Annotated in this window: 391 protein-coding genes, 17 tRNA genes, 1 other RNA gene, 2 pseudogenes and 2 riboswitches; of the genes and pseudogenes, 204 read left to right on the forward strand and 207 right to left on the reverse strand. The window is 71.4% G+C overall.

Annotated features, from left to right (window positions below; genetic code table 11):
• Positions 1–171: 171 nt before the first annotated feature.
• Both ACFYO9_RS23800 and ACFYO9_RS23805 read right to left on the reverse strand, forming a co-directional pair.
• Positions 172–411, reverse strand: a complete 240-nt coding sequence (locus ACFYO9_RS23800; protein WP_358778993.1) for a hypothetical protein — start codon at positions 409–411, stop codon at positions 172–174.
• 103 nt (positions 412–514) lie between these two features.
• The gene (locus ACFYO9_RS23805; protein ID WP_358778994.1) at positions 515–1,939 is read right to left on the reverse strand and encodes an MFS transporter; all 1,425 of its coding nucleotides are present in this window, start codon (positions 1,937–1,939) and stop codon (positions 515–517) included.
• Positions 1,940–2,434: 495 nt separating this feature from the next.
• Between ACFYO9_RS23805 and ACFYO9_RS23810 the strand changes: the two genes are divergently transcribed.
• Positions 2,435–6,943, forward strand: a complete 4,509-nt coding sequence (locus tag ACFYO9_RS23810) for a BTAD domain-containing putative transcriptional regulator (protein ID WP_358778995.1) — start codon at positions 2,435–2,437, stop codon at positions 6,941–6,943.
• 117 nt (positions 6,944–7,060) lie between these two features.
• Here ACFYO9_RS23810 and ACFYO9_RS23815 read toward each other — a convergent pair whose 3' ends face one another.
• Complete coding sequence (locus ACFYO9_RS23815) at positions 7,061–7,237, reverse strand: hypothetical protein (RefSeq protein ID WP_355812576.1); 177 nt, start codon at positions 7,235–7,237, stop codon at positions 7,061–7,063.
• A gap of 238 nt (positions 7,238–7,475) precedes the next feature.
• Between ACFYO9_RS23815 and ACFYO9_RS23820 the strand changes: the two genes are divergently transcribed.
• Positions 7,476–8,618: a hypothetical protein gene (locus ACFYO9_RS23820; protein ID WP_358778996.1), complete on the forward strand. Its 1,143-nt coding sequence runs from the start codon at positions 7,476–7,478 to the stop codon at positions 8,616–8,618.
• Positions 8,619–8,705: 87 nt separating this feature from the next.
• A complete protein-coding gene (locus ACFYO9_RS23825; RefSeq protein ID WP_355812572.1) occupies positions 8,706–9,497 on the forward strand; it encodes a DUF1838 family protein in 792 nt (263 codons plus the stop codon).
• A gap of 26 nt (positions 9,498–9,523) precedes the next feature.
• Here ACFYO9_RS23825 and ACFYO9_RS23830 read toward each other — a convergent pair whose 3' ends face one another.
• The gene (locus tag ACFYO9_RS23830; protein ID WP_355812569.1) at positions 9,524–10,891 is read right to left on the reverse strand and encodes an FG-GAP and VCBS repeat-containing protein; all 1,368 of its coding nucleotides are present in this window, start codon (positions 10,889–10,891) and stop codon (positions 9,524–9,526) included.
• A 241-nt stretch (positions 10,892–11,132) separates the two neighbouring features.
• Here ACFYO9_RS23830 and ACFYO9_RS23835 point away from each other — a divergent pair, with 241 nt between their 5' ends.
• Positions 11,133–11,498 (forward strand): PH domain-containing protein, encoded by a 366-nt coding sequence (locus tag ACFYO9_RS23835; protein WP_355812567.1) that lies wholly within the window; start codon positions 11,133–11,135, stop codon positions 11,496–11,498.
• A 35-nt stretch (positions 11,499–11,533) separates the two neighbouring features.
• Here ACFYO9_RS23835 and ACFYO9_RS23840 read toward each other — a convergent pair whose 3' ends face one another.
• Complete coding sequence (locus tag ACFYO9_RS23840) at positions 11,534–12,349, reverse strand: hypothetical protein (RefSeq protein ID WP_358778997.1); 816 nt, start codon at positions 12,347–12,349, stop codon at positions 11,534–11,536.
• A 107-nt stretch (positions 12,350–12,456) separates the two neighbouring features.
• On the opposite strand from ACFYO9_RS23840, the gene ACFYO9_RS23845 reads away from it, so the two are divergent.
• The 4 genes from ACFYO9_RS23845 (at position 12,457) to ACFYO9_RS23860 (ending at position 16,214) form a co-directional block, all read left to right on the forward strand.
• A complete protein-coding gene (locus ACFYO9_RS23845) occupies positions 12,457–13,143 on the forward strand; it encodes a TetR/AcrR family transcriptional regulator C-terminal domain-containing protein (RefSeq protein ID WP_358778998.1) in 687 nt (228 codons plus the stop codon).
• Entirely contained in the window at positions 13,143–13,739 is a 597-nt protein-coding gene (locus tag ACFYO9_RS23850) for a GNAT family N-acetyltransferase (RefSeq protein ID WP_358778999.1), read from the forward strand. Before ACFYO9_RS23845 ends, ACFYO9_RS23850 begins: the two co-directional genes overlap by 1 nt.
• 169 nt (positions 13,740–13,908) lie before the next feature.
• Positions 13,909–15,147, forward strand: a complete 1,239-nt coding sequence (locus ACFYO9_RS23855) for an abortive phage infection protein (RefSeq protein WP_358779000.1) — start codon at positions 13,909–13,911, stop codon at positions 15,145–15,147.
• 119 nt (positions 15,148–15,266) lie between these two features.
• Positions 15,267–16,214: an SGNH/GDSL hydrolase family protein gene (locus tag ACFYO9_RS23860; protein ID WP_358779017.1), complete on the forward strand. Its 948-nt coding sequence runs from the start codon at positions 15,267–15,269 to the stop codon at positions 16,212–16,214.
• Here the strand turns inward: ACFYO9_RS23860 and ACFYO9_RS23865 are convergent.
• Positions 16,180–16,551 (reverse strand): DUF397 domain-containing protein, encoded by a 372-nt coding sequence (locus ACFYO9_RS23865; RefSeq protein ID WP_358779001.1) that lies wholly within the window; start codon positions 16,549–16,551, stop codon positions 16,180–16,182. The genes ACFYO9_RS23860 and ACFYO9_RS23865 overlap by 35 nt on opposite strands.
• Positions 16,490–17,359 (reverse strand): helix-turn-helix transcriptional regulator, encoded by an 870-nt coding sequence (locus ACFYO9_RS23870; protein ID WP_358779018.1) that lies wholly within the window; start codon positions 17,357–17,359, stop codon positions 16,490–16,492. Before ACFYO9_RS23870 ends, ACFYO9_RS23865 begins: the two co-directional genes overlap by 62 nt.
• A gap of 133 nt (positions 17,360–17,492) precedes the next feature.
• On the opposite strand from ACFYO9_RS23870, the gene ACFYO9_RS23875 reads away from it, so the two are divergent.
• Both ACFYO9_RS23875 and ACFYO9_RS23880 read left to right on the forward strand, forming a co-directional pair.
• Positions 17,493–17,969 carry a hypothetical protein gene (locus ACFYO9_RS23875; RefSeq protein ID WP_388666544.1) on the forward strand — a complete coding sequence of 159 codons (477 nt, stop codon included), beginning with the start codon at positions 17,493–17,495 and terminating at the stop codon, positions 17,967–17,969.
• Between the two features lie 32 nt (positions 17,970–18,001).
• Entirely contained in the window at positions 18,002–19,261 is a 1,260-nt protein-coding gene (locus ACFYO9_RS23880) for an ion channel protein (RefSeq protein WP_358779019.1), read from the forward strand.
• Positions 19,262–19,481: 220 nt separating this feature from the next.
• On the opposite strand, the gene ACFYO9_RS23885 is transcribed toward ACFYO9_RS23880, so the two are convergent.
• The 8 genes from ACFYO9_RS23885 to ACFYO9_RS23920 all read right to left on the reverse strand — a co-directional run bounded on the left by ACFYO9_RS23885 (position 19,482) and on the right by ACFYO9_RS23920 (position 27,653).
• Complete coding sequence (locus tag ACFYO9_RS23885) at positions 19,482–20,489, reverse strand: transaldolase family protein (protein ID WP_358779002.1); 1,008 nt, start codon at positions 20,487–20,489, stop codon at positions 19,482–19,484.
• A gap of 31 nt (positions 20,490–20,520) precedes the next feature.
• Positions 20,521–21,531: a ketoacyl-ACP synthase III family protein gene (locus ACFYO9_RS23890; protein WP_358779003.1), complete on the reverse strand. Its 1,011-nt coding sequence runs from the start codon at positions 21,529–21,531 to the stop codon at positions 20,521–20,523.
• A 57-nt stretch (positions 21,532–21,588) separates the two neighbouring features.
• A complete protein-coding gene (locus ACFYO9_RS23895) occupies positions 21,589–22,701 on the reverse strand; it encodes a VOC family protein (RefSeq protein WP_358779004.1) in 1,113 nt (370 codons plus the stop codon).
• 274 nt (positions 22,702–22,975) lie between these two features.
• Positions 22,976–23,761 carry an SDR family oxidoreductase gene (locus ACFYO9_RS23900; protein ID WP_358779005.1) on the reverse strand — a complete coding sequence of 262 codons (786 nt, stop codon included), beginning with the start codon at positions 23,759–23,761 and terminating at the stop codon, positions 22,976–22,978.
• Positions 23,762–23,875: 114 nt separating this feature from the next.
• The gene (locus tag ACFYO9_RS23905) at positions 23,876–24,973 is read right to left on the reverse strand and encodes an alcohol dehydrogenase catalytic domain-containing protein (protein ID WP_355812538.1); all 1,098 of its coding nucleotides are present in this window, start codon (positions 24,971–24,973) and stop codon (positions 23,876–23,878) included.
• A 16-nt stretch (positions 24,974–24,989) separates the two neighbouring features.
• Positions 24,990–25,487, reverse strand: a complete 498-nt coding sequence (locus ACFYO9_RS23910; protein ID WP_358779006.1) for a hypothetical protein — start codon at positions 25,485–25,487, stop codon at positions 24,990–24,992.
• Positions 25,484–26,365: a cupin domain-containing protein gene (locus ACFYO9_RS23915; protein ID WP_358779007.1), complete on the reverse strand. Its 882-nt coding sequence runs from the start codon at positions 26,363–26,365 to the stop codon at positions 25,484–25,486. The genes ACFYO9_RS23910 and ACFYO9_RS23915 overlap by 4 nt, the downstream gene beginning before the upstream one ends.
• Positions 26,358–27,653, reverse strand: coding sequence for a sedoheptulose 7-phosphate cyclase (locus ACFYO9_RS23920; protein WP_358779008.1), 1,296 nt, complete (start codon positions 27,651–27,653; stop codon positions 26,358–26,360). The genes ACFYO9_RS23915 and ACFYO9_RS23920 overlap by 8 nt, the downstream gene beginning before the upstream one ends.
• 202 nt (positions 27,654–27,855) lie before the next feature.
• Between ACFYO9_RS23920 and ACFYO9_RS23925 the strand changes: the two genes are divergently transcribed.
• The 4 genes from ACFYO9_RS23925 to ACFYO9_RS23940 all read left to right on the forward strand — a co-directional run bounded on the left by ACFYO9_RS23925 (position 27,856) and on the right by ACFYO9_RS23940 (position 33,053).
• Entirely contained in the window at positions 27,856–28,767 is a 912-nt protein-coding gene (locus tag ACFYO9_RS23925; protein ID WP_355812529.1) for an NADP-dependent oxidoreductase, read from the forward strand.
• Between the two features lie 93 nt (positions 28,768–28,860).
• Positions 28,861–30,183: an MFS transporter gene (locus ACFYO9_RS23930; protein WP_358779009.1), complete on the forward strand. Its 1,323-nt coding sequence runs from the start codon at positions 28,861–28,863 to the stop codon at positions 30,181–30,183.
• A 311-nt stretch (positions 30,184–30,494) separates the two neighbouring features.
• The gene (locus tag ACFYO9_RS23935) at positions 30,495–32,135 is read left to right on the forward strand and encodes an FAD-binding protein (protein ID WP_358779010.1); all 1,641 of its coding nucleotides are present in this window, start codon (positions 30,495–30,497) and stop codon (positions 32,133–32,135) included.
• Between the two features lie 114 nt (positions 32,136–32,249).
• Positions 32,250–33,053, forward strand: a complete 804-nt coding sequence (locus ACFYO9_RS23940; RefSeq protein ID WP_358711198.1) for an alpha/beta hydrolase — start codon at positions 32,250–32,252, stop codon at positions 33,051–33,053.
• 86 nt (positions 33,054–33,139) lie between these two features.
• On the opposite strand, the gene ACFYO9_RS23945 is transcribed toward ACFYO9_RS23940, so the two are convergent.
• The 5 genes from ACFYO9_RS23945 to ACFYO9_RS23965 form a co-directional block, all read right to left on the reverse strand.
• Positions 33,140–33,589, reverse strand: a complete 450-nt coding sequence (locus ACFYO9_RS23945) for a MarR family transcriptional regulator (RefSeq protein ID WP_358779011.1) — start codon at positions 33,587–33,589, stop codon at positions 33,140–33,142.
• Positions 33,590–33,787: 198 nt separating this feature from the next.
• Positions 33,788–34,972 (reverse strand): acyltransferase, encoded by a 1,185-nt coding sequence (locus ACFYO9_RS23950; protein WP_358779012.1) that lies wholly within the window; start codon positions 34,970–34,972, stop codon positions 33,788–33,790.
• Positions 34,973–35,026: 54 nt separating this feature from the next.
• The gene (locus tag ACFYO9_RS23955; protein ID WP_388666592.1) at positions 35,027–36,316 is read right to left on the reverse strand and encodes an MFS transporter; all 1,290 of its coding nucleotides are present in this window, start codon (positions 36,314–36,316) and stop codon (positions 35,027–35,029) included.
• A gap of 180 nt (positions 36,317–36,496) precedes the next feature.
• Entirely contained in the window at positions 36,497–37,789 is a 1,293-nt protein-coding gene (locus ACFYO9_RS23960) for a sulfotransferase (protein ID WP_358779014.1), read from the reverse strand.
• 83 nt (positions 37,790–37,872) lie between these two features.
• Positions 37,873–38,538: a helix-turn-helix domain-containing protein gene (locus tag ACFYO9_RS23965; protein ID WP_355812505.1), complete on the reverse strand. Its 666-nt coding sequence runs from the start codon at positions 38,536–38,538 to the stop codon at positions 37,873–37,875.
• 231 nt (positions 38,539–38,769) lie between these two features.
• On the opposite strand from ACFYO9_RS23965, the gene ACFYO9_RS23970 reads away from it, so the two are divergent.
• Positions 38,770–40,035, forward strand: a complete 1,266-nt coding sequence (locus ACFYO9_RS23970; RefSeq protein WP_358779015.1) for a transposase — start codon at positions 38,770–38,772, stop codon at positions 40,033–40,035.
• 40 nt (positions 40,036–40,075) lie between these two features.
• Here the strand turns inward: ACFYO9_RS23970 and glpX are convergent, their stop codons facing one another.
• From glpX to ACFYO9_RS23985, 3 genes are all read right to left on the reverse strand, one after another.
• Positions 40,076–41,101, reverse strand: coding sequence for a class II fructose-bisphosphatase (glpX, locus tag ACFYO9_RS23975; protein ID WP_355812653.1), 1,026 nt, complete (start codon positions 41,099–41,101; stop codon positions 40,076–40,078).
• Between the two features lie 333 nt (positions 41,102–41,434).
• Positions 41,435–42,133, reverse strand: a complete 699-nt coding sequence (locus ACFYO9_RS23980) for an HAD family hydrolase (protein ID WP_355812499.1) — start codon at positions 42,131–42,133, stop codon at positions 41,435–41,437.
• Positions 42,134–42,251: 118 nt separating this feature from the next.
• Positions 42,252–42,881: a ScbR family autoregulator-binding transcription factor gene (locus tag ACFYO9_RS23985; protein ID WP_355812496.1), complete on the reverse strand. Its 630-nt coding sequence runs from the start codon at positions 42,879–42,881 to the stop codon at positions 42,252–42,254.
• 120 nt (positions 42,882–43,001) lie between these two features.
• Here ACFYO9_RS23985 and ACFYO9_RS23990 point away from each other — a divergent pair, with 120 nt between their 5' ends.
• Positions 43,002–43,952 (forward strand): ScbA/BarX family gamma-butyrolactone biosynthesis protein, encoded by a 951-nt coding sequence (locus ACFYO9_RS23990; protein WP_358777929.1) that lies wholly within the window; start codon positions 43,002–43,004, stop codon positions 43,950–43,952.
• Positions 43,953–44,081: 129 nt separating this feature from the next.
• Here the strand turns inward: ACFYO9_RS23990 and ACFYO9_RS23995 are convergent, their stop codons facing one another.
• The 3 genes from ACFYO9_RS23995 to ACFYO9_RS24005 form a co-directional block, all read right to left on the reverse strand.
• On the reverse strand, positions 44,082–45,200 hold the full coding sequence (locus ACFYO9_RS23995) for a methyltransferase domain-containing protein (RefSeq protein ID WP_358777932.1): 1,119 nt from the start codon (positions 45,198–45,200) through the stop codon (positions 44,082–44,084).
• A gap of 325 nt (positions 45,201–45,525) precedes the next feature.
• Positions 45,526–45,738 (reverse strand): hypothetical protein, encoded by a 213-nt coding sequence (locus tag ACFYO9_RS24000; RefSeq protein WP_358777928.1) that lies wholly within the window; start codon positions 45,736–45,738, stop codon positions 45,526–45,528.
• Positions 45,735–46,001 (reverse strand): hypothetical protein, encoded by a 267-nt coding sequence (locus ACFYO9_RS24005; RefSeq protein WP_388666547.1) that lies wholly within the window; start codon positions 45,999–46,001, stop codon positions 45,735–45,737. The genes ACFYO9_RS24000 and ACFYO9_RS24005 overlap by 4 nt, the downstream gene beginning before the upstream one ends.
• Before the next feature lie 334 nt (positions 46,002–46,335).
• On the opposite strand from ACFYO9_RS24005, the gene ACFYO9_RS24010 reads away from it, so the two are divergent.
• Both ACFYO9_RS24010 and ACFYO9_RS24015 read left to right on the forward strand, forming a co-directional pair.
• Positions 46,336–47,166, forward strand: coding sequence for a helix-turn-helix transcriptional regulator (locus ACFYO9_RS24010; protein WP_358777927.1), 831 nt, complete (start codon positions 46,336–46,338; stop codon positions 47,164–47,166).
• The gene (locus ACFYO9_RS24015; RefSeq protein WP_358777926.1) at positions 47,163–47,375 is read left to right on the forward strand and encodes a DUF397 domain-containing protein; all 213 of its coding nucleotides are present in this window, start codon (positions 47,163–47,165) and stop codon (positions 47,373–47,375) included. Before ACFYO9_RS24010 ends, ACFYO9_RS24015 begins: the two co-directional genes overlap by 4 nt.
• Positions 47,376–47,494: 119 nt before the next feature.
• On the opposite strand, the gene ACFYO9_RS24020 is transcribed toward ACFYO9_RS24015, so the two are convergent.
• Positions 47,495–48,436 carry a LysR family transcriptional regulator gene (locus ACFYO9_RS24020; RefSeq protein WP_358777925.1) on the reverse strand — a complete coding sequence of 314 codons (942 nt, stop codon included), beginning with the start codon at positions 48,434–48,436 and terminating at the stop codon, positions 47,495–47,497.
• 121 nt (positions 48,437–48,557) lie between these two features.
• Between ACFYO9_RS24020 and ACFYO9_RS24025 the strand changes: the two genes are divergently transcribed.
• Complete coding sequence (locus tag ACFYO9_RS24025) at positions 48,558–49,847, forward strand: SGNH/GDSL hydrolase family protein (protein ID WP_358777924.1); 1,290 nt, start codon at positions 48,558–48,560, stop codon at positions 49,845–49,847.
• Between the two features lie 36 nt (positions 49,848–49,883).
• Here ACFYO9_RS24025 and ACFYO9_RS24030 read toward each other — a convergent pair whose 3' ends face one another.
• Together ACFYO9_RS24030 and ACFYO9_RS24035 are read right to left on the reverse strand one after the other, a co-directional pair.
• Entirely contained in the window at positions 49,884–50,282 is a 399-nt protein-coding gene (locus ACFYO9_RS24030) for a hypothetical protein (RefSeq protein ID WP_358777923.1), read from the reverse strand.
• Between the two features lie 56 nt (positions 50,283–50,338).
• Positions 50,339–50,722, reverse strand: a complete 384-nt coding sequence (locus ACFYO9_RS24035; RefSeq protein ID WP_358777922.1) for an SH3 domain-containing protein — start codon at positions 50,720–50,722, stop codon at positions 50,339–50,341.
• A gap of 153 nt (positions 50,723–50,875) precedes the next feature.
• Between ACFYO9_RS24035 and ACFYO9_RS24040 the strand changes: the two genes are divergently transcribed.
• From ACFYO9_RS24040 to ACFYO9_RS24050, 3 genes are all read left to right on the forward strand, one after another.
• A complete protein-coding gene (locus ACFYO9_RS24040; RefSeq protein WP_355812468.1) occupies positions 50,876–51,784 on the forward strand; it encodes a hypothetical protein in 909 nt (302 codons plus the stop codon).
• A 660-nt stretch (positions 51,785–52,444) separates the two neighbouring features.
• Positions 52,445–53,494 (forward strand): endonuclease/exonuclease/phosphatase family protein, encoded by a 1,050-nt coding sequence (locus ACFYO9_RS24045; protein ID WP_388666595.1) that lies wholly within the window; start codon positions 52,445–52,447, stop codon positions 53,492–53,494.
• Positions 53,495–53,613: 119 nt separating this feature from the next.
• On the forward strand, positions 53,614–55,617 hold the full coding sequence (locus ACFYO9_RS24050; protein ID WP_358777920.1) for an FUSC family protein: 2,004 nt from the start codon (positions 53,614–53,616) through the stop codon (positions 55,615–55,617).
• A gap of 82 nt (positions 55,618–55,699) precedes the next feature.
• Here the strand turns inward: ACFYO9_RS24050 and snpA are convergent, their stop codons facing one another.
• Positions 55,700–56,359, reverse strand: coding sequence for a snapalysin (gene snpA, locus ACFYO9_RS24055; protein ID WP_355812459.1), 660 nt, complete (start codon positions 56,357–56,359; stop codon positions 55,700–55,702).
• Positions 56,360–56,581: 222 nt separating this feature from the next.
• Between snpA and ACFYO9_RS24060 the strand changes: the two genes are divergently transcribed.
• Positions 56,582–57,568 carry a LysR family transcriptional regulator gene (locus ACFYO9_RS24060; protein ID WP_355812456.1) on the forward strand — a complete coding sequence of 329 codons (987 nt, stop codon included), beginning with the start codon at positions 56,582–56,584 and terminating at the stop codon, positions 57,566–57,568.
• Positions 57,569–57,755: 187 nt separating this feature from the next.
• Positions 57,756–58,973 carry a hypothetical protein gene (locus tag ACFYO9_RS24065; RefSeq protein ID WP_358777919.1) on the forward strand — a complete coding sequence of 406 codons (1,218 nt, stop codon included), beginning with the start codon at positions 57,756–57,758 and terminating at the stop codon, positions 58,971–58,973.
• Between the two features lie 111 nt (positions 58,974–59,084).
• Here the strand turns inward: ACFYO9_RS24065 and ACFYO9_RS24070 are convergent, their stop codons facing one another.
• On the reverse strand, positions 59,085–61,184 hold the full coding sequence (locus tag ACFYO9_RS24070) for a PhoX family protein (protein ID WP_358777918.1): 2,100 nt from the start codon (positions 61,182–61,184) through the stop codon (positions 59,085–59,087).
• A 298-nt stretch (positions 61,185–61,482) separates the two neighbouring features.
• Between ACFYO9_RS24070 and ACFYO9_RS24075 the strand changes: the two genes are divergently transcribed.
• Entirely contained in the window at positions 61,483–63,075 is a 1,593-nt protein-coding gene (locus ACFYO9_RS24075; protein WP_358777917.1) for a VWA domain-containing protein, read from the forward strand.
• Between the two features lie 97 nt (positions 63,076–63,172).
• On the forward strand, positions 63,173–64,801 hold the full coding sequence (gene metG / locus ACFYO9_RS24080; protein WP_358777916.1) for a methionine--tRNA ligase: 1,629 nt from the start codon (positions 63,173–63,175) through the stop codon (positions 64,799–64,801).
• Positions 64,802–64,879: 78 nt separating this feature from the next.
• Here the strand turns inward: metG and ACFYO9_RS24085 are convergent, their stop codons facing one another.
• Together ACFYO9_RS24085 and ACFYO9_RS24090 are read right to left on the reverse strand one after the other, a co-directional pair.
• Complete coding sequence (locus ACFYO9_RS24085) at positions 64,880–65,773, reverse strand: hypothetical protein (protein WP_358777915.1); 894 nt, start codon at positions 65,771–65,773, stop codon at positions 64,880–64,882.
• Positions 65,774–65,806: 33 nt separating this feature from the next.
• The gene (locus ACFYO9_RS24090) at positions 65,807–66,205 is read right to left on the reverse strand and encodes an ATP-binding protein (protein ID WP_358777914.1); all 399 of its coding nucleotides are present in this window, start codon (positions 66,203–66,205) and stop codon (positions 65,807–65,809) included.
• A gap of 230 nt (positions 66,206–66,435) precedes the next feature.
• Between ACFYO9_RS24090 and ACFYO9_RS24095 the strand changes: the two genes are divergently transcribed.
• From ACFYO9_RS24095 to ACFYO9_RS24120, 6 genes are all read left to right on the forward strand, one after another.
• The gene (locus ACFYO9_RS24095) at positions 66,436–67,287 is read left to right on the forward strand and encodes a helix-turn-helix transcriptional regulator (protein WP_355812434.1); all 852 of its coding nucleotides are present in this window, start codon (positions 66,436–66,438) and stop codon (positions 67,285–67,287) included.
• Positions 67,288–67,296: 9 nt separating this feature from the next.
• Positions 67,297–67,485 (forward strand): DUF397 domain-containing protein, encoded by a 189-nt coding sequence (locus tag ACFYO9_RS24100; RefSeq protein WP_355812431.1) that lies wholly within the window; start codon positions 67,297–67,299, stop codon positions 67,483–67,485.
• A gap of 115 nt (positions 67,486–67,600) precedes the next feature.
• A complete protein-coding gene (locus ACFYO9_RS24105; protein WP_355812428.1) occupies positions 67,601–67,837 on the forward strand; it encodes an acyl carrier protein in 237 nt (78 codons plus the stop codon).
• Entirely contained in the window at positions 67,837–69,123 is a 1,287-nt protein-coding gene (locus ACFYO9_RS24110) for a beta-ketoacyl-[acyl-carrier-protein] synthase family protein (RefSeq protein ID WP_358777913.1), read from the forward strand. Before ACFYO9_RS24105 ends, ACFYO9_RS24110 begins: the two co-directional genes overlap by 1 nt.
• 31 nt (positions 69,124–69,154) lie before the next feature.
• Entirely contained in the window at positions 69,155–70,015 is an 861-nt protein-coding gene (locus tag ACFYO9_RS24115) for an alpha/beta hydrolase (protein WP_358777912.1), read from the forward strand.
• Between the two features lie 371 nt (positions 70,016–70,386).
• On the forward strand, positions 70,387–70,566 hold the full coding sequence (locus ACFYO9_RS24120) for a hypothetical protein (RefSeq protein WP_355812420.1): 180 nt from the start codon (positions 70,387–70,389) through the stop codon (positions 70,564–70,566).
• Positions 70,567–70,712: 146 nt separating this feature from the next.
• On the opposite strand, the gene aspS is transcribed toward ACFYO9_RS24120, so the two are convergent.
• Positions 70,713–72,491, reverse strand: coding sequence for an aspartate--tRNA ligase (aspS, locus tag ACFYO9_RS24125; RefSeq protein ID WP_358777911.1), 1,779 nt, complete (start codon positions 72,489–72,491; stop codon positions 70,713–70,715).
• 163 nt (positions 72,492–72,654) lie between these two features.
• Between aspS and ACFYO9_RS24130 the strand changes: the two genes are divergently transcribed.
• The 5 genes from ACFYO9_RS24130 to ACFYO9_RS24150 all read left to right on the forward strand — a co-directional run bounded on the left by ACFYO9_RS24130 (position 72,655) and on the right by ACFYO9_RS24150 (position 80,414).
• Positions 72,655–74,913 carry a SpoIIE family protein phosphatase gene (locus ACFYO9_RS24130; protein ID WP_358777910.1) on the forward strand — a complete coding sequence of 753 codons (2,259 nt, stop codon included), beginning with the start codon at positions 72,655–72,657 and terminating at the stop codon, positions 74,911–74,913.
• A gap of 223 nt (positions 74,914–75,136) precedes the next feature.
• Positions 75,137–75,535, forward strand: coding sequence for a DUF6507 family protein (locus ACFYO9_RS24135; protein WP_358777909.1), 399 nt, complete (start codon positions 75,137–75,139; stop codon positions 75,533–75,535).
• Positions 75,536–75,544: 9 nt separating this feature from the next.
• Complete coding sequence (locus ACFYO9_RS24140; RefSeq protein WP_358777908.1) at positions 75,545–77,860, forward strand: hypothetical protein; 2,316 nt, start codon at positions 75,545–75,547, stop codon at positions 77,858–77,860.
• Complete coding sequence (locus ACFYO9_RS24145) at positions 77,857–78,879, forward strand: hypothetical protein (RefSeq protein ID WP_358777907.1); 1,023 nt, start codon at positions 77,857–77,859, stop codon at positions 78,877–78,879. Before ACFYO9_RS24140 ends, ACFYO9_RS24145 begins: the two co-directional genes overlap by 4 nt.
• A gap of 119 nt (positions 78,880–78,998) precedes the next feature.
• Positions 78,999–80,414 (forward strand): DUF6177 family protein, encoded by a 1,416-nt coding sequence (locus ACFYO9_RS24150; RefSeq protein WP_358777906.1) that lies wholly within the window; start codon positions 78,999–79,001, stop codon positions 80,412–80,414.
• A 78-nt stretch (positions 80,415–80,492) separates the two neighbouring features.
• Here ACFYO9_RS24150 and ACFYO9_RS24155 read toward each other — a convergent pair whose 3' ends face one another.
• Positions 80,493–81,596, reverse strand: a complete 1,104-nt coding sequence (locus tag ACFYO9_RS24155; protein ID WP_388666550.1) for an AI-2E family transporter — start codon at positions 81,594–81,596, stop codon at positions 80,493–80,495.
• Positions 81,597–81,747: 151 nt separating this feature from the next.
• On the opposite strand from ACFYO9_RS24155, the gene ACFYO9_RS24160 reads away from it, so the two are divergent.
• From ACFYO9_RS24160 to ACFYO9_RS24175, 4 genes are all read left to right on the forward strand, one after another.
• Positions 81,748–82,389: a hypothetical protein gene (locus tag ACFYO9_RS24160; protein WP_358777904.1), complete on the forward strand. Its 642-nt coding sequence runs from the start codon at positions 81,748–81,750 to the stop codon at positions 82,387–82,389.
• Positions 82,390–82,391: 2 nt separating this feature from the next.
• On the forward strand, positions 82,392–83,480 hold the full coding sequence (locus ACFYO9_RS24165) for a hypothetical protein (RefSeq protein ID WP_358777903.1): 1,089 nt from the start codon (positions 82,392–82,394) through the stop codon (positions 83,478–83,480).
• 67 nt (positions 83,481–83,547) lie between these two features.
• Entirely contained in the window at positions 83,548–83,859 is a 312-nt protein-coding gene (locus ACFYO9_RS24170; protein ID WP_358777902.1) for a hypothetical protein, read from the forward strand.
• Positions 83,860–83,866: 7 nt separating this feature from the next.
• Positions 83,867–88,282 (forward strand): DUF6531 domain-containing protein, encoded by a 4,416-nt coding sequence (locus ACFYO9_RS24175; RefSeq protein ID WP_358777901.1) that lies wholly within the window; start codon positions 83,867–83,869, stop codon positions 88,280–88,282.
• On the opposite strand, the gene ACFYO9_RS24180 is transcribed toward ACFYO9_RS24175, so the two are convergent.
• Entirely contained in the window at positions 88,248–88,604 is a 357-nt protein-coding gene (locus ACFYO9_RS24180; RefSeq protein WP_358777900.1) for a hypothetical protein, read from the reverse strand. The genes ACFYO9_RS24175 and ACFYO9_RS24180 overlap by 35 nt on opposite strands.
• Before the next feature lie 148 nt (positions 88,605–88,752).
• Here ACFYO9_RS24180 and ACFYO9_RS24185 point away from each other — a divergent pair, with 148 nt between their 5' ends.
• Positions 88,753–89,313, forward strand: a complete 561-nt coding sequence (locus tag ACFYO9_RS24185; RefSeq protein ID WP_358777899.1) for a hypothetical protein — start codon at positions 88,753–88,755, stop codon at positions 89,311–89,313.
• A gap of 83 nt (positions 89,314–89,396) precedes the next feature.
• Here ACFYO9_RS24185 and ACFYO9_RS24190 read toward each other — a convergent pair whose 3' ends face one another.
• From ACFYO9_RS24190 to ACFYO9_RS24200, 3 genes are all read right to left on the reverse strand, one after another.
• Positions 89,397–90,353, reverse strand: coding sequence for a pirin family protein (locus ACFYO9_RS24190; protein ID WP_355812399.1), 957 nt, complete (start codon positions 90,351–90,353; stop codon positions 89,397–89,399).
• A 169-nt stretch (positions 90,354–90,522) separates the two neighbouring features.
• On the reverse strand, positions 90,523–92,175 hold the full coding sequence (locus ACFYO9_RS24195) for a glycerophosphodiester phosphodiesterase family protein (RefSeq protein WP_388666553.1): 1,653 nt from the start codon (positions 92,173–92,175) through the stop codon (positions 90,523–90,525).
• 145 nt (positions 92,176–92,320) lie between these two features.
• Entirely contained in the window at positions 92,321–92,812 is a 492-nt protein-coding gene (locus ACFYO9_RS24200; RefSeq protein WP_055563227.1) for an SseB family protein, read from the reverse strand.
• Positions 92,813–92,938: 126 nt separating this feature from the next.
• On the opposite strand from ACFYO9_RS24200, the gene ACFYO9_RS24205 reads away from it, so the two are divergent.
• The 5 genes from ACFYO9_RS24205 (at position 92,939) to ACFYO9_RS24225 (ending at position 97,788) form a co-directional block, all read left to right on the forward strand.
• Positions 92,939–94,765 carry an acyl-CoA dehydrogenase gene (locus ACFYO9_RS24205; protein ID WP_358777897.1) on the forward strand — a complete coding sequence of 609 codons (1,827 nt, stop codon included), beginning with the start codon at positions 92,939–92,941 and terminating at the stop codon, positions 94,763–94,765.
• Positions 94,766–94,897: 132 nt separating this feature from the next.
• Positions 94,898–95,509, forward strand: coding sequence for a Uma2 family endonuclease (locus ACFYO9_RS24210; protein WP_388666556.1), 612 nt, complete (start codon positions 94,898–94,900; stop codon positions 95,507–95,509).
• A gap of 42 nt (positions 95,510–95,551) precedes the next feature.
• Positions 95,552–96,850, forward strand: a complete 1,299-nt coding sequence (locus tag ACFYO9_RS24215) for a M18 family aminopeptidase (protein ID WP_358777896.1) — start codon at positions 95,552–95,554, stop codon at positions 96,848–96,850.
• A gap of 78 nt (positions 96,851–96,928) precedes the next feature.
• A complete protein-coding gene (locus ACFYO9_RS24220; protein ID WP_355812385.1) occupies positions 96,929–97,162 on the forward strand; it encodes a DUF6458 family protein in 234 nt (77 codons plus the stop codon).
• A gap of 119 nt (positions 97,163–97,281) precedes the next feature.
• Positions 97,282–97,788: an LURP-one-related family protein gene (locus ACFYO9_RS24225; protein ID WP_355812383.1), complete on the forward strand. Its 507-nt coding sequence runs from the start codon at positions 97,282–97,284 to the stop codon at positions 97,786–97,788.
• Between the two features lie 134 nt (positions 97,789–97,922).
• On the opposite strand, the gene ACFYO9_RS24230 is transcribed toward ACFYO9_RS24225, so the two are convergent.
• Positions 97,923–98,714 carry a carbon-nitrogen family hydrolase gene (locus ACFYO9_RS24230; RefSeq protein WP_358777895.1) on the reverse strand — a complete coding sequence of 264 codons (792 nt, stop codon included), beginning with the start codon at positions 98,712–98,714 and terminating at the stop codon, positions 97,923–97,925.
• Between the two features lie 144 nt (positions 98,715–98,858).
• On the opposite strand from ACFYO9_RS24230, the gene ACFYO9_RS24235 reads away from it, so the two are divergent.
• The gene (locus ACFYO9_RS24235) at positions 98,859–99,683 is read left to right on the forward strand and encodes a maleylpyruvate isomerase family mycothiol-dependent enzyme (RefSeq protein WP_355812378.1); all 825 of its coding nucleotides are present in this window, start codon (positions 98,859–98,861) and stop codon (positions 99,681–99,683) included.
• Positions 99,684–99,710: 27 nt separating this feature from the next.
• Here ACFYO9_RS24235 and ACFYO9_RS24240 read toward each other — a convergent pair whose 3' ends face one another.
• Both ACFYO9_RS24240 and ACFYO9_RS24245 read right to left on the reverse strand, forming a co-directional pair.
• Positions 99,711–101,021 (reverse strand): MFS transporter, encoded by a 1,311-nt coding sequence (locus ACFYO9_RS24240; protein ID WP_355812375.1) that lies wholly within the window; start codon positions 101,019–101,021, stop codon positions 99,711–99,713.
• Complete coding sequence (locus ACFYO9_RS24245) at positions 101,018–101,698, reverse strand: GntR family transcriptional regulator (protein WP_358711127.1); 681 nt, start codon at positions 101,696–101,698, stop codon at positions 101,018–101,020. Before ACFYO9_RS24245 ends, ACFYO9_RS24240 begins: the two co-directional genes overlap by 4 nt.
• A gap of 274 nt (positions 101,699–101,972) precedes the next feature.
• Here ACFYO9_RS24245 and ACFYO9_RS24250 point away from each other — a divergent pair, with 274 nt between their 5' ends.
• Entirely contained in the window at positions 101,973–102,806 is an 834-nt protein-coding gene (locus ACFYO9_RS24250; protein WP_388666598.1) for a D-alanyl-D-alanine carboxypeptidase family protein, read from the forward strand.
• 62 nt (positions 102,807–102,868) lie between these two features.
• Here ACFYO9_RS24250 and ACFYO9_RS24255 read toward each other — a convergent pair whose 3' ends face one another.
• From ACFYO9_RS24255 to pdhA (ACFYO9_RS24265), 3 genes are read right to left on the reverse strand one after another with little or no spacing between them, the layout of a single operon-like run.
• Complete coding sequence (locus ACFYO9_RS24255) at positions 102,869–104,359, reverse strand: dihydrolipoamide acetyltransferase family protein (protein WP_358777894.1); 1,491 nt, start codon at positions 104,357–104,359, stop codon at positions 102,869–102,871.
• A 10-nt stretch (positions 104,360–104,369) separates the two neighbouring features.
• Complete coding sequence (locus tag ACFYO9_RS24260; RefSeq protein WP_355812650.1) at positions 104,370–105,335, reverse strand: alpha-ketoacid dehydrogenase subunit beta; 966 nt, start codon at positions 105,333–105,335, stop codon at positions 104,370–104,372.
• Positions 105,336–105,367: 32 nt separating this feature from the next.
• Entirely contained in the window at positions 105,368–106,567 is a 1,200-nt protein-coding gene (pdhA, locus tag ACFYO9_RS24265; protein WP_358777893.1) for a pyruvate dehydrogenase (acetyl-transferring) E1 component subunit alpha, read from the reverse strand.
• Between the two features lie 420 nt (positions 106,568–106,987).
• Between pdhA (ACFYO9_RS24265) and ACFYO9_RS24270 the strand changes: the two genes are divergently transcribed.
• Both ACFYO9_RS24270 and ACFYO9_RS24275 read left to right on the forward strand, forming a co-directional pair.
• Entirely contained in the window at positions 106,988–107,647 is a 660-nt protein-coding gene (locus ACFYO9_RS24270; RefSeq protein WP_355812362.1) for a response regulator transcription factor, read from the forward strand.
• A 182-nt stretch (positions 107,648–107,829) separates the two neighbouring features.
• The gene (locus ACFYO9_RS24275) at positions 107,830–108,261 is read left to right on the forward strand and encodes a pyridoxamine 5'-phosphate oxidase family protein (RefSeq protein ID WP_358777892.1); all 432 of its coding nucleotides are present in this window, start codon (positions 107,830–107,832) and stop codon (positions 108,259–108,261) included.
• Positions 108,262–108,288: 27 nt separating this feature from the next.
• Here the strand turns inward: ACFYO9_RS24275 and ACFYO9_RS24280 are convergent, their stop codons facing one another.
• On the reverse strand, positions 108,289–109,851 hold the full coding sequence (locus ACFYO9_RS24280) for a protein kinase (RefSeq protein ID WP_355812357.1): 1,563 nt from the start codon (positions 109,849–109,851) through the stop codon (positions 108,289–108,291).
• A gap of 308 nt (positions 109,852–110,159) precedes the next feature.
• On the opposite strand from ACFYO9_RS24280, the gene ACFYO9_RS24285 reads away from it, so the two are divergent.
• Positions 110,160–111,848 carry a protein kinase gene (locus ACFYO9_RS24285; protein WP_358777891.1) on the forward strand — a complete coding sequence of 563 codons (1,689 nt, stop codon included), beginning with the start codon at positions 110,160–110,162 and terminating at the stop codon, positions 111,846–111,848.
• Positions 111,849–111,943: 95 nt separating this feature from the next.
• On the opposite strand, the gene ACFYO9_RS24290 is transcribed toward ACFYO9_RS24285, so the two are convergent.
• From ACFYO9_RS24290 to pdhA (ACFYO9_RS24330), 9 genes are all read right to left on the reverse strand, one after another.
• Positions 111,944–112,492: a bacterial proteasome activator family protein gene (locus ACFYO9_RS24290; protein WP_358777890.1), complete on the reverse strand. Its 549-nt coding sequence runs from the start codon at positions 112,490–112,492 to the stop codon at positions 111,944–111,946.
• Positions 112,493–112,602: 110 nt separating this feature from the next.
• The gene (locus ACFYO9_RS24295) at positions 112,603–113,043 is read right to left on the reverse strand and encodes a hypothetical protein (RefSeq protein WP_358777889.1); all 441 of its coding nucleotides are present in this window, start codon (positions 113,041–113,043) and stop codon (positions 112,603–112,605) included.
• 242 nt (positions 113,044–113,285) lie between these two features.
• Positions 113,286–114,263: an NAD(P)H-quinone oxidoreductase gene (locus tag ACFYO9_RS24300; protein WP_355812345.1), complete on the reverse strand. Its 978-nt coding sequence runs from the start codon at positions 114,261–114,263 to the stop codon at positions 113,286–113,288.
• Positions 114,264–114,555: 292 nt separating this feature from the next.
• Positions 114,556–115,653, reverse strand: a complete 1,098-nt coding sequence (locus ACFYO9_RS24305) for a potassium channel family protein (RefSeq protein WP_355812342.1) — start codon at positions 115,651–115,653, stop codon at positions 114,556–114,558.
• Positions 115,650–117,272, reverse strand: a complete 1,623-nt coding sequence (locus ACFYO9_RS24310; protein ID WP_358777888.1) for a molybdopterin molybdotransferase MoeA — start codon at positions 117,270–117,272, stop codon at positions 115,650–115,652. The genes ACFYO9_RS24305 and ACFYO9_RS24310 overlap by 4 nt, the downstream gene beginning before the upstream one ends.
• Positions 117,269–118,465 (reverse strand): NTP transferase domain-containing protein, encoded by a 1,197-nt coding sequence (locus tag ACFYO9_RS24315; RefSeq protein WP_358777887.1) that lies wholly within the window; start codon positions 118,463–118,465, stop codon positions 117,269–117,271. Before ACFYO9_RS24315 ends, ACFYO9_RS24310 begins: the two co-directional genes overlap by 4 nt.
• Positions 118,466–118,632: 167 nt before the next feature.
• Positions 118,633–120,192 (reverse strand): dihydrolipoamide acetyltransferase family protein, encoded by a 1,560-nt coding sequence (locus ACFYO9_RS24320; RefSeq protein WP_358777886.1) that lies wholly within the window; start codon positions 120,190–120,192, stop codon positions 118,633–118,635.
• Positions 120,192–121,208: an alpha-ketoacid dehydrogenase subunit beta gene (locus tag ACFYO9_RS24325; RefSeq protein ID WP_355812335.1), complete on the reverse strand. Its 1,017-nt coding sequence runs from the start codon at positions 121,206–121,208 to the stop codon at positions 120,192–120,194. Before ACFYO9_RS24325 ends, ACFYO9_RS24320 begins: the two co-directional genes overlap by 1 nt.
• A complete protein-coding gene (gene pdhA / locus ACFYO9_RS24330) occupies positions 121,205–122,350 on the reverse strand; it encodes a pyruvate dehydrogenase (acetyl-transferring) E1 component subunit alpha (protein WP_358777885.1) in 1,146 nt (381 codons plus the stop codon). The genes ACFYO9_RS24325 and pdhA (ACFYO9_RS24330) overlap by 4 nt, the downstream gene beginning before the upstream one ends.
• A 190-nt stretch (positions 122,351–122,540) precedes the next feature.
• Between pdhA (ACFYO9_RS24330) and ACFYO9_RS24335 the strand changes: the two genes are divergently transcribed.
• Positions 122,541–123,125, forward strand: coding sequence for a winged helix-turn-helix transcriptional regulator (locus tag ACFYO9_RS24335; RefSeq protein WP_358711106.1), 585 nt, complete (start codon positions 122,541–122,543; stop codon positions 123,123–123,125).
• 15 nt (positions 123,126–123,140) lie between these two features.
• On the opposite strand, the gene ACFYO9_RS24340 is transcribed toward ACFYO9_RS24335, so the two are convergent.
• Positions 123,141–123,734: a TetR/AcrR family transcriptional regulator gene (locus tag ACFYO9_RS24340; protein WP_355812326.1), complete on the reverse strand. Its 594-nt coding sequence runs from the start codon at positions 123,732–123,734 to the stop codon at positions 123,141–123,143.
• Entirely contained in the window at positions 123,731–125,242 is a 1,512-nt protein-coding gene (locus ACFYO9_RS24345) for a 3-hydroxyacyl-CoA dehydrogenase (protein WP_358777884.1), read from the reverse strand. Before ACFYO9_RS24345 ends, ACFYO9_RS24340 begins: the two co-directional genes overlap by 4 nt.
• Positions 125,243–125,439: 197 nt before the next feature.
• Here ACFYO9_RS24345 and paaN point away from each other — a divergent pair, with 197 nt between their 5' ends.
• Positions 125,440–127,131, forward strand: coding sequence for a phenylacetic acid degradation protein PaaN (gene paaN, locus ACFYO9_RS24350; protein WP_358777883.1), 1,692 nt, complete (start codon positions 125,440–125,442; stop codon positions 127,129–127,131).
• Between the two features lie 21 nt (positions 127,132–127,152).
• Here the strand turns inward: paaN and ACFYO9_RS24355 are convergent, their stop codons facing one another.
• Genes ACFYO9_RS24355 through ACFYO9_RS24365 form a run of 3 tightly spaced genes read right to left on the reverse strand, consistent with a single transcriptional unit; the run spans position 127,153 to position 129,949 of the window.
• On the reverse strand, positions 127,153–127,995 hold the full coding sequence (locus ACFYO9_RS24355) for a TrmH family RNA methyltransferase (protein ID WP_358777882.1): 843 nt from the start codon (positions 127,993–127,995) through the stop codon (positions 127,153–127,155).
• Positions 127,992–129,332, reverse strand: a complete 1,341-nt coding sequence (locus ACFYO9_RS24360) for an HTTM domain-containing protein (protein ID WP_358777881.1) — start codon at positions 129,330–129,332, stop codon at positions 127,992–127,994. The genes ACFYO9_RS24355 and ACFYO9_RS24360 overlap by 4 nt, the downstream gene beginning before the upstream one ends.
• Complete coding sequence (locus ACFYO9_RS24365) at positions 129,329–129,949, reverse strand: DUF5819 family protein (RefSeq protein WP_388666559.1); 621 nt, start codon at positions 129,947–129,949, stop codon at positions 129,329–129,331. Before ACFYO9_RS24365 ends, ACFYO9_RS24360 begins: the two co-directional genes overlap by 4 nt.
• Before the next feature lie 574 nt (positions 129,950–130,523).
• Here ACFYO9_RS24365 and paaA (ACFYO9_RS24370) point away from each other — a divergent pair.
• The 6 genes from paaA (ACFYO9_RS24370) to ACFYO9_RS24395 all read left to right on the forward strand — a co-directional run bounded on the left by paaA (ACFYO9_RS24370) (position 130,524) and on the right by ACFYO9_RS24395 (position 135,581).
• Positions 130,524–131,576 carry a 1,2-phenylacetyl-CoA epoxidase subunit PaaA gene (gene paaA, locus ACFYO9_RS24370; RefSeq protein WP_358777879.1) on the forward strand — a complete coding sequence of 351 codons (1,053 nt, stop codon included), beginning with the start codon at positions 130,524–130,526 and terminating at the stop codon, positions 131,574–131,576.
• Positions 131,573–131,863, forward strand: a complete 291-nt coding sequence (gene paaB / locus ACFYO9_RS24375) for a 1,2-phenylacetyl-CoA epoxidase subunit PaaB (RefSeq protein ID WP_355812306.1) — start codon at positions 131,573–131,575, stop codon at positions 131,861–131,863. Before paaA (ACFYO9_RS24370) ends, paaB (ACFYO9_RS24375) begins: the two co-directional genes overlap by 4 nt.
• On the forward strand, positions 131,860–132,666 hold the full coding sequence (paaC, locus tag ACFYO9_RS24380; RefSeq protein WP_388666562.1) for a 1,2-phenylacetyl-CoA epoxidase subunit PaaC: 807 nt from the start codon (positions 131,860–131,862) through the stop codon (positions 132,664–132,666). The genes paaB (ACFYO9_RS24375) and paaC (ACFYO9_RS24380) overlap by 4 nt, the downstream gene beginning before the upstream one ends.
• The gene (paaD, locus tag ACFYO9_RS24385; RefSeq protein ID WP_355812303.1) at positions 132,660–133,160 is read left to right on the forward strand and encodes a 1,2-phenylacetyl-CoA epoxidase subunit PaaD; all 501 of its coding nucleotides are present in this window, start codon (positions 132,660–132,662) and stop codon (positions 133,158–133,160) included. The genes paaC (ACFYO9_RS24380) and paaD (ACFYO9_RS24385) overlap by 7 nt, the downstream gene beginning before the upstream one ends.
• Positions 133,160–134,248 carry a 2Fe-2S iron-sulfur cluster-binding protein gene (locus ACFYO9_RS24390; protein ID WP_358777878.1) on the forward strand — a complete coding sequence of 363 codons (1,089 nt, stop codon included), beginning with the start codon at positions 133,160–133,162 and terminating at the stop codon, positions 134,246–134,248. The genes paaD (ACFYO9_RS24385) and ACFYO9_RS24390 overlap by 1 nt, the downstream gene beginning before the upstream one ends.
• A 199-nt stretch (positions 134,249–134,447) precedes the next feature.
• A complete protein-coding gene (locus tag ACFYO9_RS24395) occupies positions 134,448–135,581 on the forward strand; it encodes an acyl-CoA dehydrogenase family protein (RefSeq protein WP_358777877.1) in 1,134 nt (377 codons plus the stop codon).
• 23 nt (positions 135,582–135,604) lie between these two features.
• Here ACFYO9_RS24395 and ACFYO9_RS24400 read toward each other — a convergent pair whose 3' ends face one another.
• The 4 genes from ACFYO9_RS24400 to ACFYO9_RS24415 form a co-directional block, all read right to left on the reverse strand.
• Positions 135,605–135,952 carry a rhodanese-like domain-containing protein gene (locus tag ACFYO9_RS24400; RefSeq protein WP_355812295.1) on the reverse strand — a complete coding sequence of 116 codons (348 nt, stop codon included), beginning with the start codon at positions 135,950–135,952 and terminating at the stop codon, positions 135,605–135,607.
• 80 nt (positions 135,953–136,032) lie between these two features.
• Positions 136,033–136,971, reverse strand: a complete 939-nt coding sequence (locus ACFYO9_RS24405) for a hypothetical protein (protein ID WP_358777876.1) — start codon at positions 136,969–136,971, stop codon at positions 136,033–136,035.
• A gap of 101 nt (positions 136,972–137,072) precedes the next feature.
• Positions 137,073–138,530: a DUF2252 domain-containing protein gene (locus ACFYO9_RS24410; protein ID WP_355812289.1), complete on the reverse strand. Its 1,458-nt coding sequence runs from the start codon at positions 138,528–138,530 to the stop codon at positions 137,073–137,075.
• Between the two features lie 197 nt (positions 138,531–138,727).
• Positions 138,728–138,814: transfer RNA gene (locus ACFYO9_RS24415), tRNA-Leu, on the reverse strand.
• 516 nt (positions 138,815–139,330) lie between these two features.
• Here ACFYO9_RS24415 and ACFYO9_RS24420 point away from each other — a divergent pair.
• The 6 genes from ACFYO9_RS24420 (at position 139,331) to pknB (ending at position 147,542) form a co-directional block, all read left to right on the forward strand.
• Complete coding sequence (locus tag ACFYO9_RS24420; RefSeq protein WP_355812286.1) at positions 139,331–140,230, forward strand: DUF3662 and FHA domain-containing protein; 900 nt, start codon at positions 139,331–139,333, stop codon at positions 140,228–140,230.
• A gap of 10 nt (positions 140,231–140,240) precedes the next feature.
• A complete protein-coding gene (locus ACFYO9_RS24425) occupies positions 140,241–140,756 on the forward strand; it encodes an FHA domain-containing protein (protein WP_358711043.1) in 516 nt (171 codons plus the stop codon).
• 131 nt (positions 140,757–140,887) lie between these two features.
• Entirely contained in the window at positions 140,888–142,441 is a 1,554-nt protein-coding gene (locus ACFYO9_RS24430; protein WP_355812282.1) for a Stp1/IreP family PP2C-type Ser/Thr phosphatase, read from the forward strand.
• Between the two features lie 26 nt (positions 142,442–142,467).
• Positions 142,468–143,898 (forward strand): FtsW/RodA/SpoVE family cell cycle protein, encoded by a 1,431-nt coding sequence (locus ACFYO9_RS24435; RefSeq protein WP_355812279.1) that lies wholly within the window; start codon positions 142,468–142,470, stop codon positions 143,896–143,898.
• Positions 143,895–145,358: a penicillin-binding protein 2 gene (locus tag ACFYO9_RS24440; protein ID WP_358777875.1), complete on the forward strand. Its 1,464-nt coding sequence runs from the start codon at positions 143,895–143,897 to the stop codon at positions 145,356–145,358. Before ACFYO9_RS24435 ends, ACFYO9_RS24440 begins: the two co-directional genes overlap by 4 nt.
• Before the next feature lie 168 nt (positions 145,359–145,526).
• Positions 145,527–147,542 carry a Stk1 family PASTA domain-containing Ser/Thr kinase gene (gene pknB / locus ACFYO9_RS24445; protein WP_358777874.1) on the forward strand — a complete coding sequence of 672 codons (2,016 nt, stop codon included), beginning with the start codon at positions 145,527–145,529 and terminating at the stop codon, positions 147,540–147,542.
• Positions 147,543–147,658: 116 nt separating this feature from the next.
• On the opposite strand, the gene ACFYO9_RS24450 is transcribed toward pknB, so the two are convergent.
• The 6 genes from ACFYO9_RS24450 to ACFYO9_RS24475 are packed head-to-tail and all read right to left on the reverse strand — an operon-like array spanning position 147,659 to position 152,179.
• Positions 147,659–148,396, reverse strand: coding sequence for a class E sortase (locus tag ACFYO9_RS24450; RefSeq protein ID WP_358777873.1), 738 nt, complete (start codon positions 148,394–148,396; stop codon positions 147,659–147,661).
• A 24-nt stretch (positions 148,397–148,420) separates the two neighbouring features.
• Entirely contained in the window at positions 148,421–149,806 is a 1,386-nt protein-coding gene (locus ACFYO9_RS24455) for a class E sortase (protein ID WP_388666565.1), read from the reverse strand.
• The gene (locus ACFYO9_RS24460) at positions 149,803–150,462 is read right to left on the reverse strand and encodes an aminodeoxychorismate/anthranilate synthase component II (protein ID WP_355812264.1); all 660 of its coding nucleotides are present in this window, start codon (positions 150,460–150,462) and stop codon (positions 149,803–149,805) included. Before ACFYO9_RS24460 ends, ACFYO9_RS24455 begins: the two co-directional genes overlap by 4 nt.
• Complete coding sequence (locus ACFYO9_RS24465; protein WP_355812261.1) at positions 150,459–150,620, reverse strand: hypothetical protein; 162 nt, start codon at positions 150,618–150,620, stop codon at positions 150,459–150,461. Before ACFYO9_RS24465 ends, ACFYO9_RS24460 begins: the two co-directional genes overlap by 4 nt.
• A gap of 52 nt (positions 150,621–150,672) precedes the next feature.
• Complete coding sequence (locus tag ACFYO9_RS24470; protein WP_355812258.1) at positions 150,673–151,386, reverse strand: class E sortase; 714 nt, start codon at positions 151,384–151,386, stop codon at positions 150,673–150,675.
• Between the two features lie 22 nt (positions 151,387–151,408).
• A complete protein-coding gene (locus ACFYO9_RS24475; protein WP_355812255.1) occupies positions 151,409–152,179 on the reverse strand; it encodes a DUF881 domain-containing protein in 771 nt (256 codons plus the stop codon).
• 139 nt (positions 152,180–152,318) lie between these two features.
• Between ACFYO9_RS24475 and crgA the strand changes: the two genes are divergently transcribed.
• Positions 152,319–152,576, forward strand: coding sequence for a cell division protein CrgA (gene crgA / locus ACFYO9_RS24480; RefSeq protein ID WP_055563960.1), 258 nt, complete (start codon positions 152,319–152,321; stop codon positions 152,574–152,576).
• Between the two features lie 304 nt (positions 152,577–152,880).
• Here crgA and ACFYO9_RS24485 read toward each other — a convergent pair whose 3' ends face one another.
• Positions 152,881–153,774 carry a rhomboid family intramembrane serine protease gene (locus ACFYO9_RS24485; protein ID WP_358777872.1) on the reverse strand — a complete coding sequence of 298 codons (894 nt, stop codon included), beginning with the start codon at positions 153,772–153,774 and terminating at the stop codon, positions 152,881–152,883.
• Between the two features lie 112 nt (positions 153,775–153,886).
• Positions 153,887–154,420: a peptidylprolyl isomerase gene (locus ACFYO9_RS24490; RefSeq protein WP_355812248.1), complete on the reverse strand. Its 534-nt coding sequence runs from the start codon at positions 154,418–154,420 to the stop codon at positions 153,887–153,889.
• 340 nt (positions 154,421–154,760) lie between these two features.
• Between ACFYO9_RS24490 and ACFYO9_RS24495 the strand changes: the two genes are divergently transcribed.
• From ACFYO9_RS24495 to ACFYO9_RS24505, 3 genes are all read left to right on the forward strand, one after another.
• Positions 154,761–155,468 carry a DUF5324 family protein gene (locus ACFYO9_RS24495; protein WP_358777871.1) on the forward strand — a complete coding sequence of 236 codons (708 nt, stop codon included), beginning with the start codon at positions 154,761–154,763 and terminating at the stop codon, positions 155,466–155,468.
• 189 nt (positions 155,469–155,657) lie between these two features.
• The gene (locus ACFYO9_RS24500; RefSeq protein WP_358777870.1) at positions 155,658–156,233 is read left to right on the forward strand and encodes a flavin reductase family protein; all 576 of its coding nucleotides are present in this window, start codon (positions 155,658–155,660) and stop codon (positions 156,231–156,233) included.
• Positions 156,234–156,461: 228 nt separating this feature from the next.
• On the forward strand, positions 156,462–158,747 hold the full coding sequence (locus ACFYO9_RS24505) for a heterodisulfide reductase-related iron-sulfur binding cluster (RefSeq protein ID WP_388666568.1): 2,286 nt from the start codon (positions 156,462–156,464) through the stop codon (positions 158,745–158,747).
• Positions 158,748–158,836: 89 nt separating this feature from the next.
• Here ACFYO9_RS24505 and ACFYO9_RS24510 read toward each other — a convergent pair whose 3' ends face one another.
• The 6 genes from ACFYO9_RS24510 to ACFYO9_RS24535 all read right to left on the reverse strand — a co-directional run bounded on the left by ACFYO9_RS24510 (position 158,837) and on the right by ACFYO9_RS24535 (position 165,045).
• Positions 158,837–160,024 (reverse strand): 2Fe-2S iron-sulfur cluster-binding protein, encoded by a 1,188-nt coding sequence (locus ACFYO9_RS24510; RefSeq protein ID WP_358778415.1) that lies wholly within the window; start codon positions 160,022–160,024, stop codon positions 158,837–158,839.
• Entirely contained in the window at positions 160,021–160,569 is a 549-nt protein-coding gene (gene paaD / locus ACFYO9_RS24515) for a 1,2-phenylacetyl-CoA epoxidase subunit PaaD (protein WP_388666572.1), read from the reverse strand. The genes ACFYO9_RS24510 and paaD (ACFYO9_RS24515) overlap by 4 nt, the downstream gene beginning before the upstream one ends.
• Entirely contained in the window at positions 160,563–161,405 is an 843-nt protein-coding gene (paaC, locus tag ACFYO9_RS24520; protein WP_358778416.1) for a 1,2-phenylacetyl-CoA epoxidase subunit PaaC, read from the reverse strand. Before paaC (ACFYO9_RS24520) ends, paaD (ACFYO9_RS24515) begins: the two co-directional genes overlap by 7 nt.
• Positions 161,395–161,700, reverse strand: a complete 306-nt coding sequence (gene paaB, locus ACFYO9_RS24525; RefSeq protein WP_355812227.1) for a 1,2-phenylacetyl-CoA epoxidase subunit PaaB — start codon at positions 161,698–161,700, stop codon at positions 161,395–161,397. Before paaB (ACFYO9_RS24525) ends, paaC (ACFYO9_RS24520) begins: the two co-directional genes overlap by 11 nt.
• The gene (gene paaA / locus ACFYO9_RS24530; protein ID WP_358778417.1) at positions 161,700–162,755 is read right to left on the reverse strand and encodes a 1,2-phenylacetyl-CoA epoxidase subunit PaaA; all 1,056 of its coding nucleotides are present in this window, start codon (positions 162,753–162,755) and stop codon (positions 161,700–161,702) included. The genes paaB (ACFYO9_RS24525) and paaA (ACFYO9_RS24530) overlap by 1 nt, the downstream gene beginning before the upstream one ends.
• Before the next feature lie 67 nt (positions 162,756–162,822).
• Positions 162,823–165,045 (reverse strand): MMPL family transporter, encoded by a 2,223-nt coding sequence (locus ACFYO9_RS24535; RefSeq protein ID WP_358778418.1) that lies wholly within the window; start codon positions 165,043–165,045, stop codon positions 162,823–162,825.
• 489 nt (positions 165,046–165,534) lie between these two features.
• On the opposite strand from ACFYO9_RS24535, the gene ACFYO9_RS24540 reads away from it, so the two are divergent.
• The 8 genes from ACFYO9_RS24540 (at position 165,535) to ACFYO9_RS24575 (ending at position 176,261) form a co-directional block, all read left to right on the forward strand.
• A complete protein-coding gene (locus ACFYO9_RS24540; protein ID WP_358778419.1) occupies positions 165,535–166,644 on the forward strand; it encodes a hypothetical protein in 1,110 nt (369 codons plus the stop codon).
• Positions 166,641–166,883, forward strand: coding sequence for an acyl carrier protein (locus ACFYO9_RS24545; RefSeq protein ID WP_355812214.1), 243 nt, complete (start codon positions 166,641–166,643; stop codon positions 166,881–166,883). Before ACFYO9_RS24540 ends, ACFYO9_RS24545 begins: the two co-directional genes overlap by 4 nt.
• Positions 166,883–168,457: an AMP-binding protein gene (locus ACFYO9_RS24550; protein WP_358778420.1), complete on the forward strand. Its 1,575-nt coding sequence runs from the start codon at positions 166,883–166,885 to the stop codon at positions 168,455–168,457. The genes ACFYO9_RS24545 and ACFYO9_RS24550 overlap by 1 nt, the downstream gene beginning before the upstream one ends.
• 16 nt (positions 168,458–168,473) lie before the next feature.
• Positions 168,474–169,721 carry an alpha/beta fold hydrolase gene (locus tag ACFYO9_RS24555; protein WP_358778421.1) on the forward strand — a complete coding sequence of 416 codons (1,248 nt, stop codon included), beginning with the start codon at positions 168,474–168,476 and terminating at the stop codon, positions 169,719–169,721.
• Entirely contained in the window at positions 169,718–170,917 is a 1,200-nt protein-coding gene (locus ACFYO9_RS24560) for an SDR family oxidoreductase (RefSeq protein ID WP_358778422.1), read from the forward strand. The genes ACFYO9_RS24555 and ACFYO9_RS24560 overlap by 4 nt, the downstream gene beginning before the upstream one ends.
• A gap of 155 nt (positions 170,918–171,072) precedes the next feature.
• Positions 171,073–172,665 (forward strand): class I adenylate-forming enzyme family protein, encoded by a 1,593-nt coding sequence (locus ACFYO9_RS24565; protein WP_358778423.1) that lies wholly within the window; start codon positions 171,073–171,075, stop codon positions 172,663–172,665.
• Between the two features lies 1 nt (position 172,666).
• Entirely contained in the window at positions 172,667–174,964 is a 2,298-nt protein-coding gene (locus tag ACFYO9_RS24570; RefSeq protein ID WP_358778424.1) for an anthranilate synthase component I, read from the forward strand.
• A gap of 100 nt (positions 174,965–175,064) precedes the next feature.
• Positions 175,065–176,261 (forward strand): hypothetical protein, encoded by a 1,197-nt coding sequence (locus tag ACFYO9_RS24575; protein WP_358778425.1) that lies wholly within the window; start codon positions 175,065–175,067, stop codon positions 176,259–176,261.
• A 101-nt stretch (positions 176,262–176,362) separates the two neighbouring features.
• Here ACFYO9_RS24575 and ACFYO9_RS24580 read toward each other — a convergent pair whose 3' ends face one another.
• Positions 176,363–176,872 (reverse strand): RNA polymerase sigma factor, encoded by a 510-nt coding sequence (locus ACFYO9_RS24580; protein WP_358710000.1) that lies wholly within the window; start codon positions 176,870–176,872, stop codon positions 176,363–176,365.
• Between the two features lie 391 nt (positions 176,873–177,263).
• On the opposite strand from ACFYO9_RS24580, the gene ACFYO9_RS24585 reads away from it, so the two are divergent.
• Complete coding sequence (locus ACFYO9_RS24585; protein ID WP_388666575.1) at positions 177,264–178,343, forward strand: LuxR C-terminal-related transcriptional regulator; 1,080 nt, start codon at positions 177,264–177,266, stop codon at positions 178,341–178,343.
• A gap of 71 nt (positions 178,344–178,414) precedes the next feature.
• Here ACFYO9_RS24585 and ACFYO9_RS24590 read toward each other — a convergent pair.
• Positions 178,415–178,487, reverse strand: a tRNA-Ala gene (locus ACFYO9_RS24590).
• A 181-nt stretch (positions 178,488–178,668) separates the two neighbouring features.
• Here ACFYO9_RS24590 and ACFYO9_RS24595 point away from each other — a divergent pair.
• Positions 178,669–179,217: a hypothetical protein gene (locus ACFYO9_RS24595; protein ID WP_055527494.1), complete on the forward strand. Its 549-nt coding sequence runs from the start codon at positions 178,669–178,671 to the stop codon at positions 179,215–179,217.
• 49 nt (positions 179,218–179,266) lie between these two features.
• Entirely contained in the window at positions 179,267–180,739 is a 1,473-nt protein-coding gene (locus tag ACFYO9_RS24600) for a serine/threonine-protein kinase (RefSeq protein WP_358778427.1), read from the forward strand.
• On the opposite strand, the gene ACFYO9_RS24605 is transcribed toward ACFYO9_RS24600, so the two are convergent.
• Together ACFYO9_RS24605 and ACFYO9_RS24610 are read right to left on the reverse strand one after the other, a co-directional pair.
• Entirely contained in the window at positions 180,705–182,096 is a 1,392-nt protein-coding gene (locus ACFYO9_RS24605) for a hypothetical protein (protein ID WP_358778428.1), read from the reverse strand. The genes ACFYO9_RS24600 and ACFYO9_RS24605 overlap by 35 nt on opposite strands.
• Before the next feature lie 502 nt (positions 182,097–182,598).
• Positions 182,599–182,727, reverse strand: a complete 129-nt coding sequence (locus ACFYO9_RS24610) for a DLW-39 family protein (RefSeq protein WP_003999697.1) — start codon at positions 182,725–182,727, stop codon at positions 182,599–182,601.
• Between the two features lie 314 nt (positions 182,728–183,041).
• Here ACFYO9_RS24610 and ACFYO9_RS24615 point away from each other — a divergent pair, with 314 nt between their 5' ends.
• On the forward strand, positions 183,042–183,374 hold the full coding sequence (locus ACFYO9_RS24615) for a DUF6344 domain-containing protein (RefSeq protein WP_358778429.1): 333 nt from the start codon (positions 183,042–183,044) through the stop codon (positions 183,372–183,374).
• Between the two features lie 276 nt (positions 183,375–183,650).
• Here the strand turns inward: ACFYO9_RS24615 and ACFYO9_RS24620 are convergent.
• From ACFYO9_RS24620 to dnaA, 9 genes are all read right to left on the reverse strand, one after another.
• A tRNA-Ile gene (locus ACFYO9_RS24620) sits at positions 183,651–183,724 on the reverse strand.
• Positions 183,725–183,819: 95 nt separating this feature from the next.
• Positions 183,820–184,458, reverse strand: a complete 639-nt coding sequence (locus tag ACFYO9_RS24625) for a DUF3566 domain-containing protein (protein ID WP_355812170.1) — start codon at positions 184,456–184,458, stop codon at positions 183,820–183,822.
• 18 nt (positions 184,459–184,476) lie between these two features.
• Positions 184,477–187,080: a DNA gyrase subunit A gene (gene gyrA, locus ACFYO9_RS24630; RefSeq protein WP_355812167.1), complete on the reverse strand. Its 2,604-nt coding sequence runs from the start codon at positions 187,078–187,080 to the stop codon at positions 184,477–184,479.
• A 43-nt stretch (positions 187,081–187,123) separates the two neighbouring features.
• Positions 187,124–189,184: a DNA topoisomerase (ATP-hydrolyzing) subunit B gene (gene gyrB, locus ACFYO9_RS24635; RefSeq protein WP_355812163.1), complete on the reverse strand. Its 2,061-nt coding sequence runs from the start codon at positions 189,182–189,184 to the stop codon at positions 187,124–187,126.
• Positions 189,185–189,449: 265 nt separating this feature from the next.
• Positions 189,450–190,007, reverse strand: coding sequence for a DciA family protein (locus tag ACFYO9_RS24640; protein ID WP_355812160.1), 558 nt, complete (start codon positions 190,005–190,007; stop codon positions 189,450–189,452).
• Positions 190,004–191,125 (reverse strand): DNA replication/repair protein RecF, encoded by a 1,122-nt coding sequence (gene recF / locus ACFYO9_RS24645; protein ID WP_355812156.1) that lies wholly within the window; start codon positions 191,123–191,125, stop codon positions 190,004–190,006. The genes ACFYO9_RS24640 and recF overlap by 4 nt, the downstream gene beginning before the upstream one ends.
• An 82-nt stretch (positions 191,126–191,207) precedes the next feature.
• Positions 191,208–192,092, reverse strand: coding sequence for a phosphogluconate dehydrogenase (NAD(+)-dependent, decarboxylating) (gene gnd / locus ACFYO9_RS24650; protein ID WP_355812153.1), 885 nt, complete (start codon positions 192,090–192,092; stop codon positions 191,208–191,210).
• 89 nt (positions 192,093–192,181) lie between these two features.
• Positions 192,182–193,312: a DNA polymerase III subunit beta gene (gene dnaN / locus ACFYO9_RS24655; RefSeq protein ID WP_355812149.1), complete on the reverse strand. Its 1,131-nt coding sequence runs from the start codon at positions 193,310–193,312 to the stop codon at positions 192,182–192,184.
• Between the two features lie 943 nt (positions 193,313–194,255).
• Positions 194,256–196,157, reverse strand: a complete 1,902-nt coding sequence (gene dnaA, locus ACFYO9_RS24660; RefSeq protein ID WP_358778430.1) for a chromosomal replication initiator protein DnaA — start codon at positions 196,155–196,157, stop codon at positions 194,256–194,258.
• 367 nt (positions 196,158–196,524) lie between these two features.
• On the opposite strand from dnaA, the gene rpmH reads away from it, so the two are divergent.
• The 9 genes from rpmH (at position 196,525) to ACFYO9_RS24705 (ending at position 203,358) form a co-directional block, all read left to right on the forward strand.
• A complete protein-coding gene (gene rpmH, locus ACFYO9_RS24665; RefSeq protein ID WP_006381191.1) occupies positions 196,525–196,662 on the forward strand; it encodes a 50S ribosomal protein L34 in 138 nt (45 codons plus the stop codon).
• A gap of 21 nt (positions 196,663–196,683) precedes the next feature.
• Entirely contained in the window at positions 196,684–197,055 is a 372-nt protein-coding gene (rnpA, locus tag ACFYO9_RS24670) for a ribonuclease P protein component (protein ID WP_355812142.1), read from the forward strand.
• Entirely contained in the window at positions 197,052–197,408 is a 357-nt protein-coding gene (gene yidD, locus ACFYO9_RS24675) for a membrane protein insertion efficiency factor YidD (protein WP_355812139.1), read from the forward strand. Before rnpA ends, yidD begins: the two co-directional genes overlap by 4 nt.
• Positions 197,409–197,411: 3 nt before the next feature.
• Positions 197,412–198,728, forward strand: a complete 1,317-nt coding sequence (yidC, locus tag ACFYO9_RS24680; protein ID WP_355812136.1) for a membrane protein insertase YidC — start codon at positions 197,412–197,414, stop codon at positions 198,726–198,728.
• Between the two features lie 14 nt (positions 198,729–198,742).
• Positions 198,743–199,258: a R3H domain-containing nucleic acid-binding protein gene (locus tag ACFYO9_RS24685; RefSeq protein ID WP_358778431.1), complete on the forward strand. Its 516-nt coding sequence runs from the start codon at positions 198,743–198,745 to the stop codon at positions 199,256–199,258.
• A 100-nt stretch (positions 199,259–199,358) separates the two neighbouring features.
• Entirely contained in the window at positions 199,359–200,075 is a 717-nt protein-coding gene (gene rsmG / locus ACFYO9_RS24690; RefSeq protein ID WP_358710011.1) for a 16S rRNA (guanine(527)-N(7))-methyltransferase RsmG, read from the forward strand.
• 299 nt (positions 200,076–200,374) lie between these two features.
• Positions 200,375–201,451 carry a ParA family protein gene (locus ACFYO9_RS24695; protein ID WP_355812127.1) on the forward strand — a complete coding sequence of 359 codons (1,077 nt, stop codon included), beginning with the start codon at positions 200,375–200,377 and terminating at the stop codon, positions 201,449–201,451.
• Positions 201,448–202,578 carry a ParB/RepB/Spo0J family partition protein gene (locus ACFYO9_RS24700; protein WP_358778432.1) on the forward strand — a complete coding sequence of 377 codons (1,131 nt, stop codon included), beginning with the start codon at positions 201,448–201,450 and terminating at the stop codon, positions 202,576–202,578. The genes ACFYO9_RS24695 and ACFYO9_RS24700 overlap by 4 nt, the downstream gene beginning before the upstream one ends.
• 162 nt (positions 202,579–202,740) lie before the next feature.
• Positions 202,741–203,358, forward strand: coding sequence for a GNAT family N-acetyltransferase (locus ACFYO9_RS24705; RefSeq protein ID WP_358778433.1), 618 nt, complete (start codon positions 202,741–202,743; stop codon positions 203,356–203,358).
• Between the two features lie 87 nt (positions 203,359–203,445).
• On the opposite strand, the gene trxA is transcribed toward ACFYO9_RS24705, so the two are convergent.
• The 7 genes from trxA to ACFYO9_RS24740 all read right to left on the reverse strand — a co-directional run bounded on the left by trxA (position 203,446) and on the right by ACFYO9_RS24740 (position 213,509).
• Positions 203,446–203,775: a thioredoxin gene (trxA, locus tag ACFYO9_RS24710; protein WP_358778434.1), complete on the reverse strand. Its 330-nt coding sequence runs from the start codon at positions 203,773–203,775 to the stop codon at positions 203,446–203,448.
• A gap of 50 nt (positions 203,776–203,825) precedes the next feature.
• Positions 203,826–204,803 carry a thioredoxin-disulfide reductase gene (trxB, locus tag ACFYO9_RS24715; RefSeq protein ID WP_355812114.1) on the reverse strand — a complete coding sequence of 326 codons (978 nt, stop codon included), beginning with the start codon at positions 204,801–204,803 and terminating at the stop codon, positions 203,826–203,828.
• 214 nt (positions 204,804–205,017) lie between these two features.
• Positions 205,018–205,968 carry a zf-HC2 domain-containing protein gene (locus ACFYO9_RS24720; protein WP_355812111.1) on the reverse strand — a complete coding sequence of 317 codons (951 nt, stop codon included), beginning with the start codon at positions 205,966–205,968 and terminating at the stop codon, positions 205,018–205,020.
• Positions 205,965–206,684: an RNA polymerase sigma factor SigM gene (gene sigM, locus ACFYO9_RS24725; protein ID WP_388666602.1), complete on the reverse strand. Its 720-nt coding sequence runs from the start codon at positions 206,682–206,684 to the stop codon at positions 205,965–205,967. The genes ACFYO9_RS24720 and sigM overlap by 4 nt, the downstream gene beginning before the upstream one ends.
• A 64-nt stretch (positions 206,685–206,748) precedes the next feature.
• Entirely contained in the window at positions 206,749–208,461 is a 1,713-nt protein-coding gene (locus tag ACFYO9_RS24730) for a protein kinase family protein (protein WP_358778436.1), read from the reverse strand.
• 118 nt (positions 208,462–208,579) lie between these two features.
• Positions 208,580–211,084: a murein biosynthesis integral membrane protein MurJ gene (gene murJ / locus ACFYO9_RS24735; RefSeq protein ID WP_358778437.1), complete on the reverse strand. Its 2,505-nt coding sequence runs from the start codon at positions 211,082–211,084 to the stop codon at positions 208,580–208,582.
• 46 nt (positions 211,085–211,130) lie between these two features.
• Positions 211,131–213,509, reverse strand: coding sequence for a DUF6049 family protein (locus ACFYO9_RS24740; protein WP_358778438.1), 2,379 nt, complete (start codon positions 213,507–213,509; stop codon positions 211,131–211,133).
• A 193-nt stretch (positions 213,510–213,702) separates the two neighbouring features.
• On the opposite strand from ACFYO9_RS24740, the gene ACFYO9_RS24745 reads away from it, so the two are divergent.
• Positions 213,703–215,169: a CCA tRNA nucleotidyltransferase gene (locus ACFYO9_RS24745; RefSeq protein ID WP_358778439.1), complete on the forward strand. Its 1,467-nt coding sequence runs from the start codon at positions 213,703–213,705 to the stop codon at positions 215,167–215,169.
• Between the two features lie 143 nt (positions 215,170–215,312).
• Here ACFYO9_RS24745 and ACFYO9_RS24750 read toward each other — a convergent pair whose 3' ends face one another.
• Positions 215,313–215,600 (reverse strand): hypothetical protein, encoded by a 288-nt coding sequence (locus ACFYO9_RS24750; protein ID WP_358778440.1) that lies wholly within the window; start codon positions 215,598–215,600, stop codon positions 215,313–215,315.
• Positions 215,601–216,176: 576 nt separating this feature from the next.
• On the opposite strand from ACFYO9_RS24750, the gene ACFYO9_RS24755 reads away from it, so the two are divergent.
• Entirely contained in the window at positions 216,177–216,485 is a 309-nt protein-coding gene (locus ACFYO9_RS24755) for a hypothetical protein (protein ID WP_358778441.1), read from the forward strand.
• 67 nt (positions 216,486–216,552) lie between these two features.
• Here the strand turns inward: ACFYO9_RS24755 and ACFYO9_RS24760 are convergent, their stop codons facing one another.
• From ACFYO9_RS24760 to ACFYO9_RS24770, 3 genes are all read right to left on the reverse strand, one after another.
• Positions 216,553–217,818, reverse strand: a complete 1,266-nt coding sequence (locus ACFYO9_RS24760; RefSeq protein WP_358778442.1) for an MFS transporter — start codon at positions 217,816–217,818, stop codon at positions 216,553–216,555.
• A gap of 79 nt (positions 217,819–217,897) precedes the next feature.
• Positions 217,898–218,980, reverse strand: a complete 1,083-nt coding sequence (locus tag ACFYO9_RS24765; protein WP_355812088.1) for an inositol-3-phosphate synthase — start codon at positions 218,978–218,980, stop codon at positions 217,898–217,900.
• Positions 218,981–219,039: 59 nt separating this feature from the next.
• Complete coding sequence (locus tag ACFYO9_RS24770; protein ID WP_355812085.1) at positions 219,040–219,726, reverse strand: helix-turn-helix transcriptional regulator; 687 nt, start codon at positions 219,724–219,726, stop codon at positions 219,040–219,042.
• 373 nt (positions 219,727–220,099) lie between these two features.
• On the opposite strand from ACFYO9_RS24770, the gene ACFYO9_RS24775 reads away from it, so the two are divergent.
• Positions 220,100–222,862, forward strand: coding sequence for a transglycosylase domain-containing protein (locus ACFYO9_RS24775; RefSeq protein WP_358778443.1), 2,763 nt, complete (start codon positions 220,100–220,102; stop codon positions 222,860–222,862).
• A 151-nt stretch (positions 222,863–223,013) separates the two neighbouring features.
• The gene (locus ACFYO9_RS24780; RefSeq protein WP_358778444.1) at positions 223,014–224,615 is read left to right on the forward strand and encodes a glycosyltransferase 87 family protein; all 1,602 of its coding nucleotides are present in this window, start codon (positions 223,014–223,016) and stop codon (positions 224,613–224,615) included.
• 130 nt (positions 224,616–224,745) lie between these two features.
• On the opposite strand, the gene ACFYO9_RS24785 is transcribed toward ACFYO9_RS24780, so the two are convergent.
• The 3 genes from ACFYO9_RS24785 to ACFYO9_RS24795 all read right to left on the reverse strand — a co-directional run bounded on the left by ACFYO9_RS24785 (position 224,746) and on the right by ACFYO9_RS24795 (position 227,427).
• Positions 224,746–225,777, reverse strand: coding sequence for an alanine racemase (locus ACFYO9_RS24785; RefSeq protein WP_355812078.1), 1,032 nt, complete (start codon positions 225,775–225,777; stop codon positions 224,746–224,748).
• Positions 225,778–225,842: 65 nt separating this feature from the next.
• Positions 225,843–226,964 carry a peptidoglycan bridge formation glycyltransferase FemA/FemB family protein gene (locus ACFYO9_RS24790; protein WP_355812076.1) on the reverse strand — a complete coding sequence of 374 codons (1,122 nt, stop codon included), beginning with the start codon at positions 226,962–226,964 and terminating at the stop codon, positions 225,843–225,845.
• Positions 226,965–227,112: 148 nt separating this feature from the next.
• Entirely contained in the window at positions 227,113–227,427 is a 315-nt protein-coding gene (locus ACFYO9_RS24795; protein ID WP_355812073.1) for a hypothetical protein, read from the reverse strand.
• A 265-nt stretch (positions 227,428–227,692) separates the two neighbouring features.
• On the opposite strand from ACFYO9_RS24795, the gene rpsF reads away from it, so the two are divergent.
• The 4 genes from rpsF (at position 227,693) to rplI (ending at position 229,435) form a co-directional block, all read left to right on the forward strand.
• The gene (gene rpsF / locus ACFYO9_RS24800) at positions 227,693–227,983 is read left to right on the forward strand and encodes a 30S ribosomal protein S6 (RefSeq protein ID WP_016644628.1); all 291 of its coding nucleotides are present in this window, start codon (positions 227,693–227,695) and stop codon (positions 227,981–227,983) included.
• A 78-nt stretch (positions 227,984–228,061) separates the two neighbouring features.
• The gene (locus ACFYO9_RS24805; protein ID WP_355812070.1) at positions 228,062–228,661 is read left to right on the forward strand and encodes a single-stranded DNA-binding protein; all 600 of its coding nucleotides are present in this window, start codon (positions 228,062–228,064) and stop codon (positions 228,659–228,661) included.
• Between the two features lie 72 nt (positions 228,662–228,733).
• Positions 228,734–228,970, forward strand: a complete 237-nt coding sequence (rpsR, locus tag ACFYO9_RS24810; RefSeq protein WP_003949403.1) for a 30S ribosomal protein S18 — start codon at positions 228,734–228,736, stop codon at positions 228,968–228,970.
• 18 nt (positions 228,971–228,988) lie between these two features.
• Positions 228,989–229,435, forward strand: coding sequence for a 50S ribosomal protein L9 (gene rplI / locus ACFYO9_RS24815; RefSeq protein WP_355812067.1), 447 nt, complete (start codon positions 228,989–228,991; stop codon positions 229,433–229,435).
• 190 nt (positions 229,436–229,625) lie between these two features.
• Here rplI and ACFYO9_RS24820 read toward each other — a convergent pair whose 3' ends face one another.
• A complete protein-coding gene (locus tag ACFYO9_RS24820; protein ID WP_355812064.1) occupies positions 229,626–230,963 on the reverse strand; it encodes an MATE family efflux transporter in 1,338 nt (445 codons plus the stop codon).
• Positions 230,964–231,423: 460 nt separating this feature from the next.
• On the opposite strand from ACFYO9_RS24820, the gene dnaB reads away from it, so the two are divergent.
• Positions 231,424–232,899: a replicative DNA helicase gene (gene dnaB, locus ACFYO9_RS24825; RefSeq protein ID WP_355812061.1), complete on the forward strand. Its 1,476-nt coding sequence runs from the start codon at positions 231,424–231,426 to the stop codon at positions 232,897–232,899.
• Between the two features lie 300 nt (positions 232,900–233,199).
• Here dnaB and ACFYO9_RS24830 read toward each other — a convergent pair whose 3' ends face one another.
• Positions 233,200–234,213: an NADPH:quinone reductase gene (locus ACFYO9_RS24830; protein ID WP_358778445.1), complete on the reverse strand. Its 1,014-nt coding sequence runs from the start codon at positions 234,211–234,213 to the stop codon at positions 233,200–233,202.
• Between the two features lie 281 nt (positions 234,214–234,494).
• Positions 234,495–235,448, reverse strand: coding sequence for an SDR family NAD(P)-dependent oxidoreductase (locus tag ACFYO9_RS24835; RefSeq protein ID WP_358778446.1), 954 nt, complete (start codon positions 235,446–235,448; stop codon positions 234,495–234,497).
• Positions 235,449–235,531: 83 nt separating this feature from the next.
• On the opposite strand from ACFYO9_RS24835, the gene ACFYO9_RS24840 reads away from it, so the two are divergent.
• Positions 235,532–236,038, forward strand: coding sequence for a MerR family transcriptional regulator (locus tag ACFYO9_RS24840; protein WP_358778447.1), 507 nt, complete (start codon positions 235,532–235,534; stop codon positions 236,036–236,038).
• 130 nt (positions 236,039–236,168) lie between these two features.
• Complete coding sequence (locus tag ACFYO9_RS24845; RefSeq protein ID WP_358778448.1) at positions 236,169–237,584, forward strand: serine hydrolase domain-containing protein; 1,416 nt, start codon at positions 236,169–236,171, stop codon at positions 237,582–237,584.
• A gap of 115 nt (positions 237,585–237,699) precedes the next feature.
• Here the strand turns inward: ACFYO9_RS24845 and ACFYO9_RS24850 are convergent, their stop codons facing one another.
• Together ACFYO9_RS24850 and ACFYO9_RS24855 are read right to left on the reverse strand one after the other, a co-directional pair.
• Positions 237,700–238,152, reverse strand: a complete 453-nt coding sequence (locus ACFYO9_RS24850; RefSeq protein WP_355812047.1) for a GNAT family N-acetyltransferase — start codon at positions 238,150–238,152, stop codon at positions 237,700–237,702.
• Between the two features lie 66 nt (positions 238,153–238,218).
• The gene (locus ACFYO9_RS24855; RefSeq protein WP_355812044.1) at positions 238,219–238,677 is read right to left on the reverse strand and encodes a MarR family transcriptional regulator; all 459 of its coding nucleotides are present in this window, start codon (positions 238,675–238,677) and stop codon (positions 238,219–238,221) included.
• 139 nt (positions 238,678–238,816) lie between these two features.
• Here ACFYO9_RS24855 and ACFYO9_RS24860 point away from each other — a divergent pair, with 139 nt between their 5' ends.
• Complete coding sequence (locus ACFYO9_RS24860) at positions 238,817–240,049, forward strand: MFS transporter (protein WP_355812041.1); 1,233 nt, start codon at positions 238,817–238,819, stop codon at positions 240,047–240,049.
• A 99-nt stretch (positions 240,050–240,148) separates the two neighbouring features.
• Positions 240,149–240,577, forward strand: a complete 429-nt coding sequence (locus ACFYO9_RS24865) for a heme-binding protein (protein WP_355812038.1) — start codon at positions 240,149–240,151, stop codon at positions 240,575–240,577.
• Positions 240,578–240,735: 158 nt separating this feature from the next.
• On the opposite strand, the gene ACFYO9_RS24870 is transcribed toward ACFYO9_RS24865, so the two are convergent.
• Positions 240,736–241,605, reverse strand: coding sequence for a GNAT family N-acetyltransferase (locus ACFYO9_RS24870; RefSeq protein ID WP_355812035.1), 870 nt, complete (start codon positions 241,603–241,605; stop codon positions 240,736–240,738).
• A 200-nt stretch (positions 241,606–241,805) separates the two neighbouring features.
• Between ACFYO9_RS24870 and ACFYO9_RS24875 the strand changes: the two genes are divergently transcribed.
• Together ACFYO9_RS24875 and ACFYO9_RS24880 are read left to right on the forward strand one after the other, a co-directional pair.
• On the forward strand, positions 241,806–242,438 hold the full coding sequence (locus ACFYO9_RS24875) for an HAD-IB family phosphatase (RefSeq protein ID WP_355812033.1): 633 nt from the start codon (positions 241,806–241,808) through the stop codon (positions 242,436–242,438).
• Between the two features lie 423 nt (positions 242,439–242,861).
• On the forward strand, positions 242,862–244,340 hold the full coding sequence (locus tag ACFYO9_RS24880; RefSeq protein ID WP_355812030.1) for a globin domain-containing protein: 1,479 nt from the start codon (positions 242,862–242,864) through the stop codon (positions 244,338–244,340).
• Between the two features lie 74 nt (positions 244,341–244,414).
• On the opposite strand, the gene ACFYO9_RS24885 is transcribed toward ACFYO9_RS24880, so the two are convergent.
• The 3 genes from ACFYO9_RS24885 to ACFYO9_RS24895 form a co-directional block, all read right to left on the reverse strand.
• Positions 244,415–244,897: an NUDIX hydrolase gene (locus ACFYO9_RS24885; RefSeq protein ID WP_355814355.1), complete on the reverse strand. Its 483-nt coding sequence runs from the start codon at positions 244,895–244,897 to the stop codon at positions 244,415–244,417.
• A gap of 225 nt (positions 244,898–245,122) precedes the next feature.
• Positions 245,123–246,304: a cystathionine gamma-lyase gene (locus ACFYO9_RS24890; RefSeq protein ID WP_358778645.1), complete on the reverse strand. Its 1,182-nt coding sequence runs from the start codon at positions 246,302–246,304 to the stop codon at positions 245,123–245,125.
• 237 nt (positions 246,305–246,541) lie between these two features.
• A complete protein-coding gene (locus ACFYO9_RS24895; RefSeq protein WP_355814358.1) occupies positions 246,542–246,919 on the reverse strand; it encodes a phage holin family protein in 378 nt (125 codons plus the stop codon).
• A 60-nt stretch (positions 246,920–246,979) separates the two neighbouring features.
• Between ACFYO9_RS24895 and ACFYO9_RS24900 the strand changes: the two genes are divergently transcribed.
• From ACFYO9_RS24900 to ACFYO9_RS24915, 4 genes are all read left to right on the forward strand, one after another.
• On the forward strand, positions 246,980–247,297 hold the full coding sequence (locus tag ACFYO9_RS24900; RefSeq protein ID WP_355814360.1) for a cupin domain-containing protein: 318 nt from the start codon (positions 246,980–246,982) through the stop codon (positions 247,295–247,297).
• 267 nt (positions 247,298–247,564) lie between these two features.
• Positions 247,565–247,786: a DUF5326 family protein gene (locus ACFYO9_RS24905; RefSeq protein ID WP_355814363.1), complete on the forward strand. Its 222-nt coding sequence runs from the start codon at positions 247,565–247,567 to the stop codon at positions 247,784–247,786.
• Positions 247,787–248,095: 309 nt separating this feature from the next.
• Positions 248,096–248,821, forward strand: coding sequence for an IclR family transcriptional regulator (locus ACFYO9_RS24910; protein ID WP_388666605.1), 726 nt, complete (start codon positions 248,096–248,098; stop codon positions 248,819–248,821).
• 103 nt (positions 248,822–248,924) lie between these two features.
• Positions 248,925–249,362: an SsgA family sporulation/cell division regulator gene (locus ACFYO9_RS24915; RefSeq protein WP_358710035.1), complete on the forward strand. Its 438-nt coding sequence runs from the start codon at positions 248,925–248,927 to the stop codon at positions 249,360–249,362.
• A gap of 71 nt (positions 249,363–249,433) precedes the next feature.
• Here ACFYO9_RS24915 and ACFYO9_RS24920 read toward each other — a convergent pair whose 3' ends face one another.
• The gene (locus tag ACFYO9_RS24920; protein ID WP_358778644.1) at positions 249,434–251,035 is read right to left on the reverse strand and encodes a YibE/F family protein; all 1,602 of its coding nucleotides are present in this window, start codon (positions 251,033–251,035) and stop codon (positions 249,434–249,436) included.
• Between the two features lie 71 nt (positions 251,036–251,106).
• A riboswitch (TPP riboswitch) is annotated at positions 251,107–251,261 on the forward strand.
• Between ACFYO9_RS24920 and thiC the strand changes: the two genes are divergently transcribed.
• The gene (gene thiC, locus ACFYO9_RS24925) at positions 251,254–253,053 is read left to right on the forward strand and encodes a phosphomethylpyrimidine synthase ThiC (RefSeq protein WP_358778643.1); all 1,800 of its coding nucleotides are present in this window, start codon (positions 251,254–251,256) and stop codon (positions 253,051–253,053) included. It overlaps the preceding riboswitch by 8 nt.
• Positions 253,054–253,347: 294 nt before the next feature.
• On the opposite strand, the gene ACFYO9_RS24930 is transcribed toward thiC, so the two are convergent.
• The 3 genes from ACFYO9_RS24930 to ACFYO9_RS24940 all read right to left on the reverse strand — a co-directional run bounded on the left by ACFYO9_RS24930 (position 253,348) and on the right by ACFYO9_RS24940 (position 256,892).
• Complete coding sequence (locus ACFYO9_RS24930) at positions 253,348–254,253, reverse strand: hypothetical protein (RefSeq protein WP_355814372.1); 906 nt, start codon at positions 254,251–254,253, stop codon at positions 253,348–253,350.
• Between the two features lie 180 nt (positions 254,254–254,433).
• Entirely contained in the window at positions 254,434–255,519 is a 1,086-nt protein-coding gene (locus ACFYO9_RS24935) for a metallophosphoesterase (protein WP_355814375.1), read from the reverse strand.
• A 251-nt stretch (positions 255,520–255,770) separates the two neighbouring features.
• Entirely contained in the window at positions 255,771–256,892 is a 1,122-nt protein-coding gene (locus ACFYO9_RS24940) for a LacI family DNA-binding transcriptional regulator (protein ID WP_355814378.1), read from the reverse strand.
• Between the two features lie 406 nt (positions 256,893–257,298).
• Between ACFYO9_RS24940 and hisC the strand changes: the two genes are divergently transcribed.
• Positions 257,299–258,378, forward strand: coding sequence for a histidinol-phosphate transaminase (gene hisC / locus ACFYO9_RS24945; protein WP_358778642.1), 1,080 nt, complete (start codon positions 257,299–257,301; stop codon positions 258,376–258,378).
• Positions 258,379–258,413: 35 nt separating this feature from the next.
• Here the strand turns inward: hisC and ACFYO9_RS24950 are convergent, their stop codons facing one another.
• Entirely contained in the window at positions 258,414–258,794 is a 381-nt protein-coding gene (locus ACFYO9_RS24950; RefSeq protein WP_358778641.1) for a cyclophilin-like fold protein, read from the reverse strand.
• Between the two features lie 269 nt (positions 258,795–259,063).
• Between ACFYO9_RS24950 and ACFYO9_RS24955 the strand changes: the two genes are divergently transcribed.
• From ACFYO9_RS24955 to ACFYO9_RS24975, 5 genes are all read left to right on the forward strand, one after another.
• Positions 259,064–260,614, forward strand: a complete 1,551-nt coding sequence (locus tag ACFYO9_RS24955; RefSeq protein WP_358778640.1) for a cytochrome ubiquinol oxidase subunit I — start codon at positions 259,064–259,066, stop codon at positions 260,612–260,614.
• 19 nt (positions 260,615–260,633) lie between these two features.
• Positions 260,634–261,635, forward strand: a complete 1,002-nt coding sequence (gene cydB / locus ACFYO9_RS24960; RefSeq protein WP_358778639.1) for a cytochrome d ubiquinol oxidase subunit II — start codon at positions 260,634–260,636, stop codon at positions 261,633–261,635.
• A gap of 39 nt (positions 261,636–261,674) precedes the next feature.
• Positions 261,675–265,259, forward strand: a complete 3,585-nt coding sequence (gene cydD / locus ACFYO9_RS24965; RefSeq protein WP_358778638.1) for a thiol reductant ABC exporter subunit CydD — start codon at positions 261,675–261,677, stop codon at positions 265,257–265,259.
• 160 nt (positions 265,260–265,419) lie between these two features.
• The gene (locus ACFYO9_RS24970; RefSeq protein WP_358778637.1) at positions 265,420–267,156 is read left to right on the forward strand and encodes a GAF domain-containing protein; all 1,737 of its coding nucleotides are present in this window, start codon (positions 265,420–265,422) and stop codon (positions 267,154–267,156) included.
• Positions 267,157–267,331: 175 nt separating this feature from the next.
• Positions 267,332–268,378, forward strand: a complete 1,047-nt coding sequence (locus ACFYO9_RS24975) for a peptidoglycan DD-metalloendopeptidase family protein (RefSeq protein WP_358778636.1) — start codon at positions 267,332–267,334, stop codon at positions 268,376–268,378.
• Here ACFYO9_RS24975 and ACFYO9_RS24980 read toward each other — a convergent pair.
• The gene (locus ACFYO9_RS24980) at positions 268,368–269,432 is read right to left on the reverse strand and encodes an HAD hydrolase family protein (RefSeq protein ID WP_358778635.1); all 1,065 of its coding nucleotides are present in this window, start codon (positions 269,430–269,432) and stop codon (positions 268,368–268,370) included. The genes ACFYO9_RS24975 and ACFYO9_RS24980 overlap by 11 nt on opposite strands.
• A gap of 86 nt (positions 269,433–269,518) precedes the next feature.
• Between ACFYO9_RS24980 and ACFYO9_RS24985 the strand changes: the two genes are divergently transcribed.
• Positions 269,519–270,430, forward strand: a complete 912-nt coding sequence (locus ACFYO9_RS24985; protein WP_355814402.1) for an LLM class flavin-dependent oxidoreductase — start codon at positions 269,519–269,521, stop codon at positions 270,428–270,430.
• Between the two features lie 45 nt (positions 270,431–270,475).
• Here ACFYO9_RS24985 and ACFYO9_RS24990 read toward each other — a convergent pair whose 3' ends face one another.
• The 5 genes from ACFYO9_RS24990 to ACFYO9_RS25010 all read right to left on the reverse strand — a co-directional run bounded on the left by ACFYO9_RS24990 (position 270,476) and on the right by ACFYO9_RS25010 (position 275,806).
• Entirely contained in the window at positions 270,476–271,048 is a 573-nt protein-coding gene (locus ACFYO9_RS24990; RefSeq protein ID WP_355814405.1) for an RNA 2'-phosphotransferase, read from the reverse strand.
• 141 nt (positions 271,049–271,189) lie between these two features.
• A complete protein-coding gene (locus ACFYO9_RS24995; protein ID WP_355814408.1) occupies positions 271,190–272,152 on the reverse strand; it encodes a MerR family transcriptional regulator in 963 nt (320 codons plus the stop codon).
• A gap of 35 nt (positions 272,153–272,187) precedes the next feature.
• Entirely contained in the window at positions 272,188–273,135 is a 948-nt protein-coding gene (locus ACFYO9_RS25000; protein WP_388666578.1) for a metal-dependent hydrolase, read from the reverse strand.
• A gap of 11 nt (positions 273,136–273,146) precedes the next feature.
• Positions 273,147–274,958 (reverse strand): SDR family oxidoreductase, encoded by a 1,812-nt coding sequence (locus ACFYO9_RS25005; RefSeq protein ID WP_358778634.1) that lies wholly within the window; start codon positions 274,956–274,958, stop codon positions 273,147–273,149.
• A complete protein-coding gene (locus ACFYO9_RS25010; protein ID WP_358778633.1) occupies positions 274,955–275,806 on the reverse strand; it encodes a M24 family metallopeptidase in 852 nt (283 codons plus the stop codon). Before ACFYO9_RS25010 ends, ACFYO9_RS25005 begins: the two co-directional genes overlap by 4 nt.
• A 259-nt stretch (positions 275,807–276,065) precedes the next feature.
• On the opposite strand from ACFYO9_RS25010, the gene ACFYO9_RS25015 reads away from it, so the two are divergent.
• Genes ACFYO9_RS25015 through ACFYO9_RS25030 form a run of 4 tightly spaced genes read left to right on the forward strand, consistent with a single transcriptional unit; the run spans position 276,066 to position 279,623 of the window.
• A complete protein-coding gene (locus ACFYO9_RS25015; protein WP_358778646.1) occupies positions 276,066–277,103 on the forward strand; it encodes an ABC transporter ATP-binding protein in 1,038 nt (345 codons plus the stop codon).
• Positions 277,100–277,981, forward strand: a complete 882-nt coding sequence (locus tag ACFYO9_RS25020; RefSeq protein ID WP_358710046.1) for an ABC transporter permease subunit — start codon at positions 277,100–277,102, stop codon at positions 277,979–277,981. Before ACFYO9_RS25015 ends, ACFYO9_RS25020 begins: the two co-directional genes overlap by 4 nt.
• Positions 277,981–278,892 (forward strand): ABC transporter ATP-binding protein, encoded by a 912-nt coding sequence (locus ACFYO9_RS25025; protein ID WP_355814419.1) that lies wholly within the window; start codon positions 277,981–277,983, stop codon positions 278,890–278,892. Before ACFYO9_RS25020 ends, ACFYO9_RS25025 begins: the two co-directional genes overlap by 1 nt.
• 11 nt (positions 278,893–278,903) lie before the next feature.
• Complete coding sequence (locus ACFYO9_RS25030) at positions 278,904–279,623, forward strand: ABC transporter permease (RefSeq protein WP_355814421.1); 720 nt, start codon at positions 278,904–278,906, stop codon at positions 279,621–279,623.
• Positions 279,624–279,903: 280 nt separating this feature from the next.
• Here the strand turns inward: ACFYO9_RS25030 and ACFYO9_RS25035 are convergent, their stop codons facing one another.
• The 9 genes from ACFYO9_RS25035 to ACFYO9_RS25075 all read right to left on the reverse strand — a co-directional run bounded on the left by ACFYO9_RS25035 (position 279,904) and on the right by ACFYO9_RS25075 (position 290,258).
• Positions 279,904–280,728: an HAD family hydrolase gene (locus ACFYO9_RS25035; protein WP_355814424.1), complete on the reverse strand. Its 825-nt coding sequence runs from the start codon at positions 280,726–280,728 to the stop codon at positions 279,904–279,906.
• The gene (gene serS, locus ACFYO9_RS25040) at positions 280,725–282,014 is read right to left on the reverse strand and encodes a serine--tRNA ligase (RefSeq protein WP_358710048.1); all 1,290 of its coding nucleotides are present in this window, start codon (positions 282,012–282,014) and stop codon (positions 280,725–280,727) included. The genes ACFYO9_RS25035 and serS overlap by 4 nt, the downstream gene beginning before the upstream one ends.
• A 626-nt stretch (positions 282,015–282,640) precedes the next feature.
• Positions 282,641–283,576, reverse strand: coding sequence for a prephenate dehydratase (gene pheA / locus ACFYO9_RS25045; protein ID WP_355814429.1), 936 nt, complete (start codon positions 283,574–283,576; stop codon positions 282,641–282,643).
• 174 nt (positions 283,577–283,750) lie between these two features.
• Entirely contained in the window at positions 283,751–285,001 is a 1,251-nt protein-coding gene (efeB, locus tag ACFYO9_RS25050; protein ID WP_358778632.1) for an iron uptake transporter deferrochelatase/peroxidase subunit, read from the reverse strand.
• A gap of 11 nt (positions 285,002–285,012) precedes the next feature.
• Positions 285,013–287,073, reverse strand: coding sequence for a copper resistance protein CopC (locus tag ACFYO9_RS25055; protein WP_358778631.1), 2,061 nt, complete (start codon positions 287,071–287,073; stop codon positions 285,013–285,015).
• A 14-nt stretch (positions 287,074–287,087) separates the two neighbouring features.
• Positions 287,088–287,603 (reverse strand): copper chaperone PCu(A)C, encoded by a 516-nt coding sequence (locus ACFYO9_RS25060; RefSeq protein WP_355814437.1) that lies wholly within the window; start codon positions 287,601–287,603, stop codon positions 287,088–287,090.
• Positions 287,600–288,295 (reverse strand): SCO family protein, encoded by a 696-nt coding sequence (locus ACFYO9_RS25065; protein ID WP_358778630.1) that lies wholly within the window; start codon positions 288,293–288,295, stop codon positions 287,600–287,602. Before ACFYO9_RS25065 ends, ACFYO9_RS25060 begins: the two co-directional genes overlap by 4 nt.
• A gap of 88 nt (positions 288,296–288,383) precedes the next feature.
• A complete protein-coding gene (locus ACFYO9_RS25070) occupies positions 288,384–289,106 on the reverse strand; it encodes a YcnI family protein (protein ID WP_358778629.1) in 723 nt (240 codons plus the stop codon).
• A gap of 219 nt (positions 289,107–289,325) precedes the next feature.
• Positions 289,326–290,258, reverse strand: a complete 933-nt coding sequence (locus ACFYO9_RS25075) for a hypothetical protein (RefSeq protein ID WP_358778628.1) — start codon at positions 290,256–290,258, stop codon at positions 289,326–289,328.
• Positions 290,259–290,597: 339 nt separating this feature from the next.
• On the opposite strand from ACFYO9_RS25075, the gene ACFYO9_RS25080 reads away from it, so the two are divergent.
• A complete protein-coding gene (locus ACFYO9_RS25080; protein ID WP_358778627.1) occupies positions 290,598–291,080 on the forward strand; it encodes an ATP-binding protein in 483 nt (160 codons plus the stop codon).
• A 38-nt stretch (positions 291,081–291,118) separates the two neighbouring features.
• Entirely contained in the window at positions 291,119–292,090 is a 972-nt protein-coding gene (locus tag ACFYO9_RS25085) for an MBL fold metallo-hydrolase (protein ID WP_358778626.1), read from the forward strand.
• An 85-nt stretch (positions 292,091–292,175) separates the two neighbouring features.
• On the opposite strand, the gene ACFYO9_RS25090 is transcribed toward ACFYO9_RS25085, so the two are convergent.
• Complete coding sequence (locus ACFYO9_RS25090) at positions 292,176–293,633, reverse strand: PLP-dependent aminotransferase family protein (protein ID WP_358778625.1); 1,458 nt, start codon at positions 293,631–293,633, stop codon at positions 292,176–292,178.
• Between the two features lie 41 nt (positions 293,634–293,674).
• Between ACFYO9_RS25090 and ACFYO9_RS25095 the strand changes: the two genes are divergently transcribed.
• Both ACFYO9_RS25095 and ACFYO9_RS25100 read left to right on the forward strand, forming a co-directional pair.
• Entirely contained in the window at positions 293,675–294,223 is a 549-nt protein-coding gene (locus ACFYO9_RS25095; RefSeq protein ID WP_358778624.1) for a carboxymuconolactone decarboxylase family protein, read from the forward strand.
• Positions 294,223–295,653 (forward strand): MFS transporter, encoded by a 1,431-nt coding sequence (locus tag ACFYO9_RS25100; RefSeq protein WP_358778623.1) that lies wholly within the window; start codon positions 294,223–294,225, stop codon positions 295,651–295,653. Before ACFYO9_RS25095 ends, ACFYO9_RS25100 begins: the two co-directional genes overlap by 1 nt.
• A 76-nt stretch (positions 295,654–295,729) precedes the next feature.
• On the opposite strand, the gene ACFYO9_RS25105 is transcribed toward ACFYO9_RS25100, so the two are convergent.
• Positions 295,730–297,190 carry an aminopeptidase P family protein gene (locus ACFYO9_RS25105; RefSeq protein ID WP_358778622.1) on the reverse strand — a complete coding sequence of 487 codons (1,461 nt, stop codon included), beginning with the start codon at positions 297,188–297,190 and terminating at the stop codon, positions 295,730–295,732.
• 124 nt (positions 297,191–297,314) lie between these two features.
• Positions 297,315–298,850: a PP2C family protein-serine/threonine phosphatase gene (locus tag ACFYO9_RS25110; protein WP_358778621.1), complete on the reverse strand. Its 1,536-nt coding sequence runs from the start codon at positions 298,848–298,850 to the stop codon at positions 297,315–297,317.
• A 453-nt stretch (positions 298,851–299,303) separates the two neighbouring features.
• On the opposite strand from ACFYO9_RS25110, the gene ACFYO9_RS25115 reads away from it, so the two are divergent.
• A complete protein-coding gene (locus tag ACFYO9_RS25115) occupies positions 299,304–299,981 on the forward strand; it encodes a bifunctional DNA primase/polymerase (protein WP_358778620.1) in 678 nt (225 codons plus the stop codon).
• A 55-nt stretch (positions 299,982–300,036) separates the two neighbouring features.
• A complete protein-coding gene (locus tag ACFYO9_RS25120; RefSeq protein ID WP_358778619.1) occupies positions 300,037–300,576 on the forward strand; it encodes a hypothetical protein in 540 nt (179 codons plus the stop codon).
• A 218-nt stretch (positions 300,577–300,794) separates the two neighbouring features.
• Here ACFYO9_RS25120 and ACFYO9_RS25125 read toward each other — a convergent pair whose 3' ends face one another.
• From ACFYO9_RS25125 to ACFYO9_RS25135, 3 genes are all read right to left on the reverse strand, one after another.
• Positions 300,795–301,766, reverse strand: a complete 972-nt coding sequence (locus ACFYO9_RS25125; RefSeq protein ID WP_358778618.1) for a DUF5926 family protein — start codon at positions 301,764–301,766, stop codon at positions 300,795–300,797.
• Between the two features lie 128 nt (positions 301,767–301,894).
• On the reverse strand, positions 301,895–302,512 hold the full coding sequence (locus ACFYO9_RS25130) for an ATP-binding protein (RefSeq protein ID WP_358710065.1): 618 nt from the start codon (positions 302,510–302,512) through the stop codon (positions 301,895–301,897).
• Between the two features lie 53 nt (positions 302,513–302,565).
• Positions 302,566–303,411: a glycerophosphodiester phosphodiesterase gene (locus ACFYO9_RS25135; RefSeq protein WP_358710066.1), complete on the reverse strand. Its 846-nt coding sequence runs from the start codon at positions 303,409–303,411 to the stop codon at positions 302,566–302,568.
• Positions 303,412–303,710: 299 nt separating this feature from the next.
• On the opposite strand from ACFYO9_RS25135, the gene ACFYO9_RS25140 reads away from it, so the two are divergent.
• Positions 303,711–305,225, forward strand: coding sequence for a trypsin-like peptidase domain-containing protein (locus ACFYO9_RS25140; RefSeq protein ID WP_358778617.1), 1,515 nt, complete (start codon positions 303,711–303,713; stop codon positions 305,223–305,225).
• A gap of 63 nt (positions 305,226–305,288) precedes the next feature.
• Positions 305,289–305,373 (forward strand) — tRNA-Ser (locus tag ACFYO9_RS25145).
• 88 nt (positions 305,374–305,461) lie between these two features.
• Here the strand turns inward: ACFYO9_RS25145 and ACFYO9_RS25150 are convergent.
• A pseudogene (locus ACFYO9_RS25150) lies at positions 305,462–306,519 on the reverse strand (transcriptional regulator).
• 692 nt (positions 306,520–307,211) lie between these two features.
• Between ACFYO9_RS25150 and ACFYO9_RS25155 the strand changes: the two are divergent.
• Positions 307,212–307,805 carry a hypothetical protein gene (locus ACFYO9_RS25155; protein WP_358778616.1) on the forward strand — a complete coding sequence of 198 codons (594 nt, stop codon included), beginning with the start codon at positions 307,212–307,214 and terminating at the stop codon, positions 307,803–307,805.
• Here the strand turns inward: ACFYO9_RS25155 and ACFYO9_RS25160 are convergent.
• The 3 genes from ACFYO9_RS25160 to ACFYO9_RS25170 all read right to left on the reverse strand — a co-directional run bounded on the left by ACFYO9_RS25160 (position 307,802) and on the right by ACFYO9_RS25170 (position 310,095).
• On the reverse strand, positions 307,802–308,203 hold the full coding sequence (locus tag ACFYO9_RS25160) for a hypothetical protein (RefSeq protein WP_358778615.1): 402 nt from the start codon (positions 308,201–308,203) through the stop codon (positions 307,802–307,804). The two genes, ACFYO9_RS25155 and ACFYO9_RS25160, sit on opposite strands and share 4 nt — an antisense overlap.
• 370 nt (positions 308,204–308,573) lie before the next feature.
• Entirely contained in the window at positions 308,574–308,813 is a 240-nt protein-coding gene (locus tag ACFYO9_RS25165; RefSeq protein WP_355814489.1) for a chaplin, read from the reverse strand.
• A 196-nt stretch (positions 308,814–309,009) separates the two neighbouring features.
• Positions 309,010–310,095 carry a bifunctional DNA primase/polymerase gene (locus ACFYO9_RS25170; RefSeq protein WP_358778533.1) on the reverse strand — a complete coding sequence of 362 codons (1,086 nt, stop codon included), beginning with the start codon at positions 310,093–310,095 and terminating at the stop codon, positions 309,010–309,012.
• 407 nt (positions 310,096–310,502) lie between these two features.
• On the opposite strand from ACFYO9_RS25170, the gene ACFYO9_RS25175 reads away from it, so the two are divergent.
• From ACFYO9_RS25175 to ACFYO9_RS25215, 9 genes are all read left to right on the forward strand, one after another.
• Entirely contained in the window at positions 310,503–310,814 is a 312-nt protein-coding gene (locus ACFYO9_RS25175; RefSeq protein ID WP_355814495.1) for a hypothetical protein, read from the forward strand.
• A gap of 332 nt (positions 310,815–311,146) precedes the next feature.
• Complete coding sequence (locus ACFYO9_RS25180; RefSeq protein ID WP_358778534.1) at positions 311,147–312,418, forward strand: acyl-CoA dehydrogenase family protein; 1,272 nt, start codon at positions 311,147–311,149, stop codon at positions 312,416–312,418.
• A 40-nt stretch (positions 312,419–312,458) separates the two neighbouring features.
• Positions 312,459–313,535, forward strand: a complete 1,077-nt coding sequence (locus ACFYO9_RS25185) for a bifunctional MaoC family dehydratase N-terminal/OB-fold nucleic acid binding domain-containing protein (RefSeq protein ID WP_358778535.1) — start codon at positions 312,459–312,461, stop codon at positions 313,533–313,535.
• Position 313,536: 1 nt separating this feature from the next.
• Positions 313,537–314,595: an acyl-CoA dehydrogenase family protein gene (locus ACFYO9_RS25190; protein WP_358778536.1), complete on the forward strand. Its 1,059-nt coding sequence runs from the start codon at positions 313,537–313,539 to the stop codon at positions 314,593–314,595.
• 215 nt (positions 314,596–314,810) lie between these two features.
• Positions 314,811–315,203 (forward strand): MaoC/PaaZ C-terminal domain-containing protein, encoded by a 393-nt coding sequence (locus ACFYO9_RS25195; RefSeq protein WP_355814789.1) that lies wholly within the window; start codon positions 314,811–314,813, stop codon positions 315,201–315,203.
• Positions 315,200–316,360 (forward strand): lipid-transfer protein, encoded by a 1,161-nt coding sequence (locus tag ACFYO9_RS25200; protein ID WP_358778537.1) that lies wholly within the window; start codon positions 315,200–315,202, stop codon positions 316,358–316,360. Before ACFYO9_RS25195 ends, ACFYO9_RS25200 begins: the two co-directional genes overlap by 4 nt.
• A 114-nt stretch (positions 316,361–316,474) precedes the next feature.
• Positions 316,475–317,464, forward strand: a complete 990-nt coding sequence (locus ACFYO9_RS25205; protein WP_355814510.1) for a DUF1906 domain-containing protein — start codon at positions 316,475–316,477, stop codon at positions 317,462–317,464.
• A gap of 222 nt (positions 317,465–317,686) precedes the next feature.
• Complete coding sequence (locus tag ACFYO9_RS25210) at positions 317,687–318,268, forward strand: SigE family RNA polymerase sigma factor (protein ID WP_355814513.1); 582 nt, start codon at positions 317,687–317,689, stop codon at positions 318,266–318,268.
• 170 nt (positions 318,269–318,438) lie between these two features.
• Positions 318,439–320,088 carry a long-chain fatty acid--CoA ligase gene (locus ACFYO9_RS25215; RefSeq protein WP_355814516.1) on the forward strand — a complete coding sequence of 550 codons (1,650 nt, stop codon included), beginning with the start codon at positions 318,439–318,441 and terminating at the stop codon, positions 320,086–320,088.
• Between the two features lie 97 nt (positions 320,089–320,185).
• Here the strand turns inward: ACFYO9_RS25215 and ACFYO9_RS25220 are convergent, their stop codons facing one another.
• Positions 320,186–321,538, reverse strand: coding sequence for an MFS transporter (locus ACFYO9_RS25220; RefSeq protein WP_358778538.1), 1,353 nt, complete (start codon positions 321,536–321,538; stop codon positions 320,186–320,188).
• Positions 321,539–321,675: 137 nt separating this feature from the next.
• On the opposite strand from ACFYO9_RS25220, the gene ACFYO9_RS25225 reads away from it, so the two are divergent.
• Positions 321,676–322,251, forward strand: a complete 576-nt coding sequence (locus ACFYO9_RS25225; protein WP_355814522.1) for a TetR family transcriptional regulator — start codon at positions 321,676–321,678, stop codon at positions 322,249–322,251.
• A gap of 155 nt (positions 322,252–322,406) precedes the next feature.
• On the opposite strand, the gene ACFYO9_RS25230 is transcribed toward ACFYO9_RS25225, so the two are convergent.
• Together ACFYO9_RS25230 and ACFYO9_RS25235 are read right to left on the reverse strand one after the other, a co-directional pair.
• Positions 322,407–327,281 (reverse strand): PAS domain-containing protein, encoded by a 4,875-nt coding sequence (locus tag ACFYO9_RS25230; RefSeq protein WP_358778539.1) that lies wholly within the window; start codon positions 327,279–327,281, stop codon positions 322,407–322,409.
• A gap of 168 nt (positions 327,282–327,449) precedes the next feature.
• Positions 327,450–327,905: an SSI family serine proteinase inhibitor gene (locus ACFYO9_RS25235; protein WP_358778540.1), complete on the reverse strand. Its 456-nt coding sequence runs from the start codon at positions 327,903–327,905 to the stop codon at positions 327,450–327,452.
• 246 nt (positions 327,906–328,151) lie between these two features.
• Here ACFYO9_RS25235 and ACFYO9_RS25240 point away from each other — a divergent pair.
• The 3 genes from ACFYO9_RS25240 (at position 328,152) to ACFYO9_RS25250 (ending at position 329,383) form a co-directional block, all read left to right on the forward strand.
• A tRNA-Ser gene (locus tag ACFYO9_RS25240) sits at positions 328,152–328,242 on the forward strand.
• A 203-nt stretch (positions 328,243–328,445) separates the two neighbouring features.
• Positions 328,446–328,518, forward strand: a tRNA-Arg gene (locus ACFYO9_RS25245).
• Positions 328,519–328,699: 181 nt separating this feature from the next.
• Positions 328,700–329,383, forward strand: coding sequence for a hypothetical protein (locus tag ACFYO9_RS25250; RefSeq protein ID WP_358778541.1), 684 nt, complete (start codon positions 328,700–328,702; stop codon positions 329,381–329,383).
• Between the two features lie 126 nt (positions 329,384–329,509).
• Here the strand turns inward: ACFYO9_RS25250 and ACFYO9_RS25255 are convergent, their stop codons facing one another.
• Both ACFYO9_RS25255 and ACFYO9_RS25260 read right to left on the reverse strand, forming a co-directional pair.
• Positions 329,510–329,743 carry a hypothetical protein gene (locus tag ACFYO9_RS25255; protein WP_358778542.1) on the reverse strand — a complete coding sequence of 78 codons (234 nt, stop codon included), beginning with the start codon at positions 329,741–329,743 and terminating at the stop codon, positions 329,510–329,512.
• The gene (locus tag ACFYO9_RS25260) at positions 329,731–329,913 is read right to left on the reverse strand and encodes a hypothetical protein (protein WP_358778567.1); all 183 of its coding nucleotides are present in this window, start codon (positions 329,911–329,913) and stop codon (positions 329,731–329,733) included. Before ACFYO9_RS25260 ends, ACFYO9_RS25255 begins: the two co-directional genes overlap by 13 nt.
• Before the next feature lie 243 nt (positions 329,914–330,156).
• Here ACFYO9_RS25260 and ACFYO9_RS25265 point away from each other — a divergent pair, with 243 nt between their 5' ends.
• A complete protein-coding gene (locus tag ACFYO9_RS25265) occupies positions 330,157–330,903 on the forward strand; it encodes an XRE family transcriptional regulator (RefSeq protein WP_358778543.1) in 747 nt (248 codons plus the stop codon).
• A gap of 2 nt (positions 330,904–330,905) precedes the next feature.
• Positions 330,906–331,376 (forward strand): NUDIX domain-containing protein, encoded by a 471-nt coding sequence (locus ACFYO9_RS25270; RefSeq protein WP_358778544.1) that lies wholly within the window; start codon positions 330,906–330,908, stop codon positions 331,374–331,376.
• 11 nt (positions 331,377–331,387) lie between these two features.
• Here the strand turns inward: ACFYO9_RS25270 and ACFYO9_RS25275 are convergent, their stop codons facing one another.
• Complete coding sequence (locus ACFYO9_RS25275) at positions 331,388–331,921, reverse strand: NUDIX hydrolase (protein WP_358778545.1); 534 nt, start codon at positions 331,919–331,921, stop codon at positions 331,388–331,390.
• A 181-nt stretch (positions 331,922–332,102) separates the two neighbouring features.
• Here ACFYO9_RS25275 and ACFYO9_RS25280 point away from each other — a divergent pair, with 181 nt between their 5' ends.
• The 9 genes from ACFYO9_RS25280 (at position 332,103) to ACFYO9_RS25320 (ending at position 343,083) form a co-directional block, all read left to right on the forward strand.
• Positions 332,103–332,984: a DUF2797 domain-containing protein gene (locus tag ACFYO9_RS25280; RefSeq protein ID WP_358778568.1), complete on the forward strand. Its 882-nt coding sequence runs from the start codon at positions 332,103–332,105 to the stop codon at positions 332,982–332,984.
• Positions 332,985–333,123: 139 nt separating this feature from the next.
• Positions 333,124–333,471, forward strand: a complete 348-nt coding sequence (locus ACFYO9_RS25285) for an antibiotic biosynthesis monooxygenase (RefSeq protein ID WP_358778546.1) — start codon at positions 333,124–333,126, stop codon at positions 333,469–333,471.
• Entirely contained in the window at positions 333,425–334,378 is a 954-nt protein-coding gene (locus ACFYO9_RS25290) for an amidohydrolase family protein (protein ID WP_388666581.1), read from the forward strand. Before ACFYO9_RS25285 ends, ACFYO9_RS25290 begins: the two co-directional genes overlap by 47 nt.
• A 131-nt stretch (positions 334,379–334,509) precedes the next feature.
• Positions 334,510–335,262, forward strand: a complete 753-nt coding sequence (locus tag ACFYO9_RS25295; protein WP_355814539.1) for a response regulator transcription factor — start codon at positions 334,510–334,512, stop codon at positions 335,260–335,262.
• A complete protein-coding gene (locus ACFYO9_RS25300; RefSeq protein WP_358778547.1) occupies positions 335,259–336,905 on the forward strand; it encodes a HAMP domain-containing sensor histidine kinase in 1,647 nt (548 codons plus the stop codon). Before ACFYO9_RS25295 ends, ACFYO9_RS25300 begins: the two co-directional genes overlap by 4 nt.
• Positions 336,906–336,931: 26 nt before the next feature.
• Complete coding sequence (locus ACFYO9_RS25305; protein WP_358778548.1) at positions 336,932–338,401, forward strand: glycosyltransferase; 1,470 nt, start codon at positions 336,932–336,934, stop codon at positions 338,399–338,401.
• Positions 338,398–340,557, forward strand: coding sequence for a glycosyltransferase family 39 protein (locus tag ACFYO9_RS25310; RefSeq protein ID WP_355814548.1), 2,160 nt, complete (start codon positions 338,398–338,400; stop codon positions 340,555–340,557). The genes ACFYO9_RS25305 and ACFYO9_RS25310 overlap by 4 nt, the downstream gene beginning before the upstream one ends.
• Positions 340,558–340,673: 116 nt before the next feature.
• Complete coding sequence (locus ACFYO9_RS25315; protein WP_358778549.1) at positions 340,674–342,176, forward strand: MFS transporter; 1,503 nt, start codon at positions 340,674–340,676, stop codon at positions 342,174–342,176.
• A gap of 133 nt (positions 342,177–342,309) precedes the next feature.
• Entirely contained in the window at positions 342,310–343,083 is a 774-nt protein-coding gene (locus tag ACFYO9_RS25320; protein ID WP_355814554.1) for a TetR/AcrR family transcriptional regulator C-terminal domain-containing protein, read from the forward strand.
• Positions 343,084–343,632: 549 nt separating this feature from the next.
• Here ACFYO9_RS25320 and ACFYO9_RS25325 read toward each other — a convergent pair.
• From ACFYO9_RS25325 to ACFYO9_RS25335, 3 genes are all read right to left on the reverse strand, one after another.
• Positions 343,633–344,454 (reverse strand): YceI family protein, encoded by an 822-nt coding sequence (locus tag ACFYO9_RS25325; protein WP_355814556.1) that lies wholly within the window; start codon positions 344,452–344,454, stop codon positions 343,633–343,635.
• Between the two features lie 190 nt (positions 344,455–344,644).
• The gene (locus ACFYO9_RS25330; protein ID WP_358778550.1) at positions 344,645–347,218 is read right to left on the reverse strand and encodes a DHA2 family efflux MFS transporter permease subunit; all 2,574 of its coding nucleotides are present in this window, start codon (positions 347,216–347,218) and stop codon (positions 344,645–344,647) included.
• Positions 347,219–347,231: 13 nt separating this feature from the next.
• Positions 347,232–347,759, reverse strand: a complete 528-nt coding sequence (locus tag ACFYO9_RS25335) for a MarR family transcriptional regulator (RefSeq protein WP_355814562.1) — start codon at positions 347,757–347,759, stop codon at positions 347,232–347,234.
• Between the two features lie 176 nt (positions 347,760–347,935).
• On the opposite strand from ACFYO9_RS25335, the gene ACFYO9_RS25340 reads away from it, so the two are divergent.
• Complete coding sequence (locus ACFYO9_RS25340) at positions 347,936–348,157, forward strand: hypothetical protein (protein WP_355814564.1); 222 nt, start codon at positions 347,936–347,938, stop codon at positions 348,155–348,157.
• Between the two features lie 584 nt (positions 348,158–348,741).
• Here ACFYO9_RS25340 and ACFYO9_RS25345 read toward each other — a convergent pair.
• From ACFYO9_RS25345 to ACFYO9_RS25385, 9 genes are all read right to left on the reverse strand, one after another.
• Positions 348,742–348,978: a hypothetical protein gene (locus tag ACFYO9_RS25345; protein ID WP_358778551.1), complete on the reverse strand. Its 237-nt coding sequence runs from the start codon at positions 348,976–348,978 to the stop codon at positions 348,742–348,744.
• 663 nt (positions 348,979–349,641) lie between these two features.
• A complete protein-coding gene (locus tag ACFYO9_RS25350) occupies positions 349,642–350,523 on the reverse strand; it encodes an RNA polymerase sigma factor SigF (RefSeq protein ID WP_355814570.1) in 882 nt (293 codons plus the stop codon).
• Between the two features lie 244 nt (positions 350,524–350,767).
• On the reverse strand, positions 350,768–351,619 hold the full coding sequence (locus tag ACFYO9_RS25355) for an RNA polymerase sigma factor SigF (protein WP_355814573.1): 852 nt from the start codon (positions 351,617–351,619) through the stop codon (positions 350,768–350,770).
• A gap of 219 nt (positions 351,620–351,838) precedes the next feature.
• Positions 351,839–352,132 carry a Dabb family protein gene (locus ACFYO9_RS25360; protein ID WP_355814575.1) on the reverse strand — a complete coding sequence of 98 codons (294 nt, stop codon included), beginning with the start codon at positions 352,130–352,132 and terminating at the stop codon, positions 351,839–351,841.
• Positions 352,133–352,206: 74 nt separating this feature from the next.
• Positions 352,207–352,386 (reverse strand): hypothetical protein, encoded by a 180-nt coding sequence (locus tag ACFYO9_RS25365; RefSeq protein WP_355814578.1) that lies wholly within the window; start codon positions 352,384–352,386, stop codon positions 352,207–352,209.
• 433 nt (positions 352,387–352,819) lie between these two features.
• Positions 352,820–352,907: transfer RNA gene (locus tag ACFYO9_RS25370), tRNA-Ser, on the reverse strand.
• A 92-nt stretch (positions 352,908–352,999) separates the two neighbouring features.
• A complete protein-coding gene (gene tadA / locus ACFYO9_RS25375) occupies positions 353,000–353,431 on the reverse strand; it encodes a tRNA adenosine(34) deaminase TadA (RefSeq protein WP_355814795.1) in 432 nt (143 codons plus the stop codon).
• 132 nt (positions 353,432–353,563) lie between these two features.
• Positions 353,564–354,121 (reverse strand): hypothetical protein, encoded by a 558-nt coding sequence (locus ACFYO9_RS25380; protein ID WP_358778552.1) that lies wholly within the window; start codon positions 354,119–354,121, stop codon positions 353,564–353,566.
• A gap of 236 nt (positions 354,122–354,357) precedes the next feature.
• Complete coding sequence (locus tag ACFYO9_RS25385; RefSeq protein ID WP_355814583.1) at positions 354,358–354,528, reverse strand: hypothetical protein; 171 nt, start codon at positions 354,526–354,528, stop codon at positions 354,358–354,360.
• A 100-nt stretch (positions 354,529–354,628) separates the two neighbouring features.
• Here ACFYO9_RS25385 and upp point away from each other — a divergent pair, with 100 nt between their 5' ends.
• Positions 354,629–355,264, forward strand: coding sequence for a uracil phosphoribosyltransferase (gene upp, locus ACFYO9_RS25390; RefSeq protein ID WP_355814585.1), 636 nt, complete (start codon positions 354,629–354,631; stop codon positions 355,262–355,264).
• Between the two features lie 25 nt (positions 355,265–355,289).
• On the opposite strand, the gene ACFYO9_RS25395 is transcribed toward upp, so the two are convergent.
• On the reverse strand, positions 355,290–355,985 hold the full coding sequence (locus ACFYO9_RS25395) for a LytR C-terminal domain-containing protein (RefSeq protein ID WP_358778553.1): 696 nt from the start codon (positions 355,983–355,985) through the stop codon (positions 355,290–355,292).
• A gap of 135 nt (positions 355,986–356,120) precedes the next feature.
• Complete coding sequence (locus ACFYO9_RS25400) at positions 356,121–356,417, reverse strand: type II toxin-antitoxin system VapB family antitoxin (RefSeq protein WP_003955420.1); 297 nt, start codon at positions 356,415–356,417, stop codon at positions 356,121–356,123.
• Between the two features lie 138 nt (positions 356,418–356,555).
• Between ACFYO9_RS25400 and ACFYO9_RS25405 the strand changes: the two genes are divergently transcribed.
• A complete protein-coding gene (locus tag ACFYO9_RS25405; RefSeq protein WP_388666608.1) occupies positions 356,556–358,220 on the forward strand; it encodes a helicase HerA-like domain-containing protein in 1,665 nt (554 codons plus the stop codon).
• A 154-nt stretch (positions 358,221–358,374) separates the two neighbouring features.
• Here ACFYO9_RS25405 and ACFYO9_RS25410 read toward each other — a convergent pair whose 3' ends face one another.
• The 3 genes from ACFYO9_RS25410 to ACFYO9_RS25420 all read right to left on the reverse strand — a co-directional run bounded on the left by ACFYO9_RS25410 (position 358,375) and on the right by ACFYO9_RS25420 (position 359,627).
• Complete coding sequence (locus tag ACFYO9_RS25410; protein WP_358778555.1) at positions 358,375–358,536, reverse strand: hypothetical protein; 162 nt, start codon at positions 358,534–358,536, stop codon at positions 358,375–358,377.
• A 95-nt stretch (positions 358,537–358,631) separates the two neighbouring features.
• Entirely contained in the window at positions 358,632–358,970 is a 339-nt protein-coding gene (locus ACFYO9_RS25415) for a hypothetical protein (RefSeq protein ID WP_358778556.1), read from the reverse strand.
• A 72-nt stretch (positions 358,971–359,042) separates the two neighbouring features.
• Positions 359,043–359,627: an HhH-GPD-type base excision DNA repair protein gene (locus ACFYO9_RS25420; protein ID WP_358778557.1), complete on the reverse strand. Its 585-nt coding sequence runs from the start codon at positions 359,625–359,627 to the stop codon at positions 359,043–359,045.
• A 228-nt stretch (positions 359,628–359,855) separates the two neighbouring features.
• On the opposite strand from ACFYO9_RS25420, the gene ACFYO9_RS25425 reads away from it, so the two are divergent.
• Positions 359,856–361,457 carry an ABC-F family ATP-binding cassette domain-containing protein gene (locus ACFYO9_RS25425; protein WP_358778558.1) on the forward strand — a complete coding sequence of 534 codons (1,602 nt, stop codon included), beginning with the start codon at positions 359,856–359,858 and terminating at the stop codon, positions 361,455–361,457.
• A gap of 76 nt (positions 361,458–361,533) precedes the next feature.
• A complete protein-coding gene (locus ACFYO9_RS25430; protein WP_358710099.1) occupies positions 361,534–362,106 on the forward strand; it encodes a GNAT family N-acetyltransferase in 573 nt (190 codons plus the stop codon).
• 41 nt (positions 362,107–362,147) lie between these two features.
• On the opposite strand, the gene ACFYO9_RS25435 is transcribed toward ACFYO9_RS25430, so the two are convergent.
• The 3 genes from ACFYO9_RS25435 to ACFYO9_RS25445 all read right to left on the reverse strand — a co-directional run bounded on the left by ACFYO9_RS25435 (position 362,148) and on the right by ACFYO9_RS25445 (position 364,664).
• Positions 362,148–362,954, reverse strand: coding sequence for a sensor domain-containing protein (locus ACFYO9_RS25435; protein ID WP_358778559.1), 807 nt, complete (start codon positions 362,952–362,954; stop codon positions 362,148–362,150).
• A 188-nt stretch (positions 362,955–363,142) separates the two neighbouring features.
• On the reverse strand, positions 363,143–363,901 hold the full coding sequence (locus ACFYO9_RS25440; RefSeq protein ID WP_358778560.1) for an ankyrin repeat domain-containing protein: 759 nt from the start codon (positions 363,899–363,901) through the stop codon (positions 363,143–363,145).
• Positions 363,902–363,932: 31 nt separating this feature from the next.
• Positions 363,933–364,664, reverse strand: a complete 732-nt coding sequence (locus ACFYO9_RS25445) for a hypothetical protein (protein WP_358778561.1) — start codon at positions 364,662–364,664, stop codon at positions 363,933–363,935.
• 191 nt (positions 364,665–364,855) lie between these two features.
• On the opposite strand from ACFYO9_RS25445, the gene ACFYO9_RS25450 reads away from it, so the two are divergent.
• Positions 364,856–365,413: a hypothetical protein gene (locus tag ACFYO9_RS25450; protein WP_358778562.1), complete on the forward strand. Its 558-nt coding sequence runs from the start codon at positions 364,856–364,858 to the stop codon at positions 365,411–365,413.
• A 41-nt stretch (positions 365,414–365,454) separates the two neighbouring features.
• Here the strand turns inward: ACFYO9_RS25450 and ACFYO9_RS25455 are convergent, their stop codons facing one another.
• From ACFYO9_RS25455 to ACFYO9_RS25470, 4 genes are all read right to left on the reverse strand, one after another.
• A complete protein-coding gene (locus ACFYO9_RS25455) occupies positions 365,455–366,387 on the reverse strand; it encodes a hypothetical protein (protein ID WP_358778563.1) in 933 nt (310 codons plus the stop codon).
• Positions 366,388–367,027: 640 nt separating this feature from the next.
• The gene (locus ACFYO9_RS25460) at positions 367,028–368,047 is read right to left on the reverse strand and encodes a hypothetical protein (protein WP_388666583.1); all 1,020 of its coding nucleotides are present in this window, start codon (positions 368,045–368,047) and stop codon (positions 367,028–367,030) included.
• Positions 368,044–368,706 carry a hypothetical protein gene (locus ACFYO9_RS25465; protein ID WP_355814622.1) on the reverse strand — a complete coding sequence of 221 codons (663 nt, stop codon included), beginning with the start codon at positions 368,704–368,706 and terminating at the stop codon, positions 368,044–368,046. Before ACFYO9_RS25465 ends, ACFYO9_RS25460 begins: the two co-directional genes overlap by 4 nt.
• Before the next feature lie 181 nt (positions 368,707–368,887).
• Positions 368,888–368,972: transfer RNA gene (locus ACFYO9_RS25470), tRNA-Ser, on the reverse strand.
• Positions 368,973–369,115: 143 nt separating this feature from the next.
• Between ACFYO9_RS25470 and ffs the strand changes: the two genes are divergently transcribed.
• The 6 genes from ffs (at position 369,116) to ACFYO9_RS25500 (ending at position 378,395) form a co-directional block, all read left to right on the forward strand.
• An RNA gene (gene ffs, locus ACFYO9_RS25475) (signal recognition particle sRNA small type) lies at positions 369,116–369,210 on the forward strand.
• Between the two features lie 47 nt (positions 369,211–369,257).
• Complete coding sequence (locus ACFYO9_RS25480) at positions 369,258–371,678, forward strand: DNA polymerase III subunit gamma and tau (RefSeq protein ID WP_358778565.1); 2,421 nt, start codon at positions 369,258–369,260, stop codon at positions 371,676–371,678.
• A gap of 271 nt (positions 371,679–371,949) precedes the next feature.
• On the forward strand, positions 371,950–373,203 hold the full coding sequence (purD, locus tag ACFYO9_RS25485) for a phosphoribosylamine--glycine ligase (protein WP_355814627.1): 1,254 nt from the start codon (positions 371,950–371,952) through the stop codon (positions 373,201–373,203).
• A 394-nt stretch (positions 373,204–373,597) separates the two neighbouring features.
• On the forward strand, positions 373,598–375,586 hold the full coding sequence (locus ACFYO9_RS25490; RefSeq protein ID WP_358778566.1) for a hypothetical protein: 1,989 nt from the start codon (positions 373,598–373,600) through the stop codon (positions 375,584–375,586).
• Between the two features lie 282 nt (positions 375,587–375,868).
• Positions 375,869–377,356: a N,N-dimethylformamidase beta subunit family domain-containing protein gene (locus ACFYO9_RS25495; RefSeq protein ID WP_355814798.1), complete on the forward strand. Its 1,488-nt coding sequence runs from the start codon at positions 375,869–375,871 to the stop codon at positions 377,354–377,356.
• Between the two features lie 142 nt (positions 377,357–377,498).
• Positions 377,499–378,395 (forward strand): phosphoribosylaminoimidazolesuccinocarboxamide synthase, encoded by an 897-nt coding sequence (locus ACFYO9_RS25500; protein WP_355814633.1) that lies wholly within the window; start codon positions 377,499–377,501, stop codon positions 378,393–378,395.
• 79 nt (positions 378,396–378,474) lie between these two features.
• On the opposite strand, the gene ACFYO9_RS25505 is transcribed toward ACFYO9_RS25500, so the two are convergent.
• From ACFYO9_RS25505 to ACFYO9_RS25540, 8 genes are all read right to left on the reverse strand, one after another.
• Positions 378,475–378,547, reverse strand: a tRNA-Gly gene (locus tag ACFYO9_RS25505).
• Positions 378,548–378,570: 23 nt separating this feature from the next.
• Positions 378,571–379,179, reverse strand: coding sequence for a response regulator transcription factor (locus tag ACFYO9_RS25510; RefSeq protein WP_358710110.1), 609 nt, complete (start codon positions 379,177–379,179; stop codon positions 378,571–378,573).
• Positions 379,176–380,483, reverse strand: a complete 1,308-nt coding sequence (locus ACFYO9_RS25515) for a histidine kinase (RefSeq protein ID WP_358779181.1) — start codon at positions 380,481–380,483, stop codon at positions 379,176–379,178. The genes ACFYO9_RS25510 and ACFYO9_RS25515 overlap by 4 nt, the downstream gene beginning before the upstream one ends.
• An 11-nt stretch (positions 380,484–380,494) precedes the next feature.
• A complete protein-coding gene (locus tag ACFYO9_RS25520) occupies positions 380,495–381,310 on the reverse strand; it encodes an ABC transporter permease (RefSeq protein ID WP_358779182.1) in 816 nt (271 codons plus the stop codon).
• Positions 381,307–382,263: an ABC transporter ATP-binding protein gene (locus ACFYO9_RS25525; protein ID WP_358710113.1), complete on the reverse strand. Its 957-nt coding sequence runs from the start codon at positions 382,261–382,263 to the stop codon at positions 381,307–381,309. The genes ACFYO9_RS25520 and ACFYO9_RS25525 overlap by 4 nt, the downstream gene beginning before the upstream one ends.
• A gap of 159 nt (positions 382,264–382,422) precedes the next feature.
• Positions 382,423–382,498, reverse strand: a tRNA-Gly gene (locus tag ACFYO9_RS25530).
• A gap of 79 nt (positions 382,499–382,577) precedes the next feature.
• Positions 382,578–382,649 (reverse strand) — tRNA-Gly (locus ACFYO9_RS25535).
• Between the two features lie 122 nt (positions 382,650–382,771).
• Positions 382,772–383,089: an Lsr2 family protein gene (locus tag ACFYO9_RS25540; protein ID WP_355814646.1), complete on the reverse strand. Its 318-nt coding sequence runs from the start codon at positions 383,087–383,089 to the stop codon at positions 382,772–382,774.
• 344 nt (positions 383,090–383,433) lie between these two features.
• Here ACFYO9_RS25540 and purS point away from each other — a divergent pair, with 344 nt between their 5' ends.
• The 5 genes from purS to ACFYO9_RS25565 all read left to right on the forward strand — a co-directional run bounded on the left by purS (position 383,434) and on the right by ACFYO9_RS25565 (position 388,191).
• Positions 383,434–383,721: a phosphoribosylformylglycinamidine synthase subunit PurS gene (gene purS, locus ACFYO9_RS25545; protein ID WP_355814650.1), complete on the forward strand. Its 288-nt coding sequence runs from the start codon at positions 383,434–383,436 to the stop codon at positions 383,719–383,721.
• Positions 383,718–384,398 carry a phosphoribosylformylglycinamidine synthase subunit PurQ gene (gene purQ / locus ACFYO9_RS25550; RefSeq protein ID WP_355814653.1) on the forward strand — a complete coding sequence of 227 codons (681 nt, stop codon included), beginning with the start codon at positions 383,718–383,720 and terminating at the stop codon, positions 384,396–384,398. Before purS ends, purQ begins: the two co-directional genes overlap by 4 nt.
• The gene (purL, locus tag ACFYO9_RS25555) at positions 384,395–386,644 is read left to right on the forward strand and encodes a phosphoribosylformylglycinamidine synthase subunit PurL (protein WP_358779183.1); all 2,250 of its coding nucleotides are present in this window, start codon (positions 384,395–384,397) and stop codon (positions 386,642–386,644) included. The genes purQ and purL overlap by 4 nt, the downstream gene beginning before the upstream one ends.
• Positions 386,645–386,760: 116 nt before the next feature.
• Positions 386,761–387,267: a helix-turn-helix domain-containing protein gene (locus tag ACFYO9_RS25560; protein WP_358779184.1), complete on the forward strand. Its 507-nt coding sequence runs from the start codon at positions 386,761–386,763 to the stop codon at positions 387,265–387,267.
• A 66-nt stretch (positions 387,268–387,333) separates the two neighbouring features.
• Positions 387,334–388,191 (forward strand): M23 family metallopeptidase, encoded by an 858-nt coding sequence (locus tag ACFYO9_RS25565; RefSeq protein ID WP_358779185.1) that lies wholly within the window; start codon positions 387,334–387,336, stop codon positions 388,189–388,191.
• On the opposite strand, the gene ACFYO9_RS25570 is transcribed toward ACFYO9_RS25565, so the two are convergent.
• Positions 388,142–389,635 carry an MFS transporter gene (locus ACFYO9_RS25570; RefSeq protein WP_355814663.1) on the reverse strand — a complete coding sequence of 498 codons (1,494 nt, stop codon included), beginning with the start codon at positions 389,633–389,635 and terminating at the stop codon, positions 388,142–388,144. The genes ACFYO9_RS25565 and ACFYO9_RS25570 overlap by 50 nt on opposite strands.
• Before the next feature lie 77 nt (positions 389,636–389,712).
• Between ACFYO9_RS25570 and ACFYO9_RS25575 the strand changes: the two genes are divergently transcribed.
• The 3 genes from ACFYO9_RS25575 (at position 389,713) to ACFYO9_RS25585 (ending at position 392,179) form a co-directional block, all read left to right on the forward strand.
• Positions 389,713–390,375, forward strand: coding sequence for a TetR/AcrR family transcriptional regulator (locus ACFYO9_RS25575; protein ID WP_358710120.1), 663 nt, complete (start codon positions 389,713–389,715; stop codon positions 390,373–390,375).
• A 10-nt stretch (positions 390,376–390,385) separates the two neighbouring features.
• Positions 390,386–391,186: a sterol carrier family protein gene (locus ACFYO9_RS25580; protein WP_358779186.1), complete on the forward strand. Its 801-nt coding sequence runs from the start codon at positions 390,386–390,388 to the stop codon at positions 391,184–391,186.
• A gap of 114 nt (positions 391,187–391,300) precedes the next feature.
• Positions 391,301–392,179 (forward strand): META domain-containing protein, encoded by an 879-nt coding sequence (locus ACFYO9_RS25585; RefSeq protein ID WP_355814672.1) that lies wholly within the window; start codon positions 391,301–391,303, stop codon positions 392,177–392,179.
• 19 nt (positions 392,180–392,198) lie between these two features.
• Here the strand turns inward: ACFYO9_RS25585 and ACFYO9_RS25590 are convergent, their stop codons facing one another.
• Complete coding sequence (locus ACFYO9_RS25590; RefSeq protein WP_358779187.1) at positions 392,199–393,620, reverse strand: sulfatase-like hydrolase/transferase; 1,422 nt, start codon at positions 393,618–393,620, stop codon at positions 392,199–392,201.
• Between the two features lie 96 nt (positions 393,621–393,716).
• Positions 393,717–393,815: a putative leader peptide gene (locus ACFYO9_RS25595; RefSeq protein ID WP_355814676.1), complete on the reverse strand. Its 99-nt coding sequence runs from the start codon at positions 393,813–393,815 to the stop codon at positions 393,717–393,719.
• Positions 393,816–393,977: 162 nt separating this feature from the next.
• Here ACFYO9_RS25595 and purF point away from each other — a divergent pair, with 162 nt between their 5' ends.
• Both purF and purM read left to right on the forward strand, forming a co-directional pair.
• Complete coding sequence (gene purF, locus ACFYO9_RS25600; protein WP_358779188.1) at positions 393,978–395,504, forward strand: amidophosphoribosyltransferase; 1,527 nt, start codon at positions 393,978–393,980, stop codon at positions 395,502–395,504.
• Positions 395,505–395,541: 37 nt separating this feature from the next.
• Entirely contained in the window at positions 395,542–396,615 is a 1,074-nt protein-coding gene (gene purM, locus ACFYO9_RS25605; protein ID WP_358779189.1) for a phosphoribosylformylglycinamidine cyclo-ligase, read from the forward strand.
• A gap of 142 nt (positions 396,616–396,757) precedes the next feature.
• Here the strand turns inward: purM and ACFYO9_RS25610 are convergent, their stop codons facing one another.
• Both ACFYO9_RS25610 and ACFYO9_RS25615 read right to left on the reverse strand, forming a co-directional pair.
• Positions 396,758–397,009: a DUF3073 domain-containing protein gene (locus ACFYO9_RS25610; RefSeq protein WP_062780714.1), complete on the reverse strand. Its 252-nt coding sequence runs from the start codon at positions 397,007–397,009 to the stop codon at positions 396,758–396,760.
• A gap of 313 nt (positions 397,010–397,322) precedes the next feature.
• Positions 397,323–398,402, reverse strand: coding sequence for a Glu/Leu/Phe/Val dehydrogenase dimerization domain-containing protein (locus ACFYO9_RS25615; RefSeq protein ID WP_358779190.1), 1,080 nt, complete (start codon positions 398,400–398,402; stop codon positions 397,323–397,325).
• A gap of 377 nt (positions 398,403–398,779) precedes the next feature.
• On the opposite strand from ACFYO9_RS25615, the gene ACFYO9_RS25620 reads away from it, so the two are divergent.
• Together ACFYO9_RS25620 and bldC are read left to right on the forward strand one after the other, a co-directional pair.
• The gene (locus ACFYO9_RS25620; protein ID WP_358779191.1) at positions 398,780–399,670 is read left to right on the forward strand and encodes a hypothetical protein; all 891 of its coding nucleotides are present in this window, start codon (positions 398,780–398,782) and stop codon (positions 399,668–399,670) included.
• 468 nt (positions 399,671–400,138) lie between these two features.
• Positions 400,139–400,345 (forward strand): developmental transcriptional regulator BldC, encoded by a 207-nt coding sequence (bldC, locus tag ACFYO9_RS25625; RefSeq protein ID WP_003949541.1) that lies wholly within the window; start codon positions 400,139–400,141, stop codon positions 400,343–400,345.
• Between the two features lie 489 nt (positions 400,346–400,834).
• Here bldC and ACFYO9_RS25630 read toward each other — a convergent pair whose 3' ends face one another.
• The 3 genes from ACFYO9_RS25630 to hrpA form a co-directional block, all read right to left on the reverse strand.
• Entirely contained in the window at positions 400,835–401,104 is a 270-nt protein-coding gene (locus ACFYO9_RS25630; RefSeq protein WP_355814691.1) for a DUF6274 family protein, read from the reverse strand.
• Positions 401,105–401,385: 281 nt separating this feature from the next.
• Positions 401,386–401,460, reverse strand: a tRNA-Asp gene (locus ACFYO9_RS25635).
• Positions 401,461–401,554: 94 nt separating this feature from the next.
• Positions 401,555–405,559 (reverse strand): ATP-dependent RNA helicase HrpA, encoded by a 4,005-nt coding sequence (gene hrpA, locus ACFYO9_RS25640; RefSeq protein WP_358779192.1) that lies wholly within the window; start codon positions 405,557–405,559, stop codon positions 401,555–401,557.
• A gap of 83 nt (positions 405,560–405,642) precedes the next feature.
• On the opposite strand from hrpA, the gene ACFYO9_RS25645 reads away from it, so the two are divergent.
• The 4 genes from ACFYO9_RS25645 to ACFYO9_RS25660 all read left to right on the forward strand — a co-directional run bounded on the left by ACFYO9_RS25645 (position 405,643) and on the right by ACFYO9_RS25660 (position 409,080).
• Positions 405,643–406,077, forward strand: coding sequence for a hypothetical protein (locus tag ACFYO9_RS25645; protein WP_358779193.1), 435 nt, complete (start codon positions 405,643–405,645; stop codon positions 406,075–406,077).
• Positions 406,078–406,144: 67 nt separating this feature from the next.
• Complete coding sequence (locus tag ACFYO9_RS25650; protein WP_358779194.1) at positions 406,145–406,978, forward strand: thioredoxin domain-containing protein; 834 nt, start codon at positions 406,145–406,147, stop codon at positions 406,976–406,978.
• The gene (locus ACFYO9_RS25655) at positions 406,975–407,862 is read left to right on the forward strand and encodes a cytochrome c biogenesis CcdA family protein (RefSeq protein WP_358779195.1); all 888 of its coding nucleotides are present in this window, start codon (positions 406,975–406,977) and stop codon (positions 407,860–407,862) included. The genes ACFYO9_RS25650 and ACFYO9_RS25655 overlap by 4 nt, the downstream gene beginning before the upstream one ends.
• Positions 407,863–407,916: 54 nt before the next feature.
• Positions 407,917–409,080, forward strand: coding sequence for an ABC transporter permease (locus tag ACFYO9_RS25660; protein WP_358779196.1), 1,164 nt, complete (start codon positions 407,917–407,919; stop codon positions 409,078–409,080).
• 709 nt (positions 409,081–409,789) lie between these two features.
• Here the strand turns inward: ACFYO9_RS25660 and ACFYO9_RS25665 are convergent.
• The 4 genes from ACFYO9_RS25665 to ACFYO9_RS25680 all read right to left on the reverse strand — a co-directional run bounded on the left by ACFYO9_RS25665 (position 409,790) and on the right by ACFYO9_RS25680 (position 411,706).
• Positions 409,790–409,863: transfer RNA gene (locus ACFYO9_RS25665), tRNA-Phe, on the reverse strand.
• A 24-nt stretch (positions 409,864–409,887) separates the two neighbouring features.
• Positions 409,888–409,962: transfer RNA gene (locus ACFYO9_RS25670), tRNA-Asp, on the reverse strand.
• Between the two features lie 38 nt (positions 409,963–410,000).
• Positions 410,001–410,073: transfer RNA gene (locus ACFYO9_RS25675), tRNA-Glu, on the reverse strand.
• Between the two features lie 82 nt (positions 410,074–410,155).
• The gene (locus tag ACFYO9_RS25680; protein ID WP_358778857.1) at positions 410,156–411,706 is read right to left on the reverse strand and encodes a metallophosphoesterase; all 1,551 of its coding nucleotides are present in this window, start codon (positions 411,704–411,706) and stop codon (positions 410,156–410,158) included.
• A 71-nt stretch (positions 411,707–411,777) separates the two neighbouring features.
• On the opposite strand from ACFYO9_RS25680, the gene ACFYO9_RS25685 reads away from it, so the two are divergent.
• The 7 genes from ACFYO9_RS25685 (at position 411,778) to ACFYO9_RS25715 (ending at position 420,457) form a co-directional block, all read left to right on the forward strand.
• A complete protein-coding gene (locus ACFYO9_RS25685; protein ID WP_355814710.1) occupies positions 411,778–412,128 on the forward strand; it encodes a metallopeptidase family protein in 351 nt (116 codons plus the stop codon).
• Positions 412,129–412,425: 297 nt separating this feature from the next.
• Complete coding sequence (locus ACFYO9_RS25690) at positions 412,426–413,007, forward strand: hypothetical protein (RefSeq protein ID WP_358778856.1); 582 nt, start codon at positions 412,426–412,428, stop codon at positions 413,005–413,007.
• A gap of 266 nt (positions 413,008–413,273) precedes the next feature.
• Positions 413,274–415,574, forward strand: coding sequence for a DEAD/DEAH box helicase (locus ACFYO9_RS25695; protein WP_358778855.1), 2,301 nt, complete (start codon positions 413,274–413,276; stop codon positions 415,572–415,574).
• Positions 415,575–415,765: 191 nt separating this feature from the next.
• On the forward strand, positions 415,766–417,868 hold the full coding sequence (locus ACFYO9_RS25700) for a LamG domain-containing protein (protein WP_358778854.1): 2,103 nt from the start codon (positions 415,766–415,768) through the stop codon (positions 417,866–417,868).
• 116 nt (positions 417,869–417,984) lie between these two features.
• A complete protein-coding gene (locus ACFYO9_RS25705) occupies positions 417,985–419,547 on the forward strand; it encodes an amino acid permease (RefSeq protein WP_355814722.1) in 1,563 nt (520 codons plus the stop codon).
• A gap of 75 nt (positions 419,548–419,622) precedes the next feature.
• Positions 419,623–419,695 (forward strand) — tRNA-Lys (locus ACFYO9_RS25710).
• Positions 419,696–419,767: 72 nt separating this feature from the next.
• Positions 419,768–420,457 (forward strand): GAF and ANTAR domain-containing protein, encoded by a 690-nt coding sequence (locus tag ACFYO9_RS25715; protein ID WP_358778853.1) that lies wholly within the window; start codon positions 419,768–419,770, stop codon positions 420,455–420,457.
• A 153-nt stretch (positions 420,458–420,610) separates the two neighbouring features.
• On the opposite strand, the gene ACFYO9_RS25720 is transcribed toward ACFYO9_RS25715, so the two are convergent.
• Positions 420,611–421,159 carry a YceI family protein gene (locus ACFYO9_RS25720; RefSeq protein ID WP_358778852.1) on the reverse strand — a complete coding sequence of 183 codons (549 nt, stop codon included), beginning with the start codon at positions 421,157–421,159 and terminating at the stop codon, positions 420,611–420,613.
• 377 nt (positions 421,160–421,536) lie between these two features.
• Between ACFYO9_RS25720 and ACFYO9_RS25725 the strand changes: the two are divergent.
• The 6 genes and pseudogenes from ACFYO9_RS25725 to ACFYO9_RS25750 all read left to right on the forward strand — a co-directional run bounded on the left by ACFYO9_RS25725 (position 421,537) and on the right by ACFYO9_RS25750 (position 427,879).
• Positions 421,537–422,384, forward strand: a pseudogene (locus ACFYO9_RS25725) (glycosyltransferase family 2 protein).
• Positions 422,385–422,544: 160 nt separating this feature from the next.
• A complete protein-coding gene (locus ACFYO9_RS25730) occupies positions 422,545–423,771 on the forward strand; it encodes an alginate lyase family protein (RefSeq protein ID WP_358778851.1) in 1,227 nt (408 codons plus the stop codon).
• Positions 423,772–423,863: 92 nt separating this feature from the next.
• Positions 423,864–423,937: transfer RNA gene (locus ACFYO9_RS25735), tRNA-Met, on the forward strand.
• 196 nt (positions 423,938–424,133) lie between these two features.
• Positions 424,134–425,276, forward strand: coding sequence for a PP2C family protein-serine/threonine phosphatase (locus tag ACFYO9_RS25740; protein WP_355814729.1), 1,143 nt, complete (start codon positions 424,134–424,136; stop codon positions 425,274–425,276).
• 221 nt (positions 425,277–425,497) lie between these two features.
• Positions 425,498–425,681, forward strand: a riboswitch (cyclic di-AMP (ydaO/yuaA leader).
• Between the two features lie 11 nt (positions 425,682–425,692).
• The gene (locus ACFYO9_RS25745; protein WP_358710141.1) at positions 425,693–426,772 is read left to right on the forward strand and encodes a M23 family metallopeptidase; all 1,080 of its coding nucleotides are present in this window, start codon (positions 425,693–425,695) and stop codon (positions 426,770–426,772) included.
• Positions 426,773–426,934: 162 nt separating this feature from the next.
• Complete coding sequence (locus ACFYO9_RS25750; RefSeq protein ID WP_355814735.1) at positions 426,935–427,879, forward strand: aldo/keto reductase; 945 nt, start codon at positions 426,935–426,937, stop codon at positions 427,877–427,879.
• 8 nt (positions 427,880–427,887) lie between these two features.
• On the opposite strand, the gene ACFYO9_RS25755 is transcribed toward ACFYO9_RS25750, so the two are convergent.
• The 4 genes from ACFYO9_RS25755 to ACFYO9_RS25770 form a co-directional block, all read right to left on the reverse strand.
• On the reverse strand, positions 427,888–429,327 hold the full coding sequence (locus ACFYO9_RS25755) for a PrsW family intramembrane metalloprotease (RefSeq protein WP_388666586.1): 1,440 nt from the start codon (positions 429,325–429,327) through the stop codon (positions 427,888–427,890).
• Between the two features lie 43 nt (positions 429,328–429,370).
• Positions 429,371–430,291, reverse strand: coding sequence for a tRNA (guanosine(46)-N7)-methyltransferase TrmB (gene trmB / locus ACFYO9_RS25760; RefSeq protein WP_358778850.1), 921 nt, complete (start codon positions 430,289–430,291; stop codon positions 429,371–429,373).
• A gap of 113 nt (positions 430,292–430,404) precedes the next feature.
• Positions 430,405–431,619: an L-2-hydroxyglutarate oxidase gene (gene lhgO, locus ACFYO9_RS25765; RefSeq protein WP_355814800.1), complete on the reverse strand. Its 1,215-nt coding sequence runs from the start codon at positions 431,617–431,619 to the stop codon at positions 430,405–430,407.
• A gap of 184 nt (positions 431,620–431,803) precedes the next feature.
• Positions 431,804–433,249: an MFS transporter gene (locus ACFYO9_RS25770; protein WP_358710144.1), complete on the reverse strand. Its 1,446-nt coding sequence runs from the start codon at positions 433,247–433,249 to the stop codon at positions 431,804–431,806.
• 888 nt (positions 433,250–434,137) lie between these two features.
• Between ACFYO9_RS25770 and ACFYO9_RS25775 the strand changes: the two genes are divergently transcribed.
• Complete coding sequence (locus ACFYO9_RS25775; RefSeq protein WP_355814746.1) at positions 434,138–436,249, forward strand: asparagine synthase-related protein; 2,112 nt, start codon at positions 434,138–434,140, stop codon at positions 436,247–436,249.
• A gap of 146 nt (positions 436,250–436,395) precedes the next feature.
• A complete protein-coding gene (locus tag ACFYO9_RS25780; RefSeq protein ID WP_358778859.1) occupies positions 436,396–440,031 on the forward strand; it encodes a BTAD domain-containing putative transcriptional regulator in 3,636 nt (1,211 codons plus the stop codon).
• Positions 440,032–440,130: 99 nt separating this feature from the next.
• Here the strand turns inward: ACFYO9_RS25780 and ACFYO9_RS25785 are convergent, their stop codons facing one another.
• Positions 440,131–441,636, reverse strand: a complete 1,506-nt coding sequence (locus ACFYO9_RS25785; protein WP_388666589.1) for a hypothetical protein — start codon at positions 441,634–441,636, stop codon at positions 440,131–440,133.
• 114 nt (positions 441,637–441,750) lie between these two features.
• On the opposite strand from ACFYO9_RS25785, the gene ACFYO9_RS25790 reads away from it, so the two are divergent.
• On the forward strand, positions 441,751–443,040 hold the full coding sequence (locus ACFYO9_RS25790; RefSeq protein ID WP_358778849.1) for a molybdopterin-dependent oxidoreductase: 1,290 nt from the start codon (positions 441,751–441,753) through the stop codon (positions 443,038–443,040).
• 400 nt (positions 443,041–443,440) lie between these two features.
• On the opposite strand, the gene ACFYO9_RS25795 is transcribed toward ACFYO9_RS25790, so the two are convergent.
• The 3 genes from ACFYO9_RS25795 to ACFYO9_RS25805 are packed head-to-tail and all read right to left on the reverse strand — an operon-like array spanning position 443,441 to position 445,895.
• Positions 443,441–444,364: a methyltransferase domain-containing protein gene (locus ACFYO9_RS25795; RefSeq protein WP_358778848.1), complete on the reverse strand. Its 924-nt coding sequence runs from the start codon at positions 444,362–444,364 to the stop codon at positions 443,441–443,443.
• On the reverse strand, positions 444,361–445,080 hold the full coding sequence (locus ACFYO9_RS25800) for a DUF2064 domain-containing protein (RefSeq protein ID WP_358778847.1): 720 nt from the start codon (positions 445,078–445,080) through the stop codon (positions 444,361–444,363). Before ACFYO9_RS25800 ends, ACFYO9_RS25795 begins: the two co-directional genes overlap by 4 nt.
• Positions 445,077–445,895 (reverse strand): glycosyltransferase family 2 protein, encoded by an 819-nt coding sequence (locus ACFYO9_RS25805; protein ID WP_355814757.1) that lies wholly within the window; start codon positions 445,893–445,895, stop codon positions 445,077–445,079. Before ACFYO9_RS25805 ends, ACFYO9_RS25800 begins: the two co-directional genes overlap by 4 nt.
• A gap of 374 nt (positions 445,896–446,269) precedes the next feature.
• On the opposite strand from ACFYO9_RS25805, the gene ACFYO9_RS25810 reads away from it, so the two are divergent.
• Positions 446,270–447,079 (forward strand): response regulator transcription factor, encoded by an 810-nt coding sequence (locus tag ACFYO9_RS25810; protein WP_358778846.1) that lies wholly within the window; start codon positions 446,270–446,272, stop codon positions 447,077–447,079.
• A gap of 1 nt (position 447,080) precedes the next feature.
• On the forward strand, positions 447,081–448,193 hold the full coding sequence (locus ACFYO9_RS25815; protein WP_358778845.1) for a HAMP domain-containing sensor histidine kinase: 1,113 nt from the start codon (positions 447,081–447,083) through the stop codon (positions 448,191–448,193).
• Positions 448,194–448,304: 111 nt separating this feature from the next.
• Here ACFYO9_RS25815 and ACFYO9_RS25820 read toward each other — a convergent pair whose 3' ends face one another.
• The 3 genes from ACFYO9_RS25820 to ACFYO9_RS25830 form a co-directional block, all read right to left on the reverse strand.
• Positions 448,305–449,321, reverse strand: a complete 1,017-nt coding sequence (locus ACFYO9_RS25820) for an NAD-dependent epimerase/dehydratase family protein (protein WP_358778844.1) — start codon at positions 449,319–449,321, stop codon at positions 448,305–448,307.
• A 101-nt stretch (positions 449,322–449,422) separates the two neighbouring features.
• A complete protein-coding gene (locus tag ACFYO9_RS25825) occupies positions 449,423–451,498 on the reverse strand; it encodes a sigma-70 family RNA polymerase sigma factor (protein WP_358778843.1) in 2,076 nt (691 codons plus the stop codon).
• A 255-nt stretch (positions 451,499–451,753) separates the two neighbouring features.
• Positions 451,754–452,521: a helix-turn-helix domain-containing protein gene (locus ACFYO9_RS25830; protein ID WP_355814771.1), complete on the reverse strand. Its 768-nt coding sequence runs from the start codon at positions 452,519–452,521 to the stop codon at positions 451,754–451,756.
• A gap of 372 nt (positions 452,522–452,893) precedes the next feature.
• On the opposite strand from ACFYO9_RS25830, the gene ACFYO9_RS25835 reads away from it, so the two are divergent.
• Both ACFYO9_RS25835 and ACFYO9_RS25840 read left to right on the forward strand, forming a co-directional pair.
• A complete protein-coding gene (locus ACFYO9_RS25835) occupies positions 452,894–454,288 on the forward strand; it encodes an NAD(P)/FAD-dependent oxidoreductase (RefSeq protein ID WP_358778842.1) in 1,395 nt (464 codons plus the stop codon).
• A gap of 165 nt (positions 454,289–454,453) precedes the next feature.
• Positions 454,454–456,160, forward strand: a complete 1,707-nt coding sequence (locus ACFYO9_RS25840) for an ATP-binding SpoIIE family protein phosphatase (protein WP_355814777.1) — start codon at positions 454,454–454,456, stop codon at positions 456,158–456,160.
• 21 nt (positions 456,161–456,181) lie between these two features.
• Here the strand turns inward: ACFYO9_RS25840 and ACFYO9_RS25845 are convergent, their stop codons facing one another.
• A complete protein-coding gene (locus ACFYO9_RS25845) occupies positions 456,182–457,468 on the reverse strand; it encodes an MFS transporter (RefSeq protein ID WP_358778841.1) in 1,287 nt (428 codons plus the stop codon).
• Positions 457,469–457,603: 135 nt separating this feature from the next.
• On the opposite strand from ACFYO9_RS25845, the gene ACFYO9_RS25850 reads away from it, so the two are divergent.
• Positions 457,604–458,152, forward strand: a complete 549-nt coding sequence (locus ACFYO9_RS25850) for a MarR family transcriptional regulator (RefSeq protein WP_355814780.1) — start codon at positions 457,604–457,606, stop codon at positions 458,150–458,152.
• Positions 458,153–458,716 lie beyond the last annotated feature (564 nt).

The raw sequence follows: 458,716 nt of genomic DNA on the forward strand, positions 1-458,716 counted from the left end.
CTACGACAAGCGCGGCTACGTCTACCTCGGCACCGTGACCGCCGCAGCGATCGTCATCTGGCTTCGAACATGATCGGCCGGACAGGTCCTAGCTGCCGCCTCCCAGCCACCGCTGCCCAGCCAGCGCTCTCCAGCCACCGCTGCCCAGCAGCGCTCCCCAGCCAGCGCTGGCTAGCTGCCGCTGCCGCCGCCGTCGCCCCCTCCGGGGTCACCGCTGTAACTGCCGCTCGTGTAACGGCTGTTGCGGCGGCGGTTCGCCCTGTTCATGGACGCGGCGACGTCCGCCGTGGCGATCGTCGCCTTCGCGATGCCGCGGACCCAGCGCGGGGCGCCGCCCCGCGAGGCCCAGATCGTCGCGGCGAGGCCCGCGGCGGCGAGTACGGCCACGATGGTGAGCAGAACGGTCATCATTGGTCCGCCCCCCCCTTTCCGTCCCACGGGCCCTGGTGGGTTGATGTGATCGGCCTTTCCCTGGAGGAGGGGATTCCGTCGGGCTTGGTTCCTCGCCGTCGCGTCAGGCGCGGTTCCTCGTGGGGAAGCCGTGACGCCTCGCCGCCGTCACCACCAGCAGCACCGGGAGCAGGAGCAGCAGGATCGTCCAGGGGAAGGACGTCGTACCGGCCAGGCCCAGCAGGACGCCGCCGAAGACGCCGCCGCCCGCCATGGCGACGTTCCAGAGGGTGACGAGCATGGCCTGCGCGGCGTCGGCCACGCCTGTCGGCCCCGAAGTCTCCGCTGCCCCCGACGTCTCCGTCGTCCCCGAAGCCTCCGTCGTCCCCGAGGGGCCCGTCACACCCGTCTCCCCCGCCGCGCCCGCCTCGCCCGCCGCCGTCTGGAGGAGGGTCGGGGCGCCGCCCCAGCCCAGACCCCACAGGACCACGGCGACGTACACGAGCGCCGGGGTGTCGGCGAAGGCCGCCAGCAGGGCCGCCGCCCCGCCGACCAGGAGCACGCTCGTGAGCGTCAGCGCCCGCAGCCTGCGGTGGATCAGCGCGCCCACGACCCAGATGCCGATCAGCGACGCCGCGCCGAAGACGAGCAGGACGAGGTCGGTCGAACCGCCCATGCCGAGTTCGTCGAGGAACGTCGCGATGTACGTGTAGAGGACGGTGTGCGCCAGGACGAAGACCAGGGTGACGAAGAGGACCGGGGTCACGCCGGGCACCCGCAGGACTCGCAGCACCGGGGGCTTCGTGCCGCCCGGCTCCTGCCCCGGGTAGTCCGGGACGAGCGCCACGATCCAGGCGAGCAGCCCCGCGGTGAGGCCGGTCATGACCAGGAACGCGATCTGCCAGCTGAGCACCTTGCCGAGGAACGTGCCGGCCGGCACGCCCAGGGACAGCGCGACCGGGATGCCCGCCATCGCGACGGCGATCGCCTTGCCCTGGAGGTGGGCGGGTGCCAGGCGCCGTGCGTACCCGGCGAGCAGGGCCCAGGCGAGGCCCGCGGCGACACCGGCGACGAAACGGGCCGCCATCGTCAGGGGATAGCTCCCCGAGACCGCCGTCACGGTGTTGGCGACGGCGAAGCCCGCCATCGCCGCGAGGAGCAGCCGCTTGCGGCGCCAGCCGGCGGTGGCCGCGGTCAGCGGTATCGCGGTGAGGGCGGTGCCGATCGCGTAGACGGTGACCGTCTGCCCGGTCGCCGACTCGCTGACGCCGAGGTCGGCGCTCATCGCGGGGAGCAGGCCCGCGGGGAGCGTCTCGGTCAGGCTGGTGATGAACACGGCGGTGGCCAGGGCGAGAAGGGCGGGGAGGGGGAGCTTGGGCCCGGCCTTGGCCTCGGGCTGGAGCTCGGATTCGGCCTTGGCCTCGGGCTGGAGCTCCGGTCCGGCCTTGAGCCCGGCCTCGGACCCGGCCTCGGACCCGGCCTCGGACCCGGCCTCGGACCCGGCCTCGGGCCCGGCCTCGGGCCCGGGCGTGGTCTCTGTGGTGCGCATGGCGGTCGTGTCCTTCTTTCGGTGGGGAGGGGACGGGGCCTCGGGGCGGGTGCTCAGGAGGTAGGGGGTACGGGGTGGTGGCGTCCGCGCCTGAGGGGGGCGGCACATCGGGGGCGTCCGCGCCAGTGGGGGGCGGCACATCGAGGGCCTCCGCGCACGGACCCGCCAAGTCGGCACGGACTACGCGGACTACGGGGACTACGGGGACTACGCGCGCAGGAACCCCACTTCCGCGGGCGCCCCCGCCAGGTCCGACTCCGGGCCTCCGGTGACTCGGGGCCTCAGCACCGCCCCCGGCCTGCCGCTTCGCGATGCCCAGGCCGAGGCCCTCGGGCCACCCGCCTCCGTGCCACACCCCCTCCGGGCGAGCGCTCTCCGTACGGAGGACTCTGCGCTCCGGCGCTTCGGGAACGCTGACGGTCCGCTGACGTCGCCCGGCGCCCACCCGGCGCTCACCCGCGAGCAACTCCCCCAGCGGTGTGTACCGTGATCCGCATGCGGTTCGGGGTGCTGGGGCCACTGGCGGTGTGGGACGGCGAGGGGGAACCGGTCAGGGTTCCCGAGACGAAGGTCAGGGCGCTGCTCGCCGACCTCCTCGTGCACGAGGGGCGCCCGGTCTCCGCCGACCGGCTCATCGACGACCTGTGGGGCGACGCGCCCCCGGGCAACCCGGCCAACGCCCTGCAGGCCAAGGTCTCCCAGCTGCGGCGCGTCCTCGGCCGGGACCGCGTGGTGCACCAGGCGCCGGGCTACCGGCTCCGGATCGACGCGGCAGCGGGTGCTGAGTTGGCGGGCGATGAGGTGGTCGGCGACGAGGTGGACGCGGACCGGTTCCGCGCCCTGGCCGACGCCGCGCGGGCCGAGGGCGACCCGGCCCTGAGGGCTCAACTCCTCACCCGAGCCCTTGGGTTGTGGCGCGGGCCCGCCTACGCCGACCTCGCCGACGAGGCATTCGTACGGGGAGCGGCGGACCGTCTTGAGGAGCAGCGGCTGGCCGTACTGGAGGAGCAGGCGGAAGCGCGGCTGGCCGCCGGGGACCACACGTTGCTCACGGGCGAGCTCGCAGACCTGGTCGCGCGGCATCCGCTGCGCGAACGGCTGCGGGCCGTGCAATTGCGGGCCCTGTACCTGGCGGGTCGGCAGAGCGAGGCGCTGGCCTCGTACGCGGAGTTGCGGGGGCGGTTGGCGGATGAGCTGGGGCTGGATCCGGGGCCGGAGTTGGCGGCGTTGTACGGGGCGATTCTGCGACAGGACCCCGAACTGGCCTCGGGCACGCCACGCTTGGCGCCCGCGGGTGGGGTGGCCGGCACGCCGTGGACCCCCCACACACCGAGCACCCTCCGTACGCCGAGCACCCCGGGTACGTCGACCACGACCGCGCCCCCACCCCGTACCAACCTCCCCGCCCAACTCACCGATTTGGTGGGCCGCGAGGCCGCAGTCACGGAGGTCGAGGGGCTGCTCGGCACCGCACGGCTCGTGACGCTCACGGGCCCCGGCGGGGTAGGCAAGACGCGCCTCGCGTTGGAGGCGGCGGCGCGGCAGGCCGGGGCGGGGTTCCCGGCGGGGCAGACCGGGGCGGGGTCCCCGGTGCGGCAGGCCGGGGTGGGATCCCCGGCACGACCGACCGGAGCGGGGTCCCCGGCACGACCGACCGGAGCGGGGTCCCCGGCGCGGCAGGCCGAGGCGGGAACCCCGGCGCAGACCGGGGCAGGAGGCCCGGCGCCGCAGACCGGGGCAGGAGGCCCGCCCCAGACCGGCGCGGAACGCCCGTACCTCAACGGCGCCAAGGCGGAATGCCCGGCGGGGCACGTCGGGTCGACATCCCCGGGGCCGCAGACCGGGGCAGGAACCCCGGCGCCGCAGACCGGGGCAGGAGGCCCGGCACGACCGACCGAGGCGGGAACCCCGGCGCAGACCGAGGCAGGAGGACCGGCACCGCACACCGGGGCAGGAGGCCCACCGCAGACCGGCCTCGGACACCCGTACCCCGACGGCGTCTGGCTCGTCGAACTCGCCGGGCGGCGGGGCGAGAGCGGCGTGGCCGACCTCGCTCAGGCCGTCACCACGGCGCTCGGGTTGCGGGACGACACCGGCCCGGTCCCCGCCCCCGCCTCCGCCGTACCGGGGCCCGACCCCGCGCCCACCCCGGCCCCCTCCACCCCCGACCGTCTCGCCGCGACCCTGCGCGACCGTCGCATGCTCCTGGTCCTCGACAACTGCGAGCAGGTCGTCGAACAGGCCGCCGAGCTCACGGACACGCTGCTGCGGGCCGCCCCCGGCCTCCGCGTGCTGGCCACCAGCCAGGAGCCGCTGGGCCTCACCGGCGAGGCCGTGTTCCTGGTGGAGCCGCTGCACGACGCCGACGCCGTCGCCCTGTTCACGGCGCGCGCGGCCGCCGCGGCGCCCAAATTCAGGGTCGGCGACGCGGCGGACGAGGCGGCCGTCGCGGAGATCTGCCGGCGCCTCGACGGCATTCCGCTCGCCCTGGAACTCGCCGCGACGCGCGTACGGGCGTTGGGCGTACGGGAGTTGGCGGACCGCATCGGCGACCGGTTCCGGCTGCTGTCCTCCGCCGGGCGGCGCGGCGCCCCGGCCCGACAGCAGACGCTGCGGGCGATGATCGACTGGAGCTGGGAACTGCTCACCGCGCCCGAGCGGATCGTGCTGCGGCGGCTGGCGGTGCACCGGGACGGCTGCACGTTGGAGGCGGCGGAGGCGGTGTGCGCGGGGGACGGGGTGGAGGGCGAGGAGGTCCTCGACCTGGTCACGCGCCTCGTGGACCGTTCCCTGGTGGTCATGGCGCCGGGACCGGCGGGGACGGCGCCGCGCTACCGGCTCCTGGAGTCCGTGGCCGCGTACGCGATGGAGCGGTTGCGGGAGGCGGGGGACCTCGACGACGTACGTCGACGGCACCTGCGCCACTACCTGGACCTCGCCGAGCGGGCCGAGCCGCGGCTGCGGGACGGGGGCCAGTCGGTGTGGCTCCGCCGCCTGGACGCCGATGCGGCGAACCTGCGCGGGGCATTGGACGAGGCGGTACGCGCCCCCGCGCCGGGGGAGGCGGCGCGGCTGGCAACGGCGCTGACCTGGTGGTGGCTGCTCCGCGGCCACCTGACGGAGGCGCGCCGCTCCCTCTCGGCGGTGGCGGCGACGGTGACGTCCGTCGCGGTGCCGTCGTCCGCGGCGGGGACAGGGTCGGTGCCGTCGTCCGCGGCGGGGACACACTCGGTGACGTCATCCGCAGCGGTGACGGCCGCGGGGGTGACACCTTCGGCGGTGACAGCCCCGCAGGCGACACCCTCGGCGGTGACGGCGGCGGGGGCGACACCCTCGACGGCGACGGCCACGGGGGCAACACCTTCGACGGCGACAGCCACGGAGGTGACGTCCTCGACGGTGACGGCGACGGAGGCGACACCCTCGACCGCGACAGCCACGGAGGCCGCACCCTCCACGGCAACGGCCACAGGGGCGACACCCCCGACCGTGACAGCCACGCAGGCGACACCCTCGACGGTGACAGCCACGCAGGCGACACCCCCGACGGTGACAGCAGCGGAGGCGACACCCTCAACGGCAACGGCCGCGGGAGCGACACCCTCGGCGGTGACGGCGGCGGAGGCGATGCCCTCGACCGCGACAGCCGCGAAGGCCACACCCCCGACCGCCACGGCCACGGAGGCGACACCCCCGACGGTGACAGCAACGCAGGCGACACCCTCGACGGTCACGGTCACGGTCACGGAGGCGGCACCCTCGACCGCGACAGCCGCCACACACCGCGTCGACGGGGCGGCCGCGGAGGGCGCCGCGGGCCCTCGGGAGACGGCAACGGGGCGTACGCCGGACGGCATGGTGCCACGCCACACTGCTCCTGGCGGCACGCCAGCAAACGCCCCCGTCCCAGGCGAGCCGGCTACCGACGCGGTGGCCCCCACCCCCGACACCCACGAACTCCTCGCCCTCCGCGACGCGTTCGCCCTCCTCACCGGTGAGCGACCCACACCCCCCACCACGCCCCCCGCACCCGCACCCGCCCTCCGCCCCCGTTCCCTCTGGCTCACCGCCTACGGGCTCTTCAGTGCCGGGGATCCGCGGGGCAGCGAAGAGGTCACCTCGCGGGCCGTCGAGCTTGCCCGTGCCGGGGGCGACCGGTGGACCCTCGCCGCCGGGCTCGCCTTGCGCGCCATGCACGCGTTGCTCCGCGGCGATCTCGACACCATCGGCCGTGACGGACGCCGCGCCGACGCCCTCTTCGCCGAACTCGGCGACCGATGGGGCGCGTTGCAGACCGTCGCGCCGCTCGCCGCGCTCGCCGAGATCAAAGGTGAGTACGAGGAGGCCGCGCGCCGGCAGGAGGAAGGGCTGGCCATCGCCCACGAGTTGGGCCTGCACGCGGAGGTCGCGGCGCGGCTGTCCGGGCTCGGGCGCCTCGCCCTGCTCACCCACGACTGGGAGCGCGCCCGCGACCTCCACGAACAGGCCCGGCGCCGCGCCGTCGAGCAGGGCTACCGCTACGGCGAGGTCCACGCCGAGATGGGCCTCGCCCTCGGCGCCCGCCGCGCCGGCGAACTCAACACCGCCGAGGACCATCTGCTCCGCATCCGCGACCGCCACGCCGACGTGTCCTCGTCGGCCGGCGACCACCTGCGCCACGCCGAGATGGGCTTCATCGCCGAGCTCCGCGGCGACGCCTCCGCCGCCGAGGCACACCACCGGCTCGGCCTCGCGACCGCTCACGTACTCGCCGAGCCGCGCGCCGTCGCCCTCTCCCTGGAGGGCCTGGCAGGCGCGGCCGCCGTGTCCGGCGACGCGGAACGTGCCGCCCTCCTCCTCGGCTCCGCCGACGCCGCCCGTCGCAGCGTGGGCGCGCCCCTTCCGCCCGCCGAACGCGGTGACGTCGACCGTATCGCCGCGGCAGCCAGCGCGGCCCTGGGCCCCACCGCCTACGCGGACGCTTTCCGGCGGGGCGCGCAGCTGGACCCTGGTGGCCTGCAATGAATCTGGTCCGCAATGACGGACGACGGCGCTGAGGCTCGTCGTCCGCCCGGTCGCCCACCCGTTCGTCCGCTCGTCCGCTCGTCCGCTCGTCCGCTCGTCCGCTCGTCCGCTCGTCCGTCACATCATCAGGTGCCAGTGCGAGATCGCCCCCACGAAACCACTCGTACTGGTGAGCCAGCCGATCAGCGTCAGTGACATCGACAGCCTCAGGTGTCTGCCCGCGTCCACCCGCAGTCCCTGGCGCCCGAGGCTCAGCTGCCACGTCGGCGGCTCGCTCTTCTTCTTCTCGTTCACGGCCTCTCCCTCTCCCTGTGCCTCTTCGTTCCTCTTCCTCTTCCAGTTGTTGATCCAGCACATCGCTGACGCGTGCCCTGCGGCCAGGAATCGGTCCGGACCCGCACGATTCCGAATCCGGCAGGTCAAAGGCCGAAATCGGCCTGCTGTCGCCGAAGTTCGAGGAACTTCGCCGAACGGCGGAAATGTTCGACGAGAGGCCCCTACGCTTTTCTCACTCAGGGGAGAGGACACGGCTTTGCCCGACCACGCGTCAGAGCAGACGGAGACGGTCACGTCGGCCGAGCCACCCCACACCGCCGAGCCGCCCCGCAGCACCGAGCCACCCCGCCCCACCGAACCACCCCGCGCCGCCGAGCTGATCGCCGCCCACGACCGGGCCCTCCGTGACTTCGCCGAAGCCCTCGTGCTGCTGCACATCGACTGCGGGGCCCCGCCCCGTTCCGACCTCACCAAAGGCGCGAAGGCCGCCGGGCGCTGTCCCCTGCCCGCCTCCTCGCTCACCGAGGTGTTCCAGGGGCGCCGGCTCCCCAAGCTCGACTTCACCATCGAGCTCGTACGCCAACTGGGCGGCGACCGGGCCGAGTTACTGGACGCGTGGCGCAAACGCTGGCGTCACGTCAAGGTCGCCGAGCAGCGAGCCGCTCCCGCCCGACGGACCCTCCGTACCCGTACCGGCGTACCCGCCGTCGACCTGCCCGCCGCCGCACCCGCCCCCTCTCTCGCCCCGCCCCAGGACGCCCGCGGCAGCGGGGAGGAGGCACCCTCGCGGAAGGCCATCGCGAGCGTGCTGGCCAACACCATGGTCTTCGTGACCGAACAGGCCCAGGAGCGCGCCGACCCGGCCGTGGTGATGGCCCAGGTGGGCGCCGTCCTCTACCAGTGGCTCGAAGAACGGCTCGGCATCTCGAAGGGCATAACACTTCTGCCGGACATGCCGAGCGTGGCCCTGGAGCCGGGGGGCCGCCGCACGGCCATGCCGAGGTCGCTCGTCGACGGAAGTGGTTACGCGGTCCTGCAGTTCACCCCCGCCGAACCGGTGACCGCGCCGGGGAGCGCGCCGGTGACCGTCCAGATGACCGTCCCGGCGACCGACGAACGGCCCTGGACGCCCGAGGAGTCGCAGTCGGGGTGCCCCGTGTGCCGGACCCTGTCCACGACCTTCGCCGAGTCCTGGTCCTGCGACGGCTGCGGCAGCCTCTGTGTCCGGAGCAGCGACGGTGACGTCCTCCTGGACGCGCCCCGGGGCCGGCGCCCCTCCGACGTCAACGCCTACATCTGTCCCGTGTGCGCGCTGCTCGTCCATCCGATCAAGATGCGGAGCGCGGACTGTCCCCGGTGCGGGACCAACCTGGTTCCGGGCGCGTTGGGCCGTTACTGAAGCCATTGAAGCCATTGCAGCTACTGAAGCTACTGAAGTGACCCGTTCTCCGCCCCCCGGGCCCGCACATCCCGCAAAGTACTCCGCATGACCTCACCCATACCGGAACCGGCCGCCCCGCAGACCCCCACGCCACAGACCCCCGCCGCATCCCTCCGCGACCTCGCCCGGACCCGGGCCTCGCTCGACGGTGCCGAAGTCACCTACTGGTGGTCCGGGAGCGTCTACTCATGGGCGCCCGACGAGCCCTACACGCGGCTCTTCGGGTTCGAGGGGCTCAACGTCTCGCGGCTCGTCAAGGACGCCGAGGACGGGCCCGACGCGTACCGGCTCCTCAGCCGCGAGGCCGCCTTCTACCTCGATCCCGTCAGCGGCGAGATCCTGGAGGAGTGGCAGGGGCTGCCCGTCGTCCACGTGTGGAACGACCCGGCCAACCAGCGGTGGCGCCCCTTCCCCGTCCCGGCCACCGACCTCGGGGACCAGGTCTGCCTCAGCCTGGAGATCCCGCTCGCCTACCCGTCCCCGCTGCCCGTCGCCCAGTACCCGCTCAACTCCGCGGGGGACACGTACAAGGCGCTTGAGCTCTTCCAGTTCTTCGTCGGCCGGGACGACCTGGCCGGGCCGGCGCCGAGCGTGCCGGCCACCATGTCGTGGACGCGGATGTCCCCCTGGCTGCCGTGGATGGAGCGCGGGCAGCGGCCCGGCGGGCTCACGTACCACTGCCGGGGCCGCAAGCTCGGCTCGTACGAGGAGGTGCCCGCCCGCACCCGCGCCTACGTCGCCGACCACCACCCCAAGTTCGCGCACGCCCCGGAGAAGTGGACCGAGCCGAACGAGACGAGCTGGACGTACTTCCGCAAGCTCCACCCGCCCCGCTAGGCGATCCGGCACGCGTTGTCCGAGGACTACTCCAGGAAGCCGTCGACCGGCACGGCGTCGTACCCCGTCGCGCCCACCGTGGTGATTCCGCCCGGCGAGCCGGGCAGCCGGAGCGGATCGAGGGCGCTCACATACAGGTCGGCCGTTCCGTCGCCGTCCGTGTCGCGCAGCCGCACCAGGCCGCCGAACTGGTCGTCGGCCGTCAACGGGCCCGGTACACCTGCGGTGTTGCGGGCGAACCACTGCGACCCCGTGCCGGACAGGCCCCCCGCCCGCCCCTTGAAGACGTGCACGCCGCCCGCGTACTCCTTGCCGTCGATCTCCTCACCCCGCACGCCGACCGCGAGGTCCGCGTACCCGTCGCCGTTGGCGTCGCCCGCCGAGATCGTGTCGCCGAACTCGTCGTAATCCTCCGGGGATCCGGCGACGCCGCTCGTCGACTGGGTGAGGCGGGTGGTGCGGGACGGGCCGCCCGACGCGCCGTACCAGACGCTGACGCGGCCCTTGTGCCGCGAGTAGAGGGAGGTGCCGACGGCGATGTCGCCGTAGCCGTCCTTGTCGAAGTCGGCGATGACGCCGTCGCCGCCGCGTTCCGTGCTGCCGCCGTTGCCCGCCTGGGACTCCAGGCGCAGGGTCTTGCCCGGGGTGAGCGAGCTCGCGCCGCCCCTGATGAACCAGGCGTCGGAGGCGATCTTCTCGGAGCTCACCACGTCGCCGATGATCACGAGGTCGGTCTTCTTGTCGCCGTCGACCTTGCCGGAGATCAGGGCCGTCGCGTAGAAGGACGACGTCTTGTCGAGCTCGGTCACCATGCCGGTGGTGCCGGAGCGCTTGAACGGGCCGCGGTAGACGTAGGCCTTGGCGTCGTTGAGCACGGCCAGGTCCTGCTTGCCGTCCCCGTTGAAGTCGCCGGCCGCCAGGTCACTGCCCATGGAATGGTGGGCGCCCGGACTCTTGTTCGGCAGGGCCGTGCCCTTGGACAGGCCGGACGCGGAGCCCCACAGGATCGTCACGGCGCCCTGGTGGGCGCCGCGGGAGCCGTTCTCGCCGGTGGCCGCCACCGCGAGGTCGCCGTATCCGTCGCCGTCGAAGTCCGCAGCCGTCCGTATCTCGCCGAACATGTCGTCGGCCTCGTCGGCGCCGGGCACGCCGGGGCTGCCCTGGGTGACGCGCTGCTGCCGGGAGCCGGGACCGGTGGCGGTGCCGAAGACCACGGTGACGCCGCCGCCTCCTCTCGCGCTGAAGCTGGAGTACGCGTAGTCGCGGTGGCCGTCGCCGTTGAAGTCGTCGCCGTACTTCGCGGGTGCGGCGCTCGCCGCGGTGGCCGGCAGGGCGAGCGGGGTGAGGCCGGCCGCCAGGAGGGCGGTCAGTGTGGCCGTCGTGAGGCTGCGCATGGGTGTCGGGGGTTCCTTGTGCGTCGAGAGGAGGAGAGCGACACAGGAGACCGATGGTCGGGCCGAAGGGTTGTACGGGGCGCCGCTCGCCCAGGGCTGTTCGGACAGGCCTTCGACCTTGGCCGCCCGCCCCCGATACAGTGGCAAGATCCCGCACTTCACCACATCACCCCACTCACCCGTCATGCGGGCACCCGTCGTGCGGGACGGCTTCGGGGTGGCGATCACAGGGGGGCCTGTCATGGCACTGTTCGGAAACGCGCACACCGTCGACCCGATGAAGGCGCAGGGCGAGTACGCGCGTCTGCTCGGGCACGGGGAGCAGGTGCACGCCGCGTACACGCTGATACGCGACACGATGCTCTTCACCGACCGTCGGCTGATCATGGTCGACAAGCAGGGCATCACCGGCAAGAAGGTCGAGTACCACTCGATCCCCTACCGCAGCATCACGCACTTCGCGGTGGAGACCGCCGGGCACTTCGACCTCGACGCCGAGCTGAAGATCTGGATCTCCAGCAACCCGACGCCGATGCAGAAGACCTTCACCAAGGGCGTCGACATCTACGAGGTCCAGGCGATCCTGACCCAGTTCGTCGCCCGATAGCTCACCGCACCCCAGGGGGGCCGGGGTTCGCGGGCTCAGCAGCCCGACGTGGTCCGGGGACGCCGCTCAGCAGTCTCCGCAGTCTCCGCCCGCGTCCCCGACTCCCCGCGCCTGCGCCACACCGCCCACACCCCGGCCCCCAGGGCGAACCCGTACGCCGCCACCAGGCCGTGGCCGTTCTCCTGGGTGAACCACATCGCCAGGCCCAGGGCCGGGACCGCCGCCGCGAGCAGCCGGTCCGCCATGGAGCCGCCCGGCACAGCGCCGCCCTCCCCCTTCACGTCACCCTCCGACGACGTGAAGGTGCGGAGCAGCAGGGCCGCCGCCAGCGTCGCGCCCAGGAAGTACGTGGCGCCCGAACTGCCCGCGAAATTGCGGGGATCCGTGCTCGTGCCGCCGCCGATGCCCAGCAGGTCGTCGATCCGCTCCGGCAGGAGGATGCCGGACAGGAAGAACAGCAGCGTCAGGCCGCCGCCCCAGTACCAGTGCGCAAGGGCGGCCACGACGGCGAGCGTCGCGATGTTCCAGAGCACGCCCCCGACCCCGCCGTTCTGCATGAAGACCGACGTGAACACCCGCCACCAGCCGCTCTCGGACGGATCGGCGTCCAGCGCCTCCATCGCCCCCGACCAGCTCAGCTGAAGGAGCACACCCGCCACGGCGAGGCCGCCCAGGACGGCCGCGGCCCACGGGAACGGCCCCGCCCGCAGCGCGTCCAGACCGGACCGGCCCGGCGCACCCGCTCCGGCGCCCCCACCCGCCGCCGCCCACGGCTCCAGCAGTGCCTGCCCGCACTTGGCCATCAGCACCATCAACGCCGCGGTCGTCACGCTGAACAACAGTCCGCCCATGTCCCCCGAACCAGCCTTTCCAACAGTGTTCGAAACCGGTCGATGCCGAGGCTAGCACCGCCGCGCCAGTTTTCAAACAGTGTTTGAAACGCTGTTACGGTGGAGGCATGAAGCTCACCAAGGAGCGCATCGTCGACGCAGGCATGGCCACGTTCGCCGAGACCGGGTACCACGGGCTTTCCATGCGCCAGGTGGCCGACCGGCTCGGCGCGCACGCGGGCAGCCTCTACTACCACGTACGCGGCAAGGACGAACTGCTCGCGCTGATGGCCGACCGCGTCTGCCGGCACGCGTACGACGCCGCAGGCGCCGCCCTCGCCGCCCTTCCGCCCGACGCGACCTGGCAGGACCGGATCGAGGCGCAGGCCACCGAGTTGCGCAGGAGCCTCCTGCGGCACCCGGGCGGCGCCCTCCTCCTCGCCGACAGCCCCGGCACGCTCAGCACGGGCGCCCTCTCCCTGATGGAGCGGCTCCTCGCGACCTTCGTCGGCGCGGGCGTCCCCGTCGACGACGCGGGCGTCGCGGCCGACACCCTCCTCAGCCACGTCACCGGCTTCGTCCTCCAGGAGCGCCCGGAGGAGCGGGGCGCGGCGGACGACAAGTCCCCGGGGGCCGCGCCACCCCCCGTCACCGCCGAGGTCTACGCCGACCTGTGCGCCCGTTTCCCCCTCGTCATGGAGCAGATGCCCCGGCTCGGCCAGGACGAGAAATTCCGGCGCAGCGTACGGCTCCTGTGTACGGCGTTCCGGACGCTCCCGTCGGAGGGGCCGGCGTCCTCGGCCAGGATGGCGTGATGGAGCGGCCACGGCAGATCATCGACTGCGGAGACTTCGTCCTGCGACGCTGGCGGGGGCAGAGCGACTTCGCTCCGGCCCTCAAGTTGATCGACGAGTCGCTGGACCACCTGCGCCCCTGGGAGACGTGGGTCGCCCGGCACGGCGCGGAGAACACCCGCAGGTTCCTCGCGGCGTCCGAGGCGAAGTGGGCCGGCGGCGAGGTGTACAACTACGCCATCGCCGAAGCGGAAGCGGGAACCGGAACCGGCGCCGAAGCGGAAGCCGGAACCGGCTCTCTCATCGGCATGTGCCAGACCTACCGCCCGGCCGATCCCCGGTGCCGCCGCCTGGGGTACTGGCTGCATCCCGCCGCCACCGGCCGGGGCGTGGCGACCAGGGCGGCGGCTGCCCTGGTCGCCGAGATGTTCGCCCTGCCGGACGTGGAGTACCTGGAGATCACGCACGACCTGTCCAACACCTCCAGCGCCGCGATACCCCGCAGGCTGGGCTTCACCGAAGTCCTGCGGGAACCGGGGACGGCGCCCGCGGCTCCCTCCGGGAGCGGAATCGTCGTGGTCTGGCGGCTACGGCGTCCTGTGCCGCCCAGCCCCTAATGTCCCTGGCCACCGCAACCTAAGTCGGCTTACGAGTAAGGGAGTTCAGCCCCTCGGGCCCGGGCCGCCGACCAAAGGACGATGAACCCGTCCCCCTCCCCTCACCATGCTGGCGTCGTGCGGCGGCACGGGCCGTGGCGCGGGGCCACACAGGGCGGGAGACAGCGACATGGGGCACAACGACACCAGCAAGGTCGGCGACAGCAGCAAGGCCGGCGGCATCGGCAAGGCCGGCGGCATCAGCAGGGGACGGTTCCTGGCGGGGGCCCTCGGGGTCGCCGGCGCCGTGGGAGGCCTCGGTGCGGCCGGGGCACTGGGCGGCCTCGGCGCCACCGAAGCCGCCGCCGCGCCCGGCACCCGGCACCAAGGCCGCGCCCACCCCGGCCGCCCCCACCCCCGCCTCACCCACCGCGGCGTCTGCTACGAAGTCGGCGACGGCGAGTCACCCGACACCCGCTGGACCGCCCCCCGCATGCGCGCAGACCTCCGCGCCATCCGGCACGACCTGCACGCCGACACCGTCTCCGTCTTCGGCACCGGCGTGCACCGGCTCGCCGCCACCGCGACCGAGGCCGCCGAACGCGGCCTGCGCGTCTGGCTCCAGCCCCGCCTCGCCGACGCCCCGCACCGCGACATCCTCGACCACATCGCGGAAACCGGCCAGCACGCCGAGCGGCTGCGGCGCCAGGGCGCGGACGTGCACCTCAGCGTCGGCGCGGAGTTCGTGCTGTTCGTCCCCGGGATCGTGCCCGGCGACAACGCCCTGGAACGCGTCGAGAACCTCCTCAAGGGCAACTTCGACCCCGAGAAGATGGTGCGCCGGCTGCACGACTTCATCACCCGCGCCGCCAGGACCGGCCGCTCCGTCTTCCACGGGCCCCTCACCTACGGCGCCGCGCAGGACGACGACGTCGACTGGTCCCTCTTCGACGTCGTCAGCGTCAACTACTACGGCTACCACCGCAGTCGGGCCGCCCACGTCAAGGAGCTCACGCCGTATCGGCGGTGGGGCAAGCCCGTCGCGGTCACCGAGTGCGGCTCCTGTACGTACGAGAACGCGCCCCGCGACGGCGGCATGGGCTGGCACGACGCCGTCGACTACACCAAGGAGCCCCCGGAGATCGCCCCTGGGCTGCGCCGCAGCGAGCGCGCCCAGGCCGCGTATCTCCTGGACCTCTTCGACGTCTTCGAGTCCATGAACCTGCACGCCGCCCTCGTCTACCAGTTCGTCACGCCGGACGCCCCGCACCGGCCGGACGACCCCCGCCACGACCTCGACCTCGCGAGTTACAGCCTCACCAAGACGATCTGGAAGCGGCCCGACGACCCGGCGGCCGGCTGGCACTGGGAGCCCAAGGAGTCCTTCCGCGCGCTGGCCCGCCGCTTCGAGCGGGCCGCGCGGGCCTGACGCCGACTTGGCGGGCGGATGTCTTCCGTCCAACCCGCCCGTGTGCTTGCCTGGGGGCCATTTCGGCTGTCTGGGGCGGGAGTTGCCGCATGCGCATACGGGAGCGGGTACGGGAGCGGATCCGGAGTCCGTGGGTCGTGGGCGTACTGGCCGGTGTGCTGCTGCTCGGCGCGTGCGGGGATCCCGGGGGCGGGGACGGCGACGGGAAGCCCGCGGCGCTGCCAGAGGCCCCGACCGGGGCGGTACGGGACGGGGACTCCGCCTCGCCGCGCGCCTCCGCGCCGCCGCCCTCCGCCACGAACCGGCAGCGCGCCGCGCGAAACCCGTCCGCCGACGGCCCCAAGGTCCTCTACCTCGGCGACTCCCTCGCCATGGAGAACCAGAAGGTCCTCGGCGCCCACCTCCGCGACCGGCTCGGCGCCCGTTACCGCAGCGCGCCCTACTCCGGCACCACCCTCTGCGACTACCTCGACGGCACCGGCGAGGACTCCCTCGTCCCCGACAAGGACAAGGCCGCCGCGCTCGTCCGCGCGGAGCAACCCGACTACGTGGTCCTCCAGTTCTGGGGCAACGCGTGGGGCTACACGCCCTGCATGGACGGCATCACGTACGACAAGCAGCGCGCGCGGTACTACGACCGGTACGCGGCGGATGCGCGGCGGCTGGCCGCGCAGATCCACGCCGCGGGGGGCCGGGGGCGGCCACGTGTCGTGTGGGTGCTGCAAGGACCCGACCCCATCACGCCCGACCGCGTACGCGGCGTCAACGACCTCTACGAGGCGCAGGCCAAGGCCTCCGGCGACCTCGTCGCCGACGCGGGGCGTTCCGTCGCCCCCGCGTCCGCCCGCTACACGTGGGTCGAGACGCTCCCCTGCACGACGTACGAGCGCGCGCACCCCTCGTACTGTGGCTCGGGCCGCGCGGCCCTGCACCGGAGCGGCGACGACTACCTGCACTTCTGTCTGGCGCCGACCACGGCCAAATCCCGCCCCTGCCCGGTCCGTTCGCCGGGCATCCGGCGGATGGCCTCGGCTATCGCGGAGAGGATCGGCGCAGATCTCCGCTGACGGTGGCCGCCACGAAGTGGCCGAAGGCGGCGGCCTTGACGGTGAAGGTGGGGCCCTCGGGGTTCTTGCTGTCCCGGATCGCGACAGTTCCGTTGCACTGGGCTTGGGCGTACTCGATGCAGTCGCCGCCGGTGTTGCCGCTGTAGGACGACTTGTGCCACGTCGTGCCGTTGAGGGGGGCGCACTCGATGCAGTCGCCGCCACTGCTTCCGCTGTACGACGACTTACGCCACGTCGTGCCGTTGAGGGGGGCGCACTCGATGCATTCGCCACCGCTACTGCCGCTGTAGGACGACTTGCGCCAACGCGCGCCCGTCAGGTCCTGTCCGGTCCCCATAGCGTTCCTCCATCACGCGAGCGATCAGCTTGGCTGAACCCTCCCGGGAGAGGGCCGCGCCTTGCAGGCGAGCGTATCCGAGCGAACGCTCCCTGATCACTTGCGGGTTGGCAGACATGTGGCCCGAGTCGTAACTCTCGGCGTAGAAGATGTCAGGGTCTCCGTCGAAGCGCAGCAGGGTGAACGACCCCATGACTGCGGCATGTTGCCCCACCGAGAACGGCAGCACCTGGAGGTGCAGCCATGGGCAGTCGCGGTACTCCAAGAGCCGGGTCAGCTGCTCGCGCATGACGCCGCGGCCCCCAATGGCCCGGTGCAGCACTGCCTCGTCGAGCACGACCAGCATGGCAGGGGGTTCGTCCCGCCGCAGGATCAGCTGGCGCTCCATGCGCGCTGCCACCAGTTCGTCCAGACGCTCCTGGTGCTCGACGCCCAGGACCGCGCGTGCGTACCGCTCCGTCTGCAACAACCCGTACACCAGCTGGCACTGGTACGTGGAGATATAGGTCGCCCTCGCCTCCATCTCCGCGTACGCCTGGAACCACGTCGGCAACTGGCTCCGCAACACCAACCCCGCGAGCCGCGAGAAATGGCCGTCCGTGCCCAGCGCCGCGTCGACCCGTTCGGAGAAGTCCCTCGTCGGGACCCTCTTCGTCGTTTCGACCTGGCCGACCAGGGACGCCGTCACGAAGACACACGAACCCAACTCCGCCTGGCTCAGGCTCGCCGCCTCACGCAGGCGGCGCAGTTCGGAGCCGTAGTAGTCCAAGGGGGACGCCGTGGGATCGAGGTCGCGCGGTTTGACCATGTCGCTCAGCGTAGTCAAGCGAACGCGTCCGCGTGACCGGAATCACGTAACCCGTTCGGCCCCGCCCCGGTCGCCCCCGTACACGGCCCGCCGGACGCTGGGAGTCTCTGACGTCGAGACAAGAGGGGTGGCCATGAGCAGCGCGAGCGCACCCGGCACACCGGAGCACGGTCAGCACGCTCAGCACGAGCGGCACGAGCGGCACCACCACCACGGGACGAAGGCCGAGAGCCCCTGGGCGGCCGGCGGGACGATGTTCGCCGGTGTGCTGATGCTGGTGAACGGCATCCTCGGCATCTTCGAGGGCATCGCGGGCATCGCCAAGGACGACGTGTACGAGCGGATCGGCGACTACGTCTACAAGTTCAACCTCACCACGTGGGGCTGGATCCACCTCGTCCTCGGCATCCTCGTGGCCATCGTGGGCTGGGGCATCCTCAAGGGTGCGAGCTGGGCGAAGGGCAGCGGCGTCGCGCTCGCGGCGCTCGCCATCGTGGCGCAGTTCCTGTGGCTGCCGTACACGCCGGTGTGGGCGCTCATCTCGATCGCCATCGGCGTCTTCGTCATCTGGGCGCTGTGCAACGACCGTTCCGACATCGCAGGGCCCTGAGCGCGACCGCACGCGCGCGGGCGGGGGCAGCTCTGCGGAGTCTGCCCAGTCTGCCCCCGCAGGCCCGCGCGCTGGTTCCGCTGATCGTCCCGGCCCTGCTCGTCGGGGTCGGGGCGAGCCTTTTGCTGCTCGCGCTGAGCTGGGTCGCCGAGCGGATCCAGATCACGTTGTGGGAGCGGCTGCCGGACGCGCTGGGGGTGTCCGGGACGTCGGCGGGGTGGATCTTCGGCACGCTCACGGTGGTGGGTGTCGTCGTCGGGGTCGTGGTGTGGGCGGTGCCGGGGCACGCGGGGCCCGACCCGGCGACGACGGGGCTCATCGATCCACCGTTGCCGGTACGGGTGTTGCCGGGTCTCGCGCTGGCCGTGGTGATCGGCCTCGCGGGCGGGGTGAGCCTCGGTCCGGAGAACCCGATCACGGCCATCAACATCGCCCTCGCGTACACGCTCGGCATGCGGGCGATGCCCCGTACGAGCGCCGTCCTGTGGGTGTCGCTCGCGGCGGCGGGAACGGTGGGCGCGCTCTTCGGTACGCCCGTCGCGGCGGCGCTCATCCTCTCCGAGGTCAGCATGGGCGACGATCCGCGGCCCTTGTGGGACCGGCTGTTCGCGCCGCTGGTGGCGGCGGGGGCGGGGGCGCTGACGACGGTGCTCGTCGCGCATCCGACGTTCCGCATCGACGTGCCGCCCTATCCGGGGGCGCGGCTGATCGACGTCGTGTCGGCGGTGGTGATCAGTACGGGGGCGGCGGTGGTGGCGCTGGGCGCGGTGTACGCGTTTCCGTTCTTCCATCGGGCGTTTCGGCAGCTCGGGCACCCGGTCCTCATGGTGGGGGTGGGTGGGCTCGTGCTGGGGGCGTTGGGAGCGCTCGGGGGGCATCTGACGCTGTTCAAGGGCCTGGACGAGATGAAGGAGTTGACCGAGCACGCGGACGAGCACGGGGCGGGGAATTTGTTGCTGTTGGCGGTGGTCAAGCTGGCGGCGCTGGTCGTCGCGGGGACGTGCGGGTTCCGGGGCGGGCGGATCTTTCCCGCGGTGTTCGTGGGGGTGGCGCTCGGGATGTTCGCGCACGCGGTGGTGGGGGCGGTGCCGGTTTCTCTTGCGATCACTTGTGCGGTGCTGGGGGTGCTGCTCGCCACGACGCGGCAGGGGTGGTTGAGCCTCTTCACGGCGGCGGTGGTGGTGAGTGACCTGGCGTTGTTGCCGGTGCTGTGTGTTGCGGCGTTGCCGGCGTGGCTGGTGGTTACGGGGCGGGGGAGCTTGAACCTGGCCCCCCTCCGGGGCGGGGATTGATGTCTGGCGGCGGGTTTCGTTGTGGTTGCTCGCGCCGTTCCCCGCGCCCCTTAACGGGCTCGTTGTTGGCTGCGGGTGGTGTTGTGGTTGCTCGCGCCGTTCCCCGCGCCCCTTAAGGGGCTCGTTGTCGGCTGCCGGGTGTCTTGTGGTTGCTCGCGCCGTTCCCCGCGCCCCTAAAGCGTTCCCCGCGCCCCCTACGGGGCGCGGGTGTCGTCTCTCGTCAGGCTGGGGTCAGGTGGCGGTGCGAGGGGGTGGGTGAGAGGGGGGAGGTCTTGCGGGGAGGTGTCTTCGTTCGGGGGGCGGGGGTTGTTTGGTTGGCCAGGGGCTCCACCAGGATGTCGAACCAGGCCAGGTACGCCAGCGTTCGCTCCGCGTCGGCGTAGTGGCGCCATACCCGGTCGCCGCTCACCGTGCCGGACTCCGCCAGGACCCGCGCCGCCGCCGGTGTCATCGACGTCGCCGTGCCCCGCGTCACCAGCTCCTGCACGGCGTGCGCCGCGCGGGCCGGTGTGGTGCCGGCCGTCACCCACAGCGGCTTCGGCTCAGGGACACCGGCGGCCGCCAACGCTCCCCAACGCGCCGAGGAGAACGTCATCTCGTGCGTACGGTGCGCCAAGCGCGCGCACGCCAGACCGGCCCGGCCCCGCAGCGCCTTCGCCTCGTCCGAGCCGATGAGGTCGAGTCGGGCGTCGACGTGCCGCTCCAGCGCGGCGACGTCGAAGGAGATCAGGGACGGCGTGCGGGCCGGAGCGACGTGCGGCCGGTCCAGGGCCGCCAGCAGCGCCGTCGCCACCTGCCCGTACTGGCGCGGCGAACGCACCCCCGACACCTCCACGGCGGTACCCAGCGCGAACAGGGCCCGCAGCGTCGCCACGTCGGCCGCCCCCGCGGGGAGACGCACGACCAGGTTGGGGCGCGCGACCTCGTCCCGCAGCCTGCGGGCCCTCGCAGCCCAGGAGGCGGCAACGGTTTCGGTTCCTGGCGTTGTCCCTTCCTGGAGGGGGGCCGAGACCACTCCCTTCGCTCCCCCGCTCGCGCGGTGCAGCGGGAGCAGCTGGTCACACGCCTGTCTGATCTCGTCCACAGACGCCGTGCCCACACGGGCCCCCGCCGGCACGCCCTGCGCGAGCGCGCGCCGGACCTCGCGCGCGGCGCCCCCGGGGGTCGCCGAGACGTCGATCCATACGTCGACGCCCTCCGCCCGCAATCGCTTCCAGGCGTGATTCACCGCTGCCTCCCCGTACTCGTAACCCACACCATCAGCTCCTCTCCAGGACCGCGCAGGTCCAGCTGAAACCCGCCCCCACCCCGACGAGCAGCACCCTGTCGCCGCTGCGGAGCGTGTCGTCCGCCAGGAGTCTGGCCACTCCGGCCGCCTGGTCGCCCGCGCCCAAGTGGCCTACCGTCAGGCCGAGTTCCTGCAACGTCACCTCGGGCTCGATGCCGAGCGGGGCCAGGCACTGCAGCCGGGAGAGCCGGGCGCCGAAGAAGGGCACGACGACGGCCGCCATGTCGTGGATGTCGCCGCCCGCCTCCGCGAGGCAGTTCTTGACGGCGGACATCATGCCCGTCTCGTTGCGCGTCGTGATCTCGTCCTGGGAGCGCCCGCGCAGGAACCCCTTCTTGCGCGCCACCAGATCGAGCGGGCCCGCCTGGCTCCCGCTCGTCAGGAACGGCTCGTCGCCCCGGTGCAGCCCCTCCAGCATCGGCTGCGAGAAGGACGACGTGGCGACGAGGCGCAGCGGGCCCGGCGTGCGGGTCAGGACGACGGCCGTGCCCGCGTCGCCGAACGCGAGGCCCCGGTCGGTGCTCCAGCGCGGGAAGGCCGGGTCGGCGAACCGGTCGCCCGTGGTGACCAGGGCGGCCCCCGTGGCGGGGATCGCCGTGAGGCGCGCCGCCGCGTTCTCCAGGGCGCTCATCCCGCCGTTGGACATCTGGCGCAGCTCGTACGCCACGCAGTCGCCGTGGCCGAGCACCTGGTCCTGGACGTACGCCGCCGTGTTCCAGAACTCCAGGCCCTGGTACCAGCAGTCGGCGTGGATCAGCAGCCCCACGTCCCGCGCGTCCCGGCCGCTCGCGGCGAGCGCCGTTCGGCCCGCGGCGACGGCGAGTTCGGGCCCGCTGCGCCCGGTGCTCACCGACACGGAGCGCTGGGCGCTCCGCTCGATCTCCTCGGCGGGCAGCAGGCCCGCGGCCACCGCCTCCCGGCCCGTCTGCAGTTCCCCGAACTCGGCGGCCGCGCTCGCCACGTAGATGTCGTCCCAGCGCACTCCCCCACCCCTTCCTGATTCCTTGCCATTCCTTGCCGGTGGTGCCGGTGGTGCCGGTCAGCGGTTGGTCCAGCGCGGGCTCGGCCCGAACCTGCGGGCCGCCGTGTACCGCTCGTACGGCATGCCGGGCGGCATGTTGAGCACCTCCAGCTGGAAGCCGCCCACGCCGCGGAAGTACACCCAGCGGTCGCCGTCGATCGGGCCGCCGTCCTCGATCAGCTGCGGGTCGCCGAGCACCTCGGCCCCTTCCGTGCGGTCGAGCCAGGCGGCGGCGCGGGCGACGTCGTCGACGAAGAACGCGAGGTGGTGGCCGCCCACGTCGCTGTTGCGCGGGCGCTCGGTGCGGCGGCCCTCGGCCTCGAAGGCGCTGAGCTCGACCGTGGTGACCGGGCCGAGCCGGATCGCCGCGGTCTCCTTGCGGAAAGGCCCGTCCACCGCGTACTGGCTCCGCGCCGTCGCGGCGTCCACGGACTCGGCCGTGCGGTAGGCGAGTTCGCCGCCCATCGGTCCGGTGAAGAAGGCGACGGCCTCGTCGAGGTCGGCCACCGAGTAGCCGACGTGGCCGATGCCGAGGGCGCCGGGCAGGCCGCGCTCCCACTCCCCGTCGGGGCGGTAGACGCGTGCTTCGGTGTCCCGCTCGTAGGGCAACTCGGCGGCGAGCTGGCGCAGTTCGATCCGCATGCCCCAGTTGGTGAGGAGGTGGATCCACCGGTTGCCGGCCGTCGGGCCGCCCGCGTCGGCGCGGGGTTCGCCCAGGACGCGGACGTGCGGGGAGCGGGCGGCCTTGGCGAGTGCCGCGTCCAGGTCGCGTACGTGGATGCCGATGTGGTGGCCGCCGACGTCGGTGAACCCCGTTGCCCGGAGCTGCTGTTCGGGCGCGGTGTACTGGAACAGCTCCAGGTTGGCGTCCGGGCCGAGCCGCAGCATCGCGATGTGCGCGCTCGCACGCGGGTGGACGTCGAGCTGGCGCGCCATCCAGTCGCTGTCGGGCTCCTCGACGGGACCGAGCCGGTAGAGCACGTCCGCGCCGAGCACCGTGGTGCAGAAGTCCACGGCGACGTCGAGGTCCGCGACGGTGTAGGCGTAGTGGTCGACGTTGCGGGCGGTGGGGATGGCGGGGGCGGCGGTGGTGCTGGTGGCCGGGGGCGCCGTCGGGGCGGTGGATGACATCACTCTGCTCCAGGTTCGCGGGGTGGGGTGGGGCTCGGGCGGGAGGGGCCCGGCTCAGGCGGGAGGGGGTGTGGCGGTCCGGGGCCGGGCCCGTCCCCGGTTGCCGGGGCCCGGCCGCGCCGGGGGCCGCGCGGGTCCGGTCCCGGCGGGCCGAGCCCCGGACTCGCCCGGCCCGATGGCCGAGGCCGTGCCCCCCCCCGGGGCCCGCGGCCGAGGCCCAAGGGGGCGGGCCGGGTGGCCGAGGTTCAAGAGGGCGGACCGGGTGGGCCCGGGATCAGACCGTGCCGGCGTGGGCGGCGTTGGCGACCGCGGCGGAGAGCGCCATGCCGCCGTCGATCAGGGTGGACGTGCCGGTGGTGTACGCGGCCGCGGGGGACGCCAGGTAGGCGACCAGGGCGGCGACCTCGTCCGGGCGGCCGGGGCGGCCCGCGGGGATGGCGGGGCGGGCGATCTCCGCGGCGTCCAGGCCGGCCGGGACGTTGTTCATGGGGGTGGCGGTCTCGCCGGGCGCCACCGCGTTGACCGTGATGCCGTGCGCGGCCAGGTCCAGCGCCATCGCCTTGGTCAGCGCGCCCAGACCGCCCTTGGCGGCGCAGTACGTGCTGCCCTCCCCGATCGGGATGTGCTCGTGGATGCTGGTGATGTTGATGATGCGGCCACCGCGGCCCTGCGCGATCATCCGCTCCGCGGCGACCTGGCTCAGCCGGAACGGGCTCGTCAGGTTGACGTCGAGGATCCGCCGCCACTCCTCCAGGGTCTCCTCGACGACCGTCGCGCGCCGGTTCAGGCCCGCGTTGTTGACCAGCACGTCGATGCCGCCGAAGGCGTCGACGCAGTCCCGCAGGGCCTCGCCAGCGGCGGTCGGGTCGGTCAGGTCGAGGCCAAGAGTCCCGGCCCGTACGCCGTGCCGCACGGCGAGGCCGTCCGCGATCTCCTTGGCGGCGGCCGCCTGCCGCCCGTAGCCGACGACGAGGTCACAGCCGGCCGCGGCGAGCGCCTCGGCCACGGCGGCGCCGATACCCGAACTGGCGCCGGTGACAACGGCGATGGGGCGATTCATGAGGGGCCCTTTCTGGTGGGAGGGGGAGGGAGTGCTGGGGTGCGGGAAGGGGGGTGGTGGGCGCCCCTGACGCCGGGGGAGGGGTGTCAGGGGCGGGGTCCGACCACCTCCTTCTCAGGGGCGAGGGGTCAGTGACAGGGCCACCTTGGGTGCGGCCCGACGCCCCCTCTCGAGGAGTTCGAAGGCCTGGTCGACGTCGGCGAGCTCGAAGACGTCGGCGATCATGCCCTTGGCCGAGAGGACGCCCTCGGCGAAGAGCCGCAGCGCCCGCTCGTAGTAGTCGAGGCCGTGCCGTACACCGGTCATCGTCACGCCGCGCAGCACCAGTTCGGAGGCGTCGACGGCCGGCAGCGGGTCGCTCGGCACGCCGACCGCGGCGATCCGGCCGCCGACGTCCGCGACGCGCAGCGCCTCCAGGAGGGCCGGCACCGCGCCGGACGCCTCGATGACGACGTCGTACTCGCCGTCACGCGCCTCACCCGGCAGGAACGCGTGCTCCGCCCCCATCCGCAGCGCGGCGCCGATGCCCGCGTCGTCGATCCCGACCACGTCGACCGTGCCGGCGACCCGGCGGGCCATCTGCACGGCGAGCAGGCCCATGGTGCCGGTGCCGAAGACGAGGACGCGCTCGCCGGGGAAGACCCCGACCTTGTCGAGCGCCGCGAGCACCGTCACCGCGGGTTCCGCGAGCGCCGCGGCGAAGTCGTCGACGCCCGGCGGGACCTTGGTCAGGGACTGGGCGGGGAGCCGGATGAACTCCGCCGCCGCGCCCTGCTGTCCGTAGAGGCCGACCTCCTTCAGCTGCGAGCACTCGTTGCGGCGGCCGCGCTGGCAGGCGCGGCAGCCCCCGCAGGAGAGCATGGTCTGCCCGACGACCCGGTCGCCGATCTGCAGCTGCCGTGAGTACTGGCAGTTCCCGGCGATCGCCACCACACGCCCGACCCACTCGTGGCCGAACACGTGGGGCATCGTGGCCCTGCCGTCCCGCACGTAACTGGCCGTGCCGTGCAGGAGTTCGAGGTCGGTGCCGCAGATGCCGACCGTCGTGGGGGCCACCAGAACGTAGCCGAGCTCGGGGCCCGGTATCTCCACCTCGACCTGGCCGACCTTGTTGGTGTCCATGATCGCCGCGGCGCTCATGGAGCCGTTCGGCCAGCGGCCGCACAGCAGGTCGTCCGTGGGTGGCAGCACCTTTTCGTGGTGTTCAGCCAACGTAACCGCTCCTCGGTCAGCGCCCGTCGTCGGTCGGCGGGCGGAAAATCGGGGTCTGCTCGCGCGAGGGCAACTCCGGTACGCGCACCGGGAGCCGGGAGCTGACATCGGCGGGCAGCACGCGTACGGCGAGGAGTTCGAGCCCCTCGGCCCCCGCGGTCACCCGCACCGCGGCCCGCGCCTCGACGAGCAGCGCGCCACCGGCGTCGAGCACGCGCCCGGCACGCTCGGGTGCCCGCTCGGCACGCTCGGGCACCCGCTCGGCACGGTCGGGCGCCGGGTCCGTGTGCACCGACGCCGACCCGGCGACCGCGTACAGCGCGGCCTCGGTGCCGTGGGCAGGCTCGTGCGCCCAGGTGGCGCCGGGCGACAGCCAGATCTGCTCGAAGGACTCGCACTCGCTGTGCAACATGCCGCGGCGGGCGAGGCAGCGCCAGGTGCGGCCGGCTTCGCCGCTCTCGGGCGCGGTGGAACGCAGCAGCCGGGAGGGCGCGGAGGGCGCGCTGACGATCACTGCGCGGACTCCGGCGACGCGACGGCGACCTGGGCGTGGAACAGCTCCAGGCCGTGTCCGCGGTCCGCGCCGATGCGGGCGCGGGTGCCCTGCGGAAGGGTCACGGCCGTGCCGGGGTGGAGCTCCGCGGTGTCGCTGCCGTTCTCGACCCAGCCGGTGCCGGAGAGCACGAACACCATGTGCTCGCGCCCGTCGGCCGCCAGCTCGACGGTGCCGGAGGCGTCGACCGTCTCCAGGGCGAGGGTGCGCAGCGGTCCGGTGAAGACGCCGGCGGGGGAGACGGAGCGCTCGGCTCGCAGGTCGTGCAGGCGTGCGGTGGGCACCGGGGGCTCCTCCGTGGTGGACGTGGGTGTGGCGGCGGAGGCGGGGGCGGTCGCGCCGAGCGCCTCAATGAAGCGGGGCGAGCGCATCTCGATGACCAGCCAGGCCAGATCGCGGTCGCCGGTGTTGCGCAGGCCGTGGACGGTGCCGAGGCCGGTGAGCAGGAGCGTGCCGGGCGCGATCGGGTGGGCGGTGCCGTCCAGGTAGATCTCGCCGGTCCCGGAGAGGATGAAGTAGATCTCCTCGGTCCGGGTGTGCCGGTGCTCGCCGCTGACGCCGCCCGGCGGGACGCACGCCCACTCGACGGCCTCCCAGCCGCCGCGCAGGTCCGCGCCGGAGGCGAGCGCCTTCCAGCGGGTCACGCCGGTGGTGCCGTGCACGCCGTGGATGTGGGCGGGGCCGCCGACGTCACCGACGATCACCTCGCCGCCGAGGGTGCGGGTGGCGGGGGTGCGGGCGGCGGAGGTGCGGGCGGCGGGGGTGGTGGCGAGGGTGCCGCCGGCCGCCGCGTCGTGCGTCACCGCCCCGGGGGCCGGTGCGTACGCGGTCTCAGACATGCTGCGGACCCCCGACGCGTCGGCCCGCGACGCGCAGCTCGGCCACCGCGTCCAGGAGCTCCTGCTCGGTGAGGTCGTTGACGAAGGTGGCGTCGCCGATGCCCACCGGGAGCGGCAGTCGCTGCTGTCCGTCGCGGTGGCGGACGGTGTCGCGCAGCGCGGCCGTGAGAAGCTCCGGCTGGTCCAACAGGTCGTCCCAGACGGGCAGTTCGAGGGCGCGCATCACGTCGTGGACGCGCTCGGCGTCGGCGTCGCCGATGAGGCCGCGGCGCCGGGCGAGGACGGTGGTGAGCGCCATGTCGACGCAGACCGCCTCGCCGTGCAGCAGCGCGGGCAGGGCGCTCATCTCGACGGTCGGGCTGAAGGTGTGCCCGTAGTCGACCGAGCGCTCCAGCTTGGCCTCCCACAGGTTGGGCTGGAGCTCTTCGAGCATGCCCTGGATGGCGCGGCGCACGACCTCGCGCGCGGCGTCCTCGCCCGCCTCGCTCTCGCCCTGGAACTTCTCGTTGAGGAGCTGCGGACCGTACTGCTCCAGGACGTCGAAGAGGCGCGCGTCCTTGATCAGGGCGATCTTGAGGATCTCCGCCATGCCGTTGCCGATGTGGCGCCGGTCGAGCGTGGCGAGGAAGGTGCGGTCGAGGAGGGTGAGGTCGGCGGGGAAGTAGGTGCCGAGCCGGTTCTTGTGCCCGTTGAAGTTCACCCCGGTCTTGGCGCCCACGCCCGCGTCGACCAGGCCGATCAGCGTGGTGGGGACGCGGATGAAGGGGGTGCCGCGGCGGTAGAGGCTGCTCGCCAGGCCGACGATGTCCATGAGGACGCCGCCGCCGATGACGATGAGGGGCTCCCGGCGCCGGTCCACGCCGAAGGCGTCCAGCTCCTCGACGATGCGCGCCGCGGTCTCGAAGCTCTTGACGGTCTCATCCGCGGGGACGACACAGATGACGTGCTCGACGTCGTGGTAGTCGAAGTAGGCGCGGATGCGGTTGCCGTGCAGCAGGTCGACGTCGGAGTCGAGCACCACGAACCGGCGCAGGCGCTTGCCGGGGGCCGCGGCCGGCTCCAGCAGGTCGGTCCGCTCGAAGTCGAACAGGCCGTCGGCGACGCGTACTTCGTAGCTGACGGGCTTGGCGGTACGGACCACCCACGCGTCGACGCGCTCGCTGTAGGCGTACAGCCCCGCGCTGGGCTGAGCCGCCACTGCGTCACCGACGGAGCCGGCCGCACCGTACTCGGCGGCCTGGGCGCGCTCGCTGGGACGGCCCAGAAGTGCCGAATTGTTCCCGGACACGGATCACCTCAACTGGTTCGGAGAGAGCCTCTCGGTTGTGGAGAGCGGCTTAATCTATGCATTCTCAAGCATTCACCTGCAAGGCCGGGCGGTCATTTACGGGACTTGGCGAAGTAGGAACGCGTGCCTCTTCCGGGCGGGATATGAGAACCGAACGACTGCTACGTTCTGCCGTATTCACATATCTCCAGGAGGAACCCGCGTGCGTGCCAGCACCCTCCCCCAGTACGGGGGCCCCGAACTGCTGACCGTGTCCGACCTGCCCCGCCCCACGCCCGAGCCCGGCCAGATCCTGGTCCGCGTCGCGGCCTCGGCCGTCAACCCGGTCGACCTCGAGGTCCGCTCGGGCGCGGCGGCCGGCAACATCGGCCACGGCTTCCCGATGACCCTCGGCTGGGACCTCTCCGGCGTCGTCGAGGAGTGCGGCCCCGGCGTCGACCGGTTCACCGCAGGCGACCGGGTCGTCGCCATGTCGGCCCAGATGGCCACCGGTGTCGGCACGCACGCGCAGTACGTCGCGCTCGACGCCGGCCTCGCCGCGAAGGCCCCGCGCACCGCGGAACTCCGGGACGCGGCCGCCCTTCCGCTGGCCGGGCTCACCGCCCACCAGGCACTCGGCGTCCTCGACCCGCCCGCGGGCGGCACCGTGCTCATCACCGGCGCGAGCGGGGCCGTGGGCGGGTTCGCCGTCCAACTGGCCGTGGCCCGGGGCCTGAAGGTGCTCGCCTTCGGGCGGCCCGACGACGCCCTCCTGCTGCGCGCGCTCGGCGCCGACGAGACGTACTCCGACGAGCGCCCGGTGCCGCCCGGCGCCGCCGACGCGCTCCTGGAGACCGCGGGGCTGCCCGGCGCCGTCGCCGGTGTGCGGGACGGTGGCCGCGCCGTCTCCATCGTGCCGACCGCGCCGCCCGTCGCCGAGCGCGGCATCGACGTACGCATGTCGTTCGTGGAGCAGGACGGCCGACGCCTGGAAGAGCTATCCGGCCTGGTGGACGAGGGGGTGCTCACCCTGCGGGTGGCGGCCGTCTTCCCGCTGGCCGAGGTGGGCGAGGCGCACCGGCGCCTGGCCGCGGGCGGCTCGCGCGGCAAGCTCCTGATCTCGCCGTGGGACTGACCCGGCACCCCTCCTGACGCACCCCGCGCCCCGCGCCCGTGCCCCGTGCCCCGTGCCCCGTGCCCGTGCCCCGACCCGTGACTTGGAACAGCCATGCCGTTTGCCCTCTTCCCCTTGATGCTCTGCGTCTTCAGCGTCGGAAGCGCGGAGCTGGTCGTCGCCGGTGTGCTGCCCGCCATCGCCGGTGACCTGGACGTCTCCCTGTCCGACGCGGGCCTGCTCGTGACGGCGTACGCGCTCGGCGTCGTGGTCCTCGGCCCGCTCGTCACCCTGGCCAGCAGCCGGGTGCCGCGCACTCCCCTGCTGCTCGGCCTGATGGGCCTGTTCACCGCGAGCAACGTCCTCGCGGCCCTGGCCCCCGGCTACGCGGTCCTGATGGCCGCCCGCGTCCTCTCGGCGATCACCCACTGCACGCTGTTCGCGGTCTGCATCGTCGTCGCGGGCTCCCTCGCGGAGAAGGGCAAGGAGGCCACGGCCGTGTCGCGGGTCGCCGTCGGCCTCAACCTCGCCACCGTCCTCGGCGTGCCGCTCGGCGTCCTCCTGGAGGAGCACCTGGGCTGGCGGTCCGCCTTCTGGAGCATCGCCGGGCTGAGCCTGCTCGCCCTCGCCCTGGTGGCCTGGCGGCCGCCCGTGGCGCCGGTGCCGGTGGCCGGCGGGGCCGTCGACGAGCTGCGGGTGCTGCGCAATCCCCAGGTGCAGATCGCCATCCTCATCACCGCTCTCGCGATGGCCGGCGTCTTCACCGCGTACACCTTCGTGAACCCGATCCTCACCTCGATGGGCGGCTTCGACGCATCGACGGTCAGCTGGCTGCTGCTGCTCGTCGGCTGCGGCTCCCTCATCGGCAACCTCATCGGCGGCAAGCTCGCCGACCGGGCGCTGATGCCGTCCCTCGTCGGCGTCCTCGCGGTGCTCGGCGCCGACCTCGCCCTGATGGCGCTCGGCGGCCGGACACCCTGGCTGCTGCTCGTCCTCCTCGTCGTCTTCGGCGCCGCCTACTTCGCGGTGATGCCGGGCCTGCAGGCCCGCATCCTGACGGCGGCCGGGGGCGGCGCGCCCACCCTCGCCATCGCCATCAACATCGGCGCGTTCAACATCGGCATCGCCTTCGGCGCCTGGTTCGGCGGCCAACTCCTCGGCCTCGACCTGGGGTTGCGGGCGGTCATCGCCGCGTCGGCGCTGCTGTCCTGGCTCGCGACGGCCGTCGCCGCCCGCGAGCTCACCAAGGACCGGCGCGCGGGGGCCGCCACGGGGGCCTCGACGGCCACGGCGACCGATCCCACCACCACCCCGCACAGGGCCGGGCCGGCCGGCGCCCCGAACCGGGCCGAGCCCGCCACCGCCCCACAGGGGGCCGTGCCCGCAACCACCCCGAACCCGCCGGTGCACGCCACCGCCGACGCCACCACGGACTGACCCCACCACCGGCCGAGGGCGCCACCGGCTGACGGCATCACCGGCTGGGGCCGCAACGGCCGACGCGACCTCCGCCTGACGCCACCACCAGCCAGCGGCGCACCACCTGACGCCACCCCGACCAACGGGCACCACCGGCTGACAGCACCACCGGCCGACGACGCACCGCCAACACCACCACCGGCCGACGACACACCGCCCGGCGCCACCGACGGTCAGCCCCCACCACCGGCCGACGGTGCGCGGTCACGGGTCGCCCGACCCGCCGCGGCAACCACCCGCGGCACCCGACTTCTTCTGGAGTAGCACTGATGAGTGAGCTCACCCGGCGCAAGGTCCTGCGGCGTTCCGCCGTGGCGGGCGGCGTGGCCCTGGGCGCGGCCGTGCCCGCCGCCGGCCTCGCCCAGGCCGCCGCGCCCGCCCGGGCCGACGCCGCCCGCACCGCGTCCGCGGCGCCCGCTGCGGTCACCGTGCGGCCCGACGACATCCGCTACCCGGAGCTGATCCGCGGCACCAACCAGCGCTGGGTGGGCAGCCCCGACTACGTGCGCCTGGTCTCCAGCGCGGACCAGGTCGTCGACGCCGTCAAGGAGGCCGTCACCGCGGGCAAGCGGGTGGCGGTGCGCAGCGGCGGCCACTGCTACGAGAACTTCACCACCAGCTCCGACATCAAGGTCCTCATCGACCTGTCGCAGCTGACGGCGGTGACCTACGACGCCGGCCTGCGGGTCTTCGTGGTGGAGCCCGGCGCCTGGCTGTCCGACCTCTACTGCACCCTGTTCAAGCAGTGGGGGGTCACCCTGCCCGGCGGCTCCTGCCCGTCGGTCGCGGCCGGCGGGCACATCGTCGGCGGCGGCTACGGCGCGCTGTCCCGGCTGTTCGGGCTCACCGTCGACCACCTGTACGGCGTCGAGGTCGTGACGGTCGACAAGGACAAGACGGTACGCAAGGTCGTCGCGACCCGGGACTCCGCCGACGCCCGCCTGCGCGACCTGTGGTGGGCGCACACCGGGGGCGGCGGCGGCAACTTCGGCATCGTCACCAAGTACCTCCTGCGCACCCCGGGCGCCACCGGCTCCGACCCCGCCCATCTGCTGCCACGGCCCCCGGCGGAGCTGCTGACCAGCACCGTCACCTGGTCCTGGGACGGCCTGACGCAGACCGGGTTCAAGCGCCTGGTGAAGAACTACGCGGACTGGTTCGTCGCCCACGGCGGGCCCGACGCCGCCCACCTGGACCTGTTCAGCCAGCTCAAGGCCGCGCACCGGTCGGCGGGCGCGATCACGATGGTGACGCAGCTCGACGCCACCCGCTCCGGCGCGCGGGCCGACCTGGACGCCTTCGTCGCCGCGGTCGGCGCCGGGGTGCCGGTCAAGGCCCACGTCAGCACACAGCGGCTGCCGTTCCTGCACGCCACCAAGTGGCCGGGGTTCGCCGGCGGCGACCCGACGCTCCGCTTCGAGGACAAGTCCGCGTACATGCGCGCGACCTTCCCGGACGACCAACTCTCCGCCGCGTACCACCACTTGACCCGCACCGACTACACCAACCCGGCGGCGCTGCTGCTGATCGCGGGGTACGGCGGCCGCGTCAACGCCGTCGCGCCGGACGCCACCGCGGTGGCGCAGCGGGACTCGGTGCTCAAGCTGCAGTACCTGGCGTTCTGGCAGGACGCCGCGGAGGACGCGCGCCACCTGGCGTGGGTCCGCGAGTTCTACCGCGACGTCTACGGGGCCTCCGGCGGCGTCCCCGCACCCGGCCGGGTCAACGACGGCTGCTTCGTCAACTACGCCGACACCGACCTCGGCGACCCGGCGCTCAACACCTCCAAGACGCCCTGGCACTCGCTCTACTACAAGGACAACTACCCGCGTCTGCAACGGGTGAAGGCCGACTGGGACCCCCGCGGCATCCTCCGGCACGCGCAGTCCGTCGAGCCCGCCTCGGGCTGACCCGGCCCCCCCTGATCTCCGCGGTCCCCGCACCGGACCGCGGCGCCGCGCCGGCACCGCCCGGCGCGGCCTCCCCCTCCCGCACGACAGCGACACGACAGCAAGGAGAAAGCGATGCCTTTCGCTTCGACGCACGGCTCCAAGGTGGAGTACTTCGAGACCGGCACCGGTCCCGGCCTCGTCCTGGTCCACGGCACCGGCGGCGACGCGGGGACGTTCGACAACCTGCGCGACACCTTCCAGGACCGCCGCACCGTCGTCGTCCCCAACTACTCGGGCAGCGGCGCCACCGAGGACGAGGGCGGCCCGCTCACCCTCGACCTGCTCGTCGCCCAGATCGACGCGGCGATCGAGGACAGCGGCGCCGAGGGCCCGGTGGACCTGGTGGGCTGGTCGCAGGGCGCCCTCGCCGTCGCCGCCTACGCGGCCGCGCACCCGGCGAAGGTGCGGCGCCTCGTGCTGCTCACCGGCTGGATCAAGAACGACGCGCGCCAGCAGCTCTACTTCGACCTGTGGCACCGCCTCGACCAGCTCGACCACGAGACCTTCGGCCGGTTCCTGCAGCTCAACGGCTGGACCACGGCGCAGGTGAACTCGTTCGGCGTCGCGGGCGTCGAGGAGATGGTCTCGGGTGGCGTCCCCGCGGGCATCGGCCGGCAGATCGCGCTCAACCTGGAGCTCGACATCACCGAGATCCTGCCGAGGATCACCGCACCGACCCTGGTGATCGGCGCCACCCACGACAACATGATCCCGGTCGCGCACTCGCGGGCGCTGCACGCGGCGATCAAGGGCAGCCGGTACGCCGAGCTCGACGCGGGCCACTTCGCGGTCTTCGAGAAGCCGGCCGAACTGGCCGAGCTGGTCCGTGAGTTCATCGAGGAGGACGACGCGAAGGGCGAGGCCGAGGCGGCCTGAGCCGACTGCCCTGGGGAGCCACTTCCGTACAGAGCCCGGTGGGGGCGGCGAGAGCCGCCCCCACCGGGCTCCGTCGCGTGCCGCCGCTACCGGGCCGGGGGCGCCGGGGCGTGCCGGAGCCGGTTGACCAGGGACGCCGTCTCGGGCTCGAAGGAGGCCAGGTCGAGGGCGAGCGACAGCTCCTTGGCGAACGTGCCCTGCGCCTGGGCGACCAGCTTCTTGCCCTCGGCGGTGAGGTGGGCGAACATCACCCGCCGGTCCTCCTCGCCGACCGTACGGGCCACGAGGTCCTCGTTCTCCAGGCGGGTGACCAGACGGCTCATCGTGGACTGGCTCGACCCCACCGAGTCGGCGAGCTCCTGCATGCGCAGCGCGCCGCGCCCGAGGACCGAGAGGGCCGTGAACTCCGATGCGGTCACGCCGTGTTGGCGCTGCAGTTTCTTGTCGAGAGTCGTGCTCACCCCGTTCACCAGGAGCAGCAGCTGCCTCCACAGTTCGAGTTCGCCGTTGAGCCGTCCGCGCGCGGCAGTCGCCATGCCGTCCTTCACCGTCCCGTTCTCGCCTGCGCCCGGACCCCGGCCCCCTTGGAAGCGGCTCGCCGCCCCACGGTGTCGTCACAGCAGTGAATTACTTGCCTTTGCAAGCATAGGTCAAGGGGTGCGGCGGTGGCCAGCATGTGGACACACGGAAGAGCCGGCGCACCCTCGTTCGGGGTGCGCCGGCTCTCGTCGCCGCTATGCGCGCCGCGCAGCGCGGGGCTTGGCGAACCGGCGCATCATCGGCATCTCGACGCCCTTGTGCAGCAGCCACGCGAAGCCCAGGCACACCACGAAGTACAGGGCCATGACGCCCATGCCCCCGGCGAAGCCGAACAGACGCGTCTCGCCGATCAGCGAACGCACGTACACCAGAAGGACGTTGTGGACGATGTAGAAGGCGAACGACACCTCACCGAGCCACACCATGACGCGGCCCCGGAAGGGCGAGCGGCCGCCGCGCAGGTCGGTGGTGGCGACGGCGGGGATGAGCAGCGCGAAGGGGATGAGCGCCGCCGCGTTGAGCCCGAAGAGCCAGGGCGTGGCGTTGGCGACGGCGTAGCCCACGACGACGAGGGCGCAGGCGGGCAGCAGCCCCAGGTTGATCCAGCGGCCGGTCATGAGGATGCGCGCCATGACGATGCCGAGGACGAAGTCGAGGGTGCGCACCGGCGGCAGCATGTAGACGGCCCAGTACTGGATCTCGGAGACCGGGAAGCCGTTGGACATGGTGCCGTCGGGCAGCAGGAGGTAGCCGAGGGCCGGGATCGCGGTGATCGTGACGACCAGGCCGGCGGCCCACGCCCACAGCCGCTCGGGCCGGATCGCCGAGATCCACCGGTGCAGCAGCGGGAAGCAGAGGTAGAAGAAGACCTCGCAGGAGAGCGACCAGCTCGGCGGGTTGATGCTCAGGTAGGTGTGGTAGTCCGGGATCCAGGTCTGCAGCAGGAGCAGGTTGGGCAGCCACTGCTGCCAGGTGGCGGTCGCGGCGGCGAACAGCACCATCGCCCCGATCCAGCCGGCCACGTGGCTCGGGTAGAGCTTGACCAGGCGGCGCCGCCAGAATCCGCGCGGGGTGTCGTTCGGGCGCGCCGAGTACGTCAGTACGAAGCCGCTGAGCAGGAAGAAGAAGGTGACGCCCATCCACCCCGTCTTGCTGGCGGCGGCGTGGAAGAAGTCCGAGACGTCGCCGCTGAAGGGGTTCAGGGGCGGCTCCGTCGTCAGGGACGCGTGGAAGAGGAAGACCATGACCGCGGCGATGAAGCGCAGTCCGGTCAGCGAGGGGAGCCGGGCGAAGCCGGCGGGTCGGGCGGCCGGCTCGGGGGCCGGCGTAGGGGCCGGCGCGGGGGCCGTACTGCCGAGGGGCGCGACGCTTGTCGCCATGAAGACCTCCGTGAGTGAGTGCGTGGGGGAGGAAAATGCATTCTGGTGCAAGGACTAGACCTGTTGTGTCGCGCCCGCACCCGCCGCCAGGTCCCGCTGGATCGCCTCGAACGAGCGGTTCTTCGTCTCGGGCACCGCGCGGACCACGAAGACCAGCGCACCGAGGCAGACCGCGGCGAAGCACCAGAAGACGGCGGCCTCGCCGAACCGGTCGGCCGCGGGCAGGAAGAGCTGGCCCACGACGAAGTTGGCGGACCAGTTGACGAGCACGCACAGCGCAACGCCCCTGGCGCGTACGGCGGGCGGGAAGATCTCCGCGGCGAGGATCCAGAAGACCGGGCCGATGCCGACCGCGAAGGCGGACACGTAGAGCCCCATGGAGACCAGGCTGACGCCGTGCGAGGCCCCGCCGAACGCCCCGTTCAGGGCGCAGCCGAGCGGGATGAGCGCCGCCGCCATGCCCACCAGGGAGAGGACGAGCAGCGGCTTGCGGCCCGCCCGGTCGACCAGCGGGATCGCCGCGACGGTCATGAGCAGGTTGGCCACGCCGATGGCGACGGAGTACATGATCGAGTTCGTGGCGGGCAGACCGGCCCGCTGCATGATGCTGGGGGCGTAGTAGATGATCGTGTTGATCCCCGCGAACTGCTGCACCGCTCCGATCGTGACGCCGATGAGCAGCGCGCGCCGCACGACCGGCTCGGCCAGCATCGTGCGCAAGGCGCCGCGGCTCTCGCCCCGTTCGCGCACCGTCTCCTCGCCGCGCCTTCGCCGCCGCAGCCACACGGGGCTCTCCGGCACGAAGAAGAGACCGACCAGCATCAGGACGGACGGGACGAGGCCCGCGCCGAACATCGCGCGCCAGTTGGCGTCCCCGGCGAACCAGAGGTTGATCAGGTACGAGACGAGGATGCCCGCGGTGAGCAGGATCTGGTTCACCGTGATGAGGCGGCCGCGCAGCCGGGGCGGCGCCACCTCGGCCAGATAGAGCGGGACGAGCGAGGACGCGGAGCCCACGGCGAGGCCGAGGATCACCCGCGCGGCCACCAGGGTCCAGAAGTCGGCGGCCAGGGTGGCGAGGGCGAGCCCGAGGGTGAAGGTGGCGGCGACGACGATGAGCGTCCTGCGCCGCCCCCAGCGGTCGGCGGGCCCGCCGCTCCACAGGGCGCCGGCCGCCGCGCCGAGGAGCAGCGACGAGATCACCGCTCCCTCCTGGAAAGACGTCAGGTGGAAGTCCTCCTTGAGGAACAGCAGGGCTCCCGAGATGACGCCGGTGTCGAAGCCGAAGAGCAGCCCGCCCAGGGCGACGACGCCGACGGTGAGAGCCAACCTCCAGGCGGGGATGGCCGGTTCGGGTTCCTGGGGCGGGGCGGGCTCCCGGGGCGGGTCCGGCTCCCGCAGGGGCGGTCGCGTCGCCTGGTCAATTTCCACGGTCACCGAACGGCACTCGCTTTCTTGGGTCTGCTTCTCAGGGCTGCTTCTCAGGTCTGCTTCTCGGGTCCGCCGCTCGGGCCCACGGGCTCCTCACACCCCGTACCGCGCCCGGTACAGGGCGAACCGGCTGGTCAACTCCCGGCGGGAGAGGCCGAATTCGGCGGGCTGGAAGAAACGGGCGCGGCGCGCCTCGCGGGCCGTTCCGTCGACGAACGTCGACACGACGCGGTCGAACATCGGTGTCGCGGTGACGCCCGCGAAGGCGAGCACGGCGCGCACCTGCCCGGCCGGGTCCGCCACCAGGTCGGCGAAGTTCAGGTCGAGCAGACGTCCCCGCGGCACGTCGAGCCGGGCCCGCTCGGCGGCCACCAGGTGGCGCTCGACGCGGTCGGCCCACTCCGGTCCGACGGCCCGCACCTGCCGGGCCGTCCGGCCGCGCAGGGCGGTCGCGATGCCCGCGCACGCGGCGACGGTGTCCGCCGGATCGCGGTGCACCTGGACCACCTTGGCGTCCGGGTAGACCCGAAGGAGCTGCCCCAGGTGGCGGGCGTGGAAGGAGTCGCGCAGCACGAGCCTGGAGGCCGGGATCCGCCAGGTGACGGCCTGGAGCTGGGCGCGGTGGAACGCGTACGCCTCCGTGGTGTCCGCCGACTCCAGCCAGGCGGCGTAACCGGGCACCCGCCAGGAGAGCGCCGCCGTCATGCCGTGGAACGCGTTGCCAAGGAGCCGGTGGCAGCCGCCGGGCCGGGTCGGGCCGATGAGCAGCCCGGAGCCGCGCCCCGCGGTGGCCCGCACCGGGCCCCGTACGAGGTGCGCCGCCCGGTCGAGGGCCGCGCGGCGCCGGCGCAGGGTGGTGGCGCGGCCCGCGGGGTCGTGCAGTTCCGCCAGGGTCGGCGCGTCGAGGCCGGGGTGCTCCGCGAGGGCGTTGTGCAGCAGCGCCGCGCCGCTGCCCGGGAGGCCGGTGACGAAGAGCGGGGCCTGGATGTCGTTCAGCGCGATCTCGGGTCTGTCCCGCAGCAGCCGGATCAGCTGCTGCTGCTTCTGGAGGGCCGACATCAGCTCGGAGCGGGCGGCCGCGCGGCCCTCCGCGTGCAGGTCGGCCTCGGTGTCGAGGGAGTGCACGAGCCGGTCGAGGGCGGGCAGGAAGCGCAGTCCGCCGGCGTCCGCCTCGCCGTCCTCCCGTACGCGCTCCAGGAGGTCGTCCACCGCGAGCACGTCGTCGTGGCCGGGCCCGCCCGTACGCCCGTACGCCGCGCGCTCGCCGGGCGTACGCGTTCGGCCCGACTGGGCACCGCCTCTTCCCCACGCGGGGCCGCCCCCGGGTCCGTCCCAGGGGACGGCCGACTCGCGTGCGAGGACCGCAGGTTCACTCCGTCTGCTCACCGTCCCACCTTCCCGATACGTGCCGGACCGGCCGCCGCGCGCACTCGCCCGCCGGGTCTTGGATGTCTGTGTTCGCCGTACGTTCAGGGGCGGTTGACGGGACCTCCGCAGAGACCCGGCAGGGCGAGCGCCCAGAGGCGGGAGAGGTGCCGCTCCACGCCGCCGTCCCCCTCCACGCCCTCGTCCCGCTCCACGCCCTCGTCCCGTTCCGCGCCCTCGTCCTCGCTCTCGTCCCGCGGTCCGTGCGGCCGCCCGGAGAGGCGGGACTCCGCGCCCGCCAGGAGGTATTCGGCGAGGAGCACCACGTCGCCCGCGCCGACCGCGGGGCCCAGTCCGCCCCGGTCCGCGCGGGCCAGGGTCTCGGTCACCGTGGGCCGCCAGAGCGCGGACCACGAGCCGTCGCCCTCGGGCAGCTCCCGCCACAGCCGGACCGCCGCCCGCACCACTTCGTCCTCTTCGAGCAGCCGCGCCAGGGCGAGGGTGAGCCCGACCACGGTGTCGAGCGGCGGCGCCGTGCTCCGGCCCGCCTGCGCCGCGCAGGCACGGACGGCGGCGTCCCCGCGGGTCCGCACCGCGAGGGCGAGCCCCGCCTTGGAGGCGAAGTGGAAGGTGAGCGCACCGACCGAGATGCCCGCGGTGCGGGCGACGCGGCCCAGGGACGTGCCCTCGTACCCCGTGCGCTCGAACTCGCGGGCCGCCGCGCGGACCAGGGCCTCCCTGGTTCTCGCGGCCCGTTCCTGCTTCACCATCGCGCCCTTCCCTGTTCCCCGGAGCCTCCTGACCGGCTCCGGTCCTGCACGCCACAGCCACTGTGGGCACTGGGCGCGCCCCCGACAACGCCGACTTCCGAAAGTCGACCCCCGCGCTTTCCGGGCGCGCCGACTTGGCCAAGTAGCGGCCGTCTGCCCCCGGGGGTTCAAAAGAAAACGAACGTTCTCTATTCTTGTCCGTGTCGGGCGCCATCACGGGGAGGGAATGCCATGACAGAGCTCCAGGAACACCGGCTGCTCGCACCGCGCGGCCTGGATCGGGCCGCCGGGGTGTGGGACCACCGGCTGCCCGAGCTGATCGCCGACACGTCGATCACCTCGTACGCGGAGACCGTCTTCGGTCATCTGCGCCGCGCGGATCAGCGGCGCTGGGCCGCGGCCTACGTACTGGGGCTGCTCACCACGCCCGGCCGGAAGTCGGTGCGGCGCCTCGCGGCGCAGCTGCACGCCGGGCCGACGGCCGCCCAGTCGCTGCACCAGTTCGCCAACGCCAGCCCCTGGGACTGGGATCCGGCCCGCCACGAACTGCTGCGGCTCGCCGAGAGCCGCACCCCGGTGCGGGCCTGGACCGTCGGCGTCGCGGTGCTGCCCAAGCGCGGCAGCCACTCCTGCGGCGTGCACCAGAGGTTCGAGCGCAGCACCGGGCGTACCGTCAACTGCCAGGTGGGAATAGGCCTGTTCCTTTCGTCGGACTCCGCGCACGTGCCCGTCGACTGGCGGCTGCGGCTCCCCAAGGAGTGGCACGAGGACGACGAGCTGCGGGCGCGGACGCGCGTCCCCGACGACGTGCGGCACTGCTCCCCCACAGAGCACGTCCTGCACCTCGTCGACTCGCTCGCCCCGCTCTCCCGCCGCGAACCGGTGCCGGTGGTCGCCGACACGAGCCACCACCCCACGTCCGGGGCCCACTTGGCCGCGGAGCTGACCGCGCGCGGGCGCGACTGCCTGATCGCCGTGCCGCACGGCCTGCGCGTCGTGGCGGAGGGCCGGCGGGTGGCCGCGCCCGGCTCACCCGACGGGACCCTCACCGCGGGCCGGCTCCTGCAGCTGCTCGCCCCGAAGGGGGCGACGGCCACGGCGACCGGGCTGCGGCACGTCCCGGCGCAGGCCGACCGGCTGGTGTCCGCCCTGGTGCGGCTGCCCGGGCGGCGCGGTGTCTCGCCCGGCGTCTACCGCCTCTTCGCCCGGCGGCGCCCCGGGGCGCACGGCGTCGGACGGATCTGGCTCACGAGTCTGGTCCACCCGCCCCTGCACGACCTGCTGCCCCTGGTGCGCGCGCAGTCCGGCACCGTCGCCGCCCTCGCCGACCTCACGGAGAACTACGGTCTGCGCGACTTCGAGGGGCGCTCGTACCCCGGCTGGCACCACCACATGACGCTGGCGTCCGCCGCGTACGCGTACCGGCTGCTCGTGGCGGAAGGGGCGACGGGGGCGGCGGGGGCGGCGGGACTGTCGCCGCGGCGGCACATCGCTTGAGCACGTACATCGCCCTGCGCATACGGGACATGACGGCGGCTCAGCTCGCGCGGTCGAAGTCGATCGCGCTGTAGGCGCGCAGCTTCGAAAGGCGGTGCGTGGAGTCGATGCGGCGGACCGTGCGGGAGCGGGAGCGCATGACCAGGGACTCCGTGGTGGCGCTCTCGGCGCCGTAGCGCACGCCGCGCAGGAGTTCGCCGTCGGTGATGCCGGTGGCGACGAAGAAGACGTTGTCGCCCTTGACCAGGTCGTCCGTGAAGAGCGTGCGGTCCAGGTCGTGGCCGGCGTCGATGGCCCGCTGGCGCTCCGCGTCGTCCCTCGGCCACAGCTTGCCCTGGATGGTGCCGCCCAGGCACTTCACGGCGCAGGCCGAGATGATTCCCTCCGGGGTGCCGCCGACGCCCAGGAGCAGGTCGACCCCGCTGCCCTCGCGCACCGCCATGACCGAGCCCGCGACGTCGCCGTCCGATATGAGCTTGATGCGGGCGCCGGTCGCGCGCACCTCGTCGATGACGCCCTGGTGCCGGGGCCGGTCGAGCACGACGACGGTGACGTCCTCGGGGGCGACGTTCTTGGCCTTGGCGACGCGGCGGATGTTGACGGAGGCGGGTGCGTTGATGTCGACGTAGTCGGCGGCTTCGGGGCCCGTGACGAGTTTGTCCATGTAGAAGACGGCGGAGGGGTCGAACATGGCGCTGCGGTCGGCGGCGGCCAGGACGGCGATGGCGTTGGGCTGGCCCTTGGCGGTGAGGGTGGTGCCGTCGATGGGGTCGACGGCGATGTCGACCTCGGCGCCGGTGCCGTCGCCGATGCGCTCTCCGTTGAAGAGCATCGGGGCCTCGTCCTTTTCTCCTTCGCCGATGACGACGACGCCGTTCATGGAGACGGTGGAGACGAGGGTGCGCATGGCGCGCACGGCGGCGCCGTCCGCGCCGTTCTTGTCGCCGCGGCCGACCCAGCGGCCCGCGGCCATCGCGGCGGCCTCGGTGACCCGGACGAGCTCCAGGGCGAGGTTGCGGTCGGGAGCCGCCGCGGCCACCGCCAGCGGGGAGGACGTGGAGATCAGCGGGGCGGACGTCGGGACGGGAGAGGTGAGCAGGGGCACCGGTGAGACCTTCCGGATCCGGGGGGGCGGGCAGCTTCGGACCGGACGTTACTGGCGCCGCGCCGCCCCACCACGCCCTTGCGCCCGAACCGCCGCCGCCTTTGGCAACTCGCCCACACCGCACACGAATCGGCCGCGGATCACGCGTCCCTCGTCCCGCCACCCCGTGCCGTGCCGCGCCACGTCGCGTCGCGCCGTGCGCGGGCCGACCGGGGCACCCCCCTCGTGCGCCCCGGCCGGCCCCACGCGGTGACCGGCCGCCGAAGACCGGCCGTCAGGAGACGGACGAAGGCCTCAACTCGGCGTCACCGCGGGCCAGATCGCGCCTGCCGCGGCCTCCGCGTCGAGCGTGCGCACCAGCTCCTCGTCGATCGCGTCGAGCGAGTCGACGATGTGCCGCACCGCGAGCTCCTCCATGAACGTGCGCTGGAAACTGCAGGGGTGACCGACGAACGGCACGCCGAGCCCCTTGGCCGCCTCGGCGACCCGGGCCACGTCGTCCACGAACAGCACCTGGTCGGGGCGGAGACCGAAGACGTCGACGGCGATCTCCTTGATGCCCGGCCGGAACGAGTCGGTGCAGACGTAACCCGGGCCGTCGAAGAGGTGGGCCCAGGTGCCGAGGTGGGTGTCGAAGTGGGACTTGCTCAGACCGCCGTAACAGACCACCGGGAGCCCGAGGCCCCGTATCCGCTCGATCAGCTCCGCGGCACCGGGGTTGGGCCGCACCGGGTGATCGGCGACGTAGCGGTCGCGCTCCTCGAAGTAGATCTCCAGCGCCTGTTCGCCCGTCACGTCGAGGCCGGCCGCGCGGGCCATCTCGCCGCCCGCGACGCGGCGCGGCTGGGAGAGGATGCGGCGCTCGGTCTCCGCGTCGTACACGCCTCCGCGGCTGGTGATGAAGTTGCCGATGACGGGGCTGAACGTGTCGTTGAGCAGCACGCCGTCGATGTTGAGCGCCACGAGACGCAGGTGGGTGCAGGGCTGGTGCATGGATACGTCCTTGGCTTCGGTTCGGTCGGACCGATGGATGCAACGGTCGGGGAAAGGGATGCAACGGTCGAGGAAAGGCAACGGTCGAGGAGGGTGCGGCGGCAGCCGGAGGCGCGCGTCAGGCGTTGACCGCGGCCTCCCGGTCCTCGCTCACGTCGATGCTCTCGGCGGCGCTGCCCGTGGCGATGGCGGGCATGAGCAGCCGCCACATCGCCCGGGTCCGCTCCGGCAGGTCCTCGCGGCCGCTGGCAAGCAGCGAGTAGGCCTGCAGGCCCGTACACGCGGACACGATGAACTCGGCCAGCACCCGGACGTCGACGTCCGCGCGGACCTCGCCCGCCGTGCGCCCGTCGGCCAGGCACTCCTCCATGATCCGGGCCCACTCCCGGTACGGGGTGGCGTCGTCGAGCCCGAACCCCGTCTGCTCGCTGGTGAGCCGGACGCCCGCGCGCAGGGTCGGGTCCGTCTGCAGCTTGTGCGCCCACACGAAGGTGATGTCCACCAGGCGCTGCAGGCCCGCCGACTTCAGGGCCGGCACGATGCTCGCCGGCTGGGCCCGCATGACGGCGAGAGCCAGCGCCTCCTTGTTGGGGAAGTGGAAGTAGACGGCTCCGAGCGTCACACCGGCGCGGTTCATGATCTCGCGCATGCTGGCGCCGCTGTACCCGCGCTCGTCGAAGACCTCAGCGGCGGCGCGAAGGATTTCCTCGCGCGTTTTCTGGGCCCGCTCCTGCTTCGGTTCCGGCATACGGACGGCCTCTCTCGACAAACAAAAAGAACGCACGTTACTTTACGCGTCATGGTTCTGGGACACCAGAGCCCGCACTCTTCGTTCGGGCATCGACGTCATTCATCCCAGGGGGGACCCATGACTCTCGTTTCGCATGCGCACAGCACTTCGCAGGCTCAACTCCGGCCGGTGCCGCAGGAGTTCACGCACAAGCGGGTTCGTGCCGAAGTACTGCTCACCGGCTGGGCGCCCGCGGGCGAGGACCGCGTGACGGTCACCGCCCGGTGGCCGCGCACGCACTCGTTCTACGCGCCCGTCGCCGGGCGGCACGACCCGATGCTGCTCGCCGAGACGCTTCGGCAGAGCATCCCGCTCATCTCGCACGCCCTCTACGACGTGCCGCTCGGCCACCACCTGATCTGGCAGCACTTCACCTACGAGGTCACGCCCGGCGCGCTGTGGGCCGGGGACGCCCCGATGGACGTCGAACTCCGCATCACCTGCGAGGACATCACCCGGCGCGGGGGCCGGCTCACGGCCCTCACCATGGTCATCGAGATCCTGCGGGACGGCCTGCCCCTCGGCACGGCGCACACCCGGTTCAGCAGCCACGCGCCCGCCATCTACCGCAGGCTGCGCGGCGAGCGGTGCACGGTGTCGAGCGATGTCGCCCCGATGCCGCTCGGCGGCGCGGTCCCGGTGCTCCCGCCCGCCCTGGTCAACCGGGAGCACGCCGACGACGTCGTGCTCTGCCCCACCGCGGCGCCGGACCAGTGGCTGCTGCACGTCGACTACGCGCACCCCATCCTGTTCGACCACCCCGTCGACCACGCCCCGGGCATGCTGCTCCTCGAAGCCGCCCGGCAGGCGGCCCACGCGGTGCAGGGGGCCCGCGCGGGCGCCGTACTGCCGGTCCGCTTCGAGTCGGCGTTCTTCCGTTACGTCGAGTTCGACGCGCCCTGCCTGATCACCGCGAGCGTCGAACCCGCCGTCTACCCGGGGGAGCGGCCCTGCGTGTCGGTCACCGCCCGGCAGGAGGACATCGAGGCGTTCTCCTGCCGCGTGACCATGGCGGACGCCACGGCGTGACCCACGCCTGGGCGTGAACCAACGGACCACAGGTTGTCGCGCGCCCGCCCCCAGGCCACAGCCAACGTGCAGAAGCCCCGCCCGCACGCCAAGGGGGCGACGCGTGGACGGGGCCACTGGGTCAACTGTTCAGACCGGCCAAGACTCAGCGGGATCGTCCAACCAGGCGCGCTGAACAGCCGCCGAGACAGTGAGCCCGAACCGCTTGTATCCCGGCTTGCCCTGCCTCCCCCACCATCGGTAAGCGGACTCGACTTCGTCCCACAGGTGGCGGGGGCCGGACTGCCACACCTGTGCTTCGTCTCCGTCCCGGAACACGACACAAGCCCATGAGTGGTCGGTGAGCCCGTAGAACCACACAGGCCGCTTGTCGTCCCGCTTGTCGGCCACGACGTGAACGCAATCGCGGACCTTGAGCCCCATGGCGAACCGCTGGGGGCTGAACTGCTCACCCATGAATTCGTCTTCCGTGATCACGGTGGACGACTTGTCACGGTCGGCCATGCCATCGCTGACGTATTCAGAGTGCACGACAGCCGAAAGGCGCTGGGCTCGCGCCTTCATGAACTCCACCGGTCCCGTGAAGGGACCTGTGGCGCTCTCTCCGTCGTCAGCGACGACCAGCCGGGCCACGGCGTCCCCGTTGCCATAGTGAGTCCCCCACGGGACCACGATGACCGCCCCTTGGCGGCTTTGCTCAACCCATGCGAACGGGATGGACCGGAAGCCACACGTGGCAATGATCCGGTCGTACTTCCCGCCTTCCGGGTAGCCCTTGAGTCCGTCCCGATTGATGACCTGGACTCCAAGCCCGAAGAGGTTGAGAGCCGTTCGTGCTTCGGCGGCAACGACCGGATCGAGTTCCACGGTGACGACGTTCTCAGACCTCAACCGGTGCGCCAGCAATGCGGCGTTCCATCCGGTGCCCGTGCCGATTTCCAAGACACGGTTGCCGGGCTTCACGTCCAGATCGCTGAGCATCCGGAAGACGACGGACGGCATGGATGCCGAAGACGTTGACACCTCCCCTGGTTCAGTTCCGGTGTGCTTGCCGTCGTCCCATTGGGTCACAACGGGAACGTCGGAGTCTGCGTACCCGTACCAGAGTTCCGGGTCTTCCGACCTTGACACGGGAACGCTCTGCCCCGTCTTCATGTCGAACGGCCAGATGAGATCCGGCAGAAATGAGGCACGGGGAACCGCATCGAACGAGGGGGCCCAGTCCGAAGACAGTGCGCCCCCAGACATGAGGACGCGCCCCAGCTCAGTACGGCTGGGGCGCTCCTGGTGTGCGTTGGCGGCCACTGGTCAGGCGGCCTTCGGCGGGTTGGGAACGCCGGGACCGCCGTCCGGGGTCGGCGGCGGGGGCGGCGGGGCAGGCTCGCCGGGCAATCCGTCTCCGCCGTTGGCCTCATAGATCCTGATCACTGGTTTCCTTTCGTAGTGCTTCTCTTGAACCATTCGGCTGCCGACCGTCACGCAAGCAACCGAACGGGCTTGACCCCACCCCTGCCAGGAATCCGACCCGAGTACGGGGGAGCCTCGAATTCGGCACGTCCGGCAGGGGCGGGAGTCATGGGGTGGCGAGGCAGCGCGGGCAGTTCACGACGCGGGCCCATACGTCTTTCTCGTCGCCGGTCCTACCGGCCCCGCACACAGTCTTGAGCTCAGCCGTGCGGCGCGGGTCGTCCAGCGGACCGGTGAGCTTGTGCACGGTCATCACGTCCTCTCCGACCGTGCCCGCCGCCCACTCCACCGTTTCCTCGGGTCGCGTCTTCGTGCTCATGCCCTGCCCTTCTTCCGCTGCCTATGCAGCCTGCCGACGGCCACCAATTGCCGTTGCTCCCACTCAGTTGCCGGGCGAACCCTGCGGTAGTGCACGCGCCAAGCAAGACCAGTTGGGCGGTCAAGCTCGATAAACGGCGCGTCCACCAGTCGCACCCTGCCGGGCATTTCGTAGTCGCGATCAAAGACGACCGAGCCCACCACGATTGCTTCCGGCCCGGAAAAGGCAGGCTTGCGCTTCACGCTTCGCGGCGGGTCGGCCACGGGGTTCTTCGCTCTAGGCTGAGCGTTCACCGTTCCGACCGCCTTCGTAGTCCAGCCTCAACATCCTTGAGCACGTCCCGTGTTGGCTCTGCGTAGCCGGTACGCGGTACCCACTCCGGGGCCAGCCGCCAGAACCCGCCCGCCTCTATCAGCGCGGCCAGCTCATCCACCTCGTCCGTGGGCTGGGGGCTCTGCGGTGCCTGGTCCATTGCTCGGTTCCTTCGTGCGTCGTAGTGCGGTGTAACCGGAACTACACCCACAGTGACCCGACAGGCGTACGCTCAACAGGTCTGGAGCCTTTCCAACATGCTTGGAAAAGTGGGGAGTTGGACACATGACCGAACCGTCACCCGATCGGCGCAGCGAACCCGCCAACGGCCTTGAGTGGTTCGGGCGGGAACTTGAGGAAGCCCTGATCCACAAGGGGGCCAGCCAGCGAGAGCTAGCAGACTTCACGGGCTACAAAGAGCCGTACGTGAGCAAGGTCAAGAACGGCAAGGCCATGCCGTCCCCGGCCTTCGCCGGAGGCTGCGACCGCTTCTTCAACACCTCGGGGTACTTCGCCCGGCTACTGGTGAGGATCAGCGAGCGTGGACACCCCGGCTGGTTCGTCCCGTACATCAACCTGGAGAAGCAAGCCAGCCGCGTTGAGGACTACTCCAACGCTCTGATCATGGGCATGTTGCAGACGTGGGCGTACGCGGAAGCCACGTTCCGGGCGACCTTCCCGTACGAGACTGCCGAACAGATCAAGACCAGGGTTGAAGCCCGGTTGGCCCGGCGTGAGGTCTTGGAGCGGGAAGCCCCACCCCTGCTGTGGGAGATTCTTCACGAAGCGACGTTGCGCACCGTGGTGGGCAGCCGGGCCGTGATGGCGGAGCAGCTTCTACAGCTTGCCTCTGACGCTGGAAACCCCCACGTCACGCTTCAAGTTCTTCGCTCCCAGACGGGTGCCCCCGCGTCGGGTACACCCTTTACGCTGCTTACACCAGACGACGGGGCAACAGTCCTGTACACAGAGGCCATGGGTCAGGGGCACGTGACGGACTCCGCGCAATCGGTGAACCACGGACGTGCGACGTTTGAGCGTCTGCGGGCATCCGCACGCGACCCCGAAGAGTCCGTGGCTCTGGTTCGTGAGATCGCGGAGGAGTACGCCAGATGAGCAAGACGCACGGCCCCCAGCCTGACCAGTGGGTCAAGAGCACGTACAGCGACGGAAACGGCGGCCAGTGCATTGAGTGGGCCCCCGAATACGCCCGTGCCACGGGTGAGTTCCTGGTCCGTGACAGCAAGGACCCAAACGGACCGACCCTCAACCTGACCGCCGAAGGCTTCGCCGGACTGGTCGCCTTCGCCACGTCACACGGCTGACCAGCCGACCCGCACGCCCGACCAGAGCCCCGCCACTCCACCCCCTTCGGATCGGCGGGGCTCTTCGCGTGGCGCGACTGGGGCACAAGAGCTGAGCACCGAAAGACCGTCGGCGGCGCTCAGTACGACGCAGGCCCGCCCCGCGCCGCCACCGTGTCCCGTACCGCGCGGACGAACGTCTCGGCGCGGGCGTTCACCCCCGCCGTGCGGTGGATCAGCGCCACCTCGGCGTCGGGCACGTCGTCCAGCGGCGCGAGCACGACGTCGGGCCGCGAGAAGTACGTCCGCACCGAGGCGACCACCGGGGAGATGCCCTGGCCCGTCGCGACGAGGGTCATCAACTCCTGGAAGGAGGCGACCGAACGGGCCCGCCGGATCTCCCGTCCGGCGGGCGTCCGGCGCGGCACATGGAAGTCCCACCAGTACCCGGGCGCGCCGTTCGCGATGCCGAAGAACGTCTCGCCCGCCAGCTCCTCCAGGGAGACGGCGGCCCTGCCGGCCAGCGGGTGGCCGACCGGCACCGCCAGCATCCGCTTCTCCCTGATGACGACCGGGCCGACCGTCAGGTCAGGCTCCTCGACGGGCAGGCAGGTGAAGAGCAGGTCGATCTCGCCGTCCCGCAACGCGCCGAGCGGGTCCCGGTACTGGATCTCCCGCATCCGCACCTCGACGCCGGGGCAGCGCTCCCGGTAGGAGGCGAGGACCGGGCCGGTCAGCGTGCCCGCGCCCGCGCCGAGGAAGCCGACGTCCAACGCGCCCTCCACCCCGCGCGCCACGTCCCTGGCGCGCGCCACGGCCGCCTCCATCTGCCGGTGCAGCGGCGCCAGATCCTCGTACAACTGGCGGCCCAGCGGGGACATCCGCACCACCCGGCTGGTGCGCTCGAAGAGCGGGGCGCCGATCTTGCGCTCCAGTTTCTTCACCGTCTGGCTGACCCGGGCCTGGGAGAGCAGGAGCCGCTCGGCGGTGTGCCCGAAGTGCAGCTCCTCGGCCAGCGTCAAGAAGGTCTCCAGCTCCTGGCGTTCCATCACGTACCCCCCGTGACCTGCATCGATAAGCATGGACGCAGCGATCGTTTCATGGATCGACGTTGATCGGCGGCCGGGCCTGCCGGATCTTTGAGGCATCGGGACGGCAGCCGCCGCACCCGCCGCCTTCCTCCTCAACTCCCCGGAGCCCCCGATGATTTCGCGTGCCCGCACCTCCCTCGCCCTCACCGCGTCCGCCGCCGCGCTCGCCCTCACCGCGGGGCTCGCCGTGTCCGGCGCCCAGGCCGCGCCCTCGGGCCGCCCCGAAGCCGGGAAGGGGGCCGCGTGGACCGCCGCGTGGGCCACCTCACCGCAGCGCCCGAGCACCGGTTTCAAGCCCAACTGGTCGGAGGCCGGCTTCGACGGCCAGACCCTGCGCCAGGTCGTCCGCGTCACCGAGGGCGGCGACAGAGCCCGTATCCGGCTGTCCAACGCGTACGGCAGCTCGCCGCTGCGGATCGCCGGCGCCACCATCGCCCGTACGGAGAAGGGGGCGCCCGCCTCGGTGCGGAAGGGCTCGGTCCGCCGGCTCACCTTCGGCGGGCGGGAGTCCGTGACGATTCCCGCGCACGATCAACTCGCCAGCGACGCGGCCGGGTTGGACCTCGACGCCTTCGAGTCCGTGACCGTCACACTGCACCTGGCGGGGACCACCGGGCCCGCCACCTTCCACGCCCAGTCCCTCGCGACCAGCTACCGGGCGAAGGGGGACCACGCCGGCGACACCGCGGGCACGGCGTTCGGCGAGTCGACGGAGTCCTGGTACTACCTCGCGGGCGTGGACGTCGGCGGCACGGAGCGGCCGCGGCGCGACGGGGTCGCCCTGTTCGGCGACTCCATCACCGACGGCTTCGCCTCCACCGCCGACCGCGACCGGCGCTGGTCGGACGCGCTCGCCGAGCGACTGGCGAAGTCCGGCGACCGGCGGCCCGTGCTCAACTCGGGCATCGGCGGCAACCTGGTCCTCAACGACTCCGCCTGGTACGGCGAGAAGAGCGCCAACCGCTTCGCGCGGGACGTACTCGACCAGCCCGGCGTCGGCACGGCCGTCGTCCTCGAAGGCGTCAACGACATCGGCTTCAGCGAGACCGACCAGCCCACCTACAAGCCCGCCCCGGTCGTCTCCGCCCGCGAACTCATCGAAGGGCACCGGGAGTTGATACGGCAGGCCCGCGCCAAGGGCGTCCGGGTCGTCGGCGCCACGCTGCTCCCGCTGGGCGGCTCCGACCACTACGGCAAGCACGCCGCGGCGGTGAGCGACGCGTTCAACCGCTGGGTGCGGACCTCCGGCGAGTACGACGCGTACATCGACTTCGACAAGGCGCTCGCCGACCCGAAGGAACCGGAGCGGATCGCCCCCGCGTACGACAGCGGAGACCACCTGCACCCGAACGACGCCGGATACCGGGCGATGGCCCGCGCGGTCGACCTGGACGCCCTGTAGTCGGCGTGACCCTGTCGGGGGCGCTCTCGGGGGTGCTCACTCCCGCGTGTAGTACCGGTAGAAGACCGCCACGAAGACCAGCGCCGACACCGCCAGCGACATCACCACCGACCGCAGCACGCTGGCGTCGGTCAGGCTGTAGAGGAAGCCGAACGCGATCCCCGCGAACGCCGTCCAGGACAGGGCGCGCAGTTCGCGGGGGAGCGCGGGCGCGAACCGGTGCAGGGCGAAGAAGACGGCCGCGAAGAGCAGCCCCGTCACCACGCCGAACAGGACGTTGCCGATGGTGATCGGCTCGCCGACGCGGCGGATGCCGGAGGTCCAGAAGCCGTAGACGATGCCCAGGAGCAGCGGGAGCCCGGCCCACAGTCCCGTGGCCGCACCGGTTCTGGCGCGCGGTGTGTGGGCGGTGTAGGTGGGTGTGGCGTGTGCCATGACGGTTCCTTCCGTGGGGGAAGCGGTACGTCACTCGTACGTCTTGCTCGTACGTGTCAGCGGTCGCGCCACTGCGGGCACGGATCGTCGGTGGAGTTGCAGTTCGGCACGTGGCGGCCGCCCGTGTCGATGTAGGCGGCGCTCACCCAGCCGCGCTCGCCCTCCAGCCAGTACCAGTGCGGGTTGCCGTGCACGGTGGTGCCGCGGACGGCGCATTTGACCCGGTCCTCGCTGCCGTACGGCATCTTCGCGAGGATCGTGCCGTGGGTGCTCGGCTCGTCCCTGACCTTCAGGTCCGGGCCGGAGACCACGGTTCCCCAGATGGGCCCGTCGTCGTGGTGGGCGGCAACGCCCGTGCTCGCGGCGGCCGCCGTGCCCGCGGTGCCGGCGGCCAGCAGCGTGGCGGCGGCCACCGCCCCCAGGCTCAGAGCGATTCTCATGATCGACCTCCTCGCCCCCTCGTCCCATCCAGGAAACACCCGTTCGGCCGAGCCCTCCACCGGAGCCGTGCGGGGCCCGCGCGGCTGATGTCGTTGCCCCATATGCAGTCGCCCCGGTCGCGTGCCCCGTGGCCGGGCCCTTGCCTTGGTTGCGTGCCGAAAACCGTCCGCCGTGACCCGCGAACGCCCCGCGCCCGCTCCGCCCTGTCCGCCGTCCTGCTCACCCTCGCCTGTCTGCTCGTCCCCCTCGGCACGCTCTCCGTCTGGGCGACGTACGAGATCGGGGACCGGGACAGTTACGTCGCCACGATGGCTCCCCTCGCCTCCGACCCCGCGGTGCGCTCCGCGGTCGCGGACGCGGTCACCGGCTCGGTGATGAAGGAGATCGACGTGGGCCCGCTGCAGGGCACCGTGGAGTCGTTCGTACGGGACGCGGTGCGGTCGTTCACCGAGACGGCGGCGTACAAGACGGCCTGGAACGCGGCGAACCGGGCGGCGCACGACGCCGTGCAGTCCGCCCTCAACGACGACTCGAACGGCGAGGTCACCATCGATCTCGCCCCCATCACCCAGCAGATCAAGCAGCAACTGAAGGACGACGGCGTGCCGTTCGCGTCGAAGATCCCGGTGCGGCACACCGAGGTCGCGGTCCTGCAGTCCGACGACTTCGGGTGGCTGTGGCGCAGCTTCCACGCGCTGCAGGTGGCGGGGGTCTGGCCGGCGGTGGCGGCGGCCGTCCTGGCCGTCGCGGGATGCCTGCTCGCCGGCGGGCGCCGCAGGGCCGTCGTCGCCACGGCCCTCGGCATGGCCCTCGGCGCCCTCGCCCTGCTGTCGGCGATCGCGGTCGGCCGCTCCTTCACCCTGGACGACCTGCCGGCCGGCATCTCCCGTAACGCGGCGGGCGCGGTCTACGACGCGCTGACGGAGACGCTGCGGGTGACGTCGTGGGTGATCGTCGGCGTGTGCGGGGCCGTGGCACTCGGCTTGTGGCTGTCCACCCGGCACCGCGCCGGCCGAACCCCGACGACGCCCGCGCGGGGGCGGACGGGCGCGCTCGTGTAGGGGGTGGCCGGGCCGGGCCCGTCCGCGGGCAGGTACGCGCACCGCTCCGGGACGGCGTGGTCCGACCCCGGGCAGATGCGCACGCCGTTCCGGGACGGCGTGGTCCGACCCAGCCTTGGGCAGGTGCACGCGCCGCTCCGGGACGGCGTCGTCCCCGGGCAGATGCGCGCGCCCGTCCCGGTCTGGTCCGGTCCGGTCCGGCCCGGCCCGGCCCGACCCAGCCCCGGGCAGATGCGCACGCCACTCCGGGCCAGCCCGGCCCCGGGCAGATACACACGCCCATCCCCGACCGGTCCAGCCCGACCCAGCCCTGGGCAGATGCGCACACCGCTCCGGGACGGTCCAGCCCGGCCCCGGGCAGCTGCGCACGCCACTCCAGGCCAGCCCGGCCCCGCCCGGGCAGATACGCACGCCCGCCCCGGATCGATCCGGCCCGACCCAGCCCCGGGCAGATACGCACACCGCTCCGGGCCGGCCCAGCCCGGCCCCGGGCAGACGCGTGCGCCGCCCCGACCCGCCCCGCCCCGGCCCGGCCCGGCGTACTCAACCCTCGCCGGCCCCGGCCCGTCTCTGGGGGAGGATGCGGGCGGCAGCGGGCGCGTTCGGCGCGTGCCGCGGCGCACCCCTGTCGGCGACGAGAGGCTCCTCCCCTTGGACAGCGTGAACCGTGCGGACGGCGCAGGCGGTGCCGCCTTCGCCCCCGCGCCCGCAGGCGACGAGGACACCGTCGAGGAGGCGCCGCGGCGGCCGGGGCGGGCCGCCGCGTGGGGCGCGGGGCTGCTGCTGGCCGGGGTCAGCGCCGTGCTCGGCTTCCGGGTCGCCGACTCCGACGGATTCACGCCCGTGCCGCAGGTGCTCGCCTTCCTGCCCTGGCTGCTCGTGCCGGCCAGCGCAGGGCTGCTCATGGCCGTGCTCGGCCGGTGGCGGCTCGGGATGCTGTGGGGCGTCGTCGTACTCGGCCTCGTCGCCTGGTACATGGAGCCCTACGGGAACACCGACGCACCCCGCGGCGACGCCGTCGCCGAACTGCGCGTCCTGACGTCGAACGTGGAATTCGGCAACGGGACCCAGGGGTTGATCGGGGCCGTCCGCAAGGAGCGGCCCGACCTGGTGTTCGTCGAGGAGTGCGACCACGCCTGCGCCACCCTGCTCCGCACGGAGCTGCCGCGCGCCGACTACCCCTACCGCGCGGCCGTCGACGCCGCCGCCGCGGACGCCGCGGAGGGCTCGGTCATCCTCGCCAAGGTCCCCCTGAAGCGCGCGGACGGCCTCGACGCCACCCTCGGCATGCCCGGCGCCGTCGCCGACGTCCAGGGTCATCCCGTACGGATCCAGCTCGCGCACCCCATGCCGCCCATGCCCCGCCAGGTCGGCCTGTGGCGCTCCGAGCTCGGCAAGCTGCGGGAGTACGCCGCCGCAGGGGGCGGCCGGTCCACCATCATCGCCGGGGACTTCAACGCCACCCAGGACCACGCCGCCTTCCGCGCCGTCCTGGACGCCGGGGTACGCGACACCGCCCGGCTCGCCGGGACCCCACGCGCCCCGAGCTGGCCCGCCGCCGCGCCCGCGCCGCTCGGCGCGCAGATCGACCACGTGCTCGCCACCCCGGACTTCGCGGCCCGCGACGCCCGCTTCCTGGAGATCGGCCACACCGACCACCGGGCCCTCGCCATCACCCTGATCCTCCACGAGCCGACCCGCACCACCTGATACCGCACCACCCGATACCCGCACCACCTGATACCCGCACCACCTGATCTGCACAAAGACGAAACAGCGCGTTGATCCGCCGGCCGGGGCGCGGCCCGTAAAGCGCCGATAATGGGCGCATGCCCCGAGAGTCCCGTCCGTCCCGTCCGGTCTCACTGAGCCCGCTCGCCCCACCCGACTGGCTGGTCAGGTCCCTCAAGCCGCAGTCCGCGCCCGTCCCCTGGGCCGCCGTGGCCCGCGCCTCCGTCGCGATGGCGCTCCCGCTCGCCGTCGGCATCCTCGCGGGCAAACCCTCGTACGGCGCGCTCGCCTCCATGGGCGCGCTCTCCGGCGTGATCGGCGACACCGCCGACGCCTACCGGATGCGGATCTTCAACATCGCCGTGCCGCAGCTCTTCGGCGCGCTCGGCGTCACCCTCGGCACGCTCGTCTTCGGCCACGGCTGGGTGGCGGTCGGCGCGGTCACCCTCGTCGCCCTCGTCTCCGGGATGATGTCGACGATCGGCGCCGTCGCCTCCGTGTCGGGGCTGCTCCTGCTGCTCAACTCCGTGGTCGGCGCGGGGCTTCCGATGCCGGGGCGGTGGTGGCTCGCCCCGCTCCTGATGACCGGCGGCGGGCTCCTCGTCCTGGCGCTCGCCCTGCTCGCCTGGCCGCTGCGCTCCGGCGTCCCCGAACGCGCCTCCGTCGCCGCCTCCTACCGCTCGGTGGCCACGCTGCTCGACGCGGCGGGCACGGACGCGTACGGCGAGGCCCGCACCGCCGTCACCGCCGCCCTCAACCAGAGCTACGACCTGGTCCTAGCCCGGCGCACCCGCGACCACGGCCGCAGCCCCGAACTGGTCCGGCTCGTCGGCCAGTTGAACGCCCTCACCCCGGTGATCGAGGCCGCCCCCGCCGCCGACCAGGCCGCCCGGCACGCCTGCGTACGGCTGCCCGCCGAGGTCCCGGACGCGGTCCGCGCGCTGGCGGCGGCCGTCGAGCGGGGCGGCCACGCGCACGCCGGCGGGGAACGCCCCGGCACCCGCGCGACGGCCGCGCTCCCCGAGCCCGGCGACCACACCGCCCGCGCCCTCGACCACGCCGTCCGGCACGCGGCGGAGACCCTGGACGACCCCGACCCGCTCGGCGTCATCGAGGCCGAGGACCGCCTCGGCCGCCCCGCCGCCCTGCGCGTCCGCGCCCGCCGCGCCGCCCGCAACGTCATCCTGTCCGGCACGTCCTGGCGCTACGGCCTGCGCCTCGCGCTCTGCATCGGCATCGCGCAGGCCCTCGTCTCGCTGATCGACGTGCCCAGGTCGTACTGGGTGGCGCTCACCGTCACCTTCGTCCTCAAGCCCGACTTCGGCTCGGTCTTCTCCCGCGCGGTGCTGCGCGCGCTCGGCACGGCCGCGGGCCTGGTCATCGCCGCCGCCGTGCTCGTCGAAGTACCGCACGGCTGGTGGGACGTGCCGGTGATGATGCTGCTCGCGCCGCTCATCCCGGCGTTCACCGTGCGCGGCTACGGCTACCAGACGGCGGCGATCACCCCGGTGATCCTGCTGCTCTCCGACATCCTCAACAACCAGGGCGTCGGCCTGGTCCTGCCGCGCCTGGTGGACAGCCTGATCGGCTGCGGCATCGCGCTCGTCGCGGGCTATCTGCTCTGGCCGGAGAGCTGGGGGACCCGGATCGGCGACCGGCTCGCGGACGCGGTGGCGGACACCGCGCGGTACGTGGAGTGCGCGTTCGGGGACGGGGATCCGGCCGCCCGCGCGAGGATGCGCCGCGGCCTCTACCGGGACCTGTCCGTGATCCGCTCCGAGTTCCAGCGCGCCCTGACCGAACCGCCGCCGACCGGGGCGCGCGCGGCCGCCTGGTGGCCGCTGGTCGTCGCCGTCGAACGCATCCTGGACGCCACGACCGCGGCAAGGGTCCGCATCCGGCACGGCGCACCGCCCCCCGCCCCGCCCGAGGTGGCCGAAGTGGCCCGGGAACTGAGGGCGTTGGCGGGCCGCCTCCGGGCATCGGTGATCCTGGAGAAGGGCGACGTGGAGTTCACGGCGGTCCCCCAGGAGAGCGTCCTGGAACCCCTGCGCCAAGAGGTGGCGGCGGCCCGAGCGGTGGCGTCACCGCAGGGTGGGTAGAAAGGGGCGCGGGGAACTGCGCGACCAGCCAAGGCCGGCCCGCAGCTCCCCGACAAAGCAAAAACCCGTTACAGCCCCGCGCTCAGCGCCCGTTGACCTTGTGCAGCGCCTTCGCGAGCCCATTGGCCCACAACTGCTCCACCTGCGCACGCTCGCTCGCGTCCGGCTGCGAGTTCGTGCAGGACGGGCCGGGCCCGCCACCGGACATCAGCTGGCTGCACGGCCCGTCGTACGTGTCCGGAAGGCCCAGCACGTGCCCGGTCTCGTGCGCGGTGACGCGCGTGGAGTCGTACTCCTGGTTCTGCGCGTAGTCCAGGAAGACGTACCCGTTGCCGTGGCCGTCCGTGCTCGCGTACGAGCCGCGCGCGTCGTTGCCCTCGCGGTACGAGAAGCTCGCGCCGGAACTGCCCGCCTGCAGCTTGACGTTGGAGACCGCGCCGTTCCAGATGGACGCCGAGCTGGCTATCTGCTGGGCGAAGGTGGGGGCACCGGACGCGTCGTAGGTGACGGTCACGGACTTCGCGCCGGGGTGGGCCGCGCGCTTCTCGGCGACCGCCTTCACGACGGCCTCGAAGAACGCCTTGTTGGCCTTGGCCTCCGCCGCCGAGCCCTGGTACCGGGCGTACGACGGGGTGGCGCCCGCGGAGTCGTGCGCCGCGGTGGTGGCCGAGGCCGAGGTCGCGCCGAGACCGGCGACGGTGAGACCGAGGACGGCCGCGACAGACAGGTAACGCTTGTTCATGTGTGGGGGGCTCCCTACTCGTTCCACGACCGCGTGGGGGCGGTCGGTGAAAGGTGAACGGTTCGGTACCGGTGAGTGTCGGGGAGCATGGGGCGCGTGGGAATGATGGCAACTCGCGATAGCTCCGGGCTATCACCAGGTCCAGGCCTGCCCAGAACGGCCGGTTCTCATGGGGTTTGAGCGTCTGGTGCGGCGGCCGTACCGCCTCTACGCTCAGGCGCCATGGAGCTCGAGGTCAGGCACCTCCGCGCGTTGTGCGCCATCGCCGACACCGGCAGTCTGCACAAGGCCGCGCGTCAGCTCGGCATGAGCCAGCCGTCGCTGACGACCCAGCTGCGGCGCATCGAGCACGCGCTCGGCGGGCAGCTCTTCTCGCGGGAGCGCACGGGCTGCCGGCCCACCCAGCTGGGCCGGGTCGTGCTCAGCCGCGCCCGCCCGCTGGTGACGGAGATGCGCGCGCTGGTCGCCGAGACGAAGGCGGCCGCCGCCCGCTCCGCCGAGGGGCCGCAGCTGCGCATAGGGTCCACCGCGAGCCGCGCCATACCGGGCTGGCTGCGCAGACTGCGCGCCCGCCTGCCGGGCACCGAGATGTCGCTCCAGATGGACGTGTCCGGCAACGCCCTGCTGCACATGGTGACCACCGGCCACCTCGACATCGCCTTCGTGCACGAGGTGGAGGGCTGCCCGCTGCGCATGCCCGAAGCGCTCCGAAGACGCGTCCTGCTCGACCGGGAGCCGCAGTTCGTCTCCCTCGCCGCGGACCATCCCGCGGCGGACCACCCCGTCGTACGCCTCTCCGAGCTGGCGAACGACCGCTGGATGGTGGACCCCACGGTCGACGGCGAATGGGACGGCCTGCGCCGCGTCCTCACCGCGGCCGGCCTCAACCCCCCTGTGCTGCACGGCGATTACCTCACCGCCGCGTCCCTCGTCGCCACCGGCGAGGTCGTCGCCCTCTGCCAGCCGACCTCGCGCGGCAGGACCGACATGGCCGTACGCCCGCTGTACGGCGACCCCCTCGGCGTACGTCTCGTCCTCGCGGCCCGCACCGAGGAGGAGCTCGACGCGGTTTACGGCGAGCTGGAGGCCGCCTACTGGGAGGCGGCACGGCAGGCGCCCGCCTACACGGAGTGGCTGACGCGGGCCGGCGGGCCCCGGGGGAGCACCGGGGGGAGCGCCGGCGGGACGTTGGTCCCGGCCAGCCGGTGACCTTCGGCCACACCCCCTCCGACCTGCGGTTTCGTCCGTTTTACGGTACTGGGTCGCGCCCTGCGGCCACTTGTTACGTTTCCGACGGATGACGCACACATCGCGCCCGTACCTTCGTGTCTGTCGCCACCGCAAAGGGGCACAAACACGGACAGCTCGATCCGAAGCCACGAGGGAAGTCACCACCATGCGCGCCACCCGCCGTACCTTCCGTACCGCCGCCATCGCCACCGGAGCCATCGCCGCGCTCGCCGTCCCGACCACGGCGGCGTTCGCCGCGGACGCCCCGTCGACGCCGCAGGGCCAGGTGGCCCGTGACGACCAGAGCGACAAGGGTCGGGATCAGGGCCAGGACACGACCAACCCGGACGAGAACAAGAAGGACGAGACGGACAAGGAAAAGGACAAGGACGCGCCCGTCCCCGGCAGCTGGGAGTCCAAGGGCACCACGGACCTCGGCAAGGGCTGGGCCGCGAAGGTCGACGTGAACGCCTCCGCCCGTACCGCCAAGGCGACGCTCACCAAGGACGGCGCCGCCAAGGGCTCCCTCACGGCCTACGAGAAGTCCGCGTCCACCACCATCGACGGCAGCACCTTCACCCTCTCCCCCGACGGCACGGTCACGGCCAAGATCGTGAACAAGGACAAGGACAAGGACAAGGACAAGCCCGTCCCCGGCGGCTGGGTCTCCAAGGGGACCACCGACCTCGGCAAGGGCTGGACCGCGAAGGTCGACGTCAACGCCTCCGCCCGTACCGCCAAGGCCGCCATATCCCTGAACGGCAAGGCCAAGGGCTCCCTCACCGCGTACGAGAAGTCCGCGACCGGCACGATCGACGGCAACATCTTCACGCTGACCCCGGGCGGCACCATCACGATGAAGGCCAAGCCGACCCCGCCGAAGCCGAAGCCGGACCACAAGCGCGTCTTCGTCCGCGAGTACCGCGACCTCGGCGGCTCCGGTTTCGACGCCAAGGTCTACAAGGTCAGCACGGGCTACGAGGCCGACATGATCGCCAAGGCGCCCGACACCGGCAAGAAGTCCGTCTGGGACACCCTGAAGCAGTCGGGCGGCAAGCCGGCGTACGGGCAGCACAACGGCGCCCACTTCGTCCTCAACCCCGACGGCACCATGAAGGGCTGGGTCGAGGGCAAGACCCACGGCAACGGCCACCACGACAACAACGGCACCCACACCAACGGCAACGGCAACGGCCACGCCAAGCCCCAGCCGCGCAACGACTCGAACCAGGTCGTCCCGAAGGGCGGCGTCAAGGCCGGCGCCGACGGCGTCGAGTCGACGTCCGACGACGCGCCGCTCATCGCGGCGGGCGGCGGCATGGCGGCGATCGGCGCGGCGGGCCTCGGCTTCGCGCTGTACCGCCGGAACCACCAGGAGAGCTGAGCGACGTTCCCGTACGGGAGAACCAGTACGGCAGAACCAGTACGGGAGAAGGGGCGCACCGCGACCGCGGGGCGCCCCTTTCGCGTCCTCGGCGCCCTCCGCGCCCCCTGGTCAGACCCCGATGTCGCGGCCGTCCTCGCGCCACACCGAGACGACCGACGGGCGGACGATCCGGCCGGGGCCGTCCGGCCAGGCGCTCGCCGGCTTCTCCACCGACGCCCCGTCGACCTCGCCCGGGTGCTGCACGGAGACGAGCACCCGTCGCTCCTGGACGAGCGGACCGCAGGTCTCCGCGCCGGTCGGCATGGTCAGGAACTGCTTGAGCTCGCCGCGCCGCTCACCGCGCGTGGCGACGCCGAACAGGCCGTCGTGCGAGCCGAGTTGGTTGCCGTCCGTGGAGATCCACAGGTTGCCGTGCGGGTCGAAGGCGACGTTGTCCGGGCAGGAGATCGGCGAGACCCGCTCCTTGGGGAAGCCCGCGAAGTACGTGGCCGGGTCCTTGGGGTCACCGGCGACGAGGAACAGCGACCACCCGAACGTGGTCGCCTCCGCGCGGTTGCCCCGCTCGGTCAGCTCCAGGATCTGCCCGTGCTTGTTGAGGTCGCGCGGATTGGCCTCGTCGGCGCCGGCCTTGCCCGCCTTGCCCCGGTCGGAGTTGTTCGTCAGGGCGACGTACACCTTGCCGGTGTGCGGCGACGGCTCGATGTCCTCGGGCCGGTCCATCTTCGTGGCGCCCACCTTGTCACCGGCGAGCCGCGTGAAGACGTACACCTCCTCGGCGCTCATGCCCTCGACGTGCGAGACGGCCTTGCCGCCGGGCCCGGCGGTGGCGAGCGGTATCCACGTCCCGCCGCCGTCGAACTCGCCGTCCGCCGGGAGCGTCCCCTTGCCGTCGATCTCGCCGGCCGGGGAGTCGCCGGTCAGCTTCGCGACGTACAGCGTGCCCTCGTCGAGGAGGGTGAGGTTGTACTCGTGCGCGGCGCGTGAGGACCCCTTGGCCATCCGCTTGCTGCCGACGAACTTGTAGAAGTAGTCGAACTTCTCGTCGTCGCCCATGTAGACCACCGGCCGGCCGTCGCGGGTCAGCCGCGGCTGCGCGGCCTCGTGCTTGAAGCGGCCGAGCGCGGTGCGCTTGCGCGGCGTGGACTGCGGGTCGTACGGGTCGAGTTCGACGACCCAGCCGAACCGGTTGGCCTCGTTCGGCTCCTGGGCGAGGTCGAAGCGGCGGTCGAACCGCTCCCACTTGCGCTCGGAGGCCTCACCGGTGACGCCGTACCGCTTGAGGCGGGCGACGGTGGTCGGCTCTGTGACCTTCGCGGCGTTGCCGAAGTACTGGTTGAAGTTCTCCTCGCCGTGCAGCGTGGTGCCCCACGGGGTGGTGCCGCCCGAGCAGTTGTTGAGGGTGCCGAGGACGGTGGTGCCGCGCGGGTCTGCCTGCGTACGGACGAGGGCGCTGCCCGCGGCGGGCCCGGTGAGGCGGAACCGGCTGGTGGCGGTCAGGCGGCGGTTGAGGTGGTGCCGGGGCAGGGCACGCAGCGCGCCGTCGCGCCGCCCGCCCTCGACCACGACGACGGAGAGGCCGTGCGCGGCCCAGGCGGTCTCGACCTGCTCGCGGGTCGGGTGCTCGGGGTCGTACCCCCGGAACATCAGCACCTCGTCGGTGTACTCGTGGTTGGCGACGAGGAGCTGCCGCCCGTGCTCGCCCCGCAACGGCAGCAGACTCAGGAAATCATTGTTGTAACCGAACTGCCCGCCCTGCGCCTTGGCGCTCTGCCGGTCGGCGTCGAAGGCGGGGGCGCCGCGCAGGATGGGCTCGCCCCAGCGGATGACGACGTTCTGCCGGTAGCCGGCGGGGACGGTGACGGTGTCGGCGGTGTTGGGGGCGACGGGCGCGAACCGCAGTCCGCGCGCTCCCTTGTCGTGGCGTCCACCGTGCCGTCCGGCTTCGCCAGAGGTGGCGGCGACGGCTTGAGGGGCGCCAGGTCCTGCGACGACGGCACCCCCCGCCGCGGCGGCGACCGTCACGACGGCGGCGGCGCGCATCATCGAACGGCGGCTGAGGGCACCGGCGATGACGTCGCCGACGTACGGGTTGTCGCTGGTGTTGGGCACCTCGCCGAAGCACGCGTCACCGCACCGGAACCGGCAGGTCAGGGCGGAACGGCCGCCGCTCCCCTGATGCGAGCTGATGATCGGCAGCAGTGTGCGCACGGTTCCTCCGTCGTGGTGGCGAGCCGGGGCAGGGGTCTTGCTCTGGCTTGATTCCGCCGTGAGGCTAGGCGCGGGTTCCGGCGGGGCGACGGCGTGCGGGTGAACGGCGGGTGAATGGTGAATTGGCGCCGGTGGGGCAGCAGTTACGGGCCCGACGCCCCTCGGGTATCCGAGGCGCGTGGCACGGGTGGGTGACGGAGGCCGACCCTGCCCAAGATCGCCGACAGCGGCGGCTAACCTTACGTGTCCGCCCTGGCCAGGGATTATCGGGAATCAACTCACGCGAAGGGTTGCGCACATGGGCATTCTGAACCGCCTGCGGAACGCGTTCGGACGGTCACGCAAGGAGAGCGTTCCGGAGGCTCGGGAGCCCGACCGTGCGGAGTCGTATGCGACTGCGCCCGAACCGGAGGTGACGCCGGCCTCCTCCTCGCCGGAGTCCCCGTCGCCGGAGTCCTCCTCGCCGGAGGGCCGGTCGCCGGAGGCGGTGACGCTGCCGTCCCCGTCCTCGGAGCCGACCCCGGACCCGCCCCGCAAGGCCTCGGTCCCGTCCCCGAGCCAGGAACCGTCCCCGCCCACGGTGGACGACCTGGTGGCAGCGGCCTTCGACAACGTCTCGGTACCACCTCAGTCGACGTCCCCTGAGGCGGAGCCGAAGACGGACGCTCCCGCTCAGGAGGCCCCCGCCGCGACCGCGCCGAAGCCGAAGGCTGACGGTCCCGCTCCCGCGAAGGACAAGGCCGACACGACCGCACCGGAGCCGAAGGCTGACGCCCCCGCCCCGGAGGCCCCCGCCGCGACCGCGCCGAAGGCCAAGGCGCCCCGCAAGCCGAAGGCCGACGTACCCGCTCCCGCTGAGGACAAGGACGCGCCGAAGGCCGACGTCCCCGCTCCGGAGGCCCCCGCGGACAACGCCGACACAGCCACTCCGGAGCCGAAGGCCGACGCGAAGGAACCGCAGCCGACCGACGAGCCGGAGCCGGAAGCTGCTGCTGTGGGCAAACGTCCCGCAGGGCGGGACGGGTGGGCACAGCCCCCGGTGCCGGGCAAGGACAACGAGGGCGCCAAGGAGAACGACCCCGAGCCGAAGGCTGAGGTCACCGCTGAGGCCACCCCCGAGCCGAAGGCGGACGCCGAGCCGAAGGCTGAGGTCACCCCGGCGGGCGACCCCGAGCCGAAGGCTGACGTCACCCCGGCGGACGACGCCGAGCCGAAGGTCAAGGCCGGGCCCACCCTCACCCCCGCCCGCCTGAAGTCCACCGCCCCAGGGCTGGCCCCCGCGCACCGCGCAGCAGCCGCCGCCCTGAAAAAGAATGACCTCACCGGCACCCGCGCCCCCGTCTACCTCGTCCTGGACCGCTCGGGGTCCATGCGCCCGTACTACAAGGACGGCTCCGCCCAGGCCCTGGGCGACCAGACCCTCGCCCTGGCCGCCCACCTCTCCCCCGAGCCCACCCCCACCGTCCACGTCGTCTTCTTCTCGACGGACATCGACGCCACCGGCACCCTCACGCTCCCCGAGCACGAGGGCCGCATCGACGAGATGCACGCCGCCGCCGGCCGCCTCGGCCGCACCAGCTACCACCGCGCGATCGAAGAGGTCGTGGCCCACTACGAGAAGTCGGACCACGCCGGCGAGCCCGCCCTGGTGATCTTCCAGACGGACGGCGCCCCCGACGCGAAGGGCCCGGCGACCCAGGCCCTGCGGGACGCCGCCGCGCACCCCCTCTTCTTCCAGTTCGTCGCGTTCGGCGAGCACGACGCGAAGGCGTTCGACTACCTCCGCAGGCTGAAGGCGGAGAACGCGGGCTTCTTCCACGCGGGCCCGTCCCCGCGCGAGCTCACGGACAAGGAGCTCTACGAGGGTTTGCTGGCGCACTGGCGCCCGTAGCCGAGGGATCGGACGGGTGGCCCGGGAGCGGGAGCCCCGGGTCCACCCGCTGATATCGAGGTGATTCGATCTCTGTCCGGCCGTTAGGATTTCGACCATGGCGGCCACTGGATCCGAGAAGCAGGGAGCGGACGAGAACGCGAAGGCGTTCTACGTATCGACCCCCATCTACTACGTAAACGACGCTCCTCACCTGGGCCACGCCTACACGACCGTTGCAGGGGACGTGCTCACGCGCTGGCACCGTCAGCGCGGCGAGAAGGTGTGGTACCTCACCGGCACGGACGAGCACGGTCAGAAGATCATGCGCACGGCCGAGGCGAACGACGTCACCCCCCAGGAGTGGTGCGACAAGCTCGTCACCGAGGCCTGGAAGCCCCTCTGGGAGCACCTGAACATCGCGAACGACGACTTCATCCGTACGACGGAGAAGCGTCACACCGACCGCGTGCAGGAGTTCGTCCAGGATCTCTACGACAAGGGCGAGATCTACAAGGGCGGCTACGAGGGCCCGTACTGCGTGGGCTGCGAGGAGTACAAGCTCCCCGGCGACCTGATCGACGGCGAGGGCGAGTTCTCCGGACAGAAGCTCTGCCCGATCCACAAGAAGCCGGTGGAACTCCTCAAGGAGGAGAACTACTTCTTCAAGCTGAGCGAGTACGGCGACAAGCTCCTCGCCCTGTACGAGGCGAACCCGGGCTTCATCCAGCCGGAGTCGGCGCGCAACGAGGTCGTGAACTTCGTCAAGCAGGGCCTGCAGGACCTGTCCATCTCCCGGTCGACGTTCGACTGGGGCGTGAAGGTCCCCTGGGACGACAAGCACGTGATCTACGTGTGGGTCGACGCGCTCCTGAACTACGCGACGGCGGTGGGCTACGGCGCGAACGAGGAGAAGTTCGCCTCGACCTTCCCCGCGAACGTGCACCTCGTCGGCAAGGACATCCTCCGCTTCCACGCGGTGATCTGGCCGGCGATGCTGCTGGCGCAGGGCCTGCCGGTGCCGGGCCGCGTGGCCGCGAACGGCTGGCTGATGGTCGGCGGCGAGAAGATGTCGAAGTCGAACCTGACGGGCATCAAGCCGCAGGACCTGACGTCGCACTTCGGCGTGGACGCGTACCGCTGGTACTTCCTGCGGGCGATCGCGTTCGGCAGTGACGGCTCGTTCTCGTGGGAGGACTTCTCCGCCCGCTACACGAGCGAGCTGGCGAACGACTACGGCAACCTCGCCTCGCGGCTCGCGGCCATGGTCGGCAAGTACTTCGGCGGCGCGCTGCCCGAGGCGACGGCGTCCGGCGACGCGGAGCGGGCGGTCCAGGACGGCCTGGCGAAGGCGGTCGCCGAGGCCGACCGGAAGATCGGCGAGGAGCTGGACTTCCAGGGCGGCATCCTGGCGATCTTCGACTTCGTGAAGCAGGTCAACGGCTACATCACGGAGCAGGAGCCGTGGAAGGTGGCCAAGGGCGACTCCCCGGAGGGCAAGGCCCGCCTGGCGACGATCCTCTACACGGCGGCGGAGTCGCTGCGCGCGGTGGCGGTCCTGCTGAACCCGGTCATGCCGGAGACCTCCCAGAAGCTGTGGGAGTCCCTCGGCGCGGAGCCGTCGCTGGGCGCGCTCGCGGACCAGAACGTCCGGACGGCGGCCACGTGGGGCACGCTCCCCGCGGGCGCGACGGTCACGAAGGGCGCGGTGCTCTTCCCCCGCCTGGAGGAAAAGCCGGCGGCGTAGCGGTACGCGACGAATACGGGAAAAGTCCCGGTGCCGCCCTGTCTCCCAGGGCCAGGCACCGGGACTTTCCACACCCGGTCAGCCTTCGCCACCGCCGTCGAACAACTCCTCCGCCCCAGCCGCGTGAACGGCCCGCTCCGCCCAGACCGCCAGCTGGTCCAGGTCGGTGCATGCGGTGACCTGTGCGCGAACGGCGGGAGGCACGTCGATGCCGCGCCAGGAGAGAATCTTCAGGACCATCTCGGCACGATCCTGGGCCCGCCCCTCTTCCCGGCCTTCCTCCCGCTCCTTCACCGCGAACGGGTGGTCGAAGAAGTACTTGGTCGCCGTCATCAGTTCCTCCCAGATCTCCTTCGCCCGGGGGTCCACCAGACCGGACCGGGTGAGCTGTGCGAACATTCCCGCCGCCTCGCGGTCGATGGTTTCCAGAGCCGCAGCCAGTGCCCCCAGTATGGCGGCGGCCCCCGGTCCTCTTCCATGAGTAATCGCCGAAAACACCGCAAGGGGGACGTCCCTCTCGGCCTCATGTCGGTCCGTGATCACCGGTACGTTGTCCGGCCCCAGGACCATGGGACGAACGGTGAGCGAGGACCAGCCCGGCAGCCCGAACTGGATGGGCTTGGCGGCCCAACGGGCCGTCGCCGCGCTCTGCGTCACGACGATCAGCACGGGCTCGCAGTGGTACTTCTCGTAGAGGTACGAGAGGTAGTACGGCCAACTGCCGCGCTTCGCCTCGTCCTTCTTGCCCTGCGACTCGATGACGAACAGGTAGTTGCCGTCGTCGGTGTCCACCCGTAACAGGGTGTCGCAGCGGCGCTCGACGGGTTCGATCTCCGTGAGGTCCACGTCGAGCGTCATGATGTCCCGGGGCTCCGGGAAGGGGACGTGCAGCAGACGCTGGAGGGAGCGGATCAGCAGGGCCGTGTCCTTCTGGAAGATCCGGTGCATCGCCTCATGTGACGAGCTGACCATGGGTTCTCCTTTCTGTACGACGTGATCAACGAGCTAGGCCGCGTCGAGTTCGCACCAGACGTGTTTGCCGGGTTCCGTGGCCGCCGGGTGCCAGCCCCAGCCGTCGGCGCAGGCCCGCACGAGGTCCAGGCCCCGGCCCCGTTCCGCGCCCGAGTCGGCCACGCGTGGGGGCGGTGCCGGTGGCGTCGGGTCCGCGTCCCACGCGCCGATCCGGAGGACCCCGTCGGCGTAACGGACACGGAGGGCGGCGGGACCTTTGGTGTGCCGCACGGCGTTGGACACCAGCTCGGTCGCCAACAGCTCTGCCATGTCGACGACTTGGGGCAGACAGTGCAGCGTGAGCATCAGCCGCAGGGTGTGCCGGCAGAGCGTGACGGCGCGGAGGTCGTGGGGGATGTACAGGGTGTACTCCCAGGGTTCACTTCCAGGCATGCGAGAACTCCTGTCGAGGGGAGGGGAGTTGCCGGGTGCGGCGAATCCTGGGCGGTGGCAGTGTCACGTCCGCCATGGCATGACGGGGTGGTGCGCTTCCGGGTCCCCGGTCTCGCAGCGTGTGCGACGCGTCACCGACGGTAGACCTCAATATTTAGGTGCCGCAAGCTGTTGTCGTAGCCTGACACCCGAACGAGGCGTTCCAGCAGGCGAGTTGCACGGAGGCTCGAATGGCGTTGCGGACCCACCCCACTGCTCGGCAGCTGCGCTTGGGGACCGAGCTGCGCAAGTTGCGTGAGGCCGCAGGCATGACGGCGCGAGAGACCGCAGCACTATTGGGGGTCAACGCTGCGCAGATGACCCATATCGAGTCCGGCCGGTCAGGGGTGAGCGAAGTGCGCCTACGCCGGCTGGCTGCTCATTACGCGTGCACGGACGAAACTCTCGTCGGCGCGCTGGTGACCATGGCGACCGACCGCACGCGCGGCTGGTGGGAGGAGTACCGGGGCGTACTACCGCCGGTGTTCCTGGACGTCGCCGAGTTGGAGCACCACGCGACGGCTCGGCACGACATGGAACTCCTCCATGTTCCCGGCCTCTTGCAGACGCCGGACTACGCGCGAGCGGTCTTCTCGTACACCCGACCCGAGTTCCCGGACCAGGAGCTGGAGGCCATGGTCGACCACCGCATGGGGCGGCGCACCATCCTCGAAGGGGACGCTCCCGTCGCGTACGAGGCGATCATCCACGAGTCGGCACTACGTATCAGGGTCGGTGGCCGCAAGGTGTTCCGAGCCCAGTTGGACCAGATCCTCAAGCTGTCCGAAACGGCCCATGTGACGGTGCGTGTCGTCCCGTTCGCCCTGGACGACTTCGGGGGCGCGAGCTGCGCCATGATGCGCGTGGGTGGACCCATTGACCGCCTGGGCACCGTATTGCGGGACGCACCGCACGGCACCGCGTTCATTGACGCCGAGGCTCAACTCGACCACTTTCGAACGCTTTTCCGTAAGGTGAAGACTGCGTCGCTCGAACCCCATCGCTCGCGAGACCTCATCCATCAGCTGACCAAGGAACTGTGAGGGCAGGCCATGTCCAACGCCAAGAAGTGGCAGAAGTCGACCTACTCCGGCAGCGGAGACGGCAACAACTGCCTCGAACTCCGCACCGCCCGCCCCCACATCCACCTCCGCGAAAGCGACGCCCCCGCCCAGGAGCTGCACACCACCCCCGCCGCCCTCACCCACCTCCTCCGGACCCTCAAGCACAGGGACCTCTGAGGCACCCCCACCGTCCCCGCGCCGCCGCAACCGCGCGTGACCTCGCGGCCCCCAACGCCGTTGGGCAGGGCTCCGGGCGTCAGGCCGGATCGTCGGGTCGAGCGAGGAGCAGTTGGTGGATGCCGCAGAACACGTAACCGCCCTGGTGTCACGGATGTTCAGGCTGGCGCCGGAATCCCTGGACCCCGACACCCCGCTGCACCGCATGCACATCGACTCCCTCGCCCTGGAAGAGCTCCGCCTCGTCCTCGAGGACGAGTTGCACGTGGACCTGGAAGACGTGCACCTGACGTCGCGGGACACCCTGAACCACCTCCTCACCGCCGTGTGCGAGAAGACGGCGGCCGTCTGATGGCGGGCTCGCGGCCACCAGCCCCGGCACCGGGGCCCACCCGTGGCTCCGTCCAAGGCCCCTCCCAGGGCCCCGTCGCCGTCACCGGCATCGGACTCGTCACCGCCGCCGGCGTCGGCGTCAAGCGGGCCTGGAGTGAGATCACCACCGGCACAAGGCCCCGCTCCCTGCGCCGCCCGGACGCCCTCCAGGGGCTGCCCTGCGACTTCATGTACACGGTCGAGGGCATCGACTTCGAAGACGAACTCGGCCGCGACACCCTGCTGATGGACCGTTTCGCCCGGCTCGCCGTCATCGCCGCCCGCGAGGCCGTCGCCAACGCCGGCCTGGACCCGGCGAGTTGGGACGGCAGCCGCGTCGCCGTCGTCATCGGTTCCGCCCACGGCGGGCTGAGGTTCTACGACGAGCAGCAGGCCGTCCTCACCGACCGAGGCCCCCGTCGCGTCGCCCCGAAGGTCGCCCCCCTGAGCGTGCCCAACGGCGCCGCGAGCAGCGTCTGCCGGGACCTCGGCGCGCGCGGCCCGAGCCTCGCGGTCAGCACCGCCTGCGCCTCCGGCACCGACGCGATCGGCACCGCCCTCGGCTGGCTGCGGGCCGGCCGCTGCGACATCGCCGTCGCGGGCGGGGCGGAGTCCCTGAGCTCACGTCTGGTCTTCGCCAGTACGTGTCAGATGCGGGCGCTCTCCACCCGCGTGGACGACCCGGCCGCCGCCTGCCGCCCCTTCGACGCCGACCGGGACGGCTTCGTCGTCGGCGAGGGCGCCGGCCTGCTCGTCCTGGAACGCCCCGAGCACGCACGGGCCCGGGGCGCCGCGGTCCGCGCCCACGTCGCCGGGTACGGGGCGTCCAACGACGCCTTCTCACCGGTCGCCCCGGACGAGAGCGGCGCCGGCATCGAGGCGGCCCTGCGCGCCGCCCTCGCCGACGCCGACGCCGCCCCGGCCGACGTCGGCCACGTCAACGCGCACGGCACCTCGACCGTCATCAACGACCTCGTCGAGAGCGCCGCCCTGCACCGCGTCCTCGGCGACCACCCGCTGCTCACCTCCACCAAGGCCATGACCGGGCACGCGCTCGGCGCCGCCGGCGGCATCGAGGCCGCGCTGACCGCCCTCGCCCTCGAGGAGCAGCTGATCCCGCCGACGGTGAACCTCGACCGGCAGGACCCGGCCGTGCCCCTCGAAGTGGTGGCCGGGTCCGCCCGCCCCGCCCGGCTGCGCTGCGCGGCGTCGACCTCACTCGGCTTCGGCGGTCACAACGCCGCCCTCGTCCTCACCCGTGGCTGAACCGAGTCCCGTGACCGAACCGAGGAGTTCCATGCCCCAGGAGACCGTCCGCACCCTGACGGTGGAGGGTCTGTCCTTCCCGTACCGCATGCTGCGCCAGGGCACCTCGCGCACCGAACCCCTGGTCGCGCTGGGCGGGGTGTTCCAGGGGATGTACGACTGGCCGCAGATGGAGGACGCGCTGACCGGCCTGACGAGCCTCGTCACGGCCAACCTGCCGGACTCCGGCGACGCCGACCCGCTGCCCGCCGGGCGCGGCATCGACACCCTGTGCGCCGCGCTCGAAGCCGTCATCGACGGCCTGCAGACGCCCCGGGTCAACCTCTACGGGTACTCCTACGGCGCGTCCATCGCCTTCCGTTACGCCCAGCGCCACCCCGAGCGCTGCGCCCGCCTCCTGCTCGGCGGGGTCCCCTCGCACATCACGGAGGCGCAGTTCGACCGCAGCCGCGCCTCGCACCGGCTGTTGAGCGCCGGCGACGTGGACGGCTTCGTGAACACGATGGCCGCGGAGTTCTTCTGCCTGGACGAGAACCGGTACGTCCACCGCAGGGACCTCGCCCTCAGCTACTTCCGGCGCACCCTGCTGCGCGCCACCGACCGGCACGACATCGACGACGCGCTGACCCGCGCCTTCGGCACCCGCACCGAACTCGTCGGTGGCCTCACCGGCGTACCGACCCTGGTCTTCTGCGGCGAACACGACACCGTCACCACGCCGGAACAGCAGCGCGTCTTCGCCTCGACCATCGAGGGGAGCCGGTTCGTCACGATCCCCGACGCCGATCACATGCTGCTCATGGAGCGGCCGGAAACCGTCATCGCCCTGGTGACCTCCTTCATCACGGACAGCCGGCTGCAGCCCGCGGCGTCCACCACCCACGAGCGATGATTCTGCGCCACCCCTGAGGAGCCCCTGAGGAGCCCCTGAGCCGCCTCCGCGCCCGGCCGGTCCGGACGGCCGAATTCCGCGCACACGCAACCCAATTGGCCCGCACCATCGTCCTCTCCCGTGTCACGTGTAACGCGGGGCCGCCGCACGGGCGCTCGAATTCCCAGGTGGGGGAGGGAGTTGACGGAGAGACCACGGACACGCGGAGAGGCGCTCGGCCACGGGCTCCGGCGCACGCCCGGCGGACCATGGGTCCGGCTCGGTCAGGCTGCCCACTGAGCCGGGTGGCACACCTCACGGTGAGCTAAGTCATGCGGAGAGAAGGCTGGAATTGACGCCGCCTTCACACCTTCCTACGTAAGCTTCACGACATGGCCACGACTCACTCCCCCGACCGGCGACGCACCGCCGACGAGGTCAACGCGGAAATCCGTGCGCTGTGGCTGCGCGCGGGCGGACGCCTCCGCCCCGACGAGCGCCTCGTGTACGAGCGCCTCGTAACGGAATGGGCAGAAGCGGAAGCCAACTCCTCCCCGACGCACGCCGCCTGAGAGAGGGCGAAGCCCTCTCTCAGGGGCGCGGGGAACTGCGCGCCCAGCCACAACGCACCCGCAAGCAGGACGACGAACCCAAAAGGCCCCGGAACCAAAGGTTCCGGGGCCTTAACAGCGACGTCACCCCGTCGCAGGGGAATCCGCTACTGCGCCGCAGGCTTCGGCGCCGCAGGCTTCCGCAGGGAGATGTTCAGCTCCCGCAGCCGCGACTCGTCCAGCTCCGTCGGCGCGCCCATCATCAGGTCCTGCGCGTTGCCGTTCAGCGGGAACGAGATCGTCTCGCGGATGTTCGGCTCGTCGGCGAGGAGCATCACCATGCGGTCGACGCCCGGGGCGATGCCGCCGTGCGGCGGGGCGCCGAGGCGGAACGCGCGCAGCATGCCCGCGAACTCGTGCTCGACGGTCTCCGCGTCGTACCCGGCGATCTCGAAGGCCTTCAGCATGACCTCGGGCTCGTGGTTCCGGATGGCGCCGGAGGACAGCTCGATGCCGTTGCAGACGATGTCGTACTGCCAGGCGAGGATGTCCAGCGGGTCCTTCTCCTGAAGGTCCTTCATGCCGCCCTGCGGCATCGAGAAGGGGTTGTGGGAGAAGTCGACCTTGCCGGTGTCCTCGTCCTTCTCGTACATCGGGAAGTCGACGATCCAGCAGAAGCGGAAGACGCCTTCCTCGAAGTGCCCGGCGCGCTTGGCGGCCTCGACGCGCACCGCGCTCATGATCTTCGAGACCTCGTCGAACTCGCCCGCGCCGAAGAAGACGGCGTGGCCGGCCTCCAGGCCGAGGCGCTTGGTCAGCTCCGCGACGTTCGCCTCCGTCAGGAACTTGGCGATCGGGCCCGTCAGCGAGCCGTCCTCGGCGACGCGCACCCAGGCCAGGCCCTTCGCGCCCTGCTCGACCGCGTAGTCACCGAGGCCGTCGAAGAACTTGCGGGACTGCGACGCGGTGTCCGGCACGGGCAGCGCGCGCACGTGCTTGCCCGCGAAGGCCTTGAACTCCGAGCCCTCGAACACGTCGGTGATGTCGTGCAGTTCGAGCTTGGCACGCAGGTCCGGCTTGTCGTTGCCGTACTTCAGCATCGACTCGCGGAACGGGATGCGCGGGAACGGCGAGGTGACCTCGCGGCCGTTGCCGAACTCGGTGAAGATCTCCGTCATGAGCTTCTCGATGGGGCGGAAGACGTCTTCCTGCTCCACGAAGCTCATCTCGACGTCGAGCTGGTAGAACTCACCCGGCGAGCGGTCCGCGCGGGCGTCCTCGTCGCGGAAGCACGGCGCGATCTGGAAGTACCGGTCGAATCCGGAGATCATCAGCAGCTGCTTGAACTGCTGCGGGGCCTGCGGCAGCGCGTAGAACTTGCCGGGGTTCAGGCGGGAGGGGACGACGAAGTCACGGGCGCCCTCGGGGGAGGTCGCGGTGAGGATCGGCGTCGCCATCTCGTTGAAGCCCAGGGCCACCATCTTGGAGCGGATGGAGGCGATCACGGCGCTGCGCAGCATGATGTTGCGGTGCATGCGCTCGCGGCGCAGGTCGAGGAAGCGGTACTCCAGGCGGCGCTCCTCGTTCACCCCGTCCTCGGCGTTGATCGTGAAGGGCAGCGGGCCGGCCTCGCCGAGCACCTCGACGTCGGAGGCCTCGATCTCGACCTCGCCGGTGGGCAGCTCCGGGTTGACGTTGTCCGTGCCGCGCGAGACGACCTTGCCGTCGACCCGGACGACGGTCTCCTTGGACAGCTTGTCCAGGACCTCGGCGGCCTTGGTGCCCGGGCGGGCCACCAGCTGCGTGATGCCGTAGTGATCGCGGAGATCGATGAAGAGAATGCCGCCCAGGTCTCGGCGATTGTGCAGCCAGCCGCTCAGCCGGACGTCGGTGCCGACGTCAGAGGCGCGGAGCTCGCCGCAGGTGTGGGACCTGTACCGATGCATCGTCGTTCATCCAGTCTTCGCGAATAGGGGAGAGAGCAGACCCCCCAAGGCTACCGTCCGGGCGAAGATCGCTTTCCGGATATCCGGTGCCACCACCCCGCGAGGCCCCGGAATCCGTGGCGCACGGTGGCGGTGTCCCTGTACATCTTCCTAAAGTGGGTCAATGCGCACCGACGATCCCGTACCGCAGGTGGGGGACGACCCCCTGCCTCCCGTACGGGATGTCCTGGCGGCCATCGCGACCGGGCTGTGGCGCTGGGACAACGCATCGGGCACCGTCACGCTGGACGCCGAGGCGGCCCGGCTCCTGGGCCTGCCCGAGCGCCCCCAGACCCTCTCCGAGGCCGGTGTGCGCTCCCGCTTCCACCCGGTGGACTGGAACGAGATCTACGGCACCGTCCAGCTCGCCGTCGCCGAGGGCACCCTCGCCGAGGCCCGGCTGCGGATCATGGACGAGACGGGGCGGCACGTCCTGCGGATCGTGCGCAGCCGCTCCAAGCCGGTGATGCACGGCGCCACCGAGGCGTACGAGCTGATCGGCACCCTGCAGGAGGTGACCGAGCCCGCGCCGGGCTCCGCCGCCCGCACCCCGGTGACCGGCGACTGGCGCCGCTCCCGCGAGGCGTTCCTGCTCGACGCGGGCCGTGCGCTCGCCGAGGCGCGCTCCACGGAGGAGGTGCTGCGGGTCGCCGCCGGGCTCTCCATGCCGGGGTTCTCGCCGGACGGCCTCGCGGTGTTCGGGGCGGAGGGCGAGCGGCTGACGATCATCGGCCACCACGGGCACCAGCCCGGCGACGACGGGCCCTTCTCGGCGATGCCCCTGGACACCGACTATCCGGCCGCCGAGGTGGTGCGCACCGGCCGGGCCGTCTACCTCTCCACGCCGGAGGACTACCGCAGGCGCTATCCCGCCGCCTGGCCGCTGGCCAGCCGCTTCGAGCGGCAGTCGTGGGCGTTCCTGCCGCTGACGGTCGCGGGCCGCACGATGGGCACGTGGATGGCCGCCTTCACGTATCCGGTCTCCTTCACGCCCGACGAGCGCTCCGTCCTGACGACGGTGGCGCGGATGCTGGCGCAGGCCCTGTCGCGGGCCGGGGTCGCGGAGTCCGAGCGGGAGCTGACCGAGGGGCTGCAGCGCTCGATGCTGCCGATGCTCGGGCCGCGGATCCCCGGGATGTCGGTGGCCGCGCGGTACGTGCCGACCGGCGGCGGACTTCAGGTCGGCGGTGACTGGTACGACATGATCCCGCTGCCCAGCGGCCGCATCGCCTTCGTCATCGGTGACGTGCAGGGGCACGACGTGCGGGCGGCGGGCCTGATGGGGCAGCTGCGGATCGCGCTGCGGGCGTACGCCTCCGAGGGGCACCGCCCGGACGCGGTCCTCTCCCGCGCCACCCGCTTCCTGTCCGGGATCACGGAGTCCATCTCCTACGGGTCGACCGGCTCCGGGGCGTCCGGTTCGGGGGCGGCCGGCTCGGGGGTGTCCGGCTCGGGCGCCGGCGAGGCCACCCAGTACGACCCGCGCTTCGCGACCTGCCTGTACGTGGAGGCGGACCCGGCGACCGGCGTCCTGGAGATCGCCCGCGCCGGGCACCCCGAACCGGCGATACGGATGGCTGACGGAACGGTTCTGCAGAGGCCCACCGCGGGCGGCCTGCCGCTCGGCATCGACCCGGACGCGGACTACCCCACGACCCGGCTCGTCCTGGAGGCCGGCGAGACCATGCTGATCTGCACCGACGGCCTCATCGAGACCGGCGGCCACGACCTGGAGAGCGGCTGGTCGCGGATCAGGACGACGCTGGAGGGCTATCTGGGCGAGGAGGAGGAGGGCGGTCTGGAGGACGGCCTGGAACTGCTCGCCGACCGCCTCGTCCAGGCGGTCCACGGCCCCTCCTCGCACCACACCACGGGCCCGCTGGCGGACCGCCGCGAGGACGACATAGCGGTGCTGCTGCTGAGCCGTACGGGCCGCCCCGAGCAGCGCACGGACGCCCGCCGCACCGTCCTGACGGTCGCCCAGGCCGAGCCGGAGCGGGTCGCGGGGGCCCGCCGCCATCTGCGGGACCTGCTGCACGACTGGGCCGACGACGACCAGGTCGACTCGGCGGTCCTGATGGTCTCGGAGATGCTCACGAACGTACTGGTGCACACGGACGGCGACGCCATGCTGGTCGCCGAGGTCACGGGCGTGCCGGGCGCGCGCCGCCTGCGGGCGGAGGTGGCGGACGGCAGCGACGACCTGCCCCACCGCCGCCACCCCGGCGAACTGGCGTCGTCGGGCCGCGGCCTGGTCCTGATGGAGCTGCTCGCGGGGGCGTGGGGGGTGGACCCGCGGGGGGACGGGAAGAGCATTTGGTTCGAGCTGTACGAGGATGCGGGGGCCTCCGGCGGGGAGGCGGGGGCGGACGGGCTGGGGTAGGGAGGCGCGGCTCTCGTACCCTCCTGGTCTTCGTCGTCGGAGATCCTGTTCGGTTCACTGGCGAGGCGGTCGAACTGCGTTGCTGCTGCGACGGCGACTTGGTACACATGCCCGCCGGGTGTGTCAGTGGCCCGTGTGAGGATGAACGGTGGAGCGGTTCGCTTCCGCGACCGTTTCTCAGGCGCAACAGCAGGGCCAGTTCGGGGAGTTAGGGGGGTTGGGTATGACGACATGGGACATCACACCCAGCGGGGTGGAGTCGATCCTGTCGTTGGTGGGCCTGGCGGCCGATGATCTCAGCAAGGATCTGAAGGGCTACGGCACCAGTGCGCAGGATGCCGCGACCTGGGTAGGGACGATCACCGGTCCGACGTGTGGTGAGGCACCCGTGGGCCCGGTGGGCGCGGCCGTGGCGAACTTCGTCTCGGACACCGAGAACAGCATCCGCTTCCTGGCGGCCCGCACCCGCAAGACGATGGACGGCACGGTAGAGGCCACCACCGCCTATATCGACGGCGACCTGGAGATGGCCGAACGGGCGCAGCGTGAGGCGGCCAAGGCGCCCACTCCCGAAGAGCTTCGTGCGGTCGGGAAGCCGTCAGACGACAAGGGCGGGGAGTAGGAAGCCGACGTGATCGTGGTAGGTGAGATACCCAAGTACAACGGTGACTTCGCCAAGGTGGAGACCGCCATCTCCGAACTGCGCACGCACGCCACGGGCGTCCGCAGTGGGGGCGTGGACGTGCACTCCCGGTTCCAGGCAATAGGCGCCTACTACCAGGCTCCCGAAGCAGACCAATTGCTCTCTTCCACGCAGCCGGTGATGGACAAGGCCGATGGCTTCGCCGCCGACATCGAGACCCTCGCCGACGCACTGGAAACCTTCGTTGCTGAGGCCAAGCCGTACGCGGACCAGCTTGAGCGGTTGCGGTTACGCGCGATCGACTTCGTGAACAGCGTCGACGGTGACGACGACTGGACCCAGGACCAGGACAAGCTCGACAAGAACCAAGGGCTGATCGACGACGTGTCGGCAGCACGCAATGGCTTCCAAATGGCGGAGCGCAAGGCCGCCAACAAGATCAATGCGATCAGCCCTGCAGTGTGCCGCCCGGTTTGGGTCGAGGATGACGGCAGCCACGGCACAGGTATGTACGGCGAGTCCCTCGAGCTGCTGAAAGATGCAAAGGAACTGCCGTGGGGCACCCCGGAGGAGCGCACCTACGAGAAGTGGAGCCTCGACTGGTGGGGCCACGGCGCCAAGAGCTGGGCCTGGGACGGCATCGTCAAGGACAACATTGTCGGCTCCCTCGACGGCCTGGGCACACTGGTGGGCACCCATGGCTCCGAGGCCCGCGGCCAGGCATGGGACGGACTACGGCGCACCTTCGTCGGCGGCTACGCCTACGGGATGGACCTCTTCGGGCAGGGCGAGCACCTTTCCGACTGGCAGCGCGACAGCAAGGCGTACGCGAAGGAGTTCGGCAAACAGTTCATCGCGTACGACATGTGGAAGGAGGACCCCGCCCGCGCCCACGCCACCGTCACCTTCAACCTCCTCACCTTCGGTGCCGGACCACTAGCCGGCATCGCGAAGCTTTCCAAGGGCGGTAAGTTCGCCAAGGGGGCAGCCGCGTTGGCGAAGGTCGGCGATGTGATCGACCCGATCTCCGGCGGCCTGAAGGCCACCCGAGCGCTCGCGGACCTGCCGAAGGTGTCCGCGGTACTGGCGAGGGTGAGCGAGCAACTTCACCTGCCCAAGCCGAAGTTCGCGGACAGTTCGTTGGACCTGAGCGATCGCTGGACGGTCGGCAAGGACGGCAGGCTCATACCCATTGGCCCCGACGGCACGCCCAACCTCAAACCAGCTCCGCCTGAGGCGGCTGCGCACAAGCGCGGAGCGGGTATGTCGCCGGGGGACCGTGAGCTTGCGGGCGTGGGGGGCCGGGCCCCCGAAGCTGGCGCCCATGCGGGAGGTCACGGGCCGGGGACCAGCGGTCATGCGGGCGAGGGATTGCCACCGCGGGCAGGCCACGAACCAGGCAGTGAGGCAGGCGGCGGAAGCTCCGACCCGGGGGTGGGCGACCACGCTGGGGATCACACGGCAGGGCACGGGTCGAATTCCGCCAGCGATCACGGCGCTGACCATGGTGGCGGTGAGGGCGGTCCCGGAGGTGATGCCATGGACGGCGCGCACCCGCCGCACGATCCGGGTAATGGCGGAGCCGGAGGAGGGGACACTCCCGGCGGCCATGACGGTGCTTCGCCCGACGGTGAGGGGCAGCCCATGGCTCGCGGGGGTGAGACGGAACAGCGCCTCCGCGATGCGATCAAGGGGATCCCGGGAGCGAAGCGGCCCAAGCCCAACGTGATGGAGCGGGTGCTGGACCGTCTTGCCTCGGAGCCCGACGGGCAACGGGTCGCAGAGATCATCAGCTCCGGACACTTCAATCAGGGGGATGAGTATGGGCAGGTGATCTCGGCCATGGGTGCGAAGCGGGAGCAGATGTTCCAGCCCGCAGCCGACCAGCTGATCTTCGCGGATGATCTGGTGCGAAGCGGGGTGCCCGCAAACGCCATCGACTTCGAGCAGAAGTTCCCGGTCGGCGCCGACATGGACATCCGCATCAAGGACGAGTCCGGTGACATCTACGCCTACCAGATGAAGCACTTGAACGATCCCCAGGATCCCGTCAGTGAGATCACTCGAGGCAAATACCTGCTCCAGTTGGCAAATGCCGAGGCAGATCACTCCGTGCTGCTCGTGGACGGTGGCCGGGGAACGATTGCGGAGTGGGTGTCCAACGGCTCCTACGATGAACTCATGGCCATCAACGGTGGCGCACGAGGACGGAAGGGGACGGGCATCACTTTCGTCGTACGTCTTGAGGACGGAAACCTCGTGATCCCGCCAGGCAGTAAGACCGACCCCAAGGACATGTTGTGATCACCTCGACCCCTGTCGGCGACTGGACGTGGGAAGTCACGGCGCACGACGACGAGATCCGGCCTACCCGTGCCTTGCAGACCGCGGCGGCGGTCTGGAACGAGCTGGCCGAACGGAACCTGGCCGTGCCCGACGGAAAGGTCAGGGTTTTGGCCCGGAGCGGGGACAAGCTGCGCGATGTTCGCGTCGATGAGAGCGGGCTGCTCCTTGGATCGGATCCCCTTGCGCCTCAGTCGGATCTCGCCCGGGCGGTGGCGCGGGCCGAGATGCTCGACGGCGACTTCGTCCTCACCATTCGGATCGAATGCCCTGGGCGTTGGCTGGAACCGGGGTTCGAGTACCGGGCGGAGAAGCTGTTCGTCATCCACGTGGAGGTCTGGGACGGCAAGCTGCTCGTAGTGACGCTGGAGACGTACTCCGACGCCTGGCTGACGATGGACACCCGAGACCGCGAGCAACCGGAGCTGCATGCGGCGAACGCGCCCCGGCTCACCGCCGCCCTGGAGGGCATCTCGGCCTTGCTGGGCAGCTCCCCCACACCGGGCGACGAGAACCGTCACGCGGCGCCGAGCGCGACCGGCTTCAGAGACCTGAGGAGCGAGGGCCCTGCCTACACCGATTCCTGGGGAACGTTCGAAGGACTCAACCGGGCGAGTCTGCTGAGCGCCCGCGTTCCGCAGTCTGAGTACGAGGACGAGTACGAGTCGATCACCGAGCACCCGGTGCGGTACTTCACCGTCCAGCGGGAAGGCAGGACACTCGGCTTCGTTTGGGCGTCCGTGGGCGACGCCGCAGCCGGATACGTACCCCGAACGGCAGCCGGTGATGAGGCATTCGATGTGGGAGCGAAATGGTTGTTGCGCCTTCGGGAGGCCCACAGCCGAGGATTGTCCCCCTTCGCCGCACTGGACTGGCTTTCGCAACAACCGTCGCACCCGGAGCTCGGACTCATCGTCGAGGACACCCCTCAGAACGCCGAATCCCTGGACGCCCTGGAGGAACTGTCGGGCCGGTACTGATGTCTGCGTTGAGCTCGGCGTCCTCACCGTGAAGTACAAGAGGATGGCCTCGGTAACGCCCTGACCGTCGGCTCCGAGTAGGACGTCCGGCGACTGCCCCGTACCTGAGAAAGCAACCCATGACCAACGACGTCATCGCCCTCACCTCGCGGATGCCGGACACGAAGGAGTTGTTGGCCGCCCTCCATGCGGGCGGCCCCGACCTTCGGGTGAGACCGACGGGCGGCGGAGCCGTGGCTCAGCTGTGCACAGCCCAGGGAGATGCGCTCGTCTCACTCGAGGCACCCCGACTCGTCCAGGTGCCCGGCGAGGTAAACCGACTGCTCGGCCCTGCGGTCCGGGCGAGTGCGCCGGTGTGGTGGACCGAGGTACGGGCGACCTCGGGCATCGAGGGGGCGCGGCGCCTTGCTGGCTCCGTCGCCGGACGGCTGGCCGTGCTGCTCGGTGGCACCACATGGCCATACGAAGGCGCACAGACCGACGTCGTGACGATTTCACCCGGCGACGGCGCCGGGACCACCACCGACTACCCAGGCATCGACGTGGTCACGGACAAGGCCGCTGTCGTGATCCAGGACCGGCCCATTGTCGCGGCCACCAGCTGGCTGACCGACGTGATCCGCACCGTGTCCCAGGCGGAGCGTGAACTGTGCCTGGTCACTCCGTCCGGCACTCGGCTGACCCATCCCACCCGTACCGCGCTGCAGCACATACCTGCCCGCTGGGTCGTCTCCGACCCACAGTGCGGCTACTACGACGGCCTGACCGGCACCGTACTCCACTGGCACGACGGCCATTTCGTTCCCGCACCCAGCGACGAGGGCGCTCCGCGCATCGCCGACGCCTTCCGGTCTCAACCCGCAGTCGCTGAAGGGCACCAACTACACGTGGCCGTGCGCACGATCCACCCCGCGACCGAGGACCTCGTCCTCGGAGAGGCGCTGGCCGAAACCTGGCGACTCCTCACTGGCGCACCCCCCGCAGGCTGGGGAAGCGCGGAGCCTGTCAACTCACCGTGGTCCCCACGACAGCTGACGGAACTCGCGCGCGCCCGAGCCCGCCAGTCCCAGTCCACCTGGCTCGTCGCAATCGGGGCTCCTGAGCATCCGGCGATCGCCACCCTGCGCGTCACCCACACCCGGGCAGGAGTCGAGGAACACATCGACCTCGCCCTTGGCTACCCGGCCCATCAGCCCGCTCCCACGGACTTCCTCCCCAAATTGGCCGAAACTCTGGCGACCCGCCACCACCTCGCCACCATGGTCTCCGAACTACGTCGAGGCCGAGCCGACTTGACCACTCCCGCCACCTACGAGCCCCCACCCATTCCGCTCTCGCTCACCATCGGCCCCGACGCTGTGGCCGGCATCGGCATTTCTCACGCCAGAAGCGCCCCGATCGACGTGGCCCCAATTTCACTCGGGCCGTCCGCCCATCCCGCCCTGCATTACACACTTGGCGACGGCGCCGACCCCGTTGCATGGCACCGCCTCAAACAGATAGACGAACACCTCGGCGGCACGGCCCCCCGCTGACCGGGCCCCGGCCTGCAACCGCAGTGTTCGGGGATGTTCAAGCTCCGGTTGGCCGAACAGGATTCCCGGCTCAGAGGACTAGGGACGGCCTCCCGAACCCTCCGCCGAAGCGGGCGAGCCGGCGTACCGGTCCCGTAGCTCCGAGACGATTCCGAACGCCGCGGCCGTGAGTGGCACCGCGAGGAGCATCCCGAGGATCCCGGCGACGGAGGCGCCCGCCGTGATCGCCAGCATCACCACCGCGGGGTGCATCTGCACCGTGCGGCTCTGGATCATCGGCTGGAGGATGTGCCCTTCGAGGACCTGCACGGCGAGGACGACACCGAGCGTCCACACCGCGATGGCGAACCCGCGGTCGGCGAGGGCGACCAGGACGGCGACGGCACCGGACAGGAACGCGCCGAGATACGGGATGTAGGCCCCGACGAAGACCAGCGCGCCGAGACCCCAGGCGCCCGGAACGCCGAGGACGAGCAGCCCCACGGTGATGCACAGGGCGTCGATGAACGCGATGATCGTGGTGCCGCGCATGAACCCCTCGATGGCCTCGAAGGCGCGGCGCGCCATGGCCTCGATGGAGTCGGCGTTGTCACCGGGCGCGAGCGAGCGGAGCGTGCCCATCGCCCGTTCCGAGTCGCGCAGGAAGAAGAAGACGAGGAGCAGCGCGAGGACCGCCATGGCCATCATCTCGCCGACGGTGCTGAGGCCGCTGATGACCCCGGACGCGGCGGTCCCGCCGAACTTCCCGAAGAGCTCCTTGGCGTTGGAGGCCATGTCGTCGAGCGAGGTCCCGGCGGCCCCGAAGTACTTCGAGAGGTCGGTCGCGGCCTGCTTGAGCGAGGTGATGATCTGGTCCCCGCTGTCGATGAGCGCCTTGACCACGATGTACGTGGCGCCGCCGACGACGGCGACGACCGCGGCACAGGTCAGCCCCGCGGCGAGCGAACGCTGCACCTTCATCTTGAGCAGCCGCCGGTAGAGCGGCCCGAGAAGCGCGGTCCCGAGCAGCGCGAGCAGGACGGGCGTCACCGCGGTCTTGAACGTGACACAGAGCCAGACGCCGACGGCGGCCACGCCGGTGACGAGAAGAACGACGACACACCAGGCGGCGAGCCGCCGAACGGACTCGGGCAAAAGGGTACTCACCCCTCCCACCCGACCACGGGGCCACCACCCGTGCATGTTTTGTACGGCTACATGCCGTGCATGGCGAGGACGGTGCCGACCAGGCCCGGCCCCGCTTGGCCGAATCCCCCACCCTCGGTCATCGTCACCAGACGCTCACGGATAGCGTTGCTTCGCTCTAGCTAACCTCACCCCACCGGAGACCACAGTGACTCGCTCGCCCCGCTTCGTGGCCGCCGCGCTCACGGCTTCCACCGCCCTGTTGCTCACCGCGTGCGGAGGATCGGACGGTGGCAAGGACAACGAGAAGATCGCTGGGGCGGACACACGGTCAAGTGCCGACCCGTCGGCCTCCGCCAAACCCTCCGCCACGGCAGCAGACCGCCCAAAGGTCACACTCCCCAAGAGCTTCCAGGCCGACTTTCAGGGATGGACGGACTCGGACCCCAAGAAGCAGGCGATCCTGAACGACGGCAGGCAGGAACTGCTGGCCGAATACGCCGCGATCATCGAGGGAAATCCGGACTCCAAGGCACTCGCCTTCTACACCGACGAAGCAGCAGGCCAGTCGGCCCGCAAATGGGTCAAGGGTTTCGTCGACGACGACCTGGTCCTGATCGGCCGCGCCACCGTGTCGAAGCCGCAGGTGAGCATCGCCGATGACGGCAGCGGCGTGTTGTTCTACTGCGTCGACGAGAGCAAGGGCTCCACCAAGAACACCAAGACCGGCAAGGTCGAGCACACACCGCAGAACTCCAAAGCGCGCGTCCAGTACCGCAACCGGCTCGACAAGACGCCGCAGGGAGTGTGGAAGACGCGCTACTCGGAGACCGAACGGGGAGGCTGCTGACCATGCCGCACCACTGCAGGGCGGCGGTCCTGCTGATGGCCTCAGCACTCGTCGTGGCACTGCCCGGCATGGCCCACGCGTTCGGAGAGGACGACGAGTCCAAACAGCCCAGCAGGCCATCGGCCCCCAGCGGCGACGCCTCGGGCAAGGAACTGATGGCATCGGTGTCCCACTCGAAGATCCAGCTCACATACCCCGGCGGCCGGACGGCGAAGGCGTCGGCGGGTGAGCTGAAGTCCATCGACCCCAACTGGGAGCCGCCGGCCTGCTGGTACGAGCCCGTCTTTTCCCCGAAGCAGCTCAAGGACGCGGTTGCCACCGGTGAGGGCGGACTCGTCAACGCCCACGTGTGGTGGAGCAACGGCCTCTGGGTGGACCACTACGAGAAGGGAAAGGCCGACAGCAACTTCGACCTGACGCTTCCCGAGGACACCAGCGCCGACGGCTACAAGAACTACAACCTCGGCAAGAAGGGCATGTTCTGGCGCAGCACGGTCCGCGAGGGCATGTACCAGGACTCCAAGGCGTGGGACTGCGGCCGCATCATGTTCTGGCAGGACGCCGGGACGATCCCCAAGGACAAGAACGCGCCCACTCCGGAAACCTTGGCCGCGTTTGCGTACGACAAGATCCGCGTGCCGGACACCGAGGTCGAGCTGAAGCCGAACGCCAAGTCGACGGTGAACCTGCCCACTTGGACGTGGCTGGACAAGGCCACCTTCAAGGACGTCACCGTCCGCGCCGAGCTGCCCGCCACCGGCCTGTGGGCGGTGACCACGGCCAAGCCCGTCGCCCTCCACCTGGATCCGGGCACCCCTGACGCGAAGACCTTCCCCGCTTCCGGCGACTGCCCGGTCAATGAGGACGGCTCCATCGGCGCCCCGTACAAGAAGGGCGACGCCGGACAGGAGCCGCCCTGCGGGATCCAGTACCTCCGCGCCACGAGCGGCGAGCCGTACCAGCTGAAGGCGTCGGTCACCTGGGAGATCTCCTGGGAAGGCACAGGCGGCGCGAAGGGCGACCTGCCGAACGGCACCTTCGAGACGACCCAGGACATGAACGTCCAGGAAGTTCAGTCCATCAACCGCTGACCCGGGCCGCCGCTGCAGTCGGCCGCACCACGCGCAAATCCATCTCGACCTACGGGGGCAAGAAAGCATGTCGGACCTGAAGAAGGATGCGGAGTCGCTGCACAAGGCGGCCTCTGCGTTGGGCAAGGTCGATGACCACACCCGCAAGCCGCTGCACGACTTCAAAGCGGCCTCGCACGACCTGTCCGCCTTCGGGGTGCTCGGCACGCTGATGAGCGCCAAGGACGACATTCAGGACGGCATGGACACCATCGCCAAGCTCACGGAGAGCCTGCACAAGGAGTGGGGGGCCGAGGCCAAGTTCATGGGCCATGTCTCGGACACCTTCGACCTGTTGGACGTCCTGCTGGGTGCCGCGGCGCAGGCGAAGAAGGGCTGAGCCGGACATGGGCTTCGACATTCCCGGCATCGACGCCGACGATCTCAACCCGCTGAAATGGATCAACAAGGCCAACCACGCCTTCGGTGACACCCTCGCCAGTGGCCTGGAGTTCCTCGGCATCACCGACCCCGCCGTCGACCCCGACGGCATCCGCGAGATAGCCAAGCAGTGGCGGGCTCTGGCCAAGGGCCTGGACGCCGCTGCTCACGACGCCGAAACGGCGCTGAAGGATCTGGAGTGGGAGGGCGAGGCTGCCAAGGCCCTCCACAAGCGGGCGAAGACCACCCGCACACAGGCCACCGAGATGGCCGACTCGCTGCGCAAGGGCGCCAAAGCCCTGGACGACTTCGCCGACGAGGCGCACGAGCTCTTGTCGGAGATCGGCATCATCCTCGCCGAGATCGCCGAGTTCGAGATCGCGAGCCTGGGTCTGTCGGTGCTGACCGGCGGACTGTCCATGATCGCGGGGAACCTCGCGGCGGGCGCGCGGGCCGCGAAGGTCGTGACACTGATCGCCCGGATCGAGAAGTCCGGCAGTCGCATGGCCAAGGTCATCCGCACCGTGATGGAGGCCATCCGCGGCCTGGAGCGTGCGCTGAAGGCGCTCGGTGAGATCAAGACGATCGCGAAGGCCGGCAGGCTCGCGGCCGAGGGCATGGAGTTCACCGTCTTCGATGCCCTGTTGAGGGACCCCTCCACGTTCAAGGACCCCGGCAAGCTGGCGGAGACCCTGGCGGCCGGGGCCGCGTTCGGGGTGGGTCTCGGCGCTTTGGGCAAGGTCCTCGGCAAGGGGTTGGGCAAGCTCAAGCCCAGCGAACTCGCCAAGCTCGGCAAGGCATTGAAGCTGGACGGCTCAGGCCTTTCCCGCCTGAAACTCCGCCCCTCGGAGTGGGAGAAATTGCCCGCCTCGATCCGGACCATGTTCAAAAAGTGCGACCTGGACCCGATCGACGTGGCAACCGGCGACATGCTGCTGCCGCAGGTCGACGTGGAGCTGCCGGGCAACTTGCCCCTGATCCTGGAGCGGACACACCTGTCGTCGTACCGCTGGGGCGGTTGGTTCGGCCCGAGCTGGGCCTCGACCCTCGACCAACGCCTTCAGGTCGACGCAGACGGGATCACCTACGCCGCGCCCGACGGTGCGCGTCTGGCCTACCCTCTCCCCACCCCCGACGCCGAATTCCCGGTCCACCCTGAGACGGGTCCACGCCTTCCTTTGAGCTGGGATACCGAGACAGACGGGGCCCTGCGCATCACCGACCCGGACACCGGGTACGCGTACATCTTCCACAGCCCCCGGCCCACGGATGACAGCGAAGCGGTCGACCTGCCCCTGCAGGCCATCGTGGACCGCAACGGCCAGCGGATCGCCATCCATTACGGCGACGACGGCACCCCTACCGAGGTGACCCATTCCGGTGGCTACCGCATCGCCCTCGAGCGCCACGCTGACCTGCCCCGCATTTCGGCCCTCCGGCTCGTCGGCCCGGATCAGCCGGGGACAACCGGCACGCTCCTCGCCGCTTACGGCTACAACGACGACGGGCATCTCGCCGAGGTCACCAATTCGTCGGGACTGCCGCTGAGGTTCACCTACGACGAGGTGGGGCGCATCACCTCGTGGACCGACCGCAACGGGACCGCCTACCAGTACACCTACGACGACCTGGGCCGGGTCGTCCGTACCGAGGGCAGCGACGGTTTCCTGTCCGGCACCCTGTCCTACGACGACGAGACGCGCACGACGCTCCTGACCAACGACCTCGGCCGCACGACCCGCTACGAGCACAACGACGCATACCGTCTCATCCGGCAAACCGATTCCCTCGGGCATGTCACCCGCCAGGAATGGGACGCCGACCACCGGCTCACCGCGGTCACGGACCCACTCGGCCGTACGACGCGCTATATCCACGATGAACACGGCCGGGTGGCGTCCGCGATACGGCCGGACGGTCGGGAAGCCCGGGCGGATTACAGCGAACTCGGCCTCCCCATAACGATCACCGAGCCGGACGGCAGTGTGTGGCGACAGGGGTACGACGGACGAGGCAACCGGATCGCCGTCACTGATCCCGCCGGAGCCACGACGCGTTACCGCTACAACAGGGCGGGTCACCTCGTCGCGGTCACCGACGCGTTGGACCACACCATCCAGGTTCAATGCGATGCGGTGGGACTGCCTGTCAGGATCACTGATCCGCTCGGCGCCGTCACCTCGTACGAGCGCGACGGCTTCGGTAACCCCGTCAGCATCACTGACCCGCTGGAGCATGCGACCCGCCTGGAATGGACGGTGGAGGGCAAGCTTGCCCGGCGCACATACGCGGACGGGTCCAGTGAGTCCTGGGAGTACGACGGTGAGGGCAACTGCACCCGTCACACCGACCCGATGGGGGCGGTCAGCCGCTTCGAGTACACGCACTTCGACCAGCTCGCCGCACGTACCGGGCCGGACGGCGTCCGGTACGAGTTCACGCACGACGCAGAGTTGCGCCTCACCGGTGTCACCAACTCTCAGGGGGCGACGTGGACCTACACCTACGATCCGGCGGGCCGCCTCGTCTCCGAGACGGACTTCGACGGCCGAACCCTCGCCTACGCCCACGACGCTGCTGATCAGCTCGTCGCCCGTACCACCGCCTCCGGGCAGCAGATCCGCTTCGAGCGTGACGTCCTCGGCCGCACCGTGGCCAAGGACGTCGAGGGCTGCGTCACCACGTATGCCTACGATGACGCGGGCCGCCTGACCAGGGCGGTAAACGGCGGCAGCGTTCTGGGTCTGCGGCATGACGCTGCCGGTCGCCTGCTCTCCGAAACGGTCGACGAGCGCACCACCGCCTACTCCTATGACCTGTTGGGGCGCCGCACTGGCCGCACCACGCCAGCCGGTGCGACCACTACGTATGCCTACGACGCAGCCGGAAACCGAACCCAGCTGACCACTTCCGGCCGCACCCTGGCCTTCGACCACGACCAGACGGGTCGTGAGCTGTCCCGCCGCGTAGGTGAGGCCATCACTCTCACCAACTCCTTCGACCCCCTCGGCCGCCTTACGAGCCAGGCGGTGACGGGGCCGGTTCCACACGGAGTGATCCAGCGTCGGGACTACAGCTACCGCGCCGACGGCTACCTCGCCGCCGTCAACGACCGCCTCAACGGTCTCCGTCACTTCGATCTGGATGCCGCGGGCAGAGCCACCGCAGTCCGCGCTGACCAGTGGTCCGAGACCTACGCCTACGACGACGCCGGCAACCAGACCGAGGCTGCCTGGCCTTCCGCTCATCCGGGTCAGGAAGCCACCGGCACCCGCTCATACTCCGGTACCCGCATCACTAGGGCCGGTCAGGTCCGCTACGAACATGACGACGCCGGACGCATCACCCTGCGCCAGAAGCCCCGTCTGTCCCGCAAGCCGGACAACTGGCACTACACCTGGGATGCCGAGGACCGTCTCACCCAGGTCGTCACTCCCGACGGCACGATCTGGCGCTACCGCTACGACCCCCTCGGCCGACGCATTTCCAAGTCACGGATAGCCAACGACGGCACGGCCGAGGCCGAACACACGGACTTCACCTGGGACGGCACCACCCTGTGTGAACAGACCACCACCAGCCGGGAGTTGCCCAACCCGCTGACCCTGACCTGGGACCACCAAGGACTCCATCCCCTCACCCAGACTGAACGCATCACAGCGGCCACCGCCCCACAGGACGAGATCGACTCCCGCTTCTACGCGATCGTCACGGACCTCACCGGCACCCCCACCGAACTCATCGACGAACAAGGCGACATCGCCTGGTGCGCCCGTAACACCCTCTGGGGCAGCACAACTTGGCCGACGGACAGCACCACCTACACACCTCTCCGCTTCCCCGGCCAGTACCACGACCCAGAAACCGGCCTCCACTACAACTACTACCGCCACTACGACCCCGAAACCGCCCGGTACACCACCCCCGACCCCCTCGGCCTCACACCAGCACCCAACCCCAACACCTACGTCCACAACCCGCACACCTGGACCGACCCGCTCGGCCTGTCACCGTGCCCGAACAACGTTGCGCTGGGCATCCGAAAAGAAGGATTGAGAGAATTCGCGGAAAAGAATGGATTTACCCACTACCTTGATGACTGGACGGGATTCGAATCGCAAGTCAGAGCCGCAGCCCATAACCCTAACGTCCACCTGCACATTTCCATGGACGGGTTTGCAGGGCTAACGCCAGCAGAACGTTTCATGAAAGCCTACGAGAGCGGAATGGGGAATCGCTGGTTCGCGACCGAGCGTGAGATGTACCACGTAGGGAAGTCGGTGCGGGTGGGCGACAGAGATTGGGGTAGCATTTCCTTCTATGAGGGGGGCCGGAAGATTACAGTCCCTAAACCGGAAAAATGGCCCATGCCTGGGAGTTGAATTGCATAACATCGCATCGTGGAACCGGGAGTTCCAAGTCTGGCAGTACTCTGTCAGCCATTCCGTACTGCTCCTCAGGAGCGTTCAGCCTCGACTTCACAACACGCGAATCGATGTCGTGTTCCCGGCAGTTGAACTCATGCATGTCGGCCCAGACTTCTCGCGCCTGACGATCGCGAGGCTCGACGACGTTGAATCCGCAGAATTCCAGCGTGACCGCCATGTGGAACCCGGGCGAGGCGCCCTGTTTCTGTTGAATGGCGGGGAGGGATACGTTCGCGCCGCAGACTGCCAATGGCACGAGGACGACGGCGATCATCACGCGCCATCACGGTTCGGCCCAATGCGAGGCACGGATTAGGGCGTGGCCCGGAGAAGGAAGGAATCTAGAGTTCGCCGTCCCGAGCGATCACGAAGTCCTCGAAACGATCGGTGAATGGCTCAAGAGCGAGGCTTCGAAGGATTCCCACGTGTTTCACGATATTTCGGACATCGAGCAGGAGAAGTTGCGGCTCTCCCGGCGCCCAGGGCCGCAGGACGCGCCGCCCGTCCTGTGCGTGTTCGACGTGCGCATCACGGTGTCCTTCGAGGCGTACCGCTCGCGCGTGCGGGCCGTGCTGGACGCCGCTCTGGGGCTCGCCATTTCGGAGCCTTTCGAGGACGAGGACCTGCCCGTCGACGGCGTTCCCGACTGGTTCGCCTCCGTCAGCGGCGGAGGCTCCGGGACTGGCCCGGACTTCGCGAGGCATGGCGCCGAGCGCTATGTGGCCGGGTCTGGAAACGACCCCTGGGAGCTCCAGGAATGGCTCTACGAATTCGACCCGGAGTCGGAGACCCGGGGCTGGGCCTGGTGGGATCTGACCAGCCCTGGGGAAGGGTCCGCGCGCGTCTGGGTGGACAGTTGGGGCGAGTCGTTCTTCGCCTGCGACGAACTGCGCTGGCTGGTGCTGGTCGCAGGTGCGGAGGAGGTCCGCGGGCCGGAGCTCGTGCCCGCCTCCGCGTGGATCGAGGCCATCGGCCGCGACCGTTGACCCGCTAGCACCGCGGAGGCCAAAGAGTTCGCCTCCGCGGTGCCGTGCGTCTCACCCCGTTCCGCGCCCCGCGACAGACCCGTTCACATGCCGTGTACCGCCGGCACCTTGCCCAGCAGGCCCTTTTGGAAGTCCTCGAAGGCCTGTTGGAGTTCGGCTCGGCTGTTCATCACGAAGGGGCCGTAGTGGGCCATCGGCTCGCGGATCGGTTGTCCGCCGAGGAGGACCACCTCCAGGTCGGGAGCGTGGGCGTCCTGGCGTTCGTCCGCCCGGACCGTCAGGGACGAACCCGTGCCGAAGACCGCCGTCTGGCCCATCTGGACCGGGCGGCGCTCGGTGCCCACCGTGCCGCGGCCCGCGAGCACGTACGCGAGGCCGTTGAAGTCCGCCCGCCAGGGCAGGGTCACCTCCGCGCCGGGCCGTACCGTCGCGTGGATCATCGTGATCGGCGTGTGCGTGATGCCGGGGCCCTCGTGGCCGTCCAGTTCGCCCGCGATGACGCGGAGCAGCGCGCCGCCGTCGGGGGTGGAGAGCAGCTGGACCTGGCCGCCGCGGATGTCCTGGTAGCGGGGGTCCATCATCTTGTCCTTCGCGGGCAGGTTCACCCACAGCTGGAGGCCGTGGAAGAGGCCGCCGGACAGGACGAGGGACTCCGGCGGCGCCTCGATGTGCAGCAGGCCGGAGCCCGCCGTCATCCACTGGGTGTCGCCGTTGCGAATGGTGCCGCCGCCACCGTTGGAGTCCTGGTGGACGAAGGTTCCGTCGATCAGGTACGTGACCGTCTCGAAGCCCCGGTGCGGGTGCCACGGGGTGCCCTTCGGCTCGCCCGCCTCGTACTCCACCTCGCCCATCTGGTCCATCATGATGAACGGGTCGAGGTACTGGTAATTGATCCCCGCGAAGGCCCGGCGCACCGGGAACCCCTCGCCCTCGAAGCCGCTCGGCGCCGTGGTCACGGCGAGCACGGGGCGCGGCTCGGCGTCGGCCGGCGTCACCACCCGGGGCAGGGTCAGCGGGTTCTCGACAGTCACTGCAGGCATGGTCGGTACCTCCTCGTGCGTCCACTTTAGTTGAACGTAGAACTTTCTGCCACTTGGAACGAACGAGGCCCGGAGGGCATTCCCTCCGGGCCGCACGAGGTCGAACGGTTGGCTTGATCTTGTGGCTCGGGCACCGGCCCGCCGGCCCGCCCTCAGGGCCGGACCGCCCTCAGGGCCGGACCGGCTCCAGCTGCAGGTAGTCCAGATTCCAGTTCTGCGGGACGCCCGTGTCCAGGGACAGCCGCACGGTGTGGCGTCCGCGGGCCAGCTGCCGGGGATCACGGCTGTCCTGGAGCGCGTACGCGTGGTGGCTCGTCGTGGTCGCCACCCGCACCGCCTTGCCGGGCCCGCCCCGGTCGTACGCGACGCGGTAGGTCCCGGCGGGTGCGTACGGGGAGGACGCCCGGATCTTGAGGGTGTACCGCCCGGCCTTCGGCACGTCCACGCCGTACGTCAGCCACTCCCCGCCACGCATCCAGCAGACCACCACCGCGCCGTCGTGGTCGCAGACGTCGACGCCGTCGCCGCGCCGGCCGGGACCGTCGCCCCGGTTCTGCGCGTCGAGGTCGTGGTACGCCGCGCCCTCGCCGCCCGGCGCGTAGTTCTCGCCCTGCACGCGCACCGCACCCGGCGGCACCGGGTCGCCCGCGCCCCTGGCCAGGTACGACCTCAGCGTCTCGACGTTGTCGGTCAGCAGGACGGTCGCCCTGGAGTCGGCGAGCAGCTTCCCCCAGCCGCGCGCCGGGGAGATCAGCGAGGCCTCGTCGGTGTAGCGGGCGGCCAGGCCGTCCCACATGGTGTCGAACCAGACCCGTCCCGTCGTTCGCAGATCCCGTACGAAGGCCGGCGCGGCCACCTTGTCGCGGACGTCGTCGAAGACCACCTCGAAGGCGGGCGGCCTGCCCTTTCCGAACTCCGCCACGGAGGCGGCGTTGGCGTCGTCCACCAGGTGCATGTAGAGCGCGCCGGGGTGCCGTGCGAGGAACGCCCGCACCTCGGGCACCGGGGCGCGGGATTTGAAGAGGCCGGTGCGGACGGTGCCGGTCTGTTCGAGGACGCGCCAGACGGCCTCGCGGTCCCGCCAGGCCTGGTCGAGGTTGACGAGGCCGAGGGTACGGGCGGCCGTCATGGCCTCGGCGAGGGTGGGGACGTGGTGGGCGGTGAGGGGGGCCTGGCGGCCGCCGAGACCTGCCCGGAGCCTGAGGCTGCGCAGCTGGGTCAGGGTGAGGTCGGCGACGCGGCCCTTGCCGTCGGTGGTGCGGTCCACGGTCGCGTCGTGCATCAGGACCGGGACCTTGTCCTTGGTCAGCCGGACGTCCGCCTCGACGATCTGCGCACCGTCCGCGAACCCCGCGCGGATCCCGGCGACGCTGTTCTCCGGCGCCTTCCGCCACTGGCCGCGGTGGGCGGCGATCATCACCCCGGCCTGGGGGCCGTGATCGAGGAAGGCGCGGCGGGCCTGCTCGGCGGGGGTTTCGGCGACGGTACCGGTGGGGGTACTGGTGGGGGGTCCGGCGGCGGCGGGAGGCGCGGGTGCGGGGGCGACGGGATCCGGAGGCGCGGGCTCTTCGACGGCAGGCCTCGCCTGCTCGACGGAGGCCGGAGGCGCGGGCGCGACGGGATCCGGCAGGTCCGGCCTTGGCACGCCCGGCAGATCAGGTCCCGGCAGGCCCGGCACCGGAGGTCCGGGGTTCGAGTGAGCCGCCGGCACGGACGCCGCCCGCGTGGGCGGAGCCGCCCCGAGCAGTGACGCGCACGCGAAAGCGGCCGTCACGGTCGCGGACACGTACACGGACAGGGCGGGACGGCGACGCGCGATCATGGACGACGGCATAGGTCAGAGCATCGGCGCCGGTCCCCCGTCCGTCCACGACCACCCACGGCCCGCGGCGCCCCGTCACCCGTTCACCTGACGCGACGCCACCCGCGCGCCCCGCGCCCCGGCCCCGCGCCTCAGCCGGCAGGCGTCATCCGTACATGCGTCGCATCGCGAAGTCGACCATCTGTTCTACGGCCTTCGCGTCGAAGACCATGCGGTGTTCGCCCTCCATGTCGAGGACGAAGCCGTATCCCGTCGGGAGCAGGTCGATGACCTCCGCGCCCGTGATCACGAAGTACTTGGAGTCCTTGCCCGCGTACCGGCGCAGCTCCTTGAGGGAGGTGAACATCGGGATCACGGGCTGCTGGGTGTTGTGCAGGGCGAGGAAGCCGGGGTTGTCGCCGCGCGGGCAGTAGACCTTCGACGTGGCGAAGGCCTGCTGGAAGTCCTCGGCGGACATCGACCCCGTGGTGAAGGCGCGCACCGCGTCCGCGAGGGAGGGCGGCGAGGGCTCGGGGTAGAGCGGAGGCTGCTGGCCGTAGCCACCGCCGGGCATGCCCTGCATCTGCTGCGGCGGCGGCTGCGCGCCCGGCGGGGCGTACTGCTGCTGGGCCCCGGGGTTCTGGTCGTAGCCGTACATGCGCGCAAGCGTACTGAGTCACAGATGGGCGGTTAGGGGTTGCATCTTATTACCGACGGGTAGCATCATCGTAGGTACTTGCTACTTGCTGGTATTCATCCCTTTCCTGCTTACGGAGCCTTCGCCATGGGCCACTACAAGTCGAATCTCCGCGACATCGAGTTCAATCTCTTCGAGGTGCTCGGCCGCGACAAGCTGTACGGCACCGGCCCGTTCGCGGAGATGGACGTCGACACCGCCAAGAGCATCCTCGACGAGCTGCGCCGCCTCGCGGAGAACGAGCTGGCCGAGTCCTTCGAGGACGCCGACCGCAACCCGCCGGTCTTCGACCCGAAGACCAACACCGCCCCGGTCCCCGCGTCCTTCAAGAAGAGCTACCAGGCCTTCATGGACTCCGAGTACTGGCGCCTCGGCCTGCCCGAGGAGATCGGCGGCACCACCGCGCCCCGCTCCCTCATCTGGGGCTACGCGGAGCTGCTGCTCGGCGCCAACCCGGCCGTGTGGATGTACTCCTCGGGCCCGGCGTTCGCCGGCATCCTCTTCGAGGAGGGCAACGAGGCGCAGAAGAAGGCCGCCGAGATCGCCGTCGAGAAGCAGTGGGGCTCGACGATGGTGCTGACCGAGCCGGACGCCGGTTCGGACGTGGGCGCGGGCCGCACGAAGGCCGTGCAGCAGGCGGACGGCACCTGGCACATCGAGGGCGTGAAGCGCTTCATCACGTCCGGCGAGCACGACATGTCGGAGAACATCCTCCACTACGTCCTCGCCCGCCCCGAGGGCCACGGCCCCGGCACCAAGGGCCTCTCCCTCTTCCTCGTACCGAAGTACGAGTTCGACTGGGAGACCGGCGAGCTGGGCGAGCGCAACGGCGTGTACGCGACGAACGTCGAGCACAAGATGGGCCTCAAGGCCTCCAACACGTGCGAGATGACCTTCGGTGACCGGCACCCCGCCAAGGGCTGGCTGATCGGCGACAAGCACGACGGCATCCGCCAGATGTTCCGCATCATCGAGTTCGCCCGCATGATGGTCGGCACGAAGGCGATCGCGACGCTCTCCACGGGCTACCTCAGCGCCCTGGAGTACGCCAAGGAGCGCGTGCAGGGCCCGGACCTGGCCCAGTTCATGGACAAGTCCGCGCCCAAGGTGACGATCACCCACCACCCGGACGTGCGCCGCTCGCTGATGACGCAGAAGGCGTACGCGGAGGGCATGCGCGCGCTCGTCCTGCACACCGCGGCCGTCCAGGACGAGATCCAGGTCAAGGAGGCGGCGGGCGAGGACGCGTCGGCGCTCAACGCCCTGAACGACCTGCTGCTGCCCATCGTGAAGGGCTACGGCTCGGAGAAGTCCTACGAGCAGCTGGCGCAGTCGCTCCAGACGTTCGGCGGCTCGGGGTACCTCCAGGAGTACCCGATCGAGCAGTACATCCGGGACGCCAAGATCGACACGCTCTACGAGGGCACGACGGCGATCCAGGGCCAGGACTACTTCTTCCGGAAGATCGTCCGCAACCAGGGTGCCGCGCTGAACGGCCTCGCCGAGGAGATCAAGAAGTTCCTCGCGCTCGGCACGGGCGGCGAGGCGCTGGCCGGCGCCCGCGAGGAGCTGGCCAAGGCCGCGGTCGACCTGGAGGCCATCGTCGGCGTCATGCTGACGGACCTCGCGGCGACCGAGCAGGACGTGAAGTCCATCTACAAGGTGGGCCTGAACACCACGCGCCTCCTGATGGCCTCGGGCGACGTCGTCGTCGGCTACCTGCTCCTGCGCGGTGCCGCGGTCGCCGCCGAGAAGCTGGAGACGGCCTCGGTGAAGGACAAGGCGTTCTACGAGGGCAAGATCGCGGCGGCCAAGTTCTTCGCCACGAACGTCCTCCCGAACGTCACGGCCGAGCGCAAGCTCGCCGAGGGCGTGGAGCTGGACCTGATGGAGCTGGACGAGGCGGCGTTCTAGTCCGTACGGGCCGTACAGGCTCGGTTCGCACGTCAGCGCGATGCCGCCACTCGATCCTTTCGGGTGGCGGCGTCGCCGTATGTCCTGGGTACGCTGACGGCACGGCCGAGAATCCCGTCCATGGGAGGAACCATGACCGCCGAGCCCCGCATCGACGCGCCGCGCGCGCTCCAGCCCGACGGCTCGGCGTGGCCGATGCCGCCTCAGGACGGCTACACGACGGACGAATTCTTCAGCCTCGACCTCCCGCCGCACACAGAGTTGATCGACGGGAGCCTGATCTTCGTGAGTCCGCAGCGCAAGTTCCACACGCTGGCGATGGACCTCTTGGTGAACGGGGTGCGCGCCACCGTCCCCGAACACCTGCGGGTCCGCCGCGAAATGGCCGTCGTCCTCGGACGCAAGCAGGCACCCGAGCCGGACCTCGTGGTCGTGGCCGCGGAAGCCGACGCCGACCAGACCCAGACTCGCTACCAGGCCGATGACGTCCTGCTCGCCGTCGAGGTCGTCTCCCCCGACTCCGAGGACCGCGACCAGGACACCAAGCCCCGCAAGTACGCGGCAGCCGGCATCCGGCACTACTGGCTGGTCCGGATGGACGAGAACCACCGGCCCGCGATCCACACCTACGAGCTGGACCCGCACACCGGCGCCTACACGCCCACCGGCATCCACCACGACCGCCTCAAGCTCGCCGTGCCGTTCACGATCGACATCGACCTCACCGAGATCGACCGCCTCTGATCGCCCCGCCACCCGGACGGTCGCCCCATTAGGCTGGCCGGCATGAGCACACCCTCCGGGCCGTTCGACCGTGGCCACACCGAAGACCTCATGACCTTCCTCGCGGCAAGCCCCACGCCGTACCACGCCGTCGCGAGCGCCGCCGAGCGGCTGGAGAAGGCCGGGTTCCGGCAGGTCGAGGAGACCGAGGCCTGGGACGGTACGACCGGCGGCAAGTACGTGCTCCGCGGCGGCGCCATCGTCGCCTGGTACGTGCCGGAGGGCGCCGCCGCGCACACCCCCTTCCGCATCGTCGGCGCCCACACCGACTCCCCCAACCTCCGCGTGAAGCCGCAGCCCGACGCGGGCGTCCACGGCTGGCGCCAGGTCGCCGTCGAGATCTACGGCGGCCCGCTGCTCAACTCCTGGCTCGACCGGGACCTCGGCCTCGCCGGACGGCTCTCGCTGCGCGACGGCACCACGCGGCTCGTGAACATCGACCGGCCGCTGCTGCGCGTGCCCCAACTGGCCATCCACATGGACCGGTCCGTGCACACCGAGGGGCTCAAGCTCGACAAGCAGAAGCACATGCAGCCCATCTGGGGGCTCGGCGACGACGTGCACGAGGGCGACCTCATCCGGTTCCTGGAGGAGGAGAGCGGCCTCGGCGAGGGCGACGTCACCGGCTGGGACCTCATGACGTACGCCATCGAGGCGCCCGCCTTCCTCGGGCGTGACCGCGAACTCGTCGCGGGCCCCCGCATGGACAACCTCCTGTCCGTGCACGCCGCGACGGCCGCCCTCGCCGCCGTCGCCGCCCAGGAGGACCTCCCGTACATCCCCGTGCTCGCCGCCTTCGACCACGAGGAGAACGGCTCGCAGTCTGACACCGGCGCCGACGGGCCGCTGCTCGGCGGCGTCCTGGAGCGGTCCGTGTTCGCCCGCGGGGGCTCCTACGAGGACAAGGCCCGCGCCTTCGCCGGGACCATCTGTCTCTCCTCCGACACCGGCCACGCCGTGCACCCCAACTACGCCGAGCGGCACGACCCGACGCACCACCCGCGCGCCAACGGCGGCCCGATCCTCAAGGTCAACGTCAACAACCGCTACGCCACGGACGGTTCGGGCCGCGCGGTCTTCGCCGCCGCGTGCGAGAAGGCGGGCGTGCCCTTCCAGTCGTTCGTCTCCAACAACGCGATGCCGTGCGGCACCACGATCGGCCCGATCACCGCGGCCCGGCACGGCATCAAGACGGTCGACATCGGCGTCGCGATCCTGTCCATGCACAGCGTGCGCGAGCTGTGCGGCGCGGACGACCCGCACCTGCTCGCCAACGCGCTGGTGGCGTTCCTGGAGGGCTGACGTCCGAATGTCTGTGTGGCCTCAACGGTCCCGGGTACACGGAGACTTCGTAGCCACTACAGCAGGGAGGCGGTCCACATGGGCCTGGGCGGATGCATCATCCTGATCGCCGCGGGTGCCATCCTCACGTTCGCGACCGACTGGGACATCGAGGGGGTCAACCTCACCGTCGCGGGGGTCATCATGATGGCCGTGGGGCTCATCGGCGTCGCCGTCTTCACCAGCATCGCGCGCCGCAGGCGGGCGGTGGTGCCGCCGGTCGCGGGCGCCGCTCCCGTGGTCGACCCCGAGCAGCAGCGCCGCGGCTACTGAGACACCCCGCACACACCCCGCACAGCCGGTCCGTGCCGCCGTCCCCCGTACGGCGCGGGCCGGCTGTGTCATGTCCGATGTACGCGGGGTCGGCCGCCCGGCGGGGTAGGCATGAGGGCATGAGACTTCTCGTACGCGACCGCATGCTCGGCATCGGCGACGACTACTGGATCGAGGACGACCAGGGCCGCAAGGTCTTCCTCGTCGACGGCAAGGCGATGCGCCTGCGCGAGACCTTCGAGCTGAAGGACATGCAGGGCCGGGTGCTCGTCGACATCCACGCCAAGATGCTCTCCCTGCGCGACACGATGGTCATCGAACGGGAGGGCGAGCCGCTCGCCAAGGTGAAGCGCAAGCGGCTCTCGCTGCTGCGCAACCACTACCGCGTCGAACTGGTCGACGGCACCGAGCTGGACGTCAGCGGCAAGATCCTCGACCGCGAGTTCGCCATCGAGTACGACGGTGAGCTGCTCGCCGACGTCTCGCGCCGCTGGTTCAGCGTGCGCGAGACATACGGCCTGCAGATCGTGCGCGAGGACGCGGATCCCGCGCTGCTGCTCGCCGTCGCGGTCTGCGTGATCCGCCTCGCGGAAAAGGAGCGTGAGGGGCACGGGGACGACGACTGATGGCCCGGCGCCGGGCCGTGCCGGGCGCCTGACAGGGTGGCCACGTCCTGCGGTCTCGCGACTGCGGGTTCGCTGTGGCTGGTCGCGCAGTTCCCCGCGCCCCCTGGGGCGCGGCTCGCCGCTGCCCCACCTGACTACGCCTGGCCCAGTCGGCGGTCCTTGAGCGCCGGGAACTGTTCCCGGGTCCGGGCGACCCGGCCGGGATCGAGGTCGACCGTCAGGACCTCCTCGCCGTCGCCCGCCTCCGCGAGCACCTCGCCCCACGGGTCCACGACGACGCTGTGCCCCGCCTGCGGAACCCCCGCGTGCGTCCCGCCGGTGCCGCACGCCAGCACGTACACCTGGTCCTCGACCGCCCGCGCCCGCGCGAACAGCAGCCAGTGCTCACGGCGCCGCGCGGGCCACCCGGCGGGCACCACGAACATCTCCGCGCCCGCGTCGACGAGCCCGCGGAAGAGCTCGGGGAAGCGCAGGTCGTAGCAGGTCGCGAGGCCGAGCGTGGTGTTCGGCGTGCGCACCGTGGCCAGCTCGGAGCCCGCCGCCATCAGCACCGCCTCGCCCTTGTCGAAGCCGAAGCGGTGGATCTTGCGGTACGAGACGGCGAGTTCACCGGCGGGGGAGAAGACCAGCGAGGTGTTGTAGAGGCCGCCGTCGGCGCCCCGCTCGGGGATCGACCCGGCGTGCAGCCAGACGCCCGCGTCGCTCGCGGCCTTGGCCATCGCCTCGTAGGTGGGACCTTCGAGCGGCTCCGCCTCGGCGGCGAACGCCTCGTACGCGAAGGCACCCGTCGTCCACAGCTCGGGCAGGACGACCAGATCCGATCCGTCCCGCGCGCTCACCTCGCGTACGAGTGAAGCCACCCGCTGCCGACGGGAATTGACCGATTCGCCCTCGTCTACGGCGATCTGGATCAGGGAGCCGCGCACACTATCACCGTCCTGGCATTCGATCCGTCGACACCATCAAGTACAGCCTACGATCGTCACACGAAAGCACTGCCGGGGTGCCTGCGGGCAGCGTAACTTAACGTCTCAGACACCCACCGCCCGCGTACAACCGCAAGGGGTCCCGTGAGTCTCCATCCCAGCCTGCAAACCTACGCCGATGCCTGGTCGCATTCCGTGGAAGCGATATCCGAGCTGGTGTCGCCGCTCGCCGAGGGGGAGTGGAACTGGGCCACCCCCTGCCCCGGCTGGTCGGTGCGCGACATCGTCTCCCATGTCATAGGCCTCGACTGCGAGATGCTCGGCGACCCCCGGCCCATCCACACCCTGCCCCGCGACCTGTACCACGTGCGGACCGAGGGACAGCGGTACATGGAGATGCAGGTCGACGTGCGGCGCCACCACACCGCGCCGGAGATGACCTCCGAGCTGGAGTACACGATCATCCGCCGCAACCGTCAGCTGCGGAACGAGTCGCGCGAGCCGGACACGAAGATCCGCGGCCCGCTGGGCAGCGAGCAGACCCTCGAACTGGCCATGCGGCTGCGGGCGTTCGACGTGTGGGTGCACGAACAGGACCTCCGTACGACGCTGCGCAAGCCCGGCAACCTCGACTCCCCCGGGGCGTACGTCGCCCGGGACCTGCTGCTGCAGGGGCTCGCCAAGGTCGTCGCGGTGAACGCGGGCGCCCCCGCGAACTCTGCGGTCGTCTTCGACGTCAGCGGCCCCGTCGAGTTCCTGCGCACGGTCCGGGTGGACGCCGACGGCAAGGGCACCGTCGACAACGCCCCCTCCCTCGGCCCGCTCGCCACCATCGGCCTGGACTGGGAGACGTACTTCCGGCTCGCCTGCGGCCGGGTGACGTACGCGGCCGTCGCCGACCGGATCAAGGCCGAGGGCGACCACGACCTCGCGGAGGCGATCCTGCGCGACTTCGCCGTCACCCCGTGAGCCGGCGGCGCCCCGCGCCGCGGTGGCTCACGCCGGGACGTGCACGGCCTCGACCCGGCTGGCGACCAGCTGCTCCCGCTCCCTGCGCACCGCCCGCGACTTGAGCCGCAGGATCTGGCAGACCCCGAGCGCCTCCAGGACGAAGACGGCGGAGAACGCCACCCGGTAGTTGTCGCCGGTCGCGTCGAGCAGCACGCCGATCGCGAGCAGCGTCGTCATGGAGGCGACGAAGCCGCCCATGTTGGTGATGCCGGACGCCGTGCCCTGCCGCTCCGGCGGGTTGGCGGGCCGCGAGAAGTCGAAGCCGATCATGGAGGCGGGCCCGCAGGCGCCGAGCACCGTGCAGAGCACGATCAGCAGCCACAGCGGGGCGTGGTCGCCGGGGTGGGCGAGCGTGGCCGCCCAGGCCGTGGCCGTCGCCCCGATGGTGCCGAGCGCCAGCGGGAGGCGGGCGGCGTGGTGCCGGGCCACGATCTGCCCGTAGACGAGGCCGATCACCATGTTGGAGAGCACGACGAGCGTGAGCAGCTCACCGGCGGCCGCGCGGGACAGGCCCTGCGCCTCGACGAGGAACGGCAGGCCCCACAGGAGCAGGAAGACCATGGCGGGGAACTGCGTGGTGAAGTGCACCCACAGGCCGAGCCGGGTGCCGGGCTCCCGCCAGGACAGGGCGATCTGCTTGCGGACGTAGGCGGCGCCGCTGTGCGCGGCCGGCTCGGGCTCATGACCCTCGGGGTGGTCCTTGAGGAAGAGCGTCATCAGGACGAGGACGACGACGCCGCACAGCGCGCTGCCCGCGAACGCCGCGGTCCAGCCGACGGAGTGCAGCAGCCGGGCCAGGACGAGGGTCGAGACGAGGTTGCCCGCCATCCCGACGAGCCCCGCGAGCTGGGCGACCATCGGGCCGCGCCGGGCCGGGAACCAGCGGGTGCCGAGCCGCAGGACGCTGATGAAGGTCAGCGCGTCGCCGCAGCCGAGCAGGGCGCGGGAGACGAGCGCCGTCGCGTACGTGGGCGAGAAGGCGAAGCCGAGCTGGCCGACGGTGAACAGGACGACGCCGATGGTCAGCACCTTCTTGGTGCCGAGCCGGTCGACCATCAGGCCGACGGGTATCTGCATGCCCGCGTAGACGAGCAGTTGGAGGATGGAGAAGGTCGACAGGGCGGAGGCGTTGACGTGGAAGCGGTCGGCGGCGTCGAGCCCCGCGACGCCGAGGGACGTGCGGAAGATGACGGCGACGAAGTAGACGGCGACGCCGATGGACCAGACGAGGACGGCCTTCCTGCCGCCGGGGGGATCGCCGGGCAGGGCGACGGGGGCGGTGCCCGCGGAGCTCATCGGACGTCACCCCGGGCCAGGTTCTGGAACCAGCCGACGTGCCGGGTGACGACGCCGACGGCCGCCTCCGCGTCGCCGCGGCGCAGCGCGTCGAGGATCTCCTCGTGCTCGCTGAGCGTCTTGGCGATCCGGTCGGGGTGGGAGTGCATCACGGCGACGCCCATCCGCAGCTGCCGGTCGCGCAGCTGGTCGTACAGGCGGGAGAGGATCTCGTTGCCGCCGCTGCGGACGATCTCCGCGTGGAAGCAGCGGTCGGTGACGGCGGCCGCGGCGAAGTCCCCGGCGGCGGCCTGTTCGCGCTGCCGGTCGAGGAGCTCGGTGAGCCGGGCGATCAGCGGCGCGGACGCCGGGACCGCCTTGCGCACCGCGTGCGTCTCGACGAGCAGCCGGGTCTCGACGACGTCCGCGATCTCCTGGGCGGAGACGGGCAGGACGAGGGCACCCTTCTTCGGGTAGAGCCGCAGCAGCCCCTCGACCTCCAACTTGAGCAGCGCCTCGCGCACCGGCGTGCGGGACACCCCCACGGCCTCGGCGAGCTCGCCCTCGGTGAGGAGCGTGCCGCCCTCGTAGCGGCGCTCCAGGACGGCCTGCTTGACGTGGGCGTAGACGCGCTCGGCGGCGGGGGGCCGCTTGGGGGCCGGGGGCCGGTCGGTGGCGGCAAGGGCGGTGGCTGGCATGCGCACAGCATAGATACAACAGGTATACGCCGGAATCCCCGTCCACATGGCGGGCACCCCCGAAGACATGGCGGGCGGGCACCCCGCGCAGACGTGGCGGACGCCTCGCAGAATTTGCGGCCCTTCCGGCACATCCATCGGCCCCTCTCACTCGTCTACTGAGTGAGCGGCATCCTCATGCAGCCGCAGCCCAGGGGCATTTGGAGTATTCAACTTGATTACCGGCATTAAGGGCGTACGTCGCACATCGGCCGTACTCGTCACCGCGAGCGCGATGCTGGCCGGCGGCGCCCTCACCACTACGGCCCACGCGGCCGCCCCGCCGAAGCCGTCCATCGTCGCCAAGGGCGGCTATGCGATGAACAACGCGACGGGAAAGAGCCTGTACACCAAGGCTGCCGACACCCGCCGCTCCACCGGCTCCACGACGAAGATAATGACGGCGCGCGTCGTGCTCGGCCAGCGGAACCTGAACCTGAACTCCAAGGTCACGGTCCAGAAGGCCTACAGCGACTACATCGTCAGGAACAACGCGTCGTCGGCGCGGCTGATCGTCGGTGACAAGGTCACCGTCCGCCAGCTGCTCTACGGTCTGATGCTGCCGTCCGGCTGCGACGCGGCGTACGCGCTCGCGGACAAGTTCGGCAAGGGCTCGACCCGTGCCAAGCGCGTGAAGAGCTTCATCGGCCAGATGAACTCGACGGCGAAGAACCTGAACCTGAAGAACACGCACTTCGACTCGTTCGACGGCATCGGCAACGGCAGCAACTACTCGACGCCGCGCGACCTGACGAAGCTCGCGAGCAACGCCCTGAAGTACTCCACGTTCCGCTCCGTCGTGAAGACCAAGTCGACGAAGCAGAAGGTCACGACGAAGAGCGGCGGCTACCGCTACATGTCGTGGTCCAACACGAACAACCTGCTCTCCTCCTACCGCGGCGCCATCGGCGTGAAGACGGGCTCCGGCCCCGAGGCGAAGTACTGCCTCGTCTTCGCGGCGACCCGCAGCGGCAAGACCGTCGTCGGTACGGTGCTCACCTCCTCGTCCGTGAACAACCGCACGGCGGACGCGAAGAAGCTGCTCGACTACGGCTTCAAGGTCGCCTGACCTTAGGCCTGTTGTACGCAGAAGGGGCCCGCCGCGTTCGTCGCGGCGGGCCCCTTCGGTGGCTACGCCCAGGTCAGCAGCCGCTTCGGCCGCTCCAGGATCGCCGCCACGTCGGCCAGTACCTTGGAGCCGAGCTCCCCGTCCACCAGGCGGTGGTCGAAGGAGAGCGCGAGCGTCGTCACCTGACGGGGCTTCACCTTGCCCTTGTGCACCCACGGCTGGAGCTTGATCGCGCCGACCGCGAGGATCGCGGACTCACCGGGGTTGAGGATCGGCGTGCCCGTGTCGACGCCGAAGACGCCGACGTTCGTGATCGTCACCGTGCCGCCCTGCATGTCGCCGGGCGAGGTCTTGCCCGCCCGCGCGGTCGACACCAACTCGCCGAGGGACGCGGCCAGTTCCGGCAGGGTCTTGGCGTGCGCGTCCTTGATGTTCGGCACGATCAGACCGCGCGGGGTGGCCGCGGCGATGCCCAGGTTCACGTAGTGCTTCTGGACGATCTCCTGGTTCGGCTCGTCCCAGGCGGCGTTGACGTCGGGGTTCCGCTTGATCGCCACGAGCAGGGCCTTGGAGATCAGCAGCAGCGGGTTGACCCGAAGGCCCTCGAACGCCTTGTCCTGCTTGAGCTCCTCGACCAGCTTCATCGTGCGCGTCACGTCGATCGTCACGAACTCCGTGACGTGCGGCGCCGTGAACGCCGAGCCGACCATCGCCTGCGCGGTGGCCTTGCGGACGCCCTTGACCGGGATGCGGGTCTCGCGGGCTTCCGTGCCCGCCGCGGAGGCGGGGGCGGCCGTCGCCGGGGCGGGTGCCCGGTCCGGCTGCGCGGGCTGCGGGGCGGATACGGGGTCGGCGGCCGGGGCCACCGCCGCGTGCACGTCCTCGCGGGTGATGATCCCGTCGGGTCCGGACGGGACGACCGTCGCGAGGTCGACGCCGAGGTCCTTGGCGAGCTTGCGGACGGGCGGCTTGGCCAGCGGGCGGGCGCCGTTGGTGCCGGTGCCGGGCGGTGCCGGGGCCACGGGCGGCGCGGCGGGGACGCCGGTGCCGTTCAGCTCGGCCTGGACCGCCTGGCGCGCGCCGGCGGGCGGCCCGTCGGTCCGCTGCGGGACGGCCGCCTTGCGGGCCCGCCGCTTCGTCGAGGACTCGGCCACCCCGTACCCCACGAGCACGGGCTGGCGCCCGGTCGGGGCGGCGGGCTCGGCCTCGCCCTGGGCAGCCGCCGGCTCGGCCGCCGCGGGCGCCGGTTCGACCACGGCCACCTGCTCGGGCGCCGCCACGGCACCCGCACCACCGGACACGTCGACCGCGATGATCACCTGGCCGACGTCGACCGTGGTGCCCTCGGGGAAGCGCAGCTCCCGTACGACACCGTTGAAGGGGATCGGCAGCTCGACCGCGGCCTTGGCCGTCTCGACCTCGCACACGACCTGGCCGTCGGTGACCTCGTCACCCGGCGCCACGTACCACTTGAGGATCTCGGCCTCGGTGAGTCCCTCGCCCACGTCGGGCATCTTGAACTCGGCAAGAGCGGTCTCAGTCATCGTCGTCACGCTCCTCTCCTCAGTACGCAAGCGAGCGGTCGACGGTGTCGAGCACCCGGTCAAGACCCGGCAGGTACTCCTCCTCCAGGCGCGCCGGCGGGTACGGCGCGTGATAGCCGCCGACCCGCAGCACGGGCGCCTCCAGGTGGTAGAAGCACCGCTCGGTGATGCGGGCGGCGATCTCCGCGCCCGCGCCGAGGAAGACCGGCGCCTCGTGGACCACGACCAGGCGGCGGGTCTTCTCGACCGAGGACTGCACCGCGTCGAAGTCGATCGGCGACATCGAGCGCAGGTCCACGACCTCCAGGGACTTGCCCTCCTCGGCGGCGGCCGCGGCCGCCTCCAGGCAGACCTTCACCATCGGGCCGTACGCGGCGAGCGTGAGGTCGCTGCCCTCGCGGGCGACGACGGCCTTGTGCAGGGGGCCCGGGATGGCCTCCTTGTCGACCTCGCCCTTGTCCCAGTACCGCCGCTTCGGCTCGAAGAAGATCACCGGGTCGTCGCTCTGGATCGCCTGCTGCATCATCCAGTAGGCATCGGCCGCGTTCGACGGCGAGACCACCTTGAGGCCCGCGACGTGCGCGAACAGCGTCTCGGGCGACTCGCTGTGGTGCTCGACGGCGCCGATGCCGCCGCCGTACGGAATGCGGATGACGACCGGCATCTTGATCTTGCCGAGCGATCGCGCGTGCATCTTCGCGAGCTGCGTGACGATCTGGTCGTACGCCGGGAAGACGAAGCCGTCGAACTGGATCTCCACCACCGGGCGGTAGCCCCGCAGGGCGAGGCCGATGGCGGTGCCGACGATGCCCGACTCGGCGAGCGGGGTGTCGATGATCCGCTCTTCGCCGAAGTCCTTCTGCAGCCCGTCCGTCACACGGAAGACGCCGCCGAGCTTGCCGACGTCCTCACCCATGACGAGGACCTTGGGGTCGTTCTCCAGCGCGGTGCGCAGCGATTCGTTGATCGCCTTGGCGATGGGCATGCTTTTTGACGTCGCGGTCTGGACAGCCATGGTCACTTGCCCTCCTCGCCCGCGGGGGCGTCCGCGAACGACGCCTGGTAGGCGACGAACTGGGCGCGCTCCTCGTCGACCAGCGCGTGCCCGTCGGCGTAGACGTTCTCGAAAATGGCCATCAGGCCCGGATCCGGCATCGCCCGCACCACCTCTCGCACTCGCTTGCCCAACGCTTCGCTCTCGTCCTCGAGTTCCGCGAAGAATCCCTCATCAGCGTGACCTTCGGACTCCAGGTACGCCCGCAGCCGCAGAATCGGGTCCTTGGCCTCCCAGGCCTCCCGCTCCTCGTCCCTGCGGTACTTGGTGGGGTCGTCGGAGGTGGTGTGCGCGCCCATGCGGTAGGTGAACGCCTCGATCAGCGCGGGACCCTCGCCGCCGCGGGCCCGCTCCAGGGCCCACTTGGTGACGGCGAGCATGGCGAGCACGTCGTTGCCGTCGACCCGCACACCGGGGAAGCCGAAGCCCTGCGCGCGCTGGTAGAGCGGCACCCGGGTCTGCTTCTCGGTGGGCTCGGAGATCGCCCACTGGTTGTTCTGACAGATGAACACGACCGGGGAGTTGTAGACCGCGGAGAACGTGAACGCCTCCGCCACGTCGCCCTGGCTGGACGCGCCGTCACCGAAGTACGCGAGCACGGCCGAGTCGGCACCGTCCTTGGCGACGCCCATGGCGTAGCCGGTGGCGTGCAGCGTCTGCGAGCCGATGACGATCGTGTACAGGTGGAAGTTGTTGGTGTTCGGGTCCCAGCCGCCGTGGTTCACGCCCCGGAACATGCCGAGCAGGTTGGTCGGGTCGACCCCGCGGCACCAGGCCACGCCGTGCTCGCGGTAGGTCGGGAAGACGTAGTCGTCCTCGCGGGTGGCGCGGCCCGAACCGATCTGGGCGGCCTCCTGGCCGAGGAGCGACGCCCACAGACCCAGCTCGCCCTGGCGCTGCAGGGAGGTGGCCTCGGCGTCGAAGCGGCGGGTGAGGACCATGTCGCGGTACAGGCCGCGCAGCTCCTCGGCGGTGATGTCGGCGACGTACGCGTCGTACACCGCGTTCTCCGCGTTCCTGACCCGCTTGCCCTCGGGGGTCAGCAGCTGTACGAGTTCCGGCTCCGTGCTCTTGTGCGGCGCGGCCTTTTTCGTCCCGGCGCGCTTGCCGCCGCCCGTACTGCTGCGGCGCGGTTTGCGCGCGGCGGTGCTCTCCACGGTCACGTGTGCTCCTCCGTCGGTCCGGCCCCCGGGATTACCGGGTGACTGGGGTTCCCCGTGCTCGTTGGGAGCTGGGGAAGCGGCTCGCCTGTCCGTGCCCGCGCACGGGGTGGGTGCGACTCGGCCGGGAACAGGCGTGACAGGTGCCCCGGCGAACGCCCTGCACAAAACACGTTACCCAGTGCTTCCCATTTCTGTGAAACCCCATCTGACCTGCGAATTTGCTTGGATTTCCAAGTAAACGGCCACTCGCGTGACTGCTTGGATTTCCGAGTAAATCGAGAAAATCGGGAACACTTCCTGGTCACAGCACTGATCACAGCCTGGCAGGGGGCCGGAACACCGGCACGTTATCCCGGCCACCCCGGCGACGGGAAGGGTTGCGCTCAGGCGCGGAAAGAGATCGTGTGTGAGACTGACCCCGTGCGCGAAGACGGAAAAATTACGGTATTTCTCCTCGACGATCATGAAGTGGTCCGCCGGGGAGTCCATGAGCTGCTGTCCGTGGAGTCCGACATCGAGGTCGTCGGCGAAGCCGGAACCGCGGCGGACGCCCTGGTCAGGATCCCCGCGACCCGGCCCGACGTGGCCGTGCTCGACGTGCGCCTGCCGGACGGCAGCGGTGTCGAGGTGTGCCGCGAGATCCGCTCGCAGAACGAGGACATCAAATGCCTGATGCTCACCTCGTTCGCCGACGACGAGGCGCTCTTCGACGCGATCATGGCCGGTGCCTCCGGTTATGTCCTCAAGGCCATCCGCGGCAATGAGCTGCTGACCGCCGTGCGGGACGTGGCGGCCGGCAAGTCCCTGCTCGACCCCGTGGCCACCGCCCGGGTCCTGGAGCGGCTGCGCGACGGCAACAACGCCAAGGGCGACGACCGGCTCGCCAACCTCACCGAGCAGGAGCGGAAGATCCTCGACCTGATCGGCGAGGGTCTGACCAACCGCGTCATCGGCGAACGGCTGCACCTCGCCGAGAAGACGATCAAGAACTACGTCTCCAGCCTGCTCTCGAAGCTGGGCATGGAGCGGCGCTCGCAGGCGGCGGCATACGTGGCGCGGATGCAGGCGGAGAAGCACTGACGGTCCGGAGCGGCTGACGTCACGGGCGGCTGACGGTCCGGAGCGGCCGACGGCTCGAAGCGGCCGACGGCTCGAAGCGGCTGACGGCTCGGCGCGGTCGGCGGTTGCGGGACTTACGTCCTCCGTCGATGGGGGCGGGGTCCCCTTTCCCGACACCCCGTCCATGAACCAGGGTGGGGGACATGCCGACCACGCCCACCGACGAACAGCTCGCCTTCGACCTGCTCAGCCGCACCGACTACGGCAGGGTGGCCACCAGCATGCGCGCGCTGCCCTTCCTCGCCGCGGCCCGGCACGTCGTGGTGGAGGGCAAGATCCTGCTGCGCATGCACAAGGGATACGGCTACCACCGGGCCTGCGTCGGCAGCGTCGTCGCGTACGGCGCGGACAACCTCGACGCGGCGGACGCCCGCGAGGGCCGGTGGACCGTGCAGTGCGTCGGCTACTGCGAGCGGATCGAGCCGACCACCGCGGAGCTCGAACTCTTCGGCCCCGGGCCCCACTTCGTGGACGGCGGCCTCTTCGACCCGGTCTACCTGCGGATAGAGCCGCAGTTCAGCACGGTGCACTCGGTGCCGGCGGGCGGGGACATGCTGCTGCAGCGCACGCGGTAGCGCGGCCCGGCGCCCACCGGAGCGGGCTCAGGCCCCGTCGCCGTTGTCGCTCACCGGGTCCCCGTCGCCGCCGTCGTCCGTCGGCTCGGTGGGGTCCGGCGGGTCGTTCGTCGGATCGGTCGTCGGGTCGGTCGTCGGGTCCTGTGTGCTCGGCTGCGAGGTCGGCGTGGTGGGGTCGCCGGACGGCGTCGTCGGGCCCGTGGAGGGGTTCGTGTTGTTGGTCGGGTCCGACGTCGGCGGGTCGTAGTCCGTCTCGCCGCCGGTGTCGGTGCCCGGGTCCGTGGCGTCGTCCGTCGGGTCCTCGGACGCGCTCTTGCTCGGCTCCTTGGTCTGGGAGTGCTTCGTCGCGGGAGTCTTGGGGCCCGGGTCCTTGTGGTCCTTCTTGTCGGTCGCGCTGAGCGCGACCGCGACACCCACCGCGATGGCGATGATCGCCAGGACGACGAAGATCAACACCTTGCCGCGGCCGCCCTTGCCGCCGCGCGGCCCGCCGTCGAAGCCGCCGTCGTCGCCCGGCGGGCGCAGCATGGGGCTCGGGATCTGCGCGGTGCCGGAGTCCGGGTGGGCCATCGCGGCGGTGCCGGCGACGCCCATGGCCGGGGTGCTGCCGCCCTCGTGCATCGCGACGGGGCCGGTGTTCCAGGTGCCCGTGTGGCTGCCCTGCTCGTGCAGCATCTGCAGCCCGTACTGGACGAGTCCGCGCATCTCCTCGGCCGTCTGGAACCGGTCGTCCGGGTCCTTGGCGAGGGAGCGCATGACGAGTCCGTCCAGCTCCGGCGGCGACGCGTCGGAGACCTCGGACGGCGGCACGGCCTGGTCCTGGACGTGCTGGTAGACCACGGAGAGCGGCGTCTCACCGGTGAACGGGGGCCGCAGCGCGAGGAGTTCGTAGAGCAGACAGCCGGTCGCGTACAGGTCGGAGCGGTGGTCGACGGCCTTGCCGAGCGCCTGCTCGGGCGAGAGGTACTGCGGGGTGCCCATGACCATGCCGGTCTGGGTCATCGTCGACTGCGCGCCGTGCAGGGCGCGCGCGATGCCGAAGTCCATCACCTTCACCGCGCCGGTGTCGGTGATGATCACGTTGGCGGGCTTGATGTCGCGGTGCACGATGCCGTGCTGGTGCGAATAGGCCAGCGCTTCGAGGACGCCGGAGACGATGATGAGCGCCTGCTCGGGGCCCGGCGCCTCCGCGTTGATCAGCAGATCGCGGATCGTCCGGCCCTCGACGATCTCCATGACGATGTACGGGACGACGTTCGGTCCGACGACGTCTTCACCGGAGTCGTACACCGCGACCACAGCGTGGTGGTTCAGGCCCGCGACGGACTGTGCCTCACGCGTGAAACGGGCCTTGGAGACCGGGTCCTCGGCGAGGTCGGAGCGGAGCAGCTTGACCGCGACGGTGCGCCCGAGACGTACGTCCTCGGCCGCGAAAACCTCGGCCATGCCGCCCCGGCCGAGTCTGCGGGTCAGCCGGTATCGGCCATCGCCGACGAGCCCGCCGTTCCCCCACAATTCGGGCGCGTCTGACATACCGCCGCCAGTCGCCTCGGGGTCGGACGGGCCCTGAGCGCGCTGCGTCTGTGCCATCAGTCCTCGCCGTCGTTTCTGGTCGTGGTACTTGGTACTGAGTACGTCGCGGTACGGGGTACTCCGTCGGGCCACGCTACAGCCTTCGGGACACCCCCCGGTTCGAGGTGGACCGGACATCAAAGCCGCCACACGGTCCCGTGCGCAAACTTGTAACGCTTCCGAGACGCTTCTTGCGCGTACGGTCACGGAACGGGCACCGAGCTTGACGCGTCATCGTCCTGGGGCAGACTTGGCCTGGAATAAGCGGTAAATCGATCACCAGCCGCGGAGCCGTCCGGCAACCGCGCCGATGGGGGACGCACGAGATGAGCAGTCAGGACGGCGCACAGGGGCGGTACGCGGGGCGTTCGCTGGCCGGTGGCCGCTACCAACTGCGTGATCTGCTCGGCGAGGGCGGCATGGCGTCGGTCCATCTCGCCTACGACACCGTGCTCGACCGCCAGGTCGCCATCAAGACGCTCCACACCGAGCTGGGCCGCGAACAGTCCTTCCGCGAGCGCTTCCGGCGCGAGGCGCAGTCGGTGGCGAAGCTCACGCACACCAACATCGTGTCGGTCTTCGACACCGGCGAGGACGAGTTGGACGGCGCGACGATGCCGTACATCGTCATGGAGTACGTGGAGGGCAAGCCGCTCGGCTCCGTGCTCGACGCCTCCGTCACGCAGTTCGGCGCGATGTCGACCGACCAGGCACTGAAGATCACCGCGGATGTGCTGGCCGCCCTGGAGATCAGCCACGAGATGGGCCTGGTCCACCGCGACATCAAGCCCGGCAACGTGATGATGACCAAGCGTAACGTCGTGAAGGTCATGGACTTCGGCATCGCCCGCGCCATGCAGTCCGGGGTCACCTCCATGACCCAGACCGGCATGGTCGTCGGCACCCCGCAGTACCTCTCGCCCGAGCAGGCCCTGGGCCGCGGCGTCGACGCCCGCTCGGACCTCTACTCGGTCGGCATCATGCTCTTCCAGCTGGTGACCGGCCGACTGCCGTTCGAGGCGGACTCGCCGCTGGCCATCGCGTACGCGCACGTCCAGGAGGAGCCGGTCGCCCCCTCCTCGATCAACCGGTCGCTGCCGCCGGCCGTCGACGCGATCGTCGCCCGCGCGCTCAAGAAGAACCCGAACGAGCGCTTCCCGACCGCCGAGGCCATGCGCGACGAGTGTCTGCGCGTCGCCCAGTCCTTCCAGGCGGCGGCCCCCAGCATCGTGCCGGGCGCGCAGACCGCGAGCGGCGCGGGCGTGGGCGCGGCCGTCTTCCCGCCGGTCGACGCGTCGCTGCCGCAGAGCGGCCCGGTCCAGACCCCGTACCAGACGGGCCCCGGCCAGTACGGCCCGTCCACCCCGGCCCCGACCCCCGCGCCGACGCCGGGGTACGGCTATCCGCAGCAGCACCCGCAGCAGCACGGCTACCAGACGCCGCCGCCGGTCAACGCGTACGCGCCGCAGCAGGGGGCGCCGCAGGGGATGCCGCAAGGGGCGCACACCCCGCCGCCGTACAACCTCTCGCCGCAGCCCGCGACGACGTCGCCCGCGAACGGCTCGGGCGGCTCCGGTGGCGGCAAGCGGAACATGCCGGTCATCGTCGGCTCGATCGTCGTCGCCCTGCTCGCCATCGGCGGCCTGATCGCGGCGGTCTCCCTCAGCGGCGACGACGGCGGCGACAAGGAGGCCGGCGGCGACAAGTCGAAGGCGCCGGTCGCGGGGCACAAGGGGCCCGACCACAACGCGACGATCGAGACCGAGAAGTGCACGGACCCCGAAGAGGGTTACAACGACGAGAACAAGATCAAGGTCCCTGACTTCACGTTCAGGGACTGGCGGTCGGTCCTCTCCTGCCTGCAGGCGGCGGGCTGGAGTTACGACAAGCGCAAGGTCGATGAGAACGCCTACGGGCAGGACACCGTCATGCGGCAGTCCCCCAAGGAGGGCACGGAGGTCGACCCGAAGGACGTCACCATCCAGTTCGACATCTCCACGGGCAACCCGGCCTGACGGACGCGGCTCCCCTTCTTCCCGTCCACCACGCAAAGGGGCTCGGTACGCGGGGTGCGTACCGAGCCCCTTTGCGTGCCAGTGTCCCCGCAGTCCTAGAGGTACGGTCCTCCCGTGCGGCCGGCGAGGCCGCCGCCCGGCTCGTCCTCCTCGTCGCTGCCGCCCACGCCGGGCGGCAGCGCCCGCCGCATCGACTCCAGCTGCGCCCGCGCCGCCATCTGCTGCGCGAACAGCGTCGTCTGGATCCCGTGGAAGAGGCCTTCGAGCCAGCCGACCAACTGGGCCTGCGCGATGCGCAGTTCCGCGTCGCTGGGCGTCGAGTCGTCCGTGAAGGGCAGGGAGAGCCGCTCCAGCTCCTCGACGAGCTCCGGGGCGAGACCGTCCTCCAGCTCCTTGACCGAGCTGGCGTGGATCTCCTTGAGCCGCACCCGGCTCGCCTCGTCGAGAGGAGCCGCCCGCACCTCCTCAAGGAGCTGCTTGATCATGCTGCCGATGCGCATGACCTTGGCCGGCTGTTCGACCATCTCCGTCACCGGAACCTCGCGGGATTCGTCGTCTCCGCCGCCACCGAGAGCCATTCCGTCCTGGCCCACGACCAGGACCTGGGGGCTCTCCGGCGACCGTTCGTTCCTCGGCATCTCCATGCCGCCATTCTCTCGCACCCGTACGTCACACATCGGTGGTGCCCCCATACGCGGTTGATCCACCCCCTCCGTACGGGGTTGATCCGCCCTCCATACGGGTTGATCCGCCCTCAGCCGCGCCGCAGCCGGAGTCCGAGGAAGCCGAGGCCGAGGCCGATGAGGAGCAGGCCGCCGCCGAGGGGCAGGACCCGCAGGTTGGGCAGCACGGGCCCGACGAGCGGCCGCTCGGTCGGCTGGGATGCGGTGTCCCGGAGCGTGACGGGGAGCGGCTCGGGCTTCGCGGGGCGCGGGGGCGGCGTGTAGGGCGCGCGCGGCACCTGGGGCAGGTCGGTGAGCGGCGGCCTGACCTGACCGGGCCGCTCGCGTCCCTCGCCCGGCCTGCTGCCGGCCCGGGAGGTCTCGTCGACGGTGGTGACCGGACGCCTCGGCGGGGGGTGTGCCGCCGCGTACGGGACGAGGTCGGGCACGAACACCGTGAGGATGGCGAGCAGCACGCCCACCACCGCGCCCACCACCAGGACCGCGCGCCGTCCAGCCCATGAAGCTTCCACCGCGCTGACCCCCTCCCGTCGCCGGGCCGCCAGAATCAACAGCATTCGCTGCGCGTTGCGCTGTGTTTCGCCAACGCTGCGCCGCGCTGGTGACAAGCCTCACATGACGCCGGATATCCGGCATCTCGGCCAGCTCAGCCTTCCAGGTGACAGCGGGAGGACCACCCAAGGGGCGCGGGGAACTGCACGACCAGCCCCCACGCCCCCGCAGCCGAAAAATCACCTAGGGGCAAGGCTCCACGTCACCGGGTCAACAGCACCTTGCCGATGTGCCCGCTCTCCTCCAGGACCCGGTGCGCCGCCGCAGCATCCCGCATCGGCACCATACGGTCCACGATGGGCCGCACATGCCCCCCGCCGAGCAGCGGCCAGACGTGCTCCCGTACGGCCGCGACGATCGAGGCCTTCTCGGCGGCCGGACGCCCCCGCAGCGAGGTCGCGGTGACGGCGGCCCGCTTCTGGAGGAGCGCGCCGATGTTCAGCTCGCCCTTGGCGCCGCCCTGCATGCCGATGATGGCGAGGCGCCCGTTGACCGCGAGGGCCTTGACGTTCCGGTCGAGGTACTTCGCGCCCATGTTGTCGAGGATGACGTCCGCGCCCGCCCCGTCCGTGGCCCGCTCGATCTCCTCGACGAAGTCCTGCTCGCGGTAGTTGATGAGGACGTCCGCCCCCAGCTCCCCGCAGAACGCCAGCTTCTCCTTGCTGCCCGCCGTGACGGCGACCTTCGCCCCGACGGCCTTGGCGAGCTGGATCGCCATGGTGCCGATGCCGCTGGAGCCGCCGTGCGCGAGGAGCGTCTCGCCGGGCCGCAGGTGGGAAATCATGAACACGTTGGACCACACCGTCGAGGTGACCTCGGGCAGCGCGGCCGCCGTGACGAGGTCGACGCCGTCCGGTACGGGAAGGAGCTGGCCGGCCGGCACGGCGACCTGCTCCGCGTATCCGCCGCCGGAGAGCAGCGCGCACACCTCGTCGCCGACGGCCCAGCCGGAGACGCCGGGGCCGAGGGCGGTGATCCGGCCCGAGCACTCCAGGCCGGGGTAGGGGGAGGCGCCGGGCGGCGGGTTGTAGAAGCCCTGCCGCTGCAACAGGTCGGCGCGGTTCACGGCGCTCGCCACCACCTCGACGAGCACCTCGCCCTCGCCGGGCACGGGATCGGGGACCTCGGCCCATACGAGCGCTTCGGGGCCGCCGGGTTCGGGGATCGTGATCGCATACATGCTGGCGAGGCTACTCGCGTCCCCCACCGCTCACCGGGCGACGGCCCACAGAGCCCTGCGAGCCTGCGAGCCCCGCGAGCCTGCGAGCCTGCGAGCCCCGCGAGCCTGCGAGCCCCGCGAGCCTGCGAGCCTGCGAGCCTGCGAGCCCCGCGAGCCTGCGAGCCCCGCGAGCCTGCGAGCCTGCGAGCCCTGCACACCCCCACGGCCCACCCAGCCCGCGCTCAGGCCGGCCGGACCCCCCAGGGATCCACCATTACCATTCCGGTGGGCCGGACACCCTCCCCCGCCCGCCTCAGCTCGGCGGCATCGGCTTCAGGTCCGGGGCGACCACCGTCCCCGGTGAGGCCCGCACGATGGTGATCAGGCGGTCCGTCAACTCCAGCTTGCCCACGGCCGGATCGTCGTAGCCGAGCACGCGATGCCCTCGTACGACACTCACCACCAGGTCGTCCGTCTCCCGCACGTTCAGCCCCACCTCGGCCTTTATCACCGGGCGTTCCACCAGGTCGAGGCCGCTGCCCTGCTGGATCAGGTCCTCCATGACCATGCCCGCGCTGGGGCTCAGCACGGAGAGACCGAGGAGCCGGCCCGCGGCGCTGGCGCTGGTGATGACGGCGTCGGCGCCGGACTGCCGGAGCAGCGGCGCGTTCTCCTCCTCGCGCACCGCCGCCACGATCTTCGCCCCGCGGTTCAACTGCCGTGCGGTGAGGGCCACCAGGACCGCCGTGTCGTCCCGCTGGGTCGCGATAATGATCTGGCGGGCCCGCTGCACCTCGGCACGGAGCAGCACGTCGCTGCGCGTCGCGTCGCCGATGACGCCCGCGAACCCCTCCGCCGTGGCCGCGTCGATGACCTTCGCGCTGGGGTCGACCACCACGATCTGCTCCGGCTTCAGACCGGTCGCGCAGACGGTCTGGATCGCCGACCGGCCCTTCGTGCCGAAGCCGACGACAACAGTGTGTTCACGCAAGTTGGACCTCCAGCGGGACAGACGCCATTCCTCGCGGGTCCGTTCCGTGAGCACTTCGAGTGTGGTGCCGACCAGGATGATCAGAAAGAGCACGCGCAACGGCGTGATCAGCAAAATATTGGTGAGCCGTGCGCTGTCGCTGTACGGGACGATGTCGCCGTACCCCGTGGTGGAGAGCGTGACGGTCGCGTAGTACGCGGAGTCGAGGAAGTCGACGCGACTGTCCGAGTTGTCGTGATAGCCGACACGGTCGATCCAGACTATGAACGTCGTCAGAGCGAGCACCATCAGCGCCATCGCGAGACGGCGGGTGACCTGACGCAGCGGACGCTCGACCCTGCGTCGGGGAAGTTTGATCCGGTACGTGGTGTGCTGCTCTTCGGGGTGACGCGCGATCGCGTCATGCCCGGGAAGTTTCACGTGAAACGCTCCTCGCCGTCTGCGGCTGCGTCTGCATCGGGGGCTCGGCTTGGGGCTGTGCGGGGGCGGGGGCGGGGGCCTGGGCCCGGGGCTGTGCGGGGGCCTGGGCCCGGGGCTGTGGCGGTGCCTGCTCCGGGCCCGCCTCCGGGCCCGGCTCCCCCGCCTGGCCCCGCTTGCGCTCCCGCCGGGCCCGGCACACCGTACGTGCCCGTCCCGGTCCCCACATCCGGCACCGCCCACGGCAGATCGAGGATCTCCAGCTCCTGCCCCGCCCGCGCCCCGCCGGGCGGCACGACCGCGAGCCCGTCGGCCGCCGCGATGCCGCGCAGCATCGCCGGACCGTTGAAGCGCAGGGGCACGGCCCGTTCGCCGCGCAGGGTGACCGGGACGAGGCGGGTGTCGTGCGGGTGCCCGTGGACCGCGTCGCGCAGGGGAGCGGTGTACGTCGACGGGCCGCCGCACCCCGTCGCGCGCCCGGAGAGCGTCCGCAGCAGGGGCTCGGCCAGCGTCAGCAGCCCGGAGACCGCGGCGAGCGGGTTGCCGGGCAGTCCGACGAGATGCTGTCCGGGCCGCACGCGGGCCAGCAGCATGGGGTGCCCGGGGCGCACGGCCACGCCGTCCACGAGCAGTTCGGCGCCGACCCGGGCCAGGATCGGGTGGACGTGGTCGACGGGCCCGGACGCGGTGCCGCCCGTCGTGACGATCAGGTCGGCGGTGGACGAGCTGATCGCCTCGCGGAGCGCCTCCGCGTCGTCCCCGAGCCGCCGGACCCCGGTCACGTCGGCGCCCAGCGCGTGCAGCCACGGCGGCAGCATCGGACCGAGCGCGTCCCGGATGAGGCCCTCGTGGGGGAGGCCGGACGTCAGCAACTCGTCGCCCAGGACGAGGACTTCGGCGCGGGGCCTGCGGACCACCGCCAGCGTGTCGTACCCGGCGGCCGCGGCCAGACCGAGCACGGCGGGGGTGACCAGCGCGCCGGCGGGCAGCAGATGGTCGCCGGAACGGCACTCCTGGCCGCGCGGGCGGATGTCCTGCCCGGTGACCACCTCGCGCCGTGCGTGCAGGCGGCCCTTGTCGTCGAGGGTGCCGTGCTCGCTGCGCAGGACCGCGGTGGCGTCCTGCGGGATGCGGGCACCCGTCGCGATGCGCACGGCCTGCCCGCAACCGAGCGCCTCCGGGCGACCGTGCCCGGCGAGGATGCCGTCGGCCCGTACGTCCCAGGGGCCGGGGCCCGCGACGACCCAGCCGTCCATCGCGGACGTGTCGAAGGACGGCAGATCGGTGAGGGCGCTGAGCGGTGCGGCCAGGATCAGACCGAGGGCACGGTCCAGGGGTACGGGGGCAGGCTCGGCCACCGGCCGCGGCGCGGCCCGCTCCGCGGCGGCGCGGGCGGCGGGCCACGGGGTGATGTCACGGTGCTCACCGGCTGCGGGGCCGGGGGGCGGGGCGGCGGGGGTGGCGGGGGTGACTGGCGGGGCCGCCGTGCCCGGAGTTGCCGGAGGGGTCGGGGCCGACGGGGATGGCGCGCCGTGGGTGCCACGGTCATCACGGTCACGGTCGCCGTTCACGAGGGCGAGGGCTTCGTCGAGTTCGGCGTCCGGCACCGGTTGCCCGGTCATCGGGCGTCCGGTCGTGTTCCGGGGGCGGCTTCGGGGTTGGGGCCGGGGTGGGCGCCACCGGACGCGGACTCGGGGCCGGCGTCGGGCTTCTCGTCCAGTTGGTCCTCGTCCACCCAACGGGCCGCCAACGCGACGGCCTTGCGCGTCGCCTCGGCCACCGCCTCGGCGCCGCCGGCCGCTCCGCCCCGCGAGGCGGCCTGCGCCGCCGCGTATCCGACGAGGAACGTGGTCAGCGGTGCGGCCGGCCTGGCCACGCCGTGCGCGGCGTCGCGGGCGAGGTCAAGGAGGGCGCCGGTGTCCACATCGAGATCGATGCCCAGCTCGTCCTTGACTGCGGAAATCCATTCATCCAACACGTTGCCATGCTCCCTGATGCGGGCCCGCGCGGCGGCGATGTCGTCCCAGGTGTCGCAGTCAAAAGCGGCAAGAGCCCCACCAACCCTGACCAACCAAAGCCGCCCGGTAAGCCACCGCAGGGGCAGACCGGCGAGGGGGGTGGGGGTGGGCGGGGGGACGGGCCTGGGGGGCTCGGCGGGCGTGGTGGCCCCGTGGGATCCGGTGGGCTCGGCGGGCCTGGTGGACCCAGCGGGCTCGGTGGGCCCGGCGGATCCGGTGGGCCTGGTGAGCCCGGTGGACCCGGTCGACCCGGCGGACACAGCGGACCCGGCAGACCCCCCAACCCCACCCCGCACGGCACCCCCACCACCCCCCTCGCGGGCAGCGATCCCGTCCATCTCGCGGCGCAACGCCTCCCGCCGGTACGCGGCGACGAGTGGCTGGTCGCGGCCGTCGGGGTCCGTCAGCACCGCGCCATCCGCGCCGCTCTCCCGCAACGCGCCCAGCAGCCGGCGCACGGTCCGCTCGTCCAGGAACGGCAGGTCGGCCGAGAGCACCACCACCCACTCCGCCGTGGTGTGCCGCAGGCCCGCGTCCAGCGCGGCCAGCGGTCCGCCACCCGGGGGCTCCTCGCGGGCCCACACCACCGGGCGCGCGGTCGGCCGCGGCGCCGCCACGACGACGGTGGTGCCGGCGTCGGAACAGGCCGCGAGCACCCGGTCGATCAGCGTCCGCCCACCGACCCGCACCCCGGGCTTGTCCGCGCCGCCGAGCCGCGCCGCACCGCCCCCGGCGAGCACGACGGCGTCGTACGGCGTGGCGGGCCCGAGCGGCTCACCGCCCTCGTTCGTGGTCACCCACTGAGTATGGCCGTACGAAGGATCAATGCCACCCCCGCGAAGGGCCCAACAGCCAAGGGACTTACGTCACGTTCCCTCCGCCCCAAACACCCCACACACCCCACGCGCACCACAAGGCCCGCCACCCCCCCCTACTCCCCCCTAGCCCCCCGTCACAGCCCCCCTCACAGCGACCGCAGCAGCACCGAAGGCTGTTCGACGCAGTCGGCCACATAACGCAGGAACCCGCCCGCCGTACCCCCGTCACACACCCGGTGGTCGAAGGTGAGCGACAGCTGGACCACGTGCCGCACCGCCAACTCCCCTTCGTGCACCCACGGCTTGGGCACGATCCGGCCCACTCCGAGCATCGCCGCCTCGGGGTGGTTGATGATCGGCGTGGAGCCGTCGACCCCGAACACCCCGTAGTTGTTGAGGGTGAAGGTCCCTCCGGTGAGCTCCGCCGGGGTGAGCGTGCCCGCCCGCGCGGACTCGGTGAGGCGGATCAGCTCCGCGTTGATCGAGTCGGTCGAACGGGTCTGGCAGTGCCGCACCACCGGGACGACAAGGCCACGCTCGGTCTGCGCGGCGAAGCCGACGTGGATGTCGGCGTACTGCCGCACCTCGCGCGCGTCCATGTCGACGGAGGAGTTGAGCAGCGGGTACCGCGTCAGCGCGGCCACGCTGATGCGGGCCAACAGCGCGAGCAGCGACACCTTCCGCTCACCCGCCTCCCCCGCCTCCCGGTCGCGCCCGGTCACCGCCGCGTTCATGGCCTTGCGGGCCGCGAGCAGTTCGGTCGCGTCGGCGTCCACCCAGCAGGTGGCCTCCGGTATCTCGCGCCGGCTGCGGGACATCTTGTCGGCGACCAGGCCGCGGATGCCGGTCAGCGCGTGCCGGGTCACGGGCCCGGCGTGGTGCGAGTCCTGCGCCGCGCTCACCTGCCGGCGCACCTCGGCGGCGGCCGCGCGGCCACGGATCTCGGGGTCGGCCGTCGGCGCCGCGGAGGACCCGCCCGGCGCGTACGGCGCCCCGCGCGTAACCGTGCCGCTGCCCGCCCCCACCGCAGACGCAGACGCCGACGCGACAGCGGACTCGACGTCGGCCCGCGTGATCAGCCCCTCCGGACCGGACCCCACGAGGGCCCGCAGATCCACGCCGTTCTCCCGGGCCAGCTTCCGTACGAGCGGAGAGATCACCGGAACCGGCCCGTCCGCGCACGGGACCGAAGTGACCGTCGCAGCCCCGTCCCGCGGCGATTCCGGCTCCCGCTCGGGCGCAGGCGCCTCCGGAAGCTGTCCCGCAGGCCGCGAAGGCCGCCGCACCCTGCGCCGGCGCGCGGGAGCCGCCCCCGTGCCGTATCCGACGAGGACGTTGCCGGAGGACTCCTCGGCCGCCGTCTGCAACGCGCGCTCGGCGGGCTCCTCCGGAACCCGGGACCCAATCCCTCCCGGCTCGCCCCCGACACCGGCCCGATCCGACACACCCGCCCCGGCCGCCGCCCCCACGGCAACCGTCAACAGCGGCGCTCCGACCGGCAGTTCCGCGCCCTCCTCACCGAAGCGTGCGGTCACCACGCCTCCGTAGGGACACGGCACCTCGACCATCGCCTTGGCCGTCTCGACCTCGACGACCGGCTGGTCGACGGCCACGACGTCGCCCACCTCGACCAGCCAGCGGACGACCTCCGCCTCGGTCAGCCCCTCGCCGAGGTCGGGCAGCTTGAACTCAAGAACCTGGGCCATCAGCTCTCCGCCTCCCACTGAAGCCGCGCGACCGCGTCCAGGATCCGGTCCACGCCCGGAAGGTGGTGCTTCTCCAGCATCGGCGGCGGATACGGGATGTCGAAGCCCGCGACGCGCAGCACCGGCGCCTCCAGGTGGTGGAAACACCGCTCGGTGACCCGCGCGGCGATCTCCCCGCCGGGCCCGCCGAAGCCGTTCGACTCGTGCACGACCACCGCGCGGCCGGTGCGCCGCACCGACGCGGCGACCGTCTCGTCGTCGAAGGGCACCAGCGAGCGCAGGTCGACCACTTCCAGGTCCCAGCCCTCCGCGCGCGCGGCCTCGGCCGCCTCCAGGCAGACGGGCACGGACGGCCCGTACGTGATGAGCGTGGCGCTGCGTCCGGCGCGCCGCACCACCGCGCGGCCTATCGGCTCAACGGGTCGCGGGGCGTCCGGGTTCCAGTCGGCCTTCGACCAGTACAGGCGCTTCGGCTCCAGGAAGACCACCGGGTCGTCGGAGGCGATGGCGGCGCGCAGCAGGCCGTAGGCGTCGTCGACCGTGGCGGGCGTGACCACGTGCAGCCCCGGCGTCGCCATGTAGTACGCCTCGGAGGAGTCGCTGTGGTGCTCGACGCCGCCGATGCCGCCGCCGTAGGGCACGCGCACCGTGATGGGCAGCGGCATGGCGCCCCGCGTGCGGTTGCGCATCCGCGCCACATGCGAGATCAGCTGCTCGAAGGCGGGGTAGGCGAACGCGTCGAACTGCATCTCGACGACCGGACGCAGCCCGTACATCGCCATGCCGACGGCCGTCCCGAGGATCCCCGCCTCGGCCAGCGGCGTGTCCGTGCAGCGGTCCTCGCCGAACTCCTCGGCGAGCCCGTCGGTCACCCGGAACACTCCGCCGAGCGCTCCGACGTCCTCGCCGAGGACGTGCACCGAGGAGTCCTCGGCCATGGAGTCCCGCAGCGCGCGGCCGAGCGCCTGCGCCATGGTCGCCGGTTTGGTGGCGGGCTTCGCCGCGACCGTGGTCATCGCGCTTCCTCCTCGGCCTCTTCCGAGGCCACTTCCAGCTCCGCGCGCAACTGGTCCGCCTGCTCCCGGAGTTGGGAGGTCTGCTCGGCGTACACGTGCGTGAAGAGGTCCATCGGGTCGAGGACGGCTTCCTGGTTCATGCGCTCGCGCAGGTCGGCCGCCATGGCCTCCGCGTCGTCGGCCGTCCGCCGCTTCATGTCGTCGTCCAGGAGTCCGCGCTCCGACAACTCCCGCTCCAGGAGCAGGATCGGGTCATGGTCGCGCCAGGCCTCGACATCGGCGTCCTGGCGGTACCGCGTGGCGTCGTCGGCGTTGGTGTGCGCCTCCATGCGGTACGTGACGGCCTCCACGAGCGTCGGCCCGCCGCCCGCCCGCGCGCGGGAGACCGCTTCGCTCAGCACGTCGTGCATCGCCACCGCGTCGTTGCCGTCCACCAGGCGCCCCGGCATGCCGTACCCGACCGCCTTGTGGGCGAGGGAGGGTGCGGCGGTCTGCTTGGCGAGCGGCACGGAGATGGCGAAGCCGTTGTTCTGCACGAGGAAGACCACGGGGGCCCGCCACACCGCGGCGAAGTTCAGCGCCTCGTGGAAGTCGCCCTCGCTGGTGCCGCCGTCACCGACCATGGCGAGCGCGACCACGCCGTCGCCCTTGAGCCGGGCGGCGTGCGCGAGACCCACCGCGTGCGGCAGCTGCGTCGCGAGCGGGGTGCTCAGGGGCGCCGTGCGGTACTCGCGCGGGTCGTATCCGGTGTGCCAGTCGCCGCGCAGCAGCGTCAGCGCGCTCGCCGGGTCGAGGCCGCGGGCGACCACGGCGAGCGTGTCCCGGTAACTGGGAAAGAGCCAGTCCCGCTCCTCCAGGGCCAGCGCGGCCGCTATCTCGCACGCCTCCTGCCCGGTGCTCGACGGGTAGACCGCCAGCCTGCCCTGCTTCGTCAGAGCCGTCGCCTGCGTGTTGTAACGGCGCCCGCGCACCAGCTCCGCGTACAACCGGCGCAGCAGCCCCGGGTCGGCCTTCTCGGCGGCCGGCGTGCCGAGGACGCGATACGGCTCCGCGTCCGGCAACAGCGGCGCGGGGTCGGTCCTGGGCTGCCAAGCGGGGGGCGGGGTGGGCCGATAGGCGCCCCGCTTCTCCATGACCGTCATGACGGCACCTCCTGGGGGAAGCGGTCTCCTCGTGGGAGCGGTAAAAGAGGCGCGCCGACGTGATGCGCCTCACCTACCGATTGTTCGGTCGTCGGCACATTTTGGCTACAGGCACCGTCAGGCTGTGGACAAACGGTTCTGCACAGCCTGGGATGGATGCAGTACGTCCATGGTAGGGAGGCGGGGGGACATGGCATCTGAACGAATGGCCGACGGGCAGGACAGCGACCGCCCGGAGCTCCGGGCCCCCGAGCCCCGCCCCTCGGACGCCGGGATCCCCGAGCCCCGGCTCCCCGAACCGCGCACGTCGGAGCAGCCCGTCCCCGAGCCCCGTCCGCTGGACGCCATCGACCGCGACATCCTGCAGATCCTTCACACGGACGGTCGCGCGTCGATACGCTCCGTGGCCGAACGCGTCCACGTGTCGCGCGCCAACGCCTACGCGCGCATCAACCGCCTCATCGACGACGGCGTCATCCGGGGGTTCGGGGCGCGGATCAACCACGAACGCGCCGGGCAGGGGGCGTCCGCGTACATCACGCTCAAGATCGTCCAGAACACCTGGCGTACGGTGCGCGAGCATCTGCGCGCACTTCCCGGTGCGTCCCACATCGCGTTGGTCAGCGGTGACTTCGACGTACTGCTCCTGGTGCACACGCCGGACAACCGCGCCCTGCGGGAGCTGGTGCTCACCCGGCTCCAGTCCATCCCCGAAGTGCTCAGCACGCGGACGCTGCTGGTCTTCGAGGAGGACGACATGGAGCCGGAGCCCTGACCCCGCAGGCGCACGTCAGCGCTCGGTGCGCAGCCCCGCGAAGGCCAACTGCACGACGGCGTCGGCGATCTGCTCGCCGTTGGCGGCGCCCCGGCTCTCCGGCCGGTACCACTCCACGATGGAGTTGATCATTCCGAAGAGCAGCCGGGTGGCCAGGCGCAGCTCGACGTCGGAGCGCAGATCACCGTCGGCGACGGCCTCCTTGAAGAGCTCGGCCACCTGCTGGTCGAACTCCCTGCGCCGCTCCATGGCCCAGCGCTCGGTGTCCGTGTTGCCGCGCACGCGCAGCAGCAGGGTCACGTACGGCACCTCGGCGACCAGCACCTCCACGGTGCGCCGCGTCACGTACTCCAGGCGCTCCACCGCACGCCCCACGCGCGCGTGCTCCTCGTCGAGGATCCCGAAGAGCCCGTCCAGGGCCCGGCTCACCGCCCGCCGAAGCAGCTCCTCCTTGCCCGCCACATGGTGGTAGATCGAGGACTTGGAGATGCCGGCCGCCTTGGAGAGGTGCTCCATGGAGGTGCCGTCGTAGCCCCGCTCGTTGAAGACCCGGACGGCCACACTGAGCAGCGTCTCCGGGGTGTACGTGTCCCGCCGGGCGGTGGTCATGAGTACTCCTCTCGCACGGCCTGGCGCCGCAGTGCCTGGGAGGGCGCGTAACGCCCGGTGGGGTACTCGTCGTGCAGGACGTCGAGCGCCTCGGCCACCCGGTACGCGGTGAGCTTGCGGCCCCATTCCAGCGGCCCGAGCGGGTAGTTGACGCCGAGCCGCATGGCGGTGTCGACGTCCTCAGCGGCGGCCACCTCACGGCCCACGGCGTCGAGGGCGAAATCGATCAGCATCCACACCGTGCGGGCCACGATCATCCCTGGAGCGTGCCCGATGACGCTGACCTTCTTGCCGAGCGCCTGGAAGAGGCCGATCGCCTCCTTCAGGGCCTGCTCGCCCACCCTGCCGGACGGCGAGAGCGCGATCCGGGTGGCGGCCCGGTAGTCCAGCGCGAGGTCGAAGTGGATCGTGGGCTCCGAGGCGGCGTCCGGGGCCGTGCCGTCGGCCAGGGCCAGCCGGGCGCCGCCGGGCAGCTCGATGTGGCCGGGGCAGCTGGGCACGCCCTTGCCGTGGCCGACCCGGATCCCCGCCCCGGCGATCAGGCCGGGAAGCGCGTCCGCCGGGAAGAGGTCGCCGTGGACGGTGACGGAGGCCGGGGCCTTCTCGTCGGGCGCGGTGTGCGGCTCCGCGCGCGGGACGTCGTCCCCGTACGCGTACCAGCCCTGCCCCGACTTCCGGCCGAGACGGCGGGACTCGACGAGGCGGCGCTGGGCGAGCGACGGCGTGAACTTGGGGTCCTGGAAGAAGGACTCCCACACGGAGCGGGTGACGGCCTCGTTGACGTCCTGCCCGATCAGGTCGGTGAGCTCGAAGGGGCCCATCTTGAAGCCGCCGCTCTCGCGCAGCACGGCATCGATCGTGGCGGGGTCGGCGACCCGCTCCTCGTACAGGCGCAGCGCCTCGGCGTAGAAGGGCCGGGCGACGCGGTTGACGATGAAGCCGGGGGTGTCCGCGCAGCGCACCGGGGTCTTGCCCCAGGCCTTCGCCGTCTCGTACGCGCGCGTGGCGGCCGCCGGGTCCGTCGCGAAGCCGCTGACGACCTCGACGAGGGGGAGCAGCGGCGCCGGGTTGAAGAAGTGCAGGCCGACGAAGCGGCCGGGCACGCGCAGCGGGCCCGCGACGGCGGTCACCGAGAGGGACGAGGTGTTGGTGGCGAGCAGACAGTCCTCGGCGACGACGTCCTCGAGCTCCTGGAACAGGCGCTGTTTGACGTCCAGTTGCTCCAGGATCGCCTCGACGACGAGGCCGCAGCCGGCGAGCTCCGCGAGGCTCTGGGCGGGGGTCAGCCGGGCGCCGGCGGCGGCGCGGTCCTCGGCGGTGAGGCGGCCCTTCTCGACGAGCCGGTCCAGGCGGGCACCGATCGCGTCGGCCGCCGCCTGCGCGCGGTCGGGCGCGGCGTCGTACAGCAGCACGGGGTGGCCCGCGACCAGGGCGACCTGGGCGATGCCCTGCCCCATGGTCCCGGTACCGACCACGGCAACGGCGCTGCTGAGCTCGAGTGCTGTCATGTTCGCGATCCTCCCGCACGGCCCGTCGGCCGCAGGGTCCGGGGGTGGCCGTGAAGAAGTTGTCCACAGGTTCGGCAGACCCCCTTGTCCCGACCGATCGTTCGGTTACTCTAGCCCTGTCAGAGCGTTCCTGCCCACCGTCCCTGCCCAGCTCGCCGGCTCGACGCAGAGCCGCCCGAGGAGGAGTTGGTCCCGTCATGGCCGCCGAACTCACCGCGCCCCAGCTGATCGCCAAGCACCGGCCCACCCTCGACCAGGCGCTGGAGACCATCCGCTCGCGCGCGTACTGGTCCCCCCACCCCGAGCACCCCAAGGCCTACGGGGAGAACGGCAGCCTGAGCCTGCCCGAGGGCAAGGCCGCCTTCGACGCCCTCCAGGGCACCCGCTTCGACCTCGACCAGCCCGGCACGGACGACTGGGTGGGCGGCGAAGTCTCGCCGTACGGCCCCGAGTTGGGCATCACGTACCCGCACCCGGACCTCGACACCCTGCTCCCCGCGATGCGCGCGGGAATGCGCGCCTGGCGCGAGGCGGGCGCCGAGACGCGCGCGATCGTCTGTCTGGAGATCCTGTCCCGGATCAGCGCCCGGACGCACGAGTTCGCGCATGCGGTCATGCACACCAGCGGCCAGGCCTTCATGATGGCCTTCCAGGCCGGCGGGCCGCACGCCCAGGACCGCGGCATGGAAGCCGTCGCGTACGCGTACGAGGAGCAGTCCCGCACCCCCGACGCGGCGGAGTGGAGCAAGCCCCAGGGCAAGCGCGACCCGCTTGCGCTGAACAAGCGCTTCACGCCCGTGGCGCGCGGCATCTCGCTCCTGATCGGCTGCAACACCTTCCCGACGTGGAACGGCTACCCCGGCCTGTTCGCCTCCCTCGCGACCGGCAACCCCGTCCTGGTCAAGCCCCACCCGCGCGCGGTCCTGCCGCTCGCCCTGACGGTGCGCATCGCCCGTGAGGTCCTCGCGGACACCGGCTTCGACCCGAACCTGGTGTGCCTCGCCGCCGAGCGGCCCGGCGAGGGCATCGCCAAGACCCTCGCCGTCCGCCCCGAGATCAAGATCATCGACTACACGGGGTCGACGTCGTTCGGCGACTGGCTGGAGGCCAACGCCCGCCAGGCGCAGGTCTACACCGAGAAGGCCGGCGTCAACACCGTCGTGGTGGAGTCGACGGACAACTACAAGGGGATGCTGGCCAACCTCGCCTTCTCCCTGTCGCTGTACAGCGGCCAGATGTGCACCACCCCGCAGAACCTGTTGATCCCCCGCGACGGCATCGAGACTGACGCGGGCGCCAAGTCGTACGACGACGTGGTGGCCGACCTCGCCGCCTCGGTGAGCGGCCTGCTCGGCGACGACGCGCGGGCGAACGGCATCCTCGGCGCCCTGGTCAACCCGGACGTGAAGAGCCGCCTGGAAGCGGCCGCGGGACTCGGCGAAGTCGCCCTCCCCTCCCGGGAGATCGTCAACCCGGACTTCCCCGAAGCCGTGGTCCGCACCCCGGTGATCGTCAAGCTGGACGGCGCCAAGCCGGACGCCGAGGCGGCCTACCTCAGCGAGTGCTTCGGCCCGGTCTCCTTCGCGGTCGCCGTCGACTCGGCGGCCGACGCCGTGGAGCTGCTGCGCCGCACGGTGCGCGACAAGGGAGCGATGACCGTCGGGGCGTACACGACGTCACAGGAGCTCTCCACCGCCGTGGAGGAGACCTGCCTCGAAGAGTGCGCCCAGTTGTCCCTCAACCTCACGGGCGGCGTCTATGTGAACCAGACGGCGGCGTTCTCGGACTTCCACGGCTCGGGCGGCAACCCCGCGGCGAACGCCGCGCTGTGCGACGGCGCGTTCGTGGCCAACCGGTTCCGCGTGGTGGAGATCCGCAAGGACGCCTGAGGCGCCTGACCTGCGGCGGGTTCAGGCCTCCGGTCCCGGGGGCCTGCCCGCCGACCAGTGGAAGAGGGTCATGCCGACGCTCGTCGCGAGGTTGTAGCTGGAGACCTGCGGGCGCATCGGCAGGGCCACCAAGTGGTCCGCGCGGCGCCGCAGTTCGGCCGAGAGCCCGCTGCGCTCGGAGCCGAAGGCGAGCACGGCGTCGTCCGGAAGCTTCAGCCCCCGGATGTCCTCGCCCTCCGCGTCCAGCGCGAACACCGGGCCCGGCGGCAGCTCGGTCACGTCCATGCGCTCCACCGCCGTCGCGAAGTGCAGGCCGGCGCCGCCGCGTACGACCGTGGGATGCCAGGGGTCGAGCGTGCCGGTCGTGACCACCCCGGTCGCGCCGAACCCCGCGGCGAGCCGGATCACCGCCCCCGCGTTGCCGAGATTGCGGGGGTCGTCGAGCACGACGACAGGGGATGGCCTGGGCATCCGCCCCAGCGCCTGAAGGTTGTCCGCGCGGGAGGGTCGCTCGGCGAGCGCGGCCACCGCCGTGGGGTGCAGCCGCGGCACCAGGGCGCGCAACCGCTCGTCGGGTACGTCCACGAGGAGCGCGCCGAGGGCGTCCCGCACGTCAGGCGCGAGGTCGTCCGCGAGGGCGAGGACACCGGACCGGTCACTGGTCAGCGCGACCGGTACCCGTGCGCCGAAGCGCAGGGCGTGCTTGATCGCGTGAAAACCGTCGAGCAGCACGGAGTCATCGGCGAGACCGCGCCAGCGGCGTACGGCGTCCGCGGGACGTACGGCATCCTCGGGGCGCGCGGCATGCGTACCGGACGCGCTGCCCCTACGGTCCGTACCGCCGGCGGCGTCCGTGCTGTTCATGGAGAGAAGCCTACGTGCGCGGTTCTGGTGGGCTCTTCGTCCGGCTTTCCGCCGGGGCCCCCGGCCGACTGCCCGTCCGGGACGCGCTGCTCTGGCATGCCGCCGGTACGTCCCTCGTTGTCAGCACCGTCAGGGCGACGGAGCCGGGAAAGCGGAAGCCGAGCAACCGCCCCATCACGCGCGCGTGCCGCCCAGCCGCCCACCCGGAGCAGGAACGACGTCGGCAGGAACACCGAGTCGGCCGCGATCATCGCGAGCGAGAAGAACGGCAGCCCCAGGACGACCGCGATCACCGAATGCTCGACGATCATCGCCGCCAGCAGCACGTTCTTGACCCGGCGATTGAAGAGCGTGAACGGGAAGGCCACCTGCACGGCGACCGTTCCGTACGTCACCAGCAGCACCATGATGCCGTGGGACGAGAGCAGCTCGGAGAGCGCGGGCCACGGGGAGAAGTAGTCGAGGTTCAGCGGGTAATAGACGGCCGTGCCGTCCTGCCAGCGGCTGCCCTGGATCTTGTACCAGCCGGCCGTCGCGTAGATCAGACAGGCCTCGACCATGATCACCAAAAGGCCCGCGTTGTGGGCGATGTTGGCCACGACGTCGAGCAGCTTGCGGAACTCGCCGAGCGAGGCGCTCCGGTCCGCGCGCCACCCCACGGCCCACCACAGGCCGTGCGCCAGCAGCATGCCCCAGAGGAACAGCAGCCAGCCGTGACTGAGCTCGCCCATGAACGTCACGACGGACAGAGCGAGCCCGCACACCCACCACAGGGCGGGCCCCACCCGGTCCACCCGGTCCGCCCGGTCCGCCCCGTCCGCCCGAGCGGCGTCCGCGCCCCCGGCACGCGCGCGTGCCGCCCGCCGTGCGTCCAGCGACCAGACCTGGCCGCACCGGATGAAGACCAGATAGGTGGCCATCAGGTGGATGACGTTGTCGCCGCCGTCCCCCATGAAGATGCTGCGGTTCTGCAGCGACAGCACGCCGATCATGAAGAGCACGGACATCACACGGGTGTGCCAGCCGAGCAGCAGCAACGCACTGCTGAGGACCGCGAGCGCGTACACGGCCTCGAACCAGAGGTTGCCGTCCGACCACATGAGAGCGGTGAAGGCGCCGTTGTTCGCGATGAGCTGCTGGGCCATGTCCCAGTTCCAGGGACCGTCGGGCCCGTACATCTCCTGGCGGTGGGGGAGTTCGCGCAGCAGGAAGAACAGCCATGTGCCGGCGAAGCCGATCCGGACCACCGCGGTCTGGTACGGGCCGAGGGCGTACCCGGTGACCTTGGTGATGGCCCCGGCGACGGTTCCTGCAAACGGGCGTTCGAGCCGGATCACGGGGTATCCCCCTTCGTCTGTACGACCGTCCTGACCGGGCCCTGCGCGCCGTTTTCGCTCTCCGGCCCCTTGCCGAGCGGCAGATCCCCGGGTTTCACCGGCCACCAGGGGAGCTGCCGGTACGACGGCTTGGTGGAGACCTTCTCCTCGCTCCACTTCGGGGGCCGCACGTTCGTGATCTTCGAGCGCAGCTGCACGTTCGCGATCTCGTCACCCTTGCCGCCCGGCGCCTTGCGGTCGAGCCGCAGGTAGGCGATCCGGCGGATGTACTGCTCGGAGAGCTGGCCGCGCAGGCCGACGGGACGATTCTTCGCGTCGTGCGAGCCCACGTAGAAGTCCCAGGCCCGGCGGAGTTCGTTCTGCTGCGTGTGGCTGGGCAGCAGGCTGCCGTCGATGGCGGCGCCGTCCTCGGCGGACAGCTCGTACCAGTCCGTGGTCCGCATCGTTCCGCCGGCGGTACGGAGCTCCGCCCGGGCCTGCACGGCGACGTTCTGCTGGAGCGGGTTGGGCGCGAAGAGCTTCCAGTTCTGCTCGAACTCGGGGTAGATCCAGTCGTCGACCACATCACCGTGCTGCTTGGTGAGCGTGTTCGACGGTGCGACATGGAGGAACAGCATCGCTATATGGGCGCAGGCGGCCACACCGACAAGGGCCAGGGCGCATGCGGCGACGACCTGATACCCGAGCTTCAGTCCAGCGATACCGGCGCGGGCGGGGGCGCTGTCGGTCGCGGAGGGGCCGTCGGTTGCGAGGGCACCTTCGGTCGCGGGGGGCCCTCCGGTCGCGGCTGACCCATCGGTCGCGGGGGCCTCATAGACCGCCCGGGCCCCGTCCGTCGCGGGAGGCCCTTCGGTCACCGGGACCCCATCGTCATCAGAGGCCCCACCGGCCCCATCCACCCGATCGGCCCCATCGTCGAGGCGATCCGTCCCCTCGCCCTCCGTCACCGGCCCGGGCTCGTCAGGCACCGCGGACCCACCGCCCGAGCCCTTGTCGTACCCGTCCATTCCGCCCCGTTCCCCGATCGCGCACCGAACCCTGCCGCCGGAACGGTACTCAGGCCCGACCGTCACGGACAGCGTCCGTGAAGTTATCCACAGGGTTGACACCTTATGGCGGAGGGCCGCACCATTGAATTCAACGAACCGAACGATCGGTCGGGCGGTTCGCATCAGGGTCGAGGGGGCCGAGATGGCGACAGCAGCCGCACACCAGGCGGCAAGGACGGAGCCGGACGAGACCGCGTCCGCCGCCGCGAGCACGGCGGAGCACCAAGCCGTCTTCGACGCGGCGGTCGCCGCCGACGAGCGCATCGAGCCGCGCGACTGGATGCCGGACGCCTATCGCGCGTCCCTGGTCCGCCAGATCGCGCAGCACGCGCACTCCGAGATCATCGGCATGCAGCCGGAGGCCAACTGGATCACCCGCGCCCCCTCCCTGCGGCGCAAGGCGATCCTCATGGCCAAGGTGCAGGACGAGGCCGGTCACGGCCTGTATCTGTACAGCGCCGCCGAGACTCTCGGCACCAGCCGTGACGAGCTGCTCGACAAGCTCCACTCCGGCCGCCAGAAGTACTCCTCGATCTTCAACTACCCCACGCTGACGTGGGCGGACGTCGGCGCGATCGGCTGGCTGGTGGACGGCGCGGCGATCACCAACCAGGTCCCCCTGTGCCGCTGTTCGTACGGCCCGTATGCGCGCGCGATGGTCCGCGTCTGCAAGGAGGAGTCCTTCCACCAGCGCCAGGGGTACGAGTCGTTGCTCGCTCTCAGCCGCGGCACCGAGGCCCAGCACGAGATGGCGCAGGACGCGGTGAACCGCTGGTGGTGGCCGTCCCTGATGATGTTCGGCCCGCCGGACGACGAGTCCTCGCACTCCGAGCAGTCGATGACGTGGAAGATCAAGCGCCACTCGAACGACGAGCTGCGTCAGCGCTTCGTCGACATCTGCGTCCCGCAGGCCGAGTCGCTCGGCCTGACGCTCCCCGACCCGGACCTGATGTGGAACGAGACCCGGGGGCACCACGACTTCGGGGCCATCGACTGGACCGAGTTCTGGGACGTCCTGAAGGGCAACGGCCCCTGCAACGACCAGCGGATCACCCAGCGCCGCCGCGCCCACGAGGACGGCGCCTGGGTCAGGGAGGCCGCGGCCGCGTACGCCGACAAGCAGGCGACCGCCCAGCAGACAGCCAGCAGCAGCGCGCACGGCGTCGCCGCACGGCACGGAGAGGCGACAGCATGAGCAGCTCGACCGACTGGCCGCTGTGGGAGGTGTTCGTCCGCTCCCGTCGCGGGCTCTCCCACACCCACGCGGGCAGCCTGCACGCCCCGGACGCGGCGATGGCCCTGCGCAACGCCCGCGACCTGTACACCCGCAGGAGTGAGGGCGTCTCGCTCTGGGTCGTGCCCTCCGCCGAGATCACCGCCTCCTCACCGGACGAGAAGGACTCCTTCTTCGAGCCGGCCGGCGACAAGCCCTACCGCCACCCGACGTTCTACGACATCCCGGAGGGGGTGAAGCACCTGTGACCGCCTCACCCCCCGCGCCGTCGCGCACTCCCGTCCCGTCCAGCGCTCCCGCCGCGACCGGTGCCCCCGCCGCAGCCGGCCCCCGCACACCCCGGGACCCGGCCCCGCCCGCCCTGGCCCTCGGCGACGACGCCCTGGTGCTCTCCCACCGGCTGGGGGAGTGGGCCGGACACGCACCCGTCCTGGAAGAGGAGGTCGCGCTGGCGAACATCGCCCTCGACCTGCTCGGCCAGGCCCGCGTCCTGCTCTCCCTGGCCGGCGACGAGGACGAGTTGGCGTACCTCCGCGAGGAGCGCGCCTTCCGCAACCTCCAGCTGGTCGAGCAGCCGAACGGCGACTTCGCCCACACCATCGCCCGCCAGCTCTGCTTCTCCACCTACCAGACGCTGCTGTACGGCCAGTTGGCGTCCGGCAACGGCGAGTTCGCCCCGCTGGCCGCGAAGGCCGTCAAGGAAGTGGCCTACCACCAGGACCACGCCGAGCAGTGGACCCTGCGCCTCGGCGACGGCACGGACGAGAGCCACGGCCGGATGCAGCGCGGCCTCGACGCGCTGTGGCGGTTCACCGGCGAGATGTTCCAGCCCGTGGCCGGCCTGGACGTCGACTGGCAGAAGCTGCGGGACGACTGGACCGCCTCGGTGACCGCGATCATCGAGCGGGCCACCCTGACCGTGCCCGGGGGCCCGCAGTCCGGCGCGTGGACGGCGGGTGCGGGCCGCCAGGGACTGCACACCGAGTCCTTCGGCCGGATGCTCGCCGAGATGCAGCACCTGCACCGCAGCCACCCGGGGGCGTCATGGTGACGGCCGCGCCCACCGCGCTGGAGGCGGAGCTCCTGGCCCTCGCGGGTTCGGTGCCCGACCCCGAGCTGCCCGTGCTCACCCTGGCCGAGCTGGGCGTGGTGCGCGGCGTGCGGGTCCTCGCCCCCGGCAAGGCCGACGTCGAGCTCACCCCGACCTACACGGGCTGTCCGGCGATCGAGGCCATGTCCGCCGACATCGAGCAGGTGCTGCACGACCGCGGCATGGCCGAGGTGTCGGTGCGCACGGTGCTCTCCCCCGCCTGGTCCACGGACGACATCAGCGCCGAAGGGCGCCGCAAGCTGGCCGAGTTCGGCATAGCTCCCCCGCGCTCCCACGCGGCGGACGGGCCCGTCCCGCTGGGCCTGTCGATCCGCTGCCCCCACTGCGGCTCGACCGACACGGAGCTGCTCAGCCGCTTCTCCTCCACGGCCTGCAAGGCGCTGCGCCGCTGCGCCTCCTGCCGTGAACCCTTCGACCACTTCAAGGAGTTGTGATGGCCCGCTTCCACCCGCTCCGGATAGCGGCGGTCGACCGGCTCACCGACGACTCCGTGACGCTGACGTTCGACGTGCCGCCGGCACTGCGCGAGGAGTTCCGCTTCACCCCGGGCCAGCACCTCGCCATCCGCCGCTTCGCCGACGGCGCCCAGATCCGGCGTACGTACTCGATCTGCTCCCCGGCTCCCGCCCTGGACGCCCCGGACGAACCCCGGTCCCTGCGGGTCGGGGTGCGTCTGGTCGAGGCCGGCGCCTTCTCCACGTACGCCTTCAAGGAGCTCTCGGTCGGCGACGAGCTGGACGTGATGACACCCGCCGGGCGCTTCACGCTCGACCCGGCCCCGGGCCGTTACGCGGCGATCGTCGGCGGCAGCGGCATCACGCCCGTGCTCTCCATCGTCACGACCCTCCTGGAGCGCGAGCCGAAGGCGGACTTCTGCCTCATACGCAGCGACCGTACCGCCGCCTCGACGATGTTCCTGGAAGAGGTCGCCGACCTGAAGGACCGCTGGCCCGACCGGTTCCAGCTGGTGACCGTGCTCTCCCGCGAGGAGCAGCAGTCGGGGCTGGACTCCGGGCGGCTCGACGAGGAGCGGCTCACCCGGCTGTTGCCCGCGTTGTTGCCGGTGTCGGACATCGAGGGCTGGTTCCTGTGCGGGCCGTTCGGCCTGGTCCAGGGCGCGGAGCGGACGCTGCGCGCGCTCGGCGTGCCCCGGCGTCGGGTCCACGAGGAGATCTTCCACGTGGACGACAACCTTACGGCCGCCTCGCCGACCACGTCCCCCGCCGCCGCTTCCACCGCCCCCGCACACAGCACGCTGATGGCGACGCTCGACGGCCGCTCGGGCACCTGGCCCGTCCAGGACGGCGAGACACTGCTCGAAACGGTGTTGCGCAACCGCGCCGACGCGCCCTATGCCTGCAAGGGCGGCGTGTGCGGTACCTGCCGTGCGTTCTGTGTCTCGGGCGAGGTGCGGATGGACCGCAACTACGCGCTGGAGCCGGAGGAGACGGAGGCCGGGTACGTCCTCGCGTGCCAGTCCCGACCGGCCACGGGCGCGGTGGAGCTGGACTTCGACCGCTGAGGAGACGTAAGGACCACCTGACCCGCTCGCCCCGGCCCGCCGCCCTGCGCCCCTCCGCCCTCCGCCCTTCCCACAGAACCTGTTCCCTTCCCGTAGAACCTGTTCTACCTTGACGGCCCGTCAGGTAGAAGAGACGGAAGTGGCGACGGGGTACGAGATACGGGATACGGCGGTCGGCCGGTGCACGGGAGGACAGGCAGTGGACTTCACCTTCACCGAGGAACAGCAGGCCGTGGTCGAAGCGGCGCAGGCGCTCTTCGCGGATGTCGCGCCGGACGGGGTGCCGAGCCCCGCGCTCACGCCCGGCGCCGTCGCCGAGGACTTCGATCGCGCCCTGTGGTCCCGGCTGGCCGACGCCGACCTGCTGGGCGTCCTGATCGACACCGAGCAGGGCGGCGTGGGGCTGGACCCCATCGCGCTGTGCCTGGTGCTGCGCGAGGCCGCGAAGGTCCTCGCCCGGGTCCCGCTCCTGGAGAGCAGCGCCGTCGCGAGCGCCGTACAGGCGTACGGAAGCGACGAGTTGAAGCGGCGGATCCTCCCCGCGGCCGCCCGGGGCGAGCTGGTCCTGACCGTCGCCGCCCACGGCCGCACCGGCCACGACCCGGCCGAACTGTCCGTCACCGCACAGCGCGACGGCGACAGCTGGACCCTGGACGGACTGCAGACGAGCGTGCCGTGGGCGGACCACGCCGACCTCGTCGTCATACCCGCCCACACACCCGAGGGCCACCCGGTCCTCGCGCTCGTCCCCCGCGACCACGCGGGCCTCACCCGTGCCGAACAGTTCTCCACCAGCGGCGAGCGCCTGGGCGAACTCCACCTGGAAGGCGTGCGCGTCGCCGCCTCCGACGTCATCGAGGCCGACGGCGCCTGGGACACGCTGCGTGATCTGCTCACCACCGGGACCTGCGCGCTGGCGCTCGGCCTCGGCGAGGCAGTCCTGCGGATGACGAGTGAATACACCGGAAAGCGCGAGCAGTTCGGGCACCCGGTGGCGACCTTCCAGGCCGTGGCCGTGCAGGCCGCCGACCGCTACATCGACCTGCGCGCGATGGAGGTCACCCTCTGGCAGGCCGCCTGGCGCATCAGCTCCGGAGCGGGCGGCGCGCTGCCCGTCACGGGCGACGTGGCCGTGGCCAAGATCTGGGCGTCGGACGGCGTACGAAGGGTCGTCCAGACCGCCCAGCACCTGCACGGCGGCTTCGGCGCGGACACCGACTACTCCCTGCACCGCTATCACGCCTGGGCCAAACAGCTGGAGCTCTCACTCGGCCCGGCAGCCGCCCACGAGGAGGCGCTGGGCGACCTGCTGGCCGCCCACGCACTCGCCTGACCGGACGAGCGAGTAATCGGCGGTCAGACGACGGTGCCCGGCTGTCCCTTGTCGTCGACCACGGGGCGCCCCGCGGCCTCCCAGGCCTCCATGCCACCGGCGACGTTCGCCGCGTCGATGCCCTGCTGCGCGAGGTACATGGTGACCTGGGCGGAGCGTCCGCCGGAGCGGCAGATCACGTTGACCCGGCCGTCCTGCGGGGCGGCCTCGGTCAACTCGCCGTACCGGGAGACGAACTCACTCATCGGGATGTGCAGCGCGTCCGCGGCGTGACCGGCCTGCCATTCCTCGTCCTCGCGGACGTCCAGCAGAAAGTCGCCGCTCGAAAGGTCGTCGATACCGACCGTGGGCACCTGAGATCCGAAAGCCATGCCCCCGACGCTACCCGACCCCCGACGGCGCCAAGCCGTCAGCCGCCCCACGCCAAGCCGTCACCGTCCTGCCGCCCGCGCTACGCCGTGAGCCGCTGCAGCTCCGCCTCGCGCTCGGCGACCTGGGCGAGCAGCTGCTCGGCGATCTCGTCGAGGAGCGTGTCCGGGTCGTCGGGCGCCAGCCGCAGCATCCCGCCGATCGCGCTCTCCTCCAGCTCCTTGGCGAGGACCGAGAGGAGCTCCTTGCGCTGGGAGAGCCACTCCAGGCGGGCGTACAGCTCCTCGCTGCGGGTGAGCCGCTCCTCCTCGGGCACCGGGCCCGCGGCCCACTCCTCGGAGAGCTCCCGCAGGACCGCCTCGTCGCCACGGGCGTAGGCGGCGTTGACGCGCGTGATGAACTCCTCGCGCCGCTGCCGCTCACCCTCCTCCTGCGCCAGGTCCGGGTGCGCCTTGCGGACGAGGTCGCGGTAGAGCTTGCGGGCCTCCTCGCCCGGGCGCACCCGCTGCGGCGGCCGCACCGACTGGTCGGTGAGCATCGCGGCGGCCTCGGGGTAGAGCCCCTCGCCGTCCATCCAGCCGTGGAACAACTCCTCGACGCCCGGCATCGGCATCACCCGTGCCCGTGCCTCGTCCGCCTTGCGCCGGTCCTCGGGGTCGCCGGTGCGGGCCGCGGTGGCCTCGGCGATCTGTGCGTCGAGCTCGTCGAGGCGCGCGTACATCGGGCCGAGCTTCTGGTGGTGCAGGCGGGAGAAGTTCTCGACCTCCACGCGGAAGGTCTCCAGCGCGATCTCGTACTCGATCAGCGCCTGCTCGGCCGCGCGGACCGCTCTTTCGAGCCGCTCCTCGGGGCGTTCCTCCCGCCGCTCCTCCGGGGTGGCCGCGGCCCGCTCGGCGGACCGCTCCCTGAGGCGGGCCTTCAGCTGCTCCTTGAGCCGCCCTTCGGTACCCGCCTGCCGGGTCTCCGCTTCGGGAGTCTCAGGCGTCTCGGGCTGCGTCGGCTCGGCTTCCGGGGTCGTCACCCGACCAGCCTAGGCCACCGGGCGCCCCGCCCCGGAAACCCGCACCGGCCCCGGCACACGCCCGCCCCCGCCCGGCCGCCGCACGCCCCGCGATCCACCCCTCACACACCGGCCTCCGCCGCCACCCGACCCTCCTTGACCGCACCCACCAGCAGCGCGTGATCCGCCTCGGTCCGGTCCGCGTACGCCGTGGCGAACCGGGCCATCGCGTCGTCCAGCTGGTCGTTCTTGCCGCAGTACCCCGCTATGAGGCGCGGGTCCGCGCTGTGCGCGTGCGCGCGGGCCAGCAGGGCGCCGGTCATGCGGCCGTAGTCGTCCAGCTGGTCGGCGGCCAGCGCCGCTGGGTCGACGCTGCCCTTGCGGTTCCTGAACTGGCGTACCTGGAAAGGCCGTCCACCCACCGTCGTCCACCCCAGCAAGAAGTCGCTGATCACCTGCATGCGCTTCTGGCCGAGCACCACCCGGTGCCCTTCGTGCGCCGTCTCCGGCGCCTTGAACCCGGCCACCGGCAGATGCGGCAGCAGCGCGGAGGGCCGCGCCTCCTTGACCTGGAGCACCAGCGGCTCGCCCCGGTGGTCGAGCAGCAGCACCACGTACGACCGCAGGCCCACGCTGCCCGTGCCGACGACGCGGAATGCCACGTCCTGGATCGCGTACCGCGCGAGCAGCGGCAGCCGGTCCTCGGTCAGCGTCTCCAGATACTCCCCGAGCGCGCCGGCCACCGCGGCGGCCTCGCCGTCCGGCACCCGGCGCAGCACGGGCGGGGAGTCGACGAAGCGCCGCCCCACGGCTCCGGCCGCACCGCCCTCGTCGCCGTCCCCCTCGACGCGCTCGGTCGACTTCGCGGCGAACCGGGCGCTCGTGTTCTTCCTCGCCTTCTCGGAGACCCGCTCCAGGGTGCCGAGGAGGTCGCGCGCGTCCGCGTGCGAGACCAGCTCCTCGTCCGCGATGGCGTTCCACGCGTCGAGGACCGGGAGCTTCGCGAGCAGCCGCATGGTGCGGCGGTAGGCCCCCACGGCGTCCCGCGCGGCGTCCTGGCAGGTGTCCTCGGCCGCGCCCGCCTCGCGCCCCGCGAGCACCAGGGACGCGGCGAGCCGCTTGAGGTCCCACTCCCAGGGGCCGTGCACCGTCTCGTCGAAGTCGTTCAGGTCGATGACGAGGCCGCCGCGCGCGTCCCCGTACAACCCGAAGTTCGCCGCGTGCGCGTCTCCGCAGATCTGGGCGCCGATGCCCGTCATCGGGGTGCGCGCGAGGTCGTACCCCATCAGGCCCGCGGAGCCCCGCAGGAACGCGAAGGGGGAGGCGGCCATCCTGCCGACGCGGATCGGCGCGAGCTCAGGGAGCCGGCTGCGGTTGGACTCGCGCACCGCGGCCACCGGGTCGGGGCGCCCGCCGTCCACCACGAACTCCGCGTGCGAGGTCCGCGGCACCCGCTCCCGCAGCGCCTTGCCCTCTTTCTTCGGCGATCCCTGCACGGGCCACTCGGCGAACCCCGCCACCCGCGGCACCCGCTCGCCCCGCTGCCCGGGAATCCTCCCGTCGAGCCCCACCATGATCATCGCCCCCGCCGACCGTCGGCCAACCCCGGATCCGGCCTCGACCGTACCGCCGCACGCCGACCGGCGTCAGAGCCTGTGGATAACTTCGGTGACATACATCACGGCGCCCGAGCCTGCGCAGCGAACGGCACCACGAGTGGGCACAAAAAGAAGCGGTCCCCTTCCGGACTTTCGTCCGGAGGAGGACCGCTTCCTCATGGTGCGCGAGGGGGGAGTTGAACCCCCACGCCCTTTCGGGCACTGGAACCTGAATCCAGCGCGTCTGCCTATTCCGCCACCCGCGCATTGGGTGTTGTCTTTGGGTCCCGCCTTGGGGGGCGAGCGCCTGCCGACATCCAGAAGATTAGCACGCTGCAGACGGTGGATTCACATCCGTTTGGCGGGGGCACCTGGCCAAGTGCGGGTCCCGACCGGGCTTCGCCCCGCCCGGTCGGCGCCCGGACGCGAACCCGTCCCGCCCGACACCGCGGCCCCGTGCGACCCGACATCGCGGCCCCGTCCCGGCCGAGCTCGGCGAGGTCCACAGCCAGGTGCGGGACACTGGCTTTGGGCCCCCTCTACGATCCCTCGTAAAGGGAGACTCGAACCGGAGCTCCGAGCCACTGCCCGTACGGGGTGCCGGGGCAAGGAATCAGGGCTTCCTCAGGGGTCCTGGGAGGATCCTCTGGACCCTGGTGCGGGCATGCCTTGTGAGAGGCGACACTCGTCGATCGGGCGGACAGGGGGAACCAGCCGATTTCCCGGCGCGTGGATACGATCAGTAAGCAGTACCAGGATGACTACGACGGAGGAGGTGCCCCATGGGAGTCCTGAAGAAGTTCGAGCAACGTCTCGAAGGTCTGGTCAACGGCACCTTCGCCAAGGTCTTCAAGTCCGAGGTCCAGCCCGTCGAGATCGCCGGCGCCCTCCAGCGCGAGTGCGACAACAACGCGACGATCTGGAACCGCGAGCGGACGGTCGTCCCCAACGACTTCATCGTGGAGCTCAGCGCCCCCGACTTCGACCGGCTGAGTCCGTACTCGGGCCAGCTCGGCGACGAGCTCTCCGGCATGGTGCGTGACTACGCGAAGCAGCAGCGCTACAGCTTCATGGGTCCCATCAAGGTCCACCTGGAGAAGGCCGAGGACCTCGACACCGGGCTGTACCGGGTGCGCAGCCGCACGCTGGCCTCCAGCAGCTCCCAGGCGCCCGAGCGCGCCCCCGCGGCCCCCGGCGGCCCTGCCGCGGCTCCCGGTCGCGGTGCGGGCGGCCCAGGTGCCGCCGGCGGGGGCTACGGCTACCCGCAGCCGCCGTCCGGGACCCCCGGCGGCCCGCCTCCCATGCCCGCCGCGCCGCCGCCCGGCGCGGGCCGTCCCGGCGGGCAGTCCCCGGCACCGAGCAGGCCCCAGGGCCCCGGCGCCGGTCCACTACCGGGCGCCCAGGTGCGGCGCTGGATCGAGATCAACGGCAATCGCCATCAGATCTCCCGCCCGACGCTGGTGCTGGGTCGCAGCACCGACGCCGATGTGCGGATCGACGACCCCGGCGTATCGCGCCGGCACTGTGAGATCCGGACCGGAACGCCCTCGACGATCCAGGATCTCGGGTCCACCAACGGCATCGTGGTGGACGGGCAGCACACCACCCGCGCTACGCTCCGCGACGGCTCGCGGATCGTCGTGGGTCAAACCACCATCGTTTACCGGCAAGCCGAAGGGTGAAGCGGGGGCAATGTCAGAGCTGACCCTGACGGTCATGCGGCTAGGTTTCCTAGCCGTTCTGTGGCTGTTCGTGATCGTGGCCGTCCAGGTCATCCGCAGCGACCTGTTCGGAACGCGTGTCACCCAGCGCGGTTCGCGCCGGGAGCGTCCCCAGCAGGCCGCCCGCCAGCAGCAGGCCGCCGCGCCTGTGCCGCAGCGGCAGCAGGGCGGCGGTGGCCGGCAGCGGCGCGGCGCCCCCAGCAAGCTGGTCGTCTCCGAGGGCATCCTCGCCGGGACGACCGTCGCGCTGCAGGGCCAGACCATCACGCTGGGCCGGGCGCACGACTCCACGATCGTGCTGGACGACGACTACGCCTCCAGCAGGCATGCCAGGATCTACCCGGACCGTGACGGCCAGTGGATCGTCGAGGATCTCGGGTCCACCAACGGCACGTATCTCGACCGGACCCGACTCACCACCCCGACGCCCGTTCCGCTGGGCGCGCCGATCCGCATCGGCAAGACCGTCATCGAGCTGCGGAAGTAGTACTACGTCATGACAGAGCGCGAGCGGAGCGAGCGAGCCGAAACGGCTGTCCAGGCACTGGACGCCGGCGCGCTCCCGACCGGAGGGTGGGCACCGTGCGGATGTACCCGGAGCCGACGGGCGAGGTGCGCATGAGTCTGTCTTTGCGCTTCGCCGCCGGATCGCACAAAGGCATGATCCGGGAGGGGAACGAGGACTCCGGTTACGCCGGCCCGCGCCTCCTCGCGATCGCCGACGGCATGGGTGGCCAGGCCGCGGGCGAGGTGGCGAGCTCCGAGGTCATCTCGACCCTCGTCACGCTCGACGACGACGTCCCGGGCTCGGACATCCTGACGTCGCTGGGCACCGCCGTGCAGCGGGCCAACGACCAGCTGCGCGTGATGGTCGAGGAGGACCCCCAGCTCGAGGGCATGGGCACGACCCTGACCGCCCTCCTGTGGACGGGCCAGCGCCTCGGTCTCGTCCACGTCGGCGACTCGCGCGCGTACCTCCTGCGGGACGGCGTGCTCACGCAGATCACCCAGGACCACACCTGGGTGCAGCGCCTCGTCGACGAGGGCCGGATCACCGAGGAAGAGGCCACCACCCACCCGCAGAGGTCGCTCCTCATGCGCGCGCTGGGCAGCGGCGACCACGTGGAGCCGGATCTGTCGATCCGCGAGGTCCGCGCCGGCGACCGCTACCTGATCTGCTCGGACGGCCTCTCCGGAGTCGTCTCGCACCAGACCATGGAGGACACCCTCGCCTCCTACCAGGGCCCCCAGGAGACCGTGCAGGAGCTGATCCAGCTCGCGCTGCGCGGCGGTGGCCCCGACAACATCACCGTGATCGTCGCCGACGTCCTGGACATCGACAGCGGCGACACCCTCGCGGGACAGCTGTCCGACACCCCCGTGGTGGTCGGCGCGGTCGCCGAGAACCAGCTCCAGTCGCAGGACGACGGCGCCATGCAGACGCCCGCGGGGCGCGCCTCCGGGCTCGGCCGTCCGGTCCCGACGCAGCCCTCGGGCGGCGGCGGCTTCGGCCCGCCCGGCAGCGGCGACACCACGGGGTACGTACCCGAGGGCAGCTTCGGGTCCTATGACGACGATGACTTCGTCAAGCCCGGCGGCGGCCGCAAGTGGCTCAAGAGATCCCTGTACGGGGCGCTCGCCCTCGCCGTCATCGCCGGTGGCCTCTACGGCGGCTACCGCTGGACGCAGACCCAGTACTACGTGGGTACGAAGGACGAGCACATCGCCCTGTACCGGGGCATCGACCAGGATCTGGCCTGGGTCAGTCTGTCGAAGGTCGAGAAGGACCACCCCGAGATCGAACTCAAGTACCTGCCGCCGTACCAGCGCAAGCAGGTCGAGGGGACGATCCCCGAGGACAACCTCGACGACGCCAAGGGCAAGGTCGACGAGTTGGGCGTGCAGGCCTCCGCGTGCAAGAAGGAAGCCGAGCGCCGCGAGGTCGAGCGCGAGAACAACGCCAAGACCGGTGAGGGCGAAGCCGGTGGCACCGAGGGCCGGCGCAAGCCGACGGGCCCTGACTCCACGACCGCCCCGCCCGTCGGGGACGACAAGAACGACAAGAACAGCTCGACCGACAAGAACAAGTCCAAGACCGCACCGACTCCCACACCCGGCCCCAGCCTCTCCGACGATGAGCAGAAGCTGGTCCCGCTGTGCGGTAAGCAGTAAGCAGCCGTTGGGGGCCTTTGCACGCCATGAGCAGTACTACACACACGTCGACGATCGGCGCGATCGGTGCGCCGAGCCGGCGCAACACCGAGCTCGCGCTGCTTGCGTTCGCAGTCGTCATTCCGCTGTTCGCCTACATGAACGTGGGCCTGGCCATCGACGGCAAGGTGCCGTCCGGCATGCTCGGCTACGGTGCGGGCCTCGGCCTGCTCGCCGCGGTGGGCCACCTCGTCGTCCGCAAGTTCGCGGCCTACGCGGATCCGCTGCTGCTGCCGCTCGCCACCCTGCTGAACGGCCTGGGCCTGGTGCTGATCTGGCGGCTCGACCAGTCCGAGCGCCTGCAGCAGCTGCCGGACTTCAGCCCCGCGGCGCCGAACCAGCTCAAGTACTCCGCGATCGGCATCGCCCTGTTCGTCGGTGTGCTGCTGCTCCTCAAGGACCACCGCGTCCTGCAGCGCTACACCTACATCTCCATGGTCGCGTCCCTGGTGCTGCTGCTCCTGCCACTCGTGCCGGGGCTCGGCATGAACGTCTTCGGCGCGAAGATCTGGATCCACGTCGGCGGATTCTCCATCCAGCCCGGTGAGTTCGCGAAGATCGTCATCGCGATCTTCTTCGCCGGCTACCTGATGGTGAAGCGCGACGCCCTCGCCCTGGCCAGCCGTCGCTTCATGGGCCTGTACCTGCCGCGCGGGCGCGACCTCGGGCCGATCATCGTCGTCTGGGCCATGTCGATCCTCATCCTGGTCTTCGAGACCGACCTCGGTACGTCACTGCTGTTCTTCGGCATGTTCGTCGTCATGCTGTACGTCGCCACGGAGCGCACCAGCTGGATCGTCTTCGGTCTGCTGATGTCCGCGGTCGGCGCCGTCGCCGTGGCGAGCTTCGAACCGCACATCCAGACGCGTGTGCAGGCCTGGCTCAACCCGTTGCGCGAGTACAAGCTCAGCCAGGCCGGCGTCCAGGACGGTGTCCTCCACTCCGAGCAGGCGATGCAGGCCCTGTGGGCCTTCGGCTCCGGCGGCACCCTCGGTTCCGGTCTCGGCCAGGGCCACTCGGACCTGATCAAGTTCGCCGCCAACTCCGACTTCATCCTCGCCACCTTCGGCGAGGAGCTCGGGCTCGCCGGCATCATGGCGATCCTGCTCATCTACGGGCTGATCGTCGAGCGCGGCGTCCGCACGGCGCTCGCCGCCCGCGACCCGTTCGGCAAGCTCCTCGCGATCGGCCTCTCCGGAGCCTTCGCCATCCAGGTCTTCGTCGTCGCGGGCGGCGTCATGGGCCTGATCCCGCTGACCGGTATGACCATGCCCTTCCTGGCGTACGGCGGTTCCTCCGTCATCGCCAACTGGGCGCTGATCGGCATCCTGATCAGGATCAGCGACACCGCGCGCCGCCCGGCCCCGTCCCCCGCCCCGAACCCAGACGCCGAGATGACCCAGGTGGTCCGACCGTGAACAAGCCCCTGCGCCGGATCGCGATCTTCTGCGGGCTGCTCATCCTCGCCCTGCTCGCCCGGGACAACTGGCTCCAGTACGTCCAGGCGGATTCGCTCGCCAAGGACGACAAGAACCGCCGCGTCACCATCGAGCGCTACTCCCAGCCGCGCGGCGACATCATCGTCGACGGCAAGCCGATCACCGGCTCGAAGGCGACGCCAGGCAACGACCTCAAGTACAAGCGCACCTGGAAGGACGGGCCCATGTGGGCCCCCGTCACCGGCTACTCCTCGCAGCGCATGGGCGCCACCCAGCTGGAGAGCATCGACGACGGCATCCTCACCGGCAACGACGACCGGCTCTTCTTCCGCCGCACCCTGGACATGCTGACCGGCGAGAAGAAGGAGGGCGGCAACGTCGTCACCACCCTCAACTCCGCCGCGCAGAAGGCCGCGTACGAAGGCCTGAAGGGGCGCGGCAAGGGTGCCGTCGCCGCGCTCGACCCGTCCACGGGCGCGATCCTGGCGCTCGCCTCCACGCCGTCGTACGACCCCGGTGACTTCGCGGGCAACACCAACGCGGAGGCCGAGAAGTACCTCAGCCTGGAAAAGGACAAGGACAAGCCGATGGTCAACCGCGCGCTGCGCGAGACCTATCCGCCCGGCTCCACCTTCAAGGTGGTCACGGCGGCGGCCGCCCTGGAGCACAACCTCTACGAAGGCATCGACAGCAAGACGGACTCGCCGGACCCCTGGACGATGCCGAACACGACGCAGCCGCTGCCGAACGAGGGGCACATCCCCTGCAAGAACGCCACCCTGCGTGAGGCGCTTCGCTGGTCCTGCAACACCGTCTTCGGCAAGATCGGCTCCGATCTCGGCAAGGACAAGATGCTGGAGACGGCGAAGAAGTTCGGCTTCAACGAGCAGCAGTTCGTGCCCGTGCGCTCCAACGCCTCCAACTTCCCCGAGGACATGGACCGGCCGCAGACCGCGCTGTCCTCCATCGGCCAGTTCGAGACGGCCGCGACGCCGCTGCAGATGGCCATGGTCGCCTCCGCGGTCGCCAACGACGGCACGCTCATGGAGCCGTACATGGTGAGCGAGCTGCAGGCGCGCAACCTGGACACCATCGAGAAGCACTCGCCCAAGGAGATGAGCGAGCCCCTCTCGAAGGAGAACGCGCAGAAGCTCCAGGAAATGATGGAGACGGTGGTCGAGAAGGGCACCGGAACCATGGCGAAGATCCCGGGCGTCACCGTCGGCGGTAAGACGGGTACGGCGCAGCACGGCGTGGCGAACAGCAAGAACCCCTACGCCTGGTTCATCTCGTACGCGAAGACGGACTCCGGGTCGCCGGTCGCCGTCGCCGTGGTCGTCGAGGACAGTGACGCCAGCCGCCAGGACATCTCCGGTGGCGGTCTCGCCGCGCCGATCGCCAAGGACGTGATGAAGGCGGTCATCGACAGCAAGAAGTGACCCCCGTCACGGCCCCTCCACATCGGTGCACGTTGCGGTACCGGTCCGGTATCGGGTGACGGCCGCGGCCGGGTCACGCAAGTGGAGCCGGGTACCGTATGCCCGGACAGCACACCGCCGGACCACACAACGGTGCGGTCGGGACCGACGGAGAGGGCTGGATTAGCTATGGAAGAGCCGCGTCGCCTCGGCGGCCGGTACGAGCTGGGCCAGGTGCTCGGCCGTGGTGGCATGGCCGAGGTGTACCTCGCGCACGACACCCGGCTCGGCCGCACCGTGGCGGTGAAGACGCTGCGGGTGGACCTCGCTCGTGACCCGTCCTTCCAGGCCCGGTTCCGCCGGGAGGCCCAGTCGGCCGCCTCGCTCAACCACCCGGCGATCGTCGCGGTCTACGACACCGGCGAGGACTACGTCGACGGGGTCTCCATCCCGTACATCGTGATGGAGTACGTCGACGGCTCCACGCTGCGCGAGCTCCTGCACTCCGGTCGCAAGCTGCTGCCCGAGCGGGCCATGGAGATGACGATCGGCATCCTCCAGGCCCTGGAGTACTCGCACCGCAACGGCATCGTGCACCGCGACATCAAGCCCGCGAACGTCATGCTGACGCGCAACGGCCAGGTCAAGGTGATGGACTTCGGCATCGCCCGCGCCATGGGCGACTCCGGCATGACCATGACGCAGACCGCCGCGGTGATCGGCACGGCGCAGTACCTCTCGCCCGAGCAGGCCAAGGGCGAGCAGGTCGACGCCCGCTCCGACCTCTACTCCACCGGCTGTCTCCTCTACGAGCTGCTCACCGTCCGGCCGCCCTTCGTGGGCGACTCCCCGGTCGCGGTGGCCTACCAGCATGTACGAGAGGAGCCGCAGGCCCCGAGCGTCTTCGACGGCGAGATCACGCCGGAGATGGACGCCATCGTCCTGAAGGCCCTCACCAAGGACCCGGACTACCGCTACCAGTCGGCAGACGACATGCGCGCCGACATCGAGGCCTGCCTGGACGGCCAGCCGGTCGCCGCGACCGCCGCCATGGGCGCGGTGGGTTACGGCGGGGCCGACGGCTACGGCAACGACCAGCAGACCGCGATGCTGCGCCCGCAGCACGGCCAGGGCCAGACGTCGATGATGCCGCCGGTCACGCCGGGCGACGGGGGTTACGACGACGGCCGGGGGCGCCGCAAGAAGAGCAACACCTCGACGTGGCTGCTCGTCCTCGCCGGCGTCCTGGTCCTGGTGGGGGCGATCCTCATCGGGAAGTGGGCGTTCACCGGGGGCGGCGGGGACGACGCCACCAAGGCGCCGGACTTCGTGGGCGAGTCCTACAAGGAGGCCCAGGAGTCGGCGGAGAACGTCGGCCTCAAGCTGGAGCTCGGCAAGCGCGAGCCGTGCGAGAAGTACCCCAAGGGTCAGATCTGCGATCAGGACCCGGGGGCGGACGCGAAGGTCAAGAAGGGCGACACCATCACGGTGACAGTGTCGACCGGCGCGCCCAAGGTCGCGGTGCCGAACGTCATCTCCCTGGACGAGGAAACCGCCACAAAGAAGCTCAAGAGCGACAAGTACCAGTTCGACGTCACCACCAAGTCCCGGGAGTCCACCGAGGATCCGGGCACGGTTCTGGAACAGGACCCGACCTCGGGCTCCGAGGTCCAGAAGGGCAGCAAGGTCACGCTGGTCGTGGCCAAGAAGAAGGCGCAGTCCACGGTTCCCAGCGTGGCGGGCAAGACCTGGGAAGAAGCCAAGAAGCAGATCGAGGCCAACGACCTGGTGGCGCAGCGCGAGGACGTCGCCAGCGAGGAGGTCGAGGCGGGCAAGGTCATCCAGACCACGCCGTCCGCGGGCTCGTCGGCCGACCCCGGTTCCACGGTGACCGTCCAGGTCGCCAAGAAGGCCGAGGAGAGCACCGTCCCGCAGCTCGCCGGCCAGAAGCTGAAGGACGCCCGCAAGGCCATCGAGGACGCGGGCCTGAGCGTCGGCACCATCAACGGCCCGCAGGACGACGACGCCCTCGTGTACATGTCCCAGCCCCGCGCGGGTGAGAAGGCGGCCCCCGGCAGCGCGGTCACCCTGACGACCGTGGGCGGGAACGGCAACGGGAACGGCGGCAACGGCGGCGGAGACCAGGGCGGCGGGAACGGTCTCGTCGGTGGTCTCGGCGACTGGGGCAGGCACGGCGACGACTGACAGCACCGCCTGTCCAGCACCCTCTGTCCACGCAGAAGCCCCGGTACCGCTGAGCGGTACCGGGGCTTCTGCGTGGATCCGTTGCGTGGAGCCGCATGTGGCCGGGCGGGGCGGGCCTACTTCAGCTCCGGCGGCGGCGTCCGCTTGGCGTCGACCTTCTCGGTGCGCTCCAACTCGCCCCAGACCACGTAGCGGTAGCGCGAGGTGTAGACCGGCGTGCAGGTGGTGAGCGTGATGTAGCGGCCCGGCTTCTTGACGCCCGACTCCTTCGGGACGTCGTCCAGGACCTTCACGTTGAACTTCGAGGTCTCGGGCAGCGTCGCGTACACCTTGTACACGTACCAGGTGTCCCGGGACTCGAAGACGATCGCGTCGCCCTTCTCGATCTTGTCGATCTTGTGGAACTTCGCGCCGTGGCCGTCGCGGTGCGCGGCCAGCGCGAAGTTGCCCTTCTTGGACTCGGGCAGCGCGGACTTGACCGGGTCCTTGTAATAGCCGGCGACGCCGTCGTTGAGGACCTTGCTGCTGGTGCCGCCCTTGACGAGCACCTCGCCGTTGCCCATCGCGGGCACGTGCAGAAAGCCGATGCCGTCCTTGGTGTCGATCTTTCCGGGGCCGCTCGCCCAGTGGTCGCGCACCCGGTCGCCCTGCTTGTGCGCCTCGCGGTCCGCCACGACGTTCGTCCACCACAGCGAGTAGACGACGAAGAGACCGAGCACGAGCCCTGCCGTGATGAGGAGTTCGCCGAAGACGCTGACCGCGGTGGCGATGCGGCCGCGGCCCCGGCCGCGTGGTGCGGGGGACGGTGCGGGCGCCTCGGCCTGCTTCTCGTCGTCGTCGGTCGTGGCTGCCACTCGATCTGCCCCGTTCTCACCGTTCTAGTTCACGAGCGCGCCGGGCTTGCCCTTGCTGCGCGGCCGTTCCTCGACCATCTTGCCCCAGACGATCATTCGATACTTACTCGTGAATTCCGGGGTACAGGTGGTCAGTGTGATGTACCGGCCCGGTTTGGTGAACCCCGAGCCCGGCGGGACGGGCCCGATCACGCTCGTGTTGCCCGGGGAGGTCTGCGGCAGGATGCTCGCCATCTTGTAGACGAAGTACTTGTCCTGCGTCTCCACCACGATCGGGTCGCCCGGCTTCAGGTGGTTGATGTAGCGGAACGGTTCACCATGGGTGTTGCGGTGCCCCGCGACCGCGAAGTTGCCCTGTTTCGCGTCGGGCATCGGCGTCTTGGTGCGGCCCTCGCTGTAGTGGCCGACCATGCCCCGGTCGAGCACCTGGTGTTTGTCGATGCCCTCGGCGACCGGCACGACGACGTCCAGGCGCGGGATGTGCAGCAGCGCGAACCCCTGCCCCGGCTCGAAGGCCCCCGGCTTGCCCTTGCCCTTGGCCCAGCTCTCCTGGAGATCGTGGGCGGCGCCGTCCGCCTGCTGGTGGGCCCGGATGTTGGTCCACCACAGCTGGTACGTGACGAACAGCAGCATCAGGACGCCGACGGTGATGAAGACCTCGCCGAGGCCCCGGCTGATCACGGCGCCGGGCGACGGCCTGCGGGCGCGCTCCGCGCGGCGGGCCTCAAGACGGGAGAGCGGTGCGGCGCCCGACCCGGTCCTGGGGGCGTCGGCACGGTCGGCGGTCGCGCGCGTTCCGCCCTTCTTCGCGGCCTTGCGGCGGGCCGCTCGGCCGCCCTCCGCGGGGCGGTCGGTCGCGGTCTCCTGCCCGGCTATTCGACGGGTGTCCGCCGTCCGCAGCCCCACCGTCTCGTCGTCGCGGGCCGGTTGGGCCGGCTGAGTCGGCCGTGTCGACTGTGCCGGCTGTGTCGGTTGCGCCGGCTCGGGGGCGTAGGCGCCGTACAGCTGCTCGTACGTGGGTTCCTGCGGGGGCCCGGACCGGGGCTCGGGGTCCGTCGGCCGCCGCGCCCCGTACCAGTCCCGGGCGTACCCCTCGGGGTCGTACCACTCCTGCTTCGGGGGCTCGGCGGACTGCTGCGGCTGCTGCGGCTGCGGCTGCTGCTCCGGTTGCTGCGGCTCCGGCTCGGTCGTGGGGCCGCTGCGGAACCATGGCGAGGGGTGCTGGCCCGCGGCGGGGCGCTGCCCCGGCAGCGGGTCCGTCAGCGGGTCGTCCAGATCGTCGACCGCCGCCTCGAACGCGCCCTCGTCCCCGTACGCGCCCTCGTCCCCGTACGCGCCTTCGTCCCCGTACGCGCCGTTCGCGTCGTACGGGGCTCCGGAGGGGTCGCGCTCGGGGCGCAGGTCGGTCACGCCGTGGCCCGGCCCACCACCGGGGCCAGCCCACTCGATCTCCCGACGGCCCCCGTGTCGCCGCACTCCACCAGCCAGTTGGCGAGCATCAGATGGCCGTGCTCGGTCAGCACCGACTCGGGGTGGAACTGCACGCCCTCGACCGGGAGTTCACGGTGGCGCAGGCCCATGATGATCCCGTCCTCCGTGCGCGCGGTGACCTCCAGGTCGGCCGGGACGGTGGCCGGCTCGGCGGCCAGCGAGTGGTAGCGCGTCGCGGTGAACGGCGACGGCAGCCCCGCGAAGACGCCCCGGCCCTCGTGGCGGACGAGCGAGGTCTTGCCGTGCAGCAGCTCCGGGGCGCGGTCCACCACGCCGCCGTACGCCACCGCCATGGACTGCATGCCGAGGCAGACGCCGAAGACGGGCACGCCGGTGGCGGCGCAGTGCCGCACCATCTCCACGCAGACGCCCGCCTGTTCCGGGGTGCCGGGGCCCGGCGAGAGCAGCACGCCGTCGAAGCCGTCCTGCGCGTGCCGGAGCTCGACCTCGTCGTTGCGCACGACCTCGCACTCGGCGCCCAGCTGGTACAGGTACTGGACGAGGTTGAAGACGAAGCTGTCGTAGTTGTCCACGACGAGGACACGGCTGCGGCGCGCGCCGCTCGGAGTACTCACTGGCCGTCCACGGTGACGTCGTTGAAGGGCAGCAGCGGTTCCGCCCACGGGAAGACGTACTGGAACAGCACATAGACGACCGCGAGGACGAGCACCAGCGAAATCAGTGCCCTGATCCATGCGTTTCCCGGCAGATGCCGCCAGATCCAGCCGTACATGCCGTCCCTTCCGTCGCGTACGGCAGGGCCTCCCTCGCCGTACGGCACCAGACTAACGGCGCAGTGCCTCCGGTTTCCCGGCCTCCACGGGCTGGGTGGCATCCAGATGGGCCCAGGCGATCAGCCGGTGGCTGTGGCCCCACTCCGGTTCGCAGGTCGTCAGGGTGAGGTAGCGCCCGGGGCCGTCGTAGCCGGACTTGCGCGGCACGGGGTCGATGACACCGATGTCGCCGGGGAGCGTGCGGTAGGGCTTCTTGTCGACGCGGTACGTGAACCAGGTCGTGCCGTCGGTCAGGACGACGGGGTCGCCGGGGCGCAGCTTCGGGAAGTCCTTGAAGGGGTCGCCATAGGTGCGGCGGTGGCCGGCCACGGAGAAGTTGCCCTTCTGTCCGAGCGGGGCGGTGGAGGCGTAGTGGCCGAGGCCCTTCTTGAGGACGTCGGTGCCGGTGCCCTGGAGCACGGGCTTGTTCCACGTGAAACCGAACCGCGGGATGTACATGACGGCGAAGGCCTTGCCGTCCTTGTAGGGGGCCGGTTTCCCCGGCGAGCTCTCGGCGGGTCCCGCGGGTCCCGTCCCGGCCGGCCCGTCGTCCGCGCCGGTGGAGACCGCGCCCCGCGCCCACCGGTCCTGCAGCTCGTCGATCTGGCCGTCCATGGCGTGGTCGGCCTTCACGCCGGTCCAGAACAGGACGTACCCGACGAAGAGCACGATCAATGCGCCGACGGTGATGCACAGTTCGCTCAACGTCCTGACGAGCACTCGCACCGACACAGGCTCCCCCAGCGGCTTACTCCACGGGCTTCGCGTAGTGGAGATCCACTGTGCCCGAGTAGCCGGGAAGAGTCACCGCCCCGTCGTCGTCCACTTTCCAGCCGAGACCGTACGCGTTGACGTACAGCATGTAGTTCTGGATCTCCGGGGAGGCGGCGAGGGCGTTCTTGAGCTTGTCGGGGTCGCCGACCGCGGTCACCTTGTACGGCGGGGAGTAGACGCGGCCCTGCAGGATCAGGGTGTTGCCGACGCAGCGCACGGCGCTCGTGGAGATCAGCCGCTGGTCCATGACCTTGATGCCCTTGGCCCCGCCCTGCCAGAGGGCGTTGACCACGGCCTGCAGGTCCTGCTGGTGGATGACCAGGTCGTTGGGCTGGGGCTCGGGGTAGCCGGGGAGCTTGGCGGTGGCGTTGGGTGGGGCGTCGGCGAGGGTGACCGAGACCGCGGAGCCACTGAGTTTTTTCGTGCCGGCGTTCTCTTCGAGGGCCTTGAGCCGGGCCTGGTCGGCCTTGGTGCCGCCGCTGTCCCGCTGGGCGAGCGATTCGACGTCGTCGCGCAGGGAGCCGTTGGACTCGTCGAGTGCGCCGTTCTTGTGGCTGCGTTCCTGAATGAGGTCGGAGAGTTTCAGGAGCGAGGCGTCGGTACGGATGTTGGTGCCCTTGGCCGTGTTGAAACTGGTGAAGAAGATCAGCCCGGCCAGGGCGAAAACAGCGCCCGTAAGTACCCGAACCGGACGCCATCGGGGGCGACGACCGGCACCTTTGTGGGAGTCGGCAGAATTGCTCAACGTACCCTTATCTCCTTCAGCGCCGCGGAAGCACTACGCTAACGGACGCCCGGGGGAGGGTTCAGCTCTGTGTGCCCCGCCCGGCGCCAGCCCACAGTCACCTGCGCGGCCACGCAGCGCATCGACAGGAGAGACCCTCGTGCCGAAGTCACGTATCCGCAAGAAGGCCGACGACTACACGCCGCCGCCCGCCAAGAAGGCGACGAACATCAAGCTGACCAACCGCAGCTGGGTGGCTCCGGTGATGCTGGCGATGTTCCTCATCGGTCTCGCCTGGATCGTCGTCTTCTACGTCACGGACGGCAAGCTCCCGATCGACCCCCTGGGCAACTGGAACATCGTGGTCGGCTTCGGCTTCATCGCCGCGGGCTTCGGCGTTTCCACCCAGTGGAAGTAGCCCCTCGCCCGTAGGGGAGGAAGGCGCCGCGCGCAAGCCTTGCCCTGAGTTATCCACAGCGCTATCCCCACCTGGGGATAAGGCTGAAGATCTGTGGATAACCCTCGCCCGGTTGACGCCGGTGTGACTGACCCACCGGATCTCTGTTCGCCGCGTGCCCCTTGTCCTTCCTGGGGAAACCCAGGTCAGCGACGAGGGGCACGCGTGTTCCCCGCATCATGCACAAGATCCGGCACACGCTGTGGACAACGGGGGTACCGCCGGTGATACGGGCGCCCTGTCAAGTGCGGTTGTGCCCAACCTGTCAGGTGAGCTGTGCGGTCCGTACGAGGACCACGACCACCGTCGCGACGAGCACCAGCGCACAGCTGCCGTACTGGATGAGGCTCCGTCGCTCGCGCGGCGCGTGCACCATCGCGTAGCCGACGACGAGGCCGCCGACCAGGCCGCCGACGTGGGCCTGCCAGGCGATGTCGGGCCACCTGAAGGTGATCACCAAGTTGATCGCCAGCAGCGCGAGCACCGGCCGCATGTCGTAGTTCAGCTTCCGCATCAGGATCGCGGTCGCGCCGAACAGCCCGAAGATGGCGCCGGACGCACCGAGCGAGGGCTGGTTCGGCTCCGCCAGGAGATACGTCAGGGCGCTGCCCGCGAGGCCGGACGCGGCGTAGAGCGCGAGATAGCGGACGCGGCCGAGGGCGGCTTCGAGCGGGCCGCCGACCCACCACAGGCTGAGCATGTTGAAGGCGATGTGCATATAGCCGCTGTGCAGGAACATCGCCGTCACGAGGCGGTACCACTGCCCTTCGGCGATGCCCTCCACACCGGACCCCGGGACGAAGGCGAGGCCCAGCAGCTCGAAGCGCTCGGTGAAGCGGTCGCCGACCGTCAGCTGCACGAGGAACAGCGCGAGGTTGACGCCCACGAGGATCTTGGTGACCAGGCGCGGGTCGGCCGCGACGGCGCCGCCCGCGACCGTGCGCGGCTGGTTGGCCTCGCGGGTGTGCCCGGTGCCCGAGCCGCCGCGGACACAGTCGGGGCACTGGAAGCCGACCGAGGCGCCGATCATGCACTCGGGGCAGATGGGGCGCTCGCAGCGCGTGCAGGTGATGCCGGTCTCACGGTCCGGATGCTGGTAGCAACGGGGCAGGCCCGACTGCCCCTGCGGCTCCTGCGGGCTGCCTGGCGCCTGCTCCATGGGTTCCCTCATTCTCCGTACGGACGCACCGGGGCGGCACACCTGGCAACGCGCCGCCCCGCCCTTCCTTACGGACGGGCGGGGCGGATTGGTTCCCTCGCGGGTACGCGGGTCAGGCGTCCCGGGTCTCGACGACCACGGACTCGATGACCACGTCGTTCACCGGGCGGTCGGTGCGCGCGTTGGTCTGGGTGGCCGCGATGTCGTCCACCACCTTCTGGCTGGCCGCGTCGGTGACCTCGCCGAAGATCGTGTGCTTGCGCGTCAGCCACGCGGTCGGCGACACGGTCACGAAGAACTGCGAGCCGTTGGTGCCCGGCCCTGCGTTGGCCATCGCCAGCAGGTACGGCTTGTCGAAGGCCAGGTCGGGGTGGAACTCGTCCTCGAACTCGTAGCCCGGGCCGCCCGTGCCGTTGCCCAGCGGGTCACCGCCCTGGATCATGAAGCCGCTGATCACCCGGTGGAAGACCGTGCCGTCGTAGAGCCGGTCCGAGGTCTTCTTGCCGGTCGCGGGGTGGACCCACTCGCGCTCGCCCTGGGCGAGCTCGACAAAGTTCTTGACCGTCTTGGGCGCGTGATTCGGCAGCAGCCGGACCTCGATGTCGCCCCGGTTGGTCTTCAGGGTGGCGTAAAGCTGCTCGGCCACGATCTGCCTTCCGTTGTCTTCTGTGACTCCGTCTTCGGTGACTCCCCGATCCTCGCACGGACCGGATTGCGACGAGTAGCCGCCGACTGGGCGCGCGTCGAAGGGATCCGTGGCATGGTCGGCCGAGAGCTCTTCCGCCCCGATTCGAGCGAATTGATCGGAACAGAGCCACGGAATCGATGTGTTCAAGTCCGGCGCGAACGGATACAAGAAGGACCGGCGTCAGTGTTCCTGTGACCCGGATGCCCGCCCTCGCATGTCTTTCGGAGCGATCCGGAAGGCATGATCCCTGAAAGGGTGGAAAGGTGACATACCTATAGCCACCGAGGAGGAGGATCCCGTGACCCGCATCGACAGCGTGCGCGCCGCGACCGGCTCGGCCAAGGACAGCGTGCGTCACGCCGCGGACGCGGTGGCGCCCTACGCCGACACGGCCAAGGACCGGGCCAGCCACTACGCCCAGGAAGCGCGCGTACGGCTCGCACCCAGGGTGTCGCAGGCCGCTGAGCAGGCCCGTGTCCAGTACGGCGCCCACGTCGCCCCCCGCGTCGAGCAGGCCCGCACCCATGTGCCGCCCAAGGTCGACCAGGCCGCGCACGAAGCCGCGGTCCGCACGCGCAAGGCCGCCCGCCAGGCCGCCGAGTACTCCAAGCCCCGTATCGAGCAGGCGGTCGCCGCCGCGCAGCCGGTCCGCGAAGAGGCCGCGTCCCGTGGCACGGCGGCCATCGCCGCGCTGCGCGGTCAGGTCTCGGCGAAGGAGATCCAGCGCCTCGCCCGCAAGCACGAGCGTCGGGCCCGGGTGGGTCGCCTCGCCAAGGGCCTCGCCGTTCTCGGCATCCTCACCGGTGGTGCGGTCGCCGCCTGGAAGTGGTGGGACAAGCAGGCCAACCCCGACTGGCTGGTCGAGCCGCCGGCCGCCACGGAGGTCCCGGACAGCACGCCGCTGACCTCCGTCGACGGCAGCGGCCAGGCCGCGCTCGACCCCGAGGTCCAGGTCAAGCAGGCCGAGGCGGAGGCCGAGGGCAAGGACGGGGACAAGAAGAGCTGACTGCCCCGGCCGCCCGGTTCTGCAACGGACGACGCCGACATGACGCCGTGGGGCGGGAGACCCGGGAGGGCTCCCGCCCCGCGGTGTTTCACGTGAAACGAGCCACTCGGGTACAGCTGTGACCGGGCAGCCGGTACGCCGGTCAGCCGGTAAGGGGAGGGACGACGACTCTCCGCGGAGGGGGAGGACATGGCAGACGACGCGCACCAAGACGATGACGTGGACCGGGGCGACGAGGGGACCCGGGGCGACGACGTGGACCGGGACAGTGCTGAGGTCGACGAGGACATCGCGGTCTTCACCGGGCTTCCCGACCCCGGCGTGTACGTGGTCACCGCCGCGGCGGAGGGAGAGCGCGCGGGGTGCCTGGTCGGCTTCGCGAGCCAGTGCTCCGTACAGCCGTCGCGGTTCGCCGTCTGGCTCTCCACGGCGAACCACACCTACCGCCTCGCGCTGAGGACGCGCACCCTCGTGGTCCATCTGCTGCCCCACGACCGCCATGACCTCGCCGACCGCTTCGGCTCCCTGTGCAGCGCGGAGACGGACAAGTTCGCCGGTCTCGACTGGCACGAGGGGCCGGACGGAACACCCGTGCTCGACGACGCCCTCGCCTGGTTCGCCGGGCGGGTCCACAGCCGCTTCGACGGCGGGGACCACGTCGCCTTCGTGCTCGACCCGGTCGCCGCGTACGTCGCCGAGACCGAGGACCGGACCCCGCTCTCGCTGCACGACGCGAGCGACATCAACGCGGGGCACCCCGTCTGACCGCACCGGTTCACCGCGCGGCGGGCGCCGGACCCGGCTCATCAGCGACGCAGATCACTGCGTATGCGGGTGCACTGCCGAGGAGCGGGGCGGTACGCTCATACGAGCTCAATAAGTTACCGCTTAGTAATAGTCGGGCCGGGGCCCCGCCAGTCCGGGTGGGCGCCCGCTCGGAGATATCCGCATCTACGTCCATCAGCCCCACCGGGACCGGTTCGAGGAGCCCCCATGCAACTCGCCGCGATCGTCGTTTCGCTGGCACTCAGCGCGGTCGGCATTGCATTGTTCGTGCGCGCTTTTGTGCATTTCTTCCGTTTCTTCCGGCTGGGTGCGCCGCTGCCGGAGAACGCGAATCGTCTGGAGAATCCCTGGCAGCGGAGCGTGACGCTGGTCAAGGAATTCCTGGGCCACACGCGCATGGCCCAGTGGGGTCTGGTGGGCTTCGCCCACTGGTTCGTCGCGCTGGGCTTCTACACCCTGATCCTGACGATCGTGAACGCGTACGGGCAGCTGTTCGACCCGGAGTGGACCCTGCCGGTCATCGGCGGCTGGCTGCCGTACGAGATGTACATCGAGTTCATCGGCACCGGCACCACGCTCGGCATCGTGATCATGTTCGTGATCCGGCAGCTGAGCCTGCCGACCCGGCCGGGCCGCAAGTCCCGCTTCGCCGGCTCGAACCGCGCCCACGCCTACTTCGTCGACACCGTCATCTTCCTCATCGGTCTCTCGGTGATGGCGCTGCGCGGTCTGGAAGGCGTGCTGCACCACGCGGACTACGGCCCGGACAACTACGTCTCGTACGGCGTGACCCTCCTCTTCGACGGCGTCAGCCACTCCGGCGTCGAGACCTGGGTCTACTTCTTCGCCATGCTCAAGCTGGGCGCGTCCTTCATCTGGATGATCACGGTCAGCCTGAACCTCGACATGAGCATCGCCTGGCACCGGATGCTCGCCTTCCCGAACATCTGGTTCAAGCGGGAGTCCTCCGGCCGCACGGCCCTGGGCGCGCTGCAGCCGATGGCCTCGGGCGGCAAGCCGATCGACTTCGAGGACCCGGGCGACGACGACGTGTACGGCGTCTCGCAGGTGGAGCAGTTCTCGTGGAAGGGCCTGCTGGACTTCTCCACGTGCACGGAGTGCGGGCGGTGCCAGTCGCAGTGCCCGGCCTGGAACACCGGTAAGCCGCTCTCGCCGAAGCTGCTCATCATGTCGCTGCGCGACCACTCCCACGCCAAGGCTCCGTATCTGCTCGCCGGTGGCGGCAAGACGATGGAGGGCGAGGAGAAGGCGAGCGCCGAGCAGCTCGCCGACGTGCCCGCCGCCGCGCTGGCCGAGGCCGAGCGTCCGCTGATCGGGACCGTGGAGGAGAACGGGGTCATCGACCCCGACGTCCTGTGGTCCTGCACCACCTGCGGCGCCTGTGTGGAGCAGTGCCCCGTCGACATCGAGCACGTCGACCACATCGTCGACATGCGCCGCTACCAGGTCATGATCGAGAGCGCGTTCCCCTCCGAGGCCGGAACGATGCTCAAGAACCTGGAGAAGAAGGGCAACCCCTGGGGCCTGGCCAAGAAGCAGCGCCTGGAATGGCTCAAGGAACTCGACTTCGAGGTCCCCGTCGTCGGCAAGGACGTCGAAGACCTCACCGAAGTCGAATACCTGTACTGGGTCGGCTGTGCCGGCGCCCTCGAGGACCGCGCGAAGAAGACCACCAAGGCCTTCGCCGAACTCCTGCACATGGCCGGCGTCACGTTCGCCATCATGGGCGGCGACGAGAAGTGCACCGGCGACTCCGCACGCCGCCTGGGCAACGAGCCCCTCTTCCAACAGCTCGGCCAGGAAAACGTCATGGCCCTCAACATGGCCTTCGGCGAGGAACTCGACGACGACGGCAAAGCCACGCCCGAATCGGCCAAGCCGAAGTCGGCGAAGAAGATCGTGGCGACCTGCCCGCACTGCCTCAACACCCTGGGCAACGAGTACCCGCAGCTCGGCGGCGACTACGAGGTCATCCACCACACCCAGCTGCTCCAGCACCTCATCGACGAGGGCAAGCTGGTGCCGGTCACCCCTGTCGAGGGTCTGATCACCTACCACGACCCCTGCTACCTGGGCCGCCACAACAAGATCTACACGCCCCCGCGCGAGATCATGGACAAGGTCCCCGGCCTGCGCCAGCAGGAAATGCACCGCCACAAGGAACGCGGCTTCTGCTGCGGAGCCGGCGGCGCCCGCATGTGGATGGAAGAACGCATCGGCAAGCGCATCAACAACGAGCGCGTCGACGAAGCCCTGTCACTCAACCCCGACATCGTCTCCACCGCCTGCCCCTTCTGCCTCGTCATGCTCACCGACTCCGTCAACGGCAAGAAGAACGACGGCCAGGCCAAGGAGAGCATCAACGTCGTCGACGTCGCCCAACTCCTCCTCGACTCCGTGAAGACGCCGGCCGAGGCGCCGGACGGTGACACCGAGTCCGCCGACGAACCGGAGACCGAGCCCGCTCAGTAAGAGGGCATCGAGCACCCTGTTTCACGTGAAACATGAGGGCCGGAAACCGCATCACGCGGTTTCCGGCCCTTTCGTTCGGCGCTCTGGTTCTACGCGTCGAAGTCCAGCCCCACGTGCTCCGACGCCGGACGGGCCTGGCACGGCAGGGTGTAGCCCGCGTCCTGTTCCTCCTGCGTCAGGGCGTGGCGCCGGGCGAGCACGACCTCGCCGTCGACCACCCGGGCCCGGCACGAGCCGCACAGACCGTCGCGGCACGAGTACGGGGTCTCCGGCCGGTGCCGCAGGACCGCCGCGAGGAGCGAGGGGTCCTGCGGGGTCATCTCGGCCTCGGTGCTGCGGCCGTGCAGCCTGGCGGTGACGCGGGCGCCGCCGCCCACGCCCACGCCTGCGCCCGGGTTCTGACGCCCCGGCTGTTCCGGCGCCGCCGGGTCCGTCGTGAACAGTTCACGGCGTACGCGGGACGGGGCGGCGCCCAGCTCCCGCAGGATCTCGTCCACCGACTCCACCAGGCCCCAGGGGCCGCAGAGGTAGAAGTGCGTGCGGTCGTCGCCGGGGTCGGCGCCGAGGCCGGCCAGCAGGCGCGGCAGTTTCGACGCGTCGACCCGGCCGGACAGCACCTCCGTCTCGCGCTCCTCGCCGGACAGCACGTGCAGGACGAAGAACCGGCCGGTGTGGCGGTCCTTGAGGTCCGCCACCTCCTCGGCGAGGAGCATCGAGCGCGCCGTGCGGTTGACGTAGACGAGCGAGACCTTGCACCGCGGGTCCTCGTCCAGGGCAGCGGCCGCCATGCTCAGCAGCGGGGTGATGCCGCTGCCGCCGCCGATCAGCACGTGGTGCGCGCCGGGCCGGTCCGCGAGCGTGAAACTGCCCTTGGGCGGGCCGACTTCGAGGGTGTCGCCCGCGGCGAGCCGGGCGACGGCGTGCTCGCCGAAGCCGCCGGGGCCCAGTTGTTTGACGACGATGCGCAGTGTCCGTGTCCCGGGCTCCGCGGGGCCGGCCGCGGGACCGGGTGGACGGCAGATCGAGTAACTGCGCCGGATCTCCTCGCCCCCGTCCCCGCTGCCGCCTTCGCCGCCTGTGCCCGTGGAGTCGAGACGGTGGCGTACGGCGATGTGCTGGCCCGCGCGGTGGGCGAACGTGGTCGCCAGGGCGTCGGGGACGCCGAGGGTGACGGCCACGGCGGATTCGGTGAGCCGCTCGACGCGACGCACCGGCAGCGCGTGGAAACCGGACGTGCGCTCCATGAGGGGGCGGGCGGCTCCGTCTCGTGGTGTCATATCGCCTTCATGTGGCCGAAGGTCTCCCGGCAGCCGAGGCAGACCAGCACCGACTGGCAGCGCGTCGCCCCGAAAGGGCTCTGCGGCCGGGTGGCCGTCGAGCCGCAGTGCGGGCAGGCCGCGCCGGTGCCGAGCCGCAGCGGAAGCGGGGCGGTCGGGCTGCCCGGGGGCGAGATGCCGTGCTCGGCGAGCTTGCGCCGGCCGTCGGCGGTGATCCAGTCGGTGGTCCAGGCGGGCGCGAGGGCGGTCCGCACCCGCCCGTCCGGGTGCCCGCAGCGGGCGAGTTCGGCCCGGATGTCCGTCACGATGACGTCCATGGCGGGGCACCCGGTGTAGGTGGGCGTCACGGTGACCTCCACGGTCCCGTCGGGGCCCGCCGTCACCTGCCGCACCACCCCCAGCTCGCCGAGGGTGATCAGGGGCAGCTCCGGGTCGGCGACGGCGGCGACCCGCTCCCGTACCTGCTCCGGAGCGAGCCGCTCGGCCGCCGGACAGGCGGCCGCCGGGCAGTCGGGCGCCGGCCGCGCGCGTACCGCCGTCACCACGTGCCCCCGGGGTACTGCCGGTGCACCGCCTGGAGTTCGGCGATCAGGGGCCCGAACCCCTCGGTGTGCAGGCCGTCCCGGCCGCCCCGGGAGTGCCAGGTCGCCCTCGGCAGGGTCAGCCCGGCCCGGGTGAGGACGCCGCCGACGGCCGCGTCCCACTCCGCGCGCAGGCCCGCCGGGTCCACGGCGACACCGTCCGCGACGAGCCGCGCGGTCACCTCGTCCGCCGCGAACAGCTCGGCGGTGTACGGCCACACCTGATCGAGGCCCGCCTGCATCCGGCGGTGACTCTCCTCGGTGCCGGTGCCGAGGCGGACCGTCCACTGCTCGGCGTGCGTGCAGTGGTAGGCGGACTCCTGGACGGCCTTGCCCGCGAACGCGGCGAGCGCCGGGTCCGCGGATGCGGTGAGCGCGGCGTACAGCAGCCGGGTGTGGTGTGAGAGGCAGAGCTGCCGGGCGAGGGTGAGTCCGTAGTCCCCGTTGGGGATCTCCGCGAGCAGCACGTTGCGGAACTCCCGCTCGGTGCGGGTGAACGCGAGGATGTCCTCGTCGCCGTGGCCGGTCAGTTCGGCGGAGTACGCGAGCAGGGTGCGGGCGTGGCCGAGCAGGTCGAGGGCGATGTTGGAGAGCGCCAGGTCCTCCTCGATGGAGGGCGCCCTGGTCACCCAGGCGGAGAGCCGCTGGCAGAGGATCAGGGCGTCGTCGCCGAGGGCCAGCGCGTACCGTGCGGTGTCGCTCTCCAGCGCGGCGGTGTCCCGCGGCGCGGTCGGGGCGGGCGCGGTGGGGTCGGCGGCGGGCGAGGTCGGGGCCGTCGCGGTCAGGGTCTCAGTGGCCATGGTCGCTGCCGCCCGCCGGAGCCGCGTACTGCTCGGAGAGGCGGTACGGCTTGCCCGTACCGTTGCTGAACAGCGGCTCCTTCTCGTCCGGCGCGGTGGCCCGGATGTCCGAGGAGCGGACCACCCAGATCGACGACGGCTCCCCGCGCCGCGTGTACAGATCGCGGGCGTTGGCCATCGCCAGGTCGGCGTCGGCGCCGAGCACCGAGCCGACGTGCTGGTGACCGAGGCCGCGGCGGGTCCTGACGAAGACCTCCCACGGCGTCTCGGCTCTCGTGGTCGTGTACGTACTCATCACGGTGTCCCCCTGCTCTGGCCTGCGGCCTGCACCGACCGCTCGGCCTGTTCCGGCTGTCCCGCCTGTCCCGCCTCGTGCCGGGTGGCCGCGACCGCCGCCTCCCGTACCCAGGCGCCGTCCTCGTGCGCGGCGACCCGGTGTGCCAGGCGCTGGCGCGCGCACTGGGAGTCGTCCGACAGCACCTCGCGGTACTGGTCCCAGCTGACCGGCGTGAAGTCGTGGTGCCCGCGCTCCGGGTTCCAGGCGATGGCCGGGTCGGGCAGGCTCAGGCCCAGCTCCTGCGCCTGCGGCACGACGATGTCGACGAAGCGCTGGCGCAGCTCGTCGTTGGGGTGCCGCTTGATGCCCCAGGCGATGGCCCGCTTGGTGTGCGCCGCGCCGAACGCGGCGGCGCGGTCCTTGCTCGCCGGGGAGTCCGGTGGCCCGAACATCAGCGCCACGGCGGGCAGCCACCAGCGGTTCACCGCGTCCTGCGCCATCTGCCGCTGCTCCGGGGTGCCTTGGCACAGCGCGCGCAGGGAGTCGAAGCCCTGGCGTACGTGGAAGGTCTCCTCCTGGCAGATGCGGAGCATGGCGCGGCCGTACGGGCCGTACGACGTGCGGCACAGCGGCACCTGGTTGATGACGGCGGCGCCGTCGGTGAGCCAGGCGATGGCGCCGGTGTCCGCCCAGGTCAGCGCCGGGTGGTTGAACGTGCCCGCGTACCGCTGGCTGCCGTTGTGCAGGGCGTCGAGCAGCTCGCCGCGGCTGACGCCGAGGGTCTGCGCCGCCGCGTAGAGGTAGAGCCCGTGGCCCGCCTCGTCCTGCACCTTGGCGAGCAGGACGGCCTTGCGGCGCAGCGAGGGCGCGCGGGCGATCCAGGCGCCCTCCGGCTGCATGCCGATGATCTCCGAGTGGGCGTGCTGGCCGATCTGCCGTACGAGCATGCGCCGGTAGCCGTCCGGCATCCAGTCGTGCGGCTCGACCCGCTCGTCGTTGCGGAGCAGGTCGTCGAAGCGTTCCCGCAGGCGCTCGGCCAGCGCGGGGTCAGCCGTACCGGCCGTATCAGCCATGCCAGCCGCACCGGCCGCACCGGCCGTATTAGCCGTACCAGCCATCGCAGCCGTGTCGGCGGTCACCTCAGGCCTCCCGGCCGGTGCCGACGCGCTCGCGCCCGGCGCCAGGGGTCGCGGGAGCGGCCGGCTCGTCCCGCTCCTGCAGTCCGCTCAGGAAGCGGGTGTGGAAGCGGCGCAGCGGCCCCGGCGCCCACCAGTTGGCCTTGCCGAACAGCGCCATCAGCGAGGGCACCAGGAGGGCGCGGACGAGGGTGGCGTCGATGATGACCGAGACGGCCGTCCCGTATCCGAGCTGCTTGATGAAGATCAGCCGGGAGAGCACAAGGGCGCCCATCGGGATGCAGAAGAGGACCGCGGCGAGCGTGACCGTGCGGCCGACCTTCTCCAGGCCGAGCGCGATGGCCTCGCGGTCCGGAAGGCCGTGGTCCACGCCCTCCTTGATGCGGGAGAACAGGAAGACGGTGTAATCGGTGGACATCGCGAGGGCCACGGCCAGCAGGATGATGAGCATCGTCGGCTGGAGCGCGTCCTGGCCGGTGAAGTCGAAGAGCCCCTCCAGATGGCCGTCCTGGAAGGCGAGGATGAGCAGGCCGAGGGTGCTGCCGAGGGTGAGCAGGTTGGTGATGACGGCCTTCAGCGGGAGCACCACCGAGCCGGTCATCGCGAAGAGGATGAGCAGCGTGGTGAGCGACATCAGGCCGATGCTCAGCGGCAGGTGGTCGCCGAGGCTGCCCATCATCGCGTCGTAGAGCGCGGTGTTGCCGGTGGGCACGGTCGGGTACGGGGCGTCCACGGCCTGCACCGCGTCGAGGGTGTCCTGGGCCTCCAGGGACAACGGCGCGTCCTTGAGCGCCAGTTGGGTCTCCCACATGCCGTCGCCGATCGGGCGGGGCGGGGTCACGGTGGCGACGCCGTCGAGCTCCGCGAGCCGCTCGCCGTACGCGGTGAGCTTGGCGCCCGCGTCCTTCGGCGCCTCGGAGACGAGGTGCACCGGCGACTGGAGCGAGCCGGGGAAGTCCTTCTCCAGCGAGGCGTAGACCCGGCCGGCGTCGGAGTCGGCGGGCATCGAGGCGGAGTCGATGCCGGTGAACTTGATGCCGAAGGCGGGCAGCGCGAGGACCACGAGGACCGCGCTCGCGGCGACCGCGGCGCTCACCGGGCGGCGCATCACACCGTGCGAGAAGCGGTACCAGCGGCCGCCGGACGCGTTCTCCGTGCCGAGCTCCTGGGTGCGCTGCCAGCTCTTGGGCGCCCACTTGTTGATGCGGCCGCCGAGCGCGGCGAGCAGCGCCGGGAGGCCGAGCAGCGCGAAGAGCAGGGCGCCGAGCGAGGTGGCGATGCCGGCGATGCCCATCGTGTAGAGAAACCGCTGCGGGAAGACGAGCAGCGAAGCCAGCGCCACCGCGACGGTCAGACCGCTGAACAGGACGGTGCGGCCGGCCGTGCGCATGGTGCGGCCGACGGCGTCCAGGGTGTCGTGACCGGCCCGCAGCTCCTCGCGGAAGCGGGAGATGATCAGCAGGCTGAAGTCGATGGACAGGCCGATGCCGAGCGCCATCACCAGGTTGAGGGCGAAGATCGACAGGTCGAGCACGGTCATCACCGCGCCGAGCACGCCGAGCGCCACGGCGATGGAGACGAGGGCGCCGCCGAGCGGGATCAGCGCCGCGATCACGCCGCGGAAGATGAAGAGCAGCAGGATGAGCAGGATCGGGAAGGCCAGCGTCTCGGCCTTGCCGAGGTCCTCGCTGGAGATCGTGCTGGCCTCGACGTTCGAGGCGGTCGGGCCGCCGAGGGTGACGCCGTCGGCCAGCTTCTCGTCCGCGTCGAGGGCGTCCTGGGTCGCGGTGACGGCCTTGGTGACGGCGTCGCCGGGCGCGAAGCCCTTGACGGAGGCGACGAAGTACGTGCTCCTGCCGTCCTTGCGCACCATCGCGGGGTTCTTCGCCGAGACGTAGTCCTCGACACCCGTGACCTCGGGGCGCTTCTTGATCAGGTCGACCGCGCGGCGCAGTCGCTCCGGCCGGTCGGCGGAGCGGGCGTCGACGGGCTCGTCCAGCTCGACGAGGACGACGTAGCCCTGTTCGAGGCTGGCGCCGGTGGCCTTCTCCACGTCGTCGAGGACCTTGACGGCGGCCGACTCGGAGTCGTCGTAGTCGTCCACGCCCATGGTCATGGACTTCATCTGGGATCCGCCGCCCGCCAGACAGACGAGCGCGAGCAGCCCGACCGTCCAGAGCAGACGCCTCGGTCCCCTCTCCAGCAGGTGCAACAGCCTTCCGAACACTTCGCAGACTCCCTTTCGCGGAGGGGCGTTACCGGGCTGAGGGCGTGAGACCCCCGTGGGTGAATGAGGCCGCGGATCGGCCGCGCAATCCACGGCGGGTCTATGGGGTACGCCACACGGACTTTTCCGGGGGGCGAGGGATTGCCGGGGCGGTCGGCCGGACTCTTCTGTGGTGCGTGCCGGTTCGGGGCGGGGGGCCGGTGCGGCGTTCCGTACGGCTTCCGCACGCCGTTCGTACCGCTTCGGCATGTCCTCCGTACCGCTCGTCCTCCGTACCGCTCGCCCTCGTACGCCCCGAGTACCGCTCCGTACCGCTTCCGCACCGCCCTCGTACGCCCTACGCACCGCCCCGCACCGCTTCCGTACCGCCGTCGCACCGCCTCCGTACCGCCCGAGCGCCCCGTCGTGCGCTCGCGGCGGCCGTCGTCCACCCCTGCCGAGTCCCCCCCTCCCGAGTTCGCCCCTCCCGTCCGGAAGGACCGCGTCACCATGTCTTCTGACGTCCGCGCACGCGCCGTCGCGCCGCCCCCCGAGGGGGACGCGGCCGCGGATCCCGCGCTGCGGCCCTGGCTGTCGGCGCTGCGCGCGCTCGTGCCGATGCCGGAGCGCCACCGCGAGCTGCGGGTGGGCCGGGACGAGGCGCGTGCCCTGCTCGGCTGCCGGGACGAGCTCCTCGACCAGCTCGCGGCGGCTGGCCTCGCCCACAGCGGCTCCGGCGCCGAACTCCGCTTCGACTACCACGACTTGGCCAACACGGCCCTGTACTCCGGTGCCACCACCAGCGTCCCGCTGGCCGGGCAGCGGATGATGCTCCGGTTCGCCGCGGGAAACCCGGACACCTGGACCCCGCCGCGCCACTGGACGCTGGACTGGCGGCTGCGCTGCCGCGATCCCCGCTGCCCCGGCGGCACCTGGCGGATCGCGCTGCCCACCCCCGAGGTCTTCGGCGGCCACCTGGACGCACTGGAGCTCGTCGCGCCGCCGGGTGAAACGCCGCAGGGTGAAGCGCCGCAGGGCGAGCGGTCCGCGGTACGCGAGGACGGCGCGCTCGTCGTCGAGCACGCCGCATCGGTGCGGCTGACCGGCCGCGTCACCACCTCCGGGTGGCGCGCCCCGCTGCTCTCGGCGGCCGCGCGGCGCCACTTCGACGCGTTGGTCGGCGAGTTGCGCGACGGCCCCTACCGCTTCCAGTGGATGCATCCCCGCCTGCGCACCGACCCGGCCGAGACCCGGCGGCTCGGGATCATGGACTGCACCGTCTGCTCCCTGGAGCTCCGGCGCAGGGCGGAGGCGGACGGCCTCACCGCCCGGACCCGCCGCGGCCGCTACCTGGGGGTGCTCGACGCCGAGCACGCCTGGTGCGAAGTCCTGGACGAGGACGGCGTGTTCAAGCCCGTCGACCCCGTCTTCGCGGTCCTCTCCGAGCGGCACAGGCCGCCCCACGAGGAGTTCTCGGATTTCTGTGCCGGCTCCGTCCCGAGCCGGTTCCTGCCCTGGTCCGTGCCGGCCGGCGAACCGCTGGCCGTGCACGACTGCCCCGTCTCCGACGGGACCTGGGACAACACCTTCAGCGGCACCACAGCGAAAGGCAACGCATGAGCACCGTACGGGAGATGCTCGTCGAACTGACCGGCCTGACGGAGTTCGGCGGCGAGATCGCGGACGACGCCGACCTCAGCGCCAGCGGCGTCGACTCGGGCGACCTGGTCCGCCTGGTCCTGCTCATCGAGGAGCGGACCGGCGTGGAGGTCACCGCGGAGGACATGGACGACCTGTCCTCCATCGCCGACTACGAGCGACTGATCGCCGCGCGCGGCACGGTCGAGGGGGCCGCCTGATGTGGCTCGGCCAGGTCCTGCACCGGGGCCGGCAGTGCTTCGGGGACCGCACGGCGCTGATCGACGCCGAACGCTCGGTGACCTGGACCGAGTTGGACGAGCGCACGACCCGGCTGGCCCGCGCTCTCGCGGCACGCGGCGTCGGTCGGGGCGACCGGGTCGCCGTCCTCTCCCTGGACCGCATCGAGGTCATCGAGTCGTACTTCGCGCTGGCCAAGCTCGGCGCGCTGTTCGTCCCGCTGAACCACAGCCTCACCGCGCCCGAGGTGACCGGCATGGTGCGGCGCACCGGGGTGAGCGTGATCCTCGGTGAGGCGGCGCTCCTCGACCGCCACCCCGAGCTGCCGGTGCGGCTGCGCGTCGCGGTGGACGGCCCGGAGTACGCGGAGCTGACCGCGCCGACGACCACGCGGACCGGCGAGGAGCAAGGGGACGACGGCGACGCCGAGAGCTTCCGGCTGCCCGACGTCGCCGACAGCGACCTCGCCGCGATCCTGCACACGTCGGCCACCACGGGCCGGGCCAAGGGCGTCACCGTCGACCACGGCTCGTTCCGGGGCATCTCGCTCGGCTGGCTCGCCACGGCGGCGCCCACCGACGACATGGTCCTCGTCAACTGCTGCCCGCTCTACCACGGCAGCATGACGGTCATCCTCACGTACCTGGCGGCGGGCGCCACCGTCGTCCTGCTGCCGGGGTTCACGCCGCAGCGGGCGCTCGCGGCGCTGGAGCGCCACCGGGCCACGCACGTCTGGCTCGTCCCGCAGATGCTCCGCTTCCTGCTGCAGAGCAAGGGCATGGCGGGCGCCGACCTCGGCTCGCTGCGCGAGGTGCTGTACGGGGCGGCGCCGATGCCCATCGAGCTGCACGCCGAGGCCACCGCGCGGCTCGACTGCGGCTTCCGGCAGGTGTACGGCATGACCGAGGTGGGCGGCCCGTTCGCCACCCTCACCCCGGACGACCACCGCACCCTCGCCACCGGCGCGCCGCTGCCCGCGGGACGCGTCATCCCCGGCATGTCGGTACGGGTCCTCGACGACGCGGGCACGGAGCTGCCGCTCGGCGCGGTCGGCGAGATCACCGTGCGCGGCCCCGGGCTGATGCGCGGCTACTGGAACAACCCGGCCGCCACCGAGGAGATCACCGTCGACGGCTGGATCCGCACCGGCGACCTCGGCCTCCTCGACGAGAGCGGCCTCATCCACCTCGTCGACCGGCGCAAGGACCTGATCCTGCGCGCCGGACAGAACGTCTACCCCGCCGAGATCGAGCGCGCGCTGCTCACGCACCCGCTGGTGCGCGACGCGGCGGTGGTCGGCGTCCCGGACGCCGACTACGGCGAGGTCCCGACGGCGTACGTCGTCACCGGACCCGCAGACCCCGCGGACACCACGGCCGACGCCGCACCGCCGGACACCACCGCCGACGGCGCCCCGGCCGTCACCCGGGCCGAGCTGATGGCCCATCTCGCCGAGCGCCTCGCACCGTACAAACGCCCCCGGCATCTGGAGTTCATCGACCAGGTGCCCCGTAGCCCCGCCGGAAAGATCCTCAAACGGCTGCTGCGCACCTGAGCCGGAAGGAAGGCCCATGACCAGCGCACCCACGCTCGACCTGCGCTACACCGCGGAGCGCACGCTCCGCGTCTCGGACGACACCGAGCTCTACTACGAGATCCAGGGGGACGAGGGCCCGCACCTCACCCTGGTGAACAACTTCTTCATCATCGCGCCGATGTGGCGCAACTTCACCGCCGAACTGGCCAAGCGGAACCGGGTCCTCACCTACGATCTGCGCAACCAGGGCGCCTCATCGGTCTCCCCGGACATGACCTGGGACGACCACGTCGAGGACCTGCGGGTGCTGCTCGACGGCCTCGGCATCGAACGCACCCACCTGCTCGGCACCTCCGCCTCGGGGTTCATCTGCCGTGACTTCGCGGCCCGTTACCCCGAGCGCGTCGACGGCCTGATCCTGACCGGGCCGTCCTGCACGCCCGGGGACGGCGTGCGGCGCAGGGCCACCGAACGCGCCTGTATCAACTCCCTGGAACTGGGCGGCACCCAGGCCCTCTGGGACCACCTGTACTCGGTCGTCTTCAGCGAGGCGGCGATGCGCGAGATGGGCGCCACCGGTTACCTCGGGCTGCGCTCCGCGTTCACGGCCATCCACCCGCCGGACCCGATGCTGACCAACCTCAAGTGCGCCCAGCAGGTCACCGACGGCCCCGAACTCCTCGCCGCCATCAAGCAGCCGACGCTGCTGCTCCTCGGCGACAAGGACGACATGTGGAACGAGACGCTCGGAGCGGAGGCCGGGCGGCTCATCGAGGACTCCGAGGTCGAGTGGATGCACGACGTCGGCCACCTCCCGTACATGGAGGACGGCGACGGATTCCAGGCCCGGGTCCAGCGCTTCCTCGACGCGCTGGCGGCCCGCGAGAGGGCGGTGGCCCCGCAGACCGGCGACGACGACCGGACTCCTGCGGACGGTCATGCCACCGGGGAGACGGCCGGAGGCGAGGCTTCCGCGCCGGCCGCCGGAGCCTCCGAGACCGACGACGCGCTGCTCGGCGTCCTCTGCACGCTGCTCCGCGAGGTCGTCGCCGACCGGGCCGACCTGCCCGTGACGGGGCTCGCCGGGACGCCGCTGAACAGCATCGGCCTGGAGTCCTGGGCGTTCACCCTGCTGCTCGGCCGGATCGAGGAGCAGTTGGACGTCGAGTGGGACATGGACGTCCCGCCGGAGGTCTTCGAGAGCCTCGCCTCCATCGCGGCCCATCTGCGCGCCCACCACAGCCCCACCCTGCCCGCCACCTCCCAGGAGTCCGCACAGTGACCGCCACCACCCCTCCCGCCGTCCACGTCATCACCGGGGCGACCGGCTTCGTCGGCGGGGCCTTCGCGCTGGAACTGCTCCAGGAGACCCCCGACCACCTGGTGTGCCTGGTGCGCGGCGACGACGACGCGGCCGCGACCCGCCGCCTGCACGACGCCCTCGGCCACGCGGCCGAGATGTACGACGTCCCCGGTCTGCTGCCCGCGATCCTGGAGCGCACCCGGGCCGTCGCCGGCGACATCACCGACGACGCGCTGCCCGCCTGCGCCGACCGGTTCCGCGCCGCCGACGGCACCGCGCCCGGCACGTTCTGGCACGTCGCGGCCTCCCTCAAGTACGAGGACCGGCACGCCGACGAGATCAACCTGATGAACGTGACCGGCACGCACAACGTCCTGGAGCTCGCCAAGGCCCTCGGCGAGCCGGTGTTCAACCACGTGAGCACCGCGTACGTGGCGGGCAGGCGCACCGGCCTGATGCACGAGGAGTTCCCCGGCGACACCGAGTCGGCGAACAACGTCTACGAGGCCACCAAGACCATCGGCGAGCAGAAGGTCGCCGCCTCCGGTCTGCCCTGGCGCGTGCTGCGCCCCTCGATCGTCATCGGGCACTCCGCGACCGGCGCCGCCACCAGCTTCACCGGCATGTACGGCTTCGTCTCCTCCGCGCTGCGCTTCCGCCGCGCCGTGGAGAAGGAGTTCGGCAACCTGCTCCAGCACCGGCAGGTGCCGATCATCGCCGACCCGGACATCGAGTGCGACCTGGTCCCCGTCGACCTGGTGGCCAGGAACGCCGTCGCCATCGGCCGTACGGGCGCGCTGAGCACCGTCTACCACCTCAACAACGGCGGTTCGCCGACGGTCGGCGAGGTCATCGAGGAGGTCTTCGCCCTCACCGGCCTGCGCAAGCCCCGCTTCGTCTCCAACCGGGGGCTGCTCACCGCGATCGACCTGAAGCTCGACGAGGGCATCCAGTTCTACGCCTCGTACATGATCAACGGAAAGCGCTTCGACCAGACGAACACCGAGTCCGTCTGCGGCGCGGGCGCCCAGCGCTTCGACCTGGACCGCGCCGAGGTCAGCCGCTTCGTGCGGTGGTACCTCGACCGCATCGAGTCCGACGGGCGCAGCTCGGCGCCGGCCCGCGCCTCCTTCGCCTTCAAGGGCACGCGCCGGGTGGCCGCCACCGCCGGCTGACCCGCGCCCCGCGCCGACGGCGTCCCCCACCGCCGTCGGCGCCCCTCCCGCTTCCTCCCCACCTCTCCGTACGCCGCCGTACGCCGCCGTACGCCGCCCACTCACGCCCGAGACGCCGCACCGTCTCCCGTCCCCTCCAGGAGAGGAGACCGCGCATGCCCACGACCGACGACCTGCCGAAGCCCGGGAAGCTGTTCACGCTGGGTCTGATCACCCAGCAGGCCGCACGGACCCACCCCGACTCGCTGTTCTACCTGGACCGCGCCTTCGACCTCGCGCCCGGCCTCGGCCTGCGCCCGACCTACGCCCAGGCCGCCGAGCTCGTCGAGGACACGGCCGCCCGGCTGTACGCCGCCGGGGTGCGCCCCGGCGACACCGTGGCCGTCTTCAAGAGCCACAACGCCGACATCCTCTTCCTCGCCTGCGCCATCGGCCGGGTGGGCGCGGTCCCCGCGATGCTCGCGCCGTTCCTGGAGTGGCCGACCGTGGTGACGATGATGAGCCGGCTCCGGCCGGACCACTTCCTCACCGACCCGGACATCCTGGCGCGCGCCGGGGACCACCTCGACGCGCTGCGCGAGCACGCCCCGTCCGTCCTGCTCACGCACGGCGAGGCGGCCGGGCTGCCCTCGCTCGCCGCCACGGCGCCGGGCGAGGCCCCGCCGTACCCGGACATCCCCGAGGACGCGCCCGCGCTGATCACCCACACCTCCGGCACCACCGGGGTGCCCAAGCTGGTCGCCGCCGCGCGCCGCGGCACCCAGCTGCCCATCAACACGCAGGCCAGGATGGCGAAGCTGCTGCGCTACCGCGAGACGTTCGCGATGTGCATCTCCTTCGTGCACGCCCGCACCTACGCGGCGCTCGCCACCGCGCTCCAGCTCGGCATCGGCATCGCGCCGCTCGCCGACGCGGACCCGGACAGCGTGCGCGAGGTGCTCTCCGAGTGCCGCCCCGGCTGCGTCGAGGCGCACCCCAACATGTATCTGCACTGGGAGGAGCTGGCCGGCCTTCCGGACGGCCCCTTCGAACGGGTGCGCATCTTCATGAGCACCTTCGACGCCATCCACCCGCGCAGCATCCGCACCCTGCTCGGCGCGAGCAAGCGGCGCTCGCCGCTGTTCATCCAGACGTACGGGCAGACCGAGACCGGCCCCGTCACCATGCGGATCTACACCCGCCGGGGCATCGAGAAGGCGGACGGCCGGTGCGTCGGCTTCGTCTTCCCGGGCATGACCAAGGCCCGCATCCGGCCCCGCCCGCAGGACGAGGGCACCCGCAACGGCTACATCCAGGCCAAGTCCTCCGGCGTCGCCCTCACCTACGTCGGCCAGCAGGAGCTGTACGACGAGCGGTACGACGACGACTGGTGGAACCTTCAGGACATCGGCCACAAGACCCGCTGGGGCTGTGTGCACCTGATGGACCGTGAGTTCGACCAGACGGACGGCCTGGAGAGCCTGCTGGCCGCCGAGGACCTGCTGATCGAGGCGCTCCCCGAGCTGACCGAGGCCGTCTTCGTCCGCGTCGGCGACACCGTACGGCCCGTGGTGAGCACCCGCCGCGACCTGCCCCTCGACCACGCCGCCTGGCGGGCCGCCGTCGCGGACCTGCCCGCGGTGCCGGGCCCGGTGCACGTCGCGTGGGAGCACATGCCGCACACCGCCACCTGGAAGGTGAAGCGAAACGTCCTCGCCGCCGGTCTGACCGACGGTTCGATCCCGGTGCTCGACGGGGTGTTGAGCTGAGATGACCACCCACCCCCTGACCGTTCCGCTGCCCCGGGAGTGGACCACCGGCGCCGGGGTGCGCGTCGAGCGCTCCCGCACCGCCGTCGACGGCGAACCGGCCCTGCGGGAGCTCGAGAACGCGCTGGACACCCGCAGGGGCGCCGTCCTGCGCTCCGACTACGAGTCCCCCGACCGCTACCGGCGGCACGCCGTCGGCTACACCGACCCGCCCGTCGAGATCGTGCTGCGCGCGCTGCGCACCGTGGAGGTGCGCGCCCTCAACGCGCGCGGTGAGGTGCTGCTTCCGGTGCTGCGCGCGGCGGCCCGGCGCACCCTGCGCGAGGTCGGCGACCTCACCGCCGCCGAAGGTCCCGGCTTCACCGGCCTGGTGCGCAGCACGCCGGGCCAGGACACGTTCAGCGAGGAGGACCGGTCGCGGCGGCCCGGCGCCTTCGACTTCGTCCGCGCGGTGCGCGACGCCCTGTCCGGCCCCGCGGGCGACTTCCTCGGCCTGTACGGGGCCTTCGGCTACGACCTCGTGCTCGCCTTCGACCCCGTGCCGCTGCGGCAGCACGGACGCGCGGGCCACGACCGCGACCTGGTCCTCCACCTGCCGGACGAGGTGACCGTCACCGACCCGGTGGCGGGCACCGCCTGGCGCCACCGTTACGAGTTCACGGCCCACGGCAGGAGCACGCACGGGCTGCCGCGGACCACGCCCGCCCAGCCGTACCGCGCCGGGGACCCCGCCGACCGCCCGGCCGGCGACCACGCGCCGGGCGAGTACGCCGCGCTGGTGGACGTCGCACGGGAACGGTTCCGCACCGGCGACCTGTTCGAGGTGGTGGCCAGCCGCACCTTCGACCGGCCGCTGCCCTGCCCGCCGTCGGAGCTGTTCCGGGCGCTGCGCGGCCGCAACCCCTCGCCGTACCAGATGCTGGTGAACCTCGGCGAGGGCGAGCACCTGGTGGGCACCTCGCCGGAGATGTTCGTACGGGTGCACGCGCGGCACACCTCCGACGGCACCGGCTGGCGCGTGGAGTCGGCGCCCATCAGCGGCACCGCGGCCCGCGGCCGGGACGCCCTGGAGGACGCCGAACAGGTCAAGGCGCTGCTCGCCTCCGAGAAGGAGGAGGCCGAGCTGACCATGTGCACCGACGTGGACCGCAACGACAAGTCCCGGGTGTGCGAGCCCGGCACCGTCCGCGTCATCGGCCGCCGCCAGCTGGAGATGTACGCGACGCTGATCCACACCGTCGACCACGTCGAGGGCGTGCTGCGCCCAGAGCGGGACGCGCTCGACGCCTTCCTCAGCCACATGTGGGCGGTGACGGTCACCGGTGCGCCCAAGCACGCGGCCGTCGCCTTCCTGGAGGAACACGAGCGCTCCCCGCGCCGCTGGTACGGCGGCGCCGTGGGCCGCGTCGGCTTCGACGGCACGCTGGACACCGGCCTCACCCTGCGCACGGTGCACGTGCGCGACGGCCTCGCCCGGGTGCGCACCGGGGCGACGCTGCTCTACGACTCGGTGCCCGAGGACGAGGAGCGGGAGACCGAGCTGAAGGCGAAGGCGCTCCTGGACGTGCTGGGCGCGCCGTTCGGCCCGGGGACGGCGGGTGCCTCGGGGGCGGTGGGTGCCTCGGGGGCGGTCCGCACGGCGGCCTCCGTCACGGGCGCGGACGACTCCGCGTACCGCCCGCGCGTGCTGCTCGTCGACCACCAGGACTCCTTCGTCCACACGCTGGCCGGGTACTTCCGGCAGGCGGGCGCCCGCGTCTCGACGTACCGCGGCGGCTTCGACAAGTCCCTGGTGACGGATCTCGACCCCGACCTGCTGGTCCTCTCGCCGGGTCCCGGCCGCCCCGAGGACCACGACACGGCGGGCACCCTGCGCGTCGCCGAGGACAACGGCATCCCGGTGTTCGGGGTCTGCCTCGGCATGCAGGCCGTCGTGGAGTACCTGGGCGGGCGCCTCGCGGTGCTCGACCGGCCCTTCCACGGCAAGCCGTCGACGGTCTCGGTGGTGGACGGCGGCGGGGAGCTGCTGCGCGGTCTGCCGCCGCGCTTCACCGCGGGCCGCTACCACTCCCTGTACGCCGACGCCGCGGCCCTGCCGCCCGGCCTGCGGGTCACCGCCCGCTGCCCGGACGGGGTGGCGATGGCCGTCGAGCACGCGACCCGGCCGCTGGCGGGCGTGCAGTTCCACCCCGAGTCCCTGATGACGCAGTTCGACGGCCACGGACAGCGGCTGATCGACAACGTCCTCGCGCGCCTGGCGCGGCGGCCGCGGCCCGTCGGCAGCGTGCCCCGTGCGTGATCCCCGTATGTGATCCCCGTATCTGATCCCCGTATCTGATCTTCCGTGTGTGATCTTCCGTGTGTGATCTTCCGTGTGTGTTGGAGAGAGGTTCACGAGCATGACTGACACCGTTGCCCCGGCCCGGGCCGGCGCCGCCGTCCGGCGGACCTGGCAGGCCCCCGGCGAGCTGCACCCCGACGACCGCCGCGAGTTCGGCGCGATGCTGCGCTACTGCCTGGACGGCACCGACGAGAGCCGGATCGACCTGGAGTCCGTGCCGCGCATCGAGTTCGGCGCCGCCGACGACGCGGACGCCGACCGGGTCGAACGGCTGCTCGGCGAGGCCTTCAAGCGCTTCGCGGGCGCCCCGCAGCGCACCCCCCGTACCCGCCTCGACCGCTGGGACCTGCCCGTCGAACCCGCGCCCGCCGCCGTCACCGGGCCGCTCGGCACCACCCCCGCCGACGGCCGCGTCGGCCCGGGCCTGTTCGTCAGCGGCCCCCGCAACGCCCTGCTGATCCGCGCCCTGGAACGGCTCCTCGGGCAGACCGCCGCGCGGCTCGGCGCCGCCGAGTACACGGTGCCCGCGCTGCTGCCCTGGACCACGCTGGAGAAGGCCGGCTACACCGGCAACTTCCCGCAGCACATCACCGCCGCCGGCGTCGTCCGCCCCGACCTGGACGCGCTCGACCGCTTCGGCGCCGCCACCGATCAGGCCGCCCGCGCGGCCGAGTTGGAGTTCACCCCGGTCGCCCTCGCGCCCGCCACCTGCCTGGGGCTCTTCGAGCGCTTCCAGGGCGCGCGCCTCGACGAGCCGCTGACCGTCACGGCCACCGGCCAGTGCAGCCGTTACGAGGGCAGGGCCACCGCCGACACCTCGCCGACCCGCCGCTGGTCGTTCAGCATGCGCGAGATCGTGTACGTCGGTGACCGGCCCGGCGCCCGCGCCTTCCACGCCCAGGTGCTCGAGGAGCTGCTCACGCTCGCCGAGAGCCTCGGCCTGCCGTGCAAGGTGCAGCCCGCGTCGGACCCGTTCTTCACCAGCGCCCGCCCGCAGATGGCCCAGTACCAGGCGGCGATGGACGTCAAGTACGAGCTGGTGGGGCGGATGGCGCACGACGGCTCGGAGGTCGCGGTCTCCTCGCTCAACTACCACAACCAGCACTTCGGCAAGGGCTTCGACATCGCCTTCGCCGGGCAGCCGGGCTTCTCCGTCTGCTGGGCCTTCGGCCTGGAGCGCTGGGCGGAGTGGCTCGGCGGCTACCTCGGCGACGACCCGACGGGGTGGCCGGCGCAGCTGCGCGAGCAGTGCTGACGGCCGGCTGACCCGGGCGCGCGCCCGGGTCAGCCCCTGGTCAGGACCGGTCAGGACCCGTCAGAACCGGCCGGGACCGGTCATCGCCTGGTCAGCCCCGGTCAGCGCCAGGCTTCCTCGAAGTTCCGCCGAGCCCGGTGCAACCGCGACCGCACCGTGCCCACCGGCAGGGAGAGCACGCGCGCCGTCTCCCGCTCCTCCAGGCCGTAGACGGCGCGCAGCGTGAGGATGTCCCGCTGGTGCGAGGGCAGCCGCTCCAGTACGTCGGCGATGGCGACGCCCAGCGAGGGGTCGGCCGGGGACGGCTGGTCGACCAGTTCGGCGGTCGCGGTCCGCCCCGCCCGCCGCGCGGTCCGCGCGGCCTCCCGCACCGTCACGGCGCGCACCCACCCGTAGAACGCCGCGGGCTCCTTGAGCGTCCGCAGCCCCCGGTACACGGCGAGCAGCGACTCCTGGACCGCCTCGGGCCGGTGGCCCGCGTCCACCGAGGAGCAGAGCCGCCGTACGAACGGCGTGATGTGGAGCAGCAGATCGTTCACCGCGCGGTGGTTTCCCGCCTGCGCGTTCCTGATCAGATCGTCGACCGACTGGACCGTGACCTTCTCGTTCATTCCCCCGCCTTGCCTACGTGTCGCAATGACCGATGAATTCACGGGGGAGTGCACGCGTCGAAAGCAGCGCGTCCCCGCCGAATCCGGCAAGGACGCGCCGACGGCAGCCGGAATATCCGGCTCCGCAATGTCCAACCCCCGTGCCGTCGAGGCTAATGACGCAGGTGCACGGAACAAGCAATTCACACTGGCTGGATTCCGCCATGGCAAAAATTCGCCATCTCACCCGCCGTCCGTTCGTCTCACGCGTGTCCCAAAAGCGGAGAGTCCGACCCGATGGTCACAAGTCCGTTGCACAGCGGGTGATCTGACTCTCACTTACTGCTCACCCTCGGCGCCTCCGCTCTAGAGTGAGCGCCTACGCGTCGGTAACCGCCGGAGGGGCCGCTCTGTGAGAAACCGTGCAGCCGGCACGGACGCCCAGGTGTCCGAAGCCTCACGGCTCGCCGTCTATATGGAGCTCCGTGAGCGCGGCGGTTCCGACCCCGAAGAGCTGACCGACAGTTTCGGACTGTCCCGTTCCGAGGCGCGCGCCACCTGGGCCTCGCTGCGCCGCCTCGGATTGGTGAGCTGGCCCGCCGAACCGGGCGCCCGCGTCGTTCCGGTGGATCCCGAATTCGCGCTGATGCGCATGCTCCGACAGCAGCAGGACATGGCGCAGCGCAGCCTGGAGGAGTCCCTGCGGATGCACGAGGCGATGGAGTCGCTCCTGGAGGTCTACCTCCCGGCCACCGGCTCCTCCCACTCGCGCGTCGAGGTCACCGCCGCCGGCACGATCGACGAGATGGTGCAGGCCCTGCACGACGTCACCGACTCGGCCCGCGCCACCCTGCGCACCGCCTACGCGGAGAGCAGCCTCCCGGCCCGGCTGCGCCGCAGGATCGGCCCGCTCCGGCAGCAGATGTTCGACCGGGGCATCCAGGTCCGCTCGGTCCGGCTCCGCCGGGACTCGATGTCGCCGGGCACGTACGACTCCTTCGGCCGCCTGGTGGCCGCGGGCGTGGACCTGCGGCTCGCCTCGGTCATCCCGCTCAACATGGTGATCATCGACTCCGACTACGCCGTGCTGCCCGCCGCCGACGACGCGTCGCACAGCTGCCAGCTCACGATCCGCGGGGCGCCCCTGGTCAGCGCGTTCTCCGCGGTGTTCGAGCACACCTGGCGCGAGGCCACCCCCTTCGCCCCGGAGGGCGAACGCTCCCCCACCCACCTCTCGACCGAACAGCGCACGCTGGTGCAACTCCTGGCCGACGGCATGAAGGACGAGGCCATCGCGCGCACCCTCGGGGTCTCGCCGCGCACCGCGAGCCGCCTGATCGCCGACCTGATGCAGCGGCTCGGCGTCACCAGCCGCTTCGCCGCGGGCGCCCGCGCCGCCCAGTACGGCCTGCTGACCCCGGTCCGCCCCCCACACATCACCCCGGCCCCGGCCCCGGCACCAGCCCCGGCACCGGCCCCCAGCGCTCCGTAACGGCCGCGGCGGGACGCGCCAAAAAAGCCCCTCCGAACCACGTTTCCGCAGTTCAGAGGGGCTTTACGGTGTGGAGCCTAGGGGAGTCGAACCCCTGACATCTGCCATGCAAAGACAGCGCTCTACCAACTGAGCTAAGGCCCCGAGAGTGACACCGTCACCGGAAGAATCACCTCCCGGCGTGCGTCGCAGACCAGAGTACCGGGTCACCCCCCGGATCCCGCAAAAGGATTGGGGGTCCCGGTCGACGACCACGCTCCGTAAGATGCACGACGTGGTTCGCGGCAGCGAACCGCGGTCTTAGGGGAAGCGATGGGGAGACGCAATGGACGCCGCACAGCAAGACACCACCGCGAGAGCACGAGAGCTCCAGCGGAACTGGTACGGGGAGCCGCTGGGGGCGCTCTTCCGCCGACTCATCGATGACCTCGGCCTGAACCAGGCCCGCCTCGCCGGAGTCCTCGGCCTCTCCGCACCGATGCTCTCCCAGCTGATGAGCGGCCAGCGCGCCAAGATCGGCAACCCGGCCGTGGTCCAGCGCGTCCAGCTCCTGCAGGAACTGGCCGGCCAGGTCGCCGACGGCAGCGTCAGCGCCGCGGAGGCCACCGACCGCATGGACGAGATCAAGAAGTCCCAGGGCGGCTCGGTCCTCACCAACACCGCCCAGACGGCGACCAGTTCGGGCGCCCCCACGGTCAAGCGCGTGGTGCGCGAGATCCAGTCACTGCTGCGCTCCGTGGCGGCGGCGGGCGACATCATCGATGCCGCGGACTCCCTCGCCCCGACCCACCCGGAGCTGGCAGAGTTCCTCCGGGTGTACGGCGCCGGGCGCACCGCGGACGCGGTCGCCCACTACGAGGCGCACCAGAGCTGAGCCGTCGACCGGGCCGCCCCGCGGCCCGGGAGGGGAGCGGAGCGCGACCATGGGTGAGGTCTTCGCCGGCCGGTACGAACTGGTCGACCCGATCGGACACGGGGGAGTCGGAGCGGTCTGGCGCGCCTGGGACCACCGGCGCCGCAGGTACGTCGCCGCCAAGGTGCTGCAACAGAGCGACGCGCACTCCCTGTTGAGGTTCGTACGGGAGCAGGCCCTGCGGATCGACCACCCTCATGTGCTCGCGCCCGCCAGCTGGGCCGCCGACGACGACAAGGTCCTCTTCACCATGGACCTCGTCGGCGGCGGCTCGCTGGCACACGTCATCGGGGACTACGGCCCGCTGCCGCCCCACTTCGTCCGCACCCTCCTCGACCAGCTCCTCTCCGGCCTCGCCGCCGTCCACGCCGAGGGTGTCGTGCACCGTGACATCAAACCGGCCAACATCCTGCTGGACGCCACCGGCGCCGGGCGCCCGCATCTGCGGCTGTCCGACTTCGGCATCTCGATGCGCAAGGGCGAGCCCCGGCTCACGGAGACCGACTATGTGGTCGGCACCCCCGGCTACTTCGCCCCCGAGCAGATGATGGGCGCCGAACCGCACTTCACCGCCGACCTCTTCGCCGTCGGCCTGGTCGCCCTGTACCTCCTGGAGGGCGCCAAGCCGGACGCCAAGGCACTCATCGAGTACTTCGCGGAGCACGGCACACCACGGGCCCCGCAGGGCGTGCCCGAGCCGCTCTGGCAGGTCATCGCCACGCTGCTCCAGCCCGATCCCCAGGCGCGTTTCCGTACCGCCACGGGGGCACGGAAGGCGCTGGCCTCGGCCGCGGAGGTGCTGCCCGAGCCCGGCCCCGACGACGAGCGCATCGAGATCTTCGACCAACTCCCTCCGCTTCCATCCGGTTTCGCCCCCGAGGGCCCGCTCCCGTCAGCGCCGCGTGCGGGCGGCCCGCATTCCCGCGCACGGCATGCGCGTCCCGTTCCTCTACCTGGCCCCGGGGGTGGGCCTGGTCCTCTACCTGGCCCCGGGGGTGGGCCTGGTCCTGTCCCTGGTCCCACGGTGCCCCCACCGCCCAACCGTGCTCCTGACCCCACCCCGGGGTTCATGCGTCCCGCGCCGAGTCCCGTCGCCGGCCCCGTACCGAATCTCCCTCCGCAGTCCGCCCCGGACACCGGCAGCTTCCACCTGCTGCCACCCCCACCACCGCCGCAGCCCCAGGAACCGCCACAGCCGTCCACTCTCCCTACTCCGATGCCCTTACAGACCCCCGCACCCGTACCCGCACCAGCCCCTGTCCCCGTACCTGTCCCCGCCCCCATAACCGCGCCCGCACCCCACGTGCACACCCACGCCGTGACCTCCCCGGCGCACCGCGCTCACGCTCCTACTCATCCATACGTCGCACGTGCCGCCCAGGTTCCGCCTCGCCCGGGACCTCACCCGAAAGTGGCGGTGCCCATGCTGCTCGTCGCCCTGACCTGCCTCACCGTAGGCTTCTGGGCCCTGACGCAGCTCTGACTTCCCGGCCCGCACGCGCCGGCTCAGCCGCCCTCGCCGCCTCGGCCGCCCTCGCCGCCCTGCGCCGTGCGATCAGGACCCACAGACCGAGCACACCCAGCAGCGTCACGCCGGTGCCGATTCCCGTGGCGGCGACCACCGCCATCAGCCCGTTCACCCCGTCGTCCCCGGTTCTGGCACCTCCGCCGCCGGCCTTCTCCCCGCGCTCCGCGGCCTCCGCGTCCCGCTCCGTGACGCCGAAGTCGTCCGCGGGCACCGGCGACCCCACGTACGCGGGCCCGGGCCGCGGCGCACCGTCGACGTCCACCCGCAGCGTCAGATCCAGCGGGGCGTCGCCGAACTTCTCCGCGACCTGCGGGCTGAGGTGCACCGACAGGTAGTACCAGCCGGCGAACCGCATCGCCGAGACCCCGTCGGTCAGGGAGAACCGGTTCTCGTACGCGACCGGCGGCAGCGGATCCAGCACGGCCGACTTCTGCCTGCCGTCGTACGCCGCGTCGGCGTCGTCCACCTCGGCGCGCACCGGGTTGGACAGCGACATGACCAAGGCGGACGAGACGTACCCCGTATCGGAGGACCCCCGACCGATGCCGCCCCCATCACCCGCACCACCCACACCCGCCGACCCATCCGCACCACCGATCGCGCCCCCACCACCCGCGCTGCCGAGCTCAGCCGTGACCGAGAGTTGCTGCCCCCAGTCGACCGGTACGCGGTAGAAGAGGGTCTGTCCGGGCTTGATCCCGGCCCCCCAGACGCCCTTGCCGAGGCCCCGCGCCTCGCCGAAGCCCGCGCCGCCCTGGCGCACCCTGCGCTCACCCGACGGCGGTACGGGCGCCGCGGAGTTCCAGGTCTCCGGCGGTGCCGTCGCACCGCCCGTCCGCAGCACGGGTTCTGACGCCACGTGAAGTTCCAGGTCCCAGTCGCCCTGCGCGGCTCCGGAGGACGCCCTGGTCCGCTCGACGACCACGTAATACGTACCGGCCCCCGTACAGCTCTTCTCGTCGGGCCCGACCCTGCGTACCGCGGAGGCCGTGATCGGGCGCGGGCTCTCCGAAGAGCCGAACCGCGCCTTCTCCGCCTCCACAGGACTGCAGTTGTTGCCGTCGGCGTCCTGGAGGGAGACCTGGACCCCGTCGGCGTAGGTCACCCGGGCCCCGGGCCGCGGCACGGCGGTCACCGCGACGTACGCGTTCTGTTCCGCCGTCAGCTCCAGGCGGTAGAAACGCCGCCCCGCGCGCGGGAGGGCGCTTTTGTACGTCTTGCCGGGTCGGAGCCGATGCCCCTCAAGGTTGCTCGTGGCGCCCTCGACCGTCTCGGCACCCGCGGCGAAGGCGTACGCCCCGGGATCTCCCACCGCAGCCCCGACGGCCCCGGCCTGCGCAGGAAGCACCGCGACAGCGCACAACGCGGTGACCGCGGCGGCAACAACCCCAACCCGACCCCGGCCCCGTACCGCCACCCCAGGGCACCCGCCCAGCCGCCGCCCCATCACGCGCCACCCCTCGTCGCGAACTCAGCCGACCCACCCGCACCGACCCACTCGCCCGGTCCCGACCGTCCTGCCCGCCCGGGACCGCCGGGACACCACCGCGAACCCGCCATCGGCGCGAGCGCCCCGCACCCGCCCGCACGCTCCGGTGGCGCTTAAAGAATCAACTGATTTCGGAAGCGAAAGAGGGTGAATCCGCTGTTGTCACGGGCGCACCCGCCATCCGGGTTCCCCGCCCCGGATCACCACCACGACCGACCCGCACTAGCACCCGTTCCACGAACGCTCGCTCCCCGCCCGATCCGGAGCAGCACAAAGCCCCGGCCGCAAATGCGACCGGGGCCTGTGAAGTGACTGTCGTCGATACTCACGAACCCGTGGGCACGGAGTCAGTCGCCTCCGTCCACAGATCCTGCTCGGCGCGATCCGCCTGGATCTGGCGGTACACGAGGAGCCCGCCGATGGCGGCCAGTGCGACCAGGAGAAGCTTCTTCACCGCGCGACCTCGTCTTTCCTTGACGTAGGGGACTTCTGGCGCCCGACTATACACACCGAGCGATATCGATCGGTGACCTGGATCCGCCTCAACTCCCGCCCCGCACACAGCAGTCGAAACCGGACCCGGGAACTCCGCGGGGAACCCGTCCCACTGTGATTTTCGCCGCTTTGCCCCTCTCTCGGCGCCCTTGAGGCCAAACGGGTGGTGTTCATCTGAACATCGACGCCACGCGAGCGTCGGTCCACCACTCGCGGCCTCACATACACATCATGAGGAAAGTACGCAAATCGCCCAACCCGAATTGAGGGGCCATGACCGGCAACAAGGCCATGAAACTGTGGACCACGATCGTCACCGCATTCCTCGCGCTCTTCGCCGCGATGGGGCTCACCACGACGGCCACCGCGGCCACGGCCCCACAGGAGACCACGAACGCACGCACCGCCACGGTGTGCGCGCCGACGCCGATGATGGCGGCCCTCTGGTCGGCGGCGTACGAACGGTCCCTGCCGCCGACGATGAAGCAACGCATCCGCGCCGAGGCCCACGGCTCGTCCCCCAGCTGCCGGCACCTGCCCCCGACGGACACGGAAGCCGAAGCTGAGGCCACCACCACCGAACCGGGCCTGGCCGCAGAGCCGTAACCCGGCCCCCAGGGCCCGCGCCCTCCCCGAACCCCAGAAGACCCCCGGCCCCAGGCCGGGGGTCTTCTCACGTCCGCGGCCTACCCGGCACACCCTGCGCAACACCCACGGCACACCGGCAGCACACCAGCACACCCTGGGCACAGCACAGCGGGAGTCACCGCTGATGCCACCCATGGACGCCAAAGCCCCCCAAAGACCCCAGGGCCCCAGGATCCCAGGCCCCCAAGGACGCCAAAAACCCCCAACCATGATCGGTTGGGGGTTTTCGTGCTGTGGGGCTAACAGGATTTGAACCTGTGGCCTCATCCTTATCAGGGATGCGCTCTAACCAACTGAGCTATAGCCCCGCCGCGCTGCGGTATGTCCCGCGCGCTGACCTCTGAAGATTAGCGCACCTGGGCGCCAGTCCCAAAATCGATGCCCGCGCGCGGGGGAGCAGCCGCTACTCGTCCTCGGCGAGGGTCAGCTCGACGCCGCCCACGAAGCCCGCGGAGAGGTTGTAGATGAACGCGCCCAGGGTCGCCAGCGCGGTCGCCAGGACGACGTCGATGACCGCGATGATCGACGTGAACAGCAGGACGCGCGGCAGGGAGAGGAACGACTGCAGGTCGAATCCGTTGGACTCGTTCGAGCCCGTCGCCTCGGAGATCGTGCCGCCCACCGTGGAGAAGACGCCCATGGCGTCCATGACCATCCACAGGACGGCCGCCGCGACGATCGTGCAGATGCCGAGCGCGATGGAGAGCAGGAAGCTGACCTTCATCACCGACCAGGGGTCGGCCTTGGAGACCCGCAGCCGCGCCTTACGGGTGCGCGGCGTCGTACGTGCCCCCGTGCGCGGCCGGCGTACCGCGCCGGACGGGGCGCCCTGCTGGTACGCCTGCGGCGGGTGGTACGGCTGGGACGACTGCTGCTGAGGCTGACGCTCGCCGGGCAGCGCCCCGCCTCGGGTATCCGTCACAGTCCCCCCCTGGGATCCATGAGACTCGTTCGAGTCGTGTGCATCAGTGGCTGAGCCACGGGCACCGTCCGTACCGGTAGTGCCGGTCCGCTTTGCCTCGGCGCCCGTGGCTCCGCTCACGATGACTCACTCCTCGCGCTACTCGGCCGAGGAGTCCGTGCCCTCGTCCGTACCGGTGACCGGCTCGGCGGCGTCCGATTCGTCGACGACGATGTCTCCGTCGACTTCCTCGGCCTCGCGCCCGGCCTCGGCGTTACGAGCGATACCGACCACGGCATCGCGCTTGCCCAGGTTGATCAGTTGGACGCCCATGGTGTCACGGCCCGTCTCCCTGACCTCGTTGACTCGCGTACGAATCACACCGCCGGACAGCGTGATGGCGAGGATCTCGTCCGTCTCCTCGACCACCAGGGCGCCGACGAGCTCGCCGCGGTCCTCCACGATCTTGGCGGCCTTGATGCCGAGGCCACCGCGACCCTGGACGCGGTACTCGTCGACGTTGGTCCGCTTCGCGTACCCACCGTCGGTGGCGGTGAAGACGAACGTACCGGGGCGAACCACATTCATCGAGAGCAGTTCGTCGCCGTCGCGGAAACTCATGCCCTTGACGCCCGACGTGGCGCGGCCCATCGGGCGGAGCGCGTCGTCCGTTGCGGTGAACCTGATCGACTGGGCCTTCTTGCTGATGAGGAGCAGGTCGTCCTCGGCCGAGACCAGCTCGGCGCCGATCAGCTCGTCGTCCGAACCGTCGTCCGTCTCACGGAGGTTGATGGCGATGACGCCACCCGAACGAGGCGAGTCGTAGTCCTTGAGCGGCGTCTTCTTGACGAGGCCGCCCTTGGTGGCGAGCACCAGGTAGGGCACCGCTTCGTAGTCCCGGATCGCGAGGATCTCGGCGATCTGTTCGTCCGGCTGGAAGGCGAGGAGATTCGCCACGTGCTGGCCGCGCGCGTCGCGTCCGGCGTCGGGCAGCTCGTACGCCTTGGCGCGGTAGACGCGGCCCTTGTTGGTGAAGAACAGCAGCCAGTGGTGTGTCGTCGACACGAAGAAGTGGTCGACGATGTCGTCCTGCTTCAGCTTCGTGCCGCGCACGCCCTTGCCGCCGCGCTTCTGCGAGCGGTAGTCCTCGGTCTTCGTGCGCTTGATGTAGCCACCGCGCGTGATGGTGACGACGATGTCCTCTTCGGCGATCAGGTCCTCGATGGACATGTCACCGTCGAAGGGCACGAGCGCCGAGCGACGGTCCTCGCCGAACTTGTCGACGATCGCCGCGAGCTCGTCGCTGATGATCTGGCGCTGCTTCTCGGGGGAGGCCAGGATCGAGTTGTACTCGTTGATCTTCGCCTGGAGCTCGTCGTGCTCGGCGACGATCTTCTGGCGCTCCAGGGCGGCGAGCCGGCGCAGCTGCATCTCGAGGATGGCGTTGGCCTGGATCTCGTCGATCGACAGGAGGCCCATCAGGCCCTCGCGCGCGATGTCGACCGTCTGGCTGCCGCGGATGAGCGCGATGACCTCGTCGATGGCGTCCAGAGCCTTCAGGAGGCCACGCAGGATGTGCGCCCGCTCCTCGGCCTTGCGCAGCCGGTACTTCGTACGGCGGACGATGACCTCGACCTGGTGGGTCACCCAGTGCCGGATGAACGCGTCCAGGGAGAGGGTGCGCGGCACGCCGTCGACCAGGGCCAGCATGTTGGCGCTGAAGTTCGACTGCAGGTCGGTGTGCTTGTAGAGGTTGTTGAGCACGACCTTGGCGACCGCGTCGCGCTTGAGGACGATGACCAGGCGCTGACCGGTGCGCGAGGAGGACTCGTCGCGGACGTCGGCGATGCCGCCGACCCTGCCGTCCTTGACCAGGTCGGCGATCTTCTGCGCGAGGTTGTCGGGGTTGGTCTGGTACGGGAGCTCGGTGACCACCAGGCACTGGCGGTTCTGGATCTCCTCGACCGCGACGACCGCGCGCATCGTGATGGAGCCACGGCCCGTGCGGTACGCCTCCTCGATGCCCTTACGGCCCACTACAAGGGCGCCGGTCGGGAAATCGGGGCCCTTAATGCGCTCGATAAGGGCGTCGAGCAGCTCCTCGTGGGAGGCGTCGGGGTGCTCCAGGGCCCACTGCGCGCCCGCCGCGACCTCGCGGAGGTTGTGCGGCGGGATGTTGGTGGCCATGCCGACCGCGATGCCCGCCGAGCCGTTGATCAGCAGGTTCGGGAAGCGCGCCGGCAGAACCGTCGGCTCCTGGTTGCGGCCGTCGTAGTTGTCCGTGAAGTCGACGGTCTCCTCGTCGATGTCACGAACCATCTCCATGGCCAGCGGCGCCATCTTGCACTCGGTGTACCGCATGGCGGCCGCCGGGTCGTTGCCCGGGGAGCCGAAGTTGCCGTTGGAGTCCACCAGCGGCATCCGCATCGACCACGGCTGGGCGAGGCGCACCAGGGCGTCGTAGATGGAGGAGTCGCCGTGCGGGTGGTACGTGCCCATGACGTCGCCGACGACGCGGGCGCACTTGTAGAAGCCCTTCTCGGGGCGGTATCCGCCGTCGTACATCGCGTACAGGACGCGACGGTGGACGGGCTTCAGGCCGTCCCGTACGTCGGGCAGCGCGCGGGACACGATGACGGACATCGCGTAGTCGAGGTAGGAGCGCTGCATCTCCGTCTCGAGCCCGACGGGCTCGACGCGCATGCCCACACCGGGAACGGCGGGCTCCTCTTCGGGCATCACAGGGGTGTTTTCGTCGGCCATTACTGGTCAAAGTCCTTTCGAGGTGCGGCTCGTACGGGCCGACTCAGATGTCGAGGAAGCGGACGTCCTTGGCGTTGCGCTGAATGAACGAGCGCCGCGCCTCGACGTCCTCTCCCATCAGCACCGAGAAGAGGTCGTCGGCCTGTGCCGCGTCGTCCAGGGTGACCTGGCCGAGCACGCGGTGTTCCTGGTCCATCGTCGTGATGCGCAGCTCCTCGGCGTTCATCTCGCCGAGACCCTTGAAGCGCTGGACCGAGTCGTCCTTGATGCGCTTGCCGGCCTGGCGGCCGAGCTCCACCAGGGCGTCGCGCTCGCGGTCGGAGTACGCGTACTGGAAGTCGTCCCGCGACCACTTGATCTTGTACAACGGCGGGCGCGACAGGTAGATGTGCCCGGCCTCGACCAGCGGCCGCATGAAGCGGAACAGGAAGGTCAGCAGCAGCGTGTTGATGTGCTGGCCGTCGACGTCGGCGTCCGCCATCAGGATGATCTTGTGATAGCGGAGCTTCTCGATGTCGAAGTCCTCGTGCACACCGGTGCCGAAGGCGGAGATGAGCGCCTGGACCTCCTGGTTGTGCAGGATCTTGTCGACGCGCGCCTTCTCGACGTTCAGGATCTTGCCTCGGATGGGCAGGATCGCCTGGTACATCGGGTTGCGGCCGGACTTCGCCGAACCACCGGCGGAGTCACCCTCGACGATGAAGATCTCGCACTGCGTCGGGTCGTTCGACTGGCAGTCGCTCAGCTTGCCCGGCAGCGACGCCGTCTCCAGGAGCCCCTTGCGGCGGGTCAGGTCGCGCGCCTTGCGGGCGGCCACCCGCGCGGTGGCGGCCTGGATGCCCTTGCGGATGATGTCCGCGGCCTCGTTCGGATTCCTGTCGAACCAGTCCGTGAGGTGCTCGTGGACGACCTTCTGCACGAAGGTCTTCGCCTCCGTGTTGCCCAGCTTGGTCTTGGTCTGGCCCTCGAACTGGGGCTCGCCCAGCTTCACCGAGATGATCGCGGTCAGACCCTCGCGGATGTCCTCGCCCGTGAGGTTGTCGTCCTTCTCGCGAAGGAGCTTCTTCTCGCGCGCGTAGCGGTTCACCAGACCCGTCAGCGCGGCCCTGAAGCCCTCTTCGTGCGTACCGCCCTCGTGCGTGTGGATGGTGTTCGCGAAGGAGTACACGCCCTCGGTGTACTGCGAGTTCCACTGCATGGCGATCTCGGCCGAGAGCAGACGGTCCTTGTCCTCGGCCTCGACGTCGATGACCGTGGGGTGGATGACCTCGCCCTTGCGGGAGTTGAGGTACTTCACGAAGTCGACGATGCCGCCTTCGTAGTGGTAACTCACCGTGCGGGGCTCGTCGTCGGCCGCCTCCGCCGTGTCCGCGCCCACCACGGCCTTCGCCGACTCGCGCTCGTCGGTGAGTTTGATCGTCAAACCCTTGTTGAGGAACGCCATCTCCTGGAAGCGCCGTGCCAGCGTCTCGAAGGAGTACTCGGTCGTCTCGAAGACGTCGGGGTCGGCCCAGAAGGTGACCGTCGTGCCCGTGTCCTCGACCTGCTCGTGCTGGGCCAGCGGGGCCGTCGGAACGCCCAGCTTGTAGTCCTGGGTCCAGCGGTACCCATCGGTCCGGATGTCTACGGCCAGCTTGGTCGACAGCGCGTTGACGACCGAGACGCCGACGCCGTGCAGACCGCCGGAGACGGCGTAGCCGCCGCCGCCGAACTTGCCGCCCGCGTGCAGCACGGTCAGCACGACCTCGACGGCCGGCTTCTTCTCGACGGGGTGAATGCCCACCGGGATGCCACGGCCGTTGTCGATGACACGAACGCCGCCGTCGGCGAGGATCGTGACGTCGATGGTGTCCGCGTGCCCGGCCAGGGCCTCGTCGACGGAGTTGTCGACAACCTCCTGCACGAGGTGGTGCAGGCCGCGCTCACCGGTCGAGCCGATGTACATGCCGGGTCGCTTGCGGACCGCGTCCAGACCCTCGAGGACGGTGATCGCGCTGGCGTCGTACGAGGGCGGTGCCTCGCCGTTCTCGCCGGCGGCGGTGGACGGGATGTTCTCGTTGGGGTTGCCGGAATCGGCCACGAAGCGCCCTTTCTGGCACAGCACAAGCCAAGCTCCCGGCGGTGGCCGGAGCGGCTGCGTCGTTCAGCGATAGTCAGCGTTGCTCGGTGCGTCCCACAAGTGGGGCGGGATTAGCTTCCAGTCTACCGGTAGCGCTGACAGTGATGGGGGTTTGCCGGTACCTGAGTCCGCATGTGCCGTCCTGAACGGGACTCGGCCGACTCCCCATATGCGGAACGGGGCTCCAAAGGGCTCACAGCGGCACTCAGCGCTTTGGGACGTCAACCGCCAGCTACCGTCGCCGGCGGGCTCATCCGTAGGTGTCGCCGGGGCCCGTGCTTCCGGGGGCGCGCAGGGGTCCGAAGCGGCGCGCGGGGCCCTGGGGACCGAGCACCTTGATGAGGCGCACGGTGCCCTGCCCCAGGTCCTCGTTGAGGCGTGCGACCAGCTGCGGAGCCATCAGCCGCAGCTGCGTGGCCCACGCCGTCGAGTCGCACTGCACGGTCAGGACGCGCTCGTCCTCGTCGTACTTCTGGGGTACGCAGTGGTTGGCCAGGTCGTCGCCGACGATCTGGGGCCAGCGCCCCATCACGCCGCCCACCGCGGCCGGCGTCTCCCAGCCGCGCTCGGTGATCAGACGGTTGATCGCGGAGCCGAGCGGCAGCGGATCGCGCCCGTCGGCGCGCGCGCCGGACCGCAGCCCGCCGCGGCGGGCCTGCTTCTTCTGCTGCGCGGCGTCGCCACGCGCGCGTGCCTGTTCTTTGGCGGCCCGCAGGGCGACCCTCGCCAGGTCGACGCCGGAGGGCTCGGGCGTCTTCGGCGCCTCGGCGGGCCCCGGGGCGCTCTCGGCGGGCTCCTCGGCGCTCATACGCGCTCCACCGCGCCGTCCGCCACCGCGTAGCGCGTACCGCTGAGCACGCCCGGGACGTCGTCGTCCACCGCGGCGGTGACGAGTACCTGCTCGCCCGGGGCCACCAGCTCCGCGAGACGCTCCCTGCGGCGCGCGTCCAGCTCCGCGAAGACGTCGTCGAGGACGAGTACCGGCTCGTTGCCCTCGGCCCTCAGCAGGTCGTACGAGGCCAGGCGCAGCGCCAGCGCGTACGACCAGGACTCGCCGTGGCTTGCGTACCCCTTGGCGGGGAGCTGGCCGAGCTTGAGGACGAGGTCGTCGCGGTGCGGGCCGACCAGGGTGACGCCCCGCTCGATCTCCTGCTTGCGGGCCTCCTCCAGGGCGGCGGTCAGCTGCTCGTAGAGGGCCTCGCGCGTGTGCCCGTCGCCGGGCGCGGAGGGCTTGTACTCCAGCGAGACCGGGCCGCCGCCGGGCGCCAGCTGCTCGTAGGCCTTGTCGGCCAGCGGCTGCAGCGCCGAGATCAGGTCGAGCCGCTGGGCGAGCAGCTCGGCGCCCACGCGCGCGAGGTGCTGGTCCCAGACGTCGAGGGTGGACAGGTCCATGGTGCGGCCGCCGTGCCGGCGGGCGAGAGCGGCCGACTTCAGGAGGGTGTTGCGCTGCTTGAGGACCCGGTCGTAGTCGGACCGGACGCCGGCCATGCGCGGCGACCGCGCGGTGATCAGCTCGTCGAGGAAGCGCCGCCGCTCCCCGGGGTCGCCCTTGATCAGCGCGAGATCCTCGGGCGCGAACAGCACGGTGCGGACGATCCCCAGCACATCGCGCGGCCTGACCTGTGAGGACCGGTTGATGCGCGCGCGGTTGGCCTTGCCGGGGTTGAGTTCGAGCTCGATCAGCTGCTGGCGCTCGCCCTGACGGACGGCCGCCCTGACGACGGCTCGCTCGGCGCCCATGCGCACCAGGGGGGCGTCCGAGGAGACCCGGTGGCTGCCGAGGGTGGCCAGATAGCCGACGGCCTCGACGAGGTTGGTCTTGCCCTGGCCGTTGGGGCCCACGAACGCGGTGACGCCCGGGTCGAGCGGAACCTCGACCCGGGCGTACGAGCGGAAGTCGGCCAGCGAGAGATGCGTGACGTGCATGGTGTGCGCCGACCTCCCCCGGCCTACTTCACTTGCTTCAGAGGCCTGTGGGAAACGGCTGGCGTTCCCCACAGGCTGTGGATCAGTTCTCGCTCTTGGACTCCACCGCGTGGCCGCCGAACTGGTTGCGCAGCGCGGCGATCATCTTCATCTGCGGGGAGTCGTCCTGGCGCGAGGCGAACCGCGCGAAGAGCGAGGCGGTGATGGCCGGCAGCGGCACCGCGTTGTCGATGGCGGCCTCCACCGTCCAGCGGCCCTCTCCGGAGTCCTGCGCGAAGCCGCGCAGCTTCTCCAGGTGCTCGTCGTCGTCCAGGGCGTTGACCGCGAGGTCGAGCAGCCAGGAACGGATGACCGTGCCCTCCTGCCAGGAGCGGAAGACCTCACGGACGTCGGTGACGGAGTCGACCTTCTCCAGGAGCTCCCAGCCCTCGGCGTAGGCCTGCATCATCGCGTACTCGATGCCGTTGTGGACCATCTTCGAGAAGTGGCCCGCGCCGACCTTGCCCGCGTGCACCGAACCGAAGTCGCCCTCGGGCTTGAGCGCGTCGAAGGCCGGCTGGACCTTCGCGATGTCCTCGGCGTCGCCGCCGTACATCAGCGCGTAGCCGTTCTTCAGGCCCCAGACGCCGCCGGAGACGCCGCAGTCCACGAAGCCGATGCCCTTGGCCTTCAGCTCCTCGGCGTGCTTCTCGTCGTCCGTCCAGCGGGAGTTTCCGCCGTCCACGACGACGTCGCCGGGCTGCAGCAGCTCGCCGAGCTCGTCGATGGTGGACTGGGTCGCGGCTCCGGCCGGAACCATCACCCACACCACCCGCGGGCCCTTGAGCTTGCCGACCAGCTCCTCGAGGCTGGAGACGTCAGCGACGTCCGGGTTGCGGTCGTATCCGATGACGGTGTGACCTGCGCGGCGGATGCGCTCGCGCATGTTGCCGCCCATCTTGCCGAGGCCGACGAGACCGAGCTCCATCAGAGGTTCCTTCACTAGCGAGGTGGCGTTACGGCACTTTCGTACCTGCGTCCGAGCCTACGCCCGGACGCACGCGCACACCTGTGGGCTCAGCCGCTCAGACGTACCGGCATGATCAGGTACTTGTAGGCGTCGTCGGCCTCCGCGTCGATGGCCGGCCTGCCGCTGAGCAGCGCGGGCTTCGTCGACGTGGTGAACGACAGCTGGGCGACCGGCGAGTCGATCGCGCTGAGGCCGTCGAGCAGGAACGTCGGGTTGAAGGCGATCGAGACGTCGTCGCCCTCGAGCTGCGCGTCGACCCTCTCCACAGCCTGTGCGTCGTCGCTGGAGCCGGCCTCCAGGATCAGCACGCCCTGCTCGAAGCTGAGCCGCACCGGAGTGTTCCGCTCGGCCACCAGGGCCACGCGCTTCACGGCCTCGACGAACGGGGCGGTCTCGATGACCGCGATCGAGTTGAACTCCGTGGGGAAGAGCGTCTTGTACTTCGGCAGGTCGCCCTCAAGGAGACGCGTCGTCGTACGCCGCCCGGCGCCCTCGAAGCCGATCAGACCCTCGCCGGCGCCCGAGCCGGACAGGGCCAGGGTGACCGTGTCGCCGCTCGTGAGGGCCTTGGCGGTGTCCAGGAGCGTCTTGGCGGGCACCAGGGCCACGGCGGACGCCTCGGGGTTCTCCGGCTTCCACAGGAACTCACGGACCGCGAAGCGGTAGCGGTCGGTGGAGGCCAGGGTGACCGTGTCGCCCTCGATCTCGATGCGCACACCGGTCAGCACCGGCAGCGTGTCGTCGCGGCCCGCGGCGATGGCCACCTGGGAGGCGGCCGAGGCGAAGACCTCACCGGGGACGGTGCCCGTGGCGGTCGGCATCTGCGGCAGCGCGGGGTACTCCTCCACAGGAAGCGTGTGGAGTGTGAACCGCGAGGAGCCGCAGACCACCGTCGCCCGTACACCGTCTGTGGAAATCTCCACCGGACGGTTGGGGAGCGCGCGGCAGATGTCCGCGAGCAGGCGGCCCGACACGAGGACGGTGCCTTCCTCGTCGATCTCCGCGTCCACCGAGACGCGCGCCGAGACCTCGTAGTCGAAGCTCGACAGGCTCAGAGCGCCTTCCTCGGCCTTCAGCAGCAGGCCCGCGAGGACGGGCGCGGGCGGCCGGGCCGGGAGGCTGCGCGCCGCCCAGGCCACTGCCTCCGCGAGTACGTCGCGTTCAACCCGGATCTTCACCGTTAGCCGACCTCCTGCTGTTGCTGGCTGCTCTCGCCCGCTGGGCCTGTGGCCCTCGTCGTCTGACTCGGTGTCTCTCAGCCATGCCGTGGGAAGGACACCGGGGACCAGTCTGACGCACCGCGCTGACAGTCGGTGCCTGTCGGGGTCAAGTCGTGCCGAGCGGTGTCGGAGCTCCGGAGCGAGAGTTGTGCACAGCCCCCACTTCGAAACCATTTCCCCGGTCTCTCTAGTTGGGAGTAGTAGTAGGGGCTGTGGAAACCGTGGATAACCGCGAAAGCGCAGGTCAGTGCCGGTTTTTTATCCACTGACCCTGTGGGCGGAGCCGGTGGACAACCGGTGGTTTCTGTGGACGGCCGAAAGTTCTGCACACCCGATGCACAGGGAGGGGCCACTTCTCCCCAGCTCTGTCCCCAGCTTTACCCGGCTTCCCCACAGGCCAACCGACCACCTTGGTGTGACGCCTTTCACTCGACCCGGTGAGAGGGCGCGTTGCGTTGCCGAACAGTGGACAGCCGTGTGGAGAAGCTGGGGAAAGCTGGGGACAACGAGCTCCAGCCTGTGGGCCGCCGGTGGACAACTTCATGCACAGCCTGTGGACGAAATTTTCCTCCACAGCCTGTGGAGAGTCTTCGTCCACGAATCCACAGCCACCTGACCTGGCTTGATGATCCCTCAGCAGAGCCGCCTGTGGACAGCGTCTGGACAACTTCTGGGTCCCCAGGGTGTGGAGGGAAAAAAGTACGCACATCTGTGGAGAACAGCCGTATGAGCAGGGGAAATCGAACAGCGGGAGGCCGTCGTACGACGTCTCTGTACGGATCCCGGCGGGCGTAACGGCTCCCCGCGGCCTGCGAAACGGCCTCCACGCGCGCGTGGACGACGAAAAAGGGCGCCCCAGGAGTTGTCCCGGGACGCCCTCAGCGAAGTGACGCGGCCGCTGTCAGCCGTTCTTGATGCGGTTGGTGAGCTCGGTGACCTGGTTGTAGATGGAGCGGCGCTCGGCCATCAGCGCGCGGATCTTGCGGTCGGCGTGCATGACGGTCGTGTGGTCACGGCCGCCGAACTGCGCGCCGATCTTCGGCAGGGAGAGGTCGGTCAGCTCCCGGCACAGATACATGGCGATCTGGCGGGCCGTCACCAGGACGCGGCTGCGCGAGGATCCGCACAGGTCGTCCACCGTCAGGCCGAAGTAGTCGGCGGTCGCCGCCATGATGGCCGTCGCGGTGATCTCCGGAGCCGCGTCCTCGCCGCCCGGGATCAGGTCCTTCAGGACGATCTCGGTGAGCCCCAGGTCCACCGGCTGCCGGTTCAGCGACGCGAACGCGGTGACTCTGATCAGCGCGCCCTCCAGCTCACGGATGTTCCGCGAGATCCGGGACGCGATGAACTCGAGCACCTCCGGCGGCGCGTTCAACTGCTCCTGCACCGCCTTCTTGCGAAGGATCGCGATGCGCGTCTCCAGCTCCGGCGGCTGGACGTCGGTGATCAGACCCCACTCGAAGCGGTTGCGCAGCCGGTCCTCCAGCGTGACCAGCTGCTTGGGCGGCCGGTCGCTGGAGAGCACGATCTGCTTGTTCGCGTTGTGGAGCGTATTGAAGGTGTGGAAGAACTCCTCCTGCGTCGACTCCTTGTCCGCGAGGAACTGGATGTCGTCGACGAGCAGGATGTCCATCTCGCGGTAGCGCTTGCGGAAGCTGTCGCCCTTGCCGTCGCGGATGGAGTTGATGAACTCGTTGGTGAACTCCTCCGAGCTCACGTAGCGCACGCGCGTGCCGGGATACAGGCTGCGGGCGTAGTGCCCGATCGCGTGCAGCAGGTGCGTCTTGCCGAGTCCCGACTCCCCGTAGATGAAGAGGGGGTTGTACGCCTTCGCCGGCGCCTCGGCGACGGCGACCGCGGCCGCGTGGGCGAAACGGTTCGACGCACCGATGACGAAGGTGTCGAAGAGGTACTTCGGGTTGAGGCGCGCGGTGGGCTCACCGGGCCCCGTCGCGGGCGCCGGCTGCGCGGCGAGCGGGCCGGGGGCGCCGCTGGACGAGGTGGGTCCGACCGGGCCGCCCCGGTGCACGCCGTGGCCGCCGTGGGTGCCGTGACCGCCGCCCCGGTGGCCGCCGGGCGGCTCCGACATGTCGTGGCGCTCGCGCCGGTCGTGCTGCTCGGAGCGCTGCTGCTCGTAGCGCTCCTGCGGCGGCTGCGAGCGGTAGTCGTGCTGCGGCTGCTGGACCGGGTTCGCGTACGGGTCGCGGTCGGGGAAGCCGAGCCGCGGCTGCTGCCAGCCGTAGTCGTCCTGCTGCTGAGGCTGCTGCTGCGGCCAGGCGCCGGGAGCGGGGCGCTGGTAGTCGGGGTAGGCCGGGCGCGCGGTCGGCAGCTGCTCGGACCGGGACCCGCCCTGGTGCTCGTCCGCGGGACGGCGTCCGTAGGTGTCGTACGCCTCGTGCCCCTGCCCGGAGGCGGGCGGCAGCTCGGGCTCTTCGTAGCGCTGCTGATGCTGCTGGTGTGACTGCTGTTGCTGGGGGGCCTGGTGTTGAGGCGCCTGGTGCTGGACGGGCGGGCCCGGGGGCTCGCCGACGGAGTCGTCGACCGTGATGGCGATACGGATCGGACGGCCGCACTCGCGGCTCAGGGTCTCGCTGACGACGGGGGCGAGGCGCCCCTCCAGTACGCCCTTGGCGAATTCGTTCGGTACGGCGAGCAGCGCGGTGTCGGCGACGAGCGCCAGGGGCTGGCAGCTCCGCAGCCACCGCTCGTCCTTCGCCTCCACGCCCTGCCCGCGGCCCTCACCCAGCAGATGTTCCAGAACTCGTGGCCACACTGCGGCAAGATCGGCAGGTACGTCAGCCACAGGGCACGCTCTCTCACGGGGTCCCACGAACGTGTGGTTCTCGGGACGGAAATCGGGATGGGGAGAAGGAAGGGAACGAATCGGAGTTCCGTCACGGTAGTCAGGGCGACGGGTACGGTTCAAGTTGTTGTCCACAGGCTGTGCACAGTGTCTCCCCTCGACAGCCGGTTTGACCGGATGGCGCAGCCCCGCGTACCGTGACCAGGTCGAGTTGTCGATGGCTGCTGCCGCCTGCCTCCGATGGGCAAAGATCACGATCTGTGATTGTGAAGCGGTGCACTCGGTGCGTATTCGCGAGCTTCTCGTGGGCGCACGGTGACAGCCAGGCGATGTCCCGCCACCACACGATCATTTCTGGAGCCCCCGAGTGAGCAAGCGCACCTTCCAGCCGAACAACCGTCGCCGCGCCAAGACCCACGGCTTCCGCCTGCGGATGCGCACCCGCGCCGGCCGCGCGATTCTTGCGAACCGTCGTGGCAAGGGTCGCGCCAGCCTGTCCGCCTGATCTCAGTCAGGTCATGACGTCGTGCTGCCTACCGAGCATCGGCTGAGGCGGCGCGAAGACTTCGCGACCGCGGTACGCCGAGGACGCCGGGCCGGACGCCCGCTTCTCGTCGTCCATCTACGCAGCGGCGCAACGGACCCGCACGTGCCAGGGGAGAGCCATCCCCCGACACGTGCGGGTTTCGTCGTCAGCAAGGCCGTGGGCGGAGCGGTCGTACGCAACGCCGTGAAGCGCAGACTCCGTCATCTGATGCGCGACCGGGTGGCCGAGCTGCCCCCCGGTAGCCTGGTAGTAGTACGAGCGCTGCCCGGAGCGGGCGACGCCGACCATGCACAGCTGGCCCGAGACCTGGATGCCGCCTTGGAGCGGCTGCTGGGAGGGGGCGCGCGATGAAGTACCCGCTGCTGGCTCTGATCAAGCTGTACCAGTGGACGATCAGTCCACTGCTCGGCCCGGTGTGCAAGTACTACCCGTCGTGTTCTCGCTACGGCTACCTGGCCATCGACCGGCACGGTGCGATCAAGGGAACGGCGCTCACTGCCTGGCGCATCCTGCGGTGCAATCCGTGGTCGCTCGGTGGCGTCGACCATGTTCCGCCGCGCAAGCGTCCGCGGTGGCACGAGATGCTGCGCGCCGCCTGGCGCGAACGCAAGGGCGGGCCCTCCGCCGCAGGCGCCCCGACCGGGGAAGTCCCCCCTGGAACGGCCGCCGAGACCGAGACCCCGTCCCATGCTCAAGGAGCCTGATTAGTGGACACGATTGCCAGTCTCTTCAGCTTTATCACGACACCAGTTTCGTGGGTCATCGTCCAGTTCCACTCGGTGTACGGGAAGATCTTCGGTCCCGACACGGGCTGGGCCTGGGGCCTGTCCATCGTGTCCCTGGTGATCCTGATCCGGATCTGCCTGATCCCGCTCTTCGTGAAGCAGATCAAGGCGACTCGGGCGATGCAGACGCTGCAGCCCGAGATGAAGAAGATCCAGGAGCGCTACAAGAGCGACAAGCAGCGCCAGTCCGAAGAGATGATGAAGCTGTACAAGGAGTCGGGTACCAACCCGCTCTCCTCGTGTCTTCCCATCCTGGCGCAGTCGCCGTTCTTCTTCGCGCTGTACCACGTGCTCAACGGCATCGCGACCGGCAAGACGATCGGCGTCATCGACGACCAGCTCCTGGAGAGCGCGCGTAAGGCGCACATCGTCGGTGCCCCGCTGGCCGCGAAGTTCACCGACAACGCGGACAAGGTCGCCTCCCTCGGCGCCACCCTCACCGATGTCCGGGTCGTCACCGCGATCATGATCATCATGATGTCGGCGTCGCAGTTCTTCACGCAGCGCCAGCTGATGACGAAGAACGTCGACACAACGGTCAAGACGCCGTTCATGCAGCAGCAGAAGATGCTGATGTACGTCTTCCCGGTCATGTTCGCCGTCTTCGGCATCAACTTCCCGGTCGGTGTCCTCGTCTACTGGCTGACCACCAACGTGTGGACCATGGGTCAGCAGATGTTCGTGATCCGCCGTAACCCCACCCCCGGCTCCAAGGCCCAGGCCGCCTTCCTGGAGCGTCTGCAGAAGCAGATCACGCACACCAAGAAGGTGCGGGGGCGCGGCAACACGAACATCATCAAGGCGATCGTCGCCAAGGGCCGCGACCGCAACGAGTTCGAGCGCAAGTTCATCAACGGTCTGACCAAGGCGGGCCTCGCGGCCCAGGCCGACGGCACCGTGGTGGAGAGCGACACCACCGTCCTCACCGAGACCGAGGACGGCACGCCCGGCGGCCCGGGCGCCCCGAAGCGCCAGCAGCCCAAGCGCCAGAGCAAGTCCAAGCGCCAGACCGCCACGACGCAGGCGGCGGGCGCCACCAAGGCGGACGTCTCCTCCGAGACGAAGCCTTCGCTGGAGAAGACCGCGGCCGAGCCCGAGGACGCTTCCCCCAAGACCAAGCCGGCCGGTGACACCACCAAGCAGGGCAACCAGCCTGGCGCCGGTCAGCGCAGCCGAGCCAAGTCGGGACAGCAGCGCAAGGGCCAGCAGCGGCCCAAGCACCCGTCCTCCAAGAAGTAGAAGGAGCCCATCCAGTGACGGAAGGCACCACCACCTCCGCCGCAGCCGAGGTCGGCGACACCCTCTCCCGCCTCGAGCAGGAGGGCGAGATCGCCGCGGACTACCTCGAGGGTCTGCTTGACATCGCCGACCTCGACGGCGACATCGACATGGACGTCGAGGCCGACCGGGCCGCTGTCTCGATCATCAGCGACAGCGACGGCCGCGATCTGCAGAAGCTCGTCGGCCGCGACGGTGAGGTCCTGGAGGCCCTGCAGGAGCTCACGCGTCTCGCCGTCCACCGTGAGACGGGTGACCGCAGCCGCCTGATGCTGGACATCGCGGGCTACCGCGCCCAGAAGCGCGAGGAGCTCTCGGAGCTGGGCGCCAAGGCCGCGGCCGACGTGAAGAGCTCCGGTGAGCCCGCCAAGCTCGACCCGATGACGCCTTTCGAGCGCAAGGTCGTGCATGACGCGGTCAAGGCCGCCGGCCTGCGCAGCGAGTCCGAGGGCGAGGAGCCGCAGCGCTTCGTCGTCGTTCTCCCTGCCTGATCGGCACAGCGTTCTCCGGCCCCGTCTGTTCGCAGGCGGGGCCGATCTTTGTCAGCCTGATAGTCAGCCACCCCCAGTGCGGTACGGAAGGACGGCCCCCGTGACGGAGGCAGCGGAGCTCCCCCCGGCGCCCGAAGAGGCCCGGACGGTATTCGGTGATCGCTTCTCGGACGCGGTCCGGTACGCGGAACTGCTGGCCGACGCGGGAGTGCAGCGAGGCCTGATCGGCCCCCGCGAAGTGCCACGGCTGTGGGAGCGGCATCTGCTGAACTGCGCGGTGCTCTCCGAGGTGGTGCCCGAGGGCGTCACCGTGTGCGACGTCGGCTCGGGCGCCGGGCTGCCCGGCATCCCCCTGGCCCTGGTCCGCCCGGACCTGAAGATCACGCTCCTGGAGCCGCTGCTGCGGCGCACGAACTTCCTCACCGAGGTCGTCGAGCTGCTCGGCCTCGACCACGTCACGGTGGTGCGGGGCCGCGCCGAGGAAGTCCTCGGCAAGCTGCCTCCCGTCCACGTCGTGACCGCGCGAGCCGTCGCACCGCTGGACCGCCTTGCGGCCTGGGGTGTCCCGCTGCTCCGCCCGTACGGAGAGATGCTGCTCCTCAAGGGCGACACGGCCGAGGAAGAGGTCAAGGCGGCGGGCGCCGCGCTGAGCAAGCTGGGCGCGGTGGACATCTCGGTGCTGCAGGTCGGCGAGGGCGTGGTGGACCCACAGTCCACGGTCGTACGGGTCGAGGTCGGAGAGAGCCCCGGCGGCGTGCGCTTCGCAGCGAAGCGAGCCAAGGCGGCCCGCACCGGCCGCACGCGCCGACGCCGCTGAGGCGCGCCGCCCGGCGCTCCCAAGCCGGCGTCGCTGATCCGTCCTGACGACGAGCCGTACTCCACACAAGCTGCCAAACGTACGCATACCGGGGTGTCGCACCAGCGGCACCCCGGCTGCCGTGCATCGTGTTTCACGTGAAACGTCGCTCACTGCTGCATGGCATCATCAGTCGCGGCCGCGCTGCGGAACCTCGCGACCGCCGGCCACTCGGTTCCCTCGATAAGGGGACGGAGTTTTCCACAGAGGTGGATTCGTCCACAGAAGACCGGGCCTCGCTGGTTCATGACCCTCAAAGCATGGGAGGCTCTGTTCATTGCGAGCCTGATGTCGAGGAGAGTGAATCCTTGCGGTCCGACGCCAACATCGCGGGACCGATGACCGATCCGGTCCCCGGTCCCCGTACCGAGTCGGCGGGGGAGGATGTTTCACGTGAAACACCGACCCCGATGGACGACACACCCATCGGTCGTGCTGCCCAACTGGCAGTAGAAGCACTCGGCCGTGCAGGCGAAGGCCTGCCGCGCCCCGAGCAGACCCGCGTCATGGTGGTCGCCAACCAGAAGGGCGGGGTGGGCAAGACGACGACGACCGTCAATCTCGCCGCCTCGCTCGCTCTGCACGGCGCCCGCGTCCTGGTGATCGACCTGGACCCGCAGGGCAACGCCTCCACGGCTCTCGGTATCGACCATCACGCCGAAGTGCCGTCCATCTACGATGTGCTGGTGGAGAGCAAGCCGCTCTCCGACGTCGTACAGCCGGTGTCCGATGTCGAGGGACTCTTCTGCGCCCCGGCCACCATCGATCTCGCCGGTGCGGAGATCGAGCTGGTGTCGCTGGTGGCGCGGGAGAGCCGGTTGCAGCGGGCGATCCAGGCGTACGAACAGCCGCTGGACTACATCCTCATCGACTGCCCGCCCTCCCTGGGCCTGTTGACGGTCAACGCCCTGGTGGCCGGCGCGGAGGTGCTGATCCCCATCCAGTGTGAGTATTACGCGCTGGAAGGGCTCGGTCAGCTCCTGAGGAACGTCGATCTGGTCCGCGGGCACCTGAACCCGAACCTGCATGTGTCGACGATCCTGCTCACCATGTACGACGGCAGGACCCGGCTCGCCTCCCAGGTGGCGGACGAGGTGCGCAGCCACTTCGGCGAGGAGGTCCTGCGGACGAGCATTCCGCGGTCGGTCCGTATCTCCGAAGCGCCGAGCTACGGCCAGACGGTGCTCACCTACGACCCGGGGTCGAGCGGGGCCCTCTCCTACTTCGAAGCGGCACGAGAAATCGCGCTGCGCGGGGTCGGAGTGCGCTACGACGCCCAGCACGCCCACGTGGGCGCCCAGAACGACCAGCACAGCATGACGGAGGGGATGCAGTGAGCGAGCGACGGAGGGGACTGGGCCGAGGCCTCGGCGCCCTGATCCCTGCAGCCCCGACGGAGAGGCAGCCCTCACCGAGTGCGGGCGGAGCCTCGGCTTCCCCCTCGGCGGTGCCGGTGCTGACGGCCGAGCGTGGAGTGGCGGCCGCGAAGGTGACGGCGCTCCCCCAGAGCCCTGTTTCACGTGAAACGGCCGAGCCGCCTCGCCAGGCCGCGGAGGCACCGGCGGAGGACCAGACGGTCGCCGGGGCGTACTTCGCCGAGCTGCCGCTGGACTCCATCACACCCAACCCGCAGCAGCCACGTGTGGTGTTCGACGAGGACGCACTCGCCGAGCTGGTGACCTCCATCAAGGAGGTCGGGCTCCTCCAGCCGGTCGTCGTCCGGCAGTTGGGCCCCGCGCGCTATGAGCTCATCATGGGTGAGCGGCGCTGGCGGGCCTGCCGGGAGGCAGGCCTGGAGCGGATCCCCGCCATCGTGCGGGCCACGGAGGACGAGAAGCTCCTCCTGGACGCGCTGCTCGAGAACCTGCACCGCGCCCAGCTGAACCCGCTGGAAGAGGCCGCGGCCTACGACCAGTTGCTCAAGGACTTCAACTGCACGCACGATCAGCTGGCGGACCGCATCGGCCGGTCCCGTCCGCAGGTCTCCAACACGCTGCGGCTGCTGAAGCTCTCGCCGGCCGTGCAGCGCCGGGTCGCCGCCGGAGTCCTCTCCGCGGGGCACGCCCGAGCGCTGCTCTCCGTCGAGGACTCGGAGGAGCAGGACCGGCTGGCGCACCGCATCGTGGCCGAAGGGCTGTCGGTGCGCGCCGTCGAGGAGATCGTGACGCTCATGGGGTCCCGGCCGCAGAGCGCCCCGAAGGCCAAGGGGCCGCGCGCCGGAGCCCGCGTCTCGCCGGCGCTGACCAGTCTCGCCACCCGCCTCTCGGACCGGTTCGAGACGCGGGTCCGGGTGGACCTGGGCCAGAAGAAGGGGAAGATCGTCGTTGACTTCGCCTCTCTGGAAGACCTGGAGCGCATCCTCAGCACGCTGGCCCCGGAAGAGGGACCGGTGCTGAAGAACGGACTGGCCGAGGCCGACGCGGACGACACCCCCGAGGGCACGTCCGGGGACAAGGAAGCCTGAGCCGCAGAGCCCGGCACCGCGAGAGCGGGCCGTGTCCGGTCTGTACCGGAACACGGCCCGCTCTTTGCTTTCCTACGGTTTCGGTGCAATCACATCGTCGATACGATGCGTGCGGGTATGGCGGCCGAAACGGGCGGCCGAGGGAAATGAGGAATCGCGTTCATGGGGCGTCGGCTCGTACCGCTCACACTGGACAACCTCCCGGATCTCCCCGAGCGGTGCCGCACGTGTGTCTTCTGGGAGCTGGACCCGGTCAGCGGCCAGGCCGCGGTCAAGGCCGGAACCCCGGAGCTGGAGAAGGAATCGTGGATCTCCGCCGTCCTCCTGGAGTGGGGATCCTGCGGCCGCGTGGTCTATGTCGACGACATGCCGGTGGGCTTCGTGCTCTACGCGCCGCCGGCGTATGTGCCGCGCTCCACGGCCTTCCCCACGAGCCCGGTCGCCCCGGACGCCGTGCAGTTGATGACCGCTTGGATCATGCCGGGCTACCAGGGTCAGGGGCTGGGCCGGGTGATGGTCCAGACGGTGGCGAAGGATCTGCTGCGCAGGGGCTTCAAGGCGATCGAGGCCTTCGGGGACGCGCGCTGGGAGAAGCCGGCGTGTCTGCTGCCCGCCGATCACCTGCTGGCGGTGGGTTTCAAGACGGTCCGCCCCCACCTTGCCTATCCACGGCTGCGGCTCGAACTGCGCACGACGCTCTCCTGGAAGGAGGACGTCGAGCTGGCGCTCGACCGACTGCTGGGTGCGGTCCAGAAGGAACCCGCACTCCGACCGCTATGAGCCGGGCGACCGCGTAGCCGAACGACGAATGGACCAGCCCCCGGAGGGACTGGTCCATTCGTGTTTCACGTGAAACATCGTCGCTGATTACTCGGCGATGAAGTCCTCGAGGTCGCGGACGATCGCGGCCTTCGGCTTGGCACCGACGATGGTCTTGGCGACCTCGCCGCCCTGGTAGACGTTCAGGGTCGGGATCGACATGACGCCGTACTTGGCGGCGGTGCCCGGGTTCTCGTCGATGTTGAGCTTGACGACCTCGATCTTGTCGCCGTGCTCAGCGGCGATGGCCTCGAGGGACGGGGCGATCTGACGGCACGGGCCGCACCAGGCGGCCCAGAAGTCCACCAGGACGGGCTTGTCGCTCTTGAGAACGTCTTCCTCGAAGGAGGCGTCCGTCACGTTCTTCAGGTTGGCCACTGCGGGCTCCTCATTTCTCGGGATGGTGCACGGGAGGGGGGAGGGAGGGGTCAGACGCTGGCGGTCGGGGTCTTCTCGGGCTCCGCCGCCTCGGCGTCGGAGAGCGCCGCCAGGAAACGTTCGGCGTCGAGAGCGGCCGAGCAGCCGGTGCCGGCCGCCGTGATGGCCTGACGGTAGGTGTGGTCGACGACGTCACCGGCGCCGAAGACACCGGTCAGGTTCGTCCGGGTGGACGGCGCCTCGACCTTCAGGTACCCCTCGTCGTCCAGCTCGAGCTGGCCCTTGAAGAGCTCGGTGCGCGGGTCGTGGCCGATCGCGATGAACAGACCCGTCACCGGCAGCGCAGACGTCTCGCCCGTCTTCAGGTTGCGCAGCGTCAGACCCTCGAGCTTCGGGTCACCCTTGATCTCGGCGATCTCGCTGTCCCAGATGAACGAGATCTTCGGGTCGGCGAAGGCGCGCTCCTGCATCGCCTTGGAGGCGCGCAGGGTGTCGCGGCGGTGCACGATCGTCACGGACTTGGCGAAGCGCGAGAGGAAGGTGGCCTCCTCCATCGCGGTGTCGCCGCCGCCGATCACGGCGATGTCCTGGTCCTTGAAGAAGAACCCGTCACAGGTGGCGCACCAGGAGACACCGCGGCCGGAGAGGGCGTCCTCGTTCGGCAGGCCCAGCTTGCGGTGCTGGGAGCCGGTGGTGACGATGACGGCCTTCGCGCGGTGCACGGTGCCCGCGGTGTCCGTCACGGTCTTGATCTCACCGCTGAGGTCGACGGCGACGACGTCGTCGGGCACGAGCTCGGCGCCGAAGCGCTCGGCCTGGGCCCGCATGTTGTCCATGAGCTCGGGGCCCATGACGCCGTCCTGGAAGCCGGGGAAGTTCTCCACCTCGGTGGTGTTCATCAGCGCACCGCCGGCGGTGACGGCGCCCTCGAACACCAGCGGCTTCAGCGACGCGCGCGCGGTGTAGAGCGCCGCCGTGTAGCCGGCGGGCCCGGAGCCGATGATGATCACGTTACGGACGTCGGTCACGGCTTGATTCCTCGTCTCTGGGGACTGCTGCGTACTGCTGGCGGGGTACCTGTATCAGGACTCTCACCCCACCCAACGGATCCTACGGGGCGTGCATTCCCCGACACGTCCGCGCGCACGGGAGCGGGCGAGGAGGGAGAGTGCCATGCGCCACAAGACCGCTGGCAGCAGCGTTGAGTACCCGCAGAACGGCGCGAGGAAAACCCCGGGGACGTCAGCCCTGCGGGTAAGCGTGTGTCACGAGGACCTTGCCCGCGGACGGCGAAGACGTGCCCACACAGGCGGCATCGACGACATACGCGGAGACCATGTCGCTGTCGGAGTCATGGGGCACCACGACGAGGTAGGCGCGCTTGCCCTCGTACGAGCCCTCCTCAGCGGCGAGCGGAGTCCTGTCGCCGATGCCGCGCTGGATGCACTCCGGAACCTCGACCGCTCGCAGCGTGGAGTCCATCTTGGGCGACTGCGGGCTGGAGCGGGGAGCGAAGGACGGCGTCGATGCCTCAGACTTCCCCGGGGACTTCTTGGCGTGGTTCTTGTCGAGGAGGTCGGCGACGCGGCCCTTGAGCTCTTTCCCGGAGAAGGCCTCCGCGGAGTTCGGCCGTTTCGATGCGGACGCGGGCGTCCCGCCGGGGTCACTCCCCATGGTCTGTGTCAGCAGGGTGCCGAGGCCGATGGCGGCCGCGGTGAAGACGGCGCCGAGTACCGCGGTGCGTCGGCGGGTGCCCCGCAGCCGGCCTCCGCGCCCCGGGCCGGTGGCCGCACGGGAATGACCGGCGGGGCGGTCGGTGGCGGTCCCGGAGAGCGCGGGGGCGGTCGTTGTTTCACGTGAAACATGCGCGCTCGCGGATGCCGAGCCCACGGCCACGGGCTCGGGGACCGCGTCGGCGGGAATGCCGTCGGCGGTCGTGGAGTCCAGCAGTGCCTCGGCCGCCAGCGCGGCATCGATGCGCCCGGCCACGTCATCCGGCATGCGCGGCGGGCCCGGCAGGGTGCCGAGCAGGCCACGGATCTCCTCCAGTGAGGCGTGGACGTCGGCGCAGAGCTCACAGCCGGCCAGATGGCTCCGCACCTCGCTGGTACGCGACGGAGAGAGCAGACCCTCGGTCAGGTCGGAGATCTCGGCGACGTCCGGATGCCCTGCCGAGTCGGTCGTGGTTGTCACGCTCGCCCACCTCCGCCCTTCACAGCAGCTGAATCGCTCGTTCCCGTATCCCGTGGTCCTGCTGCCGGTGGGACGGATGGCTCCTGCGTCCGGTTCCTTCCGGCGTCGGGCTTCTTGCTCTGTCCGTCGCCCGCGGCGCCGCCGTCGTCTCCGTTGCCCGGAGGCGGCTCCGTCCGCAGGTGGCTGAGGAGCGGCAGCAGTCTGGCTCTGCCGCGAGCGCAGCGGCTCTTGACCGTGCCGGTGGGGACGTCGAGCACATCGGCGGCCTCGGCCACCGGATAACCCTGCATGTCGACCAGGACGAGCGCGGCCCGTTGTTCGGGCGGGAGGGTGCCGAGCGCCTCCACGAGTTCCCGGTGCAGGTCGCCGCGCTCCACCGGCGCGGCGGCGGACTCCTCCGGCTCCAGGAGCTGCTCGAGACGTTCGGCGTCATCGATCGGGGAGGTCTTGCGGGAGGCTGCCTTGCGCGCCCGGTCGAGACAGGCGTTCACGGTGATGCGGTGCAGCCACGTCGTCACGGCCGACTGCCCCCGGAAGGTGTGGGCCGCGCGGTAGGCGGAGACCAGCGCGTCCTGCACCGCGTCGGCCGCCTCCTCGCGGTCCCCGAGGGTGCGCAGCGCCACGGCCCAGAGCCGGTCGCGGTGGCGCCGCACGATCTCGCCGAAGGCGTCCTTGTCGCCCGCGACATGGCGGGCGAGGAGGTCCTTGTCACTCATGTCGCCGTGAGCGGTGCCGTCCACCGTCGAACCCCCTCCCCCCGTGAGCCGTGGTGGGCCGTCTCTAGCCCTTGAGCTTCACGTCCGTGATCGCCTGCTTGTACCCCGCCCGGTAATACCCGTCGGCACCGGAACGCGGAACCGCAGTCATCCAGAGGAGCACGTACTGCGACTTCACGGGCTTCTTCGCCTTGATCTTCAGGGTCTGGCCCGACGTGGTGCCAGTGCCGATCTTCTTCATGGAGGCGACATTTGTCGAGGGCGTCAGGGAGTCCGCGGCGTACAGCTCGACCGTGGTGTGGTCACCGCCGTAGTGAAGGGCTATCGACGCCTCGGAGACGTTCTGTTCCGAACCGAGGTCGTAGACGATACCGACACCCGGCTTGTACGGGGCGAGCCTCGGGCCCTCATTGAAGGTCTTGGTCCGCCAGAGCGAGGACCCGTCGGAGTCGTAGGTGTTGCCGACGTCTCCCGGTGCCTGAGCCCCGCCCGACGCGACGAACTCCTGGGCGCCCTTGATCGCGATCGGCTTGGCGGGCTTGGGCTGGCCCTTCTCGCCGCTCTCGTTGGTGTGGGTGGTGCCGGGGTCGCCGGAGTTCTCGCGGTCCATCAGAGCGTCCGCCAGCTGCCAGCTGCCCAGTCCGAGCGCGGCGATGAGCAGGGCGGAGACGCCCCACTTGAGCACCTTGCCGGTTCGGCTCTGCAGCGGAGGCGGGGGCGTGGGCACCGGCTGCGTGACGCCCGGGTGGGCCTGGGTGCGGCCGTACGTGCCCTGTTGGTACGTGGTGTGCTGGTACTCCGGCGGTGCGGTGAACGCGGGCTCCGGCGGGCGGATGCGGGGCATCTCGCCGATCGCCTTCACCAGCTCCTCGGGAGTCGTGCACGGAGGGTCCTGGCGGGACGCGGTCGCACCGTCGTTGACGAGCGCGCGCATGGCGAGCTCCGACAGGCCGCGGTGGATGCCGGCGCGCACCTGGTCGGGGGCGATGAGGCCGACGTCCTTGGGCAGCCCGGAGAGGCCGTACGCGTCCTCCTCGTACGGCCAGCGCTGGGTCAGCGAGGCGTACAGGAGAGCGCCGATCGCCTCGGTGTCCGTGCGCTGGGGGGTCTCGGAGCTGATGCCGCGCAGGGCGGCGTTCACCGCGAGGCCGCGGATGCGGTACTGGCCGGTCGAGGTGCGCAGGATCGCGCCCGGGGTCAGCCGCAGATGGGCCAGCCCCTCGCGGTGCGCGGCGGCCATGGCCTGCGAGACCTGGCTGACGAGCTGGTAGGCGTCGTGGGCCTCCAGTGGGCTCGCGGCGAGGAGCGCGGTCAGCTCCGTGGCGTCCGGGAGCCATTCGTGGACCACGTAGACGAGGTCGTTCTCCTCGACCGCGTCCAGGACCTGCACGAAACGCGGGTCGCCGAGCAGCGCCGAGGAACGGGCCGCGGCGAGGACCGAGCGGGCCCTCGGATGGTCGGCGGGCAGCAGGTGCACGCCGACGGCACGCCGGAGCTTCTCGTCGACAGCACGCCAACTGCTGAAACCGTCCAGACGGGTGACGCACTCCTCGAGCCGATAGCGTCTGGCGAGCTTGTGGCCACTGTGCAGTTCGGGGGGTGAGGAGGCCCCGCGGCTCGTGGACTTGTCGTTGTCCGCCCCGTCTTCGTCTGCTGCCGTGTCCCGCTCCCGGGTCTGGGCCACCCCGTCGGCCGTGGCCTGCTCCGCCTTCGCGGTCAGCGGCTCGTCGCCGCTGTTGTCTGCCACGTCGACGGCAGCCGTGCTCCGTTCCGCCACCGTCGTTCCTGCCTCCCCATCCATTGCGTTACGTCGGACGCCAAAGCCAATTGTGCCCACAGTCTGGTGCTATGCACGACACACGGTGGTCGACGATGGTTGTGCGCGGCCGCCCATCTCAGCGACCGAGACGGCCGCGGACCATGCCGACCATCGAGTTGAGCTCCGCGATCCGCATGCGCTTCGCGGCGACGAAGAAGACTCCGAGCAGGACCACGCCACCGGCCAGCAAGGCCGCCAGCGACCCGAGGACGCCCTGTCCGAGCGCCTGGGTGACCGCGTACGCGGCGCCGCCGCTGAGCAGGGCCGCGGGCAGCGCCGCGATCCCGAGGCGGGCGTAGGTGCGCAGCACGTTGGCGCCGTCCAGGTCGCCACCGAGGCGCTTGCGCAGCCGGCGCCAGGCGACGCCCACGCCGATGGCGTACGCGAGGCCGTACACGGCGGCCATGCCGGTGACCGCCCAGCGCGTGGGCAGCAGCATGTAGCAGGCGCCGGAGGCGGCGGCGTTGACGGCCGCGACGATGACCGTGTTGTAGAAGGGCGTGCGGGTGTCCTCGTAGGCGTAGAACGCGCGCAGCACCACGTACTGGACGGAGTAGGGGATCAGGCCGAGGCCGAAGGCCATCAGCATGTAGCCCATGTTCGTGGCCTGGGCGCTGCCCGAGGAGCCGAAGATCAGGGTGCACATCGGGATGCCGAGCGCGACGAATCCGAAGGCGATCGGGACGATCGCGACGGCCGTGGTGCGCAGGCCCTGCGAGATGTCGTCGCGTACGGAGCCGGTGTCCCCGTCGTGTGCGGAGCGGGCGAGCCGGGGCAGCAGGGCCGCCATCAGGGAGACCGTGATGATGGCCTGTGGGAGGCCCCAGATGAGCTGGGCGTTCGCGTAGGCGGCGAAGCCGATGCCGCTCGTCGCGGGCAGGTCGGTGGTGGCCGCGGTCGCCAGCTGCGTCACGACGATCGCGCCCGCCTGGTTGGCGAGGACGAAGAGGATGGTCCACTTGGCGAGCTTGGCGGCCTTGCCGAGGCCGTGGCCCTTCCAGTCGAAGCGGGGGCGCAGCCTGAACCCGGTCTCACGGAGGTACGGGATCATCGCAAGCGCCTGGACGACCAGGCCGAGCAGGACACCGACGCCGAGGAGGCGCTCGGCCTGCGGCGGGATGCTGTTCACCGTCATGCCGGACTCGGCCGAGGACCCGTACACCCAGATGAACATGCCGAGCGTCGAGATGATGACGATGTTGTTCAGGACCGGCGTCCACATCATCGCGCCGAACTTGCCGCGCGAGTTGAGGATCTGCCCCATCACCACGTGGACGCCCATGAAGAAGATCGAGGGCAGGAAGTAGCGGAGCAGGGTGACGCCGACCTCGGTGGCCGCCGGGTCGTTCGCGACGGGCACCGACATCACCCGGACCAGCTGCGGTGCCAGGACGATGCCCAGGACGGTGAGCGCGCCGAGCGCCACCATCACGAGCGTCAGGAGACGGTTGGCGTAGGCCTCGCCGCCGTCGTCGTCCTCCTTCATGGAGCGCACCAGCTGGGGCACGAAGACCGAGTTGAGGCCGCCGCCGACGGTGAGGATGTAGATCATCGTCGGGATCTGGTAGACGACCTGGAAGGTGTCGCCGAGCAGACCGACACCGAGCGCCGAGACGATCAGGGCGGAACGGATGAAGCCGGTGAGGCGGGAGACGAGCGTGCCGGCCGCCATGACCGCGCTGGACTTCAGCAGGCTCGACGCACGGCCGCCGGACTTGCCGGCGGGGGCGGGCGGCGGCGCGGCGGGGGTCGGCGCGGGATCGGTCACCGGAGCGGCGGCCGGCGCCGGGACGACCGGCTGCTCGGCGGCGGGCGGGTAGCCGCCGTCGACGGGCAGCGGGTAGCCGTTGCCCTGCGGATAGCCGCCGTCCTGCTGGTAGTCGTTGCCCTGCTGATAACCCTGGGGGTAGCCGTCACCCTGCGGGTATCCGTTGTCCTCGGGGTGGCCGCCCTGCTGGTAGGCGCTCTGCGGGTGACCGCCCTGGGGGTAGCCCTGCTGCGGGTAACCACCTTGCTGCGGGTAACCGCCCTGCTGCTGATAGCCGCCCTGCTGGTAGCCCTCACGGGGATACGCGTCCTGCTGGTAGTCGGCCTGTCCGCCGCCGTACCCGCCGGGCTGCTGGTCGCGGAAGAGGTGGGCGAAGGCGTCCGGCTCGTGACGCTCCTCGCCGGCCTGGGTGACCAGGTCGTCGACGCCCACGAACTGCGTCGTACGGGCGTCGTCGCCGTACGGGAGGTGCCGGGTCGGGCCCTCCGGCTCGGGGGCAGGGGTCTGCGCCCATCTGCGGGAGTCTGGAGCGTGCGGCGGGGCGGGCGGGCGGCCGTAGAGCGGCTGCTGCGGGTAGGTGCCCGGCGGCGGCGGTGGGTGCGCCGCGCGGTCGTAGAGCGCCTCGGTCACCGGGTCCTGGGCGGAGAGGTCCTGCGCCCGGTAGGGGTCCTGGTCGTAGGCGTCCTGGAGGTACATGTCCGGCGCGGGCTGCGGCGGCACCTGCCCGTGCTCGGGAGAGCCGGGCGGCAGGTCCTCGGGAGAAGCGGAGCCACCCGTGCCCTGGCCACGGTCACCGTCGTACGGCGCGTTCATGGTTACCCCACCTCATCGTCCCCGGGCCCACCGGCCACGACATCGCTCAACGCTCCACTCTCTCACCCGTGTCCGACGGGTCCGTGCTTTCCGGGGCGGTGTCCGGTGTCGGGTCACTCGGCTGCTCGGGGTCGCCCTCGTCGGGCTCGCCGCCGGAGCCACCCTCCGGGCCGTCGCCCGGGCCCGTGTCCGGCGCCTCCTGGGCCCGCTTCCGGGCCGCACGCTTGCGCTGCGTGTACATCCGGAATCCGGCCAGTACGAGCAGCAGGAGACCACCGGCGATGACGAGCATCACGGCGGGGGTGACCTCGGTGACGTTGACGTCGAAACGCACGACGTCGCCGTACGGCTCGCCGTCCTCCGTGTACAGCTGGGCGTAGACCGGGACCGGGCCGTTGGCGTTGGCCGTGGTCGTGAACTTCACGGACTGGGAGTGCCCGCCCGCGATCTTGATCTGCTTCTCCTCGAACTGCCCGTCGCCCACCTTCAGACGCGTGGGGTTGGTCGAGGACAGCCGCAGTACCAGGTGCTCGACGTCCTGCACCAGATTGTTCTGCACGGAGATCGGGATGGTGGCGCTGCGGCCGGAGAGCTTCGCGTCGGACCGCTGGATCAGGGAGACCTGCCTGGTGAGGTCCTTCAGATAGCTTCCGACACTGTCCCGGTAGGCCTTGGCCTGCGCCGGACGGCCGCGCCAGGACGTGGACATCTCACGGTCTATGGCCCTGCCGAAGGGGGTGACCACCCGGTCCTTCTCGGTGAGGATCACCTGGAAGCGCTTGAGTCGGCTCTGGGTGTTCTGGATGGCCTCGAAGGCCAGCTGCGGCAGCTCCTGCCTGCGCAGGGCGGCGGGGTAGGCCCCGGCCGACGGAACCTGGGTGGTGGCGTCCGGGTCCGGCTTGGCCTTCGCGGCCGCGGCCAGGTCCTGGGGCTGGGACCACTTCTCGTCGCCGAGGGTCGACAGCGCCTTGTGCATGGTCTGGGCCTGGCTCGCCGTTGGCATGCGCTGCGGGGCGACGACGATGTTCCGCTGCCGGTCCGGATCCTGCAGATTGATCATCAGGCTCTGGGCGAGGAACTCCTGGACGGCGAGGGTGGAGTTCTCCGCCCCCGTCATGTCGCCCTGGAAGGCCGTGGAGAGGCGCGCGTCGGCCACCACGGCGGTCGTGCCGCCACCGACGGGCCGCGCCGCGGACGGCGTGTAGGACAGACCGCCGGTCTCGCGCAGGCTGTCGCTGCGGGCGATCACCGTATGGGCACCGGCGGAGGTGGCGACGTCGACGATCGACGGGTCGATCGCGCCGTCGGCGGGCCAGGCGAAGTCCGTGCTCGGCTTCACCTGCAGGATCGCCTTCACCGCGTCGGCGCCGACCTCGGTGGCCTCCCTCAGGTGGCCGAGGGAACCGGAGACCGCCCTGCCGGTGTGCGCGAGGGAGGCGAGGTCGGGGTCGGCGAAGGGCAGGGCGACGACCTTCTTGCCCTTGACGGCGGACTGCAGGCTGTTGAGCCACTGATTGGCGAGCGTCTGGTGCTTGCCCGCCCTGGTGGTCTTCCCGTCGGGGTTCTCGATCCGGTAGCTCTTCGTCATCGCCTCGACCGAGGCGAGCAGGTCCGGATCGATGACCCAGGTGACGTCCAGGCTGCTGCCGAGCGACAGGAGCTGCTCCAGGCGGCCGCCCGTGGCCAGCTCCTCGGCCAGGTCGTCGTTCTTGAAGACGGGGGTCTGCTGCTCGTCGGAGCCGGTCTTCGCCGTGAGGTGGTTGGTCGAGGTGAGCGGCCACAGGTACGTGGTCTTCGTCTTCGTGGAGGCGGCGTCCGGCTGCCACGGCAGGAAGGTGTGCTCGATGCCGAGGACCTGGGAGTAGGGCTGGGCGGCGCTCTGCCCGGTGAGGGCCACGCCGAGCTGGTAGACGCCCTCGGCGCCCAGCGGCAGCTCCTTCGCCGGTACGGAGATGCTGAAGTCCTGCCGCACGCCGGGAGCGAGCCTGCTGAACTTGTCGACGTACTTCCCGCCGACATCCGTGCCCTCGGACCCGGGCTGGAAGCCCGTGCGTTTCGCGGCGCTGTCGATGGCGCTGCGGGAGTTGAGCGGCGCGACCCGCAGCCCGACCTGGGCGCCGGTCACCGTCTGCTTGCCGTTGTTGGTGACCGTGCCCGAAACGGTGACCGTGTCGCCCTCACCGGGGGCGGTGGGGGTGAGCGAGTCCACAGAGACGTCGACGGTGCGGGAACCGGTCGGGTCGGCCTTCGCGCCCGGCATGGCGGAGACCGCCTTCGCGCCCGGCTCGGCGTGCGCCGCCTGCCCCGCCGGGACCTGCAGCAGCCCGGCCAGCAAAGGGGTACCCACCAGCAGTGCTGCGGTGCGCCGCAGCCACCGGCGGGCAGGTGAGGGGCTTGTCCCCGGAAAGTCTGCCGCCTCGGCCACGCGTTCGCCCGTCCCTCGTCGTCAGTGGTCGTCGGATGTGCGTCCACGCATGGTAACGATGCGCGCTGTGGCGAAGTGCCGCGGACTGCTCCACGTGATCGGAAGAGCTGTCCGGAGCGGCGGCGCGGGGCCTCTGGGGCCGGGCGGGAATCGGGTCGGCCGCGGGCGTCCGGTGCACGTACCCTTTTCTGTTGTGCCGAACGCCAATGAAGACAATCCCAGCGCACTGAGCCAGGTGCAGCGCCGCGCGGTCAGCGAACTGCTGCGGGTGTCCCCTGTCGCGGACGATCTCGCCCGCCGTTTCCAGGAGGCCGGGTTCTCCCTCGCCCTGGTCGGCGGCTCGGTCAGGGACGCCCTGCTGGGCCGGCTCGGCAATGACCTGGACTTCACGACCGACGCCCGCCCCGAGGAGGTACTGAAGATCGTCCGGCCGTGGGCGGACGCGGTGTGGGAGGTCGGGATCGCCTTCGGCACGGTCGGCTGCCAGAAGGAGGCCCGCGTCGGGGACGTCGAGCAGAGCTTCCAGGTCGAGGTCACGACGTACCGCTCCGAGGCGTACGACAGGACCTCGCGCAAGCCCGAGGTGTCCTACGGCGACTCCATCGAGCAGGATCTCGTACGCCGTGACTTCACCGTGAACGCGATGGCCGTGGCGCTGCCGGAGAAGGAGTTCGTCGACCCGCACGGCGGGCTCGAGGACCTCGCGGAGCGTGTGCTGCGCACCCCCGGCACGCCCGAGGAGTCCTTCTCGGACGACCCGCTGCGGATGATGCGGGCCGCGCGCTTCGCCGCGCAGCTGGACTTCGAGGTGGCTCCTGACGTCGTCGCCGCGATGAAGGCGATGGCCGAGCGCATCGACATCGTCTCCGCGGAGCGCGTACGGGACGAATTGAACAAGCTGCTCCTCTCCGCACACCCGCGCAAGGGCCTGGCCCTCCTCGTCGAGACGGGCCTCGCCGAGCGGGTCCTGCCCGAGCTGCCCGCGCTGCGCCTGGAGCGGGACGAGCACCACCGCCACAAGGACGTGTACGACCACTCCCTGATCGTTCTCGAGCAGGCGATGGCCCTGGAGACGGACGGCCCCGACCTGACGCTGCGGCTCGCCGCGCTGCTGCACGACATCGGCAAGCCCCGGACGCGGCGCTTCGAGAGCGACGGCCGGGTCTCCTTCCACCACCACGAGGTGGTCGGCGCCAAGATGGTCAAAAAGCGCATGACGGCGCTCAAGTACTCCAATGAGCTCGTGAAGGACGTCTCGTGCCTGGTCGAGCTCCACCTGCGCTTCCACGGCTACGGCACGGGTGAGTGGACGGACTCGGCCGTACGTCGCTACGTACGGGACGCGGGCCCCCTCCTGGAGCGGCTGCACAAGCTGACCCGCTCCGACTGCACGACGCGCAACAAGCGCAAGGCGAATGCCCTGTCGCGTGCGTACGACGGCCTGGAGGAGCGCATCGCCCGCCTCCAGGAGCAGGAGGAGCTGGACTCGATCCGCCCCGACCTCGACGGCAACGACATCATGGAGGTCCTGGACGTCAGCCCCGGCCCGGTGATCGGCAAGGCCTACAAGTTCCTCCTTGAGCTGCGCCTGGAGAACGGCCCGATGGAACGGGATGCGGCGGTGGCGGCGCTCAAGGAGTGGTGGGCGACCCAGGACTGAGTCGATGTAACGCGAGGGGGCGGGGGATGTTTCACGTGAAACACCCACTCCGCCCTCACTACCCCGAGGGGCGTTGTTTCACGTGAAACCGTGAAACAACGCCCCTCAGTGGGCCGTGCGACAGGTCCAGCGCCTGCCTCGGGTCAGGCTTCCTTCGTGCAGAAGAGGAACTCCTTACCCTTCCCCGTCTCTGCATAAAACCCGGTGGCGCCTTCGACCTTGCGGCACTCAGTCTCCGCCGTGAAGGAAGTGAAGTGACCGTCGATTTTCTTGATGACCTTCGACTCCGCCTCGGAAGACGAGCAGTCCACGACCTCCATGCGGTCCGAGGATGAGGAGGCGGGCTTCAGGCAGTCGCCCACGGCCGCGGTCTCCGCGTCATCCCGGCTCGCCCACCAGCCGCCGGCTATCACGAGCAGACCCACAACCACGGCCGCGCCTCGCAGGTACGCCTTTATGGGGCGACGCTGAGGCTGCGGCGGAGGAACCGGTCCGCCCTGACCGAAGGCCGGATAAGGCTGCTGCGGAACGCCAGGGTGGCCTTGCTGCGGCGGGTACGGCGCTTGCTGACCGTACGGAGCACCACCCTGAGGCTGGCCATAGGGATTCTGGCCCTGGGGCGGATACGGAGTCTGGCCCTGGGGCGGCGGAACGGTCACTGCGGGGGTCCCCCTCGAACGAAAGCGCATGGCGCGAATACGACGCCCGTAAGTTATCTGTACGCAGCGAGCTCCCCCCACATCAGTGCCACTCTGTGGCACTGATGTGACATTTACTGACTACCAAAAGGCGCAGAGCGACACCTCTTTCCCCCAAAGAGGGAGGCTGTGGTGCTGACTGTCGGTTGGTGCGGTCAGCGGGAGCACCTACCTGGCCATCACAAAAAGGGACCTACCTCGTCACGTTCTGTGACTTTGATCTCATGCCCTCTTGAAAGACTTCTCCCCGAGACGCAACACGATGCAAGGTGTGGGCGACCAGTTGATCATTCGCTCTAGGGGGACAAAGTGAAGCGGATACTTGCAATGGGCGTGGCAACCATGGGGGTTGTTGCAGGCATGATTGCCCTCCCGGCAACAGCGCAGGCCTCGCCCGGAAACTGCCTGGTGGGTGGTGAGCGCGACGGATACCCGATGTATGCGCACGCGGCTTGTGGTGCGGGTTCCGGGCAGTTTCGGGTGATCGCCGTGTGCGACCCCTATAGCGGTGACGCCTACACCGTGTACGGCAAGTGGGCCACGCCCAAGTTGTCGATGTCCAAGGCCTTCTGCCGTGGCAAGGACTATCTGAGCCACTGGCGTTTCGACCCGCGGTAGTGATGCCGGGAAGTTGAACGTCGTTGTTGCACTCGGGGTGCCGCGCTGACCGGTATCCCGAGTGGTCCTACCGCACTTGGACCTTGCCGAGCCGGGCCATAGCCCCAGCAATCGCCGCGTAGACCAGAGCCACCGTGACGACCAGCGGAACCGAGCGGCCGTCCGGGGGCAGTATCAGGGCGGCCACCGCGGCTGCGCCCACGAACGCCACGTTGAAGAGGACGTCGTAGACGGAGAAGATCCGTCCGCGGAAGCCGTCGTCCACCGAGGACTGCACCACCGTGTCCGTGGCGATCTTCGCGCCCTGAGTCGTCAGGCCGAGGACGAAGGCGGCGACCAGCAGCGGGCCGGGGGCGAAGGTGAGCCCGAGCGCCGGTTCGAGGACCGCGGCCGTTCCCGCACAGGCGATGATCCAGCCACCCGCCCCCAGCCGCCCCACCGCGGCCGGCGTCACCAGGGCCGCCACGAAGAAGCCGGCGCCGGAGACCCCCAGGGCCAGCCCGAGCAACGCGAGCCCGTCGGACTCCGTCGACGACCACGCGTACCGGCACAGCATCAGGACCATGACCGTCAGCGCGCCGTAGCAGAACCGCATCATCGTCATCGCGGCCAGCGCACGGGCGGCCGCGGGGCGCCGCAACAGGTGCCGCACCCCCGCCGTCAGGCCGTGTGCCGTGCCGGCCAGCGCGGCCGCGAGCCGTGGCGGCACGAGTTCCGGATCGGGGCCGAGCAGGTCGCGGGCCATGCGCAGGGAGGCGGCCGCCGCGCAGAGGTACAGCAGCGAGCCGAGCAGGACCACCGCCGCGTCCGAGTCCGCGGCCACCAGTCGGACGACGAAGGCGAGGCCGCCGCCCGCGGTCGCGGCGAGCGTCCCCGCGGTCGGCGAGAGGGAGTTGGCGAGGACGAGACGGTCGGCGTCGACCACGCGGGGCAGCGCTGCCGAGAGCCCGGCGAGCACGAAACGGTTGACGGCGGTGACGCAGAGCGCGGAGACGTAGAAGAGCCAGTCGGGCACGCCGCCCAGCATCAGCACCGCGGTCAGCGACGCCAGCACGGCCCGCAGGAGGTTGCCGTAGAGGAAGACCTGACGGCGCCGCCAGCGGTCGAGCAGCACGCCCGCGAAGGGACCGATCAGCGAATAGGGCAGGAGCAGCACCGCCATGGCGGAGGCGATCGCGCCCGGCGAGGTCTGCTTCTCCGGGGAGAAGACGACGTACGTGGCGAGCGCGACCTGGTAGACGCCGTCCGCCCCCTGGGAGAGCAGCCGTACGACGAGAAGCCGCCGAAAATCCCGCAGCTTCAGCAGTATCCGCAGGTCACCGACGACAGCCATGGAGCACAGCCTCACATACGAGGAGGGTCCCCGGGCGGAATGCCCGGGGACCCTCGACAAGCAACAAGGAGAGAGCGATTTAGCGCTCGACCTCGCCCTTGATGAACTTCTCGACGTTGTCGTACGCCTCGTCGTCGAAGTACTGCACCGGCGGGGACTTCATGAAGTACGAGGACGCGGAGAGGATCGGGCCGCCGATGCCGCGGTCCTTGGCGATCTTCGCGGCGCGCAGGGCGTCGATGATGACACCGGCCGAGTTCGGGGAGTCCCAGACCTCGAGCTTGTACTCCAGGTTCAGCGGGACGTCGCCGAAGGCGCGGCCTTCGAGGCGGACGTACGCCCACTTGCGGTCGTCGAGCCACGCCACGTAGTCGGACGGGCCGATGTGGACGTTCTTCTCGCCCAGCTCGCGGTCCGGGATCTGCGAGGTGACGGCCTGCGTCTTCGAGATCTTCTTGGACTCGAGGCGGTCGCGCTCCAACATGTTCTTGAAGTCCATGTTGCCGCCGACGTTGAGCTGCATGGTGCGCTCGAGACGGACACCGCGGTCCTCGAACAGCTTCGCCATCACGCGGTGCGTGATGGTGGCGCCGACCTGCGACTTGATGTCGTCACCGACGATCGGGACACCGGCCTCGGTGAACTTGTCCGCCCACTCCTTGGTGCCGGCGATGAAGACCGGGAGGGCGTTGACGAACGCGACCTTGGCGTCGATGGCGCACTGCGCGTAGAACTTCGCGGCGGCCTCGGAGCCCACGGGCAGGTAGCAGACGAGGACGTCGACCTGGCGGTCCTTGAGGATCTGGACGACGTCGACCGGGGCCTCGGAGGACTCCTCGATGGTCTCGCGGTAGTACTTGCCCAGGCCGTCGTGGGTGTGGCCGCGCTGGACGGTGATGCCCTTGTTCGGCACGTCGCAGATCTTGATGGTGTTGTTCTCGCTGGCGCCGATGGCGTCCGAGAGGTCGAGGCCGACCTTCTTCGCGTCGACGTCGAAGGCGGCGACGAACTCGACGTCACCGACGTGGTAGTCGCCGAACTGGACGTGCATCAGGCCCGGGACCTTGGCGTCCGGGTCTGCGTCCTTGTAGTACTCGACGCCCTGGACCAGCGAGGCGGCGCAGTTGCCCACGCCGACGATGGCTACGCGAACCGAACCCATTCCGGTTGCTCCCTGTGTGATCTCGGTATTCCGGATGAAACCCCGCGGAACGCTGGGTCTCACTTGGTGGGGTCATCGGACGGATCCGGCGGCGGGTTGGTCTCCCGCCGCCGGGGCAGGCCCGCCGACTCCCCGGATGTGCTGTTCTGCTGAGCGGAGCCGCCGGGGGCGGACCGTTGCTGGTCCCGCCCCGCCCGCTCGCTCTCGATGAGCTCGTTCAGCCAGCGCACTTCGCGCTCCACGGACTCCATGCCGTGGCGCTGAAGCTCGAGCGTGTAGTCGTCCAGGCGCTCCCGGGTACGGGCCAGGGAGGCACGCATCTTCTCCAGGCGCTCTTCGAGGCGGCTGCGGCGGCCCTCGAGCACCCGCATCCGCACGTCCCGCGAGGTCTGCCCGAAGAAGGCGAAGCGGGCGGCGAAGTGCTCGTCCTCGTAGGCGTCGGGGCCGGTCTGCGACAGCAGATCCTCGAAGTGCTCCTTACCTTCCGCCGTCAACCGATAGACGATCTTGGCGCGACGCCCTGCGAGTGGAGCTGCGAGGGCGTCCTCGGGGCTGCTGCCCGTCTCCTCGATCAACCAGCCGTTGGCGACCAGCGTCTTGAGGCAGGGGTACAGCGTCCCGTAGCTGAAGGCGCGGAACACTCCCAGTGACGTATTGAGGCGTTTACGCAGCTCATAGCCGTGCATCGGGGACTCGCGAAGCAGACCGAGGACGGCGAATTCCAGGATGCCGGAGCGCCTGCTCATCTTCGCCTCCTGTCTGTCACGGTCCCTCGGGACGGCCTTTATGCCGAGCTGATGTATCGACTCGATACATCGAGACGATAGAACGGCGATCCGGATGAGACAAGAGGGGGCACGGTGAACGGCGTCACATCACCGATTCGTAGGAAGTAACTTGCCTGATTTGGGGTGAACTTCGGCTCTACGAGGGTTTTGACGGTGCGTAGTCTGTGCGCCATGCATGCCACCGGGAACCAAGTGATGCCGGGGAGCGTCGTGGTCCCCGGTGCAGTGCGGGTGAGCTCCGGAACGGGCGCATCCGTACTTCGGGGGGACCGGAAACCAGCCGCCGTTTCCAGGCGTGGACAGCTGCGCCTGCCCGAGGAGTAATCGTTCGATGAGCGAGCACCGTCGCAAACCGCCGCAGCCGCAGGGCGGCGGACGCGCCGCGGCCCGGCGTGGCGCCCCAGCAGCGCCGTCGGGCCGCCGTGCGGCACCGCGGGGCGACACCGGATCGCCCTCTTCTTCTTATGGGGCTTCGGGAGCAGACACTCCGGATGACGGAGGCCGTCCCTACGGCGGCCGGGCCGAGGCCCGGCGCGCCGCACAGCGCAGCGGTTCCCTCGGGGCGAGCGGCGGCCGCCGCAGGGCGCCCGACGGAGGTGGGCGCTCGGGCGGTGGCGGCCGTCGTGGCGGTGGCGGCCCCGGTGGTCCGAGCGGGCCGGGCCGTGGCAGGGGGCGCGGCGGTGCCGAGCCGCCCCGCAAGAAGCGGTTCATCGACTACCCGCGCGCGGGCAAGTACGGCGCGCGGCGCTGGGTCCCGTCATGGCGCCTGGTCTCGGGTGTGTTCCTCGGCTTCCTCGGCAGCGTGATGGCGGTCGCCGGCATCTCGTACGCCTTGGTGAAGGTGCCCGAGGTCGACAAGGCGGCCAAGGCGCAGAACAACGTCTATTACTGGGACGACGGCAAGCAGATGGTCGCGACCGGCGGCGAGCGCAACCGGCAGATCATCGACTACGACGACATCCCCAAGGAGATGCGCTTCGCCGTCATGTCGGCGGAGAACAAGTCCTTCGAGAAGGACAAGGGCGTCGACCCGATGGGCATCACCCGTGCCCTGGTGAACATGGCCAAGGGCGGGCAGACCCAGGGTGGCTCGACGATCACCCAGCAGTACGTGAAGAACGCGCGGCTCGGCGATCAGTCGCAGACGTTCACCCGTAAGTTCAAAGAGCTCTTCATCTCGATAAAGGTCGGCCGGACGGTCTCCAAGGAGAACATCATGGCCGGGTACCTCAACACCGCCTATTACGGGCGTGGGGCGTACGGCATCCAGGCGGCCGCGCGGGCGTACTTCAACAAGGAAGCCAAGGAACTGGACCCGAGCCAGTGCGCGCTCCTCGCGACCGTGCTCAAGGGCGCCACGTACTACGACCCCGCCGGCTACCCCGAGATCGACCCCGCGGCCAACTCGCAGGACAACACCACACGTGCCAAGAAGCGGTGGTCCTGGATCCTCGACGAAGAGGTCAAGGACGGGCGGCTGACCGCCGCCCAGCGGGCCACGTACCAGGACTTCCCGAAGCTGCAGAACCCGCGGTCGAACATCGACCTGGCGGGCCAGACCGGCTACCTCGTGGACCTGGCCAAGGCGTACGTCATCCGGAACACCAAGATCACCGCCGAGCAGCTCCAGCAGGGCGGCTACGAGATCCACACGACCTTCAACAAGGCGAAGGTCAAGGAGCTCGAGGACTCGGTGAACAAGGTGCGCAAGGCGAAGATCAAGCCGAAGCTGCGCCCGGAGAAGGACACGCACGTCCAGTTCGGCGGCGCCTCCGTGGAGCCGAAGGACGGCGCGATCAAGGCCATCTACGGCGGTGAGGACGCGACGAAGCACTTCACCAACAACGCCGACCAGACCGGTGCCCAGGTCGGTTCGACGTACAAGCCGTTCGTGCTGGCCGCCGCGTTCAAGAACGGCGTGCGCAACCCGGACCTCGGCGAGATCCAGGCGGACAGCGAGCGCACGGTGGTCAACCCGAAGAGCCTGTACAGCGGCAAGAACAAGCTCAAGATCCAGAAGTACGACGGAAACGTCTGGACCGACCGCGACGGCAAGGAATGGCTCCAGAAGAACGACGGCAATGAGTCGTACAACCCCCCGACCTACCAGATCGACCTCCGCGAGGCGATGAGGCAGTCGGTCAACTCGGCCTATGTACAGCTCGGCATGGACGTCGGCCTGGACAAGGTGAAGGAGTCGGCCATGGCAGCCGGACTCAAGGACGACCAGTCCATGGCGAGCGCCAACTACCCGTCCTTCTCGCTCGGCACCTCGTCGCCGAGCGCGATCCGGATGGCGGGGGCGTACTCCACCTTCGCCGCGAGCGGCGAGCAGAACGACCCGTACTCCGTCACCGAGGTGCAGCACGAGGGCGACACGGTCTACAGCCACAAGAAGGAGACCAAGCGCGCCTTCGACGACACGGTCGCGGACAACGTCACCGACGTGCTGCGGACGGTCGTGGAAAAGGGCACCGGCACGTCGGCCAAGCTCGTCGGCCGCCAGGTCGCGGGCAAGACCGGTACGACGGACGGCAACAAGTCCGCCTGGTTCGTCGGCTACACCCCGCAGCTGTCGACGGCGGTGAGCATGTACCGGCTCGACGACGACGAGTCCAACAAGAAGCGGCACTTCCTGGAGATGTTCGGCACGGGTGGCGAGGAGAAGATCCACGGCGCCTCGTTCCCCGCGCAGATCTGGCAGGACTACATGGAGCGGGCGCTCAAGGGTGAGCCCGTGAGGAACTTCCCCGTGCCCGGGCCGATCGGCGAGGTCGTCGGCGAGACCCCGCCCCCGACGACCGCTCCCACGAAGTCCGAGGAGCCGGAGAAGACCACGTCGCCCACGCCCTCGGAGTCCAAGTCCTCCAAGCCTCCGACGAAGTCGCCCGACCCCGGGGAAACCTGTGACCCGCTCGACTGGGACTGCAACCACGACGGCGGCCAGGAGAACGGCGGAGCCGAAGGGGGTGTCGGCGGTGGTCCCGGCGGCCCCGGCGGCCAATCACCGCCCGCTACGGAAGACCCGGACGGTGGCGGGGTCAACGAGGGCAACGAAGACGGCGGAAGCCACTTCATCGGTGGACCGGGCTGAGCCGAGCTCGCGGGAGTGACCCGGTGAACCGCCGGGGCACGGTCCACGGATGTTTCACGTGAAACGAGGGCCGTGGAAAACGAGGGTCGTCGCGCCGATGGGCGCGGCGGCCCTCTCCGCGTTCTCCGTCGCGTACGGCAGGATGGCGGGCATGCCCAGTGCAGACCCCCACAGCGCAGATTCTCCCGGCGCGCATTCTCATGGTGCAGAGCACGCGAGCGTCGGCCCCCACAGCTCAGGACGGATCGGTGCGGGCTCGGGCACCGAGACCTCGCTCCTGAGCGAGTACGAGCCGGTGGACCCGCGGGAGCCGGAGCCCGAGCCGGTGCGGCCGACCGAGGAGGACGAGGTCGCCAGGGCCGGCAGCGAGCTGATCGGGGGCCCGACCGGACGAAGAGTGCTGTTCGCGCCCACCTGGTGGACCCCGGTGCGCATCATCGCGCTCGTCGCCCTCGGGATGTTCGCGCTCGGAATGATCCAGAAGATGCCGTGCTACAACGGCGCCTGGTTCTTCGGGGCAAGCTCGCAGTACACGCACGCCTGCTACTCCGACATCCCGCACCTCTACCAGGGCCGCGGTTTCGCCGACGGCCTCGTGCCGTACTTCGACAAGCTGCCCGGCGACATGGAGTACCTGGAGTACCCGGTCCTGACCGGAGTGTTCATGGAGATGGCCTCCTGGCTCACTCCCGGCAGCGGCTCCATCCAGCATCAGGAAAAGATCTACTGGATGGTCAACGCCGGGATACTGATGGCCTGCACCGTGGCCCTCGCCCTCTGCGTCGCACAGACCCACCGGCGCCGCCCCTGGGACGCCCTGCTCGTCGCTCTCGCGCCCGCGCTCGCGCTGACGGCCACCATCAACTGGGACCTGCTCGCCGTCGCTCTCACGGCCGCCGCGATGCTGATGTGGTCACGCGCGCGTCCGCTCGCCTTCGGCGTGCTCCTCGGGCTGGCGACGGCCGCCAAGCTCTACCCCGTGCTGCTGCTCGGGCCGCTGCTGATCCTGTGCTGGCGCGCGGGCCGATGGCGGGCGTTCGGGATGGCCCTGGCCGGCACGGTGGGCACCTGGCTGGTCGTCAACCTCCCGGTGATCCTGCTCGCCGGCGACGGCTGGTCGAAGTTCTACACCTTCAGCAAGGAGCGTGGCGTCGACTTCGGCTCCTTCTGGCTGATCCTGTCCCAGCGCATGGACTCCCCGCTGAGTACGGACACGGTCAACACCCTGGCGACGATTCTGATGCTCCTCGCCTGTCTGGCCGTCGGCGCGCTCGGACTCACCGCGCCGCGCCGCCCGCGCTTCGCACAGCTCGCCTTCCTGTTGGTCGCCGCCTTCGTCCTCACCAACAAGGTCTACTCGCCGCAGTACGTGCTGTGGCTGATTCCGCTCGCCGCGCTGGCCCGCCCGCGCTGGCGGGACTTCCTGATCTGGCAGGCGTGCGAGGTCGCGTACTTCCTGGGGATCTGGATGTACCTGGCGTACACGACGAGCGGAGACGCCCACAAGGGTCTGCCGACCGAGGGCTACCAACTGGTCACCGCGATCCACCTGTTGGGCACGCTCTACCTGTGTGCGGTGGTCGTACGCGACATCCTGATGCCCGAACACGACGTAGTACGGCGAGCCGGGGACGACGACCCCGCGGGGGGCGTTCTGGACGAGGCGGAGGATGTCTTCGTGCTGGGGCACATGGGCCACGTCACCGCGTCTTCCACGGTGAAGTGGGGAACGGGGCCCAGGCGCGTTCGCTGAGGGCGAACCGGCTGACAGGGCTCCGCAGTGCCGAACGAAAGGGGCCGGTACGACTCGTCGTCGTACCGGCCCCTTTGTCTACTGCTCTCCGTCTACTGCTCTGCGGCTTCCTACCGCTCTCCGCGTCTTCTCAGCGGTCGACGATCCGGTCGAACTGCGTGGTGGTGTGCCGCAGATGGGCCACCAGCTCCTCGCCGACCGTCGGCTCCGGCGCGTCGGAGGGCACGAACAGGATCGAGACCTGCATGTGCGGCGGCTCCGCGAACCAGCGCTGCTTGCCCGCCCAGACGAAGGGCGAGAGATTGCGGTTCACGGTCGCGAGGCCCGCACGGGCCACACCCTTGGCGCGCGGCATCATGCCGTGCAACGCCTTCGGGGCCTCCAGGCCGACGCCGTGCGAGGTGCCGCCCGCGACGACGACCAGCCAGCCGTCCGACGCCGCCTTCTGCTGGCGGTAGCCGAAGCGGTCACCCTTGGCGACAGCGGTGACGTCCAGGACGGCACCCCGGTACTCGGTGGCCTCGTGGTCGCCCAGCCAGAGGTTCGTGCCGATCCGCGCGCGGAACCGGGTCTGCGGGAACTGCTGCTGCAGCCGCGCCAGTTCACCCGCCTTGAGGTGGCTGACGAACATCGTGTGCAGCGGAAGCCGGGCCGCGCGCAGGCGGTCCATCCAGCCGATGACCTCCTCGACGGCGTCCGAGCCGTCGGTGCGGTCCAGCGGCAGGTGGAGGGCGAAGCCCTCCAGACGCACGTCCTCGATCGCGGCGTGCAGCTGCGGGAGCTCCTGCTCGCTGACGCCGTGCCGCTTCATCGAGGACATGACCTCGATGACGACGCGGGCGCCCACGAGGCCGTAGACGCCGTCGAGCGACGACACGGAGCGGATCACGCGGTCGGGCAGCGGCACCGGCTCCTCGCCCCGCCGGAACGGGGTCAGGACCAGCAGATCGCCGCTGAACCAGTCCTTGATCCTGGCGGCCTCGTAGGTGGTGCCCACGGCGAGGACATCGGAGCCGAAGCGGGTGGCTTCCTCGGCGAGGCGCTCGTGACCGAAGCCGTAACCATTGCCCTTGCAGACCGGGACGATGCCCGGGAACTGCTCCAGCAGGTGCTTCTGGTGTGCCCGCCAGCGCGCGGTGTCGACATAGAGCGTGAGCGCCATGGCTGGATCCCGGAACCTTTCTCGTGCCTGCGGTGTATCGGAGTTGTGGAAGGAATTGTGCGGGATCAGCGGCGCGACATGTAGATGTCGAGCGCCTTGTGCAGCAGCTTGTTGAGCGGGAAGTCCCACTCGCCGATGTACTCCGCGGCCTCGCCGCCGGTGCCGACCTTGAACTGGATCAGACCGAACAGGTGGTCGGTCTCGTCCAGCGAGTCGGAGATGCCGCGCAGGTCGTAGACGGTGGCCCCCATGGCGTACGCGTCGCGCAGCATCCGCCACTGCATCGCGTTCGAGGGCCGGACCTCACGCCCGATGTTGTCCGACGCGCCGTAGGAGTACCAGACGTGCCCGCCGACGACGAGCATCGTCGCGGCCGACAGGTTCACGCCGTTGTGCCGCGCGAAGTACAGCCGCATGCGGTTGGGGTCCTCGGAGTTGAGGGACCGCCACATCTGCTCGAAGTAGCCGAGCGGCCGCGGGCGGAACTTGTCGCGCACCGCGGTGATCTCGTAGAGCCGCTGCCACTCGGCGAGGTCCTGGTAGCCGCCCTGGACGACCTCGACGCCGGCCTTCTCGGCCTTCTTGATGTTGCGCCGCCACAGCTGGTTGAAGCCCTTCTGGACCTCGTCCAGGGAGCGGTTGGCCAGCGGCACCTGGAAGACGAAGCGGGGCTGCACGTCGCCGAAGCCGGCGCCGCCGTCCTCGCCCTGCTGCCAGCCCATCCGGCGCAGCCGGTCGGAGACCTCGAAGGCGCGCGGCTCGATGTGCGTGGCCTCGGTGTCCCGCAGGCGCTTCACGTCCGGGTTCTGGATGCCTGCCTTGATCGCCGGAGCGTCCCAGCGGCGGATCACGACCGGCGGACCCATCTTCACGGAGAAGGCGCCCTGCTGCTTCAGATGCGCCAGCATCGGCTGCAGCCACTCGTCGAGGTTCGGGGCGTACCAGTTGATGACCGGGCCCTCGGGAAGGTACGCGAGATAACGCTTCAGCTTGGGCAGCTGTCGGTAGAGCACCAGGCCGACGCCGACCAGCTGACCGGTCCTGTCGTCGAACCAACCCAGGTTCTCCGAGCGCCATTCGCTCTTCACGTCAGCCCATGCCGGGACCTGGCAATGACTCGCCGACGGCAGTGTCTGGATGTACGCCAGATGCTGCTCGCGACTGATGGTCCTCAGGGTCAGACTCATTCGGGGCGCTCCTCGGGCTGGTGTGTCCCCATGGGTACAGGGGCTCCGGCTCTCGCGCCGAAGCCTACTGCGCCCCGCGAGCGCCCTGTCTGGGCGTACGGAACTCAGCACCCCGGTCCGCGTGCGCGACCGGGGTGCCCGGAGGCCGTCAGCCGACGATTCCGCCGAAGAGACCGCCGTGTGCCATGCCCAGGAAGAAGCCGACCGCCGATGCGCCGAGGCCGAGGATCAGGCCGAAGCGCTCGCGCGTGGTCACCGAGATGAACTGGCCGTACGCGCCGGCGGCGATCCCGATCAGGCCTGCCCACGAGCTGATCAGATGGAGGTTGTGGAACATCGCCGTCACGAAGGCGATCACCCCGAGCACCAGGGTCACGCCGAGCAGCGTGTCCTGGAGCGGATGGGCTTTGCCGTCGGTGGCGAAGAGAGACGTGCCGGTATTCGGTCGCATTGCTTGTGCCATGGAGGCACCTCCTGCGGAAGGCGGCGCATCGTAGCGCCGTACACACCCGATGTGTACAGATTCTGCCCGTCCGACGCCGGATTTCAACCGGAAGCCTCGGTGCGGGTACTCTGTACCGTCTGCACCGGTGTCTGCCCTGGCCACAGCAAGAGCCCCCGCTCGCGGGAGTCGATTGTCAGTGGCGGCCGATACCGTTGCGTACGCATCACGACCCTCCTGCCACGGAACGACCGTGGCCGCTGAGTCCAAAGGAGGTGGGTTCCACATGCGTCACTACGAAGTGATGGTCATCCTCGACCCCGATCTCGAGGAGCGCGCTGTCTCCCCGCTGATCGAGAACTTCCTCTCCGTCGTCCGTGAGGGCAACGGAAAGGTCGAGAAGGTCGACACCTGGGGCCGTCGTCGTCTGTCCTACGAGATCAAGAAGAAGCCCGAGGGCATCTACTCGGTCATCGACCTGCAGGCCGAGCCTGCGGTCGTCAAGGAGCTCGACCGACAGATGAACCTGAACGAGTCGGTCCTCCGGACCAAGGTCCTCCGTCCCGAGATGCACTGAGCTCTCTAGCTCAGCAGCACCCGGGAATCGAGTAGCAGCAACAAGCAGCCAGCAGCAAACCCGCCGAGAGGTTCCCCCATGGCAGGCGAGACCGTCATCACGGTCGTCGGCAATCTTGTCGACGACCCCGAGCTGCGCTTCACCCCCTCCGGTGCGGCGGTCGCGAAGTTCCGTGTCGCGTCCACCCCCCGCATCTTCGACAAGCAGACCAATGAGTGGAAGGACGGCGATGGCCTGTTCCTCACCTGCTCGGTCTGGCGTCAGGCGGCGGAGAACGTCGCGGAGTCGCTTCAGCGAGGCATGCGCGTCATCGTGCAGGGCCGGCTGAAGCAGCGGTCCTACGAGGACCGTGAGGGCATCAAGCGCACGGTCTACGAGCTGGACGTCGAGGAAGTCGGCGCCAGCCTGAAGACCGCCACGGCCAAGGTCACCAAGACCACCGGTCGCGGTGGCCAGGGCGGTTACGGCGGCGGTGGCGGCGGCCAGCAGGGCGGCGGCTGGGGTGGCAACCCCGGTGGCGGTCAGCAGCAGGGTGGCGGCGGCGGTGCTCCCGCCGACGACCCCTGGGCGACCGGTGCGCCGGCCGGCGGCGGCCAGCAGCAGGGCGGCGGCGGTGGCGGCTGGGGCGGAAGCTCCGGCGGCTCCGGTGGCGGCTACTCGGACGAGCCCCCCTTCTAAGCCTCGGGGCCTTCGGGCCACGGGCCGAGGGTGGGCCGTAACCCCACTTCTTGATCACACAGGAGATACACCATGGCGAAGCCGCCTGTGCGCAAGCCTAAGAAGAAGGTCTGCGCTTTCTGCAAGGACAAGGTCACGTACGTGGACTACAAGGACACGAACATGCTGCGGAAGTTCATTTCCGACCGCGGCAAGATCCGTGCCCGCCGCGTGACCGGCAACTGCACGCAGCACCAGCGTGACGTCGCCACGGCCGTGAAGAACAGCCGTGAGATGGCGCTGCTGCCCTACACGTCCACCGCGCGATAAGGGAAGGGTGACCGACTAATGAAGATCATCCTCACCCACGAGGTCTCCGGCCTCGGTGCCGCCGGCGAGGTCGTAGACGTCAAGGACGGCTACGCCCGCAACTACCTGATCCCGCGGAACTTCGCGATCCGCTGGACCAAGGGTGGCGAGAAGGACGTCGCGCAGATCCGTCGCGCGCGCAAGATCCACGAGATCGCGACCATCGAGCAGGCCAACGAGGTCAAGGCCCAGCTCGAGGGCGTCAAGGTCCGTCTGGCCGTCCGCTCCGGCGACGCCGGTCGTCTCTTCGGTTCCGTCACCCCGGCCGACGTCGCTTCGGCGATCGAGGCTGCCGGTGGTCCGAAGGTCGACAAGCGCCGTGTCGAGCTGGGCTCGCCCATCAAGACCCTGGGCGCTCACACGACGTCCGTGCGTCTGCACCCCGAGGTTGCCGCGAAGGTCAACGTCGAGGTCGTCTCCGCCTAAGCACTGCGCTTGGCAGAGTTGAAGCAATCGTTGGGCCGCACCCCTGGGGTGCGGCCCAACGTGCTTCGTGGAAGATGCTTCGTAGAACGTGGATGTGCTGCGTGCTGCGTGGCTGATTCACGTGAAACAGAGCGCGTCGCCCGGTTTCACGTGAAACAGGGCCCGTCGGCCGCGCCCCCGCACCGCGTCCTCAGCGTGTGGCGCCGGTGACGAGCCAGCGGCCGGAACGGGAGCGCAGCCACAGGGTCAGCATCCGGACCGCCATCATCAGCGTCATCGCTCCCCACAGCGCGGTCAGGCCGCCGCCGAAGGTCGGTACGAGCAGGGCCACCGGAGTGAAAGCGGCCAGGGTGACGATCATCGCCCAGGCGAGGTAGGGCCCGTCGCCCGCTCCCATCAGGACGCCGTCGAGAACGAAGACGATCCCGCAGATGGGCTGGGCGAGCGCGATGACGACGAGAGCCGGCAGGGCCGCGTCCTGGACGTCGCCGTCGCCGGTGAAGAGCGGGATGAACACGGGCCGCGCGAGGACGACCAACAGGCCGAGGGCGACGCCCGAGGCGATGCCCCACTCGACCATCCGACGGCAGACGGCGCGCGCGCCGTCCGGATCGTCGGCGCCCAAGTAGCGGCCGATGATCGCCTGGCCCGCGATGGCGATGGCGTCGAGGGCGAAGGCCAGCAAACTCCATAGGGACAGCACGATCTGGTGGGCGGCCACGTCGGAATCGCCGAGACGGGCGGCGACGGCGGTCGCGATCATCAGGATGGCGCGCAGTGAGAGGGTGCGGACCAGGAGCGGTGCACCGGCCTGTGCACAGGCCTTTATGCCGGCGGCGTCGGGGCGCAACGAGGCGCCGTGTCGGTGGGCCCCGCGTACGACGACGTAGAGGTAGATGGCGGCCATGCCGCACTGGGCGATGACGGTGCCCCAGGCGGAGCCCGCGATGCCGAGGTCCGCGCCGTAGACCAGGCCGACGTTGAGGACGCCGTTGGCGACGAAGCCGCCGATCGCGACGTACAGCGGGGTCTTGGTGTCCTGCAGGCCGCGCAGCACTCCGGTGGCGGCGAGAACCACGAGCATGGCGGGGATGCCGAGCGAGGAGATCCGCAGATAGGTGACGGCGTAGGGGGCCGCGGTATCCGACGCGCCGAAGAGTTCCACGAGGGCGGGAGCGGTCGGCAGTACGACGGCGATGACGGCGGCGCCGAGGAGCAGCGCGAGCCAGATGCCGTCCATGCCCTGGCGGATGGCGGACTGCAGATCGCCGGCGCCCACCCGACGCGCGACGGCGGCCGTGGTGGCGTAGGCGAGGAAGACGAAGATGCTCACCGCGGTGGTGAGGAGCGCCGATGCGACGCCGAGGCCGGCCAGTTGCGCGGTGCCGAGGTGGCCGACGATGGCGCTGTCGGCCAGCACGAAGAGGGGCTCGGCGACGAGCGCGCCGAAAGCGGGGACGGCGAGCGAGATGATCTCTCGGTCGTGCCGTCGCCGGGCGGCCTTGGGCGCCGCGGGAGCCTGTGTCATGAGCACCAATGTAATCTTCCACAGGTAAGAGATGCAATGCTTTAGAGACCCTTACCTGACTGCTCTTTCCGTGCGCCGCGGGACGTGGTTTGCAACGATCTTGGTCCGACTGGGGAAGTTTTTCTTCTGCACAGCCGGTGGATGGGAAAGATGCAGGTCAGAGGCGTTTCCGGACGTAGGCTGAGGGCTTGTTCACAGGCCTGTCCACCGGACCGTGCACAGGTTTCGCGGGGTTCTCCACAGCCTGGGGTCCGTCATCCACACCGCCTGTGGATAACCAGATTGGCTGACGGTGCCCACAGGCCTACCGTGGTCCGGCGCCCGCCTCGTCGTACGACCTCGGAAACCGCGTAAAACCGACGCGTCAGAACCGGAGTTGGGCCCGCTTATTTGTCAGTGTCGTGCCGTAACAAAGAGGGGCACGGCGAGGTCCGCTCGGCGGACGGGAGGAGGTGGCCCGGTGAGTATCTCCGAGCCTTTGGACGACCCCTGGGCCGACAGCGGTCCCAGTGACCGTCTGCCCGTCTCCCGTCAGCGCCGCGACGGAGGCAGGGGCCGCGACGAGCAGCACGACCGGGGCCGGGAGAGCGGCTGGGACGGCGGTGGTTCGTCGTTCGAGCGTGTCCCGCCGCAGGACCTCGACGCGGAACAGTCCGTGCTCGGCGGCATGCTGCTGTCCAAGGACGCCATCGCCGATGTCGTCGAGGTGCTCAAGGGCCACGACTTCTACCGTCCGGCGCACGAGACGATCTACGCGTCGATCCTCGACCTGTACGCGAAGGGCGAGCCGGCCGACCCCATCACCGTGGCGGCCGAGCTCACCAAGCGCGGCGAGATCACCAAGGTCGGCGGCGCATCGTATCTGCACACGCTGGTCCAGACGGTCCCGACCGCGGCGAACGCCGAGTACTACGCGGAGATCGTCCACGAGCGCGCGGTGCTGCGCCGCCTCGTCGAGGCCGGCACCAAGATCACGCAGATGGGATACGCGGCCGACGGCGACGTCGACGAGATCGTCAACAGCGCCCAGGCCGAGATCTACGCGGTCACAGAGCAGCGCACGACCGAGGACTACCTTCCGCTCGGCGACATCATGGAGGGCGCCCTCGACGAGATCGAGGCGATCGGTTCGCGGTCGGGAGAGATGACCGGCGTGCCGACCGGCTTCACCGACCTCGACCAGCTCACCAACGGTCTGCACCCGGGCCAGATGATCATCATTGCGGCCCGTCCCGCCATGGGTAAGTCGACGCTCGCGCTGGACTTCGCGCGAGCCTGTTCGATCAAGCACAACATGCCGAGCGTGATCTTCTCGCTCGAAATGGGGCGCAACGAGATCGCGATGCGTCTGCTGTCCGCCGAGGCGCGGGTGGCGCTCCACCACATGCGCTCCGGCACGATGACCGACGAGGACTGGACCCGGCTGGCCCGGCGCATGCCCGACGTCTCGGCCGCCCCGCTCTACATCGACGACTCCCCGAACCTGTCGATGATGGAGATCCGCGCCAAGTGCCGCCGCCTCAAGCAGCGCAACGACCTGAAGCTCGTCGTCATCGACTACCTCCAGCTGATGCAGTCGGGCGGTTCCAAGCGGTCCGAGAGCCGTCAGCAGGAAGTCTCGGACATGTCGCGAAACCTGAAGCTCCTGGCCAAGGAGCTGGAGCTGCCGGTGATCGCGCTCTCGCAGCTGAACCGTGGCCCCGAGCAGCGCACAGACAAGAAGCCCATGGTCTCCGACCTGCGTGAATCCGGCTCGATCGAGCAGGACGCGGACATGGTGATCCTGCTGCACCGCGAAGACGCGTACGAGAAGGAGTCTCCGCGCGCAGGCGAGGCGGACATCATCGTGGGCAAGCACCGTAACGGCCCGACGGCGACGATCACCGTCGCCTTCCAGGGCCACTACTCGCGCTTCGTGGACATGGCACAGACCTGATCCGGCACGTGTGCGGGGTTTCGCATTCCGTGTCGGAATCTCGCGGCCGATGTCGGCTGGATGTCGGATCCGACACGGCGTGGGGTTTGCGGGTTGTCCCGTCGCCCTCCAGCAGGCAGGTTCTCCATGGTCTGCAGACCGGCCTTGCGGGTTCTCGGTCGCAGTGGAGGCAGCCCAGACGCCGAGGTCGCCTCCCGGCAGGGAAGTGTGCCGGACTTTGAAGGCGGCCGCGGAGACGACCTTCGTCCTAAAGAGGTGCACGGCCCATCCGAGGGCGACGGACGGTCATCAGTGCCACGGTCACGGGATGTCGAGCAGGACCTTCCCCACGACACCCTGCTCAAGCGCGGTGTGGGCGTCAGCGATGCGCTCCAGCGCGAAGCGGTGCAGCGGCAGCCCGGCTTCCTCGCCCACCCGTAGCGCCCGCGCGCCTACGGCCGCCGCGACGTCGGTGAGTGCCTGCTGCTTCGCCGCGGGTGGCACGGTGTAGACGAAGACGCTCTGCCAGCGCAGGTTCGACGACAGCGAGGAGAGCACCGGGACGGACAGCCGCTCGCCCTCGCCACCCGAGTAGTAGGCCACCACAGCACCCCGGGCAGCCACGGCGATGTCGAGCTCGGTGTTGGCGCCCGGTGCGACCTCCACGACGATATCGACGCCCGCGGGGGCGAAGTCCAGGATCTCTGCGGCCGCGTCCTGCGTGCGGTAGTCGACCACCCGGTGGGCACCGGCCGCGCCCGCCAGCGCGGCCTTGACCGGGCTGCTGACCGTGGTGATGACACGCGCTCCGGCCCAGTGGGCGAGTTGGACGGCCGCGTTGCCGACAGCGCCGGCGCCGCCCGCCACCAGCACGGTGGTGCCCCGCAGGGTGCCGGGCGCGATACGCCCCGGTCCGCCGTCATGAACGGTCAGCGCGCGGTGGGCGGTCAGGGCCGGAACGCCCAGGGCGGCGCCGAGCTCGAACGGAGCGTGGTCGGGCAGGGCGACGGCATGCCGGTCGGGGACGAGGGTGTACTGCTGTGCCGTCCCCCAGGGCCGCTCCCACGCGGCCTCCCAGATCCACACCCGCTGTCCGAGCCGCTCCGGGTCGACCTGCGGACCGACGGCGTCGATCACCCCGGCGCCGTCCTGGTGGGGCACCTGCTCGTTCATGCCCTGCGGCAGCGCGCGTCTGCGGCTACGCCAGTCGGTGGGGTTGACGCCCGAGATGTGCATACGGATCCGTACCTCGCCGGGGCCGGGCTCGGGCACCGGACGCTCGACGAGCCTGAGGACCTCGGGGCCACCGGCAGCCGTCCGGATGACGGACTTCATCTCCCGCCCTTCCTTTCGTTCGCCCCTGGCGACAGTCGGCCAGCACCTGGGGAGGAGACCACTCTGTATCGGGGTATCGGGCACCCTCTGAACCGCCTTGCAGAGCGGGCTATTCCGAGAGTCTCGACGAACCCTGCACGAAGCCCGGCATCGCTGGCTCGCACAGTGCGTCGCCCGCGGAGGCGCACACTTCAAACCGGAGAAATGACACGCGTCTGAGGCCGCAATTCCGCGACACGGCCTGAGGCACCATGCAGATCCTCAGGTCCCGTGCGTCCGGTTCAGAGGGCGCTGAGGCCGGTGAGTTCGCAGGAGAGGTCCCAGAGCCGGGCCGCCGCGTCCGGGTCGACGGCCCAGGGCTTGACGCCGCCGATCAGCATGTCGTCGGTGGTGGCGGGCTCGGCGACGTCGCAGTCCTGGCAGTACGCCCCGCCGCGGCCCTCCAGCAGGGGCGAGGTCGCCGCCCACACTGCCGTCGCCGCGCCCTGTTCAGGGGTCTTGAAGCCCTCGGCGGGTGTGCCGTCCGGAGTGATCCAGCCCTGGGCGAGCTGCTCGTCGCGGGGGATGTGGCGCTGCAGTGGCGTGAGGATGCTGCCGGGGTGGACGGCGAAGGCGTGCAGGTCGCGGGGGGTGCCGAGCCGGTCGAGGTGCAGGGCGAAGAGGGCGTTGGCGGTCTTGGACTGGGCGTACGCCAGCCAGCGGTCGTAGCCGGAGCGGAAGTGCGGGTCGTCCCACCGGATGTCGGAGAGGAAGTGCCCGGAGGATGCGACGGCCACCACGCGGGCCCCGGCGGACGCGAAGGACGGGGACAGGCGGTGGGCCAGCGCGAAGTGCCCGAGGTGGTTGACGGCGAAGTGCGCCTCCCAGCCCGGGCCGACGCGCGTCTCCGGACAGGCCATGACGCCCGCGCCGTTGATGAGGATGTCGAGTGGGCGGCCTGTCTCCAGGAAGCGTTCGGAGAAGACACGGACGCTCTCCAGGTCGGAGAGATCGAGCGCCCGGACCTCGGTTCGAGGGAGGCCATGCAGGGCGGCCTCGGCGGTGTCGGGACGGCGGGCCGGGACGATGACGTGGGCGCCCGCGTGGACGAGGGCACGGGTGGTCGCGAGCCCGAGTCCGGAGTAGCCGCCCGTGACCAGGGCCGTGGCACCCGTCAGGTCCACGCCCGCGAGTACGTCGGTGGCCGTGCTGTGGGCGCCGAATCCGGTGCCGAGCTTGTGCTGTTCGGTGATCATGAGCGGGACGCTAGGACCTTGAGCGCAGGCTAGGTCAAGCGGTCGAAGCGGAGGCCGGTTCCAGCGGTCGATACGGTCCTGGCATGAGCGAGGACGCGGGCGGGCTGCCCGACGAGACGACGTTGCCAACGAGGCCGGCGAGGACGACAAGGCCGACGAACGGGCTGTCCATCGGCCAGGTGGCGGAGGCGACCGGCCTGAGCGTGCACGCGCTGCGCTTCTTCGAGCGCGAGCGCCTCTTCCTCCGCGAGATTCCACGCTCCGGCGGGGGACAGCGCGTCTACGAACAGGCCGATGTGGACTGGCTCCTGCTCTGTCGGCGGCTGCGCGACTCGGACATGCCGATCGCCACGATCCAGAGGTTCGCGGCGCTCGTACGCTCCGGACCGGGCAACGAACCGGAGCGCCTCGCGCTGCTCCAGGAACACGAGCGCGCCGTCCGCGCGAAGATCGACGACCTCGCCGCCTGCCTCGACGTCATCCACGGCAAGGTCGTCACCTACGAGCAGCACCTGCGCGACGGAACGGCCGCCGGGCTCTGGTCGCCCCGGCCGCTCACCCTCCCGCGACGCGATGCGTCGGTGCAGTGACGGACCACCACGACGCCCCTGCGCCACGGACGAGCAGTGTTCCGCGGTGGCTGCCTGGTGGGCCACGAGGCGTGACGGGTACGGGGCGAATCGGCTCGACTCGGGGGCGGCTCCCGGGTGAACTGGTCCCATGACGACACCCCATGAAGACGTTCGGCCCTACGAAGAGCTCCAGCCGTACGAAGACCTCTTGCCGTCCACCCGCCGAGCCCTGCTGCACCGCATCGCCGTCGCGCAGCGGGAGGGCCGCACCCCCTCCCTGGTCGCCGCCGTGGCCCGGGACGGTGCGCTGGTGTGGAGCGGCGGCCGCAGCATGGTGGACGGGCACGCGCCGGACGAGAACGTCCAGTACCGCATCGGTTCGATCACCAAGACCTTCACCGCCGTGCTGGTGATGCGGCTGCGGGACGAGGGCGTACTGGACCTGGGCGACCCGCTGGAGAAGCACCTGCCGGGCACCGGCGTGGGGGAGGCCACCATCGCCGAACTCCTCTCCCACACGGGCGGGTTGGCCGCCGAAACGCCGGGACCCTGGTGGGAGCGCACGCCGGGCTCGACGCGTCCGGAACTCTCCGACGTGCTGGGCGAGGAGCCCTTCAAGCACCCCGTGGGCCGGCGCTTCCACTACTCCAACCCTGGTTACACGGTGCTCGGTTCGCTGGTGGAGGCACTGCGCGGCGCGCCCTGGGAGGAGGTGCTGCGCAGCGAGGTGCTGGAGCCGCTCGGCCTGAACCGGACGAGCGCACAGCCGCAGGAGCCACACGCGGGTGGCTTCGCCGTGCACCCCTGGGCGGACGTGATGATGCCCGAGCCCGTCGAGGACCTGGGGCTGATGGCTCCGGCGGGTCAGCTGTGGTCCACCGCGGCCGACCTGGCCCGATTTGGGGACTTCCTCGTGAAGGGGGACGACCGGGTGCTCGCCGCGGAGTCCGTACGGGAGATGCGTACGCCGTCGGCTCCTCTACAGAACGACGAATGGGACAGGTCCTACGGCCTGGGGCTGGATCTGCTGCGCTGGCGGCAGGGCAGCCTGGCGGGGCACGGCGGATCGCTGCCGGGCTTCCTGGCGGCGTTGTGGGTGAGCGAGGCGGACGGGCTCGTCACCGTCGCACTGGCCAACTGCACGTCGGGGCCCCCGGTGGCGGCACTGGCCGTAGACCTGCTGAAGACCGTGGCCGACGCCGAACCGCGTATCCCGGAGACGTGGCGCCCGCTCACCGACGTCGACGAGAAGGCCCTGGAGGTGACCGGCCCCTGGTACTGGGGAACCCAGGTGCTCGCGCTCCGGCTGACGGCCGACGGTGGGCTCGATCTGGGTCCGCTCACCGGCGCGGGACGACAGGCGCGGTTCCGGTCCAACGGCGACGGCACCTGGACGGGGCTCAACGGTTACTACGCGGGGGAGTTGCTGCGGCCGGTACGGCGACCCGACGGCTCGGTGAGCCACCTGGATCTGGGGTCGTTCGTCTTCACCCGTGAGCCGTACGAGGCGGGAGCGCCGGTCCCCGGCGGCGTGGACCCACAAGGGTGGCGCGGCTTCCCGTAGACGTTGCTGCGGTGCTTCGGGTCGGGCGGCCTGTTTCACGTGAAACGGCCTGTTTCACGTGAAACACGGCGCGTGACGCAGGCCGCTCCTCGCTCGCACTCCGTCAAGCGGCGTCTCAGAGCTGGAGCTTGAAGCCCACGTGTGACGCCGAGAATCCCAGCCGCTCGTAGAAGCGATGCGCGTCGGTGCGCGAGGCGTCGGAGGTCAGCTGCACCAACTGGCAGTTGCGGCGGCGGGATTCCTCCACGGCCCACTCGATGAACCGTGTGCCGAGCCCGCTGCCGCGCTCTTCGGCATGGATGCGTACGCCCTCGATGATCGACCGGGTGGCGCCCTTACGGGAGAGCCCCGGGATGATCGTGAGCTGCAACGTGCCGACGACGCGGCCCTCGCGCTCGGCGACGACCAGATGCTGGTTCGGATCGGCGGCCAGGAGCTCGAATGCGGTGACGTACGGAGCGAGGTCGTCCGGCGACTCGCGCGCGGCGCCCAAGGGGTCGTCGGCGAGCATGCCCACGATGGCGTGCAGATCCGCGGCGGTGGCAGGGCGTATTTCAAGATCTCCCATGGCCGCAGCCTATGTGGACCGGCTGCGGCGTGGGGCCTCCCGCGGCCGCCCAACCGTCGCCCGCTCCTATGCGGGCACGCGCAGCGTCTCGACGGCCTTGACCAGCGGGGCCAGCTCCGGGTTCTGTGCCGCCTCGTCGAGCGCTTCCCGCAGCGCCGCGTCGTTGGTGGGGCGCGCCTCGGCGAGCAGCGCGGCACCGGCCTCGCTGACATCGGTGTAGATGCCCCGGCGGTCGGTGGGGCACAGGTAGCGGGAGAGGAGGCCGCGCTCCTCTAGCCGGGTCACCAGGCGGGTGGTCGCGCTCTGACTGAGCACCACCGCGTCGGCGACCTGCTTCATCTGCAGGTGACCGCCTTCGCCGTCGTGCTGGCGGTTGAGGACGTCGAGGAGCCCGTACTCCCGCACGCTCAGGTCGTGCTTGGCCTGGAGGGCGCGCTCGACGTGGGCCTCGATCTTGCCGTGGAGCAAGGAGAGGGCGCACCAGCTCTGTGCGAGCGCGGTGAGTGCGGGGTCTGTCGCTGTCATGGCTCTTGTTCCTCCGTCCCGGAGCGGCTGCACCCAGAGTAGTCCACCGATGCAATATCCGGCGGTTGCAATTAACCCGCGTCTGCAATTATTGTGGACGCACGTTAAGCGCACCTGCAATCGTTTGGAAGGTAGATCCATGCCTCTCGCGCTTTTGGCCCTCGCGATCGGGGCCTTCGGGATCGGGACCACCGAGTTCGTGATCATGGGACTGCTTCCCGAGGTCGCGGGTGACTTCGGCGTCTCCATCCCGACGGCCGGATTCCTCGTGACCGGCTACGCCCTCGGTGTCGTGCTCGGCGCCCCCCTGATGACCGCCCTCGGCACCCGTATCCCGCGCAAGCGGATGCTGATGCTCCTGATGGGGCTCTTCGTCGTCGGCAACCTGCTCTCCGCCGTGGCCCCGGTCTTCGGCGTGATGCTGGCCGGCCGTGTCGTCGCCTCGCTCGCCCACGGCGCCTTCTTCGGCATCGGCTCGGTTGTCGCGGCCGAACTGGTCGCTCCGGAGAAGAAGGCGGGAGCGATCGCCATGATGTTCTCGGGACTCACGGTCGCCAACGTCGTCGGTGTCCCGCTCGGCACGCTCGTCGGACAGGCCATCGGCTGGCGGATCACCTTCGTGATCGTCGCCGCTCTCGGCGTCCTCGGTCTCTTCGGGATCGCCAAGCTCGTGCCGGACCTGCCCAAGCCCGAAGGCGTGCGGCTGCGCGACGAGATCGGAGCCTTCCGCAACGTACAGGTGCTGCTCGCCATGGCGATGACGGTCCTCGGCTTCGGCGGCGTCTTCGCGGCCATCACCTACATCACGCCGATGATGACGGACGTCGCCGGCTACGCGGACTCCTCCGTCACCTGGCTGCTCGTCCTCTTCGGACTCGGCATGGTCGGCGGCAACCTGGTCGCCGGACGGCTCGCGGACCGGGTGCTGATGCCGATGCTCTACGTGACGCTCGGCTCCCTCGCTCTGGTGCTGGGGCTGTTCACCCTGACCGCGCACAACAAGATCGCGGCCGCCGTGACCGTCCTGCTGATCGGCGCCCTGGGCTTCGCGACCGTGCCGCCGCTGCAGAAGCGTGTCCTGGACTACGCGTCGGGCGCCCCGACACTGGCCTCCGCGGTCAACATCGGCGCCTTCAACCTGGGCAACGCCCTCTCGGCGTGGCTCGGCGGGCTCGTCATCTCCGCCGGCCTCGGCTACACCGCCCCGAACTGGGTCGGCGCGGTCCTCGCCGCCTCCGCCCTCGTCCTGGCCTTGATCTCGGCCGCCCTGGAGCGCCGCTCCACCGGCCCCGGCCTTGTCGTGGCGGGCGGGACGCCGGCACCCGTCGAGCAGTCGGCACCCGTCGATCAGCCGACGCCCGTCCACCACTGACCCCCCACTCCCCCGGCTCCGGTGCCGCTCGACCTCCTGGCACCGACCGGGCCACCGGCACCGCAACACCGCGCATCACCTCGCAAGGAGAACCCCCTCATGACCACCACCCCCGCCACCGCTGTTGCCCCGCTGACCATCGAGGACGCCGAGGTGCTTGTCGCCGCGGCCCGCCGCGCCGCCGAGGCCGCCGACGTCACCGTCAGCGTCACTGTCCTCGACGCGGGCGGTCACCTGCTCGCCTTCCGACGGGACGACCGGGCCGTGCTGATTTCCGGCGAGACCAGCACCCGTAAGGCCTACACCGCCCTGCAGCTGAACGCGCCCACCGCCGACCTGGTCGACGCCGTCCAGCCCGGGGGCCTCTTCCACACCCTGCCCACCGCCCTCGACCGCCCGCTGCTCTTCATCGCGGGCGGGGTACCGGTCCACCGTGACGGGCGCCTGATCGGCGCCGTCGGCGTCGGCGGTGGCGCGCCTGAGCAGGACCACGGCTTCGCGACGGCGGCCGTGCAGGCCCTCGCGTAAGGGCGTATGAAACGTAGGGCACGCAGACGTACGGCGGCGCGTAGAGCAGCACGTACGGACGGTGTACGAGAGAGGCCCGCCCAGGGAACCCCCTGGGCGGGCCTCTCTCACATGACCTGAGTCGGTCTCTGCGCGTGGCGCCGGGTGACGCGGCCGGCTCAGCCGGCGGCGACCGTCAGCGGTGCGAAGCGTCGGGTCCAGTCACCCGGGAGCTCCGGCACTCCGTACGCCATCACGTCGTTGTCGGCGATGTGCGCGAGCCCGCTCTCCTTGGCCCACGCCAGCAGCTCCGTGTGCCGCGCGTCGATGTCGGTGCGCAGCGGGCGGTCGGTGCCGGCGCCGAGTGAGGCGATCAGGGCCTTGGCGGTCTCGGTGTCCCGGGCGATGAGCGGGCCCACGACATGGGTCTCCATGTTGGGCCAGGCACCCGCGTAGCCGACGATTTCTCCGTCGGTCTCGGCGACCCTGAGCTGGTCGGTGAAGGCGGGCAGCCGGGTGATCACATGCATGCGGTCCTGACCGAAGACTTCGGTGTCGAGCCGGAGGATGGCGGTCAGGTCCTCCGCGGTGGCCGGCCGGGTGGCGATGTCGGGCAGGGGGCCCGCGGGCACGAGGTGGCCCCTGACCATCTCGGCCCGGCCGATCGCCTCGAAACCGAGCTGTTCGTACAGCGGGCGGCCGAACGGCGTCGCGTGGAGGGTCAGTGGAGTGGTGCCCGCCTCCTCGACGGCGTTCTGCATCATGTGGCGGCCGATGCCCCGCCGGGCGTACCGCTCGGCGACGAGGACCATGCCGATGGCCGCGAGGTCGGGGCGCTCCGTAGAGCCGTACCGGGTCACCACATAGGCGCCGATCAGGCCGTTGCCGTCGGGGTCGTCGATGCCGTACCCCGTGCCGGCCGACAGGAGCAGGCCCCACTTGTGTTCTTCACGCGGCCAGCCCCGGTCTTCGGACAGGTCGGCGCAGGCCGGCAGATCGCGGGGCGTCAGTCGGCGGATGGGCAGGGCGGAGAGGGAAGGTGTCGACACCTGGTTCAGGCTGTCGGACGTTCCTCCCCGGCGTCCACCTGTTTGTGGAACGAAGCACGGTGCTTTTGGCCACGGACAAGTGCGCCCAGCGGCCCGACGTTTCACGTGAAACACGATGCCGAGCGGTGAGGCCTGGGAGGGAGCGTGGAGGGAGGGGCGTCTGGCGGCGGGAGTCATCGCGGGGACTAGCCTCTGCGCACATGGCACGCCTACACCTCTTCGACCTGGACGGGACGCTGCTGCACGGCACGGCGGCGCCCGTGGAGATATCACGTCAGCTCGGCCTGAACGCGGAGATCGCCGAGTTGGAGCGGGACTTCGTGGCCGGGCGGATCGACTCACCGGAGTACGCGCGCCGGGTGCATGTCCTGTGGGCGGAGCTCACCGACGCACACGTGACGGCCGCCTTCGACGGAGCACCGTGGCTCACCGGCATCCGCGAGACCTGGGCCGCGATCCGGGAGAACGGGGACTACTGCGCGGTGATCTCCCTCTCGCCGTCGTTCTTCGTCGAGCGGCTCATCGGGTGGGGCGCGCATGCCGCGCACGGCTCTCGCTTCCCTGACGTGCCGTTCACCATGCCGGTCGACCCGGCGGGCATTCTCGATGCCGCGGCCAAGGTGAAGATCGCGGACCGGCTCTGTGCGGAGTTCGGACTGCGGCGGAGCGATTGCGTCGCATACGGCGACTCGCTCTCCGACCTGGAGTTGTTCGGTGCAGTGCCCGTTTCCGTGGCCGTCAACGCGGATCAACGGCTGGTGAGCCTGGCCACCCACTCTTATGTCGGGCGGGATCTACGTAAGGCGTACGAATTGGTCCGGCGCGACCGGTAATTACCGGCAATCAACCGTCAGAGCGGTGGAATTCCGGACGAGGGGTAGAGGGGCTTGTGTGTTCGGCGGCTGCCGGTAAGGTCGATCAAGGTCGTACCCGGTGCGTCTCTGCGTCTCTTCCTTCGCACCCAGGGGGTACACGCGGCACTCCGAGGGGTGCACGCGCAGGGCAATGAAGCCTAACGGCGTGGAGAGATCCAGAACTCGGACTTTCCGTTATGCGGCTGTCGAGGCAGTCGCTAATGGGATGCTGCGGTGAGACGACTGCGGACAATGTCACATTCTCGACCTACTTGTCCGTAGGGTCCGGGGTGCCGGGGTTCAATGTGGCCGTAACGGCCGTCGAGGCAGAGCGGGGACAGCAGGCAGCTTCCGGCAGGAAGTGCGCAGACCGACCGAGAGATGTTCGAGGCGAGGCACAGCATGGACGCTCCGACCACCACGTCGGCGGATGACGGCACTTCCGGCGGCGGAGGCGGCTGGTTCACTCCGCGCAAGCCCGCGCAGCAGCCGGAGGACGGCGCACAGCGGCGGCCCGACGGTTCCGGCGGCCCGTCCGAGGGCCACGCCCGCCTGTCCGGCCCCTCCGAAGCATCGCCCGGCGCGGGCGCCGGCGCCCACCCGGCTCCGGCCTCCGGCACAGCGCCTGCCACGCCGACTGCCGCGACGACCGCCGTGGCGTCGGCGGACGAACGAATAGCCGCCGCTCCGACCGGTCCGGCCCCATCGCCCCAGCCCCAGCCCCAGTCGGCCTCGCCCACCATCACCTCCCCGACGCCGTCCCCTTCGCGGAAGGCGTCCGCCGATGCGGTCCTGGTGCAGCGCACGATGGCGGAGATCGCCCCCATCGCCGACAAGGTCACCTCGTACTTCTACGCGCTGCTCTTCACCCGCCACCCGGATCTGCGCGCGCTGTTCCCCGCGGCGATGGACGCCCAGCGGGACCGGATCCTCAAGGCGCTGCTGACCGCGGCCGAGCACATCGACCACACGGACGTGCTCGTCTCCTACCTCAAGAAGCTCGGGCGCGGACACCGCAAGTACGGCACCCAGCCCGAGCACTACCCGGCCGTCGGCGAGTGCCTGATCGGCTCGCTGAGCCGGTACGCGAGCGCCGTCTGGGACGACGAGACCGAGGCCGCCTGGGTCCGGACGTACACGACGATCTCCCAGATCATGATCGACGCGGCCGCGGAGGACGAACTGCGCGCCCCCGCCTGGTGGTTCGCCGAGGTCGTCTCGCACGAGCTGAGGACCCCGGACATAGCGGTCGTCACCGTCCGCCCCGACCAGCCGTACCCCTTCCTCGCCGGGCAGTACACCAGCCTGGAGACTCCCTGGTGGCCGCGGATCTGGCGGCACTACTCCTTCGCGTCGGCACCGAGAGCGGACGGGCTGCTGTCGTTCCACGTCAAGGCAGTCCCGGCCGGCTGGGTCTCCAACGCTCTGGTGCACCATGCCCAGCCCGGCGACGTACTGCGCCTCGGCCCGCCCAGCGGCTCGATGACCGTCGACCACACCACTGACAGCGGCCTGCTCTGTCTGGGCGGCGGCACGGGCATCGCGCCCATCAAGGCCCTGGTCGAGGACGTCGCCGAACACGGCAGGCACCGCTCGGTCGAGGTGTTCTACGGGGCCCGCACCGATCACGACCTGTACGACATCGACACGATGTTGCGCCTGCAGCAGGCCCACCCGTGGCTGGCCGTCCGACCCATCGTCGATCATCGGGCCCAACTGCCGGACGCGGTGCGCGAATACGGTCCCTGGGACGAGTACGACGCGTACCTCTCCGGGCCGCCCGGCATGATCCGCAACGGAGTGGACGCGCTGCGGGACATCGGGATCCCGGACGGCAGGATCCGCCACGACGCCATCGAGGACCTGATGGCGGCGAACTAGCCCAGCAACGGATCGGGACGGAACAGCGGATCAACGGATCGGTTGGTGCCGGCGGATCGGCCGAGGCCGGGGGATCAGCCGAGATCGGGTGCGTGCATCGCGCGCACGCCCTCGATGTTGCCGTCCAGGTAATGCCGCAGGGACAGCGGTACGAGATGGACCGAGGCGATGCCGACCCGCGTGAACGGCACATGCACGATCTCGTACTCGCCGCACGGATCCTCGACCTCGGGACCGTGCCGACGGCTGGTGTCCATGGACTCCAGACGGCAGACGAAGAAGTGCTGCACCTTCACGCCGGTCGCGCCACCGTCCTCGCCGATGTGCTCCACGGTGTCGACGAAACAGGGCACGACGTCGGTGATCTTGGCACCGAGTTCCTCGTGAACCTCTCGGTGGAGCGCGTCCACGACAGACGCGTCCTCCGCCTCGACGCCGCCGCCCGGGGTGACCCAGTACGGATCGACACCGGGCTTGGTGCGCTTGATCAGGATCAGGTCGTCTCCGTCCAGCAGGACGGCGCGTGCGGTGCGCTTGACCACGGGTCGGACGGTCATGGTGGGAATGTGGCCCGGACTGTTCCACGTGAAACATCGCGGACCTGCGGCGCCCCCAACGGGCGCATGGATGCGTAATCGCGATGGGACGCTGACACAGGGTCACCTAGCGCTGTGAGCACGGTTCTGCACGCGTGGAACCGGAACGGTCCGAGCCACGAAGGCGGAGGCTCGGACCGTTCATTGGGCGTAGCCGTAAGGGCGACGCGAGGCTTTCCCCGCGTGTCAGACGGTCGTGTGGGCCGACTCGTCCAGTGCCCGCAGCACGTCAGCCACCAGGTCGGCGGGGTCCTCGGCGCCCGCGGAGAAGCGGATGAAGCCCTCGGAAACCGCGTCGCCGCCCCACCGTCGGCGGCGCTCGGCCGTGGACCGCACACTGCCGAAGCTCGTGGCGTCGTCGACCAGGCTCAGTGCGTCGAGGAAGCGCTCCGCACGCGCGCGCGAGGGCAGCGTGAAGGAGAGCACGCACCCGAAGCGCCGCATCTGCTGGGCGGCGATCTTGTGTGAGGGGTCGTCGGGCAGCCCGGGGTAGCGCAGCCCCGACACCTCGGGGCGGTCGCGCAGCGCCTCGGCGAGGGCCAGGGCGTTCGCGTTCTGCCGGTCGGCGCGCAGCTGCAGCGTGGCGAGCGAGCGGTGGGCGAGCCAGGCCTCCATCGGCCCCGGAATCGCCCCGACGATCTTGCGCCAGTGCCGCACGGACGAGGTCAACTCGGCGTCACGGCAGGCGACGTATCCCAGGAGGATGTCACCGTGGCCGGTGAGCATCTTGGTGCCGCTGGCGACCGCGAAGTCCGCGCCGAGTTCAAGGGGACGCTGGCCCAGAGGGGTCGCGAGGGTGTTGTCGACGGCCACCAGGGCGCCACGCGCGTGTGCCGCTTCGGCGAGCCGCCGCACGTCACACACGTCGAGGCCGGGGTTGGAGGGCGTCTCGATCCACAGCAGCTTGGCGCCGTCGAGGACGTCGAGCTGGGCGTCGCCGCCGGTCGGCGCGGTGCGCACCTCGATGCCGTACGCCGTGAGCTGCTCCCGGACCAACGGCAGCACCTGATAACCGTCGTCCGGCAGAACCACCGCGTCACCGGCGCGCATCTGCGAGAACAACACGGCTGAGATCGCGGCCATCCCGGAGGCGAAGACCAGCGTCTCGACGTCCGAGGCGGCGCCGGAGCCCCCGTCGGGCGCTTCGAGCTCGCCGATGGCGCGCTCCAGGTGCGTCCAGGTGGGGTTGTCGTCGCGGCCGTAGGCGTACCCGCCCGTCGGGTCGCCCGGCAGGTGAAAATGCGCGGCAAAGACGGGGCCGGGCAGCGTCGGCTCGTGTTTCACGGGCTCGGGCAGCCCGACCCGCACCGCGCGCGTGCCGTCGCCGATGCGTGCCGCCCCGTCACCCATGGGTCCCGCGTCCGTCATGCCGCCGCCTCTCCACTGCTCACACGTTCATGTACGACACCGAGCAGGCTCCTCGGCGCCCGACGACGGGCAGAATCTCGCTCGCTGTCTCCCCCATTCTCCGGCACGCGTCGAACGTCTGAACGCGGCGAGCATTCAGGCGCCTGATGCGCGGTGCTCGCACCCAGCCACCCGCGCCCAGCCACCTACACCCGGTTACCCGCACCCCGTTACCCGCACGCGGTCACCCGCACTCGGTCAGTCGTCGTCGGGCAGCACCACGTTCAATGCCCAGGACACGATCGAGATGATCAGGCCGCCCAGCACGGCGGTCCAGAAGCCCTCGACATGGAAACTGACGTCGAACTTGTCGGCCAGCCACGACGTGAGCAGCAGCATCAGGGCGTTGACGACGAGGGTGATGAGGCCGAGCGTCAGGATGAACAGGGGGAAGGTGAGGACCTTGACCACCGGCTTGACCAGGAAGTTCACCAGGCCGAAGAGCAGGGCGACGACGATGAGCGTGCCCACCTTCTTGCCCGTGCTGTCGCCGGTCAGGGTGATCTTGTCGAGCAGCCACACGGCGACGGCCAGGGCCGCGGCGTTGGCGATCGTCTTGACTACGAAATTCTTCATGTGTGTGATCGTGGCAGACATGGGCCGGCCGCAGGCAGCAGCGAGGGGTGTACGGGAGCGATGAAGGCATTCCGACTGGATGAGCTGGAGGCGGAGCGCGCCGCGAACGACGGGGCGTATCTGCAGTTCCTGCGTGAGCGGAACATGTCGGTCGGGCTGTACGCGCTGGATGCGGGGGAGGCCGACCCGCAGCAGCCGCACCGCCAGGACGAGGTGTACATGGTCGTCAGCGGTCGTGCGTCGATCACGGTCGGCATGGAGACCACGCAGGTGGCACGGGGCAGCGTCATCTATGTGCCGGCCGGGGTGGCCCACAAGTTCCACCACATCAGCGAAGACCTGCGGGTGCTCGTCGTCTTCTCTCCCCCCGAGTCCTGAGCCCCCTCTGCGCGGAGCTTCCCGCGCGAATCCGCTGCGGGATCTCCGTCTGCGGGCTGACGTCATCAGGGCTGCGACCTCGGGGTTCCCTCAGGGTCGGATCAGGGGACGGCAAGGGGTCCGAGGCCCCCGTTGAGCCCTTCGGCGCCCTAGCATCGAATGCAAGACGCCAGGAACCTGCGGAGATTCAGAAACCGCACCGAGGCGAAGAGCGCGAAGTGCGGACAGAGCGCGGAAGCGCGGACAGAGCAGAGAGAGGTAAGGACGATGGCAGCGAAGGAGATCTTTGCGGGAATGCCGTGGTGGGTGAAGTGGGTGGCCATACCCGTCATCGCACTCGTCGTGTTCGGCGGAGTGATAGCGGCCGTGGTCGGATTCGTGGTCACCCTGCTCTTCAAGGCGCTGATATTCGTAGCCCTGGTCGGTGGACTCATCTATGTCGTACGGAAGTTCATATCCGGCTCGTCTTCGTCCCGCAGCGACTGGTGATCTTCGGCTCGTCCCGACGCCCGGTTTCCGTGGCGGTTCCCTCGGGCGGGGGAAGTTTTCCCGTGCGGCTCCGTAGGGCGAAGGCCAAGGATTAGAGTCCGGAATCCGACGCGGGCTCGATATCCGCGGCCGGGCGCACGTGCACGGCCCCTCCCTCGCTACTCCGGGCACGGGCGGACCCTTCACGCGCTTCGGGAGTGCACCTTGGACGCGGTCGACAACACCCTGCCGCCGGTTGTTGATGCCGTCACCTCACCGTCCGACGAGGCTGCCACTGCCGTCGCCGTCGGGCCGACCCTCATCGGCTCCGTGCAGCGGGCGATGCGACTCCTGGAATCCGCCGCATCGCATCAAGGCGGGGCGCCCGCGAAGCAGTTGGCCCGGGAGGCAGGTCTCGCCCTGCCCACCGCGTACCACTTGTTGCGCACGCTGGCCCACGAGGGCTATCTGCGCAGGGAGAGAGGAGTGTTCGTGCTCGGCGAGGCGGCCGAGCGGCTGGGCGGAAGCGGGGCCCAGCAGAATCGGCGCGGAGCCATCGAGAAGGCATTGGCACACTGGCGGGACACCATCGGCGTCCCCGTGTACTTCGCCGTCTACCGCGAGGGTGAGATCGACGTCGTCGCCGTCGCGGACACCCCGGGAAATCCGGCCGTCGAGGAGTGGGCGGACTTCCGGGAGACGGGCCACGCCCACGCGATCGGTCAGTGCCTGCTGGGTCAGCTGGACGACGCGGCACGCAAGGACCATCTCGACCGGTATCCCGTGCAGTCGATCACGCCCTATTCGGTGCGCGACGACCGTGCGTTCGTCCGGCGGCTCGACGCGCGGGAACGAATGCGGCCCGTGGTGGAGCGGCAGGAGTACGCGCTCGGCACGGTCTGTGCGGCGATCCCGATCACGGTCGGAGACACCGCGGCGACCATGGCCATTTCGGTTCCCTCCTATCAAGCCGAGCGGCTGCTGCCCGCGGCCAACCGGTTGCAGCGTGAGATCGGAAAGCTACTAGGGACACTCGCCTTCTCTATCAGCATCTGAAAACTCACTCCTTGTGATCTGTCGCGCACTTTGAGCAAGATGCCAGGGGTGTCGGGAAGTTGGTTCCTGGCTCCTTGCGGGCGATGCGACGGGGTAGGTCGGGATGGGCGAGACGGTTCAGGCAGAGGTCATGATGAGCTTCCTTGTGTCCGAGGAGCTGTCATTCCGCATCCCGGTGGAGCTGTACTACGAGATCGACGACCCCTATGCCGTGCGGCTGACGTTCCATCTGCCGGGGGACGCCCCGGTGACCTGGACGTTCGGGCGGGAGCTGCTGATCGACGGAGTGGGCAGGCCGAGCGGGGAAGGCGACGTACGGGTGGAGCCCACCGACTCCACGAAGCTCGACGAGGCGCTGATCAGGCTTCAGGTCGGCGCGGACCAGGCGCTGTTCCGGGTGGGTATCCCGCCGCTGCTCGCCTTTCTCGACCGCACGGACAAGCTGGTGCCGCTCGGACAGGAGCGGGCGCTCGCCGGCTTCGACACGCATCTCGACGAGGCGCTCGACAGGATCCTCGCCGAGGAGCAGAACGCAGGCTGACTTCTAGGTCAACTGCGCGGTCCAGGTGGCATTTTGGTGCATTTCATGGCATCGGGATTGGCGCGAAATGGTCAGCGCTTACGGCGACGTCCCTTGCCGCCACGTGAGGGTCGCGGAACACCGGCACCCACGCCCGACCCGACACCCGCACCAGCCCCAACACCCGCACCAGCCCCACCCCCGGCACCTACACCCCCAGCACCACCACCACCCCCGGCACCACCACCCCCGGTACCGACACCCAGCCCGGAGGCCGCACCGCTCCCCGAGCCGGATGTGCGGTCCGCCGAGACGACCAGGGCGGCCAGCGCGGTTGTCACCGGCACCGAGGCGACCAGGCCGATCGAGCCGATGAGGGTACGCACGATCTCCTCGGCGACCAATTCGCTGTTGGCCACCGTGCCCACACTGGACTGGGCGATGGAGAAGAGCAGAAGGAGGGGCAGCGCGGCGCCCGCGTAGGCGAGGACGAGGGTGTTGACGACCGAGGCGATGTGGTCGCGGCCGATGCGGATGCCCGCCCGGTAGAGGCCGCGCCAGCCCATCGTCGGGTTGGCCTGATGCAGTTCCCAGACGGCGGAGGTCTGGGTGACCGTCACGTCGTCGAGGACGCCGAGCGAGCCGATGATGACGCCCGCGAGGAGGAGGCCGCTCATGTCGATGGACGGGTACAGGCCATGGATGAGGCCGGTGTTGTCGTCCGTGTTGCCGGTCAGCGAGGCCCAGCCGATGAAGAGGGAGCCGAGAAAACCGATCAGGAGGAGGGAGATGAGCGTGCCGAGCACCGCGACCGACGTACGGGCCGTGAGGCCGTGGCAGAGATAGAGCGCGATCAGCATGATGGCGCTCGCCCCGATCACCGCCACCACCAGCGGGTTCGAGCCCTGCAGGATGGCCGGCAGGATGAAGAAGGTGAGCACCAGGAAGCTGATGGCGAGGGCGACCAGGGCCATCACGCCGCGCAGCCGGCCCACCACGACGACGGCGAGGGCGAAGATGCCGGCGAGCAGCGCCATAGGGAGCTTGCGGTTCACGTCGGTGACGGAGTACTGGAGGCCTTCGGGGGCCTTGGGTTCGTAGGCGACCACCACCTTCTGACCCTGTTTCAGTTGCCGGGGGGAGTCCGGCTGGATGATCTCGGTGAAGGTGCGGCCCGTGTCGTCGCCGCTGGTGACCTCGACCGTGGCCCGCTTGCAGGTGCCCGCCGCCCGGGACTGCGCGGACTGGCCTTCGGCGGTGGAGGTGTCGCCGTTCGGCGGGGTCTGCGAGGGGTTGAGGTCCTTGCAGGGGAGCTCCTGCATCTTCGTGACCTTCGCCGACTGGGTCTGCCGGTCGAAGCCGACGCCGGTGCGCTCGTGCCCGGGTGTGCCTCCCGGCCACAGCACCGCCAGGCCCACGACGACCGCGGCGGCGAAGGGGATCAGGATCGCGGCGATGACCTTGCGCAGATGCTGGGAGACGGGGGCGGCCGGACCGTGACTGTGCGAGTGGCCGTGACCTCCGTTGCCGTGACCGCCGTGACCGCCGTCTCCATGCCCGCCATGATCTCCGTTGCCGTGCACGCCGTGACCGTGTTCAGGGGGCGTGGCGTGACGGTCGGAGGGTGGGACGGGGGCGGGGTGTCCGGATGGGGGGTGAGAGGGCGGCGGGAGCGGCGGCTCTGTGGTGGTCACTGCCCGATCATCGCAAGAACGGAGGGGGCCCTCTGTTCAGCGCGCCCGACATGACGCTAGCGTGGAGCCACCTTTGCAATCGCGGGAGCTCGGAGCACCGGGCTGAGAGGGCGCTGACCTCCGTACGAAACGGCACGAATGTGCACGAGCCGTACGGGATCCGCTGCGTCGACCGCCGAACCTGTTACCGGGTAATGCCGGCGTAGGGAGTAGGTCTCATGACCACATCGGACGCACGCACGCCTGCCTCCAGCAGCGACAACAGCACCGCCGCAGCTGACGAGGCCGGGAAGTCCATCGGCTGGCACAAGGCGTATGTCGAGGGTTCGCGCCCCGACCTGCGCGTGCCGGTCCGCCAGGTGCACCTGACCAACGGCAAGGCCGTCACCCTGTACGACACCTCAGGTCCGTACACCGACCCGTCGGCCGAGACCGACGTCCGCCGCGGTCTGCCGCCGCTGCGGGAGAACTGGATCATCGCCCGCGGCGACACCGAGGAGTACGTCGGACGGCCGCCCCGGCCCGAGGACGACGGGCTCAAGCACACCTCACCGCGAGGTGGCCTCAAGAACCTCGACGCGGTCTTCCCCGGCCGCCCCCGTCAGCCGCGCCGCGCCCGCGAGGGGCAGGCGGTGACGCAGCTCGCGTACGCGCGCCGCGGCGAGATCACGCCCGAGATGGAGTTCATCGGGATCCGCGAGAACCTCGACCCCGAGGTCGTGCGGGCGGAGGTCGCCGCGGGGCGCGCGGTGATCCCGGCGAACGTCAACCACCCGGAGATCGAGCCGATGATCATCGGCAAGAAGTTCCTGGTGAAGGTGAACGCCAACATCGGGAACTCCGCGGTCACCTCGTCCATCGAGGAGGAGGTGGACAAGATGACGTGGGCGACCAAGTGGGGCGCCGACACGGTCATGGATCTGTCCACCGGCCGCAACATCCACACCACCCGCGAGTGGGTCCTGCGCAACTCCCCCGTGCCGATCGGCACCGTGCCGCTCTACCAGGCCCTGGAGAAGGTCGACGGCAAGGCCGAGGAGCTGACCTGGGAGATCTACAAGGACACGGTCATCGAGCAGGCCGAGCAGGGCGTGGACTACATGACGGTGCACGCGGGAGTGCGCCTTCCGTACGTGCCGCTCACCGCGCGCCGCAAGACCGGCATCGTCTCGCGCGGCGGTTCGATCATGGCGGCCTGGTGTCTGGCGCACCACAAGGAGAGCTTCCTCTACGAGCACTTCGAGGAGCTCTGCGAGATCCTCGCGGCGTACGACGTGACGTACTCGCTGGGTGACGGGCTGCGGCCCGGTTCGATCGCGGACGCCAACGACGAGGCGCAGTTCGCCGAGCTCAGGACGCTCGGGGAACTCAACACGATCGCCAAGCGTCACAACGTACAGACGATGATCGAGGGCCCCGGGCACGTCCCGATGCACAAGATCAAGGAGAACATCGACCTTCAGCAGGAGATCTGCGAGGAGGCGCCGTTCTACACGCTCGGCCCGCTGACCACGGACATCGCGCCCGCCTACGACCACATCACCTCCGGCATCGGCGCCGCGATGATCGGCTGGTGGGGCACGGCGATGCTCTGTTACGTCACCCCCAAGGAGCACCTGGGCCTGCCCAACCGGGACGACGTGAAGACCGGTGTCATCACGTACAAGATCGCGGCGCACGCGGCGGACCTCGCCAAGGGGCATCCGGGCGCGCAGGACTGGGACGACGCGCTCTCGGACGCGCGCTTCGAGTTCCGCTGGGAGGACCAGTTCAATCTGGCCCTCGACCCGGTCACGGCACGGGAGTTCCACGACGAGACGCTGCCGGCCGAGCCCGCCAAGACGGCGCACTTCTGCTCGATGTGCGGGCCGAAGTTCTGCAGCATGAAGATCTCGCAGGACATCCGGCGTCAGCACGGCGGCGATCTCGGTGAGGCGGACATCGAGGCGGGGATGGAGCAGAAGTCCAAGGAGTTCGTGGCGGCGGGCAACCGGGTCTACCTGCCGATCGCCGACTGACCGACCGCGCGGGCGGGCCGGCCGCAAGGGACGAGGCAGCCGCAAGAGACGAGGCAGCCGCAACGGACGCGGCAGCCGCAACGGAACGCCACCGGCACCCGGCCGGTGGCGTCCCACCACGTTCCACCACGCCCACCGCGGCCTGCGCAGGGCAAACCGCCCACCTGGCGTCGTCGTCCTGTCGCCGTCGGCGCGCCTCCCCTGCGCGTCCGACCTGGACGACGCCTCCCCGAGCGTCACCGCTCGCCATTCGCCGGCGGCGACACTTCGACAGCGGACCCGGACCCGGGCCCGCTACTCCGGCTTGTGGTCGGGCCCGCCGAAATCGGGGCTGGAGAAGTCGGGGCTCGAGTAGCTCGGCCGCGAACCCGCGGCCGGGCCACCCTCCGGGCTGCTGAACCCCGGCCGGTGATAACCGAGTTGCGGCATCCGGCCGTGACCGCCGGAGGCGCCCGCCCCGGCCCCGGAACCCGACGCCGACGTCCGGGCGGCGGGAGCCGCGCCCGGGTCGGTCAGCGCCTCGCGGAGGAACGGCACGACGCCGCGTTCGAGGAGCGCCCGGCCCCAGTCCTCTCTGGCGCGGGAGACCTCCTCGTACCGCTCGCCGTGCAGTTCGGCCTGGAGCGAGGTGGAGCCGTTGCGCAGAGCGGTCAGGAGCAGACCGACCGCCGCGACCAGGATGCCCCCGGCGGTGAGCGCGCCGAACAGCCAGCCCACCGTGAGCAGGGTGTCCGCGAAGGCGGGCTCCGGGGTGAGCATCTTCAGGATGTAGCCGACGAGCAGGAAGATCGCGGCGGCCGCCCCGGCGAGGACGGGTGCGAGGACCGCGACGACGGCGATCGCCCCGGCTCCCGCTGCCGCCGGTTCCGCCACCTCGCCCATCGTGGTGGCGAGGCTGAGGCCGCCGGAGCCCGACTCCGCGGCGCTCTGTCCGTTCCCTTCACGGATCGATGTGGACGTCGGTCGAGGTTCGCGCAACTCCTCGCGAACCTGCACGTAGTGCGCGTACTCGGCCGCTGCCGCAGCCGTGATCAGTGCTGTCGCGTTCAGGGCCATGGTGCGCAGTTGTTCGGTGTTGAGCCGCTGGCCTACTGCGGCGAGTTCGGGACGGTCAGGTGCGTTGCGCAGCGCCTCGTCGAGGATCCGCTCGTACTCGGGGCGGTCCTCATTGAGCAGGTGTGGAGCGCTGTTCATGTGCATCCCCCGATGCTCCGTAGGGCTGAGGCTCGCATGGCTACGAGCCGTTGGGCAGAAACGGAGGGGAGCCTGCTACGGATAAGCCGATGGTAGAGCCGTGACCGCGTGCGGTGACAGGGGGTTTCCGGAAATTGCCCCCCTGGCCAGCGTGATCGTGTAGGGGGGCGCCTGCCCAGGTAACGCTCAGATACCCAGGGGGAGTTGGCGGACCAGTAGCTTTCCGGCCATGGTCACTCCGCCGTCCATGGCGATGGCGAGACCGTCGGCGTAGACGTGCGGGCCCTCGATGACGGGGCCGCCGCCGTCCGACTCGTCCTCGGAGCCGACGTCGCCCAGGAGGTACGGGATGGGGCTGTGGCCGTGGACGATGCGTGTGCCGCCGTAGACGTCCAGGAGTTCGCGGGCGGCCGAGGGGCCCGACTCGTCGCGGAAGGCGAAGCGCTTGGTGAACTTGCGGAAGAGGTCCCAGCACTCGTCGGCGTCATTGCGCGTGAGGGTCTCCCGGATGGTGTCGTTCACCGCCTCGATCGAGTCGCCGTAATCCAGATAGGCGGTCGTGTCGGAGTGCACGAGCAGGTGGCCGTCGGCCTCCTCCATCGCGTCCAGGCGGGCCATCCACTGCAGGTGGTGGTCCTCCAGGCGCTCCATGTCGGACTTCTGCCCGCCGTTGAGCAGCCAGGCCGCCTGGAAGGTGGCGGTGCCCGCGCCGGAGTTGACGGGGGTGTCGCCGAACCGCTTGGCGCCGAGCAGGAGCAGCTCGTGGTTGCCCATCAGCGCCTTGCAGTAGCCGCCGGCGGCGGCGGCCTCGGCGGACAGTCGCATCACGAGGTCGATGACGCCGATGCCGTCGGGCCCGCGGTCGGTGAAGTCGCCGAGGAACCACAGGCGCGCGTTGCCCGCGGCCCAGTTGCCCTCGGCGTCGACGAGGCCCTGCTCCTGGAGGGCCGCGACGAGCTCGTCCAGATATCCGTGCACGTCGCCGACGACGAACAGCGGTCCGTGCTCGTCGCCCGGCCGCGGCTGCGGGGGCTCCGGCATGACCTGGACCTGCACCTGGACGGTGTCGCCCCGGTTGATGACCGGCAGGTCGCGCTGGGTCGGGGTGTAGCCGTCACCCGGCCCCTCACCAGGCCCTTCGCCCGGCGCCTCGGCGGGCGCGCCGGGGCTCACCGGGCCGGGGCCGGTCGTCTCATGGACGTACGCCGGTACGCGGAAGTCGCGCAGCGTCGCCGTCCGCACATCGGGTCCCTGACCGGCCCCCTGAGTCATCGACCCCTCCACCACCATTGCGCCGCATCTGCACCGAGATCGGACTGCCTGGTCGCAGCGGCCCTCGGTGTCGTCCGCCCATCATAGGAATGCGGCTCCCGCTGTGTGGTGCACCAGGGGTGGTGAATCGGTCCCGGACCCCGGTTCACCGCGGATTTCTCCCGAATTGGGCAGAGGTTTCCCCCTGATTCCCCCCTGGCCGGGGGGAGGAAGTCGGCCTCTGCCCGTTGCCGGGGTCCGGGCGGGAGCGGTCAGCCGTGTCCGGAGGAGCGGGGCGGGCTGACCGTCGTGCGCGGTGGACGTCGCTCGGACGAGGTGCGCACGATCAGTTCGGTCGGTATCACCTGCTCGACGGGCCGGCCCGCGTCCAGGCCCTCGATGGCGTCGATCAGGAGCTGGACGACGGCCGTGCCGATCCGCCGCGGTTTAAGCGAGAGCGTGGTGATGGGCGGCTCCGTGGTGGCGTACACCGTGGACTCGCTGCAGCAGACGAGCAGCAGATCGTCGGGGACGCGCAGGCCGTACCGCCGGGCGGCGGCGAGCAGGTCGGTGCCGTTGGGGTCGAAGAGGCCGTAGACGGCGTCGGGCCGGTCGGGCCTGGCGAGCAGCCGGTCGGCGGCGACGGCGCCCGCGCACGGGTCGTGCGCGGGATAGGACTCGTAGACCGGGTCCTGGCCGACGCGTTCGCACCAACGCAGGTAGGCGGTGGTGGAGAGGTGGGTGTACGTGTCCGTGGTGGTGCCGGTGAGGAGGCCGATCCGGCGGGCGCCGGCGGCGGCGAGGTGGTCGAGGATCCCCAGGACCGCCGCCTCGTGGTCGTTGTCGACCCAGGCGGTGACCGGGAGCGAACCCGCCGGGCGGCCGTCGGAGACCACCGGCAGACCCTGCCGGACCAGTTCGCTGACCACGGGATCGTGGTCGGAGGGGTCGACGACGACGGTGCCGTCGAGGGCTACGTTCGACCACACGTCGACGGGGCTGCGGCGTGAGGTGGCGGGCAGGATGACCAGGGCGTACCCCCTGGCGAGGGCCGCGGAGGTGGCGGCTCTGGCCATCTCGGCGAAGTAGGCGAACTCGGTGAAGGTGAAAGGTTCATCCCCGTACGTCGTCACGGTCAGGCCGATGAGTCCTGACTTGCCGGTACGGAGCGTGCGGGCCGCCGCGGACGGGCGGTAGCCCAGCCGTTCTGCGACCTCGCGGACGTGGCGTCGGGTGGCGTCGGGCAGCCGTCCCTTGCCGTTGAGGGCGTCGGAGACAGTCGTGATGGAGACACCGGCGGCGGCGGCGACGTCTCTGATGCCCGCTCGACTTTGCCGGTTGCCCCGGCGTGCGGTCTCCGCTCGGCTCACCTGGTGCTTCCCTGCTGCTGTCATGGCGACCCGATAGTAGGGCTCATGGGGGTGGGTAGCAGGGGCGCATATTCACTCGTTGACAGGCACGTTTCTGCATGGTGGAAAGCGGTCAATGGCCTTGGAATGAAAGGGAGTTGCCGGGTCCGACGGGTGCCTGCCCCTGATCGTCGCGCATGAGCCTGCCAAGTGGGTCAGGTCTCGAAGAGGTCTCAACTCACCTTTACGGGGGACGCGCGCCACGGCGCGAGCCACCGGCGCACGGGGGAGCACGGGGCGCCCCCTCTCGCGTACGCCGATGCCGGATCGCTCGTACGCCGATGCCGGATCGTTCGTACGTCGATGCCGTGAGGCCATTCGCAGCGGGGCTCAATCCTCATAAGGTAAGCAGTATTCGAACTGGTTGTGCCGGGCTACGAGGAGGACTGCGGTGAGCGAGACGAACCCGAGGCTGCGCGCCGAGCTGGCGGGGATCCCCACCTACAAGCCGGGCAAGCCCGCGGCGGCCGGCGGCCCCGTGGCCTACAAGCTGTCGTCGAACGAGAACCCCTACCCGCCGCTGCCCGGCGTGATGGAGAGCGTGCTCGCCGCGGCCGACTCCTTCAACCGCTACCCCGACATGGCGTGCACGGGTCTGATGAGCGAGCTGGCCGAGCGGTTCGGGGTGCCCGTGTCGCACATCGCCACGGGCACCGGTTCCGTCGGCGTCGCCCAGCAGCTGCTGCAGGCCACGGCGGGCCCGGGTGACGAGGTGATCTACGCCTGGCGGTCCTTCGAGGCGTACCCGATCATCACGCAGGTCAGCGGCGCGACGTCGGTGAAGGTGCCGCTGACGGACGGTGAGGTGCACGACCTGGACGCGATGGCGGACGCCATCACCGACCGCACGCGGCTCATCTTCGTCTGCAACCCCAACAACCCCACCGGCACCGTGGTCCGCAAGGCGGAGCTGGAGCGGTTCCTGGACCGGGTCCCCTCTGACGTGCTGGTCGTCCTCGACGAGGCCTACCGCGAGTTCATCCGCGACCCCGAGGTGCCGGACGGCGTCGAGATCTACCGTGACCGCCCGAACGTCTGTGTGCTGCGCACGTTCTCGAAGGCGTACGGCCTCGCGGGTCTGCGCGTCGGCTTCGCCATCGCCCACGAGCCGGTGGCCGCCGCGCTGCGCAAGACGGCGGTGCCCTTCGGCGTGAGCCAGCTCGCGCAGGACGCCGCGGTGGCGTCGCTGCGCGCCGAGGACGAGCTGATGGGCCGGGTCGGCTCGCTCGTCACCGAGCGCACCCGTGTGGTGGAGGGGCTGCGCGCCCAGGGCTGGACGGTGCCCGAGACGCAGGCCAACTTCGTGTGGCTGCGGCTCGGGGACCGGACCCTGGACTTCGCGGCGGCGTGTGAGCAGGCCGGGGTGGTCGTACGGCCGTTCGCCGGCGAGGGGATGCGGGCCACGATCGGCGAGACCGAGGCCAATGACGTCTTCCTGCAGGCGGCGGAGGCCTTCCGCAAGGAGCTGTAGCAGAGGTGGCTGACGGAGGCCTTCCGCGGGCCCCGTCAGCCCTCCACGACCTCGACCCGGATGGGGTCGCCGCTGCGCACCGTGGCCAGGAGGCGGGCGTCGCCGTCCAGGCGGCCGAGGAGATTGCACGGGCTCGCGAGGCGGCACTCGTCGCCGCGCGAGATCGGCGTCGGGCCGTAGGGGAGGGCGAGGGCGTCGCCGTCCGTCCAGAAGGCGACCGTGCCGGGCTCGACGACCTGCTGGGCGCCGCCCTCGCGCGGGACGCTGACGCCCGTGTCGAAGTACACCTCCTCGCCCCAGGTGTGGGCGGTGGAGCTGAGCGGCAGGACCTTGCCCAGGGCCTGGGTGGTCGGGGTGTCCTCGAGCGTTGCGGTCAGGTGTCCGGCGGGCCAGGAGATCCGTATCTGCGTCTGCATGAGGCGGATTCAACAATATGTTGAAGAGTTGGGGAAGGCCCCGGACGGCGATCCGGGGCCTCCTCGCGCCTTAGGGGGACCCCCCTTTCGGAGATCGGCAGCCGGTACGACATAATGCTTGTGAATGTGAACGCGTTCACAAGCGTGTCACGGTTCATCCGGAGATGAGCGGGACAAAAGGTGCAAAGCGCCTTCTGATCCGTGGAGAGTCCGGACCGCGGAGAGTCTGGACCGCGGTGAGCTGGACCGTGGTGAGTAAGGAGAAGGCAGTGGACCTGGCTCTGGCGCCGGAAACCCTGGCGCGATGGCAGTTCGGCATCACGACCGTCTACCACTTCCTGTTCGTCCCCCTGACGATCTCGCTCGCCGCCCTCACGGCGATCCTCGAGACGGCGTGGGTGCGGACGGGCAAGGAGCACTACCTCAGAGCGACCAAGTTCTGGGGAAAGCTGTTCCTGATCAATATCGCGATGGGTGTCGTCACCGGCATCGTCCAGGAGTTCCAGTTCGGCATGAACTGGTCCGACTACTCGCGCTTCGTCGGTGACGTCTTCGGGGCGCCGCTCGCGTTCGAGGCGCTGATCGCCTTCTTCTTCGAGTCGACCTTCATCGGCCTGTGGATCTTCGGCTGGGACAAGCTGCCGAAGAAGCTGCACTGCGCCACGATCTGGATCGTCTCGATCGGCACCGTCCTGTCGGCGTACTTCATCATCGCCGCCAACGGCTTCATGCAGCACCCGGTCGGCTACAAGATCGTGGAGCGGGACGGCACCAGGCGCGCGGAGCTCACCGACTTCTCGAAGGTGCTCTTCCAGGAGACGACGCTCGTCAACTTCTTCCACGTCATCTCGGCGGCCGTCCTGGTCGGCGGCGCCTTCATGACCGGCATCGCCATCTTCCACCTGCGCAAGAAGCAGCACGTGCGCACCATGCGGACGTCGCTGCGGCTCGGCCTGGTCGCCGCGTTCGCCGGCACGCTGCTCACCGTGGTCAGCGCCGACACCCTCGGCAAGGTCATGTACGAGCAGCAGCCGATGAAGATGTCGGCCGCCGAGGCGCTGTGGGAGTCGGAGAAGCCGGCGCCGTTCTCGCTCTTCGCGTACGGAGACGTCGCCAAGGGACACAACGACGTCGCCATCGAGGTCCCGGGCGTCCTCTCCTTCCTCGCCAAGAACAACTTCAGCGCCGAGATCCCCGGCATCAACGACCTCAACAAGCAGGCACAGGAGAAGTTCGGGCCCGGCGACTACCGGCCCAACATCCCCACCGCCTACTGGTCGTACCGCTGGATGATCGGCTTCGGCGGGGTGTCGATGGCCCTGTGCACCGTGGGCCTGTGGCTGACCCGCAAGAAGTTCTGGCTCGCGCCGGAGCACCGCACCGGCGCGGACGACGTGCCCAAGCTGATGCTCACCAAGAACAAGGAGCTCGCGCCGCGGCTCGGCTCGTGGTGGTGGCGGCTCTCGCAGTGGACGCTGATCTTCCCCCTCATCGGCACCGCCTGGGGCTGGATCTTCACCGAGACGGGACGTCAGCCCTGGGTGGTCTACGGGGTCCTGCGCACCAGGGACGCGGTCTCCCCCGGCGTCTCGCAGGGCGAGGTGCTCACCTCGCTGATCGGGTTCACGCTGATCTACGCGATCCTCGCCGTGATCGAGGTGAAGCTGCTGCTCAAGTACGTCAGGAAGGGCCCGCCCGAGCTGACCGAGGCGGACCTCAATCCGCCCACCAAGATCGGCGGACCCGGGTCGGGCGGGGGCTCCGGCTCCGATGCCGGCCAGGACGCCGACGCCGACCGGCCGATGGCCTTCTCGTACTGAAGGAAGGAGCGACAGGGACATGGAACTTCACGACGTCTGGTTCGTACTGATCGCCGTCCTGTGGATCGGCTACTTCTTCCTGGAGGGCTTCGACTTCGGGATCGGGGTGCTCACCAAGCTGCTCGCCCGCGACCGGGTCGAGAAGCGGGTGCTCATCAACACCATCGGCCCCGTCTGGGACGGCAACGAGGTGTGGCTGCTCACGGCGGGCGGCGCGACCTTCGCCGCCTTCCCCGAGTGGTACGCGACGCTCTTCTCCGGCTTCTATCTGCCGCTCCTGGCCATCCTGATCTGCCTGATCGTGCGCGGCGTCGCCTTCGAGTACCGCGCCAAGCGGCCCGAGGAGCGCTGGCAGACCAACTGGGAGCACGCGATCTTCTGGACCTCGCTGATCCCGGCGGTGCTGTGGGGCGTGGCCTTCGGCAACATCGTGCGCGGCGTCAAGATCGACGCTCACAAGGAGTACGTGGGCAGCTTCGGCGACCTGCTCAACCCGTACGCGATCCTGGGCGGGCTCGTCACCCTGACGCTGTTCACCTTCCACGGCGCGGTGTTCGCCTCGCTCAAGACGGTGGGCGACATCCGGGTGCGGGCGCGCAAGATGGCACTGGGTCTCGGACTCATCACCGCCGTGCTCGCGCTCGGGTTCCTGCTCTGGACACAGGCCGACAAGGGCGACGGCAAGAGCCTGGTCGCCATGGTCGTGGCCGTGGTCGCGCTGGTCGGGGCCATCGCGGCGATCAAGATCGGGCGTGAGGGCTGGTCGTTCGCGCTGTCGGGTATCACGATCGCGGCGGCCGTCGCGATGCTCTTCCTGACGCTCTTCCCGAACGTCATGCCGTCGTCGCTGAACGACGAGTGGAGCCTCACGGTCACCAACGCCTCGTCGAGCCCGTACACGCTGAAGATCATGACGTGGTGCGCGGGTGTCGCGACGCCCGTCGTGCTGCTCTACCAGTCGTGGACGTACTGGGTGTTCCGCAAGCGCATCGGTACGCAGCACATCGCCGACGCGCACTGAGTTCGCTTCGCATCGCCGGCCCCCTGCCCTTCGGAGGGTGTGTTTCACGTGAAACCAATCGACCCGCGTCTGCTGCGGTACGCCCGCGCCACCCGCTTCTTCCTGGTCGCGGTGGTGATCCTGGGGTTGCTCGGGGCGGGGCTGGTCGTCGGTCAGGCGATGCTCGTCGCCGAGATCGTGGTGGGCGCCTTCCAGAAGGGCCACTCCGTAGGGGACGTCGGCACCCCGCTGGTGCTGCTCGCCACGGTCGCGGTGGGGCGGGGTCTGGTCTCCTGGCTGACCGAGCTCGCCGCGCACCGGGCGAGCGCGGCGGTCAAGTCGGAGCTGCGGGGGCGGCTGTTGGAGCGGGCGGGCGCGCTCGGGCCCGGCTGGCTCGGGGGGCAGCGCACGGGATCGCTGATCTCCCTCGCCACCCGTGGCGTGGACGCGCTCGACGACTACTTCTCGCGCTATCTGCCCCAGTTGGGGCTCGCGGTGGTGGTGCCGGTGGCGGTGCTCGCCCGCATCGTCACCGAGGACTGGGTCTCCGCCGCGATCATCGTGGTGACCCTGCCGCTCATCCCGGTCTTCATGATCCTCATCGGCTGGGCCACGCAGAACCGTATGGACCGTCAGTGGCGGCTCCTCTCGCGGCTCTCGGGCCACTTCCTGGACGTCGTGGCCGGGCTCCCCACCCTGAAGGTGTTCGGCCGGGCCAAGGCGCAGGCCGATTCGATCCGCAGGATCACCGGTGAGTACCGGCAGGCGACGATGCGGACGCTGCGCATCGCCTTCCTGTCGTCGTTCGCCCTGGAACTCCTCGCGACGATCTCGGTCGCGCTGGTCGCGGTCACCATCGGCATGCGGCTCGTCCACGGCGAGATGGAGCTGTACGACGGGCTCGTCGTCCTCGTCCTCGCGCCCGAGGCCTATCTGCCGCTGCGGCAGGTCGGTGCGCAGTACCACGCGGCGGCGGAGGGGCTCTCGGCCGCCGAGGAGATCTTCGAGGTCCTGGAGACCCCGGTGCCGGAGGCCGGGACGGGGGCGGCGCCCGCGGGGGTGCTGAGCGTGGAGGGTGTGACGGTCCGGTATCCGGGGCGGTCCTCCGACGCGGTCTCCGGTGCCTCCTTCGCGGTGGCGCCCGGGGAGACCTTGGCGCTCGTCGGGCCGAGCGGGGCGGGCAAGTCGACGCTGCTGAACGTGGTGCTGGGCTTTGTACGGCCCGTCGAGGGGCGGGTGTGCGTCGGGGGCGTCGACCTGGCCGACGTCTCGCCCGAGCGGTGGCGGGAACGGATCGCGTGGGTGCCGCAGCGGCCGCACCTCTTCGCCGGGACCATCGCGGAGAACGTACGGCTGGCGCGGCCGGACGCGGACGACGCGCAGGTGCGGGGAGCCCTGCGGGAGGCGGGCGCCCTGGAGTTCGTGGACGCGCTGCCCGACGGGGCCCAGTCGGTTCTGGGTGAGGACGGCGCGGGGCTTTCCGCGGGGCAGCGGCAACGGCTCGCCCTGGCGCGGGCGTTCCTCGCCGACCGGCCCGTGGTGCTCCTCGACGAGCCGACGGCGGCGCTGGACGGCGGGACGGAGGCGGAGGTGGTCGACGCGGTCCGCCGCCTGACCGTCGGCCGGACGGTACTGCTCGTCGTACACCGGCCCGCGCTTTTGGCTGTCGCCGACCGCGTCGTACGGGTGGCGGGCGCGGTGGCCCTGACGGGCGGCGGGTCGGCGATCCCGTGTACGGATTCGCGCGTGGAGGGGCTGGTCGAGGCCCCGGTAGTGGTGCGGGCCGGGTCGGTGGCGGATCCGGGGGTGGCCGAGCGCCGGCCCGCCGAAGGGGCGGTGGCCGACCGCCGGTCCGGCGAGGGAGTGGTCGTCGGCGGTCGGGGTGGCCGTGGTGGGGTGGAGCGCGTGCTCGTTCGGGTTCGGCACGCGGCGCGGGCGCGGCGGGGGCAGCTGGCCCTCGCGCTGCTGCTCGGCAGCCTCGCGCTCGCGAGTGCCGTGGGGCTCATGGCCACCTCGGGGTGGCTGATCTCGCGGGCCTCGGAGCAGCCCCCGGTGATGTACCTGATGATCGCCGTGACGGCGACCCGCGCCTTCGGCATCGGCCGCGCCGTCTTCCGGTACGCCGAGCGGCTCGTCTCGCACGACGCCGTGCTGCGGATGCTCGCCGACACCCGGGTCGCCGTCTACCGGCGCCTGGAGCGGCTCGCCCCGGCAGGGCTGCGCGGGGCCCGGCGCGGTGACCTGCTCTCCCGTCTCGTCGCCGACGTCGACGCCCTGCAGGACTACTGGCTGCGCTGGCTGCTGCCCGCGTCCGCCGCGGGTCTCGTGAGCGCGGGCGCCGTCGGGTTCACCGCCTGGCTGCTGCCCGCAGCGGGCGCCGTACTCGCCGCGGGGCTGCTCGCCGCGGGCGTCGGCGTGCCGCTCCTGAGCGGTGCCGTGGCCCGGCGCGCCGAGCGACGGCTCGCTCCCGCGCGCGGGGTGCTGGCCACCCGGGTGGCCGACCTGCTCACCGGGACCGCAGAGCTGACCGTCGCCGGTGCGCTGCGGCGTCGTACCGCCAAGGCCAAGGAGGCCGACGCCGAGCTGACCCGGATCGCCTCGCGGGGCGCCACCGCCACCGCGCTCGGCGACGGGCTCGGGGCGCTCGTCACCGGGCTCACCGTGGCGGCGGCCGCACTCGTCGGTGTGGGGGCGGTGCACGACGGACGGCTGAGCGGAGTGGCCCTCGCCGCGGTCGTCCTCACCCCGCTCGCCGCCTTCGAGGCCGTCATGGGCCTGCCGCTCGCCGTCCAGTACCGCCAGCGGGTCGGGAAGAGCGCCGAACGCGTCTACGAGGTCCTCGACGCGCCTGTCCCCGTCCCCGAGCCCGCGACCCCCGCCCCGGCGCCGAGTACACCGTTCCCGCTGCGCGTCGAGGGGCTGCGGGCCCGGTACGAGGGGCAGGACCGGGACGCGCTCGCCGGTGTCTCCCTCACGCTGGAACGCGGCCGGCGGATCGCCGTGGTCGGGCCGTCCGGGTCCGGCAAGTCGACCCTCGCGCAGGTGCTGCTGCGCTTCCTCGGGACGCGGGAGGGGACGTACACGCTCGGGGGCACGGACGCGGCCGCGCTGGACGGCGACGCCGTACGCCGCATGGTCGGCCTGTGCGCCCAGGACGCGCACATCTTCGACAGCTCCGTGCGCGAGAACCTGCTGCTCGCCAAGAAGGACGCCACCGAGGCGGAGCTGCGCGACGCCCTGGAGCGGGCGCGGCTCGACGGCTGGGCCGGCTCGCTGCCCGACGGGCTCGACACGCTCGTCGGCGAACACGGCGCGCGGCTCTCCGGAGGGCAGCGGCAACGGCTCTCGCTGGCCCGCGCGCTCCTCGCCGACTTCCCCGTCCTCGTCCTGGATGAGCCCGCCGAGCACCTCGACCTGCCGACCGCCGACGCCCTCACCGCCGACCTGCTGTCCGCGACCGAGGGCCATACGACGCTGCTCATCACGCACCGCCTCGCCGGTCTCGACGCCGTGGACGAGGTGCTCGTCCTGGACGCGGGGCGGGTGGCGCAGCGCGGCACGTACGCGGAGCTCGCGGCGGAGGAGGGCCCGCTGCGGCGCATGCTGGAGGTGGAACGTGCGGCGGACCTGCTGGTGGCGGGGTGACGGGGGATGACGGGTGACGGGGGACGACGGGTGACGGGTGATGACGGGTGACGGGCGCGGCCGAAGACTCGTCGAGCGGCGGCCCGCCGCCCCGTCACGCGCCGCGATCCGCGACGGCTTCGACTTTCCCCTGCAAATAGGACTTACTAGGCTCAAAGGCATGTCAGCACCCTCGGCCCCCGCCGGCTCACCGCCCCCCGACGGCACCCCCAGCTCGGTGGAGGCGGCGGCGCGGGCGACCCGCAGCCTCCAGGGGCTCTCGCCCGAGCTGACCTCACGGGTGCCGCAACTGCTCGAAGCCATGCGGTCGGTCGGCACCGGACTCGAACTGCACACCACCCTCGACCGCATCTGCGAGACCGCCGCCGAGCTGGCGAACGCGCACTACGCGGCGATCGGCGTCGTCGCCGAGGACGGCGCGGGCCTCTCCGACTTCGTCTACCACGGCATCGACGCGGAGACGGCCGAGCGGATCGGGCGGCTGCCCGACGGCCACAAGGGGCTCCTGGGCGCCCTCATCCACCAGCCGCGCACCCTGCGGCTCGGTGACCTCTCCGCCGATCCGCGCTCGTGCGGTTTCCCGGCCCACCACCCGCCGATGCGGACCTTCCTCGGCGTCCCCATCCGCGTCCAGGGCGAGATCTTCGGCAATCTCTATCTGACGGAGAAGCGGGACGGCGCGGAATTCAACGACTACGACGTGCACATGGTGCGCGTCCTCGCCACGGAGGCGGGCATCGCCATCGGGAACGCACGCCTCTACGAAGCCGCCAAGCAGCGCGAGCGCTGGATCGACGGCTCCGTGGCGGTCACCACCGCTTTGCTGTCCGGCAGCGACGCCGAGGAGGCGCTCGCCGTCGTCGCCGAGCAGGCCAGGCACCTCGCGGACTCGGCCGCCGGCATCGTGCTGCTGCCCGACGAGGAGGGCGGCATGGAGGTCGTCGCGGTCTCCTCGGAGGAGCCCACCGGGGCGCTCGGCGTGGTCGTGCCGCCGGAGAGCCGCATCGTCGCCGACCTGCTCGAAGGCCACTCCGTGTTCATCGACGACATGGCGGGCGACCCCCGCGTGATGACCGAGGTCGCGCGCGCCTTCGGACCCGTCATGATGCTGCCCCTACAGAGCGACGGCCGGGTCCTCGGCACGCTCGTGACGCCCCGCGTGCGCGGGGAGCGGCCGTTCAGCGAGGCCGAACGGACGCTCGCCACCCAGTTCGCCTCGCAGGCCGCGCTCGCGCTGATGATGGCCGAGGCGCAGCGGGACCGGGAGCGGCTCGCGGTCTACGAGGACCGCGACCGGATCGCCAGGGACCTGCACGACCTGGTCATCCAGCGCCTGTTCGCCACCGGGATGATGCTGGAGAGCGCCCAGCGCCGGTCGGTCGTGCCGGAGGTGCAGGTCGGCGTGGGCAGGGCCGTCGACGAGCTGGACGTGACGATCCAGGAGATCCGTACCGCGATCTTCGCGCTGCAGCAGGGCCCCGCCGAGGCGCCGTCGGGGCTGCGCACCCGGGTCCTGCGCGAGATCAACATGGCCGCCGTCCCGCTCGGCTTCAAGCCCTCGCACCACTTCGTCGGCCCCGTCGACACGGTGGTCGGCGAGCTGACCGGCAAGAACCTCATCGCGGCCCTCCGGGAGGCGCTGTCCAACGCGTTCCGGCACGCGCAGGCGGCCCGCATCGACGTCGTCGTCGACTCGACCGTCGTCCTCCCCGACGGCCAGCACGGCGTACGGCTGACCGTCGGCGACGACGGCGTCGGCATCGCGGAGGGCGGCCGGCGCAGCGGCCTGAAGAACCTCAAGCGGCGCGCCGAGTCACTGGGCGGCGACAGCTGGTACGGCCCCGGCATCGGCGAGGACGGCGGCGGTACGACGGTGGTGTGGGAGGCGCCGTACTGAGGTGAGGGCGGTCCCTGTGATGCCGTGGCTGCCCCTCGTACTGACCATGCCACCCGTCTGACAACGCCGGGGCCCCTGTTCGGCCGTACCCGAGTGCGCCGTACGGGGCACCGCACCCCCCGACTGCACGCAGCACGCACGATCCGCGCCGCCGTCGCGGGCAACGATCCCTGACATGTCCCCGAGTCGTCGCCGTCCGCATCCGTCGTCCAGTGTGGCGGTGCTGCTGTGCGCGCTGCTCTGGTGCGTGCCGCCCGTGCCCGCCCCGGCCTCCGAGAGCCCGAGCGCGAGCACCGAGGTGGCACGGCTCTACGAAGAGGCCGCCACGGCGACCGCCCTGTACGAGGAGGGGCGCCGCGCGGCCCGCATCCAGAAGGCGAAGGTCCGGCGGCTGCACCGGCTCCTAGCGAAGGAGCGGCGCCACCGGGCGGTGCTGCACGGGGACCTCGGCCGCCTGGCCGCCGCTCAGTACCGTTCCGGCGGCGGCCTGTCCTACACCGCGCAGCTGCTCCTCGCCGACAGCCCGGACGACCTGGTGCGCGGCGGGCAGCTGCTGCGGCAGGCGGACCTCGCCGTCAACAGTGCCGTCGCCAAGACACAGCGGGCCGCGGCCCGGGTCACCGTCGCGAGGGGCAGGGCGACCCGCGCCAAACGCTTCCTGGACCGGCGCAACGTACGCCTGGCGGAGCTCAAGCGCGACATCGAGGAGAAGCTGGAGACGGCGCGGTGGACCCTGCAGGGCGAGGCCGACCGCTCGGTCGCCGCGGGGAAATGCCGCGGCGCGGTGCGGCTCGACCAGCCGAAGACGCCGGCCACGCGCGCGTGGGTCGCTCCCGTCGAGTCGTACGAGCTCTCGGCGGGCTTCGACAGCGCCGGTGGCCGCTGGGCGCACCGGCACACCGGGCAGGACTTCGCGGTCGGCATCGGCGCGCCGGTGCGGGCGGTCGGCGCGGGCCGGGTGAAGAGCGTGTCGTGCGGCGGGGGCTTCGGCATCGAGGTCGTGGTGCGGCACGCGGGCGGGTACTTCACGCAGTACGCGCACCTCGCGTCCGTCACCGTCGACCAGGGCGACCGGGTGCGCACCGGTCAGTGGCTCGGCCAGGTGGGCACGACCGGCAACTCGACCGGCCCGCACCTGCACTTCGAGACCCGGCTCACGCCGGATCTTGGCTCGGGCGTCGATCCGCGGGAGTGGCTGGCCGAGCGGGGCGTCACGCTCTGACGTCCGGCCGCCCCGGTCCGGCGTCGCCTCGACGGTCCTCCAGGATCTGCTCGATGACGACCGCGACGCCGTCGTCGTTGTTGGCGACGGTGCGTCCGGAGGCCGCGGCGACGACGTCGGGGTGCGCGTTGCCCATCGCGTACGACGTGCCCGCCCACGCGAGCATCTCGATGTCGTTCGGCATGTCTCCGAAGGCGACGACTTCCTGCGGGGCGATGCCGCGCTCGGCGCAGCACAGCTCCAGGGTGCTGGCCTTGGAGACGCCGGGGCCGCTGATCTCCAGGAGGGCGCTCGGGCTCGAACGGGTGACCGTGGCCCGGTCGCCGATCGCCGCGCGGGCGAGCACCAGGAACTCGTCGGGGGCCAGTCCGGGGTGGAAGGCGAGCACCTTCAGGACGGGCTGATCGACGGCGGCAGCCGAGGCAACCGGGCCGGCTGGGGTGGCTGAGGCGGCCGCGGCGGCTGAGGCGCCGTCACCGTTCGAGGACGCGCCGCTCCCCGCGCTCTCCGCGAGCAGCTTCTCCGCGGGCAGCGTCTCCGCGAGGAGCTTCTCCGCCGGGGCGATGCTCTCGGCCGGCTCCATGTGCAGCGGCGGATACGTCTCCTCGTGGTGGAGTCCGCCGGTCCGCTCGACCGCGAAGGACGTGCCCGGCGCCGCGGCGCGCAGCCTGCGCACGACGTCGAGGGCGCACTCCCGGGTCAGCTCGCGGACCTTGACGAAGCTGTGGGTGCCGGGGCCGCCGTGCAGGTCGACCACCGCGGCGCCGTTGCCGCAGATGGCGAGGCCGTGGCCGTGCACATGGGCGCTGACGACGTCCATCCAGCGGGCCGGGCGGCCGGTCACGAAGAAGACCTCGATGCCGGCCTCCTCGGCGGCCGCGAGCGCGGCGACGGTGCGGTCCGAGACCGTCTTGTCGTCGCGCAGCAACGTGCCGTCGAGGTCCGTCGCGATCAGCCGGGGCCGCGGCCGGGGCCCGGCCGGGACGCCGCCTGCCGGAGCGGTGGCTGCCGGGGTGGGGGCCGGGCGCTGCGGCCCTGGGGTAGCTGAGATCACGCCGTCGATTGTCCCGCACCGGCGTGCACGGCCGTGCGCTGGGGCGCACATCTGAGTGCCCTGCGCCCCGCCGTAAGCTCTGTGACATGAGTCTGCGCCTGAGCACCGTGATTCTTCCCGTACGCCGCTGGCACGAGGGCGCCCGCGACCAGTGGGTGCGCGCCGAGGAGCTCGGCTTCCATGCCGCGTACACGTATGACCACCTGGCCTGGCGCACCTTCCGGGACGGCCCGTGGTTCGGCGCCCTGCCCACGCTGACCGCCGCCGCGACGGCCACCACCCGGCTGCGCCTCGGCACGCTCGTCACCTCGCCCAACTTCCGGCACCCGGTGACGCTCGCCAAGGAACTCATCTCCCTCGACGACATCTCCGGCGGCCGCGTCACGCTCGGCATCGGCGCCGGCGGCAACGGCTTCGACGCCACGACGCTCCTGAAGAGCGGTGAGGAGCCCTGGACCCCGCGCGAGCGCGCCGACCGGTTCGGGGAGTTCGTGCCGCTGCTCGACCGCCTCCTGACCGAGGACTCGGTGACGTACGAGGGGACGTTCTACTCGGCGACCGAGGCGCGCGGCATCCCCGGGTGTGTGCAGCGGCCGCGGCTGCCCTTCGCCGTGGCGGCGACGGGGCCGCGCGGTCTGAAGCTCGCGGCGCGGCACGGGCAGGCCTGGGTGACCACGGGGGACCCGAAGCTCTACGAGGCGGGCACGCCGGAGCAGTCCCGTGAGGCGTTGGCGGGGCAGGCCGAGAAGCTCGGCAAGGCGTGTGCGGAGGTCGGCCGGGACGTCGCCGAGCTCGACAAGGTCCTGCTGACCGGCTTCACGCCGGACCGCACCCGTCCGCTGGAGTCGGTCGACGCGTTCGTGGACTTCGCGGGCCGCCACCAGGAGCTGGGCTTCACCGAGCTCGTCGTCCACTGGCCGATCCCGGACTCGGACTTCGCCGCGGACCAGTCGGTGTTCGAGAAGATCGCCACGGAGGCGGCCCGGCAACTCGGCTGAGACCTCTGTCCGCAGCACTCGCCTGCTGTGCCCCTCTCGCTCGCTCTAGCGCCGCGACCCGGGGAAGCGCAGGTAGGCGGGTGGTACGGCGGCGGTGAGCCAGACGCCGTTGGCGCTGACCTGGAACACCAGGCCGTCGCGGTGCATCGCGCCCGCGTCGACGGACAGGACGACGGGTCGGCCGCGCCGGGCGCCGACGCGCGTCGCGGTCTCGCGGTCCGGTGAGAGGTGCACGGCGTGCCGGTTCATGGGGCGCAGCCCCTCGGCGCGGATCGCGGCAAGGTGGGCGGCCACGGTGCCGTGGAAGAGGTACGCGGGCGGGGTGGCCGGCGGCAGCGCCAGGTCGACGTCGACGGAGTGGCCCTGGCTGGCGCGGATCCTGCCGTCCCGCACGGCGAAGCGCTGCTTGTCGTTGACGGCGACCACGTGGTCGAACTCTTCCCGGGTGAACGGGAAGCCGTGCGCGGCCGCCGCGGCGAGGAGCGCGTCGATCTCCACCCAGCCGTGCGCGTCGAGGGTGAGTCCGATGCGGTCCGGGCGGTGGCGCAGGTGCCGCGACAGGTACTTGGACACCTTCACGGTGCGCGGTCCGGTCCCCTCGGGAGGTCTTTCCTTCATGCCTCCAGGGTCCCGGCCAGCCGTTTTCCGCGCACTCGATTTTCGTCCACCGACATTTCATCGACGGATCTCGACCCGGAGGTTTGATCCACAGCCAAGTCGAGTTATCCACAGGCTAGTTGGCAATTCTGTGGACAACTCTCAAGCCATGGGCGACCTTTGCCCAATTACATCCGCCTGAGCCCCAGTTGCGGCAAGTGCGTCCAATGCCCTTTTATGCACCTCTCGTTCGGCCGCCGCAGCCACGAACGCGGCGGCGTTTTCCGCGCCAACCAGCCGCTCCACAGCCTGCATTGTGGAGGCGGGGAGCACCACATTTCTCGGCTCGTCCGATCGGTCGCCCGGCGCTCCCGGCTCCAGGTGCTGCCGCAGGTGTCGCGTGGCGAACAGGCGCATCGCGCGGGCCAGTTCGGCGTCCACCGACTGCTGGGCGAGCGGGCGCAGCCTCCGTACGAGCGATGCCGCCTCGGCCGCGTCCGCCTCGGTCGGCGGGTGGTGGCCGAGATAGCGCGCGAACACGTGCTCGGTCGTGAACTCCAGGAAACGGGCCGCTATGTGCTCGACCTGACCCCTCAACTCCCGTAGATGCCCGGAGATCGCGGACAGCGGCACGCCCGCCGCGTACAACTCGACGGCCACCGCCAGTTCTTGAGGGCTCGGCACCAGGAACTCGTCCTCGCGCCCCGGCATCGGTTCGAGCACCCCGAGGGCGACCGCGTCGGCCACCGCCGCCTCGTCCGGCGTGCCGCCGAACGCCGCGTCGAGCTCGGCGCGGGTGATCCGGTCCGCCTTCTCGTCCGTCCACGGGCCGTCGACCTCCGCCGCGAGACCGAGCACTCCGCCGAGCCCCCGGCCGGCGTCCCAGGCCTCCAGGAGCTCCTTGATGGAGGCCAGGGTGTACCCGCGGTCGAGCAGGTCGGCGATCTGCCGCAGCCGGGCCAGATGCGCGTCCCCGTACACATTGGACCGGCCGCGCCGCTCCGGGCGGGGGAGCAGCCCGCGGTCCTGGTAGGCGCGGATCGTGCGGACCGTCGCGCCGCTGTGGTGCGCCAGGTCCTCGATGCGGTACTCCGCCCGGCGCTCTGTGGGTTCCGTGTACGCCACGCTCCCCGCCCTTCGTATTGCCTCGTCGCCAGGGCCTAGGCGGTGGCCGCCCGGCCGATCGCGCCCGCCGCGGCCCGCGCCGCGGGCGACTGCGCCAGATATGCGACTGCCGTGCGCAACGAGCCTTCCTGCGAGGGATGGTACGACCGCCGCAGATAGCGGGGTATCGCCGTACCGATCTCGCGCCAGGTGGGCAGCAGGCCCTTGGCGACGGCCCTGTTGTGCTCGGCCAGTGAGTACCGCACGCGGCCCGCGAGTTGGGGATCGTGACGGATCAGGTAGGCCGTGCCCCACACCCACAGGTAGAGCATCACGGGCGCCGTCACGGTCATCCCGGCGATCCGCCGGGCGTACCGGGGCAGGCCCTGGCCGCCGCAGTGCTGGAACATGTCGAAGGCGACCGCGCGGTGCTCGACCTCCTCCGCGCCGTGCCAGCGCAGCAGGTCGAGCATGACCTCGTCGGCATCGGCGCGGTCGAGCCCCTCCGCCTGCAGCACCCAGTTGCCGAGGACCGCCGTGAACTGTTCGATCGCGGCGATGATCGACAGCCGGAAGCGCAGCCACTCCTGCGCCGGCACCGGCGCCCCCAGCGGCGGCCGCTCACCGAGGAGCTTCTCGAAGAGGAAGTCGACGTACCGGGTGAAGGCCGCGGTGTCGAGGTGCTGCGCCGCCAGGTGGTCGAGCACGTGCGCGTGCTGCACGCTGTGCGTGGCCTCCTGGCCCATGAACCCCTTCACGTCCCCGCGCAGCACCGGGTCGGTGATCAGCGGCAGGCCTTCCTTGAAGACCTTCACGAACCACCGCTCCCCCGCCGGGAGCAGCAGATGCAGGACGTTGATGACATGGGTGGCGGTCGGCTCGTCCGGTATCCAGTGCAGCGGTGTGCTGTCCCAGTCGAACGAGACCCGGCGCGGTACGATCGCGTGGTGCTCCTCGGCGTGTGCGTGCGGATCCGTCTCCTTGCTCACAGCCTCGTTGCTCACAGCCTCGTTGCTCACAGCGGTGGCTCCAATCGGGCGATCGCGCGCAGGGCCTTCGGGCTGAAGCGGGACATGAAGCGGGCGCCGCGCGCCTCGGGGGTGACCGGGACCACCGCCTGGTTCTTGACCACGGCGTTCAAAATGGCGTCGGCGACCTTCTCCGGCGGGTAGTTGCGCAGGCCGTACAGCCGGGCGGACTTCTTCTGGCGGCGCTTCTCCTCGTCGGCCGCGACACCGACGAACCGGGACGTCGACGTGATGTTCGTGTTGACGATCCCCGGGCAGATCGCGGAGACCCCGATGCCCCGGTCCGCGAGCTCCGCGCGCAGGCACTCGCTGAGCATCAGGACGGCCGCCTTGGAGGTGCTGTAGGCGGGCAGGGTCCGGGAGGGCTGGTACGCCGCCGCGGACGCGGTGTTGACGATGTGGCCGCCCTGGCCGCGCTCGGCCATCTGCTTGCCGAAGAGCCGGCAGCCGTGGATCACGCCCCACAGATTGACGTCGAGGACCTTCTTCCAGTCCTCGCTGCTGGTGTCGAGGAAGGAACCCGCGAGGCCGATCCCCGCGTTGTTCACCAGGACGTCCACCACGCCGTACTCCGTGGCGACGCGCTCGGCGAGCTTCTCCATGGCCTGCTCGTCGGTGACGTCGACCGTCTCGCCCCAGGCTGCGGGGGCGCCTATCAGGCGGGACATCTCCGCCGTGCGCGCCGCGCTCTCCGCGTCCCGGTCGACGGCCACCACGCGCGCGCCCGCCTCGGCGAACGCGAAGGCGGTGGCCCGCCCGATGCCGCTGCCCGCGCCGGTGACCAGGACGAGCCGGCCGCCGAACCGGTCGGCATGCCTGCCGGTGGCGGCGCTGTCGTTGACGGGCATGCCATCCTCGTTCGTCGTCACGAAGTCGCCGATCCAGGCGGCCAGTTGGTCGGGCCGGGTGCGCGGCACCCAGTGCTTGGCCGACAGGGTGCGGCGGACCAGTTGCGGGGCCCACAGCTCCAGGTCGTCGTAGAGCCGCTCGGAGAGGAAGATGTCCCCGGACGGCGTGATGAGCTGCACGGGCGCGTGGGCGTAGGCGTCGGCGCGGGGCCTGCGCAGCCGGGCGCGGACGTTGTCGCGGTAGAGCCAGGCGCCGTGCGCCGCGTCCTGGGGCAGGGACGCCGTCGGGTAGTCGCCCGCCGGCACCTTCTCCAAGCGCTGAAGGATCTTCGGCCACTGCTTGGCGAGCGGGCCGCGCCAGGCCAGTTCGGGCAGGACGGGGGTGTGCAGCATGTACACGTACCAGGACTTGGCGCCCTGGCCGAGGAGCTGGCCCACCTTGCGCGGCGTGGGCCGGGACACGCGCTTCTTGATCCAGTGGCCGAAGTGGTCGAGCGAGGGGCCGGACATCGACGTGAAGGACGCGATGCGCCCTTCCGTGCGCTTGACCGTGACGAACTCCCAGGACTGCACCGAGCCCCAGTCGTGCCCCACCACGTGCACCGGGCGGTCCGGGCTGACCGCGTCGAGGACCGCCACGAAGTCGTCGGTCAACTTCTCCAGCGTGAAGCCGCCGCGCAGCGGCCGCGGAGCGGTCGACCTGCCGTGCCCCCGGACGTCGTACAGCACGACGTGGAAGCGGTCCGCGAGCCGCGCGGCGACCTCGCTCCACACCTCCTTGGAGTCCGGATAGCCGTGCACCAGCACGACCGTGGGCCGCTCCGGGTCGCCCAGCTCGGCGACGCACAGCTCCACGCCGCCCGTGCGCACCCAGCGCTCGCGCGCACCCTTCAGCCCCTGGCCCTGCCCCTGCTCCGTACCGGCGCTCCCGCCGATGTCTCCGGTCGTCATGCGGCGGCCCTCTCCTCAGCCCAGCGCCGCACATGCGGCAGATCGTCGTCCAGCCAGAACGCGCTCTCTTCGGGGTCCTTGGAGTCGGTGACGACCAGGATCTCCTCGAACTTCGCGCCCGTACCCCGGAAGCCGAGGTGCGGCTCGACCGCCCAGAGCCCCTTGCGGGGAGGGTGATCGGAGAATTTGTAGGGGGACCACAGCGGCGACCAGCCGTCCCGGTGGCCGTGCAGCGCGTCGCTCGCCAGGCCCTTCAGCGACTGCGTGCCGAAACCGAAGAGGTGCGGGGTCAGCCGGCGCTCCTTGACCCGGTCGACCTTGTGCGCGATCACGCCGAACGGATACGCGCGGTGGCGGTTGGCGTATCCCTGGCGGACCATGAGCCGGTCCACGTCCTCGTAGATCTCGCGCAGCGGCCGGCGCTCGCGCACCTCGCGCAGGATCAACTCGCGGTGCGCCTCCAGGTCGGCGAGGAGCCGGTCTTGCACCGGATTGAGGCCCAGACAGCCGGAGTAGCCGATGTCGGCGGTGAATCCCTTGTAGACCGGGGCCATGTCGAGGATGAAGGGCATCCCCGGCTCCAGCTTGCGATGGGTGGGAAAGAACTGCAGCGGGACACGGAAGCCGACGAACGCCGTGCGGTCCCCGAACCAGGCGAAGGGCAGGTGGAACCAGTCCCGCACACCCCGCTCGCGCAGCCACTCGCGCTGCATCCGCGCCGCCTCGCGCTCCGTCACGCCCGGCCGGAGCTGAGCCGCGACCGCCTCCGCGCACTCGTACGCGAGGGTCTGCACTTCCCTGAACCCCCGCAGGTCCGCGGAGAGTTCGCCTGCCACGCTTGAGGTCATGCCACCGTCCGTCCCGAGTCCGGTCATCCCGTGTCCGGTCCATCGCCGTACGCGGTCGTAACTTGACACTGATGAATGTGACAATGCCCGGCGGCTACGTCAAGAGTTCTGTCCAACTGCGCGGGACAGGTCCGGGAGAACCCCCAGGGGGCGACCTCCGGACGACCCCTACGGGCCCGTAATACTCCAGAGTGACTTCAGGTCGAGACCATGGTCTGACGACCCGTGTGGTCTGCGCCACTACCGTCGAAGCGTGACTGTGATCGCGACCGAAAGCCTGAGCAAGCGGTTCCCGAGGGTGACCGCGCTTGACCGGCTCTCCATGGACATCGGGCCCGGTGTGACCGGACTCGTCGGAGCCAATGGAGCCGGCAAGTCCACACTGATCAAGATCCTGCTGGGTCTGTCCCCCGCCACGGAGGGCCGCGCCGCCGTGCTCGGTCTGGACGTCGCCACCAGCGGCGGCGAGATCCGCGAACGCGTGGGGTACATGCCGGAGCACGACTGCCTGCCGCCCGACGTCTCGGCCACCGAATTCGTCGTCCACATGGCGCGGATGTCCGGACTGCCGCCCTCCGCGGCCCGCGAGCGCACCGCGGACACCCTGCGCCACGTCGGGCTCTACGAGGAGCGCTACCGCCCCATCGGCGGCTACTCGACCGGCATGAAGCAGCGCGTGAAGCTCGCGCAGGCCCTCGTCCACGACCCGCAGCTGGTCTTCCTCGACGAGCCGACGAACGGCCTCGACCCGGTCGGCCGCGACGAGATGCTCGGTCTGATCCGCCGCGTCCACACCGACTTCGGCATCTCGGTCCTGGTCACCTCGCACCTCCTCGGCGAGCTGGAGCGCACCTGCGACCACGTCGTCGTCATCGACGGCGGCAAGCTCCTGCGGTCCAGCTCCACCACCGACTTCACCCAGACCACCACGACGCTCGCTGTCGAGGTCACCGACACCGAGACCCACCCCGACGGCACCCGCGCCCTGCGCGACGCGCTGCACGGCCGCGGCGTCGACACGGAGACTGGCGGCGAACTGCCCGGCGCGGGCCACACGATCCTGCTCACCGCCGACGGCGAGGAGACGTTCGACGTCGTCCGCGACCTCGTCGCCGACCTCGGCCTCGGCCTGATCCGGATGGAACAGCGCAGGCACCACATCGCGGAGGTCTTCAAGGACGAGCCCCGCCAGGAGCCCGCGGCCGAGCGGACGGCAGCCCTGGCCGCCACCACCGCCACCGCTACAAACGCCGCCACCGCCACCGCCGCACAGCAGAAGGAGGGAGGCGCGCGATGAGCACCGAGTCCACCCAGATCCACAACATCGGCTACCGCAGCTACGACGGCCCCCGCCTGGGCCGCGCCTACGCCCGCCGTTCGCTCTTCTCCCAGAGCCTGCGCGGCGCGTACGGACTCGGCCGCTCCGCCAAGTCCAAGGTCCTGCCGATGATCCTCTTCGCGGTGATGTGCGTGCCCGCGGCGATCATGGTGGCGGTCGCCGTCACCACCAAGGCCGACGACCTCCCCGTCGACTACACGCGCTACGCGATCTTCCTGCAGGCGGTCATCAGTCTCTTCCTGGCCGCCCAGGCCCCGCAGACCGTCTCGCGCGACCTGCGCTTCAAGACGGTGCCCCTCTACTTCTCGCGCCCCATCGAGCGCGGTGACTACGTGGCGGCGAAGTTCGCCGCGATGTCTTCCGCCCTCTTCGTGCTCACCGCGGCGCCGCTCCTCGTGCTCTACGTGGGCTCGCTGCTCGCCAAGCTCGACTTCGCCGACCAGACGAAGGGGTTCGCCCAGGGCCTCGTCTCCGTCGCGCTGCTCTCGCTGCTCTTCTCCGGCATCGCGCTGGTCGTCTCGGCGGTCACACCCCGCCGCGGCTTCGGCATCGCCGCCGTCATCGCCGTCCTGACCATCACCTACGGCGCGGTGTCCACGGTCCAGGCCATCGCCTACGAACAGGGCAGCACCGGAGCCATCGCCTGGCTCGGCCTCTTCTCGCCGATCACCCTCATCGACGGCCTGCAGTCCGCCTTCCTCGGCGCGACCGCGTCCTTCCCCGGTGGGGAGAGCCCCTCGACCGGCGTCGGCCTCGTCTACGTCCTTGTCGTCCTCGCCCTCATCGCGGGCTGCTACGGCGCGCTGATGCGCCGCTACCGGAAGGTCGGCCTCTGATGACCACCCTCACCATCGACCACGTGTCCCGCTGGTTCGGCAACGTGGTGGCGGTCAACGACATCACCATGGACATCGGCCCGGGAGTCACGGGGCTCCTCGGTCCGAACGGCGCGGGAAAGTCGACCCTCATCAACATGATGGGCGGCTTCCTCGCCCCCTCCACGGGCAGCGTCACCCTCGACGCCCGGCCGATCTGGCGCAACGAACAGATCTACAAGGAGATCGGCATCGTCCCCGAGCGGGAGGCGATGTACGACTTCCTCACGGGCCGCGAATTCGTCGTCGCCAACGCCGAGTTGCACGGTCTGGACGAGCGCGCCGCCAAGAAGGCGCTCGCCACGGTCGAGATGGAGTACGCGCAGGACCGGAAGATCTCCACGTACTCCAAGGGCATGCGCCAGCGCGTGAAGATGGCGTCCGCGCTGGTCCACGACCCGTCCGTGCTGCTGCTCGACGAGCCGTTCAACGGCATGGACCCCCGCCAGCGCATGCAGCTGATGGAGCTGTTGCGGCGCATGGGGGACGAGGGGCGCACGGTCCTGTTCTCCTCGCACATCCTCGAAGAGGTCGAGCAACTGGCCTCGCACATCGAGGTGATCGTCGCGGGACGGCACGCGGCGAGCGGCGACTTCCGCAGGATCCGCCGGCTGATGACCGACCGCCCGCACCGCTATCTGATCCGTTCCAGCGACGACCGCACGCTGGCCGCCGCGCTGATCGCCGACCCGTCGACGGCCGGCATCGAAGTCGACCTCAAGGAGGGCGCGTTGCGCATTCAGGCGGTCGACTTCGGCCGGTTCACGGCGCTGCTGCCGCAGGTCGCCCGCGAGCACGGCATCCGGCTCCTGACGGTCTCGCCCTCGGACGAGTCCCTCGAATCGGTCTTCTCCTACCTCGTCGCGGCCTGAAGGGAGCCCTCATGTACGACCCCACTGTCGCCCGGCTCACCTACCGGGCCCTGCTCGGCCGCCGCCGGGCACTGATCCTCTTCGCCCTGCCCCTCCTGCTGATCGTCATCGCCGGAGCGGTCCGCGGCTTCAGCGGCGCCGACGACCAGGTGGCCGTCGACGTCCTCGGCGGCTTCGCGCTCGCCACGATGGTGCCGATCATCGGCGTCATCGCGGGCACCGGCGCGATCGGCCCGGAGATCGACGACGGCTCCGTCGTCTACCTCCTCTCCAAGCCGGTCAAGCGGCCCACGATCATCGTCACCAAGCTGATCGTCGCCATCGCCGTGACCATGGCCTTCTCCGCGATCCCCACCTTCATCGCGGGCATGATCCTGAACGGCAACGGCCAGCAGATCGCCATCGCCTACACGATCGCCGCGCTCGTCGCCTCCATCACGTACGCCGCGATCTTCCTGCTGCTCGGCACGATCACCCGGCACGCCGTGGTCTTCGGGCTGGTCTACGCGCTGGTGTGGGAGGCACTCTTCGGCTCCCTCGTCTCCGGGGCGCGCACGCTCAGCGTGCAGCAGTGGTCCCTCGCCGTGGCCCAGAAGGTCGGCGAGGGGGACCTGATCACCTCGGACGTCGGCCTGCCGGCCGCCACCGTGCTGCTGGTCGTGGTCACCGCGCTCGCCACGTGGTACGCGGGACAGAAGCTGCGGTCGCTGACGCTGGCCGGCGAGGAGTAGCCGCGTGGCGCGGGCGGGGGCGCCGTTTATTCGGTGGCGGTGAACCGCCCGCCCGGGCACAGTAGTTGAGGGCGGCGTCCGCGGGAGACTCCGGAGCGGTCACTCGCTCCGTGGAGTCCCGCACACGGGGGAGCTGCCCGGGGGCGACCGCTTCGAGCGCGCCGATCTGCATCGCTGCGCGGGTCGCCCCTCCCGACATGCACCGAGCCGGGCGCCCTACCTTCGGCGCCCGGCTCGGTGTGTCGGGTCAATGGGGCGGGGGCCGCCCGGTCCGCGAGGCCTAGGCCAGCAACCGCTCAAGGACGACCGCGATGCCGTCCGCCTCGTTCGACGTCGTCACCTCGTCCGCGACGGCCTTGAGCTCCGGGTGGGCGTTGGCCATGGCCACGCCGTGTGCCGCCCAGCCGAACATCGGGATGTCGTTCGGCATGTCGCCGAAGGCGATCGTGTCCGCGGCCTTGGCGCCGAGCCGGCGCGCCGCCAGCGAGAGCCCCGTGGCCTTGGAGAGGCCGAGCGGCAGGATCTCCACTATCCCCTCGCCCGCCATCGTCACGCCGACCAGGTCGCCCGCCACCTTGCGGGCCACCTCCGCCAGCGCGTCGTCGCCGAGTCCGGGGTGCTGGACGTACACCTTGTTCAGCGGGGCCGCCCACAGGTCGGCGGCGTCCTTGATGGGCACGGCGGGCAGCGGGCCGTCCTGGACCGCGTACCCCGGGCCGACCAGGACCTCGCCGTCGAGGCCGTCGCGGCTCGCGGCCAGGAAGAGCGGGCCGACCTCCGCCTCGATCTTGGCGAGCGCCAGACCGGCGAGCTGCCGGTCGAGCGTCACGGAGGTGAGCAGCCGGTGCTCCCCCGCGTGGTAGACCTGCGCGCCCTGGCCGCACACCGCGAGACCGTCGTAGCCGAGGTCGTCGAGGATGTGCCGGGTCCAGGGCACCGCGCGGCCGGTGACGATGATGTGCGCGGCGCCCGCCGCGGTGGCCGCGGTGAGCGCCTCGCGCGTCCGCTGCGACACCGTGTCGTCGGGGCGCAGCAGCGTCCCGTCGAGGTCGGTCGCGACCAGCTTGTACGGGAAGGCCGGCGTGAGGGGAGCAGGGTGACTCACTTGGCGATGGGCTCCAGGATCTCTCGGCCCCCCAGGTACGGACGCAGGACCTCGGGCACCACCACGGAGCCGTCGGCCCGCTGGTGGTTCTCCAGGATGGCGACGATGGTGCGCGGGACGGCGCACAGCGTGCCGTTCAGCGTCGCCAGCGGCTGCATGACCTTCTTGCCGTCGCGGGTGTCGCGCATACGGATCGACAGGCGGCGGGCCTGGAAGCCGTCGCAGTTCGAGGCCGAGGTGAGCTCGCGGTACTTGCCCTGGGTGGGGATCCACGCCTCGCAGTCGAACTTGCGCGAGGCCGAGGAGCCGAGGTCGCCGGTGGCCACGTCGATCACCTGGAAGGGCAGGCCGAGGCCGGTGAGCCACTGCTTCTCCCACTCCAGGAGGCGCCGGTGCTCGTTCTCCGCGTCGGCCGGGTCGACGTACGAGAACATCTCGACCTTGTCGAACTGGTGGACGCGGAAGATGCCGCGGGTGTCCTTGCCGTACGTGCCCGCCTCGCGGCGGAAGCAGGGCGAGAAGCCCGCGTACCGCAGGGGGAGCTTGTCGGCGTCGATGATCTCGTCCATGTGGTAACCGGCGAGCGCGACCTCGGAGGTGCCGACCAGGTAGTAGTCGTCCTTCTCCAGGTGGTACACGTTCTCCGCGGCCTGGCCGAGGAAGCCGGTGCCCTCCATGGCGCGGGGGCGGACCAGCGCGGGCGTCAGCATCGGGATGAACCCGGCCTCGGTGGCCTGCGCGATCGCGGCGTTCACCAGGGCCAGTTCGAGCAGCGCGCCGACGCCGGTGAGGTAGTAGAAGCGCGAGCCCGATACCTTCGCGCCGCGCTCGACGTCGATGGCGCCGAGCAGCTCGCCGAGCTCCAGGTGGTCCTTCGGCTCGAAGCCCTCGGCCGCGAAGTCGCGCGGGGTGCCGAAGCGATCGAGGACGACGAAGTCCTCCTCGCCGCCCACCGGGACGTCGGGGTGGACGAGGTTGCCCAGCTGCCCGAGCAGGCGCTTGGCCTCCTCGTCGGCCTCGTCCTGCGCGGTGTTGGCCGCCTTGACGGCGGCGGACAGCTCGCCGGCCTTCTTCAGGAGCTCGGCCTTCTCGTCACCCGAGGCCTTGGGGATCAGCTTGCCGAGCGCCTTCTGCTCGGCGCGGAGTTCGTCGAAGCGGCTGCCGGACGACCTGCGCCGCTCGTCGGCGGAGAGCAGGGCGTCGACGAGCGCGACGTCCTCTCCACGGGCGCGCTGGGAGGCGCGAACACGGTCGGGGTCCTCACGGAGCAGGCGAAGGTCAATCACCCCTCAAGGCTACCGTCGCGCCGTTCGGGCCCACGACTCCATATTCCCTTGCGTGCGTTTTGCCCTTTTTGCCGGAATGTGAATTGCCGCGAAGGGTGGCTTCGAATCGCCCCCGCGTCGGCCGGAAAAGGCTCCTTCGCGCAGGTCCGGCCGCCGGTCAATAAAACGGGCGCCATTCCCCGAAATGGGGCAGAGCGCGCCTGCCGCCTTGACCCGAACCCCTTGCGGGAGACGGGACTTGGGCCCTCCGTCCACCGCGGTTGTCCACAGGAACCAGGGGCTCCGGACGGTTATCCACAGCCTGTGCGAAAGATCTGTGGATGCCGGAACTGGGCGTTCCGAAAGCCTCGTGCCGCGCGAAGGATTCCCTTCCCAAACCACCCGCACACCCACTTTCGAGTGTAAATCCCTCGCTCCAAAGAGTTGATCAATAGAAAAGAGTGGACGAGGGATGACGTGCGGGACTGTGGACGGACTTGTGGGCTGTGGGACGATTTGTCGACCATGTCGTGCTTCGTTGTCGACTTGTCCCCAGGTCGAGACGCACGCCTGTGGATAACTTCTGTGGACAACGTAAATCTGCAGGTAGGACCGGAGAGGAAGGACGAGGCGAGCCGCCGGACCGGCTAGAAACGGCCGTCCTGGCAGCGCGCCAGCCAGTCCGACGCCGCCATGAACTCCGTGTCGGTGGTGCCGGGCCGCGGCGGCTTGACGTCCTCCGTCGCCACCCCGGCGCGGGGATACGAGCCGAGGAAGCGCACCTGCGGGCAGACCCGCTTGAGCCCCATCAGGGCCTCGCTGACGCGGCGGTCCGTGATGTGCCCCTCGGCGTCCACCGAGAAGCAGTAGTTGCCGATGCCCTGGCCCGTCGGGCGCGATTCGATCCGCATGAGGTTGACGCCACGCACGGCGAACTCCTGGAGGAGTTCGAGCAGGGCACCGGGGTGGTCGTCGCCCAGCCAGATGACCACCGAGGTCTTGTCGGCACCCGTCGGTGCGGCCGGCCGCGCCTGTCGGCCGACCAGGACGAACCGCGTCTCGGCGTTGGCCGCGTCGTGGATCTCGCTGACCAGGGGCTCCAGGCCGTACGTCGCCGCGGCGAACTCGCCCGCGAAGGCGGCGTCGAAGCGGCCCTCCTGGACGAGGCGGGCGCCGTCCGCGTTCGAGGCCGCCGACTCCCACAGGGCGTCGGGCAGGTGCGTGGCCAGCCAGTTGCGGACCTGGGGCTGCGCCACGGGGTGGCCGGTGACCGTCTTGACGTCCTTGAGCTCCGTGCCGGGGCGCACGAGCAGCGCGAAGGCGATCGGCAGGACGACCTCGCGGTAGATCATCAGCGGCTCGCCCTTGGCGAGCTCGTCGACGGTGGTGGTGACGCCGCCCTCGACGGAGTTCTCGATCGGCACCAGCGCCGCCGCCGCCTCACCGCTGCGGACGGCGTCCAGCGCGGCCGGCACGGAGACCATGGGGACGAGCTCCCGGGTGGCCGCCTCGGGCAGCGTGCGGAGAGCCGCCTCGGTGAAGGTGCCTTCAGGACCCAGGTACGTATAGCGCGTCGCCGACATACCGTCACCCTAATGGGCCCGACGTGGCACGGCTCACGCGTCTCACGGAGCGGCGCCCACCTCACGTACGTACGTACGAACACGCCGCGCGCGCCCGCCCGCGCTGCACGGGAGGGCCTCACCCCTCCGACCTCATCCCTCCGGCTTCATCCCTCCGGCTTCACCCCTCCGGCCTCACCCCTCCAGCAACCGCTGCCCCACGTACTCGCCCTTCGCCGCCCCGCCCGGCACCGCGAAGAGGCCGCTCGCCTCGTGGCGGATGAACTCCGACAGGGCGTCGCCCCGGTCGAGCTTGCGCTGCACCGGGATGAAGCCCTGCATCGGGTCCGCCTGCCAGCAGACGAAGAGCAGGCCCGCGTCCGGCTCGCCCTTGGCGTCGAAGCCGTCGTGGTACGAGAAGGGGCGGCGCAGCATCGCGGCGCCGCCGTTCTGGTCGGGCCGGGTGATGCGCGCGTGCGCGTTGAGCGGGATGACGACCTTGCCGTCCGGGCCGGTCTTCTCCAGCTTCGGCTCGGTCGTCTCCGTGCCGCCGGTCAGCGGGGAGCCGTCCGACTTGTGCCGTCCGATCACCGCCTCCTGCTCCGTCAGGCCGAGCTTCTCCCAGTCGTCGAGGAGCATGCGGATGCGGCGCACCACGACATAGGAGCCGCCCGCCATCCAGGCGGGCTGCCCGCCGTCGGGCACGAAGATGCGCTGGTCGAAGGTCCTCTCCGACGGCTTGGGGTTGTTCGTGCCGTCGATCTGGCCCATCAGGTTGCGGGTGGTCAGCGGGCGCGCGGTGGCGCCCGGCGAGCGGTTGAACCCGTTCATCTGCCAGCGGACCTTCGCCGTGCCCGCCGCCTGCCGCTGGAGCGCGCGCAGCGCGTGGAAGGCGACGAGCGGGTCGTTCGCGCCGATCTGCACCCACAGGTCGCCGTTGCTGCGCCCCTTGTCGAGGTGGTCCGAGGAGAAGTCGGGCAGCGGGTCGAGGGCGGCCGGGCGCTGCTTCTGGAGTCCCGTACGGGAGAAGAAGGAGGCGCCGAAGCCGAAGGTGACCGAGAGCGAGGACGGGCCGGCGTCCCGGGCGACCGCGGTGTCCTCGCCGTCGGCGGGCCGGCCCGCCATCAGCCGCTCGGCCGTGGCCGACCAGCGGCGCAGCAGCGCCGCCGCCTCCTTGCGCCCCGCGCCCGCGGCCAGGTCGAAGGCGACCAGATGGCCGCGGGACTGCATGGGCGTGGTGATGCCGGGCTGATGTTTCCCGTGAAACATCACCTCGTCCGCGCCGAGGGACGCCAGCGCCGAGGAGGAGCCGCCCGGACCCGCCGGGCCGGACGCGTCCGAGGGGGCCGCGGCGTATCCGGCGGCGCCGCCCGCCGCGCCGAGCGCGAGGCCGGTCGCACCGGCGGTGCCGAGCAGCCGCCGCCTGGAAATGCCGTTGTCCGCCATGGTGGTTCCACTCAGCCGATCTGCGCGTTCTTCTGCACGGTGATCTGGTCGATGTCGGAGGTCCGCACCGTCACCGCGATCTTCCAGTTGCCTGCCATCGGGATCTGCACGCCGTTCGCACTCCAGTGTCCGGTGGCGATGTGGTCCGGCGCGACGGGCAGCGGGCCGAGGTCCTTGGACTTGAGCGTGAAGGACACCTTCACCTCGGGCACGTCGAAGGCGCTGCCGTTGGGCCGCTTCACGTACAGGTGCAGGGTGTTGCTGCCGCTGCGACCGGGGTCGAGGTCCAGCTGCACGGTGCCCTTGCCGTCGGTGCCGCCCGTGTCGAAGGGCACCGTGACGTTGAGCGGTCCGGAGCGCTGGGCGGCCGCCGCGGAGGTGGCGTTGGCGGCCTCCTCCTCGGTGCGGCCGGGCTCGGTCGTGGTGAGGATCGTCGTCACGGCCAGCAGGACGACGGCGATGCCGGTCTCGGTGAGCACGGAGCGGCGCAGGCCCGAGCGGCGCGGGTCGGCGTCGCGGACGCGCTTGTCGCGTGCGCTGTCCATGGCGGCCTGCTGGCGCGCCAGCTGCACGGACCGCTCGGCGTCCTTGCCGGCCGGCTTGCCGTCACCGGCCGCACTCGCCGCGCCGCCCGCCTTTCCGTTGTCCGCTCCTCGGCCCGCTCCGCCGTCCTCGCCGCCGGACGACGGCACCGTGAGCGCCTTCTTCTGCGGCTTCTTCGACGACTGCTTCCCGCGCTGTTCGACCACCACGGCGGCCGCGGCCTCGGGGGCCAGGCCCTCCGCCTCGGCGGCGATCCGCCCGGTCCACCGCCGGGAGATGGAGGCGACGCCCACCAGGACGACGACCAGGCCGATCTTGACGAGCAGCAGCTGCCCGTACGACGTGCCGGTCAGCGCCGACCACGAGCCGACCTGCCGCCACGACTGGTAGGTGCCGGTGGCGGCCAGGACGACGACGCTAATGAACGCCACGGTGGAGAACCGCCGCACCGCCGACGCCTCCAACGAGGGCGTGCGGAAGAGCGCGAGACCCAGCGTCGCGAGACCGCCGAGCCAGGTGGAGACGGCGAGCAGGTGCAGCACGTCGACGGGCATCGCGATGCCCGCCTGGATGCCGGTCGACGCGTGCTCGGCCATCGCCCAGGTCGCCGCGATGCCGATGGCGACGACCGTGCCGCCGATGGCGAGGCCGAAGGTGAGGTCCTTCTTCTCGTCGGCGTTCTCGGGCCCCTCGCGCTTCACGTACGCCCCGAAAAGCACCGCGATGAACAGCGCGGCGGCGGCGAGCAGCAGCAGCCGGGAGACCAGCGCCGCGCCCGTCTTGGTGTTGAGGACGTCACCGAGCTCGGCCAGGTCGAAGACGTCGGCGAGCCTTCCGGAGCCGGTGTAGGGGGCGCGCAGGAGCAGCAACAGGAGCGTGGCGGCGGTGAGCGTGACCCAGCCGGACGTCACGAGCCGCTGCAGCGGCCGCACCCCGGCGCCGCGCGGCCAGCAGCCGAGCACGAAGGCGGCGCCGCCGACGAGCAGGATGTACCCGGCGTAGGAGAAGTAGCGGGTGATGTCGTAGAGCGCGCCGACGAGACCGCCGCCGGCCTCCTGGTCGGGCAGCGCCACCTTGGTGTCGGAGGGCGCGCCGATGGAGAAGGTGTAGGCGCCGGAGACCGGGTGGCTGTCGGCGGAGACGACTTGGTAGGCGACGGTGAAGGTGCCGTCGGGCAGGCCGGGGCGCAGCTTCACGCCGTACGTGTTGGAGCCCAGGTCGGCCGTCTTGCCGGCGTCGGCGCGCTTGCCGGACGGATCGAGGACCCGCACGGAACCGTCCGACATGGCGACCTTCTCGGAGAAGGTGAGCTTCACCTCTGCGGGGGCCGACGGGACCACCGCTCCCTGCTTGGGGTCGCTTCCGGTCAGCGCGGCGTGCGCGGAGGCCGGCCCGGCGCCCGCGAGGAAGGCGCAGGACGCGGCGAGCAGGACGAGCAGGAGCCGCCAGACGCGGGGGACGCCCGGCCGGACGCGGGGGGTGCCCGCGGTCCGCGGAGTGGCCCTGGAGCGGGGAGCGATGGTCTGCATCAACGGTCCGTCCCTCAGTGCGAGTCGTGTGACGTGTCGTGCTGCGGGGGCTGGTACGTGGCTTCCTTGACCGGCACCTCGACCTTGATCGGGTCCGACTTCTCGAAGTGCAGCGTCAGGGTGACCTTCTCGCCCTGCTTCGGCTTGTGCCGGAGCTTCTCCAGCATCAGGTGGTTGCCGCCGGTGGCGAAGTCGAGGTGGCCGCCTGCGGGCACGTCGAAGGACTTCTGCTCCTTCATCTCGCCGCCCTTGGTGCTGTGCAGGGTGACCGAGCCCGCCAGGTCGCTGGTGGCGGAGGTGAGCTTGTCGGCGCCGCCGTCGTTGTTCAGCGTGAAGAATCCGGCCGCCATGTCGGCCATGGTGGGCGCGGGGATGTAGGCGCCGCTGACCTTGAGCTCGGGTGCCTTCGCGGTGTCCGACGAGTCGGAGTCCGAGGAGTCGGAGCCCGCGCAGCCCGTCAGGACGAGCGCGGCGGCGAACACTATGGCGCCGCCGGCGAGCGTGCGGCGCTGGGTGGTGCGGTGGTTCACGGATTCTGTCCCTTGAGGAGCTTGGGGAGGTCCTTGGTGTAGTCGACGGCGGTCGCCTTGTCGCTGTAGATGACGTAACCCGCGTCGGTCTTCGGCGAGAAGGCGAAGACCTGCGTGCCGTGCATCGAGACGATCTTGCCCTTCTTGTCCTTCTTGGACGGCTCGATGCTGATGGCGAGCTGGCGGGCGCCGGCCTGGATGGTGGCGAAGTCACCCGTCAGACCGACGAAGTCGGCGTCCACGCCCTTGAGCCACTTGCCCAGCTCGGCCGGGGTGTCCCGGTCGGGGTCGGTGGTCACGAAGACGACCTTCAGCTTGTCCTGGTCGGCCTTGGGCAGCGCCTTCTTGGCGACGGCGATGTTGTTCATCGTCAGCGGGCAGACGTCCGGGCAGTGCGTGTAGCCGAAGTAGACCAGCGTCGGCTTGCCCTTGGTCTCCTCGCGCAGGTCGTACTTCTTGCCGTGGGTGTCGGTGAGGACGAGGTTCGGCTTCTCGTACGGCTGATCGAGGACCGTGGCGGCCTTGCCGGAGTCGGTCTCCACGGAGACGTCGGCGACCGGCTTCTTGCCGTCGTCGCCGCCGCACGCGGTCAGCGTGAGGGCAGCAGCGGCAAGCAGGGCGGTGGCGGCGAGCTTGGTGCGGTTGCTCTTCGAGAAGTGCGGGGAGTGGCTCTTCGAGCTGTTCGTGCGCATATGGAAATGTCCCAGATGTGAGGGGGCCGGGGTGCGCCGGGGCGGCTGTCCGCCGCGCCGGCCCACCCCGAAGGTGGCTCGGCGCAGGTCAGCCCGTGACGCGGCGGCGGCCGGCGAGCACGCCGAACGCGACGCCCGCCGCACCGACGACGATGCCGACGATGCCGAGGACCCGCGCGGTGGTGTCGCTGCTGTCCGAGGAGTCGGCGGACGCGCTCTCGGTCTTGGCGCCCTTGTCGTCCGACGCCGGGTCGGCGGCGGCGCCGTGGCCCTCGGTCGCGGCGGTCAGCTGGAGCGCGGGCGCGGGGTGCTCCGGCTCCTCCTGGCCCTTCTTCTGCGGCTCGATCCAGCGGACGACGTCCTTGTTGTCGTACGTCTGGACGGCCTTGAAGACGAGTTCGTCGGCGTCCTCGGGCAGCTGGCCGAGGGAGAGCGGGAACTTCTGGAAGGTGCCGGGCCGGATGCCCTTGCCGTCGGCGGTCCAGGTGACCTTGGAGACGGCCTCGTCGATCTTCTCGCCGTGCATCTCCAGCGGCTTGGCGAGCTTGGTCTTGGTGACCTCGACCTTCCAGCCGGGCACGGGCTGGGTCATCACGGAGGCCAGCGGGTGGTCGGTCGGGAAGGAGACCTCGAGCTTGTTGGTCGAGGCGTCGTCCATCTCGTTCGGCACCTTGAAGTTGACCGTCGCGTACCCGCCCTTGGCGGCCTGGCCCTCCGGGGAGACGCTGACGTGCGCGAACGCGGGCGCCGAGAGAACGAGGACGGCGGAGGCGGCGACGGTGCCTACGGCGGCGACACGGGACATCTTCATGACAGGAACACTCCACTTTCGTCAGTGGTCATCGGTACGCGACATGCGGCGTCGTACCGAGCGCTGGATACGTACCGGGTGCGACGACGCACCGGGTGCTGGATACGAGGGGTGGGCGCGGCCGTGCGGCACGCGCGCGTGCGCGCCGAGCGACCCCTCCGTACAGCGGTGTTCCGTACGGCCAGTGGTGTTCCGTACAGCGCCAGGGAGTGTGTCGCGTCAGGCGGCGAGTTCGACGTCGTGGGCGGCGGCCGGGGGGCCGCGCCGGATCACCGCGTCCTCCAGGGCGACGGTGCGCGGCGGGGCGGGCGCGAGCAGCGCGGTGCGCGGAGCCCGCGGACCGGTGGTCTCGGGCGCGCCGGGCAGACCCGCCCGCAGGGCGCGGACGAGGGTGAGCGCCGAGCGCAGGGAGCGTACGAGCGCTCCCTCGGCGACTCCGTGCGCCCCGTCGGCGAGCCGGACGAGGCGGAGCAGCGCGACGTCGCCGCGGCGCAGCAGCCAGCCGGCGGCCACGGCGGCGAGCAGGTGGGCGAGGAGCATCGGCAGGGACGGCAGCAGCGCCGCGGTGCCCATCGAGCCCATCGAGTCCATGGAGCCCAGGGAGTCCAGCGAACCCGGCGCGCCACCGGCGCCCGGGGTGACGGCCGTGCCCGCCAGGGAGTCCACCGCGGTGCCCGCGGCCGCGGCGGAACCGCCGTGCACGTGGGCGCTCATGTGGCCCGCTCCGGAGGCGCCCGTACCGCCGGGGCCGAGCCCCGCGGTGGTGAGGATCCGGTGGGCCTGCGCGGGGGTGATCGTCGCGGCGCCCGCCCCGCAGACCAGGCGCGCGGCCCGCTCCACGAGGGTGCCGTCACCGTTCTGGGTGACGGTGGTGCCGTGCTGGCCGAGGCCGAACAGGGCGTGCAGGCCGAGCTGTCCCGCCGCGAGCAGCGCGGCGATGCCGGGCAGCGAACGGGCCCGCCCGGCGAGCGGCAACGCGATGGCCAGGACGACGAGGAAGGCGGCGCCGAGCGTCCACAGGGGGACGGCGACGCAGGAAGCGAGCACATGGCCCCCGGCGGACAGCACGACGCAGACCGCGGCGAACGTCGCGGCCCTGAGCAGCCGGAGATCGGCTCCGTCGCGCGCCTCGCGCTGATGGGGGGCAGTCATGGCCGAGTCATCATCGCACTGGACCCACCCGGTCCACACGGCAGGTCCGGAAGGTCCGGTTCCATGGTGTTGGGGGTGTCCGGGGCCCGACAAGGCGCGGACGGAGGGCCGGTCGAGGGCGGATCGAGGCGGGATCGAAGGCGGGCCGAGGGGGGTTCGAAGGCGGGCCGAGGGCGGATCGAGGGGCTCGCGGGGCGCCTCCGCACACCGGTTTCCTACACCGGGTGGCGGCGCCCGCGCGTCCGCCGTATGGGCGGTATCACGTCAACCGGGCGCTTATCCGTGGGCGGGTGTGGCAATACGTATCGGTATGTCGAGCCGCAGCCAGGAGGCTGGAGCATGAGCATCTGGTGGTCTCTCCATTTGCGGCGCGAAGCTGCGAGCGTTCCGCTCGCCCGCCGCCTGTTGATCGGCACGATGGAGACCGCGGGTGTGGACCCGGACGTCTCCTACGACCTGTCGGTCGCCCTCAGCGAGGCGTGCGCCAACGCCGTGGAGCACGGCGGGGCGGGCGCGCCCGGCGGTGCCGCGGCCGGGGCGGGCGGCGCGGGCGGATACCGGGTCACGGCCTATCTGGACGGCGAGAAGTGCCGTATCGAGGTGACCGACTCGGGGCCGGGCTTCCCCGGGGCTTCGCGCGGTTGTCCGGCGCCCCGGCCGCGCGCCGCGGAGACGGACGAGCACGGCCGGGGCCTGTGTCTGATCGAGGAACTCGCCGACCACGTCCATCTCGGCAACAAGCCGGGCAGGGGCGGCGGCGCGGTGATCAGTTTCGACAAGATCCTCAAGTGGCGCGAGGACGCGCCGCTGATGACGGCCTGAGCGGGAACACGACCCGCGGCCCGGTCGTTGGACACAGCATGACGTCGACAACTGCGGTGGCTGCGGCGGAAGATGAGCGCGAACGGTTCCGGAGGCCCGCCCGGATGCGCACGTTGCGGCTCGGTCGGACGAAGCTGACGTACATACCCGACGGTGCCGTACAGCTGTCGCCGCGTGGGTGGTTCGCCGCCTCCACGGAGGAGGACTGGGCGGCCCACCCCGAAGTCCTCGACGCGACAGGCTACTTGGTGGCGAGCATCGGCGGCCTGCTGGTCGAGGCCGAGGCCGAAGGCGAAGGCGAGGACGGTACCGACGGAGACGGCGCGGGCGCGCTCCTCATCGACGCCGGCCTCGGACCGCTGACGGCACCCGCCCAGGAGGGCGAGCGGATCGGCGCGGCGCACGGCGGGGCGATGCTCGACAGCCTCGCGGCGGCGGGCCGCGCCCCGGCGGACATCGGCACGGTGGCCTTCACACATCTGCACCCCGACCACGTGGGCTGGGCCTGGCACACGGCGCCCGGCGGCGACGGGCCCGCGCTCGGCGGCGCGGAGTACGTGCTGGCGGAGCAGGAGTGGTCCGGTCGGCACAGCGCGGGCCACGAGGGCCTCGGCGACGACATATTGAAGACGCTCGAACCGCGGGTCCGTACGGTGGCCGACGGCGAGGAGATACGCCCCGGCGTCCGCGTCCGCCTCCTGCCCGGGCACACGTCCGGGCACACGGGTTACGTCATCTCCGCGGGCGGCAAGCGCGTCATCGCGTTCGGCGACGTGATGCACTCGCCCGCGCAGATCTCCCACCCGCAGTGGTCCGCCTCGCCCGACCTGGACGGGGAGGCGGCGGCAGAGGCCCGCCGCGCCCTCATCGCCGAGCTGGCGGAGCCGGACACCATCGGCTTCGGCATCCACTTCGCGGACGTCCCCTTCGGCACGGTCCAGCGGGACGGCGAGGGTCTCCGCTGGGTGCCGTATCCGACGGAGGTGCCGTATCCGACGGAGGTGCCGTAGCCGACGGAGGCGCCGTATCCGACGGAGGTGCCGACCCCGTAGGGGCGCGTCGCGTTCTGACGGGGCGCGGCACCCTCACCTCACCTCAGGCCCCCTCCGCCTCCCCCTCCCCCGGCGGCAACGCCCGCAGCAGCGCCTCCAGGGCCGCCCCGTACGCGTGTTCCGTCGGGGCGGCGTAGCCGACCACGAGGCCGGCCGGCGGGGGCATCGTGGCCTCGGGGTGGCGGAACGCGGCCAGGCCGTCCAGGGCGATGCCCTGCCAGAACGCCGCCTTCACCGCGGACGCCTCCGTGCCGGGCGGCAGCCGCAGCACCGCGTGCAGCCCGGCCGCGATGCCGGTGGCCGTGATGTGCGGGGCCCGTTCGGCGAGGGCGTCGACGAGCCGGTCGCGGCGGCGCCGGTACGCCTGCCGCATCCGGCGGACCTGCCGGTCGTACTGCCCGGCCGCGATGAACTCCGCGAGCGTCAGCTGGTCGAGCGCGCTCGCCCACGCCTCCCGCTCGCCCTTCGCCGCGAGCACCCCGTCGACGAGCCGTTCGGGCAGCACCATCCAGCCCAGGCGCACCGCGGGGGACAGGCTCTTGCTCACCGAGCCGAGGTAGACGACGTGTTCGGGGTCGAGGCCCTGCACCGCGCCGACCGGCTCACGGTCGTAGCGGAACTCCCCGTCGTAGTCGTCCTCCAGGACCATTCCGCCGCCGGCGCGGGCCCAGTCCACGACCGCCGCGCGGCGCTCGGGGTGCAGCGGGCCGCCGGTCGGGAACTGGTGCGCGGGCGTGAGCAGTACACCCCTCACCCGCGGCCCCTCGCTCAACTCCTCGACACGGGCGCCCCGTTCGTCCAGACCCAGCGGCACCGTCCGGACCCCTGACCCCGCCAGGATGTCGCGGTGGAAGCCGAGCCCGTACGACTCCACGGCGAACGGACCGCGCAGCACCCCGCCGCCCACGCCCCGCGTCCCCGCGAACAGCAGCCGCAGCGCGTGCGCGAACCCGGAGCAGACCACGATCCGTTCGGGATCGGCGCGCACCCCGCGCGCCCGCGTCAGATAGTCGGCGAGCGCCCGCCGCAACTCGATGCGGCCCCGCGGATCGCCGGGCCCGAACGCGTCGTTGGGCGCGGCCGCGAGTGCGCGCCGCGCCGCCGCGAGCCAGGCCGTACGGGGGAAGGACGCGGCGTCCGGCGTGCCCTGCCGCAGGTTGTACGCGGGGGCGGCGGGCCGCGCGGGGACGGGCTTCGGCTGCCGCGGGCGCCTGACCGGAGCGGCCCGTTCGGCGACCCGCGTCCCCGAGCCCTGCCGGGCCGTCAGCCAGCCCTCGGCGACCAGTTCGGCATAGGCGTCGGCGACCGTGTTGCGGGCCAGACCGAGGTCGGCGGCGAGCGAACGGTACGGCGGCAGCCTGGTGCCCGGAGGGAGCCGTCCCTCCCGGACGGCTTCCCGCAGCGCCCCGATGAGAACGGCGCGGCGACTGCCCGGACCGGAGAGGTCCACGTGCAGGTCACTCCCGATGCGCTCCGCCAAATTGACCCATGATTCCGGCATGGGAATGCACCCTACGCGAGGTCTTTCCCGCCCCTAGATTCATGGTCATGACGAACAACACGAACACCCCGCAGACCACGTTCACCGCCCCGCAGCCCACCACCGCCACCCACTCCACCCGGCCCCAAGTCCACGCCCCCCGCCTCAACTTCGCCAAGGCCGCGCCCAAGGCGTTCAAGGCCCTCATCGGATTCGACGCCGCCGCCCGCGAGGGCATCGACCCCGCCCTGGTCGAGCTGATCCAGATCCGCGCCTCGCTCCTCAACGGCTGCGCCTACTGCCTGCACATGCACACCTCCGACGCCCGCAAGGCCGGCGAGGACGAGGCGCGGCTGCACATGGTCGGCGTGTGGCGCGAGGCCAGGAACTTCTTCACGGAGAAGGAGCAGGCGGCCCTCGCCCTCACCGAGTCCGTCACCCTCGTCGCGCGGGCCGGCCTCCCGGACGACGTCTACGCCGAGGCCGCCCGCCACTTCGACGAGCAGGAACTGGCCCGCGTCCTCGCCCTGATCTTCACCATCAACACCTGGAACCGCATCGCCCTGAGCACCGCCAAGGTCGCCGGCGAGGACGAGCGGGTGGCCCACTGATGGCCACCACCCTGGAGGCGGCCGGGCGCGCCCCGGCCGCCGAGGCCCCCCGCGCCCCGGCCGGCGGCGGCCAGGCCCTGACCCTCGCCCTCCTCGCCTTCGCCCAGCTGATCATCTCCGTCGACTACAACATCGTGTACGTCGCGCTCCCCGAGATAGGCGGCGGACTCGGCTTCTCCGCACAGCACCTGCAGTGGGTGATCAGCGCGTACGCCGTCGCCTTCGGCGGCTTCCTGCTCCTCGGCGGCCGCGCCTGCGACCTCTTCGGGCCGCGCCGGATGTTCGTGCTCGGCCTCGGCCTGTACGGCGTCTCGTCGCTGGCCGGCGGCCTCGCCACCGGCCCCGGCCTGCTGATCGGCGCCCGCGCCGCGCAGGGTGTCGGCGGCGCCTTCCTCTTCCCCGCCACGCTCACCCTCGTCGGCACGCTCTTCGCCGAGGGCCGCGCACGCGACCGTGCCTACTCGGTGTGGGGCGCGGCCGGCGGCAGCGGCCTCATCGTCGGCGCGCTGCTCGGCGGCGTCCTCACCGAACTCCTCGGCTGGCGCTCGGTGTTGTACGTCAACGTCCCCCTCGCCCTGATCGCGGCGGTCGCCGCCGTCCGCCTCGTCGCCCCGGACACCGTCGACCGCGCGGGCCGCCGGATCGACCTGCCGGGCGCCCTGACCTCGACGCTCGGCGTCACCGGCCTGGTCGTCGCCCTCGTCCAGGGACCCGAGTCGGGCTGGCTGTCGGCGACGGTCGTGCTCCCCGCGGCGGCGGGCGCTGCGCTGCTTGCCGCCTTCCTGCTGATCGAGTCCCGCACCCGCGACCCGCTGATGCCACTGCGGCTGCTGCGCGGCCGGGGCCTGCGCACCGGCATGGCCGTGACGTTCCTGTTCATGGCGACGATCGGCAGCCTCGCGTACTTCCTGACGCTTTACTTCCAGAACGTGCTCGGCTACGGCGCCCTGCGCACCGGCCTCGCCTACCTCGTCCCGATGCTGGCGATCACCGCGGGCTCGCTCCTCGCGGCCCGGATCACCGCGCGGCTCGGCACCCGTACCGCGATGACCGGCGCCCTCGTCCTCGGCGCGGCGGGCACGGCCCTGGTGGCGCTCGCGATGGCCGCGGACGGCTCGTACGCGGCGCTGGTGCCCGGCTTCCTGATCCTCGGCGTCGGCCAGGGCGCGGGCTACACCCTGATGTTCGGTGCCGCCTCGGCCGGCATCGCGGGCCACGAGCAGGGCATCGCCTCCGGCATGGCGTCCACCGCCCAGCAGGTCGGCGGCGCGTTGGGCCTCGCGGTCCTGGTCGGCGTCGCGGGACTCGGCGGGCACGCCTCGGCCGCGGCCACCGCCGGCGCCGCGCGCACCGCGCTCTTCGTCGCCGCGGCGGGCATCGCGCTCACCGCCCTGGTGGCGCTCGGCTTCCCCCGGCGCGCGGCGCGGTGAGGGAACGGGAGCGGACAGGCCGAAGGGCCGGCCCCCACCGGGGGACCGGCCCTTCGCCGTACGAGTGCGGTGCGGCTCAGCCCTTGACCCGCGCCATCCACGCCTCGACCTCGTCCGAGGTGCGGGGCAGCGCCTCCGACAGGTTCCGGTTGCCGTCCTCCGTCACCAGGATGTCGTCCTCGATCCGGACGCCGATGCCGCGGTACTCCTCCGGCACGGTCAGGTCGTCGGCCTGGAAGTACAGGCCCGGCTCGACGGTCAGGCACATGCCGGGCTCCAGCGTGCCGTTCACGTACGTCTCGGTGCGCGCGGCGGCGCAGTCGTGGACGTCCATGCCGAGCATGTGGCCGGTGCCGTGCAGGGTCCAGCGGCGCTGCAGACCGAGCTCCAGGACGCGCTCGACCGGGCCCTCGACGAGGCCCCACTCGACCAGCTTCTCGGCGAGCACGCGCTGCGAGGCGTCGTGGAAGTCGCGGAAGTTGGCGCCCGGCTTCACCGCCGCGATGCCCGCCTCCTGCGCCTCGTACACCGCGTCGTAGATCTTCTTCTGCAGCGCGTCGAAGCGGCCGTTGATCGGCAGCGTGCGGGTGATGTCCGCGGTGTAGTACGAGTGCGTCTCCACACCGGCGTCGAGCAGCAGCAGCTCGCCGGAGCGCACCGCGCCGTCGTTGCGCACCCAGTGCAGCGTGGTGGCGTGCGGGCCCGCGGCGCAGATCGAGCCGTAGCCGATGTCGTTGCCCTCGACGCGGGCGCGCAGGAAGAACGTGCCCTCGATGTAGCGCTCGCTGGTGGCCTCGGCCTTGTCGAGGACCTTCACGACGTCCTCGAAGCCGCGCGCGGTCGAGTCGACGGCCTTCTGCAGCTCGCCGACCTCGAAGGCGTCCTTCACCAGGCGGGCCTCGGAGAGGAAGACGCGCAGCTCCTCGTCGCGCTCCGCGGTGACCTTGTCGGTCAGCGCGGCCTCGATCCCGGCGTCGTATCCGCGCACGACGCGGACGGGTCCGGTCGCCTCGCGCAGGGCGCCCGCCAGCTCGCGCACGTCGGACGCGGGCATGCCGTACAGCTTCTCGGCCTCGGTGAGGGAGTGCCGGCGGCCGACCCAGAGCTCGCCCATGCCGTCCAGCCAGAACTCGCCGTTCTCACGGTTGGAGCGCGGCAGCAGGTAGATCGTGGCCCGGTGACCGTCGGAGACCGGCTCCATGACGAGGACGCCGTCCTCGGTCTGGTTGCCGGTGAGGTACGCGTACTCGACGGAGGCCCGGAAGGCGTACTCGGTGTCGTTGGAGCGCGTCTTCAGGTTGCCCGCGGGGATCACCAGGCGCTCGCCCGGGAACCGCGCGGAGAGCGCGGCGCGGCGGGCGGCGGTGTTCTCGGCCTGCGCGATCGGCCGCAGGTCGTGCAGCTCGGTGTCGGCCCAGCCGGACTTCATGTTCTCGGCGAGCTCGTCGGACACGCCCGGGTACAGGCCGTTCTTGCGCTGCTTGATCGGCTCTTCTTCGGACTCTTCCGGGGTCGCCGGGTTGAGCGCCTCCGACACGATCTGCCTCCTTTGTACGACACTGGGCCGTCCTCCATCGTACGGGCGTACGGAAGGGGGCCCAGGGCCGGAAGGCCACTTACCCGTCGTGCCCGGCGCCGCACGCCGGCGGGCCGGGGTCGGCTCACTCGAAGCGGGCCGCCAGCAGCACCACGTCCTCGTCGCTGTCCACCGCGTCGAGCCCGTCCGGCAGGACGGTGTGCAGCACGTGGTCGGCGATCGCCCCGGGGTCGTCCCTGATGCCCTTGGGCACGCTCGCCGCGGCCGCGTGCAGCCGCGCGAAGGCCCGGTCCATCGCCTCGCCGGTGCGGTACAGCAGCCCGTCGGTGTAGAGCAGCACCGTTTCTCCAGGCTCCGGGCTGATCTCCACGCTCGGCGCCTCCCAGCAGGCGAGCATCCCGAGCGGCGCGGACAGGGAGGTCTCCACGAACTCGGTGCGCCGCTCCCCGACGATCAGCGGCGGGCTGTGCCCGGCCCCGGCGAGGACGACCTTGCGCAGCGCGGGCTCGCAGTACGCGAAGAGGGCGGTCGCCGACCGCGCGGGCTCGGTCAGCCGGAGGAGCAGCTCCAGGTCGGAGAGGACGGCGACGGGGTCCTCGCCCTCCATCACCGCGTACGCCCGCAGCGAGGCGCGCAGCCGCCCCATCGCGGCCACCGCGCTCGGCCCCGACCCGGTCACCGAGCCGACCGCGAGCCCGAGCGCCGCGTCCGGCAGCGGCAGCGCGTCGTGCCAGTCGCCGCCGCCGAGCGGTCCGGTGCGGTGCCGGGCGGCGAGCTGCACCCCGGCGACCCGGGGCAGCCGCGAGGGCATGAGCTCCTCGCGCAGGGTGTGGTCGGCCGCGCGGACGCGGTCCAGTTCGATCAGCCGCGCCACGTGCTCGCAGGCGTGGCGTGCGTACAGCCCGACCAGGTGGCGGCGGCGCTCGGTCGGCTCGGCGGGCTCGTCGTACAGCCAGACGGCGGCGCCGATCCGGGTTCCCGTGCCGGTGGCCAGGGCCACGGCGTAGCTCGCGGCGTAGCCGAGGCGGGCGGCCACCTCGCGCTGGCGCGGGTCGAGGTTGTCCTCGGCGAGCAGGTCGGGCTGCGCGATCTCGTCCGGCACACCGCCCGGCCGGCCCTCGACGGCGTCCAGGATCCTGCCGTACGAGGTGGCGCCGCGCGGCACCGTCTCGAGGTGCCCCAGATCCGCGCGGCCGAGGCCGAGGCCGACGGTGGTGTCGGGGCCGAGTCCGTCGGCGGGTTCCACGACGACGAGGCCGCGCCGGGCCCCCACCAGCGCGGCGCCCGCGCGCAACAGCTCCCGCAGGGCCTCGTCGAGGGTGGCCGTACGGGCCAGCCGCTCGGTCAGTTCGTGCAGCGTGGTGAGGTCGGAGACCCAGCCGGCCAGGCGGTCCTGGAGCACGGCGCCGGGTGCGGTGAGGACGGGGGCGCCCTCGGGGACGGCTGCGGCGGGCGTGGTCTGCGCGGTGGGCGGGACAGTGTGGGCCGGTGGCGGAACTGTGGAATCGATTCCGGCCACTTTCGGAAGGTGAGGGGCGTTCATGGCTGACGGCTTTCCGGCCGGTGCGTAATGCTCGATAGCATCGCAAACCCCCATGTCATTCTGCGCCGCTAGCAGTGCCTCCAGATGTACACGCACTGGTGAGGGGATGTCCAGCATTGTCCTGCTGGGATTCCTGGTGTCCGGGAGAATTCCGGGGCGGAAAAAAGATCTTGAAAAGATGGCTGAAAACAGCGCAGGGTTAGGGCATATTGGGGTCGACTGACGTTGTTCGGTAAAGCGTTGCAGTGGTCGCGCTGGGTACGTACTCAGTGATGGCCAGGGGCAGTTGGGACCCGTTCGGAACCTGACCGAGGACCCGGGCGTCCTAACGCACGACGACCGTGCCCCATCCTCCCGTGGCGGAGGCGGCAAGCAATATCGCGGGACGGCAAACGCCAGGCGCCGCCACCCCACGCCACGTCAACGCTCGGTTCAGAGTGGTTCCCCATGCCGCAGGCTGGGGTCGGATGTGCCAGCTCGTACGTACAGCGAAGAGATCCACACATGGTGTGAAGTGGCCCGCAGTCTCCCCGGCTAACGCCGGCGTGCAACGGAAAGGAACGAGCGCTCATGCGCGAGATCCTCGGAAGGCGACGCAGGCTCCTGCCCTGGCGAATCGGAAGAAAGCCCGGCCGGAGCGCCGGACAGCTCGGCGCGGCCCTGACCTTCGCGACCGAATGGCGGTGGCCCGTACTGCCGGGCGTCGCCCTCGACCGGCGTGACGGAAGCCGCTGCGCCTGCCCCGACCCCGACTGCGCGGTACCGGGCGCGCACCCCCTCGACCCCGGCCTCCTCGCCGCCACCACCGACGAGCGGATGGTCCGCTGGTGGTGGACCAACCGGCCCGGCGCGCCCGTCGTGCTCGCCACCGGTGGCAGCGCCCCGTGCGCCGTGAGCCTGCCCGCGGAGGCGGGCGTGCGCGCCCTCGCCGCGCTCGACGAGGCGGGCATCAGGCTCGGCCCGGTCGTCGCCACCGAGGAGCGGGTCCATCTGCTCGTCGCGCCGTACTCACTGGCCCAGTTGGGCGAGCTCCTCTACGCCAGGGACCACGTCCCCGGCTCGCTCCGCTTCCACGGCGAGGGCGGCTACCTCGCACTGCCGCCCTCCGAGACGGGACAGGGCCGGGTCCGCTGGGAGCGCGCCCCGCTGCCCGGCTCCGCCGCCCCCTGGGTGCCGGACGTCGAGGCCGTGGTGGACGCGGTCGTCGACGCCCTCACTCGTACGGGTGTGAGCGCACCCGAGTTGTAGGGGAATTGGGCGCGCGGCGGCCGGGCCGCGCGCCCGCGGTCGTTATCTTCGGCTCATGCAACCCCGCCTCATCGCGCTCATGGGCGTCGCGGCCGTCACGGTCCTGCTGCCGCTCGCCGGCGCGTCCGCGGGACCGGTGGGCGACGGTGACGCGAAGTCGCCCCTGCCCGCCCCGTCGAACGCCTCTCCGGAACCGCACCGGCCCCCGGAGGCCCGGCGGAACTCCTCGTTCCCTTCGGGCCTCGGCGCGACCACCGTCGCCCGCTGCGGACCCGAACTCTCCGCGCCCGACGGCATCGAGGCCCAGACCTGCGTCCTCACCCAGGAGCGCGACACCTGGGCGCGCACCTACTACCGCAACGCCACCGGCGAGGAGCTGACCGCCGTCCTCACCCTGATGGGCCCCGGCGGACGCACCGTACAGATGCACTGCGCGGTGGAGCCGGGCGACGAACCGGCGACGTGCGAGACCCCGCACGAGCGGACGGCGGGCGAGGTGGGCGCCTACTCGGCGGTGGCGGAGTACGCGGCGGGAGAGACGGCCGGGCTGCTGCTGCGCTCGGGCAGCAACTCACCGAAGCCACAGGGCAGTTGAGCACCGGACCAGGCCGCCGGGCATGAAAAGGCCCGGTTGCTGGCGACGGGGGATGCACCAGCAACCGGGCTACCTGAACGGTAACAAGAGATCGGCTCCTGGCAAATTCGATCTCAGTTATCCGGACAGGGATTCGTATACGGCGACGGGGAGTTGTGACCGCGGTCACGCGCCCCGTGCGCGGCGCACGCGCCGGCCCGCGGACCGGCGCGACGAGGTCAGCTGAGCGTCACCTGGCGGTTGGTCAGACCGCCGCGCGCCCGGCGCTCGTCCGGGGTCAGCGGGGCATCCGAGGCGAGCGCGGCGGCGAGCCGCTCGGCGAACGCCGCGGCCGGCTTCTCGACGTCCGCGGCACCGACACCGGTCGGCAGGTCCCACACCGGCACGGTCAGCCCGTGCGCACGGAAGGAGCCGACCAGACGGGTGCCCTCGCCCAGACCGGACGTGCCGGCCGCGTGCAGCCGGGCCAGCGCGTCGAGCAGCTGCTCCTCCGGGTGCGGCATGACCCAGCGCAGGTGGTTCTTGTCCGGGGTCTCGCACCAGTACGCGGCGTCGACGCCGGTCAGCTTCGCGGTCGGGATGGCGGCGTCGTTCGCCCGCTCCAGGGAGGCGGCGACCTCCGGCGTCGTGTTCTCCGCGTCCGGCACCCAGAACTCGAAACCGGCGTGCACGGCCGGCTCGAACGGGCCCTCGGGGTCGAGGAGATCCTGCAGCCGCGGACCGTCGGCCGGGGCGCGGCGGCCCTTCACCGGCGTACCCGGCTCGGCCTCCAGGGCGCGCTGCAGGGTGTCCGCCAGGTCGCGGCTGATGTCACCGGACGCGGTGTCGTTCTGCAGCCCGAGCAGGACCGAACCGTCGTCGCGGCGCAGCGCGGGCCACGCCATCGGCAGCACGGTGGCGAGGGAGACCGAGGGGACGCCCTCCGGAAGCCCGCCCTTGAGGGTCAGCTCGACCGTCGCGGCCGGCACCAGCTCGCGCAGCGCGACCCAGTCGCACTCGCCGGGCAGGCCCTCGAAGGGGCGCTGCACCAGCTCGGTCACCGCGTGGGCGGCGGCCCGGCCGTGACAGGCCTTGTAGCGGCGGCCGGAACCGCAGGGGCAGGGCTCGCGGGCGCCGACGACCGGCAGCTCCCCGTCGCCCCGCTGCGGCTGCTGCGACTTGCCCTTGGTCTGCGGGCGCTTCTTGGCCATCTTGGGTGTCTCCCGGCTACGGCTCTCTTGCGTACGGGCGCGAGCCTAGCCGTTGGTACGGGAGCCGTCGGGACGCGTGCCCGCGCGGCCGCCGCACCCGGGCCGGGGCGCCCCGGGCAACCGGACGGTCAGTCCAGGTCGTCGAAGGGGTCGGCGAACGCCAGGTCGGAGAGTGCGGCCGCCGACGGCGCGGCGACGCGCGTAGCGAAATCCTCGTGGCGGTGCCCCGACGCGAGGACGACCCACACGGTGACCTCGCCGTGCACGTCGTCGCGGACCCCCCAGGTGTCGGAGAGCGCCGTGATGATGTTGAGCCCGCGGCCGCCGCGCGCCGTCACCGACGGGGTGGCGGGGACCGGGCGGGTCGGGCCGCCGCCGTCCGTCACCTCGACCGTGAGCCGGCCCGCCCTGTCGACGTGCCACGCCGCCCGCACGTCACCGTCGCCGACCATCCCGCGGCCCAGCGGCCTGCCGTGCCGGCAGGCGTTGCTGAGCAACTCCGACAGGACCAGTACGGCATCGTCGACCACCGACTCCGGCACTCCGCTCATGCGCAGCTGACCGCGCATCCGCTGTCGTGCCTCCCCCACGCCCGCAGGGCCATGGGGAACGGCCATGCTCGACGACGTGGGCACCTCCCGTGCCACCACCAACGCCACCCCCGAGACCTCCTTCGCCCCACGCCACGGTGTGGATGCCCCAATGGACTGGACCGGAAACCGGCCAATCCCCGCCCGGTGACGCACTCGTAACGATCGAATACGGACCGAACGCGCCGGTGCACACCCTGTAACCGGAGTTAACGGAGTCCCAGACGGTCCAGTTGGGACAGGACCTGCTTAGGGCGGTTGGTGATGATCGCGTCGACACCCAGTTCGGCGCAGAGTTCCACGTCCTCCGGCTCGTTCACCGTCCACACGTGCACCTGGTGTCCCGCGCGTTTCAGCTTCTCCACGTATCCGGGGTGGTTGCGCAGGATCCGCAGGGCCGGGCCTGCGATGCCCACGCCCGCGGGCAGGCGTCCGTCGCGGTGGCGCGGCGAGACGAACTGCATCAGGTAGACGGTCGGCAGCGTCGGGGAGGCGGCCCGTACGCGGTGCAGTGAACGCGCGGAGAAGCTCATGATCCGTACCGGCGACGCGGCATCGGACGCGGGGGCGTCCAGGCCGAAGCGCTTGAGCAACAGGAGCAGGCGCTCCTCCACCTGGCCCGCCCAGCGGGTGGGGTGCTTGGTCTCGATCGCGAGGCGGACCTGACGTCCCGAAGCATTACTTTCGGCCACCAGCTCCAGGAGCCGCTCCAGCGTGAGGACGGAGGTGTCCTCGCCCGCCCCGCCCGTGGGGCCCTCCCAGTCCGGGCCCTCCTCGGCCTCGCCGTGCTGTCTCTTCCAGGAGCCGAAGTCCAGGGCGGCGAGATCGGCGAGTTCGAGGGCGGAGACGGCGCCGCGGCCGTTCGACGTACGGTTGACGCGCCGGTCGTGTACGCACACGAGGTGGCCGTCGGCGGTGAGCCGTACGTCGCATTCGAGGGCGTCGGCACCGTGCTCGACCGCCTTCTTGTAGGCGGCCAGGGTGTGTTCGGGAGCGTCTTCGGAGGCTCCGCGGTGGGCGACGACCTGGATCTGGTGCTGTCGTGCGAGGGTCACCGCGTCATGGTGCCATCACGGGGTACCCGACGGCTCGCCGGACGGCCCCCTCCAGGGGCGCCGGACGCACAGGATCGGCTTATGGTGCCCTGACAGCCCATGGGAAAAGCTGACTGCAGACATCTGTACGGCGTACCCGCGCAGGCCGTGTACGCGGGGGGCCGGGCCGCCCCGTACACAGGTAACAGGTGCACAGTAGGCCCCCTGGGCACAGCAGGCACCGCCGAGCCGTGACCGAGAACGCACGCAACGACAGCCGAGAACGCACGCAACGACAGCATGGACCGAGGAGAAGAGCTGTGAGCACCGAGAACGAGGGCAACGAGGTACCCAAGGCCCCGTCCGCGCCTCCCGCGCCGGTGGACGCTCCCGCTGTTCCCGCCGACTCCGCTGCCGCCGGTCCCGCCGCCGGGTCCGCGCCCGGGGCCGACGCCGGCGCCGGGGCGCAGGCCGCGCCCGCCGGACAGCCGGGGCACGGCGGGACGCACGCCGCTCCCGCGCACTCCCACGCTCCCGCCCACGCCCCCGCCCCGCCCGCTCCGGCCGCCGCGGGCGCCCCGCAGGGCGGTTCCGGCGCGGGGAACTGGCCGCCGCCCGCGCCGCCCGCCGTGCCCTCGTACGCAACGGGCGGCGGTTCCGGTTCCGGCTGGGGCGCCTCGTACCACCCGCAGGAGCCGAAGTCCGGCGGCCGGCGCGGCGGCCTGGTCGCGGCGGTGCTCGCGGCGGCGCTGATCGCGGGCGGCATCGGCGGCGGCGTCGGCTACTGGGCGGCCGAGCGGGGCGACGACGACGCGGGCTCCACGACGGTCTCCGCCGCGGACACCCCCTCCGACCTCAAGCGCGAGCCCGGCTCGGTCGCCAAGACCGCGAACGACGCGCTGCCGAGCGTCGTGACCATCGAGGCGCAGAGCGGCGGCGGCGAGGGCGGCACGGGCACCGGCTTCGTCTACGACAAGCAGGGCCACATCCTCACCAACAACCACGTGGTGGCGTCGGCCGCGGAGGGCGGCAAGCTCCAGGTGACGTTCTCGAACGGCAAGAAGTACGGTGCCGAGGTCATCGGCCGCGCCGAGGGTTACGACGTGGCGGTCATCAAGCTCAAGAACGCCCCCGAGGGCCTCAAGCCGCTCGCGCTCGGCAACTCCGACCGGGTGGCCGTCGGCGACTCGACCATCGCGATCGGCGCGCCCTTCGGCCTGTCGAACACGGTGACGACGGGCATCGTCAGCGCTAAGAACCGCCCGGTGACCTCCAGCGACGGCGGCCAGAGCGGCAAGAGCTCGTACATGAGCGCGCTGCAGACCGACGCGTCCATCAACCCGGGCAACTCCGGCGGGCCGCTGCTCGACGCGCGGGGCGCGGTGATCGGCATCAACTCCGCGATCAAGCCCGCGGAGAGCGGCGGCGGCATCGGCGGCGGCGGCCAGTCCGGCTCCATCGGCCTGGGCTTCGCGATCCCGGTGAACCAGGCGAAGCAGGTCGCCCAGCAGCTGATCAAGACCGGTACGCCGGTCTACCCCGTGATCGGCGCCTCGGTCTCCCTGCAGCAGGAGGGCGACGGCGCGACGATCAGCCGGGGCGGCGCGGACGGCACGTCCAAGCCGGTCACCCCGAACGGCCCGGCGGACAAGGCGGGCCTCAAGCCCGGCGACGTCATCACCAAGCTGGACGACATGCCGGTCGACAGCGGCCCGACCCTGATCGGCCAGATCTGGACCCACAAGCCGGGCGACACCGTCAAGATCACCTACGAGCGCGACGGCAAGGAGCACACGGTCGACGTGACCCTGGGCCAGCGCAAGGGCGACAGCTGACCCGCTAGTCTGGTCCCCGCGCAGTCCTGATCCCACCGCTTGGACCCGGACGGGACGGCGCGGGGTGGGTTGCCCGAGCGGCCTAAGGGAACGGTCTTGAAAACCGTCGTGGCGCGAGTCACCGTGGGTTCAAATCCCACACCCACCGCAGCAGGTCAGCGCGTGTGCTGGTCAGAAGGGTGCCTCTCAGTGAGAGGCACCCTTTTTCGTGGGGGATGTCTCTCACCTTCTCCGGGTCAACTCACCAATGCCGGGGACGCGATCGTTCGTGCGCGGTCATGGAGGTCGCGGGCCGCGGCGTTCTTCAAGTGCGGTCGAATCAGGCTGAACATCGTCTTCACGCGATCGTCGGCCCGCCCGGACTGGACCATGGGGTAGTCGTCGAGCGCCTGGTGCCAGGTGGCACAAGCCGCTTCCAAGTGGCCTATCTCCAATTGTCGTTCCGCGAGCGTGGCGCGGTGCCGAACCCGTGCGCGCCGGTAGACGCTGAAACGGACCCTGTCCGATTGCTGCATGGCTTCGATGGCCCCGGACACGTCACCGAGCTCGTAACGCACCTGACTGATGTGGTAGTTGAGCGACGACGGATCGTACGAGCCGAACGCTTTGCCGCGGGATTCCGCGCGGTCCATGGCGGCCTCTGCCTCCCGGATGTACCGCAGGGCGCTCGCACGGTCGCCCGTCTGCGCCGCTGTGTGCGCCTGCTGACCGGCGAGGAAGGCCCGCATTCGAGGGCCGGCCTTCGGGGACGCGGCGGCAGCGGCTTCCGCCAGTTCCATGGCTTTGGACCCGTGGTGCAGGTCGCGACCGCCTGCACGCTCATGCCACGCAAGGTCGTGCAGTACGTGAGGTGGTCCTCAGCCGCTCCAGCCAGCTCCAGTGCCTTCACGTAATAGCGCTGGGCGAGGCCGTGGAGCCCTTCATCCACGGCCATGTAGCCCGTCAGGTACAGCAGATCGGATGCAGCGGACTGCATCGCCCGCCGGACATTCGCGGGAGCATCGGCGCGGAGGAACGAGGCGACCGTGTTGACCATGAATGAGGCCGCCATGGGGCGGGCGTGACGTCCGCCGAATTGGTCGTCCAGTTCTGAGACGCGTTCGGTCATCGCTATGACCATGTCCACTTCGTTCATGCCGATGCGTGACGTGCGTCCGGACTGCACGGCTTCGGCGCGTCCGATCACGTCGGGCCACCCGGGGATCGTCAAGGCGACCGAGAACAGGCCCGCACCGAGGACTCTGCGACGGGACGGGTCCATGTCCTGCCTCCCCAGATCGACCAGCCCTTCCACGGTATCCGCGGACGCAGGGGAGTGATCGAGGGGAACGGGCAGGCCCGCTTCAGCATGCGTGACCGGACGGCCGAGCCGCCGGGAGAAGGCTTCGAGGATGCAACCCCGCACAGCCTCCCGAGGAACGGTGCCGCCCAGCCAGTGGCTCACGGCTGACTCGTCGTAGCGCAAGGGGGTGCCGGTTTCCGTACCTATGCGGTTCACGGCCCGTGCGAGCTGGCGGTACGTCCAGCGGCTTTCGGCGAGCAGGCGGCCGAGCGCTCCGTTCGGTTCGCGCTGCGCCATGACTCCCAACTTCCCACGTTGGCACTCGCTTTCAAGGCTTTCAAGTCCTGAGGGTGCTGCCACAGTACCGCTGTGCGTGGTCGCGCGGTTGCGTAGAGCACACGAAAGATCGGCGAACCGTTCGCCACATACATCTCCGCAGAGGGGCTGAGCCATGAGAAGCGAAGCGCGGGCAGCGCTGGCCCGGATGACCGAGGTGCAGGGCACGGACGGAGTGCTGATGCTCGGCACCGCTGACGGGCACGAGCTGCCCCCAGTACCCACCGTGCCAGTGCCCTCAGCACCGAGCCGGTCAGGCTGCCGCCCACGTACGGCGGTAGCTCCCCCTGTCCGACTGCCATTGCGTGACGGCGGTCGGCAGCCGGACAGGTCCACCGATGCACCAACCAACGAAGGAGAGTGCTGCAGTGTCCGCAACGCTAGTACGGCCCGCCCCGGAGATCGTGGCGCGGCGAGCCCGCGAGATCCTCACGATCGTCGAGGCCGACCGCGAGTTCGACCGCCTGCGCACGGCATGCGCGAAGTACGACGAGGACTGGCAGAGCTTCACGGGGTACGCCCTGGTGGACGGATTCGATGTCGCGAAGGACACCGAGCCTCTGTTCCCCGAGGCGATGCGTGCCATGGCGATCAAGTCGGCCGTCTACGAGATGACGGACCAGAACGAGGAGGCCGCCGAGCTTCCCGTGGCGGTGCCCGTCGACGAGATGATCCACGCGCTCGCCGCCCAGTTCACGGTGCTCTGCCGCATCCAGGACCGTACGAACATCAAGTTCGTGCACGCCACCGACCACGAGGCCATCGGCGAGTGGGATCACGGCGACTACACCCACCAGGTCTACCGGGCGGCGTGGGGGCCGATGAACGAGCGCTGCTGGTTCGGCAAGGAGGAGACCGCCAGGCGCAAGGCGGTCGTCACCGCGAAGTACGGCCCCATCGGTGTCCTTGACGGTGGCCGTCGCTTCGCTCCCGGTTTCCCCATGGCGAGCCAGGAGCGCTAGTTGAAGGCACGGCGTAGCGCCAGCGTCGCGTCGATCTCCGGGAAGGCCCGCCGGATCTCCCGGTCTGCAAGGTCGATCAGCAGCTCCAGCGCACCGGGTGCTGCGTCGTGCACCAGCTCACGCAGGTACGCATCCAGGTCGGCGACGTCATCGGGCAGCGCGACGTCGCCGAGCAGAGCCACACCGTCCGTCTTGTACGGCGCGGGCGGTAGCCCCACCTTCTCCGGGTGCACGCAGACAGGCACACCGCGCGGGGTGTACCTGTGGCCGTCCTCCGGGTTGAAGGGGCACTCACGAGACGGACGCTCGACCACGTCGAACGCACCGAGCGGAAAGCGGCGGGACGGACAGATGCCGCACGCGCGGTGGCCGTCACCAGAGACGAATGCCTCAGCCATGGGCGGCAGCGTAGCGGGGTCGACGTGCCGGGACAGCAGCTCCAGGAGGCCCACACCCGCGCGGGTGACAGCTGGCGGGAGCAGCCCAGTACCGTGGGCCGGAGCCGGTGGACCAGTGTGGGCCACTGGGGCGTGTGCCCCGGCGAATGGCCGGATATTGGCAGGTCAGAGCGCCTATCCGATCGAAAGCGCGCAGGTCCTTGAAACCGTACGTGGCAGCGATGTCACCGTGGGTTCAAATCCCACACCCACCGCAGTGGTTGACGGCGCTCGGCCCGGACACGGGCAGCGCGTGCGGAAAGGGCGCGATCCCTGGGGGGATCGCGCCCTTTCTGTGTTGTCCCGCCTTACGGCGCGATGATGCGCCTGGTCAGTCGTTGGCGCAGGTGTTGCCGAAGGCCGGGTTCAGCAGGCCGATGACGTCAACGGTGTTGCCGCAGGCGTTGACCGGGATGTGGATCGGGACCTGGACCATGTTGCCGGAGATGACGCCCGGGGAGTTCACGGCGGCGCCCTGCGCCCCGGAGTCGGCGGCGGCGAGGCCGGCGCCGCCCATGACGAGGGCACCGGTGCCCAGCACGACAGCGGTCGTCTTCTTCATTGCGGACATGCTTGTTCTCCTTGATTACGTGCCTGTCGAAGGCGCCCCGCCGGGCCACACACAACACGACGTCGCTCCGGCAGAGGAGCAGCACACCTGTCGGGCGCCTGCGTGATCAACGCTCACCCCCGCCGCCGGACACGTTCGTGCCGCCATTCGGGGGACAGTCATGGCCGGCGGGGCGGGCGTGGGGCGGCAGGGGCGGTCAGGCGTGGTCCGTCAGGCGGGCCGCCGAGGCGATCGTCGAGTGGGCCTCGCGTTCGGTGAGGCCGACGCGCAGGGCGGCGGCGGTGAGCTGGGGCGCCAGGGCCTCGCCGATGCCGTTCTCGTACGCGCGGCAGGCGGCCCAGAACAGGCGCGTGTTGCGCTGGCCCTCGTGCGCCGCGAGGACGAACTGCACGAGCCCCTGGCCGCGTTGGGCCTCCTGGTTCGAGGAGTGGGGGTGTGCCGCTCGTGTGATGTCTGGCTGTGTGGTGGAGGGGGCGCGGGGGGCGCGCGACGGGGGCGGTGCGAGCAGGCGGAGCAGGGTGGGCGGGCAGGGTGCGGGCGGCAGGTGGCCCGTGCCGGGCACGGTGCTGTAGATCCCGTGTTCGGTACGGGAACCGGGCCCGACGAGGTAGCCGCCCGCGCCCCTGATGTCGATGCCGGGGGCGAGCCGGCCCGCCGAGTTGGGGACCACGGCGTGCGGCGGCCCCGTCAGCCAGATGTGCCGGCCACCGCTCGGCGTGGTCACGACGACGGTCGGGGGGATCGTGAAGAGGTGGCGCAGGGCCAGTTCGCGCAGGCCGGCGGACGCGTCCGTACCGGACTTGGTGTCCAGGTCGATCCCGATCAGATGGTGTGGCGGCAGCCCGCAGGCGATGCCGTAGCCGGTGGCCCAGGGGGCGGCGGCGAAGAGTTCGCGGATGCGGTGCGGGTCGGTCGTCGCGTCGTACACGCCGTGCCCGGGGCGGCCGCATTCGCCGTGGCAGAGTGCCGGTTGCGGGTCGTCGTGGTGGGGGGAGCGCAGGGCGGGGAGCTTGGTGCGGGAGAGCGGGATCACCGAGAGGCCCCGCTCGGCCGCGGACAGGGCGTGGGCGAGCGCGAGGGTGGCGGCGCGGCGATCGGCGACGGTGCGGGCGGCGGTGCTGGAGCTGGCGGTGCTGCGGGCGGCAGCGCTGGAGTCGGCGCTGCTGGAGTCGGCGGCGCTGGACGCGAGGTCGCGGGCGGCCGCGTCGGACGCGGAGGTGCGGGCGGCCGCGCTGGATGCGGAGGAGCTGCTTCCAGTGGCGCCGCGTTCGGTGGGAGCCATGACTTCATTTTCGTACACACGTTCGAAGAAGGGAAGAGGGGGCGGTCCCCGGACGGTGGGGTGGTGTGCCCCGGAAGGGGCGCCGCCCCCTCGCGCCGGTCGATCGGCACGGCGCTGCCGGAACGCTTCACCTCATGCGGCACAAGGCGAGCGCCACGGTTCGAATGGGTTCGCACAGACCTGAAACAGGATCCAGGGGGCGCACAGCATGTTTATCGACATGTCATCACGCTTGCGGGGGAATCGGGGCGATAGGGGTGGTTCGCCGGGGATTCGGTGGGCAACTCTGATCTCGCGACGTCGTACTGAACTCCAAGGCGGTCGGCCAACTTCCTTGGGACAAGCCGTACTTCTGGTGCTCACGGACCCACGTCCGGCGTGCACCTCCTGCTCTGGAGGAAACAGACATGGCAAGCATCCGTACCGCCCGCATCTTCGCTGCCGCCGCCGCCGTGCCGCTGGCTGCGGCGCTCTTCACGGGCATCGCGACGGCCGACAACGGTTCCTTCGCGAACGACGGATCGAACGCGGGTGTGGCGACGGTGAACGGCAGCGGGGTCGGCCACAACAACAGCGGCAACTCGTCCACGACGCAGCAGCAGGCGGTCGGCAACGGCGCCTCCAACCAGAGCAACACCGCGCAGGTGAACGGCTCCGCGTTCACGGCGATCCACCAGGAGAACGAGAACATCGCGGTCAACTTCACCCACCTCTGGTGAGTCGACGGCCCCTTGAGCCGCTCGGGACGGCTCCAAGGGGCGTGGGCTGTGGGGTGTGACGCTCTGTGCGGCGGTGCTTCGGCGCCGCCGCACAGGCGTGTTCGGGGGTGGGTCGGGGCAGGGCGGTCCATCGCGGGTGAGCTCATGGCGTCGGCGTCTCTTGGCGTCGGCGTCTCTTGGGGTCGGCATCTCTTGACATCGACCCGCGATCTGACGGACAGTCAGAAACCCTTGCCGGTACGGGAGGACGGCGTGCGCCCCGTACGAGCGGTGCGCGCAGCCGTGACCCCGTACCGCCCGTACGCGCCGTACGAGCCGGAGAGGCCGCCACCGTGTACCTCGCCCCCACCGAACGCCAGCGCCGACTCCGTGCCGAACTCCGCGCGTACTTCCGGGGCTTGATGCCGGACGGGCCCCTTGACGGGGCGGACACGCAGGGCCAGCGACGGCTGCTGCGGCGGATCGGGGCCGACGGCATGCTGGGCATCGGCTGGCCCGTCGAGTACGGGGGCCAAGGGCGCGGCGCCGACGAGCAGTTCGTCTTCTTCGACGAGGCGTACCGCGCGGGCGCGCCGGTGTCGATGGTCACCCTCAACACCGTCGGGCCGACCCTCATGAAGTACGGCACGGAGGAGCAGAAGGCCGCCTTCCTGCCCCGCATCCTCAGCGGTGACCTCGTCTTCGCGATCGGCTACAGCGAGCCTTCCGCCGGGACGGACCTCGCATCCCTGCGGACGAGGGCGGTGCGCGTCGGCGCCGAGGGGGCGGGGGGCGGGACGAGCGAGGGGGTGGGCAGCGGGGCAGGTGACGGGGCGCTCGGTGAGGCGGTCGGGGAGGTGGCCGGGGAGGCGGTCGGTGGGGGCGGGGGCTGGCTGATCGACGGCCAGAAGATCTTCACGTCGAACGCGCAGAACGCCGACTGGATCTGGCTGGCCTGCCGCACCGACCCCGACGCCCCCAAGCACCGGGGCATCTCGATCCTGCTCGTCCCGACCGACGCACCCGGCTTCTCCTGGACGCCCATCGAGACCGTCGGCGGCCTGACGACGACGGCCACCTATTACGACGGCGTACGGGTGCCCGCCGGCCACCTGGTCGGCGAGGAGAACGGCGGCTGGGGCCTCATCACCAACCAGCTGAACCATGAACGGGTGGCGCTCGCCGCGATCGGCATGCAGGCGGAGGACTTCTACACGGCGGCAAGGGCGGCGGCGCGCACACCCGATCCGGTGACGGGCGAGCGCCGCATCGACGCCCCGTGGGTGCGGGCGCGGCTGGCCGAGGCGCATGCCCGGCTGGCGGCGACACGCCTGCTCAGCTGGCGTCTGGTGGGGGACGTGGGCGCGGGGTCGCCCGCGCCGGGCGACGCGAGCGGCGTGAAGTTCATGGGGACCGAATCGGCCGTGGCGGTGTATCGGATGTGCCAGGAGGCGGTGGGCGAGGCGGGGTTGGTCCGGGCCGGCTCACCGGGCGGATTCGGGGACGGGGAGCTGGAGCGGATGAACAGGGCGGCGCAGATCAACACGTTCGGGGGCGGGGTGAGCGAGGTGCAGCGCGAGATCGTGGCGACGATGCGGCTCGGGATGCGGAGGGGGCGGCGGTGACGGGTGAGGTCCCGTACGACGAGTTGCGGAGGGGGCGGCGGTGACGGGTGAGATTCCGTACGACGAGTTGCGGGCCTTCGAGGGCAGGGGCGCGGAGGGGACCGGGCGCGGCAAGGACCCGGTCAACCGGCCGATGATCAGGCACTGGTGCGAGGCGATGGGCGACACCCACCCCGCGTACGGCGGCGAGGATCCCGTGGCGCCGCCGACGATGCTGCAGGCCTGGACGATGGGCGGCCTCTCCGCGCGCGGCGGTCGTTTCCGTGCCCACGACGAGCTGTTCGCGCTGCTGGACGGCGCGGGGTACACCTCGGTGGTCGCGACCGACTGCGAGCAGGAGTATCTGCGGGCGCTGCGCCCCGGCGACGAGATCACCTACGACGCGGTCATCGAGTCGGTCTCGCCGCGCAAGACGACCAAGCTGGGCACGGGCCACTTCGTGACGACGCGGATGGACGTCCTGGCCGACGGCGAACTGGCGGGGACCCACCGTTTCCGCATCCTCAAGTACGCCCCGGCCCCGGCCCCGGCGGCGGCGGAGGAAGCGGAGGCGGCAACGGCAACGGAAGCGGAGACGGCAGCGGCAGCGGCTCGTCGGGAGCGGGGCGTCGCGGGGGGCGAGAGGGAGCGCAGCAGCCGCCGTCCCCGCCCCGTCGTCAACCGCGACAACGCCGGGTTCTGGGCGGGCGTCGCCGAGCACCGCCTGCTGATCCAGCGCTGCACCGGATGCGGCGCCCTGCGCTTCCCCTGGCTGCCGGGTTGCAACGCCTGCGGCTCGCCCGAGTGGGACACGGTCGCGGCGAGCGGTGAGGGCACGGTCTATTCGTACGTCGTGATGCACCACCCGCCGTTCCCGGCCTTCGACCCGCCCTACGCCGTGGGGCTCGTCGAACTGGCGGAGGGCGTACGGATCGTCAGCAACGTCATCGGGGTGCCGTACGACAAGGTGCGGGTGGGGATGCCGGTACGGCTGGAGTTCCAGCGGGTCGACGCGGAGTTGGAGCTGCCGATGTTCCGAGCCGTGGACGACGCCGGCGCCGGGGCCGACGCCGAGGCCGAGGCCGAGGCCGAGGCCAACGCTGGTACCGGTACCGGCGTCGCGGAAGGTGTGGGCTGACATGGACTTCACGCCCACCCCGGAGCAGGCGGCGGCACGTGAACTCGCCGAGGAGATCTTCGCCGACCTGGCCACTCCGGAACGGCTCGCGGCGGCGGGTACGGGGTCGGACGCCGAGCTGTGGAAGGCGCTGTGCGCGGCGGGACTGCCGGGCGCGGTGGAGGAGGTCGGGCTGCTCGGACTCGTGCTGCTCCTGGAGGAGCAGGGGCGGGTCACGGCGCAGGTGCCGTTCGCGGCGAGCTGTGTCTACGGCGTGCTCGCGGTGGCGGCGCACGGCACGCCGGAGCAGCGGGACCGGCTGCTGCCTCCGCTGCGGCAGGGGAGCGAGGTCGCGACGGGGGCGTTCCCGGCCCGGGGCGGGGTCGTGGCGTCCGCGGACGGGCGGCTGAGCGGCGAGGTGGCGTGGGTGCCGTGGCTGCGGGACGCGACGCAGGTCCTGGTGGCGGCGGCCGACCGGAGCCTGTGGCTGGTGCGGGCGGCCGACGCGCGGGTGGAGCCGGTGGAACTGACCGCACCCTGGGCCGCGGGCCGACTCGTCCTCGACGGGGTGCCTGGGGAGCGGCTCGGTGGGGCGGGCGCCGAACCGCTCCGCGCGGGGCCCGGGGCGTACGAGGACGTGCTGGCCTCCGCGCGCACCGCGTTCGCCGGGTTGCAAGCCGGGGTGTGCGCGGCTTCGCTGGCCCGCGCGGTGGCCCACACGAACGAGCGGGAGCAGTTCGGCCGCCCCTTGGCCGCCAAGCAGGCCGTCCAACTGCGCGCCGCGGACGCCCACATGGACACCGAGGCGATACGGGTGACGGCCTACGAGGCTGCCTGGCGCCACGACGCCGGGCTGCCCTGCGCGACACACGCGCTCACCGCCGCCTGGTGGGCGTCGGAGGCGGGCACCCGCGTTGTCCACGCGGGCCAGCACCTGCACGGCGGCACGGGCGCCGACCTCGACCATCCCGTACACCGGCACTTCCTGTGGGGGCGGCAGTTGGACGCGTACTTGGGGTGCGGCGGCGAAGTGCTGGAGGAGTTGGGCGGGTTGATCGCACGGGACGAGGAGCCGGCATGACGGGGAGCGCAGGTACGCCGGGCAGCGCAGGTACGCCGGGTACGACAGGCACGACCGGCACCCTAGGCACTCCACGCACGACCGGCACCCCAGGCACCCCAGGCACCCCAGGCACCCCAGGCACCCCAGGCACCCCAGGCACTCCAGACACGACCGGCACCCCAGGCACCCCAGGAAGAGCCCCTACCGCCCAAGAAGGCGCGACCCTCCCCCCCCTGGAGATCCCGATCACCCGCACCCTGATCGTCGCCGGCGCCATCGCGTCCCGTGACTACCAGGACGTGCACCACGACGCGGAGTTGGCGCGGGCCAAGGGGTCCCCCGACATCTTCATGAACATCCTCACCACGAACGGCCTCGTGGGCCGGTACATCACCGACCACTTCGGCCCCACCGCCGTCCTGCGCAAGGTGGCCATACGGCTCGGCGCCCCCAACTACCCCGGAGACACCATGGTGTTGACCGGCACGGTCGAGCGCGTCGAACCCTCCCCCGATGGCGACACCGCGACCGTCAAGGTCGTCGGGGCCAACGGCATCGGCAACCACGTCACCGGAACCGTCACCGTCACCGTCACGGCGACCGCCCCCGCGGAGTGGGCCGTATGAGTGTTCGTACGCGCGATCGCCTCGGCGGCAGGGCCGCGATCGCCGGCATCGGGGCGACGGAGTTCTCCAAGGACTCCGGGCGCAGCGAGCTCAAGCTGGCCGTCGAGGCCGTGCGGGCCGCGCTGGACGACGCCGGGCTCACTCCCGCGGACGTGGACGGCATGGTCACGTTCACCATGGACACCAGCCCTGAGATCACCGTCGCCCAGGCGGCCGGCATCGGCGAACTGTCCTTCTTCTCCCGCGTCCACTACGGCGGCGGCGCGGCCTGCGCCACCGTCCAGCAGGCGGCGCTCGCGGTGGCGACCGGAGTGGCCGAAGTCGTCGTCTGCTACCGCGCGTTCAACGAACGCTCGGGCCGCAGATTCGGCTCCGGGGTGCAGCGGCGCGAACCGTCCGCCGAGGGGGCCGCGCTCGGCTGGTCGCTGCCGTTCGGCCTGCTCACCCCCGCCTCCTGGGTGGCGATGGCGGCCCAGCGCTACCTCCACACGTACGGCCTGACACCGGACGCCTTCGGCCACGTCGCCGTGATGGACCGCCGGTACGCGGCCACCAACCCGGCGGCGTACTTCCACGGGAAGCCGATCACCCTGGAGGACCACGCCGCGTCGCGCTGGATCGTCGAACCGCTGCGGCTCCTGGACTGCTGCCAGGAGACGGACGGCGGCCAGGCCCTCGTCGTCACGACCGCGGAACGGGCCCGCGACCTCCGCCACCCCCCGGCGGTGATCGCCGCGGCGGCGCAGGGCGCGGGGCGGGCGCAGGAGCAGATGACCAGCTTCTACCGCGACGACCTCAGCGGGCTCCCCGAGATGAGCGTGGTGGCCCGGCAGCTGTGGCGGAGCTCGGGGCTCGCCCCGGCCGACATCGACGTGGGGATCCTCTACGACCACTTCACGCCGTTCGTGCTCATGCAACTGGAGGAGTTCGGGTTCTGCCCGCCCGGGGAGGCCGCGGGCTTCGTCGCCGAGGGGCGGCTGCCCCTGAACACCCACGGCGGCCAGCTGGGTGAGGCGTATCTGCACGGCATGAACGGCATCGCGGAAGCCGTTCGCCAGGTGCGCGGCACCTCGGTGAACCAGATACCCGGCGCCGCGCGCACTCTGGTGACGGCGGGCACGGGTGTTCCCACATCGGGGCTGATTCTGGCGGGTTGATTCGGGTGGGTTGATCAGGGCGGGTTGATTCGGGTGGGTTGATTGTGGTGGCGGACGGCTGAACTCGGCGCGTCCCTCGCGTGTGCGGCGAGTCCGGGCCCTTTCACTCGCCCTATGCGTCTCCAAAAGCTGATCATTGGACTTGTCCTCGTTCTGACCGCCCTGACCGTGGACCTGACGGCAGCACCACCGGGCGCCGCCGCCGACCCCACACCCGGCACGGGCGGCCCGTCCGGCTGGGCCAGCGCCATCGGCTGGGCCGCGGCGGCCGAAGCGGCCGGTGCGTCGGGTGCGTCGGGTGCGGATGGTGCGTCGGGGGTGTCGGGTGTGTCGGGTGCGGGTGATGTGGCCGAGCTGCCCTGGTCGGGCGCGCGGGCATCCGCGAAGGTGTCGACCTTCAACGGCAAGGCGTTCGACACCTGCAACACCCCGTCCACCGACACCATGCGGCGCTGGCTCAAGTCCAGCTACCGCGGCGTCGGCGTCTACTACGGGGGGCGCGGCCGGGCCTGCAAGACCCAGGCCCACCTCAACCACGCCTGGATGCGCTCGGTGAAGCGCATGGGCTGGCGGGTCCTGCCGATCTACGTGGGTTCCCAGTCGCCGTGCGTCGTCGCGAAGAACAAGCGCCACGTGCGCATCGGAAAGAACCCCGCGGCCCAGGGGCAGCGGGAGGGCAGTGACGCGGTGCGCAGGGCGAAGGCCTTCGGCATCGGGAAGCAGAGCCCGCTCTACCTGGACATGGAGGCGTACCCCTACCGCAAGAAGAGCTGCGCGAGCGCCACGCTCTCCTTCGTCCGCTCCTGGGACCGGCAGGTGCGCAGACAGGGTTACGTCCCCGGCTTCTACAGCAGCGCCGACTCCGGTGTGCTGCACATGGAGATGTCCCGCCGGGCGGGCGTGCGGGACCTGCCCGAGGTGATGTGGTTCGCGCGCTGGCACACCAAGCCGAACCTCTACCGCGAGGCGGCGCTGGGCCGTTCCGCCTGGCACCCGGCCCGGCGCATCCACCAGTACGCGGGCAACGTGAAGGAAAGTCACGGTGGCCGCGCCCTGAAGATCGACCGCAACCTGGTCCACGCCCCGGTGGCACGCATCAGCTGACGCGTCCACCGTGCGGCGGCATCGTGCGGTGAGGCGGTGCGGTGGGGCGGTGTGGTGAGGCGGTGCGGTGGGGCGGCTCTCGGGGGTGAACCCTCAGGGGGACGCCCCGCCTCCTCCACCTGTAGGAGGTGGCGGCAACCCCACTCGTACAACCTGAGGCGGACACCGCTTCGGGACCTGCGGCCGATCCGCTGAAGTAGGGGGCGCTTCTAGCGTGGAGCCATGACCGCATCCATGGTGTCCGTGTGCACCAGCGCATCGAAGGCCGCGACGCGGCGCCCGGGTCCGACGCGCCCCGCCGGGCCCTCCGCGTACCCGTCGTTCGCGTCCTACGTACGGGCCCGCCAGCCCGTACTGCTGCGCACCGCCCGCTCGCTGACCGCGAATCCGAGCGATGCCGAGGACCTGCTCCAGACCGCGCTGACCAAGACGTACGTGGCGTGGGACCGGATCGAGGACCACCGCGCGCTCGACGGCTATGTGCGCCGGGCCCTGCTGAACACGCGCACGTCGCAGTGGCGCAAGCGCAAGGTCGACGAGTTCGCCTGCGACGAGCTCCCGGAGCCCGACGTGGCTCCGGCCGGGGACCCCGCCGAACAGCAGGTGCTCCGCGACGCGATGTGGCGCGCGATCATGAAGCTGCCGACGCGACAGCGGGCCATGGTCGTCCTCAGGTATTACGAGGACCTCAGTGAGGCCCAGACGGCCGAGGTGCTCGACGTGTCCATCGGCACCGTCAAGAGCGCGGTCTCGCGCGCGCTCGGCAAACTCCGCGAGGACCCGGAGCTGACCCCCGTCCGCTGAGACGGAGGATCGCAGTACGCAGGCAACCGCGGTACTCAGGCAACGGTCGGCGATGATCGATCATCCCCTGGACTAGTGACATACCAAGCGGTATGCGCGCAGAATCAGCGCAGCCCCTACTGCCGCGCGGGCGATCTGCCGCGCAGGCGACGTCGCCCCAGGAGGACGCCGTGCTGAGCACGATGCAGGACGTACCGCTGACCGTCACCCGCATCCTCCGACACGGCACGACCGTGCACGGGACGTCGCAGGTCACGACCTGGACCGGCGAGGGCGCCCCACAACGCCGCAGCTTCCGCGAGATCGGCGAACGCACCGCCCGGCTCGCCCACGCCCTGCGCGACGACCTCGGCGTCACGGACGACGAACGCGTCGCGACCTTCATGTGGAACAACGCGGAACACGTCGAGGCCTACTTCGCGGTGCCCTGCATGGGCGCGATCCTGCACACCCTCAATCTGCGGCTGCCCGCGGACCAGCTGACGTGGATCGTCCACCACGCCGCCGACCGCGTCATCATCGTCAACGGCTCCCTCCTCGGCCTGCTCGCACCGCTGTTGCCACAGCTGACGAGCGTCGAACATCTGGTGGTCTCGGGGCCCGGCGACCGCTCCGTCCTCGCGGGCTGCCACGCCCAGGTCCACGAGTACGAGGAGCTGCTCGCCGGCAAGCCCGACACCTACGACTGGCCCGAGCTCGACGAGCGCGCCGCGGCCGCCATGTGCTACACCTCCGGCACCACCGGCGACCCCAAGGGCGTCGTCTACTCCCACCGGTCCATCTATCTGCACTCCATGCAGGTCAACATGGCGCAGTCGATGGGCCTGACGGACGCGGACACCTCGCTGGTCGTCGTCCCGCAATTCCACGTCAACGCCTGGGGCCTGCCGCACGCCACCTTCATGACCGGCGTGAACATGCTGATGCCCGACCGCTTCCTGCAGCCCGCCCCGCTCGCCGAGATGATCGAGTCGGAGCGCCCCACGCACGCGGCGGCCGTCCCGACCATCTGGCAGGGCCTGCTCGCCGAACTCACCGCGAAGCCGCGCGACGTCGGTTCGCTCGGCCAGGTCACCATCGGCGGCTCGGCCTGCCCGCCCTCGCTGATGGAGGCCTTCGACCGCCTCGGCATGCGGGTCTGCCACGCCTGGGGCATGACGGAGACGTCGCCGCTCGGCACCGTCGCCCGCCCGCCGGCCCACGCCGTCGGCACCGACGAGGAGTTCGGCTACCGGCTCACCCAGGGCCGCTTCCCCGCCTCGGTCGAGGCCCGGCTGGTCGGCCCCGGCGGCGCACACCTGCCGTGGGACGGCGAGTCGGCCGGCGAGCTGGAGGTGCGCGGCCCCTGGATCGCCGGCGCCTACTACGGCGGCGCGGGCGGCGAGGTGCTCCGCCCCGAGGACAAGTTCAGCGCGGACGGCTGGCTGAAGACCGGGGACGTCGGCGTGATCACGGCGGACGGTTTCCTGACCCTCACCGACCGGGCCAAGGACGTCATCAAGTCGGGCGGCGAGTGGATCTCGTCGGTCGAGCTGGAGAACGCCCTGATGTCGCACCCGGACGTCGCCGAGGCCGCGGTCGTGGCCGTGCCCGACGAGAAGTGGGGCGAACGCCCGCTCGCCACGGTCGTGTTGAAGGAGAACGCGAGCGCCGACTACGCCGCCCTGCGCGACTTCCTCGCCGGCTCCGTCGCCAAGTGGCAGCTCCCCGAGCGCTGGGCGGTCATCCCAGCGGTCCCGAAGACGAGCGTCGGCAAGTTCGACAAGAAGGTCCTGCGCAGGCAGTACGCGGCCGGCGAACTGGACGTCACGCGGCTCTGACGCGACCGGGACCGACGGAAGCGCGACCGAAGCCGAGGCGGAAGCGCGACCGAAGCCGAGGTCGTGCCCGAGCCGGTCCCCGAGCCGGTGCCGGGGGTCATGCCACCCCGGCACCGGCGGCCTTGCCGCCACCGCGGCGGGCCGGTATCGCCGTGCTCGCCCAGCCGAGCGCGAGCCAGAGCGCGGCCACCGCGCACACCCCCGTCCACCCCCAGTGGGTGTACGCGCTGCCCGCGAGGGCGGAGGCCAGCGCGCCACCCGCGAAACCGGCCACCACATAGGCGGTGTTGGCGACCGCGGGCGTGGAGGTGGTCGTCAGGGCCAGGGTCTGGTTGGCGACGTGATTGGCGACCAGCGCCATGTGCAGGGCCGTCGCCGCCGCGCACAGGGCCCAGAGCGCGCCGCCGCCCAGCCAGAAGAGCGGCACGGAGATCCCGGCGGCGCCGTACGCGTACGAGACGACCTTGGCGGCGCCGAAGCGGTCCACGAGCCCGCCCGCGAGGGGTGCCACGACGGCGGCCGCGAGTCCGAAGAGTCCGAAGAGGCCCGCCGTGGCGGTCGTCATGCCGTACCCACCGGAGCCGCCCTCGGTGAGCAGCAGGGCGAGGGAGGTCCACAGCGCGCTCCACGCCCCGTACATCCCGGCCTGGCGGACGCAGGCCCGTCGCAGGTCGGCGGAGCCGCGCACCACGCCGGGCAGTTGGGCCAGGCCGGCGAAGAGCGGACCCGTGCGGCGGCGGTGCTCCTTGGGCAGCACGGCGGCGGAGGCCAGACCGAGCAGCGCCGTGAGGACGGCGGCGCCGACGAAGACCGAGCGCCAGCCGAAGGCCTGACCGGCCAGGGCGCCGAGCACGCGGGCCGCGACGACTCCCGTGAAGAGGCCGGCTATGACCGCCGCGACATGGCTGGCCCGCCGGTGCGCGGGCGCCCGCTCGGCGACCAGCGGCACGAGCAGCTGCGGCACGACCGTCGCCGCGGAGGCCACCAGGATGGCGGCGGCGAGCGCGGTGGTGCCCGAGGCGGCCGCTCCGAGAACCAGCGCCACCGCGGTCACGAGGGAGAGGACCGCGACGAGTCTGCGGCGGTTCACACGGTCGCCGAGCGGGGCGAAGAACAGCAGCCCCGCCGCGTACCCGAACTGGGCCACGGAGGCGACCCACGCGACCGCCGACGGGGTGGACCCGAAGTCGCGGGCCATCAGGGGGAGCAGGGGAGCGGCCAGATAGATGTTGGCGGCCGTTACGGCGGTGCACACGGCGATGAGGACGAGGAAGACGCCGTGCGGGACGGGGAGCGGGTGCGGGGTCGGAGCCGGGGCCGGGGCCGCGACCGGGGTTGCGGCGGCAGCGGAGGCGGGGGCGGGGGTCGGAGGGGTGGCGCTCTGGATCGGGCGTACGGCTGTTCCGGTCGCCCGGTCGGCGGAGGACGTGGACGGTGCTCGTGAAGGCATGGGCGTGACGACTCCCGCGGACGGAGGGGCGAAGATGGCAACCAACTGGTTGGTTGGACAAAGTCTGCGCCCGCCCCCGCCACGATGTCAAGCAACCAACCGGTTGGTTATTCGAAAGGGTTCGCTACCCTGAGCCCATGGCAGTGAGAGACCCCGAGGCCACCAAGGCGCGGATCTTCGAGGCGGCGGTCGCCGAGTTCTCCCGGTACGGCATCGCGGGAGCCCGCATCGACCGCATCGCGAGCGAGGCGAAAGCCAACAAACAGCTCATCTACGCCTATTTCGGCAACAAGGCGGAGCTGTTCACGCAGGTGCTCGAGAAGCGCATGCTGGACATGGCCGTCGCCATCCCTGTCGACGCCGACGACATGGACGGCTGGCTCGACCGGCTGATGGACTACCACGCCGCCCACCCCGAGTTGCTGCGCCTGCTGTTCTGGGAGGGCATCGAGTACGGCGCGGAGGATCTCCCCGACGAGCCGGAGCGGCGCGCCCACTACGACCGCAAGGTCGCCGTGCTCACCGACGCACAGGAGCGGGGCGTCCTCAGCGACGAGATCCCCGCCCCGCACCTGCTCTTCATGGTCGTCGCGCTGGCCGGCTGGTCCACGGCGGTGCCGCAGATGCGGCGGATCCTCGTCGGGGACGAGGACGCCGACCGCGAGCGGCTGCGCGCCTCGGTCAAGGCCGCGGTGCGCCGCATAACGGCCTGAGCTCGCCGATCCGCTAGCCGTACGCGCGCGGGCCGGCGTCCCTCACGTAGCCGTACGCGCGCGGGCCGGCGTCCCTACGTAGCCGTACGCGCGCGGGTCCGCCGTGCTCCACGCGCACGCATACGCGTACGCGTGCACCCGCATCCGCGTCCGCGCTAGTTCGTGCCGATCTTCGCCAGCAGATCGACGATCCGGCCCTGCACCTCGCTGCTGGTGGAGCGTTCCGCGAGGAACAGCACGGTCTCGCCCGCCGCCAGCTTCGGTAGCTCCGTCTCGTCGACGGCCGCGGTGTAGACGACCAGCGGCGTGCGGTTCAACTGGCCGTTCGCGCGCAGCCAGTCGACGATCCCGGCCCTGCGGCGGCGCACCTGGAGCAGGTCCATCACCACGAGGTTGGGCCGCATCTGCGCCGCGAGCGTCACCGCGTCCGCGTCGCTCTCGGCCCGTGCGACCTGCATGCCGCGTCGTTCCAGGGTGGCGGTCAGGGCGAGCGCGATCTCCTCGTGCTCCTCGATGAGCAGCACGCGCGGGGGGTGCTGTTCGCTGTCGCGCGGTGCGAGGGCCTTCAGGAGTACGGCGGGGTCGGCGCCGTACGCCGCCTCGCGCGTCGCCTGGCCGAGCCCGGCCGTCACCAGCACCGGAACCTCGGCGGCCACGGCGGCCTGCCGCAGCGACTGCAGCGCCGTACGCGTGATCGGCCCGGTCAGCGGGTCGACGAAGAGCGCCGCGGGGAACGCCGCGATCTGCGCGTCGACCTCCTCCCGGGAGTGCACGATCACCGGGCGGTAGCCGCGGTCGCTGAGCGCCTGCTGGGTGGTGACGTCGGGCGCGGGCCACACCAGGAGGCGCCGCGGGTTGTCGAGCGGCTCGGGCGGCAACTCGTCGTCCATCGGCTGCGGCTGGGGCCGGTTCGCGACCTCGACGGCGCCGCCGGGCCCGTCCAGCGGCTCCGGCCCCTCGTCGGCGTCCTCGTCCGGCGCGCCGATCGCGTACGACCGTCCGGTGCCTTCGGTGGCGGACGCGATACGGGACTGTGGGTGCGTCGGGGTGTGGCCCGAGGCGTGCGGCTGGGGCAGCGGTGTCTGGGGCAGCGGGTGCGGGCGTGCGGCCGCCTCGGGACGCTCGTCGGCGGAGGGGTCCGGGGGCGTGCCCAGCCTGCGGCGGCGTCCGGAGCCGCCGAGCGTGTGCGACTGGCCGGCGGCGGTCTGCGCGGTCTGCGCGGTCTGCGCGGTTTGCGGGGAGGCCGGGTGCGGCTGCGGGTGCGGCTGTGGCTGTGGTTGCGGTTGTGCGGTCGGCATGTGGCCGGTCTGGCCCGGGAGAGGCTGGCTCGCCGGGGCCGTCTGGCCCGCCTGTCGCTGGCCCGCCGGGGCCTGCTGAGGCGACTGAGGTGCCTGAGGCGACTGCTGCTGTGCGGGCTGCCGGGGTTCGGCGGCGGCGTCCGGGGACTGCGGCGTGGACGGCTGTCCGGGCTGGGATGCCTGCGGCGGCAACGGAGGCTGCGGGGGCTGCGGCGACTGCGGGATCCGGGGCGTACGGGGCTGCTGCTGGCCACGACCGCCCTGCTGACCCTGTCCGGCCTGACCCGGAAGAGGCTGGCCCGGGGCGGGCTGCTGGCCCTGCGGGGGCTGACCGGCGCCGGGTACGGCTGTGCCGCCACCGTTGCCGCCGCCCTGCGGGCCCCGCTGCTGGTCGGTGATCTGCTGGCCGAACGGCACGCCCTGCCCGAGGGTGCGCACGCTGATCGCGCGCCCCTGAGTCGAGTTGGGGTCCCCGGCCGGGGACTCGGCGGGCAGCGGCTGGGCCGCGCGGGCCTGCGCGCCCTGCTCGGGCGGGAGGGCAGTGCCCTGGGCCTGCGACGGGACGCCGTGCGCCGGAGTACCCGTGGAGTGCGGGGTGCCCTGCGCGGGCACACCGCCGGGCGGCGTCGTCCCGTCGGGCCACGGCTGCGGCTGCGGTTGCGGCTGTGGTTGAGGCTGCTGCTGCGCGGGCAACGGGCCGGCCGCGCCACCCTGACCGCCCGCTCCGGGCCGCGGCTGAGCCTGCGCCTCCCCCGCCCCCTGCGGGCCACGCGCGAGCGCACCCTGACCGGGCACTCCGGGAACACCCTGACCGGGCACCCCGGGTGCAGCCGGAACCGGACCCGAACCCTGCGCCGGCGAGACCGCCGCGGCCGCCGAGACCTGCTCCCCCGGAGCCTGTGCCGGCGCCGCCACCGCCCGCCGGGACCGGCGACCCCTAGGGGCCTGCGCCGGGTGCGGCTGCGGCGGCGTGTGATCGTCGTCCTCGGGCCGCACGGCCGCACCGTGGTGGCCGGTGATCTCCTGCGCGGCCGCGTACTCCTGGCCCGCGGCGTGCCCGGCGGGCGCATACCCCGCCACGTTCTGTTCCGGCGTGCGGTCGGCGGCGGCGGGCGGCAACGCGAAGACCCGCCCGCTGTTCGCCTCCTCCGCGGCCGCCCGCTCCTTCGCGGCGGCCAGCGCGCGCCGCGCCCGCTGTCCCGTGGGCCGCGTGGTCCCGTCGCCGTACCCGGCCTCGACCGCCGCGAGCTCGACACCCGTGGAGGTGCCCGCCGCCTCGGACGGACCCGACGCCAGCGCGGGCAGCGCGTGCTGCTCACCGGCCCGGCGGGCCCGGCGCCCGGACGCTCCTTCGACGGGTACGCCCTGCGGCGGCACCGTCTCGCCCAACGCGGCGGATCCGGCCGCGTGTTCGGCCGCGGTCATCACGGCGCCCTCGGCACCCTCGGCGGCACTCGGCCGCCCACGCCGCCGCCCGGTGCCTCCGGAGGCACCGCCGTACGTCTCCGAAGAGGACGCTCCCGTACCACCGACCCCAACAGCGCCACCCGTACCGGCGCCACCTGAGCCACCCGGGCCGCCGGCGCCACCCGAGCCACCCGCCGGGAGAGCCGTGGGCCCGCCCACCAGGTCCGTCGTCACGGATCCGCCGAGGCCCTCCGGAGCGGCCTCAGCAGCCCGCCGTCCCCGGCGACGCCCCGTACCACCGGACGCACCCGCGCCACCGGCCTCCGTACCACCGGCTTCCGTACCACCGGCCGGCGTGTCCGAAGCCGCGGGCGGAACAGAGCCCTCCGCCCCCGTCACAGAACTGGCCGCCCCCGAAACACCGCTCTCCAGGAAGGAGTCCACCGAAGCCCGCCGGGCCCGCCGACGCCCGCCCCCGGTACCGCCCGAAGCCTGCTCGGGAACCATGACCGCGTGGCCGGGGCCGACACCAGCACCCGCACCAACGCCCGCGCTCCCCGACGCAACCCCCGAACCGTCGTCGCCGCCCTCCGAGGACCCCGTCCCCATCGGCACCTCGAGCACATACGCGCTGCCGCCCATGCCCGGCACCTCGTGCGTCTGCAGCACGCCCCCGTGCGCCCGCACGATGCCCCGCACGATCGGCTCGTGGACCGGGTCGCCCCCGGCGTACGGGCCGCGCACCTCGATGCGGACGACCTCGCCGCGCTGGGCCGCGGCCACCACGATGGTCGAGTCGACGAAGCCACCCGCGGCCGGGACACCGGGGAGCCCGCCGGACGCCCCGACACCCGCGCGCGCGTTGCCGGTCGCGTCGATGCCCGCCACGTCCGCGACGAGGTGGGCCACCGCCGTGGCGAGCCGCTCCGCGTCGGCCACGAGCTCGATCGGCGGCGCGTGCACCGCGAACTGCGCGCGCCCGGGCCCGATCAGCTCGACCGCGCCCTCCACGCCGGCGGCGACGACCGCGTCCAGCAGGACCGTCGTACGGGAAAGCTGTTCGTCGCCCGCGTCGAGCAGCTGGAAGCCCAGGACGTTGTCGACGAGGGTGGTCATCCGGGCGTACCCGGCCGACAGGTGATGCAGCACCTGGTTGGCCTCGGGCCACAGCTGGCCGGCGTCGTCCGAGGCGAGCGCGGCCAGTTCGCGGCGCAGCTCGTCCAAGGGCCCGCGCAGGGCGGAGCCGAGGACGGCGAGCAGCTGCTCGTGCCGCGCGGCCAGCGACTCGTACCGCCTCTCCTCGCGCTCGGCCAGCTCCTCGAAGCGGTCCTTCTCGCGCTCGGCGAGCGCCGCGTACCGCTCCTGCTCGGCGGCGAGCTCCTCGGCCCGCTGCTCCTCGGCGGCCTTGGTCTCCTCCGCGCGCCGCTCCTCGAGGGCCCGCACCTCTTCCTCGCGGCGCTCCTCGGCGGCGCGCAGCTCCTCTTCGTGCCGGGCGAGGGCGGCCTCGTACTTCTCGTTCAGCTCGTCGTAGGGCCTGCGGTCGGTGAACGTCATCACCGCGCCGACCAGTTGGTCCCCGTCGCGCACCGGCGACGTCGTCAGGTCGACCGGCACCTTGGCGCCGCTCTTGGACCACAGGACCTGCCCGCGCACCCGGTGCTTGCGGCCGGAGCGCAGCGTGTCGGCGAGCGGGGACTCCTCGTACGGGAAGGGCTCGCCGTCGGCGCGCGAGTGCAGCACGAGCGGGTGCAGTTCCTGGCCGCCGAGGTCGCTGGCGCGAAAGCCCAGTATCTGGGCGGCGGCGGGGTTGACGAGGACGACCCGGCCGTCGGTGTCGGTCCCGACGACGCCCTCGGCCGCGGCGCGCAGGATCATCTCGGTCTGCCGCTGGGAGCGGGCGAGTTCGGCCTCGGTGTCCACCGTGCCCGAAAGGTCCCGTACGACCAGCATCAGCAGTTCGTCACCCGTGTACCCATGGGTGTCGTACGCCGTCCTGCCGTCCTCCAGCGGGGAGCTGGTGACCTCGACGGGGAACTCGATGCCGTCCGTGCGCCGGGCGGTCATCCGCGTCGGCTTGGTGCGCCCGCGCTCGTCGATGGTGTCCGGGCGCCGCATGGATCCGGGGATGAGCCGGGAGTCGAACCCCGGCAGCAGATCCAGCAGACCGCGCCCCACGAGCGCGGTGCCGGGTGCCTCGAACGCCTCCAGCGCGATGGCGTTGGCGTTCACGACGGTGCCGTTGGCGTTGACGAGGACGAGCGCGTCCGGGAGCGCGTCGAGTATGGCTGCGAGGCGAGCAGCGCCTCGGGATGGCCTGCTGCTCACGACGACGCTTCCTCCCTGATGTACCGCTTCTTGCCGACTCGCTCAGGCCATCTTGCCCCTCGACCCGTGGCGTGTCACGGGAGGGAGTCTACGGGGAGTGGTTGTGCGCGCGACGCCGGATGAGAGGGAGGTCGCACGCAGAACATGTGAGTTTTCGGTAGCCCCTGGTCACGCGGAGGTCGCGGGCAGCACCGGTACGAGGGCGTTCCACCGCGAGATCTGGCAGCCGTCGGTGCGGCTGTAGCGCGCGTCGACGGGCCGTCCGGCCCAGGTCCCGCGGATGTGCGCGGTGGCGGGGCCGCCGTACTGCATCGTGCACATCGCGTTGCGCGGCACGGGCGCGAACGGATCGGTCCCGAAGACGGTGACCTCGTCGAGCCGCGCACACGCGTCGGCGGCCTCCGGGTGGTTGCCGCCCGTCGGGTGGCACTTCAGTACGTACGTCCCGTCGCCCCCGCCGGCCGAGTCGGTGACCGTGACGGTGAGCCGGTCGACCGGGGCCGTGGCGGGGGCGGGGGCGGGGGCCGCGGCCGGGGTGCCGGCCTGGGCGGCGGCGGGCAGGCCGGACAGCGCGGCGACGGAGACGGCGACGGAGGCGGCGGTGAGGGCGAGGCGGCGCAGCATGGGGGCTCCACGGTGAGAGGGGCGAGGGACAAGAGGCCGAGGCTCTACCGCTCTAACGCCGCGCGCGGCACGACGTTGCGGTGCGGAGGAACGCTTTTGCCCTGCGGGCCGCGCGACCAGTACCGCGGAGGAATGCCTTTGCCCTGCGGGCCGCGCGACTAGTACCGTGGAGGCCGCGATTGGTGACCGGCCGCCCGGCTGTGTCATCATCTGCACGCACCCCGCGCTCGCGCAGGTGTGCAAGCTGGAGGCGTCGCCTAGTCCGGTCTATGGCGCCGCACTGCTAATGCGGTTTGGGCCTTAAAGCCCATCGAGGGTTCAAATCCCTCCGCCTCCGCAGCTTGATCCGAAGCCCCGGTCCGTCTGGACCGGGGCTTCGGTGCGTAGGGGCGCGGGTCGGCGCATACGGGTGTTTCCCCAGCTCACAAGGGGTCGGGCTAACGGATTTCACATGGCGGCGGCAGTCATGTAATGTTCTTCCTGTCGCCGCGAACGGGCCGCAAGGCCGGGAAGCGAAGACAGAAACAAAAGAAAAAACAAGCACTCGTAGCTTAACGGATAGAGCATCTGACTACGGATCAGAAGGTTGCAGGTTCGAATCCTGCCGAGTGCACAGCAGCCCAGAGGCCACGTGGAGAAATCCACGGGGCCTCTGGCTTTTTGCGCGGCATCGGCTCCCTACTCGTGGAGGAGTGGAGCGCAGGTGCTGCGCAGGTCGTGAAACTGACCCTCCGGACGCCGGCCCGGACGCACGGCACCTCGAAGGACCCCCGGACCGACGAATACCGTGGGGTATGCACAACGACCACCACGACCTCTCCTGGATCGGCGAGCACGCCTACGTCGACACGCCGTCTCGCGACACACCAGGTATGCGTGACGGGATCTCGTTGACCGCGATACGCGGCATCGACACGTCCGCGTGGCTCGACCGCCTGGGCGCTGTCACGATCGGTACGCCGGTCGCGTACCGGGACTACACCGTCCCGGACGACGTCGAAGGGTCGCTCGCCATGGTCGGCACCAGTGGCGACTGGTCCTTTGTCCTGGAGGACGGGGACGCGGCCACAGTGTTCCTGTCCCAGTTCGACGACGAGGACGTTCTGTCGCGTGGAGGAGAGGAGATGGTGTGCGTGACGCTCAACCGCCACGATGCGCCTGCCATGATCCTCTACTCCTCTCCGGCCGATGACCGGATGGCCTGGTCGGCTGAGTTCGGCACGGCCTTCCTGGACGGATACTCCGCGCTTCCCGAAGACACCGCGGCCCGCCTGTCCGTTCTTGACGACGGACTCGCTGCTCACGGTGCCGTCCATGCCCGGCTCGCTCCTCCGGTCCGTCCGTGGTCGCAGATGGACCTGTCGGACTGGGCGCCGGCCGTGTATCGGGCAGTCGGCTGCCTGTCCGGCATCCGGATCGACCGGGATGACGTCGAACAGGGACGGCTGCCCGCGGTGGTACTGCCGGAGCTCGTGTAGACGCGACCAGGCCACAAAGAGGGGAGGGGCGGCACGCCTGGCTGGCTGGCCAGGCGCTGTTGTGGCGGAGGGTTCAGAGAGGCAGTGGGCCCGTGAGCCGCCCAAGCCACACGACGGTTCTGTGCGTCAAGTTCCCCTCCAGGCTCGCCAGGGGCGCGTGATGATCTCGCGGTAGGTGTGGTGGGAGGGATGCTTGCCGCAGTGCTTCAGGACCCAGTCCTGCGGCTTCGCCCAGTCCTCGCTGACCGGTGAGGTCTCCTCGTCCACAGCGCACTGCATGGCGTAGGTCACCGGCTCCGAGTCGGGTTCGAGGGTCCATGCCTCGTAGCTCAGGACGGCCCGAGGGCTCACAGTCCCCACCGCCCGTTGGCGATCGACACCTTGGAGCTCAACTCCTCGGACTGGGTGGGTTGTCGGAGCGCGTCAGGGGGGACGTCCCACTCGGTGCCCCCATGGGACGGCCGGAGCTGTACGTAGGGGCCCACATGTCCCATGACTATGCCCGTCTTGCCAGTGCGCGTATCGAACATGAGGGTGCCGACAGCCGGAAGGGACGCGTCGTCGATCACTTCTGCCTCCTACTCGCCGACGGAGCGGACCGACTTCGAACCGGAGCGCTGCGTCACCCGGTAAGCAGTCGGTCTCCACCCGTGCTGGTGCACAGAAGCATCGGGTCAACAGAGGGGACCTAGGAACAACCCCCAAACCCCACTTCGGGACGTCCCGCATCGGGTAAGCGTCCCTAGTGCCGTCCCGGGACTCAGGGGGAACTCATGCAGAACGAGAGACTGCGAGCCGTCATGGCGGCCGGAGGCTGGACGTACGCCGCCCTCGCGAAGGCTGTGGCAGTCGACCCCAAGTCGGTCGAGCGATGGGTGAACTTGGGCCGTACGCCGCGCCGTGCCACAGCACTAGAGGCGGCTGAAGCCCTAGGAGAAGACGTGCACGCACTCTGGCCGGCGCTTCGGCAGGCCCGCGCTGCCCGCGCGATCAGCCCGGAACTTGTCGCCCTCTACGAGCAACGAGCCGACCTCCCCGTATCCACGTTCGTGGACATGATGACGCAGGCCCGCGAGCGCATCGACGTACTGGTCTACGCGGCCGTCTTCCTGCACGAGGCGTACCCGCGGCTCAACGACTTGCTCCGCGAACGAGTCGCCGAGGGCTGCGCGGTACGCATCGCGGTGGGTGACGCCGACAGCTCGAACGTCCAGGCGCGCGGCCAGGAGGAGCGGTTCGGCCACGGCATCGAGACCCGGTGCCGACTGGCCCTGATGCACTACCGCCCGCTGGCCGGGGTATCCGGCATCGAGACAAGAACCCACGGGACGATGCTCTACAACTCCTTGTACCGCGCCGACGACCAGCTGCTGGTCAACGCCCACGTCTGGGGAGTGAACGCCTACGGTGCCCCGGTGTGGCACCTCCGCCGTAACGGCGAAGGCGGCATGTTCGACACCTACGGGCAGAGCTTCGACGCGGTATGGGCGACGGCGAAGCCGGTACAGCAGGAGGAGTGACCATGGCGCGCACCGAGTACTACGACGACCCGAACGCCCCGAAGCCGAACAGCATGGTGGTCGCGGCCTCAGCGGTCGTCACCGATGAGCAGGGGCGCATCCTGCTTCAGCGCCGCCGGGACAACGAACTCTGGGCGTTGCCGGGAGGCGGCATGGACCTCACCGATTCTCTGCCCGGTACGGCGGTCCGCGAGGTCAAGGAGGAGACCGGCCTCGACGTCGAGATCACGGGCCTGGTCGGCACGTACACCGACCCGAAGCACATCATCGAGTACACGGACGGCGAGGTCCGGCGGCAGTTCAACGTCTGTTTCACGGCTCGGACCGTCGGCGGTCGGCTCGCGATCTCCAATGAGTCGACTGAGCTTCGGTTCGTCCGCCCGGAAGAGCTTGAGGAGCTGCCGATGCACCACACGCAGCGGCTTAGACTCCGGCACTTCTTGGAGCACCGCGAGCGCCCGTATCTCGGGTGACCTGCGGCAGATCAGCGGATCGTGTCGTCCATGAGGACGTAGAGCAGTCCGACCAGGGAGCCGCTGCTGACGATCTCGCGGCGGTCGATCATGCCCCGCACGTCGGCCAGCGGGATCCACTCCACCCGGTCCGACTCGTTCTTCTCGGTCGGCGGTCCTTCGTACGTCGCCCCGTCGGACCGGAAGACGTGGTGCTGGGAGTCGGTGATGCCGTTGGCCGGCTCGGCGTAGATCAGCGGCTTGAGCGGACCGGTCCGCCAGCCGGTCTCCTCCAGCACCTCGCGCGCGGCCGCTTCGGCGGGGGTCTCGCCCACCTCGACCAGGCCCATCGGCAGCTCCCACGCCCAGGCGTCCGTGATGAAGCGGTGCCGCCACATCATCAGAACCTCACGCTGCTCGTTGACCACGGCCGCCACGGCCAGGTGCCGGAGCTTGACGACATGGTGCTCCCAGCGGTTCCCGTCCGGGGTCTCGATATCGGTGAGCCACACGTTCACCCAGGCGTTCTCATAGATCGGACGTTCCCCGTGGATCTTCCACTGCATCGCTGCGGCCCCTCTCGATCGGCCTCCAGGATCGCAGAACGTACCTCCAGGGCAGCAGAGTTCGGCGGTTTAGCGTCCGCCTGACCAATATTGGACACAGTGATCCGCTGCGCCACCTCCCCCATCCTGGCGGCCTACGCTCGGCGTCATGCGTTGGTCGGGTGTGTGAGGGGTGGCGGTGGTGGCTTGGCGGTGTGTGGGGGTTGGGTGGCCGGAGGGGAAGCCGGTGTTGCGGTGGGCAGGGGGGCGGGGCAGTGGGCTGGTGTATGGGGGTTTCATCGGGTTTCGGGTTGTCGGGGAGCGGGGGTGTATTGGGGCGCGGGGGAATCCTTGTCCCCTGCGGGCCGTCGTGGTGGGTACGGCCACGCAGGCTCGGTGTTCTGAATGTGCGCGATTGGATCGGATTTTTTCCGTGGCTGCGGATGGGGTTCCTGATGATCCGCGGACCTATCGGGTCTACCTCGCCTGGTTCGGGCCCGGGCTTCTGAAGGTCGGGATCACCGCCGAGGAGCGGGGTGCCGTGCGGCTTCTGGAGCAGGGGGCCGTGGCGTTCTGCTGGCTGGGGCGGGGGCCGTTGATGGCGGCCCGGCGTACGGAGGAGCTGCTGCGGGCCGCGCTCGGGGTGCCGGACCGGGTGCCGTACGCCCGTAAGCGGGAGGTGCGCGGGGCGCTGCCCGTGTGGGCCGAGCGGGCGCGGGAGCTCGCGGAGCTGTACGGGCGGGCCGTGGCCCTCGACGGGTGGGCCGAGACCCTGGAGCCGGTGCCGTTCGAGGCCGTCGATCACTCGGAGGCCTTCGGCATGGCCGACGGCGGGGGCGCGGCCGGGCACCTGGTGATGCGGGAAGCCGTCGACGGTGGCGTCGTCGCGGGGCGGCTCGTCGCCGCCGCCGGGCCCGATCTCCATCTGCGGGTCGCGGGCGGAGACGTGCTCGTCGTCGATACGCGGCTGCTCGTCGGGTGGGAGCTGGTGGCCGCCGACGCGAGCGCCGGCGTCAGCGTGCCGGTCCGGCCGATCGCGTCGCCGCCGGGTGGCGGCGGGGTCGAGCAGGACGGGCTCTTCTGACAGGGGGAAGGGAGTAAGGCCCGGTCTGCGGGCGTGTGCATCCGCTTCGTTGACCGAATGGTCAATTCCGTTCGACCGTTGGGCAAGAGTGTGCGGAAAGGGGTGGACGCGGGTGTCACGCGGGCCCGAGTGTGACGTCATGAGCGATCACACCCAAGGTCCTGTCGGTCCCTTCGAACCGCCTTACCACGTCGTCGTGTTCTCCTCCCTGCGCACCGATGGAGACCGCGGATACGGCGAGACCGCCGACCGCATGGACGAACTGGTCTCCGAGGTACCGGGGTTCCTCGGCGTCGACTCGGCCCGCACGCCGGACGGCCTCGGCGTCACCGTCTCGTACTTCCGCGACGAGGAGGCCATCCGGGCCTGGCGCAGCGACCTGGAGCACCGCGCGGCGCAGCGGCGCGGGCGCGAGGACTGGTACGAGACGTACGTCCTCCATGTCGCCAAGGTCGAGAGGAGCCACGGCTTTGTGCGGGAGCGATAGCGCGAGCGCCATAGACGGAAGCGGAGACGGCGGCGACGAGGCTGTCGCCGTTCGGCGGTTCTGGGAGCGGCTCGGGGTGCCCGGGCTCGTCGACGTCCACACGCACTTCATGCCGGAGCGCGTGCTCAACAAGGTCTGGGCGTACTTCGACTCCTACGACGCGACGGGCGCGGTGCGGTGGCCCATCACGTATCGGCACGAGGAGGAGCGGCGGGTCGCGCTGCTCGGGGAGTTCGGGGTGCGGGCCTTCACCTCGATGGTCTATCCGCACAAGGCGGGCATGGCGGAGTGGCTCAACCAGTGGTCCGCCGACTTCGCGCGGCGCACGCCCGGGTGTCTGCACACCTCGACGTTCTTCCCCGAGCCGGGCGTGGACCGGTATGTGCGGGAGGCCGTCGAGGCGGGGGCGCGAGTCTTCAAGTCTCATGTGCAGGTGGGGGGTTACGACCCCAACGACGTGCTGCTCGATCCCGTGTGGGGGCTGCTCGCCGAGGCCGGGATCCCGGTGGTCATGCACTGCGGATCCGGGCCCGAGCCCGGCAAGCACACCGGGCCCGAGGCGGTGGCCAGGCTGCTCGCGCGGCATCCGCGGCTGCCGGTCGTCGTGGCGCACATGGGCATGCCGGAGTACGGCGAGTTCCTCGGCCTCGCGGAGCGGTACGCGGAGGTGCGGCTCGACACGACCATGGCGTTCACCGACTTCAGCGAGGCACTGATGCCGTTCCCTGTGGCGGAGGCGGGGCGGCTGGCCGACCTGGGGGACAGGGTGTTGCTGGGCAGCGACTTCCCCAACATCCCCTACCCGTACCTGCATCAACTCCAGTCGCTGGAACGGCTCGGGCTCGGTGACGCCTGGCTGCGGGGGGTGTTGTACGGGAACGGGGCCCGGCTCTTCGGGGTCGGGTGACCCCTGGCTCGAATGACCCCAGGCCCGGCGTCGGGTGACTCCACGCTCGAATGACCCCGGCCCGGCCTTTTCTCAGGGAATTCACAGGTTCGCGCAAGAGTGTTCTCAGGGGCCCCGCACAGGGTGTGCGTATGACCACGACCACGCCTCACGCGCGTACCGAACTGCTCAGGCCGGACGGGAGCCCCGTCCGCGTGCTCGTCGTGGACGACGAGGTGTCGCTCACCGACCTGCTGTCCATGGCCCTGCGGTACGAGGGCTGGGAGATCCGCAGCGCGGGCGACGGGGCGGGCGCGGTGCGGGCCGCGCGCACGTTCCGGCCCGACGCCGTGGTGCTCGACATGATGCTGCCCGACATGGACGGGCTCGCCGTGCTCGGCAGGCTGCGCCGCGAGATGCCCGACGTGCCGGTGCTGTTCCTCACCGCGAAGGACGCGGTGGAGGACCGGATCGCGGGGCTCACGGCCGGCGGCGACGACTACGTCACCAAGCCGTTCAGCCTGGAGGAGGTCGTGGCGCGGCTGCGCGGGCTGATCCGACGGGCCGGCGCCGCCGACAAGCGCAGCGAATCCACCCTGGTCGTGGGCGACTTGACGCTCGACGAGGACAGCCACGAGGTGACGCGGGGCGGCGACTCCATCCACCTCACGGCGACCGAGTTCGAGCTGCTGCGGTATCTGATGCGCAATCCGCGGCGCGTGCTCAGCAAGGCGCAGATCCTCGACCGGGTGTGGAACTACGACTTCGGGGGCCAGGCCAACGTCGTCGAGCTCTACATCTCGTATCTGCGCAGGAAGATCGACGCCGGGCGCGAGCCGATGATCCATACGCGGCGCGGGGCGGGGTACCTGATCAAGTCCGCGGTTCCTGTCGCCCGTACGTGAGACGGTCCCTCCGCCGCGCGGGGCGGCCGCTTCTCCCGCGCAGGGAGCGGCCGCGCACGCTCCGCACCCGGCTCGTCCTCTCCGCCGTCGCGCTGATCGCCGTCGTGTGCGCGGTGATCGGAACCGTCACCACGCTCGCCCTCAAGTCGCACCTGTACGACCAGCTCGACGGCGCGCTCGGCGACGTCGCGAAGCGGGCGTCCGGACCGGCCGTGGCACCCGGCACCGGTAGCGACACCGGCACGGGTAACAGCAACGGCACCGGCAACCGCGGCCTGCCGGGTGGTGGCGGTGACGGGCCCGGCGCCCACGACCCGCTGGAGTTCGTCACCCGCGGCCCGCAGGAGCTGGGGACCATCGGCGCGGAGGTGGGCCGGGACGGCGCGGTCGGCCGCGCCCTGCTGAGCACCGAGGCGGACGACGACAGCGGCAGCCCGTTGCCGGACGCGACCCGGCTCGACGCCGCCCAGATCGCCGCGCTCGCCGCCGTTCCCCGGGACGGCGAGCCGCACGACGTCGACATCCCGGGGCGCGGCGCGTACCGCGCGACGTACGCGTCCGGCGTCCGCGGCGACTTCCTCGTCGGCGTCCCCGCCGCCAAGGCGCAGAACACCCTCGACACGCTGATCGTCGTCGAGGTCAGCGTCACCGCGGCGGGCCTGGCCGCGGCCTCGCTGGCCGGCGCCGCCATGGTCGGCGTCGCGCTGCGCCCGCTGCGCAGGATCGCCACGACCGCGACGCGCGTCGCCGAACTCCCCCTGCACAGCGGCGAGGTGGCCCTCCACGAGCGTGCGCCGGACGCCGACCCGCACACCGAGGTCGGCCAGGTGGGCGCCGCGCTCAACCGCATGCTCGACCACGTCCACTCCGCGCTGGAGGCGCGCCAGCGCAGCGAGACGCGGGTGCGCCGGTTCGTCGCCGACGCCAGCCACGAGCTGCGGACCCCGCTCGCCTCGATCCGCGGATACGCCGAACTGACGCGCCGGGGGCGGGAGTCCACCGGTCCCGACACGCGGCACGCGCTCGGCCGTATCGAGTCCGAGGCGGAGCGGATGACCGGGCTCGTCGAGGATCTGCTGCTGCTCGCGCGGCTCGACGCGGAACAGCCGCTCTCGTACGAGAGCACTGATCTCGCGCCGCTCGTCGTCGACGCCGTCAGCGATGCGCGGGCGGCAGGGCCCGACCACCACTGGCGCCTCGAACTCCCCGCGGAACCGGCCCTGGTACGCGCCGACCCGGCCCGCCTGCACCAGGTCGTCGTCAACCTCCTCGCCAACGCCCGCACCCACACCCCGCCCGGCACGACGGTCACGGCCCGGGTGTGCGGGGCGGGGCCGCACGTGCGTCTGGAGGTCCGGGACGACGGGCCCGGCATCCCGGCAGAGCTGCTGCCCGCCGTCTTCGAACGGTTCGCCCGCGGCGACGCGTCCCGCTCCCGGCAGGCGGGATCGACGGGCCTCGGCCTCGCCCTCGTACGCGCCATCGTGACCGCGCACGGCGGCACGGTGACCGTGGAGAGCGTGCCGGGGCGGACCGTGTTCACGGTCGTGCTGCCGGCCGTCGCGGGCCCGCCGCCCACCACCACACAGCCAGACCACAGCCTCACCTCACAGCCGGGCCACAGCCTCACCACACAGCCCTGACAGACCAGTTGGCGAACGTCGGCCGCATGCGAACCGACTCTTCCCCGGCCGCCGTCTCACCAGGTGCCGTCTCCCCGGCCGCCCTGCCCTCGCGGGAGCACCTTCCCGCCGCGTGGCGTGACGTGCCCGTTCTGGACGTCGTGATTCCGGTCCACAACGAGGAGAAGGACCTCGGGCCGTGCGTCCTGCGGCTGCACGACCACCTCGCCCGCACCTTCCCCTACCCGTTCCGCGTCACGGTCGCGGACAACGCGTCCACGGACGGCACCCCGCGGGTCGCCGCCGGGCTCGCCGCCTCCGTACCGGAGGTGCGGCACGTACGGCTCGACCAGAAGGGCCGGGGCCGGGCCCTGCGCGCCGTCTGGTCCGCATCCGACGCGCCCGTCCTCGCCTACATGGACGTCGACCTCTCCACCGACCTCAACGCGCTGCTCCCGCTGGTCGCCCCGCTGATCTCGGGCCACTCGGACCTGGCGATCGGCTCGCGCCTCGCGCGCAGCTCACGGGTGGTGCGGGGCCCCAAGCGTGAGTTCATCTCCCGCACGTACAACCTGATCCTGCGCGGCTCGCTGCACGCCCGGTTCTCCGACGCCCAGTGCGGGTTCAAGGCGATCCGCGGCGACGTGGCGCGGGTGCTGCTGCCGCTGGTGGAGGACACCGGCTGGTTCTTCGACACCGAGATGCTGGTGCTCGCCGAACGTGCCGGGCTGCGCATCCACGAGGTGCCGGTCGACTGGGTCGACGACCCGCACTCCTCGGTCCACCTGGTGCGGACCGCGACGGACGACCTCAGGGGGGTGTGGCGGGTGGGGCGCGCGCTCGCGGTCGGGGCGCTGCCGCTCGACCGGCTCGCCCGCCCGTTCGGCGACGACCCGCGCGATCGCGGGCTCACCGGAGTTCCCGGCGGGCTCACCCGCCAGCTCGTCGGCTTCTGCGTGGTCGGCGCCCTGTCGACGCTGTTCTACCTCCTCCTCTACAGCGGCTTCCGTACGTTCACGGGGTCGCAGGCCGCCAACGCGCTCGCCCTCCTGGTCTCGGCGGTGGCCAACACCGCGGCGAACCGGAGGCTCACCTTCGGTGTCCGCGGCCGGAGCCGGGCGGTCCGCCACCAGGCGCAGGGCCTCGTCGTCTTCGCCATCGGTCTCGCCCTGACCAGCGGCTCCCTGGCGGCGCTCGGCGCGGCGTCGGGCGACCCGGCGCACTCCACGGAACTGGCCGTCCTGATCGCGGCGAACCTCGCGGCGACGGTGCTGCGGTTCCTGCTGCTGCGGGCGTGGGTGTTCCCGGACCGCGGTGAGACCGCTTCGGAAGCGACAGCTCCGCCGAAAGCCACGGTTCCGGTGGAAGCCACGGCGCCGACGGAAGCCACAGTTCCGCCGGAAGCCACGGCTCCGGCGGCCACACCCGTGCCCGACACCACACCCGCGCCCGACCTCCCATCCGCGCCCCACGTCCAGTCCCCCGCTCCCCACGACCACCCGAGGACCGCACGATGACGACCGCCTCCCCCACACCCACACCCGCACCCACATCGGCACCGCTCCAGGCCGCGCGGCCCGGCGGCCTGCCCGTACGGCTGTGGCGCGGTCGCCCCGACGACCCGCGCTGGGCCCGCCCCGCGTTTCTCGGCCTGCTCCTCGCGACCGCCGTCCTCTACCTCTGGAACCTGAGCGCGTCCGGCTACGCCAACTCCTTCTACTCCGCTGCCGTCCAGGCCGGCAGCCAGAGCTGGAAGGCCCTCTTCTTCGGCTCGCTCGACGCGGGAAACGCGATCACCGTCGACAAGCCGCCCGCCGCGCTCTGGCCGATGGCGCTCTCCGTGCGCGTCTTCGGTCTGAACTCCTGGGCGGTCCTCGTCCCGCAGGTCCTGATGGGCGTCGCGACCGTCGGGGTGCTGTACGCGGCCGTGCGGCGCCGCTTCGGCCCGGCGGCCGGACTGCTCGCGGGCGCGGTCCTCGCGCTGACGCCCGTCGCCGCGCTGATGTTCCGCTTCAACAACCCGGACGCGCTGCTCGCCCTCCTGATGACCGTCACGGTGTACTGCGTGCTGCGCGCCCTGGAGCACGGCCGCACCGCGTGGCTGGTGTGGGCGGGCGTCGCGGTCGGCGTCGCGTTCCTCGTCAAGACGTTGCAGGCGTTCCTGATCCTGCCGCCACTCGCGGTCCTCTACGCGGTGTGCGCGCCGGTGCGGCCGCGCAGGCGCTTCGGCCAACTCGCCGCGGCCGCGGGGGCGATGGTCGTCGCGGGCGGCTGGTGGGTGGCGGTCGTCGAGCTCTGGCCCGCGTCCTCGCGCCCGTACATCGGGGGCTCGCAGAACAACTCCTTCCTGGAGCTGACCTTCGGCTACAACGGCCTCGGCCGCATCAACGGCGAGGAGACCGGCAGCGTGGGCGGGGGCGGCGGCCCCCGCGGCGGTGGCGGAGGAGGCGGTGGCGGGGGAGGAGGTCAGTGGGGTGAGACCGGCATCGGCCGGATGTTCGACTCCGAGATCGGCGCCCAGATCTCCTGGCTGCTGCCCGCCGCGCTGATCCTCCTGGTGGCGGGGATCGTCCTCACCCGCAGGGCGCGCCGCACGGACACCGCGCGGGGGGCCTTCGTGGCGTGGGGCGGCTCGCTCCTGATGACCGCGGCGGTCTTCAGCTTCATGGCGGGCATCTTCCACCAGTACTACACGGTGGCCCTGGCCCCCTACATCGCCGCGCTCGTCGGCATGGGCGCCACGGTCCTGTGGGAGGAGCGCGCGTCGCGGTGGGCGGGCGCGGTGCTCGGCGTGACGGTGGCGGCCACGGCGATCTGGTCGTACGAGCTCCTCGGCCGGGCCCCGGAATACCTCCCGTGGCTGCGCTGGGCGGTGCTCGTGGCCGGCCTCGTGGGGGCGGTGGGATTGCTGCTCGCGAGCCGTGTCGGGCGGCAACTGGCGCTCATCGCGGTGGGGTTGAGCATGGCCGCCTCCGTCGCGGGGCCGGTGGCGTACACCTTGTCGACGGTGGACAGCGCGCACACGGGCTCGATCGTGACGGCGGGCCCGGCGTCGGCGGGGGGCCGGGGCGGCCCGGGGGGTGGCGGCAGGCCGGGTGGCGGCGGTCCCGGTGGTGCGGGCGGTCCGGGCGGCGGCCCCGGCGCGTTCCCGGGCCGGCAGGGCAAGGGCGCCCAGCCACCCGGCGCCAACGGCAACAACGGCAACAACGGCCCCCAGACCCAAGGCGGCAGCACAAAGAACCGCCCGGCCGGCGGAACGGCACGCGGCGGCGGCATGGGCGGACTGCTCAACGGCGCGCAGGTCTCCGCCGAGGCGAAGAAGCTCCTGGAGGCGGACGCCGACGCCTACACCTGGGCGGCCGCGGCCATCGGCTCGCAGAACGCGGCGAGTTACCAACTGGCCACCGAGCGGCCCGTGATGGCCATCGGCGGCTTCAACGGCAGCGACCCGTCGCCGACGCTCGCGCAGTTCAAGCAGTACGTGGCGGACGGCGAGATCCACTACTTCATCGGCGGCGGCGGAATGGACGGCGGAGCGGGCGACCGCCCCGGTGGCGGAACGGGTGGCGGCGACGGCGCCTCCGCCGGGATCACGTCGTGGGTCGAGTCGACGTTCAAGAAGGTGACGGTGGGCAGTGCGACGTTCTACGACCTGACGCAACCACAACCGTAGCCGCAGAAGCAGCGGGCCCGGGCCCCGGAGGGCGCTTCCGGGGCCACCCTCCCGTAAATCTCTTGTACGCCGTACAGGCTTTGTTCTACGGTGTAAGTCAGACAAGGGAGGACCGCATGACGGCGACGACTGCCGAGAGCTCCACCGCCTCGTCGAGGCACCCGCAGCGCTGGCTGATCCTCGGCGTCATCTGCCTGGCGCAACTCACCGTGCTGCTGGACAACACCGTCCTCAGCGTCGCGATCCCCTCCCTCACCCGGGAGCTGGACGCGTCCACGTCCGACATCCAGTGGATGATCAACGCGTACTCGCTCGTCCAGTCGGGGCTGCTGCTCACCGCGGGCAGCGCCGCCGACCGCTACGGCCGCAAGAAGCTGCTCGCGGCGGGCCTCGCCCTGTTCGGCGTCGGCTCGCTCGCGGCCGGTCTCGCGCAGAGCTCCGCGCAGCTCATCGCCGCCCGCGCGGGCATGGGCGTGGGCGGCGCGCTGCTCATGACGACCACCCTCGCGGTGGTCGTGCAGATCTTCGACGACACCGAGCGCGTCAAGGCGATCGGCCTCTGGGCCACCATCAACTCCCTCGGGTTCGCGGCCGGTCCGCTGCTCGGCGGCTTCATGCTCGACCACTTCTGGTGGGGTTCGATCTTCCTGATCAACATCCCGGTGGCGCTGCTCGGCCTGATCGCGGTCCTCAAACTGGTGCCGGAGTCCAAGAACCCCCGGGGCGAGCGCCCCGACCTCTTGGGCGCCCTGCTCTCCACGATCGGCATGGCCGCGGTGGTCTACGCGATCATCTCCGGCCCCGGGCACGGCTGGACCTCGACACGGGTCCTGGTCGCCGCGGGCGTCGGCGTGCTTGTCCTCGGCGCGTTCGCGCTCTGGGAGCTGCGCGTCCCGTACCCGATGCTCGACATGCACTTCTTCCGCAACCAGCGCTTCATCGGCGCGGTGGCCGGCGCCATCCTGGTGGCCTTCGGCCTGAGCGGCTCGCTCTTCCTGCTCACCCAGCACCTGCAGTTCGTGCTCGGATACGAGCCGTTGGAGGCGGGGCTGCGCACGGCACCGCTCGCGGTGACCATCGTGGCCCTGAACCTGGCGGGCGTCGGCGCGAAGCTGCACGCCAAGATGGGCACGCCCCTCACCATCGCGTCCGGCATGAGCCTGCTCGCCGCGGGCCTCGCGGCGATAGCGCTGCTCGGCGGCGACAACTACAACGGCCTGTTGCTCGGTCTGATCGTGATGGGCGCGGGCATCGCGCTCGCCATGCCCGCCATGGCCAACGCCATCATGAGCGCCATCCCGCCGGAGAAGGCGGGCGTGGGCGCGGGCATCAACGGCACGCTCGCGGAGTTCGGCAACGGCCTCGGCGTCGCCGTGCTCGGCGCGGTCCTCAACTCCCGCTTCGCCGCGCTGGTGGCGGTCCCGGCCGCCTCGTTCCCCGCCGCGATGGCCGCGGCCGGGTCGACGGGCGAGCGCGAACGGATCGCCGACGCGTTCTCCGCGGGCCTGGAGACGAGCCAGCTGGTCGGCGCGGCCGCGGTGTTCGCCGGGGGCGTCCTCGCGGCCGCGTTGCTGCGCAGGGCGGAGAGGGCAGACTCCGTGGGTAAGACAGCGGCATAGCATCGGGGAGGGCGGACCACCCGGTTCCGGAAGGGGCCGACGGGCCGCCCTCGCACGCCGATCACGCACGCCGCCCCCGCACGCCGCCCACCCGGGCTGCTCCCGGCCCGAGGACCCACGAGGAAGGTGCGCCATGACGAAGGCAGCCGGCCGCACGAAGAACACGGCGCGGACGAGCGTCTGGCTGCAGGCCAAGGCCGCGCGCGGCGGCGGCCGCAAGGGCGACCAGCCGAGCGGCCTCGACCGGGACCGCATCACCGAGGCGACGGTCCGGCTCCTGGACGCGGAGGGCCTCGACAAGTTCTCCATGCGCAGGCTCGCCGGCGAACTCAACGTCACGGCCATGTCGGTCTACTGGTACGTGGACACCAAGGACGACCTCCTGGAGCTCGCCCTCGACGCGGTGTGCGCAGAGATGCGGCTGCCCGACCCGGAGGCGGCGCCCGAGACGTGGCGCGAGCGGCTCCGCGCGCTGGCGGAGGAGTACCGGGCGGCGCTGATCCGGCATCCGTGGGTGTCCCCGCTGGTCGGCCGGTACCTCAACATCGGCCCCAACTGGCTGGCGTTCGCCCGTGCCATCCAGTTCACGGTACGCAGCACCGGGCTCCCCGCGTACACGCAGAACGGGGCGATCTCGGCGGTCTTCCAGTTCGTGTACGGCTTCGGCACGATCGAGGGCCACTACATCTCGCGGTGCGCGGAGGCGGGGATGTCACAGGAGGAGTACTACCGGGAGGCGGCCGGCACCGTCCGCGACGAACTCGCCTCGCACGGGCTCCTGGAGAGCGCGGACGAGTTGATGGCGGCGCGGGACGGGGACACGGTCGAGGAAATGTGGGAACGCGATTTCACGATTGCCCTCGACCTGATGATCGCGGGCATCGAGTCCCTCCTGCCCCGCCCGTAGCGACGCGGAGCCGCTCCCGCGGGGGCGGAGGATGGGGTTCACCCTGCGCGGTGCGGCTGGGGCGGGGCGGGTGGGGGTTCCTCCCCCATTCCCCCTGCCTGCCGCAAACAGCCCCGCCGCTCCGCGGCGGATGTTCCCCACCCACCCACCCGTTTGCCCCGCGACGCAGGGCGGGGGTAGGGGCGGGTGGGTGGGTGCATCCAGCGACGTGGGGGTGGAGCGGGGCCGGGGTGCATCCAGCGATGTGGGGCTGGGTGGGGCCGGGGGTGCGTCTCACGACGTGGGGCCGGCCCCCACCGGCCGTCGGCCGCGTATGAGACGCGAGGGGACGTGGGGGTATGTGCGCACGGAGCACCGAGCGCACGATGGCCCCGCCGTTCACGAGGCGCGGCGAACAGTGGATGGCGAGTACGCACATACCCCCGCGGCCCCGCACCCACAGACGGACCGAACGCGCAGACCCCAGCCCCCGCGCGCCCGCACCCACCTCCCGCGCCCACAACGAACCCAAACGCCGCCCCCCGCCCAAGGCGCCCCCGCCAGAAATGATCAGCCCACCTCCGGCAGCCCCTCCCCCTGCACCGCCTGAATGTCCAGCGACACCCGCAGCGTCGTCCCGATCGCCGAGATGCCCGCCTGGACCACCTGGTTGTAGTTCATCGCGAAGTCCTCGCGCCGCAGCTCGGCCGTCGCGCGGAACGCCGCTCGCGTGCCGCCCCACGGATCCGCCCCGGTCCCGAGGTAGCTGAGGTCCAGGTCCACCGGCCGCACGACCCCGTGCATCCCCAGCTCACCGTGGACCGTCCACCGGTCCGTACCCGACGGCGTCAGACCGTTCGACCGGTACGTGAGCTCGGGGTACTGCTCCACGTCCAGGAAGTCCGGCGACTTCAGGTGCCCGTCCCGCATGCCGTTCCCCGTGTCGATCGACGCCGACCGGATGACCGCCTCGACGCGCGACTTCTCGACGTCCTCGGCGATCTCGATCCGCCCGCCGAACTCCGTGAACCGCCCGTGCACACTGGTGATCCCGAGGTGCTGAGCGACCGCGCCCACCGTCGAGTGCGCGGGGTCGATGGCCCACGGCCCGGGCGGCGGCAGCTCCGTGCCGCCCTGCCGGGCGAGGACGACGTTGCCGACCTCGGCCCGCCCGCTGGCGGTGACGAGCGCCGTGGAGGCGACGGGCGCGTACCCGACGGCCGTGACGATGACGGTGTAGGGCCCCGCCGCGAGCGGGGTCTCGTCGCGGACGACGCCCTCGCTGTCCGTGGCGGCCCGCAGCACCTGCGTGCCGGTCATGTCGGTCACCGTGACGACGGCGTGGGGTACGGCCCACCCGTCACGCGTACGGATCCGAGCGTTCAATGCCATCCCGTTTACTCCTTGCCGGGCTCCTCGAAGGAAGCCCCAAAGCTTCAAAATCAGGTCGGACGCAGACGCCCCCGGGCCGGCGGTGGCCGGCCGTCCCCTGCCGTGAACGCCACCGCCGGCCCGGGGGCCCTTTCCGCGACCGGCCCGGGGCCGCGCCTCCGCTCGGGGCGCGACCTCGGGCCGGGGCCGGTCACTCGCCCGGGTGGGCGAGTTCGATGTCGTGGCCGTCGGTGCCGCTGCCGGCGACCGTCAGCCCCGTGGCCACCGGCGGGTACCCCGTCGCGATGACCGTGTACTCCCCGCTGTCCAGGTCGGTGAAGGCGTACGCCCCGTCCGCCCCGGTGGTCGCGGTGGCGACGACGTTGCCTGCGGCGTCCACCAGCGTGACGCGGGCGTCGTTCAGCGCCGATCCGCCGGCCCGCACGGTGCCGAGCACCCGCGCGCCGGAGTTGAGCTCGACCTCGACCCGGGTGACCCCGGTGCCGCCGACCTCGACGGGCAGCGCCATCGGCCGGTGACCCGCGGCGTTCACCGCGATGGTGACGGTGCCGGGGACCAGCTCGGCGAAGGTGAACTCGCCCTGCTCGCCGGAGAGTCCGGTGGCGAGGACGTCACCGCGGACGTCGGTCACGATGACCATCGCGCCGTTGACCGGCAGCTTGCTGTCGGCGTCCCGCACGAGCCCGCTCAGCCCGCTGGTGCCGCTGAGCAGGATGTCGTACGACAGCGCCTCCTCGCCCACGACCACGGTCGAGGCCTGCGGCTGGAAACCGTCGGCGGAGGCGATGAGCACGTACGACCCGGCGCCCGGGGCGTCGACGGTGTAGGCACCGTCGCCCTGCGCGACCGCGCGGCCCAGCTGCCGTCCCCCGAGGGAGATCAGCGTGACGGCGGCCCGCGGAACGGGCGCGCTCTCGGCGCCGCGGACATAACCGCGGACCGGGATGCCGTTGGTGACCGGAGGAAGACCCCCCGCGCCGGCCTCGGCGGCGGACACCACGGCGGCGAGCCGCTGCGTGCCCTCGGGCCCCTCGGACCCGGCCTCGGTGTGCGAGGCGACGGAGGCGAGCACGGGCTGCTCGGCGGTGGCCGCGGGAGCGGCGGAAGCCGTGGCGTCGGCAGGGGCGTCGGCCGGAGCCGCGCCGTCCGTGGTCGCCGACGCGGCCTGGGCGATGCCACCCGACGTACGCAGCGGAACCTCCTTGATGAAGATGGTGATCAGGAAGGCGAGGAACGCGAGCGGCGCGGCGATCAGGAAGACGTCGGCGATGCCGTGCCCGTACGAGCTCTCCATCACCGTGCGGAACGGCTCCGGGATCTTGTCCAGGTCCGGGATGCCGCCGCCGCCCGTGCCGCCGTGGCCGAACTGCGCCGCGGCCTTCGGGCCGAGGTCGGTGATGCCGTCCTTGACGTAGTCCGTGATCCGCGTGGACATGATCGCGCCGAGCGCCGAGACACCGATCGCACCGCCCAGGGAGCGGAAGAAGGTGACCGTGGAGCTGGCGGAGCCGAGGTCCTCGGGGGCGACCTGGTTCTGCGTGCACAGGACCAGGTTCTGCATCATCATGCCGATGCCGAGACCCATCAGGGCCATGAAGATCGCGATGTGCCAGTACTCGGTGTCGTACCGGATGGTGCCGAGCAGACCGAGGCCGGCCGTCACCAGGACGCCGCCGCTGACCAGCCACGCCTTCCACTTGCCGGTCTTGGTGATGACCTGACCGGAGACGGTCGACGAGATGAACAGACCACCGATCATCGGGATCGTCATGACGCCGGACATCGTCGGGGACTTGCCCCGGGCCAGCTGGAAGTACTGGCTGAAGTAGACCGTGCCCGCGAACATCGCGACACCCACGAAGAGCGAGGCGAGCGAGGCGAGGGTGATGGTGCGGTTGCGGAAGAGCCGCAGCGGGATGATCGGCTCCTTGGCCTTCGTCTCGACGAGCACGAAGAGCAGGGCGAGGACGATCGAGCCGCCGACCATGGCGGCCGTCTGCCACGACATCCAGTCGTACTTGTCACCGGCGAAGGTGACCCAGACGAGCAGCAGGCAGACCGCGGCGCTGATGAAGAACGCGCCGCCCCAGTCGACCTTCACGTCGCGCTTGACGACGGGAAGCTTCAGGGTCTTCTGCAGGACGATCAGCGCGATGATCGCGAAGGGCACGCCGACGTAGAAGCACCAGCGCCAGCCGAGCCACGAGGTGTCGGTGATGACACCGCCGAGCAGCGGGCCGCCGACGGTGGCGACGGCGAAGGTGGCGCCGAGGTAGCCGGAGTACCGGCCGCGCTCGCGCGGGGAGATCATCGCGGCCATCACGATCTGCGCGAGGGCGGAGAGACCGCCCACGCCGATGCCCTGCACAACGCGGCAGGCGATCAGCATCCCTGCGCTCTGCGAGAGACCGGCGACGATCGATCCGCCGACGTAGATGACCAGGGCTATCTGTACGAGCGCCTTCTTGCTGAAGAGGTCGGACAGCTTGCCCCACAGGGGGGTCGTCGCGGTCATGGCGAGCAGCGACGCGGTGACGACCCAGGTGTAGGCGGACTGGCCGCCGCCGAGGTCGCCGATGATTTCGGGCAGGGCGTTGGAGACGATCGTCGACGACAGGATCGCCACGAACATGCCGAGCAGCAGCCCGGACAGCGCTTCCATGATCTGCCGGTGCGTCATCGGAGCGTTCTCGCCGGGGTGGCCGTGATGCGCTCCGTGCTTGGCATGGCTGCCCCGCACACCGGCTGGTGTGGTTGTTGCCATGGGCTTCCTTTTCTTACGCGGGTGTACGGGTGGTCTGCGACGTGGTCCGCACGTCGTGGGGGGAGGGGGGCTGCGATGCGTGCGGCCCCGCCGCGGGGCGGGCCGAGACCGCTCGGCAGTCCCCGAAACTGTCGCGCAGGCGCGCGAGCAGCGTGCTGAGCTGGACGACCTCTTCGTCGCTCCAGTCGTGCAAGTAGTGGGTGAGCGTCCGGATGGAGAGCTCGGCGAGCTCGTCCACCTTGGCCTTGCCGTCGGGCGTGAGCCGCAGGATCCGGGAGCGCCTGTCCGCGGGGTCGGGATCGCGTGCGATCCACTCCTTGTCCGCGACGTGCGCCACGTGGCGGCTGGTCACCGACGTGTCGACGGCGAGCAGCTCCGCGAGCCTGCTCATCCGCATCGCGCCGTGGCGGTCGAGCAGGATGAGGACGGCGGCGGATCCGGCCGGGCAGTCGTGCGGCAGGCCTCTTCCGAGGCCGCGCTTCACGGCACCGATGGCGCTGAGCTGCTGGGCCAGCTCCTCGTACTGACGCTGCGCGGCCACGGCACCTCCTGTTTATTTTGTTGCTTAGGGCAACGATAGAAGCAGTTGGTTGCCGCAGGCAAACTAAAACCTGGCCGTCGGCCTAAAGAGTCGGCAAAGCTCTGGGGGCCGGGTCGTAAAGTCCCTGGCCAGAGGGGGTTGGGCCGAGGGCCGTGGATTCGCTAGGGTCCTGCTCCATGGCACACAACCCCCAGGGCAACCAGGGCCACCAGGCTCCGCAGGGCAACCCCGACCCCGCCGGCAGCACGCAGATGTTCCGCGCCTTCGTCGACGAGGCGCCGCGAGGAGGACAGCCACAGCAGACGACGTCCTCGTCGGGCCCACGGGTGGGCCTGATCGTAGGAGTGCTCCTGGCGATCGTGATCGTGGCGGGAGTGGCGTGGCTGGCGCTCTCGTAGGCGGGTTCCCTGCGGGGCTTGGACGGTTCTGATCTGCGGGTGGTCGCTGGCTGGTCGCGCAGTTCCCCGCGCTTCCCTGCGGGGCTTGAGCGGTTCTGATCTGCGGGTGGTCGGTGGTTGCTCGCGCAGTTCCCCGCGCCCCTGAGCCACCCGCGGCGAGGCAACCGCGAAGCCCCGCCCCCGCACAGAGCGATCAGGCCCGCGGAACCCGCGCAAGAGCGACGCCGCGAGCGCCCCATCAGGGGCGCGGGGAACGGCGCGAGCAACCACGATGCACGCGCGGATGAGCGTCGACGCGAGCGCCCCACCAGGGGCGCGGGGAACGGCGCGAGCAACCACGACGTACCCGCGGATGAACGACGACGCGAGCGCCCCGTCAGGGGCGCGGGGAACGGCGCGAGCAACCACGACGTACCCGCGGATGAACGACGACGTGAGGGCCCCGTCAGGGGCGCGGGGAACGGCGCGAGCAACCACCGACCACCCGCAGATCAGAACCGCTCAAGCCCCGCAGGGAACGCGCGGGCAAGCACGACGCTCCCGCAGGAGGGCAGCAGGCGCCGGCCCCCCCCGGGAAGGGGGCCCTACTTCCAGTCGACCCAGACGTCCCGCGTCTCCACCCGCATGCCCAGCGGCACGCGCCACGCGTCCACGCACACCGTCCAGGCCCCCTCCCTCGTCCGCCCCGGACCGATCGGCGCCGGCAGTGCCACCGTTGACTTGATCGTGGCCCAGTCCACCCCGAGCGCCCCGATGATGTGCGTACCGAAGGTGACCTCGCCCGAACGCACCGCCGACCCACCCGTGTTGCGGAAGGACACCGTCACCTTCTCGCACCACCGCTTGTCCGCAGGAGCCCGTTCCGGATCGCCGACAGCGAGAACCGCGGGCCCACTCGGCGACGGATCCGTCCCAGGCCGCCCGGGCCCCGGACCCGGCCCCGACGGACTCGGGGAGCTCCCACCCGTACCCGTACCCGTGCCCGACCCCGTGCCCGTACGACCGCCCTCGTGCCCGCCCCCGCGCCCCGACGAGGCCTTAGGAGGCGACGCCACCCCCACCGAACCCGAATCCGAACCCGACCCCGACCCCGAACGCCCCTCCGCACCCGGCGACTTGCTCGCCCCGCTCGACTCGTCCCGCTCCGGTGACGCCCCCGCCGAGTCACCGGAACGGCCACCGCCGCCGGAACCATCCCTCTCCAGCGGCACCATCCTCACGTCACCCGTGGGCCCCACCGTCTTGCCCGGTGCCCGTCCGGGCGAGGCCCCCGCCGCGCCCGTCGCCACGTAACCGTCGCCGCTGTCACCGCCGCAGGCGGACAGCAGACCGCCGAGGCACAGCACAGTGGCCCCCGCACCGAGGACGTTCCGCACTCCACGTCGCATCGCGCCAGTGTGTCTGACGGGTCGTCAATTAGGAACCCCGTCAGCAACACCACCGACACACGCAACGCCACCGACACACACGGGAGTCGGCGCGTCTCAGTCCGCGATGAGACCGTCCCGCAGCTGCGCCAGCGTCCGCGTCAGCAGCCGCGAGACGTGCATCTGGGAGATGCCGACCTCCTCGCCGATCTGCGACTGCGTCATGTTGGCGAAGAAGCGCAGCATGATGATGCGGCGCTCACGGGGCGGCAGCTTGGCGAGCAGCGGCTTGAGGGACTCGCGGTACTCCACGCCCTCCAGGGCCGAGTCCTCGTACCCGAGGCGGTCCGCGAGGGAGCCCTCGCCGCCGTCGTCCTCGGGCGTCGGGGAGTCCAGCGAGGAGGCGGTGTACGCGTTGCCGACCGCGAGGCCGTCGACCACGTCCTCCTCGGAGACGCCGAGCGCCGCGGCGAGTTCGGGAACGGTCGGCGAGCGGTCGAGCCGCTGGGCCAGCTCGTCGCTGGTCTTCGTGAGCGCGAGCCGGAGCTCCTGGAGGCGGCGCGGCACCCGCACCGACCAACTGGTGTCCCGGAAGAAGCGCTTGATCTCACCGACGACCGTCGGCATCGCGAACGTCGGGAATTCCACGCCGCGTTCGCAGTCGAAACGGTCGATCGCCTTGATCAGGCCGATCGTGCCGACCTGGACGATGTCCTCCATCGGTTCGTTGCGACTGCGGAAGCGGGCCGCCGCGTACCGCACGAGGGGGAGGTTGAGCTCGATGAGCGTGTCGCGCACATACGCACGCTCCGGGCTGTCCTGGGCGAGCGTGGCGAGCCGCAGGAAGAGGGATCGGGACAGGGTCCGGGTGTCGATGACTTCCGGGGCCGTTGAGCTCTGGAGCGCTTCGGAGCCCTGAAGCGCGTCGGGCGCCGGCTCGCTCGGGCTCTTGGTGAGCGTGAGCGTGAGCACCTTCGAGCTGCCCTGGTCTGCGGACATGCCACCCCCTTGAGGTCGCGGACGGTCGCGGCGGGCGCTCCCGTCGGAGGAACGCAGCCTCCACCTGAATACCGGAGGTGGGGCTACGGCAAACGCGGTTCCAGCAGAATGTCACATGTCGGCAACACGCTGTAGTTACTTGTCGACAAACAAGGGTGACATCCGTGCAGGAAAGAGGGGGTCTGAGGCTTTTCAGCAAAGAGTGCCGTCGGCAACCGCCGCGACGGCACTCCACTCGATACGGTTACGCCTCGATCCGATTTGCGGACCGAAGGCGTGCGAAGCTCCGGGCGAGCAGTCTCGACACGTGCATCTGGGAGACGCCGAGTTCGGCGCTGATCTGTGACTGCGTCAGATTGCTGTAGTAGCGCAGGAGCAGGATCCGCTGTTCCCGCTCGGGCAGTTGGACCAGGAGATGGCGTACGAGGTCGCGGTGTTCGACGCCGTCGAGCGCGGGGTCCTCGTAGCCGAGCCGGTCGAGCAGGCCGGGCAGCCCGTCGCCCTCCTGGGCCGCCTCAAGCGACGTCGCGTGGTACGAGCGGCCGGCCTCGATGCAGGCCAGCACCTCGTCCTCGGTGATGCGCAGCCGCTCGGCGATCTCGGAGGTCGTCGGTGAGCGCCCGAAGGCGGTGGTGAGGTCCTCGGTCGCGCCGGTCACCTGCACCCACAGCTCGTGCAGCCGGCGCGGTACGTGGACGGTGCGGACGTTGTCGCGGAAGTACCGCTTGATCTCGCCGACCACGGTCGGCATCGCGAAGGTCGGGAACTGCACCCCGCGCTCCGGGTCGAACCGGTCGATGGCGTTGATGAGCCCGATGGTGCCGACCTGGACGACGTCCTCCATCGGCTCGTTGCGGCTGCGGAAGCGGGCGGCGGCGTACCGGACCAGGGGGAGGTTGGCCTCGATGAGGGCGCCGCGCACCCGGCCGTGTTCCGGGCTGCCCGGCTCCAGCTCCTTCAGCTGACCGAAGAGCACCTGGGTGAGGGCCCGGGTGTCGGCACCGCGCGTGCTTCCGGTGGTCCCGGCGCCGCGGGGGGTCCCGGCGCCCGGTAGGGGTTTGGCGGGTGGAGCTTCGGGCGCAGTACTGGCCGGCACGGGCAACGCCACCCCTTCTCAGACAAGCTCAGTCAAGCTCGGTCGACCTCGGTCAACTCATCCGTCAAAAGCGGTCATAGCATCACAAGACATGTGCACTGTGTGCAAGCACCCGATAACTACGTGTTGAGGGCAAGGGGGAGGGCATACGACAGGAAAAGGCCCCGCACCGTCGCGGTGCGGGGCCCAAGTGGCGGGGCGGGAGGAGCGGGACCCGGATCAGAACTCGTAGTCCGCGATGACCCACGTGGCGAACTCGCGCCACAGCGCGACGCCCGCCTGGTGGGCGGGGTGCTCCAGGTACCGCTTCAGCGCATCGGTGTCCTCGACCGCCGAGTTGATGGCGAAGTCGTACGCGATGGGGCGGTCGGTGATGTTCCAGGCGCACTCCCAGAACGTGAGCTCCGGGATCTGCCCGCCGAGGGCGCGGAAGGCCTCGACGCCCTCGACCACGCGCGGTTCGTCGCGCCGCACACCGTCGTTGAGCTTGAAGAGGACCAGATGGCGGATCACGGGCACTCCTTGGGAAGGCGCGGAGAAGACGGGAAGAAGGGGGAGGGCGACGAGGAGAGGGGGAAGGGCGCCGCTCAGTCCTTGCCGCCGTTGGCGACCCACGTCATGAAGTCCCCGATGCTCCGAGCGGCGCTCGAGATCCCTTCGAAGCCTATCTGGACGTAGTCCGCGGCCTTGGCCGGGTCCGTGATGATCACGTAGAGCACGAAGACGACCACGGCGAAAAGGCCGAGCTTCTTCCACTGCACTGCCACGATCCTGGCCTCCCCTTGCCCGCGACGCGTGTGTCCCCTGTGATCGCGGTGAGTCTAACCCGGGCCGTACTCACGGGGCTTTTAAGGACCAACGGCCCGGCAGCAGAGGCCCTTTGCCCGCGCCCCACGGGTGGCGCGAGCGGCAGGATGGGTGGTGAGCCCGGCGGATCTGGCAGGAATCCGCGGGTAGGGACCGGCCCCACTGCGGGGTCCGCGCCGTCCGCTTCCCCCCGACGGCGGCGTTGACTTGAGGGTCCGGTCCTCGTCGGGGGGAGCGGCTTGTCCCCCCGATGCCGTTCCCCCCGTCCTGGCGGGAGAGAGCCCCGGCGCGTGGAAGGCGCCGGGGCTTTCCGCTTGCCGCGGCACAAGCGTTCCGTACAACCCGCGCACGACGAAGGGCCCGTCCAGCTGGACGGGCCCTTCGTTTCGAGAGCGGTAGCGGTGGGATTTGAACCCACGGAAGGGGGTTACCCTTCACTCGCTTTCGAGGCGAGCTCCTTCGGCCGCTCGGACACGCTACCGAGAGGAACTCTAGCCCAAAGTGCCCCGTGTTCTGAAATCCGTTCGGCCGACCCCCTGAGTCCTCCCTGACTCCCCCCTGAGTCCCCCGGAGTCAGCGGTTGCGGAAGAACTCGGTCAGCCGTGCCGCGCACGCGTCGGCGAGGACTCCCTGGATGACCTCGGGGCGGTGGTTGAGCCTTCTGTCGCGTACGACGTCCCAGAGGGAGCCCGCCGCCCCGGCCTTCTCGTCGAGCGCTCCGTAGACCACCCGGTCCACCCGGGACTGCACGAGCGCGCCCGCGCACATCGTGCAGGGCTCCAGGGTGACGACGAGCGTGCAGCCGGTCAGCCGCCACTCGCCGAGCCCGGCGGCGGCCCTGCGCAGGGCGAGCACCTCCGCGTGGGCGGTGGGGTCGCCGGTCGCCTCGCGTTCGTTGTGGGCCGTCGCGAGCACCGTCGTGCCGTCCGGGGACAGCACGACGGCGCCGACGGGTACGTCGCCGCCCTCGGCGGCCAGCTCGGCCTCGGCCAGAGCGAGCCGCATGGGCGCCCGCCAGCGGTCGCGTACGGGATCGCCTTCGGCGATGTCGTCGATGGGACGGTCGGAGGTCGGGTCGTGCGGGTTGTGCGGATCGCTCGGGTTGTACGGGTCGTTCGGCTCGGTCACACGGGGAACCTAGCGGACGGTCTCCAGCACCTCCGCCGCCCCGAGGATTTCGGCGATCTCGTTGAGCGCGTCGCCCGCCTCCAGACCGAGCAGATCCTTTTCGGGCACGCCGAGGTCGGCGAGGATCCCCGTGTCGCCCAGCGGCCCGGACGGCACTCCCGAGGTGCCGGCGTCGTCGGCCGCGTCGCCGTCGGAGTCCGTGTCGGACGCCTCGGGTTCACCGTCCTCCGTACCGTCGAGGTCGAGGGCGTCGAGGTCGACCACCTCGTCGTCGTCCGGGTCGCGGCCCAGCATCTCGTCGGTGAGCAGAATCTCCCCGTACGAGCTGCGGGCGGCCGCGGCCGCGTCCGAGACATAGATACGAGGGTCCTCCTCACCGTCCACGCGGACGACGCCGAACCACGCGTCTTCCTGTTCGATGAAGACGAGCACTGTGTCGTCGTCGTAGTCAGCCGTGGCTTCACGGGCCAGATCGGCCAGATCCGCCAGGGTCTCCACATCGTCGAGCTCCGTGTCGCTCGCTTCCCACCCGTCTTCGGTGCGCGCGAGCAGTGCGGCGAAGTACACCGTGACTCTCCCACTGGTCATAGGCAGTGCCGGTTGGCGGTTTGGGGTCCCCCCGGCGAGGTCGGGGAGCGGGGAGCACTGTGCCGAGCCCCGCCCATTCGGAATCGTGGCAGAAACGGCGCCGTCAGGAGAGGTCTTCCGCTCGCTGTGTTCCGCGTCGCGTTCTCCGGGGGACCGTTCCCGGCCCTGCCGGGGGCCCGCGTTCCAGGGGGCGGCTGCCCGTCAGGAGGGGGCGATCACCAGCGGAACGTGCGCATGCGCATCTGCTGACGCATGCGTGCCGCCCGGGCGCGGCGCGGCTTCACGCGGTCGCGGAGCTCGATCGCCTCGTTGCGCTCGCGCAGGAACTGGGCGCGACGCCTGCGGCGCTCGATGTCGTTCTCGTCGTCCGGCTTGCGCTCCGCCATGGGCCACACCACCTCGGTTCGTACGTCCCCACCTTCCCTCGGACGGCGGTGTTGATGCCAGCGAGAGGCGTGGGGCCCGGGCCCGGTTACTGTTGATGGCATGCGGATCCACGTCGTCGACCACCCGCTGGTGGCGCACAAACTCACCACGCTGCGCGACAAGCGCACCGATTCCCCGACCTTCCGGCGCCTCGCCGACGAGCTGGTCACCCTGCTCGCGTACGAGGCCACCAGGGACGTGCGCACCGAGCAGGTCGACCTCGACACCCCGGTCTCGCGGACCACGGGCGTCAAGCTCTCCCACCCGCGGCCGCTGGTCGTGCCGATCCTGCGCGCCGGTCTCGGCATGCTCGACGGCATGGTGCGGCTGCTGCCGACCGCCGAGGTGGGCTTCCTCGGCATGGTGCGCAACGAGGAGACGCTGCAGGCGTCCACGTACGCGACGCGTATGCCGGACGACCTCTCCGGCCGCCAGGTGTACGTGCTCGACCCCATGCTGGCCACGGGCGGCACGCTGGTCGCCGCGATCCAGGAGCTCATCAAACGCGGCGCGGACGACGTCACCGCCGTGGTGCTGCTCGCCGCCCCCGAGGGCGTCGAGATCATGGAGCGCGAGCTGGCGGGGACGCCGGTGACGGTCGTGACGGCCTCGGTCGACGAGCGGCTCAACGAGCAGGGCTACATCGTGCCCGGCCTCGGGGACGCGGGCGACCGGATGTACGGGGCGGCGGAGTAGCGGTCCCTTTCCCCTGCTGGTTCGCCTACCGGCAGTTCTTCTTGCCTGACGGCACGGACGTCGGCTCGGGCTTGGCCAGTGCGGCCAGGGCCTTGTCGGCGTCCTCCTTTTTGGCCAGGTTCTTGAACCGGACGCCGATGATCAGGTCGACGTCACCGCTCTTGCGTACGTCGGACTTGAGCTCGGCGTCCGCGAGCTGGGTGCCGAGGACGGGGAGCGAGGTGTCGGCGGCCGCCTTGGCGCCGAGCAGCATCCCGGTGCCCTTGACCTTCTTGTCGAACTCCTTGGTGGCGTTGCCGACCTTGCCGATGGCGAAGCCGCGCTTCTTGAGTTCGTCGGCGGTGCTCTTGGCGAGGCCGCCGTGGGGCGTGGCGTTGAAGACGTTGACGGTGATCTGCTTCGGCTTCGGGAGCGGCTTGCCCGCCTTGTCCTTCGCCGCGGCGGCCGAGGTGGCGGAGTCGGCGGAGATGCCAGGGGTGGCGTCGCCGTCCGGATCACGGTCGCAGTCGCCGGCCGCGGAACTGGCCGCCGACGCCTTGTGGCCCCCCGTGAAGACATCGATGAGCTGCAACGTGCCCCAGCCGATGAGGCCGAGCGCGGCGGTGGACGCGATGACCGCGAGCACGAGCCTGCGGCGGCCGTTGGGGCGGCGCATCCGTGGGTATTTGTCCCCCGTGATGCGGTATTCGCCGCCCATGCCGGGGGGAGTGAGCATGCTCATGGGCGCAGCGTAGTGCGGCGCGGCAGCGATGCCTACTAAATGATCATTACTTGAGGGGCAGTCCAACCCGAAAGGGCGAATGCGGGGTCGGGCCCGGCTCGGCGGGGGGCGTGGGGCCCGCGGCCGGACCCTGGGTCAGCCCAGTTCGAGCACGCGCGCGTGGAGCACCTGGCGCTGCTGGAGCGCGGCGCGGACCGCGCGGTGCAGGCCGTCCTCCAGATAGAGGTCGCCCTGCCACTTCACGACGTGCGCGAAGAGGTCGCCGTAGAACGTGGAGTCCTCGGCGAGCAGGGTCTCGAGGTCGAGCTGGCCCTTGGTCGTCACGAGCTGATCGAGGCGGACCGGGCGCGGTGCGACGTCCGCCCACTGGCGGGTGCTTTCCCGGCCGTGGTCGGGGTACGGCCGGCCGTTTCCGATGCGCTTGAAGATCACACGGAAAGCCTACCGGGCAAGGCTCTCCGGGCGCAGCCATGGCGACGGAGTGCGAGTCTGGGAAATGACGCTGTAAAGCGGGGCAAACCGGAAACGCACCAGCCGGGAACAGGGGTCGAAGTGAGCGATAGCCAGTCGATGCCGTCCACTCCGGGTCGTGCGAATCCCCCGAACGAGTCCGTGCCGGCGGCGGGGTCCGGTGCGGCGCCGGGCGCGGGTGGGACGGGTGAACAGGCAGGGGGAAGCGCTCTGCCGCCGGAGGCCGCGGAGATCGCCGCCGGGTACGCCTTCGCCGGGCCCGCCCTCGACCTGGGCGCGCTGCTCTGGGACGGACGGTGCCGTGCCGACGCGCCGGTCCGTATCCCGCTGCCCATGCTCAACCGGCACGGGCTCGTCGCCGGCGCCACCGGCACGGGCAAGACCAAGACGCTGCAACTCATCGCCGAACAGCTGGCCGCGCAGGGCGTCCCCGTCTTCCTCGCGGACATCAAGGGCGACGTGTCGGGGATCTCGGCACCCGGCGAAGCGAACGACAAGGTCACCGAGCGGGCCGGGGACGTCGGGCAGGAGTGGGCGGCGACCGGGTTCCCGAGCGAGTTCTACGCGCTCGGCGGCATCGGCACGGGGATCCCGGTGCGGGCCACGATCACCAGCTTCGGCCCCGTGCTGCTCTCCAAGGTGCTGCAGCTCAACCGGACGCAGGAGCAGTCGCTCGGTCTCGTCTTCCACTACGCCGACCAGAAGGGGCTCGAACTGGTCGACCTGAAGGACCTGCGGGCGGTCGTCACCTTCCTCACCTCCGACGAGGGCAAGCCGGAGCTGAAGGGCATCGGCGGTCTGTCGTCCGTGACCGCCGGCGTCATCCTGCGGGCGCTCACCACGTTCGAGGCACAGGGCATGGCGGACTTCTTCGGGGAGCCGGAGTTCGACACGAGCGAGTTCCTGCGGCTCGCGCCGGACGGGCAGGGGCTGGTGTCGGTCCTGGAGCTGGCGGCCGTCCAGGACAAGCCGCAGCTCTTCTCGACGTTCCTGATGTGGCTCCTGGCCGACCTCTACAACGACCTGCCGGAAGTCGGCGACATCGAGAAGCCGAAGCTCGTGTTCTTCTTCGACGAGGCCCACCTGCTCTTCAACGGGGCGTCGAAGGCGTTCCTGGAGGCCATCACGCAGACCGTGCGGCTGATCCGGTCCAAGGGCGTCGGCGTCTTCCTCGTGACGCAGACACCGAAGGACGTGCCCGCGGACGTCCTCGGACAGCTCGGCAACCGCGTGCAGCACGCGTTGCGGGCGTTCACCCCCGACGACCAGAAGGCGCTGAAGGCGACGGTACGGACCTTCCCCGACTCGCCGTACGACCTGGCGGAGGTGCTCACGGGACTCGGCACCGGCGAGGCGGTGATCACGGTGCTGAGCGAGAAGGGCGCGCCGACACCGGTCGCGGCGACCCGGCTGCGGGCGCCCGAGTCGCTGATGGGGCCGGTGGCGGCGGGGACGCTGGAACAGGCGGTGCGTTCGTCGCCGCTGTACGCGCGCTACGCGGACGCCGTCGACCGCGAGTCCGCGTACGAGAAGCTGACGGCCCAGGAGGCCGAGACGCAGGCCCGCAAGCAGGCCGAGTCGGCGGCCGCCGACGCGGCGAAGGAGACCCGCGCGCAGACACGGGCGAAGCCCCGCGGGGACGGGTCCGTCGTGGAGCAGGTGGTGGGGAGCGGGATGTTCAAGTCGCTGATGCGGTCCGTGGGGACGCAGATCGGGCGGGAGATCTCACGGTCGGTGTTCGGGACGGCCCGGCGCCGGCGCTGAGTCCGGGGACGCCGGGGCTGGCGGGGACGCCTGGTCTGGCGGGGCGCCTTGAGCGGGCCGCGTGGTGCGCGTCGCATGGTGCGGGCCGCCGAGTGCGTCTCGCCTGGTGCGGGCCGCCAGGCCGCCTGGTGCGGGCTGCGCCGGGCCGTCGGGGTCAGGCGTCCTTGGGTCGCCGCTCGGGTTCGGTGGGGTCGGTCTCGCGGGTCGTCTGCTCCGGCGAAGGGGCCGGTTGCGCGGGTGCCGACTGCGGCGGCGCCGTACGGACGGCCTCCGCGCGCAGGAGCGCTTGCAGGGCCGCGTAGGGGTCGATGGGCATGAAGGTGTCCTTGATCTGCGCGCTGGGACGGCTGACGGGGGACGGGGCGGGGGAGGCCGGTGAGTGCCTGCTCCCTGTCCCTGTCCTGGTCCCTGTCAGCAGCGCAGGACCACCGAACGGGGGGTCGGGACGCGGGGGTGCAGAAGGGCGGCGGGGCGCGGGGCCGGGCCGACGGCGGGGTGCCGGGGCGGCGCCGGGTCGGGCGTACGGGGGGTGGGGACGCGGGTGGCGTGGCCGGTCGGGAGGCGCAGCGCCGTGTCGGTGGCGTCCTCATGGCTCTCGTTGCCGCCGGATTCCGTGGAGACGGCGGCGGGCGGGGTCGGGGCCACCGCGGCGGTGGGGGCGGCGGTGAGGGCGCCGAGCAGGAGCGCGAGGAGGGTGAGCAGCACCCGGGGCCACGTGCGGTGGCGGCGGTACGGGGGCGGGGCGCTCATGGAGGGCATGTCCCCGTACGAAGGGTTCGTCGACCACCTCACGCCGAGATCCGCCCTCATGGGCTAGGACCTTCAGCCGCTGTTCGTGCGGGCCTTCGCCTTCAGCTGCTGCTTGTGGGCCCGGACCTTGAGGAGGGACTCGGGACCCGTGATGTCCGCGACGGACCGGTAGGCCTCGGTGGCGCCGTAGTCCCCGGCGGCCTCGCGCCAGCCCTTGGGGCGGACGCCCAGCTGCTTGCCGAGGAGGGCGAGGAAGATCTGGGACTTCTGCTTGCCGAAGCCGGGCAGGTCGTTGAGGCGCTTGAGGAGTTCCTCGCCGGTGGCGGCGTCCTGCCACAGCGCCGTCGGGTCACCGTCGTAGTGGTCCGCCAGGTACTGGCAGAGCTGCTGGATCCGTTTGGCCATCGAGCCCGGGTACCGGTGCACCGCCGGCTTCGTGGAGAGGAGCGCGGCGAAGTCCTCGGGGTCGTACGCGGCGATCTCCCGCGCGTCGAGATCGTCCGACCCGAGCCGCGTGGCGATCGTGTACGGGCCCGCGAACGCCCACTCCATGGGGACCTGCTGGTCGAGGAGCATGCCGACCAGCGCGGCCAGCGGGCTGCGGCCGAGGAGCTCGTCGGCCGCCGCGTCCTGTGCGAGGTGAAGGGTCACGTCCATGAACCGATGATCCCGCGTCGAGGGCGCTGACGCCTGTCGCCCACCGCCCGCCACCCGTCGCTCTCCGCTCGTCGCGCCGAGCAGGGGCCACGTCGCGCGGAAACCCGCGTGCGTCCCGTCCGACCGGCGCGTTAGCCTCGGACACATGTCTACGCCCCGCATCTCCTAGCCAGGACACACGCCTCCACGTCACCCGTGTGTCCATTCGCTATTGCGGAGCGTTACCTCATGATCACCGTACGAGGCGCCGACGTGCGCGTCGGCGCCCGCCTCCTGCTGTCCGACGTCTCCTTCCACGTCGCCCCGGGCGACCGCGTGGGCCTGGTCGGGCGCAACGGCGCCGGCAAGACCAGCCTCATGAAAATCCTCGCGGGGCAAGCCGTCCCCGCCGCAGGCACCGTCACCCGTACCGGCTCCGTCGGCCACCTCGCCCAGGACCCGGGCGCCGCCGACCCCGCCGTCACCGTCACCGACCGCATCCTGTCCGCCCGCGGCCTGGACGAGGCGGTGGCGGCGCTGCGTACCGCGGAGGCCGCCATGGCGACGGCGGCGACCCCGGCGGCGCAGGAGCGGGCCATGGCGGCCTACGCCCGCGCCGACGACCGTTTCCAGTCCCGCGGCGGCTACGCGGCCGAGGCCGAGGCCGCCCGCGTCGCCGCCGGACTCGGGCTGCCCGAACGCGCCCTGCACCAGCCGGTCGGCGATCTGTCGGGCGGCCAGCGGCGCCGCGTCGAACTGGCCCGGATCCTCTTCTCGCACCACGACACCCTGCTCCTCGACGAGCCGACGAACCACCTCGACGCCGACTCGGTGGCCTGGCTGCGCGGCTACCTGGCGGGGTACCCGGGCGGCCTCGTCCTCATCAGCCACGACACCGGGCTGCTCGCCGACGTCGTCAACCGCGTCTTCCACCTGGACCCGCGGCGGGCCGTCATCGACGTGCACAACACCGGATGGCACACCTACCTCGCCCAGCGCGCGGCCGACGAGCGGCGACGTACCCGGGAACGCGCCAACGCCGAGCGCAAGGCCGCCTCGCTGCGCGCCCAGGCCGACAAGATGCGCTCCCGCGTCGCCACCGCCACCGCCGCGAAGAACATGGACCGGCGGGCCGAACGCCTGCTCGCGGACGCGGAGCCGGTCCGGCGCGGCGAGAAGGTCGCCCGCATCCGGCTGCCCGAGCCCGCCCCGTGCGGCCGCACGCCGCTCGGCGCGATCAGCCTCACCAAGGCGTACGGGGCCCATCGCGTCCTCACCGGGGTCGACCTGGCCGTCGACCGGGGCAGCCGCCTGGTCGTCCTCGGCTTCAACGGCGCGGGCAAGACGACGCTGCTCCGGCTCCTGGCGGGGCGTGAACTCCCGGACGCGGGGCGGGTCGTGGCGGGCCCCGGGCTGCGGCTCGGCTACTTCGCGCAGGAGCACGACACGTTGGCGGCGGACCGGACCGTACGGGAGAACCTCGCGGCCGCGGCCCCGCACCTGACCGACGGCGAGGTGCGCCGGGTGCTCGGCTCGTTCCTGTTCGGCGGGGACGACGCGGACAAGCCCGCCGCGGTGCTCTCGGGCGGCGAGAAGACGCGGCTCGCGCTGGCGGGCCTCGTGCACTCGGGCGCGAACGTCCTGCTCCTGGACGAACCCACCAACAACCTCGATCCGGCGTCCAGGGACGAGGTGCTCGCGGCCGTGGGGACGTACCCGGGGGCGATCGTGATGGTCACCCACGACGAGGGCGCGCTCGACGCGCTCCACCCGGACCGCGTCCTGCTGCTCCCCGACGGAACGGAGGACCTGTGGAACCCCGACTACCGGGAGCTGGTCGCGCTGGCCTGAGGGTGGGGGCGGAGGGGAAAGGTGACTTGGGGCGGAAGCGAGGGCGCTGCCCCCACCCCTGTGATTCGATGCTGCGATGAGACGAGACCGGGCCGCCGACGCGGCCGACGGGCACCCCGTCCTGCGGTTGCGGGAACGTTCCGGTCAGCGTGATCTGGAGGCCTGTGCCGGCGTGCTCGCCGGTGTCCACAAGGCTGACGGATACCCCGTCATCTGGCCGGACCGGCCTGCCGAGTGGCTGGTCGGCGCCGGCGGACTCGGGGCCTGGGTCGCCGAGCTCGACGGCCGGGTCGTCGGACACGTCGGCCTCGCCCGCCCCGGCGCGGGGGACGAGGCGGCGGCCGTGTGGAGCGAGCGGGCGGGACCGGAGGCCGGTGCGGCCGGCGTCGTCAGCCGCCTCTTCGTCGCGCCGGACGCCCGGGGCCACGGCATCGGCGCCCTGCTGATGGGGCGGGTCGTACGGGAGGCGCGGGCGCGCGGGCTGCACCCGGTCCTCGACGTCGTGTCCTCCGACACCGCGGCCGCCGCCCTCTACGCCCGCCTGGGCTGGCAGTTGCTCGCCGTCGCGGAACAGCAATGGCGACCCGGCCTGCGGGTCGCCCTGCACTGTTACGCGGCCCCGCCGGAGGATCCTCGGCAGCAGCACTGAGACCTCACCGGGAACCGCCCGGTTCCGCGTACGGTTGCCGCTCAGCCCAGCAGCGAACGGACCGCCGCGCGGTCGACGCTCGTCAGGGCGCGGACCAGCTTCGGGGTGAGGAGGACGAGCACGGCACCGATGCCGGCGACCGCCGCGATCTGGGCCGGCGAGGTGATGTAGTACTCGTGGTGCCGGCCGCCCGACGTGAAGTCGTACACGCGGTAGCCGGGCCAGCCCACGTAACGGTGGAAGACCCAGGAGTACGTGGGGAAGAGCGCGACCACCCAGCCGGTGACGAAGAACGTCACCGTCAGGACGAAGCTGAGGACGCGCCAGGGGAACATGACCACCTGGAACAGCAGCGCCTTCCACCCCGCGGCGTCCGCGAGACGGGCCCTGGTCCTGGCCCAGAACCCCTTCGCCCGCGGCCCGTCGGCGCCGGCCCCCGCGCCGTACGCCCTCGCGCCGTACGCCCCCGGGCCGTCGACGGTGAGCCCGAGACCCACCCGGGCCCGGAGCCGTTCCGCACTGCCCAGCCCCCGCGCCCCGGCCAGCGCCACGGCGAGGACGGGCAGCCCGAACAGGGTGACGAGCAGCCCCGCGCCGAGGCAGAACATGGTCACGGCGAAGACGAACCCGGCGATGGCGAGGGGGAACGAGGTCAGCACGTACCCGATCTCGCGGAAGGTGACGGCGGAGAACGGCGCCCGCCAGAACCCGGGCCTGTGCCTGCGCGGGCGGACCGTCGGGCCGGTCGCCGAGCCGGTCGCCGGGCTGGTCGTGGGGCCGGCCACCGGAGGGGGCACCGCGGCGGCCGACGAGGTCGAAGTGGCGTACGGCAGGGTGCTGGTGCTCATGGCGGGCCCTCGAATCGTCGTGGAGCGTGGGGAGCGGGGACGTGTCGTGTTGACGTGCTCCACGCTCCCGTATCCGCGGGCCCGGCGGCATACGGTGCTCCGGTGTCTATGGGGTGGTGCTAGCCCCCCTGACCGCTAGGTCCTTGACCGCCAGCCCCCTGGCCGCCAGGCCTCTCCGCCCGAGGAGGTCACCGGTGCTCCAACTCCGCCCGGCGACGCGCCCCTTGCCCCCGCAGCCACCGGACGACGTCCTCCGCGGCGGCGTCGATGGCGATGTCCAGCGGAGTCATGTCGTCGTACCCGACCCAGTCGAGTTCGGCGCCGCACACCAACAGGTAACGCGCGGTGGCCAGTTGGCCGCCATGACACGCACCCCAGAAGGCACCGGAGATGTCGACCGGATCGGGCGAAGGGGATGTCCCGTCCGGGCCGGGACCCTCGACGAGGGCCGTGACCCGATCGAGCAGCCCGAGCGTCGCCGCGTCCTGCAACGTGGTGCGGGCCCCGTGTTCCAGCAGCCGCCGCGCCGCGCGCCACTGCCCGAACCCGCGCGCGTCGGCGAGCGGCGTGCCGCCCGCGATGACACCCCCGGTCGCCTCGATGTCCGCGCCGGCCGCGATGAGGGCGTCGAGCGCGGGGACGTCGTCGTTGCTCGCGGCCCAGTGCAGCGGGGTCTCGGAGTGCGCCCCGACGAAGGGCGTGCCGGGGTCGGCGCCGGCCGCGACCAGGGCGGCGATGACCTCGGGGCCCGCGGGGATGTGTCCGGGCCAGTCCGTGGCGATGTGCAGCAGACTGCGCGTGCCGGCCGCCTCGCCGACCCGTCTGATACCGGTGACCGCGAGACCGGGATGCGCGACGAGCAGCCGCCGCAGCCCGCCCACGTCACCGGAGCGGATCGCACCGGTCACCGCGACAGCCACAGGATCCCCCGCGTCGAGAACTGCCATGCCCGACCTCCTAATGCCGTCCGCGATTCTGTCAGGGCCCACCGACAACGGCCGGCCGCTCCACGACGACCTGCCCGCTCCTCCGGTGCAGGACCCCGCCGAGAGCCACCGCGACGGCCACGGCGATCAAGTGCTCGCGCCCGGCCAGGTCGAGGTCCCTGATCGAGCCGGTCACCGTCGGGACGACCGCAGCGAGGAAGAGAAGAGGCGCCCGCAGCGCCACGGAGGTGTAGGCGAAGAGCCCGACGATCGCGGCGGAGGTACCGGTGTCGACCGCGTGCGCGACATCGGCGGGCAGTCCGCCGAGCCGTTCGGGCCCGAGAGCGACCATGAGGCGCGCCCCGAGCGTCCCGGCGAGCGTGACGGTGTACGCCACCGCCAGCGTGCGTATGCGCCCGAAGAGCAGCTCGGCGAGGGCGAAGGCGAGCAACAGCCGGGGCAGCCCGCCCCAGACCGGCAGATCCACCGCGGGCACGAACATCGATACGGGCGTCCGCAGCAGCGTCACCCAGAGCGGCTGATCACCCCGCACCTCACCGACGAAACCCACCACGCCCCCACCGACCCCGGTCTGCTGGAACGCGTGCAGCCCGATGACGGCGAGGGCCCCGAAAACAGCGAGCGAGACACCCGCGGGTCCGCGCGCCCGCAGCCGCCCCAAGGGCCGGACGACCACGGCCCGCCACTCGTGCCGGACCGCCCGCCACCCCCGACGGACCACTCGCAGCACGAACGCCCTGAGCGCCCCCAGAGAGACCGACACCGACACCGACTCCCCACCCTTGTCCACACCCGCGCCCGAAATGGGCGCTCGCCTGCCCGGCCGAGCAAATGCGGAGGATACGTGACACCACCCCTCGACGCCCCGCCCAGCCGAATCCGGCAGGGGGCCCCCACGACGGCGTCGGTCAGGTGATGATCGGCCGGACAGTGTGGATCAGGGGAGGGGACCTCGTGAACGACGATCCGAAACAGCAGTGGTCATCTTGGCGCAGCCGCGAAATCCTCATACGGAAGGCCGGCGATACCGCGCCCATACCGTTGGAGATCCGCGGGGTGTTCGGGGCGCAGCTCGACGCATACGTCGTGCAGCGCACGGAGACGACACAGGAAGCGGGGTATGGGTCCACTCTGTGGAACAGGAGCCGGCAACGGTTCGTGCTGCCGTCGGATTACAACTCTCTCCGGCTCTTCCGCCATGGCGGCAAGGCCACTTTCACGGGTGCCGGCGGCTGGAAAGTGAGGCGGTTGGCCGAGGAGGAAGTCGAGCTCGTCGCCGGTGAGATGTCCGGAGAAGGGCCATGGGTACTGCGCGTGGCCGACGGCATGAAGAAGCGCCTGAGCATCACGTGGAACAAGGGCCGGTACCCGGGAACCCTGACGTTCTTCGGCCCTGCCTCCGCTGCCGGCAAGGATCTGTCCGCGCGGCATCACACGCACGAGACCCTCACCGTGACCGGGCCCGGATACCTCCTGCTGAACGCCCAGGACTGGCACCTCACCACCGACTGAAGGCAGCGGGACGGCACCTGCGACGACCCTTCGGCCGGCCGTCAATCGGGCAGCATGCGGAGCTCGTCGCCCAGCTCGGGGTCTGAGATCTCATGACCCCGGGCGAAGCTCTTGAAGATCGCGGTCCCGGTGTGGCGATCGACCGATGAGGCGTAGCAGAGCTCCACCTGCCCGCATCGATCGCAGAGGAGGCCGGCCACCAGGGGCGCCAGGGTGAGCGCGCCCTCCGAGGTCAACAAGTAGAAGGTGTCGTCGGCGACAGGCTCGGCCCACGTGAAGGACTGGCACTCGAAGTCGGGGTGGTCGCCGGTCACGCGCTGCATCACCACGTCGAAGCGGCGGGAGCGCGGCCGATAACCGCACGAAACGGTGAGCAGCCACGGGGTGCCGACGAGGAAGTCCGCGGCCCCCAGGGCTCGTTCGAGCTGCGGCCCGAACTCAGCCGTGCGCAGGGCCGATTCCTGTGGGCTGCGGGGCTTGTCGCCGTGCGAGGTGCGGTTGCGTTCGTTCTGCAGGGCCCGGAGATCGGCGAGGATCCCCGGAGTGCGGCCATCGCCCTGGAGGGCGGTACGGAGGCCGGGCACCAGGTCGGGCTGGGCGGTGGAGACGGGCCCGAGGTGCTGGTCGAGCCAATTCGTCCACGTCCCGAACGTGGCGCGTCTGAGTAACCCGTTCCGCAGCGCCGCGAGCCCCTGCCGGGCGCGATCTCGCTGGTCACCGTCGCCCGCGAGGCGGCCGTCGATCTGCCCTCGCAGCAGGGCCGCTCCGGTGACCGTGAGGGTGATGGCGAGGATCTCGGCGGCCTCGAGCATCGCCTCGTACTGGTCCTTCGGTCCGGGGGCCCGTTGGAGCGCCCGCACGGAGCGGGCCAGGGGGTGCGGCAACGACTCCCGGGCGGCCGACAGCGCTCCGTGGTTGCTGACGGGCTGACGAGTGGCTTCCGGATGCACGCCGTCGGCCTGCACGGGCGGCACGACCGGCGACGGTCGGGGTGGTGCCGCAGGGGCGACCGGATCCGAGCGGGTGTGCCCTGAGGGCGGCGACTGCCCACCGGAGCGAGGCGGGTGACCGGTTGCCGGCCGAGCGCTCGCGGGCATCGTCCGTTGCGCCGGGGCGGGCGTCTGCTGTTGCCGCCGACGCCACCACCATCGGCGGAACACCAGCCGGAGCCAGGTCGGGACGATGCCGAACAGTGCGATGAACACGATGGTGGCGAGGAGAGTGTCCAGCCATGTCGGCAGGGAACTCGGTTCATCGCTGGACGGAATCGACGCGACTGCGAGAGCCCCCCAGCCGAGGGTCATCCAGAACGCCCAGTCCCGGTACACGGGGCCGTCGAAGAGTCCGAGCACCGCGTTGCGCCGCTTCGGCAGAGCCGCGGGCGGAGGCGACGACGAGGCTCTGGCGCCACTGTTCATGGAGCCATGGTGCCTCCGGACGCCGCCCGGAAAACAGCGTTTCGCAACACTCGGTCGATGAGACGACAGCACTGGGTGACAGTCCGGTCGGAGGCGTGGAATTGATCCGAGTCGGAGAACACCGAAGGGCCCCACCGCGGACGGTGGGCCGACAGACGACTCTGTGTGTGGTGTGCCAGCCGATCGGCAGCCGCGGTCAGCGGTTGATGGACTGGACCTCCTGGACGTCCATGTCCTGCGTGGTCTCGAACGTGCCGTCCGGCAGGGGGCCGTGGGCATCGCCCGTGCCGTGCCAGGAGATCTGCCAGGTCACCGATGCCGTGAGCTGGTTGGGCCGTCCGCCCGAGGCGCGCAGATAGGTGATGCCGCACGGCGGGGACTGCTTCAAGCTGCCCTTGGTGTACGGGGTGCCGATGGAGCCGTCCTTGTTGAAGGTGCACTCACCGGATGCCGGGTAGGTCTCCGCGTCCTCAGTGCCCGGTTCCAGGTGGAGGCTCACCGGCTTCGCGGTGGTCTCGGCGAACAGGCCCGTCCCGGGCAGCTCGGCCCTCACCTTGACCTCCTTGAACGTGCCCTTGTCCAGCCACACCCATGTGGGCAGGTTCACCGTCGACTTGGCCGCGGGCTTCAGCTCGACCTTGGTGTCGGGCACCTTGGTCTGCTGGTACGCCAGCGCCGCCAGGGTCTTGGGATCAATGGCCCGCGGAACCTTCGGGGCCTTGCCCTTGTCCACCCAGAACGGGGGACGAGTGCAGGCACCGGCGGCTGGGTCGTCCCTCATGTCGGGGTTCTCGACGGCGACCCACCACATGCCCTTGCCGTTCTTGCCGGCGTTGAAGTTCTTGTACGGGTGTCCGCCCTTGTAGCGCGCCTTGGCGTCCGCGAGGTCCTTGGGGTCACCGCCCGCGGACTTGTGCATCGACCACTTCGCCTCTGTGAAGGTCTTGAAGTCCTCGGCCTTCCAGTAGGGCTCATACCAGCACGCCGGCGCCTTCCAACCCACAGCCGTGGGAGTCAGGGAGCCGGAACGCCGGACCTTGGAAGGGGCGCCTTGCACCTTGAACGCGACCTTGGACAGCAGCGCCTGCCCAGACGAGTCACCCGACGTCTCCGTCTCCTGGGAGCCGGCACCGCCCCGGCCTGCCGCAAGAGCCGCAGGCATGCCGAGCAGGCACGCTGTGACGGTGAGCGCCGCGATGGCGCTGCCCCGCGTCACGGCTGACACTTCTGCGACCCCCGGTCCTCGTTGAGGCTCCGGGTCTGCCAGATCCCGTCTTTGTTCTTCTTCACGGCGGTGTTGTAGAAGACGTAGTTGTCGGGGCTGTCCGGCGGTGTGTCGCTCTTGATGACCTTGTTCGTCTTGCGGTTCTTCAGCTTCGTCCTGCTCTCGTCGACGCAGTACGTCACCGCGGCCGAGGTCTTGCCGAAGACCGTCACGTGCCGGTTGAAGTAGCGTGCGGTGCCGGTCCAGCTGACGTTCTCGTCGATGTTGCGCTTGGTGTACTTGTAGAGCCCGACCAGCGCCTGGTCCGTCGTATAGAAGGCAACTGCGGAGCCCTTCAGGTCCCCGGTCGCCAGAGCCTCGTCCACCGCGCTGATGCGCCGCTCGTTGTCCGCCAGGATCGCGTCCTTCACCGCGTCCCCGGTCTGCCGGCCGTCGAAGACGTTCTTCATGTCCTTCGGCAGCTCGATCTCCGGTCGGTCGATGCCGTCCGCCGTTCCAGAGGGCGACGGTGACGCCGACTTCGCCTTGCCGGTATCTGCCCCGGCGATCTTGTTGCTGTCGTGGCTGTCGTCCGAGCCGCCACAGGCACTCAGCAGCAGAGCCGCGGACGCCGTGAGGATGGCCGTCGCGAGCCGGGTCGAGCGGTTCACAGTGGTCTCCGGTGAGGTGAGGGTTAACCCGAGCGAAGCAACGCTATCTGTGAGCGCTTGATGACAGAAAAAGCGGGGCGAGCCTTGGCCGAGACGTATCGGTGCACGCCTGCCCCCGAGAACGACGAAGGTCCCGACCGGTGAACCGGTCGGGACCTTCGTCTGCCCTTTCGGGCGGGTGCGGAGGATACGAGATTCGAACTCGTGAGGGGTTGCCCCCAACACGCTTTCCAAGCGTGCGCCCTAGGCCACTAGGCGAATCCTCCGCCGCAAACAATACAAGACGTTGAGGGGTGCTCGCGAACACGATCCGGAGGCCGCCGTCGTGATCGTCCGTGGTCGTCCTCGGGGACGGGAGCGGGTGGGAGGGGGCGTCGCTTCCGGGGGCGGGGATCCGCTACTGTGGGGGTCAGCCCCTCACGTGGCGCTATCTGACTGAACTCCCCCAGGGCCGGAAGGCAGCAAGGGTAGGTCGGCTCTGGCGGGTGCGTGGGGGGCCCTTTGCGTTGGGGCGGTCCGGGTTGTCGGTGGTCGCCTATAACCTCGTACACGTGTCGTCTCTCGCGTTGTACCGCCGTTATCGCCCGGAGTCGTTCGCCGAGGTCATCGGGCAGGAGCATGTGACAGACCCGCTGCAGCAGGCGCTGCGGAACAACCGGGTCAATCACGCCTACCTGTTCAGTGGCCCGCGCGGCTGCGGCAAGACGACGAGCGCGCGCATCCTGGCCCGCTGCCTGAACTGTGAGCAAGGTCCCACTCCCACGCCCTGCGGTGAGTGCCAGTCCTGCCGCGACCTGGCGCGCAACGGCCCGGGTTCGATCGACGTCATCGAGATCGACGCCGCTTCGCACGGAGGCGTGGACGACGCCCGTGATCTGCGCGAGAAGGCCTTCTTCGGCCCCGCGTCCAGCCGGTACAAGATCTACATCATCGACGAGGCCCACATGGTCACCTCGGCGGGCTTCAACGCCCTCCTGAAGGTGGTCGAGGAGCCCCCGGAGCACCTCAAGTTCATCTTCGCGACGACCGAGCCCGAGAAGGTCATCGGCACGATCCGTTCGCGTACGCACCACTACCCCTTCCGCCTTGTGCCGCCCGGCACCCTGCGGGACTACCTCGCCCAGGTCTGCGGGCAGGAGGAGATGACCGTCGAGGACGGCGTCTTCCCGCTCGTCGTGCGGGCCGGCGCCGGGTCCGTGCGTGACTCCATGTCCGTCATGGACCAGCTCCTCGCCGGCGCCGCCGACGACGGTGTGACGTATGCCATGGCCACGTCCCTGCTCGGGTACACGGACGGCTCGCTCCTCGACTCCGTCATCGAGGCCTTCGCCTCCGGGGACGGCGCCGCCGCCTTCGAGGTCGTCGACCGCGTCATCGAGGGCGGCAACGACCCGCGCCGCTTCGTCGCCGACCTCCTGGAGCGGCTGCGGGACCTCGTGATCCTCGCCGCCGTGCCGGACGCCGCCGAGAAGGGGCTCATCGACGCCCCCGCCGACGTCGTCGAGCGGATGCAGGCGCAGGCCTCCGTTTTCGGCGGCGCCGAGCTGAGCCGCGCCGCCGACATCGTCAACGAAGGCCTCACGGAGATGCGCGGCGCCACCTCGCCGCGGCTCCAGCTGGAGCTGATCTGCGCGCGCGTGCTGCTCCCCGCCGCCTACGACGACGCGCGTTCCGTCATGGCCCGCCTCGACCGCCTGGAGCGCGGCGGGAACTTCGTCCCGGGCGGCCAGGGCGCCGGCCCCGCCATGGGGTACGTGCCCGGGCCCGAGGCCCACGCGGGCGTCCAGCAGCCCGGTGTCGGCATGCCCTCGGGTGGCCCGGCGCCCGCGCCCGCGCCGGGCCACCCGCCCGTTCCGTCCGCGCCGCCCGTTCCGCCCGGTGGCGGGCCGGCCGCCGCGCGGGCAGCGGTACGGGGGGCTGCCCCCGGAGCGCAGCAGGGTGCCGACAGTGGTGCCGGTGGGCAGGGGCAGGGGCAGGTGGCTCCGGGGGTGCCTGAGGCCGCCGAAGCTGCTCAGGGTCCTACGCAGGCTCCTCAGGTGGCGCAGGCTCCGCCCGCCGCTGCCCCCTCCGCGCCACCCACGCCACCCGCGTCTCCCGCCCCCTCCAGTGAGCGCCGGCCCGGTGGGTGGCCCACGGCCTCCGCGCCCGGCAGCGGCCCCGCGTCCGCACCCTCCGCCACCGCCACACCCTCCGCCACCGCCGCACCCACGTCGTCTCCCGCCCCGGAGGCGGCCCCCCGGCCGGGCGGCTGGCCCACGGCCGCCCCGCAGCCGACCCCCACCCCGGCCCCCCCGGCTCAGGCCCCGGCCCCGCAGGCGTCCGCCCCGATGGCCGCCCAGGCGCCCGTCGGCGGGCCCGACCCGCGCAGCCTGTGGCCCAACATCCTGGAGGCGGTCAAGAACCGTCGCCGCTTCACCTGGATCCTCCTCAGCCAGAACGCCCAGGTGGCCGGGTTCGACGGGACGACCCTGCAGATCGGCTTCGTCAACGCGGGCGCGCGGGACAACTTCGCGAGCAGCGGCAGCGAGGACGTGCTGCGGGCCGCGCTGTCCGAGCAGTTTGGTGTGCAGTGGAAGGTCGAGGCGATCGTCGACCCGTCCGGCGGCTCCGCGCCCCCGCCGGCCGCCGGGAACTTCGGTGGCGGCTCCGGTGGCGGATTCGGTGGCGCCTCCGGAGGCGGCGGGTACGGGAGTGGTGCTCCGGCCGCGTCGCGCCCCGCCGCGCCCCCGCAGCACGCGTCGCCGGCCCCGGCGGCGCCCGCCCCGCAGTCCCCGCCGTCCGCCCCGGACCCGGGCCCCGCCCCGGCCCCCCGGGCGGCCGCCCCCTCGGCCCCCGCCCCGGAGCACGTGTCCCCCGAGGACGACATCCCCGAGGACGACGACCCCGACCTGGTGGAGTCGGCCCTCTCCGGCCACGACCTCATCGTCCGGGAGCTGGGCGCGACGGTGGTCGACGAGTACCCGAACGAGTAGGGCCGCCCCGGGCGAGCCACGGGTAGCGCTCCAGGGACTGCCCCTCCCCGGCCGGGCGGCCGGGCGTCGCGGGGCGAACGGGTGGGCGGGTGGGAGTGATCCGCCGCGGAGCGGCGGTTTCGGGGGCTTCAGGAGCGACGCGGCTGCGGGCGAAAGGGCGCCCGGGCCCCGCAAGGGCCGCCGCGAGCTGGAGGAACGTACAACAGGCTCGGACGCCAACCCTGGCAGCCCGCACAAAAACGCTCCGCCCGGTCGGGCTAGGCTGACCACCGTGAAGGTCCTCGTCATCGGCAGTGGTGCCCGCGAACACGCCCTGTGCCGCTCTCTGTCCCTCGACCCCGACGTCTCCGAGCTGCACTGCGCCCCCGGCAACGCCGGCATCGCAGAAGTGGCCGAGCTGCACCCGGTCGACGCCCTCGACGGCGCCGCCGTGACCGCCCTCGCCCGGGAGCTGGGCGCCGGCCTCGTCGTGGTGGGCCCGGAGGCCCCCCTCGTCGCGGGCGTCGCCGACGCCGTGCGGGAGGCCGGGATCCCCGCCTTCGGGCCGTCCAAGGAGGCCGCGCGCCTCGAAGGCTCCAAGGCCTTCGCCAAGGACGTGATGGCCGGCGCGAGCGTGCCGACCGCGCGGTCGTACGTCTGCACGACCCCGGCCGAGATCGACGAGGCCCTCGACGCCTTCGGTGCGCCGTACGTCGTCAAGGACGACGGGCTCGCCGCCGGCAAGGGCGTCGTCGTCACCGACGACGTCGACGCGGCCCGCGCGCACGCCCTCGCCTGCGACCGCGTCGTCATCGAGGAGTTCCTGGACGGCCCCGAGGTCTCCCTCTTCGCGGTCACCGACGGCGAGAGCGTCGTCCCGCTGCAGCCCGCCCAGGACTTCAAGCGCGCGCTCGACGGCGACGCGGGCCCGAACACCGGCGGCATGGGTGCCTACTCGCCGCTCCCGTGGGCCGACCCGAAGCTGGTCGACGAGGTCATGCAGAGCGTGCTGCAGCCCACCGTGGACGAGTTGCGGCGCCGGGGCACGCCCTTCGCGGGGCTGCTGTACGCGGGGCTCGCGATCACGAGTCGCGGCGTACGGGTCATCGAGTTCAACGCCCGCTTCGGCGACCCGGAGACCCAGGTCGTCCTCGCCCGCCTGCGGACCCCGCTCGCCGGGCTCCTGATGGCCGCGGCCACCGGCAACCTCGCCGACCTGCCCCCGCTGCGCTGGAGCGACGACGCCGCGGTGACCGTGGTCGTCGCCTCGCACAACTATCCGGGCACGCCGCGCACGGGCGACCCCATCGAGGGGCTCGACGAGGTCGCGGCGCAGGATGCCCCGGATGCGTACGTCCTGCACGCCGGGACGAAGCGGGACGGCGACTCCGTCGTCAGCGCGGGCGGCCGGGTGCTGTCCGTGACGGCGACCGGCGCCGGACTCACCGAGGCCCGCGAACGCGCGTACGCGGCGCTGTCCCGCATCCGCCTCGACGGCTCGCAGCACCGCACGGACATCGCGGCGAAGGCGGCTGCTGAGGCCTGACCGGGCTTACGGGGGAGGCCGCGGAGGCCTGACCGGGCTGGTGGGGCGGCACCTCGAACAGTCCGCCGCGGAGCCCGCTGCCCAGCCCGTTCGCGTGACTTTCGGCCATCTTCAGGCCCCGGATCTGACACTGGATCCGGGGCCTTTTCGGCATCCACCTTTAGCCAAAGCCATTCCATCGAGTGACCGGTGGCCCATCCGGCTGACGGGGCGGGACGCCCCAACTAGGGTGCGGCGCAAGCGTTCAAGGCCCCCAGAGCCAAACAGACCACCGGCATTGCGATGTCGGTGGCGGGTGCCACAGTGGGGGAGTGAGCAACGCCAACGCCATTGATGTGCGCCGCCGGCCCAGGCCGGCGGCCGAACAGTAAGGCAGCAGGGGGTGCCATCGGTCGTGTCAGGTACGGGTGTGGAGGTGGGCGCGCAGGCCGCGCGCTCCCGGGCCCTCGCCGTGCTGCGCCTGCGCAGCCGGGCGCTGGCCGTCGCCCTGCTGCCCGCGGCCGTGGCCGTCGTGCTGCTCGCGGCCGGGGCCACGGGCCACGCGGGCGGCGGGAGTTGGGACGTCGCGCGCTGGGTGGTCACCGGCGTCGCCGTGCTCGTCCTGCTCGGGGCGGCCGGTGTGGCGCTGGTCGTCGCGCGGGCCAGGCCCGCGCTGAGCCCCACCGTCCCGATCGCCGAGGAGTCCGCCCCCGACCTGTACCGGCTGGTGCGCGACCTCGCCGACCGCCTCGACGTGCCCGCGCCCTCGGCCATAGCGCTCACCCCGGACTGCGACAGCTGGCTGGAGGACCGCACCCACCCCGCGCACGGGCCGCCCGCCGTGGCTCCCTCCGCCGCCCCCGCGGGCGCCGGCTCCCCGGCCGCCCCGCCCTCCACCGCTCCCGTCCTCGTCATCGGCTCCCCGTTCCTGTGGTGGATGCGGGTCGGTGAGCTGCGGGCCGTGCTCGCCCCGGTCGTCGCCGGTACGGGGCCCTCCGCGCACCCCGACATAGCCGCCGCCCGGCGCTTCGTGCGCGGGCTCGACGCCGCCGTCGCGGTCGCCGCCGCCCCCGGCCGGGGCGCCATCCCGCGCGTGGTGCTCGGGGGCGTCGGCCGGGTCGCCCGGCTCCTCCTGCGGCACTGCCGGGTGCACGCCGCCGAGATGGAGCGCGGCGTCGCCGCGGCCGCCGCCGAGCGCGCCCAGGCCGTGGACTACGGGGTGCGGATCGTCGCCCAGGAGCAGGTCGGCCTCGCGTACGCGGGCTGGGACCGCCTCCTCACCCGGGTCGCGCTGCCCGCCTGGCGCATGGGCCGCTGGCCCTCCCGGCTCGACGCGGGCGTGGTCTCCGCGCTCACGGAGCTCTCCCGCAGGGACCGCCTCGCCGAGGGCTTCGCCTCGCGCCTGGGCGAGCGCCCCGCCTGTGACCTTCTGGAGGAGCCCGGTTCGGTCGACGAGGCGGCGTCCCTGCTCGCCGCCCGCCTCTTCCACGGCGGCCCTGCGGAGGCGAGCCCGGACTGGGCGCCGGTGGCCTGGCAGGATTATCCGGACGAGGTCGTCGACCGGAAATGGCGCATCGACGCCGCCCGGCTGCACCGCGTCCTGGACTCCCTCGGCGTCAGCCACTCCGCCGACCCGACGGCCCCCGACCCGGAAGGACCGACCCTCGGCCGCGTCCTGGACCACCTCGCGACGGCTCCCCCGGGCGTTACGGAGAGTGATGGGGCGTGGAGCGACGGGCCGGTGGGCGGGGCCGACGCGGCACGGGCGGCTGAGGTCCACGAGACCCGTGCGGGTAGTGGGGCGTACGAGGCCCGTGAGGGGGGCGGGGCGTACGAGGCCCACGATGCCCCGGAGACTGACGCCGACTTGACCGACGTAACCGACGAGGCCCGCGACACCGCTGCCGTCGACGTGGAAGGCACCGCCGACGACACCGACCCCGACACGTACGCCGACACCGCCAACGCCAACGCCGACCCCGACGCCGACGACGACGCCGACGAAGAGAGCCGTGGCGGTCGGCTCGCCGCCGGCCTGACCGCCGAGCTGGCCCGCGAGGAGGCCGCCACCCCGCCCCGCCCCGCGCCCACCGGCCAGGGCCCCGACGAGGCCCTCTGGGACGACGGCGCCCTGCCCCTCTTCCCGCTCCAGCCACCCCGTACGGGCCGTGAGCTGCTGGCCGACCACGTCACGGCGATGGTGTGCTGCGCCGCGGTGGACACCGCGGGAGCCGCTCCGGGCCTCGACTGGCTCGACGGCCCCGCCCTGCTGGTCGGCGGCGAGCGCGCGGCGGACCTCGCGCCGCGCGTCCGGAGCCTCGTCGAGGACGGCGACCCGTCCCCGCTGCGGGACTGGCTCGCCCGCCTGGGCATCCGCCCGGAGAAACCGGTCCGCCTCGTCTGACCCCGAGCACCGCCCCCGCCCCGCCCCCGGGAGGGGGCAACCGTCGACCGCACTAGGGCGCCCCGCCCCGCACCAAAGCGTCCCGCCCCGCACCACAGCGACCCACCCCGCGTGCCGCCTTCCGCCCCGGCGTCCGGAATGTCACTCTCCGTTCACATCAATTCGCGACGAACGGTGACGGCGTGCCTGCGTAATGTGATGTGCTGGGAACCGGCCGCCGGACCACCACGCACCACCGGGCGGCACGCCAGGGGGAGCGAGGGAGGGGCAGAGATGGCAGAGATGAGGTCGGAGCCGATCCGCCGCTGGGAATCGGGCGCGCTCGCCCACGCCGTGTCGGACCCTTTCGGCCAGGGCCCGCTGCCCTGGCTCCGCGGAGCCGAGCACTACTTCGACGACACCGGGCACGTCGTGCCCTGGTACGTCGACCACGCCCCGGCCCCCGGAGCGAACATCCCCGCGCCCCGCACCGGCGGCCCCCGCAACGCCGACGACGTGCACCGCCAGATCAAGGGGTTCACCTCCACCGGCGCTGCGGCCCCGGGCGAGGCGATCGACTTCCACGTCACCGTCGACCCGCCCCAGCAGTTCAGCGTCGACATCTACCGCATCGGGCACTACGGCGGCGACGGCGCATCGAAGATCACCACGAGCCCGCGCCTCTCCGGCATCGTCCAGCCGCCCCCGCTCACCGCCGACCGCACCGTCTCCTGCCACCACTGGTGGCTCTCCTGGCGCCTGCAGATCCCCGCCTACTGGAGCATCGGGGCGTACGTGGCGGTCCTCACCACCGCCGACGGATACCGCTCGCACGTCCCCTTCACCGTCCGCGACGACCGCCGCGCCGACCTCCTGCTGCTCCTGCCGGACGTCACCTGGCAGGCGTACAACCTCTACCCGGAGGACGGCCGCACGGGCGCCAGCCTCTACCACGCGTGGGACGAGGAGGGCGGCCTCCTCGGCGAGAGCGAGGCCGCCGTCACGGTCTCCTTCGACCGGCCGTACGCGGGCGCGGGCCTCCCGCTGCACGTGGGCCACGCCTACGACTTCATCCGCTGGGCCGAGCGGTACGGCTACGACCTCGCGTACGCGGACGCCCGCGACCTGCACGCCGGCCGCATCGACCCCACCCGGTACCGCGGCCTGGTCTTCCCCGGCCACGACGAGTACTGGTCCACGACCATGCGCCGCACCACCGAGCGGGCCCGCGAGCACGGCACCTCGCTGGTCTTCCTCTCCGCCAACACCATGTACTGGCAGGTGGAGTTGGGCCCCTCCCCGTCCGGCGTCGCGGACCGGCTGCTCACCTGCCGCAAGCGGCGCGGCCCCGGCCGTCCGGCCCTCTGGCGCGAGCGGGACGGCGGCAAGGGGGCCGAACAGCAGCTGCTCGGCATCCAGTACGCGGGGCGCGTCCCCGAGCCGCGCCCCCTCGTCGTCCGCAACGCCGACCACTGGCTGTGGGAGGCCACCGGGGCGCACGACGGCGACGAGATCGACGGCCTCGTCGCGGGCGAGGCCGACCGCTACTTCCCGCGGACCGCGCTCCCCGAGCACCAGGGCCGCATCCTCCTCGCCCACTCGCCGTACGAGGACACCGAGGGCGTCACCCGCCACCAGGAGTCGTCCCTCTACCGCGCCCCCTCCGGCGCCCTCGTCTTCGCGTCCGGCACCTTCGCCTGGTCCCCTGCGCTCGACCGCCCCGGCCACGTCGACCCCCGCATCCAGCGGGCCACGGCCAACCTCCTCGACCGCATCTGCAAGCGCGACTGAGCCCCGTCCGCAAGCGCGACCGACCCCCGTCCGCACCCGGCGCCGGGCGCCTGCCCGCGGCCGCGCGCCCGACCACTGGCCAAAACCGCACGCCCCATGCGGGAGAATCGACCTCACTTGGCCAGAACCACGGGAGGGAACCGTGTCCGGATTCGTAGAAAAGCCCGAGCCTCTTGAGGTCCCGGGCCTTGTCCACCTCCACACCGGCAAGGTGCGCGAGCTGTACCGGAACGAGGCGGGCGAGCTCGTCATGGTCGCCAGCGACCGCCTGTCCGCCTATGACTGGGTGCTCCCCACGGAGATCCCCGACAAGGGCCGCGTCCTCACCCAGCTCTCCCTGTGGTGGTTCGACCAGCTCGCCGACCTCGTGCCGAACCACGTCGTCTCCGCGGAGCTGCCGCCGGGCGCACCCGCCGACTGGGAGGGCCGCACCCTCATCTGCAAGCCCCTGCAGATGGTCCCGGTCGAGTGCGTGGCCCGCGGCTACCTGACCGGTTCGGGCCTCGTGGAGTACGAGGAGACCCGCACCGTCTGCGGTCTCGCCCTGCCCGAGGGCCTGGTCGACGGCTCGGAGCTGCCCGCGCCGATCTTCACCCCCGCCACGAAGGCCGCCGTCGGCGAGCACGACGAGAACGTGTCGTACGAGGAGGTCGCCCGCCAGGTCGGCGCGGAGACCGCGGCGCAGCTGCGCCAGACGACCCTCGCCGTCTACGGCCGGGCCAGGGACGTCGCGCGCGAGCGCGGCCTGGTCCTCGCGGACACCAAGTTCGAGTTCGGCTTCGAGGGCGAGACGCTGATCCTCGCCGACGAGGTCCTCACCCCCGACTCGTCGCGCTTCTGGCCGGCCGACCAGTGGGAGCCGGGCCGCGCCCAGCCCTCGTTCGACAAGCAGTTCGTGCGGGACTGGCTGACCTCGCCGGCCTCGGGCTGGGACCGCAGGAGCGAGCAGCCGCCGCCGGCCCTGCCGCAGGACGTGGTGGACGCCACCCGCGCCAAGTACATCGAGGCGTACGAGCGGCTCACCGGCACGCCCTGGTAGCCACCCGGCAGCCACCGCCCCGCATCGGCGGGGACACGAGAAAGGCCCCGGTCCAGTGGACCGGGGCCTTTCTCTGCGGAGCGGACGACCAGGTTCGAACTGGCGACCTCAACCTTGGCAAGGTTGCGCTCTACCAACTGAGCTACGTCCGCGCTGCGCCGAAGCGCGAGGCCAACTATACCCAACCTCGCTCGCGGGCGAGACGCACCGCCGCGTGCCGGTTCTCCGCCCCGATCTTGGTGGCCGCCGACGAGAGGTAGTTGCGGACGGTCCCCTGCGACAGTGCGGCGCGTTCCGCGATCTCCGCGACGGGTGCTCCGTCGGCGGCGAGTTCGAGGACCTCGGCCTCGCGGGCGGTCAGCGGGGAGTCCCCGGCGGAGATCGCGTCGGCGGCCAACTCCGGGTCCACGTAACGGTTTCCGGCGTGCACGGTGCGGATGATCTCGGCGAGCCGCTGGGCGCTCACGGTCTTCGGCACGAAGCCGCGCACCCCGACCGCGAGGGCCCGCTTGAGATGTCCCGGTCTGCCGTGACTCGTCACGATCATGGTCCGGCAGTGCGGGAGTTCGTCCCGCAGGGTTGTGGCGACACTCACACCGTCGGCGCCCGGCATCTGCAGATCGAGCACGGCGACGTCGGGCCGGTGGGCCCGTGCCATGGCCAGCGCCTCAGGACCCGAGGCGGCCTCGGCGACGACGGCCAGGTCGTCCTCCAGGGCGAGCAGGGCGGCGAGCGCGCCCCGGATGAGGTGCTCGTCGTCGGCGAGCAGCACACGAAGGCTCACAGCAGGGCTTCTTCCTCGGCAGGGTCTGCGGGTTCCCGAAGGGCGGCGCGGTCGGAGCGCTGCGGCGGCACCTCGGCGCGGAGCCGGAAGGAGCCGTCGGCGGACGTCCACTCCAGCGTCCCGCCGACCGCGGCGAGGCGTTCCCGGAGTCCGGCGAGGCCGGTGCCGCGGTGGCGGGGCGGGTCCCCTTCCGCCGTGCCGTCGCGGGCCGGGGCCTCGGTCACCCCGTCGTTCTCGACGACCAGCCTCGTGTGCCCGTCGGCCGCCGCGAGGGTGATGTCGCACCGCCGGGCGTCCCCGTGGCGCAGCACGTTGGTGGCCGCCTCGCGCACGACCCAGCCGAGGGCCGACTGGACGGCGGCGGGCAGCCCGGTCGCAGAGCCGGTCACCCGGCAGCGGATCCCGGCCGCCTCCAGGACGCCCTGCGCGCCGGTGAGTTCCACGCCGAGGTCGATCTCGCGGTAGCCGCGCACCACTTCCCGTACCTCCCGCTGCGACTCCTGGGCGATGCGCTGCACCTCGACCATCTGGTCCACCGCCTCGTCCCTGCCGCGCCGGGCGAGCTGCACGGCGAGCTCGCTCTTGAGGGCGATGACGGCGAGATTGCGCCCCATCACGTCGTGCAGGTCCCGCCCGAACCGCAGCCGCTCCTCGGCGACCGCGAGCCGCGCCTCGACCTCGCGGGCCCGGTCGGCCTCCCACATCACGGAGAGCGTCCAGGCCCCGCAGCGCGAGGCGAACAGGGTGAGGACGCCGCCGAAGACGATGAACCCGGCGAGCGCGAGGAGCCGGCCGTCGCGCACGCCCGCGGCGGTGAACCCGGCGACGATCAGCACGTCGAGGACCGCGATGCGGATCAGATACGTCCGGATCGGCACCGCGAAGGCCAGCGCCTGCCCGAACGGGATCATCAGGTACATGGCGGTGAGGGAGAGCAGGCCCTCCTTGACGCTGTCGGTGGCCTGCAGGCCGATCGCCACGCCATAGGCGACGGTCATCAGGGCGATGGCCACGCCCAGGTCGCGGCGCGGCATCGCGCGCCGCTTCAGGAAGTGGTCGAGCGAGCGCCGCATCGTGCGGTTGGCGTGCACGCACTGGACCGCGCCCAGGACGATCAGCGTCCAGCCGAGTACGTGGGCCGTGACGCCGGGGCGCAGGCTCAGGCCCAGCGGCAGGGAGCTCCAGCTGAGGTAGAAGATCCAGGGCAGCGCATGCCAGCTGGCGAGGCTCTGGAACTCGACCTTCTCGATCTTGCTGCGGCCGTGCCAGCCACGCTGCCAGGCCCGTACGCGGCCGAGTAGCACCCGGTACCTCCTCAGTGGCGCGGTTCCCAGCGGAACCATCGTCGTACAGCAAACACCGCGAGCAGGGTCCAGGCCACCGCCGTGCCGAGGGCGCCGAACGCGTCCCCCGCGGAGAGGTTGCCGGCCCAGCCGCCCCGGATGAGTTCGATGACGGAGGAGAGCGGGAGCAGCTCGCAGACGGAGGCCAGCTTGTCGGGCATGACCTCGAGCGGGACGAAGAGCCCGGACCCGAGCATCGACACGAAGATCAGCGGCAGGCTCATGACCTGCGCGGACTCGGTCGACCGGCTGAAGCTCGCGGTGACGGCGGCCAGCGCGGTGAACATGACGAGGCCCATGAGGACGCCGAGGACGACGAGATGGGGCGCGCTCGGGGCGCCGGCGTCCAGGAGCACGGCGCAGCCCCCGGCGAGGATCAGGCACTGCACGACGCCGATGGAGACCGACGGCAGCGCGGCACCCGCGAGGATCTCCGGGTCGCGCAGCTCGCCGGTGCGCAGCCGCTTCAGGACGAGCTCCTCGCGCCGTGCGGTGTAGACGGCGGTCAGCGCGGAGTAGACGGCGAAGAGCAGGGAGAAGCCGAGGGCGGCCGGCAGTACGACGGTCCCGACGTCGAGCCCGGTGCCTTCCAGGTCCATGTCGGTGGCGGTCTGCTTCATGGTGACGGGGATGATGAACGGCACGAACAGCGCCGCGAACAGCGTTCCCTTGCTGCGCAGGAGCAGTGTGAGCTCGGCGCGGGCCAGCGCCCGCATCCGCCGGGCCGGGGTGGTCAAGGTTGGAGTGGGGGTGGTCCGCTCCGGGGTGGTCGCCGTGAGGGTGCTCATGCCGCCATCTCCTTCATCTCCTTCTCGCCGGTGCCGTGCTCCGCGTCGCGGGCGATGCGCAGGAACGCCTCCTCCAGGGAGGCCGCCCGTACGTCGAGCCCGGTCAGTTCGACGCGTGCGTCCCTGGCCCACAGCAGCAGTTCCGTGGCGGTGCGCTGCAGTTCGCCGGTGCGCATCCGGATGCGGCGGCCGGTGACCTCGTGTCCGCTCACGCCGAGTGCGGCGAGCGGCGGCAGGTCGCCGGGGAGGTAGCCCTCGGGCAGTTCGAAGGAGACGTGCGAGGGCTGGGCGGCGACGACGTCGGCGACGCGTCCCTCGGCGGCGATGCGGCCCTCGTGCAGGATCGCGAGCCGGTCGGCGAGCTCCTCGGCCTCTTCGAGGTAGTGCGTGGTGAGCAGGACGGTCGTGCCGTTGTCGCGCAGTTCCCTGACCAACTCCCAGGTCTCGCGGCGCCCTTCGGCGTCGAGTCCGGTGGTGGGTTCGTCGAGGAAGAGCACCTCGGGGCGGCCGATGAGGGCCAGCGCGAGGTCGAGCCGCCGCTTCTCGCCGCCGGAGAGCTGCTTCACGCGGACGCCGGCCCGCCTGCCCATCCCGACGGCCTCCAGGGCCTCGGCGGCGGGCCGCGCCCCGCTGGTGCAGCCCGCCCACATCCGTACGGTCTCCGCCACGGTCAACTCGGCGGGAAAGCCGCCCTCTTGGAGCATCACGCCGATGCGCGGGCGCACCGCGGCCCGTTCGGTGTACGGGTCGTGTCCGAGCACCCGCACCCGGCCGCCGGCGGGCGCCGCGAGTCCTTCGAGGAGTTCCACGGTGGACGTCTTGCCGGCTCCGTTGGTGCCGAGCAGCGCGAAGAGCTCGCCCTGCCCCACGGAGAAGGAGACCCCTCGTACCGCTTCAAAACCGCCCCCGTACACGCGCCGGAGATCGCTCACGTCGATCACTTGGTCCGTCATGTCTCCAGCGTCGCCGGGCCGCGGGGGCGTCGGCAGTGCGCGGTGTCACCGGCCCGCATGACAAATGTCAGAAGGCGCGTTCGCGATACGCGGGCACCTCGCTCGCGGTACGCGGGAACATGAAGAAGGCCCCGGTCGAATCGACCGGGGCCTCTCATCTGGAGCGAACGACGAGGTTCGAACTCGCGACCTCAACCTTGGCAAGGTTGCGCTCTACCAACTGAGCTACGTTCGCATTGCCTCCGACCAGCTCTCACTGACCGGCGCGTGCATCAGCATACCGCAACCGGAAGACCGGTCCGTGAGCGATGCAGAGCGGGTGACAGGAATTGCACACTGCGCCTTCCCCCTGGAAGGGGGATGTTCTACTACTGAACTACACCCGCAAGACTCCGTGAGGTCCGGCCCTTCGGCCGCGCCCCTCGGCGTGCTCCAGACTTTAGCCGACCGGGAGGGGTGCAGCGCAAGTCGGTTGCCGCGGGGGGCGCGGGCGGCGCGTCCTGCGGGGTCAGTTGGCGGCCTCGAAGGCCTCGTAGACCCGCTTCGGGATGCGGCCGCGGGGCGGGACGTTCATCTGGTGCGACCGGGCCCAGGCGCGGACCGCCGACGGGTCGGGGGAGATCGCCGTGTGCCGGAATGCGATCCCGGACCTGGACTGCTTGCGGGCCGCCTCCAGGTAGGGGGCGAGGGCCGTGCGCAGTTTCTTCGCATTGGTTTGGCTGAGGTCGATCTCGTACGACGTTCCGTCAAGACCGAACGCGACCGTTTCCGCCGCTTCCCCGCCGTCGATGTCGTCAAAGAGAGTGACCACGACACGTTGCGCCACGAATATCGGTCCCTTCGCGCGGCTCTACCGCCTGACATGCGGTGATGCCGACTGCACGGATGTTTTGGCCAAAGTATCGACTATTGCCATTTCCTTTGTACAGTGCCCGGCAATGCATTGTGAAGCCTGTCCTAATACCTCCGCGTGTCAGGCTCCAATGACGAGGCGTGATCTTTCATGGATTCATCGTGAAGGTTCTCGCTTCGAAACCGGTTCGAGTGCCGGAACGTGACCGTCATCTCGTAGGTTGCTACGAATCTACGCGAGTAGAAATTTTGTGCCGGTAGTCTGAAGGAACCTGCTCAGCGCCTTGCGGCAGCACACGCCAGCACCACACACCGGGAGTGCCAGTGGCACGCGTCGTAGTCGACGTCATGCTCAAGCCGGAGATCCTCGACCCCCAGGGCCAGGCGGTGCAGCGTGCACTGCCGCGCCTCGGTTTCCAGGGCATCTCCGACGTACGTCAGGGAAAGCGCTTCGAACTCGAGGTGGCGGGGCCGGTCGACGCCCCCGCCCTCGCCCGTATCCACGAGTTGGCGGAAACCTTCCTCGCCAACACCGTGATCGAGGACTTCGTCGTAAAGGTCGAAGAAGCCCCGAAGACGGAGAAGGCCGAGGAGGCCGCGAAGTGACTGCTCGAATTGGAGTCGTCACTTTCCCGGGAACCCTCGACGACCGCGACACCCAGCGCGCCGTCCGCGTCGCCGGCGCCGAAGCCGTGCCGCTGTGGCACAAGGACAAGGATCTCAAGCAGGTCGACGCGGTGGTGCTGCCCGGCGGGTTCTCCTACGGCGACTATCTGCGGGCCGGCGCCATCTCGCGTTTCTCCCCGGTGATGGAGTCCGTCATCGAGCAGGCGAAGGCCGGAATGCCGGTCCTCGGCATCTGCAACGGCTTCCAGGTGCTCACCGAGACGCACCTGCTGCCCGGCGCGATGCTGCGCAACAACCACCTGCACTTCGTCTGCCGCGAGCAGAAGCTGCGGGTGGAGAACGGATCGACCGCCTGGACCGCCGACTACACGGCCGGTCAGGAGATCCTCATCCCGCTGAAGAACATCGACGGGCAGTACACCGCCGACGAGCGGACCCTGGACATGCTGGAGGCCGAGGGCCGCGTCGCCTTCCGCTACCTCGACGGCAACCCCAACGGTTCGCTCCGTGACATCGCCGGCATCACCAACGAGGCGGGCAACGTCGTCGGCCTCATGCCGCACCCCGAGCACGCGGTCGAGCCGCTGATCGGGACCGGCCGCACCGACGGCCTGGGATTCTTCACCTCGATCCTGAAGAAGCTGGTCAACGCATGACTCTGGACACCGTCAAGCACGCGGCCGAGACGCCCGACGTCAAGCTCCCCTGGGCCGAACTGGGCCTGAAGGAGGACGAGTACGAGCGCGTCCGCGAGATCCTCGGCCGCCGCCCGACCGGCGCCGAGCTCGCGATGTACTCCGTCATGTGGTCCGAGCACTGCTCGTACAAGAGCAGCAAGGTCCACCTGAAGCAGTTCGGCGAGAAGGTCCCCGAGAACGACGCGATGCTCGTCGGCATCGGCGAGAACGCCGGCGTCGTCGACGTCGGCCAGGGCTACGCGGTCACCTTCAAGGTCGAGTCGCACAACCACCCCTCCTACGTCGAGCCCTACCAGGGCGCGGCCACCGGCGTCGGCGGCATCGTGCGCGACATCATCGCGATGGGCGCCCGCCCGGTCGCGGTCGTGGACCCGCTGCGGATGGGCGCGGCCGACCACCCCGACACCAAGCGCGTCCTGCCCGGCGTCGTCGCGGGCATCGGCGGCTACGGCAACTGCCTTGGCCTGCCCAACATCGGCGGCGAGCTCGTCTTCGACGCCTGCTACCAGGGCAACCCGCTGGTCAACGCCGGTGCCATCGGCGTGATGCGGCACGAGGACATCCACCTCGCCAAGGCGTCCGGGCCCGGCAACAAGGTCATCCTGTACGGGGCGAGGACCGGCGGCGACGGCATCGGCGGCGCCTCCATCCTGGCCTCCGAGACCTTCGACGACACAAAGCCGTCGAAGCGTCCCGCCGTCCAGGTCGGCGACCCCTTCCAGGAGAAGCTCCTCATCGAGTGCACCCTGGAGGCCTTCGCCGAGAAGCTCGTCGTCGGCATCCAGGACCTGGGCGCCGCCGGACTCTCCTGCGCCACCAGCGAGTTGGCGTCCAACGGCTCCGGCGGCATGCGCGTCGAGCTGGACGACGTGCCGCTGCGCGACTCCACGCTCACCCCTGAGGAGATCCTCATGAGTGAGTCGCAGGAGCGCATGTGCGCGGTGGTCGAGCCGGAGAAGGTCGAGCGCTTCCTCGCGATCTGCGAGAAGTGGGACGTCATCGCCACCGTCGTCGGCGAGGTCACCGACGGCGACCGTCTGGAGATCTTCTGGCACGGCGAGAAGATCGTCGACGTCGACCCGCGCACGGTCGCGCACGACGGCCCGGTCTACGAGCGCCCGTACGCCCGCCCGTCCTGGCAGGACGCCCTCCAGGCCGACGACGCGAACAAGCTGGCCCGCCCGGCCGGCTCGGCCGAGCTGCGCGAGCAGGTCCTCAAGCTGGTCGCCGCGCCGAACCAGGCCGCCAAGTCCTGGGTCACCGACCAGTACGACCGTTTCGTGCAGGGCAACACCGTGCTCGCGCAGCCCGAGGACTCCGGGATGATCCGGATCAACGAGGAGACGGGGCTCGGCGTCGCCATCGCCACCGACGGCAACGGCCGGTTCGCGAAGCTCGACCCGTACAAGGGGGCGCAGCTCGCGCTCGCCGAGTCGTACCGCAACGTCGCCGCGTCCGGCGCCAAGCCGCTCGCCATCTCCGACTGCCTGAACTTCGGTTCGCCCGAGGACCCGGACGTCATGTGGCAGTTCGCCGAGGCCATCCGCGGCCTCGCGGACGGCTGCCTGGAGCTGGGCACCCCGGTCACGGGCGGCAACGTCTCGCTCTACAACCAGACCGGTGAGGCGGCGATCCACCCGACGCCGGTCGTCGCCGTGCTCGGTGTGATCGACGACGTCGCGCGGCGCACGCCGATGGCGTTCAAGGAAGAGGGCCAGCTCCTCTACCTGCTCGGTGACACGCGCGAGGAGTTCGGCGGTTCTGCCTGGTCGCAGGTGGTCCACGGGCACCTCGGCGGGCTGCCGCCCGAAGTCGACCTGGCGCGCGAGAAGCTGCTCGCCGAGATCCTCATCTCGGCCTCGCGCGACGGCATGATCGACGCCGCGCACGACCTGTCCGACGGCGGCCTCGTGCAGGCCGTCACCGAGTCCTGCCTGCGCGGCGGTAAGGGCGCGCGCCTGGTCGTCCCGGACGGTCTGGACGCGTTCACCTTCCTCTTCTCCGAGTCGGCGGGGCGCGCGGTCGTCGCCGTGCCGCGGAGCGAGGAGCTGCGCTTCACCGACATGTGCGGGGCGCGGGGGCTGCCGGTGCGCCGCATCGGTGTGGTCGACGGTGACGCCGTCGACGTACAGGGCGAGTTCACGCTGCCGCTGAGCGAGTTGCGCTCGGCGCACGAGGAGACGATCCCCGGGCTCTTCGCCTGACGATTCACCGTCGCGGCCCCCGTTCGGACCTGGTCCGGGCGGGGGCTTCGGCGTTCCCGGGCGCCGGTGGGGCAGCGGGCTTGCATGGGATTACGTAATTACGTAATCTCGCACTCATGGATCTGGAAGAGCGCGTCGCCGAGCTCGAACGGCGCATGGCGGAGCTGGAGGGCGCGGGTCCGGTCGCGCCCGCCGTGGGCGAGGGCGACTTCTGGGCCCTCGACGCCCTGAAGGCCCGGCACCCGGTGACCGAGGAGGCCGACGGCGCCGTCCTGTTCACCGGCTCGGTGCGGGTGCCGACGGGACATCGGTACGACTGGCAGTACGGGCAGCTCACGGAGGCCCTGTTCGAGGGCGAGTGGTCGGACGCCGCCGAGTCGTTCGCCGCGCTCGGCCATCCCGTACGGCTGCGGCTGCTGCGGGAGATCCTCGGCGGTCTGCGCACCGCCGCCGAACTGGCCGCGCTCGACGACGTCGGCACCACCGGCCAGATCTACCACCACCTGCGCCAACTGACCGCCGCCGGCTGGCTGCACACCACCGAGCGCGGGCGGTACGAGGTCCCGGCAGGACGGGTGGTGCCGCTGCTCGTGGTGCTCACGGCCGCGCGTCCCGTCACCTGATCACCGTCACTTGATCGCCGTTGTCCGATCACCGTTGCCTGATCACCGTCGTACGAGGGGGAAGTCATGTCAGAAGGACGCCGCAAGCTCGCCGCAGTGGCCCAGCACGCGCTGTGGGTGGTCTTCTTCGTCCAGATCGTCGTCAGGTTCGTCACGGACCTGCCGTACGGCTACTGGGTGAGCTGGCTGCCCGCGCTCGGCGCGATCGCCATCGGCCTCGTGAACTCCCGCGCCGCCCGCCGCCGCATCGACCGCGCGCCCCGGACCCCGGTCGAGGTCGAGCCGCCGGTCACCGGCCGCTGGTCCGCGCTCAACAGCCCCGCCGACAAGGTGCCGAGCCACGGCACGCACAACTTCGGGCAGAGCTACGCCATCGACATCACGGCCGAGCCCGCGGAGGGTCCCGCCCGGCCCGTCCCCGTCTGGTTCTGGCCCGTCGCCCGGCGCGGCGAGGCGTACCCGGCGTTCGGGGCGCCGCTGTACGCGGTGGCCGACGCCACGGTCGTGCACGCCGAGGACCGCCAGCGCGACCACCTCAGCCGCAGCTCCCTCCTCGGGGTGCTGTACTTCTGGCTGGTCGAGAGCGTCGGGCGGACCGTCGGCGGGCCCCGCCGCGTCGTCGGCAACCACGTGGTCCTCGACCTCGGCGACGAGGGCACACACGCCGTGTACGCCCATGTCCGGCAGGGCTCGCTCGCGGTACGGGCGGGAGACAAGGTCGTCGCTGGGCAGCGGATCGGCCACTGCGGGAACTCCGGCAACTCCACCGAACCGCACCTGCACTTCCAGCTGATGGACGGCCCCGACCTGGACACCGCGCGGGGCGTGCCCTTCACCTGGCGCGGGGTCGGGGTGCCCGCGAGCGGCGAGGTGTTCACCGTTGCCGGGGAAGCCGCAGCGCGAGAGCGGTCCCGAGCAGCATGACCCCGGCGCCGCACAGGAACACGGTGTCGGTGGCGTCGACGTAGGCCCGTACGGCGGCGGCGTGGGCGCTCCCGGTCAGGCCGGGCAGTGCGCCGATGTCGCCGCCGGGGCCGTTTGCCGCGTACAGGCGGAGCAGGACCGTGCCGAACAGGGCGGTGCCGATCGCGTTCCCGAGGGTCTGGAAGAAGCGGATGCCCGTCGTCGCGACGCCCAGCTGGTGGGGCGGGGCGGAGTCCTGGGCGAGCTGGATGAGCTGTCCGATCAGCTGGCCGAACCCGGCCCCGGCCAGCAGGAGTTCGGCGCGGATCAGCCAGAGCGAGGTGTCCGGGCCCACGGTCGCGAGGAGCCCGAAGGCCACGGCGGCGGTCGCCGTGCCGCTGACGGTGAACGTCCGCGCGGACCAGCCGCGCGCGGCGAGGCGGCCCGAGAGCAGTCCGACGGCGGTCATGCCGGCGGCCATCGGCAGCAGATAGAGCCCGGCCGACGAGCTGGACACGCCCCGGGCGATCTGCAGGTAGACCAGCACGTAATAGATGACGCACATCATGGCGGCGCCGGTCAGGCCCTGGATGGCGAAGCCCCGGCGCAGCTGCGGGATGCGGAACAGGGAGAGCGGAAGGACCGGTTCGGCGGCCCTGGACTGCCGCCACAGGAACAGCGCGAGGGTGGCCGCGGTCGCGGCGAGCAGGCCGACGACGACGGGCGAGGACCAGGCGTACGTCTTGCCGCCCCAGTCGGTGACCAGGAGCAGCGCCACGGAGAAGGCGGCGGCGAGCGCGGCGCCCGGGTAGTCGACGGCGCGGCGCACGGCGGGGCGGCGCGGCAGCCGCAGGACGACGGCGGACGCGGCGAGGACCGCGATGCCGACGGGCAGGTTGACGTAGAAGATCCAGCGCCAGTTCGCGTGGTCGGCGAGGAGGCCGCCGAGCCACGGGCCGAGCGCCATGCCGCCGCCCGCGACGACGCCGCCGAAGCTGCCGCTCTTCGTGGACCTGCCGTCGGGGCCCTTGAGCTGGGCGAGCACCACCATCGTGACGCTCATCAGGCCGCCGCCCCCGACGCCCTGCGCGGCGCGGGCCGCGATGAGCTGGGGCATCGACTGGGCGGCGCCGCAGAGCGCGGAGCCGATCAGGAAGACGGTGACGGCGGCGACGAAGATCCGTTCGGCGCCGAGCACGTCGCAGAGTTTGCCGTACAGCGGGAGCATCGCGGCGCCGGCCAGGGCGTAGGCGCTGACCAGCCAGGGGATCGCGTCGACGCCGTGGACGGGGTCGAGGTCGCGGACGATCGGCACGGTCGCGGCGGAGACGATCTGCAGGTCGAGGACGGCGAGCACGATCGTGGCGAGACAGACGACGAGGGCGACCTTGCGCCGCCCCTCGGTCAGGAGCGGGGCGGGAGGCGCGTCGGACGCGTCGGATGCGACGGCGGGGGTCACGGTCATGGCCTCACCCTGCCCGTGAAAATGTACTGAGTCAATATTTCAGCTCGGGCAAAACTTCATCCTGGTACAGTACGGACATGGCTGAGGAAACCCTGGGGCTGCGCGAGCGCAAGAAGCGGCAGACCGCGATGCGGATCTGGCGGACCGCGCTCGACCTCTTCCTGGAGCGCGGGTACGACAAGGTCTCCGTCGCGGAGATCGCCGCCGCCGCCGAGGTCTCGAAGATGACCGTCTTCAACTACTTCGGCACCAAGGAGGACGTGCTCCTGCGCCCCATGGAGGACCACGTCGGGGACCCCGCCGACGCCGTGCGCCACCGTGCGCCCGGCGAGTCCGCGGTCGCCGCGGTCCGCCGCCAGTTCCTGGCCAAGATCGCCGAACGCGACCCCTCCATCGGGCTCTCCGGCGATCCGCGCCTGCTCCAGCTGCGCCAACTCATCGGCGACACCCCTGCGTTGGCCCGCCGCGCGATGATCTTCCAGATGCGCAGCACCGAGCTCCTCGCCGACGCGCTCGCCGAGGAGACCGGCGACCGGCTGATGGCGGGCATCGCCGCCCACCAGCTCACCGCGGCGCGGGACGCGGTCATCCTGGAGAACCACCGCAGGCTCGTCGCCGGCGACAGCGTCGACGCCATGGCCGACGACTGCGCGGCGCTGGCGGCCCGCGCCTTCGACCTGGTCGAAAAGGGACTTCAGGGATACCCCGGCAACGCACAGGCGGGTCCGTCGAGGCTTTAGGGTCGGCCCCATGCCACCGGCCAAGAAGCGCATGCGCGCGTACGATTCCACCAAGATCCGCACCGCCGTGCTCACCCAGTTCGGCGCCGTACGGGAAGCGGTCGCCGGCCTCACGCCCGAGCAGCTCGCCCGGCCCACCCGGCTCGGCGACTGGACGGTCCGCGAACTGGCCGCGCACCTCGCGATGGTGCTCGCCACCGTCCACCGCCACCTCGCCCTGCCGGAGCCCGCCCGGCACGAAGTCCCGCTCATGGACTGGCCGTTCGCCACGGTCACCGCGGCCGGGCAGGTCGACCGGGACACCCGGGAGATCGCCGAGGCCGCCGGCACCGACCTCGGCACGCTCTTCGCCCGCACCCTCGCCGGCATCGAGGAGTCGCTGCCCTCCGCGCCGGACGCGCGCCTGGTGCCGTCCCGCTTCGGCGCCATGACCCTGGCCGACTTCATGGTCACCCGTACCGTCGAACTCATCGTCCACACCGACGACTTGAACGACGCGGTGCCGGGCCTCGACGTCCCGTACGACCGTCAGGCACTGGCCGCCTGCACCCGGCTGCTCGCGGACGCCCTCGCCGTGAAGGCGCCCGGCGCCTCGACCGAGGTGCGCGTCCCGCCCTACGCGGTCGTGCAGTGCGTCGAGGGCCCCCGGCACACCCGCGGCACCCCGCCCAACGTCGTCGAGACCGATCCGCTCACCTGGATCCGCCTCGCGACCGGGCGCATGGACTGGGCGACGGCGCGCGAGACGGCGAAGGTGAGCGCGAGCGGGGAACGGGCGGACCTCTCGGGGCTGCTGCCGATCATGGGCTAGCGGTGCGGGGGTGGTGCGGGCACGGCCGCGATGCGGTGCGGGGCGGTGAGGCGCGGCGTCGACGCCTCCGGGGCCCGATGGAACCGGGACCCCCACTTGTCCCGTCACATCGTCATGCACACGCAACGTCTGACCCTCACCCTGACCGCACTGGCCTCCGCCGGACTGCTGCTCACCGCATGCGGCACCGAGTCCGGGGCCGGCTCCGACGGCGCATCCGACGGCGACTCCGGCGGCCGTTCCGTGCGGAGCGAGCCGGGCCTGACCGGCGTGCGCTGGCACGTCGACAGCCTCACCCTGGGCGGCAAGGAGCAGGACGCCCCGGCGGGCGCCTACCTCAAGATCGGCAAGGACGGGAAGGCCGGCGGCAGCTACGGCTGCAACGCGTTCGGCTCCGACGTGTCCGTCAAGGGCGACACCCTCGACTTCGGCACGCCCCGGATGACCAAGCGGGCCTGCATGGACGACGGCCGCATGAACTTCGAGAAGGACCTCGTCCACGCCCTCGGCGAGGGCAAGTTCACCGCGAAGGTCGCCGACGGCAGGATGACGCTCAGCACGCCGAAGGGAGACCGCGTGAACTTCACGTCCAAGCCCGCGGAGCCCAATGCCCCGCTGACCGGCACCCGGTGGCAGGTCAGCGCCGTCGGCGACGGCGGCACGGCCGCGGCCCTGCCGAAGGAGATGGACGGCAAGGTCCATCTGACCTTCGGCGAGGACGGCAAGGTGCGCGGCAACCTCGGCTGCAACACCGTCACGGCCAAGGCCGAGGTGGAAAACGGCCGCATCACCTTCGGCCCGCCCACGACCACCCGCAAGATGTGCCCCGGCGAGCCGATGAAGACCGAGCGCAAACTCCTGAAGCTCTTCGACGGCAAGGCGCGGTACGAGGTCCAGCAGAACACCCTGAAGCTCACGGCCGCCGACGGCACGGTGATCAGCGCGAACGCGGCCACGAAGGACGCGAAGACCACCAAGGACGCGAAGAAGTGACCGCGGGGGACCCTCCGTCTCACCCTTGTGGATAGGGCAGCAGCTCCCCCTCCGTCCGCTCCCACGCCGTCTTCAGTCCGGCGAGGAGCTCCGGCTCGTCCGCCGACCGGTCGGCCTGCTCGCGCCGGTCGGCCGCGAGGTCGAACAGCTGGTCAGGGCCGCCCTTGCCGCGGTAGTACTTCCACTTCCCGCGCCGCAGCGCCCGCTCCCCGCGCACCCGCCAGAAGAGCTCACGCTCGGCGAGCTCCGCGCCCCGCAGCAGATACGGGGCGAGGCTCGTGCCGTCCAGCGGGTGCGCGGGGTCCGGGCGCGCCCCGGCGAGCTCCAGGAGGGTCGCCGTCCAGTCCGGCGTGTAGACGGGCTCGTGGCTGACCTGCCCGCCGTCGATCCGCGCCGGCCACCGCACGAGGGTCGGCACCCGGATCCCGCCTTCCTTCAGCGACCCCTTGTTGCCGGACAGCGGCCAGTTGTACGAGAAGCGCTCGCCGCCGTTGTCGGAGGCGAAGAACACCAGGGTGTCCCGCTCCTGACCGGACCGCCGCAGCGCGCCCAGCACCTGCCCGACCGAGCGGTCCAGGTCCTCGACCATCTCCGTGTACTTCGCCACCGAGCCGCCGTCCTGGTGCCACAGCGCCCCCTCCTGCCCCGCCTTGATCCTGCGGACGATCTCCGCGCTCTCCTCCTCGTCGCCGTCCGCGATCCACGGCCAGTGCGGGGTGGTGAAGTTGAGGTTGAGCAGCCACGGCCGGTCGTGTGCGCGCCGGATGTAGTCACCGGCGCGCTCGGTGAGGATCCGCGTGTAGTACCGCAGGTCCTTGTACTCGGCGTCACCCTCCTTGACCGCGCCCTCGAAGAGGTCGTACTCCCCGCCGAGCCCCAGCTTCGAGTAGTACTCCAAGGCCCCGCCGAAGTTGCCGAAGAACTCGTCCCAGCCGGACTTCGTGGGGGAGTGGTCGGGCAGGTAGCCGCAGTGCCACTTGCCGATCAGGGCGGTCGCGTACCCGGCGTCGCGCAGCAGCGAGGCGAGCGTGGGGTGGTCCGGGTCGAGCCCCACCGACCGGTCGGCTATCGGTTCGGCGAGCCCGCCCTTCGTACGCCCGGGGTAGCGGCCCGTGTACAGGCTGAAGCGGGTGGGCGAGCAGGTCGACGAGCCGGCGTAGGCGTCCGTGAACCGCACGCCCTGGCGGGCGAGCCGGTCCAGGTTCGGGGTCTTGATGTGCGGCGCCCCATAGGAGGAGAGGTCGGCCCAGCCGAGGTCGTCGCCGAGGATGAAGAGGATGTTCGGCCGCTTGGCCCGCCGGGGCGCGGCGGCCCGGAACGGCCGCTCCTCGTCGTCGGCGCGCGCCTCGGTGGCGGGCAGCCCGACGGCGGCGGCGGTGGCCGAGGCCCCGACGACGCCGCCGAAGGCACGCCGGGACAGCTGGGATCCGTACGAAGACACAGGGCGCTCCTGAACGGGGCGCGGCGGCACGGCAGGCGGCGGCCCGCACCCGGAGAAAAGGGGAAGAGGGGAAAGCAGGGGAGAAAAGGGGGGCGTTCAGGCAGCGCGGCGACAGATGGCGCTCGCGACACGGACCAGGTCGACGTGGCGGCGCTCCACGAGCGGGACCGCGAGGTCACCGGGGGGCGGCTGCATGGGCCAGGAGCCTGGCCGGGCGCCGCACCGGGTGTCAACGGAGCGGCCCGCCTGTTCACGAGGGCTTAGCACTCGGGCGCCCCACCGGCGGTTCGTCACCGTCCGTACAAGGGCCGTATCCCCAATTCGGACCAGTGGTCGATCTCGCCTACACTCGAAGACGTGCCACGTGGTGACGGTCGACTCAATCACGATCTGCTCCCCGGCGAGAAAGGCCCCCAGGACGCTTGTGGCGTCTTCGGTGTCTGGGCTCCGGGCGAAGAGGTCGCAAAGCTCACGTACTTCGGGCTCTACGCCCTCCAGCATCGGGGCCAGGAATCCGCGGGAATCGCGGTCAGCAACGGCTCCCAGATCCTCGTCTTCAAGGACATGGGCCTCGTGTCCCAGGTCTTCGACGAAACCTCTCTCGGCTCGCTCCAGGGTCATATCGCGGTCGGTCACGCCCGCTACTCGACCACCGGAGCCTCCGTCTGGGAGAACGCCCAGCCGACGTTCCGTGCCACCGCGCACGGCTCCATCGCGCTCGGGCACAACGGCAACCTCGTCAACACGGCCCAGCTCGCCGAGCTGGTCGCCGAACTCCCCAAGGAGAACGGCCGCGCGACCCAGGTCGCCGCGACCAACGACACCGACCTGGTGACGGCTCTCCTCGCGGGCCAGGTGGACGACGACGGCAAGCCGCTGACCATCGAAGACGCCGCCATGAAGATCCTCCCGCAGGTTCAGGGCGCCTTCTCCCTCGTCTTCATGGACGAGCACACGCTGTACGCGGGCCGCGACCCGCAGGGCATCCGCCCGCTGGTCCTCGGCCGCCTGGAGCGCGGCTGGGTCGTGGCGTCGGAGTCCGCGGCGCTCGACATCTGCGGCGCCAGCTTCGTCCGCGAGATCGAGCCCGGCGAGTTCGTCGCGATCGACGAGAACGGACTGCGAACCTCCCGATTCGCGGAAGCGAAGCCCAAGGGCTGTGTCTTCGAGTACGTCTATCTGGCGCGCCCCGACACCGACATCGCCGGGCGGAACGTCTACCTCTCGCGCGTCGAGATGGGCCGGAAACTCGCCAAGGAAGCTCCCGTCGAGGCCGACCTCGTCATAGCGACCCCGGAATCCGGCACCCCCGCCGCGATCGGGTACGCGGAGGCCTCCGGCATCCCGTTCGGCGCGGGCCTGGTCAAGAACGCCTACGTCGGCCGGACCTTCATCCAGCCCTCGCAGACGATCCGCCAGCTAGGCATCCGTCTCAAGCTCAACCCGCTCAAGGAAGTCATCAAGGGCAAGCGCCTGGTGGTCGTCGACGACTCGATCGTCCGCGGCAACACCCAGCGCGCCCTGGTCAAGATGCTCCGCGAGGCCGGCGCAGCCGAGATCCACATCCGGATCTCGTCCCCGCCCGTGAAGTGGCCGTGCTTCTTCGGCATCGACTTCGCGACCCGCGCCGAGCTCATCGCCAACGGCATGACCATCGAGGAGATCGGCACCTCCATGGGCGCCGACTCCCTCTCGTACATCTCCATCGACGGCATGATCGAGGCCACGACCATCGACAAGCCGAACCTCTGCCGCGCCTGCTTCGACGGCGAGTACCCGATGGACCTGCCCGACCCCGAACTGCTCGGCAAGCAGCTTCTGGAGACGGAGCTGGCCGCAGGCCCGGCGTCCACGGCAGCGGCCGACGCGATCCGTCGCCCGTAAGACCCCCACGCAGTACGACACGAAAGTTCTCACCGTCATGTCTGAGACCACTGGTGCCAGCTACGCAAGCGCGGGCGTCGACATCGAGGCGGGCGACCGCGCCGTCGAGCTGATGAAGGAGTGGGTCAAGAAGACCCAGCGCCCCGAGGTCGCGGGCCTCGGCGGCCTCGGCGGCTTCGCCGGGCTCTTCGACGCCTCCGCCCTCAAGCGCTTCGAGCGCCCTCTGCTCGCCACCGCGACCGACGGCGTCGGCACGAAGGTCGACATCGCCCGGCAGCTGGGCGTCTACGACACCATCGGCCACGACCTCGTCGCGATGGTCATGGACGACATCGTCGTGTGCGGCGCCGAGCCGCTCTTCATGACCGACTACATCTGCGTCGGCAAGGTCCACCCCGAGCGGGTCGCCGCCATCGTCAAGGGCATCGCCGAGGGCTGCGTCCTCGCCGGCTGCTCCCTCGTCGGCGGCGAGACCGCGGAGCACCCGGGCCTGCTCGGCCCGGACGACTTCGACGTGGCGGGCGCCGGCACCGGCGCGGTCGAGGCCGACCGGCTCCTCGGCCCCGATCGCATCCGTAAGGGTGACGCGGTGATCGCCATGGCGTCCTCCGGTCTTCACTCGAACGGGTACTCGCTCGTCCGGCATGTGGTCTTCGACCGCGCCGGCTGGTCCCTGGACCGCCGCGTCGAGGAGTTCGGCCGCACGCTCGGCGAGGAGCTCCTGGAGCCCACCAAGATCTACTCCCTGGACTGCCTGGCGCTCACCCGCACCACGGACGTCCACGCCTTCAGCCACATCACCGGCGGCGGCCTCGCGGCGAACCTCGCCCGGGTCATCCCGGACGGGCTGCACGCGATCGTGGACCGCGAGACCTGGACCCCCGGCGCGATCTTCGACGTGGTCGGCACGGCCGGTCAGGTCGAGCGCCTGGAGCTGGAGAAGACGCTGAACATGGGCGTCGGCATGATGGCGATCGTCCCCGAGGAGTCGGCGGACGTGGCCCTGGCCACCCTCGCGGACCGCGGCGTCGACGCCTGGGTCGCGGGCGAGATCACCGACCGCGGCGACCACGAGAGCGGCGCCGCCCTGATCGGTGACTACGCGAAGTAGGCCGGTGGGCGGTCGGTGAAGCCAGTCCCGAGGCAGCACAAAACCCGGTCCGGTGTGGTGACCACCCCGGACCGGGTGAAGTGCGGTTGTCACGAGGAGTTCGAAGACTCCGTGGACAACAAATGCTGCGTTTGCAACGAGGTCAAGCGCCGCGGCGCTGCGACGACGGACCGGACTCTTCGTCCTCGTCCTCGTCGTCGTTATACAGATCCGCGTACTGGGCGTACGGGTCGTCTTCCTCGTCGTCGTCCTCGAACGGCTCGCCATTCGGCGGCTGTTGCGAAGTCGAAGCGCCCAGCTCATTGGCCAGACGCGACAGGTCAGTCCCGCCGCTGCTGTACTTCAGCTGGCGGGCGACCTTCGTCTGCTTGGCCTTTGCCCGGCCGCGCCCCATGGCTCGACCCCCTCGGATACGGGGCTCGACGGCCCCAGAGTCTTGACACGCGTTCATGATCTGGAACGGACTCTCCTCGGAGAGACCGGTCCGTAGGGCTTCCACGGTACCTGCTCCTGCGGCCATACGGTACGTCGCCCGCAGGACGCGCCTCGGCGCAGAACCCGCGAGGAGCCCCGTCCTCGCTGGTCAACTGCGATTTTAACCTCTTCTTGCCGGGCGACCCGCCGACGGGGGTGAGTCTTGTCTCCCCAAGACGTCGGCGGGCGCCTCTCGCGGCGTCCCGCGCGGCCGGAATGTCGGCTTCCGGCTCTTATCGGCGCGCGTCCGCCATCCGCTGTTCGGCGATCCTGTCGGCCGCGGCGGCCGGCGGAATGCCGTCTTCCTTTGCGCGAGCGAATATGGCAAGCGTGGTGTCGAAGATCTTCGACGCCTTGGCCTTGCAGCGGTCGAAGTCGAACCCGTGCAGCTCGTCGGCGACCTGGATCACGCCGCCCGCGTTCACCACGTAGTCCGGCGCGTAGAGGATCGCCCGGTCGGCGAGGTCCTTCTCCACGCCCGGGTGCGCGAGCTGGTTGTTGGCCGCGCCGCACACCACCTTCGCGGTGAGCACCGGCACCGAGTCGTCGTCCAGGGCGCCGCCGAGCGCGCAGGGCGCGTAGATGTCCAGGCCCTCGGTGCGGATCAGCGCCTCGGTGTCGGCGACCGCCGTCACCGACGGGTGCTTGTGGACGATCCGGGCCACCGACTCCTCGCGGACATCGGTGATCACGACCTCGGCGCCGTCCGCCAAGAGGTGCTCCACGAGGTGGTGGCCGACCTTGCCGACCCCCGCGATCCCGACCTTGCGGCCGCGCAGCGTCGGGTCGCCCCACAGGTGCTGGGCGCTGGCCCGCATGCCCTGGAAGACGCCGTAGGCGGTGAGCACGGAGGAGTCGCCCGCGCCGCCGTTCTCGGGCGAGCGCCCGGTGGTCCAGCGGCACTCGCGGGCCACCACGTCCATGTCCGCGACATAGGTGCCGACGTCGCAGGCCGTCACGTACCGGCCGCCGAGCGAGGCGACGCACCGGCCGAAGGCGAGCAGCAGCTCCTCGCTCTTGATCCGGAACGGGTCCCCGATGATCACGGCCTTGCCGCCGCCGTGGTCGAGGCCGGCCATGGCGTTCTTGTACGACATCCCGCGCGAGAGGTTCAGGACGTCGGCGACGGCCTCTTCCTCGGTCGCGTACGGATAGAAGCGGGTGCCGCCGAGGGCGGGGCCCAGGGCGGTGCTGTGGATGGCGATGACGGCCTTGAGGCCGCTGGCACGGTCCTGGCAGAGCACGACTTGCTCGTGGCCTCCCTGCTCCGAGTGGAACAGGGTGTGCAGGACGCCGTTGTCTGCTTCGGTCACTGTGGTGACTCCCGGTCGAATGGCGGCGGATGGCCGGGCTCCCGTACGGGTGGCGGGGGCCCGTTGGGCATGAGACTAGGGCCTGTCCGGCGGGTCAGGTCGCATCCGGTCGGCCTGACCGTTTCGGTGCTGGTGAGCGGGGTCTGGTGCGTCGAGATGCAAGGCGGAGGAGGGCGGCAACGCGGAGCGTTGACAACCGACGACAACGCCGCAGATCGGCGTGCCAGGCCCCGCGCCCGCGACAAGACCCGCCGGACAGGCCCTCAGGGCTGTCCACCGTGTTTGACCGGTGCCGAGGATCACCCCTCTCCCGGGTACGCCCGGTCGTGGCAATCTGTGCAGTGTTTTCCAGCTGGTACGTGGGGGAGAGAGCAGCCGTGCCCAAGGTGTCATCGGTGACCGTCCCGTACGCGGCCTACCTGCGTGTGTACGAGCCGCTGGCCGCCTTCCCCGAGCCGGAGCGCGGCCACTGGGCGCGCTACGCCCGCCGCCCCGACCTGCCCACCTGCCAGGACGAACTGCGCCGTTCGCTCGCCGACTTGCTGCCCACGCCGCCGGTTCCGGTGCCGGTGCACGAGAGCGGCGAGGCCTTCGTCGCCGAGGTCGACGGGGTGCTGTGCGTCTGTCCGTGGCGGACCCGGCTGCGCGGCTGGCAGGCCATGGGGGAGCTGGCCGGGCAGCTGCCCGCGCCGGTCCTGGACGCGGTGCTCCCACCGGTCCTGCGCCGGCAGACGACCGCGGACTACGAGCAGTGGCTCGCCCGCAACCCCGACGCGCGCCCCTGGATCCGCACCTCGACCTGGCAGGTGCCGCTGCACTGGTTCGTCCTCGTCGACGACGAGGAGCGGAGGTACGAGGAGGGGGAGAAGGACGGTGCGGACGGAGCGGACGGAGCAGGCGGAGCGGACGGTTCGGACGGCGCTCCGCCGCTGCTGCGCTACCGCACCCCGATGGTGCAGGCCCGGCGCCGGGTCGCCCGGGGCCTGAAGGTGCTGCGCGAGGCGCTGGACGAGGGGCCGCTCATCGACGGGCTGCTGGACGTCGGCCGGTGGCTGGAGGAGTTCCACCCGCGCTCCCTGGTCGAGCTCGACTACGGCGGGCTCGTGCACGCGGTGTCCGCCGAGGAACTGGACGAGGACCACTCGGCGGCGGACGTGGCCGAGGGGATCGAGGCGCTGCGCGACGGTGACGGCGCGGCGGCCGGCGAGGCGTATGCGAGGCTCGTGGAGCGGTGGCGGGCGGTCCGGGACCTGCAGTTCGCGAACTGAGCCCCGCGGTCCGCGGCGGCCTCGGGACGTAGGTCCCGATCCGGGCTTTTATCTCAAGCGTGACGGACCGCACTTTAGTGGGCCCTTGCGCCCATCACCCCTCCTCGTGCCAAAATAGGACAAGGAGTCCGGGGAGGGCTCCTTCCGCCCAAGTACGGGCGGAATGCTCAGCATTGCACTCTATGGGGGGTCTGTTGACTCCTGATCGCTCTGTGACTGATCGTCACTGTGGCGTGACTGTCCGCTATGGCATGGTCCATCGGCTTCCGTCGGTGATGAACACCTGGGAGGGCAATTCCATCGGTTTGGCCGACGCGGCTGGACGGATGGTGTAGTTGTAGTGCCGAGGACAAGCCGTTCGTCCTATAACCGACTCGACTCGCGTCCGCCATTTCGGGCAACGCGGGTCAAGGTGCAGAATTTAGAGGAATGAACCGAGAAGGTTCGGTTCTCCCGAGGAGGCCGCTCATGACCGCTCGCACCCCTGATGCCGAGCCGCTGCTGACCCCGGCTGAGGTCGCCACGATGTTCCGCGTCGACCCCAAGACGGTCACGCGCTGGGCGAAGGCTGGCAAGCTCACGTCGATCCGCACGCTCGGCGGACACCGCCGTTACCGCGAGGCTGAGGTCCGCGCACTGCTCGCGGGTATTCCGCAGCAGCGCAGCGAGGCCTGAAGTACCGCGTAAGCAGCAGTAACTCGCACAACCCGGGCGAAGAGCACCACTACTGCCAGGTCCCCCAACCTGGCCGTACGTCCGACATATGGCTGTACGCGACGCGGGTCCCGCCCCAACGGGAGCCACGCCCGAGACACATGGGTGAGTCGTTCGATCGCGCTGGACTCCGCCGGGTCCAGCGCGATCTTTTTTGTGCGCCGAGGACGCGCTGGTGAGCGGGTCCGTGTGCGCTCCTGTCGGAGTCCGGGAGGTCCTTGCGGGGGAGCGGGGGCGCAGTCCGGGGGGTGGTGCAATTGCACATATTAAATTGGCTTGTTGTAGGGAGGGTGTAAGTTCCGGGGTTCCCAAAACTTGTTCGGTGACACCCGTCACACGTCGTGGTGCTTGTTGCGCACGACACCCCTGCGCTAGAGGGATCGTGGCCGTGGAGAAGGGCCCTCGGCTCTCAGCCTGCCACCGCATGGGCGGGTCGCGGGTCGGCTTTGGTCATGGGTTGGGGGGACTTTCGTCCTCGCCCGGTGCGCCGCCGCCGGCGCGCTCCGCGACGAAGGCGCCCTCGGGGGCCTCCCGTTCGCCCTGGGCGGGCTGAGAGGGCTGAGAGGGCTGTGAGGGCTCCAGGGCGAGTCTGAGCAGTCGATGGCAGATCGGGCAGTGCCGGGTCACGTGGCGGTAGCTGGTGGCCGCGGCGAGGTGTGCGCGCAGCAGGGCACGTGTCTCGTGCCGCGCGGACGGCGAGGGGGCCGGAGAAGCGGACATGCGTCACCTCCAGGGGAGCCTCCCGCCGGCTCCCTGTTCCGGGGTACCGGTGGAATGTGACGCAGTCAAGGTTGCGGGCACGACATCGCGCCGGGGGCGGGGGGCGGGATGTGGGCGCCGGAACACGAAGAAGGGCCGCAACCCCGGGGGTTGCGGCCCTTGCTTACTACTGCGGTCCTGACGGGATTTGCTGTGTCTGTTGGCGGCTCCGCCGCGGGCGCGGCCTCCGCCGGGCATGAAGAAGGGCCGCAACCTCGAGAGGTGCGGCCCTTCTTTTGCTGCGGTCCTGACGGGATTTGAACCCGCGGCCTCCACCTTGACAGGGTGGCGAGCACTCCAAACTGCTCCACAGGACCTTGCTCGCGGCGCTTGTTGGTGCGTTGCGCTGCGAGACAGGACTCTACAGCAGTGCAGGCCCGGCGGTCGAACTCACCGTGTGCGCTCGGCCGGTTACGGCACCGCCGCGTCGATCGCCTTCACGATGCGCTTGTCGGAGACGGGGTACGCCGTGCCCAGCGCGTGCGCGAAGTAGCTGACCCGGAGCTCCTCGATCATCCAGCGGATGTCCAGGACCTCCTGCGGGACGGGCCGCCCCTGCGGCATCTGTTCGAGCAGCCACAGGTACTCGTCGCGCATCTCGCGGACCTTCTCCATGCGCGCGGTGTCCCGCTGGACGTTGGCCGGCATCTGCTGCAGACGCCGGTCCGCCGCCACCATGTACCGCATCAGGTCGGCCAGCCGCCGCAGCCCCGTCTCCGTCACGAAGCCCGGCTTGATGAGCGAGTTCAACTGCTCCCGCACATCCGCGAGGTTGGCGAGCAGCGCCGGGCTCTTCGCCGACTTCAGACGGCGCTCGCACGCCTGCCAGGCGGCGAGGACCTGCTGCACCTGCCCGACCGCCCGCACCGTCGTGTCGACGATCTCCGCGCGCACCTTGTCGAAGAGCTTGCGGTACGACTCCTCGTCCCAGACGGGCCCGCCGAAGTCCGCGATCAGCTGGTCCGCCGCGGCCATCGCGCAGTCGTCGAAGAGGGCCTGCATGGAGCCGTGCGGGTTCGCCGACAGGGCGAGCTTCTGCTGGTTGCTGAGCTTGTCCGAGGCGAACTTGGCTGGATTGACGGGGATGTTGCGCAGGATGAGGCGGCGGGTGCCCCGCCACATCGCCTGGAGCTGCTCCGCCTCGGTGTCGAAGAGCCGTACGGAGACGGTGTCGCCGTCGTCCACCAGCGCGGGGTAGGCCTTCACCGGCTGGCCCGCGCGGCGCGTCTCGAAGACGCGCGAGAGCGTGCCGATCGTCCAGTCCGTGAGGCCGGACCGCTCGACCGCCGCGCCGCCCGACCGCTCCGCCGTCGCCGCGGCCGCCTGCGAGAGCGCCTGGCGGGCCTTCGGCTTCAGGCGGACCTTCAGGGCTTCCAGGTCCTTGTCCTCGGCGAGCTTCTTGCGCCGCTCGTCGGTGATCCGGAACGTGATCTTCAAATGGTCCGGTACGCGCGTCAGGTCGAAGTCGTCCGGCGCGACGGGAACCCCGACCATCCGCTGCAGCTCGCGCGCCAGCGTCACGTGCAGCGGCTCCTGCAACGGCACCGCACGCTCCAGGAACGTCTTCGCGAAGTTCGGCGCCGGCACGTAGTTGCGGCGGATCGGCTTCGGCAGGGAGCGGATCAGCTCGATGACCACGTCCTCGCGCAGCCCCGGGATCTGCCAGTCGAAGCCCTCGTCGGTGACCTGGTTCAGGACCTGCAGCGGGATGTGGACCGTCACGCCGTCCGCGTCCGCGCCCGGCTCGAACTGGTACGTCACCCGGAACGTGAGCTGCCCCTGGCGCCACGCGTCGGGATAGTCCGCCTTGGAGACGCCCTGCGCCTTCTCGTTGATGAGCATCGACCGCTCGAAGTCGAGCAGTTCGGGCTCTTCGCGCTGCCGCTTCTTCCACCAGGAGTCGAAGTGGGCGCCCGAGACGACGTCCGCGGGGACCCGCTGGTCGTAGAAGTCGAAGAGGGTCTCGTCGTCGACGAGGATGTCGCGGCGGCGCGCCCGGTGCTCCAGCTCCTCGACCTCGGTGAGGAGCCTGCGGTTGGCGGCGAAGAACTTGTGGTGCGTGCGCCAGTCGCCCTCGACCAGCGCGTTGCGGATGAACAGGTCGCGGGAGACCTCGGGGTCGATCCGGCCGTAGTTCACCTTGCGGTCGGTGACGATCGGCACGCCGTACAGCGTGACCTTCTCGACCGCCATGACCGCCGCCTGGTCCTTCTCCCAGTGCGGCTCGCTGTACGTGCGCTTCACCAGGTGCTGGGCGAGCGGCTCGACCCACTCCGGCTCGATGCGCGCGTTGACCCGCGCCCACAGGCGGGAGGTCTCCACCAGCTCGGCCGACATGATGAACCGCGGCGGCTTCTTGAAGAGCGCCGAACCGGGGAAGACCGCGAACTTGGCGTTACGGGCGCCGATGTATTCGTTCCGCCCGCCGCCCCGCTGCTTGGGGTCCTTCTCCTTGCTCTCCTTCGACTCCTTCACGTCCTTCATCCCGATGTGGGAGAGCAGGCCGGCGAGGAGGGAGATGTGGACGTGCTGCTCGGGGGCGTCGTCCTCGTTGAGGTGTATGCCCATCTGCTTGGCGACCGTGCGCAGCTGCGTGTAGATGTCCTGCCACTCGCGGATCCGCAGGAAGTTCAGGTACTCCGCCTTGCACATACGCCGGAAGGAGGAGGAGCCGCGCTCCTTCTGTTGCTCCCGCACGTACCGCCACAGGTTGAGGAAGGCGAGGAAGTCGCTCGTCTCGTCCTTGAAGCGGGCGTGCTGCTGGTCGGCCTGCGCCTGCTTCTCCGCCGGGCGCTCGCGCGGGTCCTGGATGGAGAGCGCGGCCGCGATCACCATGACCTCGCGCACACAGCCGTTCTTGTCGGCCTCAAGGACCATCCGGGCGAGCCGGGGGTCGACGGGCAGCTGGCTGAGCTTGCGGCCCTGTTCGGTGAGCCGTTTCTTCGGGTCCTTCTGGGCGGGGTCCAACGCGCCCAGTTCCTGGAGGAGTTGGACGCCGTCGCGGATGTTGCGGTGGTCCGGCGGGTCGATGAAGGGGAACTTCTCGATGTCGCCGAGGCCGGCCGCGGTCATCTGGAGGATGACGGAGGCGAGGTTCGTACGGAGGATCTCCGCGTCGGTGAACTCCGGCTGCGCGAGGAAGTCGTCCTCGCTGTAGAGCCGGATGCAGATGCCGTCCGACGTACGCCCGCAGCGGCCCTTGCGCTGGTTGGCGCTGGCCTGGCTGATCGCCTCGATGGGCAGCCGCTGCACCTTCGTGCGGTGGCTGTAGCGGGAGATGCGGGCGGTGCCCGGGTCGATCACGTACTTGATGCCGGGGACCGTCAGGGAGGTCTCGGCGACGTTGGTCGCGAGAACGATCCTGCGGCCCGTGTGCTGCTGGAAGACGCGGTGCTGCTCGGCGTGCGAGAGCCGGGCGTAGAGCGGCAGGACCTCGGTGCCCTGTCCATGGGCGGCTCCGCCGCGGGTAAAGTTCTTCTTGTTCAGCGCGTCCGCCGTGTCGCGGATCTCGCGCTCCCCGGAGAGGAAGACGAGGATGTCGCCCTCGCCCTCGGCCTGGAGCTCCTCGACGGCGTCCGTGATCGCGGTGATCTGGTCGCGGTCGGAGTCCTCGGAATCGTCCTCAAGGAGCGGGCGGTAGCGCACCTCGACGGGGAACGTACGCCCGCTGACCTCGACGATCGGCGCGTCCCCGAAGTGCCGCGAGAACCGCTCCGGATCGATGGTCGCGGAGGTGATCACCACCTTCAGGTCCGGCCGCTTCGGCAGCAGCTGGGCGAGATAGCCGAGCAGGAAGTCGATGTTGAGGGACCGCTCGTGGGCCTCGTCGATGATGATCGTGTCGTACGCGCGCAGCTCGCGGTCGGTCTGGATCTCGGCCAGCAGGATGCCGTCCGTCATCAGCTTCACGTACGTGTCCGCGCCGACCTGGTCGGTGAAGCGGACCTTCCAGCCGACGGCCTCGCCCAGCGGGGTGTCCAGCTCCTCGGCGACGCGCTCGGCGACCGTGCGGGCCGCGATGCGGCGGGGCTGGGTGTGCCCGATCATGCCGCGCACGCCCCGGCCGAGCTCCATGCAGATCTTGGGGATCTGCGTGGTCTTGCCCGAGCCGGTCTCGCCCGCGACGATCACGACCTGGTGGTCGCGGATCGCGTCGGCGATGTCGTCCTTCTTCTGGCTGACCGGCAGCTGCTCCGGATACGTGATCGCGGGCAGCCGTGAGCCGCGCTCGGCCATCCGCGCACCGGCCTTCTCCACGTCCGCCGCGATCTCGGCGAGGACGGCGGCGCGGGCCTCGGGCTTGCGGATCCGGCGTGCACCCTCCAGCCGCCGGCCGATCCGGTGCTCGTCGCGCAGCGAGAGCTCGGACAGACGGGAGGCGAGGGCGTCGAGGGTGAGGGCGGGCTGCGTAGACATACGGGGTCCAGGATCTCACCCGCGGCCGGAGGCTGGCGAACCGATTTCTCCGGCGGGACGCCCCGGCACGTACGATTTCGCGCATGCTGTCCCGTGCGCGTGCGTCGTGCCCCCCTCTGCTGGGGGTGCTGCTCGTCGTGCTCGTGCTCGGGGTGTTCTGCGGAGGCGGGGGGTCCGCTTCGGCTTCGGCGTCGGTGCCGGCGTCGGCGTCTTCGGCGACAGCGTCCTCGTCGGCTCCGGTGGCGGCGGGAGCGGCGGGAGTGACGGCCGGGGTGCCCGGGGTGTCCGGCGTGCCTGCCCCCGGCTGCGGCAAGGGGAGTCCGCAGGACGCGGACCACGTGCCGGGGACGCCGGCTCGGATCGGTGCGCCGCAGGAGCTGCTGCCCGCGCTGTACGACGCGCACGCCGCGACCGGCGCGTGCGGAGTCGGCCGGCCCGTCCTGTCGATGGCGCCCGGCCGCGCGCCGCCCGCCCTCGACCCGCCCTCCCCGATCGATCTCTCGGTCCTGCGCGTGTAGGAGGCCCCTGACCCCAGGGGCCCCTTCATCGACGTACAAGTACAACAGGACAAGAGAGATCGCTCTGATGCCCAAGAACGACACCAAGAGCAAGAAGAGCAGGAACGTCGCCATCGGCGCGGGCGTCGCCGTGGCCGCGCTGCTGCTCGGCGTCGCCTCGTACACGGCGACCAAGCCGGAGGACTCCGGCAACCACACCGTGCGGGAGGAGGCCGCCGGCGCCTCCCCCGAGGCCGGCTCGCAGGAGGGCGTCTACCCCGAGCTGGAGAAGCTCGCCCGGCGCGACGCCAAGGACCCGCTCGCGCGCGGCCGCGCGGACGCGCCCGTCGTGATGGTCGAGTACGCCGACTTCAAGTGCGGCTTCTGCGGGAAGTTCGCCCGCGACACCGAGCCGGGCCTCGTGCAGAAGTACGTGGACGACGGCACCCTGCGCATCGAATGGCGCAACTTCCCGATCTTCGGCAAGGACTCCGAACGCGCCGCGCGCGGCGCGTGGGCGGCGGGGCGCCAGGGCCGCTTCTGGCAGTTCCACGAGGCGGCGTACGCCGAGGGCTCCAAGGAGAAGGGGTTCGGCGACGACCGTCTGAAGGAGCTCGCGAAGGAGGCCGGGGTCAAGGACGTCGACCGGTTCGTCGCGGACGCGGGGAGCGACGCGGCGGGGGACGCGGTGCGCAAGGACCAGGAGGAGGCGTACGGGCTCGGCGCCGCGTCGACGCCCTCTTTCCTGGTCAACGGCCGGCCGATCTCGGGCGCGCAGCCGGACCAGGTCTTCCACCAGGCGATCGAGACGGCGGCGCGCGCCGCGAAGTCGAAGCGGTCGGGGAAGGGTGCGGGCCAGGGCGGGGGCCAGGGCCAGGGCGAGGGTCAGGGCGCGGGCCAGGGCGAGGGTGGTTCGGAGTGACCGCCGATGTCGGGTACTTCGCCGCGTTCCTGGGCGGTCTGCTCGCCCTCGTCAGTCCGTGCAGCGCCCTGCTCCTGCCGGCCTTCTTCGCCTACTCGATCGACTCCGCCTCGCGCCTCGTCGCGCGGACCGGCATCTTCTACGCCGGGCTCGCGACCACGCTGGTACCGCTCGGCGCCGCCGGGTCCTACGCCGGGCGGTTCTTCTTCGGCCACCGCGACCAGCTGGTGCTCGTCGCCGGGTGGCTGATCATCGGGCTCGGGGTGCTGCAGATCCTCGGCATGGGGTTCGCCTCGCGCAAGATGGCGGAGCTCTCGGGCCGGATCCGTCCGACGACGGCCTTCTCGGTGTACGCGCTGGGGGCGGTGTACGGGCTCGCCGGTTTCTGCGCGGGGCCGATCCTCGGCAGCGTCCTGACGGTGGCCGCGGTGAGCGGAAGCCCGGTCTACGGGGGGCTCTTGCTCGCCGTGTACGCGCTGGGCATGGCCGTGCCGCTCTTCCTGCTCGCGCTGCTCTGGGAGCGGTTCGACCTGGGGCGGCGCGGGTGGCTGCGGGGGCGGACGGTCCGGCTCGGCGGGCGGTCGGGGCGGTTCGGCGAGCGGCTCGGCCGGGTCGAGCTGCATACGACGTCGCTGCTGTCCGGCCTGTTCTTCGTCGGCCTCGGGGCGCTGTTCCTGGCCTACGACGGGACGACGGCGCTGCCGGGACTGCTGGACGTGGACGACTCGTTCGCCGTGGAGCAGTGGGCCGGCGGCGTGGGCCGTGCGGTGCCGGATGCCGTGCTGCTGGTCGGGGTCGTGGTGCTGGTGGGGGTGGGGCTGGCGGCGCGGGGGTGGCTGCGGCGGAGGAGAGGGGTGGGGCCCGTTTCGTCGGCCGGTGAGTGATCTGGGTGGGTCCGACAGTGGGTCGGATGGTTTTGTGTGGTTTAGCGTATTCGTATGCCTGATCATGAGCCGGAGCAGCAACAGCACGAGGCGGGCGGAGCGCAGGGTGCCGGAGCGCAGGGTGCCGGTGCGCCGCATGGCGCCCATGGACGGGTTCCCACCCGGAGCGAACGGTGGGACGCGTTCAAGCAGGGGCCGTTCCTGCCCGCGACCGTGCTGGTGTTCATCCTTGCGGCCGCGGCGGGGCTCTTCGCGGGCTCGTACACGTACTCCATGGCGAAGCCGACCCCCCACCACATCCCCACCGCGGTGGTGAACTCGTCGGACTCGGCGCGCGGCAAGGCGTTCCTCGAGGGCATGGAGAAGGCGCTGAACGCGTCGCTGGAGGTGCGGCGGTACGGGAGCCGGGCGGCGGCGCGCGAGGACATGGAGGAGCAGAAGGTCTTCGCGATCCTGGACGTGCCGAGGGGGCCGGAGGAGTCGTCCGACAAGTCGTCCGGCAAGGCTTCCGGCAAGGTGATGCTGGACGTGTCGGGGGCGTCCGGCGCGTCCGTGGCGCAGGTGCTGGCCGAGACCGCGCCGAAGGTGGGGGAGAAGGTCGGGGTCACGGTGGCGGTGAAGGACGTGAATCCGCTGCAGGAGGGGGACCCGCGCGGGCTCGCGATCTTCTACATCTCGCTGGCGGCCGTGATCATCGGCTTCGTCGGGGCGATCCAGCTGAGCGTGCACGCGCGCGGGCTGAATCCGGCGGAGCGGATCGGGTTCACGGTGCTGTACGCGCTGCTCGGCGCGTTCGTCATCGCGGCGGTGGTGGACTGGTGGCTGGGGGCGCTGGATCTGCCGTTCGTGGAGTCGTGGCTGATCCTCGCGCTGACGATGTTCACGTCGGGGATGGTCTTCACGATGTTCAACACGTTGTTCGGGCGGTGGGCGATGATTCCGACGTGGGGGCTGATGGTGCTCCTCGGGAACCCGTCGTCGGGCGGCGCGGTGTCGTGGCCGTTGCTGCCGTCGGTGCTGGGGCACATCGGGCAGTGGTTGCCGCCGGGGGCGTCGGTGAACGCGCAGCACACGGCGGTGTACTTCGGCGGCCACCAGCATGCGTTCCCGTTCTTGGTGCTGGCGGGCTGGGCGCTGCTGTCCAGCACGGTCTTCTGGGTCTGGCGCCACAGGCACCCGGGGGGGCGGGTGAGTGCGCCGGCCCATGCGGGGGCGTAGGCGGCTGCGCTTTCGGTCCGTGGTGGGGCGCGGGGCGCCTCGGACTGGCGTCTGCGCCTCTTGCTCGTCTGTGGGTGCGGGGCCGCGGGGGTATGTGCGTACTCGCTATCCACTGTTCGCCACGCCTGACGAATGGCGGGGCTATGGCTGGCTCGGTGCTCCGTGCGCACATACCCCCACGTCCCCTCCCGTCTCGTACGCGGGTGCGGCCCGGCGGGGGCGACTACCCAAGCCCCAGGCAGTTCACCCCCCTGCACGCCACGAGACAGCCCCACATCGCGGGTGCCGCCACCCGTCGACCGCGTGTCGCGGGGGGCCCACCCACCCGCCCTCCCCTCAGCCGCATGTCGAGGAGCCCCCGTCTGCCGCCCACCCGCACGTCGCGGGCAGCCCCCACCCACCCGCCTTCCCCTCAACCGCACGCCGAGGAGCCCCCACCCGCTCCCCCCAGCCCCACACGTCGCAAGAGCCCCCTCCCACCCGCCCCTACTCCCGCCCTGCGTCGCGGGGCAAACGGGTGGGTGGGTGGGATACATCCGCCGCGGAGCGGCGGGACTGTTTGGGCCCGCAGGGGAAGCCAGGCAGGAGAGAGGCAGAGGGAAGAGCCGCCCCCACCCCTGTGGGCCCCCAAGAGGGGCGCTCCGGGTGGCGTCGTGCCGGGGGGAAAACGCAGAAGCCCCGCCGGGATCGGCGGGGCTTCTGGAAGAGGTGGCTGGGGCCGGGATCGAACCGGCGACCTATCGCTTTTCAGGCGATCGCTCGTACCAACTGAGCTACCCAGCCACGCGATCCGCGAGGAATCGCAAGCGGTCCTGACGGGATTTGAACCCGCGGCCTCCACCTTGACAGGGTGGCGAGCACTCCAAACTGCTCCACAGGACCAAGCAATGTGCGAGCACTAGTCTCGCACAAGTGTTGCGTGCCCCCAACGGGATTCGAACCCGTGCTACCGCCTTGAAAGGGCGGCGTCCTGGGCCACTAGACGATGAGGGCTAAGAGGCCCGCCGTGTGCGCCTTGCAGCGCGTCGGGGACGTGAGAAGCATATGGGATGCGGGGAGCTATCGCCAAAACGGTTTACCGGGAGGGGGTGGAGGGCGTCGACGAGGTGGGCGCCCCGGGGCGGTTCTCCCGGGGGAGATGGCGGCTGACCTCCGCCTTCGTCAGGCCGAGCCCGCCCAGTTCGATCTCGTCCCAGGCCTGCAGCCGCTTGCTCGTACGGTCCAGGTAGAGCACGGACGCCTGCACCGGGTCGGGGTACTTCCCCTCCACCGCGCGAAGGCCGCTGCCGCCCGTCGACCCCTCCACGCGCAGCCGCGTGCCGCCGTCCAGGACGTCCATGTCCCGGTGGTGCACGTGGCCCGCGAGGGCGAGCGGCACCTCGCCGTCCGTCTCCCGCGCCGCCGTGGGGTTGTGCGCGATCGCCACGTCGACCGGGGTCCCGGCCGCCCGCTCGGCGCGGAGTGCGGAGGCCAGTCGTATCCCCGCCATGTGTTCGACCGCGTCGCCCTCGGCCCGTACCGAACGGTCGGGGGTGTACTGCGGGTCGCCGATGCCCGCGAGGCGCAGTCCTGCGATCGACACGGCCTTGCCGTCGTCCAGTACGTGCACGTTCTTCAGGTGCTCCAGATAGCGCTGGGTGGTCCGCGAGTCGTGGTTGCCGCGCACCCACACGTAGGGCGCGCCGAGGTCCTCGATCGGGTCGAGGAAGCCGTTCTCGGTGGCCGAGCCGTGGTCCATGGTGTCGCCCGAGTCGACGATGACGTCGATCTCGTACTGCTCGACGAGGGAAGAGATGATCTTCCAGCTGGCCGGGTTCAAGTGGATGTCGGAGACGTGCAGGACCCGCATCGTGGTGGGGTCCGGCCGGTACGCGGGGAGCGTGGACGTCGCGTCGTACAGCTTGGTCACGTTGGTCACAAGGCGCGCCAACTCCTGCTGGTAGACGTCGAATTCGCTGACGATGCTGCGGGCGTTACCGACGACCGAGGGGGCGCTGCTGAGCAGGCCGGAGAACTTCGGTTCGAGGACGGACTTGGGGTTCCAGGTGGCGTACGCGACCGTGCCGGACGCCGCGAGCAGGGTGAGGGCCAGGCCGCCGGCGGCGAGGGCGCGGCGCGGGCGGCGGTAGACGGCGAGGCCCAGCGCGGTCGCGCCGGAGACGACGGCGACGCAGGAGCGCACGGCGAGGTCGAGCGTGCCGTGGCCGACGTCGTCCGCGACCTCCTCCTGCAGGCCGGAGAGGCGCTCGGGGTGGTCGACCAGGGCCTGCGCGCGTACCGGGTCGAGGCGGTCCACGTCGACGTCCAGCCGGAGCGGGGCGACGTGCGAGCGGAGTTCCAGGGCGCCGAGCGGCGAGACGTTGATCTTCGTGCCGCCGGACACGGACGGACGCAGGGTCATGCGGGTGTCCATCGGGCCGACCGGGGCGCGGACGCTGCCGACGATGAGGAGGCCGAGCCAGGCGCCGAGGACGACGACCACGAGCAGGCCGAGGGCGCGTGCGTAGGGGTGCGGGGGGCTGGTCAGCTCGCTGGTGGGGTGGGCGCGGCGAGCGCGGTAGTGGCCTGCGAGGGCGGCGCCCGCCCTGCGCACGCCCCGGGGGACGACCGTGAAGTCGCGGGCCATTGGTCCCGTATGCCCAATTGGCGCGTCAGGTATGCCGGGACGGCGGCGGCGTCGTGGCCGACAATGGGGGAGTGCTGGAGATGACGCGCGAGGAGTTCGAGGAACTGGTCGGCGAGGCGCTCGACCGGATTCCGCCGGAATTGACGCGCCTTATGGACAACGTCGCCGTCTTCGTCGAGGACGAGCCGCCCTCCGACGACCCCGAGCTGCTCGGGCTCTACGAGGGGACTCCGCTGACCGACCGGGGCGAGTGGTACGCGGGCGTGCTGCCGGACCGCATCACCGTCTACCGCGGCCCGACGCTGCGGATGTGCGGCTCGCGCGAGGAGGCCGTCGCCGAGACGGAGATCACGGTGGTGCACGAGGTGGCGCACCACTTCGGGATCGACGACGCGCGGCTGCACGCGCTCGGGTACGGGTGAGCCGGGCGGGGCGCGACGGTTGGCTCATGGCTCATGGCTCATGGCTCATGGGTCGTGGGTCGTGGGTCGTGGGTCGTGGGTCATGGGGCGTGGCGGCTGGGTGGCCCGGGTCGGGTGAGACGGGTGGGGCCGGTGCCGGGCGGGGGCAGCGCCGGCAGGGGTCCGGGCGTGCGTGCGTCCGCCCTGATGTGCGGGCCCCGCGGCGGGCCTCGGGCGGGTTGCCGTCCGTGTCCTCTTGCGGGCCGCGGGAGTTGGGCAGGGCGTCTCGATTCTCAGCGCCTCAGGAGGTGCTCGGCCGTGCGCCAGTTCTACGTTCCCGTCCGTTGGGCCGCGGTCGCGGTGGCCGTGGCGGCGACCGCGGGCTGCATGAGCGTCAGTGACGACGGGCACGCCCCGGGCCCCGGCCGGTCCGCCGGCCACCGCGGCGGTGCGGCCGCGCCCGACGGCGGCCCCGTGACGCAAGGCGGTGACGTCGAGGGCGGGGGCGAGCTCGGCAAGGACGGCGCGAAGGGCGACGGGAAGGGCAAGGGGAAGGGCAAGGGCAAGGGCAAGGGGCGCGGGAAGGGGGGCGCGGCCGGCGGGGGCGAGTCCGAGCAGGGCGGTGCCAAGTCCACGGCGACCTCCGGCACGGCCTCCGCGAAGCCTCCGCAGCCCGGCAGACCGGGCAAGCCCACGCCCACCCGGCCGCGCCCGACCCCGACCCGGACGACCCCGGCGCCCGATCCGCCGAAGCCGACCCCGACCCCGACGCCGGACCCGACCACCCCCGAGCCGTCCTCCTCGGCGCACGAGGGGTCCGGGGGGCAGGACGCCCAGCTGCAGCGGCGGAACGCGGAGATCGTGGGGCGTGAGCCGTCGCCCGAGGCGGGGCCCAGGTAGTTCCGGGTTGGGGCCCAGGTAGTCCCGGGTCGCGGGGCCCAGGTAGTTCCAGGTTTCCGGCCCCCGAAAAGGGGGCGGTTTGCCATCTGGGGTGGGGGGTGCGTATGGTGGTAGATCGTTTGATCCCATTTGCCCGGCGCCGACACAGAAGAGCGCCGCGTGGCGCGTACTCTCCCTTGCCGTGGCTGACCGCATAGAGGCGGTCCATTGCGAAATCACGGAGTTGACGGGCGCGTGCCGAGACTCCGGAAGGTTTCGCATTTCGCATGTCCATTTCCAGTTCTGACAACGCCGTCCTGCCCGAGAACGAGATCGTCGAGGCCGTTGCGGTCGTCGAGGCCGTCGAGGCTCCCGCGACCGTCGAGACCGTAGAGGTCGCTCAGGCCGCCGAGACCGTAGAGGCCCCGGCCGCCGAGTCCCCGGCCGTCGAGGCGCAGGACGACGCCGAGGTCACCGCCGACGCCGAGGCCGCCCCGGCCGACGCCGACGCCGAGCCCGAGACCACCTTCGGCGACCTCGGTCTGCCCGAGGGCATCGTCCGCAAGCTCGCGCAGAACGGCGTGACCACCCCCTTCCCGATCCAGGCCGCGACCATCCCGGACGCCCTGGCCGGCAAGGACATCCTCGGCCGCGGCCGCACCGGCTCCGGCAAGACCCTCTCCTTCGGTCTGCCGATGCTGGCGACGCTGGCCTCCGACGGCCGCACCGAGAAGAAGAAGCCCCGCGGCGTCATCCTCACGCCGACGCGTGAGCTCGCGATGCAGGTCGCGGACGCCCTCCAGCCGTACGGCGACGTGCTCGGCCTGAAGATGAAGGTCGTCTGCGGCGGTACGTCGATGGGCAACCAGATCTACGCCCTGGAGCGCGGCGTCGACGTCCTCGTCGCCACCCCGGGCCGGCTGCGCGACCTGCTCAACCGCGGCGCCTGCTCGCTGGAGAACACCCAGATCGCTGTCCTCGACGAGGCCGACCAGATGTCGGACCTGGGCTTCCTGCCCGAGGTCACCGAGCTGCTCGACCAGATTCCCGGCGGCGGCCAGCGCATGCTGTTCTCGGCCACGATGGAGAACGAGATCTCCACGCTGGTCAAGCGCTACCTGACCAACCCGGTGACGCACGAGGTCGACAGCGCCCAGGGCAACGTCACGACCATGTCGCACCACATCCTGATCGTGAAGCCGCGCGACAAGGCGCCGGTCACGGCCGCCATCGCCGCCCGCAAGGGCCGCACGATCATCTTCGTCCGCACCCAGCTGGGCGCCGACCGCATCGCCGAGCAGCTCTGCGACTCCGGTGTGAAGGCCGACGCGCTGCACGGCGGCATGACGCAGGGCGCTCGTACGCGCGTTCTCGAGGACTTCAAGAAGGGCTACGTCAACGCCCTCGTCGCCACCGACGTCGCCGCCCGCGGCATCCACGTCGACGGCATCGACCTGGTCCTGAACGTGGACCCGGCCGGCGACCACAAGGACTACCTGCACCGCTCGGGCCGTACGGCTCGCGCGGGCCGCAGCGGCACGGTCGTCTCCCTGTCGCTTCCGCACCAGCGCCGCCAGATCTTCCGCCTCATGGAGGACGCGGGCGTCGACGCCGGCCGCCACATCATCAACGGCGGCGGCACCTTCGACCCGGAGGTCGCCGAGATCACCGGCGCCCGCTCCATGACCGAGGTGCAGGCCGACTCCGCGGGCAACGCCGCGACCCAGGCCGAGCGTGAGGTCAAGGACCTCACCAAGGAGCTGGAGCGCGCGCAGCGCCGCGCCGCCGAGCTGCGCGAGGAGGCTGACCGCCTCACCGCGCGTGCCGCCCGCGAGCGCGGTGACGACCCGGAGGCCGCGGTCGCCGAGGCCGCTGCCGCCGCCGAGGCGGTCGTCGAGGCCGCCGCCGCGTCGGTGCCGGAGCAGCCGGCCCCCGCCGCCGAGCGTTCCTCCTCGTACGAGAACCGCCGTCCGCAGCGCGACGAGCGCGGCAACTACGAGCGTGACCGTCGCGGCGACAACCGCGGTGGCGGCTTCAGCCGTGACCGTCGGGACGACAACCGTGGTGGCGGCGGCTTCAACCGTGACCGCCGCGACGACCGCCGTGACGACCGTGGCGGCCGCTCCTTCGAGCGTCGCGACGACAACCGTGGCGGTGGCCGTTCCTTCGAGCGCCGTGACGACAACCGTGGTGGCGGCTTCAACCGCGAGCGTCGTGACGACAACCGTGGCGGCGGTTTCAACCGCGAGCGTCGCGACGACCGTGGCGGCCGCCCCTTCGAGCGCCGTGACGACAACCGTGGTGGCGGCTTCAACCGTGACCGTCGTGACGACAACCGCGGTGGCGGCTTCCGCCGGGACGACAACCGCGGCGGCAGCAGCTTCCGTCGCGACGACCGCCCCGCCGGCGGCCACCGCGGCAGCGACCGTCCGTTCAACCGTGACCGCCGCGACGACCGCCCCGCGGGCGGCGCCCGCTCCGGCGGCCATGACCGCCCGTCGTTCAACCGCGACCGTGACCGCTCCGGCACCGGCACCGGCTCCTTCGGCCGCCGCGACGACAAGCCGCGCTGGAAGCGCAACGGCTGAGCGAGCCCCGCGCCGCTGAACTGATCCACCCGAAGGGCCCGCACGACACACACGTCGTGCGGGCCCTTCGGCGTGTGCGGGGTGCGCCGTCCGGCGATGCCTGTGCCGATGTCAGTACCCGCTGTTACCTTCGGACTTGATCGGAGTGGGGGCCCGGTGGGGAGCCGGGCCGACAGGGAGGGGAATCTGTGATGCGTCATGCCTTCGCGCGCTGTGCGTTAGCCGTCGTGCTCGGCTCGTCGGCGGTCGTCGCCACGCCATGGCTGGCCGCGGCGGTGGAGAACCGCCCGCCGGACCAGCCGGCGCGGGCCGATCTGCGGACCGGCGACGCCCCGTGCGCGTCCGGCGCGGACCGGGCGTACGTACGGCGTGCGCCGGTCCTGAGCGCGACGCTGCGCGACCCGGATCCGGTGCCGCCGCCGTCCAGGGCGCGGCTGACGGCGGAGTTCGAGGTCTCCTGGCAGGACGCGGCGGGGGAGCGTCAGGTGCGGTCGGGCCGGACCGGACCTTCGTACATCGACCGTCCCGTCACCTGGACCGCCCCCGAGGACGTGCCGGCGGCGACCGAGGTGAGCTGGCGGGTGCGGGCCTTCGACGGCACGGCGTGGGGGCCGTGGAGTTCCGACGGGGCCACGGGTGGCTGCGCGTTCGTCGTGGACAAGGAGAGACCGGCGCGGCCCACGGTGTCGTCGGCCCAATACCCGGACGACGGCAAGTGGCACGACGGGGTGGGCGTACGGGGCACGTTCGAGGCCGCCTCCGCGTCGCCGGACACGGCGAAGTACGTCTACACCTTCATGGGGGACACACCGGAAACCGTCGTGCCCGAACGGCTCGGTGGTCCGGTCAGGTTCAGCCGGCTGCCCGAAAGGTCGGGTACGACGTCGGTCACGGTCGAGGCCGTGGACCGTGCCGGGAACCGGAGCGAGGAGGCGACGTACCGGTTCCGCGTGGACGAGGGCAGCAAGCCGGTCGCGCACTGGAAGCTGGCCGATCCCGCGGGGTCCACCGAGGCGTCCGCCGAAGCGGGCGGCAGGCCCGCGGCGGCGGGTGGCGGCGTCACCTTCGGCGCCGAGGGTCCGGCTCGTACGGCGGTGGATCGCGCGACGGACCTTGACGGTTCGGCCGGCGCGTATCTGTCGTCGGGCGCCCCGGCGGTGGACACCGGCAAGGCCTTCTCGGTGAGCGCCTGGGTGCGGCCCGACGAGGCGGACCGGGCCATGGCCGCGGTGAGTCAGGACGGCACGGGCACGGCCGCCTATCGCCTGGGGACCGACGGCGACGGGGCGTGGTCCTTCGCGCTCGGCGGGCCGGGCGGCACGGTCGTGCGGGCGAAGGGCGGTACCCCGGAGAGCGGGGAGTGGGCGCACCTGACCGGTGTGTACGACGCCGGGGCGAAGACGGCGGCACTGTATGTGAACGGCCGTCGCGTCGACTCGGTGGAGGATGCCCCGGCACCCGCGGGAAGCGGCGCCGCCCAGGTGGGCCGGGCCCTGGGAGCGGCCGGGCAGGGGGCGAACTGGGACGGCCGGATCGCCGACGTACGGGAGTGGAGCAGGGTCGTCGTCCCGGAGGAAGCCGCGAAGCTCGCCGGGCGCGAGGCCGTGCGCACGGGGCACTGGCGGTTCGACGAGGCGGCCGGGAGAACCAGTCCCGAGCAAGGCGGCGGGCAGCCGATGAGACTGGGCGGTGACGCCCTGATCCGCCACGACGACCAGGCCTGCGACCCGCTGGACCCGGAGTGCGGTCCCGGCAACCCGCCCATCGTGGGCGAGGGCGAGCTGGTCCTCGACGGTGCCGGCGATTTCGCGGCGACCGACGGCCCGGCCGTGGCCACGGACGACAGCTTCTCGCTGGCGGCGCACGTGCGGATCGACCCGGCCGCGGAGAACCGCACCATGACGCTCCTCTCGCTGCCGGGCGAGAACACCGGCCTCGCCACCCTGCGGTACACACCGGAGCGCCGGGCATGGGAGCTGACCCTGGCTCACGAGGACCGGGCGGGTGCGGAGACGACCACGCTGAGGGCCGACGGGGCGCGGCGCGGGGTGCCGCAGCATCTGGCGGTGGTGTACGACGACGGGGCCGACGAGGTGCTGCTGTACGTCGACGGCTCGGTGCGGGCGCGGGCGCCGTTCCACCACATGTGGCGGGCCACGGGCGGGCTGCAGGCCGGGCGGGCCCCGGTGGCGGACGGCTGGGGCGAGTTCCTGACCGGCGCGGTGGACGATGTGCACGCCTTCGCGGGGGCGGTGAGCGAGCAGGAGGTGTCGGCGATGGCCGTCGAAGGCTGACGCCTCGGGTCGTGCCGGCCGTCGCCGGGACGGATTGGGCCGGCACGGATTGGGGCGGCACGGATTTGGTCTGACCCCGCGCATGTCGTGCCCCCGGCGAGGGAATCGCTGGGGGCATGACAAAAGACTCGGCCGGGGAGGTCGACTCCCCGCCCCCACCACCCGGCGCCGGTTCCGACGAGGAGCGGCTCGCCCAGCTCGGCTACAGCCAGGTCCTCGCGCGGCGCATGTCCGCGTTCTCCAACTACGCCGTCTCGTTCACGATCATCTCGGTGCTCTCCGGGTGCCTGACCATGTATCTGTTCGGGATGAACACCGGCGGGCCCGCGCTCATCACCTGGGGGTGGGTCGGGGTCGGGCTGATGACGCTGTTCGTCGGGCTCGCCATGGCCGAGATCTGTTCCGCGTACCCGACCTCCGCCGGGCTCTACTTCTGGGCGCACCGGCTGGCGCCGGCGCGGTCCGCCGCCGCGTGGGCGTGGTTCACGGGGTGGTTCAACGTGCTCGGGCAGGTCGCCGTGACCGCCGGGATCGACTTCGGGGCGGCGTCCTTCCTCGGCGCGTACCTCAACCTGCAGTTCGACTTCACCGTCACCGAGGGGCGCACGATCCTGCTCTTCGCCGCGATCCTCGTACTGCACGGACTGCTCAACACCTTCGGCGTGCGCATCGTCGGGCTGCTCAACAGCATCAGCGTGTGGTGGCACGTGGGCGGCGTCGCCGTCATCGTCGGCGCGCTCGCGTTCGCGCCGGACTCGCATCAGTCGGCGGGCTTCGTCTTCACCGAGTTCGTGAACAACACCGGGTGGGGCAGCGGGCTTTACGTCACCCTCATCGGGCTCCTGATGGCCCAGTACACCTTCACCGGCTACGACGCCTCCGCGCACATGACCGAGGAGACCCACGACGCCTCGACCGCCGGACCCAAGGGCATCGTCCGGTCCATCTGGACCTCCTGGATCGCGGGGTTCGTGCTGCTGCTCGGCTTCACCTTCGCCATCCAGTCGTACGAGGGGGCCCGCGGCTCGGCGACGGGTGCGCCGCCCGCCCAGATCCTCCTCGACGCGCTCGGGGCGACGGCCGGCAAACTGCTCCTGCTCGTCGTGATCGGCGCGCAGCTCTTCTGCGGCATGGCGTCGGTGACCGCCAACTCCCGTATGATCTACGCCTTTTCGCGGGACGGCGCGCTGCCGTTCTCGCACCTGTGGCACACCGTCAGCCCGCGCACGCGGACCCCGGTCGCCGCGGTCTGGCTGGCCGCGCTCGGCGCGCTGGTCCTCGGCCTGCCGTACCTGATCAACGTCACGGCGTACGCGGCGGTGACGTCGATCGCGGTGATCGGGCTCTACATCGCGTACGTCGTGCCGACGCTGCTGCGGCTGCGCAAGGGCGACGCCTTCGAGCGCGGGCCGTGGCACCTGGGGCGCTGGTCGCGGCCGGTCGGCGTGGTCGCGGTGGCCTGGGTCGGCGTGATCACCGTCCTCTTCATGCTGCCGCAGGTCTCGCCGGTCACCTGGGAGACGTTCAACTACGCCCCGATCGCCGTCCTCGTCGTCCTCGGCTTCGCGGCGGCGTGGTGGCTGGCGTCGGCACGGCACTGGTTCCTCAACCCCGACCACGCCCGCACCCGGGCACGTGTCGCGGCCCGCGCGGGCCTTGCGGAACCCCTGGATCCGTAACCGGTACGGCCCTCGACGGCGATACCCGATCGGATGGCGCGGCCCGTCCCGCTATGCTCGGGGGTGCACCGACGGGGACCGTTAGCTCAATTGGCAGAGCAGTGGACTTTTAATCCATTGGTTGTGGGTTCGAGTCCCACACGGTCTACGGCTCAGGCCCAGGTCAGATGACGTCTGATCTGGGCCTGTGGTGCATCTTGACGGTGAAGGGGCGGACATCATGGACTGGCGTCGGTTCGCACTGCAGATGGCGTCGATGGCACGTGATCTCCTGGCGCAGGACTCGGTCGACGCCACGCTGCGGCAGATCAGCGCGTCGGCGGTCGATCTGGTGGACGGCTGTGACGCGGCGGGCATCCTCGTCATCCGGGCCGGCGCGGTGGAGACGCTGGCCGCCACCGCGCAGCTCGTCGTCGACAGCGACCGGCTGCAGGAGCAGCTCGGCGAGGGCCCCTGTTTCGACGCCGCGCGCGAGTCGGTGGGGGAGCGGGTCTTCCGTATCGCCGACCTCACCCTGGAACAGCCCCGCTGGCCCGCCTACGCCCCGCGCGCCCAGGCGCTCGGCGTCGGCAGCATGATGGGCTTCCTGCTCTTCACCGAGGACGAGGATCTGGGCGCCCTCAACCTCTACTCGTCCCGTACGGGCGCCTTCACGGAGGCCAGCGAGGTGGCCGGCTGGCTGCTCGCCTCGCACGCCGCGGTCGCGCTGTCCAGTGCCCGCGAGCACGCCCAGATGAAGGAGGCGATGGGCACCCGGCACACCATCGGCGAGGCCATGGGCATCCTCATGGGCCGGCATCACATCGCGGAGGACGCGGCGTTCGACGTGCTGCGCCGGTACTCGCAGGAGAACAACATGAAGCTGCGCGACGTGGCGCGGCGGGTCTGCGAGGAGGGCGGGGTGGAGTGACCGGGCGACGCCGGTCCGCGCACCCCGTCAGCGCGGCTCCCCCGGCTCTCTGCTGAACCGGAGGAACCTGGCCGGGGCAGCCCTCTAGAGGAACGCCGCTGGCCCCGGGCCTGCCCACCAGGTCCCCCTCTCAGCGCACCTCACACCTCACACCTACGAGGACGTGCGGACCGCCGCGACCTCGAACTCCAGCGTCACCTTCGAACTGACGACGAGCGTGTCCACAGGGTTGGCGCTCGCGCCCCAGTCCTTGCGGTTGAGGGTGGCGCTGCCCCGGAAGCCGACGCGGAGTCCGCCCTGCGCGTCGCGCTCCCCGCCGGTCGACTCGACGTCCAGGGTGAGCGGCCTGGTCGTGCCGCGCAGCGTCAGGTCGCCGGTGACCCGGAAACGTACGCCGTCCACCTGCTTGACCTCGGTCGAGGTGAAGGTGATGTCGGGGTGGTCGGCGGCGTCCAGGAACTTCTTGCGCAGCGGGTCGTCGCGCATCTTGTTGCCGGTCTGCAGGCTCCGCGCCCGGATGGTGAGCCGGATGCCGGACTTCGCCGGGTCGTCGCCGTCGAGGTGCGCGCTGCCCTCGAACTCCTCGAACCGGCCGCGTACTTGGGGCCCCACGGAGTGCTTGCCGATGAACCCGAGCCGGGTGCGCCCGGTGTCGAGGACGTACTCGCCGCTCAGCTCACTGAGCTCGGTGATGGTTGACATGCGTGGTCACTCCTGGAAGGGAAGAGGCGGTGAGCGTGCGGTGCAACCGGTCACGGGAGAAGACGTCGCGTCCCACCCCGACGATACCGCCGCGACCCACCCCCACCGGGGCCCCTCGAGCGGCGACCGACTCGGGGTCAAGTTGGGGGCGTCCCGCCCCTCCGGGGGGGGCAGGTGGGAGCGCCGCGCCCCTCCCGGGATGTGGGAGCGCCGGACTCCTCCCGTGGCCGCCGTGGTGTTGACTGGCCGACCTCCGCCGCACCTCTGGAGGGATCGCAGTGCCGCAGCCCGAGTCGCAGGCCGACCACCGGCCGCATACGCAGGCCCACCGCCCGCCGCGGGACCGGCCGCCACGTCTCGGCGTCGTCGTCATCACCATGGGCAACCGCCCGAGAGAGCTCGACGCCCTCCTCGCGTCCGTGGCCTTCCAGGACGTGCCGCCGCACCGCGTCGTCGTCCTCGGCAACGGCTCGCCCCTCCCCGAACTGCCGCCCCTACCCGGCACGTTGACGAAGATCGAGCTCGACGAGAACCTCGGCTGCCCCGGTGGCCGCAACGTGGCCATCGAGCGGCTGATGGAGTTCGGCGACGTGGACGTCGTCGTGGAGCTCGACGACGACGGACTGCTCGTCGACAGTGACGTCTTCCGCCGGATCCGCGATCTGTTCGCCGCCGACCCGCGCCTGGGCATCGCCGGATTCCGCATCGCGGACGAGACGGGCGAGACCCAGCGGCGCCACATCCCCCGGCTGCGCGCCGACGACCCCATGCGGCGCGGTCTCGTCACCGCCTTCCTCGGCGGCGGGCACGCCTTCTCCGCCGAGATGCTGGCGCAGACCGGGACCTGGCCCGCCCAGTTCTTCTTCGGGCACGAGGAGACCGACCTCGCCTGGCGGGCCGTCGACGCCGGCTGGAAGATCCTCTACGAGCCGGCCCTGCTGCTCCAGCACCCCAGGACCTCCCCGGCCCGGCACGCGGTCTACCACCGCTACACCGCGCGCAACCGCGTCTGGCTGGTCCGGCGCCGCCTTCCGCTCCCGCTGATCCCCGTCCACTCGGCATCTGGACGCTTCTCACGGTGGCCCGCACGCGCTCGCTGCCCGGCCTTCGGGCCTGGGTCGGCGGCTTCGCCGAAGGGCTGCGGACGCCGTGCGGCGGGCGCCGGCCGATGCGGTGGCGCACGGTGTGGCGGCTGACGCGACTGGGGCGGCCACCGGTGATCTGAGCGGCGCCGGGTGCCCGGCTGGTTGCCGGCCCCCCCCCCGGGCGTCCCGGACGCTCACGCCGCCGAACGGAGCATTCCGGTCGGCGGGGGTGGGGTGGGCGGGACACGCTGGGCTGCCGGGGCGGTGGGACCGTTCCCGGGTGGATCCGGAGGTGCAGCAATGGGCGCAGCCGTGCGTGGCACGGGGCGGCGGGTGGTCTGTCTGCTCGTCGTGCCTCTTCTCGTTCTCGCCGCGGGCTGCGGGGGTGGGCAGGGAGGCGGGGCGGGCACTCGTACGGCTGCCGCGCGCCCCCTCGACCTGCCGTTCACGCACCCCGGCGTCCTCGTCGGCAAGGAGCAGCTCGACCGGGTGCGTGCGCACGTCCGGGCGGGGGAGCAGCCCTGGGCGAAGGCCTTCGAGCAGATGCGGGGCAGCAGGTTCGCGGCGGACGACTACAAGCCGACCCCGTACCCCGTCGTGGAGTGCCCGCCCGACACCCGCCCCGGGCAGGGCTGTGTCGAGGAGCGTGAGGACGCCCTCGCCGCGTACACCCAGGCGCTGCTCTGGAACATCACCGGCGACCGCGCGCACGCCAAGAAGGCCGTGCAGATCATGGACGCCTGGTCGAAGGTGATCACCGGGCACACGGAGGCCAACGCCGGGCTGCAGACCGCGTGGGCCGCCACCTCCTGGGCACGCGCCGCCGAGGCCGTGCGCTACACCTACGACGGCTGGAACGACGGCTCGCTGCTGCGCTTCGAACGGATGCTGCGCAACGCCTACCTGCCCCAGGTCAGGGACGGTTCCGCAGACTTCAACGGCAACTGGGACCTGGTGATGGCCGACGCCACCATGGCGATGGCCGTCTTCCTCGACGACCACGCCACGTTCGAGAAGGCCGTGCACCACTTCCGTACGCGCGTGCCCGCGTACTTCTACCTGGAGTCCGACGGGAAGCTGCCCGTCTCCCCGGAGGGCAGCGGCATCGACACCGCCCCCGAGCTGCGGAGGTACTGGTTCGGGCAGGGCACCTTCGTCGACGGCATCTCCCAGGAGACCTGCCGCAACTTCAAGCACGCCAGTTACTCGCTGGCCGCCACCGCGCACATGGCGGAGACCGCCCGCCACCAGGGCGTCGACCTGTACGGGGAGGTCCAGGACCGGCTGCGGGCCGCCTTCGAGTTCCACTCCCGGTACCAGCTGGGCGAGAAGGCGCCGGGCTGGCTCTGCGGCGGCCGGGTGCAGCGTGACATGGGGCCCGACACGGAGGTCGGCCTCAACCATCTGCGGGGCCGGCTGCACCTGGACATGCCGCAGACCGAACGGTTCACCGAGCAGCGGCGTCCCGAGGGCACGGACGGGCTCTTCGTCGCCTGGGAGACGCTCACGCACGCGGAGAACCCGTAGGGGCGGCACCGGGTGCCCGTAGGGCGGCTGCGGCGGGCGCGGGGAAGTGGTTCGACGCACCCCTCCGCATGGCGTAGTGTTGTGTTCACCGACGCGGGGTGGAGCAGCTCGGTAGCTCGCTGGGCTCATAACCCAGAGGTCGCAGGTTCAAATCCTGTCCCCGCTACTGAAGGCCCAGGGCCGGAAGCATCAGCTTCCGGCCCTGGGTTTTTTTCGGTCCCCTTGCTCCTTTGCTCCCTCGCTCCCCTACGGGTTTCGCCGCCCCGTAACCCGGTCGGCCCGCACCGGCTCGCCCCCGCTCCCCTCCGGGGGAACCCTGGACGGAGCGCGGTGATGGGCGCGGAGTCGGCGGGAGACAAGCGGTGGGGCAGCGAGGCGGAACCGGCGACAGGGGTGCCACCGCGCACGAGCGGACGTTCGTCCGCGCGCTCCCCCTGCTGCTGCTCCTCGTCGGGGTCGTGTACGACGTCTCGACCCCGCCCGAGTTCACCGCGGCGCCCCTCTTCACGGCCGCCCCGCTGATCGCCGCCCCCTTCTACTCGCTCCTGAGCACCGTCCTGACCGGCGCCGCCGCCACCGCCGCCGTCCTCGTCCTGCACTTCGGGAACGTGGGCAGCAGCCACGTCGAGGCCGTCACCGAGGTGCTCACCGTGGTCACCGTCGCGGCCCTCGCGATCGTCATCAACCGTGTCGTGCGCCGCGGCAACGACCGGCTCGCCAACGCCCGTTCCATCGCCGAGACGACCCAGCGCGCCGTGCTGCCCGAGCCGGACCCGCGGATCGGGGGGCTCGACATCGCGGCGCGGTACGAGGCCGCGCAGGCCGACGCCTTCATCGGGGGCGATCTGTACGCCGTGCAGGACACCCCGCACGGGGTCCGGCTCATCGTCGGCGACGTACGGGGCAAGGGCATGGGTGCGGTCGCCGCGGTCGCCGTCGTCATCGGCGCCTTCCGGGAGGCCGCCGAGCAGGAGGCCACCCTGGAGGCCGTGGCGCAGCGCCTGGAGCGGGCGCTGGCCCGCGAGGGCACCCGGCGCGACGGCCTCGACGCGTTCGAGGGCTTCACCACCGCCGTCCTCGCCGAGTTCCGGCACGCCGACGGCCGGGTCCGGCTGATCAACCGGGGGCACCCGTCCCCGCTGCTGCTGCGCGGCGACGGGCGGCTGTGCGTCATGTCGGCGAGCGAGCCCGCGCTGCCGCTCGGCATGGGCGATCTCGGCATGTGGCCGGACCGGGCCGACGAGACCGAGTTCCCGCCGGGCGCGACGCTGCTCTTCTACACGGACGGCCTGTCGGAGGCGCGGGACGCGGCGGGCGAGTTCTACGATCCCGCGACCCGGCTCGGCGGCCGGATCTTCCCCGGACGCGGGGGCCCGCGGGCGTTGCTCGCCGCGCTCGCGGAGGAGGTGCGGCGGCACACCGGGGGCCGGATGACGGACGACATGGCCCTGCTCGCGGTGCGCCGCCCGGTCGCCGGGGACCCCGACGTCACCACCGGTGACTGAAGTGCACCGCTCCGCATAACAACTGACGTTCCGTCAAGGGAATGTGAAATTCCGGTGTGGACCAAGGCGGGGTCAACTCGCCCCGTTCCGCCCCCGCGTGTCCCGGTACGTACGGCCGATCGGCGTTAACGATCAACCGGAACAGCTTGGAATACCGACCCGCTGTCTATTAACGTTCGATAACGCAGCGCGGTCGTCCCAGCCGTCACTAGAGGCGGCTCCGCGCGCACGCGCCTAATCCCGCAAGGGAGCCGGGGAACCACTAACTTGGGGTGAATCGGACCTCTGCCGCCCATGCACGCATGCCTCGATCCGGTCATGCGCGCACGCGCCGGCAGCTGCCCGTAGGAGACCTTCCTGCTCCGAACCCGTCAGCTAACCCGGTAGGCGAGAAGGAAGGAAAGGAGTGCGCCCCAGTGGCGTCCAACCGGCCTGCCCCCCAAGCCGTGTACATACCGAATGACGACGACTTCGGCGTGTACGACGAGGACTCCTTCGAGGAGTGGAACCCCACCGAGGATTCCGTCCGGCCCGTCCGCGGCAGGCACCGTGTGCACAAGAAGGGCGGCGGCGGGCTCGCCCGCAGCTCCACCGTCCTCGGCGTGGGCGTCATCGCCGCCGTCGGCGCGGGCGGCATCGCCACCGCTCAGGACGGCAAGCCGCCGGTCTCCATATCGATGCCCGACCTGCCGGGCGTGGACGCCGTCGCCGACTCGCTCCCCGAGGCCAAGTCCCTGCCGGGTGTGGGCTCGTTGCTGGCCGACGACTCCTCCGACGCCACGACGGCCGTCGCCGCGTCCGCCCCGCTCACCGCCGCCGGCGTCAGCTCCGTCGACGCCGAGCAGGGCACCACCGACGCGGGCGAGGCACTGCGCACCCGCATCATGCGGCAGGCCGAGAACCAGCAGCACCAGGCGGACACCGCCGTACGGACCGCCGCCGAGGACGCCGCCGTCAAGAAGGCCGCCGAAGAGGCCGCCGCCCAGCAGAAGACCGCCGAGAAGAAGGCGGACGCCGAGGCCGCCGCCAAGAAGAAGAAGGCGGAGGAGGCCCGCAAGGCCAAGGCCGAGGCCGCGCGCCTGGCCAAGCTCGCCAAGAGCTACGCCATCCCGACCTCCTCGTACACCCTCACCTCGCACTTCGGCGACGCCGGCGCCATGTGGTCCTCCGGCCACCACACCGGCCTCGACTTCGCCGCGCCGACGGGCACGCCGCTCAAGGCCGTGCACACCGGCACCGTCAAGGAGGCCGGCTGGGCGGGCGCGTACGGCTACCGCACCGTGCTCGAACTCGAGGACGGCACGGAGGTCTGGTACTGCCACCAGTCCTCGCTCAATGTCAGCGCGGGCCAGAAGGTCACCACCGGCGAGGTCATCGGCCGCGTCGGCGCGACCGGCAACGTCACCGGGCCGCACCTCCACATGGAGGTCCACACGCCCGACGGCACCGGGATCGACCCGCTCGGCTGGCTGCAGGGCAAGGGCCTGAACCCCTGAGGTATCCCTGAGGTATTCCTGAGGTCCGCGCCCCCGCGCCCCGCGCGGTCCGGGTCTCCGTACTCCGGCGGTCCTGGCGACATCCCCCCGACGCCAGGGCCGCCGGTCGGTCCGGTGGTGCGTGCACGGAATTCCGTTTCCGGTGTGCTTGTTGAGGTACGCATGACTCATCTGCGTACGCTCGGCTCCTCCGACCTCGAGGTCTTCCCGCTCTCCCTGGGCGGCAACGTCTTCGGCTGGACCGCCGACCGGGCGGCCTCCTTCGCCGTCCTCGACGCCTACACCGCCGCGGGCGGCAACTTCATCGACACCGCCGACGTCTACTCGGCCTGGGTGGACGGCAACCAGGGCGGTGAGTCCGAGACCCTCGTCGGCGAGTGGCTGGCCGAACGCGGCAACCGCTCCGACGTCGTCATCGCCACGAAGGTCGGCGCCCACCCCGAGTTCAAGGGACTCTCCCCGGCGACCGTCAAGGGCGGCATCGACGCGTCGCTGCGCCGCCTCGGCACCGACTACATCGACCTCTACTACACGCACTACGACGACCCGTCGGTCCCGGTGGAGGAGATCATCGGGACGCTCGACGGCCTGGTGCGGGACGGCAAGGTGCGCGCCATCGCCGCCTCCAACATCACCCCCGAGCGGCTCCAGGAATCCCTCGACCTCTCCGACCGCGAGGGCCTCGCGCGCTACGTCGCGCTGCAGCCGCACTACAACCTCGTCTCCCGCGACACCTACGAGGGCCCGCTCCAGGAGGTCGCCTCGCGCTCCGGCCTCGCGGCCGTCCCCTACTACGCGCTCGCGTCCGGCTTCCTCACCGGCAAGTACCGTCCGGGCGCGAAGGTGGAGAGCGCCCGCAGCGGCGGCGTCGCGCAATACGTGGGCAGCGAGCGGGGCGAGCGCGTCCTGACCGCGCTCGACGAGATCGCCGAGGCGCACGGGGCGCAGGTCGCGACCGTGGCGCTCGCCTGGCTGGCCGCGCAGCCCACGGTGGCGGCGCCGATCGCCTCCGCGCGCACGGTCGAGCAGCTGCCGGCGCTGCTCGCGGTGGCGGAGCTCGAGCTGACGCCGGCGGAGATCGCGCGGCTGACGGCTGCGTCCGCCTAGGACACGCCCTAGGAGCGGTAAGGGTTGTACGCGCCGTACGGGGTGGTCCCGTAAGGGGTGGCGGGGACGGGCGCTCCGTAAGGGGGGTGGCCGTACCCGCCGGAGGCCCCGTACGACCCGTAGGTCCCTGAGGCCCCGTACGTCCCGTAGGTCCCGGAGGCCCCGTACGTCCCGTAGGTCCCGGAGGCCCCGTACGTCCCGTAGGGGCCCGGTGGCAGCGGTCGCATCACCGGGGCCGTCGCCTGCGCCGCGTACGCCAGCGCGGGGCGGGCCGGCTCGCGCCGCTCCCAGAGCCGTTCGAGGAGCTCCCGCTCGCGGGCCACGAAGTCGGCCCCGGCCCGGCCGCGCCGCCCTCGGTGGCGCAGCAGCGCCAGCGACGTCGCGTACATCTGGTACTCGGCGACCGTGCGGGCCGCCGCCTTCCCCCAGGTGTACGCGGCGAAGTCGCGGGCCAGCGCGCGGGCGCGCATCGAGCCCAGCGCGTACGGCTCGGGCGGGGTGATCCAGCCCGCCGCCACGTACGCGGGCAGCTCCGCGCGGATCGTGCGCAGCTCGCGCTGCCGGGCCCAGATGGCGAGCCACGTCAGCAGGCCGAACGCCGGGAGCATGAACGCCGCGTACACGGTGAAGAAGCCGTACTGCCCGAAGACCGCCGAGCCGTTCCACAGGGCGTGCATGCCCATCGCGAGCAGCAGTCCGGTGAGCGGGAGCAGCGTGCGGAGCAGATGGCGGCGCTCGGCGGCGAACGCGGCGAGGCCGAAGCCGATGCCGGTCAGGACCGTGAACAGCGGGTGCGCGAACGGGGACATGACGACCCGTACGAAGAAGGTCGCGGCCGTCACGGAGGCGAGGCCGCTCTCGCGGCTGAGCTGGTCGGTGACGAAGGCGTTGCCCAGATAGAGGATGTTCTCGGTGAACGCGAAGCCGGTCGCGGTCACCCCGGCGATGACGACGCCGTCGACGATCCCGGTGAAGTGGCGCCGGCGGAAGAGGAAGACGAGCAGGACGGCCGCGGCCTTCGCGCTCTCCTCGACGATCGGCGCGATGACGGTGGCGCCGAGGGTGTCGGCGCCGGTGGGGTCGGCGGTGGCGGTGGCTATCCAGCGGATCGCGAAGCTGTTCGCCACGATCGCGACGAGGGCGGCCGCGCAGGCGCCCCAGGAGAAGGAGAAGAGGAGGTTCCGCCAGGGGCCCGGCTGCACCCGGTCCAGCCAGCGGAACGCGGCGACGAGCAGGGGCACGGGCACGACCGCGAGGCCGAGTCCGACCAGGAAGCCCTCGGTGCCGGTCTGCTCCCGCACCAGGGCGAGGATGACCAGGCCGGAGAGGGCGAGCAGGGTGACGAGCGCGGCTCCGCGTATCGCGCGCCGCTGCCACCAGCGGACGCGGCGCAGCTCCCCCGGGGCGGGCGCCTCGGGGGGTATCGGATACGGGGAACTGGTGGCCACGTCGTTGACCCTAACGAGGGATGGGGGTGGCCGCGACGGTGCCTCAGTTCTCGGGGGCGGAGTCAGTGCTTCCGCTCGGCGGGTTGGCGGTCCGGCGGAACAGCAGGTCGTGGACGACGTGGCCCTTGCCGAGGCCCTGGCCCTCGAAGCGGGTGAGGGGGCGGAAGTCGGGGCGCGGGGCGTATCCGCCGTCTTCCCGGGTGTTCTCGAAGTCGGGGTGCGCGGTGAGCACCTCGAGCATCTGCTCGGCGTACGGCTCCCAGTCGGTCGCGCAGTGCAGGATCGCGCCCGGCTTGAGGGAGGGCGCGGCCAGGGTCAGGAACTCCGGCTGGATCAGGCGGCGCTTGTGGTGGCGGGCCTTGGGCCAGGGGTCGGGGAAGTAGACGCGCAGGCCGTCGAGGGAGGCGGGGGCGAGCATCTCGCGGAGCAGGATGATCGCGTCGCCGTTGGCCACGCGGACGTTGCCGAGGCCGGCCCGCTCCGCGAGGCCGAGGAGGTTGCCCTGGCCGGGGGTGTGCACGTCGACGGCGAGGATGCCGGTGTCCGGGTCGGCGGCGGCCATCTGCGCGGTGGCCTCGCCCATGCCGAAGCCGATCTCCAGGACGACGGGCTTGTCGGAGGGCTTCTCGCCGTCCCCGAAGAGCTCGGCGAGGTCGAGCGTGCGCAGCCCGTCGATGTCGAGACCCCACTGCGGCCAGAGCCGGCGCAGCGCGTCGCCCTGGCTGGTGGTCACCCGGCTGCGACGCGGCTGGAAGCTGCGGATCCGCCGCTCGTGGTGCGATCCGGCCGGGTCGGGCGAGGGCCCACCGGGGAACCGGGGCGGGGCCTGAGGGCGGCCACCGGGCCGGGAGGCGCCTGCGGAGGAGGCGCCGGAGGACGGGACGCCCGCGGAGGAGGCGTCCGCGGAGGAGACGTCGGCTTCGCTCGGCGACGGGGCTTCGGGGGTGTGGGGTGAGTCAGACACAGTGCGGCAATTTTACGGGGCGGCGGGGGGTGGGGTGGGGCGAGCGCAGGCCGCCTCCCCGTCCGCCCGGGACCCTCCCCGCGCCCCGGCCCCGAACCGTACCCGGCGGCTCCCTACGCCACGGTCCCCTGCAGCGCCGCCAGGGCGCGGCGGGCGACCTCTCTGCCGATCGGCAGGGACGCCGTGGCCGCCGGGGACGGGGCGTTCAGGACGTGGACCGTGCGGGCGCCCTCCCGTATCAGGAAGTCGTCGACCAGCGTGCCGTCGCGCAGGACCGCCTGGGCGCGGACGCCGGCCGGGGAGGGGATCAGGTCGTCCGCGCGGACCGCGGGCAGCAGCCTGCGTACCGCCGAGGTGAACGCCGCCTTGGAGGCGGAGCGGCGCAGCTCGCCCGCCCCGTACCGCCAGTGGCGGCGGGCTATGTGCCAGGAGCCGGGCCAGCCGAGGGTCCCGGCGAGCTCGCGGGGGCGCACGACCGACCAGCTGTACCCCTCGCGGGCCAGCGCGGGGACCGCGTTCGGCCCCACGTGGACGCCGCCGCCCACGCCGCGCGTGAGGTGGACGCCGAGGAACGGGAAGGCCGGGTCCGGCACCGGATAGACCAGGCCGCGCACCAGCTCGGGGCGGGCCAGGTCGAAGTACTCCCCGCGGAACGGCACGATCCGCATGCCCGGGTCGTCGCCGGTGCGCCGCGCGACCTCGTCGCAGTGCAGCCCCGCGCAGTTCACCAGGACCCGGCCGCGGACGATCGCGCCGTCGGCGGTGCGCACGGCCACGCCGCGGTCGGGGCGGCGGTCGATGTGGACGGCGTCGCCCGCCGCTCCGTACCGGATCTCGGCGCCGGACGCTTCGGCCAGGCGGGCCGCCACCGCGCCGTAGTCACAGATGCCCGTCGAGCCGACGTGGATGGCGGCGAGGCCGCGGACCTCCGGTTCGTGCTCGGTGATCTGCGCGGGGCCCAGCTCGCGGACCGGGATGCCGTTCTCCCTGCCGCGCTGGACCAGGGCGTGCAGGCGGGGGAGCTCCTCGCGCTCGGTGGCGACGATCAGCTTGCCGGTGACCTCGTGCGCGATGTCGTACTCCGCGCAGAACTTGATCATCTCGGCGGCGCCGCGGACCGCGAACTTCGCCTTGAGCGAGCCGGGGCGGTAGTAGATCCCGCTGTGGATCACCCCGCTGTTGCGGCCCGTCTGGTGGCGGGCCGGGCCCGGCTCCTTCTCCAGGACGGTGACCCGGGTGCCGGGCGCCGTGCGCGAGAGGGCATACGCCGTCGCCAGGCCGACGATCCCGCCGCCGATCACCAGCACGTCGCAGTCGTACGTCACCATCGTCACCGCGCCTCACCTCCCACCACAGATAGTGCCCTGCGCCACTGACAACGCCGCCAAACCTCGGGCGCCGGATCCTTCCGCACCGCTCCGCGGCGGTTCACGGGGGCCCGGTCCCCCGTTAACCCGGCGGCGGGCAGGGGCGGGGGCGGGGCGGTGGTGGTGAAGGTCACGGGCCGCGGTCCTACGCCGGGGCGACCAGCAGCGGCCTGGCCCGCTCGCGGAGCTCCACCACCCGCGGCTCGTCCCCGTACGGCTCCAGGCGGTGCAGCAGGTCCTTCACGTACTCCGTGGTCCGCGCGGACGAGATGCGCCCGGCGACCTCCAGGGCCCGCGTGCCCTGCTCGCACGCCGCGTCGAGGTTCCCGGACTCCAGCTCGGCGACGGCCGACACCACCAGGCGCAGGCCGTGCGAGCGCACGAACTCCTCGGTGGGGCGGGACAGCGCCTGCTCGGTGAAGCGGCGCACCTGGCGGGGCGCCTTCAGGTCGCGGTAGCACTCGGCCGCGTCGGCGGCGAAGCGGTCGTATCCGTAGAAGCCGAGCCAGGACGGGTCGTTGTCGCCGTCCCTGGCGCGCTCCAGCCACCCCTCGGCGGCCCGCAGCGCCGCGCCCGCCGCCGGCGCGTCGCTCGCCCGCGCGTGGGCGCGCGCCTCGACGAGCCGGAAGAAGCTCATGGTGCGGGCCGTCGCCAGGCCCCTGTTCCGCTCCAGGGCGGCCTGTGCGAGGTCGACCCCCTCGTCCCCGAAGCCGCGGTACGTCGCCTGGAGGGACATGGACGCCAGTACGTACCCCCCGAGGGGGACGTCGGCCGCCGCGCGCGCGAGGCGCAGCGCCTGGATGTAGTAGCGCTGGGCGGCCTCCTGCTGGCCCGTGTCGAAGGCCATCCATCCGGCGAGGCGGGTCAGCTCGGCGGACGCGCCGAAGAGGGCGCGGCCGACCTCGTCGGAGTACGAACCGAGCAGCAGGGGCGCCGCCTCGACGCGCAGGCACTCCGGGACCATCGAGGAACGCCAGTCGCCGCCGCCGTACTTGGAGTCCCAGCGGCGGGCGTCCTCCGCGGCCTCGCGCAGCTTCAGGACGTCGCTGTGGCCGACCTTCATGGGCGCGCCGTCCTCGGCGTGCGCGAGCTCGCGCGCCGCCTCCCGGGAGACGTCGCGGGCCACGGAGCTGTCGGCCGGGGTTATCAGCCAGCGCGAGGCGGGCGTGGCGTAGGCGCTCACGGCGAAGGAGCCGGCCAGCGACTGCCAGATGCCGCCGGTGCCCGCGCGGCGGCCCGCCAGGTCGAGGCGGTACAGCTCGGTCGCGGACTTCACCGCGGCCCCCACGTCGCGCGGGAAGGCGAGGCCCACCTCGGGCGCGGGGTCGGCGTCGGCGAGGCCGATCTCGTGCAGCGGGACCGGGCGGCCGAGCTTCTGTCCGATGGCCGCCGCGATCAGGTGGGGCGCGGCGCCCTGGGGCACCATGCCCTTGGAGACCCAGCGGGCCACCGATGTCTTGTCGTAACGGAGCGTCAACCCGCGTTGTGCGCCGAGGTCGTTGACCCGGCGGGCGAGTCCCGCATTGCTGATTCCCGCGAGGGCGAGAACGGTGCCGAGTTTTTCGTTCGGCCCGCGTTGCTCCCTGGACATGCGCCACCCCTCGACACAGACGGCTGCCGGGCAGTGGCTGGACCGCGCGGCATTCGTGCTGCGTTCCCCCGGGGGCAGTGGCACCCTCGGCCGGGACCCGTGGCGTGTGCCACGGCACCTCGGCCGCACCTCCGCGCACCGCGGTCCGGGCGTTGCTGCCCGGGCCCCGCGCGCAGTGGCCGGAATAGCGGCCGCAAGAGCGTTTGGCCGATCCTCCAGGTATATGCCTCCGCGAAAACATCAGCACACACAGCGTAGTTCGCCGCATCCCAAGCGTTAAGAGGCGCAGTTCCGGATGGCGGGATTGTTGCCCGTGCCCGAGCGCTTCGATGCCTCGGCGTGCTCCCGCCGTGTGGCCGTGCGCCCGTCCGTGCGCTCTTCTCCGGCCATGACGGGAGCGCTTCCATGGACGATGCGTGGGTCGGCCCGCTGCGCTGGAGTCAGTGGGCTGGGGGACACCGCCGCCTCCATCCCCGCGGGCGGCGGACCGGTCCGGGAGGCGAACACCGCCTCCCGGGCTGTGGGTTGCCGTCGAACGGTTCCGGCCTGGGCGCATCCCAGGCCGATTTGGCCGAAAAGCACCCACGTACAGAAGGGAACAATTCGCTCGTCACCCCGGTGTGTGCGCCGGGGCGCGCGTGCCGCGTGCGCCGTGGACGTGGGGCCTCCGCACGGCGCCTTCCCGCGCGGGACCTTCATTGTGCCCTTCAACCACCGCTCTCCTCAGGCGCGTTCGCCGGGGCGCAAGCGACTCCGCAGAGCTTCCCGCGCGCCTCCTTCGTGGCAGCATGGGACCCCAGTTCTTCGGCGCACCGGTTCTTCGGTGCGCCGGTCGGCCGGTCCTGCGGCGCTTCGCCCGCGGGCCGTCCACAGCCTGTGGAGGCGGCGATGCGGTGGTTGGTGGGGTGGAGCAGTACCACCGCGAGATCCTCGGCCCTCGGCGCGGCCGGAGCCACCGGTGACGACGGCGAGACCGTGCACCCGGTGGGCTCACAACTCCTGTGGGGCGACCCGGATCCGCTCTGGGCGGTGGGCGACTGGCGCGCCGACGAAGTACGGACAGTGACGGCCGACGAGCAGACCCGCATCGCGGTGCTCGGCACCTGCGGCGCCTCCGACGAGGAACTCCGCGTCGGCCTCGTCGCCGCCCGCGGCGGCGCCCTGCGCCATCTCACCGCCTGGTCCGGGAGTTACACCGCGGTCGTCCAGGTCGGCCGCCGCGTCATGATCGCCGGCGACCTCGCGGGCGCCCGGCCCGTCTTCCACACCGCCTGGGCCGGCGGCACGGCCTACGCGACCGCCGCCCTGCCGCTCGCCGACCTCATCGAGGCCCACCTGGACATCGGCCACCTCGCGGCCCTGCTCGCCGCCCCCGACGTCCCCGAGGCGCTGCACGACTCGACCCCCTACCAGGGCGTACGACGCGTGCCACCGGGGCACGCGCTGATCCTGCGCGCGGGCGCACGGGAGATCGCCGGGTACGAACCGGTGGCCTCGCTCGCCGTCGCGGCGCCCCCGGGCGACGCCGACAGCGCCGTGGACGGCGTGCGGGACGCGCTCGTCGAGGCGGTACGCGCCCGCCTCACCGCCCCACGCCACGTCCCCGGCACGGACGTCGACCCCGGCCCGGTGCCCGGCATGGGCCCCGCCGAACGGCGCGCGGCCCGCGGCATGCCCGTCCCCGGCATCGGGGCCGACCTCTCCGGAGGGCCCGCGTCGGGCACCCTCGCCCTCCTCGCGGCCGGACTGCCCGGCATGCCCGGCACCGTCCTCGGCCACGGCACGGGCGCGGGCGAGCGCCTCCTCGCCGTCACCTTCAACGACCTGGCCGTCGACGGCCGCGAGGCCGAACTGGAACGGGCCGGCGCCATCGCCGCCAACCCCCGCCTGCACCACGTCGTCGTCGCCGCGGGCGAGGACGCCCTGCCCTACGCCGACCTGGACGGGCCCCTGACGGACGAGCCCAGCGCCGTCCTGGTCTCCGCCCAGCGCCACCGCGCCCGGCTCTCCTCGGGCAGCGCCGACCACTTCACCGGCTACGGCGCCCGGCAGGTCCTCGACGCCCACCCGGCCCGCCTCGCCGACCTCCTGATGGACCGCAAGCGCCGCCACCTGGTGCGCCCCGTCGCGGCGCTGGCGAAGGCCGACGGTTCGGTCCTTGTCCCCGCGCGCGTGTACGGCGCCGCGCGCAAGCTGGCCCGTATGCCGCACCGCGCGGGCGTCGATTCACTCGCCGACCGGCTGCTGCACCGCACCTTCGACGAGCCCGGCGGAGCGCTGGGCGCGTCGCTCGCCGCCCTCACCTGGGCCAGGCCGGGCCCGGCCGCGCGCTGGCTGACCGGTGAGGCCCTGGCTGAAGTATCGGTTCGCCTCCAGGACAGGACGATGCGCCCCGGTGGCCCGGGCCAGCGCCCCGGGGAGTTCCGCGCGCGGGCGGCCCTCGCCCGGCACGCGGCGGACCTGCGCGTCCTGGAGCAGGCGGCCGAGGTGCGCTTCCAGCGGCTGCACGCGCCGTTCCTGGACAACCAGGTCGTCCGCGCCTGCCGCGCGCTGCCCGAGGCGCTGCGGGTCCAGCCCGGGGCGCGGGCCGCGATCCTGCGGACGGTCCTGGAGGGCGCCGGGGTCACCGACCTGCCGTCCGGGTGGGGCGCGCCCTCCCACGCGTCGCACACGGCCGTCGCCCGTACCGGCATCCGCGTGGCCGTCGACGACCTGATCGCCCTCTTCGACACGCCGCTGCTGGCCCAGGCGGGCCTGGTCGAGGCCCGCGTCGTCCGCAAGGCGCTGCGCTCGGCCGCGGAGGGCGAGCCGCTCCCGCTGGACGGCCTCGCCGACCTGGTCTCCACCGAACTGTGGCTGCGGCGACTGCTGTCGCGAAGGGGAACGTGCTGGACGGGAACTCCGGCACGCCAACGAGCGGTCCCTACGGGGAGCGTGGTTCCGCAACGGGGCGCCCTAGGGGCGGGGCGTCGGCCGTCCAGTGGGGCGCCGGCGGTTTAGCGGGGCGGGCCCGTCGGGGTGTCGGCGGGGTGAGGGGGGACGTACGGGTGGAGCCGCCGTTCCGCGCGCCACGCTCCGGAAGATCGCGCCACGCTCCGGAAGACAAAGCAGGCGCCACGGCGCGTTCCACCGAGGAGAATGACGTGGTGCGGTACAGAATCCTGGGCGCCACCGAGGCGTACGACGACCACGGCGTCCCCCTGCCCGTAGGCGGCCAGCGGCTGCGGGCCCTGCTCGCGGCCCTCGCGCTGCACGCGAACCGCACGGTCACCGTCACCACCCTCATCGACGAGGTCTGGACGGACGATCCGCCGGCCGACGCCACCGCCGCCCTCCAGGCCCTCGTCGGCCGCCTGCGCCGCGTCCTGGGCAAGGACGCAGTCGTCTCGGCCCCCGGCGGCTACTGCCTGGCCGTCGCCCCGGACGACGTCGACCTGCACCGCTTCGACCGGCTCGTGCGCGAGGGCCGGGCCTCCCTGGACCGCGGCGACCCGGGCGCCGCCGCCCGCACCCTGCGTGACGCGCTCGCCCTGTGGCGCGGTCCCGCCCTCGCCGACCTGCCCGACGGCGGCGCCGCGGCGCGCCCCGACGCCCTGCGCGCCGAGGCCGTCCGCGCGCGGATCGAGGCGGACCTGCTCCTGGGCCGCGCCCCCGATGTCGTACCGGAACTGCGGGCGCTCACCGCCACCCAGCCGTACGACGAGACGCTGCGCGCCCTGCTGATCCGCGCCCTGCGCGACGCCGGGCGCGGGGCCGACGCCCTCGCCGCGTACGAGGAGGCGCGCCGCGCCCTCGCCGACGGGCTCGGCGCGGATCCGGGACCGGAACTGCGGGCTCTGCATGCGCAGTTGCTCGGGGGGCCGGGGGTTGGGTCTGGCGTGGGGTCGGGTGTGGGGTCGGGTGTGGTGCCGAATGTGGGGCCGGGTGGTGTGGCGGGTGCGGTGTCCGGCGCGGGGCCGGGCGGGGCTTCGGGTGGGGGTGCGGGTGGGGGCTCGGGTGAGGGCTCGCGGGGCGAGAGGCCCGGGGCCTCGGGGGAGCGGAACGGCGCCGTGTGGACGGGGCACTCCGGTGCCAACCGTCGGGCCGATCACGCCGGTTACGCCGGTCAGACCAGTTACGTCGACCACGCGGGCCACGCTGGTCACGTCGACCACGCCAGCCACACCACGCACGTCGGCCCCACCGCTCCCCCCACCCCCACCGACCACACCCCCCACCCCCCACCATCACCGGCATCCCCACCGTCCCCCCGCCCCGCCCCCGCCGAGCGGAACGGGAACATCCGGGGTCGTTTGACGTCTTTCGTGGGGCGGGAACCAGAACTTGCCGCCATCCGTTCGGACTTGCACAGGGCCCGCCTCGTCACCCTCACCGGACCGGGCGGCTCCGGCAAGACCCGCCTCGCCGAGGAAGCCGCCGCCGGGCATCCGCAGGCATGGCTGGCCGAGCTCGCCCCGCTCGACCATCCGAAGGCGGTGCCCGGTGCCGTCGTCAGCGCTCTCGGCCTGCGCGAGACCGTCCTGATGACCAGCGAGCTGACCGCGCCGCAGGACGACCCGGTCACCCTGCTCGTAGAGCACTGCGCCCAGCGCAGCCTGCTCCTGCTCCTTGACAACTGCGAACACGTGATCGGGGCGGCCGCCGAGCTCGCCGAGACCCTCCTCACCCGCTGCCCGGGTCTCACCATCCTCGCCACCAGCCGCGAACCCCTGGGCGTGCCGGGCGAGTCGGTGCGCCCCGTGGAGCCGCTCCCGCCCGACCCGGCACACCGCCTCTTCACCGAGCGGGCCGTGGCGGTGCGGCCAGGGTTCGACCCCGGGGAGGACGCGGCGGCCGTCGCCGAGATCTGCCGCCGTCTCGACGGCCTGCCGCTCGCCATCGAACTGGCCGCGGCCCGCCTCCGGTTGCTCACCCCGCGTCAGATCGCCGACCGCCTCGACGACCGCTTCCGCCTCCTGACCAGCGGGAGTCGTACGGTTCTGCCCCGCCAGCAGACCCTGCGTGCCGTCGTCGACTGGTCCTGGGAGCTGCTCGACGACGCCGAGCGGACCGTGCTCCGGGAGGTGTCGGTCTTCGCCGGCAGCTGGGACCTCCCCGCGGCGGACGCCGTCTGCACCGCCCACGCCACGGACCTGATCGGCGCGCTGGTCGACAAGTCCCTCGTCGTGACCGTCCCGGCGGCAGGCCCCGACGACACCGGCATGCGCTACCGGCTCCTGGAGACCATCCACGAGTACGCGACGGAGCGCGCCGCCGAGACCCCGGAGTTGCTCGCCGCCGCCGAGGCGCGGCATGCGGCGTACTTCGCGGAGCTCGTCGCGCGGGCCGAGCCGCTGCTGCGCTCCGCGGAACAACTCCCGTGGGTCACCCGCCTTGAGACCGAGCTCGACAACATCCGGGCGGCCCTGCAGCGCACCATCGCCTCCGGTGACGCGGCGGCCGCGATCGCGATGGTGCTGAACACGGGCTGGTTCTGGTGGCTGCGGAACTACCGCAGGGAGGGCACCGACTGGATGCGGCGCGTCGTGGCGCTCGCCCCGGACGGCCTGCCCGCCGAGGGCGACCCGCTCTACTGGCCGTGGATGAACCTCCGGCTGCTGCACCTGTTCCTGATGGCCGAGACCATGGGCCACGGCGGTGACCTCGGGGACGACGGGAGCAATGAGGGGGGCCGGGGTGGTGGGCCTGGTGGGGGCGGTGACGGCGGCTGGTTCGACCCGGAGTACGTGGGGACGCTGCGTACGGCGTTCATGCGGTCGGGGCCCGAGGCCGCCCGCTTCCCCGGGCTGATCTGGCCGTTCACCGTCTTCTTCACCGGCGGCACGCACGTGGACGCTTTGGCGCCGCTGAACAGTTCGGTCGAGAACTGCCGAAGGTACGGGAGCGACTGGGACCTCGGCGTCATCCTCATGTTCCGCACCCACATGGCCGTCGACATGCCGGGTCATCTCTCGGGCGTGGACGAGGACTTGAGGGAGCTGCGGGCGCTGAGCCGGCGCGTGGGCGACCGCTGGATGCGCGCCCAGGTGTGCAGTGCGGCGGGCGAGGCGGCCATGGCCCGCAGCCACCACGAGGAGGCCCGCGCCGAGTACGAGGAGGCGCTGCGCCTCGCGTACGAGGTGGGGGCCTATGCCGAGGCGCCGTTCCTGCTCGCCCGGCTCGCCGAGATCTCCTACCGCGAGGGCGATCGTGCCGTGGCGGCCAAGGTGCTCGACGAGGCGACCCGGGAGGCCGACCGTTCCGGGGTGACGGACTCGCGTGCCTTCGTACGGCTGCTGCGGGCGCTGCTGCTCCTCGAAGAGGGGGACGCCGTCGGGGCCCGCAGGCTCTGCGACGCGTCCCGTCGGGAGACGGCGGACGGCTCGCCGCCCCCGCAGTTCGAGGTGGCGCTCGTCGGGGTGGAGGCCCGCGTCGTCGCGCTCGAGTCGGGCTCGGCCGCGGGGCTGCCCCTGGTTGTCGACGGGCTGAGCCGCGCGCAGGCGACCGCGTGCTCGGAGGTGATCCAGGCGGCCCTGGTGGACACCGGCGCCGCGTTCTTGAGCGACCTGGGCGACCACCCGCGCGCGGTCCGCGTACTCGCCGCCGGCACGGTCCTGCGCGGCGGCAACGCCCGCCCCATGCCGGAGGCCGCCGCGGCGGAGCGGGTGGAGCGGACGGCCGTGGCGGCGCTGGGCCGGGACGGGTACGAACGGGAGCGGGCCGCGGGCGCGCTGCTGACGCCGGACGAGGTGCTCGGGGAGATGACCGCAGGGGCGGAGGCGGGGTCCGGGACGGGGTCCTGAGCAGATGAGGTCGACCGTCACGGGCTGGGGCTGGGGCTGGGGCCGGGTCCGGGGGCCGGTACCGAGGCCGGTGGTCGCCTCTGCCTCACCACCTCTGCCTCACCATCCCGTCGCCAGCAAGTGGTTGATCAGGAGTGCGACGGTGGCCTGGGCGATGAGCCAGGCCCGGGACCGGGGGAGGAAGGCTCCTGCCGGGAGGAGCCACAGGGCGAACGGGAGCCAGATGCGTTCCGTCTCCGCCTTGCTCATGCCGGACAGGTCGGCGACGAGCAGGGCGAGCAGCGCGGTGAGGACGAGCAGGGCGAGCCGGGGCGCGGCGGCGGGGTCCGACCCGCCCGGCCGGGCAAGGACTTCCCGGGTACGGGCTTCCCGGGTATGGACTTCCCGCATACGGGCTCCCCGCATACGGGCTTCCCGCGTACGGACTCCCCGCGCAAAGACTTCGCGGCGCCGTCCGACGAGCGTGACCGTCGCCCGGCGCAGGCCCGCCACCGTCGCGAGGCCCACCACGAGGACCGTGCACGCGAGGTTCGCCCACACCCAGTAGCCGTAGGGCCGAATACCGCCCGCGCCCTGGTAGTAGCGCTCGACGAGCAGCCGGTACGCCTCCCACCAGTCGAACCCCGCGAGCGTGAACAGGAGCGGCACGACGACGAACCCGGCGAGCACCAGGGGCAGCACCGCGAGCCGCTCCCTGACCGGGGTACGGCCCAGGACCAGCACGCCCGCCCCGATGAGCGCGAACAGCGTGAGCCCGTACGAGAGGTAGCAGGCCAGGCCGAACAGCAGCCCCGCGGCCGGCGCCGAGAGCCGGGTCCTGCACCCCGTCACCGCCAGCGCGAAGAGCGCGAGGGACCAGGCGGCGACGGCCGCGAAGTAGCCGTCCGCCGACGTGCCCATCCACACCGCGGCGGGCGCGAGGACCAGGAACGGCGCCGCCCGCCGCGCGAGGGCCTCACCGGCGAGCGCCCGCACCGCCACCAGCACGGCGACGCCCGCCGTGGCGCCGACGACGACGCACCAGACCCCGGCCCAGGCCCCGCCGCCCAGCCCCACCCGGTCGAGCAGCACGAACGTGAGGGTCGCGCCCGGCGGATGCCCGGCGACATGCGCGGGCCAGTGGTCGGGGGAGTCGATCAGGATGTGCCGGGTGAAGTCCCGCAGGGTGCCGTGGATGTCGTCGAAGCGGTCGATGACCTGCAGATACTCGTACTTGGTGGTGAGCCGTCCCGCGACTCCGCGCCGCCATCCGTCGATCAGCGCGAGCGCGAACGTCCACGCGGTCGCCGTCCCCCACACCGCCCCGAGCAGCGCGCGCCACGGCAGCCGGCCGGCCAGCGAGGGCCCGTACGCCACCACGGCGACCGCGACGGCGCAGGCGGCCGGGGTGCCGGGGCCGACGTGCGGGTCCCAGTGCGCGTACAGCGGTGGCCATCGGACGTGCAGGGTGCCGTCCGCGCGCTCGATGGCGGCACCGACCAGGACGGCCGTCCCGACGAGGAGGGCGGCGACCAGAGCGATGCCCAGGTCACGGCGGTCGTGGCGGCCGCAGAGGTCATGGTGGTCACAGCGGTCACAGCGGTCGCGGTGGAGATCACGGTTCACGTCAGGAACGCTAGGGCGGCGCGGCCCGTACGGGGCCGAGCGCGGGGCGGACGTCAGCGTTTCGTCATGAGTCGCGCACCCCTTCGCGGCCCGGTCCCGGCCTAACGTCGGAGCATGCGCGACCCACGCCGCGATACACGGCTCCCCACCTCGCCCGGCTTCTGGCGCAGCCCCGTGCGCGGCCCCTGGTTCACCTCCGTGCTCGGCGTCGTCCTGCTCGTCGGGATCACCCTGCTGTTCGTGACGGGGCTGCTCTCGTACGCCGCGTACAACCCGGACCTGGCACCGGTGAACGACAAGACCCCGGACAAGGGGCTGCTCGGCTTCTACCTCTTCGCCTGGCCCACCGACCCGCCCTGGCTCTACCGGCTCACCCAGGGCGTGCACGTCACGCTCGGCATCGCCCTGATCCCCGTACTGCTCGCGAAGTTGTGGTCGGTGGTGCCGAAGCTGTTCGCGCTCCCGGCCGCTCGTTCCTTCGCGCACGCGCTGGAACGGCTCTCGCTGCTCCTCCTGGTGGGCGGCGCGCTCTTCGAGTTCGTGACCGGCGTCCTGAACGTCCAGCTCGACTACCTCTTCCCCGGCTCCTTCTACTCGCTGCACTTCTACGGCGCGTGGGTGTTCATCGCCGCGTTCATCACGCACGCGGTGCTGCGGGTGCCCGTCGCTCTGCGCAACCTGCACGTGCTGAGGGCGCGGGAGAGGCCGGCGTCCGCCGACGAGCCGGCGCCCGCGGAGGCGTCGGCGGCCGCCGAAGCGCTGGTGTCGCCGCGGCCGGCCGAGCCGACCGTGTCCCGGCGTGGGGCGCTCGGCCTGGTGGGCGGGGGCTCGTTGCTGCTGTTCGGGACGACGGCCGGACACAGTTTCGACGGCCCGCTGCGCGCGACGGCGCTGCTCGCCCCGCACGGCGGCCCCGAGCCGGGCACGGGCCCCGGCGCCTTCCAGATCAACAAGACGGCCTCGTACGCGGGGATCCATGAGCGCGAGACAGGCGAGGACGCGTGGCGGCTCGTGGTCGTCGGACGCCGCGGCACGGTCCGGCTGAGCCGCGCCGAGCTCCTCGAACTCCCGCTGCACGACTCGGCGTTGCCCATCGCCTGCGTGGAGGGCTGGTCGACGTCCGACCAGCGGTGGCGGGGCGTACGGCTGCGGGACCTCGCGGCGCTGGTCGGGTACGACGAGCCGCCGGACGTGCTGGTGGAGTCCCTCCAGCGGCGCGGCGCGTTCCGCCGTGCGGCCCTGCGCGCCAACCAGGTAGCCGACGCACGTTCGTTGCTGGCCCTGCGGGTCAATGGCGCGGACCTGACCCCGGATCACGGCTATCCGGCGCGGATCATCGTGCCGGCCGCGCCCGGCGTGCTCAACACCAAGTGGGTGGCTCGTATGACGTTCGGGGAGCTGTGATGGGGCGGGAGAAGCGGCCGAGGGGTCTTACGTCGAGGAGTCGTCCGCTGGGGGGCTTTCCGCCCCGGGGCTCTCGGCTGCGGGGCTTTCCGTTGCGGCGCTTCCCGTTGGGGAGCCCGTTCCAACTCCTGCTGCTGGCTTGCTCGTTCGCGCTCGCCGGGTACGCGGGGGTGCGGTTGCTCGCGGGCGACTGGCTCGGGGTGGCCGGGTGGTTCGTGGGGGCGGCGCTCGTGCACGATCTGGTGCTGCTGCCCGTGTACACGGGGCTCGACCGCCTCCTCGTCCGCACGGTGGCGGCGCGGCGGAGGGAGCGGGCCGGCTACGTCCGCGTACCGGCCGCGCTCTCCGGGCTGCTCCTGCTCGTATGGTTTCCGCTGATCAGCGGGCAAGTGTCCGGGCGTTACGCGTCCGCCACCGGGCTTTCGGGGGACGGGTTCGCGGCGCGCTGGCTGCTGATCACGGCCGCGCTGTTCGGCGGCTCGGCGCTGCTGCTGGTGGTGCGGCTGGTGGTGCGGTTGTCGTGGTCGGGGCGGCGCAGGGCGACGAAGGGGCGGCCGCCCGAGGACCACTGATCGTCGACCCGCCAGCCCGCCCGGCGCGCGAGCCGGAGCAGGGCGGGGGTGCCGAGACGGGCCCACGGGAACGTACTGCCCGGCGTGGCGGTGGCGCCGCGGAGGGTGTGGCCCCCTTGGTCGCCGTGGGTGCCGCCGTGGGTGCCGCCGTCGGCGGGTACGAGGTGGACGTCGACCCGCTCGTCGATGTCCACCGGCGCCGTTTCGGCCAGCAACAGGCCGTCGGGGGCGAGGAGTTGGGCGACGCGTTCGAGGAGTGCGGACGGGTCGCCGCCGATGCCGAGGTTGCCGTCCATGAGTAGCGCGGTGCCCCAGCGGCCCTCGCCGGGCAGCGGTGCGAAGACGGACCGGTGCAGGGCCTGCCCGCCGAGCCCCACGGTGTGCGCGACGGCGGCCTCGCTGACGTCGATGCCGAGCGCACGGCGGCCTCCGGCGGCGAGCGCCGCGACCAGCCGGCCGGGCCCGCACCCGATGTCGAGCACGGCTCCCTCGCACCGTCCGACCACGCCCAGGTCCGCCTCGTCGGCCTGCGCGCACCAGCGCTCCACCTCCAACGGAAGCAGCCAGCCGTCGGCGCGGCGCAGGAAGAGGGGGCCGCGGCCGGTGCGGAGGGCGTCGGCGTACGGGTCGGCGGACGGCACGCCCGAGTGCGGGCCCGCTCCCCAGGAGACCGGCGGGCCCTCGTTCGGCCTCGGCCTCGGTTCCGGTTCGTGGGTGGTCTGCGCGGGTGCGATGTCGTGTGCGGTACTCATCGGGGGGTGACCGCCCCGGGCTCGGCCACGGTTCCTCGCCGGCGCTCGGCCACGGTTCCTCGCTGCCCGGCGCCGTATCGTCCTGCCTCACTCTCGGCTGTCCCGTCCTCGGTGGCCCCCAACCGCCTTAGTTCCGCGGCGAATCGGCCGTGCGGTGCCGCCGCGGCGACCGCGACCGCGTCCGCCGCCGTGTCCACGTCCCGCAGCCGCGGCAGATCGCGTACGCGCAGGCCCGCGGCCGTCAGCCGGGCCCGCTGCGCGGCGCCCGTCGTGGGCGTCGACATCGGTACGCCCCGCAGCAGCCGGGGGTCGGGCTCCGCGAGTCCGAGCGCCCAGAAACCGCCGTCCTCCGCCGGGCCGAAGAGCGCGTCGGCGTCGCCGAAGTCCGCGGTGAGCAGCTCCGGTGTGACCTGCGGGGTGTCCATGCCGATGAGCAGGGTGGGCCCGGTGCAGGCGGCGAAGGCGGCGGCGAGGCGTTCGTCCAGGCCGCCCGCGCACTGCGGTACGACGTCGAAGCCGGCCGGCAGCCAGGGTCCGGGCGTGCCGTCCAGGGCCAGGACCCGGCGCCGGGCGGGTGCGGCCGCCACCGCGTGCAGGGTGTCCGCGAGGGCCGCCTCGGCGAGACGGGCGGCCTCACGGGCCGTGAAGGGCGGACTGAGCCGCGTCTTCACCCGCCCCGGCAACGGTTCCTTGGCGATGACGAGGAGCGTGGTCACTGGCTGGTGCCTCCTGGCGGAGAGGACGGTGAGGGCGGGGAGGACGGAGTGGTACTGGGGCGTGGGCCGAGGTCGGTGAGGTCGGCGGGGTCCACGAGGCCGGGGAGGTCGGGGAGCGGCGGTTCGGCCAGGACGCGTCTCATGTCGCGTACGGCCTGCCACGTTCCGCGCCACGTGCCGGTCACCTTCGAGGCGCCGGAGCGCGGCAGATACGGAACGTCGTGCTCGGCGACGCGCCACCCGGCGTCGGCCGCGCGGACCACCATCTGCAGGGGGTAGCCGCTGCGGCGGTCGGTGAGGCCGAGTCCGAGCAACGCGTCCCGGCGCGCGGCGCGCAGGGGGCCGAGGTCGTGCAGGCGGAGGCCGGTGCGGCGGCGCAGCATCCGGGCCAGCGCGAGGTTGCCCGCGCGGGCGTGCGGGGGCCAGGCGCCGCGGCCCTGCGGGCGCCGCCGGCCGAGGACGAGGTCGGCCTCTCCGTCGCGTACTTCCCGTACGAAGGGGATGAGCCCGGACGGGTCGAGCGAGGCGTCGCAGTCGCAGAAGCAGACGATGTCGGCGGTGGCGGCGGTCAGCCCGGCGTGGCAGGCGGCCCCGAAGCCGCGGCGTGCCTCGTGGACGACGGTCGCGCCGAGGCCGCGGGCGATCTCGGCGGAACCGTCCGTCGAACCGTTGTCCACGACGAGGGCGCGCCACCCCGCCGGGATGCGGGCGAGCACCCAGGGCAGGGCGCCGGCCTCGTCGAGGCAGGGGAGGACCACGTCGACGGGTGGCGGGGCGGGAGGAGGGGCTGGATCCGGGGGAGGGGTCGGCGTCACGGTTTCACCCTACGAGCGCGAAAGGTGCATTTCGGACGGAGGATCCTTACGAAACGGGGACGTCGACGGCGACGGACTGCCGTGGTGCGGCGCGGCCGGGACGACGGTGCGAGGCTGACGCCATGGAACGACGACCGCAGGATCGACCCGGGGGCGGATCGGGTGTGGGCGGGGGCGCGGGGGCGGGTGCGCCCCGGGGTACGGGTGCCGGGGCGAACGCACCCTGGGGCACGGGTGCCGGGTCCGGCGCATCCCGTGCCGGTGGGGTCGGGTCCGGCGCATCCCGTACGGGTGGGGTCGACGCACCCCGGCCCACGCCCGCCAGGGCCGACGCACCCCGCCAAACCGCCGCCGGAACAGAACGCGTTCTCGTCGTGGACGATGACCCGACCGTCGCCGAGGTCGTCTCCGGGTACCTCGACCGCGCCGGGTACGTCGTGGACCGTGCCGGAGACGGTCCCGCCGCCCTCGCAGGCGCCGCCGCGCACCGGCCCGACCTCGTGGTCCTCGACCTGATGCTGCCCGGCATGGACGGCCTGGAGGTCTGCCGGAGGCTGCGCGAGAAGGGCCCCGTACCGGTCATCATGCTCACCGCCCGTGGGGACGAGGACGACCGGATCCTGGGCCTGGAGGTGGGCGCGGACGACTACGTCACGAAGCCGTTCAGCCCACGGGAACTGGTGCTCCGCGTGGAATCGGTACTGCGCCGCGCCCGCCCCGGCACGGGTACGCGGCGGCTGAGCGCGGCCGGTCTGACCGCCGACCCCGCGGCCCGCCGCGCCACCAAGGACGGCACCGAACTCGCCCTGACCCTGCGCGAGTTCGACCTCCTCGCGTTCTTCCTCGCCCGGCCCGGCCACGCGTACAGCCGCGAGGACCTGATGCGCGAGGTCTGGGGCTGGGACTTCGGTGACCTGTCGACCGTCACGGTCCACGTGCGCCGGCTGCGGGGCAAGATCGAGGACGACCCGGCGCGCCCGCGACTCATCCAGACGGTCTGGGGCGTCGGCTACCGCTTCGACCCCACGGGTTCCCCCACGCAACCCGCACCGACGAGCCCACCCGCACCGACGGGCCCACCCGTACCCGCGGCCCCACCGGCACCTGCGGACCCACCAGCACCAGCAGACCCACCGGCACCACCCACCCCCACCCCCACTCCCGCCCCCACCCGCCGGAGCTGACGTGCGCGACACCCTCCTCATAGCCCTCTTCGCCTTCCTCGGCGCCATAGGGGCCGGGCTGCTCGGCGCGGTGGCGCTGCGGCTGCTCCGGCGCCGTTCGCTCATCGCGTCGCTGGCCGTCGTCGCCTCCGTGGCCGTGGGCGCGATGCTCGCGGGAACGCTGGCCGTGGCCTGGGCGATGTTCCTGTCCCCGCACGACCTGAGCGTCGTCACCACCGTCGTCGCGATGGCGGCGGTCGTCTCCCTCGCCACCGCGCTGCTGCTCGGCCGCTGGGTCGTGGCCCGCAGCCGCGAACTGGCCGTCGCGGCCCGCTCCTTCGGCGACGGAGGCGACTTCGCGGCCCCGGCCGCGCCCGCCACCGCGGAACTGGAGGCGCTGAGCCGCGAACTGGCGGCGACCAGTGCGCGGCTCGCCGAGTCCAGGGACCGCGAGCGCGCCCTGGAGACCTCGCGCCGTGAGCTCGTCGCCTGGATCTCGCACGACCTGCGCACACCCCTCGCGGGCCTGCGCGCCATGTCCGAGGCGCTGGAGGACGGCGTCGCCGCGGACCCCGACCGCTATCTGCGCCAGATCCGTACGGAGGTCGAGCGCCTCAACGCCATGGTGGGCGACCTCTTCGAACTCTCCCGCATCCACGTCGGCGCCCTTATCCTCTCGCCGTCCCGGATGTCGCTGTACGACCTGGTCGGCGACGCGCTCGCCGGCGCGGACCCGCTGGCCCGCGAACACGGCGTACGGCTGGTGGGCGACGGAGTGGAGCCGGTGCCGGTGGAGGTGGACGGCAAGGAGATGAGCCGGGTCCTGGGCAACCTCCTGGTCAACGCGATCCGCCGGACACCGGCCGACGGCACGGTCGCGGTGGCGGCCGAACGCTCGCCCGACGGCGTGGTGCTGTCCGTCACCGACGGCTGCGGTGGCATCCCCGAGGAGGATCTGCCGCGCGTCTTCGACACGGGCTGGCGCGGCACGCACGCGCGCACGCCGCCCGCGGGGGCGGGCCTCGGCCTGGCGATCGTGCGCGGCATCGTGGAGGCCCACCAGGGCCGCGCCGCCGTACGCAACATCCCCGGCGGCTGCCGCTTCGAACTGACCCTCCCCACAGCAGAGGCGTGACCGTTACGCTCCCCGCCGGGGCCGGACGGTCACGTTCCCCGCCGGGGCCGGGCCGTCACGTTTCCCGCCGGGGCCTAACCGCCACGCTCCCCCCCCGGGGGGGGCACCCCCCTACTCCCCCCGAAGCCCCGCCCCCGCGAACTCCACCATCCCTTCCTCGAAGGCGACTTCGACCTTGCAGCCCAGTTCGGTGTGGAGGCGGGAGGAGTCAGCCGTGATGTGGCGTACGTCGCCGAGGCGGTACTCGCCGGTGACGACAGGCGCCGGGCCCCCGTACGCCGCCGCCAGCGCCCGCGCCATCTCACCCACCGTGTGCGGCTCCCCGCTGCCACAGTTGTAGACCCTGAGCGCACCCCGCCCCCACCCTTGCTCCCCCGAACTCGCCTCCAGCGCCGCCACGTTCGCCGCCGCGACATCCCTTACGTGGACGAAGTCCCGCCGCTGCCCGCCGTCCTCGAAGACCCGCGGGGCCTCGCCGCGCGCGAGGGAAGAGCGGAAGAAGGAGGCGACCCCCGCGTACGGGGTGTCGCGGGGCATCCGAGGCCCGTACACGTTGTGGTAGCGCAGCGACACCGCCGAACCCCCCGTCACCCGGGCCCACGCGGCGGCCAGGTGTTCCTGCGCGAGCTTGGTCGTCGCGTACACGTTCCGGGGATCCAGCGGCGCGTCCTCACCGACGAGACCCGGCGTCAACGCGGCCCCGCACTCCGGGCAGCGCGGCTCGAAGCGCCCGCCGGCGAGGTCCTCGACGGCGCGCGGCCCCGGCCGCACCACCCCGTGCCGCGCGCACACGTACCGCCCCTCCCCGTACACGACCATCGACCCGGCGAGGACCAACCGCCGCACCCCCGCCTCGGCCATCGCCTCCAGCAGCACGGCCGTACCGAGGTCGTTGTGGGAGACGTACCCGGCCGCATCCGTGAAACCCGAGCCCAGACCCACCATCGCCGCCTGATGGCACACCGCGTCGACGCCGGCCAGCGCACGGGAGACCGCCGCACGGTCCCGGACATCCATGGCCGCGTCCTCACGCACGTCGAACACGACCGGATCGTGCCCGCCCGCGGCGAGCGCCTCGACCACATGGGACCCGATGAACCCGGCACCGCCGGTGACCAATACACGCATACGTCGCACGCTAGGCGCGCCACCCCGCCCGGCACAGAGCCGCGCCGCGCACGTCACCGCTCCGTAAGACCTCGCCCGCCAGCCCCCAAGGAACTCAGCCGTTAGCCACACGTCATCCGCGACTGCGCCCAGTCCGCCAACGCCACCGTGTCGAACGACGTGTGCGGTTCCACGACGAGCCGGACCGTCTTGCGGCCGCTCAGGTTCACATGCACCGGCACCGCCGCGTCACCGCCCCTGACCACCGCCGACCGCCACAACCGCACCCCGTCCCCGTACACGGAGAACCGCACCCTGCCGAGCCCCATCGTCATGTCGTCGACCCCGACCACCGCGTCGTACGTCGAACAGCTGCGGTTGAGGTCGATGGTGACGGAGGACCTGCCGTGCACGGTCACACCGTGGGCGTACCGCTTGTCGCCGACCGACAGTCCCCACCGCTGCCACACCCAGCTGCTCTCGGCGAGCCGCATCTCGGGCTTGGTGCCGTCGCCCGTGAGGCCGTAGTCCAACTCGTTCCACTGGTAGACCCGTGGAGCCGGCGGCGGTGGGGGCGGCGGCTTCGGGGTCGGCCGGGGCGGCTTGGGCGTGGGCTTCGGGGCGGGCGGGGGCGGCGGCTTCGGCTTGGGCTTCTCCTTCGCGGGCGGCTTCGGCGCCGGGGTGGGCGTGGACTCGTGCGCGGGTGACGGCTTCGGCTTCGGTTTCGGTTTCGGCGCGGGCGGCGGCGCCGGCTCGGGCTTCTCCTTCGGCGGCGGCTTCTGCGGCACGATCGACTCGGACACCGCGGGCTCCTTGGCCTTCGGCGGCGGATCCGCCTTCGGCTTGCCGCCCCCTCCGGTGAGCGCGATCGCCGCGGCGACACCGGCCGCCACGACGATGCTCGCCGCGATCCCGGCCTTCGCCGGCGCACCGAGCCCCTCGGACGCGGCGGCCGAACCACCCGCCCCCGAACCACCGGACGACCCGCCCGCGGCAGCCGCACCCGCGGCCCCCGCCGCGCCCGCTCCCGCGGTCCCCCCGCCGATGAGCGCGACCGCCTTCGCATACCCGGCGGCACCGAACCAGCCGATGACCGCAACCGGCACGACCGCCGGAATCCCGCTCGCCACGTCCTTGATCTGGCCGGCGGCAAGGCGGCACTTGGCGCACTCCTCCAAGTGCTTGCGCAGCCCCCGCTCGGCGCGGGTGCGCAGACCGCCGCGCGCGTACGCGCCGAGCCGGTCGGCGTAGCGCGCGCACTCCTCGCTCTCGGTGAGGGTCGCGCTCACGTGCGCCTGCAGATAGGCCTGTTTCAACCCCTCGCGGGCCCGGCTCGCCAGTACCCGCGTGCCGTTCGCGTCGAGCCCGAAGAGCGTCGCGACCTCGCTCGGTGACTCCTCCTCCACCTCCGTGTGCCACAGCACGGCCTGCCAGCGCTCCGGCAGACTCCGAAACGCCTGCATGGCCATGGACTGCTCGGCCTCGTGCATCGCGCGGACGTCCGCGCCCAGGTCCAGCCCCGCCCCGAACGACCCGCCCGCCCCGGTGTCGTCCGAGAGATCCGTGCCACGCGCGGCCTGCGCGGCGAACACCGCGAAGTCGTCGACGAGTTGCTCCCGCCGCGCCGACTTCGTCCACCCCGCCGCGACCCGGCGCACGGTGGTCAGCAGATACGCGCGCACGGCGTGCTCGGGCCCGCTGCCGCCGCGCACCGCCTGCAGCATGCGGGCGAACACCTCGGCGGTGAGGTCGTCGGCCGTGTGCGCGTCGCGGCAACAGGTGCGCGCGTAGCGCCGTACGGCCTCGGCGTGGCGGCGGTAGAGCTCGGCGTACGCGGAGTCGTCGCCCCCGCGCATCCCCGAGATCAAGTCGGCGTCGGACACCGGCCCTTCAACCACCGGCCCTTCAACACTGGCGGGCGGGGTGACATCCGTGGGCCCTTCGAGACCCGTGGGCGCGGTGGCACCCGCCCCGCCCGCACGCTGCGGAGGCACACTGGGCGGCTCGGCCTCGGCCTCGGGCTCGGCCTCAGACTCGGACTCGGCAAAGGGCGCCGCACCGCCGGGCCCCGCGTCACCGGGCCCACCCTGCGGCGGCACCTGTCGGGAGGGCGGCGTACCGGTGTCCGCGCCCGAGCTGCCCGAGGAGACCTCCTCGCCCAGGCCGCCGGACGCCTCGTCCCGACCCTCAACACTCATCGCGGAACGCCCCCGGTTGCACCCTCAGACCCGACCACCGGGAAAGCGTGCCACACGGTCGCGCCGGGGCCGATGGCCACGACGGTCAACCACCCGTCCGGGGTGACTTCCCGCAGAAGAGCACTACCGTTCACCCATTCGGGGAAGGCTCAACGACCGTTCACACGCACGGTGTTGAACCCTCCACCGATGAGAGCCGCGAAGGCGCCACCGAAGGCCGCAGAGGAACCGCCGATCACGCCGCCCCGAACCGCATCACGCCGGCCGGGACCGCAGCCCCTCGAGCAGGATGTCGAGCAGCCGCGAAGAGGCCGCCGCCTGCTGCGCCGGGTCCGGCAGCGAGGGCGCCGCCGTCGCTATCACCAGCAGGACGTCCGCCACCGTCACGTCCGGGCGCAGCTCACCCGCCGCGCGGGCCCGCTCCACGAGCCGGCCGACCACGTCGAGGAGCGTCGCCGCGCCCGTGTCGTCGTCCAGCGGGGCCGACTCCTCGGCCGGCGCCTGGCGCTGTTCGACGAGCCGCAGCTCGGGAGAGTCCGGTGCCGACTGCCGCTGCTGCGGCACCCGCGCCGCGTCCTCGGCGGGACCGTCCTCCACGCTCACCCGCAGCACCTGCGGCGGCAGCAGCCGGCCCGCACCCGATGCCACGGACGTCCGCAGGAAGCGCGAGAGCGCGGACCACGGCTCGTCCTCCTGCCCGAGCGCCGCACGCGCCTGGTCGGTCAGCCGGGAGGTCTCCTCCTCGGCTATCCGCCTGACCAGCACGTCCTTGCTCGGGAAGCGTCGGTAGACGGTGCCGACACCGACCCGCGCGCGGCGCGCCACGTCTTCCATGGGCGCGCCGTATCCCAGCTCGCCGAAGACCTCGCGTGCCGCCCTGAGCACATGTTCGAGATTGCGCTGTGCGTCGACACGCAGCGGTGTCGTGCGCGCTCCTTCCCCCATGTCGCGTCCGATTCCGGCAGGGCCGACGGCTGAAGCCGACACCGCTGCGGAAGTCCAGTGAGTCTCCTGAATGTGCATACACGTTCCCCCGGTAATGACGTCTCCCCCCGGAGACACTCCCCGCCATTGGCTACCGACGTGTGAGGAACGAGCCCTCCCGCGAACCGGAATCTCGGCCCGACGAGCGCATCCCCCGACACCCCGACGTCCCACGAACATAGTTGAGCGGGGGTCAATTCAGAAGAGGTGGGTTCCGCACAGCGCGCCCCCCGATCGGAGTACCCGCCTTTTCCGGCCTCGCCCGACCCCACCCCCGTACCCCTCTCACCCCTGCTGACCTGCACCCCTTTCCCGCCCCTCGACCCGCGTCCGGGCCCTTCGCACACACTTCGCCCGGTCACACAAATTGCCGGGCCTGTGGACAAACTCCGGAGGCGGGTGCGTCATGGGATGGTGAAGGCTGCGATCTCCCGGGGGACCACCCCCGCATCCCCGGACTGTGCACGGATTCTCGTCGTCGGCGGCGGCTACGTCGGCATGTACACCGCGCTGAGACTCCAGCGGAAGCTGAAGCACGAGCTCAGGCGGGGCGAGGTCGAGATCGTCGTGATCACGCCCGACCCGTACATGACGTATCAGCCGTTCCTGCCCGAAGCGGCGGCCGGCTCCATCTCGCCGCGCCACGTCGTCGTCCCGCTCCGACGCGTCCTCGCCGCGTGCCGCATCGTCATCGGCGAGGTCGAGTCCGTCGACCACGCCAAGCGCACCGCGACCTTCAGCACCCTCGCCACCGAGGAAGAGGGCGCCGGGCCCGTCCAGATCACGTACGACGAACTCGTCCTGGCCCCCGGCTCCATCGCGCGCACCCTGCCCATCCCCGGCCTCGCCGACCACGCCATCGGCTTCAAGACCGTCGAAGAGGCCATCGGGCTGCGCAACCACGTCATCGAACAGATGGACATCGCCTCCTCCACCCGCGACCCCGCGATCCGCGACGCCGCCCTGACCTTCGTCTTCGTCGGCGGCGGGTACGCGGGCGTCGAGGCGCTCGGCGAGCTGGAGGACATGGCGCGCCACGCCACCCGCTACTACCACAACGTCAAGCCGCAGGACATGAAGTGGATCCTCGTCGAGGCGGCGGACCGGATCCTGCCCGAGGTCGGCGAGGAGATGGGCAAGTACACGGTGCGCGAGCTGCGCAGGCGCAACATCGACGTACGCCTGGAGACCCGCCTCGACTCCTGCGAGGACCGCGTGGCCGTCCTCAGCGACGGCGCCCGCTTCCCCACCCGCACCGTGGTGTGGACGGCCGGCGTCAAACCCCACCCCGTCCTCGCCGCGTCCGACCTGCCGCTGAACGAACGCGGCCGCCTCACCTGCACCGCACGGCTGACCATCGACGGCACCACGCACGCGTGGGCGGCGGGCGACGCGGCCGCGGTCCCCGACGTCACCGCCGCCGAACCCGGCACGGAGTGCGCGCCCAACGCCCAGCACGCGGTACGCCAGGCCAAGGTGCTCGGCGACAACATCGTCGCCTCCCTGCGCGAACGGCCGCTCCAGGAGTACACGCACAAGTACGTGGGCTCAGTGGCCTCCCTGGGACTGCACAAAGGCGTCGCGCACGTCTATGGACGCAAGCTGAAGGGCTACCCTGCCTGGTTCATGCACCGCGTCTACCACCTGAGCAGAGTGCCGACCGTCAACCGCAAGTCCCGCGTACTCGCCGAATGGACCCTGTCCGGTCTGTTCAAACGCGAGGTCGTCTCCCTCGGTTCGCTCGAACATCCCCGCGCGGAGTTCGAACTCGCGGCCGGAGGCGAACGCCCGAAGGAGTCCCCCTGACCCGCGCCAGGAACTCCCCGCCCCGGACCGGCGTCTGACGGATGTCAGTCCGGTCGGTCAGACTGTTCGTGTGACCATGGGCAGGCCGCCAGGCCGACACCAGGGACGTCCGCTCTCGACATGCTGTGTTCCCGATCCAGAAGCGACACCACGAGGCCTACCGCAGTGAACTTCACGCGCTGGAGCGCCCGGCTCCCCGGAACGCAGCGCCGCGCAGCAGCGCGGACCGAACAAGCGGTGTCCACGGCACCGCGCGGGGACGGCTCCGTCCCCGCGGCCCGCGCCGAGCGGCCCTCCGACGGAGCGGACCCCGCTCCCCCCGACGACACCGACGGCACCGGTGGCACGAAGGCCCTCGCGGGCCTCGACGAGCTGCCGGCCCGCGAGGTGCTCGACCGCATCCCCGCCCTCGTCGCCCTGGTGCACGGCGCCGACCACCGCATCGCGTACGTCAACGACGCGTACGTCACCGCCTTCGGCCCCCGGCCCATCGGCGAACCCGCGCGCGTGGCGCTGCCCGAACTCGAGGAGCTGAGCCTGCTGCCCCTCCTCGACCAGGTCCTGCGCTCCGCCAAGCCGCGCACCGTCAAGTCCCGCAAGGCCGCCTCCGGCCGCTCGTACACCTTCACGTGCACCCCCGTGACGCTGCCGCTCGGCGGCTCCGCGGCAGGGCCCGAAGAGGGCGGTGGCGTCCTGGTGTTCGCCGCCGACGTCACCGACCACGCCGAGGCCGCCGAGCGCCTGCGCACCAGCGAGCGCGCCCAGCGCGAGACGGCCGTCACCCTCCAGAAGTCCCTGCTGCCCCAGGAGCTGGAGCAGCCCGACGACCTGCGCATCGCCGCCACCTACCAGCCGGGCGGCACCGAGGCCGCGGTCGGCGGCGACTGGTACGACGTGATCACCCTCGGCGGCGGCCGCACCGCCCTCGTCATCGGCGACGTGATGGGCCGCGGTGTGCGCGCCGCCGCCGTCATGGGCCAGCTCCGCACGGCCGTGCGCGCGTACGCCCGCCTCGACCTGCCCCCGCACGAGGTCCTGCAGCTCCTGGACGGCCTGGCCGCCGAGATCGACGCCAGCCAGATCGCCACCTGTGTCTACGCGGTGCACGACCCGAACGAAGGAAGCCTGGTCTACGCCTCGGCCGGCCACCTCCCCATCCTCGTACGCGACGAGAACGGCACGATCCACCGCGCGGAGGAGCCCACAGGACCCCCGCTCGGCACCGGCGGCTGGCTGCACACCTCCGGCTCCGTCCCGCTCGGCCCCGGCTCCACCGCCGTCCTCTACACGGACGGCCTGGTCGAGCGGCGCAGCGAGGACATCGACGAAGGAGTGGCATCCCTGGAACGCGCCCTGGCCGGCGCCACCGGCACCCCACAGGTGGTGTGCAACCGCCTGATCCGCGCCCTGGGGGTGACCGCCGACCACGACGACGACGTCGCCGTCCTGGTCCTGCAGCACCCCGCCCGCACCGGGGCGGACGCCGAACTGTTCAGGAACGCGGCCCTGGAGCTGCTCGGCGGCGTGGAAGCGGCGCCACGCGCGCGTGCCTTCGCCACCGGCGTCCTCGCCAGCTGGCGCTTCGCACCGGAACTGCACGACCTGGGCGTACTCGCCGCCAGCGAACTGGTCGCCAACTCCCTCCAGCACGGCACCCCGCCGATGCGGCTGCGCCTGCGCCGCACCGATCGCCGGCTGATCATCGAGGTCACCGACGGCGACGACCACCTGCCGCGCCGCCGCCGCGCAGAACCGGCCGACGAGGCGGGACGCGGCATCGCCATCGTCGCCACGATCGCGTCGAACTGGGGCTCGCGCCGCACACCGGGCGGCGGCAAGGCCGTCTGGTGCGAGTTCGCGCTCCCCAAGTAGGAGGCGTGATGAGCAGCGGTGTTACGCGTCGGCCGTGGCCGGCGCGGCCGTAGTAGGGCCGCCCTGCGCCACCACCGGGCTCTTGGCGAGCGACGGCTGGTTCTGCAGCGGGGTGAGCCGCCGCCCCAACCGCACCGCGAGCACCGTGATGCCCAGCGAGAACAGAACGAACGTCACGATGTACGGGACGTGCAGCGCGGCACCCATCGGACCGCCCACGGCCGGACCGACCGCGAGGGCCAGCTGCTTCACCAGGGCGAAGGCCGAGTTGTACTGACCGACCATGCCGCCCGGCGCCAGATCCGCGACCAGCGGCGCCACGGTCGGTGACAGCATCGCCTCACCGAGCCCGAAGAGCGCGTACGTCGAGATGAACGCGGCGGTCGCCATCTCCTGGCTGCCGTGCCCGAGCCCCGCGTACCCGGCGAGGACCCAGGCGAAGGCCCAGATCAGACCGACGGACGCGATCACCCGGGAGCGCTTGCGCCGCTCGACGAACTTCAGGACCGCGAACTGCGCGACCACGATCATCGCCGTGTTGGCGGCCAGCGCGATGCCGAGCGTCGACGGCGAGATCCCCGCGGCCTCCACGCCGTACGCGGAGAGCCCCGACTCGAACTGCCCGTAGCAGGCGAAGAAGATCACGAAGCCGAGCACACACAGCTGCACCATGGCCTTGTGCCGAAGGAGCGCGCGCATGCCGCCCCGGGGAGCGGACGCGTCCTTGGGCATCGCGTCCTGGATGGCCGGCGCGTGCGGCAGCCGCACGGTCAGCGCGATGGCCGCGAGCACCAGGAACATCACGGACTCGATGGAGAACAGCAGCGTGAAGCTGCCCGGCCGGTCCTCGTCGACGATCTGACCGCCGATGAGGCCACCGATGCCGAGCCCCAGGTTCTGCAGGAAGAACTGCATCGCGAAGGACCGCGTACGGGTGGCGGGCGTCGACGACCAGACGATCATCGTCGCGAGCGCCGGCTGCATCACGGCAGTGCCCGCGCCGAGCAGCGCCGCGGCCAGGATCACCGTCGCCTCACTGCCCGCGACGCCGAACGCGAGCGCGCCCACGGAGGCCACGACCGCGGCACCGACGAGCACCGGCAGCGGGCCGCGACGGTCGATGACGCGGCCGGTGACGGGCAGGACGATCAGAGCGGCCATGGCGAAGGCGGCCAGCACGATGCCCGCCGTACTGGCTCCCAGATCCCGCACCTGCGCCACATAGACGTAGAGGAACGGAACCGTGAAACCGATGCCGAACGCGCTCAGCGCGCTGCCTGCCTGAATACGACGCATCGCTGCGCCCATCGCCCTGGTCACTTTCACCTGCCTTGAGTGAGTCATCGAGTAGTTAGACGTGAAGACTTCGAAGCTAAAGTTCGAGGCTAAACTGTACACACTGAAGGACTTCAATGCCAAGTGGGCCCGTGCCATACTGCGGCCATGGGTGACACCCCCGGCCCGAGCGAGCCGACACTTGACGAACAGATCGCCGCGTACCAGCGCGAGTTCCAGGACCTCGACCCGCAGGTCGAGGAGATCGTCTCGGCTCTCGGCCGCCTGAACCGCCGTATGAACGTCGCCTACGGGCGGCAGACCGCGACCCTCGGGATCAGCAACGCCGAGTGGGAGGTCCTCAAGGCCCTCGTCCTCTCCGGAGACCCGTACCAAATGGGCCCCGGCGAGCTGGCCAAGCGCCTCGGCCTCACCCCGGCCGCCATGACCCACCGGATCGACCGCATGGTGGCGGAGGGCCTGGTCACCCGCGACCGCGACGAGTCGAACCGGGTCCGCGTGATCGTCGAGCTCACCGCGGAGGGCCGCGAGAAGTGGCTGGAGGCGATGCGTCTGGCCACGGTCTTCGAGGAGGACCTCCTCCAGGACCTGTCCCAGGAGGAGCGGGGCGCGCTGGGCGAGGTGCTGACCCGCCTCCTGCGCCGGGTGGAGCACGCCCAGCCGGACGCCGGCGGCCGCCTCACGGACCTGGACTGAGAGCCGGATCGCGGGGTACCCGGCGGAGGTTGACAGTCGCCCGGGGGGGCCGTAAAGTTCTTCGGGTTGCCACGGAGCCGTAACGGTTCTTCGGTAGCACCTCCCGCCGCCTCGAGCGGCAAATCAAACTCTGCACAACCTCCCAACGGAACGCATTCGGCATGCCCGAATTCAATTCCGAGACCCGATTATGAGTCGCCGGGAAAACCCGCTAGAGTTTGAGACGTCGGAACGGCCCAACAGCCGCGAAGACAAGCCCCGCTGACCGGGGGTCAGGCCCGAAAGGATCTGATAGAGTCGGAACCGCCGGAAAGGGAAACGCGAAAGCCGAAAGGCCGGAGCGGGAACCGGAAAGGCACCGAGGAAGTCGGACACGAAAGAGTCTGATAGAGTCGGGAACGCAAGAACGAAGAACAAAAAGAAACACCGAAGGGAAGCGCCCGGAGGAAAGCCCCAGACAATGTTCTGCGGGTGAGTACAAAGGAAGCGTCCGTTCCTTGAGAACTCAACAGCGTGCCAAAAGTCAACGCCAGATATGTTGATAACCCCGTCTCCAGCATCAGC

This window comes from Streptomyces sp. NPDC005863 (genome assembly GCF_042871345.1).
GTDB lineage: Bacteria > Actinomycetota > Actinomycetes > Streptomycetales > Streptomycetaceae > Streptomyces.

Excerpts from the sequence above, each read along its gene's own strand:
- ACFYO9_RS23800 (WP_358778993.1), bottom strand. The coding sequence starts at position 411 with ATGATGACCGTTCTGCTCACCATCGTGGCCGTACTCGCCGCCGCGGGC.
- ACFYO9_RS23805 (WP_358778994.1), bottom strand. The coding sequence starts at position 1,939 with ATGCGCACCACAGAGACCACGCCCGGGCCCGAGGCCGGGCCCGAGGCC.
- ACFYO9_RS23810 (WP_358778995.1), top strand. The coding sequence starts at position 2,435 with ATGCGGTTCGGGGTGCTGGGGCCACTGGCGGTGTGGGACGGCGAGGGG.
- ACFYO9_RS23825 (WP_355812572.1), top strand. The coding sequence starts at position 8,706 with ATGACCTCACCCATACCGGAACCGGCCGCCCCGCAGACCCCCACGCCA.
- ACFYO9_RS23830 (WP_355812569.1), bottom strand. The coding sequence starts at position 10,891 with ATGCGCAGCCTCACGACGGCCACACTGACCGCCCTCCTGGCGGCCGGC.
- ACFYO9_RS23835 (WP_355812567.1), top strand. The coding sequence starts at position 11,133 with ATGGCACTGTTCGGAAACGCGCACACCGTCGACCCGATGAAGGCGCAG.
- ACFYO9_RS23840 (WP_358778997.1), bottom strand. The coding sequence starts at position 12,349 with ATGGGCGGACTGTTGTTCAGCGTGACGACCGCGGCGTTGATGGTGCTG.
- ACFYO9_RS23845 (WP_358778998.1), top strand. The coding sequence starts at position 12,457 with ATGAAGCTCACCAAGGAGCGCATCGTCGACGCAGGCATGGCCACGTTC.
- ACFYO9_RS23850 (WP_358778999.1), top strand. The coding sequence starts at position 13,143 with ATGGAGCGGCCACGGCAGATCATCGACTGCGGAGACTTCGTCCTGCGA.
- ACFYO9_RS23855 (WP_358779000.1), top strand. The coding sequence starts at position 13,909 with ATGGGGCACAACGACACCAGCAAGGTCGGCGACAGCAGCAAGGCCGGC.
- ACFYO9_RS23865 (WP_358779001.1), bottom strand. The coding sequence starts at position 16,551 with ATGGGGACCGGACAGGACCTGACGGGCGCGCGTTGGCGCAAGTCGTCC.
- ACFYO9_RS23870 (WP_358779018.1), bottom strand. The coding sequence starts at position 17,359 with ATGGTCAAACCGCGCGACCTCGATCCCACGGCGTCCCCCTTGGACTAC.
- ACFYO9_RS23875 (WP_388666544.1), top strand. The coding sequence starts at position 17,493 with ATGAGCAGCGCGAGCGCACCCGGCACACCGGAGCACGGTCAGCACGCT.
- ACFYO9_RS23895 (WP_358779004.1), bottom strand. The coding sequence starts at position 22,701 with ATGTCATCCACCGCCCCGACGGCGCCCCCGGCCACCAGCACCACCGCC.
- ACFYO9_RS23900 (WP_358779005.1), bottom strand. The coding sequence starts at position 23,761 with ATGAATCGCCCCATCGCCGTTGTCACCGGCGCCAGTTCGGGTATCGGC.
- ACFYO9_RS23915 (WP_358779007.1), bottom strand. The coding sequence starts at position 26,365 with ATGTCTGAGACCGCGTACGCACCGGCCCCCGGGGCGGTGACGCACGAC.
- ACFYO9_RS23930 (WP_358779009.1), top strand. The coding sequence starts at position 28,861 with ATGCCGTTTGCCCTCTTCCCCTTGATGCTCTGCGTCTTCAGCGTCGGA.
- ACFYO9_RS23935 (WP_358779010.1), top strand. The coding sequence starts at position 30,495 with ATGAGTGAGCTCACCCGGCGCAAGGTCCTGCGGCGTTCCGCCGTGGCG.
- ACFYO9_RS23940 (WP_358711198.1), top strand. The coding sequence starts at position 32,250 with ATGCCTTTCGCTTCGACGCACGGCTCCAAGGTGGAGTACTTCGAGACC.
- ACFYO9_RS23945 (WP_358779011.1), bottom strand. The coding sequence starts at position 33,589 with ATGGCGACTGCCGCGCGCGGACGGCTCAACGGCGAACTCGAACTGTGG.
- ACFYO9_RS23950 (WP_358779012.1), bottom strand. The coding sequence starts at position 34,972 with ATGGCGACAAGCGTCGCGCCCCTCGGCAGTACGGCCCCCGCGCCGGCC.
- ACFYO9_RS23965 (WP_355812505.1), bottom strand. The coding sequence starts at position 38,538 with ATGGTGAAGCAGGAACGGGCCGCGAGAACCAGGGAGGCCCTGGTCCGC.
- ACFYO9_RS23970 (WP_358779015.1), top strand. The coding sequence starts at position 38,770 with ATGACAGAGCTCCAGGAACACCGGCTGCTCGCACCGCGCGGCCTGGAT.
- ACFYO9_RS23980 (WP_355812499.1), bottom strand. The coding sequence starts at position 42,133 with ATGCACCAGCCCTGCACCCACCTGCGTCTCGTGGCGCTCAACATCGAC.
- ACFYO9_RS23985 (WP_355812496.1), bottom strand. The coding sequence starts at position 42,881 with ATGCCGGAACCGAAGCAGGAGCGGGCCCAGAAAACGCGCGAGGAAATC.
- ACFYO9_RS23990 (WP_358777929.1), top strand. The coding sequence starts at position 43,002 with ATGACTCTCGTTTCGCATGCGCACAGCACTTCGCAGGCTCAACTCCGG.
- ACFYO9_RS23995 (WP_358777932.1), bottom strand. The coding sequence starts at position 45,200 with ATGTCTGGGGGCGCACTGTCTTCGGACTGGGCCCCCTCGTTCGATGCG.
- ACFYO9_RS24000 (WP_358777928.1), bottom strand. The coding sequence starts at position 45,738 with ATGAGCACGAAGACGCGACCCGAGGAAACGGTGGAGTGGGCGGCGGGC.
- ACFYO9_RS24010 (WP_358777927.1), top strand. The coding sequence starts at position 46,336 with ATGACCGAACCGTCACCCGATCGGCGCAGCGAACCCGCCAACGGCCTT.
- ACFYO9_RS24015 (WP_358777926.1), top strand. The coding sequence starts at position 47,163 with ATGAGCAAGACGCACGGCCCCCAGCCTGACCAGTGGGTCAAGAGCACG.
- ACFYO9_RS24020 (WP_358777925.1), bottom strand. The coding sequence starts at position 48,436 with ATGCTTATCGATGCAGGTCACGGGGGGTACGTGATGGAACGCCAGGAG.
- ACFYO9_RS24025 (WP_358777924.1), top strand. The coding sequence starts at position 48,558 with ATGATTTCGCGTGCCCGCACCTCCCTCGCCCTCACCGCGTCCGCCGCC.
- ACFYO9_RS24030 (WP_358777923.1), bottom strand. The coding sequence starts at position 50,282 with ATGGCACACGCCACACCCACCTACACCGCCCACACACCGCGCGCCAGA.
- ACFYO9_RS24035 (WP_358777922.1), bottom strand. The coding sequence starts at position 50,722 with ATGAGAATCGCTCTGAGCCTGGGGGCGGTGGCCGCCGCCACGCTGCTG.
- ACFYO9_RS24050 (WP_358777920.1), top strand. The coding sequence starts at position 53,614 with ATGCCCCGAGAGTCCCGTCCGTCCCGTCCGGTCTCACTGAGCCCGCTC.
- snpA (WP_355812459.1), bottom strand. The coding sequence starts at position 56,359 with ATGAACAAGCGTTACCTGTCTGTCGCGGCCGTCCTCGGTCTCACCGTC.
- ACFYO9_RS24060 (WP_355812456.1), top strand. The coding sequence starts at position 56,582 with ATGGAGCTCGAGGTCAGGCACCTCCGCGCGTTGTGCGCCATCGCCGAC.
- ACFYO9_RS24065 (WP_358777919.1), top strand. The coding sequence starts at position 57,756 with ATGCGCGCCACCCGCCGTACCTTCCGTACCGCCGCCATCGCCACCGGA.
- ACFYO9_RS24075 (WP_358777917.1), top strand. The coding sequence starts at position 61,483 with ATGGGCATTCTGAACCGCCTGCGGAACGCGTTCGGACGGTCACGCAAG.
- metG (WP_358777916.1), top strand. The coding sequence starts at position 63,173 with ATGGCGGCCACTGGATCCGAGAAGCAGGGAGCGGACGAGAACGCGAAG.
- ACFYO9_RS24085 (WP_358777915.1), bottom strand. The coding sequence starts at position 65,773 with ATGGTCAGCTCGTCACATGAGGCGATGCACCGGATCTTCCAGAAGGAC.
- ACFYO9_RS24090 (WP_358777914.1), bottom strand. The coding sequence starts at position 66,205 with ATGCCTGGAAGTGAACCCTGGGAGTACACCCTGTACATCCCCCACGAC.
- ACFYO9_RS24095 (WP_355812434.1), top strand. The coding sequence starts at position 66,436 with ATGGCGTTGCGGACCCACCCCACTGCTCGGCAGCTGCGCTTGGGGACC.
- ACFYO9_RS24100 (WP_355812431.1), top strand. The coding sequence starts at position 67,297 with ATGTCCAACGCCAAGAAGTGGCAGAAGTCGACCTACTCCGGCAGCGGA.
- ACFYO9_RS24110 (WP_358777913.1), top strand. The coding sequence starts at position 67,837 with ATGGCGGGCTCGCGGCCACCAGCCCCGGCACCGGGGCCCACCCGTGGC.
- ACFYO9_RS24115 (WP_358777912.1), top strand. The coding sequence starts at position 69,155 with ATGCCCCAGGAGACCGTCCGCACCCTGACGGTGGAGGGTCTGTCCTTC.
- ACFYO9_RS24120 (WP_355812420.1), top strand. The coding sequence starts at position 70,387 with ATGGCCACGACTCACTCCCCCGACCGGCGACGCACCGCCGACGAGGTC.
- aspS (WP_358777911.1), bottom strand. The coding sequence starts at position 72,491 with ATGCATCGGTACAGGTCCCACACCTGCGGCGAGCTCCGCGCCTCTGAC.
- ACFYO9_RS24130 (WP_358777910.1), top strand. The coding sequence starts at position 72,655 with ATGCGCACCGACGATCCCGTACCGCAGGTGGGGGACGACCCCCTGCCT.
- ACFYO9_RS24135 (WP_358777909.1), top strand. The coding sequence starts at position 75,137 with ATGACGACATGGGACATCACACCCAGCGGGGTGGAGTCGATCCTGTCG.
- ACFYO9_RS24150 (WP_358777906.1), top strand. The coding sequence starts at position 78,999 with ATGACCAACGACGTCATCGCCCTCACCTCGCGGATGCCGGACACGAAG.
- ACFYO9_RS24155 (WP_388666550.1), bottom strand. The coding sequence starts at position 81,596 with ATGCACGGGTGGTGGCCCCGTGGTCGGGTGGGAGGGGTGAGTACCCTT.
- ACFYO9_RS24165 (WP_358777903.1), top strand. The coding sequence starts at position 82,392 with ATGCCGCACCACTGCAGGGCGGCGGTCCTGCTGATGGCCTCAGCACTC.
- ACFYO9_RS24170 (WP_358777902.1), top strand. The coding sequence starts at position 83,548 with ATGTCGGACCTGAAGAAGGATGCGGAGTCGCTGCACAAGGCGGCCTCT.
- ACFYO9_RS24175 (WP_358777901.1), top strand. The coding sequence starts at position 83,867 with ATGGGCTTCGACATTCCCGGCATCGACGCCGACGATCTCAACCCGCTG.
- ACFYO9_RS24190 (WP_355812399.1), bottom strand. The coding sequence starts at position 90,353 with ATGCCTGCAGTGACTGTCGAGAACCCGCTGACCCTGCCCCGGGTGGTG.
- ACFYO9_RS24195 (WP_388666553.1), bottom strand. The coding sequence starts at position 92,175 with ATGATCGCGCGTCGCCGTCCCGCCCTGTCCGTGTACGTGTCCGCGACC.
- ACFYO9_RS24200 (WP_055563227.1), bottom strand. The coding sequence starts at position 92,812 with ATGTACGGCTACGACCAGAACCCCGGGGCCCAGCAGCAGTACGCCCCG.
- ACFYO9_RS24205 (WP_358777897.1), top strand. The coding sequence starts at position 92,939 with ATGGGCCACTACAAGTCGAATCTCCGCGACATCGAGTTCAATCTCTTC.
- ACFYO9_RS24210 (WP_388666556.1), top strand. The coding sequence starts at position 94,898 with ATGACCGCCGAGCCCCGCATCGACGCGCCGCGCGCGCTCCAGCCCGAC.
- ACFYO9_RS24215 (WP_358777896.1), top strand. The coding sequence starts at position 95,552 with ATGAGCACACCCTCCGGGCCGTTCGACCGTGGCCACACCGAAGACCTC.
- ACFYO9_RS24220 (WP_355812385.1), top strand. The coding sequence starts at position 96,929 with ATGGGCCTGGGCGGATGCATCATCCTGATCGCCGCGGGTGCCATCCTC.
- ACFYO9_RS24225 (WP_355812383.1), top strand. The coding sequence starts at position 97,282 with ATGAGACTTCTCGTACGCGACCGCATGCTCGGCATCGGCGACGACTAC.
- ACFYO9_RS24240 (WP_355812375.1), bottom strand. The coding sequence starts at position 101,021 with ATGAGCTCCGCGGGCACCGCCCCCGTCGCCCTGCCCGGCGATCCCCCC.
- ACFYO9_RS24245 (WP_358711127.1), bottom strand. The coding sequence starts at position 101,698 with ATGCCAGCCACCGCCCTTGCCGCCACCGACCGGCCCCCGGCCCCCAAG.
- ACFYO9_RS24250 (WP_388666598.1), top strand. The coding sequence starts at position 101,973 with ATGCTGGCCGGCGGCGCCCTCACCACTACGGCCCACGCGGCCGCCCCG.
- ACFYO9_RS24260 (WP_355812650.1), bottom strand. The coding sequence starts at position 105,335 with ATGCCCATCGCCAAGGCGATCAACGAATCGCTGCGCACCGCGCTGGAG.
- ACFYO9_RS24275 (WP_358777892.1), top strand. The coding sequence starts at position 107,830 with ATGCCGACCACGCCCACCGACGAACAGCTCGCCTTCGACCTGCTCAGC.
- ACFYO9_RS24280 (WP_355812357.1), bottom strand. The coding sequence starts at position 109,851 with ATGGCACAGACGCAGCGCGCTCAGGGCCCGTCCGACCCCGAGGCGACT.
- ACFYO9_RS24285 (WP_358777891.1), top strand. The coding sequence starts at position 110,160 with ATGAGCAGTCAGGACGGCGCACAGGGGCGGTACGCGGGGCGTTCGCTG.
- ACFYO9_RS24290 (WP_358777890.1), bottom strand. The coding sequence starts at position 112,492 with ATGGAGATGCCGAGGAACGAACGGTCGCCGGAGAGCCCCCAGGTCCTG.
- ACFYO9_RS24300 (WP_355812345.1), bottom strand. The coding sequence starts at position 114,263 with ATGTATGCGATCACGATCCCCGAACCCGGCGGCCCCGAAGCGCTCGTA.
- ACFYO9_RS24310 (WP_358777888.1), bottom strand. The coding sequence starts at position 117,272 with ATGACCGGGCAACCGGTGCCGGACGCCGAACTCGACGAAGCCCTCGCC.
- ACFYO9_RS24320 (WP_358777886.1), bottom strand. The coding sequence starts at position 120,192 with ATGGCCCAGGTTCTTGAGTTCAAGCTGCCCGACCTCGGCGAGGGGCTG.
- ACFYO9_RS24325 (WP_355812335.1), bottom strand. The coding sequence starts at position 121,208 with ATGACCACGGTCGCGGCGAAGCCCGCCACCAAACCGGCGACCATGGCG.
- pdhA (WP_358777885.1), bottom strand. The coding sequence starts at position 122,350 with ATGACGGTCATGGAGAAGCGGGGCGCCTATCGGCCCACCCCGCCCCCC.
- ACFYO9_RS24335 (WP_358711106.1), top strand. The coding sequence starts at position 122,541 with ATGGCATCTGAACGAATGGCCGACGGGCAGGACAGCGACCGCCCGGAG.
- ACFYO9_RS24340 (WP_355812326.1), bottom strand. The coding sequence starts at position 123,734 with ATGACCACCGCCCGGCGGGACACGTACACCCCGGAGACGCTGCTCAGT.
- ACFYO9_RS24345 (WP_358777884.1), bottom strand. The coding sequence starts at position 125,242 with ATGACAGCACTCGAGCTCAGCAGCGCCGTTGCCGTGGTCGGTACCGGG.
- paaN (WP_358777883.1), top strand. The coding sequence starts at position 125,440 with ATGGCCGCCGAACTCACCGCGCCCCAGCTGATCGCCAAGCACCGGCCC.
- ACFYO9_RS24355 (WP_358777882.1), bottom strand. The coding sequence starts at position 127,995 with ATGAACAGCACGGACGCCGCCGGCGGTACGGACCGTAGGGGCAGCGCG.
- ACFYO9_RS24365 (WP_388666559.1), bottom strand. The coding sequence starts at position 129,949 with ATGCTGTTCCTCCATGTCGCACCGTCGAACACGCTCACCAAGCAGCAC.
- paaA (WP_358777879.1), top strand. The coding sequence starts at position 130,524 with ATGGCGACAGCAGCCGCACACCAGGCGGCAAGGACGGAGCCGGACGAG.
- paaB (WP_355812306.1), top strand. The coding sequence starts at position 131,573 with ATGAGCAGCTCGACCGACTGGCCGCTGTGGGAGGTGTTCGTCCGCTCC.
- paaD (WP_355812303.1), top strand. The coding sequence starts at position 132,660 with ATGGTGACGGCCGCGCCCACCGCGCTGGAGGCGGAGCTCCTGGCCCTC.
- ACFYO9_RS24390 (WP_358777878.1), top strand. The coding sequence starts at position 133,160 with ATGGCCCGCTTCCACCCGCTCCGGATAGCGGCGGTCGACCGGCTCACC.
- ACFYO9_RS24400 (WP_355812295.1), bottom strand. The coding sequence starts at position 135,952 with ATGGCTTTCGGATCTCAGGTGCCCACGGTCGGTATCGACGACCTTTCG.
- ACFYO9_RS24410 (WP_355812289.1), bottom strand. The coding sequence starts at position 138,530 with ATGATCATGGTGGGGCTCGACGGGAGGATTCCCGGGCAGCGGGGCGAG.
- ACFYO9_RS24420 (WP_355812286.1), top strand. The coding sequence starts at position 139,331 with ATGGGAGTCCTGAAGAAGTTCGAGCAACGTCTCGAAGGTCTGGTCAAC.
- ACFYO9_RS24425 (WP_358711043.1), top strand. The coding sequence starts at position 140,241 with ATGTCAGAGCTGACCCTGACGGTCATGCGGCTAGGTTTCCTAGCCGTT.
- ACFYO9_RS24430 (WP_355812282.1), top strand. The coding sequence starts at position 140,888 with ATGAGTCTGTCTTTGCGCTTCGCCGCCGGATCGCACAAAGGCATGATC.
- ACFYO9_RS24435 (WP_355812279.1), top strand. The coding sequence starts at position 142,468 with ATGAGCAGTACTACACACACGTCGACGATCGGCGCGATCGGTGCGCCG.
- pknB (WP_358777874.1), top strand. The coding sequence starts at position 145,527 with ATGGAAGAGCCGCGTCGCCTCGGCGGCCGGTACGAGCTGGGCCAGGTG.
- ACFYO9_RS24465 (WP_355812261.1), bottom strand. The coding sequence starts at position 150,620 with ATGTACGGCTGGATCTGGCGGCATCTGCCGGGAAACGCATGGATCAGG.
- ACFYO9_RS24485 (WP_358777872.1), bottom strand. The coding sequence starts at position 153,774 with ATGGAGCAGGCGCCAGGCAGCCCGCAGGAGCCGCAGGGGCAGTCGGGC.
- ACFYO9_RS24500 (WP_358777870.1), top strand. The coding sequence starts at position 155,658 with ATGGCAGACGACGCGCACCAAGACGATGACGTGGACCGGGGCGACGAG.
- ACFYO9_RS24505 (WP_388666568.1), top strand. The coding sequence starts at position 156,462 with ATGCAACTCGCCGCGATCGTCGTTTCGCTGGCACTCAGCGCGGTCGGC.
- ACFYO9_RS24510 (WP_358778415.1), bottom strand. The coding sequence starts at position 160,024 with ATGACACCACGAGACGGAGCCGCCCGCCCCCTCATGGAGCGCACGTCC.
- paaC (WP_358778416.1), bottom strand. The coding sequence starts at position 161,405 with ATGGCCACTGAGACCCTGACCGCGACGGCCCCGACCTCGCCCGCCGCC.
- paaB (WP_355812227.1), bottom strand. The coding sequence starts at position 161,700 with ATGAGTACGTACACGACCACGAGAGCCGAGACGCCGTGGGAGGTCTTC.
- paaA (WP_358778417.1), bottom strand. The coding sequence starts at position 162,755 with ATGGCTGATACGGCCGGTACGGCTGACCCCGCGCTGGCCGAGCGCCTG.
- ACFYO9_RS24540 (WP_358778419.1), top strand. The coding sequence starts at position 165,535 with ATGTCTTCTGACGTCCGCGCACGCGCCGTCGCGCCGCCCCCCGAGGGG.
- ACFYO9_RS24545 (WP_355812214.1), top strand. The coding sequence starts at position 166,641 with ATGAGCACCGTACGGGAGATGCTCGTCGAACTGACCGGCCTGACGGAG.
- ACFYO9_RS24550 (WP_358778420.1), top strand. The coding sequence starts at position 166,883 with ATGTGGCTCGGCCAGGTCCTGCACCGGGGCCGGCAGTGCTTCGGGGAC.
- ACFYO9_RS24555 (WP_358778421.1), top strand. The coding sequence starts at position 168,474 with ATGACCAGCGCACCCACGCTCGACCTGCGCTACACCGCGGAGCGCACG.
- ACFYO9_RS24565 (WP_358778423.1), top strand. The coding sequence starts at position 171,073 with ATGCCCACGACCGACGACCTGCCGAAGCCCGGGAAGCTGTTCACGCTG.
- ACFYO9_RS24570 (WP_358778424.1), top strand. The coding sequence starts at position 172,667 with ATGACCACCCACCCCCTGACCGTTCCGCTGCCCCGGGAGTGGACCACC.
- ACFYO9_RS24575 (WP_358778425.1), top strand. The coding sequence starts at position 175,065 with ATGACTGACACCGTTGCCCCGGCCCGGGCCGGCGCCGCCGTCCGGCGG.
- ACFYO9_RS24580 (WP_358710000.1), bottom strand. The coding sequence starts at position 176,872 with ATGAACGAGAAGGTCACGGTCCAGTCGGTCGACGATCTGATCAGGAAC.
- ACFYO9_RS24595 (WP_055527494.1), top strand. The coding sequence starts at position 178,669 with ATGGACGCCGCACAGCAAGACACCACCGCGAGAGCACGAGAGCTCCAG.
- ACFYO9_RS24600 (WP_358778427.1), top strand. The coding sequence starts at position 179,267 with ATGGGTGAGGTCTTCGCCGGCCGGTACGAACTGGTCGACCCGATCGGA.
- ACFYO9_RS24615 (WP_358778429.1), top strand. The coding sequence starts at position 183,042 with ATGACCGGCAACAAGGCCATGAAACTGTGGACCACGATCGTCACCGCA.
- gyrA (WP_355812167.1), bottom strand. The coding sequence starts at position 187,080 with ATGGCCGACGAAAACACCCCTGTGATGCCCGAAGAGGAGCCCGCCGTT.
- ACFYO9_RS24640 (WP_355812160.1), bottom strand. The coding sequence starts at position 190,007 with ATGAGCGCCGAGGAGCCCGCCGAGAGCGCCCCGGGGCCCGCCGAGGCG.
- recF (WP_355812156.1), bottom strand. The coding sequence starts at position 191,125 with ATGCACGTCACGCATCTCTCGCTGGCCGACTTCCGCTCGTACGCCCGG.
- gnd (WP_355812153.1), bottom strand. The coding sequence starts at position 192,092 with ATGGAGCTCGGTCTCGTCGGCCTCGGCAAGATGGGCGGCAACATGCGC.
- yidD (WP_355812139.1), top strand. The coding sequence starts at position 197,052 with ATGAAGTACCCGCTGCTGGCTCTGATCAAGCTGTACCAGTGGACGATC.
- ACFYO9_RS24695 (WP_355812127.1), top strand. The coding sequence starts at position 200,375 with ATGGGAGGCTCTGTTCATTGCGAGCCTGATGTCGAGGAGAGTGAATCC.
- ACFYO9_RS24705 (WP_358778433.1), top strand. The coding sequence starts at position 202,741 with ATGGGGCGTCGGCTCGTACCGCTCACACTGGACAACCTCCCGGATCTC.
- sigM (WP_388666602.1), bottom strand. The coding sequence starts at position 206,684 with ATGAGTGACAAGGACCTCCTCGCCCGCCATGTCGCGGGCGACAAGGAC.
- murJ (WP_358778437.1), bottom strand. The coding sequence starts at position 211,084 with ATGAACGCGCCGTACGACGGTGACCGTGGCCAGGGCACGGGTGGCTCC.
- ACFYO9_RS24760 (WP_358778442.1), bottom strand. The coding sequence starts at position 217,818 with ATGGCTGTCGTCGGTGACCTGCGGATACTGCTGAAGCTGCGGGATTTT.
- ACFYO9_RS24765 (WP_355812088.1), bottom strand. The coding sequence starts at position 218,980 with ATGGGTTCGGTTCGCGTAGCCATCGTCGGCGTGGGCAACTGCGCCGCC.
- ACFYO9_RS24770 (WP_355812085.1), bottom strand. The coding sequence starts at position 219,726 with ATGAGCAGGCGCTCCGGCATCCTGGAATTCGCCGTCCTCGGTCTGCTT.
- ACFYO9_RS24775 (WP_358778443.1), top strand. The coding sequence starts at position 220,100 with ATGAGCGAGCACCGTCGCAAACCGCCGCAGCCGCAGGGCGGCGGACGC.
- ACFYO9_RS24780 (WP_358778444.1), top strand. The coding sequence starts at position 223,014 with ATGCCCAGTGCAGACCCCCACAGCGCAGATTCTCCCGGCGCGCATTCT.
- ACFYO9_RS24785 (WP_355812078.1), bottom strand. The coding sequence starts at position 225,777 with ATGGCGCTCACGCTCTATGTCGACACCGCGCGCTGGCGGGCACACCAG.
- ACFYO9_RS24790 (WP_355812076.1), bottom strand. The coding sequence starts at position 226,964 with ATGAGTCTGACCCTGAGGACCATCAGTCGCGAGCAGCATCTGGCGTAC.
- ACFYO9_RS24795 (WP_355812073.1), bottom strand. The coding sequence starts at position 227,427 with ATGGCACAAGCAATGCGACCGAATACCGGCACGTCTCTCTTCGCCACC.
- rpsF (WP_016644628.1), top strand. The coding sequence starts at position 227,693 with ATGCGTCACTACGAAGTGATGGTCATCCTCGACCCCGATCTCGAGGAG.
- ACFYO9_RS24805 (WP_355812070.1), top strand. The coding sequence starts at position 228,062 with ATGGCAGGCGAGACCGTCATCACGGTCGTCGGCAATCTTGTCGACGAC.
- rpsR (WP_003949403.1), top strand. The coding sequence starts at position 228,734 with ATGGCGAAGCCGCCTGTGCGCAAGCCTAAGAAGAAGGTCTGCGCTTTC.
- rplI (WP_355812067.1), top strand. The coding sequence starts at position 228,989 with ATGAAGATCATCCTCACCCACGAGGTCTCCGGCCTCGGTGCCGCCGGC.
- ACFYO9_RS24820 (WP_355812064.1), bottom strand. The coding sequence starts at position 230,963 with ATGACACAGGCTCCCGCGGCGCCCAAGGCCGCCCGGCGACGGCACGAC.
- ACFYO9_RS24830 (WP_358778445.1), bottom strand. The coding sequence starts at position 234,213 with ATGAAGTCCGTCATCCGGACGGCTGCCGGTGGCCCCGAGGTCCTCAGG.
- ACFYO9_RS24835 (WP_358778446.1), bottom strand. The coding sequence starts at position 235,448 with ATGATCACCGAACAGCACAAGCTCGGCACCGGATTCGGCGCCCACAGC.
- ACFYO9_RS24840 (WP_358778447.1), top strand. The coding sequence starts at position 235,532 with ATGAGCGAGGACGCGGGCGGGCTGCCCGACGAGACGACGTTGCCAACG.
- ACFYO9_RS24845 (WP_358778448.1), top strand. The coding sequence starts at position 236,169 with ATGACGACACCCCATGAAGACGTTCGGCCCTACGAAGAGCTCCAGCCG.
- ACFYO9_RS24850 (WP_355812047.1), bottom strand. The coding sequence starts at position 238,152 with ATGGGAGATCTTGAAATACGCCCTGCCACCGCCGCGGATCTGCACGCC.
- ACFYO9_RS24855 (WP_355812044.1), bottom strand. The coding sequence starts at position 238,677 with ATGACAGCGACAGACCCCGCACTCACCGCGCTCGCACAGAGCTGGTGC.
- ACFYO9_RS24860 (WP_355812041.1), top strand. The coding sequence starts at position 238,817 with ATGCCTCTCGCGCTTTTGGCCCTCGCGATCGGGGCCTTCGGGATCGGG.
- ACFYO9_RS24865 (WP_355812038.1), top strand. The coding sequence starts at position 240,149 with ATGACCACCACCCCCGCCACCGCTGTTGCCCCGCTGACCATCGAGGAC.
- ACFYO9_RS24875 (WP_355812033.1), top strand. The coding sequence starts at position 241,806 with ATGGCACGCCTACACCTCTTCGACCTGGACGGGACGCTGCTGCACGGC.
- ACFYO9_RS24880 (WP_355812030.1), top strand. The coding sequence starts at position 242,862 with ATGGACGCTCCGACCACCACGTCGGCGGATGACGGCACTTCCGGCGGC.
- ACFYO9_RS24885 (WP_355814355.1), bottom strand. The coding sequence starts at position 244,897 with ATGACCGTCCGACCCGTGGTCAAGCGCACCGCACGCGCCGTCCTGCTG.
- ACFYO9_RS24890 (WP_358778645.1), bottom strand. The coding sequence starts at position 246,304 with ATGACGGACGCGGGACCCATGGGTGACGGGGCGGCACGCATCGGCGAC.
- ACFYO9_RS24895 (WP_355814358.1), bottom strand. The coding sequence starts at position 246,919 with ATGAAGAATTTCGTAGTCAAGACGATCGCCAACGCCGCGGCCCTGGCC.
- ACFYO9_RS24900 (WP_355814360.1), top strand. The coding sequence starts at position 246,980 with ATGAAGGCATTCCGACTGGATGAGCTGGAGGCGGAGCGCGCCGCGAAC.
- ACFYO9_RS24905 (WP_355814363.1), top strand. The coding sequence starts at position 247,565 with ATGGCAGCGAAGGAGATCTTTGCGGGAATGCCGTGGTGGGTGAAGTGG.
- ACFYO9_RS24915 (WP_358710035.1), top strand. The coding sequence starts at position 248,925 with ATGGGCGAGACGGTTCAGGCAGAGGTCATGATGAGCTTCCTTGTGTCC.
- thiC (WP_358778643.1), top strand. The coding sequence starts at position 251,254 with ATGACCACATCGGACGCACGCACGCCTGCCTCCAGCAGCGACAACAGC.
- ACFYO9_RS24930 (WP_355814372.1), bottom strand. The coding sequence starts at position 254,253 with ATGCACATGAACAGCGCTCCACACCTGCTCAATGAGGACCGCCCCGAG.
- ACFYO9_RS24935 (WP_355814375.1), bottom strand. The coding sequence starts at position 255,519 with ATGACTCAGGGGGCCGGTCAGGGACCCGATGTGCGGACGGCGACGCTG.
- ACFYO9_RS24940 (WP_355814378.1), bottom strand. The coding sequence starts at position 256,892 with ATGACAGCAGCAGGGAAGCACCAGGTGAGCCGAGCGGAGACCGCACGC.
- ACFYO9_RS24950 (WP_358778641.1), bottom strand. The coding sequence starts at position 258,794 with ATGCAGACGCAGATACGGATCTCCTGGCCCGCCGGACACCTGACCGCA.
- cydB (WP_358778639.1), top strand. The coding sequence starts at position 260,634 with ATGGAACTTCACGACGTCTGGTTCGTACTGATCGCCGTCCTGTGGATC.
- ACFYO9_RS24970 (WP_358778637.1), top strand. The coding sequence starts at position 265,420 with ATGTCAGCACCCTCGGCCCCCGCCGGCTCACCGCCCCCCGACGGCACC.
- ACFYO9_RS24975 (WP_358778636.1), top strand. The coding sequence starts at position 267,332 with ATGTCCCCGAGTCGTCGCCGTCCGCATCCGTCGTCCAGTGTGGCGGTG.
- ACFYO9_RS24985 (WP_355814402.1), top strand. The coding sequence starts at position 269,519 with ATGAGTCTGCGCCTGAGCACCGTGATTCTTCCCGTACGCCGCTGGCAC.
- ACFYO9_RS24990 (WP_355814405.1), bottom strand. The coding sequence starts at position 271,048 with ATGAAGGAAAGACCTCCCGAGGGGACCGGACCGCGCACCGTGAAGGTG.
- ACFYO9_RS25005 (WP_358778634.1), bottom strand. The coding sequence starts at position 274,958 with ATGACGACCGGAGACATCGGCGGGAGCGCCGGTACGGAGCAGGGGCAG.
- ACFYO9_RS25010 (WP_358778633.1), bottom strand. The coding sequence starts at position 275,806 with ATGACCTCAAGCGTGGCAGGCGAACTCTCCGCGGACCTGCGGGGGTTC.
- ACFYO9_RS25020 (WP_358710046.1), top strand. The coding sequence starts at position 277,100 with ATGAGCACCGAGTCCACCCAGATCCACAACATCGGCTACCGCAGCTAC.
- ACFYO9_RS25025 (WP_355814419.1), top strand. The coding sequence starts at position 277,981 with ATGACCACCCTCACCATCGACCACGTGTCCCGCTGGTTCGGCAACGTG.
- ACFYO9_RS25030 (WP_355814421.1), top strand. The coding sequence starts at position 278,904 with ATGTACGACCCCACTGTCGCCCGGCTCACCTACCGGGCCCTGCTCGGC.
- pheA (WP_355814429.1), bottom strand. The coding sequence starts at position 283,576 with ATGTCGGCGACGCGCTATACGTACCTGGGTCCTGAAGGCACCTTCACC.
- efeB (WP_358778632.1), bottom strand. The coding sequence starts at position 285,001 with ATGGCGGACAACGGCATTTCCAGGCGGCGGCTGCTCGGCACCGCCGGT.
- ACFYO9_RS25055 (WP_358778631.1), bottom strand. The coding sequence starts at position 287,073 with ATGCAGACCATCGCTCCCCGCTCCAGGGCCACTCCGCGGACCGCGGGC.
- ACFYO9_RS25065 (WP_358778630.1), bottom strand. The coding sequence starts at position 288,295 with ATGCGCACGAACAGCTCGAAGAGCCACTCCCCGCACTTCTCGAAGAGC.
- ACFYO9_RS25070 (WP_358778629.1), bottom strand. The coding sequence starts at position 289,106 with ATGAAGATGTCCCGTGTCGCCGCCGTAGGCACCGTCGCCGCCTCCGCC.
- ACFYO9_RS25075 (WP_358778628.1), bottom strand. The coding sequence starts at position 290,258 with ATGACTGCCCCCCATCAGCGCGAGGCGCGCGACGGAGCCGATCTCCGG.
- ACFYO9_RS25080 (WP_358778627.1), top strand. The coding sequence starts at position 290,598 with ATGAGCATCTGGTGGTCTCTCCATTTGCGGCGCGAAGCTGCGAGCGTT.
- ACFYO9_RS25085 (WP_358778626.1), top strand. The coding sequence starts at position 291,119 with ATGACGTCGACAACTGCGGTGGCTGCGGCGGAAGATGAGCGCGAACGG.
- ACFYO9_RS25090 (WP_358778625.1), bottom strand. The coding sequence starts at position 293,633 with ATGCCGGAATCATGGGTCAATTTGGCGGAGCGCATCGGGAGTGACCTG.
- ACFYO9_RS25095 (WP_358778624.1), top strand. The coding sequence starts at position 293,675 with ATGGTCATGACGAACAACACGAACACCCCGCAGACCACGTTCACCGCC.
- ACFYO9_RS25100 (WP_358778623.1), top strand. The coding sequence starts at position 294,223 with ATGGCCACCACCCTGGAGGCGGCCGGGCGCGCCCCGGCCGCCGAGGCC.
- ACFYO9_RS25110 (WP_358778621.1), bottom strand. The coding sequence starts at position 298,850 with ATGCTGGACATCCCCTCACCAGTGCGTGTACATCTGGAGGCACTGCTA.
- ACFYO9_RS25115 (WP_358778620.1), top strand. The coding sequence starts at position 299,304 with ATGCGCGAGATCCTCGGAAGGCGACGCAGGCTCCTGCCCTGGCGAATC.
- ACFYO9_RS25120 (WP_358778619.1), top strand. The coding sequence starts at position 300,037 with ATGCAACCCCGCCTCATCGCGCTCATGGGCGTCGCGGCCGTCACGGTC.
- ACFYO9_RS25125 (WP_358778618.1), bottom strand. The coding sequence starts at position 301,766 with ATGGCCAAGAAGCGCCCGCAGACCAAGGGCAAGTCGCAGCAGCCGCAG.
- ACFYO9_RS25160 (WP_358778615.1), bottom strand. The coding sequence starts at position 308,203 with ATGGCTGAGGCATTCGTCTCTGGTGACGGCCACCGCGCGTGCGGCATC.
- ACFYO9_RS25165 (WP_355814489.1), bottom strand. The coding sequence starts at position 308,813 with ATGTCCGCAATGAAGAAGACGACCGCTGTCGTGCTGGGCACCGGTGCC.
- ACFYO9_RS25170 (WP_358778533.1), bottom strand. The coding sequence starts at position 310,095 with ATGGCTCCCACCGAACGCGGCGCCACTGGAAGCAGCTCCTCCGCATCC.
- ACFYO9_RS25175 (WP_355814495.1), top strand. The coding sequence starts at position 310,503 with ATGGCAAGCATCCGTACCGCCCGCATCTTCGCTGCCGCCGCCGCCGTG.
- ACFYO9_RS25190 (WP_358778536.1), top strand. The coding sequence starts at position 313,537 with ATGGACTTCACGCCCACCCCGGAGCAGGCGGCGGCACGTGAACTCGCC.
- ACFYO9_RS25200 (WP_358778537.1), top strand. The coding sequence starts at position 315,200 with ATGAGTGTTCGTACGCGCGATCGCCTCGGCGGCAGGGCCGCGATCGCC.
- ACFYO9_RS25205 (WP_355814510.1), top strand. The coding sequence starts at position 316,475 with ATGCGTCTCCAAAAGCTGATCATTGGACTTGTCCTCGTTCTGACCGCC.
- ACFYO9_RS25210 (WP_355814513.1), top strand. The coding sequence starts at position 317,687 with ATGACCGCATCCATGGTGTCCGTGTGCACCAGCGCATCGAAGGCCGCG.
- ACFYO9_RS25220 (WP_358778538.1), bottom strand. The coding sequence starts at position 321,538 with ATGCCTTCACGAGCACCGTCCACGTCCTCCGCCGACCGGGCGACCGGA.
- ACFYO9_RS25225 (WP_355814522.1), top strand. The coding sequence starts at position 321,676 with ATGGCAGTGAGAGACCCCGAGGCCACCAAGGCGCGGATCTTCGAGGCG.
- ACFYO9_RS25235 (WP_358778540.1), bottom strand. The coding sequence starts at position 327,905 with ATGCTGCGCCGCCTCGCCCTCACCGCCGCCTCCGTCGCCGTCTCCGTC.
- ACFYO9_RS25250 (WP_358778541.1), top strand. The coding sequence starts at position 328,700 with ATGCACAACGACCACCACGACCTCTCCTGGATCGGCGAGCACGCCTAC.
- ACFYO9_RS25260 (WP_358778567.1), bottom strand. The coding sequence starts at position 329,913 with ATGTTCGATACGCGCACTGGCAAGACGGGCATAGTCATGGGACATGTG.
- ACFYO9_RS25265 (WP_358778543.1), top strand. The coding sequence starts at position 330,157 with ATGCAGAACGAGAGACTGCGAGCCGTCATGGCGGCCGGAGGCTGGACG.
- ACFYO9_RS25270 (WP_358778544.1), top strand. The coding sequence starts at position 330,906 with ATGGCGCGCACCGAGTACTACGACGACCCGAACGCCCCGAAGCCGAAC.
- ACFYO9_RS25275 (WP_358778545.1), bottom strand. The coding sequence starts at position 331,921 with ATGCAGTGGAAGATCCACGGGGAACGTCCGATCTATGAGAACGCCTGG.
- ACFYO9_RS25285 (WP_358778546.1), top strand. The coding sequence starts at position 333,124 with ATGAGCGATCACACCCAAGGTCCTGTCGGTCCCTTCGAACCGCCTTAC.
- ACFYO9_RS25290 (WP_388666581.1), top strand. The coding sequence starts at position 333,425 with ATGTCGCCAAGGTCGAGAGGAGCCACGGCTTTGTGCGGGAGCGATAGC.
- ACFYO9_RS25295 (WP_355814539.1), top strand. The coding sequence starts at position 334,510 with ATGACCACGACCACGCCTCACGCGCGTACCGAACTGCTCAGGCCGGAC.
- ACFYO9_RS25305 (WP_358778548.1), top strand. The coding sequence starts at position 336,932 with ATGCGAACCGACTCTTCCCCGGCCGCCGTCTCACCAGGTGCCGTCTCC.
- ACFYO9_RS25310 (WP_355814548.1), top strand. The coding sequence starts at position 338,398 with ATGACGACCGCCTCCCCCACACCCACACCCGCACCCACATCGGCACCG.
- ACFYO9_RS25315 (WP_358778549.1), top strand. The coding sequence starts at position 340,674 with ATGACGGCGACGACTGCCGAGAGCTCCACCGCCTCGTCGAGGCACCCG.
- ACFYO9_RS25320 (WP_355814554.1), top strand. The coding sequence starts at position 342,310 with ATGACGAAGGCAGCCGGCCGCACGAAGAACACGGCGCGGACGAGCGTC.
- ACFYO9_RS25325 (WP_355814556.1), bottom strand. The coding sequence starts at position 344,454 with ATGGCATTGAACGCTCGGATCCGTACGCGTGACGGGTGGGCCGTACCC.
- ACFYO9_RS25330 (WP_358778550.1), bottom strand. The coding sequence starts at position 347,218 with ATGGCAACAACCACACCAGCCGGTGTGCGGGGCAGCCATGCCAAGCAC.
- ACFYO9_RS25340 (WP_355814564.1), top strand. The coding sequence starts at position 347,936 with ATGGCACACAACCCCCAGGGCAACCAGGGCCACCAGGCTCCGCAGGGC.
- ACFYO9_RS25350 (WP_355814570.1), bottom strand. The coding sequence starts at position 350,523 with ATGTCCGCAGACCAGGGCAGCTCGAAGGTGCTCACGCTCACGCTCACC.
- tadA (WP_355814795.1), bottom strand. The coding sequence starts at position 353,431 with ATGCGGCTCGCTCTGGCCGAGGCCGAGCTGGCCGCCGAGGGCGGCGAC.
- ACFYO9_RS25385 (WP_355814583.1), bottom strand. The coding sequence starts at position 354,528 with ATGGCGGAGCGCAAGCCGGACGACGAGAACGACATCGAGCGCCGCAGG.
- upp (WP_355814585.1), top strand. The coding sequence starts at position 354,629 with ATGCGGATCCACGTCGTCGACCACCCGCTGGTGGCGCACAAACTCACC.
- ACFYO9_RS25395 (WP_358778553.1), bottom strand. The coding sequence starts at position 355,985 with ATGAGCATGCTCACTCCCCCCGGCATGGGCGGCGAATACCGCATCACG.
- ACFYO9_RS25405 (WP_388666608.1), top strand. The coding sequence starts at position 356,556 with ATGCCGTCCACTCCGGGTCGTGCGAATCCCCCGAACGAGTCCGTGCCG.
- ACFYO9_RS25410 (WP_358778555.1), bottom strand. The coding sequence starts at position 358,536 with ATGCCCATCGACCCCTACGCGGCCCTGCAAGCGCTCCTGCGCGCGGAG.
- ACFYO9_RS25415 (WP_358778556.1), bottom strand. The coding sequence starts at position 358,970 with ATGAGCGCCCCGCCCCCGTACCGCCGCCACCGCACGTGGCCCCGGGTG.
- ACFYO9_RS25420 (WP_358778557.1), bottom strand. The coding sequence starts at position 359,627 with ATGGACGTGACCCTTCACCTCGCACAGGACGCGGCGGCCGACGAGCTC.
- ACFYO9_RS25425 (WP_358778558.1), top strand. The coding sequence starts at position 359,856 with ATGATCACCGTACGAGGCGCCGACGTGCGCGTCGGCGCCCGCCTCCTG.
- ACFYO9_RS25430 (WP_358710099.1), top strand. The coding sequence starts at position 361,534 with ATGAGACGAGACCGGGCCGCCGACGCGGCCGACGGGCACCCCGTCCTG.
- ACFYO9_RS25435 (WP_358778559.1), bottom strand. The coding sequence starts at position 362,954 with ATGAGCACCAGCACCCTGCCGTACGCCACTTCGACCTCGTCGGCCGCC.
- ACFYO9_RS25440 (WP_358778560.1), bottom strand. The coding sequence starts at position 363,901 with ATGGCAGTTCTCGACGCGGGGGATCCTGTGGCTGTCGCGGTGACCGGT.
- ACFYO9_RS25495 (WP_355814798.1), top strand. The coding sequence starts at position 375,869 with ATGAGGTCGGAGCCGATCCGCCGCTGGGAATCGGGCGCGCTCGCCCAC.
- ACFYO9_RS25520 (WP_358779182.1), bottom strand. The coding sequence starts at position 381,310 with ATGAGCACCCTCACGGCGACCACCCCGGAGCGGACCACCCCCACTCCA.
- ACFYO9_RS25525 (WP_358710113.1), bottom strand. The coding sequence starts at position 382,263 with ATGACGGACCAAGTGATCGACGTGAGCGATCTCCGGCGCGTGTACGGG.
- purL (WP_358779183.1), top strand. The coding sequence starts at position 384,395 with ATGACTCTGGACACCGTCAAGCACGCGGCCGAGACGCCCGACGTCAAG.
- ACFYO9_RS25560 (WP_358779184.1), top strand. The coding sequence starts at position 386,761 with ATGGATCTGGAAGAGCGCGTCGCCGAGCTCGAACGGCGCATGGCGGAG.
- ACFYO9_RS25565 (WP_358779185.1), top strand. The coding sequence starts at position 387,334 with ATGTCAGAAGGACGCCGCAAGCTCGCCGCAGTGGCCCAGCACGCGCTG.
- ACFYO9_RS25570 (WP_355814663.1), bottom strand. The coding sequence starts at position 389,635 with ATGACCGTGACCCCCGCCGTCGCATCCGACGCGTCCGACGCGCCTCCC.
- ACFYO9_RS25575 (WP_358710120.1), top strand. The coding sequence starts at position 389,713 with ATGGCTGAGGAAACCCTGGGGCTGCGCGAGCGCAAGAAGCGGCAGACC.
- ACFYO9_RS25580 (WP_358779186.1), top strand. The coding sequence starts at position 390,386 with ATGCCACCGGCCAAGAAGCGCATGCGCGCGTACGATTCCACCAAGATC.
- ACFYO9_RS25585 (WP_355814672.1), top strand. The coding sequence starts at position 391,301 with ATGCACACGCAACGTCTGACCCTCACCCTGACCGCACTGGCCTCCGCC.
- ACFYO9_RS25595 (WP_355814676.1), bottom strand. The coding sequence starts at position 393,815 with ATGCAGCCGCCCCCCGGTGACCTCGCGGTCCCGCTCGTGGAGCGCCGC.
- purM (WP_358779189.1), top strand. The coding sequence starts at position 395,542 with ATGTCTGAGACCACTGGTGCCAGCTACGCAAGCGCGGGCGTCGACATC.
- ACFYO9_RS25610 (WP_062780714.1), bottom strand. The coding sequence starts at position 397,009 with ATGGGGCGCGGCCGGGCAAAGGCCAAGCAGACGAAGGTCGCCCGCCAG.
- bldC (WP_003949541.1), top strand. The coding sequence starts at position 400,139 with ATGACCGCTCGCACCCCTGATGCCGAGCCGCTGCTGACCCCGGCTGAG.
- ACFYO9_RS25630 (WP_355814691.1), bottom strand. The coding sequence starts at position 401,104 with ATGTCCGCTTCTCCGGCCCCCTCGCCGTCCGCGCGGCACGAGACACGT.
- hrpA (WP_358779192.1), bottom strand. The coding sequence starts at position 405,559 with ATGTCTACGCAGCCCGCCCTCACCCTCGACGCCCTCGCCTCCCGTCTG.
- ACFYO9_RS25645 (WP_358779193.1), top strand. The coding sequence starts at position 405,643 with ATGCTGTCCCGTGCGCGTGCGTCGTGCCCCCCTCTGCTGGGGGTGCTG.
- ACFYO9_RS25650 (WP_358779194.1), top strand. The coding sequence starts at position 406,145 with ATGCCCAAGAACGACACCAAGAGCAAGAAGAGCAGGAACGTCGCCATC.
- ACFYO9_RS25660 (WP_358779196.1), top strand. The coding sequence starts at position 407,917 with ATGCCTGATCATGAGCCGGAGCAGCAACAGCACGAGGCGGGCGGAGCG.
- ACFYO9_RS25680 (WP_358778857.1), bottom strand. The coding sequence starts at position 411,706 with ATGGCCCGCGACTTCACGGTCGTCCCCCGGGGCGTGCGCAGGGCGGGC.
- ACFYO9_RS25695 (WP_358778855.1), top strand. The coding sequence starts at position 413,274 with ATGTCCATTTCCAGTTCTGACAACGCCGTCCTGCCCGAGAACGAGATC.
- ACFYO9_RS25700 (WP_358778854.1), top strand. The coding sequence starts at position 415,766 with ATGCGTCATGCCTTCGCGCGCTGTGCGTTAGCCGTCGTGCTCGGCTCG.
- ACFYO9_RS25705 (WP_355814722.1), top strand. The coding sequence starts at position 417,985 with ATGACAAAAGACTCGGCCGGGGAGGTCGACTCCCCGCCCCCACCACCC.
- ACFYO9_RS25715 (WP_358778853.1), top strand. The coding sequence starts at position 419,768 with ATGGACTGGCGTCGGTTCGCACTGCAGATGGCGTCGATGGCACGTGAT.
- ACFYO9_RS25720 (WP_358778852.1), bottom strand. The coding sequence starts at position 421,159 with ATGTCAACCATCACCGAGCTCAGTGAGCTGAGCGGCGAGTACGTCCTC.
- ACFYO9_RS25730 (WP_358778851.1), top strand. The coding sequence starts at position 422,545 with ATGGGCGCAGCCGTGCGTGGCACGGGGCGGCGGGTGGTCTGTCTGCTC.
- ACFYO9_RS25750 (WP_355814735.1), top strand. The coding sequence starts at position 426,935 with ATGACTCATCTGCGTACGCTCGGCTCCTCCGACCTCGAGGTCTTCCCG.
- lhgO (WP_355814800.1), bottom strand. The coding sequence starts at position 431,619 with ATGGTGACGTACGACTGCGACGTGCTGGTGATCGGCGGCGGGATCGTC.
- ACFYO9_RS25770 (WP_358710144.1), bottom strand. The coding sequence starts at position 433,249 with ATGTCCAGGGAGCAACGCGGGCCGAACGAAAAACTCGGCACCGTTCTC.
- ACFYO9_RS25775 (WP_355814746.1), top strand. The coding sequence starts at position 434,138 with ATGCGGTGGTTGGTGGGGTGGAGCAGTACCACCGCGAGATCCTCGGCC.
- ACFYO9_RS25790 (WP_358778849.1), top strand. The coding sequence starts at position 441,751 with ATGCGCGACCCACGCCGCGATACACGGCTCCCCACCTCGCCCGGCTTC.
- ACFYO9_RS25795 (WP_358778848.1), bottom strand. The coding sequence starts at position 444,364 with ATGAGTACCGCACACGACATCGCACCCGCGCAGACCACCCACGAACCG.
- ACFYO9_RS25820 (WP_358778844.1), bottom strand. The coding sequence starts at position 449,321 with ATGCGTGTATTGGTCACCGGCGGTGCCGGGTTCATCGGGTCCCATGTG.
- ACFYO9_RS25825 (WP_358778843.1), bottom strand. The coding sequence starts at position 451,498 with ATGAGTGTTGAGGGTCGGGACGAGGCGTCCGGCGGCCTGGGCGAGGAG.
- ACFYO9_RS25830 (WP_355814771.1), bottom strand. The coding sequence starts at position 452,521 with ATGCACATTCAGGAGACTCACTGGACTTCCGCAGCGGTGTCGGCTTCA.
- ACFYO9_RS25835 (WP_358778842.1), top strand. The coding sequence starts at position 452,894 with ATGGTGAAGGCTGCGATCTCCCGGGGGACCACCCCCGCATCCCCGGAC.
- ACFYO9_RS25845 (WP_358778841.1), bottom strand. The coding sequence starts at position 457,468 with ATGGGCGCAGCGATGCGTCGTATTCAGGCAGGCAGCGCGCTGAGCGCG.
- ACFYO9_RS25850 (WP_355814780.1), top strand. The coding sequence starts at position 457,604 with ATGGGTGACACCCCCGGCCCGAGCGAGCCGACACTTGACGAACAGATC.